Source organism: Paraburkholderia sp. BCC1876, from assembly GCF_902833695.1.
GTDB lineage: Bacteria > Pseudomonadota > Gammaproteobacteria > Burkholderiales > Burkholderiaceae > Paraburkholderia.
Window position 1 is genome coordinate 1 of sequence record NZ_CADFGI010000007.1, and the last position, 438,414, is coordinate 438,414.

Genomic DNA, 438,414 nt, shown 5'->3' on the forward strand with positions numbered 1-438,414 from the left:
CGCCTGACCCGATGCCGGGTACAGCCGTCACGCTCTTATCCAAGACCACCCAGAAAAGCCAAGCCCCACTTCCATCTCGCGTACAAACTCGCTTGATGCAGTGGGGCTTAAGTTGAGAGCATTGCTGTGCGGGGCGGCACTAACTTCTCTTTGCCGCGGCAAAGAGAAGTCAGCAAGAGAAAGCCGCTCACACCGCTAATTCTTAAGTGGGGCCCTCGCGCAGTTCCGGTAGTGGTGCATCTGGAATCTGGGTTCTCGCACACTCCGCGTTCGTGACACAGCAGTCATTCTTCCGGCGGCGCGGCGCGCGCCGCAGCGGTCGTTCACCCACGGCAGCGGCTAAGCTGGCTCCTCGCGCTGCGCGCTCGCCGGGCTCGCGCCGGCCCCTGAACGACGAAGATCAGCTCGATATCAACGAGTCGCACCGCCATGCCCACGACGTATTTCAACTCAGCATCAAGTAGCCAACGCAGTATGGACAGCGCAAATCTGCTCCGCATCACTAATTACTTGTGTTTCTGACACGCTCGTTGGGAAATTTCAGAAGAGGGGCATTCGCGTGCTATTTAGCCTGCCCGGGTGATCACTTGCCGCGCTGCTGGTTTTAGACTCGTTTTGTCGTGCACGTCACGACAAACGGGTGTCGCAGCCTGTGAAGCGCGAGCCACCGCACGCAGCAGTGCGGTCGCTTCTGAACGTCCTTTTTCTATGGGCGGGCCTTGGCGGGGGAGCCTCACGGCTCGCCGGTTCTTGGTATCGCGCACCGGTCTGCGAAACCCGGCAATGTGCCCGCTCACCCTGTATTTTCGAACGCGTGTCGGGCGATCCGAGTCAGCATCTGGAGATCGCATATGAGTAAATCCCCCAAGAATTCTCGACGCGCCCCGCGCCCTTCTGTCGATGCCATTCAGTACGAGAAACTTGCACTATCCACATTCGGACTCATTGAACGGTACACAGCGCAGTTGGACAAACTACTGACGCTTGCGACGTCGATTTACCAGAACCCCGCGATAACGCTTGATGAAAGAACGCGGCAGCGAACGCTACTGGGGCTGTGGGTCGAAACCGGCGAAGACTACCGGCTGGAGGCCGAGGCCGATCGGGAGTTGTACGGCATCATCGCGCTGGGTGCGAAGGGCGTTCCTCAAATGCAACTCACAGCGCGTCACGCGGCAGAGCTTTTGACAGAGAAACAGGAAGCGTCGAAGAGCAACGAGACTGACTGCGCAAGCGGTTCGATGCCGACCAGGCGAGCTCGCTCCAAATCATCCTCACGACGGACGGCCGTGACGCACTGACACGAACTCACGGCCACTTTGCCGCGATAGAACAGACGCGACCATGACCTGCACTCGAAAGCAAGACCGGGCATCCAGCATTGGATGCCCGAGTCGCCGAATGTGCTTTTACTATTTTCGGATCAACGCAGCACGGCCTCAACAACGCTAATTCGTTGCCCTGCGCAACAGGCGAATTTGAAAACGCAGGCATGTTCCGCACGCACGACAAATTGCAATTCCCGCTCAGCACGACAAGAAATCACGCGTGGTGTGCGGCACCTCGCGGAGGCGAGACGAAGCCGACGGCCCTCGCGGCGCGAGCTCCCAACCCCCGACTTCAACGCCGACCATTCCGGCGAGCGCGCAGCGCGAGGACCCCGCTTAGCAGGGGAGTGCGTGAACGACCGCCGCGGCGCGCGAAGCGCCGCCGGAAGAATGACTGCTGTGCCACAGACGCGAAATGCGCGAGAACCCAGATTCCAGATGCCCCACTACCGTGGCTGCGCGAGGAACCCGCTTAGCAGCGGCCGTGTGTGAACGACCGCTGCGGCGCGCGCAGCGTCGCCGGAAGAATGACTGCTGTGTCACGAACGCGGAGTGTGCGAGAGCACAAATTCCAGATGAGCCACTACCGGAACTGCGCGAGGGCCCCGCTTAAGAATTAGCGGTGTGAGCGGCTTTCTCTTGCTGACTTCTCTTTGCCGCGGCAAAGAGAAGTTAGTGCCGCCCCGCACAGGGGCAACGCTAATAGACCACCATGACCACAAGGAAAGGCCAACACCCAAGGACCACAACCCTCAAGCCAGCCCATCCGAAAGCGATAAAATCAAACCCCCATCGCCGAAGGCAAAACCGAGCCCCTGATGATCATCCGCCCCCACCTCCACTGGTTCCGAATGCTGCTGGCCTGGCGAGGCTCGGTCCTCCCGCGACTACTCCCCCGCCTATTCCTGATCTTCTGCATTTCAATCATCGCAGTAGCAGCGCACGACCACCTGCTCCCGGTGACATTGAACCTGAACACCACCGCCCCCTTCTCGCTGATAGGCATAGCCCTCGCGGTATTTCTAGGCTTCCGCAACAACGCCAGCTACGACCGCTGGTGGGAGGCGCGCAAGCTGTGGGGCCAACTGCTGAACGAGTCACGCTCGCTAACCCGCGAAGTCCTTACCCTGCCAACCCGGCAACTCCCAAAAGAAGACACGCAGGAATTTTTCGCCGCCCTAAGCGCCCTCCCGCACGCACTGCGCCACCAACTCCGCAGGAGCGACCCAACCGAAGACCTCGCCGCACGCCTGCCACAAGCCCTCTTCGACCGCGTCATAGTGTCGCGCTACAAACCCGCAACCCTGATGCTTTACCTCGGCGAATGGGTTCACCGCCAGGCGCGCGCAGGCGCCATCGACCCGATGGCCGTGATCGCCTTCGATCGAAATCTGAATGGACTCTCTGATGTAATCGGCGGATGCGAGCGCATCGCCTCGACGCCACTGCCGTTCGCCTACTCGGTGATGATTCACCGCACGGTCTATTTCTTCTGCGCGTCGCTGCCGTTCGGTCTGGTCGACAGCATCGGCATCTTCACGCCGGTGTTCGCGGTGTTCGTCGCGTACACCTTCATGGCGCACGAAGCCATCGCATCGCAAATCGAAGAACCCTTCGGCACCGACGACAACGACCTCGCACTCAACGCGATGTCCGCGACGATCGAAGACGCCACACGCGATCTGCTAGGCGAAGCGTCTCTGCCGATGCCCAAGCCACAACCCGAAGACTACGCGCTAGATTGATCGATTCGCACGAGGCACTGAACACTGAGCGCGGTCCACGTCGGCGAATACGGTGTCCAGCGCGAGATTCGCATTGGGCGCGTTGCACGCCGCGTGACGCGCCCGGCCTACGCTCAACAAAACGCTCAGCTATTCCCCACCGTCTCCGACAACCGCTTAAGCGTCGCCACCCGCGCCCCGATGATATCGATCCGCCCACGCTCGTCGAGCAACGGCGTCGTGGCATCCAGATACGCATTCCACGCGCGTTGCGCGCGCACCAGCGTCGGCCGTGAACGCGCGGGCATCTTGGCCTGCAAACGACGGTAATAGCGGTTCAGATCGAATGTAGCGTGTTCGCATTGCGCGTCCGATCGGCACGCCCGCAACCGCGCCGGCGGAACGCTGCCGGCGTTAGCCACCGCGCTGCGTAGCGCCTGCGCGCGATCACGCACCGGCTGCAACTGCATATCCGCTTCGGCCAGTATGTACATCGAGCCTTGCGTCGTCGCGAATACGGCGGCGAGCAATTGTTTCTCGGCGTCGCGTGAAGCGAGCCAGCTTGCCTGGCTCTTTTCCCACTGCTTGCGACGCGCGGCCGGCAACTTCGGCTGAAGCTGCTGCCACGCGTTGTCGAGCGCGGTCTTCCAGCCGATCCGCGCATTGTCCATGCACTGCACCTGCCCGGTCGTCGACGACATGTCGCTGCGCGCCAGACACGCGCGCATCGACGCATCGATCGGATCGGCGGCGGCGACTTCGGCATGTGCCAACAAAGGCGCAGCGCCCAACAACGCGGCGAACAAAGTGGCCGCGGCCAGCGCCGAGGTCAACGTCGACGTCAACGCCGAAGTCAACGCAATCGGCAACGGCAGCGACAACGACAGGGCCGCAACCGCACGCCGCCATCCGCCGCGCGGCGACCCAATCGCGTCGCCGCCGCCGACCACCTCGACCACCTTCTTCCGCATCCTCAACCGCGCACGCAATCGACGAAGTACTCGATGCGCCCGTTGATCGTTTCGCCCACCAACCCGTGGATATCCGTATGGAACCCCGGGAAGCGCTCGTTGAACTCGCGCGCGAACCGCAGATAGTTCACGATGGTCTTGTTGAAGCGCTCGCCCGGAATCAGCAGCGGAATGCCCGGCGGATACGGCGTCAACAGAATCGACGTGACGCGACCTTCGAGTTCGTCGATCGGTACCCGGTCGATCTCGCGGTGCGCGAGCTTGGCGAACGCGTCGGACGGCTTCATCGCCGGTTCCATACTCGACAGGTACATCTCGGTTGTCAGACGCGCAATGTCGTTGGCACGGTAGACGCCGTGGATCTGCTGGCACAGATCGCGCAGACCGACGCGCTCGTACATCGGGTGATGCGCGACGAACTCGGGCAGCACGCGCCACAGCGGCTGGTTGTTATCGTAGTCGTCCTTGAACTGTTGCAGTTCGGTGACCATCGAGTTCCAGCGGCCCTTGGTAATGCCGATCGTGAACATGATGAAGAACGAATACAGCCCGGTCTTCTCGACGATGATGCCGTGCTCGGCCAGGTACTTCGTGACGATCGCGGCCGGAATGCCGGTCTCGCCGAAGCCGCCGTCCATGTCCAGACCCGGCGTGACGATGGTCGCCTTGATCGGGTCGAGCATGTTGAAGCCTTCGGCCAACGGGCCGAAACCGTGCCACGCTTCGTTCGGTCGCAGCACCCAGTCTTCGCGCGAGCCGATGCCTTCTTCGGCGAACTGTTCCGGGCCCCACACCTTGAAGAACCAGTCGTCGCCGTATTCAGTGTCGACCTTGATCATCGCGCGGCGGAAATCGAGCGCTTCGGCGATCGATTCTTCCACCAGCGCGGGACCGCCCGGCGCTTCCATCATGGCCGCGGCCACGTCGCACGAGGCGATGATCGCGTACTGCGGGCTGGTCGACGTGTGCATCAAGTACGCTTCATTGAAGCGATGCTTGTCGAAGCGGCTGTTCTTCGAGTCCTGCACGACGATCTGCGACGCTTGCGAAATGCCGGCCAGCAGTTTGTGCGTGGAGTGCGTGGCGAACACCAGCGCGCCGATCCGCGGACGACCCGCGCCGATCGCGTGCATGTCCTGATAGAACTCGTGGAATTCCGCATGCGGCAGCCAGGCTTCGTCGAAGTGCAGCGTGTCGAGCCAGTCGCCGAGCATTTCCTTGATCATCTCGACGTTGTAGATCACGCCGTCGTAAGTGCTCTGCGTGATGGTCAGAATGCGCGGCTTGAGACCCGGATTCTTCGCCAGCGCTTCACGGGCGAACGGGTTCGCTTCGATCTTCCGGCGGATGTTTTCCGGCTCGAACTCGCTGCGCGGAATCGGACCGATGATGCCGAAGTTATTGCGCGTCGGCGTCAGGAACACGGGAATCGAGCCGGTCATCGTGATCGCGTGCAGGATCGACTTGTGGCAGTTGCGGTCCACCAGCACGATGTCACCCGGCGCGACCGTGCCGTGCCAGACGATCTTGTTCGACGTGGACGTGCCGTTGGTCACGAAAAACACGTGGTCGGCGCTGAAAATGCGCGCGGCGTTGCGCTCGGAGGCCGCCACCGGACCGGTGTGGTCGAGCAGCTGACCGAGCTCGTCGACGGCGTTACACACGTCGGCACGCAGCATGTTTTCGCCGAAAAACTGGTGGAACATCTGGCCGAGCGGGCTCTTGAGAAACGCCACGCCGCCCGAGTGCCCCGGGCAGTGCCACGAATACGAACCTTCATCCGCGTACTGCACCAGTTCCTTGAAGAACGGCGGCGCGAGCGAGTCCAGATACACCTTGGTTTCGCGGATGATATGGCGCGCGACGAACTCCGGCGTGTCCTCGAACATGTGGATGAAGCCGTGCAGTTCGCGCAGGATATCGTTCGGCAAGTGCCGCGACGTACGCGTTTCGCCGTACAGGAAGATTGGAATGTCCGCGTTGCGGCGGCGCACTTCGGTCACGAACGCGCGCAGCGCGACGATCGCGGCGGCCAGTTCGGGCGTCTCGCCTTCCACCACCACGTTATCGACGTACGGCAGCAGTTCGTCGTCGTCGATCGACAGGATGAAGCACGACGCGCGGCTCGATTGCTGCGCGAACGAAGTCAGATCGCCGTAGCTCGTCAACCCGAGGACTTCCGCGCCTTCTTTTTCGATGGCTTCGGCCAAAGCCCGGATGCCGGAACCCGAGATATTCTCGGAGCGAAAATCTTCGTCGATGATGACGACGGGAAAACGAAACTTCATGGGCGATTCTCCAAAAAGAACGACCGCTGCATTCTGTAAATAGCAGCGGTCACCCGGTGTAGCTGGTGAGTCAATACGCTGCCGGCGTCAGGTCCTGGGCAACGTGACGCCGTGCTGACCTTGATATTTGCCGCCGCGATCCGCGTACGACGTTTCACAAATCTCGTCGCTTTCAAAAAACAGCACCTGGGCGACGCCTTCGTTCGCGTAGATTTTCGCAGGCAAAGGTGTCGTATTCGAGAATTCCAGCGTGACGTGCCCTTCCCATTCCGGCTCGAACGGCGTCACGTTGACGATGATCCCGCAACGCGCATACGTGGACTTACCCAGACACACGGTCAGGACGCTGCGCGGAATGCGGAAATACTCGACCGTGCGGGCCAGCGCGAACGAATTCGGCGGGATGATGCAGACGTCGCCCTTGAAGTCGACAAACGACTTCTCGTCGAAGTTCTTCGGATCGACGATGGTCGAGTTGATATTGGTGAAGATCTTGAATTCGTCGGCGCAGCGAATGTCGTAGCCGTAGCTCGACGTGCCGTAGCTGACGATCTTCCGGCCGTCTTCGGAGACGCGCACCTGATCGGGCGCGAACGGCTCGATCATATTGGTCGACGCGGCCATGCGGCGGATCCACTTGTCGGATTTGATGGTCATAGGTGAACGCTGCTCGACGTGAATGACAGAGGTGTGACGGATAACAACCCGGTTGGGACCGGGATCCGCCGACGAAAGGCGCTTATTTTACGCGATCGTGAGAATGCTGCCGCGGGTAGGGGCTGAGATCGACCCGACGCGCGCCTCTAGACGGCTGGCCGGCCAGCCGGGCTGTTCGGCCGCGCCCTATGGAGCGCCCTCGGGCGGCGCCGCCAATTACTGACGAATCAACCCGCAAGCGAGCGCGGGGCCCGCGCCATGCGGCGGATACGCGTACGAATCGCTCGGGTCGCGATGCAGCACGACCGCGCGTTGCAACACCGAGCGGATGCCGTCCAGCGACACATCTGGCGCGACGATGAAACCGGTGGCCACGCCGTTCGAATCCGCATGAATATTGCCGAGGTCGCCTTCCACCCGCGCGCCCGCTTTCAGACGCTCGGCGGCCGGCGAGAACACTTCACCCGCGCTGGAGCCGTCGGCGGCATTGCAGTCGCCGCGCTCGTGAACCTGCAACGCGTGGTCGCTATTGGGCGGCATGCCCGCAAGGTTGTAGGTCACTTGCACGCCGTCCGACCGCTCGATGAACGTGACGAGGCCGCGCGCCTGGTTGCCCACGGTGGGCAGCAACTGCGCGTCGGCGCGCTTTTCCTGTGGTCTCAGGAACGTGCTGCAGCCGCACAGCAGCACGCTGCCGGCAGCCAGGACGATGAACGCATGTACCGCGTGCCCGTCGATTCGTTTTCCCATGCGATCCTCTTGCCGGCCAGGCGGCCGCCCCTGCGGCCGCTGAGCCGAACTTGTGAAGCCGACATGATACCGCGAGACCCGGCGCAAATAGCCCCCTTACGCCCTGCATAAGCCCTTTGGCCAGGGGCCGCTCAGGTGTTCTGCACGACGATGCTGGGAAACTTCGACGTCATGTCGCGCGCGCGCTCGGCGATATGGACCGCGACCTTGCGCGCGATCGACCGGTAGATCTCCGCGATACGCCCGTCCGGGTCCGCCACGACAGTCGGCTTACCCGAGTCGGCCTGCTCGCGGATCGCGATGTCGAGCGGCAAGCTGCCGAGCACCTCGACGCCATATTCCTTGCCCATCCGCTCGCCGCCACCGGCGCCGAAGATATGCTCTTCGTGCCCGCAATTCGAGCAGATATGCATACCCATGTTCTCGACGATACCGAGAATCGGAATGCCGACCTTCTCGAACATCTTAAGGCCCTTCTTCGCGTCGAGCAGCGCGATGTCCTGCGGCGTCGTGACGATCACCGCGCCGGTCACCGGCACGCGTTGTGACAGCGTCAGCTGAATGTCGCCGGTGCCCGGCGGCATGTCGACGATCAGGTAGTCGAGGTCGTGCCAGTTGGTCTGCCGCAGCAACTGTTCAAGCGCCGACGTGGCCATCGGGCCGCGCCACACCATCGGGTTGTCCTGCTCGATCAGAAAACCGATCGAATTGGCTTGCAGGCCGTGGCCGGTCATGGGATTCATCGACTTCTCGTCGGGCGACTCGGGCCGGCCTTCGATGCCCAGCATCATGGGCAGCGAGGGGCCGTAGATGTCCGCGTCGAGGATGCCGACCGAGGCGCCTTCGCTCGCCAGCGCCAGCGCGAGGTTCACGGCGGTCGTGCTCTTGCCGACGCCGCCCTTGCCCGACGCCACCGCGACGATGTTTTTAACGTTCGGCAAGAGTTTCACGCCGCGCTGTACGGTGTGCGCGGCGACGTCCTGGCTCACCTCGACGCGCGCGTTCGCCACACCCGGCACGGCTTGCAGCGCCGCGCCGAACTGCGCGCGGATCGCCTCGAACTGGCGCCTGGCCGGATAGCCGAGTACCACCTGGAGGCTAACCGTGTCATCCTGCACGGCGACGTTTTTGATGTTCTTGGCCGCCGCGTAAGGCCGGCCGGTGTTGGGGTCAGTGACGGCTGCGAGGGCAGCGTCGACCATAGCCCGATCGATACTCATTGACACTCCGTGGGGAACACCTGCGGCGCGGCGGAATCGAAGTCTCGGCCACGCGCCGGAATTTGAAAGAAATTGTTAGACGGCATTGCGAAAACCAGACGTGCCGGGCACGCTTCGGGCAGGCGAAACGCCATGGGGCCGCATCGCCGTGTACGTCTGCCATTATTGTAGTGGCTCGCGCCGGGCCGTGCCTGAAGACCCTGCTTCACTGTCGGACCGGGGCGGTGAAAGAGCCGGAATTTCCCGTCTTTCGATCCGTCTGCTTTACTGAATTACTGGAACGGTCAGCTCCTAGATTGGCCGCCACTCGCTGCTTTACCCGCTTCACTCAAGAGGAATCGAAAATGAATGCAAAAATCATGACTCGCCTGGCCGTTTTCGCCGTTGCCGGCTCGCTGCTGGCAGGCTGCGCCACCCAACAGGGCACTAACACCGCAGTCGGCACGGGCGTAGGCGCCGGCACCGGCGCGGCGATCGGCGCGATCTTCGGCGGCGGCAAGGGCGCTGCGATCGGCGCGGGCGTCGGCGCGGCGGTGGGCGGTGTCACCGGTTACAACTGGCAAGCCATTCACAACAAGCTGTCGGGCGCCACCAAGGGCACCGGCACGCAGATCACCGAACAGCCGGATGGCTCGCTTAAGCTGAACATCCCGAGCTCGGTCACGTTCGACACCAACAGCTACGCGATCAAGTCGTCGTTCGCGCCGGTGCTGGACCAGCTGACGCAGACGCTGCAGCAGAACCCGGAAGTGATCGCGCAAGTGGTCGGCTATACGGACAGCACGGGTCAGCCGGCTTATAACCAGACGCTGTCGGTCAATCGCGCGCAAAGCGTGACGGGTTACCTGGGTCAGCGCGGCGTGGCGCCGCAGCGCCTGTCGGCACAAGGCATGGGCCAGAACCAGCCGATCGCCGACAACAACACCGAAGCCGGCCGTGCGGCGAACCGTCGCGTGGAAATCTATCTGCGCGCCACGGCTCAGCACACGACGCAATAAGCCTCTGACTTGAGAGGAAGGTGGGAGCCGGCCGACGAGATCTGGGCGCCGGCTCGTGACAAACCGTAAAAAGCGGAAGAATCAAAATCTCGCGCCGACCGAAAAAATTTCGAACTCTGCCGAAAATCCGCTGTCTGTCTTTACGGTACGCGGTTGGCAATCGCCGCCGCGTCACCATTCTCCTCTTGTCGTTGTTGCTCCGGGGTTAATAACCCCGGTTTTTTTTGGGCGCTCGGTTTACGCACCTTCGCACTCAGCAACGATCCGACGCCGCCTCACGCGGGCCGTCCGGGCACCCGGCCCGCTCCGCGCCGAACGCCTGCCCTGCTAGAATCAACCTTTCGTCCCACCGCAGGCTCCCACCATCCCTATGTCAGCACCCGCAACCGATCTCTCCGCAGGCGCGCCGTCAGGCCGTCGCCAGGTTCTCGTCACGTCGGCCCTTCCGTATGCGAATGGGCAAATCCATATCGGCCATCTGGTTGAATATATCCAGACGGACATCTGGGTCCGGACGTTGCGAATGCACGGGCACGAGGTCTATTACGTGGGCGCCGACGACACGCACGGCACGCCGGTCATGCTGCGCGCGGAAAAGGAAGGTCTCACGCCGAAGCAGCTGATCGACCGCGTCTGGCAGGAACACAAACGCGACTTCGACAGCTTCGGGATTTCGTTCGACAATTACTACTCGACCGATACCGAAGAGAACCGCGTTCTCAGCGAAAACGTCTACCTGGCGCTCAAGGAAGCGGGCCTGATCGAAGCGCGCGACATCGAACAGGCATACGACCCGGTCAAGGAAATGTTCCTGCCGGATCGCTTCATCAAGGGCGAGTGCCCGAAGTGCGGCGCGAAAGATCAATACGGCGACAGCTGCGAAGTCTGCGGTTCCACGTACCAGCCGACCGAGCTGATCAACCCGTTCTCGGTCGTCTCGGGCGCCACGCCGATCCGCAAGACCTCGACGCACTACTTCTTCCGTCTGTCCGATCCGCGCTGCGAGAATTTCCTGCGCGCATGGGTGGGCGGTCTGGCGCAGCCGGAAGCGACCAACAAGATGCGCGAATGGCTCGGCGACGCCGGCGAAGCCAAGCTCGCCGACTGGGACATCTCGCGCGACGCGCCGTATTTCGGCTTCGAAATTCCGGGCGCGCCGGGCAAGTATTTCTACGTGTGGCTGGACGCGCCGGTCGGCTACTACGCGAGCTTCAAGAACCTCGCGGAAAAGCGCGGCCTCGATTTCGACGCGTGGGTCAACAAGGGGTCGAAGGCCGAGCAGTATCACTTCATCGGCAAAGACATTCTGTATTTCCACACGCTGTTCTGGCCGGCCATGCTCGAATTCTCGGGTCATCGCACGCCGACCAACGTGTTCGCGCACGGCTTCCTGACCGTGGACGGCGCGAAGATGTCGAAGTCGCGCGGCACCTTCATCACCGCACAAAGCGTGATCGACACGGGCCTGAATCCGGAATGGCTGCGCTATTACTTCGCGGCCAAGCTGAACAGTACGATGGAAGACCTCGACCTGAACCTCGACGACTTCCAGGCGCGCGTGAACAGCGATCTGGTCGGCAAGTACGTGAACATCGCGAGCCGCGCCGCCGGTTTCCTGAGCAAGCGTTTCGACGGCCGCGTGCAGGACAGCGCGATGCAGCACCCGCTGCTGGCCACGCTGCGCGCCGCCGTGCCGCAGATCGCCGCGAACTACGAAGCCCGTGAGTACAACCGCGCGCTGCGTCAAACCATGGACCTGGCGGACGCGGTCAACGCGTACGTCGACACCGCGAAGCCGTGGGATCAGGCGAAAGACCCGGCGAACGGTGTCGCGTTGCACGAAACGTGTAGCGTGAGCGTCGAGGCGTTCCGTCTGTTGTCGCTGGCGCTGAAGCCGGTGTTGCCGAAGCTGGCCGAAGCAGTCGAAGCGTTCCTCGGCATCGAGCCACTGGTGTGGGCCGACGCGAACGTGCCGCTCAGCTCGGCGCGCCCGATCAACGCATACAAGCATCTGATGACGCGTGTCGATCCGAAGCAGATCGAGGCACTGCTGGCCGCCAATCGCGATTCGCTGCAAGCCACGCCGGAAGCAGCGGCGCCGGCCGACGCGAAGGCCAAGGCGAAGGCAGCGAAAGCCGCCGCGGCAGACCAGGACGACGCGTCGGGCATCATCTCGATCGACGACTTCGCGAAGATCGATCTGCGCATCGCGAAGATCGTCGACTGCAAGGCGGTGGAAGGATCGGACAAGCTGCTGCAACTCACGCTCGACATCGGCGAAGAGAAGACCCGCAACGTGTTCTCCGGCATCAAGTCGGCGTATCAGCCCGAGCAACTGGTCGGCAAGCTGACGGTGATGGTCGCGAACCTCGCGCCGCGCAAGATGAAGTTCGGCCTGTCGGAAGGCATGGTGCTGGCTGCATCGGCAACGGATGAAAAGGCTGAACCGGGTCTCTACATTCTCGAACCGCACAGCGGCGCGAAGCCGGGCATGCGCGTGAAGTAAAACGCACGGCGCTGCTTCGCGGCAGCGCTTGCTGATCGCTACAACGCGGCGCACTGCAGTGCACCGCAACGCACTTCAGCGCATTTCAGGCACGAACAAAAACGGCACGCTTTTAAAAAGCGTGCCGTTTTTTTCTGCGGAATGGCAATGCTCAACCCTGCGTCAGCGCATCACCACTGAATCCGGTCGAAGCGTCGCGTATAAAGTAGCGTCGCGCCATAGAACGTGCCGCCATACGCTGCCACGGACCAATACCGCGTCAGGTTGACGGTCGCCTTGATCGCATTGCTCGCCGACTGCAGACCCTGCTCATAGCCCAGCACGAGCCATTCGCTGATCGCCTTCGACACCATCACCACCTGCGGATCGGTCAGCCCGACCTCGCTCTGCCCGATCGAAAACTCGTCGAGCCCGAAGGTCTGCGCGATCCGCTTGCCGCTTGCGCTGCCGAGCAACGCAAGCGCCGTGGTCATGGTGCTTTGCTGACCGAGGTTATTGCCCTGGTCGGTGCCGTGCCCGAACAGCAGCCACGAGAGCTTTTCGTTGTCCGCCACGTTCGGCTCGGACACCAGCTTCGCCACCGGGAACTGCACGGTGCCCGTCACCTGCACGCCAGCCTCGACCTGCTGATTGCGGCGCATGGCGAGAATGTTGATGCCGGGATTGGCCACCGGACCGTTGAACGTGAAGAAGCCGTTCTCGATGTTGAGCTTGCGGCCGAACGCGGTGTAGGTCGACCCTTGCGTGACCCGCACGTTGCCGACCGCGCGCAGCGGCAGGTTGGGCGCGCTCAACGCGGTGATCGTGCCGGTCAGGCCGAGATCGGCACCTTGTCCGCGGAAACGGAAGTTGTTGCCGAGGCTGATGTCGATATCGGCGCGCGGCGCGAATGGGCCGACCGGCTTGTTGGTGCCCGCGATCGGCGGCGACCGCTCGCCGGCCACGGTGCCGTCCGGGCGCACGATCACCACATCGTCGCCGAGCTTCGGCGCGGCCTGCTCCGGCAAGTCGAACAACGCGTGATCGACGGCGAACTTGCCGTTGATCGCGAGGCCACCTTGCGCGCCCGCGTTCGCGACGCTCGCGCTGCCCGACAGCGACAGATTGCGGTCCGGCGCCGCGAACAGTTCGAGCTTGTCGGCGACGATACTCGCCGTCAGGTCCGGTTCCGCGCCATCCAGACGCACGCGGCCGGTGGCGCGCAGCGTGCCGCTCGCGCCGTGAAACTCGACCTGCTGGAAGTCCACCAGATTCTGCGACAGCGCGATGCGCACCACGCCGTCCTTCAACTGCACGCCCTGATCGACCATCGTCGCGGAAAGGCCGTCGCCGAGCAGCGAGCCGGTCAGGTTCGGCTTGGCGACGGTGCCGCCGAGCGCGAGCTTGAGCGCCAGGTGACCGTCCAGCAGATAGCTCGGGCCGAATAGCCCGCCGGTCGTTTTCAGCGACGGCACGTTTGCATTCACGTTACCGCTCAGCGCACCCTCTTCGTTGACGGTCAGAAAGCCGTCGCGCGCCACCAGCGTGGTGTGCGCGTCGGCGTCGATCACGCCGATCCGGCTCGCCTGCGCGTGCACGGTGGCGTTGAGCCGGTTGCCGCCGCTGAATTCGGCGCGCGCGGTGATGTCCGTAATGCCGAGCGACGCGAGTCCGCGGCCAATTTCGACGGTAACGTCGCCGCCGCGCCGCTTCAACTGGATATGGCCGCTCGCCGTGCTGCCGAGCGCGAAGTCCCAGTCACCGTCGAAGATCAGATCGGTTTTGACGGCCGCCGGCTCGCCGGTGATCTCACGCCGCAGGTCCTGCAAACGGGCGAGCGAAATGTCGGTCAAGGTGCCGGCCGACTGAATCTTGCCGTGGTCGAAGGCGAAGGTTTTCAGGCTCAAGACCGCGCCTTCGAGCGTCAGGCGCGTGGCGCCGAGCGTGAGGCGCTGCGGACCGGCGCTCACGGCCAGTGGCGACTCGAGATTCAACGCGGGCGTGCCGCGATTCTGGAAACGGGTGACGGTGCCGTCCCAATGCGTTCCATCGCGCGCATCGGTCAGCTTGCCGTTGGCGGCGAGCGTCAGATCGAGCGGTCGATCCTGCAATTTGCCGGTGGCCGCAGCTTCCAGCGTGTGATTCGCGCGCGTGCCGGACAAGCGCGCGGTGAGCGTGGTCAGGTCGACGCCGCCCGCGCTCAGATCGCGCGCGTCGGTCGTGAAGACGAGCGCGCCGTTCGCGCCGTCGCGCAACTCCGCGTGACCTTCCGCGTGACCGATGCGGTTGCTGCTGAACACCACGCTGTCGGCCTTGTAGTTCAGCATGACACTCGGATGCGCGAACGAGCCGGTCACGTCGCCGTCGGCCGCGATCAGGCCCGCGAGGCCGAAACCGAGGCGTTCGAGTTGCGGCGCGTCGACGCGGAATCGCAAGCGGTCGCCCGGCGCGCCGAAGCTGCCTTGCAGATCCACCTGGTTGCCCGCCACCGACAGGTTCGCGCGGCTCGGCAGAATCCGCGAGCCGGCCAACTGGACGGTGCCGCCGCCGGTTAGCGGCAGGTTGTCGTAGACGCTCGAGCCGAGCTTGAATTCGGCCTTGGTCGTGAAGACCGGGCCGAGCATGCCGGCCGCGGTAAGCGTGCCGTTCACGCGCGCTTCGATCTTGCTCTTGCGGGGTGCCGGTGCGACGTGTTTGGACGGCGCGGTCTTGCGCTGGGCGAGTTCGGTTTTCACCGCCGCTTTGGCGGTGTTTTTCACGGCGGCAGCGGCCTGGTCGGCGGGCGCGGCGCTCTTCGCGCCGGCCGTGCTGCCCACTTCGGCTGCGGCTTCGGCTTGTACTTGTGCTTTGCTGGCTTGCGTGAGCTTCTTGCCTTTCGCACTAACGGCTGTGGGTGCAGAAGCCGACGCCGCGCCGCTCACCGGCTTGCGCGACGGCATCTGCGATGTCAGCGTCAACGGATCGAAATCGGTGAGCTGCGCTTTCAGGTTGTAGGTGGAATTCGCGTCGTGCTTGAGCGCGCCGGACAGGTCGATACGGCCTTTGCCCGACGAGATGCGCACATCGTTGAAGCTGGTTCGCGCGGGGTCGAACGTGATCTTGCCTTGAGCTCGCAGCGCCGCTTTCGGATCGGCGAGATCGAGCGTGACGCTCTGTATGTCGTCGTTCAAACGAATGCCGATAGGCCCGGAAAGTTGCGTAGGCCGCACGGTGGCTTCGAGCGCGTTCAGGTCGAGCCCGGCCACCTGCAGATCGAACTGCCCGCGTTTGCCGGTCAGCGTCCCGCCGCCGCTGAGCGTGGCGCTTTTGACGAGCCGCACGGCCAGGTTCGAGATGCGCTGCGACTCGGCGTCGAGACGCACGTCCGCGTTGGCGTCGATGATCGGCAGCAGGTTCTGGTCGATCGCGCCGGGCTTGGCGTTGACGATCGAGACATGGCCGGCAACGGCGAAGGTCGTGGCTGCGGATTTGGCGGTGTCGTTGCTGGCGCCTTTGGCGTTACTGGCGCTGACAAGTGGCGCTACCGCTGTGCTGGACGCGCCGGTCATCGCTGCACTAGCGGGTGTTGCCACGCTAGCCGCGCTCGCCCCCAACACAACCGTCCCCGCCCCGTCCTGCGACACCGGCTGCAACTCCGCCCGCACGGCCAGATCCGCCAGCGGCGCACCCGGCGCAAACGCCTGCGGATTCACATGATCGAAAGTCAGCGTGGCGCGCTTCAACGGCACGGTGCCGAACGGCGTGGCCTCGACGCGCGCGTGACCGGCGAGCTTCATGCCGCTGGCATCGAGTTCAGCGATCAGATTCTCCAGCGAGCCGCTCAGATGGCCGCCCACCTGCACCGCCTCGTTATTCACCTTGCCCGAATAGCCGATGTCTCCGGTCAGCGGAAACGGCCGCACACCGTCCAGTTTCGCCGACGCCGTCACCGCGCCGAACGGCGTATCGAGCCGCTCGATCGCGGCCTCGTGATGACGCCCGTCGCTGCGCCCATGAAACATGAAGCGCGAGAACTCGGTGGTCGAGCCGCCCTCGCGCAGCAGCAGTTTGTCGAGCTGAACGTCGCGGACCTCAAGTTGCATCGGCAAACGCAAATCTTGCGGCAGCTTCAGCGGCTCGCTGCTGCTCGACGACGAAGCGCCGATGCGCGCGTCGACAGTACCGACATGCAGATAGTCGATCGTCAGACGCCACGGCTCGCGCGTCAGCCCCCAGCGGGCCGCCACACGATCGATCTGGATATCGGTGCCGCTGCCGTCGAGGCTGCGCCAACGCACCTCGCGCAACTGCAAGCCGTTCGCGAGCGTGCCGCTTTCGAGCGTGCCGCTCAGCTTGCCGCCCAGCAGTTTGACCGCCGCCTGCCACGCATAGGCGGTGCCGCGCTCGGTGGTCAGCGCGCCATACACCAGGCCGACCGCCAGCGCGACCAGCAGCACCAGCACGCCTATCGTCCATGCGAGTGTTTTCAGCAACAGACGGCCGGGCCGGCGCTTCGGCGGCGGCGCATCGGGCGACGGCGGGTCCGGCGGATACGCGCCGGGCGGCTGTGCGGGTGGTTGGGCGGAAACGTCCGTTGTCATGCGGGAATCATGTCGAAGCAGATGTCCATCAGAAGGCGATGCCCAGCGTCAGATACGGTCGCACGTCTTTATTGCGGATGCCATACGCGACGTCGACATTGACCGGGCCGACCGGGCTGCGCCAACGCGCGCCCACCCCGACGCCGGGATAAAAGACTTTTTCGCCCCAGGTATCCGTGGCGGTGCCGACATCGAAGAACGCGGCAGCGCCCCAGTCGTGCGAAAACCAGTGTTGATACTCGGCCGCGGCCGTGACGAGATATTTGGTGGGCAGCACCGAACCGTCGACCTCGTTACCGATGCTCTGATAACCATAGCCGCGCACCGAATTCGAACCACCCGCGCGGAATAGCAGCGAAGCCGGTATGCCGCTCGAACTGCCGCTGGTAAACACGCCGCCGAGTTCGGCGCGCAGCACCACGAGGTCTTGCTTGCCGATCGGCAGGTACTGCTGGCCGCGCGCATAACCGCGCACGAAGGTCTGATCGGTCAGCACGCCCTTTATCGCGAAACCCGCCTCGGCGTGAATCAGGTTGCCTTTGCGCGGGAACAGCGGGTCGTCGGTATCGCGCCGGGTCCACGACCACGACGGCACCAGCGCGCGGCTCGTGGTCGGCGCAATTGCGTTCTGATCGAGCCGGTCCTGGTAGTAGAGGATCGAGTAGTTGTAGTCGATGAACTGCGACGTGCGCGCCCGCTGCACACCGCCGCGGATACTGTAGATGCGTGTGTCGGAAACGTCGGTCGTGGTGTAGGACGCCAGCACGCTATTGGTCCACGCGCGCGGGCCCGGCGGCATGGCCAACTGGATTTGCCCGTATTGCTGGATCTGGTCGGCGCGGCCTTCGACGGTGAACGGCCATGCCTTGCCGAAGGTATCCAGATACGAATACGCGCCCTGGATCAGCGGGCCGTTGTCGGTCGAATAACCGAGACCGCCGCGGAAGCTGTTGTACGGATACTCGGACACTTTCACGTGCACCGGCGTGTCGGCCGGTTTGGCCGGGTCGCTGTCCACGTCGATCGCCACACTCGCGTAGTACGGCGTGTTCTGCAGTTGCCGCTGCAATTCGGCGACGCGCTGCACGTCGTAAATATCGCCGACCGCGATCGGATTGACGTTGTCGACGATCTGTTCCGGATAGCGCCGCGTGCCGGAGACGTCGAGTTTGCCCATCGTGAAGGTCGGCCCGCTGTCATACGTGACCGACAGTTTGGCCTCGTGCGTGCGCGGATCGACGCGCGCCTCGGAATGGTAGATTTTCGCGCCCAGGTAACGCCGCGCCTGCAGCGCCTTCAGCGACGCGTTCTTCGCGTCTTCCCAGTCGCCCTGCGAGAACGCGTCGCCTTCGTGCAGCGAAAACGCGAACCGCGCGGCGTTTTCCTGCGCAGGATCTTCGGTCAGCACCGGCCCGCGAAACGACAGCGACACCGATGAAATGTGGGTTTGCGGCCCCGGGTCGACACTGACCGTGACGCGCTTCGCGTTGTCCACGGTGCGCACGTCGGTACGCACGACCGGCGTGAAATAGCCCTGCGTGGCCGCCAGATCGCGCACCTGCTGGGGCGTGGCGGTGATCAGAAACTCGAACTGGTCGTCGCTGATGTCGGGCCGTTTGGCGAAGCGCGCGATATCCAGATGCGCCTCGAGTAGCTTGCGCAGCGAGCGCGGCGAGGCGTCGATGTCGACCTTGTAGCTGGCGGCGGGGCGCGCGGCGTGCGCGGCGCCGGCCGACAGCGCCAGCATGACGATGCCGAACGCCAGCCACGCGCGCAACCAGCGCAACACGGGCGCGGTGGAATAGCCACGCCCGGTGCCGGCCCTGCCGCGCCGCTGACACGGCTTTTCGATCGCACTTACCGCCAAACAGGACCTCCGGCCGGGTTGATGAATGTGTCGCTCAGGCGCGCCGCGGCGGCCGAAGCACGCTATTTGACCACATCGGCGCAAGGCCGCCGATCTCTAAAAGGGCGCGAAGCGCGCGACGACGGATTGCCGGCGGCCGCCGCGCAACGCGCGTTCAGCCGCGCCAAGGAGCCGTACGCCGGACGCCCGCCTTTGACGCACCGCACACAAGCCAGGTTCCGGATTGTTTGCAGCGGCGCGCGCCGGCCGCGCACGCCACCGCCTCTTCCACCACCCTGCCCACGTTTTTCGACCGCGCGCGGCGCATCGGGTAAAATTATGGAATAACGGCGCGGCCACCCGGCACCCTTCCGCTGCACCAGCGGATTCCGGGCGAGCAGCCGCCCTCACCCACCACGGACGTCGAGCCATGTATCAATCGGACATCACCCAGTTCCTGAACCAGCTCAAGCAACAGAAGCCCAGCCTGGAAGCCGAGCAACGCCGCGGCCGCGCGCTGCTGTGGGACAAACAGCCGATCGATCTGGAAGAACGCGCCGAGCAGACAGCCTCGCGCGTGGAGCAGACGCCTTACTCGTACTATCAAAACTTCTAAACGGGTGAGCGTGAGTCACGCCGACGAGGCTCACAGCGCCACGCCGGCATCCGCCGACGCCGCGCTAGCCGCGCCCGCCACTGATTCGACGCCCGACACCGTCGACGGCATCGCTTTCGCGCGCCTGTACGGCGAGCCGCTCTTCAAGCTGCCCACCGATCTGTACATTCCGCCCGACGCCCTCGAGGTCTTCCTCGAAACGTTCGAAGGACCGCTGGATCTGTTGCTGTACCTGATCCGCAAGCAGAACTTCAACGTGCTCGACATTCCCATGGCGGATGTCACGGTGCAGTACCTCGGCTACGTCGACCAGTTGCGCCAGACCAATCTCGAACTCGCGTCCGAATATCTGCTGATGGCCGCGATGCTGATCGAGATCAAGTCGCGCATGCTGCTGCCGGTGAAGAAGGCCGACAGCGGCGAAGAAGCCGAAGATCCGCGCGCGGAACTGGTGCGCCGCCTGCTCGAATACGAGCAGATGAAGCTGGCCGCGCAGCGTATCGACCAGCTGCCGCAACTCGGGCGCGACTTCCTGCGCGCCGAGGTCTACATCGAGCAAAGCATCACGCCGCGTTTTCCGGACGTGGACAGCGAAGACCTGCGCGCCGCGTGGGCCGACGTGATCAAGCGTGCCAAGCTGGTCCAGCATCACAAGATTTCGCGTGAAGAGCTGTCGGTGCGCGAGCATATGAGTTCGATCCTGCGGCAGTTGCAGAACGCGCGCTTCGTCGAATTCGCCGACCTGTTCGACACGACCAAGGGCGTGCCGGTCGTGGTGGTGAATTTCATCGCCATGCTGGAGCTGTGCCGCGAGTCGCTGGTCGAGATCACCCAGGCCGAACCGTTCGCGCCGATCTACGTGCGGCTCGCGTATTCGCCGGCCTGACCTCAGCGTACGCACCGACACGCCTCGTTTCGGTGCGTACGGCGCGCAAATCCACTACAATCCCGCGCTCCGAACCTGTCATTACCAGTGAGGCGGCGGACCGCGCGATTCCTTGAGGTTTCGCATCGACCGAGTCTCGCGCCGCGCGAGGAATTCCCTGTCCGATCATGAAAGTCATCAGCTCGATCCATGAATTGCGCGACCAGTTGCGCGGCCAGAATCGCACGGCCTTCGTGCCGACCATGGGCAATCTGCACGAAGGGCATCTGTCGCTGATGCGTCTCGCGCGCCAGCACGGCGATCCGGTGGTGGCGAGCATCTTCGTCAACCGGCTGCAATTCGGTCCGAACGAAGATTTCGACAAATACCCGCGCACGATGGAAGCGGACATCGAAAAGCTGCAGAAGGAAAACGTCTACGTGCTGTTCGCGCCGACCGAGCGCGATCTGTATCCGGAGCCGCAGGAGTATCGCGTGCATCCGCCGCACGATCTGGGCGACATCCTCGAAGGCGAATTCCGGCCCGGCTTCTTCCAGGGCGTGTGTACGGTCGTGATGAAGCTGATGTCGTGCGTGCAGCCGCGCGTCGCGGTGTTCGGCAAGAAGGATTACCAGCAGTTGATGATCGTGCGCCGCATGTGCAACCAGTTCGCGCTGCCGACCGACATCATCGCCGCCGAAACCATTCGCGACGCCGACGGCCTCGCGCTCAGCTCGCGCAACCGCTACCTGCAGACCGCCGAGCGCGCCGAAGCGCCGGTGCTGGCCGCGGAGCTGAACCGCGTTCGCGAAGCCGTGCTGTCCGGCGACCGCAACTTCGCGAAGATCGAGCAGGCCGCGATGGCCACGTTGGCCGCACGCGGCTGGCAGCCCGACTACATCGCGGTGCGCAAGCGCTCGGATCTGCTGCCGCCGGGTCCGCAAGACACGGAGGCGGAACTGGTCGTGCTGGCCGCCGCCAAACTCGGCGCCACGCGCCTCATCGACAACCTCGAAATCTGACCCGGCCTCGGCCGGCGCAGACAAGCATCAGAAGCCACAAGGGATTGATTGGTCATGCAACGCAACATGCTGAAGTCGAAGATCCACCGTGTCGCGGTCACGCACTGCGAGCTGCACTACGAAGGCTCCTGCGCGATCGACGAAGACTTGCTGGAAGCAGCGAACATCGTCGAAAACGAACGGATCGACATCTGGAATATCAACAACGGCGAGCGTTTCTCGACCTACGCGATCAAGGGCGAGCGCGGCAGCGGCATGATTTCGCTGAACGGTTCGGCCGCGCGGCGCGCGCAACTGGGCGATCTGGTGATCATCGCCGCGTTCGCGGTGGTCGAAGAGGCCGAGTTGAAGGCGGGCTGGAAGCCGGATCTGGTGTTCGTCGACGACAACAACAAGATCAAGGGCAGCCGCGATCACGTGCCAACGCAGAACTGGACCTGAAGATCGGCGCGGCTAGCGTGAAACTTCAACGCGTTCGCCGCGCGCTTTGCGGATAATTTCAGCACTGCCCGTTTCCGCCGGGAGCCCGCCTCAGCCCTTCTTCGCCGTCCCGTCGACCCATTCGATGATCGACTGCCACTGCTCCAGATCCTTCTCCACGCGGCTTTTCGCGACGTCCCACAGGGTCAGGCCGTGCGCCGCGAGCTGCACGTAGTTCTGCGTGTCGCGCAAAAAGCCCAGCACCGGCAGATTCAATCCTTCGACAAACCGATGCAGTTGTTCCGCCGAACGCGTGCGCGCATCGACACGCATGCCGACCACGCCGATTTCGATCGTGCCCTTGCGGACCGCTTTTTCCTTCGCCAGACGCTCGAGAAAGTCCTGCGTGGCGAGAATGTCGAAGATGGACGGCTGCAGCGGCACGATCACCTTGTCGGCCAGATCCAGCGCGATGTTCATCCGGTTGCCGTGCAATCCGGCAGGGGTGTCGATGACCGCGTGCTCCAGCCCCTTGGGCGGCTTGACCGGCGTGTCCTGGCTGACTTCCCAGGTTTCGATGGCCGGCAGCGTGTCGGGGCGCAACGACAGCCACGCGTGCGCGGACTGCTGCTTGTCGAGGTCCGCCAACGCAACCCATTCGCCCGACGCCGCGAAATAGCCGGCCAAATTGGTGGACAGCGTGCTTTTGCCCACGCCGCCCTTCGGATTCGCCACCACAATCACCGTCATGAATTCTCCCGGAAAGAAGACTGGTCGCCGCCAGCCGGTTTGCCGCGTATGTCGTTCTGACTTCGCTCTGATCTCGCGCCGGCCCGCTGCCGCACCGGCTGAAGCTGCCGGTTTCGGGCACGCATGCCGATCCAGCCGTTGATAATATCGAGAAATGCACCGGGGCCGAAGCCCCAAGGCGGCCAAATGACCGCCCGGCACCGTCGATTTCTCCACTTGGGACCCACCAATCCATGAGCAAACTCCGCCCGGAATACACCGTCGAACGCCTGCACGAACGCCAGCGGGGCAAGCTGCCCGGCTTGCTGGGCGTGCAGGTCCTGTCGCTGGAACAAGGCGTCCTGACCGCGGAATTGACCGTGCGGGAAGAATTGCTCGCGCCGAACGGTTTTTTGCATGCCGCCACCGTAATCGGGCTCGCCGACACCGCGTGCGGCTACGCGTGCCTCGCGCATCTGCCGGAAACGGCGCGCAATTTCACGACTGTCGAACTGAAAAGCAATTTTCTCGGCACGGCGACCGAAGGCACGATCCGCGCGGTCGCCAAGGGCGTGCATCTCGGGCGCAGCACGCAGGTGTGGGATGCGACCGTGACTGATCCGAATGGCAAGACGATCGCGCTGTTTCGTTGCACGCAGATCGTGTTGTATTGAGGGGGTGGGTGTGCTGCGGTGAGCGCCAATAAAGCCGCAGCCTCATGCCATAAAAAAAGCACGCGACCTCACGGCGCGTGCTTTTTTGTTGTCCGGCGTTGTTGCCGGCGAGACTGCGCAGCCCTTACGCCACCGCAGCCCGCACCGTCTTCACGCTGCCCAGCGCCAGCGCACCGCCGCCCAGCAGCGACTGCACCGCCAGCGTCACCGCCCAGAACGCCGGATATTCCCAGCCGCCGTTCGGCGAAGCGAAACCCCAGCCGTTATGCCAATGCGCCGACATCGCGCCGAGCATGAACGGCAGCAGCACCAGCGCGACCCAGCGGACCTGCACGCCGAGCAGCAACGCGATACCGCCGAGCAATTCGACGAACGCCGTCACATAGCCGAGCCAGCCCGGCAAACCCAGCGAAACGAAAAATTGCGCCGTGCCCGGCAGTGTGAAAACGAAGATTTTTTGCAGGCTGTGCGCGAGATACAGCACGCCCAAGGCCACGCGCAGCAGTAAAGCAGCCAGATCGGCGGAGCGATTCGAGTTCATGACGAGTCCTTGAAGAGAGAGACGGCCAGAACCAGCCGTCGATGTCAGGACTCTATTCGAACCATACGGAGTGAAAAACCACATCGCAGGCTTAGATTATTTCCCAATAGGATTTAATCGGCATTGCCGTGTTGATCCAGATCAGGCCATCGCGCCAAAAAGCTTCGCCAGATCGAGATGGTCGGCCAGCGTGTCGGCGAGTCGCTCCAGCGACGCCTCACGCAACGCCGGATAGTCGATCGCCTCGGCGTCGCTCAACCCCGCCCACGCCAGCAACGCGGCGCACGCGGACGGCGTGTCGAATAGACCATGCACATAGGTGGCGAGAATCTGGCCGTCGGCGGACAGCGCGCCATCGGGACGCGCGGCAGCCGCATCGCCCAACTGGAGCGCGGGCGAGTCTAGCGCCGGTCCGTGCGTCTCGCCCATATGAATTTCGTAACCCGACACCTCGGGCAAACCGGGCAACGCGAGGCGTCCGGTGACATTCTTCAGCGTCTTGTCGCGCGTAAGCACCGTCGAGTAATCGAGCCAACCGAGTCCCGCCGACGTCCCCGGCGCGCCTTCCACGCCATGCGGATCGGCCACTTCGCGCCCGAGCATCTGCATGCCGCCGCAAATGCCGATCACCCGTCCGCCGTAACGCAGATGCCGCTGCAGCACCGCGTCCCACCCTTGCGTGCGCAGAAACGCCAGATCGCCAGGCACGTTCTTCGAGCCTGGCAGAATGATCAGATCGGCCGGCGGCATCGGCATGCCGCTTCGCACGTAATGAAAATCGACCTGCGGATGCGCACGCAGCGCATCGAAATCCGTGTGGTTGCTGATGTGCGGCAGCACCGGCACGACCACGCGCAGCATCCGTTGCGCGTCGCCGCGATGGGCCGCGCGCAGTTCCGGCGGCAGCATGTCTTCCGCGTCGAGCGTCAGGCCGTGCAGATACGGCACGACCCCGAGCACCGGCTTGCCGGTCTTCGCTTCGAGCCAGTCGAGACCGGGTTGCAGCAGACTGATGTCGCCACGAAACCGGTTGATGACGAAGCCCCGCACCCGCGCCTGCTCGCTCGCCGACAGACACGCGAGCGTGCCGGTCAGATGCGCGAACACGCCGCCGCGATCGATATCGGCCACCAGCACGACCGGGCAATCCACGGCTTCCGCGAAACCCATGTTGGCGATGTCGCGATCGCGCAGATTGATCTCGGCGGGGCTGCCCGCGCCTTCGACGAAAATCGCGTCGTAGCCGGCCTGCAAACGCGCATACGATTCCAGCACCGCTTCGAACGCGATGGGTTTGTAGTCGTGATACGCGCGGGCATCGAGATTCATGCGCGCCTTGCCGTGGATGATCACCTGCGCGCCGCGATCGCTCGTCGGTTTGAGCAGCACGGGATTCAGATCGGTGTGCGCGGCGATCCCCGCGGCCACCGCCTGCAACGCCTGGGCACGGCCGATCTCGCCGCCGTCGACCGTGACCGCGCTGTTGAGCGCCATGTTCTGCGGCTTGAACGGCGCGACCCGCACACCCGCGCGCCGCGCGAGCCGGCATAGACCGGCCACCAGCGTGCTCTTGCCGGCGTCGGACGTGGTGCCCTGAATCATCAGCGTGCCGTGTGGGACGGGCATGGCGTCCCGGGGAATCGAAGTAATCGAAGTGGTGGTCACGAGGTGGGGTGGGTCGGCCGTGAAGAGAAACGCGGCATTATCCCACCCCGCCGCCGCCATCCGCGCGCCGGTACAATCACGCGATGACTCCCCGCGACCTCACCTTCGTCCTTGGCGGCGCCCGTTCCGGCAAGAGCTTGCACGCCGAGCAACTGGCCGATCGCAGTGCCCTTCCCGTCACCTACATCGCCACCGCGCGCGTCAGCGACGACGCCGAATTCGCCGCGCGTATCGCGCATCATCGCGAGCGGCGTCCGGCGCATTGGCGGCTGGTCGAAGCGGGCGTGGATCTCGCCGCTGCGCTCACGCAAGCGGACGCGCCCGAGCATTGCGTGCTGATCGATTGCCTGACGCTGTGGCTGGCCAACCTGCTGTGTCCGTCCGAAGGTAAAGCGCTGTCGCTCGATCGCTATCACGCGCAAGTCGCCGCGCTCGAAACGGCGCTCGTCGCCGCGCACGGCAAAGTCATCGTGGTCAGCAACGAAATCGGCCTGGGCGTCGTGCCGCTCGGCGCGGCCACGCGTCTTTACGTCGACGAACTCGGCCGGCTCAATCAGCGCATCGCCGCGTTGAGCACGCAAGCCACGATGATGGTCGCGGGCCTGCCGCTCGCGTTGAAAACGGCGGGCCACGCGTGATGCTGTCGCTTCCTCTGATCGTCACGCTGGCGACCGCGGGCGTCGCGGTTGACCGTTGGCTCGGCGAGCCGCGCACCGCGCATCCGCTGGTCGGCTTCGGCAACTGGGCGAAGCGCCTCGAAGCGCGCTACAACACCGGCCGCCGTTTGCGGCTCAAGGGCTTGCTCGCGTGGGCGCTGGCCGTGCTGCCGCCGGTGCTGATCGCGTGGTGGCTGGTCTCGGTGCTGCCGTTTTTCGCGGCCTGCGCGGTGCATGTCGTGCTGTTGTGGTTCGCACTCGGCGCGCGCAGTCTGCACGATCACATCGCGCCGATCGCTCAAGCGCTCGCGCAACGCGATCTCGCGCAGGCGCGGCTGCTGACCGCGCGGATCGTCTCACGCGAAACCGCGCACGCCGACGAAGGCGCGTTGTCGCGCGCCGCCGTGGAATCGGCGCTCGAAAACGGCAATGACGCGATCTTCGGCGCGCTGTTCTGGTTCGCGATCGCGGGCGGTCCGGGCGCGCTCGGCTTCCGTCTCGCCAACACGCTGGATGCCATGTGGGGCTATCGCACGCCGCGCTATTTGCGCTACGGCTGGGCGGCTGCACGCATCGACGACGTACTCAACTGGATTCCCGCGCGTCTGACCGCCACGAGTTACGCGTTGCTCGGCGATACGCGCACGGCGTGGCGCTGCTGGCGCGAGCAGGCGCCGCGCTGGGACAGTCCGAATGCCGGGCCGGTGATGGCGGCGGGTGCGGGCAGTTTGAACGTGCTGATCGGCGGGCCGGCGGTGTATCACGGCACGCTGGAGCAGCGGCCCACGCTCGGCTTCGGACATCCCGCGAAGGCCGCGCATGTGACGGCCGCGTTGATGCTGGTGGAACGCACGGTGATTCTCTGGCTGGCGATGTTGATCGTGCTGGCGCTGTTGAGCGTGCCGTTTCATGCGTGAGGGTGTGAACGATCCGGTGACCGGAAGCGTTAGCGCGGCAAGTGCCCCCGCCGTTCACGGCGGCAATCTGCACGAAGCCGCCACACGTTATGGCATGCCGTACGCGCAGTGGCTCGATCTGTCGACGGGCATCAATCCGCACGGCTATCCGGTGCCGCCGGTTCCCGCCGATGCATGGCGGCGCCTGCCCGACGACGGCGACGACTTTGCCGCCTGCGCCGCGCGCTACTACGGCGCGCCGGATGCCGCCCACGTGCTGCCCGTCGCCGGCAGTCAGGCCGCAATTCGCGCGCTACCCGCGCTACTGCCACGCGCCCAGGTCGGCATCGCGCCGCTCACTTACAGCGAGTACGCGCCCGCGTTCGAACGCGCCGGTCATGACGTCGTGCCGCTCAACGTGTCCTGCGAATCCTTGCCCGACACGCTCACGCATGCGGTTATCGTGAACCCGAACAATCCGACGGCTGAGCACGTAAGCGCCGCGAGGCTGTTGCAGTGGCATGCGCAACTCAGCGCACGCGGCGGCACGCTGCTAGTCGACGAAGCATTCGCCGATACGATGCCGTCGGCGTCGCTCGCGGCCCATACGCATCGCGACGGCCTGCTCGTGTTGCGCTCGCCGGGAAAGTTCTTCGGCCTGGCCGGCGTACGCGCGGGTTTCGTACTCGGTGCGCCGGCGTTGCTCGGTGCCTTGCGACAGACGCTCGGTGCGTGGACGGTCAGTGGTCCCGCTCGTCACGCGGTCAAAGCCGCGTTCGCGGACGAAGCCTGGCAACAGCAAATGCGTTCGCAACTCAACCTGGAGAGCGAGCGTCTGACCAACCTGTTGCACGCGCAAGGACTTGCCACGCGCAGCACGCCGCTTTTCGCCTGGACCGACGACGCACGCGCGCCCGCTTTACACGACGCATTGGCACGACGCGGCGTGTGGACCCGACTCTTCACGTCCTCGCGCAGCGTGCGTTTCGGCTTGCCTGGTAGCGAGACGGAATGGGCGCGCTTCGAGCAAAGCCTGATCGAAGCAATGCGAGAAATCGACGCCGCATGAATACGCCGATCCAACCCGTCCTTTTCAACACGCAGCGCCGATGACCCCACTCACCCGCTTCCTGCTAGCCCTCTCGCTGTGCGCGGCGACCTTGCCCGCACACGCCGCCGTCACCGTCACCGACGATACCGGCGCAACCGTCACCCTGCCCGCTCCCGCACAACGCGTGATCAGCCTCGCGCCGCACGTCACCGAGTTGCTCTATGCCGCGGGCGGCGGCGCAAAAATGGTCGGCGCGGTGTCGTACAGCGACTACCCGCCGGAGGCAAAACAACTGCCGCGCGTCGGCGATAACAAGGCGCTCGACCTCGAACGCATCGTCGCGTTGAAGCCGGACCTGATCGTCGTGTGGCGGCATGGCAATGCGCAACGTCAACTCGATCGTCTGCGCGAATTGCACGTGCCGTTGTTCTTCAGCGAGCCGCATCGTCTCGACGACATCGCCGTATCGTTGACCAAACTCGGGCAATTGCTCGGCACGTCATCGACCGCGGATGCGGCGGCGGCCGCGTATCGCCGCGACATCGCAACGTTGCGCACGCAGTACACGAGCCGGCCGCCCGTCAGTGTTTTTTATCAAGTGTGGGATCAACCGTTGATGACGCTCAACGGCGACCATATGATCAGCGATGTCATCGCGCTGTGCGGCGGCCGCAATGTGTTTGCGAAACTCGAGCCGCTAGTGCCAACGGTTTCCACCGAGGCCGTGCTCGCCGCGAATCCGGAAGCGATCGTCACGGCCGCGCCAGGCGCGACCAAACCGGATATCCCGTTGCCGCAACTCGCCACATGGCGCGCGTGGCCGAGTCTGACCGCGGTGGCGAACAACAATCTGTTTGCGATTGACGGCGATCTGATCAACCGCCCGGCGCCGCGTATCGCGCAGGGCGCGAAGCAACTCTGCGAAGACCTGGAAGCCGCGCGCTCACACAGAAAGCCTGGCGCGCAATAAAGCAGCGGCGCCCGGCACTCGCTCATTCACATGACGAGCGCCAGGCGCGAGCACGGGGCTCGCACTGCAAGCGTTCCTCGACCCGCCGCCCTCACGCATTCCACCTCACCAACGACCACTGCTGCGTTTCGTCATCGCGTCTCAGCCAGACGATCCCGGTCATATCCAGAGACCATTGCAGACAGCGCTCCAGTTGCACGTCCAGCACCAGCGACGCGATCACCCGCATCACCCCCGCATGCGTGACCACATACGCGGGCGACAATTCGCGGGTCTGCGCGAACGCATCGAGCCAGGCTCGCACGCGCGTGACGAATTGCGCGACGCTCTCGCCGCCATGCGCACGCGCGTGTTCGAAGTTAGCCGCCCAGGCGTCGAGCAACTCGCGATCGATCGCGTCCCAACGTTGCGTCTCCCAATCGCCGAAATCCATTTCCTTCAGACGATCGTCGTGACTGATCACGCACCCGAACGCGTTCGCCAGTTCAGTCGCGAGCGCCGAACAGCGCGTGAGCGGACTCGACATCAGCACGCGCGGCGCGGGCACCTGCAAGGTGGCGAGTTTCAACGCGAGCGCGTCGGACGATACTTCGGCGTCTTCGGCCAGCGCTACATCGCTATGGCCATAACAAACGCCCGCCTCGAGCGCAACGGCAGGATGGCGAATCAGGACGATATCCATGCAAGCCCCACCAGATAGATGCTCAATTCAAAGATCTGCTGCGCGAAGCCGAGACAGTCGCCGGTATAACCGCCGATGCGTCTGACGAAATATCGCCCCATGACGAAGCGAAGCGCCAGCAGTAACACGAGCGCCGAGGCAGCGAAGCGCCAGGCGGAGGCATCGGGCCACATGAGCCCATTCGGCCACCACAGCCACGGCAAGCCAAACAGCACGGCACACAACAACGCCGGGCCGCTCAAGCGCTGTGCGACCGGTTTGGCCTTGCCTTCGGCGCGCACGTAGTCGAGCGTCGCCAGATAGCTGATCGCGCACGTGCGGCTCGCCGCGTGCGCGGCAATCATCAGACTTGCGGCGCGCAGCGGCGGCAACGCGGCGAGCGTTTGCCACTTCAATGCCAGGGCGATCACGAGAGCGATGGCGCCAAAGGCGCCGATGCGCGAGTCATGCATGATGCGCAGCACGTCGTCGCGTGTATAGGCGCCACCGAACGCATCGACGCAATCGGCGAGACCGTCTTCGTGAAACGCGCCGGTGACGAGCAGCGACGCGGCCATCGACAGCAACACGGCAACGCCGGCCGGAAACACGTGCAGCGCGGCGAGATAGACCAGCGCGCTCAAGCCGCCGACCAATGCGCCGACCAGCGGAAAATAGCGCGCCGCCGCATTCAGATAATGCGGCTCGAAGCCGACCCAGCGCGGCACGGGCACGCGCGTGAAATAGCCGAGCGCCGTGAAGAAATAGCGCAGTTCAGCGAGCGGATTCATGAAAGGCTCCGGGGCACGCGCCGCGCCGTTTCCGTATGACGGATCACGCGTCGCGGTTCGCGACGCCGGCCGATTCGAAGCTGGCCATGTCGTTGATGAACGCCGTCGCCGCGCGCAGCAGCGGCACCGCGAGCGCCGCGCCGGTGCCTTCGCCGAGACGCAGGTCGAGCGACAGCAGCGGCAGGCCGCCGAAATGATCGAGCATGCGCCGATGCCCCGCCTCGTTCGACGCATGCGCGAACACGCAGTATTCGCGCACGTTCGGCGCGAGCGCGTCGGCGATCAGCAACGCCGACGTCGCGATGAAGCCGTCCACCAGAATCGTCATGCGCGCTTCGGCGGCGGCGAGATACGCGCCGGCCATCATCGCGATTTCGAAGCCGCCGAAGGTGGCGAGCACCGTCAGCGGATCGCCGGACACATCGTGATGCGCGAGCGCCGAGGCCAGTACGTTGCGCTTTTTAGCGAGCCCGGCATTGTCGAGACCGGTGCCGCGTCCGACGCATTCGTCGATCGGCACGCCGCACAGGCGGCTCATCAGGCACGCGGCGGACGAGGTATTCGCGATCCCCATTTCGCCGAAACCGATCACGTTGGTGCCGAGCGCCGCGTGATGCCGCACGCGCGCCGCGCCCGCCTGCATCGCGGCGAGCGCCTGCTGCGGCGTCATCGCCGGTTCGCGCGCGAAGTTGCGCGTGCCGGCGGCGACCGGAATGTCGACGAGTCCTTCCGTCGACGGCAACGGCGTCGCAATGCCCGCGTTGACCACTTCGAGTTCGATACCCGCGACGCGGCTCAACGCATTGATCGCCGCGCCGCCCGCGAGAAAATTCGCGACCATCTGCGCGGTCACCGCTTGCGGATACGGGCTCACGCCTTCGTCGGCAATGCCGTGATCGCCGGCGAACACGATCATCGCCGGACGCTGCACCGTGGGATGCGTGGTGCGCTGGATCAGCCCCATCTGCCGCGCGAGCGTTTCGAGCCGGCCAAGGCTGCCGGGCGGCTTGGTCTTGGTATCGATGATGTGTTGCAGTTCGGCCCGCAGCGATTGATCGAGCGGCGCGACTTCGGGCAAACCGGCCAGGCGGGACAAAGAAGTCATAGATCTATCTGAAAGAGAATGTGTGTTTGGGTAGAACGCTCAGCTTGCCGGTCCATCATGAACCGCAAGCGATTCGTGACGCGCGCGCGGCGCCGGAATCAGCGCCTCGTGTTCGCCGTCGCGAATCAGAATCAGCGGATAGCCGAATGCGCGGCTCGTCAACGTGGGCGTCAGCACGTCGTGCGCGGGGCCGGCGTACGCGCCGCCCTCGCCGTCGAGCAATAACGCGTGCGTGGCGAAACGGCGCGCCAGGTTCAGGTCATGGCACGAAAACAGCACGGTACGGCGCGGCTCGCGGGTCCACGCGGCCAGCGCTTCGAGACAATCGATCTGATGATGCAGGTCGAGATGCGATAAGGGTTCGTCGAGCAGCAGCAACGGCGCGTCCTGACACAACACCGCCGCTAGCGCCACGCGTTGACGCTCGCCGCCCGACAGCGACAGCACGTCGCGTGCGGCAAATGCGGTGAGGCCCAACAGGTCCAGCGCCGCGTGCGCCGCGTCGCGATCCGCTGCACCTTCCCAGCCCCAGCCGTTCAGATGCGGGAAGCGGTTCAACATCACAATGTCGAGGACGCTCGCGCTGAATGCGTCGGCGGCGCTTTGCGGCATCAGCGCCCGGCGCTGGGCAAGCGGTAACGGCGGCCAGTCGGCGACCCGCATGCCGTCGAGCTCGACGTGCCCCGCCGACGGTTGCAGCAAGCCCGCGAGCGCGGACAGCAGCGTCGTCTTGCCCGCGCCGTTCGGCCCGGCGACACACCAGATTTCGCCTGCGTAGAACGTGTGCGTGAAGGCGTCGAGCAAGGTGCGCGAGCCGGCGCGCAAGGTCAGACGTTGCGCGCTGAGCGAAGCTTGAACGAGGTCGTGGGATGGGGTCATCGGCGTTTGCGCAGCAGCATCCACAGAAACACCGGCACGCCGACGATCGACGTAATCACGCCGACCGGCAATTGCGCCGGCGCGATCACCGTGCGCGCGATCAGGTCCGCGCCCATCACCGCGACACCGCCGCCGAGCGCCGCGGCCGGCAGCAACATGCGTTGATCGTTGCCGAACGCGAGCCGCAACATGTGCGGCACGACGAGCCCGACGAAGCCGACGGTGCCCGCGGTGGTCACGGCCGCGGCCGCCGCGAGCGACGCCGCCAGATACACGCGCAAGCGCAGCGGCATGACGGCGACGCCCAACGCTTGCGCGGCGGCGTCGCCGCGCAGCAAGACATTGAGACGCGGCGCAACCGGCACGATCGCGACCAGCACAATCACGAGCGCGACGAGTGCAACCCATGGCATCGTGCCGCCGTTGAGATCGCCGGTCAGCCAGAACAGCATGCCGCGCAAACGGTTGTCGGGCGCGAGATTCAGCAGCAAAGTGATCAGCGCCGCCCAACCGGATGCGACCACCGCGCCGGTCAGCAGCAAACGCGGCGACGTGTCCTGCGGTTCGCCACGCCACAACTCGCGGCGCGCGAGTCCGAGCACCAGCAGGATCGACACGAAGGCGCCGGCGAACGCGCTGGCGTCGACCATCCACCATGCGCAGCCCGCAATCATCGCGACGAGGGCGAAGGTCGCCGCGCCGCCGGACACACCCAGCACGTACGGCTCAGCCAACGGATTGCGCAACAGCACCTGCAGCAACGCGCCGGCCAACGCGAGCAGCGCGCCGCACGCAAAGCCGGCGAGCGCACGCGGCAGACGCAAGTTGCGGACGATCTCGCCGGCCAGATCCGCCGACGAACCGAGCGAGCTTCCCTCGGACGCGTGCGAAGGTAGCAGCGCCGCGAGCACACGCATCGGCGCGAGCGACACGCTGCCGAGCGCGAGCGACGCCATCAGCACTGCCAGCGCGATCAGCGCAAGCACGAGCCAGATCGCGGCGGCGCGCTTCGCGTTCATCACGCGCAGTGTGGCGGGCATCGACCCCGACTGGCGGTTCATTCGCGCGATCCCGACGCGCTCGGTTCGTCACCGCGGATACCGACCGGCAGTGACGGACGCGATGCGGCGCGGCGCTGGATACGAATAAGCCTTTTCATGGTCCCTGTTCAACGGATTCTAATTAGCGTGGCCGCGTACCACGTCGTCGTGACGTTATAACGCGCGGACAGACTCATGACGACGTGACGTCGTGAAGTCACGACGCCGAAGGCGAGATAGTAACTGTTCGACCTTGCGGAATCGGAATAGCGGGTGCGCCGCTTCTGCGCCGCCTTCCCACGCGCGACGCGCAGTGGCACACTCGCAGGTTGAACTTTGAACGCACGATCCGGACTGGTGAATCCGCGCGCGATCTGTTCTGTTAAGTGCAGGTTATTGTCCGATGCATGAGTACTTTTTCATCATAAGGTCGATAAAAGCCGGCACAAAGCGATGTTGTTACGTCTCGAAACGAGACAATTGTCGGAACCTGCGACATTCCGCGCTAAAATGCGATGTCTTTAGAGGACGCAGCAGATGCTCACCGAACTCGAATCACTTTCACAAAATATCGGCAAGCTGATCACGATCAGCCAACGCCACAATGAAGCGCGTCTCGCGCTCGAAGAGCAGCTCGCCCAATCACGTGCCGAGGTGGAAGCCACGCGCACGGAACTTGCGCTGTTGCGCGAGGAACGCGACACGCTGCAAGCGGAACGCGACGCCCTGTCCGCGAAAATCGACGACGCCCAGGTGCGCCTGAATGCGATTCTCGAGAAGCTGCCGCGGGCGCGCGCGCACAACGAGCCGGATAGCCAGCTCGATCTGCTCGAACCCGCGCAGCACGAAGTCGAAGCGCAGGGCGACGTGACCCGACACGGAGAAAATGCATGACCACCAAGCAGATCGAAGTATCGATTCTCGGCGTGCCGTATCGCCTCGCCTGCTCACCGGAAACGGAAGGCGCGCTGCTTGAGGCCGTCGCACGCGTCGACGCCGAAATGTCGAAGATCCGCAATAACAGCAACGTACGCGGCACGGATCGCATTGCTGTCATGGCTTGCCTGTCGCTGGCATCGGAACTGCTTAAGCTGCAATCGAGCGTGCGACACGGAGAAGCATTTCCCGCAGAGGAAATCCGGCGTACAATGCATCAAATGAACGAACAACTGGGTACTGTGATTCAGCAGTACAGCATGCAGTAAGCACCAGCGGTATCGAGCAGTATCAAGGTTCCAAGCAGTCGTTCCTGAGATCGGCTGCGAATTCAAACGGAGTGATCGAGCTAGAGTCGTGAAACGTTTGAGTTGCATCGTTTAAGCTTTACTGGTTTAGCTTCCCTGCCTGGTTCGCCAAGGTCATATATTCCTTGAACCAATGCCATGTGCACGGTTGCGGAAATTTGTAGCACGGGTGTGCGCGTCACTCTGTCTGATGTACCCGAAGTGTTGCTAACTGCGACCAATTCTGAACCCCCGGTTCAGGATGCCGGCCTAGCGGCTAAGGCGGGGACCTTATTTAGAACGGCATCGGACTTCGGTTCGATGCCGTTTTTCTTTGGGTCACGGCTTTTCTCTGTGTTGTCAAACCCTTAACGTTCAATTCGATTCATGCGCTACTGGCTAATGAAGTCCGAACCGGACGAAGCAAGCATCGACCATCTCGCCCAAGCGGCGCATCACACGTTGCCGTGGACCGGCGTGCGCAACTATCAGGCGCGCAACTTCATGCGCGACATGATGCAGGTCGGCGACGGTGTGCTGTTCTATCACTCGAGCTGTCCCGAGCCGGGTATCGCAGGGCTCGCGGAAGTCTCGTCGACCGCTTATCCGGACCCCACGCAGTTCGATAAGAAGAGCCCCTACTTCGACCCGAAGTCGTCGCAGGAAACGCCACGCTGGTTGCTCGTCGACGTGGTGTTCAAGAAGAAGATCCCGCTGATTCCACTCGCCGCGTTGCGCGAGCACGAGGAATTGAAGTACATGCGCGTGCTCGCCCGAGGCAACCGTCTGTCGATCACGCCGGTGAGCGAAGCCGAGTGGCGCTTCATCATCAAACGGCTTGCGCAATGATGCGTAATGCGCACGCAGTTGCAAGCAAACGTGAAGGCATTGTCAAATTGGGGAACCAAGCTTAGGTTACAAGCGCCTAACGGTCGCGCAAACGTTGTGCCACCGCACAGCGCTTGCTCTTATCGTGCATAACCTGTTCAAGCAAGGAGTCCAACAATGACGAAAAACACCGCACGGGCACTCGCTCTCGCTCTCGTATGCGCTACGCCGGTTGCGCTCGCACTCACGCCGACTCTGGCTCGCGCGCAGAACGCCGCGCCGTATCAGCCCGCCGGCGTGCTGTCGCTCAATGCGCAGGCCAGCTCGGAAGTCCCGCAAGACGTGGTCGATATCACGCTGTTCTTCGAGCAGGAAGCGAGCGATCCGTCGGCGCTGACCGCCACGTTGAATCAGCGCGCTGATTCGGCGCTGCAAAAAGCCAAGGGCGTGAGCGGCGTGACGGCCCGCACGGGTTCGTTCTCGATCTATCCGTCCACCGATCGCGACGGCCGCATTTCCGCATGGCGCGGCCGCACGGAGATCGTGCTCGAGTCGCACGACTTCGCTGCGGCATCGAAGCTCGCGGGTCAAATGGCATCGATCATGCAGGTCGGCAACGTGCAGTTCTCGTTGTCGCCGGAAGCACAGCGCGCCGCCGAGCAGAAGCTCACCGGCGAAGCGATCAAGTCGTTCCGCCAGCAAGCGGCTTCGTCCGCGCAGGCATTCGGCTATAGCGGCTATGCGATTCGCGAAGTTAACGTCGGTCAGAACGGTGGCGTGATGCCGCGTCCCATGATGATGATGAGCGCCCGTGCCATGAGTTCGGACGCGAAGATGTCGGCGCCGGTGCCAATCGAAGGCGGTACGTCGACGGTAACGGTCAACGTGTCGGGTTCGGTGCAGATGAAGTAATGCGTGCGGGTTCGGGCGCTGATTTGTGCGTGCCCGAGCCGCTAGCGGATGCAAAAAAAGCCACGGCATGCCGTGGCTTTTTTCGTTGAGCGCTCATCGACAGATCGTTTGATAACGCTCGATACCGCTGGCTACGATAACCCGTAGCCGCAATCAATCAGTTCGCGCTAACCGCCTGCGCCGGTTCACGACGCGCACGGCGATATGCCCACACCAGCAGGCCGATACCGACGAGGATCATCGGCAGCGACAGCCATTGGCCCATGGAGAGACCCATCGCCAGCAAACCGAGGAAGTCGTCCGGCTCACGCGCGAATTCCACTGTGAAGCGCGCGAGGCCGTAGCCGATCAGGAACACCGCGGAAATCGCGCCCAACGGCTTCGGTTTGCGCGAGAAGAAGATCAGCACGAAGAACAGCGCGATACCTTCCAGCGCGATCTCATACAGCTCCGACGGATGACGCGGCAGCATGTGATATTGCGCGAACACTTCGTTCAGATGCCACTGTGCGGCCAGTTGCGGATGCGCGATGAGCCATGCGGCGTCGTCAGGCGCGGCGCCGGGAAACATCATCGCCCACGGCGAAGACGGATCGGTCACGCGGCCCCACAACTCGCCGTTGATGAAGTTGCCGAGACGCCCTGCCGCGAGCCCGGTCGGCACCATCGGCGCGACGAAATCGGTAACTTGCAGCCACGAGCGTTTGCGTTGATACGCGAACAGCACCATGGCCAGCGTCACGCCGAGGAAGCCGCCGTGGAACGACATGCCGCCCTCCCACACCTTGAAGATGTCGAGCGGATGCGCGAAATAGAAGCTCGCTTTATAGAACAGCACGTAGCCGAGGCGGCCGCCGAGGATCGTACCCAGCACGCCGTAAAACAGCATGTCGTCGATATCTTTCGCGGTCCAGCCTTGCGCCGCGACGTACGGCAAACGCAGCCGCAGCCGGCCGACGACGATCGCCGCGATAAAGGCGACGAGGTACATCAGTCCATACCAGCGCACTGCGAGCGGCCCCAGATGAATGGCAACGGGGTCGAAATTCGGGTGAATGAGCATCGTGTTGTTATGGGCAGTTCAGGTTCAGAAGCGGGTTTTCTAATCGATTCTTTGGGACGAGTGACGGCTGGCGCACGCCGCTTGCGCAGACCGCAGCGCAAGCATTGGACGGCGCCGCGCGCAATGCGTTCGCAGCCGCGCCGTTAAACATGCTGCGCGCCGGCGTGCTGCGCCTCGACGGTAGCGGCATGCGCCCGCGCGATGTCGATGAAGCCCGCCAGCACCGGACTCACCTCCGCCGTGCGCCAGACCAGCCCCGTTTCGATCGCCGGCACCGACTCGACCAGCGGACGATACACCACGCCGGTGCGGCGCAGATTACGTAACGATTGCGGCACCAGTGCGACACCCATGCCGGCCGACACGAGGCTCACGATCGTCTGCATCTGGATCGCCTCCTGGCCGATGTGGGGCGTCAGGCCCGCCACGCCGTAGCAATCCATAATGATGTCATAAAAGCCAGGCGCCAAACGTCTTGGGAAGATCACGAGCGGCGCATCGGCGACGTCGCGCAGGCTGATCGGTGTCTCGAGCCATTCGGCTTCGGGGCTCACGTCGGGGTCCACGTCATGGCAGGCATTGTGCCCGGCGGCCTCGGCCACCCGCGCCGCCGTCTCCGTCGACATCGCGACGATCAGCGGCTCGCGCGCGATCGGCAGCCACGACAACTGCGTGCCGTGGCGCGACGGCAGCGGCGCGATCACGAGGCCCGCGTCGATGCGTCCGGCCACCAGTTCGTCTATTTGAACGTCGCTGGTGGCCTCGGTCAGTTCGAGCCGTACGCGCGGATGGCGCGCGCCGAAATCGCGCAACAGCAGCGGCAGAAGCCCGTAGTCCGCGGTCGAAACGAACGCCAGCGACAACACCCCCGCCTCGCCGCGCGCCAGACTCTGCGCGAGCGGCCGCAGCCCTTCGGCGCCGGCCAGCAGGCGCTGCACTTCGGGCAACAGATCCGCGCCCACCGGCGTGAGCTCGACCGAGCGCTTGGTGCGCGCGAACAGTTCGACGCCGAGCGTCTCCTCCAGCGCGCGGATGGCTTGCGACAACGGCGGCTGTGTCATCGAAAGACGCACGGCCGCGCGCCCGAAGTGCTTTTCTTCGGCGACGGTCACGAAATAGCGCAACTGGCGCAGGTCGGGGATGGCGGGCAGCATGATTAATATATTTTACGACCTAATCTGCCCTCAATAATATATTGGACACGTAGTTTGCAAAACCGCATCCTTGCATTGCGCGTCGGAACTACACTGGATTGACGCACGACACCCGCCGCACCCAGGCCGCAGTACAGCCGCAGTACAGCAAGACAGACACGCAGCACAGACCAGAACAAAACAGACTGGAGTTCCCCATGGCATACAACCGTCGTTCGAAGAACATCACGCAAGGCGTGGCGCGTTCACCGAATCGCTCCATGTACTACGCCCTCGGCTACAAGAAGGAAGACTTCGACAAGCCGATGATCGGCATCGCCAACGGCCACTCGACCATCACGCCGTGCAACTCCGGCCTGCAGCGTCTGGCCGACGCGGCCGTCGCCGCGGTCAAGGGCGCCAACGCGAATCCGCAGATCTTCGGCACGCCGACCATCTCGGACGGCATGTCGATGGGCACCGAGGGCATGAAGTATTCGCTCGTCTCGCGCGAAGTGATCGCCGACTGCATCGAGACCTGCGTGCAAGGGCAATGGATGGACGGCGTAGTCGTGATCGGCGGCTGCGACAAGAACATGCCGGGCGGCATGATCGGCCTTGCCCGCACCAACGTGCCGGGCATCTACGTGTATGGCGGCACGATCCGTCCGGGCAACTGGAAGGGCGTGGACCTGACCATCGTGTCGTCGTTCGAAGCGGTCGGCGAATTCACGGCGGGCCGCATGTCGGAAGAAGATTTCGAAGGGGTCGAGAAGAACGCGTGCCCGTCGTCGGGATCGTGCGGCGGGATGTACACCGCCAACACGATGAGCTCGTCGTTCGAGGCGCTCGGCATGTCGCTGCTGTATTCGTCGACGATGGCCAATCCCGACGACGAAAAGGTCGACTCCGCCGCCGAATCGGCACGCGTGCTGGTCGAAGCCGTCAAGAATGACCTGAAGCCGCGCGACATCATCACGAAGAAGTCGATCGAGAACGCCGTCGCGCTGATCATGGCGACCGGCGGCTCGACCAATGCCGTGCTGCACTACCTGGCGATCGCGCACGCGGCCGAGGTGGAATGGAGCATTGAAGACTTCGAGCGTATGCGCAAGAAAGTGCCGGTGATCTGCAACCTGAAGCCGTCCGGCCAATACGTCGCGACGGATCTGCATAAGGCCGGCGGCATTCCGCAAGTCATGAAGATCCTGCTCGACGCGGGGATGTTGCACGGCGATTGCATCACCATCACCGGCAAGACGCTGGCGGAAGAGCTCAAGGACGTGCCGGGCAAACCGCGCGCCGATCAGCAGGTGATTTTCCCGATCGAGAAAGCGCTGTACAAGGAAGGCCACCTCGCGATCCTGAAGGGCAATCTCGCCGAAGACGGCGCGGTCGCCAAGATCACCGGCTTGAAGAACCCGGTCATCACCGGCCCGGCCCGCGTGTTCGAGGACGAACAAAGCGCGCTCGAAGCGATTCTGGCCGACAAGATTGTCGCCGGCGACGTGGTGGTGCTGCGTTACCTCGGTCCGAAGGGCGGACCCGGCATGCCGGAGATGCTGGCGCCGACCTCGGCGATTATCGGCAAGGGGCTCGGCGAAACCGTCGGCCTGATCACCGACGGCCGCTTCTCGGGCGGCACGTGGGGCATGGTGGTCGGCCACGTCGCGCCGGAAGCGTTCGTGGGCGGCACGATCGCGTTCGTGCAGGAAGGCGATTCGATCACGATCGACGCACACAAGCTGCTGCTGCAATTGAATATCGACGACGCCGAGTTGCAGCGCCGCCGCGCCGCCTGGCAGCAGCCGAAGCCGCGCTATACGCGTGGTGTGCTGGCGAAGTATTCGGCGTTGGCGTTGCCGGCGAACAAAGGGGCGATTACCGGCTGATGCTGCGGGTCCGGCGGACATCGGCCACGCCTCCTTGCGGGTGTCCTGTTCGCCGGATCGTTTCTGTCTTTGCGCGGGCTCGTCACATATAGAAGTGCTGCGCACGACCCTCGAGCTCGGCGTACCTCGCCTGTTGCGCGATGATGCGATTCCAGATCGGCTCGGGAAGCTTGAAGGTCGACTTCAGCGGCGGCGCCTGCAGCGAGTCGTAGAGCACGTGGCTGCCAGCCGCCGGATCGGCCCTCGTGCGCCAAACCGGCGTACCGCCGATCGTGCGTATCTCCAACTGGCCGTGCGCCGCGGGAATGGCCATCAACCCATCGCGAAACAGCCACGCCGCGTTGTGCGACTTGAGCCATGCACTGATGCGTGCGATCTCATCCTGCCGCAGCGAGGGCTGGGACTCAACGAGAGCCTGGCCGCGGTGCGGATTGTCCGCCGACGGCACCTCGGTCACGAAGTGCGTGGCACCACGAGGTAACGCCGAATCCGGATCCAGGTAAAGCCGGTATTGCTGCTCCGACGTGGCGACAGGATTGCCAACGAATGCGGCCATCGGCAGTGGAGGAAAAACCGCCTGCCGTTTGGCATTCTCCAGCCGCCAGGATTGCCGCGCGGCGAGTTGGCCGTCTCGCGACTGCGGCGGCGAAACATAAGGCGTGACAGCGAAGACGCCCTCGGTCAGCCACTTGCGGTCTTCGACATGCAGCAGACCGTCAATCCCGCGAACATAAACAAACACGCCGTTCAGGTCGGTCGGATCGTTCGGGGTGCTGCCAATGTACGCATTGCCGTCCTTGTCGATTCGCAGCACCTGCCCATAGTCGTGCGCGGAATGGATGCGGCCATCGTCCCCAAATGAAAATTCATACTGGGAAAGGCCCGTATCGGACAAATCGACCGCCGGATACCCGTTGCCGTGGTGAAAGCTCAGCTTCGTGCCGCCCTTGCCGTCGTTGTTATTGAAGTACGGTTTGATATGGACTGGCTCGCGATAGTCCTCGCCTTTCTCCAACTGGCTCGCCGCGTAATGGATTTTGTCGAAAGCACGTCGGTAGAAAGCGGCCGACGTCAGCGCTGGATCCTCGTTTGGCAGATAGCGCACCTTGCCGCCGATGTTCACCCCCGATACGAACGGCTTGTGATCGCTATCCGCCCACGCGGGGTCGTCCGGAGAAAAGTGCGCGATCTGCGGTTGCGCGCCAGACGTGCGAGTGTGGTCGAAGATGTCGTAACGATAGTCGGGGTTGGCCACGAAGGGGCCCACCACCCCAGCCACGACCTTGCTCCAGCCACACACCTGGGCATCGTCGATCCGGCCCATCGCGGCAACTTCGCGGTCGCACGGGATGCGATCGGCCTTGCCCAGGCTGCCATGGACGTCGACCATGTTGGGGCTCGGCTTGATGTAATAGATATAGCCGCTTTGTTGCCCGCCGCCTGAGAGCCGCTTCTTCGCGGTCTCGCTGTCACGGAACGTGCCGAGATAGCCGCCGCCGTCAGTGACACCCGGGCTCAATGCAAGCGCGCAGTTATGCAGCGCCAGGTTGACGTTGTTCATCCGCGTGTTCTCCGCACTGAAGCCGTGCGCCTTGCGCATCGCTTCGGGCGGCACGTCCGAGGGACGATAGAGCACATAAGGCTGCGGGTCGGAAGCCGTGCTGACGTCACGCTTGAGTTCGTCATGCGGTGGCCGCGGCAACTGCGTGAAATCCGGCCTCGGCAGATTCACCGGCGGGAGAGATAAAGCATGAGCGCCCTGGAGTTCGGGCGCATCGTCCACGGCGGCGAGCGTAGCGTTGCCAAGGGACGAAGCAGCCGCGCTCGCACCGTCATTCGGCCGATACGTATTCTCGGCGTCATAGGGCAACGTGCGCACGCGAGCGATAAAACCGTACTGCTGATAGCCATAATCGAGCAACCGAGCCATGACAACCGCCATCTGATCGAAATTTTCGTACTCGAAGGCGCCGAATTGCGGGTCGTAAATCTGGTATCGGTCATTCCGGAAGTTATCGGAAGGATCCAGCCGTTGCACCATGATCATATGGCCGGGGCGCTCCACGCTGCCGCCGTCTGGCCTTTGTTCGGAAGCGGGCGCGGCGCGGAACTGAATGCGTATCGGCATCATCGTGGTTTGATAACTGCCGCGGCCGTCGGCCGAACTGTGACGCTGCCCGAATTCAGACTCCAGCGTTCTGCGCAACTCCGCACTGGTTCGAATCGAGTCGAAATTGGGTCGCGCGATAAGACCCGGAACGTTGCCGATAGGATCGCGCACGGTATCTCGCTGCACCTGATAGATCGACGTCAACGCCGCCTGTCTCAGTTGCGGATCGCCAAGGGAATCACGCATGACGGAAGTCATCTCGAACAGATTCGGCGCTTTTCCTGTCGCCACCAGGTAGAGCGTGCCTAGCACGAGGCCGGCGCACACATTGTTCAATGCGCTGGGCTGTCCGGCGGCTTGCGACAGGACCGAGGAAGAGAGGCCGTTGTGCCTCGTCGCGGGGCCGTTATAGATATCGAAGGTGTGTTCCGTCGCCGGAAGGGTCGCCTCTGGAGGTAGCGGCCAAGGCGGCGGCGTCCTGCGAGTGCGCTGCAACGTGTCCGAACTCTGCGCTGGCAACAGCGCGCCGGCGCCAGCTCCAGCAAGCTCGCCGGGCGCCCGTTCTTTGGCGGGCACACTCCCGTGCTCCGGTTGAGCCCGCTCATTGGCGCTCGTGGCAGCTACAAGGCGTCTGGCTGTCGGGACGCCCGGCTCTTTGGCCGCAGCCTTAGCGGCCGGCGCCGGCAGAGTTGCGTCACCCGGTCTTCCGACTCCGAACGGGGATGACGCTCCGGCGTTTGGCTCATGGGGCGGTGCACTGAGTTCGCTGGCCGATTCGCCATTGCGGCGTGCGGTTGGAGATAGCGGACCGGACCGGTCCGTCTCTTTGGGCAAAAGCCTGAGCGGATGATTGCCAACGCCGAGTGTCGTCATCATTGCACCTTGTGGAACCAAACCTGGGGCCTCCGCGCGCGAGCAATGACGGCAGAGGGCAATGACAATGAAACCCGCTTTGCCCACGATGCCGGTAGTACCCGGCGATACATTGAGAGCCGCGCCACGGCTAACGAGCAACGCCGACGAGAGCCGGCCCGTGGACTGTCCCAAAGACCCGACGAATCGCTCTGGATCCGCGAACGGTGCCGGACGTCATCGCGCCGCTACGTCTGGATTCATGCCCGCAAGGCGCAACAGAATGTCGAAAGGACGTAGTTCAAAAACCGTGCGTCCCTTTCCTTTTATAATGCCCGCACCACGAGTCGGGCATCTGCACCGACGGAGACCAGAATGAAATCCATGTCGCATGCAGCGCTTGCAAGCGCCGGCCTGCTGGGCGTTATCTTGAGCGTCGGTAGTCCGGTCGCGCATGCCGAGGCCGCCGCCGGTCTGGCGCTGGCCCAGCAGGAGAACTGTATGAGCTGCCACGCGGTCGCGCGTCCGTTCATGGGACCGGCGCTACATGATGTCGCAGCGAAATACGCGGGTCGCGACGACGCCGCAACCTATCTGAAGAACAAGATTCTGGATGGCAGCGCAGGCGTGTGGGGAATCGTGCCCATGCCCGCGAACACGCAACTCACGCCCGATCAGGCGGCCACGTTGGCAGGCTGGGTGTTGTCGCTGAAATGATGACGCGTACGCATTGGTGAGCGTGCATCGATGAACGTGCATTGCTGAACGTGCACGGTTGAAGGCGCTGAAACGCATGATCGCGTTTCAAGCCGCCTTCCCTTCCCTTCGAATCACGCGTGGCCTGAGCGCCGCGCGATCTCTTCTTCCACCGCTTCCCGCACCCACGCGGTCATTTCGGTTTCCAGCGTCAGCGCGACTTCACGCGTGATCTGGCTGACCAGCCAGCCCGTGTGCTCCTGCAATGCATCGCGGCAACGCGCCTCGATGACCTCGCGTCCCTCGCCCGTCAGAAAACCCGCAAAGCGTCCACGCAGACGCTCGGCGATGAGATTCGCATCGAGGCCCGGCTGCGGCGCCGCAGTGGTTTCGTGAGCGATATCGGGCGGCACGCTCGTACCGGCTTCGAACGGAGCAAGAGGCTCGGCGCGATTGAAGACGCCGGCATCGCGCTCGGGCACATCGTCATGCGCGTGATGCGAGCGCGAACGCTTCTTCGGATGATGATCCGCCGCATGCGCCGGCGCATGTAAGGGTTCCGGCGCGGCCGCACGGCCTAGCTCGAGCACCTCGTCCAGCGTCGGCAAGGGCGGTGGCTCGGCCGCGGGTTCCTGCACGGCAGCGAGTTCATGCGCATGCAGGGTGTCCGGCTCGAGCACCGGCTCAGTGCGAAAGCCAGGCTCACGCGGCGCACCGTCGTCAGTGATGGCGTGTTCCGCCGGCACAGCCGCGTCGTTCGACGGGTGACGCGCCTGCACAGGATTACCCGGCACGAGAATCTCGCTTAACACCGGAATCGAATTGTCGTGGGGATCGGACACGTGCGCTCTCCCTGTTTGAGTCGAAGCCAAGGCAGGCCGCATCCACGCCGGATCCTTCAGACAGGAAACCACGCGACGCGGACGGAAAAAGGCCTAGCTGCCTTGCTTGTAGTTGTTCAAAGCATAGCCGCGATCGCGATAGAAACGATAGCGTTCGCGGCCCGCAGCGAGTTCGTCGTGTGCGTTACCGACCACTTCCAGCAATCTTTCGAAGCGGGCGAACTGGGCCGGCACCGCAGCGCCCAGATTGAGCAGCACCTGGTGATGCGGCACGTCGTCGAGATTCGACGCCAGCACGATAGGCGTTTGCGCGGCGAGCGGCGTGCCCGCCATGCAGTGCGGCACGAAGTCGAGCGGCGAGAAGGTCCACAGCTGTTCGTCGAAAGCCCGCAAACGCTCGGGCTCGGCCAGCACGATGGTCGGCTGGCCCGCCTGATACGCCTTGCGGATCAGGCGGCACGCATACAGCAGCGAATCGCCGACGTTCGAGTGAAAATCGATCCTCGTCATCGGCGGCTCCGCCTTGCGTCGACAGCCAGGCTTACGCGCCGTTGCACGACCCGGACCCGGCTTGACGCCGGGTCCGCGACCGCGCTGGCCACCTTACTGCATTGCGTCATTGTGCAGCGCGGTCGATCAGGAACTGCGAGAGCAACGGCACCGGACGACCGGTCGCGCCCTTCGCCGCGCCGCTCTTCCACGCCGTACCCGCGATGTCCAGATGCGCCCACGGATACGCTTCGGTGAAGCGCGACAGGAAGCACGCCGCCGTCACGCTGCCGCCAGGACGGCCGCCGATGTTCGCCAGATCGGCGAAGTTCGACTTGAGCTGGTCCTGATACTCGTCGTCGAGCGGCATGCGCCAGGCCGGGTCCGAAGCCTCACGCGATGCGTCGAGCAACTCGCCCGCCAGCGCGTCGTCTTTCGAGAACAGGCCGCTGTTGTGGTGACCCAGCGCGATGACGCAGGCGCCCGTCAGCGTAGCGACGTCGATCACGGCTGCCGGCTTGAAGCGCTCGGCGTAGGTGAGTGCGTCGCACAGGATCAGCCGGCCTTCGGCGTCCGTGTTCAGCACTTCGATCGTCAAACCCTTCATGCTGGTGACGATGTCGCCCGGCTTGGTGGCCGTAGCCGACGGCATGTTCTCAACCGCCGCGATGATCGCCACGACGTTGATTTTCAAGCCCATTTCGGCGACGGCGCGGATCGTGCCCAGCACCGAACCGGCGCCGCACATGTCGTACTTCATCTCGTCCATGCCTTCGCCCGGCTTCAGCGAGATGCCGCCGGTGTCGAACGTGACGCCCTTGCCGACCAGCACCACCGGCGCGGCCTTCGCGGCGCCGCCGTGGTACTGCAGCACGATGAACTGCGCCGGTTCGACCGAGCCGGCCGTGACCGACAGGAACGAGCCCATCTTCAGCGCTTCGCATTGTTTCTCGCCGAGCACTTCGACCTTCAGCTTCCAGTCTTTGGCGAGTTTCTTCGCGGTGTTGGCGAGGTAGGTCGGCGTGCAGACGTTGCTCGGCAGGTTGCCGAGGTCGCGCGTCAGGTCCATGCCGTTGGCCAGCGCCGCGCCTTGCTTGGCGGCCAGCTTGGCGGCCTTGTCGTCGCCGGTGTTGACGCTGAACACGATGCGCTTCAGCGCGCGCGGCGTGGTGTCCGGCTTGCTCTTCATCTGCGTGAACTTGTACGTCAGCTCGCGCAGCGCGAGGATCGCGGCGCGCACGCCCCAATCGGCCGAGCGTTCGAGGATAGGCAGTTGAGCGAGCGTAAACGTGACCTGGACGATCTTCGTGCCCAGCAACGCACGCCAGGCGGCGCGCGCAGCGTCGCCGTAGGCTTTCTGATTGAAAGCGTCCTGCTTGCCGAGACCGACCAGCAGCACACGCGAAGCGCCGATACCCGACACTTCGTGCAGGAACAGCGTGGAGCCGACTTTGCCTTCCATATCGCCGGCTTTGATGACACGGGTCAACAGCCCTTTGGTGGCCGCATCGATCTCGAGCGCCGCGCCCGAAAGCGTCTGCGACTCGAACACACCGATCACGATGCAATCGGATTTACCGGTCAGGAAACCGTTTGACGAGCCTTTGGTCCAATCACAGGCTTTTATGCTAAAGTCCATCGCGCTTGTCCTCGGATAAAATCTGGGCTTAGGATGAAAGCCGCAATTATCCGCTATTTTTCCTGCGGCGGCTGCACCGGAGGTGTGACGGGGAGTAACCCTCACGCCGCTGAGAGCGCCCCCTCTCATCATCAATAATGATCTTCGAACGCTCCCTCCAGCGCGAACTCGCGTATACGGCTGGTGCCGTGTTCATGGTTCTCCTCACGCTCGTGCTGACGACGATGATGATCCGCATCGTCGGCTTCGCGGCCTCGGGCGAGATCGATCCACGCGACGTGCTGGTCCTGATCGGACTGACCGTGATCGGCTACCTGGCGATCATGCTCGTCGCGACCCTGTTCGTGTCGATCCTGTTCGTCCTGACACGCTGGTACAAAGACTCCGAGATGGTCGTGTGGCTGTCCTCGGGCGTCAGCCTGACCCAGTTCATCAAGCCGATCGGTATTTTTGCCACGCCGATCATCATCCTCATCATGTTCTTCGTGTTCGTCGGCTGGCCGTGGTCGAACCAGCAGAGCAAGCTGATCCGCGCGCGCTTCCAGCAGCGCGACGAGGTCTCGCTGCTGGCGCCGGGTCAATTCCGCGAGTCGGCCACCAGCCACCGGGTGTTCTTCATCGAGAAGATGTCGCCCGATCAGGGGCACGTGGAGAACGTGTTCGTGACCAGCACCGAGAACGGCAAGGTCAACGTGGTGGTGTCGAAGAACGGACACACCGAGACGCATAAGAACGGCGACCGCTTCGTCGTGCTCGAAAACGGCCGGCGCTACGACGGCGAGCCGGGGCACCCCGACTTCCGCATCATGGAGTTCGAGCGCTATGGCGTGAAAATCCAGAGCCAGCCGGTCGTCAATACGGCGACCAGCACCGGCATGTCGACGCTCGCGCTGCTGCGCAATCCGACCAAAGAGAATCTCGCCGAATTCGCGTGGCGCGCCGGGCTGCCTTTGATCGCGCTCAATCTGATGCTGCTGGCGATTCCTCTCGCGCACCAGAATCCGCGACGCAGTCGCACCATCAATCTGGTGATGGCGGTGCTGATCTATCTGACGTATTCGAATCTGTTGAACGTGGTGCAGTCGTGGATCGAGCAAGGCAAGATGTCGTTCGGCGTCGGGCTGGTGGGACTCCATGTGATCGTCGCGGTGATCGTCGCGTTTATCTTCTGGCTGCGCGTGCGCAACCGCCCGCTGTTCACGCGGGCCATGTTCAACCGTTCGCAGGGGACCTGACCGATGCGCATTTATGAAAGGTATTTCGCGCGTCAGATCTACCTCACGTTCATCTTCATTCTGTTTGCGTTTTCGGGTCTGTTCTTCTTCTTCGACCTGATCAACGAACTGAATTCGGTTGGGCACGGTAACTACAAGTTTCAATATGCGGTGCTGCGGGTCGCGCTGCAGACGCCGTCGCGCTTCTACGAAATCATTCCGGTTGCCGCGTTGATCAGCGCGATTTATGTGTTCGCGCAGATGGCGGCGAATTCCGAGTACACGATTTTTCGGGTGTCGGGGCTGGCGACCAATCAGGCGTTGCGGTCATTGCTGAAGATCGGGATTCCGCTGGTGTTCCTGACGTATCTGATCGGCGAAGTGGTTGGGCCTTATACGGATCAGTTGTCGGAGCGGGTGCGGCTGGAGGCACTGGGGTCGTCGGTGTCGAGTAACTTCCAGTCGGGTGTGTGGGTGAAGGACACGCTCACCGCGCGGGCCGATGGCGAGCAGGTGACGCGCTTCGTGAACGTCGGCGAGTTGAAGCCGGATGCGACGATCAGCAATGTGCGGATCTATGAGTTCGATTCGAAGTTCCGTTTGTCGAACGTGCGGATCGCTAAAAGCGGCAAGTATCAGCCGCCTGGGCATTGGCAATTGACCGATGTGACCGATACGCAGTTGATCGATGTGCCGCCGCCTCCCGGGACGCCTGCGGATGCGTTGAATCCGGTTTATCGCGCGACTCAGGTTAGCTTGCCGGAGTATTCGCTGCGCTCGGAATTGACGCCGCAGATTCTGTCAGTGCTGCTGGTGTCGCCGGATCGGATGTCGATGTTCAATCTGTTCCGGTATATCCAGCATCTGACCGAGAATCATCAGGATACGCAGCGGTATGAGATCGCGCTCTGGCGTAAGGTCTTGTATCCGTTTGCGGTGTTCGTGATGCTGGTTTTGTCGTTGCCGTTTGCTTATCTGCATACGCGGGCTGGAGTGGTGGGGGTCAAGGTGTTCGGTGGGATCATGCTAGGGATGAGTTTTCAACTCTTCAACACGCTGTTCTCGCATATCGGCACTTTGAATACCTGGCCTGCGCCTTTGACCGCGGCTACGCCTGGGTTGGTTTATCTCGTGCTTGGGCTGGTTGGGTTAAAGTGGGTTGATCGGCATTAGGGGTATCGTTCCATGGCTACGCATGGGCTGGTTTTGTTTGGGCACGGTGCAAGGGATGCGCGCTGGCGGGAGCCGTTTGAGAGGCTCGCTGAGAAGCTGCGCGGGGCTCGTACGGCTGATGCCTCGGCCGGGCCGGTTGTATTGGCTTTTCTTGAGTTGATGGAGCCGGATTTGCCTGCCGCTGTGGGTGAGCTTGCCTCCGGTGGCTGTGACCTTGTGACCGTTGTGCCGGTTTTTTTTGGGCAAGGGGGGCATGTGCGGAAAGATCTGCCTCTCGTCATCGAGCGCTGTCGCGGGCTTTATCCCTCTGTTCAGATTAAGTGCGCGGGTGCTGTTGGGGAAGATGAGGGTGTTCTTGATGCTGTCGCGCTTTATTGCCTTCGGCAGGTTTAGGGTTTCGGTTCTGCACTCTCTTCAGGCGCGCTCCTTCTGCGCCCGGTCGCTTGTTCTGTCGTCGTACTGCTCGCCCCACTCTTTCTGCTCTCGCTGCGCTTTCGGTTGTTCTCTTCGGGCGTTGGCCTTTCCTTGTGATCACGGTGGTCTATTAGCGTCGCCCCTGTGCAGGGCGGCACTTACTTTTCTTTGCCTGCCGCAAAGCAAAGTAAGCAAAAGAAAGCGGCTCACACCGCTAGCTCATAAGCGGGTCTCTCGCACAGTTCGGGTAGTGGCTCATCTGGAATCTGTGCTCTCGCACACTCCACGTTGGTGACATAGCAGTCATTCTTCCGGCGGCGCTGCGCGCGCCGTCGCGGTTGTTCACACATTGCCCCTGCTAAGCGAATCCCCCGCGCAGCCACGGTAGTGGTGCATCTGGAATCTGTGCTCTCGCGCACTCCACGTTGGTGACATAGCAGTCATTCTTCCGGCGGCGCTGCGCGCGCCGGGGCGGTTGTTCACATACTGCAAACTCTGAAGCCGGTGCCTGCCGCCGCGTTAGCGGAGCAACTGATAACCGCGCTCTCGCTGGCTCGACGTCGCCGATAGGGCAATCAATCCGCCCTCTCTCGGACGTTCCGCAATCATCGCCAGACTTGCCCAATTAAGACAATTCAACGTTCGGGTTTGCACCTCATTCGGCACGCAGTTCTCGCACGCCGACGTTCATTCGAAATGCTTAGAAGTTTGCGACACATGCCGATCCCCGTGAACTAATGCCTAGGAAATTTCAGAACGTGGCGCCGCGCGACGCATTTAGCCCGGGCAGGCAATCACTCCCGGAGCGATACGTTTTAGACTTGTTTTCGTCGTCGAAACATCGACGGGCAGGCTTGGCGGCCTACAAGTGGAGTGGAACCTGTGCGTCGGCGAAAGCAGACGTGCATTAGCTTCTGCGCGTCTCTTTTCAAGGGGCGGGCCGTGGCAAGGAGACCTTCGGGTCTGCCGGTTATGGTTCCACGCCGGGCTGCCAACCTTGTTACTGTGCCCGCTCACCACTTTTTCAAGCGCGTGTCGGGCGATCCAAGTCAGCAATTGGAGATCGCACATGAGCAAATCCCCCAAGAATTCTCGAAGCGCTTCGCGCCCGCCTGTTGACGCGATCCAGTATGAAAAACTCGCACTATCGGCTTTTGAACTCGTTGACCGGCAGATCGCAAACCCGGGAAAACTGGTCACGCTTGCGACCTCGATATACAGAAGTCTGGCTATTACGCGTGACGAAATAGCACGCCAGCGATCGCTACTGGGCGTGTTGATCGATAGCGCCGAGAACTACCAGCAGGAAGTCGAGACTGACCGCGAGTTGTATCAGATCATCGCGCTGGATGCGCACGGAATTCCTGAGCGCCGCATCACAGCCCGCCACGCCGCGAAGCTTCTGGCAAAGGCCACGCAGAAGGCCGCGAGGAACGGCGCGAGCACTTGCGCAGCCCGGTTGACGGCGAACCGGCGAGTGCCCTTCAAAGGTAATTTTCGGCGCCTGGTGATTACGCATTAACTGGCGCTCGGCGATCCATTACCCGCGAGCCACTGGGATGGATCGACGTGCAAATCCACATGCACACGCACGCATACCGCTGCAGAGAGACAACGTGTTTCTAGTCACACCGTCCCGGCACGCGCATAGCGCGAACCGGGACAACTGCCCGCCGTTTTATCGACCATGAATGTGTAAGAGACGAGCTTGTGGGAACGACCGCTGCGGCGCGCGCAGCGCCGCCGGAAGAATGACGGCTGTGTCACTGAAGCGGAATGTGCGAGAGCACAGATTCCAGATGAGCCACTACCGTGACTGCGCGGGGGACCCGCTTATGAGCTGGCGGTGTGAGCCGCTTTCTTTTGCTTACTTTGCTTTGCGGCAGGCAAAGAAAAGTGAGTGCCGCCCCGCACAGGGGCAACGCTAGTAGACCACTAAGACAGCAAGGAAAGGCCAACACCCGAAGAGAACAAACCAAAAGCGCCGCACTGGCAAAAGCCGATCAAGCCGCCGCCAGAATCCCATCCGCGGAGCGACCAACCCCATCCACCTGCCGCTCAGCAAAAGCCTCCCCAATCATCAACAAGCTAGGCTGCGCAGCATCAACCCACCTCACCGCCTCACCACAGGCGAGACCCTCAAGCGTGAGCGTCAGAATCCGTTCCCGAGGCGTACTACAAGCCTCAACGATCGCCACAGGCGTAGAAGCAGGCCGCCCAGCCTCGATCAACTGCTGAGCAATCTCAACCCCACTATCCCGGCCCATATAAAACACAACCGAATCCGCATTAACCTGCTCACGAATCTCATCAGACCCAGCAGCCCGACTAAAAGTCGCCAAAGCCACACTCCGAGAAACCCCTCGCAGCGTCAAAGACCGCTTCAAAGAAGCCGCACTAGCCAGCGCAGCAGTGATGCCAGGCACAACCTCATACTCGATCCCAGCCGCCTCAAGCGCCCGCATTTCCTCATCGGCGCGCCCGAACAGCATAGGATCGCCGCCCTTGAGCCGGACAACAACCTGATGTTCAAGCGCAGCATCCACAATCTGCTTATTGATGAACTGCTGCGCGGTAGAAAGCTGCCCACACCGCTTCCCAACAGCAATCCGCCGCGCGTGCGAAGGTGCATAGTCGAGCATAGCCGGCTCGACCAAAGCATCATGCAGCACCACATCAGCCGAACCCAAAAGCCGCGCACCGCGCACGGTAATGAGATCCGCGGCACCCGGCCCTGCGCCGATCAAATAAACCTTACCCATTTGCATCAACCTGTCCGTAAGGGCGCCAAAGGCACGCAGCAACCAACCAGCAAAGCCGGCAGCGCGTCACAACCTTAAGCCGAAAACGCCCGAATCATCCCAGCCGCGACGGTATGGTGCGTCGCCTCGTCGATCAGCACGAACGCCCCCGTCCCCTGATGCGAATCATACACATCGCACACCAGCGGCTTCTGCAAGGTCAGCGCAACACGGCCGATATCGTTCATCGCCAGTTCCTTGCGATCGGTCGCCTGCGACAGCGTATGCACGTCGAGCACTTCCTTGATCGCACCGATGCGCGCGAACACCGTATTGGTGGTCTGCTTCAACAGATACTTGCGTTGCGTCGACAGCGGCGTGTCGTCGAACCAGCAGAGATCGGCTTCGAGCTTCTTCGCCGGCTCCGGCGCTTCTTCACGCAGCACGAACGTATCGCCACGCGACACGTCGACGTCTTCCGCGAGACGGATCGTCACCGTCTGACCGGCAAACGCACGATCCACCAGCGCCGTGCCGCCCACCACCGGCGCGATAATCTCGGCCACCGTGGCTTCGCGATTCGCCGGCAGCACGACGACCGTGTCGCCCACCTTCACTTCGCCCGCTTCGACACGGCCCATGTAGCCGCGGAAATCGTCGGCCTGGCTGCCGTCCTGACGCGCGACCCATTGCACCGGGAAACGCAGCGCCTGACCCGTCGGAATCTCCACCGGCAACGCTTCGAGCAAGTCCAGCAGCGGCTCGCCCGCATACCACGGCATGCTTTCGCTCGCGGTCACGATGTTGTCGCCCTTCAACGCCGACACCGGCACGAAGCGCACATCGCTTAGACCCAACTGACGCGCGAGTTCGACATACGCATCGCGAATCTCGTTGAAGCGTTGCTCGCTGTAGTCGACCAGATCCATCTTGTTGATCGCGACGATCGCATGCTGCAAACCGAGCAGCTTGACGATCGCGCTGTGACGCTTGGTCTGCGGCAGCAATTGCGCGACGCCATCGACAAACGTGACGCGCGTCGCATCGACCAGAATGATCGCCGCATGCGCGGTCGACGCACCCGTCACCATGTTGCGCGTGTACTGCTCGTGACCCGGCGTATCGGCAATGATGAACTTACGCTTCGCGGTCGCGAAGTAACGATACGCGACGTCGATCGTAATGCCCTGCTCGCGTTCGGCTTCGAGGCCGTCGGTCAGCAGCGACAGATCGATTTCGTCGCCGACGGTACGCTTATTCTTCGCGCGCGACAGCGCCGAGAGCTGGTCGCTCAACACGGCCTTGCTGTCGTACAGCAGGCGGCCGATCAACGTGCTCTTGCCATCGTCGACACTGCCCGCGGTGATGAAACGCAGCACGCCGAGGTCTTCTGGTTGGTGAATACCGCTCATGATTGTCTTACCCTCGTGTGCTTAAAAGTAACCTTGCTTCTTACGCTGTTCCATCGCGGCTTCGGACACCTGGTCGTCCATCCGCGTCGCGCCGCGTTCCGTGATTTCGGTCACGGCCGTTTCGGCGATGATCTTCTCGAGATCATCCGCATCGCTTTCCACCGGGCACGTGCAGCTAATATCGCCAACGGTCCGGAAACGCACCAGCGCGGTCTCGCTGGTCTCGCCTTCACGCATCGGCGTGAGCGGCGTAACCGGCACGAGCAGACCATTGCGGCGCACGATCTCGCGATGATGCGCGTAGTAAATCGACGGCAACTCAAGCTGTTCGCGAGCGATGTACTGCCACACGTCGAGTTCGGTCCAGTTCGAAATCGGAAACACGCGCAGATGTTCGCCGTTATGCAGACGCGCGTTATACAGGCTCCACAGTTCCGGGCGTTGCGCCTTCGGATCCCACTGACCGAATTCGTCGCGGAACGAGAAGATGCGTTCTTTCGCACGGGCCTTTTCTTCGTCACGGCGCGCGCCGCCGATCAGCGCGGTATAGCCGTGTTCGGCGATAGTCTCGAGCAGCGTCACCGCTTGCGCGGCGTTGCGCGAATCCAGTTCGCGGCGCAGACGTACGGTGCCGCGTTTGATCGAATCTTCGACGTGACCCACCACCAGCTCCGCGCCGATCTCTTTCGCGCGGCGATCGCGGAAGTCGATCACTTCGTCGTAGTTGTGGCCGGTATCGATATGCACAAGCGGGAACGGCAGCACGGTCTTGCGATTCGCGCCGATGCCGAAGGCCTTCAGCGCCAGATGCAGCACGACGACCGAATCCTTGCCGCCCGAAAACAGCAGCGCGGGCTTGCTGCATTCGGCGACCAGTTCGCGCAGGATATGAATCGACTCGGCTTCGAGCCAATCGAGGTGATCCATCCGGTTTGCCGTATTAGCGAGTGGTGCGTTCACAGTGGAGTCGAGCGTGGTGCTCATGTTCGGTCCTTCGTTGATTCGCCCGGCAAGCGGTGGCTTGCCGACGCGGAAGTATTCAAATCAGTATGTGCGGCGTTCAAACCGAAAGCCAAGGTCCATTCAAGACCTAAACTTTCAGGCCCGATGCACTCTCGCTGCTATTGAACGGAATCGGGGTAATCGTCGTGATATGCAACCCACATTCCTTCGTATCGCGCGATTCCCACCACCAGCGTCCTGCCCGGCTATCTTCACCGGGACGGATCGCGCGCGTACACGGCTCGCAGCCAATGCTCGGATAGCCGCGCGCATGCAGCGGATTGACCGGCACGTCGAACGCCTTCAGATAATCCCACACTTCGGTTTCGGTCCAATCGGTAAGCGGATTGAACTTGGCGATGTCGCGCGCGGCGTCGTGCTCTTCCGCGTGCAGTTCGGCACGTGTCACCGACTGCTCGCGGCGTTGCCCCGTCACCCACGCGCTGACATCCGACAGCGCGCGATTCAGCGGCTCGACCTTGCGGACTTCGCAGCAGCGCTTGCGCAAATCGACGCTTTCATAGAACGCGTTCAGACCGTGCGAGCTGACATATTCGTCAACCGACGCCGCCAGCGGATGAAACTGTTCGATGTCGTAGCCATAGCGATCCTTCACGCGATCGAGCATGCCGAGCGTTTCCGCATGCAAACGGCCCGTGTTCAGCGAGAAGATGCCGATCTTCACGCCGCGCGACAGGATCGCGTGGGTGAGCAGCATGTCTTCCGCCGCGAGGCTGCTCGCGAGCTTCACGTTCGCGTGACGCGCGGCGATCGAATCGAGCAGCGCATCGAGGCGCTCGACCTTCGCAGCGAGTTCCGGCGTGAGCGAGGTGGCGATCGTCATGCCGAAGCCTTTTCCGATGCAGCAGCGGCAGCCGCTTCACGACGGCGGAACCACGGCAGCGGGTTATCCACCGCGCCCTGATACTGCACGCTGAATTCGTCGAACGCCTTCAGCGCGTCGTCGAAATCCTTGTCTTCGCGCAGCGCGTAAGCATCGAAACCGCAGCGAAACATAAACGTAATCTGATCGCGCAGCACGTCGCCGATCGCACGCAGTTCGCCCTTGTAGCCATAACGCTCGCGCAGCAGGCGGCCAATGCTGTAACCACGACCGTCGCGGAACACCGGGAAGTCCACGCCGATCAGCGCGATCTTGTCGAAGTCGGCAACAAGATCCGCCGGTTCGCTATCCGGCGCGAGCCACACGCCGATTTCGGCGGCGCCGCGCGAAGCGGCAAGCGCATCGCCTTCAGCCTGCCACAACGCGAGCGGCACCAGCACCTTGCCCGCGGGCAAGTCGTTCACGGCCGGCAGCGAGCCGTCTTCGGCGGGACGCACCAGCGTCCAGTCATCGTTGACGATCGCGCGATTCTTGATGATAGAAGCCATCTGTTCAGTATCCTTGTCGCGGTTACGCGTGAGCCGGTTGACGCGAGGCGTACACACGTTCCTTGAACGGAGCCATGCCGATGCGGTTATACGTTTCGATGAAGCGCTCGCCTTCGTGGCGATTTTCGACAAACGTATCGATCACTTTGCTCATCACGTCCGGCATTTCTTCCGCCGAGAACGACGGGCCGATCACGCGGCCGAGGTTCGCGCCGTTCGCACCCGATCCCTGCTCGCCGCCGAGCGTCACCTGATACCACTCCGAGCCGTCCTTATCGACGCCCAGAATGCCGATGTTGCCGACGTGGTGGTGACCGCACGCATTGATACAACCCGAGATATTCAGCGACACGTCGCCGAGGTCGTACACGTAGTCGAGATCGTTGAAGCGCTCCTGAATCGCCAGCGCGATCGGAATCGACTTCGCATTCGCGAGCGAGCAGAAATCGCCGCCCGGGCACGCGATGATATCGGTCAGCAACCCGATATTCGGCGTCGCGAAACCCTGCGCCTTGGCCTTTTCCCACAGCGCGAACAGATCGCGCTTCTTGACGTTCGCGAGAATCAGATTCTGTTCGTGCGACACGCGAATCTCGCCGAGCGAATACTCGTCGGCCCAATCGGCGACGGCTTCCATCTGCGCATCCGTCGCATCGCCCGGGGCGATGGTGGTCGGTTTCAGCGACAGCGTCACCGACGAATAGCCCGACACCTTATGCGGACGCACATTACGCTCGACCCAACGGGCGAACGCACGGTTTTCCAGCAGATGCTTTTCGAACGAAGCGTCGGTATCGGCCAGTTTTTCGTACACCGGCGGCTGGAAGTACTGCGACACGCGATCCACTTCGGCTTGCGTGAGCGTCGCCGGACCGTCCTTCAGGTGCTGCCATTCTTCTTCGACCTGCGCCGAGAATTTCTCCGGGCTCAACGCCTTCACGAGAATCTTGATCCGCGCCTTGTAGATGTTGTCGCGGCGGCCATAGCGGTTGTACACGCGCAGCACGGCTTCGCAGTACGACAGCAGGTGTTGCCACGGCAAATCTTTGCGGATGATCGCGCCGATGATCGGCGTGCGGCCCATGCCGCCGCCGGCCAGAATGTCGGCCACCAGTTCGCCCTGCTCGTTCTTCTTCAGATACACGCCCATGTCGTGAATCTGCACGGCAGCGCGGTCTTCTTTCGAACCCGACACGGCGATCTTGAACTTGCGCGGCAGCCACGCGAATTCCGGATGGAACGTCGACCATTGGCGCAGGATTTCCGCCCACGGCCGCGGGTCGACCATTTCGTCCGGCGCGACGCCGGCGAACTGGTCCGCGGTGATGTTGCGGATGCAATTGCCCGAGGTCTGGATGCCGTGCATCTGCACCGCGGCGAGCTTGCGCAGGATTTCCGGCGTTTCTTCGAGCTGGATCCAGTTGTACTGGATGTTCGAGCGCGTCGAGAAATGGCCGTAACCGCGGTCGTGTTCGCGTGCGATCTGCGCGAGCACGCGCATCTGGTCGCTGCGCAGGTTGCCGTAAGGAATCGCGATGCGGTGCATGTACGCGTGGCGCTGCATGTACAGGCCATTCTGCAGACGCAGCGGACGAAACTCCTCTTCGCTCAATTCGCCCGACAAGCGGCGGCGAACCTGATCGGCGTACTGCGCGACGCGTTCATCGACGATGGTCTGGTCGTACTGATCGTATTGGTACATTCGGGGACCCCAATTTTTTGCGTGACACACACAGCGGTCCGGCGGCCGGCGATCCGGTTCCGCTGCGCCTTGAATACCTGGTGTTAGTCAGCTGCTGCAAACGAGCGTTTAGACCCATCTCTCATTTGCTTATGACAAATACAGATATCCATATTGAAAAAGATGGACAGATCGTAATAAACTCGCCTTATATTTCAAACGACTAAAAAATTACTTTGATATGCGGAGAGGTTATATATGAACCTGCACCAATTCCGCTTCGTCCGCGAGGCCGTGCGGCAGAATTTCAACCTGACGGAAGCGGCCAAGGCGCTGTTCACCAGCCAGCCGGGCGTTTCCAAGGCGATCATCGAGCTGGAAGACGAACTGGGCGTCGAGATCTTCACGCGGCACGGCAAGCGGGTGCGCTCGCTGACCGAGCCGGGGCGCATCATTTTGCAGTCAGTCGAGAAGATCCTGCAGGAAGTGGAGAGTCTCAAGCGGGTCGGTAAAGATTACGCGGCGCAGGATCAGGGCAATCTGGTCATTGCAGCGACCCACACGCAGGCGCGCTATTCGCTGCCGGCGGCGATCGCCGAGTTCAAAAAGCGTTTCCCGAAGGTTCACCTTTCGATTCTGCAAGGCAGCCCGACCCAGGTTGCCGAAATGGTGATCCACGATCAGGCCGACCTGGCGATCGCCACCGAAGCCATCGCCAACTATAAGGAGCTGGTGTCGCTGCCCTGCTTCCAGTGGCATCACGTCGCGGTGATGCAGCCGGATCATCCCCTACTCGACCGCAAACTTTTGTCGCTGGATGATCTGACCCAGTATCCGCTGATCACCTACGACAACGCGTTCGCCGGCCGCACCAAGATCAACGAGGCGTTCCGCCTGCGCGGGCTGCACCCGGACATCGTGCTGGAGGCGATCGACGCCGACGTGATCAAGACCTATGTGGAACTGGGTCTGGGCGTCGGCATCATGGCGGATATCGCGTTCAACGCCGAACGCGACCGTCATTTGCGCGCCATGCCGGTCGGCCACCTGTTCGGCAGCAACGTGACGCGGGTCGCGCTGAAAAACGGCGCGTATCTGCGCAGCTATGTGTACACGCTCGTCGAGCTGTTGTCGCCGAGCATGAATCGCAAGCTGATCGAACAGGCGCTGAAGGGCGAACACGAAACCTACGAACTTTGACCGCAGTATTTGACAGCAGCACGCTTCCCGCTACGGAGACCTCTCGATGACGTCGTATCAGTCGCATAAAAACAGCATTCGCGGCCTGGCCGCCCTCGGCGCGCTGCTGCTCGCCACCGCCGCGCACGCCGACATCAAGGTCGGCATCGATCTGTCGAGCACCGGCCCGGCCGCCGTGATCGGCATCACGAGCAAGAACGCGATGCTGATGTGGCCGGCCACGATCGCCGGCCAGAAAGCCGACTACATCTTCCTCGACGACGGCTCCGATCCGGGCGCCGCGGTGCGCAATATCCACAAGCTGATCAATGAGGACCACGTCGACGTCATCGTCGGCCCGAACATCACGCCGGCGGCAATGGCGGCGCTTGATCCGGTCGCCGAAAGCCAAACGCCGATGATCACGCTGATCGGCTCGGCCAGCGTCGTCGAGCCGCAGGAAGGCAAGAAGGTGTGGGCCTACAAGATGGCGCAGACCGATAGCGCGATGGCCGACGTGATGACACGCTACATGTCGAACCACAACGTGAAGACGGTGGGCTTCATCGGTTTCGCGGATGGTTACGGCGAAAGCTGGCTCAACGAGTTCAGCAAGTTCGCGGCCTTGCGTCACATCCAACTGGTCGCCACCGAGCGCTATAACCGCACCGATGCCAGCGTTACCGGCCAGATTCTGAAGCTGATGGCCGCCAAACCGGACGCGATCCTGATCGCCGGCGCGGGCACGCCGACCGTGTTGCCGGAGCGCACGCTGATCGAACGCGGCTTTAAAGGCCCGATCTATCAGACACACGGCATCGCCACGCCGGAGTTCATCAAGCTCGGCGGCAAGGATGTAGAAGGCACGCTGTTCCCGACCCAGCCGGTCGTGGTGGCGCGCACGCTGCCGGCCGATCATCCGGCGAAGAAAGCGGCGCTCGCGTTCACCAACGAATATGAAGCGAAGTACGGCGCGGGCAGCGTGACGCAGTTCGCGGGCGACGCGGCCGGTGTTTATCCGCGCCTGCAGGATGCCGTGGCGCGTGCGTTGAAGACGGCGCAGCCGGGCACCCCGGCGTTTCGCGCCGCGTTGCGCGACGAGCTGGAGCACGCGCATGAGCTGGTCGTGCCGAACGGCGTGGTCAATACGAGCCCGAAGGATCATGTGGGTTTGGATCAGCGCGCGAGCGTGATGGGCATCATTAAAAACGGCAAGTTTGTCTACCTGAGTCAGTGAGTGACTGGGTGAATGACTTCGTGAGCGGCTGAGCCGCGGAACCCGCCGTTATGCGCGGCGAGTTCCGCACCGCTCAACGCCGCGCACGGCGCGGCGGCCGCCTTCCGGCCGCTGCGCCTGCCCGCTATTCGCGCACCCCGTTCGGGAGGCGCATCGCACCCACGCTGCGTGTACCATGCTGACGGCCAGCTTGCGATGAACGCGGGCTCAGGCTAATTCGCCGATTCCGTGCGAGCGCGCGGCGCCTCGTGACCATGAGGCCGCTAGCGCGCCCGCCAGTGCCGTGAAGTCCGTCAGACCGCGCATGCTAAAAACCAGAAAACGTATCGTCATCGCCGCCGTTGTCGTCATCGTGATCCTCGCTATCGCGATCGCCCAGGCTATCAGGAAGCGCAGCGCACCCGCTGCCGCCACGGAAACCGTCTCTTCGATCGTCGAATTCGCACCCGACGATCTCACCACGGTCAGCCGTCGCACCCTCTCGGAAACCTTGCCGCTGACCGGCTCGCTGCGCGCGATCACGCAGGCCGCGGTCAAATCGAAAGTGGCCGGCTCGGCGCTCGACGTCGCGGTGCGCGAGGGCGACACGGTCAAGACCGGTCAGATTCTCGCCAGGATCGACGCCCGCGATTACGTGGCCCGCGCCGAACAAAGCCGCGGCCAGATGGCGGCCATGGCCGGTCAACTCGATATCGCCAAACAGACACTCGACAACAACCGCGTGCTGGTCGAAAAAGGCTTCATTTCGAAGAACGCGTTCGACACCGCGCAAAGCCAGTACGAAATCGCCCGCGCGAATCTGGATGCAGCGCGAGCGGCGCTGGCGTCGTCGAATCTGTCGCTCGACGATACGCTCGTGCGTTCGCCGCTCGATGGACAAATCGCCACGCGCTCGGTCGAGCCCGGCGAAAAAGTCGCCGTCGACACCAAGCTGTTCGACGTGGTCGATCTGCGCACGCTCGAACTGGAAGCGCCGGTGCCGGTCGGCGAGATCGGCCGCGTGCGGATCGGCCAGCCGGTGAGTATCGCGTTCGACGGTATCGATACGCCGGTGCAAGGCGCGATCACGCGGATCAACCCCGCCGCGCAGCCAGGGTCGCGGTCGATCATGGTGTACGTGCAGGTCGCCAATCCGGCCGGCACGTTGCGGGTGGGCATGTTCGGCACGGGCACGATCGCGGTGGGCAGTCGGCAGAACGTGCTGGTGGTGCCCGCCACTGCGGTGCGTACCGACGGCGCGCGCCACAGCGTGTATGCGCTGGTCGGCGGCAAGCTGGTCGAGCAGCCGGTGCAAACCGGCGCGACCGGCGACGCCGACGGCGACTCGTGGACCGAAATCACCAGCGGACCGTTGAACGTCGGCGAGCGGATCGTGAAGAACAATCTCGGCTCGTTGCGGATCGGCAGTACGGTGCATGTGGTGCAGCCTGCTTCATCGGCCTCTGCGGCCTCGGCTTCATCGGCGCAGGCCGCATCGCCGGCCGCCGGCCAGCACTGACCGGAGCCCGCGCCTATGTGGTTCACCCGCATCAGCATCGGCAACCCGGTGCTCGCCACGATGATGATGATGGCGCTGCTCGTCATCGGTCTGTTCTCTTATCAGCGGCTGAAGGTCGATCAGTTTCCCGACATCACGTTTCCGATCGTGGTCGTGCAGACCGCGTATCCGGGCGCGTCACCGGAATCGGTCGAGTCCGACGTCACGCGCAAGATCGAGGAAGCAGTCAACACGATCAGCGGCATCGACGAAATCACGTCGCGCTCCTACGACGCGCAGTCGGTCGTGATCGTGCAATTCGATCTGGCGGTTGACGCGGTGCAGGCCGCGCAAGACGTGCGCGACAAGATCGCGCTGATCCGCCCCGATCTGCGCGACGGCGTGAAGGACCCGCGCGTGTTGCGCTACGACCCGGCGGATACGCCGATCGTCACGGTCGCGGTATCGAACGCGCCGGGCGCCACGCTGTCCACGCGCGACCTCACCACCGTCGCCGATCAGATCGTGCGCAAGCGGCTCGAAACCGTACGCGGCGTCGGCTCGGTCTCGCTGGTGGGCGGCGTGAAGCGCCAGGTGCAGATCGACGTGAAGCCGGAAAAACTGCAGGCGCTGTCGATCGGCGTCGATCAGGTGATCCGCGCGGTGCAGAACGAAAATCAGGAGATTCCGGCCGGCCCGCTCACATCGAGCCATATCGAACAGACCGTGCAGATCAAAGGCCGCTTCGATAAACCGGACGACTTCAAGCGCATCATCATCGCGCGACGCGGCGCGCAGTCCGCGATTCCGACCGCGAGTTCGGCGACGCAGCCGGTCACGCTCGACCAGGTCGCCGACGTGGTGGACGGCCAGCAGGAACCGGACAGCACCGCGCTATTGAACGGCCAGCGCGCGTTGTTCGTGTCGATCATCAAGGCCCAGGGCGAAAACACGGTCGACGTCGCGCATGGCGTGCGTGACGAAGTCGCGCGTCTGCAGCCTCTGCTGCCGCCCGGCGTCAAGCTCGATGTCACCGACGATTCGTCGATCGAGATCGAAGACAGCGTCAACGAAGTGAAACGCACCCTGCTCGAAGGTGCATTGCTCACCGTGCTGATCGTGTTCCTGTTCCTCGGCTCGTGGCGCAGCACGGTAATCACCGGCCTCACGCTGCCGATCGCGCTGATCGGCACATTCGCGGTGATGTACGCGTGCGGCTTCACGATCAACGTGATCACGCTGATGGCGCTGTCGCTGTGCGTCGGCCTGCTGATCGACGACGCGATCGTTGTGCGCGAGAACATCGTGCGGCACGTGCAGCTCGGCGCGGACCATCGAACCGCCGCACTCGACGGCACCAAGGAAATCGCGCTGGCGGTGCTGGCCACCACCTTCTCGATCGTCGCGGTGTTTCTGCCGGTGGGTTTCATGGGCGGCATCATCGGCCGCTTCTTCCATCAGTTCGGCATTACGGTCGCGGCCGCCGTGCTGATCTCGATGTTCGTATCGTTCACACTCGATCCGATGCTGTCGTCGATCTGGCCGGACCCCGATCTGCACGACGCGGACACGGGACGCAAGGGCTACCGTTACGGTCGCTTGATCCAGCGTTCGCTGCATCTGTTCGACAAGCAGATCGACCGGCTCACGGCGTTTTATCAGCGGCTGCTTGGGTGGTCCCTGAAGCATCGCGCGATCACGCTGGTCATCGCGGCGGTGACGTTTTTCGGCAGCCTGTTTCTGGTGCCGTTCGTCGGCACCGAGTTCGTGCCGAACGCGGACTTCTCCGAAACGCAGATCGGTTTGAATACACCGGTGGGTACATCGCTCGAAGCGACGTCGGAGAAAGTCAAACAGGTGCAGGCGATTCTCGCGACCTATCCCGAAGTGCGCTTCACCTATGCAACGGTCAACTCGGGCAATACGCAAGGCAAGAACACCGCGCTCATTACCGTGCGCCTGAAAGACCGGCGTGACCGCACGCGCGGCATGGTCGAGCTGAACGATGCGTTTCGCGCGCGGCTGGCGTCGGTGGCGGGCGTGTCGGTGACGGAAATCGGCATGTCGGACGGCGCGGGCAGCACCAAGGCCATTCAGTTGAGCTTGCAGGGCGACAACATCGACGAACTACGTCGCTTGTCCGACGTGGCTCAGGCGCGCATGGCGAAGATTCCCGGACTCGTCGATCTGGATTCGAGCCTGAAGGCGGACAAGCCGATCGTCGCGATCAACGTGAAGCGCGAACTGGCGTCCGACCTCGGCGTAGGCGTCGCGGATATCGGCACGGCGCTGCGACCCTTGCTCTCCGGCGACGCGATCAGCACCTGGCGGGCGCCCGACGACCAGGATTACGACGTCAGCGTGCGGCTGCCGCGCGAGCAGCGCCAGGACGTGGACGATCTCGCGCGGCTGATGATCGCCACCAATCGCACCGACGCGAACGGCGCGCCGGTGCTGGTGCCGCTGCGGCAGGTCGCGGATATCGTCAAGACGACCGGTCCCGACGTGCTGAACCGGCGCGATCTGCAGCGCGAGGTGGAGTTGTCGGCGAACGTGAACGGCCGCTCGCCCGGCGAAGTCGCCGCCGACGTCGCGAAGACGCTCGACGCGATGCATCTGCCGGCCGGCTATCACTACCGCTTCGAAGGCTCGACCAAGAGCATGAACGAGTCGTTCATTTACGCGGTGGAAGCGTTGGCGCTGGCGGTGATTTTCATCTACATGATTCTGGCGTCGCAGTTCGCGAGCTTCGCGCAACCGCTCGCGATCATGGCGTCGCTGCCGCTGACGCTGATCGGCGTGCTGGTCGCGTTGTTGCTGTTCGGCAGCACGTTGAACATGTTCTCGATCATCGGCTTCGTGATGCTGATGGGGCTCGTGACGAAGAACGCGATTCTGCTGGTGGACTTCGCGAATCAGGCGCGGCGCGGCACGCTGCTGGATGCGTCCGGCAAGGGGCGCAAGATGGAGCGGCGCGAGGCCTTGCTCGAAGCCGCGCGGGTGCGGCTGCGTCCGATTCTGATGACCACGCTGGCGATGATCTTCGGCATGCTGCCGTTGGCCGCGGCGCTGGGCGAAGGTGGCGAACAGCGTGGGCCGTTGGGACAGACGGTGATTGGCGGGGTGATTACGTCGTCGATTCTGACGTTGGTGGTGGTGCCGGTGGTTTATACGGTGCTCGAGGATTGGGGGAGTTGGCTGCGAAAAAAGATATGGAAAAAAGGCTAGACAAGCCTAAAGTCGATGAAGGTAAGATTTGCTGGAAGATGAGATTTGCGTTTGCGAGCCGCCACGATTAGATCGTTCAAAGCATTTCGTACAACTTGCGTCTCAGCATCGTCGGCAATCGCAGAGAGGACCCTTACCATGAGAATCGACAGTATCAGGCTGACCAACTACCGGTGCCATAGTGGGCTGGAAGTGGATTTCTCGCCGTCGTTCAACGTATTGGTGGGTGGCAACGGAAGCGGCAAGACGTCGTTGCTGAATGGTATTTGCGAAGTCTTTGCGGTATCCGCCGCAGAGTTTGCTCCCGTGCAACTTCAGATGCTCAGCGACGACGCCGTCAGACGCGCGCGCGTTGAAGTTCAAGGGCAGCTTGGATTCGAACCGCAGTTCCCCGTGTCCGTCAATGCGAGCGGCATTTTCAATGGCGCACGCGTGACCTGGGGCGTCGAGCGCAACGCGTTGGCGGATCGTCCCCATGTCATGCCGTACCCAGCAGCGGCCATCAATCAAAAGAACAATACGGAGAGCGGCCAGACTTTGCCGCTCCTCGCCTATTACCGTGCCAGTCGGCGTTGGGACCAGGGCGACCAGAATGAGCTGACGGCGGCCACCCAACGAACAAGCCGCATGGACGCGTACAAAAATTACGGGGACGCGTCGACGAACGCTGGGGCGTTGCTGGTGTGGGCCATGTCCAAATCGCTGGAGCGGTTCCAGGTTTCATCCGAAACCGGACAAGCCTTTGACGACATCCACAACGACGAACTCGCCCTCGTCAACCACGCACTCGCCAATGCCATCGACGAAATCAAAGGCATCAAATACGACATGCGCGAGAAGGGCCTGCTCGTCGAATGGAAGCACGATTCGCCGTCCGGGCAGCCCGCCACGCTTTTCGCCAATCTGAGCGACGGGCAACGTGCCGTCGTCGGCCTGGTCGCCGACATTGCGCGCCGAATCTGCATCCTGAACCCTCACCTCGCGCTGGAGGTGCTGAAGCAAACGCCAGGCATCGTACTGGTCGACGAACTCGACACGCACTTGCATCCCACGTGGCAGCGGGCGCTTACGTTGGGTTTGCAATCCGCGTTTCCGGCTATCCAGTTCATTGTGGCCAGTCATTCTCCGCAAGTCCTGAGTGAGATGAAGCCGGAGCAAATCATCGTGCTGATTGATGGCATCGGTGCCAATCCGCAGGTTAGCTACGGACTGGATTCGAGCGCGGTGCTCGAAGAAATCATGGGTGCCTCCGCTCGCCCACTGGAAGTAGCGGACGAACTATCGCTGCTGTTCGCGGCGTTGGCTCGAGACGAACTGGACGTCGCGCGCGAACGCCTTGCCGCGCTGCGCGTCAAGGCGCCCGGTATCGTCGAGTTGAACCGTGCGGAAGCACTGCTGAAGAGAAAGGAGATCCTTGGCCGATGAGATACGTTGCAAAAAACAAAGAGCCGGATTAGTTGAAGGCCTGGAAGAAGCTGGCAAACGACGATTGGAAACCGAGCTATCCGGATCTCAAGAATCCGGAGAAGAAAGATCTGCACGATGCGCTGATTGCCGTACAAGGCGACACCTGCTGCTATTGCGGCCGCAGAATTAGCCGGGCCGATAGTCACATCGAGCACTTCGCGCCGCAAGCGGATGCCCCTGAACAGGCACTTGAGTATGAAAATCTGCTCGCGTCCTGTATCCGCGAGCGCTCGCGCAAGTTGCCGCTGCACTGCGGCCACGCGAAAGACGAAGAGTTCGACGGAAGCTTGTGTATATCGCCGCTCGATCCTGCCTGCGAAGAGCGCTTCAAATATGCTTTAGACGGCGCAATCATGGCCACCGATTCCGCGGATAAAAAAGCGGACTACATGATCGGTCTCCTGAAGCTCGGCATTGCGTCCTTGCGCGACCGCCGGCAGGCTGCGCTCGAAGGCATGTTCGACGACGCGTTCCTCAAATCCGCAACCCATGCCGAGTTGGAGGCGATCCGTGCGATCCATCATGCGCGAAACAGCGCCGGTCAATTCGAGGACTTCGCCCACGTGATCGCGCGATTTGCGGAGCAGTTGTCCACGACCTGATCTGCGGGTTTGTTGCTACAGTAGCGGTCTTTCCCCCACCAGCAGTCCTCCACCATGCGTACCACCCGAGCCATCCACGCTGTCGAGCGGCTGAAAACGCGCAGCGGCAATCCGCAGTTCGCCGCGATCAGCCTGTCTGGCGGCTTGTTCTACCTCGTCGACAAATCGAGCGGATCGGACAAGAAAGTCTCCGACCCGCTCACGCTCGACGACTTCGTCAAATTCGTCGACGCGTACGGCCCGCCGAAACCGCGTAAAGCGAGCAAGCTGGATATCGCGTTTGAAGAGCAGATCAAGAAAAGCAAGGGCAGTTGAGCCGAGGGGGCTCGCTTTCACCCTGCTTCAGGCTCTTTACAGCTCTTTACAGCTCTTTCAAGCGCCCCCAATCTCCCGCCACTGGCCATCCGCTGCGCTGCTCGCCAGCATCGCATCGATAAACCGCAGCCCCGCCACACCGTCTTCCACCGTCGTCAGCAACAGGCTTTCCGCCGGCAGCGCGCGACCCGCGTCCAACGCTTCGATCTGCAACGCCGCGTCTTTATACAACTGCGCGAACGCTTCCAGATAGCCTTCAGGATGTCCCGCCGGCACACGCGTCGCATGCGCCGCGATCGCGCTTTTCACCCGCCCTCGCGTCAAACGTTCAGCCGAACCACCCAGCGGCGTGAACCACAAGTCGTTCGGCTGTTCCTGATCGAAAGCAAGATTCGCCTTCGTTCCATACACCCGCAAACGCAACGCGTTCTCCGCGCCGCTCGCCACCTGACTCGCCCATAGCATGCCGCGCGCGCCGTTCGCATAGCGCAGCATGGCCTGCACATGATCGTCGATGCGACGTCCCGGCACGAAGGTATGCACCTCCGCCGCGAGCGACGACGGCGTCATCCCCGTGACGAAAGCGGCCAGGTGATACGCGTGCGTGCCGATATCGCCGAGACAGCCTGCCGGGCCCGCCAACGCAGGGTCCGTGCGCCAGCCGGCTTGTTTATTCGTGCCGCTCGTTTCGATCGGTTCCGCCAGCCAGTCTTGCGCGTATTCGACTTGCACCACACGCAATTCGCCGAGTCCACCCGAATCGATCAGTTCGCGCGCGTAACGCACCATCGGATAACCGGAATACGTATGCGTCAACGCAAAGAGCTTGTTCTTCTCGCGTGCGAGTTTCGCGAGCGCCTCGCCTTCCGCGAGCGAAATCGCTAGCGGCTTGTCGCACACCACATGGATACCCGCTTCGAGAAACGCCGTCGCAACCGGCGCATGCAGATGATTCGGCGTGACGATCGCCACCGCGTCGATGCCGTCGTCGCGGGCGGCTTCGGCGCACGCCATCTCGCGCCAGTCGGCGTAACTACGCGCGATGCCCGCCTCGGCGGCGCTGGCCTGCGCACGCTGCGGATCGGACGACAACGCGCCCGCCACCAGTTCGAAGCGATCGTCGAGCCGCGCCGCGATCCGATGCACCGCGCCGATAAACGCGCCCTGCCCGCCGCCGACCATGCCCAACCTGAGCCTTCTTTGCGCCATTGATTTGATCCCTGTCAGATACCCAGCACGCGCTTCAACTGCGCCGCATCCACGCCACTCTCCGCGAAATCGTCAAACGCATGCTCCGCCACACGAATGATGTGCCGCCGGATAAACTCCGCACCTTCACGCGCGCCATCATGCGGATGCTTCAATGCGCATTCCCATTCCAACACCGCCCAGCCGGAAAAATCGTACTGCGCCATCTTCGAGAAGATCGCGCCGAAATCGATCTGCCCATCGCCGAGCGACCTGAAGCGCCCCGCGCGTTCGACCCAGCCGCTATACCCGCCGTATACGCCCTGTTTACCGTTCGGTCGAAACTCCGCGTCCTTCACATGGAACGCTTTGATCCGCTCGTGATAAATGTCGATAAACGCCAGATAGTCGAGCTGCTGCAAAACGAAATGGCTCGGGTCGTAAAGAATATTGGCCCGCGCGTGCTGTTTCACCGCATCGAGAAAACGCTCGAAGCTCACACCGTCGTGCAGATCTTCGCCCGGATGGAGTTCGTAGCAGACGTCGACACCGGCGGCGTCGAACGCATCGAGAATCGGCGTCCAGCGGCGCGCGAGTTCATCGAACGCGGCTTCGACCAGACCCGCCGGACGCTGCGGCCACGGATACAGATAAGGCCACGCCAGCGCACCGGAAAACGACACATGCGTGCTCAAGCCCAAACGCTGTGAAGCCTTCGCGGCCAGTTTCAACTGCTCGATCGCCCATTGCGTGCGAGCCGCCGGATTGCCTCGCACTTGTGGCGCGGCAAATCCGTCGAACAACGCGTCATAAGCCGGATGCACCGCCACCAGTTGTCCTTGCAGATGCGTCGACAGTTCGGTGATCGTCACGCCCGCGTTTTCCGCGGTCTCGCGCAATGCATCGCAATAGGTCTGACTCGCCGCCGCCTGTTCGAGGTCGATCAGACGCGGGTCGCACGGCACCTGAATACCTTTGAAGCCGAGACCCGCCGCCCATTCCGCGAGATGCGCGAGATTGTCGAACGGCACCTCGTCGCCCATGAACTGGGCGAGAAAGATCGCCGGCCCTTTGATGGTTTTCATCGTACGATTCCTTGAACGGGAGTGCGCTAGCCGTGCCTTCGCCGCAACGGAAAGCAAAGCAAAGCAGGCCAACGCGCTCCAGATGCTCACACCAACATCACACAGCCATCACGCCAACCTCAGCCCGGATTCAAAACGGCGAGTCCGGAAAATAGAACTGCTGCGCGTTTTCCTTCGTGATCAGCACCGACGGAATAATCGTCGTGGCCGGCAGCTTCTCGCCTTTCAGGCGCGCCTCGGCGGTGAGCTTGATCGCGTCGTAGATGAATTTCGGCGAGTACGACACGTCGGCCTTGATCATCGGCGCACCGTCCATCACGTTCTTCACCATGCCCTTCGAACCCGCGCCGCCGAACACGATCTTGATGTCGGTCCGCTTGGCCTGCTCGATCGCCTTCAGCACACCGACCGCCATGTCGTCGTCGGCGGCCCAGACGGCGTCGATGTGCTTGAAGCGCGTCAGGTAATCCTGCATCACCTTGAACGCGTCGTCGCGGTTCCAGTTTGCGTACTTCGCGTCGAGAATCTTCATCTCCGGATAGTTCTTGATCACGTTCGTGAACGCGGTCCAGCGCTCGTTGTCGAGCGTCGTCGGAATGCCGCGCAGCGCGACGATGTTGCCTTTACCGTCGAGCGTTTTCGCCAGATACTCGGCGGGAATCTTGCCGAACGCGGTGTTGTCGCCGGCCACATACGCATCTTGTGCGCTGGTGTCGGTCAGGCCGCGATCCACCACCGTCACGTACACGCCTTTCTTCTTCACCTGCGCGACCGGCTGCGTGAGCGACGCCGATTCGAACGGAAAGATCACCAGCGCGTTGATCTTGTTCACCGTCACCAGATCCTGCAACTGGTTCGCCTGCTCCGGCGAACCAGCGGCGGTCTTCACGATAATCTTGAGATCGGGATGCGCTTTCTCCAGATCGGTCTTGGCCTTGTTCGCCCACCAGACGATGCCGCCCGTGAAGCCGTGATCGGCCGTCGGAATCGCGACGCCCAGTATGACTTTGTCGTCGGCGCGCGCCATGCCCGCCGTGCCCAGTATCCCCAACGCCAGCACGCCGGCGCCGACCGCTCGAATGACCTGTTTCATGGTTGTGTCTCCAATGTCGATGAGGCGTTCGTGCGCCCCGATTCTCGAACCTGCCGTCGTGCCCAAGTAAAACGCTAAAGCTATCTCCGTCCGCGCTGCACGAACGCGACGAAGATAATCACCACGCCCTGCACCGCCGCGTTCAGATACACGCTGATGATGCTGGTGAGATTCAGAATATTGGCAATCACCGACAGCAGGATCGCGCCGATCACCGTCCCGACCACACGTCCTTCGCCGCCCTTGAGCGCAGTGCCGCCCACCACAACCGATGCGATCGCTTCGAGCTCCCACAACAAGCCGGTGGTCGGCGTGGCCGACCCGAGTCGCGGCACATAGAGCACGGTCGCCACGCCCACGCAGATACCGAGCAGCACATACGTGACGATCTTCACGGTATCGACGCGAATCGCCGCATAGCGCGCGACCTGTTCGTTGGAGCCGATCGCCTGCACATGACGGCCGAACGCGGTGCGATTGAGAATCAGCGCGCCGCCGGCAGCCACCACGAGGAAAACCCAGATCGGCACCGGCACGCCGAACAGGCTCGCGTAATAAACCGGGCCATACAGATCGGACAACGAGTTATCCAGCGTCAACGCGCCGCCATCGGCGAGCCACGTCAGCACCGCGCGAAAAATCCCCAACGTGCCCAACGTGACGATGAACGGTTCGATCCGTCCTTTGGTAATCAGCAAGCCATGCGCGCAGCCGAACAGGCCGCCGAGCACCAGCGCGAACACGATCCCGAGCGTGAGAATCAGCAAAGGCGCGAGCGTATGTCCGCCGATGCCCGCCGCGAGCGCGTTCATCAGCCAGATCATGCTGCCGGCGATCAGCGCGGCCATCGACCCGACCGACAGATCGATACCGCCCGAAATGATCACGAAGGTCATGCCGACCGCGATGATGCCGATGAACGACGTGCGCGTGAGCACGTTCATCAGATTGTCGAGCGTGGCGAAATCGCGGTTGAGCAGCGTGCCGACAATGCACAGCAGAATCAGCCCGACGAGCGGCCCGAGCGCATACAGTCGATGCGCGAAGCGCAGCGCGCGGCCGGATTGCACGGCTTCAGTGGGTGCCGGTCGCATGGGCGATCAATTCCTCTTCGGTCAGATGGTCGAGCGTCAGCGTGGCCTCCAGGCGTCCCGCGCGCAATACGGCGACGCGATGGCACAAGCCGATCAGCTCGATCAGTTCGGATGAAATGACGATCACCGCGCGCCCCTGCGCGGCGAGACGATGAATCAGAAAATAGATGTCGCGTTTCGCGCCGACATCGACGCCGCGGGTCGGTTCGTCGAGCACGATCACCTGCGGGTCGGGTTGCAGGAACTTGGCGAGCGCGAGCTTCTGCTGATTGCCGCCCGACAGCATGCGCGCGCGGCTCGACAGGTCGCCGGTGCGGATGCCGAATTCGCTCACCGCTTTCGTCAACGCCGCGCGGCCCGCTTTCATATCGAGCAGCGGATGCGCGTAGCGTTCGAGCGTCATCAGCGTGACGTTGTCCTGCAGGCTCAGGTTCACGTGCAGGCCTTTGCCTTTGCGGTCTTCGCTCAGATACGTGAGGCCGTGGCGCATCGCGTCGCGCGGGCTTTTCAGATCGGCGGGACGGCCGGCAATTTCGATGCGGCCCGCCGTGCGCTTGCGCAAGCCGATGATCGCTTCGAACGCTTCGGTGCGGCCCGCGCCGACCAGTCCGGCGAAGCCGAGCACTTCGCCGGCGCGCACGTCGAAGCTGAGGTCGTCGACCCAGTCGGGCACGCTGAGCCCGGTTACTTTCAAGGCGAGCGGTGCGCCGGCGGACACCGTGAGCTTGTCGGGGAACATGTCGGAGACGTCGCGGCCCACCATCAGATTCGCCATCTGCTGACGCGCGAGTCCCGCTGTTTCGCCGCGCGCGACGAAGCGGCCGTCGCGCATCACAATCACTTCGTCGGTAATGCGCTCCACCTCGTCGAGCTTGTGCGAGATATAGACGATGGTCACGCCGTCGGCCTTGAGCTTCGCCATCAGCGTGAACAGCCGCTCGGTTTCGGACGGCGTGAGCGTGGCGGTCGGCTCGTCCATGATGAGCAAACGCGCGCGGCGCGACAGCGCCTTCGCGATCTCCACCATCTGCTTTTCCGCGACGATCAATTCGCGCACCTTCGTGTCCGGCGCTTTCGCGAGGCCAACCTGCGCAAGGTAACGCGCGGCGTCGCTACGCATCGCGGCATCGTCGACGAACCAGCCACGCCGCTTCTCGTGGCCGAGATACATGTTCTGCGCGATCGTCAGATGTTCGGCGAGATTGAACTCCTGGTGAATCAGCACGATGCCCTGCGCTTGCGCATCGCGCGAACCGATGAACTGCTGTGCGTGGCCATCGACCAGCAAGGTGCCCGACGTCGCGGTCTCATAACCCGCGAGGATTTTCATCAGCGTGGATTTGCCCGCGCCGTTCTCGCCGAGCAGGCCGTAGATACGTCCCGGCGCAAGGTCGAAACTCACGCCGTGCAGCACGCGCACCGGGCCGAAGTCTTTGCGGATGTCGTCGAAGCGGATCGCGAGGCTCATGGTCATGTGCTCCCGCGAACCACGAGCCGGTGCGGCAGCAGCACGCCGGGCACGTTCGCCAACGGATTGGCGAGCCGCTGCAGCAACAGACGCGCGGCGGTTTCGCCCAACTCGCGCATGGGCTGGGCGATCGTGGTGAGCGGCGGATCGATCTGCGCGGCCAGCGAAATATCGTCGAAGCCGACCACGGCAACATCGTCCGGCACCCGCTTGCCGACGCTGCGCAAACCGTGGATCACGCCGATCGCGAGCGTATCCGACACCGCGAAAATCGCGCTGGGCGCGTGCGGCGGCAACATCAGCGTGGCCGCGGCGGAAGCGCCCGCTTCGTAGTCGAGACTGTTCAGGTTCATGCACCAGCGCTCGTCGGGCGTGATGCCCGCTTCGGTCAACGCGTCGAGATAGCCTTGCTGACGCTGCCGCGCGTACAGATAGTCGACGTCGGAATTGATCAGGCCGATGCGCTGGTGGCCGCGCGACAGCAGATGCCGCACGGCGTCGCCCGCGGCGCGGTAATTGTCGATGCCCACGTACGGCACGCCCATCGCCGGATCGAACTCGCAGCACGCGACCCACGGCAGCGCGCTGGACGCCTCGCCGAGCGCCTGCTGGATGGTCGCCGGATCGAGGCAGATCGCGCCGTCCGCGCGACGACGCCGCAGCAGATCGAAGTAACTGCGCTCGCGGCCCGGATCGGCGCCGGTGTCGCACAACAGCATGAAGTAGCCGTGCTGGCGCGCCACGCTGTCGATGCCGCGCACGATCTCCGCGTAAAACGGATTGCCGACGTCGGGCACCATGGTCAGCAGCAGGCGGCTTTCGGCGGTGCGCAGATTGCGCGCGAGTTCGTTGACGCGGTAGCCGCTCGCGTCGATGGCGGCGAGGACTTTGTCGCGGGTCGCGGGCCGCACGTTCTCGTGACCGTTCAGCACGCGCGACACCGTGGCCACCGACACCCCCGCCTGCTCCGCGACGCCGGCTATGGACAGGCCGTCGGCCGTGCCACGCAAGGGCTGGGCGTTGGGCTCGGAACGCGCGCCGGATAACCCGGCACGGGCCACTTTGGACGACGGTTTGGACAAGTGAACTCGCCTGCAAAATGTAATCGATTACATTTTTGAGCGATGAAGGCCGGAATCGCAAGCTCGGATCGCTAGGGATTAACACGGGGTCGCGCGTTGTCGGTGCGGTTCCGGCGCGGTGACGATCAGGTGACCAGGAGGCGCTCGCTGCGCTTGCGCGCGCCTGTCGCGCGGGCCCGGCGCCCTGCCCGCGGCGGCACGGTTTGACGCCGCCATTTGGTACAATCCCGCAGTTACCCTGCCGTGGCCCGCATCGTGAGCGATGCCTTCAGGCCGCCGGTCAGCGGGCAAACCGCCAAACTCGCCCACCCATACTGCCGAATCCACCATGAACATCGAGCAAGCGCGTTTCAACATGATCGAACAGCAGATCCGCCCCTGGGAAGTGCTCGACCAGGACGTGCTGAATCTGCTCTCGATCGTCAAGCGTGAACATTTCGTCCCGACCGTGTACCGCGATCTGGCCTTCGTCGACTTCGAAGTGCCGCTGCCGGCCGGCCAGCACATGCTGGCGCCGCGCGTCGAAGCGCGCGTGCTGCAGGAACTGGCAGTGAAGAAACACGAAAGCGTGCTCGAAATCGGCGCCGGCTCGGGGTACATGGCGGCGCTGCTCGCGCATCGCGCGCAACACGTGCTGACGGTGGATATCGAACCGGAACTGGCTGAACTGGCCAAGGCCAACCTGATCGCCAACGGCGTGCTGAACGCCGAAGTCGCCACCGGCGACGCGTCGCGCGGCTGGGCCGGCGCCGCGCCGTACGACGTGATCTGCGTGTCGGGCGGCCTGCCGGTGCTGCCGCAGGAAATCCTCGAACACCTGAAGATCGGCGGCCGTCTCGCGGCGTTCGTCGGCACCGCGCCGGTCATGAAGGCGCAGGTCATCACGCGTATCGACGAGAAGCAATACCGTATTGCCGACGTCTTCGAAACGTATGTCGAGCCGCTGACCAACGCTGTGCAGCCGCCGCGTTTCAAGTTCTGATTCGTCTCGCCTCGCCTGGCCGCTCGTCGGCCGGCAGGCTCGAATCACGCGCACTGATACGGACGGCCGGCATGGCCGCCGTCCTCTGAACCGGAAGTCCCGCTGATGCAAAATCTGACCGCTCCCGCGCTCGCCGAATGGCTCGCCGACACATCGCGCCCCGCGCCCGTGCTGCTCGACGTGCGCGAACCGTGGGAAATCCAGACGGCCTCGCTGGCCGGCGCCGTATCGATCCCGATGCGTGAGATTCCCGCCCGCAGCGAAGAACTCGACGACGACGCGCAAATCGTCTGCGTCTGCCATCACGGCGCGCGCAGTGCCCAGGTCGCGATGTTCCTCGAATCGCGCGGCCATAAGAACGTGTTCAATCTGCAAGGCGGAATCGACGCGTGGTCGCGTCAGGTCGATCCGTCGGTTCCGACCTACTGAGCCCACTGCCGCGATGATGCGCCTCCGGGTGCCGGTCTTCGCGGCCGCTCTGGCACTGGCCGGCACGCTGCACACGCTGACGGCACACGCCGTCGGCCTTTCCCAACTCTACGACGAAGCGCTCTCCAGCGACGCGCAACTGCAAAGCGCGCGCTCTGCCCTCGCTGCCAACAGCGAAGAGTTGCCGCTCGCACGCGCCAAACTGTTGCCGCAGGTCTCGGCGTCGCTGTCCGCGAACCGTCAGAGCACCGACTTCGGCGGCGGCTTCCCGTCTTCGTACGGCAATAGCAACGGCTACACGATCTCGCTCACGCAACCGCTGATTCATGTGGACAGCTGGTACGGCTACGCCCAGGGCAAGCTCGCGGTGGAGTCGGCGCAGGCCTCGTTCGCGCAGGCTCGCCAGGATCTGATCGTGCGGCTCGGCCAGGCGTATTTCGACGCGCTGTCCGCGCAGGATAGCCTCGCGATCGCGCGTTCGCAGAAGGCGTCGATCGCGCAGCAGCTCGAATCGGCCAAGCGCTCGTTCGAAGTCGGCAACACCACGATCACCGATACCAACGAAGCGCAGGCCAAATACGATCAGGCCGTCTCGCAGGAAATTGCCGCGCAGAACGATCTCGCGGTGAAGCTGGCGGCGTTGCAGCAGATCGTCGGGCATCCGGTCGAGAAGGTCGACGGACTGGTTGCCGGCGCGCCGCTGCCGCCGCCCGTGCCCGCCGACATCAACCAGTGGACCGATACCGCCAGCGACGCCAACTACCAGGTCGTCATCAAGCAGATCGCGCTATCCACCGCGCAACGTGAAACTTCCAAAGCCAAGGCCGGCCATCTGCCGACCGTCGATCTGGTCGCGAGCCGCTCGCGCAGCAGCCTCGGCGCGGCCGGCGCGGGCAACTTCGGTGGGAATTTCGGCGGCGGCTTCGGTAGCGGCGCCGAGACGCCCACGGCCGGCACGCCGGCGCTGGCGGCGGAATTGGGCAATCTGGGTTCGTCGTACACGAACAGCACGATCGGCGTGCAGGTCACGATTCCGCTCTTTGCCGGCGGCGCGACGCAAAGCCGCGTGCGTCAAACGCTCGCACTCGAAGACCAGGCCGCCGCCGATCTCGATACCGCGCGGCGCAATGCCGCGCTGTCCGCGCGCCAGGCGTTTCTCGGCGTGGTGAGCGGACTCGCGCAAGTGAGCGCGTTGCAGACCGCCGAGCGTTCGGCGAACACGTCGCTCGAATCGAATCTGCTGGGTTATCAGGTGGGCGTGCGAATCAATATCGACGTGCTCAACGCGCAGGATCAGTTGTTCTCCGCGCGGCGCGATCTGGCGAAGGCGCGTTACGACACGCTGATCAATGGTCTCAAGCTGAAGGCTTCGACAGCGGATCTCACCGATCAGGACGTGCTGCAATTGAGCGCGCTGCTGTCGCCGGTCGATGACGGCGCGTTGACCGCTTTGCCCAAGGTGCCGACGGTGCCGCATCCGGGCGTCGCGGCGAAGGGCGCGGCCGGCAAGTTGGGACGGCGGGCGATGCCGACTGCGGCGGGGTCGCAGTAGGAGTTGGTAAGCGTGCCATTGCACCGATTCGTACATTCATTTCGGAATTTTCGTACGGTTTCCTGACCATTGCGCAGGCACCATGCTTCGACCTTTTTTGGGAGAGCATGGTAATGAAATTTGTGAAGGCCGCACTCGCGGCCTCGGCCTTCTGGCCTTTGGCGTCTTACGCCGTGCTGGGCGGTGCGCCCGGTGCCAACACCGGCGCGACAGCCCGGTCGATGCTGCAAGCCGCAGCGCCTCGCAACGCGTCTGCAGCGGCCGCGTCTTACACGATGCGCGAATCCGAATACGCCGACGGCGTGACGATCCACGAATACGTGCTGCCCACCAACGTGGTGTTCGCGGTGAGCTGGCAAGGTCCGGTGCGGCCGGACATGCGGGCGCTGCTCGGCAGTTACTTTCCCAACTTTGCGAATGGCGACGCTAGCCAGACCCGTGGCGCGGGTCCGATGGTCCAACACAGCGGCGATTTTCATCTCGAATCGGCTGGCCGCGCGGGCCACTTCTTCGGCAAGGCGTATTTGCCCCGCCTCGTTCCCGCCAACGTCCGAGTGGATCAACTGCCATGAAACAGTGCACTGATTCGATCGACACCCTCGACATGAAGACGCTCAACAAGGCGTTGTGTGGCGCACTGCTGACCGCAAGCGTGGCGCTGAGCGGTTGCGGCGGCGGTAACGGCGGCGCCGACGGCAACGATAGCGCGGCTAAAATTAATGGCGCGGTGGTGCCGGTGACACCGGCGTCGGGTTCGACGGCTACGGTGTTGCCTACGCCTACGCCTACGCCAACACCCGCTCCGACTCCTGCACCAACTCCAACTCCAACTCCAACTCCAACTCCAACTCCAACTCCAACTCCGACGCCAACGCCAACGCCGGCGCCAACACCGATCCCAACGCCGACGCCGACGCCGACTCCTGCACCAACACCAACACCAACACCAACGCCCACCCCCGACACAAACACCGTCCCCATCACCGTCGAACGATGGACAGGCAACTACGCCAACATGCCCTACGTCACGGTTACGATCTGCATTCCCGGCGTTCAGGGCGGTGATCGATGCGCCACCATCGATCACATCCAGGTCGACACCGGCTCGGTCGGCTTACGCGTTCTCGGCAGTGCGCTGGGCCCGTCCCTCGCCGCCCGTCTGCCGACCCAGACCGGCGCCACCGACGACCCGACCGGCAACGCATCCATCGCCGAATGCGCCGTCTTCGGCTCCGGCTTCACGTGGGGCTCCATCCGCCGCGCCGACGTGACGATCGGCGGCAAGGCCGCGGGCAACCTGCCGCTGCAAGTAATCGCCGACGGCAAGTACGCCACCCCATCGGACTGCCAGTCGCGTGGCGGCACCGACCTGGGCAGCGTCGCCCAACTCGGCGCCAACGGCGTGCTCGGCATCGGCCCGGCGCAGCGCGACTACCCGGCCGCCGCGCAATACGTCCTGCCGTCCGGCTACTACTACTGCACGTCCGCGACCTCCTGCACCAACACCCGCGTACCGCTCGACACCCAGGTCATGAATCCGGTCTCCAACTTCACCTCGGACAACAACGGCACGATTATCCGTTTGCCGGCGTTGCCCTCCGGCGGCCAGGCGAGCGTGACCGGTACGCTGGTGTTCGGCATCGGCACCCAGCCGAACAACGCGCTGCCGTCGAACCCGAACGTCCTCGCGCTCGATCAGTACGGCTACTTCCCGACCACCTACAAGGGCACCCGCTACGCCAGCGCGATCGACAGCGGTTCCAACGCGAACATCTTCATCGACACGACGGTGCCCTACTCGGGCGCGTGGTACATGCCGGCCACGACGCTCAGCCTGTCCGCGATCCTGAGCGGCGTCGACAAGGCCGCGTCGCCTGTCACCATGCCGTTCTCGCTGGCCAACGGCTGGAGCCTGCTGGCCAACCGCTATGCGGCCTATGACAGCCTCGGCGCGCCATCGGGCGGGATGTTTATCTGGGGCCTGCCGTTCTTCTTCGGCCGCAACGTGTACACCGCCATCAACAACGTGACGGTCGGCAAGCAAACCGCGCCGTTCATCGCGTTCTGATCCGACGCGGCACGCCCCGCCGAGCCATGCAAAAAGGCCAGCGCCGCAAAGCGCTGGCCTTTTTTAATCGACGGGCGACCGACTGTTGCATGCACAACGGCGCAGCGGCCATGCACCGCCGACGCCCGCTGGCGGATACGCACGCTTCGTCGCGGCGCGACACGCACCCGAACGAGGCGCGGGTGGCGATCGTGCACCAGTATTGCGCCGCACCCCACGTTCATTACGCATAACTGACTGCCGTCGCAGCCGCGCTGCAGCGCGCAAACCGCGAAGCACAAGTCGAAATTACAGCATGGCATGTGGCTTGCAGTACACAAGCGGCAAGCCATGCGGGATAAGCCCTGCTGGCTGAAATCGACGCCCATAAACAGTCACCATCAAATGGCAAGGGGATACACATGAAACGTCGCAGTCTGTTGAAGTTCGGCTCCATGTCGGGCGCGCTCGCGTTGGCAGGTCAGGTTCCGTTCGCGCAAGCGCAGTCCGACAGTGGTCCGATCAAGGTGGGTATTCTGCATTCGCTGTCCGGCACCATGGCGATCTCGGAGACGTCCCTGAAAGACACCGCGTTGATGACCATTTCGGAAATCAACAAGAGCGGTGGCGTGATGGGGCGTCAGATCCAGCCGGTGGTGGTCGATCCGGCGTCGAACTGGCCGTTGTTCGCCGAAAAAGCACGTCAGCTGATTACCCAGGAAAAGTGCGCCGCGGTGTTCGGCTGCTGGACCTCGGTGTCGCGCAAGTCGGTGCTGCCGGTGTTCGAGGAACTGAACGGCCTGCTGTACTACCCGGTCCAGTACGAAGGCGAGGAAATGTCGCGCAACGTGTTCTACACGGGCGCCGCGCCGAATCAACAGGCGATTCCCGCGACCGAATATCTGATGAGCGCGGAAGGCGGCGGCGCCAAGCGCTACTTCCTGTTGGGCACCGACTATGTGTACCCCCGCACCACCAACAAGATTCTGCGCGCGTTCCTCAAATCCAAAGGCGTGCAGGAGGCCGACATCCAGGAGGTCTATACGCCGTTCGGCCATAGCGACTATCAGACCATCGTCGCGAACATCAAGACCTTCTCGCAAGGCGGCAAGACCGCGGTGATCTCGACGGTGAACGGTGATTCGAACGTGCCGTTCTACAAGGAACTCGGCAACCAGGGGCTGAAGGCGACGGATGTGCCGGTGGTCGCGTTCTCGGTCGGCGAGGAAGAACTGCGCGGTATCGATACGAAGCCGCTGGTCGGCAATCTCGCGGCGTGGAACTACTTCATGTCGCTGCGCAATCCGGAGAACACCAAGTTCAAGGCGATGTTCGCCAAGTGGGTGAAGGACAACAACCTGCCGGGCGGCGACAAGCGCGTGACGAACGACCCGATGGAAGCCACCTTCGTGGGCATTCACATGTGGAAGCAGGCAGTCGAGAAAGCCAGGAGCGCCGATGTCGACAAGGTGCGCGTGGCAATGATCGGCCAGACCTTCAACGCACCGTCGGGCTTCGTGCTGACCATGGATGGCAATCACCATCTGCACAAGCCGGTGATGATCGGCGAAGTGCGCGCGGACGGTCAGTTCAACGTCGTCTGGCGCACCAAGACCGCGATTCGCGCGCAGCCGTGGAGTCCGTTTATCGCCGGCAATTCCAGCAAGCCGGATATGGTCAGCTCGATTCCGGCGTTCCTCAAGCGCTCGCGCGTGGCGTAACGCAACGGCTCGCTACGAGAGGACGTATCGGGTCCCTCGTGGCGAGCTCGAATCGGGCTCATGGCAAACGCATCGATGCGTCTGTGAGTTCGGATTGTTTGCCGGGTCCAGCGCTGGCGCCTACGTTTGCGCGAGCGCCTGGTCCGGCGACTTCGACCCTCCGCGGGCGCGGCAACCCGACGGCGCGGCAGCGGCTGTTGCACACCCTGCCGCCCAGCCTCGCCGGTTTTTCTCCAAAGGCCACCATGGCGTTTTCACTCCTTAGATCCGCCCGGCGCTGCATCGGCAGCGTGGCGCTCGTGCTGCTCGCCGGCACGCCGCTCGCCGCGTTCGCGCTGACGCAGGCCGACGTCGCGCCGCTCGCCGGCGACGACTTCGATGCCAAATCCGCGGCTGTCGACAAGCTGATCGCCAATCACGACAAAGAATCGATGGCGGTGCTCAAGGCACTGTCCGACGACAGCGCGCTCGCCACCGACGCAGGCGCCATACTGCTGCAGGATGGCGACACCACGCGCGACGCGGTCACCGGCAAAACCGTCACCGCCGGCAGCGACGCGCAACCGGTCACGCTGAACAATCTGCTGCGCTCGAAAGTGGCCGGCGCGTTGTCCGGCCTGCAACTCGATTCGCCGGACAAGGCAACGCGCGACGCCGCCGTCACGGCGCTGCTGCAGAACCCCGATCCGTCGATCAAACCGCTCGTCGACGCAGCCCGCGCGAAGGAAACCGATCCGGTGCTGAAGAAGCGCCTCGACACGCTGTGGGCGATGACCGCGTTGCACGACACCGACCCGGCCAAGCGTCTCGACGCCGTGCAACTGGTCGCCGCGCGGCATGACCTCGACATGAACGAACTGCTGCGCCCGCTCGTCGCGAAGAAACCGGACGGCACCTTCGCCGAGCCCGACGATCGCGTGCGCGCCGCCGCACAAAGCGGCATCGACGAACTCGACGCGATCCAGCGCCGCAGCCAGATCGCCGGCACGCTGTTCGCGGGCCTGTCGCTCGGCAGCGTGCTGCTACTCGCCGCGCTCGGTCTCGCCATCACGTATGGTCTGATCGGCGTCATCAACATGGCGCACGGCGAATTCCTGATGATCGGTGCGTATGCCACCTACGTCGTGCAGAACCTCTTTCAACGCTTCGCGCCGGACGCGTTCGACTGGTATCCGCTGCTCGCGGTGCCGGCTTCGTTCGCGGCGGCGGGGCTGGTCGGCATCGTGCTCGAACGGCTGGTGTTGAAGCATCTCTACGGCCGTCCGCTGGAAACGCTGCTGACCACCTTCGGCGTCAGCCTGATCCTGATTCAGGCGACCCGCATGCTGTTCGGCGCGCAGAACGTGCAGGTGATCAACCCGTCGTGGATGAGCGGCGGCGTCACTGTACTGCCGAATCTGATCCTGCCGTATAACCGGCTGGCGATTCTCGCGTTCTCGATGATCGTGGTCGGGATTGCATGGACGGTGTTGACGAAGACGCGCCTCGGCCTGTTCGTGCGCGCCGTCACGCAGAACCGGCGTATGGCCGCCTGCGTCGGCGTGAAGACCGCGCGGGTCGATTCGTATGCGTTCGCGTTCGGCGCGGGCATCGCCGGGTTGGGCGGTTGCGCGCTGTCGCAGATCGGCAATGTCGGACCGGACCTCGGCCAGAGCTACATCATCGATTCGTTCATGGCCGTGGTGCTCGGTGGCGTCGGTCAACTGGCCGGCACGGTGATCGGCGGCTTCGGGCTCGGTCTCGTCAGCAAGGCGATCGAACCGTTCTGGGGCGCGGTGCTCGCGAAGATCGCGGTGCTCGTGCTGATCGTGCTGTTCATCCAGAAGCGTCCGCAGGGCATGTTTGCCCTCAAGGGCCGTAGCGCGGAGGCATGATGACGACTGCTACTTCATCCGCTCATGTCGGCGCGAGCGGCACCGCCGCAGCGGCCGAACGCGAGGCGCAGTCCGGCTTCGCACTCGGCCTGCCGCCGCGGCCCGCGCTGTTGTCGCGCCGCGCGTGGCTCGCGCTGATCGCGCTGATTATCGTGTTCGGACTCGGCGTGCCGTTCGCCACGCTGGTCGTGCCGGAAACCAGCGCGTTCCACCTGTCCGCCTACGCGATGACGATCACCGGCAAGTTCATGTGCTACGCGATCGCGGCGCTGGCGCTGGATCTCGTGTGGGGCTACTGCGGCATTCTGAGCCTCGGTCACGCGCTGTTCTTCGCGCTGGGCGGCTACGCGATCGGTATGTATCTGATGCGCGCCATCGGTCATGAGGGCAAATACGGCAGCGATCTGCCGGACTTCATGGTGTTTCTCGACTGGCATCAGTTGCCGTGGTACTGGCAGGGCACCCAGCATCTCGGCTACGCGTTGCTGCTGGTGGTGCTGGTGCCGGCGGTCGTCGCGTGGGTGTTCGGCTTCTTCACGTTCCGCTCGCGCGTGAAAGGCGTGTATCTGTCGATCATCACGCAGGCCATGACCTTCGCCGCGATGCTGCTGTTCTATCGCAACGAAACCGGCTTCGGCGGCAATAACGGCTTCACCGATTTCAAACGGATCGGTGGCTTTCCGATCACGCATCCGGGCACGCGCACCGCCCTGCTGCTGATCACGTTCGCGGTGCTGGTGCTCGCGTTCATCGGCGCCCGGGCGATCGTCACGTCGAAACTCGGCCGCGTGGTGACCGCTGTGCGCGACGGCGAAACGCGTCTGATGTTCCTCGGCTACAGCCCGCTCGCCTACAAGCTGTTCGTGTGGACCGTGTCCGCCGTGTTGTGCGGCATTGCCGGCGCGTTGTATGTGCCGCAGGTCGGCATCATCAATCCGGGCGAGATGTCGCCCGGCAACTCGATCGAAATGGCGATCTGGGTCGCGGTGGGCGGACGCGGCACGCTGATCGGGCCGATCATCGGCGCGTTCGCGGTGAACGGCGCGAAGAGCTTCTTTACCGCGAATTTCCCTGAATACTGGTTGTTCTTTCTTGGCCTGATCTTCGTGCTGGTCCCGCTGCTGCTGCCGAACGGCATCATGGGCCTGATCGAACTCGTGACGCGCAAGAGGAACCGCTCATGAACGAAAACCCGATGGTGCCTGATCTGGCTTTACCCGAAGAACCCGCTGAAACTTCGTTGAGCGGCGTCGCCAGCATGGGGCGCGCTGTCACGCCGGGCGAGATCGACGTGTCGCACGGCACGATTCTTTACCTTGAAGACGTGACCGTGAGTTTCGATGGCTTTCGTGCGTTGAACGCGCTGACACTGACGATCGATGCCGGCGAATTGCGCTGCATCATCGGTCCGAACGGCGCCGGCAAAACGACCATGATGGATGTGATCACGGGCAAGACCGAGCCGGATTCCGGCAAGGTGTTTCTCGGCCAGTCGATCGACCTGACGCGAATGAACGAGCCTTCCATTGCGCGCGCGGGCATCGGTCGCAAGTTCCAGAAGCCGACGGTGTTCGAGCAGCATCCCGTGTGGGAAAACCTCGAACTGGCGATGAAAGCCGATAAGGGCTGGTGGGCGTCGTTACGCGCGCGGCTGGATCGCGAAGCGCAGGCGCGGATCGAAGAGACGCTGTCGTTGATCGGACTCGAAAGCGAAGCGCGGCGTCTGGCCGGTGAGCTCTCGCATGGACAGAAACAGCGGCTCGAGATCGGCATGTTGCTGATGCAACAACCGGCGCTGCTGCTGCTCGACGAACCCGCCGCCGGCATGACCGACGACGAAACCATGCAGCTCGCCGAATTGCTCAATCATCTGCGCGGCACCTGTTCGATGATGGTCGTCGAGCACGATATGGAGTTCGTCGCGGCATTGTCGGGCGAGACCGGCAAGGTGACGGTGATGGCCGAAGGACACGTGCTCGCGCACGGCACGCTCGATCAGGTCAAGCGGGACGAGACGGTGATCGAGTCTTACCTGGGTCGGTGAAGCGGGTCGGTGAAGCGGGTCGGTGCAGCGATCGATGAAGCGGTCTATGACTCAAAGGGTCGAACGGATATGCTCGAAGTAGAAAACCTGAACCAGTATTACGGCGGCAGTCACATTCTGCGAGATGTGAAGCTCACTGTGCCCGATGGCAAGCTCACGGTTCTGTTGGGCCGCAACGGCGTGGGGAAAACCACGTTGTTGCGCTGCCTGATGGGTGTCGTGCAGACGAAGAGCGGCTCGATCGCGTGGCGTGGTGCGCCGATTACCAAATTGCCGACTTACTCCCGTGTGGAAAAAGGCCTGGCGTATGTGCCGCAGGGGCGCGATATTTTTCCGCGTCTGACCGTCGAAGAAAATCTGCTGGTCGGCGCCGCGAGCAAGAAAGCGCCGAAGAAGATTCCGGATCGCATTTACGAACTGTTTCCTGTTCTGAAGGACATGCGCACGCGCCGTGGCGGCGATCTGTCAGGCGGTCAACAGCAACAACTCGCGATTGGCCGCGCGCTGATGAGCGATCCGCAACTGCTCATTCTCGACGAACCCACCGAAGGGATTCAGCCGTCGATCATTCAGGACATCGGGCGCACGCTGCGTCAACTGGTCGAGGAAATGGGCATGACCGTACTGCTGGTCGAGCAATACTACGACTTCGCTAAAGATATCGCCGACCGGTATTGGGTGATGAGCCGTGGTGAGATCGTCGCGGGTGGCGAAGGGGCGAATATGGATGTGGATGGGGTGCGGGCGTTGATTGCCGTTTGACCAGTGCGGCGCGGTTCGGCGGCTCCAGCCGTGCGTGCTATTCTCGCCGCATTCTGTGGCGGCGCGCTCCGGCGCGTTTCGTCCTAACACGTCGATCGCTCGTTCATTCGCATGTCGCTTCACGAAAATCACATCACGCTCGCCGCCGCTGCACAAGCCGGTGCGCACTCGCAATGGCGCGCGCGGCTCGAACTCGGGTTCGTCGAACACGATGGGCGGACTACGCTCAAGCATCGTCTGCATGAAGGGCCGTTGCGGATTCAACGGCCGCTCTATCCCGAAGGTCAGGCGATCTGTCATGCGGTGATCGTGCATCCGCCAGGCGGGGTCGCGGGTGGGGATCGACTGGATATCGATGTGGATGTTGGCGCGGGTGCGCATGCTGTCGTGACCACGCCTGGGGCGACCAAGTGGTACAAGTCGAATGGGCGGGAGGCTCGGCAGCAAATTGCTGTGCGGGTGGGTGCGAACGCGAAGCTCGATTGGTTGCCGCAGAACAATATCGTTTTTGATTCCGCTAATGCGGGGCTTGAGTTTTCGTTGACGTTGGCTGAAGGTGCTACTGCTTTAGGTTGGGATGCCACCCAACTTGGCCGGCAGGCGGCTGGTGAGCGGTGGTCCGAAGGAAGCTTGCGGGCTGTGTCGCGGATCGTGGGCCCTGACGGTAAGTTGCTTTGGCTTGAGCGCGCCAATCTTTCGGCAAGCGATCCGCTAAGGGATGCGGCGCAAGGGTTGGCCGGGTTTCCGGCTTATGGCACGCTGTGGGCCGTTGGGGCGGCTTGCGATGATGCTCTCGCTGAGGCGCTGACGGCGCAGCTGCCGTTTGATGATTCTCTGCGGGGAGCCGCTTCTTGTGTCACTCAGGGTGTGATCGTCGTGCGCGCTGTCTCGCGGTCCATGGAGACGCTGCAGCGTGCTCTTACTCAGTGCTGGTTGCAGTTGCGGCCGGTTGTGCATGGGGTTCGGGCTGTGCCTTTGCGGATTTGGAGTACGTAGGTTGTATTTGTCTGTGTGCCTGCGGGTTTGGCCTTTCCTTGTTGTCATGGTGGTCTATTAGCGTCGCCCCTGTGCGGGGCGGCACTCACTTTTCTTTGCCTGCCGCAAAGCAAAGTAAGCAAAAGAAAGCGGCTCACACCGCTAGCTCTTAAGCGGGGCCCGGGGTCTGCGACAGGTAGTGGCTCATCTGGAATCCGTGTTCTCGCACATTCCACGTCAGTGACACAGCAGTCATTCTTCCGGCGGCGCTGCGCGCGCCGTCGCGGTTGTTCATCCTCGTGGGTGCTTTCACCTTCGTAAGATCTGGTGCACCACTCTGGCGCGGTGCGTCGCTCCGTCTTAGTGCATTAGCCTCTTCCTTCCCTCGCTCGGCTTTGCTGCACGGGCTTGGCATATACCTTGCGTCGGTTTCGTTACGATGCTGCCGCGTCCTGACGGCAGCCGACCCGCTCGACACCACGCTCACCCAACATGAAACATTCCGCTCCCCGCCCCGCGCGTCGCGCCTGGCTCGCCGCTCTTCTGCTGTCGCCGGTTCTCGTCGTTGCCGCGACCGCTGCTCAGGCCGATACGCTCGATAACATCGCCAAGGCCGGGGTGCTCAAAGTCGCCGTGCCGGAAGACTATCCGCCGTTTGGCTCCGTCGGCGCGGATATGAAGCCGCAAGGCTATGACATCGATACCGCCGCACTCCTCGCAAAATCGATGAACGTGAAGCTCGAACTCGTGCCAGTCAATAGCGCGAACCGGATCCCGTATCTGCAAACCGGTAAAGTCGATCTGGTCATCTCGTCGCTCGGTAAAACGCCCGACCGCGAGAAGGTCATCGATTTCTCCTCCACCTACGCTCCGTACTACCAGGGCGTGTTCGGTCCCGCCGATATCAAGGTCTCCGGCCCCGCCGATCTCACCGGTAAAACCGTCGGCGCCACACGCGGCGCACTCGAGGAAATCGCCCTCACGCAAATGGCGCCAAACGCCACCATCAAACGTTTCGAAGACAACAACGCGACCATCGCGGCGTTTCTCTCGGGGCAGGTTCAACTGATCGCTGCCGGCAATATCGTCGCTGCCGCGATTCTCGCGAAAAACCCGCCGCGGCGGCCGGAGCCGAAGTTCGTGATCAAGAACTCGCCTTGCTTCGTCGGTATGAACAAGAATGAGCCGCGTCTGCAGCAAAAAGTGAATGCGGCTATCGCGCAAGCAAAACAGGACGGCACGCTCAACACGATGTCGAAGAAGTGGTTCGGCGCACCACTGCCCGCCGACCTGTAAGCGCATCGTTAGCCGAACTTGATACTGTGACCGGCTTATCCGGCATTGCACTCGTCATGGCTTCATCCCGTGCGCCGCACGCGATCGTCGCCATGGCACGCAGCGCCTAACATCGTCGTAGCCGGTCCCGCCACGGGGCCGCCGCCGCGGCCGTCGCAACCCTACGCACACATTCGATGAAGCTGACACCTCGCGAGAAGGACAAGCTGCTGATCTTCACCGCCGCGCTGCTCGCCGAAAGGCGCCGCGCCCGCGGCCTCAAACTCAATTACCCGGAAGCGATCGCGTTCATCACCGCCGCGCTGATGGAAGCGGCCCGCGACGGCAAAACCGTCGCCGAGGTCATGCACTACGGCACCACGCTGCTCACCCGTGACGACGTCATGGAAGGCGTGCCGGAAATGATCCCCGACATCCAGGTCGAAGCCACCTTCCCCGACGGCACCAAGCTCGTCACCGTGCATCACCCGATCCCCTAATCACGAAGGCAGCCCCATGATCCCCGGCGAACTCATCATCGACGACGGCGAACACGAGCTCAACGCGGGCCGCGCCACCGTGACGGTCCTCGTGTCGAACACCGGCGACCGGCCCGTGCAGATCGGCTCGCATTACCACTTCTACGAAGTCAACGAAGCACTCGCCTTCGACCGCGAAGCGGCGCGCGGCTTCCGGCTGAATATCGCGGCGGGCACCGCCGTGCGCTTCGAGCCCGGCCAGGAACGCACCGTCGAGCTGGTCGAACTGGCGGGCGACCGTGTCGTCTACGGCTTCAACGGCAAGGTGATGGGCAAGCTGTGATGCGCCACGCGCGCTCGCTCGCCTGAACCGCCCTGCTCATTTCCGGACCCACACCATGACCTTACGCATTGGCCGCCGCGCTTACGCGGAAATGTTCGGCCCCACCACCGGCGACCGCGTGCGCCTCGCCGATACCGAGCTGCTGATCGAAGTCGAACGCGACTTCACCACCTACGGCGAAGAAGTGAAATTCGGCGGCGGCAAAGTGATTCGCGACGGCATGGGCCAGTCGCAGCGCGTGCATGCCGACGTGGTCGATACCGTCGTGACGAACGCGCTGATTCTCGATCACTGGGGCATCGTCAAGGCCGACATCGGTATCAAGAACGGCCGCATCGCGGCGATCGGCAAGGCGGGCAATCCCGACATCCAGCCGAACGTGACGATCGCGATCGGCGCGTCCACGGAAGTGATCGCCGGCGAAGGGCTGATCGTGACGGCGGGCGGCATCGACACGCACATTCACTTCATCAGCCCGCAACAGATCGAAGAAGCGCTCGCGAGCGGCGTGACGACCATGCTCGGCGGCGGCACAGGTCCGGCCACCGGCACCAACGCGACCACCTGCACGCCCGGTCCGTGGCATCTCGAACGCATGCTGCAGGCGGCCGACGGTTATCCGATGAACCTCGGCTTTCTCGGCAAGGGCAACGTGAGCCAACCGCAACCGGCGCTGGAACAGATCGCCGCGGGCGCGATCGGCCTGAAGCTGCACGAGGACTGGGGCACGACGCCGGCCGCGATCGACAACTGTCTTTCCGTTGCCGACGACACCGACACCCAGGTCGCGATCCACACGGACACGCTGAACGAAGCGGGTTTCGTGGAAGCGACCGTGGCGGCGTTCAAGGGCCGCACGATTCACACGTATCACACGGAAGGCGCGGGCGGCGGCCACGCGCCGGACATCATCAAGGTGTGCGGCGAAGCGAACGTGCTGCCCTCGTCGACCAATCCGACGCGCCCGTACACCGTCAATACGCTCGAAGAGCATCTCGACATGCTGATGGTGTGCCACCACCTGGACCCGTCGATCGCGGAAGACATCGCTTTCGCCGAGTCGCGGATTCGCCGCGAAACCATCGCCGCCGAAGACATCCTGCACGACCTCGGCGCGTTGTCGATGCTGTCGTCGGATTCGCAGGCCATGGGCCGCGTCGGCGAAGTGATCATTCGCACCTGGCAGACCGCGCACAAGATGAAAGTGCAACGCGGCGCGCTGCCCGAAGACAACGCGCGCCACGATAATTTCCGCGCGAAGCGTTACATCGCCAAGTACACGATCAATCCGGCCATCACGCACGGCATCTCGCATGAAGTCGGATCGATCGAACCGGGCAAGTGGGCCGACCTGGTGTTCTGGGAACCGGCGTTCTTCGGCGTCAAGCCGTCGCTGATCCTCAAAGGCGGCATGATCGCGATGGCGCAGATGGGCGACCCGAACGCGTCGATTCCGACGCCGCAACCGGTCCACTATCGCGAGATGTTCGCGACGCGCGGCGGTGCGTTGGGACGCACGTCGCTGACCTTCGTCTCGCAACTCGCCGCCGAGGCAAACGTGGGCGAACGTTATGGACTGAACAAACGTATCGTCGCGGTGAAGAACTGCCGCAACATCTCGAAGGCGGACATGATTCACAACGCGTGGCGCCCGGTGATCAGCGTCGATCCGGAGACCTACCAGGTGATCGCCGACGGTCAGTTGCTGACCTGCGAACCGGCCACCGTGCTGCCGATGGCGCAGCGCTACTTCCTGTTCTAAATCATGCGCACACTCGACAAACTGATCGCGCCGCATCTGAAGCTGGCACCTGTGCTGGTGAAGCGCGCGCCGACGCTGACGCTGGCTTTCGACGAACGCCGCAAGAGCCGGCTCGCGGCCACGCTGGATAGCGGTGAAGAGATTGCGTTGCTGTTGCCGCGCGGCACGGTGCTGCGCGACGGCGACGTGCTGGTCGCCGACGACGGCGGTCTGGTGCGTGTGGTGGCCGCGCCGGAAGCGGTGCTGGTCGTGCGCGCGAAAGACGCGTTGACGCTGACGCGTGCCGCTTATCACCTCGGCAATCGTCACACGCCGGTGGAAGTCGGCGCGGATTATCTGAAGCTCGAATACGATCCGGTGCTGGCCGACATGCTCAAGCGCATCGGCGCGACGGTCGATCAGGTGTCGATGCCGTTTCAGCCGGAATCCGGCGCGTATGGCGGCGGGCACAAGCATGGGCATGACGAGACGTTCGCCGAGGACTATGCGCTCGCGCAGCAGGTGTTTGGCGAGCATCATGGGCATGAGCATTCACATGAGCACGGTCACTCGCACGCGCATGGGGATGCTCACTCGCACGATCACGATCATGATCACAGCCACGCACATGATCACGGCCACAGCGCCGCGGATCACAGCGCGCAACACGATCAAGCCGACGCCGATCACGTCCACGACGAATCGTGCGGCCACGGCCATCACCACCACCATGCGCATCGCTGAACTCACGGCGCTGCTGCATCTCGCGTCGCCGGCGCTGCCGATCGGCGCGTTCAGCTACTCGCAAGGCCTCGAAGCGGCGATCGAAGCGCAGTTGATCACCGACGCCGATTCCGCCCGCGCCTGGATCGCGAGCGGCCTCTCCGACGTGCTCGCGCACGGCGAATTGCCGTTCATCGCGCATCAGATGGAACGCTGGCGCACGCATGACGCCGCCGGTCTCGCCGAAGCCAACAGCGAGTTCCTCGCCAGCCGCGAGTCCGCGGAACTGCGCCGCGAAACCGAACAGATGGGCTGGTCGCTGCGGCAGTTGTGCGTGTCGCTGGAATGGGGCGATGCCGCCCGACGCACGACACTCGCCGCGCTCACGCCGCTCGCGCAACCCACGGCCTTTGCCTTCGCCGCCTACGCGCACGACGCCGCCGTCGACGCCGCCCTCGCCGCCTACGCGTTCAGTTGGGTGGAGAACCAGGCGGCCGCCGCGTTGAAGGCCGTGCCGTTGGGACAGCTCGCGGGGCAACGCATCATCGTCGCGTTGCGCGAGCCGATCGACGCCGCCGTCACGCGCGCGCTGGCCACGCCGCCGGAACACATCAACACGTTCGCGCCGCAGCTCGGCATTCTGTCGGCGCGCCACGAGTCGCAGTATTCGCGGCTCTTTCGCTCATAAAACGATCCATCATGAACGCACCTCATCATCCCGCCCTGCGCACCAAGAAACTGCCGCCGCTGCGTGTGGGCGTCGGCGGCCCGGTCGGCTCGGGCAAGACCACGTTGCTCGAAATGCTCTGCAAGGCGATGCGCGAACAGTACGACCTCGTCGCGATCACCAACGACATTTACACGAAAGAAGATCAGCGTCTGCTGACGGTGGCGGGTGCGTTGCCGGCCGAGCGGATCATGGGCGTCGAAACCGGCGGCTGCCCGCATACGGCGATTCGCGAAGACGCGTCGATCAACCTCGAAGCAGTGGACCGCATGCTGACGCGTTTTCCCGACGCGGATATCGTGTTCATCGAATCGGGCGGCGACAATCTCGCGGCGACTTTCAGCCCGGAATTGTCGGACCTGACGATCTATGTGATCGACGTGGCCGGCGGCGAGAAGATTCCGCGCAAAGGCGGCCCCGGCATTACGAAGTCGGATCTGCTGGTGATCAACAAGACAGACCTCGCGCCGATGGTCGGCGCTAACCTGGAGGTGATGGCGTCCGACGCGAAGAAAATGCGCGGCGAACGGCCGTTTGTGATGTGCAATCTGAAGGCGCTGGATGGCCTTCCGGATGTGATCGCGTTTATTGAAAAGAAGGGGTTGTTGAAGGTGTGAGGCCGGCGCGCGGAGGGCGCTCCACCCGCCCCCACGCCTACTCCGGCAACAACGCCATCAACACATCCACCGTACGCGCCGTCGCGCCGCGATGGCGCGCGGCAAACGCCGACGCCGCGCCGCCCATCGCCAGCCTCCGGGCCTTGTCGCCGAACAGTTCGCGCAGGGCCTTCGCCAGCTCGGCGGGGTCCTGCACCTGCACTGCCGCGCCGGCCGCGACCGCATCGGCCGTGGCCTGCGTGAAGTTGAACACGTGCGGGCCAATCAGCACCGGCACACCGACCGCGCAGGCTTCGATCAGATTCTGGCCACCAAGCGGCAGCAAGCTGCCACCGATAAACGCGAGATCCGAAGCCGCGTAGTAAGCGCCCAGCTCGCCCATTGAATCGCCCAGCAGCACGTTCACACCAACGGGCAAAGCCGCCAACCCACCGCTCGCGGCCACAGCCGCCGACGCCACCTTCGCACCCGGCGCCCAGTTCGAACGCCGTTCGAGCCGCATCCCCAACCGTTCGACCAGCGCGGCCACTTCGTTGAAGCGCTGCGGATGACGCGGCACCAGGATCAGCAACGCATCGTCCACACCCAGCGCCGCGAACGCCTGCAACACCAGCTCCTCTTCGCCTTCACGCGTACTCGCCGCGACCCACACCGGCCGCGTGCCGATCGCCGCACGCCATGCATGGCCGCGCGCCGCCAACTCAGGCGGCGTGCTCATGTCGAACTTCAGATTGCCGAGCACCGCGACATTGCGCGCGCCCAGCGCGCTCAGCCGCTCCGCATCCGACGGACTCTGCGCCAGCACGCGCGCAAAGCCACCGAACACGTCTTTGGTCGCGCCGCCGAATTTGGCCGCGCGCTTGAACGAGCGCGCCGACATCCGCGCATTGGTCAGCACCAGCGGCACCTCCGCGCGACGGCATTCGTCGATCAGCGTCGGCCACACTTCGGTTTCCATCACTAGTCCGAGCGACGGCCGCCACGTCCGCAAAAACCGCCGCACCGCATGCGGCATGTCGTACGGCAGATAGCTGCGCAACACGCGGTCGCCGAAGATCTGCTCGCCGGTCGCGCGGCCGCTCGGCGTCATGTGCGTCAGCAGAATGCGCGCGTCGGGACGTGCCTTGATCAGCGCGTCGATCAGCGGTTGCGCGGCGCGCGTCTCGCCCACCGACACCGCGTGCACCCAGATCAACGGCGCGTTGTCTTCGGGCAGCCGACCGCGCGCGTAACCGAAGCGTTCGCCGATATGCTCGCGATAACCGCGTTCCTTGCGCGAACGGATCAACAGACGCAGCACGGCGAGCGGCGCGACGATCCACCAGAGCGCGTTATAGATCACCCTCAGCATCGGGGCTCCGCGCGCCTGAACGTACGACCCGGCCGGCGTGCGCCATCCACCTCATGGACTGCGGCGCTCAAACCAGCGCCCTGCCCTTCAGGCGCTCGAGAATGCCGAGCGGCGCGCATTCGGGTTGCGCCATCGCCTTGACCGGCAGGAAGAAGGTCTGCTCCAGCATGAACTGGCCGGACATCACCGCGTGCGACGTCTGGTCCGAGAAACACACCCACACGCTGCCCGGCGGAAACGGCATGGTCTCCTGCGGGCTCGACTTCTGATAGTCGAGGTCGGCCTTCATGCCGTCGTGCAGATTCAGCATCAAGTGGTCGTACTCGCTGCGCGGCGATTTGGTCACGTGCAGCAGATTCAGCAGCCACGCGGCGCCCGGCATTTGCGGTTTGATGCGCGGCAGGAAGCGCTGGGCCATGTCCTCGAACGGTTCGCCGACGCGCCACACGCGCGGCGAACCGTTCGGATTGACGTTGGTGAACACGCGCAGAATCCGCTCGCCGTAATTCGGCCGCGACGGAAACGCGTCGACATGCAGACGGCTATCGTCCTTGCGCCACGAAGTTTCGCGCGTCTCCACCTGATGCAGCCGCAGGCTGGTCGGCGCCACGCGCAACTTGCCGTTGTATTCGGGGAAGAGACCATCCACCAGCGTGCGCGCATTGGCCTGATAACGCGCGATCAACGCACGCACCGCCGACTGCGTGACGGCGTCGCCGGCCACACCGTGCAACGCGCCGCCGTTGGGTTCGAGACTGATGTTCTTGCGATTCGGATCGGCGAGCGCGGGATCAAGCAACGCCTGTTCGCCGCCTTCGATCGCGAAACGCAGGTTCGGGAAATACAGCACTTTGCCGCGTTCGACGCCGGCGAGCAGCGTCTCGCGCGGCACGGACAGGTTGCGTCCGTGCCAGTCGGCGTTCGCTACTTCGATGATCTGGGTTTCGTTCATGGTCGCCCTTGAAAACGGATGGAGCTTAAGGCGAAGCGCACTGCACGGGCTACAGCAGGCCGAATCCGGCCAGCGCCGACTTCACCTGTTGCAGCGTAGGCGGCTGCCCGGCCGTGCCGAGATTGACGACGTTCGGCGACCAGTAGCCGCCGGTGCGCCACGCGGTGGCGAAATTGTACAACTCGACCGTTGGGCGCTTCAGCGCCGCCGCGATGTGGACTAGACCTGTGTCAACCCCCACCGTCGCGGCCGCGCCTTCGATCAGGCCAACCACCGCGGGCAACGACAGCTTCGGCGGCACGATGGCCGCCGCGCCGAATTCCTTCGCCAGCCGCTCGCTGGTGGCGCGCTCTTCTTCGCTGCCCCACGGCAGCACGAGCGACGCGCCACGCCGCACCAGCGACTGCCCGAGGTCGATCCACGCGGTATCCGGCCATTGCTTGTCGGCGCGCGAGGTGGCATGCACGAACACCACGTACGGCACCGGCAGGTTCAGATCGGCCTGCGACAACGCCAGCGCGGCGCGCTGGGTGTCGATACCGAAGTCGATCTCGTCGGTAGGTTGCGGCGCCGGGTCGTTCAACGCCGCGGCCACCAGTTGCCGCGTACGTTCGACCACATGGGTGCGCGGCTCGATCGGCACGCGCTTGTCGTAGAAGAACCGCACCGGCCATTCGAAACCCGCGCCGTCGGTGCGGTTCGCGAGGCCGACCAGCGGTCCGCGCGCCATGCTCGCGACCCACGCGGTCTTGATCAGCCCCTGGCAGTCGATCACCAGATCGTAGTTCTCGGCGGCAAGCGCGCGGCGAAACGCGCCGATCTCGCGCCAGTTTTTTGCCGACAGCAAACGCTTGCGCCAACGCCGCAGCGACACGGGAATCGAGCGCCGCACGCCGCTCACGAGCTGCACGAGGCCGACGAAGCTCTCTTCGACGAGCCAGTCGATCTGCGCCTCGGGATGGCGGCGCCGGATATCGGCGATCACCGGCATGTTGTGAACGACGTCGCCCAACGACGACACCCTCACGATCAGTATCTTTTGCACGCTCAAGAGTGGGAAAACCGGCTATCCGGCCCGAAGATGCGTTGAAAGAGCCCCAAAGGGCGGAGAAAACACGGGTGTCCCGGTTGTCTCACGAGGACGGCAATTCTAGCGCGTCGCGTATCAATTCCATGAAAAAACGCGGCGCGGTAAGTCAAACCCGCGCCGCGTTCGACGACGGCGGCGATTCGGGTCGAAACGCGACCCGCACCGCCCCGCCGCTGCAACGTTTAGAACGGCAGCTTCGCGTCCGCCTTTTCCGCGAGAATCACGCGGCGGAAGTCTTCCTGGATGCGCTTAAGCGCCGCGTCGTTGTCGGCTTCGAAACGCATCACCACGACCGGCGTGGTGTTCGACGAACGCGCCAGACCAAAGCCGTCCGGATACTCGACGCGCAGACCGTCGATCGTCACGACGTCGTCCGCGCCGGTGAACTTCGCGTTCTGCTGCATACGCGCGATCAGTTCGAAGTTTTCGCCTTCTTCGAGCTTGAGTTGCAGTTCCGGCGTGGAATGCGAGTTCGGCAACGAATTCAGCAGCGCGCTCGGGTCCGCCACGCGCGTGAGAATTTCGAGCAGGCGCGCGCCCGTGTACAGGCCGTCGTCGAAACCGTACCAGCGGTCTTTGAAGAACACGTGGCCGCTCATTTCACCCGCCAGCGGCGCGCCGGTTTCACGCAGCTTCGCCTTGACGAGCGAGTGGCCGGTCTTCCACATCAGCGGCTCGCCGCCTTTTTCCTTGACCCACTTCGCCAGGTTGCGCGTGCACTTCACGTCGTAAATGATCTGCGCGCCCTTGTTGCGCGACAGCACTTCTTCCGCGAACAGCATCAACTGACGGTCCGGGTAGATGATCTGGCCGTCTTTGGTGACCACGCCGAGGCGGTCGCCGTCGCCGTCGAACGCGAAGCCGATTTCGGCGTCCGTTTCCTTCAGCGCGCGGATCACGTCCTGCAGATTTTCCGGGTGCGCCGGGTCCGGGTGATGGTTCGGGAAGTTGCCGTCGATCTCGGTAAACAGTTCGACCAGTTCGCAGCCGAGCTTCTTGAAGAGCTTCGGCGCAAGACCGCCGGCCACGCCGTTACCGGTGTCGACCACGATCTTCATGGGACGCGTGAGCTTGATGTCGCTGGCAATGCGCTCGAGATAGACATCGGCGATGTCGTATTCGGTGTAGGTGCCGCTGCCCTGCGAGAAGTTGTCGTCGACGATGCGCTGATGCAGCGCCAGGATCTGTTCGCCGTAAATGGCCGCGCCGCGCAAGACCATCTTGAAGCCGTTGTAGTCCGGCGGATTGTGGCTGCCCGTCACGACGATGCACGAATCGACGCGGCGCTCGCCGCCTGCCAGTTGCAACGGCACGCTGGCCGCGAAGTAACCGACCGGCGTGGGCACCATGCCGACGTTGACCACGTCGACGCCCGCTTCACGCAAACCGTCCGACAACGCCTGGATCAGCTCGGGACCCGACAGGCGGCCGTCGCGTGCGACCACCACGGCGTCGCCGCCTTGCGCCCGCACTTCGCTGCCGAATGCGCGGCCGATGGAACGCGCGGCGTCGGCGTCGAGCGTCTTGCCGATTACACCGCGAATGTCATACGCCTTGAAAATAGATTTGGAGATCATGTTGGCTCACTTGCGTGCAATGGAAAATTTTGACTGGCGCACCGACTAACGATCGGTAAAACATAGCGATGAAACATTGCGATGCGCCCTTGCCGGAAGCGATCCGGTTCCAACTTATAATCGCGTTTTTCGGTCCTGCCTTATTACGCCATTCTAATGCTTAGACGCTCTCCATTTGTAAAGTTGCCGCGACGGCCAGCCCGGTGGGGAGATCGGCAGATAACCGGCGCGCGCGTCGCGCCCGCGTTTTCCATCATGCAAGTCACACCGTACGAGCGAGCGAACCGCCACGCGGCCATCGCATGCTGACGCTCAAACGCTTCGCCAATCCGGACGTCACGCGCGCCTTCACGAATATCGTCTGGCTAGGCCTCGAACGGCTCACGCAGATCGGCGTGGCCATCGCGATCAGCGGCATGCTGGCGCGTTACTTCGGGCCGGACACGTTCGGCAAGTGGCAATACGCGAACACGCTGCTGCTGGTGCTGTCACCGATCACCTGGGTGTGCGGCGCGGAAATCCTGGTGCCCACCATCGTCGCGCGGCCGCCCGCACAACTGGGCACCGTGCTCGGCAGCGCCTTCGCGCTGCGCTTTTCCGTGTCGGCGGTGGCGCTGCTGCTTACCTGGCTCGGCATTGCGTTGCACGTCTTCGACCCGCTGGTCGGCGCCATGCTCGCGGGCCTCGCCGTGACCATGCTGTTTCGCGAGCCGTTCGTCGGCGTGATCAACGCGTGGCTGCAAAGCATGACCTACAGCAAGCCGCAGTTGCTCACCAGCATGAGCACCGCCGTGCTCAAGGCCGGGCTCGTCTATCTGCTGGTGCGCGCCGCGGCCACGCCCGCGCGCTTCGGCTGGCTGTGGGCGCTCGAATCGGCGGCGATCGGCGCGGTGCTGCTGATCTATTTCATCCGGCGGCATGGCGGCACGCTCGGCTGGCGCATCGACCGTTCGCTGTTCCGGCATTTCGCCAGCGCAGGGACCGTGTTCTGGGTCGGCCTGATCTGTATGTACCTGTTCCTGAAACTGGACCGGCTCATGCTCGAACGCGCCATTTCGTTCGCCGATCTCGGACGCTACTCCGCCGCCCAGCAACTGAACGAAAACTGGATCACGCTCGCGCTGATGCTCGCGCAGACCATCGCGCCCGCCTTCGTCTACCGGGTGCAGGACGCCGCGCAACTGCGCCGCAACATGTGGCGGCTCACCGCCATGACCGCCGCGCTGATGGTGAGCGGCGCGCTCGTGCTGGATCTGCTGGCGGGGTTGATCATTCGCCGCGTGTTCGGGCCGGACTTCGAAGGCGCCATCGAGATTTTCCGCTGGGCGGTGTGGCTGTCGGTGCCCGCCGGCATCGAAGCGATCGGCAATCTGATCGTGCTCAAGTATCAGGCGCGCTTCGTCCTGCTCGCCAAGTGGTTGCTGGCGCTGGCCGTCGCATTCGCGGTGAATCTGCTGGCGATTCCGCGGCTGGGCGCCTACGGTGCGCTGGTCGGCCTCGCGGCCGGCTATCTGGCCGCCGCGTCGGTTAATCTTTATTACATCCGTTTCAAATTGCGCCCATGACGAACTCATCCGCCGCCGCGCAGATTCCCCTCGACGACGTCGCGGTGCTGATGCCCGCGTACAACGGTCAGGCCGACGTCGATCTGACGCTCGCCTCGTTCAGCGAAACCGCGCCGATCCACGTGCTGATCGTCGACGACGGCAGCACGCCGCCTATCGTCGCGCCCGTCATCGCCAACATGAAGATCGAGGTGCTGCGCATGCCGCAGAACGGCGGCATCGAACGTGCGCTGCAAACCGGCATCGACACGCTCGCGCAGCGCGGCTTTCGCTACGCGGCCCGCATCGACGCGGGCGACCGCAGCGTGCCGCAGCGGCTCGCGAAACAACGCGTGTTCATGGAACTGCATCCGCGTGTGGCCGGCCTCGGCATGTGGACGCAAGTCGTCACGCGGGCCGGCAAACCGCTCTTCATGCTGACGCCGCCGCCTGAGCCCAAAGCGATCCGGCGCATGCGCTTCTTCCGCTCATGTCTCGCGCATCCGTCGATGATGCTGCGTATCGACGCCGTGCGCGAAGTCGGCAACTACCGCGCCGAATACCGCTCCGCCGAAGACCTCGATCTGTTCGTGCGCCTGATGCAGCGCTACGACTGCGCGAACCTGCCGGAGCTCGGGCTCTACTACGAGCTGAACGAAGGCGGCATCAGCGCGACCAAACGGCGCCGCCAGGTAAGCTCGACGCTGCGATTGCAATGGCGCTACTTCAACCCGGTCAATCCGTACGACTGGCTTGGCCTCGTCAAGAATCTGCTGCATCTGGTAACACCGTACCGCGCGCTGCAACGGATCAAACGCCTGCTGCTCGCGCCGCGCGCGAGCCATTGATTCACCTCTCCCCATTCACCGCCGAGCCCGTTCCGCATGAAGCCAGCCTTGAAGTCGACGCCCGCGTTGCGCATTACACTCGTCTGTAATACCGCCTGGGCAATCTATACCTATCGGCAAGGGCTGATCCGTATGCTGGTGGGACGCGGCGTCGACGTGACAGTGCTCGCGCCGCGCGACCGCACCTTCGAACTGCTCACCGCGATGGGCTGCCGCTGTATCGAACTGCCGATGGCGTCGAAGGGCACCAGTCCGCGCGACGATCTGCGCACGCTGTGGTCGCTCTACCGGCAATACCGCACGATCCGCCCGCATGTGGTGTTCCATTACACGATCAAGCCGAACATCTACGGTTCGATTGCGGCGAAGCTGGCGGGCGTGCAATCGGTTGCGGTCACAACCGGACTCGGTTACGTCTTCATTCAGGCAAGCCGCGCCGCTCAGGTCGCCAAAAAACTGTATCGTTTCGCGTTCCGTTTCCCGCGCGAAATCTGGTTTCTGAATCGCGACGACCACGCCACCTTTGTCGAGCAGAATTTGCTGGTGCATCCTGAACGCGCGCGGCTGTTGCATGGCGAGGGCGTCGATCTCGAACAGTTCGCGTTCGCGCCGTTGCCCGAGCGCGCGGACTTCCGTTTCGTGCTGATCGGGCGGCTGCTGTGGGACAAAGGCGTCGGCGAATATGTCGACGCCGCGCGGCGTTTGCGTGAACGTTATCCGCAAGCGCGGTTCCAATTGCTCGGTCCGGTCGGCGTCGACAATCCAAGCGCGATTACGCGCGAAGAAGTGGCGGCATGGGAGCGGGAAGGCATCATCGAGTATCTTGGTGAGGCGCACGACGTGCGGCCTTTTATCGCCGATGCGGATTGCATTGTTTTGCCGTCGTATCGCGAAGGCGTGCCGCGCACGCTGATGGAAGCATCGGCGATGGGCCGGCCGATCGTCACGACCGACGTGCCGGGCTGCCGCGAGGTCGTGAAAGACGGCGTCAACGGCCTGCTCTGCGAAGTGCGCAATGCAGACAGCCTGGCAGCGAGCCTGGCAACGATGCTCGACATGGGCAACACCGAACGCCGGGCCATGGCGGAACGCGGCCGACAGAAAGTCGCGGAAGAATTCGACGAACGCGTGGTCGTCGAAACGTATAAAGACCTGGTGCAGATAATGACGGGCGTTTTACTTTAACGGAGCAACAGCATGACCACGAAGGGCACGATTCTGGTAACCGGCGGTGCAGGCTTTATCGGCTCGCACACCTGCGTCGAACTGCTGAACGGCGGTTTCGACGTCGTGGTAATCGACAATCTCGTGAACAGCAACCGCGAGTCGCTGCGGCGCGTGGAGAAGATCACCGGCCGCGCCGTGACCTTCTACGAAGCCGACGCCTGCGACACAGCAGCGCTCAACCGCATTTTCGACGCGCATTCGATCAGCGGCGCGATCCACTTCGCCGCATTGAAAGCGGTGGGCGAATCGGTCGCCAAGCCGATCGAGTACTACGGCAACAACGTCGGCAGTTTGCTTAGCCTGCTTGGCGTGATGCGCGATCGCAACGTGAAGCAGTTCGTGTTCAGCTCGTCGGCCACGGTGTATGGCGTGCCGAAGAGCTCGCCGATCGACGAGTCGTTCCCGCTGTCGGCCACCAACCCGTATGGCCAGTCCAAGCTGATCGCCGAGCAGATTCTGCGCGATCTGGAAATCGCGGACCCGTCATGGCGAATCGCCACGCTGCGCTACTTCAATCCGGTCGGCGCGCATGAGAGCGGCTTGATCGGTGAAGATCCGGCCGGCGTGCCCAACAATCTGATGCCGTATGTCGCGCAGGTGGCGGTCGGCAAACTGGAGAAGCTGCGCGTGTTCGGCGGCGACTACGACACGCCCGACGGCACCGGCGTGCGCGATTACATCCACGTGGTGGATCTGGCCCGCGGGCATCTGGCCGCGCTCGACGCGCTGGTTCAGCGCGACGCGAGCTTCGTGGTGAACCTCGGCACGGGCCAGGGCTACAGCGTGCTGGATGTCGTGCGTTCGTTCGAAAAGGCGTCCGGCAAACCGGTGCCCTACGAGATCGCGGCGCGCCGTCCGGGCGACGTCGCTTCGTGTTTCGCCGATCCGGCCGCCGCTGAGCGGATCATCGGCTGGCGTGCGCAGTTCGGCATCGAGCGGATGTGCGCGGATCACTGGCGCTGGCAGTCGACCAATCCGCAAGGTTTTGCGTGAGTCTGTTCGAGGTTTGAGTCGGTTTGAAAAACGGCGACGGCGCGATCTTCAGCTTGCTGATCGCGCCGTCGCCGTTTGCGGGATCGCTCCCGAGCTTGCGATGGCCGCCTGAGCGGCGACCTGAGTGGCCAACTACGCGACCATCCCCTCAAGCCGGAACACCGAGACCGCGTCACGCAACGCCACCGCGTGCTCCTCCAGCGATTTCGCCGCGGCCGCCGCTTCCTCGACCAGCGCCGCATTGTGCTGCGTGACCTCGTCGATCTGCGACACCGCCTTGTTGACCTGTTCGATGCCGTCGCTCTGTTCGAGCGCCGACGCTTCGATCTCGCTCATCACGCCGGTCACGCGCTGCACCGCGCTCATTGCTTCGTGGATCGTCTTCTGCGCGTCGGACACGAGCGACGCGCCCTGCTCCACCTTGGCCGCCGATTCGCCGATCAACTCCTTGATCTCCTTCGCCGCCGCGCCGGAGCGCTGCGCGAGGCTGCGCACTTCCGAGGCCACCACCGCGAAGCCGCGCCCCTGCTCGCCGGCCCGCGCCGCTTCCACCGCCGCATTCAACGCCAGGATGTTGGTCTGAAACGCGATCCCTTCAATCATGCCGATGATCTCGGCCACCTTGCGCGACGACGCGCTGATCCCATCCATTGTTTCGGTCACGCGCGACACCACCGTGCCGCCCCGCGTGACCGTGTCCAGCGCGCCATGCGCGAGCCGGTTCGCCTGCTTCGCGTTGTCGGCGTTCTGCTTCACCGTGGCCGACAGTTGCTCCATGCTGGCCGCGGTCTGCTGAAGCGCCGCCGCCTGCTGCTCGGTACGTGCCGACAGATCCGCGTTGCCCGCCGCGATTTCGTTGGCGCCCTGCGTAATGGCTGTAGTGCTGCCGCGCACCTTGCCCACCGTTTCCACCAGACCGTCACGCATCTTCGTCAGCGCGCCCAGCAACTGGCCCATCTCGTTGCGCGATTTGACCTTGATGGCCACGCTCAGATCGCCAGCGGCGATCCGCTCGAAGTGTTTGACGGTCGCATTGACCGGCTTGATGAGCGCCGCCGACAACGCGACCCGCGCCACCACGCTGATCACGATCGCGATCACGCCGATCACGCCGAACAGCAGCGTGGCGAGCTGAAAACGCTGCGCGGCGGTGGCCGCCTGCTGATGCTGACTCTCGGTCTGCGCATGCTCGAGCGCGTCGATCGCCTTCGAATAGACGGCGTAGAAACCGTTCGCGGTTTCGCCCTGAATGTTGCGGAAGGTATTGAAGTCGAAGTCGTTGAGCGCCTTGAACTCCGGCTCGATCGCCTTTTCGACCAGCGCGCTGCGCGCCTGCTCGACGCTCTGCGCGAGGCGCTGTTCTTCGGCGCTGGCGAACGGACCGGCCATGTAATTGCGGAAGTCGTTGTTCGATTCGACCAGCACCTTGTGCGCGGCCGGCAGCAGGTCGTCGGTCTGCTTGCCGACGCTGAACAGCGTCTGATACGAACCCACCGCCAGTTGCACCTGCAACAGCTTCTCGGAACTGGCCTTCAGATGCGATAACGCGACGGCGCTACGCTGGGTGTCGTCGAGACTGCCGTTGGCGAGCTTGAGCGCGCCATAGCCGACGGCGATCACCGTCAGCAGGAAGGCGACGAACACGCTGATCAACAGCGTCAGGCCGCCACGAATTGTGATGTTGTTTAGCATTGGATCTCCGGAGCGTCTTGTCGAGCGGCGGCGAAGCAGGCCGGCCTGCGTTGTGCCGTGTTATGCCGTGTTTTTCGTGCTGGATTCGTGCTTGACTTACACTTCGCCGCATCCAGGTTAACGACCGCGCCGAGGCCTCGTTAAATAGGTGGAATCCATGACTGGCAAGGCTTTGCCGGCCGTTTTCGCGTCACTATCTGGGATTTGACGCTGCTTGCGCGCCCAGCGCGCTTTTCCGGAGCCGTCGCGTTTCGTTTGTATAATTCGGCGTCTTCGCTCAGGCCCACTTTCATGCTTAGTTTTGCGCTCGGCTTTCTCGTTTCACTGCTGATCACGCTGTTGATCGTGCGCTATGCGCATCTGCATGAAAAATTCTCCACCGACACCGATCTGGCCGGCGTGCAGAAATTCCACGTGCATCCGGTGCCGCGCATCGGCGGCGTGGGGATTCTGCTCGGTCTGATCGCGTCCGCGGTGCAGTTGCATCACGCGTATCCGGCCGTGTCGGGCGGCATTCTCGGGCTGATCGCGTGCGGCATGCCCGCGTTCGGCTCGGGCATGATCGAGGATCTGACCAAGCGCGTATCGCCGCTGGCGCGCCTCGTCTGCACGATGGCCGCCGCCGCGCTCGCCTACTTTCTGCTGGATATCGCCGTCACGCGTATCAGCGTGCCGCCGCTCGACTTCCTGCTGTCGTACGCGGTGATCTCCTGCGCGGTCACGGTGCTCGCGGTCGCGGCGCTCGCCAACGCGATCAATATCATCGACGGCTTCAACGGGCTGGCCTCGATGGTCGCGTTCATGATGTTCGCGTCGCTCGCCTATGTGGCGTTCCAGGTGTCCGATCCGGTTGTGCTATCCGCGTCGTTCATGATGATGGGCGCGGTGCTCGGCTTCTTCATCTGGAATTTCCCGGCGGGGCTGATCTTTCTCGGCGATGGCGGCGCGTACTTTATCGGCTTCATGCTGGCCGAACTCTCGATCATGCTGGTGATGCGCAATCGCGACGTCTCCGCGTGGTATCCGGTGCTGCTGTTCATGTACCCGATCTTCGAGACCTGCTTCTCGATCTACCGCAAGAAATTCATTCGCGGAATGTCGCCTGGCATTCCCGACGGCGTGCATCTGCACATGCTGGTTTATAAGCGCTTGATGCGCTGGGCGGTGGGTGCGCGCACTGCGCGCGAATTGACGCGGCGCAACTCGCTGACTTCGCCGTATCTGTGGCTGCTGTGTCTGATCGCCGTCGTGCCCGCCACGCTGTTCTGGCGGCATACGCTGCATCTGTTCTGCTTTGTGGTGGTGTTCGCGGCGACTTACGTTTGGCTTTACGTGAGTATCGTGCGGTTCAAGTCGCCACGGTGGATGGTGGTGAGGAAAGCCAAGCGCTAATCGGTAAGCATAAAGTCAGCACTTTGTTTGCATGGCGCGACGACCGCGAATATCATCGGACCAATTTAATAAATAGAAAGGGTCCGTTATGAAGTCGAAAGTCCATTTCTTCGCGCTCGGCTTGCTCGCGGCAAGCCTGCCGGCGTTGGCCAATACGGCAGCGGACAACGTCGTCTGGAGCGCACGGCCGGTCGCCGCGGTGAGCGCGCAGCCCGAGTGCACGGCCTACACGGGCCGGCAGATTACGAATCCCAACGACTCGACGGATCCGCTGACCAGGACCTTGAAAGTGGTCGGCACGATAGCGGCCGCAGGAGCCGTGAGCGCCGCGACGAAAGCGGGTGGTCAGCCGGGGCCGAATCCCTGCAGCGGGCTCTGAGGTGGTCCTAAGGAACGGTGTAGCCAGATAGGAAGAAGGTACAATCATGGGCCAGTAGATACGGCCCAACACGGCGCACTTCGACGTCGTGACGGCCGTCTAAAGTTAAAAAGATATGTCGACGCCCGTTACGCCTTCTTCCCTGAGCGTCAGCCCCCGAAGCCTGTTGCCAGCGTTTTTTCTGCTTACGTATCCCGCGCTCACCCTGCTCATGCATGGCGGCGGGAGCGCCATATCGATTGCAGCCTCGGTTATCTCGCTTGCGCTGCTGCTGAGCCCTAAACGCTGGACCGGCCTCGCGCCGCTCCACTGGGACCCTGTGGATGCACGCCTGTGCGTCGCGATGGCCTGCCCGCTCGCGGCGGTGCTGATCAGTGAGATTGCGCACGCGAAGGTGGTGCCCAATACGCTCGATTCGCCGGCGCGCTTCCTCGCCGCGATGCCGCTCTTTCTGGTCTTGCGACAATTGCTGCCGCGTACGCTCGCGTGGAGCGATCTGTCGTTCGCGTTAGGCGCGCTGATATCGCTCGCGATTCTGCTCATCGCGCCGCAAAACACGAACATCGGCCGGGTTAGCAGCAGTTTTCTGAATCCGATTCACTATGGCGATATCGCATTGGTACTCGGCGCGTTGTCGATTCTTTCGCTGAACTGGTGGCGTAAGGACGGCCTCGCGGTGCGGGTTCTCAAGATTGCCGGGCTGATTGCCGGACTCACTGCGTCGGTGCTGACCGGCTCGCGCGGCGGTTGGGTCGCCTTGCCGGTGGTGGCCGTGCTGATTGTGTATGTGCGTGGCCGCGGCAAGTCGCGTCGCTGGAAAGTACTGTTGCCGCTCGCGATCGTCGCGATCCTGGCTGGCGTGTTTGTTTTTTCGTCTTCCGCGCGAGACCGGGTCATCGACCTGTCAACGGATCTGACCAGCTACGAGCATGGACAGCGCGACACGTCGCTCGGCATCCGTCTGCAGTTGTATGAGACGGCGCTCAAGATCGTCGAGAGCCATCCGCTTCTCGGATTGGGCGCGCATGGCTTTCGCGACAGCATGCAGTCGTTTGCCAACGCAGGCATGCTCACTCCGTTAGCCGCGCAAAACGGCAAGGGCGAGACGCATAACCAGTTCTTCGCTTATCTGACGGATTACGGCATTCTCGGCGGCCTTGCGCTGCTGTCGATCTACATCGTGCCGGGCGTACTCTTCTGGAAGCGGCTTAGTGCGCCGGCAGGCCCCGCTAATCGCGCCGCGCTGATGGGGCTGACGTTCGTGGTGTCGTTCTGGATTTTCGGTCTGACGGTCGAAACGTTCGACCTGAAAATGACCGTCGCCTTCTATGCGACGATGATCGCAATGCTCGCAGCGCTGGCTACCTATGCCGACAAGGCCGGCAACGCCGCAAGCGTTCCGCCTCGATAACGCTGGTCTTCGCAGACGGATAGCCGGACACGCGCCCGGCCTGCTGCGCAATTCCTTTTCCGACCTGAACTCCCGCCGAACAGAAATCAGCCGCGACGCATGTGACCGCGGCAGATTCCTTTTGCGGGATCACACACCGCCGCTTTGCGGGCGCGGCGTCGGGCCCGAAACGACGGACGGACGCACCGTCGGTAAGCTCTGCAGCACCGGCGCCATGGTGGTTTGATACTCAGGCACCCAGCGGCGCAAATCGCGGCGCACTTCCTCGTCGGATAGGACGCGGCGCTGCATCAGCCACGGCAGCAGCTCGTCGAGCAGATGGTCCGGTACTTCGCGCGCGCGTGCGATGCGCAGCTTCGGATGCGGCGTACGCGTGGTGGTCTCGTCGTCCGCAAGCAGTTCCTCGTAAAGCTTTTCGCCCGGCCGCAAACCGGTGAACACGATGCGAATCTGCTCTTCGGTGAAACCGTGCAGACGAATCAGATCGCGGGCGAGATCAGTGATTCGCACAGGCTCGCCCATGTCCAGAATGAATATCTCGCCGCCACGCCCCATGCTGGATGCCTGCAGCACGAGTTGCGACGCTTCCGGAATCGTCATGAAAAAGCGTGTGATTTCCGGGTGCGTCACCGTGATGGGACCGCCTTTGCCGATCTGCTCTTCGAACTTCGGAATCACGCTGCCCGCGCTGCCCAACACGTTGCCGAAACGAACGGTCTCGAACTGCGTGTTCTCGCTCGTTTGCTGCAACGCCTGACAGGCCATTTCCGCGAGCCGCTTACTCGCGCCCATCACGTTGGTGGGATTGACGGCTTTGTCGGTGGAGACCAGCACGAAATGCTTTACGTTGTGGCGTATCGCCGCGCGGGCCACCCGATAGGTGCCGAGCACGTTGTTGCGCACCGCCTGCCATGCGTTCAGCTCTTCCATGAGCGGCACATGCTTGTAGGCAGCAGCATGGAATACGATGTGCGGCGTGTAGCGCGACACGACCTGGTCGAGCAGCAGCGAATCCTTCGCATCACCAACGATAGGAATCACGGACAAATCCGGAAAGCGGTCGCGCAGTTCTTCAGTGAGCCGGTACATCGCGAACTCGGACAGATCGTAGGCGACCAGTTGCGCGGGCGCGAAACGCAATATCTGCCGGCAGAGCTCCGAGCCGATCGAACCGCCCGCGCCGGTCACCATCACCACGCGGCCATGCAGCAGTGCCTCGACGTGCGGTGTGTCGATCGTCACGGCGGCGCGGCCGAGCAGATCTTCGAGATCGATCTGCCGAACGCGCGACAGGAACGCCTGACCTTGCGTGAGCGTGGTGAGCGCGGGCAGCACCATGGCGCGCACGCCGGCATTCAGACACAGCGCCGCCACGCGCCGCTGGTTTTCGACGGAGGCCGAAGGGATCGCGATGATCGCGTGCGCCGCGTCGAATTTTTCCGCCCAACGCGACAGATCGCTGATCGCACCGAGCACCTTATAGCCGTAGATTTCGCGGCCTTGCTTGGCCGTATCGTCGTCGAGCAGACCGACCAGCCGCCACTCACTGGAGCGCGACAATTCGCGCGCCAGACTCGCGCCCGCGCTGCCCGCGCCAAGCACGATAACCGGCTTGCCCTGAGCGACGAGGCCGCCATAAAGATAGAACTCTTTGGCGGCGCGATAGAGCGCACGCGGACCGCCCATCGCGAGGAACAGAAGCAACGGCGATGCGATCAGCACCGAGCGCGGAACGATCGGCACCGGCTGCACCACCACCGACACGACCATCACGGTGAGCGCGCCCCACCCCACTGCCTTCGAGATGCGTATCAGGTCCGGCAGGCTGGCGAACACCCAGATCCCGCGATACAGGCCGAATAGCCTGAACATCAGGCCATAAACAGGAATCACCCACACCAGTGCTCTCAGCGCACCACCCCAGAACTCGGTCGGGACGGGACCGTTGAATCGAATCATGTACGCGCCGAGCCATGCTCCCATGACTGCGCATAAATCGAAGATGAAGGCAATGAACGATATCCATGAGGATTTATGTCGAAACATCGGGGCCACACCTCCTATTGCTGTTGCTCAGAAACAATGCCGATGAAGGCCGCCAGATGTGCAGTGAACTTGCGCATGGAAGACAGCGCACGCATGAGGCACATCTATAAAACCGGACGGTCCAGCCTCCGCAAGGCATTGATTATGCCGTGGCGTTCTACGGGAAGCCAATGTTATGGCCGCCGCCAAAGTGCGCAGCAGCAATTTTCACACCGCTCACGGCCGATCGCTTTTCCGCTCCGGAGCGAATTACATAGTACGCTTGTTGCCCATGCGCAAAAGCTGAATCTCGCCTGCCGGCAATGGGCCCGCGCGCCGCCGCACTGCGCGCGCCACTGTATATGCCACCCTCTGATACGGAGCGCAACCGTGCCTCGCAATCCGCGAATTCGCATCACCCATGTCGAGCACCTGTCCAACAACTGGAACAGGCTCGACAAGTTCAGTCTCGACTACGTTCGCACCAACGGCGAGACCCAGGCGCTGACGCGCGAGATCTACCACGTCGACGACGGGGCCACCGTGCTGCTCTACGATGCCACGCGTCGCACGGTGATCCTCGTGCGGCAGTTCCGCTTGCCCGCCTATCTGCGCGGCGGCTCGGGCGATCTGCTGGAAACGCCTGCCGGCTTTCTCGACGGCGCCGATCCCGAGGCCCGCATGAAGCAGGAAGTGGAAGAAGAGACCGGTTACCGGATCGGGTCGATGAAAAAAGTCTTCAACGCGTTGATGGTGCCCGGCTGTGTCACGCACGCAGTGCACTTTTTCGTCGCGCCGTATGCACCGGATGACAAGATCGCGAGCGGCGGCGGCGTAGTCGAGGAAGGAGAAGACATCGAAGTGGTCGAACTGACCGTCGACGACGCTTTGAAGAGGGTAGCGCGTGGCGAAATTACCGACGGCAAGACCATCATTCTCCTGCAGTACGCAGCACTGCAATTGTTTGGAAAGGATGCCGACATATCGGCGTAGCTGTGCGAATCGATGTGATTCGCCGCGAGCAATTTCTGCAGGGCAGCCATGGCATGCCGTCCGGTCGAATGGTGTTGCAGGAACGCCCGGTTGACGGCATATTGGGCAGACATTTCGTGACCTTCGACGAGGCGCGTACGGCACGAGCGTGCGTTCAGCGCTGCGCGAAGTTTGCACCGCGGATCTCAGCAAAACGCGGCGCGGTGCGTGCCGGTCAAGCAACGCGGAATGTTACCAGGCAAGATGAATTGTTACCAAAGAAAAGGGCCGGTACGCAATCGCAGTTAATAACCGCGATACAATTATTTGCACTATGCCATTAACAACGGCTCCTAACGATTCCACAATATGCATCAAACACCTGCCGTAGCGCGCCGCGCGTCCTCCGACCTGGTACGCCAGGTTTCCAGATCGTTCAAGCTGATCATTGTGCTCGGCATACTCGGCGCCTTGGCTGGCGCTGTGCTCTCGCACTTCATGCAACCCAAGTGGATTGCAAGAATGACGATCCAGATCGGGCAAATTTCGTCGCCGCAGGGTGGCGGCGTGGTCAGCCGTCCGATCGAAAATCAATTGACCGCCGCCGATCGCTACAACCTGCCCGCGCTGCGCCTGCATGTGCTCGGCGATCTCGGTTTGCCCGTGCCCGACAGCGGCTCCCGGCAATCCAAAGTGATTTTCGACACGCTCGTGGCCACACCCGCACGAAGCCCTGATCTGATCATGCTGCAAGTCTCGGCGTATTCGCGAAACGATGCCACCGCAGCATTGCTGGCGTCTTTCAAGACGTTCTCGGCGCCTCATCAAAAGATGTTCGATCCCGCGATCGATGACCTGAAAAGCCAGCTTGCCACCTCGACCGCCAAGCTTGCCCAGGCCGAGCAGGAATACAGGCAGACTTATCAGTCGCTTCAGTCGACCACGGCGCAGGGCAATGCGAGCGCCAGTGACCCGCGCAATGTGCTGGTGACCAATATGGCCACTACGCTCAATCAGCAGGTCCTCGATTTAAGGCAACAGACCATTGCGCTCCAGCAGGCCGTCAGCCCGCTGCTAACCTACCCGACGCGCATTGTCGAGGCGCCCTATACGCCGCTTCGCTCAAGCACACCGAGCATGCTGCTTCTGATCGCTATCGGTATCGTGCTTGGATTACTGGTTGGCGTCGCGTGGGCAGTGAGCCCGAAATTGCGTTGAGTCAGTCGGGATTGCGTTGAAGTATCCGGCCCCATCGGGCCGGTTTTTTTTGCCCGCTTGTTTTTTGTTGGCGTACCGTCGTGCGGCAATTAAACCGGCGCGTCGGCCGCTTGTGACACGTAACCTTGCACCTGTTGCTGAAGAATCTCGCTGATACACGACCGGTCATTCTGTTCCGCCGCGACACGCATCCGGGTCAGCACAACGGCGAGTTCGGACCAGCCCACGAAGTCCTCGCGCGCCTTCATGATGCGCTCATGTGCGGTGGGCTCGGGGTTGTCGCCGATCAGCAGTTCCTCGTAAAGCTTCTCGCCCGGGCGCAAGCCGGTGACATTAATTTCGATGTCGCCGCCCGGGTTGCGTTCGTCCCGAATCGACAGACCGGACAACTGGATCATGCGCTTAGCCAGATCCATGATCTTGACCGACTCGCCCATGTCGAGCACAAAGACCTCGCCGCCGTGCGCCATCGCGCCGGCCTGCAACACCAGTTGAGCCGCCTCGGGAATCGTCATGAAATAGCGGGTGACGTCCTGATGCGTGACTGTCAGCGGCCCGCCTTCCAGCAGTTGCCGGCGGAATAGCGGCACGACGCTGCCGCTACTGCCGAGCACGTTACCGAAGCGGACCATCGCGAACAGCGTGCGGTTTTCCACCAGTTCGCCAGGTTCACCGTCGAGTAACTCGAACGACACGCTTCGGCTCGCAGACAGCGCCTGCAATACCAGCTCGGCCATGCGCTTGGTCGCACCCATGATGTTGGTCGGACGCACCGCCTTGTCTGTCGAGACAAGCACAAAATACTCGACGCCGCATTCCATCGCGGCGCGTGCCATGTTCAATGTGCCGAACACGTTATTCAGGATACCTTCCGACGGATTGCACTCGACGAGCGGCACATGTTTGTAGGCGGCGGCATGATAAACCGTGGCCGGCCGATGCTCACGGCAGATCTCGCGCAGGCGTCTCAGGTTGGACACGCTCGCCAGCAAGGGGACGATCTCGACCTGCAACGCGTGTTCGGCGCACAGCCGCAGCAGTTCGCTGTGGATCGTGTAGAGCCCGAACTCGTTATGTTCGACCAGCACCAGACGGCGCGGATTCTCCTGAATGATCTGGCGGCAAAGCTCACCGCCGATGCTCCCGCCCGCGCCCGTCACCAGCACCGTCTTGCCCAACAGGTTACGCGCCAGCAGCGCGGCGTCCGGTGGCACCGGCGCGCGGCCGAGCAGATCCTCGACGTCCAGTTCCTGGAAGTCGCCGACCGTCACGCGGCCCGACGCGAGGTCGGCCATGCCTGGCAGCGTACGCACGTGAACGGGCACCTCGCGCAACTTGTCGATGATCGCATTACGGCGCGCCCGGCCCAGCGACGGCACGGCCAGCAGAATGTCGGTCACGCCCATGCGCTCGACCGCCTCGGGCACATCGCTCAAGCCCATGATGTCGACCCCGTTGATGCTGCGGCCAACCTTTGCGGCATCTTCGTCGATAAACCCGAGCAGCACGAACTGCCGCGCGATACCCAGCGCGGACGCCGTTTGCACGCCGGCCGCGCCAGCGCCGTAAATCAGCAGGCGGCCTTCTTCATGGCGGCCCCTGAAAGGCGAACCTGCCAGCCAGAAGCGCGCCATCGCTCTGCTTGCGCCAACCAGCAGCAGGAACAGCATCGGCTGGATGATCCCCAGCGTGCGCGGCACACCGTCGAGCTTCAGCACCACCAGCACACAGAAGAACAGCACGCCGTAGAGTCCCACGGCTTTGGCCGTACTCGCCAGCGCGGCCATCCCCGTATAGCGGAAGATCGCGCGATACAGACCCAGTCGCACGAACAGCGGAAAAGCTAGCAGCGGCGCGAGCAGGTACACGTAGCCCTGCTGCAGTTGCGGCAAGCCGACCTGATTGATGCGCAGGTAGAACGAGATCCACACCGAGACAAGCGCAAGCACCAGGTCCAACACCACGACGACCGTGACCTTGAACGAGCGCGGCAACGCTAGCAACGGCGTGCGGGCGGTTTTGATAAATGACATTATTAAACTGCTCAACTCGCTTGAAGGGCCGTGCCCGGGGCCAGCACGGCACCGTCTTGCACCTTGACGCCATAACCCAGGGCCGAGCCGGCTTGCATCCACGCCGCCCGCCCCAGAATCGATCCGCCGGCCATGGCGGCATGCACGCCCAGGTGACCGAAGTCCTCGACCTTGCAGTGGTGATCGACCGCAGCGCCGCAATTGACGATAACGCCACGGCCCAACTGCGCCTCCGTGCCGATGATCGCGCCGGCCATTATTGCGCTGCCGGGTCCGATCACGGCCCGAAGCGACACTACCGCCGCGGGGTGGGCAATTACCGGCAGCTCGAACCCCAGCTCAGCCAGCCGGTCCAGCAATTTTTCACGCAGGCTGTTGTTGCCTATCGCGACGATCGCGGCATCCGCATGCGCGCGGTAGTTCTCCAGCGTGGCCGTCTTGCCGAACACCGGCCAATCCCAGACGCGCGCCAGATCCGGCGCCGCGTCGTCGGCAAATCCCGCCAGCCGGAAGACGCCGCCGAGTAGCACGGCCTCCGCCAGGGAGCGGCCGTGGCCGCCCGCGCCGACAATCAATAGATTCTTCATTTCCGCGATCCTCAGTGCGTAATTCCGTCTCGTCGAATCACCTTCGCGAAGGTCATCCACAAGATGCGGATATCGAACCACAAGGAACGACGCTCCATGTATTCCTTATCCAGCCGCACCTTCTGCGGAATCGGCAACTCATCGCGTCCGTTCACCTGCGCCCAGCCGGTCAATCCCGGCGCGAGCGTGTGAATGCCTTCGCGAGTGCGCAGTTCGATCAGGTCCGCCTGATTGAAGAGCGCGGGCCGCGGGCCCACCAGACTCATATCGCCTTTCAGAATGCTCCAGATCTGCGGCAATTCATCCAGGCTACTTTTGCGCAGGAAGCTGCCGATCGGCGTCAGATACGCATTCGCGTCCGCCAGCAGATGCGTGGCGACCGCGGGCGTGCCCACTCGCATGCTTCTGAATTTTGGCATCCTGAAGATGTCGTTATTCCGCCCAACGCGGTCCGACCAGTACAGGACCGGCCCCGCCGACGTCAGCCGCACCGCCAATGCCACGATCGCAATCGGAATCAGCAGCAACACGCTGGCGCAAATCGCCACCACCAGATCAAATAGACGCTTCACTTCGATAGTCCCCCGCGGCTTGCCTCAATCCCTCGTCGACCGACAAGGGAGGATGCCAGGCCAGCAATTCTTTTGTTTTCGAAATATCCACCTGCAGCGATCCGCACAGTCGCTGTGCGATGGCCGGCTTGCCCACCGCCGACGCGCCCAACCGAAGCAACGCCGCCGGCAATGGAATCAGCCTGGCCGGCCGCCCCATGGCACGCCCCATTCGCCGCAGCAACTCGGTCGTCGACAGATCTTCGCCGTCGGACACGAGGAACGTTTGATTCGCCGCTGCCGGATGGCTGATACACGCGACAATCAACGCGACGAGGTTATCCAGCGCGACCAGGCTACGCGCATTGTGAATCGCGCCTAGCGGCAACGGGATGCCGCGCTTCAGCCAGCGCATCATGGCCTGAAAATTGGCCTTCACCCCCGGGCCGTACACCAATGGCGGCCGAATGATCGCGACCTCCATGCCGGTGCGACGCGCGATCTCGCGCAAGCCCTGCTCCGCTTCCATCTTGGAGATGCCGTATGCGTCGAGTGGCGCGGGTGTGTCGCCCGCCGAGAACGGTCGTCCAGGCACCGTTGCCTCGCCGTTCACCTTGATCGAACTGATGAAAACGAAGCGGATCACGCCAGCGGCTGCTGCCTGTTCAGCAAGGTTTAACGTGCCGGCGACGTTAATCCGTCGAAATTCAGCGAGCGGGTCCGCAGCGGCATCGTCCATGACGTGAACCCGCGCGGCGGCGTGAACGACAGCGGAAACGCCCGCCAGCGCATCGCGCCAGTTCAGTTCGGCCGACAGATCGGCGATCTGGACGCTTTGTGCGCCTTCGGGCACGACAGCATCCGGACGACGGACGCACGCGCGCACCGCAACGCCTTTGCGGGCCAGTTCGGCCACCACGGCCCGGCCGACGAATCCGGTTGCGCCAGTGACGAGAATCATTTTGCCCTCCCCGATTCGACTGGCCGGCTTGTACCGTAAGACATCGTCTTGAGCCAGCTTTCCAGCCGGCCGATCAGCGTATCCCGATCGAATTCGCGCAGGCTCAGCGCCTTGGCGTTATGTCCCATCAACGCACGCTCTTCTTCGGTCATGCGCGAGAGCGCCAACACGCAGTCGGCCAATGCCGCCTGGTCGCCCGCCGCGCAGGTTATGCCCGCGCCGCCCTGACTGACCACCTCGGCGCCTTCGCCATTGAGCATGGCCATAATCGGAACGCCGGCGACCAGATACGATTGCAGCTTGCCCGGTATCGTCATCGCGAAGATCGGCTCGTCTTTCAGACTCACCAGAAGCGCCTGCGCGTGCCTGAAAAACGCCGGCATTCGCTCGACCGGATGCCGGCCCAGCATCAACACGTTGTGCTGCAGCCCGCGGCGCTCGATCTCTTCGGTCACCCAGCTCGCCATCCGCCCGTCGCCGACGATCAGCCAGCGAATATGCCGATACTCCTTCAAGCGCTCCGCCGCACCCAGAATGGCGGGAAAGTCCTGCGCGTCGCCAATGTTCCCGGCGAACATCACATTGAAACTGTCCGGCGCATGCGGCACCTCTTCGGCCGGCGCGACGGCCACCGAATCGAACAGCGATTCGGCCCAGCTCGGAAAATACTCGACGCGGCTATCCGCGCCCGCATACTTGCGGATCTGCGGAATGAAGCTGTTTGACTGGGCAAGAATCAGGTCACAACGTTTGTAGATGAAGCTGACCAGTTTCCCCACCGCGCGCAGTATCGCGGGCGAGCGGACCACGCCGATGGCCTGCAGCGTTTCGGGCCACAGATCCAGCACCCAGAACGCCATCGGCGCGCGCTTCACCGTGCGCAGCGCGGCTGCCGGCAAGCCGACGGTAATCGGTGAAGGCTCGTAGGCAAACACCGCATCGAAGTGCCGGCCGCGCAGCTTCCAGATGCCGAGCAACGACGCACTCGCGGCGAACGAGAAATAATTCAGCATCAGACGCAGCCCGCCGTTCCCTCTGGGCAGCATCGGCACTCGAATCACCTCCGCGCCCTCGTAGCGCGAGAAGGCTTCCGGGTTGTCCTTGAATTGTGGAAACACCGCCCCTTCGGGATAGTTCGGGAGCCCCGTCAGCACCGTCACGTCATGACCCCGCCGCACCAACTCGGCGACCAGATCATTGATTCGGAAATTCTCGGGCCAGAAGTACTGGGTCACCACAAGCAGCCGCATGCCTTGTCCTCTCAATACTTCTTCCACACCACGCGGTTCACATAATCCGTGTAGCTATGGATGATGCGCAGCACTTTGTCCGACACGTTCGGCATGCTGTAATCGGCGACCTGGCGCAGCAGGCGCTCGCCGCCTCGCGCTTGCGTCGCGAGAATATCGAGGCCCTGCAGCACACGCTCGACTTCCAGGCCGACCATCATCACCGCCGCCTCTTCCATGCCTTCCGGGCGCTCGTGCGCCTCGCGCAGATTCAGCGCGGGGAAGTTCATGATCGACGACTCTTCGTTGATCGTGCCGCTGTCGGACAAGACGGCGCGCGCGGAGAGTTGCAGCTTGTTGTAGTCGGTGAAGCCGAGCGGCTTGAGCAAGCGCACATTGGCGTGGAATTGCGCACCCATTGCATCGACCCGCTTTTGCGTACGCGGATGCGTGGAAACGATTACCGGCAGGCCGTAGCCTTCCGCGACGGCGTTCAGCACCTGCACCAGCTTGCCGAAGTTGGCGTCCGAGTCGATGTTTTCCTCGCGATGCGCGCTGACCACGAAGAACTGTCCGTCGTCGAGCGCAAGGCGCGTCAGCACGTCGGAACTGTCGATGCGCGGCTTGTAGTAATCCAGCACCTCGGCCATCGGGCTGCCGGTCTTGATCACCATGTCGGGCGGCAAACCTTCGCGCAACAGGTACTCACGCGCGATCGAGCTGTACGTCAGGTTGATGTCCGCGGTGTGGTCGACAATGCGCCGATTGATTTCCTCGGGCACGCGCATGTCGAAGCAGCGGTTGCCGGCCTCCATGTGGAAGATCGGAATCTTGCGACGCTTGGCCGGAATCACCGACAGGCAGCTATTCGTGTCGCCGAGCACCAGCAGCGCCTCGGGTTTCTCCGTGGCCAGCACTTCGTCCATCGCGATGATGATCTTGCCGATGGTTTCCGCCGCGCCGCCACCCGCCGCGTTGAGGAAATGATCCGGCTTGCGAATGCCCAGATCGTCGAAGAAGATCTGGTTCAGTTCGTAGTCGTAGTTCTGGCCCGTGTGCACCAGAACATGATCGCAATGCTCGTCGAGGCGCGCCAGCACCCGCGAAAGGCGAATAATCTCGGGCCGGGTACCGACCACGGTCATGACTTTGAGTTTTTTCATCGACGTCGGAAAGAAAGACTGCAATGGCAAGGCGCTTAGAGCGGACAAGCGAACGTGTCGGGACGCGCCCGATCGAAAACTTCGTTCGCCCACAGCATGACGATCATCTCGTCCTGCCCGATGTTGGTGATGTCGTGCGTCCAGCCGGGCACCGTTTCAACGATCTCGGGCTTCTCGCCAGCGGTCACCAGCTCGTGAGTCTCGCCGGTCTGCATATGGCGGAACTTGAAGCGCGCCTGGCCTTTGATGACCAGAAACTTTTCGGTCTTCGTATGGTGATAGTGGCCGCCCCGCGTAATGCCCGCGTGCGCCGTGAAGAATGAAAACTGACCGGAATCGGCGGTCTTCAGCATCTCGACGAACACGCCGCGCGGATCGCCGTAGTGCGGCACCGTGTAAGTGAACGCCTCCACCGGCAGGTAGCTCACATAGGTCGCATAGAGCGCCCGCGTAAGACCGGTGCCGACCCGGTCGATCATCAGCGTGTCGCGGCTCGCGCGGAACCCCTCGATCTGGCGCGCCAGCTCGCCGACCGTTGTCGCGTACTGCGGCGTCACGACTGAAAAACCGCTCGCGTCCACCACCGGATCCGCGCCGTCCATCAGTTGCACGAAACGCTCGATCACGTCGTCCACGTACACCAGCGTGACCTGCGCGTTGACGTCGTTGACCTGGATCGGCAGCCCGCGCGCGATGTTGTGGCAGAACGTGGCCACCGCCGAGTTGTAGTTCGGCAGGCACCACTTGCCGAACACATTCGGCAAACGGAAGAGATGCGCGGCAATCCCATGGCTGCCCGCAACCGCCTGCAACGCCGCCTCGGCGCCGCGTTTGCTTTGCCCGTACGGATTGTCGCGGTCGGCCTGCGTCGACGACGTGTAGACAACCGGCACCTTGCGGTCCGACCGGTCGGCCTCGCCGGCCAGCGCGCGGCTCAACGCTTCGGTCAGATCGCGGTTGCCCGTGACGAACTCCTGCGGGTCTTGCGGACGATTCACACCCGCCAGGTGAAAGACGAAGTCCACCTCCTGCAACAGCGCGGGCAGACGCGCAACGTCGTCTTCACGCGTGAAGCACGTCACGTGGACGTCCTTGCGCTCCGCAAGATGCAGGCGCAGGTTCTTGCCGACGAATCCGTTGGCTCCGGTGATCAGCACCCTCATGACTTACTCCTCCGCGACCGCGTGCTCGCCGCGCGCGATGCGCTGCATGAAGTCCAGCTTCAGTAACAGCGCCTTCATGCCTTCGACGTCGAGACGATGCGTGTTGTGCGAGTTGTAGTCCTCGCCATGCGAATGCTGCGTGATGCGTTGCTCGCCTTCTTCGACGAACTTCGCGTAGTTCAGGTCGCGGCCGTCCGGCGGCACACGGAAGTAATCGCCCATGTCTTCGGCGCAGGCCATTTCCTCGCGGCTGAGCAGCGCCTCGTACAGCTTCTCGCCGTGACGCGTACCGATCACGTGGACCGGGTGCTCCGGCTTGCCCATCAATGCCAGAATCGCCGTGGTCAGGACTTCGACGGTGGCGGCCGGCGCCTTCTGCACGAAGATGTCGCCATTGTTGCCATGCTCAAAGCCGTACAGCACGAGGTCGACCGCGTCGGCCAGCGTCATCATGAAGCGCGTCATGCTCGGGTCGGTGACGGTGATCGGCTTGCCCGCCAGCACCTGCGCGACGAACAGCGGGATCACGGAACCGCGCGACGCCATCACGTTGCCGTAGCGCGTACCGCAGATCATCGTGTCGGTGCCTTCGAGGTTACGGCTGGCGGCGACCATCACCTTTTCCATCATCGCCTTGCTAATCCCCATCGCGTTGATGGGGTACACGGCCTTGTCGGTGCTCAGGCAGACGATACGCTTCACGCCCTGCTCGATGCCGGCTTCCAGAACGTTCTCCGTGCCCAGCACGTTGGTTCGGACGGCCTCCATCGGGTAAAACTCGCACGACGGCACCTGCTTCAACGCCGCGGCGTGGAACACGTAATCCACGCCCCGCATGGCGGACGCCACGCTGCGCTTGTCGCGCACGTCGCCGATATAAAACTTCAGCTTGGAATTCGCGTAACGCTTGCGCATGTCGTCCTGCTTTTTCTCGTCCCGGCTGAAAACGCGGATTTCCGCGATGTCCGAGTCTAGAAAGCGACGAAGAATGGCATTGCCGAACGACCCGGTTCCACCGGTCACGAGCAGGGTCTTCCCGCTAAAGAAATTCATCGAAGTCATTATCAGGTGGTCCTATGCCAGTTTAAGTTTCAGGGAAATAAGCCTCAACGCGAGCGCCCACAGAAAACGGGCCCTGGACCTGAGCACCACGTGCAACGCGCGCCGTTTTTCCACGGTGACATTTTTGCCGTGAATTCGGTGCAGCAGCGTGGGCGTACGCAGATTGAGAACCGAACTGATCGAACTTGCAACCAATGCAAACCAAATGTCATGAGACTCGATGCCCTTCGGAATCGGCAGGCACGATTGCAGCAATTCACGCCTCAGCAAAAAGGTACAGCCAAAATAGGGCGCGCGACCCATAAAAATCGAGCTGATCTGCGCCAGCCGGGTGGCCTTCGTCGCGCCTAGCAGCCGGTATTCGCCCATTTTTTGCCCTTGCGCGTCGATCAGGTCGAAGTTGCTGGCCACGAGGCTCACCGACGGGTCTTCGTTCAGTTTCGCCAGCATGCTCTGAACACGCCCCGGCAACCAGACATCATCCTGGTCGGACAGAAAGATGTAGTCACCCCTGGCGAGCGTCATGGCCTTTTCGAAATTCCGCACATGCCCAAGGTTGATTTCATTCCGGTGGATGCGGATCCGCGGATCGTTATAAGCAGCCAGTATCGAAATCGTTTCGTCACTCGACCGATCGTCGCAGATTACGATTTCATCAGCATCACCAATTTGACTGACAATAGAGTCCAATTGCTCGACAATATAATTGGCACCATTATATGTGGCGATACACACGCTAATCATATTTCCACCCATTTACATCAATTTCATAGCGACTCACAAGTCGTCCGCAAGCAGAAATTATTTACCCCTAATTAGAGGTCCGCGTTTTATTTCTCTCGATTGCCTCGACGAACCTTAACTCTCCGTCGTCGCGGGCGGCGTCCATCATTACCTTGTCCACCCAATAACTCTGATAGGGCACGTAAGAAATAAACGCCGGATCCATCAGAAATTTGAGCAACGCCGCCATTGAAATCATGGCTCCAGCCAGCACGAACAGCGCATTGCGCCGGTCCATAAAATACTTCGACAAGGTACAGGCCTGAATCACGACAGCAAATATCTGAACGCGATTCCAGAAAACCGGCAGCATCCACGCGACCACCTGGAAGAACAGCAGGTAGAACACACTCCATTTCACGAGGCGCGCTTTGTCGTCATCGTCCGAATCACGCATGATCCAGACGAAGAACGCCAGATTCAGCAGAATGTAGCCAATACTGCCGGCGCTCACCTGCTTGACCGTCGCTTCGTCCAGATAAAAAACGATCTTCTCCGAGAACGGCAATGAATCCATCATCCCTGAACTTGCCGCGGCCAGAATCACGTGCACGAACAGGAAGCCAATAACCAGCGTCAGGATCGCCAGGCGAAGCGTGAGCCGCCGGTTGAGCAGGAAGATGACCGGCAGAAAGGCCAGCGAGAAAAAGTGAAATCCCGCCGCCACGAAAATTAGCAAATAGCCAAGCCATTTGCGATGCTGCGCGATAAACATCAACGCTAGCAAAACAAAGGACATGGCGAGCGAATAGCGCGTGGTGGCCATCTGCGTCGCAAGATACACCCACGAATAATAGATCGCGGCCAACCCGCAGAAACTTGCGCCCCACGCTTTGGCGAACCGGTACAACACCAGCCCGTTGACAGCCGCCACAACCAGCAGGAACGTCTGAAAATCGGCCACTCTGCTGAACAACCAGACGGTCAAGACGTAAAGCGGCTCGAACGCCGGGAATTGAGGGCTGTCGCCGCCGCTGAACCCGTATAGCTGAAGCGCAAGATAGTGATCCCGATAGGTCAACCAGTCATTGCCCGTTTCGAATCGCTGACCCGCGAACACGATAAAGATCGCGAGCGCCAGGTACTCGAACGGAACGACCAGTTCCCCTTTGATCGTGGAGACAAAAAACAGGCCCCAGAGAATGAAAAAGACGGCCAGATAGAGTGTCATGCTGGACGATCCTTCGGCATCTCACTGACCCCGCGCAATCCCGCCACGCCGCGCAATCGTGTGAAAGTCAAATAAACCGCGACGACGAGAAAGATCGCCATCGAGATATTGACCACGACTACAGCCGACAACGCCGAGGCATTACCTAGCACCGCAAGGAATCCAATGGCCAATAGCGCCAGCAGCAAAACATTCGACAAAAGAATAATTCTGCCGGCGCCGACGTAAATCAGTACGCAGTTCGCGACATTCTGCAAATACAGTAACCAGTAAAACAGCCAGAAAAGGTAGACCAACCCGGCGTAAGCCACATATCGCTTGCCGAGCGCGATACCCACCAGGATTTTCGCCACTTCGAAATCGTGAACCACGAAAATCCATAGCATGGCCGCCGCGATCGCTCCAAAACCAAGCGAACGGGTAAAGAAATGGAACACACCCGTTTCGCCGGCGCGCGCGCATTTGGCGAAATAGAGATTGTTGAAGGAAACAAACACCAGCGTTGCCGCCATCACGATCGTCAGCAGGTTCGAATAGGCAGCCAGATCGCCAGTGTCCGCCCGACCGAGAAAATAGCGCGGCACGTTGACGCTCAAACTGGCAAGACAGGCGCCGCCGCCCATCAGAAAATCCGTTCGGGTGGCGATCGCGTTGCGAATTCCAGCCGTCCATGAAAAACCGCATGACCAGATGGTGATCGCGATGTTAGCGAAGGCCAGCAGCATCACCGCCTGCATCAATTCGAGCTTGAGCAGATAAACGGCGAGCAGGCTCAACAGGAAAACCAGAAGGCGGCCGCCGCTACTGGCGAACAGCCCGCGATAATCCATCGTTCTGATTTTCTCGGAGAAATACGGCTCATACAGCAGATCGCCGAGCCGGTAGAGTCCGACCACGAGGATCAGATATTCCTTGTAGACGACCGACACCACCACCGCAATCAGCAGATAGAGCGGTGCCAGTTTCACGCGCAGCGCAGTGGCCTCGCCCCACGCCCTTCTGCCGGCCAGGATCGCTACGCCGTGCTGCATGGAAAACAGCAGGTAAAGCGGCGCCGCGTAGGCAAGCGCCGTCCCCAACCTCGCAGAGTCCTGAAACGTTCCCAGATGGGAATACATCAGGACCAGCAATACCGTTGGCACATTAATAAATACGTTCGAAGCCAGTACCGAGAGATATCGCATTATTTCCCCAACCAACCCTGCCAGCCCACCAATCGACGCAACGTGTTCAATCCAGTATGGGTGGCAACAACAGGGCCTGATTGCGCCGCAAGCGCGAACAAGGCCTATTTATCCCAGCACATCCGCCAGTGCCGGAGCAATGGCGTCTTTCTGGGAAAGGTTCGGCTGCACGCTGACCGGCCATTCGATACCAATGCTGGGATCGTCCCAGCGGATCGAGCGCTCGTGTTCCGGTGAATAGTAGTTGTCCGTCTTGTAGAGAAATTCAGCCTCATCCGACAGCACCAGGAAGCCGTGCGCGAACCCGCGCGGAATCCACATCTGCCGCTTGTTTTCGGCGGACAGATGCGCACCGACCCATTGGCGGAATGTCGGCGAATCGGGACGAATGTCCACGGCCACGTCGAACACCTCGCCTTTGACGGCGCGCACGAGCTTGCCCTGTTCCATCGGGTCGATCTGAAAATGCAGCCCGCGCAGCACACCCTTCGCGCTCAGCGAATGGTTGTCCTGAACAAACTCGACGCTCCGTCCGACGGCCGCATTGAATCGCTGCTGATGAAAGCTTTCGTAAAAAAATCCGCGCGCGTCGCCGAACACTTTCGGTTCGACGATCAGCACGTCGGGAATGGTTGTAGGGATGATATTCATGCCGTCCTCTCGTCTTTCAGCAGGCGCAACAGGTACTGCCCATAGCCGCTCTTGGCCAGCGGCTGCGCGAGTTTGTCGACTTGCGCGCTATCGATGAAACCCTGCCGCCACGCGATCTCTTCCGGACAAGCGATCTTGAGTCCTTGCCGGTGCTCGAGGGTCGCAATGAACTGCCCCGCTTCGAGCAGGCTGTCATGCGTGCCCGTGTCGAGCCATGCATAGCCGCGCTCCATGATCTGCACGCTGAGCTGGCCGCGCTCGAGATAAGCCTGATTCACCGCCGTGATCTCCAGTTCGCCGCGCGCGCTGGGCGTCACCGCCTTGGCGATATCGACCACCTGGTTGTCATAGAAATAAAGCCCGGTCACCGCGAAACCGCTCTTCGGCACCGCCGGTTTTTCTTCGATGCTGACGGCTTTGCCGCTCGCGTCGAAGGCGACCACGCCGTAGCGCTCCGGATCCTGCACGTGATAAGCAAAGACCGTGGCGCCGTCAGGCTGCGCATCGGCTTCGCCCAGCAGGCCTTGCAAGTCGTGACCGTAAAAGATGTTGTCGCCCAGCACCAACGCGCTCGGCGAATTACCCACGAACTGCTCGCCGATGATGAAGGCCTGCGCCAGTCCATCCGGCGAAGGCTGTACCGCGTACTGGAGGTTGATACCCCAGGCGCTGCCGTCACCGAGCATCTCCGCAAAACGCGGCGTGTCCTGCGGCGTGGAGATCACCAGGATGTCGCGAATCCCCGCCAGCAGGAGCGTGGACAGCGGATAGTAGATCATCGGCTTGTCGTACACGGGCAGCAGTTGCTTCGACACCGATCGGGTGATCGGATAAAGCCGCGTGCCGGAACCGCCGGCGAGGATTATGCCTTTGCGCATGGTGCGAATGATCAGGAGAGGATCTGGTCGAGCAGGAAATCAACGCCCTGCTGCCAGTCCGGAAGGTGGATGTCGAAATTCGCTCGCAGCTTACCGGTATCCAGACGCGAATTAGCCGGACGCGGTGCGGGCAGCGGGTAAGCGCTGGACGGGATCGCCTCGATGTGCGCCGGGTCCACTTTCAGCTCGACGCCGCGCGCCGCGGCGTTACGCAGTACTTCGGTCGCGTAGCCGTGCCAACTGGTTTCGCCGCCTGCGGCCAGATGGTAGACGCCCGCCGCAAAGGCTTCGCGCCGGCCATGCAGCCAATGGCGCGCCACGATCTGCGCGGTGACGTCGGCGATCAGCGCGGCCGTGGTCGGCGCGCCGAACTGATCGGCGATGACGCGCAGGCTGTGGCGCTCGCGGCCCAGCTTCAGCATGGTCCTGGCGAAGTTGCCGCCATGCGCGCCGGCCACCCAGCAGGTGCGCAGGACCAGCGCCGTCGCACCCGACTCAGCGACGGCCTGCTCGCCGGCCAGCTTGCTTTTGCCGTACACAGATTGCGGATTCACTGCATCGGTTTCGACATACGGGCCGTCTTTGCTCCCGTCGAACACGTAATCGGTCGAGTAATGCACCAGCAGGCTACCGAGCGCCTTGGCCTGCGCAGCGAGTACGCCGGGCGCAATGCCGTTGATCGCCCAGGCGGTATCGGCGTCGGTCTCCGCCTTGTCGACCGCCGTGTAGGCGGCGGCATTGACGATCACGTCGGGACGCCATTGCTCGACTACGCGGCGCAATTCGTCGGGACGCGACAAATCGCAAGCCGTACGGTCGAGCGCGATCACGCGGCCCAGCGGCGCGAGACTGCGGCGCAACTCGAAGCCGACCTGGCCATTGCTACCCGTCACGAGCAAGGTGGGAATGCGCGTTGCCTCAGGCTGCATAATGCTTCGCCAGCCAGTTCCGGTATTCACCGGTCATCACGTCCTGCACCCAGGGCTGGTTGTCCAGATACCATTGCACGGTTTTGCGCAGACCCGTTTCGAACGTTTCGGCCGGTTTCCAGCCGAGTTCGCGCTCGAGCTTGCGAGCGTCGATCGCATAGCGCCGGTCATGGCCGGGGCGATCCTTGACGAACGTGATCTGCTCCCGATACGAGCCGGCCTGCTTCGGGCTCAGTTCGTCGAGCAGGTCACACAGCGTATGCACCACGTCGAGATTGGTCTTTTCGTTCCAGCCGCCCACATTGTAGGTTTCGCCCGGCTTACCGCGTGCCAGCACTTCGCGAATCGCCGCGCAATGATCGCCGACGTATAGCCAATCGCGCACATTCAAGCCGTCGCCGTAGACAGGCAAAGCTTTGCCTCCCAACGCGCTAGCGATCACCATGGGGATCAGCTTTTCGGGAAAGTGGTACGGACCGTAGTTGTTCGAACAATTCGTGGTCAGCGTGGGCAGACCATACGTGTGATGGTAAGCGCGCACCAGATGATCCGCGCCGGCCTTGGTTGCCGAATACGGGCTGTTCGGCGCGTACGGCGTGGTTTCCGAGAATTGCGGGTCGGTCGGCGACAGCGAGCCGAACACTTCGTCGGTGGACACGTGCAGGAAGCGGAATGCAGCCTTGTCCGCATCGTTCAGCGTGTTCCAGTAAGAGCGGGCGGCTTCGAGCAACGTGAACGTGCCGACCACGTTGGTCTGCACGAAATCGGCCGGGCCGTGGATCGAGCGGTCCACATGGCTCTCGGCGGCGAAATGCAGCACCGCGCGCGGCTTGTGTTCGGCAAACAGCGCGTCCAGCGTGGCACGATCGCAGATATCGGCGCGCACGAAGACATGCAGGGGATTATCCTGTTGCGATTTGAGCGTGCTCAGATTGCCGGCGTAGGTCAGCTTGTCGACGTTCAGCACTGCTTCGCCTGAGCCATCGAGCCAGTCGAGCACGAAATTGGCGCCGATAAAACCGGCGCCGCCCGTTACCAGGATCATGAATTTCCCTTCTAGATGTTGATGGCGGACCGGGTTCGCCTCACCGGTTCTGCACACCCTGCGTGGTGGTTTCGTTCTCGTCGACGTGGCGGCGGCCGCTGCTCATAAAGGGCAGACACTCATTCGCCGACTTTATGACGCCCCCAGATTATAAAGCTGTCCCGGGCAAAAACCAGAACCCTAACAACTTGAAACAGCTTGACAAATCGGTCGCATAGCAGCCGGCTCTCGCCGCCATGCCCGGCGAATGAGGAAACCCTGACTCGGTGTACGCAAGGGCGTTGTATCGCCAGCTGGAGCGCCCTTTCAGGCAGACAGGAAAAGCTGATGACCCAAATTGGGCGACCGCCCTGTCATGCCGACAGGCGACATGGCGCCACGAAAAGCATGGGATGAAATACCGAAAACGAAAGGCTGACGGTAGCGAGCAGAAAGCTGAAAGGGAATCGGAACGTATCCGTGGGAATTCAGCGGGCGGAAGACGCTGGATTCGACCGGCCAGCGTCGAGCGCACTCAATGCGCCACACCGCGACCGTGGGCCGCTCAGGCCGCCAGCATCCAGCGCAGCGTCTCCATGAACGGAATCGACTCGACCGCCGGCGCCAGCGAACGCAGCTTCGCGGGAGACCCGGCCAGCATCTTGACGTCGGTTTGCCGCACAAAGGCGGGATTGATCTGAATCTCGAGCTCGTGACCGGTCAGTTCGCTCGCCGCGCCCAGGATCTCGCGCAACGTGTACGGCGTACCCGTGCAGACGTTGACCGTCTCGGACGACACGTCGGACGCGAGCAGCGCTTCATAAGCCCTCGCCACATAGCGCACGTCGGAGAAATCACGTGCGACGTCGATATTGCCCAGCTCGATCCGCGGTTCGCGGCGCGCGAAATGGCCGACGATCTTCGGCACGAGGAAGTTCGACGTCTGCCCGCGCCCCGTGTAGTTGAACGGCCGCGCGATCAGGATCGGCAGGCGGTCGAACCAGGTGCGCACCATGGTTTCCATCGCCGCCTTGCTGGCCGCATAGTGATTGACCGGCGTGACCGGGAAACTTTCGTCGATCGCGTCGCTGGTCACATTGCCGTAGACGTTCGCACTGCTCGCAATCAACAGCTTGCGCGGCGTGTGGCCGACCGCCGCGCAGGCCTCCAGCAGATTCAGCGTGCCGATCACGTTGACGCGGTAAAAGTCGAGCGGATCGTTATGCCCGACGAAGCTGATCGCCGCCAGATGGACGATATAGTCGGGCCGCGCGACCTCGATCACGCGCCGGCATGCGTCCGGCGAGGTGATGTCCAGGTGCAGGCGCGTGGGCGTTTCCTGCCCGTCGCGCGCACCGACCGTTTCGATGACGGTGTGGCCGCGAGCCAGCAGCTTCTCGACCAGATAGCGACCGGTAAAGCCGCTCGCACCGGTCACGAGCGTGCGGATGGGTGTCTGCGGCTGAGACGGCGGCATGCTTGCTGTGTTCACGAGGGACGTCCTGTTGTATTGCAATATCACGGGCAGCTTGCGGCGCGCGCGGGCGGCGGCCAGCGCGCCTTGCGCCACCGGCCTCGCCGGCCGTGCGGTGCGATATTCGTGCATCAAACCGACTATTATGTCACGCTAGTATGTTGCACTGCCCAACGCGGCACGACTCGTGCGTCACCGCGTGGTTCGAACCGTACTCACTTCCTCGATGACACCCGCCACCACGCCTTCCTCCACCTCCCAGCCCCCTCTCGCACCGCTCGCGTTCGGCGACCTGCAAGGCTGCCGCAAGCCGTTCCAGCAACTGTTGGCCAAGGCCGCGCCGCCGGCCGGCACGCCGCTGTGGTTCGCCGGCGACCTGATCAACCGCGGCGCCGAATCGCTCGCCACGCTGCGCGACATCATCGCGCTCGGCGAACATGCGGTGCCGGTGCTGGGCAATCACGATCTGCATCTGCTGTCGGTATCGGCGGGGATCCGCAAGCTGAAGAAGGGCGACACGATCGCCGAGATTCTCGCCGCGCCGGACGCCGACGACCTGCTCGAATGGGTCCGCCACCGCCCGCTCGCGCACTTCGAGCACGGCATGCTGATGGTGCATGCGGGCGTCCTGCCGCAATGGGACGCGAACCTGACCATGGAACTCGCCGACGAGTTGCAGCGGGCGCTGCGCGCGCCGAACTGGAAGGAAACGCTGGCCGGGTTATACGGCAACGAGCCGAATCGCTGGACCCCGAATCTGAAGGGCATCGAGCGGCTGCGCCTGACGTGCAGCACATTGACGCGCATCCGTTTCTGCAACGCCGAAGGCGTAATGGATTTCAGCAGCAGCGGCGCCCTGAGCGCCGCGCCGCCGGGTTGCATGCCGTGGTTCGACGTGCCGTCGCGCAAGACCGCCAATGTGACCGTGGTGTTCGGCCATTGGGCCGCGCTCGGTTTAACCGTGCGCGACAACCTGGTTGGACTCGACTCGGGTTGCGTCTGGGGTGAAAAACTGTCGGCCGTGCGGCTGACGCAAAACCCCGCGGAACGCACCTTGACCCAGGTCGATTGCGAGAGTTGCCGCGTACCGGGCGGCGGTAACTAGGAGAGTTCTTCCGCCGCCACCGCGCCGACAGTCGCCGTGCCGCCCTGCATGGCCCGCAACGCCGACGCGATCACCCCTTCCGCCTGCGCGGCCAGCGTGCGTCGGTCCGCGCCCGGCGGAATCGCCGCGCCGACATAGACATGCGCGGTCAACGGGCCGCCGCTCAACAGCAGATTCAGCGAATCGGCCAGCGAGAGGTCATCGATATAAGCCGGCGAGGTGGATTGCCGGCCCTGCGCGTCCTCGTACATGATGCACAGCGGCTGCACCGGCGCCGCCGCCGACACGGCCGCCTGAAACATATTCGCGTGGAACGGCAGCAGCGCGAGTCCGCTCGACGTCGTGCCTTCCGGAAACACGCACATCAGTTCGCCCGTGCTCAGACGCTCGGCCAACTCATGCATGATCCGCTTCGCATCGCTGCGCTTCTCACGCTGAATGAACACGGTGCCGAGTTGCTGCGCGAGCCAGCCGACCACCGGCCATTGCCGGATCTCCGCCTTCGAAACAAACGGCGTCGGCCGCCACGCATTGATCACGTAGATGTCGATCCACGAGATGTGATTAGCGACCACCAGCGCGCCGCGTTCGAGCCGCGCTGCGTCGTTATGCACGACGAGCTTCATGCCGCACAAACGCAGCATTTTCAGCGACCACTGGCGATTCAGCGCCTCGCGCGTAGCAGCGTCGGCTTTGGGGAAACGTGTCGCCACGGTCCACATGCCGTGCAGCAGATGCGCGACGAGACGGGCCTTGCGTAACGCGAGCTTCATGGTCGGAGCTTTCCGTAACTGGGCGATGCCGCGGATATTAGCGCTGTTCGAACGCGACGTGACCGGCCACGACCGTCGCGCGCACACGCGCCGGCAGTTCGTAGCCGAGGAACGGCGTGTTGTGCCCCTGGCTCTTCAACGCGCGCGGTTCGACGCGCCAGTGCGCGTGACGATCGAACACGCACAGGTCGGCCACGCCGCCCACGACGAGGCGGCCAGCTTCCTGCAAGTCCAGCACGTCGGCGGGCGCTGTCGTGATGCGGTTCAGCGCCTTGGCAAGCGGCACGCCCGCTTCGTCGGCCCATTTCACCGTCAGCGACAGGAACAGCTCCAGGCCGGTTGCGCCCGGCGTGGCTTCGGCGAACGGCAGCAGCTTTTCGTCGTCGTCGACCGGCGTGTGATCGGAGCAGATCGCGTCGATGGTGCCGTCGACCAGACCCGCGCGGATCGCTTCGCGATCGCGTTGCTGACGCAGCGGCGGATCGAGGCGGAACTGCGCGTCGAAATAGCCGATGTCGAGATCGATCAGATGCACGTGATTGACGGTGACGTCGCACGAAACCGGCAGGCCTTCGGCCTTGGCCGCGCGCATCAGTTCGATGCCCGCCGCCGACGACACATGCGACAGATGCACCCGCGCGCCGGTCACGCGCACGAGTTCGAAGATCGTATGCAGCGCGATGGTTTCAGCCGACACCGGCACGCCCGACAAGCCCATTCGCGAAGCCAGCGCGCCGCTGGCGGCCACGCCGCCCTTGCCGAGGTATGCATCCACCGGACGCAGCCACACGGTGTAGCCGTAGGTCCTCGCGTATTGCAGCGCGCGCATCAGCACCTGCGTGTCGACCACCGGCACATCGGCCTGCGAAAAACCGATGCAGCCCGCTTCGGTCAACTCGACCATCTCGGTGATGACCTGGCCTTTGAGGCCGACCGTCAACGCGCCGAGCGGATACACATGCGCCTGGTTCAGATTGCGCGCGCGGAACTTGAGCATCTCGACGAGGCCCGGTTCGTCGAGCGTCGGATCGGTGTCCGGCGGACACACGAGGCTCGTCACGCCGCCCGCGAGCGCGGCGGCCATTTCGGATTCGAGCGTCGCCTTGTGTTCGTAGCCCGGCTCGCGCAAACGCGCGGACAGGTCGACCAGACCCGGCGCGATGTGCAAGCCCTTCGCGTCGATCGTTTTCGCTGCGTGGAAATCGGCCGGTGCGTGACCGATCGTGACGATCTTGCCCGCTGCGATAAAAATGTCCTGCTGCTGTTCGGTGCCCGCTACCGGATCGATCAGCGTGCCGCCTTGAATATGAATCTTCATGCGCTGCCTTTATTAATCGTGATTACCCGCGACGATTCCCATCACCGCCATCCGCACCGCGATACCGAACGTCACCTGGTTCAGAATCACCGACTGCGGACCGTCGGCCACCTGCGAATCGATTTCCACGCCACGGTTCATCGGCCCCGGGTGCATCACGATCGCGTCCGGCGCGGCGAGCGCGAGGCGCTCCGGCGTCAGGCCCCAGCTCTTGAAGTACTCCTGCGCCGACGGCAGCAACGCGCCGCTCATCCGCTCGTTCTGCAGACGCAGCATGATGATCACGTCGACGTCTTTCAGGCCTTCGTCGAGGTTGTGGAACACTTGCACGCCCATCTGTTCGAGACCGCCCGGCAGCAGCGTGCGTGGACCGATCGCGCGCACTTCCGGCACGCCGAGCGTGGTCAGCGCGTGAATGTCCGAGCGCGCGACCCGTGAATGCAGAATGTCGCCGACAATCGCCACGCGCAGCTTCGTGAAGTCTTTCTTGTAGTGGCGGATGGTGTACATGTCGAGCAGACCCTGGGTCGGGTGTGCGTGACGGCCGTCGCCGGCATTGATCACGTGCACGTGCGGCGCGCAATGCTGGGCAATCAGGTACGGCGCGCCGCTCGATGCGTGACGCACCACGAACATGTCCGCATGCATCGCCGACAGGTTGTTGATCGTGTCGAGCAGCGACTCGCCCTTGCTGGTCGACGACGCGTTGATGTTCAGATTCAACACGTCCGCCGAAAGCCGCGTGGCGGCGATTTCGAAGGTGGTGCGCGTGCGGGTCGAGTTCTCGAAGAACAGGTTGAACACCGACTTGCCGCGCAACAGCGGCACCTTCTTCACCTCACGATCGGTGACGCTGACGAATTGGTCGGCGGTATCGAGAATGTGATTGACGATCGCCTTCGGCAAACCCTCGATCGACAACAGATGTTTGAGCTCGCCGTTTTTCGTGAGCTGCGGGTTGCCCTTCAGGAAGCCATAGCGAAAGCGCTCGGTGGCGCTGTCGGCGGAATCCTTGGAGACCTGGGTGGCGGTGTTCATGGTGTACCTGCTTCAAATACGGGCTTCAACGTGAGCGATGTCGATGCGGACTGCGTGTGACGATGCCGGGCCGAGTTGCTGCGCGTACGCTGCGACCGCAGCGGCCACGGCTGCTGCGGCGGCCGGACTGGAAAATCTGTGTTGCGTGGGCCTGAACTAGATCGATGCGCCGCGCCCATTGCAATGCGTGCGATGCGCGTTGGCGCGATATCGCAGCGCCCCGTTCAATCGACGCGTGCTTCGGTGTGGAACGTGAAACGCGGGCTGCCTGCTTCAGCGTTCGCGCCGCCGCTGGCTTCGCGGGTCAGCACGAGCGTTGCATCCGCCGGCACCTCCACCACGCCGCCGATGAAACGCGCCGCGACCGGCAACTCGCGTCCGCCGCGATCGGCGAGCACCGCCAGTTCAACCGATGCCGGACGGCCGTAGTCGTACAGCTCGTTCAGCGCCGCGCGAATCGTGCGGCCGGTGTACAGCACGTCGTCGACCAGCACGATACGACGGCCATCGACGGAAAACGGCAGCGAGGTCGGGCTAGCCTGCGAATGCAGGCCTTTCTTCGCGTAGTCGTCGCGATGCAGCGCCACATTCACCACGCCGAAGCTCGGCAGGTTCAGATCGTGCGCGAGCCTTGCGGCGAGCCACGCGCCGCCGCTATGAATGCCGGCCAGCACCGCGCCTTCGGCACCGTCCTGATCTGCGCCAAGCTGGTCGCCGTACACCGCGCGAATCTGGTCGAGCAACGCGCGATAAAGCGCTTCGGCGTCAATGGAACTCATGATCGTCGGACAGTCCGTCTAGATATTGCTGGAGGATGATGCTGGCGGCTTCGGCGTCGAGCATGTCGGCGCGGCCGTTGCCGGCGCGGATTTCCGCCTTCGCCTCGACCGACGAATAGCGTTCGTCGATCCACGTGACGGGCAGATTGAAGCGGCCGTTCAGTTGATTGCCGAAGCGCTTCGCGAGTTGGGTCATTTCGTGTGGCGTGCCGTCCGGATGCATCGGCAAGCCGACCACCAGCGCGTCCGGTTTCCATTCGGCGATCAGCTTGCCGACCGCTTCGAAGCGATACTCGCGACTGCGGTTCTGCACGATCACGAGCGGCCGCGCGCTACGCGTCAGCGAATTGCCGACCGCCACGCCAATGCGTTTTTCACCATAGTCGAACGCAAGCAGCGTCGCCTCACGTCCGGCCGCCAGGCTCATGCGTGACCCGCTTCGCCCGACAGCATCGACAGATTGATGCCGAGCAGCGCGAGCGCCGCTTCGAGACGCTCTTCGGCGGGCACGTCGAAAACGATTTTCGGGTCGGCCTCGACCGTCAGCCAGCCGTTCTTCGAGATCTCTTCTTCGAGCTGACCCGCGGCCCAGCCGGCGTGGCCAAGCGTGAGCAGGAAACGTTCCGGACCCGTGCCGCTCGCGACCGCTTCGAGCACATCTTTCGACGTGGTCATTTCAAGGCCGCCGGGCACCGACATGGACGACGTGTACGGATCGCCCTGTTTCGGATCGTGCAGCACGAAGCCGCGCTCGGTCTGCACCGGGCCGCCGAAATACACGGGCACATGGAGGAGAGGTTCGATCTCGAGTTTGAGATCGATGCGACTGAAGAGCGCTTGCAGGTCGATATCGGTCGGCCGGTTGATGACGAGGCCGAGCGCGCCGCGCTCACTGTGATCGCAAAGGTAGACCACCGTTCCTGAAAACGTCGGATCGGCCATGTTGGGCATGGCGATCAGGAACTGGTTGGTCAGATTGATGCGATCGGTACTCTTGGACATAGTTCGGATTTTAGCAAAGACGATGCAGGATGGCGGGCTTTGAGCGTGGAACCGCGATGTGTGCCATAAAGCGTGCCGCGAGCCATCGACGGCGATTCAGGTTGCACTCTATCACGCACGCCCGCGTGTGCCATGGCGTAGGGTTCGCGGCATTTCGCACGAGCGTGTTTATGTGCCGGCGGGCCGCGTTTTTGCTATGGGCAAATCTTATTCGCCGCCCTGCTCGATCGCGCGCGTCAACGCGGCGAGACCAGCCAGCGCGGCGCCGCCACCGGCCGGTGCAACACCCGCGGCCACCTTGTGCAGCGTCGCACGCAACGCTTCGGCGCTTTGCTCCAACGTGCTCGCCGCCGGCGCACCGACGATCACGTGCGCGCGCACCGCGGGCGTCGCGACTGCAGCATGCGCGCGACGCCGCCACGCGAGCCCCAGCGCATCGGCCAGCAGCGCCACATGACCGAGGCCCAGCGCGCACGCCGCGGCGCCGAGCCGGTAAGCGGCGTCGCCGGCTTGCAGCGCTTCGCTCGGATCGGCTTTCTCGGGCTGGTCGGCCGCGCGGGCATGCTCGGTCAGCGCGGAGATCGACGCATCCGCCGTCTGCAGGAAATCTTCGTACGCGTGCGAGTTGACCGCCAGCACGCCCAGCTCGCGCGTCAGCATGCCGCGCGCCGCGTTGAGCGATTGCGCCTGCACGGCGCCCGCCTCCCACAGCATTTCGGATGCCTGGGTGCCGGCGACGTGCCAGTCGACGGTCAAGCCGTAGTCGTGCAGCACTTCGACCTGATCGGCGTCTTCGGCGGCGGCGCCGAACAAGGCGTAGTCGCGCCAAAGTAATGCCAGCGTGGCCCGCACCAGCGACCGCGGCGCGCGCTGGATACCGCGTGCATGATCGGCCAGTGCGAGATTGCAACGGGCGTAGAAACGCCGCGCATCAACGTCGCCGGTCGCCCGGCCGCCGACCCGCAACGCTTTCGCGCAAGCCTTGGCGAGCCGCCAGAAATCGTAGGGGTCAGGGCCGGCGAGTTCGGTGAGCACGGCGTCCAGTTCGTCGAGCGCCGCGTTGGTGAGCGCCCGCGCGGCCGCACTGCCCGTGTCGGGCTGCGCGCGCAGCACCGGCAGCAGCGCGCGTTCATAACGCGCCCGCAAATGGGCCAACTGATCGGCGGACTGCGCGTGCATCGACACCGGCGGCACCGGACGCGCGGTCAGCGCAAGATCTTCGAAGACAACGGTGGAACCCGGCGTGTGCTCGGACAAATGCGCACAGACCGCGCGATAGTGATTGAAGAGTGCCGGCGAGCAGGACAGCTCGCGCAGATTGTGGCGCTCGAGCGCCGCGCGAAAATCACGCAAGGCCGCGCCGAACACCGCACGCGCAGTGTCGGCGCCGGACGGATCGTCTTCCGAGAGCGGCGACAGCCGCACCAAGGCGTCGGCGAAACGCTGCGCGCTCAGCCAGCCGGCCGCGCGCAATGCGTGCGACGCGCGCAGCAGCGCCGAGGTGCTCTCGGTATGTTGTTCGAATGCCAGCAGCGCTTCGGCCAGCGCAAGCTCAGCGGGACGGACCGCGCCACCGCGTGGATTCGGCAAGGCGTCGAAGGAAACGGGTGCGGCGGGTCGTGAAGTCATGAGCGGGCGACAGGAAGCTGACGGGCCGCCGCTTCGCGCCGCACGCTGACTGCTCGGCTAGCGCGCGAACCGGTGACAGGACAATGACAGATTACCGCTGCGGCAGGACACCCACGGCGCGCTCGATGACAATGCGCGCCGCCGGATCGCAACCTCAGATCTGGACCATCTCGAAGTCTTCCTTGCGCGCGCCACATTCCGGGCAAGTCCAGTTAATGGGAACGTCCGCCCAGCGGGTGCCCGGCGCAATGCCTTCGTCCGGCAAGCCGGCTTCTTCGTCGTAAATCCAGCCGCAAATCAGGCACATCCAGCTTTGATATTCCATTCTTGTGTCGCGCAGTAGAGTCCGTGGAAACGGGAGCCATGATGGTACCGTGTTGCCGCCCCAATGCCTAGCAATCAGAAACGCGCAAGCGTAGCGCGCGGCAGCCTTTGCTTATGCCGTTTGCGTCGGCTCAAGAACGCTGTAGCGGCGGCTTGCCGCACGGGTGCTGGCGCTCACACGCGACCACGCGCGCAGGCGTGCGAAAAAACGCCCTCGCGACGGTTTAGGCCGCATAATTGAGCCGATAGCGCACGGTCCGCGCCCAAATTTAGCTCCTTTTTGCAAATTTTCATGCCCAGCGACACACCTCCGATCGTCCTCACCTTCGGCCTCTCCGATCCCACCGGCGGCTCCGGCCTGCAGGCCGACCTGATGACCCTTGCCAGCATGGGCTGTCATGGCGTCTCCGTGCTCACGGGCTACACCGTGCGCGACTCGGCCAGTTGCGACGAAGTCACCGGACTCGACCCTGAAGTCGTCGCGACTCAAGCGCGGATGCTGCTGGAAGACATGCCGATTGCGGCGTTCAAGGTCGGCGCCTGCACGCGCGCGGAAGTGGTGAGCGCGATTGCCGAAGTCGTCGCCGATTACGACGACATTCCGCTGATTCTCGCCCCCGACTTCACGCTCGACGACGAGCACGTGCTCGCCGCCGACGAACTGCGCGAAGCGATCGCCGACCTGCTCGCGCCGCAAACCACGCTGCTGGTTGCGGACGCAACCACGCTGCTCGCGCTGGCCCAGCCCGACGGCGACGCCGAATCGCCAACGTTGGACGCGGCGATCTCGCATCTGCTGTCGCAAGGCTGCGAATACATTCTGTCGACGGAAACCGGCACGCACCGGCACGTGAATACGCTGTTCAGCGAAGACGGCCAGTTGCGCCAGGACACGTGGGACCGAGGCAGCCATCGGATCATGGGGTTGACGGACACGCTGGGCGCGGCGATCGCCGCGTTGCTGGCCAACGGGCAAGACCCCGCCGAGGCGGTGCGCGAGGCGCAGGAGTATCTATATCAGGCGGTGCGCAATGCGTTCCGGCCGGGCATGGGCGCGTATCTGCCGGATCGTTTCTTCTGGGCCCGCAGCAGCGACGATGAAACGCCGCCGACTGCCGGCAAAGGTGCAACGCCGGGCGAAGCACGGCATTAAACGCTGGCGCCGGCGCTGACGTTTATCGCTGTCGAGATGCGTTAGCCACGGTAGCGCGCTGCGCGCTGTGTCATCACTAGAAGAAGCCCGCATTCGTGCGGGCTTTTCTTTTTCCGCGCTTATCGCATTGACATTCAACACCCTCGCCCCAAAAGCAAAAACCCGCATTTCTGCGGGTTTTTGCTTTTGGGAAGCACGCCTCGCAGCGCGCCTCCCCATGTGTTCCAACCGAGCCTCTGACGAGGCCCAATCGAAATTACATGTCCATGCCCATACCGCCCATGCCGCCGGGCATACCGCCGCCCATCGGAGCATCTTCCTTCGGCAGTTCGCAAACAGCTGCGTCGGTCGTCAGCAGGAGACCTGCCACCGATGCTGCGTTTTGCAGAGCCGTGCGCGTGACCTTCGTCGGGTCCACGACACCGGCGTCAACCAGGTCGACGTACTCGCCGGTTGCTGCGTTGTAGCCGTAGTTGCCCGTGCCAGCTGCAACAGCTGCCACCACGACGCTGGCTTCTTCGCCACCGTTCGTGACGATCTGACGCAGCGGTTCTTCCATTGCGCGCAGAACGATCTTGATACCTGCGTCCTGATCGGCGTTCAAGCCCTTCAGGCCGGCGATAGCCGTGCGAGCGCGGATCAGCGCCACACCGCCACCAGCAACGATGCCTTCTTCCACAGCTGCGCGCGTTGCGTGCAGTGCGTCTTCGACACGTGCCTTCTTTTCCTTCATTTCGACTTCGGTCGCAGCGCCGACCTTGATCACTGCAACACCGCCTGCCAGCTTGGCAACGCGCTCTTGCAGCTTTTCACGGTCGTAGTCCGACGTAGCTTCTTCGATTTGCGTGCGAACCTGCTTCACACGTGCTTCGATGTTTGCACCTTCGCCAGCGCCGTCGATGATCGTGGTGTTTTCCTTACCCACTTCGATGCGCTTCGCTTGACCCAGTTCAGCCAGCGTTGCCTTTTCGAGCGTCAAACCGGTTTCTTCAGCGATAACTTGACCGCCGGTCAGGATCGCGATGTCTTCCAGCATGGCCTTACGACGATCGCCGAAGCCCGGAGCCTTCACAGCAACCGTCTTCAGGATGCCGCGGATGTTGTTGACCACCAGCGTTGCCAGTGCTTCGCCTTCGACGTCTTCTGCGATGATCAGCAGCGGACGGCCAGCCTTGGCGACTTGTTCCAGTACCGGCAGCAGGTCACGAATGTTCGAGACCTTCTTGTCGTGCAGCAGCACGAACGGGTTTTCCAGAACGGCGACCTGCTTGTCCGGGTTGTTGATGAAGTACGGCGACAGATAGCCGCGGTCGAATTGCATACCTTCGACAACGTCCAGCTCGTCTTGCAGCGACTTGCCGTCTTCAACCGTGATCACGCCTTCCTTGCCGACCTTGTCCATGGCTTCAGCGATACGATCGCCGATCGACGAGTCGCTGTTAGCCGAAATCGAACCGACTTGCGCGATTTCCTTGTTGGTCGTGCACGGCTTGCTGATCTTGCGCAGTTCTTCGATTGCAGCCGTGACAGCCTTGTCGATACCGCGCTTCAGGTCCATCGGGTTCATGCCCGATGCAACGTACTTCATGCCTTCGCGGACGATCGACTGAGCCAGAACCGTTGCGGTCGTGGTGCCGTCACCTGCGTTGTCGCTGGTCTTGGAAGCGACTTCCTTGACCATTTGCGCGCCCATGTTCTGGAGCTTGTCTTTCAGTTCGATCTCTTTCGCGACCGAGACACCATCTTTCGTGACCGTCGGGCCGCCGAAGCTGCGTTCCAGGACCACATTGCGGCCCTTCGGACCCAGCGTGACCTTCACAGCGTTCGCGAGGATGTTCACGCCTTCAACCATCTTGGCACGGGCGGAATCACCGAATACGACGTCTTTAGCTGCCATCTTCTAACTCCTTGAATTCTTTGGGATATGACTTATGACCGGGAAAAGTAGCGACCAGCGCTTACTTCTGCACCACGGCCATGATGTCTTCTTCGCGCATCACGAGCAGTTCGTTGCCGTCGACCTTGACGGTCTGGCCTGCGTACTTGCCGAACAGGACGCGGTCGCCAACCTTCACGTCGAGCGCGATTTGTGCGCCCTTGTCGTCACGCTTGCCCGGGCCGACTGCCAGAATTTCGCCTTGATCCGGCTTTTCTGCTGCGGCTTCGGGGATCACGATGCCCGACGCAGTCTTGGTTTCTTGATCCAGACGTTTGACGATCACGCGATCATGCAAAGGACGAAGGTTCATACATACTCCTCTCTTGATTGAGACTGAAGAACGCTGAGAAAACCCGGCTGGCGGAGCCAACCGGCGATGTTGTTAGCACTCTCGTGCAGCGAGTGCTAATTATATGGACGGGTGGTGACAAATTCAAGAAGGGATGGGATGTCGAGCTTCACTTAAGTTTGAACCTTGCTCACTCAAGTTCGGACCCGTGACGGGTGTCCGGGCCGTGATGGCAAAAATTCACCATGACAAACAGTGACTTACCCTCTGAACGGCTGCGCCGTGGAGCCGCGCACGCCGGTAGGACCCGGGGGCATGCCCGGCAATAAAGCCCCTGTAAATCGGGAGATCGGCGTTCGACTAAGGGTAAACCTCGAAATAGATCACGCTTCCTGCCCACGCTCGGGGCGAAGAAATCTTCGGCGCCACGTCCGCGCCGCCTCAGCCACCTTCGATCCAGCGCGTGCCCGACGCCTTGAGATGGCTGCGAATCGCCGACTGCGCGGCTAACGGATCACGGTCTTCCAGCGCGCGATAAATCGCCTCGTGCTCCACCAGCGCCGCCGCCCAGGTCTGGCTCGTCTCCGCGTGACCGCTAAGGCGCGCTGAAATCGGGCTATGCCTCTCGTCGAACAGTTCGGCCACCATCCGAACCAGCACCGAGTTGCCACTCATCTCGGCAATGCACACATGGAACGCGCGATCATGGTCGAGCGGCGAGCGCCCCTCGTCGACGTTCGCGCGCATCGCGTCCAGGGTCTCGCGCAAACGGGCCAGACTGTCAGGCGTAATCAGCGCCGTGGCCAACACAATGACCGCCCCCTCCAGCACCGCGCGGGCTTGCATGAGCTCAGACGGGCTCTCGCCCAATCCTGCGATTGCGCTGACGGGGCGATCCGCTGCGCGGCAAACGTAGACGCCCGAGCCTTGGCGAATTTCAACCGAGCCGAAAATCTCGAGCGCGATCAATGCCTCTCGCAACGACGGCCGCGACACCCCCAGTTGCTGCGCAAGATCGCGCTCGGGGGGCAAACGCGAGCCCGGCGCGAATCCGCCTGACTGAATCAGCGAGCGGATCTGATCCGCGATGTGCTGGTACAAGCGCTTGGTCTCGACCTGCCTGAGCTGCGTGTTCGTCAATTTCCTCTCCAAACGCGTTGGCCGCGCAAGGCACATATGCCGTTAATTGGTCGGGCCAATTTAATTTCTAAACTTTGAAGAAATTATAAACTAAGCCGTCGCCTCGCAGGCATCTAGCTCTATACAGGCATAAATTACGTCCATTTTTTAAATATTTCGACCAACCAAACCCATCCAAAGATCTCCAAATCTGATCGACACCGAATAAGTGGCTTGACCAATTTGCGATCCCTACCTATGATCGATTGCATGCTGACCGGCTGCGTTTGCGGTCGGTCTCAGCGCAGATCCGCCAGGAACCTAAAGTCGTCCCCGCCCCGCGGAGTGACGAACAGGAGACAGACTTGCTGGAATTTCCAAGCCAGCCCGTTCAGCGCCGCACCCTGTCGGCGCGGGCGGACTCGGGTCATGCCAATCGTTTCGAGCCCGGACCGGGCGAGCACCGCGCGTCCACCGCCGCGACACCGTCCACCCCAGCGAGTGGATCGCTCGCGAACCTGACACCCGGCGCCGCGAACGCTCCCGACAAGGCCGAATTGCTCCGGCTGACTCACGTCACCAAGCGGTTCCCCGGCGTGCTCGCGCTCGACGCCGTCAGTTTCGATCTGCGGCGTGGCGAGGTCCACGCGGTCTGCGGCGAGAACGGCGCGGGCAAGTCGACGCTGATGAAAATCATCAGCGGCCAGTACCCGCCCGACGAGGGCATCCTCCTCTACAAAGGCAGCGAGCGGCACTTCACGTCGTCGCTGGAGGCACAGGCCGCAGGCATCGCCATCATTCACCAGGAGCTGAACCTGGTGCCGCACCTCTCGGTGGCCGAGAACATCTTTCTGGCACGCGAGCCGCGCCGCGGGATCTTCGTCGATCGCGTGCGTCTGCGCGCCGACGCTCAACGTTGCCTCGACCGGCTTGGCGTCGATATCGCGCCGGGGAGGCTGGTACGCACGCTATCCGTCGCGCAACGGCAGATGGTGGAAATCGCCAAGGCGCTCTCGCTCGACGCCGAAGTGCTGATCATGGACGAGCCGACTTCGTCGCTCACGGAATCGGAAACAAGCCAGCTCTTCCGAATCATTCACGAACTGAAGCGCGTTGGCGTGGGCATCATCTATATCTCGCACCGGCTCGATGAAATGACCGGCATCGTGGATCGGGTCACCGTGATGCGCGACGGACGCTACGTCTCGACCGACGTGTTTCAGGACACCACGATCCATCAGATCGTCGCGCGCATGGTCGGCCGTTCGCTCGAAGACAAGTTTCCGCCGCGCACGTCGACGCCGGCCGACAACGTACTGCTCAGCGTCGACCGACTGACGCGCACGAACGTGTTCGGCCCCGTCAGTTTCGCTCTGCGGCGCGGCGAGATTCTTGGCTTCGCGGGTTTGATGGGCGCCGGCCGAACCGAAGTCGCCCGCGCGATCTTCGGCGCCGATCCGCTCGATGGCGGCACGGTATATCTCGGCGACGAGCCCCTCGCGATCCGCTCGCCGGTCGACGCGATCCGTCACGGCATTGCGTATCTGTCCGAGGACCGCAAGGCCAATGGTCTGTCGATCAATATGCCGGTCGCCAGCAACATCACGCTCGCGCACATGGACGCGGTATCGAACCGCTTCGGCTTTATCCGCTTCGCGGAAGAAGCCGCGGTGGCGCAGCGCTATATCGACCAACTGGGCATCCGCACCCCGGGCGTCAGACAGATCGCCCGCAACCTCTCAGGCGGCAACCAGCAGAAGGTCGTCATCAGCAAGTGGCTGTTCCGCGAGTCGCGCGTGCTGTTCTTCGACGAACCCACGCGCGGTATCGACGTCGGCGCCAAATACGCGATCTACGAATTACTCGACGGGCTCGCCGCACAGGGTATCGGTGTGGTGATGATCAGCTCGGAATTACCCGAAATACTTGGCATGACCGATCGGGTCGCCGTCTTCCACGAGGGCGAGCTCGTGACCATTCTCAACACCCGTCAGACGAGTCAGGAAGAAATCATGCACTACGCCTCGGGTCGCATGGTCGACCCGCACACGTCGGGTTCATCGGGAGACGCGCAATGAGCACGGTCACGCGCCCTTCGCCGTCCCTCGCCAATGAACGGCGCAAAGATCTGATCCAGAAGTTCGCCGCGTTCGGCAGCCTGATCGTCATGATCGTGGTCTTTTCCTCTACCAGCGAAGCATTCCATACGGTCGACAACGCCATGACCGTCGCGCTGCAGGTGACCTCGATCGCCTATCTCGGCGTTGCCGCGACCTGCGTGATCATCACCGGCGGGATCGATCTTTCGGTCGGCTCGGTACTCGCGCTTTCCGGCGTGGTCGCGGCCCTCGCGGTCAAGGCGGGCCTGCCTGTCACGCTCAGCATGCTGGTCGGCATCGTTGTCGGTGCGCTGTGCGGCGTGGTCAACGGCTTGTGTGTGACGCGCATGCGCCTGCCGCCATTCATCGCCACGCTCGGCATGATGCTGGTGGCGCGCGGCCTCGCCCTGCAAATCACGGGCGCGCGCCCCGTGTCGGGACTCGGTGAAGCATTCGGCGTGCTCGGCAACGGCTCACTTTTCCGGATCGAAACGATCGGTGCGGACGGGTTCCCGGATGTGACGTTTCCCGGCATCCCCTATCCGGTTCTGCTGATGGTCGTGATCGCCGTCGCGGTGTCGATCATGCTGAGCCGCACGACGCTCGGCCGTCATATCTATGCCGTCGGTTCGAACGCGGAGGCCGCGCGGCTGTCCGGCGTCAACGTCGCGCGCGTGACCCTGTTCACGTATGTGCTGTCCGGTGCGCTCGCGGGCGTCACGGGCTGCGTGCTGATGTCGCGTCTGCTGACCGCACAGCCGAACGAAGGCGTGATGTACGAGCTCGATGCAATCGCGAGCGCCGTGATCGGCGGCACCTCGCTGATGGGGGGTGTCGGCACGATCTCCGGCACGGCCATCGGCGCCTTCGTGATCGGCATTCTGCGCAACGGTCTGAACATGAATGGGGTGTCCAGCTTCATTCAGCAAATCATCATCGGCCTGGTCATTCTGGGCACTGTCTGGATCGACCAGCTTCGCAATCGCCGGTGACCTCCATCGGCGCGCCGGCCGACAGGTTCCGCCGCGCCGAGACGTCCATGTACGACAACAACTCTCCCCAGGAGTAGAGACATGCGCACATTTCAACTGAGCCTGCTGGCCGCCACGCTGGCGCTGGCAACCGGACTCGCCCACGCCGCCGGCGGCGAAATCGCGGTCATCGTCAAGACCTCGAGTTCCAACTACTGGCAAAACGTCCAGAAAGGCGCCGCCGCGGCGATAGGCGACGCAAAAGGCTACACGATGACATTCCAGGGTCCCGCGACCGAGACGGCGATTGCCGACGAAGTCAACATGGTCGAGAACGCCGTGAATCGCAAGGTCGCCGGCATCGTGCTGGCACCGTCCGATCCCGATGCCCTGGTGCCTGCCGTCAAGAAAGCCTGGGAGGCGCATATTCCGGTCGTGATCATTGACTCGGCATTGGCCGACTCCGGCAAGCAGTATTACCAGTCGTTCCTGTCGACCGATAACAAGAAAGCCGGCGAGCTATGCGCGAAGGCATTGATCGACCGGATCGGCCAGACCGGCAAGATTGCGATCATGTCGTACGTTGCGGGTGCGGGCTCGGAGATCGGCCGGGTCGGCGGCTTCCGCGACTATCTGAAGGCGCATTCCCAACTTCAGGTGGTTGGACCGTTCTATTCGAACTCGCAGATGGCGACCGCGCTGAACCAGACCACCGACACGCTCACCGCCAATCCGGATCTCAAAGGCATTTTCGGCGCGAATGAACCGACCGCGGTCGGCATGGGCCGCGCGCTCGAGCAGTCGGGCAAGGCCGGCAAAGTGATCGCGATCGGCTTCGACGGCAATCAGGACCTGCAAGGCTTCGTCAAGGACGGCACGCTCGCCGCCACCGCCGTACAGGGCTCGTATCAGATGGGCGATCTCGGCGTGAAAACGGTGATCAGCCTGATCGAGAAAAAGCCTGTGCCGAAGGACCGCGACACGGGCGTTGTGATCGTGACGAAAGACAACATCGACCAGCCGGTTGCAAAGAACGTGCTGTATTGACGTGCCTGAACGGCCAGACAAGGATTGCTATGCTTACGGTGATATGCGAGACGCCCGGCACACTACGCGCCGAACAACGAACGAAGCCCGAGCCGCTCGACAACGAGGTGCTGGTGCGCGTAAAACGCGTCGGCGTGTGCGGAACCGACCTGCATATTTTTACCGGCAATCAGCCGTATCTGGCTTATCCGCGCGTGATGGGCCACGAGTTGTCCGGTCTCGTCGAACAGGCGCCGGTGGGTAGCGGACTGGTGGCTGGCGATCCGGTCTACGTGATGCCCTACCTGTCGTGCGGGCAATGCATTGCATGCCGACGCGGCAAAACCAATTGCTGCATGAACATTCAGGTGCTCGGCGTGCATCGCGACGGCGCGTTCACCGAATACCTGAGCGTACCCGCGCAGTTCGTTCACAAGGCCGAAGGCATCACGCTCGATCAGGCGGCCATGGTCGAATTCCTGGCGATCGGCGCGCACGCGGTCCGGCGCGCCGACGTGAAAGAAGGCGAGCGCGTGCTCGTGGTGGGGGCGGGCCCGATCGGCATGGCGGTGCTCACGTTTTCGACGCTTCGCGGCGCAACGGTGACGGCACTCGACACGCGCGCCGATCGCCTCGACTTCTGCGTGCAGCAACTCGGCGCCGCCGCCGCGGTGCAGATCGGGCAGGACGACAAGCCGCAACTTTCCGCGCTCACGGACGGTGATTTCTTCGACGTCGTGTTCGATGCAACAGGCAACCCCAAGGCGATGGAACGCGGCTTCGAATTCATCGCGCACGGGGGGCGATATGTGCTGGTGTCGATCGTAGCCGACACCATCACCTTCTCCGATCCCGAGTTTCACAAACGCGAGGCCACCCTGCTCGGCAGCCGCAACGCCACCGCCGAGGATTTCGACACGGTGGTCAAGGCCATGCGAGCCGGTTTGATTCCAGACCGCGCGCTCAATACCCACCGGCTCGCGCTCGCCGATGTGCCCGCCAGGTTCGCTACGCTGCTCGACCCGGCGGGCGGCGTCGTGAAAGCCATCGTGGAATGCTAGGCATGGGTGATGTCGATGCAGGCTCCGGCATGCTGTCCAGGCCTTTGACCCAGCCGATCCTGCAATTCGGCACGAGCCGATTCCTGCAGGCGCATGTCGACCTGTTTATCTCGCAGGCGCTCGAGTCGGGCGATGCGCTCGGCGGCATCGTGGTCGTACAAACCACCGAGAACGCGGAGAGCACAGCGCGGGTCGCCGCGCTTGCAAGCGGGCGGCCTTACCCCGTCCGAATCCGCGGATTACTTCGCGGCGAGGTGGTCGACGAAACGCTCGCCGGCCGTGCGATCCTTCAGGCCGTCCATGCGCGAACCGACTGGGCGCGAATCCGCGAGGCCGTCCGCGGTCCCGTGCAGATCATCGTGTCGAACACGGGAGACCGCGGCTACCAACTCGATAAGCGCGACGATGCGTACGACCTAACCGCCGCAACGCACGCGCCGCACAGTTTTCCGGCCAAACTGGCGGCCCTGTTGTACGCGCGTTGGCAAAGCCAGCCCAACGCACCGCTCTCGCTTTTTCCCTGCGAACTGCTCGAAAAAAATGGCGAAATGCTGAGGGCGATCGTGGTGGGACTTGCATCGCAACGACACGTGCCTCGCGAATTCATTCGCTATCTGAGCGGGCATTGCGTGTGGGCCAATTCGCTAGTCGACCGGATTGTGTCCGAGTCGATCAGTCCCGTGGGCGCCGTTGCCGAGCCTTACGCGCTGTGGGCCATCGAGAGGCAACCACGCTTGCAGGTGCCCTGCGCCCATGCGTCGATCGTGCTGACCGACGACCTGAAGCATGTCGAGCAACTCAAACTATTTTTGCTGAACCTCGGACACACGTTCCTCGCCGAACGCTGGCTGCTCGATGCCCGGCCGCAAGACGAGACGGTCTACCACGCCATGCAGGATCCCGCGCTACGCAACGAACTCGAGGCGGTCTGGATGGACGAGGTGATACCGGTGTTCGAGGCGCAGGGAAAGCGGGAGGATGCGCTCGCGTATCTGGACGAGGTGCGCGAGCGCTTCATGAATCCGTTTCTCCATCACAGGATTGCCGATATCGCGCAGAACCATGTCCAGAAAAAACAACGGCGAATCGTGCCCCTGCTGGAACTGGCTACATCGCTCGCGGCTGGCACGGGGACCTGGATTCCGCAGGCGCGGTTAAGCTTGGCGGCGAAAACGGGCTCAGCACAGGGCTAGTCGAGACGGTTTTGCCGATGCCGTTGACGAGCAGCATGAACATGACTTCCGGATCCTGCTGCGGTACTACCGTTGCGTCGATCGGTTTCAACGCAGCCCCGTCGACCTGAAGCCTCAAAGAAACGGCTCGAGCGCGTTCGCCGCCACGAAGATGGCTAGCGTCTGATTGATGTGGGAGCGGATCTCTCCACGCAAGGCTTCCAGATCCTGTCCTAGCATGGCCCGCATCATGAGCGGCGCCACGATGGCATCCAGCATCTGAGTTGCCAGAATCCGCGCATTGCGCTTGACCGCCGCCCGGGTTCGCGCGTCGCGGGGCTGCCCCGAATGCTCCGTAATCACCGCCGTGACCGCTTCGATCGAGCGCAAGCGGCCTCGTTCGTGCGCCAACTGAGCGAGCAATGGGAATCTCGGCGCATCCGCCACGACCATTCTGATCAGTCCAATCACCTCGTCACTCAACAGACGCGTCACCAGCGCCCGGGTGGCATAGGTCAGCCGTTCCAGCAACGAATCGAATTGCGGTGACTCCTGGATGATCCGCATGCTGCGTTCCACGCTTCGTCTCACCACGTCGGCGAAAAGCGCTTCCTTCCCCGCGTAGCGGCTGTAAACCGTGGCCTTGCTGGCGGACGCCTTCTCGGCAATCCGCTCCAACGATGCCCCGGCAAAACCATACTCGAGAAACATCGATGTCGCGGCATCGAGAATCCGCTCTTCGACCTCGCCCGCCATCGACGCGGACGGGCGCCCTTTTCGTAGAGATGGGCGCGTGCTGGATGGGCACGCTACCTGGCCGCTATCGCTATCGTTGGAACTGCGTTTCATCGTGCTGCCTGTGGGGAAAATTATTTTCAGATTATCACAATATTTTAAATAGAACGGTACGGTACCGTTCTATTGTAGTATCCGGCTTATCCGCCCAATTTCTGGAGAAACCGATGGCCGGCAGTGAGAGTGGCAAAGAAACGCCGTCCCGGGTGCAAGATCCCGAACGCGCGGAGGCTAACCAGGCGCCAACCAGCCCAGGGCGCAAGCGCCTGAACCTGCTGATCGGCGCAACGGTACTGACCGTGGTCGTCGTTGCAGGCCTGTCGTACTGGCTGCACAGCAGGCATTATGAAAGCACGGACGACGCATTTATCGACAGCAACCAGAGCCAGATTGCGTCCCAGATCAGCGGGCGCGTAATCGAATTGCTGGTCGCCGATAACCAGCACGTCGACAAGGGTCAGCCCATCCTGCGAATCGACCCGCGAGACTATCAGGTCAAACTCGAACAGTCGGAAGCCCAGGAAGCGAACGCCGTCGCGCAGGTCGCGCAGGCACGCGCCGATCTCACCGTACAGATCGCCAATCTCGCGCAGCAGGAAGCGCAGGTGCGCGTGTCCGAGGCCGACCTCGTGCAGGCAAAGCAGGACCTGGCGCGCTACCTCGGCTCGGATCCCGCAGCCATCACGCGCCAGCAACTCGACCAGAGCCAGGCGAGCGCCAAGAGTTCGCAAGCCAAGCTCGACAGTGCCAGGCAGGCCGTCACTGCGGCTCAGGCGCAAATCGTTTCGCAACAGACCAAAATCGATGCGGCACAAGCGTCCGTGCGCCAGATCCACGCCGATGTCGACAACGCCAGATTGCAGTTGAGCTATACGGAAGTGGTTGCCCCACAGGCGGGCAAGATCACGAAAAGAACCGCGAATCTGGGCAACTATGTAACGCCCGGCCAGGCGCTGGTCGCGGTGGTCCCTAACGAAATGTGGGTGACGGCCAATTTCAAGGAAACGCAGCTTATCCATATGAAGGTTGGGCAGCCGGTCGACGTCACCGTCGACGCCTACCCGGATACGGTGCTGCACGCGCACGTCGAGAGCCTGCAGCGCGGCACCGGCTCGGTGTTCAGCAGCCTGCCCGCTGAAAATGCCACGGGCAATTACGTCAAAGTGGTTCAGCGCCTGCCCGTGAAAATCGTCTTCGACGGCGACGACTGGCGCAAGCTACCGCTAGCGCCGGGGTTGTCGGTCGACCCACGCGTCACGGTGCAATGACCATGGCCGCCACGCACGCGTCGCTTCCCAGGTCGGCGGCCGGATCGTACAACCCGTGGCTGATTGCCGTGATCGTCTCCATTGCCACGTTCATGGAAGTGCTCGACACGACCATTGCGAACGTCGCGCTCAGACACATCGCGGGTGGCCTCGGCGCGAGCCAGGACCAGAGCACCTACATCACGACCAGTTATCTGGTGAGCAATGCGATCATTTTGCCGATCAGCGGATGGTTGGCGAATGTGGTGGGACGCAAGCGCTTCTACATGATCTGCGTGTTCATTTTCACGGTCAGCTCGGTGGCGTGCGGGTTTGCGACATCCTTGCCCATGATGATCGCCTTCCGGGTCTTTCAGGGGCTCGGCGGCGGCGGACTGGCGCCAGTTGAACAGAGTATTTTCGCCGACACGTTCACGGAAGAAAAACGCCCAATGGCTTTCGCGCTATATGGCCTCACCGTCGTCACCGCGCCGGCCATCGGCCCGATGCTCGGCGGCTGGATCACCGAAAACTATTCGTGGCATTGGGTGTTCCTGATCAACTTTCCGGTCGGCATCGTATCCCTCGTGCTCGCCGGCATGTTTGTCAGCGACAGCAAGCTGGTGAAGGAGGAACGACGCGCTCTGCTCGCGAAGGGACTGCGCATCGATTATTTTGGCTTCGTGCTGGTCGTCGTGGGCTTCGGGTGTCTACAGATCATGCTCGACAAGTTCGAGCGCGAGGACGGCTTTTCTTCACCGTTTATCTGCTGGTTCGCGGCCATCGCGGCCGTGTCGCTGCTCACGCTGATTGTCTGGGAGTTCAAGGTCAGCCAGCCGATTGTGAATCTGCGGCTGTTCAAATCGCGCGCCTTTGCGATTAGCTGCGGCGTCATGTTCGCGTTTGGTTTCATCATCAACAGCACGACGCAGCTCCTGCCGCAGTTCACGCAGGCCCTGCTCGGCTATGACGCAACGAACGCGGGGCTGACGCTCGGGTTGGGTGGTCTGGTCACGCTGTTTTTCATGCCCATCGCCGGCGTGGTCACGGGGCGCGTGTTTCAGCCGAAATGGCTTGTCATGATGTCGCTCGTGGGTACCGGCGTCGCGCTCTTCAATGCGGCGGGGCTGAACCTGAACATCAGCTTCTGGGACGTTTCACTGTCGCGGCTGTACCAGGTCATCTGGCTGCCGTTCCTGTTCATCCCGCTGTCCGCCGTGCAATTCGTCGGCATACCGCCCAAAGAAAACAATAACGCTTCGGCGTTGATCAACATGATGCGCAATCTCGGCGGAAGTTTCGGCGTCTCGCTGGTGACCACCCAGCTTGCCTGGCGTGAACAGTTTCACCATGCGCGGCTCGCCGAACATATCACGCCCTATAACGGCTTTACCACGTCGCTCAGTTCGATTGCCTCGACCGTCGAGCAGCAAGCGTCCGTCATGAGTTACCTCGACGTCTTCATCATGCTGGGCTGCTTTGCGCTGGTGCTCGCCCCGGTTTGTATTCTGTTACCCAAGCTGCCAAAGGGAGCTCAGATCAATGCGCACTGATTATCGATGGCTGCCGCTCGCCTGCCTGGTTGGCGTCGGCATGTCACTGGTCATGTCCGGCTGCACGATGGGGCCGGACTTCAGGCACCCCACTATCGCAGCACCGGATCAGTGGACCGGGCCTGCCGCAGCGAACCCGGCGGCTTCCGTCGCCGTTGCCGAACCGATCGACCCCGCGTGGTGGAATAGCTTTGGCGATCCGCTGCTCACGGAGTTGGTCACGCAGGCGATCCAGAATAATCTGGATATCAAGGTCGCCGCTGCACGGCTGGCCGAGTCCCGGGCGCAACTCGGCCAATCCAGGGCGGCCGAATTCCCGACACTCGACGGCAATGCCTCCTATACCCGTGAGTTCCAGAGCCCGGATGGCGTCATCGGTCTGCTGGGCGGCACGGGAAGTTCGACGCCGGGCACCGGCACGAATGGCCTCGGCGGCCGGCAAGGAGGCGTACCGACGCAGGGCGCGACATCGAGCGGCCTGCCGCCATTCAATCTGTATCAGTATGGATTCGATGCCTCCTGGGAACTCGATCTGTGGGGTCGCGTGCGACGCACCGCCGAGAATGCGAGCGCCACCGCCGAGGCGCAAGCGGAGGCGCGACGTGACGCGGTGGTGTCGACCACGGCGGAAGTCGCGCGCGACTATCTCGACCTGCGTGGCATCCAGGAGAAGCTCCGTATCACCAGAGAGAATCTGGCTTACGCGCAGCGTACCGTCCAGTTGACGGCCGATCGCGCGCACCACGGCTTGGCGACCGATCTCGATGTGGCCAATGCGCAGAGTCAAGCGGCGTCGACAGCGGCAGATATCCCGCAGGACGAGCAGCAGCAGGCCCAGCTCATCAATGCGATCGGGCTGCTGCTGGGCGAGTATCCGCAGGCGCTCGCCGCACGGCTGACTGCGCCGTCGGCCGCACCGGTGGTGCCGCCGCGCGTGCCGGTGGGACTGCCGTCCGAACTGGCGCACCGTCGACCGGACATACGCGAGGCGGAAGCCACGTTGCATGCAGCGACAGCCAACATTGGCGCCGCCAAGGCAGATTTTTTCCCGAAGATCACCTTGTCCGGCAGCGTGGCGATTCAGGCGACCCAGTTCACCAACTTGGGAAGCTGGGGCGCGCGCAGTTATAGCGCTGGACCTAGTCTGTCGATACCGCTCTTCGAAGGCGGCCAGTTGCGGGCGACGCTTGCCTTGAGAGAGGCGCAGCAGCAGGAGGCTGCCATCAATTATCGCAAGACGGTTTTGTCGGCTTTCAAGGACGTGGACGATGCGCTGACCGGCTATGCCGCGGAGCAACGGCGTCGGGATCGCCTTGATGAAAGCGTGCAGGCGTCACGACGAGCGCTTGAGTTAGCCAATAAGCGCTATGTCAGAGGGATCTCCAATTACCTCGATGTACTGACAGCACAAAAGACCCTGCTCACCAACGAGGAACAACTGGCTGACAGCACGGCGACGGTGACGACCAATCTGGTGGCTTTATACAAAGCCCTGGGGGGCGGCTGGGATATCGCGGAAGCAAAAGTGAGTGACGCAGGGCAATGAGAAATTTAAAGGAAAACCGATGAGATACCTGCTGCTTCTACCGGGCGTGACTTTTCTGTTGTCGGCTTGCATTCCGCCGCCCCCGCCACTGGAATGAACGCCAGCAAAACGCCGACGATACGGAAAAGTATCGCCTACCAACAAGGCCACTAGCCCCGCTTCAGCGCCAGCTCGCAAGGAACCTGGAACATCTCCCCGGCAATCGACCCGGCCCGTGCGACCGCATCGGCCGGTACGAATACATAAAACCGCCAGAGATCCGCATAACGATCCTGCAACGCGCCGATCTCCGCGAACGCGCCGCTGCCGGCGTCGTTCAACAACTCGAGCCCGCGGCTGGTTTCCACCGGCACGGCCGCTTCCTTCATCGCGGAGAGCGCGGGGCAGTACAAGACCACATCCGCGAACGGCAGGCCTAGCTTCTCCGCCAGTTCCTTTTCTACCGCCGCGCGTTGAGCACGCGACACATGGTAACGGCTCACCCACTCCTTGCGCAGTTCCAGCGGCACGCTGCGCCCAGAGACCACATAGCCGCGTTTGAGCAGATCGCGATTCAGCGTGCGACGGGCGAGCGCCGCAGCATCCGCCACACCGCAACGCGCGAGACGATCCAGCAGCGTCCAGTCGTTGAGTTCGAGCAAATCGCTTTCGGCCAGCACGCCGTGATCGAGCGCAATCTCCACCGACTTCGAAATCATCGCGCCGGCAACCACCTTGGTGTGGTGATAGTAAACGCGCTCGGTGAGGTAATACCGCAACCGCAGCACGCCGATGATCTCGGAGCGCGCGTCCGGCCGGTCCATGCCATGTCGGGCGAGCCGGATCACCAACCGGTCGGCGTGCTCGGCGAAGCAGCGGAAAATCCGGTCGTCGTAATTCTGCGAAAGACCGGCGAAGAAACTGTCGCGCCGCAGATAGTCGAGCAGATCGGCGTCGATGCTGCCCGACACGATGTCCTGCGCCCAGCGCGGCACGCTTTCCGGCGACGACAAACCCAGCAGCCCGCCCACCACATCGCGAATACCCAGACGACTTAATGCAGCGCCCAACTCTCCGGCGAACATATCCGCGAGACGCGACCCCTTGTCGTGCCGCGCGAACAGGCGGCGCTCGTCTTCCAGCGTGTGGCCGAACGGCACGTGCGTGACGTCGTGAAGCAAGGCCGCCACGCCGATCGCGTCTTCCAGTTCAACGGAAATTGACAGCCCCGAGCGGCGCAAGCTCGCGACGATTTGATGCGCCACCGCGCAAACGCCGATCGAGTGATCGAAGCGCGTATGCAGCGCGCCAGGATAGACGAGATGCGCGGTACCGAGTTGTTTGATTCCGCGCAGTCGCTGCATCGCCGGCAGATCGACGACGGCGGTCTCGAGGCTACTCAGTTCGATATCGCCATGGATAGGGTCGCGCAGCAGCATAGGCATCCGGTTAGCTAGACGACGAAGCCGAATCGACATCCGGCAAAGCGGAAGTCGACGCCGAACTCAACACCATGCATTCGCCAACGCAAGGCGCGTGGCACGAATGGCGCACGCCTTTGCCATGTCCCTTCAGCAAGGCGAACGGCTTGCGATCCAGAGCCTGCATCATCGTGTTTCCTCGTGTTCGTTCAAGGCCGTTTCCGGCTTGCGCGCCAGATCGACAAAAGCCTTCAGATAGTCGACATCGATATCGGTTTCCCGCGCGCCGAGAAAAATCTGCTTGGCGATACCCTTGCGCCCCAAGCGCACCGGCACGAGGTTCATCGTGCCCGCATATTCTTCCACCAGCCAGCGCGGCAGCGCCGCGACGCCGCGGCCGCTCGCCACCATCTGCAGCATGATATCGGTGGTTTCGATCGCCTTGTGACGACGCGGCGTGATGCCCGCCGGCATCAGAAACTGATTGTAGATATCCAGCCGGTCGGTCTCCACCGGATAGGTGATCAACACCTCCCGCGTCAACTGCTCCGGCTTCACATACTCAACCGCGGCCAGCGGATGTTCGCGATTCACCACCAGCACCTGCTCGTAATCGAACACCGGTTCGAAGCGCAAGCCCGGCTTGTAAAGCGGGTCGGGCGTGACCAGCAGATCGATCTCATAGCCGAACAACGCACCGATCCCGCCGAACTGAAATTTCTGTTTGACGTCGACATCGACGTCGGGCCAGCGCGCCAGATAAGGCGATACGACCTTGAGCAGCCACTGATAGCACGGATGACATTCCATGCCGATGCGCAGCGCCCCGCGCTCGCCCTGCGCGTACTGGCGCAGGCGTTCTTCGGCGAGATCCAGTTGCGGCAGCAAACGGTTCGCCACCGCCAGCAGATATTCGCCGGCCTGCGTCAACCGCAAGCTGCGCCCCTCTCGCAACCAGATATCAGTACCCAGTTGCTGCTCCAGCTTTTTCATGGAGTGGCTGAGCGCGGATTGCGTCACGCACAGTATGTCCGCCGCGGCGGTCAGCGAGCCGTGCTTGTCCACCGCCTGGACGATCGTCAGATGAATTCTCTCAAGCATGATTATCCATGAACAAAACTAATGGTTCGTTGAATTATCACCATTTTACTTCATGGAAAGCGCTCTATAGCATTCACGCATCCCGAATCACATCCGCAACTGACCGAATCAAGGCGACACGATGGCAACCACACACAACCTGGGCTTCCCCCGCATCGGCGCGAAGCGCGAACTGAAATTCGCGCTGGAATCCTACTGGAAAGGCGAGTCCTCGCTCGACGATCTGAAGTCGCTGGGCGCGCAATTGCGTCAGCGTCACTGGGCGCACCAGGCCGACCTCGGCCTTGCCGCTGCCGGTGATTTCGCGTTCTACGATCAGGTGCTGGACATGAGCTTCACGCTGGGCAATCTGCCGGAGCGCGTGCAAGGGTTCCACGGCGATACGCTCGACAACGCTTTCCGCGTCGCCCGCGGTCGTTCGGCCAAAGGCGCCGAAGACCACAGCGCGTGCTGCGGCGGCGTCGCGGCCGGCGAGATGACCAAGTGGTTCGACACCAACTACCACTTCATCGTCCCCGAATTCAGCGCAAGCACGGCATTCAAGCTCGATCCGTCGCGTCTGCTGGACCAACTCGCGGAAGCTCGCGCGCAAGGCGTCCAGGTCAAGCCGGTGATCGTCGGCCCGGTGACGTATCTGGCGCTCGGCAAGGCCAAGGACGATTCCGACAAGCTGGCGCTGTTGCCGCGCCTGCTGCCGGTCTACGCCGAACTGCTGGCCACGCTGGCCGCGCAAGGCGTCGAATGGGTGCAGATCGACGAACCGATCCTGGTCACCGAACTGTCCGCCGAATGGCAACAGGCCGTCGACACCGCCTACCAGGCGCTCGCCAACAGCAAGGTCAAGCTGTTGCTCGCCACCTACTTCGGCCAGTTGCTCGGCAACCTGCCGCTCGTCTGCAAGCTGCCGGTGCAAGGTCTGCATCTGGATGCGATCAATGCGCGCGCCGAAGTCGACGCCGTGATCGCTCAATTGCCGCAAGACCGCGTGCTGTCGCTGGGCGTGATCAACGGCCGCAACATCTGGAAGACCGATCTTTCGAGCGTGCTCGACTGGCTCGAACCGGTCGCGAAGCAACTGGGCGAACGCCTGTGGATCGCACCGTCGTGCTCGCTGCTGCATGTGCCGGTGGATCTGGAAAGCGAACAGAAGCTGGATGCCGAAGTCCGCTCGTGGCTCGCCTTCGCGCTGCAGAAACTGGATGAACTGAAGGTGCTGGCCATCGCGCTGAATCAAGGCCGCGACGCGGTCAAGACCGAGCTGGCCGCCAATCGCGCCGCCATTGCCGCACGCCGTGCTTCGCCGCGCGTCAACAACCCGGCGGTCAAGGCAGCGCTCGCGAAAATCAACCCGGCGCTCGGCCAACGCAAGAACGCGTACCCGGCGCGTGCCGACAAGCAGGCTGCGCTACTGAAGCTGCCGGCGTATCCGACCACGACGATCGGCTCGTTCCCGCAGACCGGCGAAATCCGCCAGGCGCGCAGCCAGTTCAAGAGCGGCGCGCTCGATGAAGCCGGCTACAAGACCGCGATGCGCGCCGAGATCGAACGCAGCGTGCGCGAGCAGGAAGCGTTGGGTCTCGACGTACTCGTACACGGCGAAGCGGAACGTAACGACATGGTCGAATACTTCGGCGAACAGCTCGACGGCTACGCGTTCAGCCAATTCGGCTGGGTGCAGTCTTACGGCTCGCGTTGCGTGAAGCCGCCTATCCTGTTCGGCGACATCAGCCGTCCGAAGGCGATGACGGTCGAGTGGATCAAGTACGCGCAGTCGCTCACCAGCAAGCCGATGAAGGGCATGCTGACCGGCCCGGTCACGATCCTGAACTGGTCGTTCGTGCGTGACGATCAGCCGCGTTCGGTGTCGTGCTACCAGTTGGCGCTGGCGATCCGCGAAGAAGTGATCGACCTCGAAAAGGCCGGCGTGCGCGTGATCCAGATCGACGAGGCCGCTTTGCGCGAAGGCCTGCCGCTGCGTCAGGCGCAATGGCAGGAATACCTGGATTGGGCGGTGGAATCGTTCCGCATCACGGCGAACGGCGTGGACGACGAAACGCAAATCCACACCCATATGTGCTATTCGGAGTTCAACGACATCATCGCGTCGATCGCCGACATGGACGCCGACGTGATCACGATCGAGACCTCGCGCTCGGACATGGAGCTGCTCGACGCGTTCGACCACTTCAACTATCCGAACGAAATCGGCCCGGGCGTGTACGACATTCACTCGCCGAACATTCCGACTCAGGAGCACATCGTGCAACTGATGAAGAAGGCCGCTGAGCGCATTCCGGCGCAGCGCCTGTGGGTGAATCCGGACTGCGGTCTGAAGACGCGTCAGTGGGAAGAGGTGCTTCCCGCGCTGACCAACATGGTCGCGGCTGCGAAAAAGCTGCGCGCCGCTTCGTAAGACACACAATCTTTCTGCTCCCCAGGTTGCGCGCCGGCTCTATCCAGCCGGCGCGCAACGCCGTGCATCGCTCGTACTGCCCGCCTCACGCACCCACCTTACGCGCCCACCTTCAACAACACCGCATCGTTGCGGTACAGATCCGGAAACATCGTCTTCAACGCCGTCACTTTCGGCATATCGTTGATCGCGATATACGGGTAATCCGGATGCAGTGCGAGGAAATTCTGGTGATAGTTCTCCGCCGGATAGAAACCCTTGAAGTCCTCCACCCGCGTCACGACCGGGCCTGAAAACACATGCGCTTTATCGAGCTGCGCGATATAAGCCTGCGCGACACTGCGTTGCTGCGCATCGGCGGGGAAAATCGCCGAGCGATATTGCGTGCCGTGATCGGGGCCCTGGTAATTCAGCTCGGTCGGATTGTGCGCGACCGAAAAGAAAATCTGCAGCAGACGGCCGTAGCTGATCTGCGTCGGGTCGTAGGTGATCTGCACGGACTCCGCGTGCCCGGTGTCGCCCTCGCTGACGGTTTCGTATTGCGCCGTGCCGGCCGCGCCGCCGGTATAACCCGAGGCCACCTGCTTCACGCCGCGAACGTGTTCGAACACGCCCTGCACGCCCCAGAAGCAACCGCCCGCGAACACCGCGGTTTCGCTATGCGCGGCGCCGGCTTTTTCGTCCTGTACGGGCGCCGGAATTTTGGTCACCGGTTCGGCGGAATGCGCGACGTGCTGCACGGCGAACACGCTCGCCACCAGCGCGGCGCAGATCGCCAGTCCGCCGAAAGGCGAGCGCTTACGCAACGAGGATGAGGATGAGGACGACGACCGCAACTGACTGCTCGATTTCGTATGCATGATGTCCAGCCTTCAAAGAATGAATGATCGATTAACGCCGTGCGGCCCGTTTAGCCGAACGTGAATGCAAACGCCTGCACGCCCGGATCCAGAAACTCGATCGTGAACGTGTGATCCGCGACATCGCCGCTCTGTCGCACGAGTTGATAAAGACGCTGTTCGGTCACGGTGCCGCTGCCGTCGGCAGCAACATCGCTGCCGTGCGCCGCGCCCGGCGCCGCGCCATCCACGCTCACGCGAAAGCGCACCGGCTTGCCGTCCGCATCGGGGCCGAGCACGAGGTGCAGATCGCGTGCATGGAAGCGATAGACGATCCGTCCCGACGGGGCCGCGAGCGTTGCGTGTTCCGCGCCGACCTTCCACGAGCCGGCCAGCCCCCATTCGTTGACATCCGGCGACGACGGCGCGGCGTACGTATGCACTTTGTCTTCAGCAGCCCCGCCCGGCGATGCGAAATTCTCCGCGCGCTCATAGCCGATATACGTTTCCGGCGACTGCATGTCGGCGTTGTCCGCCGCGGCCTGCACGCCTTGCGCGCTATTGCCCGGAATACCGAGCGCGACCTTCGATACGCTCACGTGACCCGCCTCGGTCAGCAGTTGCTGGATCACCTTTTCCGACTCCGCATAGTCGCCTTCGCCGAAGTGGTGATAGCGGATCTGCCCTTTCGCATCGACGAAATAGTGCGCCGGCCAGTACTGGTTGTTCAGCGAACGCCAGATCGCGTAGTTGTTGTCGATCGCGACCGGATAGTCGACGCCGAGGTCATGCACCGCTTTCTTCACGTTGTCGACATTGCGTTCGAACGCGAACTCCGGTGCATGCACGCCGATCACGACGAGCCCCTGATCCTTGTATTTCTGCGCCCACGCTTTGACGTACGGCAGCGAACGCAGACAGTTGATGCACGAGTAAGTCCAGAAGTCGATCAGCACGACCTTGCCGCGCAGATCCTGCGCCGTCAGCGGCGGCGAGTTCAGCCATTGGACCGCGCCGTTCAGCGGCGGCAGCACGCCTTCCACGGGCAGCGCGGTCGCGACGGACGGCGTGACCACGGCGCGCATCATGCCGCCGTTGGCGTCGGCTGCGTTTGCCGTCGTCGTGGGCGCGTTGCCTTGCGCGTCGGCGTCGGCGTTGGCGGCGTCGGCTGCATTGCTCGCGTTGTCGGCCGCTACCGGCTGACCCGGCTTCGCGCCCGGCGAGAACTTGTCCACCAGCTTCTGTTCAAGCCCGCTGGTCGCCACCGTCGACACACGCGCCAGCACCCCGGTATCGAGGCCGAACGCGATCGCCACCACACCACCCAGCATTGCCACGCCGATCCCACGGCGAATCCATTCGCCGGCGCCCAGCGAGCGCTTCATCGCCGTGAACACCCGGCCGCCGATCAGCAAGGCCACCGCCAGCGACGTCGCCGCGCCGGCCGCATACGCCACCAGCAGCAGCGTGGTGCCAACGCTCGCGCCGCGCAAGGCCGCGCCGGTCAGCACCAGACCGAGAATCGGACCCGCGCACGGCGCCCACAGCAAGCCGGTCGCAATGCCCAGCAGGAACGACGAACCCGCCCGCACCTGCTGGCCGTCGGCCTGCGCGAAGTTCGACAGGCGATTGCCCGCGCTGACCAGCGGGCGCATCAGATGATCGGCGAAGCGCGGGAACAGCAGCGTCAGGCCGAACACGCCGAGCAGCACGATCGCGACCCAGCGGCCATACTGGTTGGCCTGCGTGACCCAGCCGCCGCCCACCGCGGCGAGCGTCGCGACCAGCGCGAAAGTCAGCGCCATGCCGGCGAGCAAAGGCAGGCCGCTGCGCACGAACGGCTGATCGGCGCGCGCGAACACGAACGGCAGCACCGGCAGAATGCACGGGCTGAGGATCGTCAGGGCGCCGCCGAGATAAGCGAGAACGATGAGTAACATGTCGGTTCCGGGCGTGGTTCGTGGATCGTTCAGGTCAGGCGCTCAGGCTGAAGCGATCCGGATTGGAGGAATATGACGGCATCGTAGTGCGCGACCGGTGTCGAAGTCCTCACAGAAAGTTAAATTAAATGTGATAACTCGCTGCCCGGAAATTTTGCACAATGGCGCAACCGGCCCGCTTTGCGGCAGCCCTTGCCGTCCGACCCGCCAAGCCACACCCCATCAGCGTTTGACAAGCCTCCACGAGCCCATGGACCATCCGAAACGCATCCTGATCGTCGAAGACGACGTCGACATCGCCAACGTGCTGAGTCTGCATCTGCGCGACGAACGTTACGAAGTCGTGCATAGCGCGGACGGCAACGAAGGCCTACGGCTGCTCGAACAGGGCGGCTGGGACGCGCTGATCCTCGATCTGATGCTGCCGGGCGTCGACGGTCTGGAGATTTGCCGGCGTGCCCGCGCGATGACGCGTTACACGCCGATCATCATCACCAGCGCCCGTTCGAGCGAGGTGCACCGGATTCTCGGCCTGGAACTGGGCGCCGACGACTACCTCGCCAAACCGTTCTCGGTGCTCGAACTGGTGGCACGCGTGAAGGCCTTGCTGCGGCGTGTTGAAGCAATGGCGAAAGATTCGCGCATCGACGCCGGCAGCTTGCAGATTGCCGGCCTGACGATCGATCCGCTGACGCGCGAAGCCCGCGTCGACGGCAAGCCGATCGAATTGACGCCGCGCGAGTTCGACCTGCTGTATTACTTCGCGCAGCATCCCGGCAAGGTGTTCTCGCGAATGGACCTGCTGAATGCTGTCTGGGGCTATCAGCACGAGGGTTACGAACACACCGTGAATACCCACATCAACCGGCTGCGCGCAAAGATCGAGGCCGATCCGGCGCAGCCCGAACGCATCATGACGGTGTGGGGCCGCGGCTACAAACTCGCGGCGCCGGGCGAACCGCCCGCGCCCGCACCTTCACGAACGGACACGCCGTGAATCTGACGCTTACCCAACGGCTCGCCATCGTCTTCTCCGCGCTGCTGCTCGCGTGCTGCGGGGCGTCGGCGTGGCTGCAGATCCGCTCGAGCGATCTGCATGAAAAGGAGGTCGTGCAGAGCCTGTCGAAGAGTCTCGCCGACCATATCGCGCACCGCGCCACGCTGATGGACGCAAACGGTTTGCGGCCCGACGCCGTGCGGCAATTGTTCGGTCAGTTGATGGCGGTGAACCCGAGCGTCGAGGTGTATCTGCTCGACAACGCCGGCAACATCAAAGGCGACGATGCGCCCGTGGGCCACGTCAAGCGTGAACGGGTGGATCTCACGCCGATCCGGCAATTCATCGCGGGCGAGGCGCTGCCGATTCTCGGCGACGATCCGCGCAGCGTCGACGGTAGAAAGGTGTTCAGCGCCGCGCCGCTGCAATTGAGCGGGCAGCAACCGTCCGGCTATATCTACGTGGTGCTGCTCGGCGAAGAACACGACGCGCTGGCCGCGCGGGTGGCCGCCAGCTCCGTGTTGCGCAATACGTTGTGGTCGATGGCGCTGGTCGCGCTGCTGGGTCTGCTGGCAGGTCTGACGGCGTTCGGTCTGATCACGCGGCCGCTGCGCCGCCTCACCGAAGCGATGCGCCGCTTCGACGCGGACGGCGAGCCGGATACGCAGCCGCACGTGCCGCGTTCGTCACCGGCGGGACGGCGCGACGAAATCGCCGTGCTCGAAGCGACTTTCGCGCAGATGGCCGACCGCATCGGCGAACAGTGGCGCGCGCTGACGCGTCAGGATCAGCAGCGGCGCGAATTGATCGCGAATATTTCGCACGACCTGCGCACGCCATTGACCTCGCTGCACGGCTATCTGGAGACGCTGTCGCTGAAGGCCGACACGCTCGGCGAAACGGAACGCAAACGCTACCTGGCGATCGCGCTCGCGCAAAGCGTGAAGGTCGGGCGGCTCGCGCAATCGTTATTCGAACTGGCGCGGCTCGAACACGGCAACGTGCAACTCACGCTCGAACAGTTCTCGCTGGTCGATCTGGTGCAGGACGTGTTCCAGAAATTCGAGTTGTCGGCCGAAGCGCGTCAGATCCAGTTGCGCGCGGACATTCCCGCGCGCCTGCCGGCAATCTGCGCCGATCTGGGGATGATCGAGCGGGTGTTGACGAACCTGCTCGACAACGCGATTCGCCACACGCCGGCGCACGGTAGCGTCGATATCGTGCTCGCGCATAAGGACGGCAAGGTAGCGGTCACGCTTAGCGATACCGGCCCCGGCATTCCCGTCGAACAGCGCGACGCGCTGTTCGAACGGCCCTTCAATGCCGGTGGCGCACATCAAGGCGGTGGACTCGGTTTGTTGATCGTCAGGCGCATGCTGGAACTGCATCACAGCCGTATCCGTTTGCTCGATCAGCCGACAACGGGCACGACGTTCTATTTCGAACTGCCCACGGCGGCCAGCGTACCGACGACGCTCGCAGTCTGACAAGACGTTCCGCACGAAGCTCCGTGCGGGCTATACACGCCTCAGACCAGCAAATCCTCATAGAACGCGCCGAACGGTCGCGTCGGATGAGCCAGTTGAATTTCGAGTATCCATAGCCCGGCGTCGGGGCACTCCGCGAAGTCGCCGAGATTGCCGGCTTTGTAAATCGCATGCGGAAAGTCGCAGACGCGGTGCCCTTTGATATCCAGGTTCAGTCGCCAGCCGAGCGCTTCGGCGCGCTGCGCCGCGAAGTCGTACAGTGCCGCGCCACTCGCGCGAGTCGAACGCCAGTGATGCTCGACTTCGTCGAACAGCGTTTTCGCCGCGTCGGCGCACGCCTTCATTTCCGCGTCGTTGCCGACCACGAAGGTCGCGCCCGCGTCGCCTTCATGGCCGTCCCACACCACACCCAGATCGACGAAGAAAATATCGTCTTCGGCGAGGCGCGGGTCGCCGTCCGAGCGTTCCTTGAACATCTTCAACGTGTTCGCGCCGAAACGCACCAGCACGGGATGCCAGATCCGGTCCATGCCCAGTTCGCTCAACACGGTCTTGCACTCGGCCGTCGCTTCTGATTCAAGCATGCCTGGCCGCACCCGCTGCGCGAGCTGGTCCACGACTTCCCACGTTTTGCGCTGCGCGTATTTCATCGACTCGAGTACGTATTTGCTGCCGACGGCCTGCTTTGCTGCTGTGTCCATCCGCGCTCTCCGGTTATATCCTTACGAATATAGCGAGAGGCCCGCGCGATGTCCACGTTCGTCTTCATCACGGTAAGATTGCTGTCCCGCTCAATGACCGACGTCGCACGACGCCCACGCCCGCCATGACCTTTTCCGAAAAGCTCTTTTCCTACGGCACGCTGCAACTCGAAGCGGTGCAGTTAGCCACCTTCGGCCGCAAGCTCGACGGACAGGCGGACGACATGCCCGGCTTCTCGATGACGCTACTGAAGATCGAAGACGCGAGTGTGGTCGCGACCAGCGGCAAAACGCATCACCCCGTGGTGAGCTACAGCGGCAATCCCGCGGACAAGGTGAGCGGCACCGTCTTTTCGATCACGCCCGAAGAACTCGCGCACGCGGATGCCTACGAAGTTTCGGACTATCGCCGCGACCAGGTGACGCTGGTGTCGGGTGTGTCGGCGTGGGTTTATGTCGCGAACCATTCACCCGTACCGCCTGCGGTGAAGTGAGCGCGCATTCGGGCAGCGCGCTCCGCCGCTGCCTGCAGGCGTCCACTTTTACGCGGGCAATTCTCGCGTCGAGCAATGCACGCCACCACCGCCTGATGCAATGCCGAGAATATCCACCTGCACGATGGCGCGCGAACCGGCGTACGGACGGATAGTCGCGACCGCGGCCGCATCCGCCGCGACGTCGTTGAATTTCGGCACGATGATCGCGCCGTTGCATTTGTAGAAGTTGATATAGCCGGCGGCGAAGTTGGTCATCTGTTTGTCGCTCAGCGTCACGCCGTTCGACGTGCCGTAGTTGGTCGGCGCATTCAGCGGGATCAACGTGAGCGGCCGCCCTTTCGCGTCCGTTTGGCCCGCCAGGTTCCGATAGTTCGCGGCCATCAGCGCCTGCTCAGCCGTTGCATTGGCGGGATCGGCCGCGTATGCGACCACGCCCGGCGCGAGAAATTTCGCGTAGAAATCGACGTGGCCGTTCGTGATGTCGGTTTCATTCGCCGGCGTTGCGGCGCCGCCTTGCGCGCCCACGCCCGCGCCGCCCGGATAGGTCGCCGTGCCCGGAATCCAGATGATCTTCTGCACGCCCAGCGTGCGTTGCAATTCGGCCAGCACAGTGGCTTTCGCGGTCGGCAACAGGGTCGCGCTGGCAATCACGCCATTCGGAATCGCGAAGAGCTGCGGGTTGCGATTGACGTGCAGCACCGCGGATTCCGTGAGAATCGCCGTGGCCTCGCCGTCAAATTCGATCGCGCCGCCTTCGAGTGTCAACGTGCTTTGAAGCAATTTGGCGTTGTTCGTCTGCGCCATCCACGCGGCTAGTGTGTGATCGTTCGCGAACGGCTGGAAGAATTTGCCCGCCTTCGACTTGTTGCTGCTTGCCGCGACCGAGGGCGGCACCGTCATTCCCGGATTGAGATTCACGCTGTCCGTATTCGCGTTGCCCCAGCCGTTGAAGTTGAAGCTCACCGCGCACAAGGCATTGGCGTTGGTCGTGTCCTTGACGAAAACGCAGCCCGTGTCGCGCGTCCAGAGATCGTTGAAGCCATTGGCGAGCACGACCAGGTTGACGCCGCCCACGCCTGCGCCGCGCGCCACGTAGTTAGCGTGGAGCGTCGGATTCGCGCCGCTCGGCGTCGCCAGCAAGGTCTGCGCGACGCTCAGGTCGACCGGCAGCACCAGCAGGTTGACCGCTTCATACGTGCCGATGGCTTTCGCCACGTCCATCAGATCGGCGCGAACCCGGTCGATGCCCGCATCCGTGCTCTGCGCCGTGAGCGGCGCCCAGATGCCGTCGGCACCCGAGGCGAACGCCATATACGTCGCCGTATGGGGTGAGTCCTCGCCCGGCATCAGATACGGTATTTGACTGGCTGTCGGCGGGTTCCGCGAAGAGGTCGACGAAGGCGTCGATCCCGACGAAGACGGAGCCGATGCATCGCCGCCACTGCCACTGCCGCCACCGCAAGCCGCCAGCGTACCCACCAGCGAGAAGCCCAACAACGACGCGGAACCTTGAATAAAACGGCGACGCGTCAACGGCGTCCGCTGAACCGTTGCGTTCAACGCCTGATTGCGTTTGCTTTTTGCCATGACTCTTTACCTGTTACTACTCGCGACTTTCCATCAACGACGCGGCGCTGTTTCGCTCGCGCGAAACGACCGCCGACAGTCCGCCCTGCCAGGACATGAGTCCGCGGCATACGGTCAATCGCGAGGAAAGCCAGATCAATGAACGGCCGAAGAATTCGACCACGAAGACGATCGCGAACGCGCCGCGCTTGCGCGGCGGCTCGCGAATCCAATCAGCCGGGTTGCTGCTGCGTGGTGCAGTGAATGCCCCCGCCGCCGGCCGCCACGCCGTCGATATCGAGTTGAATCACGTCCCGTCCGGGAAACAGATCGACGAGAATATCGCGCATATTGCGGTCTGCTTTACCGTCGCCGAACTGCGGTGCGATCACCGCGTGATTGCACACGTAGAAGTTGATGTACCCGGCCGCGAACTGATCGTTCTCATACTTGCGACGCACGGTGGACGGTCCCGGCAGCACCACCACTTTCAAGGCGCGGCCCTTCGCGTCGGTGGACTTGCGCAGGATCTCCAGATTGCGTTTCGTCACCGCATGGTCGTACGAGGACGGATCCGGATCGAGCCCGGCCACCACGACACCAGGGCTCGTAAAGCGCGCGTAGAAGTCGGTGTGGCCGTCGGTAATATCCTTGCCGGCGATACCCGGCAGCCAGATGATTTTCTTCACCCCAAGCAGACGCGACAACTCCGCCTCGCACTGCGCCTTGCTGACGCCCGGATTGCGGTTGGCGTTGAGCACGCAGCTCTCGGTGATGATGGCCGTGCCCTCGCCGTCCACTTCGATACCGCCGCCCTCCAGCACCAGGCGCGTCTCGACAAACTTCGCGCCGGTGCGGTGCGCGACGAACGCCGCGACTTCCGCGTCCTGCTCGTGTTCCTGCTTATTGCCCCAACCGTTGAAGTTGAAGCCCACCGCGCCGAGCTGCCCCGTTGCGCTTTTGACGAACACGGGACCGGTATCGCGCATCCACAAATCGTCGATGCCTTGCGGCACGAGTTCGACCGACGCGCCGCACAGGCGCGCGGCGATCTCGTGGTCTTCCTCGCGCACCAGCATTTTTACCGGCTCGTGCGCCGCGATGGCTTTGGCGATGCCCGCCAGGTTCTCTCTCACCACGGGCAGCAGTTTGCCGCCCCAGATGTCCTCGCTGGGACCGAACGCCATCCAGGTCGCGGCGTGCGGGCCGCCTTCGTCAGGCATATGCCAGGCGTCGCTCTGCGCGAACGCGAGCTGGCTGAAGCCGCTACCCAGCGCGCCGGTGATCAACGCGCCGCTCGAGGCCAACAGCCCCCGTTTCAGAAAATGACGTCTTGTCGTCATGTGATACACCTCATGCAAATCGGTAAAACTTGATGCGCCGCCCGAACGTCAGGGCTTGCTGGCTTTCAGGCCAAGCCAGATTCTGCCTTCCAGGCGCGCGGTGGCAGGGGATTCGACCACCGGCGTAAACAACGTCTGCTTCTTCTGCTCACTCGGATAGATGCTCGGATTATTAACCAGTGTAGGGTCCATCAATTTCAGCGCGCCGAGGTTCGCATTCGCGTAGCGCGTCGCATTGGAAATTTTCGCCACGACGTCGGGCCGCAAGATGTAGTTGATAAACGCCTGCGCGTTCTCCGGATGCTTCGCGGTCTTCGGCATCACCATGCCGTCGAACCACATCAAACTGCCCACGCTCGGAATGTCGTAGACGATGTCGCGCTTGCGGTCCAACTCGCGCGCCTTCTGCGCGGCCAGGTTGATCGCGCCGGAGTAACCCACCATCACGCACAGCTCGCCGTCGATCAACTCGTTGGCATTCGCCGAATCGACGAACAGACGAATTGACGGTCGCACTTTCAGCAGCATGGTCTGCGCGACGGCATAGTCCTGCGCGGTCGGGTTCACCGGATCGCGGCCCACATAGCGCAGCGCCAGCGGCAGCACCGTGCTCGCGGAATCCTGCAGGCCGATGCCGCAATGCGCGGCGATTCGCGACGCGATCGCCGGATTGAACACCAGGTCCATGCTGTCGGCCGGCATGTCCTTACCGAGAATCGCGCTGACCTTGGCGCGGTCGTAGCCCACGCCTACCGTCCCCCACATATACGGCACGCCGTACTGATTGCCGGGGTCCGACTGCGCCATCAGTTTCAACAACGCGGGGTCCAGATACTTCAGGTTCGGCAGCTTGCTTTTGTCGAGCTTGCGAAACGCGCCGGCCTGAATCTGCTTCGCCATGAAGTCGTTAGTCGGCCAGACCAGGTCGTAGCCGCTGTCGCCGGTCAGTAACTTGGACTGCAAGGTTTCGTCGCTGTCATACGCGTCATAACGAACCTTGATGCCGGTTTCCTTCTGGAATTCGGACAAGGTGTCGGGGGCGAAATAATCGCTCCAGTTGTACAGGTTCAGTACTTTCTCTTCCCCGGCGTGTGCTTGGGTCGCCAGCAAACAGAGAGAAAGTCCGAGACCGGCGAAGGCCGGAAGCCAATGCTGTTTCATCAACGGTTCCTTAGCGATAGCAGGACGATGCGCCGTCGCTCGTCAGCAGCGTGCGATACATCTCCGGGCGACGATCGCGGAAGAAGCCCCACGACTGTCTGTCCGCGCGAATCGCGTCGAGATCGAACGTGTGCAGAAGAATCGTTTCGTCCGTGCGATTGGCTTCGGCCAGTTTCGCGCCCGTGTGATCCGCGATAAAACTCGAGCCGTAAAACACGCCGGCCAGTCCCTGCTGTTGCGGATTGCCGTTGCCGAAACCGACCTCGCGGCCAATCCGGTTGGCCGCCACCACCGGCACCATGTTGGCCGCCGCATGGCCTTGCATGGTGCGCTGCCAGTGAGCCGCCGAATCGAAATCGCCGCTGAACGGCTCGGAACCGATGATGGTCGGAAAGCACAGCACTTCCGCACCCATCAGCGCGAGACTGCGCGCCGTTTCCGGATACCACTGGTCCCAGCAGATCCCAATGCCGATCTTGCCGAAGCGCGTGTCCCACACCTTGAAGCCGGTGTCGCCCGGCGTGAAATAGAACTTCTCGGTATAGCCTGGGCCGTCCGGAATGTGCGTCTTGCGATACACGCCGAGCACCGAGCCGTCGGCATCGGCGACGGCGACCGAGTTGTAGGCGGCATTGCCAGCCCGCTCGAAGAAACCGATCGGCAGCACGATGCCCAACTCGCCCGCGAGTCTCGCGAAGCGCGCAATGCGCGGATTGCCTTCGAACGGCTCGGCCAGTTCCAGATGCTTCACGTTCTGATCCAGACAGAAGTACGGCATCATGAAAAGCTCGGGGCACAGCACCAGATTCGCGCCCTGCGCGGCGGCCGCGCGGATCAAACGTTCCGCGGTGGCCATGTTGTCTTCAAAGGTCCAACTGCCCGATGCCATCTGCACCGACGCTACGGTGATGTTTCGCGACGCCATATGAGTTCCTTCAATCGGTTTCGGTCTGGATCAAACAACGGTAACGGCAGGTTGCTGCTGCGTCGAGCAATGAATGCTGCCGCCGCCGATCGACAAGGTGGGAATCGGCAGCAACTCCACGCGCCGCTCGGGAAACGCCTGCGCGAAGACTTCGCGCGCGGCTTGATCCTGCTCCACGCCGAACGCGGTCGAGATCACCGCGCCGTTGACCAGAATGTAGTTCGCGTAGCAATCGCAGTAGCGTTCGGAGCCATAGCGTTCGCTGACAATCGGCGACGGCAGATCGATCAGTTCGAAGCGGCGGCCGGCGGCGTCGGTGGCGAGTTCCAGCGCGCGGCGATTCTCGCGCATCACCTGGAAGTAATCGCCCTGCACTGGGCTCGCCGATTGGCACAGCATCTTGCCCGGCGCGATGAACGACGCAATGCCGTCCACGTGCCCATTGGTTTCCACTTCGTCCGGATTGCCCGGTAGCCAGATGATTTTCTGCACGCCCAGCATGCGCTTGAGTTCGGCCTCGATTTCAGCGCGACTCATGTGCGGATTGCGGTTCGGATGCAGCAGACAGCTTTCCGTGGTGACTAGCGTGCCCTGCCCGTCCACGTAAAAAGCGCCGCCTTCCAGCACCATGTGCGAGTTAAAAATCTGCGCACCGGCCGCACGCGCGATGTCTTGCGCCACCTGCTGGCAACCGTCGTACGGCTGGTATTTCTCGCCCCAGCAATTGAAGCGGAACGCGGCGGCACCTAGTTGGCCGCGCTCGCCGGCCAGAAAGATCGGCCCGCAATCGCGCAGCCAGTTGTCTTCCGCGGCGACGGCGAGCACTTCGACCGTGCTGCCGAGCAACTCGCGCGCGGCATTCGCCTCGCTGTGAAGGGCGGTCACCACGCAACGCTGATAGCGGGCAATCGTCTGCGCGACTAGCGCGAACTCCCGGCAAACCTTCAGGTAGTGAGTGCCCCATAAGTCTTCGCGGCCGTCCAGAATCGGCCAGCCCAACCAGGTGGTGTGCATCGTTTCCCATTCAGCGGGCATCCGGTAGCCGTCTCGGCGAGCGTCAAAGCGACTCATCCTGCTATCTCCGTCGTTGTGTGGTGAGCCATTGTGATACGGGTTACACTTGATGAAAAATGATCTTTCTTGCCCATATCAATCAACTTTTCTCATATCTCCATGCAACGTGTTCCGTCCCTGAAGTTGCTGATGGGCTTTGAAGCCGCCGCGCGGCTGGGCAATTTCTCGCGCGCGGCCGACGAACTGCATCTGTCGCAATCGGCGATCAGCCATCAGATCCAGCAACTGGAAGAACAGTTGGGGCAGCCGCTGTTTCGCCGGATCGGCCGTGGTGTGGAATTGACGGTGGCGGGCGAGGTGCTGCAGCGAAGCGTGCAACGTTCAATGGAAACGCTGCGCAGCGGGCTCGGCCGCATCGCCACGTATCTGGACCCTGGGCTGGTCGTGCTGGTATGTCCCGCGCCGGTGCTGCACGGCTGGCTGCAGCCGCGCCTCGATCAGTTGCAGCAGGTGCTGCCCGATCTGTGCCCGCTGCTCTCCACGGACGAAAGCGCGCGTTACGTCGATGAGATCGACGTCGATCTGACGATCGGCGCGCGGCCCATGCAGCAGGCCGGCCTGCTCGAAGTGCCTTTCCTGCAGGACGAATGGGTGACCGTGTGCGCCACGGAACTGGCGGCGAAACTGGCACGCGTGCCGCGTGCCAAGCATCATCTGCAGACGGGCCTGATTTGCCTCGAAGAAAACCTCACCAGCGAGAGCACTGGGCCGATTTTTCGCGGGCAGTTGTCGGCGTTTCGCATGAACGCGATCTACGACGATCAGCGTCTGGTGCTGGATGCCGTATTGCGTGGGCGCGGCATTGCCTGCCTGTCGAGGCTGGTCGCGCAAGGCAGCATCGACCAGGGCGCGCTGACCGTGCTCGCCGATTACCCGCGTTTGCCGGGCATGACATGGTGGCTGTCGCGCGTGGCCGGGCCGTCGCGCTCCGCTTTCGTCGAGCAGATGTACGACTGGCTGCTCGCACAGGGCAAGCAGGCCGATCCCGGCCGCGGGCTCGAGGTCTAACGCGTCTCGGCACCGCGGCCGGCCTTGTCACGTCACGCGGGCAGTTCCCTCGTCGTGCAGTGAATCCCGCCGCCGCCCGACGCAATCCCCAGAATGTCCACCTGAACGATGTCGCGCCAGCGGGCGTAGGGCTGGATCGCTGCCAGTGCAGCGGCGTCCGCGTTGGCGTCGTTGAATTTCGGCATGATGATCGCGCCGTTGCAGGTGTAGAAATTGACGTAGCCGGCCGCGAAGTTCGTCAACTGACTGTCGTTCAAGGTCACGCCGTTGGAAGTGCCATAGTTCGCGGGCGTAGTCAGTTCGATCAGTTGCAACGTTCTTCCACTCGCATCCGTTTGATTGTTCAGATGCTGCCAGTTGGCTTCGGTCAGCGCCCGCTCGCCCATGGAATTCGACGCGTCGTAGCAATAGGCAACCACGCCGGGCGCGAGAAACTTCGCGTAGAAGTCGACGTGCCCGTTCGTGATATCGGTTTCCTTGGCCGGCGTCGCGGCGCCGCCTTTTCCACCGGCTCCGCAACCGCGCGGAAAGATCGCCAGCCCGGGAATCCAGATGATTTTCTGCACACCCAGCGTGCGTTGCAGTTCGGCCAACACGGTGTCTTTGGCGGTTGGCAGAAGGGTCGCGTGGGCAATCACGCCATTCGGAATCGAGAACAGTTGGGGGTTGCGATTGACGTGCAGCACCGCAGATTCCGTGAGGATCGCCGTGGCGTCGCCATCGAATTCGATCGCGCCGCCTTCGAGCGTCAACGTGCTTTGAACCAGCGTCGCGTTGTTCGCATTCGCCATCCAGCCCGCCAGCGAGTGATCCTTCGCGAACGGCTGGAAGAATTTGCCCGCCTTCGACTTGTTGCTGCTCGCCGCGACCGAAGCCGGCACCGTCATGCCCGCGTTGAGGTTCAAGCCGTCCGTGTTCGCGTTGCCCCAGCCGCTGAAGTTGAAGCTCACCGCGCACAACGCGTTGCCGTTCGCCGTGTCCTTCACGAAGAGACAACCGGTGTCGCGCGTCCACAGATCGTCGAAGCCATTGGCGAGCGCGATCAGATTGACGCCGCCCACGCCCGTGCCGCGTGCCCCGTAGTTGGCGTGGATGTCGGGATTCGCGCCGCTCGCCGTCGCCAGCAAACTTTGCGCGACACTCAGGTCGACCGGCAGCACCAGCATGTTGACCGGCTCATACGTGCCGATCGCTTTCGCCACGTCCATCAGATCGGCCCGCACCCGGTCGATACCGGCGTCCGTGCTTTGCGACGTGACGGGCGTCCAGATGCCTTCCGAACCCGAGGCGAACGCCATATAGGTCGCCGTGTGCGACGCGTTTTCGGCGGGCAGCAGATACGCCGACTGGTTCGGCAACTCGTTGGCCGATAAGCGCGCGGACGAACGAGCCGCGGCAGGACTAGACGGCGAATCCGCGCCGCCGCACGCCGCCAGCGTGCCCATCAACGACACGCCGAGCAGCGTGGCTGATCCTTTGATAAAGCCGCGGCGGGTCAATGGCGAGTGAACGGGCGCCACGCACGACGGTTGGGTGCTTTTGTCTTTCATCGCATCTCCATGAGTTATGAGCTATGAGCCAACTGATTCGGTCTTTCACCGCGTCATGCCCACGAAACACGGCATGACGCTGCGTCATACCGCGCTAGAACGAGTAGATAAACTGCGTGGCGAGCAGGTCGTTGGAACTGCTGTACGAACCGTCGTTGCGCAGGAACACCTTGTTGTTGGCCCAGTCGTGCCGATACTCGACTTTCACCGTGATCTGCGTGGTCGGGAAGAACAGCAGATCGAGCGCGACGTCCTGGCGATTCGAGCCCTTGCACTGCAGGCCCAAACCGCCATTCGCCTGCGCGTTGGCCATACAGTCCGCACTAACGCCGAAGCCGTTGTACGGATCGCGCCCTTGCCCATTCAGCGCGACCCCGCCGCCACCGCCGCCGTTCTTGCTGTCGGCGAGGAAGTCGTAGCGCAGCGTCGCGCCCATCCGCCCGAGGCCCGGCACACTGAACTTGCGATGCGCGAGTAGCGACACGCCGTACCACTGCGCCTGACCGCCGTTGAAGGCGGCGTTCTGTTGCTGGCCATAGTCGAGTTCGACGTTGTATTGCACGTCGGCAAGCAGATACGTCAAGTCGGCTTCGGAGAAAAAGAACGTGCCGAAACCACTGGGCGCCTGACCGCTCACGCCATAACTAACCGCGCCGGTCGTTGGATTGATCGCGCTCGGCAAGGTCTGCCGGCCGATGTTGAACGACGCGCCGATATCGAGCGCGCTCGACCACGTATAGTCCGCGCGCGCCGTGAAGGTCGGCACCTTGTTGCTGGTCGTGATCGGGTCGCCGAGCGCATTGGTGCCGGTCTGCGTGATGGCGCCGTTGGTCCGGTACTGTTCGTTGCCGAGCAGGAACTTCCACGCCCAGTTGCCCTTCGCGTAGTTCGCGCCGAGGCCGATATAGCTGCCCGGATCGGAGAAGTCGTACAGCAGGTTGTGGGTCAGCGTGAGCATCTGGTTCGACTGCTGCACTTCATAGCCGCCGAAGCTCGACATCAGGCCGGCGACGAACGTCGTCGTGCCCGAGAGCGGCACGCTGATCACTGCCGTATTCAGAATGTCGTTGCCGATCTGGCCATGCTCGTTTTGCAGCAACGTGATGCCGTTGCCGCGATTCGGCATCAGCGTGATTTCCGCCGACGGCGCCATCGGTCCGACGCCGAAGGTCTTCTTGATATCGAGGTACACGTCGCCGAACGTACTGTTGAAGTAGCCGCCGGTGCTTTCGTGGTTCGCGAACAGGAACGACGAACTGCCTTGCGCGCGGTTGTACACGTACGTCGGATCGATATAACCCGTGATGGAGAGACCGGCAATCGGACCAGTGTTCGCGGCATCTTCGAGCGAATTCACTTTCAGTTGCTGAACGGCGAGTTGCTGCTTCATCGACGTAACGTCGTCGTTGGTGAGCGTCGCCTGCGCCTGACCGTACGCGGACGATGAGACGTCGACCGGTGCGGCCGCCGGCGTGGGCATCACGGCAGTGGCCACCGGCGTGGCCGGTGGTTGCGTCTGCAACCGCTTCACCTCTTTTTGCAGCGCGTCGAGGCGTGCCTGCAATGCCCGGATCTGGTCCGCCGTGGTGTCCGCCAGCGCGATGCCGGGCAGACAGCCCGCCACCAGCAGACCAATCAGTTTCTTTCTCACGCAAAGTCTCCTCGTTTGTTGTAGTGCGATGAATTGGTTGAGACGTTGGCCGTCGCGAGCGCTGCCTTTCACGGAACGCAGGCGCGAGCGCTCTCCTGCGAGGCGGCTCACAAAGCGGCTCACAATCGGTACTGCTGCGATCAGGGAAAGGTCGCGCTCCGGCTCTCTCGCGCGCGTTAGCAGCGCGAGAGATGGGTTAGCGCGACGAGGGTTTCATGCGGCGCGATGCTCAGCGGCCCGCCTTCAACTGCGCCCAAAGACGGTTTTCCAGGCGGACGATATCGATCGGCAACGGCTTCATCAGCGTCATCTTGCTCAGCACCTCGTCGCCCGGATAAACGCTCAGGTCCTGCGATACAACCGGGCTGACGAACGGTCGCGCGGCGCGGTTTGCGGTCGGATAGAACACCTCGTTGGTGATTGCGGCGTTGACCTTCGGGTCTTCGATATAGTTGATCCACTTCATAGCCGCTTCGGGATGCGGCGCGTCCTTCGGGATCACCATCACGTCGAACCACAGCAAGCCGCCTTCCTTGACGTTCGAGAAGCGGATCTCGTACGAGCGTTTCGCCTCGGCCGCGCGCCGCCGCGCAATGCCCACGTCGCCCGACCAACCGATCGCCACGCAAACATCGTTATTGGCGAGGTCGTTGATATAGCCCGACGAGTTGAACTGTGTGATGTACGGCCGTACTTTCTTCAGCAGATCGAAGGCCGCCTGATAGTCGCCGGGGTTCGAACTGTTCGGATCCTTGTGGAGATACTGCAGCGCGGTCGCGAACGCGTCGGCGGCCTGATCGAGGAACGAAACGCCGCAGCTCTTCAATTTCGACACGTTCGCCGGATCGAATACCAGCGCCCAACTGTCCACCGGCGCATTGTCGCCGAGCGCCTTCTTCACTTCCTGCACGTTGTAGCCGATACCGTCGGTGCCGTACGCCCAGGGCACGCCGTATTGCGCACCCGGATCGGCATCCGCGATCATTTTCATCAGCACCGGATCGAGATTCTTCAGGTTCGGCATTTGCGCCTTGTCGAGCTTCTGCAGCATGCCCGCCTGAATCTGCCTCGCCATATAGTTCGACGACGGCACGACCACGTCGAAACCCGAACTTCCTGCCAGAAGCTTCGCTTGCAGCGTGTCGTCGCTGTCGTAGTTGTCGTAGCGCACGTGAATGCCGGACTGCTTTTCGAAGTTCGGGATCGTGTCCTTCGCGATGTAATCCGACCAGTTGTAGACGTTGAGTTCGGTGTCGGCCGCGCGTGCGGATGCCGGGCAAAACAGCAGCAGCCCGGTAATCGCGACGAGAGCGGCACTCGCGGCCTGATGACGGAAATGACGAACACGCATGGTTATTTTCCTTGAAGTAAGCGTGAGGATTGAGGGTGTGTGAGGCGATCGGACACAGCCGGACACGGCGGGCGTGAATCATCCGCGCCCGCAAACTGGCTGACTACTTGTTTTCCATTACTAACTAAATGATTTATCTGAATCGCCAGGCGAATCGACATGGCGACTGTTGCTCAAGCAACCTCACCGCGACCAGGGCCGGTTGCTGCCTGTCGATGGGTGAGCCATTGTGGGTCGAACAAAAGCTGATGAGAATTGATGTTTTTTGTTTGATTCGATCAATTCCGCTCATGTCTTTCAGGGCGAAAGGTAGGGGCGCGCGCAAAAATGCCTATGCGGTACTCGGCGTGACGCATCGGTTCTGATCGCGGTGCAGCGCGTTCCGGCGTGCTTCGCCGCACTCTATAGGCTGTTACAAAATGCGTCTTTGTCAAACCCTATAGGTTTGCTAACCTTTCAGAAACAATTCGTAACGTGGTTATTACCCCATCAAATCCGACGCCCTGTCTGCCGGCGTCGAAGTGACTGAGAGGGTTAAACATGGCCGTTGTCGACCAGGTATTTCGCGTTGCCGCTCACCAGATCGATTCCCTTCAATCGGGCTTGCCGCTGGCTTAGCCAGTCTCTTTCCGATGTACTCGAATTAACTGAAGCACGCACCCCGACCCGAGGTGATGGTGAGACTGTCGATTCGCAACAGCGCGGCCGTTCTGCTAGGTTTTTCCATTGCATCGAGTGCGCTCGCTCAAAGCGAGGCCGACGACGCCAACAAGAGTAATAACCCGCTCAATCTCGCGGCGTCGTTCAACATTCAAGATTATTACGTGCCCAGCGTGCACGGCGCGAATGCGCACACCAACGACTTTCTGCTACGTCCCACAGTGCCGCTGGGCCCCAACGGCATTGTTCCCGTCCCGCAGATTTTTCGCCTGACCGCACCGGTCAGTACGCGTCCCGATCCGACCGGCGGCTACAACACGGGCCTCGGCGATATCAATCTGTTCGACATATTTCTGCTGAGTCAGAGCGGAACGCAGATCGGCGTGGGGCCGCTCGTGACGTTGCCCACTGCGACCGACCCCAGCCTCGGCACCGGCAAGTGGCAAGCCGGCCTCGCGGCCGTCGTGGTGAACGCGAGCAAGGCCAGGCTGATCGGCGCGCTGATTCAATGGCAGCACTCGTTCGCGGGCCAGAGCAGCCGGCCCACCGTACAGTCCCTCACCGCCGAGCCCTTCGGCATTTTCAACTTGCCAGGCGGCTGGTATATCCGCTCCACCGGCATCTGGACGTTCGATCTGCAGCACGGCAGCTATTACATCCCCGTGGGCCTCGGTGCGGGCAAAGCATGGAAAAGCGGCACGACGATCTACAACGCATTTATCGAGCCGCAATATTCGGTGGCGCACTCAGGAGCGGGCGTGCCACGCTGGCAGATATTCGCCGGCCTCAATCTGACCTTCGGCAAGTAGATACGACAACTCGCGAGGCGCGAAAAAATGACGTTTCGTCCTTTACTGGTAGTGAGCGTGTTCGCAGCACTCGCCGCGTCCTGGGCGTCGCCGGGCTACACACAGACGAACGGCGCCGCGCCGCCCGCCGCGTTCACGGCGTCTGCCGCCGACGCGCGTGGCATCGCCAAAGACGCGTTCCTCTACGCGTATCCGATGCTCTACAACTACAAGACGCTGTACGAGCAGGCCGTGGATCCCGCCGCGAAATCCTACGTCGGCGGCTTTGGCCGGTTTCGCAATTATTCGCAGCCTTATGGCCCGGAGAACAAGGACATCGTCACGCCGAACAACGACACGCCGTATTCCTGGGCGTGGCTCGATCTGCGGCGCGAGCCCTGGGTGCTGACGGTGCCGGCGATCCCCGACAAGCGCTATTACGTGTTCCAGTGGATCGATCTGTTCACCTATAACTTCGCGTACGTCGGCTCGCGCACCACCGGCGACGGCGCGGGCCACTACCTGTTCGCGGGACCGAACTGGCATGGCGAAACGCCCAAAGGTATCGACAAGGTATTTCGCTCCGAGACGGATTTCATCGTCACGCTGGGTCGCACCGCGCTGCTCGGACCCGCGGACGTGAAGAATCTGCAGGCGATCCAGAAGGGCTACAAGCTGACGCCGCTCTCCGCGTTCGAGCACAGCGCGCCGCCTCCGCCAGCGCCGAAGCTGTCGTTTCCGAAGTGGGACGAGGCGAAGGCGACCTCGATCGACTTCATCGCCTACCTGAATTTTCTGCTGCAATTCACGCAACCGACCAACCCCGCCGAAGCCGATTTGATGCAGCGGTTCGCGACCATCGGCATCGCGCCTGGCAAACCGTTCGATGCGTCCGCCCTGCAACCGGATCAACGCGCCGCGCTCGAAGCCGGTGTCGCCGACGGCAAAGCCGCGCTCGCGAACGCGGAAAAACAGACTACGAGTTCGTTCGATCTGTTCGGCACGCGGCAGGATCTCGGCAGCAACTACACGACGCGCGCCGTGGCGGCCGCGATGGGCATCTACGGCAATACGAAAGAAGAAGCGGTGTATGTCGGCACCCGTCTGAATGCCGACCATCAGCAATTGCTCGGCTCGCAGCCTTATGTGATTCATTTCGACAAGCAGGATTTGCCGCCGGCCACATTCTTCTGGTCGATGACCATGTACGACTTGCCCGCGCGCCACCTGGTCGCGAATCCGATTCACCGGTATTCGATCGGCGACCGGACTCGCGGCCTCAAATACGGCGACGACGGTTCGCTCGATATCTATCTTCAACATACGTCGCCCGGGCCGGCCAGGGAGTCGAACTGGTTGCCCGCACCGGAGGGCGCGTATGACGTGATCGCGCGAATCTATGGTCCGGAGGCGGCGGTGTTCAACGGCAAATGGACATTCCCGGTCCCGCGGAAACAATAGCGGCGCCTGAACCAGAGAGGGGCTCGAATGAAAGCGCACAGCGTCCGGTATTGGCAAGGCCACACCACCCGTCTCGCCCTCGCGATGTGCGCGCTGGGCGCGGCGCAGGCATCGATGGCGACGGAAGGCGGCATAGGCCGTCCGATCACGGGGATGCAGGTCACGCCGTATGCCGGCGTGGTGCCGCCCACCGCCGACTGGATCGTGTCCATCACGTCGATCTATTACGAAGGTTCGCTCGGCGCGAGCAAAAGCATTCCGATTGCCGGCACCGTCACGGCCGGGATCAACTATGACATCTCGTACAACCTGATCAACGCGATCCGGACCTGGGGCATTACCGCGGGCGGCTGGAATTTCGCGTCGTCGTTCGGCGTGCCGGTTCAGTACACCGACGTGTCGTCGTTTCACGGACGCTTGCCGAACGACACCGCGACGCAGTTCAGCGATATCTTCTTCACGCCAGTGGTCGCGGGCTACCACCTGAGCAAGACCGATCACATCGCGCTCAGCGTGCAGATGTACGCGCCGACCGGCGCCTATAACCCGAACCGGCTCGCCAATGCCGGGCAGAACACCTGGACCTTCATTCCGACGCTGGCCTACACGAAGCTGATTCCCGCGCAGAACATCGAGTTGTCGGTGAACTACGGCATCGAGTTCTATACCGCGAATAGCGACACGCATTATCACAACGCGCCGCTCAGCGTCCTCGACCTGATGGCCGTGAAACGCTTTACAGGTGGCTGGGGTCTCGGCGTGATCGGCGGCTACATTCAGCAATTGGGCAACGACACGGGCGGTCTCGCCGAATTCACCGGCGGCTCGCGAGGTCATTCGGTGGGTATCGGCCCGATGGTGTCGTGGTCCGGCAAGGTCAGCAAAACACCGGTGTCCGCGTCGCTGCGCTGGGTCAATGAATTCGAAGTGGAGAACCGGCCCAAGGGCAACGCGGTGCAGTTATCGATCAGCGCGACCTTCCAGTAACGGACACGCATGGCCTAGGGAGTGTCCCTGGGATTTCGCGCCGTTTGCAACACGCGTTCGCCAATCTGTCTTGATTAGACTGCAGGATGGCGTATTCGCGCGCTATACGGCGCATGGTGTCGATAGCCCGAGGTGCTACGCTCAGGAAAGCAGCCTTCGCGGCAGTGAGCCGCCGTTCAGCGGCAGAATCAGCAGCCATCAGAACATACCGCGAAGCGCGATTGCCTGTGAAGGGCGAAACATCGCTGCGGGAGCGACTGCGATGAAAATCAAAACTTATATTCTATTGACGCTGGTAGTGTTTAGCAGTGCTGCTTTCGGATGGCAGCCGCTGGTCTATCCCATTCGCAGTCAGAGCCCTTATCAGCGCAGCATCGACACCGCGACCTGCTATGCGGCGGCGAACCGGCAAACCAAAGTCAACATAGCGCACGAATCGCAGATTCCGCCGCGCCACCCTGCTGTTACCAAGACCTCATCGACCGGTGTGCCTTCGCGGCCGCCGTTGCCGCCCAGCAGCTTCTCGGCCACGCCGCCCGGCATCGGCATGCCGGCCGACGCGAGCGCGCCCGGCGCCAGCGCACCGGTTGCCACCGCCGCAGCGGGCGCGTCAGGGGCCAAGGCAAGCAACGCAACTAATCCAGCTAGTTCAGCCAACGCGACGGCGGCCACGCCCGCTTCGAATGCGACGGCGATGGCCGCCAATTCCGCATCGGCGACGAGTGCGGACAATGGCGCCTCGGAAACCGCCGCGGCAAGCGCAACGGAGGTCGCTGCGGCCTCGGGCGTGAAGCTGCCGCCGCTGCCGGCGCCCGAGCCGCCGATGACACAGTATTGGGCCGCGTATGGTGCATGCATGCAGGCGCGGGGTTACGTGGTAACACAGTAACCCGGCTTGCACGCCTCGCTGCGGAGCCTTGTTTTCCTTGATTGTGGCGTCAGTATTTGACGCCCTTTTGCGAAACGGCAATGCTTAGCGACATTACTTCCGATCAGCAGGATTATCCCCGATGCGGCCACTGCGGTGAGCCGCTAAGCGGCCGTTTTACGCGCTGTCCTTCGTGTCATGCGCATCCGGTCGAGACGCTCGACGCGCATCCGGCGCCGCCTCCGTCTTTGAAGATTCCGTTGGAGCCCCCCCCCTCGACGATCGACGCGCGACTGCCCGCGCGCAGAATCTGGCGGCCTTCGTCGCGCGCGCTGGTCAATCCCTACGACGTGGTAGAGGAACCCGTGGTCGACGCGCCACCGCATCAGCGATTACGGCAGTCGCTGGTGATCAGCGGTTCGGTGCTGGTGGTGGCGTCCGCGGTGTACCTGGGTTTCATCCACAGCAACGACTCGGGCGTCGGACCGCCCATCGAAGTCTCGGGCAAGGTGAAGACGCAGAATGTCGTGCCGCCGATTGCGGTAGTTCAGCATCCCGCAGCGCCTTCGACGAATCGATCGGCAGCCGCGGCAGCGCAGCGGTCCACGACGATGGCGGCCCAGCATGCGCCCGTTGTCACCGCTCAGCGCCCGTCGTCAACCGCAAGCACAACCGCGACTGCGACCACAACCGCGACGACACAGCGCCCTACCGTCGTCGCTTCTCAACATGGTCCGCAGGTCGCCGCGCAGCACGCCGCAAACGCCACCGCCACCGAGACCACGCAGCGCCCTGCGATCGTCGCTTCCCAACGTAGCCCGGCTGTCACCAGTCAGCGGCCTACGACCGAGACGACGCAGCGCCCTGCGGTCGTCACCGCCCAACGCACCCTCGCCGCCAACACCCAACGCTCCGCGGCAGCCAACGAACAGCGACCGGCACTCGCCGCCACTCAACGCACGCCGGCCACGGCCACGACCACCCCACGCCTCACGGTCATCGCCTCGCAGCGCGCCGCACCCGCACGCTTGCCGCCACTCCCGCCCGCGAATCCACCATTGCCCGCACCGCGCCGCGTCGCGGCCGCCGCGCCGGACACCCTGCGCACAGCAAGCAACGCCGGCAACTCCGGCAGCAACTCGCCGGATAAATCGCGCACGGACGTCTCGCGGCATATCAAAGCCGCACGCTTCGATCTCCAGCAAAACAATCTGTCGGCGACCCGCGCGCGACTCGCCGCAGCAATCGCCGTGCAGCCGGATAACCGTGACGCCCTCAACATGCGCTCCACGCTCAACACGCGCGAACAGCAACGCGACGCCCTGCTGAGCCTCGCGCGAAGTTGCGGCACGATCGCGCGCTGGACCTGCGTGCGCCATAGCGCGGGCAGTGCGCTGCAAATCGACTCGAGCAGCAAGGAAGCGCAGCGTCTCGTGATGCTCGCCGCGCGCGAAGCCGAGCCGGCGTTCACCCTGCCTGCGCCGTCCATACCCGATCCTGTGCCGGATCCACAGTTGGACAATCACCATTGATTGAGCCCGGCATCGCAAGACCCTCGCCGCGAAGCCACGCCATATAGACCAACGCGCCAGCGCGCCACGCCCTACCGCGTCGGCACCGCGAGCTTCACCTGATTGGCGATTGCGCGGTAGCGAGCCGCCGTATCCCTGAGCGTCAGACCGGTGAGCGAGCGTTGCGCCCGCGCCTGTCCCAACGCGGCGACCACGGCCTCGACATAGCACCGCATATCTTCGGTATCGACCAGTTGCACGTTCGGAAAGCCGTTCGCGAACGCGAAGGCCGGAATCCGGTTCGCCACGATCGGCACGCCGGAGGCCAACGCTTCGAGGAACGCCACGCTATGCGCCTCGGACTGCGACGGCATCACGAACACGTTCGACTCCGACAGCACACGCGCCACGTCGGTACGCGGCCCGGCGACCACCACACGTTCGCCGATGCCGAGCTGGTCGGCCAGCGCGATCACCTCGGCCTGATACTCGGGGTCTTCGATCACGCCGTAAAGCACGAGACGCGCGTCGTCCACCTGCTTGAGCACTTCGCTGAACGCGCGCACCGTGAGGAGCTGATTTTTCAGCGCGGTGTAGCGGCCAATCTGCACGACTTGCGGCGCGCAATCGCTGCGCGCCACGCTATCTGTGAACGAAAAACGCGCCAGGTCCACGCCGTTGGGCACCACCGTCATCGACGGATGCGGGCCGATGGCCTTCACGTAATCGGTCACGCCTTGCTGCGACACGCCGATCACCACCCGCGCGCGACCCTTCAGGAGATGTTCGACGCGCCGGAACAGCGGCCGCTCGAAGTCGTTGCCCGCCGAATGCATGACGTACACGACCGGCACACGCAGCGGCAACGCGCGCGCGTAAAACGACGGAATGGTTGCGTGCGCGAAGATCACATCGGGACGGAAGCGCTGCACCGCGCGGAACAACTGCCACAGCTTGACGGGCAAACCATGCCGATGCCGCGGGAACCAGCACTGCACGTCGTGGCTCTGCAGTTCCTCGCGCAACGAAGCGAAATCGGCATGCGCGGGCAGCAGCGACGCCACGCACACCGCCATCCCTTCGGCGGACTGGTCAAGCGCGAGGTCCTTCGCCAGGACTTCCGCGCCCGATAATCGTGGCGCAAGCACCAGATGGAAAACTCGCATCACGACGTCCTTGCAGTCAGCGTCCTGAATAGCATCCACGCCGCAGCGCAGCCGAGGCCGAGCGTCATCGACCAGGCAATGCCCGTCACGCCCCACCAATGCACCGCGGGCGGCGCACTCACCAGCAGCACGACGACCTGAATCGCCGACGCATGCACGGTCGCCTTCGCATCGCCCACCGCGCGCAGATACGCAACGAGCACGGCGATCAGCGCACCGATCGCCATGTTGATCACGAGGATCCGGAACAGCGGCACCGCGGGCAGCCAGGCCGCGCCGAGAATCAGCGAGAACAACGGCTCGGCGATCATCCTGAGCACCACGACGAACGCGGTCAGTCCCACCGCGATCGCCAGCAGATAGATCTTGATGACGCGCGACGCCGACTGCGGATTGCGCCTGTGGTGCGCCGCGAACGTGGGAAACAGGTATTGCGACATGGCGATCGCCGCATCGGCGAGCAGCATCTGCGCGAGCCGCGACGACATCTGATAGCTGCCCAGTTGCGCGGGCCCGAGCAGTTTGCCGACCACCACCTTATCGAACTGATTGAGCAACAGATTGATCACGCTGCTCGCCCAGATCCAGCGGCTGAACCCGACATAGTGACCGATGCCCGACCACACCGCGCGAATCGGCGGACGCGGTTTCATGGTGGCCCAGGTCAGCGTGCTCTTCAAGCTTTCGCCCGCCACGAGCCCGATCAGCACCGAAGCCGCACCCGCGCCGAAATACGCGAGCGCGAGCCCAACCGAGCAATCGACGAACGACGCCGCCACTTCGACGCCGGCAATGTGCTGAAAGCGCCGCTCGCGCTGCACCACGTAGTAGGTCGGTGAAGCCAGCCCGCGCAACAACGGCAACAACGCGGCCAGTTGTATCAGCACGAGCGAACCGTTCAGATGGAATTGACTGCTCAGCAGCGGCGCAAGCGCGACCAGCAGTAAAGAAATGAGGACGCCGCGCGCGGTCAGCGTCGTCCAGACCGCGCCGAGTTGCGGACGCGTGGGCGCATGCTCGCCCTGAATGACGGCCTGCGCGAGCCCGGTGTCGGACAGCGCTTCGGCAATCGCCACCGCGAGCAAGGCCACGCTCACGCTGCCGATCGCCGCCGGCCCGAGCATGCGGCCGATCGCGAGGAATTTGATCGCCACGAGGCCACGCACGGCGAACTGTTGCAGCAACACCCACGTTGCCGCACTCGCGCCGAAACTGCCCGCTATCGACACTGCCGGAAGCCTGATCGCCCGCAAGCTGTCTCTCCGTCAAAACCTGGTGCGGCCAGATGGGCGCCAGGCAGCGATAAAAGTATCGCTGCGAACGCCGCCGGCGCACAATTCATTGGGTTGCACCAGCAAGCTGGCGGGGTTTTCCTCGAACTCCAGTCTCGACCTTACCGCGAGAGAATCGGCGACAACCGCCATCAGCTAGGCGTGGTCAGCCTAAGCCAACAGACCCTGGTACGTTGGCACACAAAGCGGGTCAAATTAGCCATTACCCTTACGCGGGCGATGCTAACGTTGCTCCGCTAGCGCCTCGCAACAGCCGGCGCTCAGGTACTTTTTTCTCCTACCACGCACAGGTTACCGACGCGATGGAACAAGACTACGTCCTGATAGTGGAACCCAATCTGACCGGCCATCGCTGGCGCTATGTCGAGTGGACCATGCAGGCCTGCGCGGAAGCCGGTTACCCATGCATTCTGGTGACCGAATGCGCGAACGAAGATCACCGGCTCGCGCGTCAGATCACCGCCGCCAACCGCCCGGACCAGCAGATCGCGTTCGTCGATCCCGAAGAGCCGCAGCGCGGCCGTTTGCCGGATCCGAATCCGTACTGGCGCTTTCACCGCTACTTCAAGCGCGTGCATTCGATCCTCAGCCGCATGCAGAACATCCGCCTCGTGGTGGTGCCCTACGTCGATTACTTTTTCTATTCGTTGCCGTTTCTCGGCTCGCCGTTCGGCAAGACGCCATGGATCGGCATCACGATGCGGGCGACGTTCCATCACCACAAGGTCGGCATCAAGGCGCCCGATCGGCCGGTCGTCAACGCGATCAAGGCGCAGTTGTTCAAGCGCGCGATTCGCACCGGCGGACTGCGTACGCTGCTGACTATCGACCCCACGTTGCCCGACTGGGCCGCGCATCATTCGTCGAAGAGCAGCGCGAAAGTCGCCTATGTCGCCGATCCGTTTCCCGACGAGCACGCGGAAAATCCGGTGCTCGCGCGTGCGCGTCTCGGCCTCGATCCCGACCAGCGCTATCTGCTCGTGTACGGCGCGATCACCGAACGCAAAGGCATCTACGAACTGGTGCACGCGCTGACGCGGCTGGAACACGCACCGACGCTGATCGTCGCCGGCGAGCAGGACGACGTGACCCGCCACTTCATGCGCAATCACGTGCGCAGTCTGACGCCCGCGCCGCTGGTGCTCGACGAGTTCATTTCTAACGACATCGAACGTGATCTGTTCTCCGCCTGCGACGCGGTGTGGCTCGGCTACAAGGGACACTACGGCATGAGCGGCGTGCTGGTGCAGGCGTACCGGTTCGGCAAGCCGGTAATCGCGACGGAAGACGGATTGATCGGCTGGTTCAGCCGGCGCTGCGAGTTGGGGCCGATTCTGAGCGACCTGAGTTCCGCGTCGATTGGCCGTGCGATTACGGAAACCATGACGTCGTGGCCGCATCCGCGCGAAGCCGAGCCGGCCGCTCGCGAAAACCTGCTATCGCGGCACACGCTCGGGCAATTCAAGCAGACCTTGCTGCAGCAGATGGCTTGAGTTTCAGCGTGGTTTTAGGGCGCGTTGCTTTTTTTCCGCGCCGCCCAACTCCGCAACACCTCCTCCGCAAAAAACGAGGCGTCCATCATTACGATGGACGCCTCGTCACATCCAGCCCGTCAATCTGACCAGCTACAGCCGACCGCCACTACCGGCAATCGGCCACAACGCAAACCCCACGCTCAAGATAACTGCCCACCCGCGGGCACTTCCTCGCGCACCGAACTGCTGCGCTTTTCCGGGAACAGCGCGTTGCGCATCAGCAGGAACGGGTATTCGATCGCGCGCGTGGTCACGTAGCCGATAAAGATGGCAATCGCGAATTGCGCCGTCAGCGCGAGCACCCAGATCAGGCTCGGCGGAAATCCCATTGCCGTGGTCTTGCGAATCAGGATGTCGCCCGGCGCGAGCGCCAGCGAATGCCACAAGTAAATCCCGTACGAATAGAGGCCGATCCACGCCACGCCGCGGTAAATCCACGACTCGCGCAGCGAGCCGGAATACTCGAGCACCAGTACGATCAGCGCGGCGAAACCGAGCGCCTGAATCGTATAACCGATGCTTTCGTCGAGCGCGAGATTTTTGGTCGCGAGCACCAGCCACGCACACAGGATAACGACGCCGAGAATCAGCAGCCCTTTGCGCCTGGCGAGCTGATGATAGACAGCGGGCTTCATCCAGTAGATCGCCGAGAGAATCACGCCGACGAGCAAACTGTCGATCCGGTACTGCGTGTAGGCGAACGCGCCATCCAGATCGCCACCCGCCACCGCGAAGCAGCGCGCGGTCAGCACCACCGCGCAGATTCCGGTCAGCACGCCGACAATCGTCCATGCACCGAGCTTCCAGCGCGCAAACAGCAATAGCAGCGCGGGCAGCACGAGATAAAAGTGTTCTTCGACCGCGAGACTCCAGGTCTGGGTAATCGAGGTGCCCAGATAGTTCTGCAGGTGGGTCAGGTTCTGAACGAGGAAGGTATTCCACGGGTGCCGTCCGGCTAGCACATGGAAAGCAATCAGCACGTAGTAAGCGGGCCAGATGCGGAAAATCCGCCGCACGATAAAGCGTCGCGCATCGACGTGGCCGGTTTCAGCGTATTGGCGAAGCAACAGGCCGCCCACCAGAAAACCGCTCAGCGTGAAGAACAGATTGACGCCCTCGCGGCCGAAATTTTTCAGCGGATATTCGATGACCTGAATCAGGTAATTACCGGTTTGGACCGCGTGAAAGTGAAATCCCATCACCGCGATGATCGCGATGCCGCGGACGAAATCGAGTTCGATCGCCCGTCCCCGTGTCGTGGGCCGCGCCCCGCCGAAAAATTTCATGTTTTTCCCCTGTCATCTGGTGCAAGCGATCCCGCACTAGGGCATGGCCCTTTTTGCATCTTCCGTGGCTGCGTCCGTGTGTGCGCGCCAACTTCAAGACATTGGCCGACAACCTGTGCCGATGTGCACGGCTCTTGCCGTAACGAACTTGCATGGAACCCAGGTAAGCGCCAAAGCGCCAACGGGGGTCTATAGATAGGCACTTGCCGCCGTCGCCAGAACCCAGGCAATCGACGACGAATGCGGTCCAGGTAACTAACGTATTGGGAGATTCCCGCACAATGGCCCGATACGTGACCGTCCGCTGCAGACGGACGGCGAAACGACGGCGACGGGGGAGGGATCAGCAATGCGCCATCAGTATGCAACGCCCTGGATATGGATTTTTCTGCTTCCGCTTGCCTGGGACTACAAGGCCACTGACGCCAATGTAGGCCACCTCGCACAGTTCGTGTTCGTGGTCCCGGCGTTCGCCGCCGGCCTCGCGCTGTTGCTGGTCGCGCCGCGCTTTCGCGAGCGTTCGCGGCTGCGCTCGGTCGTCACCGCCAGCATGCTGCTATGCGTGTTCGGCAGCGTGGTGGCCCAGTTCGTGCAGGATAACGACGTCGGCAACTATCTGCGCACGCTGCTGCCCTTCGTGCTGTTCCTGCTCGGCTACCTCGTGGCATGCCGGCCGTGGAGCGAATCGCGCCTCTCCCAGTTCGAACGTGCGCTGTTCGTCGCCAATCTGATTAGCGCCGTGTTCACCTTCGTCTACGGCCTGGCGACCAGCGGCGATCTCGAGGAAGTGCGCTACCGCATCATCTCCGTGACGTTGCTCGGTTTGCAAGCCGTGCTGCTGCACGAGTTCGTCGTGGCGCGGCGCTTCTCGCTGTTCAACGTGAGCGTGTTCGCCGGCACCGTCGTCGTCGAATTGCTGAGCGTGACGCGCAGCCTGCTGCTCGGCACGGTGCTGCTGTTCCTGCTCGCCGTGGCGCTGAGCGCGCCGACACTTCAGCACATCTGGCGCGCGTTCGGCCGCAGCATCGTGGTCGGCGTCGTGCTGGCCGCGATAGCCGGCGTCGCGGTCGTCAGTTTCCCGACCGTCGCCGAACACTGGACGCAGCGCATTTTCGCGTCCGCGGAAACGGAATCGGGCAAGGATCCGACCACCATCACGCGTCTCGCGGAAATGCGCGACCAGTACGATCAGGTGACAGAATCGCCGTCCACCGTGCTGTTCGGCGAAGGCTACGGCCACTATTACCGCTACTCGCCGGCCTATCTGCCGGATCTCGCCGGACAGATCTCCGACGAAGATTTTTACGCGATCCACGAATGGGCCGCCGGCCACAATTTCTGGGTCTACCAGTTCTTCGCGGGCGGACTGCTGTTCGGCATCGGCATGCCGTTGGCGACGCTGGCGGCGCTGGCAATCTGCTTCTTCTCGTATCGCTACTGGCGCGCGGTGGTGCCCGACGCGCCGATGCTGCCGGTGCTCGGGCGCGCCATCATGCTGTTCGCCGCGTTGCCGGCCACGTCGATCGGCGGCAATCCGCTCGGACCACGTTTTTCGGGCCTCGTATTCGGCATCGCGCTCGGCCTGATGATCGCCACGCACTCGCGCTTGCAGCGTGCGTTGCCGGCGCGCGTGAGACGCCCGCGCAGACCGCCGAATTGGCGGCCGGGCGTGATGCCCGATCTACCGGGTCGCATCCAGCCCGGCATGGGGCGTGCCGACCTGCCCGCCGCGCTCGGCGCGTCGCGCGGCTCGAACGACTCACGCGATGGACGTGACGTACGCGATACCCGCGATACCCGAGCTTCTACTTCATTCGGCGCGCTCGTGCCCCACACTTCGCCGACGCCAGGCGCCAACCGACCGACTATCGCCCGATGAAAATCCTCCATCTGCTTGCCAGTGTCGATCCCTGCGCGGGCGGTCCCGTCGAAGGCGTGCGCCGTAGCGGTATCGCGATGCAGGACGCCGGTCACGACATCGAAGTCGCCACCTGCGATGCGCCCGGCGACGCCTACCTCGCCGCGTTTCCGTTCGCGGTGCACACCTTCGGTCCGACGCAAAGCCGCTATGGCCACAACCCGCGTCTCGCACCGTGGCTCGCCGCCAACGCGAAACGCTTCGACGCGGTGATCGTGCACGGTCTGTGGCAATACCACGGCTTCGCGGCATGGAAAGCGCTGCGCAACAGCGAGGTGCCTTATTACGTCTACGTGCACGGCATGCTCGACCCGTGGTTCAAAGAGACTTATCCGCTCAAGCACATGAAGAAGTGGCTCTACTGGCCGTGGGCCGAGTACCGCGTGCTGCGCGACGCACACACCGTCATCTTCACGACGGAAGAAGAACGCACGCGCGCGCGTCAATCGTTCTGGCTGTATCGCGCGAATGAGCGGATCGTGCCGTTCGGCACGACCGTGCCGCCGCTCGACGCCGCACCGCTGCGCGAAGCTTTCCTGCAAGCGGTGCCCGGTCTGCGCGGCAAACGCATCGTGCTGTTTCTCGGCCGTGTGCATGCGAAAAAAGGCTGCGATCTGCTGATCGACGCGTTCGCACGCGTGGCGGGCCGCGACCCGGCGCTGCATCTGGTGATCGCCGGTCCCGACGAAAGCGGTTGGGGCGTGACGCTGCGCGCACAGGCCCAGGCGGCCGGCATCGCGCATCGGCTGAGTTTGCCCGGCATGTTGCAGGGCGATCTCAAGTGGGGTGCGTTCCATGCGAGCGACGTGTTCGCGCTGCCCTCGCATCAGGAAAACTTCGGCGTGGCGGTGGCCGAAGCGCTGGGTTGCGGACTGCCCGCGCTGATCTCCGACAAGGTCAACGTGTGGCGCGAAATCGAAGCGGACGGCGCAGGCCTGGTGGCGCCCGACACCGTCGACGGCACCGAGAAGAATCTGCTGCGCTGGCTCGACCTCGACGACGCCGCGCGCGAACAGATGCGTGCGCAAGCGACTCGCACGTTCAATGCGCGCTTCCGGATCGAGACGATGGTGAGCGCGTTGACGGCGCTGCTGGAAACGAAGGGCGCGCCCGTCGATGAGCGGGACGACCCGACGCCGCTCGCCACGCTGTGCGAAGCGACCCAGCAAAGCCGCTAGGCCCGCGTTAAAAAACACGGCCCAAAAAAGTAAGGCGCGCTCACTGCGCGCCTTACTTTTTCCAACGCTCACCCGACCCGATTCAACCGCACGAAGGCGTCACTGCTCCTTCATCAACGACGTCAGCGTCGACGCCGCGATGGGTAGCACCTCGACCTGCGGCGTCGCCTGAATCGACATCATCGCGCTGTTGGCCGCTTCCGCCCGCGTGTTGCCGACGATATCCGGCACATCGAGCTGACGCACCAGATGACCCGCGAGCCGCAACGACAACGCGGCGATCGTGATGGTCGGGAAGTTCGCGCCGACCGTCGGAAACACCGAACTGCCGCCCACATACAGATTGCTGATGCCATGCACCTTGCAATCGCGATCCACCACACCTTCGCGCGGCGAGTCGTGCATGCGTGTGGTGCCCATGTGGTGCCACGTGCCCTCCAGCTTCGTCGGCCATGCGCGGCCTTCGAGCGGCGCGTCGAGTTGCACGTCGGCGACGCCGGCCAGTTGCAGCTCCTGCGCGAGCAGCGCGAAGGTTTTGTCGAACGTGCGTTGCACCTGGTCGCCCAGACGCCACTCGACCCGCACGCGCGGCATGCCGAAGCGGTCGCGTTTATCGGCCGACAGCGTGACGCGGCTATCCGGATCGGGCACGGCTTCGACGATCGCCTGCAGCGTCACGTCGGTGATCAGCGCAGGCCATTGCAGCAGGCGCGTCAACCCGTAACCCACGGTATCCAGCGGATGCGCGATCATCGTCTCGATGTCCCGCTTCAAACTGCGCCCGGGCTGATCCTTCTGCAACAACGCTTCCTTGCAATGGATCAGCGCTTCGGAACCCGCGCTGCCCTCGCCGTACCATTTCGAATAGAGCCACACGCGGGAATTCAGCAGCTTCTCGCGCGCCATCCATTCCTGCTTCGGCGCGAACTGCGACGAGATCTTCGTGCCGTGCGCCGACACCGCGGCGTTCTGGTAGTGGTACTTGATGTCGTACAGCTTGTTGCGCGCGTTGCCCGGACGAAAGCGGACCTTGCCCGACATCATGCGCGGATGATCCATGAAGTAGCGGCCCACCAGATCGTGCGCATTGCCGAGGCCGGCCGCCTGCACGTCGTTCGACGCGAGCAGCAGGCGCGCATTTTCGATCCCGCCGGTCGCCAGCACGAAAATCTTCGCCTGCATCGTGAGGCGGCGGCCACTGATCGTGCCGACTTTCACGCCGGTAATCGTGGTGCCGTCGGCGTTGGCGTCGATATTCAACACGTTCGCATGCAGGTACACGCGCACCCGCGACGATTGCGACAGCTCGTCGCGATACACCTTGCCGAAACGCACCGGCGGGCTGAACTGCGCGACCGTGTCGCGCATGTCGCCGGTCGAGAGCGGCAGGCGGCGCACGTCGGGACGGCCGATCTCGCGTTCCCAGTAAGCGGGGTCGAAATTCTGCGGGCCGAGCTTCAGCAGTTCATGCGTGCGCGCGTAGTACGGCGCGAGTTCGTCGAGACCGAACGGCCAGCCGCTGTGCGCAATCCAGTCGCGCTTCTCGAAGTCCCACGGATCGAGCGGACGGCACCAGCCACCCCAACAGTTGCTGCTGCCGCCAAAATAACGGCTGCGCGAGCCATCCGCGAACGAGTACGGTAAGCCGGCATTTTCGCCGCGATAGAGGTCGCGCGTTTCGTCGTCGGGACCGAAGCCGCCGCTCTCGAGCATGCAGGCGTCCACGCCCGCCCTCGACAGTTCGAGCGCCAGCGTAATGCCGGCCACGCCCCCACCGATAATGCAGACCGTCGTGTCAATGACCGTGTTCTGAGCAACCGTACGAGTGTCGATAAACATCCCCTGCTCCCGTCTTCTTCATGCATTTCCGGCGTGCGTCCCTGGCGCTTGCCGACCCGCCCGGATCGGCCAAGCAGACTCACGCGCGCGTCGCGACCCGGCGCCGTCGGCGTCGCCGCGGGCGTCGACCGGACGGCATCGGCGTTCCCATGGCGGCGCCCGGCATGTTCCGGACAGCACGACTTCGGCCTCCTCAGCGTAAAAACGCTGCGGTTCTATGTCTGTGGTTCAGGTCACTGAAGTAAACCGTTTCCGAATGAAACGGCACGGATTGCCGCCATACACGCCCTCGGCTTCGAGCGAACGATGCACGACCGACAACGGCGTCACCACCGCCGAACGGCCGATCGTCACACCCATCTGCACGACGCACTTCGAGGTGATCCACACCCCGTCTTCAATAACGATCGGCGCGACCTGTAAATCCATCGTGCCGCTCATATCGTGCGACCCAGCGGTCAGGAACGTGCCTTGAGAAATGCAGACGTTCGAGCCGATGCGGATCGGCGCCTGGTTGTAGATCCACACGTCCACGCCGAACCAGCACTTGTCGCCCACTTCGAGATTCCAAGGCGCCTTTACGCGGATCGGATGCACGAACCGGCAACCGTTGCCGATCTTCGCGCCGAACAGGCGTAGCAGCGCGACGCGCACCGCCGACAGCGGTAGCAGTTTGTTGTTGATCACGCAAGCTTCGAGCACGAACCAGATCAGTTCGATCAGCGGGCCGCGCGCCGCGCGATAGTTGCCTTTTCCAGCGAGACTCAGGTCGATGACACGACCTGTTTCGTGCGCCTCTTCGGCTTGCGGAGCACATCCGATCTGCGGATCGTCGGCAACGTTACCCATCAGCTTTCTCCGAACCACGAACGGTGGTAAACAGATTGCAGGCCACACTGCAGTTTCCTTACATTATGTTGCGGCGCCTTGCGCGACTTTGTGGCGTGGCCGTGTGGGCAAGCGTTTTGGCGGCTACGCGCGGCATGGATGGCGCACGATAGCTGTACCGTGACCGCATCACCCGGGGGACCACAATGAACAACTCGCTTCGGCAACCCGCCACCTGGCTGTTTCTCGCACTCAGCGCAAGCGTCGTACCGGCACTCGCATTCGCGCAGAACAATCCCGCGCCGGCCGCACCGGCCGCTAACGCCGGCACGAGGTACGGCACCCTCCCGCAAGCACCCGTCGATCGTCGCGCCAAACAGCGCACCAGCGAACAAACCCTGCTCGGCGCACCGCGTCCGTACGGCACCGCCGACATGCAGCAAGGCGATACGGACGACGCGCAACGCACCGCCCTGCTCAACGAACAACGCATGACCGTGCTGGGTGGCGGGCAAGGCGCGCAACCCGCGCTCGGCAGGGGCAACGGCAAGGCGCCTGCGCCCGGCGCGGCGCAACTGCGGGTGGCCGACCAGGCAGGACCGCAACTCAAGGCCGCCGACGGGCTGACGCCCGAAGGCGCCGTGAAGAACACGTACGCCGATCCGTACGCAACGGGCAAGCACGCCGTCTATCGTTCCCCGTGGTAAGTGCGCATTCATGACGTGGGCCGCTTGCCGGATCAATCCGGCGCGGCTTCCTCCGCCGTGGCCGGTTTGCGCCGGCGCCGGGCCGCCGCGGTCGAATGCCGAGCACCGAAAAACGGCGCTTCGGCTTTGACCCGTTCGCGTGGTGCGTCTTCACGTCCACCCAGGCGCTCCTCGAACGTGCGGATCGTCGCCTCCGGCGAGAGCGCACGCTCCGCATAACTGCGCGCGGCCTTGCCGAGTGCCGCACGACGTTCGGCATCGCCCGCGAGCATGGTGAGCGCCGCCACCAGCGCCTTGGCTTTGTCCGGCGGCACCACCACACCGCGCGGCGCGACCGCTTCGTAGAGCGCCGTGCCGCGACGCGCCATGGCCACGGTCGCACGGCCGCTCGCGAACATGCCGGTGAGCTTGGACGGCATCACCAGATCCGCCGCGTCGCCGCGTTGCGGCAGCACGTGAATGTCGGCGAGATTGAGTAATTCGTTCAGACGCTCGGTGGGCTGCAACGGCATGAAAATGCAGTTGCTCAAGCCCGCGCAACGTTCGAGCAGACTTTCGCGCGCCGCGCCGCTGCCGCAAAAAACGAACGTGAGATCGGTCCGCTCGGCCAGCATCACGGCCGCGTCGGCGAGCGTTTCGATCCCCTGCTTCGCGCCCATGTTGCCGGAGTACAGCACCACCTTCTGCCCGGCGGGAATCCCCAGTTCACGGCGATAGTCGCTGGCGCGCGAGAGCGGAAAAATCGCCGACACGTCGACCCAGTTCGGCAGGCAAACAATGCGCGAAGGCGCCACACCCTTGGCCGCCGCGCGCGCGCTCATCTGCCGCGTGATCGACGACACTGCATCGAACCGCCGCAACAGCGTGCTTTCGATCCAGCGCGCAAAACGCGCGCCGCGCGGGCTTTTCAGCAGGCCCAGTTCGAATGCCGCGTCGACCTCGTAGTCCTGAATGTGCAGCCATGCGCGCGCGCCAGTGACGCGTGCGAGCGTCAGCGCGGCGGGCGCACACATCAAGGTGGGAGCGATCAGCATGACCGCGTCGGGACGCCATACGGCCTGCCAGGCAATCAAGGGAAGCGAGCTGAGCGCGAAGCTCGCGAGGTGCACCATGCGCTTCAGGCCGCTCGGCCGCGACGGCACCCACAGCGGTGCGCGCCACAGCGATACGCCGTCGCGCATTTCGCGCTGATAGCGCCACGCCGCGTAGCCCGCCGTCACGCGCCACTCCGGGTAATAAGGCGGTGCGCACACCACACGCACCTCGTGCCCCCTGCGGGCTAGCAGCACGGCCATTTCCGCCGTGTACTTGCCTGTCCCCGTCAGTTCCGGCGCGTAGTTGATGCCGTAGATCAGGATCTTCATTATGGCTGCCAGAACAGGTTAGGGCTTCACAGGCGCGACGCCGCAACAGCGCGCGTCAATCGCTCAACATCAGGGCACAGCCTCGGGCAATATTCGCGGCGGCCGACGGCGGATCGAAACGGCGGATCACGTCCATGCAACGATGTGCGGTGCCGCCGGCGTCGGCGAAGGCTTCCATGGCCTTGAGCATCGTGCGCTGCAAGCCGGCCACGTCGCCCGCTGTAAACGCATAACCGCTCACGCCGTCGATCACCAGTTCCGGCACGCAACCGCAACTCTCGCTGACCACCGCCGGGCAACCGTGCGCGAGCGCCTCGTTGACCACCAGCCCCCACGGTTCGCTATAGCTCGGCAGCACCATGCAGGTCGCGCCGTAGTACTCGCGCGTGAGCGGCTCGTCCTGCAAACTGCCGGCGAACGTCACCGCGTCTTCGAGCGCGAGCTCGGCCACCTTCGCATGCAGCACCTCGGCCATCGGTCCGGTGCCGACAATGCGCAGCTTCGCCGCGGGAATACGCCGCCGCAAACCGGCGAACGCTTCGATCAGCGTGCCGATGCCCTTTTCTTCCGAGAGCCGGCCTACATACAGAAACACCGGCGGATTACCGGCACGCGCGGCGACCCGCTCGACCAGCGCACGCTCCGGCGAAAACGAGCCGGGTAGCGCGGCCGCCTGGCACGGCACGAAGATCTTGTCGCGCTTCGCCCCGAGCGACAGCAGATACTCGCGGCTGCGTTCGCCGAAACCGAAATAGCCGTCGCACAGCGAGAAAAACACCCGCTTCGGGATCGACGTGAGCAGCTTCTTGGGCCGGTCGCGCGCGGTGGAATCGCAAAAAACCGCGCGCCGTTTGCCGGTCACGATGCACGCCGCCAGCATCGCCCAGTATTCCGGGCGGTGATAACCGGGCAGCACGATCAGATCCGACTTGGCGCGCAGCACTTCCCACGTGAGCCGGGCGATCAGCTTCATTCTCGGCACGTCTTCGTAGCAGCCGTCGAAGAGTTTCTGCATCGGATAACGATGGAACGAGTAGTCCACGTCGGAGAAGCCGATCCGGTCATGCTCGGTATCGGCGATCTGCACCATCGAATAGCGGATCGCGCCCGACGCCGAGATGTTATGCAGGGCGGAGAACACCACACCCTTATGGCGCGACCATACGACGTTGTGGAAGATCGTGACTGACGCGGTCATGTGTATGCCACTCCAAAAAAGTCGTCCATGCATGCGTGGCGCGGTCCGCGCACGCACTGCGTTTGAGGCATTGCCAACAGCCGCTGTCGCGCGGCTATGCCTGCAACGCGGCGGCGCTCGAGCCGGCGTGCAGTTCGACGAATTCCCTATACGTGGCCGCGATACCCTCTTCAAGCCCGATCGTTGCGCGCCAGCCCATCTGCGCGAGCCGCGAGACGTCGAGCAGCTTGCGCGGCGTACCGTCGGGTTTCGACGCGTCGAACACCAGTTCGCCTTCGAAGCCCACCACCTTGCAGATGCATTCGGCCAGCTCGCGAATCGACAGATCCTCGCCGACGCCGACGTTGAACAGCCCTTCCGTCACGTTGTGTTCCAGCATGAACAAGGTCGCGGCGGCCAGATCGTCGACATGCAGAAACTCGCGGCGCGGCGTGCCCGAGCCCCACACCGTCAAGCTCGCCGCGCCGCTCAGGCGCGCTTCGTGCGCCTTGCGCAGCAGCGCCGGCAACACGTGGCTGCTGGCCAGGTCGTAGTTGTCGTTCGGGCCGTACAGATTGGTCGGCATCAACGCGACGTACTGCGTGTTGTACTGGCGGTTGTAGGCGTCGCACAGCTTGACGCCGGCAATCTTGGCGATCGCGTACGCGTCGTTGGTCGGCTCCAGCGGCGAGGTCAGCAGATACTCCTCGCGGATCGGCTGCGGACATTGCTTCGGGTAAATGCACGACGAGCCGAAGAACACCAGCCTCTCCACCTGCGCGCGATACGCCGCGTGAATCACGTTGGCTTCGATCACCAGGTTTTGATAGATGAACTCGGCCGGCCGCGTCGCGTTGGCGAGAATGCCGCCCACGCGCGCGGCGGCCAGCAGCACCACGTCGATCCGTTCGGTTTCGAAAAAGCGCTGCACGGCGGCCTGATCCGTGAGATCGAGCTCCGCGTGCGAACGGGTGATCACGTTCGGATACCCCGCGGCGGTGAGTTTCCTCATCAGCGCGGAGCCGACCATGCCGCGATGGCCCGCGACGAAAATGCGTGCTTGTTGGTTCATGGCCGTTACTCGTGATGTTCCAGCGCCGTGAATCCGGCCAGCGTGACCAGCGCGTCACGTCTCGCGATCTGATAGTCCGAGCGCACCATCTCCTTGACGAGCGACTCGAACGAGGTGGTCGGCTTCCAGCCGAGCTTCGCATGCGCCTTCGACGGATCGCCGAGCAGCGTCTCGACTTCGGCGGGCCGGAAGTAGCGCGGATCGACGCGCACGATCACGTCGCCGGGCGACATCTTGATCTCGCGCCCTTCGACCTTCTCGACAATGCCGACTTCATCCACGCCGCTGCCTTCGAAACGCACGGTCACACCCAGCTCCGCCGCCGCGTGCTGCACGAACTGCCGCACGCTGTACTGCACGCCGGTGGCGATGACGTAGTCCTCCGGCATCTCCTGTTGCAGCATGCGCCACTGCATCTCCACGTAGTCACGCGCATGGCCCCAGTCGCGCAGCGCGGACAGATTGCCGAGATAAAGCGTCTTCTGCATGCCGACCGCGATCCGCGCCACTGCGCGCGTGATCTTGCGCGTCACGAAGGTCTCGCCCCGCACCGGCGATTCGTGATTGAACAGAATCCCGTTGCACGCATAGAGCCCATAGGCTTCGCGGTAATTGATGGTGGTCCAGTACGCGAACAGCTTGGCGACCGCATAAGGGCTGCGCGGATAGAACGGCGTGGTCTCCGACTGCGGCACCTGCTGCACGAGGCCGTACAGTTCCGAGGTCGAAGCCTGATAGAAACGTGTCTTCTTTTCCAGCCCGAGAATCCGGATCGCTTCAAGAATCCGCAGCGCGCCGAGGCCGTCCGCGTTGGCGGTGTATTCCGGTTCCTCGAACGACACCGCGACGTGGCTTTGCGCCGCGAGGTTATAAATCTCGTCGGGCTCCACGCGTTGAATCACGCGCAGCAGGCTGGTGGAGTCGGTCAGATCCGCGTGGTGCAGAAAAAGCCGTTGGTCCGGATCGTGGGGATCGCGGTAAAGGTGATCGATACGGTCTGTATTGAACAGAGACGACCGGCGTTTGATGCCATGCACGTCGTAATTCTTGGCGAGCAGCAGCTCCGCCAGATACGACCCGTCCTGTCCGGTGATGCCGGTGATCAGCGCGACCTTGCGTTCCATGGAGCGACTCCTCGTGTGAGCTTTTAGATTTAAGTCCCGGCGCCCGCCGCCTGGTTGAAGGGTCCGCGGCGGGCTCCGTTGTCAACCTGCAATGCTGTCGTACCCGTAATACCCGCCCTGATAGCCCGAACCGAGGAACGCGCCTTCCTGCGGCACATCGGTCAGCAGCACCCCTCTGAGCCCGACCCCGCCGTTGCGCAGCCGCTTGGCCGTTTCGGCGATCTCGTTGAGCGGATGGCGGCCATGGCGCACCACCAGCAGCGTGGTGCCCGCGTGCTTGCCGATCAGCGTTGAGTCGGTCACCGCCAGCACCGGCGGCGTGTCGACGATCACGAGGTCGTAGTGCGATTTCAGTTCTTCGAGCATCGTTTCGAAACGCTTGCTCATCAGCAGTTCGGACGGATGCGACGGCAGCGTGCCCTTGGCGAGCACGTCGAGGCCCGGCAGCACGTCGCGCTGCACCATCGACATCAGATCGCCGCCGCTCAGCACGTCGGACAAACCAGGCTGATGGCCGATGCCGAAGTGCGAGTGCACGTCGCCGCGCCGCATATCGCCGTCGATAATCAGCACGCGCTTGTTCGCCGACGCCACCAGCGCCGCGAGATTCACGGACAGGAACGACTTGCCGGTATCGGGCCGCGAGCCGGTGATCATCACGACGTTGTTCTCGGCGTGATCGAGCGAGAGCTGCAACGAGGTGCGCAGATTGCGCACGCCTTCCACCGCGATATCTTCCGGCGCCTGTTGCGCGAGCACGTGCAGACCACGGCGGCGCAGCATGACGTTTTCCTGCAGACGCAACTGGGTCTGGCTGCGCGGCACGACCGCGAACACCGGTACGCCGAGCACCGCCTCGAGTTCGTCCGGGCGTTCCACGCCGCCGTACATCGCGCGCTTGAAGAAGGTCAGCAGAATGCCGAGCAGCAGGCCGCCGCCGAGCGCGATCAGAATCGCGATCACGCGCTTCGGCCGCACCGGTTCGTCAGGCGCTTCAGCGAAGTCCACCACGCGCACGCTACCGACCTGGCCGGCCTTGGCCACGCGCAATTGCTGCGCGCTGTTCAGCAGGTTGGTGTACAGCTCGGTGTCGACATGCACATCGCGCAACAGACGCAATGCGGTCTGCTCCGTGTCCGGCATCACCGCCACGCTGCGATTCATGTTGGCGGCTGCGCCTTGCAACGCGGCGATCTGTGCGTCGAGCGCGGCCACCGCCGGGTGATTCGCGGTGAAGCGTTGCGACATCTCAGCGCGTTGCTGTTGCAGATCCATCAACTTGGTCTTGTTGTCGACGATCTGCTGCAGCAGCAGACGGCTTTCTTCACCAAGGTCGACCGTGCCGTGCGTGTTGCGGAACTTGTTGTAGCGTTGCTCGGCGTCGTCGAGTTCCTTGCGCAAGCCCGGCAATTGCTGATCGAGGAAAGCCAGCATGTGCTCGGCTTCGGTCGAACGGCTCTCCACGTCCTGCTTGACGAATTCGCGCGCCATGCTGTTGACGATCGCGGCGGTCAGGCCGCTGTCGCCGCCTTCGAGACTCGCGCGGATGATGCCGGACTGCAGCGTGGTTTCCTGCACCACTAGCGCTTTCTGCAGGCGGTCCACCGTGCTCAGCGTCGACGCGCGCGTCAGTTCGTAACGCGAGCCGGGCGCGCCGACCAGCTTGTCGACGTGCAGCGCGATCGGGCCGTCGGCGGTATCGGTTTGCACCGTCTCGCCCACCTTGCCCGACAGGATCGCAATGCCGTTCTTGTCGCGCAGCACATATGAATTGTCGCTGCCGGCAATCAGCGTGAAGGTCGTGTCATACATCTCTTTCGAGGTGTCGAACTGCGACACCGTGATGCTCTCGTCACCCCATGCATAACCCGACAGGTTGATGAACTGCGGCAGCTTGAATCCCCACTGCCCGTTCACCAGCCCCGCGATCATGCCGCCGATCAGCGGCATGTAGCGCGGCGCGGCCGAAATGTCGAGGTGCAGCGTCTTGACGGTTTCTTCCGTGACGAGCCGCGACTTCAGCAACTCGATCTCGGCGGCGGTCGACGGTTTGGTGTCGAACATGCCGGTGAGCGGCGGCAACGAATCCTTGCCGTTCGCGTTGTTGTTCGCCGTCTTGTCCTCGACATGGAACAGCACATCCGCGCGATACGTCGGCGGCGCGAGGAAGGCGTACGCGCACCCCAGCGCGAGCGCGATCAGCGTCACCATCACGATCGTGCGCCAGCCGCGCACGATCGTTCGCAGATAGTCCGACAAGTGCAGCTCGTCCGGTCCGGACACGTCGGTGTAGCGATTTTCGAAGTTGATTGCCATTTTCTTCACCCAACAAAGCCCGGCGGTTCAAGGTCAATTTGTACGTTTTTTATTTCGCAAGGACAGCGCCCGTCACGGCCGCGTTGATCGCCGGCAGCAGCAGGTTCAGCACACGGTTGAAGCGGACCAGTCCGCCCTGGCCGACATACACGACGTCTTTCGGTTGCAGCTCGAACTGATTGGCGAGCAGCATCGACACCGGCGACGTGGCGTCGAGGTGATAGACCTGCGGCGAATCGCTCATCGAGTTACGGATCACGAACAACTGGCGAGCCGCCGCCGTGTTCGAATCGAAACTGCCGCTGTCGGAAATGGCTTGCGACAGTGTCAGCGAGCCGTTGCGCATGGGCAGAATGGTCGCGGGCTTGTTGACCTCGCCCATCACGTACACGCCGCTGTCTTCACGCGAGGCCACGCGCAGCATGTCGCCCGCTTGCAGATAGATGTCCGACGGATTGCGGCCGCGTTTGATCAGATCGTCCACATTGATCTGATAGGTGACGCCGTTGCGGATCAGATCAACGCGGCTGCGGTCCGCATTCGGGCTGAAGCCGCCACCCTGGCTGATCGCCATGGTCAGCGACATCGGAATGTCGTTGAGCGATTGCGCGCCAGGAGTGCGCACTTCGCCGTCCACGTAGACCTGCGCGTTACGGAACGAGGCGACCCGTACCGTCACTTCCGGCTTCTGATACACGTTGCTCAGACGGCGATGCAGTTCCTTCTGGATCGCCGCGACGTCCTTGCCGGCCACATGCACGGTCCCGGCGTACGGAAACTGCACGTCGCCGCTTTCGTCGATCAGAAAGCCGGGCGCGGCGTCCGTGGTCTTGGCGTTCTGCGCGGGTTGCCCGAGCGCGGCGGCCAGTTCCGGGTGATCCCACACGACGATCTGCAGCACGTCGCCCGGGCCGACCTTGTACGCGGTCGGCTTGCCGAACAGCGCCACGGTCTGAGGCGGCAGCGTCGTGGACGTCTGCATCGTGTTCATCTTGCGCAGCAGCGCGAGATTGATATCGGTGATCGGGATCTGCTGTTGCGCCGAGGGATCGGTGCTGTAATCCCCACCCGTGTCCTGAATGGCGGCCGGCGTGATCATCCGTTGGCCCGGAACGCTTCCGCATCCGGACAGCAGTGTTGCAGTAGCGAAAACCAGGAGACTTCCCGTGCGTATACCAAGCGAGCTCATGATGTTTCCTCCTTGCGCCACGGCGTTGGTCCTCAGAGGAGGTCGCGCCAAGCGTGCTTGTTAACTACTTCTTAGTAAGCGTTTCGATGCACCAGTCCGGCAACGATCGTCGCGCCGATGATCCGCATGTCGAGTGCGAACGACCAATGCCCCAGGTAATACAGGTCATGTTCGACGCGACGCTCCATCTTTTCGATGCGGTCCGTTTCGCCACGAAAACCATTGATCTGCGCCCAACCCGTAATGCCCGGTTTGATGCGGTAGCGATTGATGTAGCCGGCAACCACTTTCTGATAGAGGTCGTCGTGCTCGAGCGCATGGGGACGCGGTCCAACGACCGACATGTCGCCACGCAACACGTTAAAAAATTGCGGCAGTTCGTCGAGGCTCGTGCGGCGCAGGAAAGCGCCCACTCGCGTGACGCGTGCGTCATGGCGCGTGGCCTGGCTGATCGTGCCTTTGGCCTCGGTGTGCAGACGCATCGAGCGAAACTTGTAGATCGTGAAGACGCGGCCGTCGGCGCCCTTGCGCTTCTGCTTGAACAGCACCGGTCCGCGCGACGAGCATTTCACCGCGAGCGCGATCGCCAGCAGAATCGGCGCGAGACCGAGCAGCGCGCTGGCCGCGAACAGGCGGTCGAAGATTTCCTTCTTCAGCATGGAACTGGCCGAGAGCGGCGACGCCACCAGATTGATCGCCGGCACGCCGAGCAGATCGATCACGCCGCTGCCTTCGAACAGCGCGAGGCTGCGCACGTCCGGCATGAAGCGGATATTCACCAGGTCGTCGCGGAACTCGCCGATCAGCGAGCAGATCAGCGGCTCTTCGGTAAGCGAGAGCATCAGCCACAACTCGTGGACGTCGTTGGTGCGGATGTACTCGGCGAGCGCGTCGACCTTGTCGAACACCGGTACGCGCGCGGCGGTCACGGGCGCCACGTCCGGGCGCGTGTTGTACACGGCGGTCGCGCGAAAACCGGTGGTCGGCGCGGAGTCGATACGGCGCAGAATCGCGTCGCACTGCGAGCCGCTACCCACAATCGCGACCTGATGCAGATTCATGCCGGCGCCGCGCGCACGCGCCAGCGCGGCATGGGCGATCAGCCGGTAGGCGATCATCAGGCCGCCGGTCACCGCGGTCCAGTACGAGAACCACAAACGCGACACGAAGTCCGCGCGATGCAGCGAATACATCAGCACCAGTGCCGAGGCTTGCACCATCAGCCAGGCGAGCGAAACCTGACCGGCCAGTTGAAGCTTGGAGCGGCCGCGCCACGATTCATAGACCCCGAAAGCCGGGAAGATGGCCAGTGCGAACGCGGCGCAAAACATCACGAGCGCCCAATAGAACCCGGTTTGAGCGAGGTAATCGAAGCGGATCTGCGACGCGACCGCCGCCCCCGCCAACACCAACGCGACATCGAAAACTCGCGCGAGCAAATCCTGAAACTTGCGCATTTTGCTTACCTCGTTCCTGACGTTCTTGTTCGCGAATGAGTCCTGGCCTTATTGCTGACGAACGCTGCCGGATCGGGCGCTGGCCCGCCCGATTCCCCTGCGATGAGAAGACGCGGAACGACCCGCGTTTTCTCACGGGCAGCGGCCGTAGTTGTCGTTGAACCTCACAATGTCGTCCTCACCGAGATAGGTGCCGGACTGGACTTCAATGATTTCGAGCGGCACCTTGCCCGGGTTTTCGAGCCGGTGGCGGGTGCCGAGTGGAATGAAGGTCGATTCGTTTTCGCTCAGCAGGAACGTCTCTTCGCCACGCGTGACGAGCGCCGTGCCGCGCACCACGACCCAGTGTTCGGCGCGGTGGTGATGCAGTTGCAGCGACAGTTGCGCGCCCGGTGAGACGACGATGCGCTTGACCTGGAAGCGCTCGCCGTGATCGATCGAATCGTAGAAACCCCACGGGCGACGGACCTTGCGATGCGCGTCGGCTTCGGGCGCGTGCTGCGCCTTGATGCGCGACACCAGCCCCTTGACGTCCTGCACGTGCGAGCGGTCGACTACCAGCACGGCATCGGCGGTTTCGACCACCACGACGTTGGTGGTGCCGACGCAGGCGACCAGCCGGCCTTCGGAGTGCGCATAGCTCGACACCGCACCTTCGAACGTCACGCGACCGCGCCCGGCGTTGCCGTTGGCGTCTTTGTCCATCGCGGCCCAGACGGCGTCCCACGAACCGAGGTCGGACCAGCCCGCGTCGAGTTTGACGACGACGCCGGAGGGATTCGACGGTGCGGTTGTGCTGGCACTTGCGGTCGGGTTCGCGGCGATGTCGCTCACGTTCGAGCCGTCCGCCGATTCCGTTGCGGGCGCATCGGTCTCGGTCAGCCGTTCCATCACCGCGTAGTCGATCGAATCGGCCGGTGCGCTCAGAAACGCTTCCAGCAACGGACGGAAATACGCGCCGTCCGTCTTGCCGCCGGTGAAGGCGCGCTCGCACGCCGAATGCATGTCCGGCTGCAAACGCTTCAGCGTGTCGAGCCACACACTAGCCCGCACGATGAAGATGCCGCTGTTCCACCAGTAGGTTCCCGCCGCCACGTATTGCGCCGCGATTTCTTCCGCGGGCTTCTCGACGAAACCGTCGATCGCGTGGCTGCCGTCGCCCAATGCAGCGCCGATACGGATATAACCAAAGCCGGTATCGGGCCGCGTCGGCGGCACCCCCAGCGTGGCGATCGCGCCTTGCTCCGCGTAGCGCGCCGCGCTTTCCAGCGCGCCCTGCAACGCGGCGATATCCGCAATCGAATGATCCGCCGGCATCACGATCAGAATCGCGTCGTCGCCGTCCGCGCACGCAAGCGAGGCCGCCAAGGTCAACGCGGGCGCCGTATCGCGGCGCGCCGGTTCGACCACCAGCCGTGCTTCGACGCCGTTGGCGTGCAGTTGCTCGGCGATCACGAAGCGGTGTTCCTCACCGCACACGATGATCGGCGCAGCGTCGACCTTCCAGCCGGACGGAAAGCCGTTCATGCGACGCGCGGTGGCTTGCAGCAGCGAATCGGAACCGACCACGTCGATCAACTGCTTCGGATAGTTCTCGCGCGACACGGGCCACAGCCGCGTGCCCGAACCACCGGCGAGAATCACCGGGACGATGCGCGCACAGCGCGCTCCGGCCGCTTCGGTAACTGCACCGTTCGGCCCGGCCGACGCAGCGCTCACAACTCCCTGGGTCAACATAGTTCCAATCCTTATCGTTCTCTAAAATCGACGGAAATACTTTCCGCAGGCCACGCGACGCGCGGCCTTGTGGCTGGCCTTGTCTGCGCTATTCGCCGACCATGCGGCGGCTTTGAATCCGGAACTCGGTGGGAGAAATTCTCATCCGCTTGCGGAACACTTTCGCGAGGCGGTCACCGTTGCCCATGCCGGTGCGCCGCGCAATCTTGTCGACCGGCAATTCCGATTCGGTCAGCAGACTGCAGGTCACCGCAAGGCGTTCGTGCAACAGAAAACTCGAGGGCGTGATGCCCATTTCCATCTTGAAGCGACGTAGAAAGTTGCGTTCGCTCATCGCGGCGAATTGCGCGGCGTCGGCGATCGAAATGGACTGCTGGCAGTTTTCCTGCAGCCAGCGAGCCGCCGCGCGGACCTTGTCGCCGGGGCTCAGGCCGCCGTCTTCGCCGAGCAGCGGCGCGAGGTTCGAGCAGGAATCGGCGAGCAGGCGTTCGGCCACCGTGCGCGCCGCACCGCCGCCCAGATCGCGTTTGATCATGGCGAGCGCGCTGCGCATCGATTCGAGGCGGTCGCCGGCGTCGGCGTTGGGGTTTGCGTTGGTGCTGGCGTTCGTGCCGGATTCTGTTGGACGCGTGGTGGCCGATTGCTGGCCGAATTCGCCGCTCTCTTTGCCGTCGGGCAGGTAAGCGGCGTCGAGTAACGCGCGCCCTTCGGCGATCGGCCGGATCATGCCGGTGTTGCGGCGCACCCGGCGCAACCAGGCGATCAGGCGTTCGTCGCCGGCGGCAGCGAAGGCGCCTTTGCCACCCGCCACGTACAACGCATCGAAGCCGCCGTAATGCCTCGCGTCGAGCCCGTCGGTCCAGACCCGCAGCGCGGACGACGAAGTCACCATGCCGCCGTCGGCCGACAGGAACGACACGTCGTACAGCCAGCCGCCAGAGCCGGACGAAGCCAGTTCGTTCGCCACCTGAAACACCTCGGCAACGACGCCCGCGCCTTGCAGCGAACAGTCGTTGAACATCAGTATCGCGATGCGACGCATTCCCTTGTTCGGAGCGTGCACCCAGCGCAGCATTGCAGACTCGAGACTCGCGCAGGTCATAGTCATCCTCGTCATAAAACGGATCTACTTTTCACCTTGAACGGCCACACAGAGAGGCCGGCTCTGTGCAGTGCATCATAGTCACCGTAAATCAAGCATTTAGCCGCCATGACCGATAGAGCAGACATGTTGGCGTGCGAATGGGGTGACCAGCCAGTGATTTTCGGAACAATTCTTCCCGGTCCGAATTTTCAGCGAATTAATTGCCGATTCGACATATGAAAGAATTGGCGTTCTGCGAATGTTAATGCAAATAAAAACGCCATTTCGTTCGCCAGCACACATACGGCAACCACTCGAAATACCGAAGCTACAATTTATTTTCAACCGACATTTGACCGTTTTTAAGCCGTTTTTTCTTGTGATAAATGATAAGCGAGTACAATTTGCTTTGCTGCTTCAGCATTCACCTGCCTGACGCCAATTCGACTTTCTTCTGACGATACAAACAGGGAGCCGCATTAACGAAAAGCATCGCCTAATATAAGCACTTCACAGCGCTGCAAAATTATTTAATTGGTTGTTATTGGATCGGCTGAATATAAAAGCAACGATTAATGTTTCAAACGTGAAACACGGTAAAAAGACTGCTTTAACGAACCCGGCAATAGACGGGCCAATGGCGGAATGTGTCGGCTGCAAGACGGTAGATTTCCGCCAGGGGATTGCGGAAATACACTATGTTGTTTGCGCAACACCTCGACGCGCGAAGCCGGTCGAGGCGGGTTCGACCTGGTGCGCTAGCAGTCCGCCGACGAATTCGCGCACGAAGAACCAGACGGGGAACACATGTCGAACGGATGCGAAGATCGCGCGCGGCGAACGCTCGCCAGCGCCTGGGGCACTCATGGACGGGCCTTGCGTGCGGCTACCTCGATGGCGGCTGTCATGCTGTCTATGTTCTGCGCAGTGCAGTGCAGCGCGTCCGGCGCAGCGCCGGACGCCAACATCGCGAAGGCCGGGGAGAAAGCCGAGTTCAGCGCCGACGGCAGGAAGTGGGCCACGTGCGCGGCGGAAAACGGCGTCTGCCGATTCGGCGGCACGCGCGACGTGCTGTACGGCACGCCCGAACAGCACGTCGTGAAATCTTTTTCAGGCAGTGCCGACTGCAATAACGGCGTGTTCGGCGATCCGGCGCCCGGTGCCGACAAGCGCTGCGCGGTCGCGCTCACGGAGCGTCGCGCGGACGCGGCGGGCAGCAATGCGTCTGCTCCAGTCAGCGACCGAAGCACGACGCTGGCCAGCTCACCCGCCGTCGCGGCAACCGAACTGAAAGCGCCGCCCGGCCAGGGCCTGCGCTGTTCCGCGCCGACCTCGCAAGTCAGCACGACAGCCGACGGCGCATTGCTCGAAGCCGACACACCGAGCGACGGCACGCGCCTGTTCGCTGTCACGCGGCCGTTCGCGCTGGTGTTCGTCACGCGCCCGACGCAAGCCGACACGCTTGTCTGGCAGATGCGCGATAGCTGGAACGCCGTGCGCGCCAGCGGACGCTTCGCCGTGCCAGCGGGCGCGACGCTCTCTACACTGAGTTGCGCGTCCACGGTAGCCGGCTACTTCGCGGTCTCCGCGTCGCTGGAACGCGCGCATGGACAACTCGAATCGCGCGGCACGCGTCCCGCCGGTATCGCAACGTTCGGCGTGCTGCCCGACACCGCGTCCGCGCTGCCCGCAGTGCGCTTTCCCGCTGAAGATCTGCATCGCTTCGGCGGCCAGGGCACCGCCTATCTCGCGCCGGGACAGCATTGCTGCGACGGCGACGGCTACCGTCCGGTCTATACCGCGCTCGGCTTGTCGTGGGTCAACGACAACCGCAACTGGTACGTCGAAGAGCCGAAGCAAAGCGGCACGTTCAATGTCGCGACGAAACAGCTCACGCCGTTCTTTCAGCGCGGCGACATCATGCGGCTGATCCAGCTCGACGGCATTCCGGCGTGGGCGAGTCCGACCGGCAAAGAAACGCACAGCTACGCGCCGACGTCGCTCGCGCAAATGAAGGAATACATGACGCGCGTCGGCGCTGAATCGAACCGCGTACGCACGACCTATTTCCCGCAGCAGCGCGACAACTACTATCAGGTGACGTGGGAGCCGGACGCCGACGGCGGATTGCCGTGGCGCGACAGCGACGCAAATTTCATCGCCATGTATAAGGCGGTATGGGAAGGCATCCACCAGACCGATCCGCATGCGGTCGTGATGGGGCTCACGTATTCGTCGGTGCAGGGCAACGTCAAGTGGATGCGCCGTCTCGGACCGCAAGGCATTGGCCGCTATATGGACGGCATGTCGATTCACGGCTATTACGACATCGGCACGTCGCCGTCGCATCCGCCCGAACGCGTCGCCGACACCGGCAATCGGGGCACCGTGTCCGGCGCGCTGCCCGCCGCGATGCGCGCGCTGCGCCACGAGATGCGTTTGTATCTGAAGCCCGGCGCGCCGCTGTTCGTGACCGAGACCGGCATCAGCTACGACATCGGCGAGTCGTACGGCAAGAACACGCCCAGCGCGAACGTTTTGTACGCGCAGGCCGCGGTGGTGGCGCGCACGCATCTGATCCTGCTCGGCGAAGGCGCGGACATGAGCTATATCTTCTACCTCGCGGATATGCCGGACGCCGCGCCCGGCTACGGGATCTTCTTCGAACTCGATCATCCCTCCGGCGCCTACGGCCCGGCGCGGATCAGCCCGAAACCCGCCGCGCTCGCGGTGGCCGCGATGACGCGAATCATTGATGGCACCAGCACGCTCGGACCGCTCAAGGCCTTGCCCGAGGGCGTTTATGCGTATGCATTCCAGCGGCTCGGCGGCGGCAGGATCGTGACGGCCCTCTGGACCCACGACAACGACGCCTGGAACGCCAGGTCCGGGTTCGACGCGAACCGCAGCGTGGACTACCGGTTGCGGGTCGACGCGCCCGGCACCGCGGGCAACGTGAGCGCGTTCGACATGATGGGCAATGTGACCAGCTTGCCGTACCGCGACGGCGTGGTGAGTCTGAAACTGTCGCCCGCGCCGCTCTATGTGGTGTCCGGCAACGCGAGCGTATTCAAGGACGCGGTGACCACGCCGGAGGGCTACGTGGCGCGTTAGAGGCGCGATCCGATGGTAGTTCGTCGTGATATGACAGGGCCGATGATGATTGGCGCACACAGCATTCGCGCGGCCACGGGTTAGCATGAATCTCGATACGCAGAAGCGGACGCCTCGCTATGAACGGCCTTGCATGGACCTTGCTGGTGCTGGCTGCGATGGTCGGCGCGTTTCTGTTCGCGACGATCGGCGCGGTGTTGCTCGCGCTGTTCCTGGCGAGCGTGACGAGCCGGCTGACTAAAAACGATGAACATCGCGACTATTAGTGCTGGTGTGGTTGTGGCGACACGTTGACGACGCCTGGCGCCTGAGCCGTACTTAAGCGATGCCCAAACACCGCCCGTTTTGCCGGAGATCACATGCTGACCGAGATGGACTTTCTGGACATCGTCCGCCTGACGCCGCTGATCGCGATCGATCTGATCGTCAGCGACCACCAGGGCCGCGTGCTGATCGGTCATCGGCGCAACCGGCCGGCGCGCGGTACGTGGTTCGTGCCCGGCGGACGCATCCATAAAGACGAAACGCTCGACACCGCGTTCGCACGAATCGCCGACGCCGAACTGGGCATTGCCAGATTGAAGCGGTCGGGCGCGCGCTTCGAGGGCGTGTTCGAGCATCACTACAGCGACAACTTCGCCGACGAGCCCGACGTCTCGACTCACTACATCGTGCTGGCGTATGCGCTGACGCTCGCCAGCAGCGCGCCGATCGGGCGACCCGACCAGCACAGCGGTTATCTCTGGCTCACGCCAGCGGAATTGCTCACGCGCGCCGACGTCCACGAGAACACCAAGGCTTACTTCCGTTAGCCGATTCGCTGATTCGCTGATTTGCTGATTCGCCGTGCAAGCTTTCATCGAGCTGCGCGGTTCGACACCCGCGCTCGCCCACCCGCTCGCGAACTCCTCCCTACTGTGAGTTCGCCAACGCGCCACGCCATTCCGCTGAAGTATGATTGAGCCCTCCTTCAGGGCATCGAATCATTATGCGATCAACGGCAGCCAGGCTAGTTCGCGTTTCATCCTTTGCTTTGCTTGTGATTGTGTGGCTCACCGCGCTGCCGGGCGTCGCACGCGCGGCCGGTTGTAACGCCGGCACGCTGGTCACCGTAGTGGCCCATCTCGACGACGATCTGCTGTTCGTCGACCCCGCCATCGCCGAGCATCTCGACGCCGGCTGGTGCGTCACCACCGTGCATCTGATCGGCGGCGCCAACGGCGGCAACTTCGCTTATGTGCAAACGCGCGAACGTGCGTCGCGGCTTGCCTATGCACGCATGGCCGGCGTGCCGAACGACTGGATCGAGTCGAACGTGACGATCGCCGGCAAGCTGGTGCACCAGATGGTGCTGAAGGCGAAGCCTCAACTGCGCCTGCTCGAATTGCGTCTGCCCGGCGGTGGCGTGCGCGGCGGCCGCGTACCACTCGGCCTGTTGTGGGAGCAGCACGCCACGCTCTCCACCTACCCCATGAACGACAACGGCACCGTGCGCGTGCAATACGATCGCGACGGCTTGTCGGCCACACTGCAGGCGATCCTCGCGCAGGCGACGCTCATCTACACGCTCAATCCGGACACCGTGCCGTTCATCGAGCATCCCGATCATATTTACGCCGCGCGCATTACGCGGCACGTCGCGCAGACGCTCGGCAAAAGCGTGCCGATCGTCTATCACGTGACCTATCCCACCGGCGGCTGGCCCGCTAATCTCCCGAGCGCCGAAGTGCAGCGCAAGCGCGATATCGTCGCCAGCTATTTTTCGATCGACGGCAGCGAGTCGTCGCATGTGTTCGGCGAGTTTCAATGGGACGGCAACTGGATCGCGCGCCGCTATGCATTCGCCGATCGCAGCGATCGTCGCGTGGCGGATTTCCAGTCGCATCCGATCCAGCTTTTCAACGCGGCCGCAAGCGAATGCCTGACCTCGGTGGGATCCGGCCGCGCGCCGATACTTGCCGCCTGTAACGGCTCAACCGATCAGCAATGGCGCTGGGACCCGCTCAGTGCGTATCCCGGCAATTCACGCAATGCCGCGCTCGTCAGCGTGGCGACGTCGCAATGCATTGCGGAACGCGACGGCTATCTGACCAGCGAGACTTGCGATCAGTGGGACATCGCGCAACGCTGGACGCCGTGGGACTTCGGCCTCGTCTATACGCCCATGCGTCATTGTCTCGGCGAGACCGGCGGCAAGCTCACCATGCGCGGTTGTGCGGCGCTGACCACGCGCTTTCGCTGGGCGGCCACCCAGCACACGCAGGCGAACGATCTGCGGCTGGCGGGCGCAATGACGGGCGACGTGAGCGGCACCGGCGAGCAATCCGCTGTGTATGTGCAGCGCCAGCACGACGGCCCCGGCTTCAACGTCTACGCTGCGTCGCTCGCGAAAAGCGCACCGCCTGCGCTGTGGTACGCGAGCGCCGTGCCGTTCGATCCGCAAGCCACCGCGCCGAGTTGCGCGGGCAACGCGTTGTGCTTCGACAGCGTGCGCTTTCTGCTCGCCGATTTCGACGGCGACGGCCGCGCGGATCTGATGGTGATCACCGTACGTCAGGGCGGCACCGCGTTCTGGTTGCTGCGCAGTAACGGCAATCGCTTCGAAGCGCCGCGCCTGTGGCTACAAACCGGGCCCGAGTTCAAGCCGGAACTGACGCAGCAATATGTGGCCGCGGATTTCACCGGAACCGGTCGCGCCAGTGTGCTGATCGCGCAGAAGCGGGCCGATAGCGGACTCGATCTTTGGGTCGCCGCATCGCAACGCGCCACCGGGTCCGCACCGACGCTTTTCGCTCAGGCGAAAAACCTCGCGCAGAACGCCGATCTGCTAACGCTCAAGACATCGGGTTCACGTGCGTCGCTGGTGGCAATGGAAGAACGCGACGGCCGGCTTGCCGTCACGCCGATTGCCAACGACGGCACGCGCATGAACCTCGGCGAGCGCAAACCATTGCCCGCGAGTTTCATCCCCGGCTTCGTGAAGGTCGCGACCGGCGCAGTGCAGGGACCGGACAGCAACACGTTGATTCTGCTGACACCGCATCTCGACGGCTCGAACGACGACGCGTTGATCGACGTCGCCACCCTCGACATGGCGCAACCTGCAAGCGCACCGATCCACGCGGCAGCGTTGCACGGCATGTCGTGGTCGGATGTGTTTCCGGTGTTCGTGCGCGACCGGCATCATGCGGCGCTCGTGCTGTATCGGCGAGCTGACGCGACGCTGGGGAATTTCTATTTCACCGGCGGCGCACCGGCGCTGACGCTCTATCCGGCGGGACAAAATCTCGCGCTCGGCGCCGCGCAGGAATTGGGCGAATTGCCGGGACTGTTTTCGGAGACGCTGCGAATCGACCGCCTCGCGCAATAGCGCGGGCGGAACGATTCGACAGGATTCGGACGGGGACTAAAACAGAGTACAGGCAGAGTTCAGGCGGAGACTTGCAACGGCTGCACGAATTTGCGCGCGATCATCATATAGCGATCCGCCGTGTCGTGCAGCGTGTAGCCCGACAGTTGCCGATCGGCGCGCGGCATGTCGAGCGCATGCAGCAAGGCGCTGCCGTACGCATCGGGATCGGCGGTATCGACCAGACTCACGCTGCCGAATGCCGTCGCGAACCCGAACGAAGCAATCCGGTTCGCGACGACAGGAATACCCGAGGCCAGCGCTTCCAGAAAGCCAATACTCTGCGCCTCGAAGCGCGACGGCATCGCAAAGACGCGCGACGAACGCAGAATCGCGGCCACATCGGAGCGCGGCCCACACACCTGCACCTTGTCCTGCAAGCCGAGTTGCTCGACGAGCGACACCACCGCCGCGTGATAGCCGACATCTTCGACCACACCGCACAACAGCAGACGCGCAGCCGGTTCGGTTTGCAGCACGCGTTCGAAAGCGCGCACCGTATGCAGTTGGCTCTTGCAATCCATATAGCGGCCGAGCTGGACGATCTGTTTGGCCGGCACGTGCAAGGCGGGCGCCGGCGCGTCGCCGTATTCGGCGAACTGCGAGGCGTCCACGCCGTTGGGAATCACCACCATCGACGGATGCCGGCCGATCTCGCGCAGGTAGTCGTCGATATTTTGTTGCGACACGCCGATGATCGCCTGCGCGCGACGTGACAGCAGACGCTCGGCGCGCTTCAACGCGCCGTTCTCGAAGTCGTTGACGCCCGAATGCATCACCCACGCGATCGGCGTATGAACCGGCAGCAGGCGCACGTACATCGCGGCGAGCGTGGCATGCGCGACGATAAAGTCCGGCCGGAAACGACGCACCACGCGATACAGGTGCAGCAGCTTGCCGACCCGCCCATAGCGAACCTCGGGAAACATGCAGGTGACACCCGCCGCCTGCAGTTCGGCGCGGATATCCGCGAAGTCGGTCTGCTGCGGCAGCAGCGACGTCATACAGACTTCATGCCCGCCGCGCTGATGATGAATGGCGAGCCCTTTGACGAGTACTTCTGCCCCGGACAACCGCGGTGCGTGAACCAGTTGAAGAATTCTCACGATTGATCTCTCTGGATAACCGCCTATTTTGCGCAACGGATGAAGAAGCCGATCCCGCCAGGTTCGGGCCCCAAATGGCGCCTGCTTCCCACCATCTTTTATCTGGCGCGTTGCCGGTACGGAACGCGTCATGGTCTCGGTAAAACAGCGACAGATTCACTACACAATCCGAGTCGCGAAGAAACCTTACACCGAAGGTACAGCCCTTCTCCGCCATCTCCAAGGCTTTGCCCGCTATGCAATGAGCGCTAACGCCCATTTCTCTGCGGATTGGGCCCGCTCACTTGGTTAGGTATCCGTTCCATAGTTTTTCGACCCCATTTCAAAATGGCGGAAAAGCACTAGTTTCTCCTTACATAAGTTTTGATTGGATCAATGCAATTAGTACCGCGTATTTGTTCATACGTAACGACTCGTTACTTCTTTTAAACAGACGAGTCGGTATGGTGACGGTCGATTCTTCCCAATCGCTGCTTTATGTTACTTACAGAACAGTAAAAGCTTCATTGATCAGTGCAGCGAGTTCGCAAGCTGCGATCACTTGCGCTGTTCTGCGAAACGTCGGTTGTTTTCGTCGTACCTTCCCCCGGTCGCTCGATTCCGCCAGGCCAAACGTGACTCACGTCACGGTGGATTCGTACGACTTGAAATTCGCTGAAGAGAAACGTGTTTGGGGCCGACAACCCGGGAAGGCATCACCCTGGCGCAACCGGACAGTTGCGCACACCCGATGGCCAGTGCCGACCTTTCGTTGATCGGCCGGTCTGCAAATGAACCCCGTTGTTCGCCCGGACTCCCCACGCGCCTTGCGCGATGAGCTGGGCGAATCATCAGCAACGCAAGGCTGACAGATCGATGAAATCGCAACTACTCGTACTCTCGACCCTATCGCTCGCACTCGCAGCCTGCGGCGGCGGTGGCGGTGGTAACGGCGCCACCAGCACGGCGGCGACCCAGGCCAACGGCGGCACCACCGCCAACGGCACGAACGGCACAGGCGGCTCGACCGGCAGCGGCAGCACCACGCTGAACGCCGCGGGCACCTCGAACGCGGCCATGAGCTGCGCGGCGCCGGCCAACTCGTCGGGTTCGGGCAGCGCCACGCTTTCCGCCGACACGCCCAGCGCCGACGGCACCCGCATCTTCCCGTCGGGCAGCACGTTCCAGCTCGCGTTCAGCACCAACGTGCCGGGCGCGGACACGCTGAACTGGGCCGTCACCGACACGCTCGGCAAAGTCGCCGCCAGCGGCAGCGCACCGGTGCCGAACGGCTCTACCACGATCACGCTGAATTGCTCGTCGACGCTCGCCGGCTATTTCGCCGCGACCGGCACGCTGGCGAAGAACGGCGGCCAGTTGCCGCAAGCCGGCACACGGCCGGTGGGTATCGCGACCTTCGGCGTGCTGGCGAATCTGTCCGGCGTCGTGCCGGCGATCACCTATGCGCGTCAGGAGCAGCATCGCTTCGGCATGCAGGGCGCGAACGACAACGGCCCGCTGCTTGCCGACCTCGGCATCTCGTCGACGATCGACGACCGCCAGATGTCGACCATGGAGCCGAACGGCGCCAACACGTTCAACCCGGCAACCAGCACCCTCGATCCGTTCTACAAGTCCGGCAACGTGATGCGCCTGATCCGCCTCGACGGGATTCCCGCGTGGGCGAGCAGCACCGGCGCGTTCCAGGACGACGTCAGCGCGCCGACGAGCCTGTCGTACTACCAGAACTACATGAGCCGCGTGGGCACCGAATCGAACACGATTCGCTCGACCTACTTCCCGAACCAGTCGGCCAACTACTACCAGGTGACGTGGGAGCCGAACGAGTTCTGGACCGACACCGACGCCAATTTCGTCGCGCTGTACCAGTCCGTCTATCAAGGCCTGCACTCGACCGATCCGCACGCGGTGGTGATGGGCCCGACCGATGCGTTCCCGAGCCTGACCACGACGCGCCTGAAGCGCCTCGCGCCGCTCGGCTTCGGTCAGTACATCGACGCGGTCGCCACGCACGGTTACTACGACGCCGGCACCTCGCCGTCGCATCCGCCGGAGCGTTACGACAGCGATGCGTCCACCGCCTCGGGTTCGCTGCGCGGCCAGATGCAGGCGCTGCGCGCCGAAATGGCCACCGACTACCGTCCGGGCATGAAGCTGTTCTCGACCGAGGCCGGCATCAGCTACGACCTCGGCAGCGCGTACGGCCCGAACTATCCGACCGCCAACGTACTGTATGCACAAGCGGCTGTCGCGGCGCGCATGCACATCATCACGCTGGGTGAAGGTGCGAACCAGACCTACGTGTTCTACGGCGCGGATTATCCGGGCGAAGTCGGCTACGGCACGTTCTTCGATCTGAGCGACGCGCAAGGCGCGTTCGGCGCGACCAACATCAGCCCGAAGCCGGTCGCCATGGCACTCAGCGCAATGACGCACACGCTCGACGGCACCACGACGCTCGGTCCGGTGAACGGCGCGCCGAACGGCGTCTATGCGTACGCGTTCCAGCAACTGAACAACGGCGCGGTGATCACGGCTTTGTGGACGCACAGCAATAACGCGTGGAGCGCGAGCAGCGGTTTCAGCTCGACCTATAGCGTGCCGTACACCCTCACCGTCGATGCGCCGGGCACGAGCGGTACGGTGAAGCTGATCGACATGATGGGCAATGCGTCGACCGTGAACTACAGCAACGGTGCGTTGACGCTGAACCTGACCGAATCGCCGGTGTATGTGGTGTCGAACAATGCGTCGATTGCTCAGGCGAACTCGACGGTGCCGGTGGGTTACGTCGGTATGTAAGTGGTACTCGCGAGTTGCTATTCGCTACTCGCACGGATAAAAAAACGTCAGTCGGCTCACGGGCCGGCTGACGTTTTTTTTGGGCGGCTCATTTTCAGCGACTCGAACACGAGCCCGCCTTCGCCCGCGCTCAGCTTTCTCCCAACTGCCCTTCCAAACCGCTCAGTTCCTGTTCGCGCTCTTTCGACAGCTTGCCGATCGGCGGCCCCGCGAAACTCTTGCGCACGCCCGCGCCGTACCAGATCGTCAGCAGCACCGCGAGCAAACCGACGATCACGTACACCACTTTCTGATTCGGCGGCTGCATGCCGACATAGGCGAGCACCAGCGCACCGAACACCGCCGCCACCGCGAACGGCTTCGACAGCATGCCCAACTGGAACGGCCCCTTCTCGGTCCACGTGCGGCCTTCGGCAAGAACGCCGGCAGCAATCGGCATCGCGTACGAGATGAACAGGAACACCGCGCTGCCCGCGCTCAACACCGTGAATGCATCGCCGTAGAGCGTCACCACGATCGCCAGCACCGCCGACGTCCAGATCGCCGCGCCCGGCGTGCGATGCGTCGCGTTCACTTTACGCAGCCACTTCGAGGCCGGCAAACCGCCGTCGCGGGCAAACGCGAACATCATCCGCGAGGTTGACGTCACCGCTGCGAGACCGCACACGTAGTTGATGAAGAACATCAGCAGTTCGATCACGATACGCAGCGGCCCTGGAATCGGCGCGAGAATCGCTTCGAAGAAGCCCGTGCCCTGCTTCACTGCCGCGCCGATATCCGGCATCACCAGCACGAATGCGCAGACCATCACATAGCCAAAGGTCGTCGACCAGAACACCGAACCGACGATACCGCGCGGCACGTTGCGCGCCGCTTCATGCGTCTCCTCCGAGGTATGCGCGGAAGCGTCGAAGCCGGTGATCGTATAGGCGGTCAGCAGCAGGCCCGACAGAAACGCCACGACCATGGTCTGCTTCGGCCACGCGCCGCCGTCCACACCGGTGAAGTTGGTGAACGTATAGAGCCGCGACAGATCGATCTTCACCGGCGAATACACCAGCAGCGACCCCACCAGCAGAATCGTCACCACGAAGATCAGATAGCCCGACAGGTCGGTGATCTTGCTGGTGATGCGAATGCCGCGATGATTGAGGAACGCTTGCGACGCGGTGATCACAGTGAGAAACAGCGTCTGCTGCCACCAGCCCAATGAATCGGGACTCACGCCGAACATCGGCGCGATCAGTGTGCGGAAGAACGGATCGTAGGTGCCGTAGTTGATCGCCGCGACCACGAACACGAGGCCGAGCAGATTGAGCCACGCGGTCAGCCAGCCCCACGTCTTGCCGCCCAGAATCGAACTCCAGTGATAGAGCCCGCCCGCGGTCGGATACGACGACGCGATCTGCGCCATTGCCGCGGCCACCACCAGCGCGAACAGCGAGCCGAGCGGCCAGCCGAGTCCGATCGAAGCGCCGCCCGCCGCCGACAAGCCCATCTGGAACGACGTGATGCCGCCCGACAGAATGCAGATCAGCGAGAACGACACCGCGAAGTTCGAGAACGCGCCCATGCGGCGGGACAGTTCCTGCGCGTAGCCCATCTTGTGCAACAGCTTGACGTCGTTGTCGGCGGAATCCGTCGACGGCACGGCCGGGTTGATGTCCATGACGCGATCCTTTGAACAGGGTGAAAACGAAGCGTCGGCGCGGCCGGGCCGCGCGACGCGCTAGCAGCTCACGCGGCCGTGAAGCAGTTATCGACGTACAGGTGTGCGCCGTTGACGAAACTGGCGTCGTCGCTGGCGAGGAACAGTGCGGCGCGCGCCACTTCGTCCGGCGCGCAGAGACGGCCTTGTTGCGCGGACAACGCCGCTTCGCTCGCATCGAAACCGTATTTCGCGAGCGCGCTGATTTCGCGGCGGCCGTGCGGCGTGTCGATGAAGCCGGGACACACCGCGTTGCAGCGAATGCCGCGATCGCGATACTCGACCGCGATGGAACGCGCGAACATCGCGCATGCGCCTTTGGTGGTGCAATACAGCACTTCGAGCGGCGTCGCCGCCACCGACGAGATCGACGCCGTGCAGACAATCGAGCCGCCGCCTGCGGCGAGCATGTGCGGCAGCACGGCGCGCGTCATCATGAACATGCTCTTCACGTTGACGTTCATGAGCCAGTCGTAGTCGTCGTCGGTCGTGTCGATGAACGGTTTCACGACGATGCTGCCGGCGTGATTGAACAGCACGTCGATGCGTCCGAAGCGCGCGACGATGTTCGCGACCGCGGCGTCCACGGCGTCGCGCTTCGAGACGTCGGCGGCGAATAGCTCGGCGGTGCCGCCTGCGGCGCGAATGCGCGTGACCACTTCTTCGCCCGCGTCCGTGTTGATATCGACGACCGCGACCTGTGCGCCTTCGCGTGCGAACAGCAGCGATGCCGCGCCGCCCGCGCCCGTTGCGCCGCCTGAGACGATGGCGATCTTGCCGTCCAGCCTGCCTGCCGATTGGGTCATGCGTGACTCCTTCCTGGTGCATTGCGTTGTGCACAAAGTAGGCGCGGCAAAAAACGACGACTATCCAAAATTGGCAAAAAGTAAAAATCCCGTAAAAATTCGCGTTGCTGACGAATGCATTACGACCGGGTTGAAACGCTTGCCGGGTTGGTGGCGAAGGTCCGTCGGGTCACGCCGGACGCCTTGACGGTGCGGTTTTTTTTTCGCATACACTGGGCGGCACGAGGCTTTCGGGGAGTGCCCACGAATCGGGAGAAGCATATGCAGCCGGTCAATCGGACCAACAGTGCAGTCGAGATTCGCCGTTGCCGCAACATCGACGAACAGGCGATGTTGCTCGATGCATGGAACCAGAGCTATTGCCAGATTTCGCGCGGCACGTTCGACGGGTCGGTGAGTTCATTTTTTGCCGGCGGCGTGCGGGTGCTGGTGGAGCGGTTGAATCGCACGGTGTATCAGCGTGGGCAGGTGGCCGGGTCGCGGGTCGCCGTGGGGATTCCGTTTCAGTTGGAAGGGCATGCGTTGCTATGCGGGCAGACGAGTCATCGCGATGGTTTGCATGTTTTTTCCGGCGATGGCGGGTTTGAGTTTTTGTCGCCTGATAAGCATGTGGTGGTCAATCTTGAGATTGAGCCGCAGGCGGTTGAGGACGCTTTGGTGCGGGCGCAGCTTGAGGAGATTGCCGTGCGGTTGGGGGCCCGGCCCGGGGTACTGAATGTCGATCCTGCCAGGTTGCAGGGGTTTCGTGAGGTGCTGAAGCAGTTGCTTGATGCGGTTGCTGCTACGCCTACTCTGCTTGATGATGCTGGCGTGGCTGCTGCGTTTGAGAAGTCGGTGATTTTCGGGCTTGCTGAGGTTTTGCCGCCGATGCGGGTTGGTGATGCGCATGCGCATTTGCAGGGTGAGGCGCGGACTGCGCGGAATTGGCAGCTAGTGCGGCAGGTTCGCGGGCTGGTCGAAGAGTCGCCGGATTGTCCGCTTTCTGTTGCTGAACTCTGTGCCCGGTTTCGGGCTAGTCGCAGGACGCTGCAGTATGCGTTTGAAGATACGGTTGGGGTTAATCCTTCGGCTTATATTCGGGCTGTTCGGTTGGATCATGTTCGGCGTGGGCTTCGGGGGGCTCAGTCTGTTACCGAAGTCGCTACAAGGTGGGGGTTTTGGCATTTTGGGAACTTCTCGAATGAGTATCGTGGGCAGTTTGGGGAGTTGCCTTCGGAGACCTGGAGGAGGGATCGGGGGGTGTGACGGTTGCCGGTGGTTTTGCCTGCGCGGCGCTTTGGGTGTTCTCTGAGGGTGTTGGCCTTTCCTTGTGATCAAGGTGGTCTATTAGCGTCGCCCCTATGCGGGGCAGCACTCACTTTCTTTGCCGCCGCAAAGAAAGTAAGCAAAGAAAGCGGGCTCACACCGCCAGCTCATAAGCGGCTCCCTCGCGCAGCCACGGTAGTGGCTCATCTGGAATCTGGGTTCTCGCACACTCCGCGCTTGTGACAAGGCAGTCATTCTTCCGGCGGCGCTTCGCGCGCCGTCGCGGTTGTTCACGCACGGCCCCTGCTAAGCGGGGTCCTCGCGCAGCGGCGGTAGTGGTGCATCTGGAATCTGTGTTCTCGCGCACTCCGCGTTTGCGACAAGGCAGTCATTCTTCCGGCGGCGCTTCGCGCGCCGTCGCGGTTGTTCACACGCTGCCCCTGCTAAGCGGGGCCCCCGCGCAGCTGCGGTAGTGGCTCATCCGGAATCCGTGTTCACGCGCGTTAATGTTGAAGGCGAAAATCCATATTCAGCAAATCGGGCACCCAAAACGGCGTGCCCGTCTGTGTTTTCGAGTGCGGTTCATGATCGCGTTTTTTCCGTCGCGGCGAAATTGCCGCGAGTCACTTTCAGTGCGTAACTACCGGACGCCGCGATGATGTTTTCGAGCGAACTCGCTTGGTCGGCATCGAACCAGTTGCAGAAGTACTCCTTCTAGCTTCTGATGCCTCTTGCGCGGTTTTTGTCAGGAGCTCCGTTGCGTGGCGCGCCGTAAGTTGCATTTGAGGAACACCCTTCGAATCAAGCGCGATGATGCCGTACAACTCACGGTCCACCTCGACCTCTTGACGGTATTCCTCGGCGGTTTCGACCCAGAGTCCGAGTAACGTCCGCTGGCGTGTTCTTTCGTCGAGCGTGATGGCCGGATTCTGGTAAATCGAAATCGCCAAAGTCGACAGCGTGTTCAGTTGCGCTATTTGCCGTTCAATAAGCCGGAAAGCAGATAACGCGAGTTTCTCGTACTGAATAGCGTCAACACACGGCCGAGAAGCGGCTCGAGAACTCTTGGGGGATTTACTCATGTGCGATCTCCATTGCTGACATGGATCGCGCTTAGCAGGCTTCGACACCTGTTTGTCGTGGTGCTCACGAAAAAACGAGTCTAAAGCCTACTGCTCGTCGAGTGATCACCCGCGCAGGCTAAATAGAGCGCAGTGGCCTCATTTCCGAAATTTCTCAACAGACTTGTCAGAGTTAAAGGTTTCAGCGATGCCGATTGAATCTGCGCTACTTGTGCGCGATTGCGATTGCGATTGCGATTGCGATTGCGATTGCTTGAGAGTTTGCGACAGCGTGCTTGCCGCTGTCTGAAAACTGACGTCGTTTCGACGCCGGCCGTTCCGGCGAGCGCGCAGCGCGAGGCGGGAGGAATGACTGCTGTGTCACGGCGCGGAATGCGCGCGAACCCAGATTCCAGATGTACCACTACCGTGGCTGCGCGAGGAACCCGCTTAGCAGGGGCAGCGTGTGAACAACCGCGACGACGCGCGAAGCGCCGCCGGAAGAATGACTGCCTTGTCACGAGCGCGGAGTGTGCGAGAACCCAGATTCCAGATGAGCCACTACCGTGGGCTGCGCGGGGGAGCCGCTTATGAGCTGGCGGTGTGAGCCCGCTTTCTTTGCTTACTTTCTTTGCGGCGGCAAAGAAAGTGAGTGCTGCCCCGCATAGGGGCGACGCTAATAGACCACCTTGATCACAAGGAAAGGCCAACACCGCAAGACAACAACCAAAAAGCACGCCGCAGGCAAATAAACCCCACCAATCCCCCAAAACAAGCGCACACTACCTCCCAGCTCCAGGAAGGAGCATAAACCGCCAAACTGGGGAGTCCATCATGGCAAAAGGTCAAATGCGCAGCAACCGTGAAACAAAGAAGCCTAAGCAGGACAAGAAGCCGCAGCCGGCGACATCGCCATCGGGCGGCACGCCGATCCGGGTAGCGCCTAGCGCATCGACGCCTGCGAAGAAGAATTAACGATTAAGGTGAGCGCCCGCCACACCACTGGCGGGCACGCCTGACCAGCAACAAGCATCAAGCGACAACCATCAAACCCAGCTACCTGGAAATATCCTCCAACGCAACATCCCGCGTCTTGGGCCCCAGCAACCCGATCGCCACCATCACCACCGCCATCGCGCCGGAGATAAAAACAAACACCCCATTAACGCCAAACCGGCTCAAACATCCAGCAATAACGAACGCAGAAAACATCGCCGAAATCCGGCTCCACGAATAAACGAACCCAACAGCCCGCGCCCGAATACTCGTAGGAAAAAGCTCCGCCTGATAAGCGTGATAACTATAAGAAATGATATTGCCCGCCAGCACAAGACACACGCCCAAACTCACCAGCAACACCGTCTCCCGTGCCTGACTAAAGGCCAACCCGCACACCACATTCACCGCCGCCATAAAAATAATCACTGTCTTGCGTTCGAAGCGGTCGGCAATCAACAAGCCCAACAACGGCCCAAGCGGCGCAGCAATCGCGATAATGCTCGCGTACATCAAGCTGGTCGTCACCGTAATCCCCTGCTTGATCAGCAACGTCGGAATCCAGTTCGCAAAGCCGTAATAGCCCATCGTCTGAAACACGTGGAAGATGATCAGCATCAGTGTGCGCTTGCGATACGGCGGCACCAGCAGATCACGAAACGCCGCCCGCGCACGCACCGGCTCCGGCATCGCCGGCTCTGGCAACGGCCGGCCATATTCGCGCTCCACACGCGCTTCGAGACGCGTCATCACCGCATCCGCTTCATCGATCCGGCCTTTCTGCGCGAGCCAGCGCGGGCTCTCCGGCAGACGTCGGCGGATCCACCACACCACGATCGCGCCGACCACACCGGTCAGCACGACGAGGCGCCAGCCATCGATTCCGAAATAACGATGCGGCACCAGCAGATACGACAGAAACGCGACGATCGGCACCGCGCAAAAACCCACCGCCTGCGAACACGCCGACGCCCGTCCACGGACATGCTTCGGCACCAGCTCGGAGATATACGTGCCGATCGTCACGATCTCCACGCCAATGCCGATCCCTGCAATGAAGCGCCAAAGATTGAGCCCGCCCGCCGTATCCTGGAACGCCATGACGATGTTGGCCGCCGTGTACCACAGCAGCGACCATGTGAAGATCGCGCGCCGGCCAAAGCGGTCGGCGAGAAATCCGCACGCCGCCGTACCGATGAACAGACCCGCGAACAACGAGGCGATAAAACTCGCCACGCCGCTAGTGCCGAACAGCCCACGCGTGGTCGCGGTGAGAATGCCGCTGCGCACGAGTCCCGGCGCGATATAGCCGGAGAACATCAGGTCGTACAGTTCGAAGAAGAGCCCGAGGCTCAGCAGCATCACCAGCTTCCAGATCGAGAGCGTCGCCGGTAGACGGTCGAGCCGCGCGGAAATACGCGCGCCGTCCAGCGCAATGCCATCGGCGCGGCCGCCGCTCGACACATCCGTGCCCGAAGGCACACCGCCCAACGCGCCGGCATCGCCGACCGCTGTCGCATATACCGCATGATTCGACGACTTCATCGCCTGTCTCCTTGGTTGCGGTCGGCCAGAGTTAACGCTTTCGCTCTTGCTCCGATCCCATGCAACGTGTTGCTAAGTTCCGGTCTTAGCGCCGGGTGAAATTGATTGACCACATTCAACGCATCTCGCGATGCATCCGCCTCAAGCCGCCTCAGGCCGCTTCGCGCGGCGCCTGCGTCAAACCACCACCCAGCGCCGCGATTTGCGCATCGTCATAACCCAAACTGCGTAGCACATCGACGGTATGCTCGCCGATCTTCGCGATCGGCTGACGCGGCTGCAAGCGCGCGCCATCGAGCGAAATGGGCAGCAGCGGCATGCCCGTTTCGCTGCCATCGTCGAGCGTCAAACGCGCGAGGCCGCCGCTCTCGTTCAGATGCGGATCGTCGAACAGCTCTTCCGGTTTCGTGATCGACGCGAACGGAATATGGTCGCGTTCGAACTGCGGCACGAGCGTCGCGCCATCGCATTCGCGCAAGGTCTCGCCGAGCGTCTTCAGCAGCCAATCACGGGCCAGCACGCGATCGTTGTTAGTCGTGAGGCGCAGGTCGGCCAGCAGATCCGCGCGACCGAGAATCGCGCACAGCGCGCGCCATTGACCGTCGCCGGTCGCGGCGATAAACATCTGCTCGTCATGAGCCAACGTGAACACGTCGTACACAGCCCATGCGCTGATACGTTCGGGCATCGGCGCAGCCGGCACACCGGTCGCGGCGTACTGCTGCATGTGCTGCGCGGACAGCAGCACACAGTTCTCGAACAGCGCGCTCTGCACTTCCTTGCCGCGTCCGCTCACATGTCGTTCGTGCAGCGCGGCGAGCACGCCGATTGCGCCGAACATGCCGCCCATGATGTCGTTGACCGAACTGCCCGCACGCAGCGGACGTCCCACCGGACCCGTCATATACGCGAGGCCGGCCATCATCTGCACGACTTCATCGAGCGCGAGGCGGTGCTCGTAAGGGCCGTTCAGAAAGCCCTTGTGCGACACGTAAATCAGCTTCGGATTGCGCTCGCGCAGCGACGCATAGTCGAGACCGAGACTCGCCATGCGACCGGGCTTGAAGTTCTCGACGAACACATCGGCGGTATCGACGAGCTTGTGCAGCGCGGCCAATCCCGCTTCGCTATCGAGGTCGAGCGCGACACTCTTCTTGTTGCGATTGAAGGTACGAAAGAACCCCGCGCCGGTGCCGAGCAAACGACGCGTACCGTCGCCGCGCGGCGGTTCGACCTTGATCACTTCGGCGCCGAGGTCGCCGAGAATCATCCCGCAGGTCGGACCCATCACCATATGCGACAACTCGATCACGCGAATGCCGGCGAGCGGCAAGGCGCCCGCTTGCTGCGGCGCGGCCTGAGCCGAAGAAGAAGCAGAAGACGAATGCGTAGTCATTGCAGCACCTGTGATTCGGTAGAGTCAAAAGAGGAACCCGAGGAAGGACCAGCAGCGGTGAACTGCTTCGGCAAACCGGCACGTGCCAGATAGCCGTACAGCGGTTCACCGGGCAACGCGTCGGCGAGCACGGCGCGCGACGCGAGCAATCGCGTGAGGTCGATGCCGGTGTCGTAGCCCATGCTGTCGAGCATGAACACGAGGTCTTCGGTGTTGACGTTGCCGGTCGCGCCCGGCGCATGCGGACAGCCGCCGAGACCCGCTAGCGACGCGTCGAATTCGCGAATGCCGTGCTGCAACGCGATCAGCGTGTTGGCGAGACCGAGGCCGCGCGTGTCGTGGAAATGCAGCGAGCGCAGTGTGTCGCCCACCGCGTCGCGGACCAGTTCGATGATCTCGCCGACCTGGCGCGGCGTCGCTTCGCCCGTGGTGTCGCCGAGCGCGATCACATCGGCGCCGGCCTGCGCGGAGGCTCGCGCGATCGCGGCAATGTCGGCGTACGGCACCGCGCCTTGCAGCGTGCAGCCGAACACCGTCGACAATCCGGCGATCAGTTCGACGCGGCGTCCGCGTGTTCCGGCACGAACGTGACCGTCGGCAGTTGCCGCGACGCCTGCGCCTAAGTCTGCTCCTGCTCCTGCATCGCTCGCCGCGCTATCGATCAACTCGCGCATTGCCGCGAACGCGTCGATCATCTCCGCGGGCGTCTTGCGCACATTCGCGAGACTATGCGCGGCGCTCACCGAGATCGGTGCGACGATCCGGTGCACGCCGGCTTCGAGCGCCCGTTGCGCGCCCTTCAGATTCGGCACCAGCGCGGTCACGATCAGATCGTCGTAGGTGAGCGCGTGGGCGATGACAGCATCGGCATCGGCCATTTGCGGCAGCAGCTTCGCGGGCACGAACGACGCGACTTCCATGTGTCGCACACCGGCGGCATACGCGGCGTCGATCCAGCGACGTTTGAATTCCGTGGGCATGGTGCGGGCGATGCTTTGCAGACCGTCGCGCATGCCGACTTCGGTCACGACGACGCGCTCCTTGATATCACTCATGATGTCGAATCCCGATCTTGAAGGTCGCGTTGAATGCGGGGAATGAAGCAACTGAGTGACAGCGTGCGCGCGCCCGGTCGCGCGTAAAAGTCTGCGTTGACGACGCACTCCATCGCCGCTCGCGATGGCCGCGCAGGCATGCGGGACGGGCGTAAGCCGTCGCAAAGGGGAAACCCTTAAGGGCTTTTCAGGGGGAATGGGAAGGAGAAGGGAGAGTGGCGCGGGCGCGGAAACAACACCCCACGCCGCGCTTTAAAGCCCCTGCAACAAATGCTCAAGCAAATGCGAAGCCGCCAGCGTCAACGCCTGACGATCACGCATGCAAATCACAAACCGCCGCTCAGCCCACGCCTCGCGCAACGGCACGGCGACGATGCCGTATTCATCCGCAGCATGACGGGGCAGCGCTTCGCGCGGCAAGATCGCCACCGCGAGACCAGCCTGAATGAAACGATAAGCCGCATCGAACGTCGACACGTACGTTCGATAATTCAACTCGTGGCCCTTCTCCACTGCGATACGCTGCATCAGCGCATTCACCGACGCATTCGACGCGAGCCCGAGATGATCGAACTCCAGCGTCTGCTCGAAGCCGACAGCGGCCTCCCCCGCGAGCGGATGCGCGCGCGGCACGATCAGCGCGAGATGATCGGCGCGGTAGGGCAAAACATCGAGATTGCCCATCGCCACGACGTCGCGACAGATGCCGAGATCGGCGACGCCTTCCTCCAGACCGCGCACGATCTCCGTGCTTACGCGCTCCTCGACATCGACGCGAATTTGCGGATTGCTCTTCAGAAACGACGACAGCGCCTCGGGCAAAAACTCCACCATCGACGACACGTTCGCCAGCACCCGCACATGCCCGCGCGCACCAGCGGCGTATTCGCTGAGTTCGGCCTGCAAGCGCTCATGGCCACGCATGATGAGCTTTGCGTGCCGCAACAGCGCTTCGCCGGCCGCGGTCGCGCGCACGCCGCGCTGGCTGCGCGACAGCAAGGCGACGTCGACCAGCGCCTCCAGATCGGCGAGCCGCTTGCTGACCGCCGACGGCGCGATGAACTCGCGTTCGGCCGCGCGCGCAATCGTGCCTTCCTCGCAGACGGCGATGAACAGGCGCAAGGTCACCTGATCGATTTGCCACATGAGCGGGCCCGCTCCCAGAAGGTGAAGTGAGAAAATTATGCCCGAGGAAAGCGCGGTTAAAGTTGGCCCCAGGGTATCCACGGCCGTCGAACGCCGTGTGTTGCAGCGAGTTGTACCTGATAACCCTGCTCGCCTGAAACGAAGAGCAATCAGCGAACAACCTTGCCCGGTTTTTTAAGTCTCGCTATGCTGGGATGCTTTTCATTTTCAGTGCGCCGCCATGCAGCGCTGAAACGAAACACGACGTCCCGTAACAAACCACAATAATCAACCAGGGGTCTTAATGTCCACCACCAGCCTCTTCCTCACCTCCGCCGGCGTCGGTCTCGCGATTGCCGCGCCGGTCGGCCCGATGGGCATGCTGTGCATCCGCCGCACGCTAACCGGCGGCCCGCGCGCGGGCCTTGCGATCGGCTTCGGCATTGCAAGCGGCGACGCCATCTACGGTTTGATCGCGGCACTTGGGCTCGTCGGTATCTCGCAGTTCATGCTGGCGTATGACCGTCCGTTGCATTTGCTCGCCGGTCTGTTTCTGCTTTATCTGGGTGTGCGCACGCTGCTGCAAAAAGCCCCCGCCGACGACACCAACGGCGCAGGCAACGGCAAGCTCGCGCAAGTCGGCCGTGCCGGCGCGCTGCGTGCCTATGCGAGTTCGTTTCTGCTCACGCTGACCAATCCGCAGACGGTGATCATGTTCGCCGCGCTGTTCACCACGCTCGCGCCGCGTGGCGCGTTTTCGTCGGGCGTTGCGCTGACCACGGTCGGCGGTGTGTTTTGCGGCTCGATCGCGTGGTGGTGTTTCCTCGTGACGGTGGTGTCGCTCGCGCGCCACGCGATCGGCAGCAAGCTGCGCGTCGCGATTGACCGGATGGTGGGGATCACGTTGGCGGTATTCGGCATCGTCGAAATTCGCCGCGCGCTTTGAGCGTAAGCGGCGATAACACGCCAGCGTGGCAGCACGCGGGGGCGGCTTCGAGCCGCTGTCCCTGCGCGCGTTAGGGCGTTCCGTACGCGGACGCGGCAGTTTTGCGACAATAGCGCCTTTCGCCGCACGCCGGCGCGTCGGTAGCGGCGCCATCGCCGGACTGCAGACGCGCGGCTCAAGCCGCCGCGCGTGCCGACCTCGTCACCTAACCTGTTCACCCCATCCGACCGTCAGCGGTCCGCTCAATGTCTCTTCCCCACATCGATCTGCTGTACTCCGTCTCCGGCCTGTTCGTCGGCTTTCTGGTCGGCTTGACGGGCGTCGGCGGCGGTTCGCTGATGACGCCGATCCTGGTCCTGCTGTTCAACGTGCATCCGGCTACCGCGGTCGGTACCGACCTGCTGTACGCGGCCGCCACCAAGGCGACCGGCACGCTCGTGCACGGCCTGAAGGGCTCGGTCGACTGGCAGATCACGCTGCGGCTCGCCGCCGGCAGCGTGCCGGCGGCCACGCTCACGCTGATCCTGCTGCATCGCTATGGGATGGACACGCCGGGCGCCAGCCGCATGATTCAGATCGTGCTGGGCGTCGCGTTGCTGGTGACCGCAGTGGCGCTGGTATTCCGCCCGCAACTCGCGGCGCTCGGCGCGCGCCGTCAACGCCCGCCGCGCCAGAGTCGAACGCTCGTGCTGACGATGCTGACCGGCGCGGTGCTCGGCGTGCTGGTGTCGTTGACGTCGGTGGGCGCGGGCGCGATCGGCGTGACGGTGTTGCTGCTGCTGTATCCGTTGCTGCCGACCACGCGGATCGTCGGTTCCGATATCGCGCATGCGGTGCCGCTCACGCTGCTGGCGGGCGCCGGTCATTGGCTGCTGGGTTCGATCGACTGGTCGATGCTGCTGTCGCTGCTGGTGGGATCGTTGCCGGGTATCGCGATCGGCAGCTTTCTGTCGTCGCGCGCGCCGGACAAGCTGCTGCGCAATCTGCTCGCCGCCACGCTGACGCTGGTCGGGGTGCGGCTCGTGCTGGCCTGAGGCGCAAGCCCTCAGCCGATCTTCACTTGAAGAACCTGCACGTCAGATCGGATTCGAATTGCCGGATCCACTGACCGCGCCGGTCGTGATAAGACTGCGCCCAGCCGCCACGGCGCACCGTGACCAGACGCTCCTGCGCGGCATCGCCCGGATTCACGCACGCGCTGATGTCGAAATGCGCCGGCGCGAAGCCGTGCCGCGCGCAAACCAGTTCGAAAGCCGCCCGATCGCCGATCGGCAGATCCGTGTAGCGCAATAGCGTGGTTTCCATGGCATCGACTCCGGTTTCGCATGCATCACAGTACGCTCCGGCCTACGGCAATTGTGTGTCGCAGCACACAGATCGGAACGCGGCGCCGGCCGCGTCTCAGCCCGCAACCGCCGTGGCCCATCATGACCGCACCACAAATCCGCGCGACGGAAAATAAAGCGAAAAAAAATCCGCCGGGGCGATACCCCGCACGCGAGACGTTCCGTCTACGAACCGTGTTTCTGCTGGGTCGCCGCGACGCGTCGCATAACGGTCTCGCGCATTACAAACGCAACGCCGATCAACAGCCCGAGGACACCGCCGATAGCGGCCAGCAGAGCCGCACCCGGAGTGTTCGAGCGAGTCGGCGTATAGGGCGCCTCGACGATACGCGTCGGATAGGTCAGCAAGGGGCTGGTTGCCTGCTGCAGGTCGCTCGCCTGCTCTCTCAAGCCCAGGATCTGCTGATTGATCAACGTCGCCACATTGGTCACCAGGACGTTGCGCGGGTCGCTGGCGTTGGCGTTGCGCTGTGCCGTCGACGACTGGAGCGTTGCGGCAATGTGTGCGTAGTCCTGTTCAGCCTGAGCAAGCTTGGCGGACGTGCTGGCCAGTTGGCTTTTCAGGCCATTGACGGCGGGATCGAACATCGCCTGATGCGGGGCCGCAAATATCTTGAAGGAGGCCGCCAGTGCCGCTGTCGCCGCGTCCCGGGAATAGGCCGAGACTTGCACCATGATCAGATCGGGATTTCTGGCAGGCATTGCCGTCAGCGTGTCGAATACGACCTTGGCGTCCCGGGAGCCGCTGTCGGGTGCCGGCAGGCCAAGCTCATTTAGCACGCGCAAGTGCATGGCGGGCAGGTTGTAGCGGTCGACGGCGGTCAGCTGATTCTCGATTGGACGGATTTTCACGCCGCCCTCTCCCGAGGAATCACCCTGCGGCAAGGAGATTTGCCCGACCTGAATGGTCATTCTCGCCACCCATTTGGGCTGAACGAAGAAAGAAACTACGCCGCCGGCCAGGGCTCCCAATACGCCGATCAGAATGATCTGCCTGATTGATCCGGTTGCCTGGGTAACCAGGCCATAAGAAGCGCGGCGAGTTGCCGCAGTAGGGTGGTGCATACTGTAGGTAGGTGTCTTTTTTGTGGCGAAACTCAAAGAATTATATCTTGATTCGCGTACGTATTACTTGCAACTCGCTTTGCTTGCGGCAATTCCTGCCGCCATGGAATCCGCGATCCGTAGGGACAGAAGATCAGGGTGTCTACTAATCGACACCCGCATCGCGCAATACTCGCTTCGGGCATCGAAACCGGAAAACAGGCCGAATATCGGCCGCTGTTAAAAGGAATGCGTGGGTTGAAGGGAAATTACAGATTTTTTGAAAGCAGATGAAAGATTGATAAGCCCCAGAAACCGAAAAAGCGTTATTTCGCGCTCGCGAACATAATCTTCGGCGATGCACCGGCCGACTCCCCGCCAAATACCAATTCCGTCCGGCAATTGCGTTTCGACTCACCCAAAGAAAGCAGCCCATGGTTCCAAAGAACGCATGGGCTGAGACAAAAGAAAAGGATCCGCCAGGCAGCGCAACCCACGGTCTGGGTGGATAACCATCCATTAGCGCCGGCGATTGCCGGCGCTTTCTGCGCGGCCGGCCGCCTGCTTACTGCTGCACGACGGTCAGCTTGTTCGACACCGACGTCACGCCCGCGACGCCCTTGGCGGCGTCGCCGGCTGCGTCGATCTGGCCTTGGTCAGGCACCGAGCCCGTCAGGGTCACCGCGCCGCCACGGGCACGCACGGCGATGTTCGATACGTCGATGCCTTGCGACTTGGCCAGCACGCCACGCACCTTGCGGCCGAGTTGGCCGTTGGCCTTCTTGGTCGCCTTGGCGCTTGCAGCCGGCGCTGCGGTCGTGCTCGGTGCATCGCTTGCCTGAGCGTACACATTGCACGCCACTACCATTGCCACCACCGAGCCCAGCGTTTTCAGAAAACCGACCGATTTCATATTTCTCTTCTCCTTAGCTACACATTGGACCGCCTATCAAAGCGGCTTCGTTACGACTACCCGCGGCCGCGCCGCGCGCGCGACAAGGCGCGGCTGGGCGAGACCGACTAAGGCTGCAACACGGTGTGCGAGAGGCGAGAGAGGCCGGGTAACGCATGCGCATGCAAGCAAACGCCACGGTACGAAACCGGCAAGCCGCGAAGTCCGCCGACGCGCCCGGTTCTTGTCAGTCATGCCGGGTCGCGCCGCGCAAACATCGGTTCGCGGCAGCGATGCACAATTTAATCTAGCCGGGCCAGAAGCGCAAAGGGTTTAGTCATCGGCGCGATGTTTGACGGTTTGGGTTTAACGCCCTTTCACCAGGGTATTCACGCTGTATTCATCGCGCATTCACGACCCATTCGCGGCGCACTCACGCCGCGTTCACGCCGCGTTCACGATTTGTTACGGGTTTGTCGGCGCGGGCGGCCGCCGCGCGTTTCGCCGTCGCCTCAATCTCAGGTACCATCGGCGCGACACACGCTGCCACGCGGCCCGCCTGAGATCCGCGCGACTCACCACCGTGCCGGCCCGGCCAGGCGCCGCATGCCGGTTCACGCGCCGCCCAGCCGCGCCCCGTTCACCTTCGACCGTCGCCGTCACGTCATCCGATGAAGCCTGCCACCGGGCGCAAACGCCCTCCCCGTCTCGTCGCCCGTTTCGTCGCGATCTCCTGGCGCGATCTCGCGGTCTCGTTCGGCCCGATCCTGCTGATCGCCGTGGCGGCGGTCTGGGTCGCCGTGCGGCTGATCCAGCCCGCGCCGCCCAGCACGCTGACCATCAGCGCCGGCCCCGAGGGCAGCACCTTCTGGAACGCGGCGCAGAAGTACAAAACCATTCTCGCGCGCAACCGCATCACCCTGAACGTGCTGGCCTCCGAAGGCTCGCTGCAGAATCTCAAGCGGCTCTCGGACCCGAAGTCGAACGTCGACGTCGGCTTCGTGCAGGACGGCGTCGCGCCCGGCCCGGCCAGCGAAGGCCTGATGTCGCTCGGCAGCGTCGCCTATGTGCCGCTGGCGATCTTCTATCACGGCCCGACCGTCACGCGGCTCTCCGAATTCAAGGGCCTGCGCCTCGCGGTCGGCGCCGAGGGCAGCGGCACGCGCGAACTGGCGCTCGCGCTGCTCAAGGCCAACGGCATCGTGCCGGGCGGCGCGACCAAACTGCTGCCGCTGTCGGGCGACGACGCCGCCGACGCGCTCGTCTCCGGCAAGGTCGACGCGGCGTTCCTCGCCGGCGACTCGGCGCAACCAGCGGTGATGGGCAAGCTCTACCGCACGCCGAACGTGCAGTTCTACGACTTCACGCAGGCCGATGCGTACACCCGCCGCTTCCCCTATCTGACGCAACTCGAAATGCCGATGGGCGCGTTCGATCTCGGCAAGAACCTGCCGTCCGCGCCGATTCACATGGTGGCGCCCACCGCCGAACTGGTGGCGCGCGACTCGCTGCATCCCGCGCTCTCCGATCTGCTGATCGAAGCCGCGCGCGAGGTGCACGGCAAGGCGAACATCCTGCAGCGCGCCGGCGAATTCCCCGCGCCGCTCGCGCATGATTTCCCGATCAGTGACGACGCCGCGCGCTACTACAAGTCGGGCAAGAGCTTCCTGTACCGGGTGCTGCCGTTCTGGCTCGCGAGCCTCGCCGACCGGCTGCTGGTGGTCGTGGTGCCGCTGATCGTGCTGCTGATACCAGCGTTGCGGCTGGTGCCGTCGCTGTACGCGTGGCGGGTGAAGTCGCGAATCTACCGTTGGTATGGTGCGTTGATCGCGATCGAACGCAGCGCGCTCAGCGAGCATTCGGCAACGGAGCGCGCGTCGCTGATCGAACGTCTCGACGCGATCGAGGAATCGGTCAACGGTCTGAAAATGCCGCTGGCCTACGCGGATCAGTTCTATGTGCTGCGCGAGCATATCGGCTTCGTGCGTCAGCGGCTCACGCAGGCTCGCGACACCCAGCGCGACGACACGACCTACGAATCGGACGACACGCTCGACACTCAGACCAACGCCGCCGACGAAACCGCCGCCGCGGGCAAAACCGCCGCCAACGAAGCCGCCGAGATCGGCGAGACGCCGGGCAGCGCCGGCCGCAAACCATATTGATCGAGGATGCACGCGGCCGCCGCACCGCGTAAGATCATTACAATTCCGACGGTCCAGCAGAGGCGCCGTGCGGACCAGGCAATCCGGGAGACACTTATGACCGTTGGCATCGACGCCAGGCAACCGCTTTGGTTTTACGACTTTGTCTCGCCGTTCACGTACCTGTTGCTCGAGCAACACGACAAATGGCCGGGCTTCGACTTCGCGTTCACGCCAGTCGTATTGAACGATCTGTATAGCCATTGGGGACAGCGGCCGGCCTACAGCGTGCCCGCCAAACGCACCTTCCTGTACCGGCACGCGCTGTTTCGCGCGGAGCAACTCGGCATTCCGTACAAGATGCCGCCGGCGCATCCGTTCGATTCGATGAAGCCGTTGCTGCTCGCCACCGCGGCGAAGGGCGACGTCCAGTTCGTGCGCGAGATTTTCCGCTTCATCTGGCGCGAAGGCCGCGATCCGTCGAGTGAAACCGCGTTTGCCGAACTGTGCGAACGCGTCGGCATGCCCGACGGTCCCGAGCTGATCAAAAGCCCCGACGTGAGCGCGCAATTGCAGCGCAACACCGCGGACGCGATCGGTCTCGGCGTCTACGGCGTGCCGACCTTCCGGCTCAACGATCAACTGTTCTGGGGCGAAGACGCCTTGCCGATGGTGCTGTATTGCGCGCGCACGCCGAACTGGCTCGAGTCGAAAGAAGTGAAGCGGATCAGTGCGCTCGCTTCGGGTGTCGTGGACATACCGACGAACTCGGCGAACCCGACGTAAGGCAAGCGCAAGCTTCACGCGATCCGGATCGACGCGCGTGACGGCGTGAGCGTCGGCAGAGGTCTTAAAGCATTCGAAAACTGCCACGATAGCGCCGAAAAGGCCGTGCTGATGCCGGCCATACCGCGCCCGCTATGCTGCTGCTCCGCAAACGGCCTAAGGTTATAACCTTTGCGCCCAGAGCGCGGGCAGGTCCGCGGGCGGGCTCCGTCCGACGCTTCATTGCGGCCCGAACCGCCTGCCTCGCTTAGCCTTGAACATGGACGACACCGCCGCCTCCCTCGATATCTGGCTCGTGCGCGTATTGCGCACGCTGCTGGTCGAGCGCAGCGTCACGCAGACCGCGCTGCGTCTGAATCAAACTCAACCTGCCATTAGCACCGCGCTGCGCAAATTGCGCGAGACGCTCAACGACCCGATCCTCGTGCGCGGCAAGTCGGGCATGGTGCCCACCGAATATGGCGAGTCGCTGCTGGCTTCCGCACAACGCGTGCTGCGCGAAGTGGATTTTGTCGCGACACCCCATGGCGACTTCGATCCCAGCCGCTCGCGCCGCACCTTTCGCGTCGCCGCGCCGGATTATCTGAACGACTTCTTCATGCCGACCGTGATCGCGCAATTCCGCGAAGCGGCGCCGCATGCACGGCTCGAAATCGAATCGTTGAGTCCGATGCTCGATCACTCCGCCGCGCTCGATGCCGGCGAACTCGATCTGGTGATCGGCAACTGGCCGAAGCCGGACCCGCGTTTCGAACGCAGCGATCTGTTTTCCGACACGGTGGTGTGCCTGATGCGCGCCGACCATCCGCTCACGCGCATACCGATGACGCGCGAAGCGTATCTCGCCGCGCCGCATCTCGCGCCAACGCCGTATAGCGGCGCGCGCGGCGGTGCGATCGACATCGGCTTCGCGCGGGCGCGCGCCGACCGGCGCATTGTCGCCACGCTGCCGTACTTTGGGCTAGTGCCGCAAACGCTGCTGCAATCGGATCTGATCTTCACGACCACGCGCCGCTTCGCGATGCATTACGCGAGCATCCTGCCGCTCGCGGTGGTCGACGTGCCGATTCCGTTTCCGCGCATCAAGTGCTATCAGCTGTGGCATCCGCAGCCGGATCGCCCGAGCGATATCGGCTGGCTGCGCACGCTGATGTCGCAAGTGTCGGATGGATTGGTCGCGCAGAAAATGCGCCGCGCCAAGCGGCCGCAGAAAAAAGAAACGTCAGCCGCGTAGGGCTGACGTTATTGTCGTTGAAGCGGGCGCCTTGCGCTCCGCTACGTCCTGGTCGTTCACGCGGTCACACGTTCACACGCTGGCGCAAAGCTTCTGCATCGTGGCTTGCGCCGCAGCCTGCCGCGAACGGATCTGCAGCAACTCCGCACACACCGCCACGGCGATCGCCGGGGGCGCCTTGTCGACGATACCCGCCACGCCGATCGGACAGGTCATCTCGACCAGCCGATCCAGATCCACGCCGCGATCGATCAACCTGCGCTCGAACTTCACGCGCTTGGTCTTCGAGCCGATCATGCCGAAGTACGTGAAATCGCGCCGCCGCATGATGCGCGCGGCCAGCGAAAAATCGAGCGAGTGGTTATGCGTCATCACCAGAAAATACGCGCCGGGCGGTGCCGTGTCGACGATCGCATCCGGCGTGTCGGTCGCTTCGACCTGCACGTTGGCGGGCGTTTCGTCGGGGAACAGCTCGTCGCGTTCGTCAACCCACTGGACTACGCACGGCAAGCTGCCGAGCAACTCGACGAGCGCATGCCCGACGTGTCCCGCGCCGAACAGCACGATGTGCATCGGCGCCGGACGCGGCGCCTCAACCGTGCTGCGCCGGCCGATCTGAACGGAAGAAGAAGCGTTCATGGCGATCATTCCAGTGAGTGAGTGATTCACGCGTCGGTCAGGCCGCGACGTTTATTGACGGGCGGCAGCAGTCGCCGCCCGCACCGCGCCGACCGCCTTGAGGATTTCCTCGCTGGTGGCCGGGGCGTTCAGCGGCGGGTTGACCTTGTGGTCGCCCACTGCCGACACCGCGTCGCGCACCGCGAAGAACACCGAGAACGGCAGCAGCAGCGGCGGCTCGCCGGTCGCCTTCGAACGGTGAATGCTGTCCTCCGCATTGCGGTTCTTGAACAGGCGCACGCGGAAATCCGGCGGCGTGTCGTTGACGGTCGGAATCTTGTAGGTGGACGGCGCATGCGTCATCAGTTTGCCGCCTGCGTTCCACCACAGTTCTTCGGTCGTGAGCCAGCCCATGCCCTGAATGAACGCGCCTTCCACCTGGCCGACGTCGAGCGCCGGATTCAGCGACGCGCCCACGTCATGCAACGCATCCGCACGCAGCACGCGCATTTCGCCGGTCAGCGTGTCGATCACCACTTCCGACACGGCCGCGCCGTACGAGTAGTAGTAGAACGGCCGGCCTTGCAGCTTCGACTGATCCCAGTAGAGCTTCGGCGTCGCGTAGAAGCCATCCGACCAGAGCTGAACACGCGCGACGTAGGCCTTCGCGATCACTTCCTCGAACGGCACGATCATCTCGCCGACCACCACGCGATCGTGCAGGAAGCGCACTTCCGACGCGCTCACCTGGCCCGCGCCGAAACGTTCGGCGGCGAACGCCGACAGACGTTCGCGCAACTGGCGCGCGGCATCCTGCGCCGCCTTGCCGTTCAGGTCCGAACCGGTCGATGCGGCGGTCGCCGACGTATTGGCGATCTTGCTGGTATCGGTCGCCGTCACGCGAATGCGGTTGAAGCCGATCCCCAGTTCATGCGCGACGACCTGCGCGACCTTGGTATTCAAGCCCTGGCCCATTTCGGTGCCGCCGTGGTTCACCAGCACCGATCCGTCGGTGTAGATGTGCACCAGCGCGCCGGCCTGGTTGAAGTGGGTCACGTTGAACGCAATGCCGAATTTGACCGGCGTCAGCGCCATGCCCTTCTTCAGCACTGCGTTGTTGGCGTTGAATTCGTTGATCGACGCGCGACGTGCGCGATATTCGCTGGTCGCTTCGAGTTCGTCGATCAGCTCGTGAATCACGTTGTCTTCAACCACCTGCCCGTACGGCGTCTGATTACGCTCGGTCTTGCCGTACAGATTGCGGCGGCGCACGTCGAGCGAATCTTCGCCGACCGAACGCGCGACGTTGTCCATGATGTATTCGATCGCGAACGCGCCTTGCGGACCGCCGAAGCCACGAAACGCCGTGTTGGACTGCGTGTTGGTCTTGCCGCAGAAACCGTCGATCGTCACGTCCGAGAGCCAGTACGCGTTGTCGAAGTGGCACAGCGCACGCGTCATCACCGGACCGGACAGGTCGGCGGAGAAACCGCAACGCGAGGTCATGTCGACCGTCACGCCGTCGATCACGCCTTGCTCGTCGTAACCGACTTCATACGTGTAGTGGAAATCGTGGCGCTTGCCGGTGACCATCATGTCGTCGTCGCGGTCCGGACGCAGCTTCACCGGGCACAGCAGCTTCCATGCGGCGAGCGCCGCGCAGCACGCGAACAGACCCGATTGCGATTCCTTGCCGCCGAAGCCGCCGCCCATCCGGCGGCATTCGATCAGCACGTTGTGCGACGCCACGCCCAACGCATGCGCGACCATGTGCTGCATTTCGGTCGGGTGCTGCGTCGAACAGTAGACGTGCATGCCGTCGTCGTCCTTCGGCACCGCGTACGAAATCTGGCCTTCCAGATAGAACTGTTCCTGGCCGCCGAGCAGCATTTCGCCGGCTTCGCGACGCGCGGCGCGGGCAATCTTCGTATCGGCTTCGCCGCGCGCGAGTTTCATCGGTGGCAGCACGTGCTGGTTCGCGGCGCGCGCCTGCTGCGCGGTCAGAATCGCCGGCAGTTCTTCGTAGACGACTTCGGCGCGGCGTGCGGCGAGCCGCGCGATGTCATGCGACGTCGCGACCACGATGAACATCGGCTGGCCGACGTATTGCACGAGACCATCGGCGAGAATCGGATCGTCGCCGTGAATGATCGGGCCGACGTCGTTCACGCCGGGGAAATCTTCCGCGGTGAAGATCGCGACCACGCCCGGCGTGGCGCGCACTTTATCGAGCGACATCGAGACGATCTTCGCGTGCGCTTTCGGCGACAGGCCGAGCGCGGCGTGCAGCGTGCCGGCGAGCGTCGGAATGTCGTCGGTGTAGGTCGCGCGGCCGCTTACGTGCAGATGCGCGGACTCATGCGGCCGCGAAATATGGACCTGGGTGAAGTCGTCGAGCTCCTTCAGGTCTTTCAGGAACGGTTCGGCTTGCTGATTCATTGTGTGTTCTCCGTGTGCTTCTCTTGCTTCCTGTACTTACCGCGCACTGATCGCGTAACTACCGCGTACTTGCCGCGTCTCAGACATTCGCGCCGGCTGGGGCGCATGCCGCGGCCACCGCGCGGACGTCGAGCGCGCTCTTCGGCAGCGGATTGTTCGGACGCGTTTCGAGCCAGAAACGGTACAGCGTGTTTTTCGCGGCTTCGAGCCGGTAATTGCTGGTGGCCCGCATGTCGGACAGCGGCGCGTAGTCGTTGCCGAGCGCGATCATCGCGGCCTGCGCGGTGGCTTCGTGCCATTCGGCGTCGCGCAGCACAGCTTCGGCGTGCGTGGCGCGCTTCGAGGTGGCGGCCATGCCGCCGAACGCGATGCGCGGCTCGCGGATCACGTCGCCGTCGGCGATGAACGAGAACGCGGCGCACACGGCCGAGATGTCCGAGTCGAAACGCTTCGACAGTTTGTACGTGCGGAACTGGAAGTTCTTGCGCACGCCGGTGCGCGTCGGCACCTTCAGCCCAACCACGAACTCGTGTTCGGCCATGTCCTTCTTCTGATACGCGAGGTACAGATCTTCCAGCGGCATTTCACGTTCAATCTCACCGCCGCGCACGATCACATGCGCGCCGAGCGCGATCAGGCCGGGCATCGAATCGCCGATCGGCGAACCGTTGGCGATATTGCCGCCGAGCGTGCCGGCGTTACGAATCGGCAACGACGCGAAGCGCTGCTGCATTTCGAACAGTTCCGGATACTGCTTGATGATTTCCGTGTAGGCCTTTTCGACGCTCACGCCCGCGCCGATCTCGATCCAGTCGTCGTTCGTTTCGAGCTTCTGGAATTCGGCGATCTGCCCGATATAAACGATGTTGCCCAACTCGCGCATCATCTTGGTGACCCACAGGCCGATGTCCGTGCTGCCGGCGAGAATCCGCGTGGCCGGTTCGGCTTCCTTGATCTTCGCGAGCGCCGCGACCGTGCGCGGCGCGTCGAACTGCTGGCCGGCGTGCTGGTAGTGGAACGTCTCCGTGCGCTCGAGCTTGGCGAGCGTGGCGGCAAGCGCTTCGACGTTGACCGGCGCTTTCGGCGGCGGCGCTTCGAACATGCGCACGGCCGCGTCGACGATCGGGCGATAGCCCGTGCAGCGGCACAGGTTGCCGGTCAGCGCATTGCTGATCGTGTCGCGCGACGGCACCGTCTTGTTCGCGCAGCTATGCTCGTGGCCGTGCTTTTCGTACAGCGACCACATCGACATGACGAAACCCGGCGTGCAGAAACCGCACTGCGAGCCGTGGCATTCCACCATCGCTTCCTGCACCGGATGCAGCGAGCCGTCCGGCTGGCGCAAGTCTTCGACGGTGAAGAGCGCCTTGCCGTCGAGCGTCGGCACGAACTGGATGCAGGCATTGACCGTCTTGAAGTCGACGCCGCCCGCCGCGTTGCGCTCGCCGAGCACGACCGTGCACGCGCCGCAGTCGCCTTCTGCACACCCTTCCTTGGTGCCGGTGCAATGCACGTCTTCGCGCAGATACTGCAGGACGGTGCGGGTGACGGGCGCGTCCTTGATCTCGCGGATCGCGTTGCGGTGGTAGAAGCGAATCGGCTCAGTCATGTCTCTTTACTCTCGAATGTTCTGTGTCCGTGGGGACGTGCTGCGTGATGGTTCGAAAACTATCATTCCCAATAAAACCAACCCATAGCTCGGATCGCATGCGGGACATATCCGCGAGGCGATAACGAGATAGGTTTGAGGGTCGCTCGACTTATGTTGACATGGCAATTTAGCTTTGTTTTATTATCTTTCAAGCCAATACAGACATATCGAGACGAGTCGAACCGACCGGAACGAGGGCCAAAACCGGCGCTCATGGAGCCAAACCGGACCACTATATGCATCCGGCACCGTTTTTTAATGGGTCAATTTATTAAGCAACTCCTGCAAGAGAATCGGTTCCATGGGAAAATCACGGCTTCCCGCCGTTTTCAAGTCTCGTTTTCCCCATGTCCACCGATTCAGCGACGCCTCGCAGCGAATTTGCGACGACCTTACAGATCATTCCGGTCGTTTTTTTCACGTTTCTTTGCTATCTGACGATCGGTATTCCGCTCGCGGTGCTGCCCGGCTACGTCCACGACGACCTCGGCTACAGCGCCGTGCTGGCCGGCGCGGCAATCAGCGTGCAATACCTGGCGACACTGGCGTCGCGGCCGCTGGCCGGCCGTTCGGCGGATACGCTGGGGCCGAAGCGCACGGTGTCGATCGGACTGCTGGGGTGCGGCGCGAGCGGGATTCTGTTGCTGCTGGCCGTGCTGTGCGGCCGCTGGCCCGTGCTGAGCCTCGGTCTGCTGGTATGCAGCCGTCTGGTGCTCGGGTTCGGCGAAAGCCTGTGCGGGACGGGCGCGATTCTGTGGGGCATCGGCCGGGTCGGCACCAGCAATAACGCCCGGGTGATCTCGTGGAACGGCATCGCCACTTACGGCGCGTTGGCCGTCGGCGCGCCGCTCGGCGTCGCGATCGCGCACACGGTCGGGTTCGCGGCGCTGGGCATTCTGGTGATCTTCCTCGCGGCGCTCGGCTTCTATCTGGCCCGGCCGATCGCGCCGGTGCCGATCGTCCACGGCGAGCGGATGTCGTATGGCAGCGTGCTCACGCGCGTGCTGCCGCACGGTATCGGCCTCGCGCTCGGCTCCGCCGGGTTTGGCTCGATCGCCACCTTCATCACGTTGTTTTATGCCGCGAAGCATTGGCCGAATGCGGCCTTGTCGCTGACGGTGTTCGGCACGCTGTTCATCGGCGCGCGCCTGTTGTTCGCCAACACGATCAAGAGCTACGGCGGATTCCGCGTCGCGATCGTGTCGTTCTCGTTCGAATGCGCCGGGCTGTTGATGCTGTGGCTCGCGCCCGAGCCGCATATCGCGCTCGCCGGCGCGGCGTTGACCGGTTTCGGCTTCGCGCTGGTGTTCCCCGCGCTCGGCGTCGAAGCGGTCGGCCTCGTGCCGCCGGCCAGTCGTGGCGCGGCGTTGTCGGCTTATTCGGTGTTTCTCGATCTTTCGCTCGGCATCACCGGGCCGCTGGCCGGCTACATTGCCGGCGAGTTCGGCTACGCCTCCGTGTTTCTGTTCGCGGCCGTGGCGTCGGCCGCTGCCGTGGTGCTGTCGACGGTGTTGTACCTGCGCAATGCGCGGGCACCGATTGCGCCCGCAACGACCTGATCGTTCGATACAGCTCGTTATCGGCTATTCAGCGCGGCGTGCCGCGCTGAATACGCCAGGCCTGGCGCAGCAGCGCCAGGCTACCGCGCCAACACGCGCGCCCCACCCGACAACGATTTTTCCAGCGCCGCCACGCCCGCCGGCAGATCCACTGCCGCGCCGAGATCCACCATCGTGCGACCCAACGCGTGCAGTGTTCTGAACAGATTGTGTTCGCGACATTGCTCGCCCATCTGCCCGATCCGCACGATCGGCAAACCGAACGAGCCGGAAATCTCGACCTGATGCTGCCGCGAGATATGGCCGCAGATATCGCCGGGACTCAAGCCTTGCGGCACCTCGATACCAACCACCGAATTCAGCCGGCACGTCGGCGGCGCATACAGATTCAGCCCTAACGCCGCGATCCCTTCCTGCAAGGCCAGCGAACATTTCAGATGCCGTGCGAAACGCTTCTCCAGCGTCTCCGCGCACACGAGCCGCAACGCCTCGTGCAAAGCCAGCACGCCCGACACCGGCGCGGTGTAGTGATAGCCCGCGTTATGCCAGAAATTTTCCGCGAGCGACGCATCCAGGCACCAATGCGCGTTCGGCGCCGTGCGTCCTTTGACGCGCGCCCAGGCCGCGTCGGAAAACGCGATCAGCGAGACGCCCGGAATCGACGACAAGCCCTTCTGCCCACCGGTAATCACCGCGTCGATACCCCACGCGTCCATCTCCAGCGGCATCGTGCTCAGCGTACAAACCGCGTCGACGATCACCAGCGCACCCGCGGCTTTCGCCAGCGCGGCGATGTCCTTCAGGTGGTAATTCCACACCGTGTTCGACGTCTCGCCCTGCACCACCGTCACGATCTCGGGACGCTCGCGGCGAATCGCCTCGGCCACCTGGTCGAGACTCGCAACCGCGCCATCGTCGACGTCGAGCATACTCACGCGCGCGCCGACACGGCGACCCATCTCCGCCATCCGTTCGCTGAAGAAACCGTTCCTGATGCTCAACACGCGCGTGCCTTCCCACGCGAGGTTGGAGATCGCCATTTCCATCGCGGCCGATCCCGGTCCCGCTACACCCAGCACCCATTTCGAATTCGTCTGGAACACGTAGCGCGCCATGGTCTTCACCTGGCCGATCACCTTCACCATCGTGCCGCCCAGGTGATTGATGACGATCGTGTTGGCCTTGGCGACGGCGGCGGGAATCGGCACGGGGCCGGCACCCATCATCAGCAGCGGTTCTTCGGGGAGGATGGCGTCGAGCGATTCGACAACCGGACAAGGCACAGCGGAAGCGACGGGTGTGATGGATGAAGTCGGCATGATCGGTACGTGAATGTCAAAACGCTAAGGAACAATCGGCCTCGCCAACAGGGATGCTGGCGAGGCCGTTCATTCGATCATTCACTGATCCGCGCGATTGCGCAAGCCATTTGGCCCTGCTTTCACGCATTAAATGCGAGTATCACGCGACCGGCTGCTAGTGCAGCAACAGCGCCGGCCCGCGTGTTATTTCACCTTCGTTTTATCGAGCTTTTTGCCGGTCGCCGCGTTGAATCGCTCGATGTACTCTTCGATCAGTTTGCGCAACGCGCGGCCGATCTGCCGATAATCCGACTCGTTCAGATTGGCGAGCGACACACGCCCCGACGGATGCTGTGTCCCGAACCCGCGACCCGGCAGCAGCACGACCCGCGCTTCACGCGCGAGACGGAACAGCAGCTCGGAAGGCTCGGTGTTCTTCAGCAGCCAATCAACGAACTCACGCCCGAACATCTTCTCGCCGAGGAACTCGATGTCGAGAATCGTGTAGTAGTCGACCTGGTTCGGATCGTCGTCCTCGAACGAGATGCCCACTTCTTCGTAGAGCGCCTGCTTGCGCTTGCGGATCAGACGCTTCAACGCGTTCTTGTACGCGTCCGGCGTATCCATCAGCGAGAACAGCGAGAACAGCACCATCTGCACCTGCTGCGGCGTCGACAGACCCGCCGTGTGATTCAGCGCGACGGTGCGACTGTCGGCGACCAGACGGTCGATAAACTTGAGCTTGTCCGGTTCGGTCGTGATCGACTCGTAACGCTCGTGCAACTGCTTCTTCGCGTCCTTCGGCAACTCGGCGATCAGACGGTCGAGCACGTTGTCGCGATGCGTCGCGATCGTGCCGAGACGCCAGCCGGTCGCGCCGAAATACTTCGAGTACGAATAGACCAGAATCGTGTTCTTCGGTGCGAGCGCGAACAGCGACACGAAGTCGTCGGCGAAGGTGCCGTACACGTCGTCGGTCAGCAGAATCAGATCGGGCCGTTCCTTGACGATGTCGGCAATGTACTGAAGGCTCTCGTCGTTGATCTTCACCGAAGGCGGATTGCTCGGGTTCACGAGGAAGAACGCCTTCACCTTCGGATCGCGCAGCTTGTCGAGTTCCTTCTTCGAATACTGCCAGCCGCTTTCCACGTCCGCTTCGAGATTGACGACGTTCAGCTTGTAGTCGTTCAGGCGCGGAATCTCGATGTACGGCGTGAAGATCGGCATGCCGAGCGCGATCGTGTCGCCTTCCTTGATCAGGTGATTCTCGCGCATCGTGTTGAAGATGTACGTCATCGCCGCCGTGCCGCCTTCCACCGCGAACACGTCGAACTCGCCCACGAACGGATGGTTGCCGATCATCTCGCGGCGCAGATACTGACCGACGATCAGCTCGGACATCTTGAGCATGCGGTCCGGCACCGGATAGTTCGACGCGAGAATGCCCTCGCACATTTCATACAGGAAGTCGCCGGCGGAATAGCCGAGCTGATCGCGCACATACGACACCGCGCCGCGCAAAAAGTCGATGCCTGCCACGCCCTTGTTCTCGCGGCAAAACAGATCGAAGCGTTCTTCCAGACCGTCGCGCCGCGGGAAGCCGCCGATGCCTTCCGGCATGTACGCGAACGAGAGCTCCGATTCGCGCATCGCAAACAGGCCGAGTTGCCAGAAGCCATGACGCGGAATCGTCGCGAGAAAGTTCGGGTTGCCACGACCGGCGTTGAGCATGGCTGCGTTCGCAGCGCGCTCCACGGCGCCGCCGCCGGCCGCCTTGATCAGTTCGTCCTTCAGTTCGAACGGGCTGAGCGCGGACAGACCCGGTTGCGCCATATCCGCGTGTTTCTTGTCGCCCTTCTCTTTTGCCATGATGCGTTCTCCAATGAGCAGGTGAAAGACGCCGGCGTCGCGAGAATCGCCCGCTTACCGCCAGCGTGAAAGAGATCGATGAGAGATCGATAAAGCGCTGCGCGCGCCTAAACCAGCCCGACCACGAGCGGACCCAGCAGCGTCAGCGCGACGTTGGCGATCGCATACGTGATCGCGAACGGCACCGTCGGCACCGCGCTTTCCGCCTTGTCGAGCACACCGCCGAAGGCCGGATTCGCGCTGCGCGAGCCCGACAGCGCACCGGCCAGAAGCGCCGCGTTGTTGTACTTCAGCACGTAGCGGCCGAACAGCATGGTCAGCAGCAGCGGGAACAACGTGACGAACACGCCGAGCAGGAAGATCGTCATGCCGCTCTGCTTGACCGTCACCACGGCTTGCAGGCCGGAGTTCAGACCTACCACCGCGACGAACGCCGCGAGACCGAAGTCCTTGAGCAACTGCGAAGCCGCCGACGGCATCACGCCGTACATGGGATGCTTGCCGCGCATCCAGCCGAACAGCAGGCCGGCCAGCAGGCAGCCGCCGCCCGAGCCGAGCGTGAGCGGAATGCCGCCCACGTTGACGACGATCAGCCCGATCAGCAAGCCGAGCACGAGGCCCACGCCCATGTAGATGAAGTCGGTCTTGTTGGTGTTCGGCAATTCGTAGCCGGCGGCGTCGACGGCACGCTTGGTGTCTTTCGGCGAGCCGTAGAACGTGATGACGTCGCCATGTTCCAGTTTGGTTTCCGGCAGGATCGGCAGCGGCTGACCGGCGCGCGAAATGTGCTGGATGTAGACGCCGTGGCGCAGGTCGCGGTCCACCACTTCGCGCGCGGCGGCGATCGTCGTGTGGTTCATGCCTTTGCGCGTGAACACGCCGTCGCGGGTCTGCATCACCACGCCGATATCGTCGACGTTGGCGATCTCGTTGCCGTTCGCGCCGAATGCAACAACGGCTTCGCGACGACCCACCACGAGCACTTCGTCGTTGAGCTGCAAGGTCAGGTCGGGCGTTGGATCGACGGCCTTGCCGTCGCGTTTGATCTTCTCGACCGTCAACATGTCCTGGTGCAAGGTCTCGACCGCCTTGACGGTCTTGCCGGCGCTGACGTCGATCCGGTACGCGCGTCCTACCAGTTCAGGCAACGCACGAATCTGCCCCGCCGCGAGCGACGTCGACACCCCCGCCGACAACTCGCGCTCCGCGTCGATCGACGCCTCGCGCAAGCCCTGCCCCATGAACTTGGGCAGTATGTTCACGCAGACGATGATCGCCCCCAGCGAGCCGAACACGTAGGTCACCGCGTACGCGATCGCCACGTCCGACTGCAGCGATTTCACCTGATCGGCCGGCAAGCCGAGCCGCGCGATCGCATCGCCCGCCGTGCCGATAATCGCCGACTGCGTCAGCGCGCCGCCCGCGAGCCCGGCCGCGAGGCCCTTGTTCAGATGGAACAGCTTCGCGCACACCACCACGGTGATCAGCGCGGAAACGGCGAGGAACACCGCCATCGCAATTTCACGCAGCGTCTTGCGGTTCAGCGAATTGAAGAAGCCCGGCCCGGAGTCGTAGCCCACCGCGTAGATGAACACGGCGAACATGACCGACTTCACGCCGTTGTCGATCGTCACGCCGAACTGGCTGATCACGACCGCCGCCAGCAGCGAACCACCCACTCCGCCCAACTGGAACTTGCCGAAGTTGATCTGCCCGATGAAGTAACCGGCTGCTAGCGATAAAAACAGCGCAATTTCGGGGGATTTCTGAAAAATGTGATGTAGCCAGTCCATCATGCCCTCGCTGGATAGTTTGAGATATTGAGTACTGGTTGCCGTCTGCCGGGGTGCTGCGGGCGGGAATGCCGCCTGTCGATGCGCGAAGCGGATCGTGTCGTGCCGCTCATGTCGTGTTACCTAACCGAGCTTGCCGGCGAGACCGACCACCACCGGCCCCATCAACGGCAACAGAATGTTCGAGAGTGCATAGGTGATCGTGTAGCCGATCACCGGCGTCGAGTTGCCGGTCACGCCGACCAGCGCGCTGATCGCGGGCGTGCTGCATTGCTGGCCGGCAATCGCGCCGAGCAGCATGGGGGCTTCGAGCTTGAGAAACGCACGGCCGATCCACAGCGACAGCAGCCCCGGCACCAGCACCATCAGAATGCCGGCCACCGGCAACGCGAGGCCGTATTCGCGCACCAGCTTGATGGCGTCCGGTCCCGCCGACAAACCAACCGCCGCGATGAAGGTGGCGAGGCCGAAGTCCTTGAGAATCTGCGCGGCCGCCGACGGCAGCGAGCCGATCAACGGATAGCGCGAGCGGATCCAGCCGAACAGCAAGCCGGACAGCAGGCAACCGCCGCCCGTGCCGAGCGCGATCGAGACGCCGCCGATCCGGCCGCCGAGGTGGCCGATCGCCATCCCCACCAGCACGCCCAGCGCGAGATAGACGAAGTCGGTTTTCTGCGTGGCGGCCAGCACGTAGCCCAGGCGCCGCGCGCCGCGTTCGACGTCGGCCTTGGCGCCGACCAGCGTCAACACGTCGCCGCGATTCAACTCCGTGCCGGGCAACGCGGGCACCGTGGTTTCGAGCCGCGTAACTGCCGCGATGTAGACGCCGCGCGCCTGTTCCGGATCGGCCCGTTCCCGCACCTGCGCCACCGTCAGACCTTCCGCTTCGCGGCGTGTCAGCACCACGTCGATTTTTTCGGCGACGATCTGGTCAAAACCGCCGCTGTCGATTTCTTCGCCCAGACTCGCCGACGCCGTCACAATCGCTTCACGACGCCCGCCGATCAGGATCAGGTCATCGGCCAGCAAGACCAGTTTCGGTTCCACCGGCACGACCTCACCACCGCGCCGTAGTTGCTCGATAGTCAGGTTGTAGCCGTACTGCTGCTCGAACGCCACGACCGTCGTGCCGGCCGCCGCGCCGACGCGGAATGCGCGACCCACCAGCGCCGGCGCCGCCGCCCGCTGTCCTTCGCCGAACGCGCCGTCGCCGCCGAGCTTGCGCCACACGCGCTCGGCTTCCTCGCGCAAATTGACGCGCAGCAGCAGTGGCGCGAACTGGCTCGTGAACAGCACGATGGTAATCAGGCCGAACAGGTAGCTCACGCTGTACGCGGTCACGATATTGGCCTGCAAACGCAGCGTTTCCGCGTCGCCGAAACCGAGCTTGGCGATCGCCTCCGACGCCGTGCCGATCACCGCCGATTCGGTCGCCGCGCCGGCCAGCAGCCCGGCCGCCGTGCCCGCGTCGAGCCGCATCACGACCACCGCGATCAGGATCAGTATCAGCACCGAGACGATCTCGACCACCGACAACAAGCCATAGCGCCAGCCGCGTCCAATGTTGGCAAAGAACTGCGGCCCGCCGGTAAAGCCCAGCGCAAAGATGAACAGCGCAAACGCGATGTTCTTCAGATCGGGCGCCAGTCGCGCGCCCGTCTGTCCCAACAGCAAAGCAACGATCAACGTACCGCAGACGCCGCCGAGCTGTATCGGCCCAACACGAAATGAGCCAATGAAATATCCAATTGCCAGGCTTGCGAACAGCGCGATCTCCGGTTGAGACCTCAGCAAATCACTGATCATGTAGGCTCGCCGATTTACAGGTTTATTAGTAGGAGACTGAAAAACAATGGCTCAAAAAAAGTGCAAATAATTCGCTCAAACCGGGTACGGCTCAGCAATTACTCAACCGGCATAGCTGGCTGAATGACACTATTTATGGCAATGGGATGACGCGACATGCGTCCGGGAAGATTGCGGCGCTGCGGCGATGTTATGGAAAAGCGTTTGTGATAGCTCGACGGTCACACTGTCCTCGCGAAATCGCTCGATGCCTTAAAAAAGACACCGAATTCTGATGGCCGATTTTTTCTACTTTACTGCATGAATGAACATGCTTTTTTCAGACTGCTTTTTTAATAAATATTGTAATTCGTCACACCTGTCAATATTATTTTCAATCTTGACCGGACTGCCTTCGCAAAAGATGATCTTTAGCAAAGACTGAATGGCAATACGTACCGTGCGCGGTGGCCGGCAACCGGGCCTTTATACTGGCTCATCCCCCTCGCGCGCGGCGAGACCGCCACGCCTGAATCCACCTTGCGGCCGGCATGCATTCCTTGGAGCCCGACATGCGCATGATCCTGTTCAGCAGCCGTCAGTACGACAGCGACACGTTCATCGAAGCCAACGGCAGGCATTGCTACGAACTGCACTTCCAGGAATCGCACCTCGACAGCGAAACCGCGATCCTTGCTCAGGGCTACGAGGTGGTGTGCCCGTTCGTCAACGACAAAGTCGACGCGGCCGTGCTCGAACGGCTTCATGCCGGCGGCACGCGCCTGATCGCGCTGCGCTCGGCCGGCTTCAATCATGTCGACCTGGCTGCGGCCGAACGCCTCGGCATCACGGTCGCGCGCGTGCCGGCGTATTCGCCGCACGCGGTGGCCGAACATGCGGTCGGCCTGATTCTGGCGTTGAACCGGCGTCTGCCGCGCGCCGTCGCGCGGACTCGCGAGGGTGACTTTTCGCTGCACGGGCTGCTCGGTTTCGATCTGCACGGCAAGACCGTAGGCGTGATCGGCACGGGGATGATCGGCCGCGTGTTCGGACGGATCATGGCGGGCTTCGGCATGCAGGTGCTTGCGCACGATCCCGGCACGCCCGCCGAAGACCTGCTCGCGCTCGGTGCGCGCTATGTTCCGCTCGATACCTTGCTGGCGGAATCGGACGTGGTCAGCCTGCACTGTCCGTTGGTGCCGGACACCTACCATCTGATCGACGGCCACGCGCTCGCCAGGATGAAACGCGGCGCGATGCTGATCAACACCGGCCGCGGCGGCCTGGTCGAAAGCAATGCGCTGATCGGCGCGTTGAAGGACGGCCAGCTCGGCCACCTCGGTCTCGACGTGTATGAGGAAGAAGGCGGCCTGTTCTTCGAGGATCACTCGAATCTGCCGCTGCAGGACGACGTGCTCGCGCGTCTGCTGATGTTCCCGAACGTGATCGTCACCGCGCACCAGGCGTTCTTCACGCGTGAAGCGATGAGCGAGATCGCCCAGACGACGCTCGACAACGTCGCGGCCTGGGAGAGCGGCACGCCACGCAACGTGGTGCGGGCGACGGGCTAAGGATGAGCGGCGGGCGGGGGAACGACCTGGGGCGGGCCGCCTAGCGTCGTTGCGCGAATCGCGGTGCGGGCGTCGTCCGGCGCGCCACAGAGTTCGCGCAGCATGACCGCCTCGCGCTCATGCACTTCCACCGGAAACCAGCGCGCGCCGGCATCGGCCAGATAGCGCGCGCGATGCTGCCCGTTGCGAAACGACACCACGCCTTCGCGCTCCAATCCGACCAGGCCGAGCAACCCCGGCGCGCGACGCGTCGTGATCGTCACATAGGGCATCTGCGGAATCCGCGGGTTGTCCGGATCGAGAAACTCGCGAATGCCGCGCACCTTGCCGGCATGCCATTCGGCAACCGGCTTCAGCACGTAGTCGGTGTTGTCGCGATCCGCGCAGGCGAGCAGCTTGCGCACGTCGATCAGCACCACTTGATGCCGCGTGCCGTCGGTGACGAACACGCGTTTCAGGCGCACATGGTCGAACCACGAATGCTCGAGGAGCGGCACGATCCACACGGTTTCGGCGCAAGCCGGCGAGGCGGCTGACGAGGGATTGGACGAGGGCAAAGGCAGGCTCGATAAGCTAGCGAAAATCCGCCAGCGCGTTAAAAGAGCGCTAACGCTACGAGTCGACTGTGTAAGAAGCATGACAGACCACGGCATTAATCACACTGCATGCTCATGCTGCCAGGACACCTCGGCATGAACACACTTTAAAAGTACCCGCACAGACGGGCAGACGCTGACCTCTATCGATGTAACGACTATAGCTAGGCAAAATTTCAATAGCTATGGACGCGTCGAAGTTAACCAGGATATCGGCGTCGCGGCACTCGTCCTTGAGTGGACCGCGCGCCGTATGCAGCAAAAAACAACAGCCGCCTGACGGCGCAGCAAGGGTGTTTTGACTTAGGTAGAATCCCCTACTGTTTGCCTCTTGTACGGCGCACGCGTTCTCGCCCCGAAAATGCGCGCCGGCCGCGCGACGCTTCCCGTCGCGCCGATTCACGCTCCGCCACCATGCCTTTACCCCTGCTCGCCCTTGCCGTTGCCGCATTTGGAATCGGTACCACTGAATTCGTGATCATGGGCTTGCTGCCCGACGTGGCACGCGACCTGTCCGTCTCGATTCCGGCCGCCGGCATGCTGGTGTCGGCGTATGCGCTCGGCGTCACGATCGGTGCGCCGATCGTCGCGATCGCGGTGGCCAACATGCCGCGCAAGAAAGCGTTGATGAGTCTGATCGGCGTGTTCATCGTCGGCAACATGCTGTGCGCGATCGCGCCGGGTTATGCCGTGCTGATGGCCGCGCGTATCGTCACGGCGTTCTGCCATGGCGCGTTCTTCGGTATCGGCTCGGTGGTGGCCGCGGGTCTGGTCGCGCCGAATCGCCGCGCGCAAGCCATCGCGCTGATGTTCACCGGCCTCACGCTCGCCAACGTGCTCGGCGTGCCGCTCGGCACCGCGCTCGGCCAGGCCGTGGGCTGGCGCGCAACCTTCTGGGCGGTGACCGGTATCGGCATCGTCGCGGCGGCTGCGCTCGCCGTCTGCCTGCCGGCCAAGATCGAGATGCAGAAGGCCAGCCTCATCCACGAATTCAGCGTGCTGAAGAATCCGCAGGTGCTGATGGTGCTCGGCATCAGCGTGCTCGCGTCGGCCAGCCTGTTTTCGACCTTCACCTACATCACCCCGATCCTCGAAGACGTGACCGGCTTCACGCCGCATGCGGTCACGCTCGTGCTGCTGCTGTTCGGCCTCGGCCTGACCGTGGGCAGCACGCTCGGCGGCAAGCTAGCCGACTGGCGGCTGTTGCCGTCGCTGGTGGCGTTCCTGCTGGCGATCGTCGTGATCCTCACGATCTTCGCGGGCACGATGCACGCGCAGATTCCGGCGATGATCACGATCTTCGTCTGGGGCATTCTGGCCTTCGCGATCGTGCCGCCGTTGCAAATGCTGATCGTCGACCGCGCAAGCCATGCGCCGAATCTGGCCTCGACCTTGAATCAAGGCGCGTTCAACCTCGGCAATGCCACGGGCGCGTGGCTCGGCGGCATGGCGATCGGCGCGGGCGCGCCGCTCACCACGCTACCGTGGGTCGGCGTGGCGACCTCGATCGGTGCGCTCGTGCTGACGCTGTGGTCGGTGTCGATCGACCGTCGCACCCAGCGGATGATGGCCGCGGGATAGTCGCCGCGTTGCGTGCTAATGACCCGCGGCCGTAGTAGCATCTCGGCCGATGAAAGTCATCTTCACTCGCGATTTCCTCGCGCTCATTCTTAGCGTTGCCGTAGTCGGGCTCGGCAGCGGCGCGACTCTTCCGCTCACCGCGCTCGCGCTGACGCAAGCCGGCTATGGCACCGACGTGGTCGGCCTGCTGACCGCCGCGCAAGCGGGCGGCGGCCTCTTCATCGTGCCGTTCGCCGGTTGGATCGCGGCGCGCTTCGGCGGCCGGCAGGTGATCGTCGGCGCAGTGCTGGTGGTGGCGATCGCCACCGCGCTGATGCAACTCACCGCGAACCTGTGGCTCTGGGCACTGTTGCGCGTGCTCTGCGGCGCCGCGCTAATGCTGCTCTTCACGATCGGCGAAGCCTGGGTCAACCAGCTCGCCGACGACGCCACCCGCGGCCGCGTCGTCGCGATCTACGCCACCAATTTCACGCTGTTCCAGATGTCGGGGCCGGTGCTGGTGAGTCAGATCGCCGACCTCATGCATTCGCGCTTCCTGATCTGCGGCGCGCTCTTTTTGCTGGCGCTGCCGATGCTCGCCACCATCCGCACCACACCGCACGCCGCCGACGACGAACACGCCGCGCACGGCAGTTGGCGTCACGTTTTGCCGCAGATGCCGGCGCTCGTGGTCGGCACGGGTTTTTTCGCGCTGTTCGACACGATCGCGCTGTCGCTGCTGCCGCTCTTCGCGATGTCGCACGGCATGACGAGCGAAGTCGCCGTGTTGTCGGCGTCGGCTTTGCTGCTCGGCGACACGACGATGCAGTTTCCGATCGGCTGGCTCGCGGACCGGCTGGGCCGCGAACGGGTGCATATCGGTTGCGGTGTGATCGTCGTGCTGCTGTTGCCGCTGCTGCCGTGGGCGATCACCTCGCCGTGGCTATGCTGGCCGTTGCTGTATGTGCTCGGCGCGGCGGCGGGTGCAATCTACACGTTGTCGCTGGTGGCTTGCGGAGAACGCTTTCGCGGCGTCGCGCTGGTGTCGGCGAGTTCGCTGGTGGGCGCGTCGTGGAGCGCGGCCAGTTTCGGTGGTCCGCTCGTGGCCGGTGCATTGATGAAGGGCGTCGGCAACGACGCGATGGTCGGCGTGCTGCTCGTGGCGGCACTCGCGTTTCTGGCGGCTGTCTGGTGGGAACGGCGACGCGCGCCGATGCGGGCAGTGGGGTAACGCGCGCCGCGCGGCGGGTGACGTCATGATGCGCTTGCGCACGTTAGAAATAAAAAAGCCGGCGTAATCCGCCGGCTTTGCACCTTGTGCCGTGGCGTTACTCGTGACGTTACGACTGCGCCGGCAAAATCTCCCCGGCGCACACGCCGAACCCCACCCGATAACCGTCACCCTGGCACCAGCCTGCCAACGTCAGTTCATCGCCGTCTTCGATAAAACTGCGCGTGCCTCCCTGCTGCAACTCCACCGGCTTCTTGCCGTTCCACGTCAGTTCCAGCAGGCTGCCGAACGAATCCTCGCTCGGTCCGCTGATCGTGCCCGAACCCATCAGATCGCCCACTCGCGTATTGCAGCCCGACACGGTGTGATGCGCGAGTTGCTGCGCCATCGTCCAGTACATGTGCCTGAAATTGGTCCGCGTGATCGTGCTCGCCTGCGTGGCCTGTTGCGGACGCAACGTCACTTCCAGATGAATATCGAAAGCGTGCGCGCCGTCGTGACGCAGATAAGCGAGCGGCTGCGGCTCCTGCACCGGTTGCGCGACGCGAAACGGTTCGAGCGCGTCGAGCGTGACGATCCACGGCGAGATCGTGGTCGCGAAGGTCTTCGCGTTGAACGGGCCGAGCGGCACGTATTCCCATTGCTGAATGTCGCGTGCGCTCCAGTCGTTCAGCAACACCATGCCGAAGATATTCGCTTCGGCATCCGCGCAGGCCACCGGCTCGCCCAGCGCATTGCCCGCGCCGATCACGAAACCCGTTTCCAGTTCGATATCCAGTTTGCGGCACGCACCGAACACCGGACGCTCCTGATCCGGCAACTTCAGTTGACCGTTCGGCCGACGTACCGGCGTCCCGCTCACCACCACCGACGACGCACGTCCGTTGTAGCCGATCGGCATTTCCGACCAGTTCGGCAGCAACGCATTCTTCGGATCGCGGAACATCGAGCCGACATTCGTCGCATGTTCTTTCGACGAATAGAAATCGGTGTAGCCCGGAATCTGCACCGGCAGATGCAATTGCGCGTCGGCCTGACGCACGAGCGCCTTCGCGCGCAGTGCGCTGTCGTCGCGCAAGGTGGCGGTGTCACGCCCCAGCAGATCGCTTAGCTGGACGCGGACGCTGCGCCACGCGTCGCGGCCCAGCGCGATGAAATCGTTCAACGTCTCGCGTGCAAACACGTCGGCTTTCGACGACACCTTAAGCAAACCCGCCGCCTGCAATGCGGCCAGATCGACGATCTGGTCGCCGATCGCCACGCCCACGCGCCGCGCCGCGTTCAGCCCATCACGCTTGTCGCTAAACACGCCGAACGGCAGATTCTGAATCGAAAAATCGCTGGTCGAATCGTTGGCCGATTCGACCCAGCTCTTGCGCGACGGATCGAGCGTCGCCTGAAGATCGCTCAATGCGTTCATCGTTGCTCCGGGTTGAAGTGTTTCTTGAGGCCTTGCCAGCACTCGTAGTAATGCGCCTGCAATTGCGAGGTGTCGAGCGCGAAACGGGTCGGCTTGAGCAGCGTGCGCGTTTCGAACATGAAGGCCAGCGTGTCGCCCACTTTGTGCGGCTTCGACGTATCGCTATGCGAGGCTTTTTCGAACGTGTCCGCGTCCGGGCCGTGACCCGTCATGCAGTTGTGCAGACTCCCGCCGCCGGGCACGAAGCCTTCGGCCTTGGCGTCGTACACGCCATGCACGAGGCCCATGAATTCGCTCGCCACATTGCGATGGAACCAGGGCGGCCGGAACGTATCTTCCGCGGCGAGCCAGCGCGGCGGGAAGATCACGAAGTCGATCGTATCGACGCCCGGCGTGTCGCTTTGCGATTGCAGCACCAGGAAAATCGACGGGTCCGGATGGTCGAAACTGATCGAGCCGATCGTGTTGAAGCGGCGCAAATCGTACTTGTACGGCGCGTAATTGCCGTGCCATGCCACCACGTCGAGCGGCGAATGGCCGATGTCCGCGCGCCACAGATTGCCGTTCATCTTGGCAACGAGTTCGAAGTCGCCTTCGCGGTCTTCGTAGGCCGCGTGCGGCGTGAGGAAATCGCGCGGATTCGCGAGACCGTTCGAGCCGATCGGGCCGAGATCCGGCAAGCGCAGCAGCGCGCCGAAGTTCTCGCAGATATAGCCGCGTGCGGTGCCGTCCGGCAGGCTCACCGCGAAGCGCACACCGCGCGGAATCACCGCGATTTCGAACGGCTCGACGTCGAGCCGGCCCATTTCGGTCGCGATGTGGAGACGCCCTTCCTGCGGCACGATCAGCAGTTCGCCGTCGGCGCTGTAAAAGAAACGGTCCTGCATCGAGCGGTTCGCGGCGTACAGATGAATCGCGCAACCGTTCATCGATTCTGCGGCGCCATTGCCCGCCATCGTCACCCAACCGTCGATGAAATCGGTCGGCTCCGTCGGCATCGGCAACGCGTCCCAACGCAGTTGATTGGGCGGCGTCGGCGGGACTTCGGCGAAGTTGGCGACGAGCCGTTCCGAAGGCAGCAACGTGAACGGCATATGCACAGCCGCCGGCCGGATCCGGTACGTCCACGTGCGGCGGTTGTGGCCGCGCGGCGCGGTGAACGCGGTGCCCGACAGTTGCTCGGCGTACAAACCGTAGGCTGCGCGCTGCGGCGAATTGCGGCCTTCGGGCAACGCGCCCGGCAGCGCCTCGGTGGCGAATTCATTGCCGAAGCCCGACTGATAACCCGGCTCGATCTCGAGCCGCGAGCGCGCGGTATTCGGCTGACGTGTTGCGGTGTCCATGCAAGGTTCTCCGTTGATACTCGTTCGTTTCATCTCACGCGGTCTGCGGCTCGGACGGGCGGCCGCGTTGCCGGGTCGCCGCGGCGAGCGCGATCACCAGCAGCGCGGAACACAGCACCGGCACAGCCGCCGCGTGGAACAGCGACGCGTTCGACCAGTTCATCGCGATCAGTTGGCCGCCGACCAGCGGCCCGATCACCGAGCCGATCCGGCCGATGCCGAGACTCCAGCCGATGCCCGTCGAGCGCAGGGTAGTCGGATAGAAATGACCCGCCAGCGCGTTGACCGCCGGTTGTCCGCCGACCACGCAGAAGCCGCCCGCGAACACCACGATCAGCAGCCACGGCAGCGCATGCGCGACCGTGCCGATGGTGCCGACCGCGAGCGCCGCGCCAGCAAAACACACAAACAGCACACGCACGAAGCCGAACCGTTCGATAAACCAGCCGAGCAGCAAGGTGCCGACCACGCCGCCCGTCTGCAGCACCGTGCCGACGATCACCGCGGTGGACGGCGAATACCCGGCGTCGCGCATCACGGTGGGCAGCCAGTTCGACAGGAAGTACAAGTCGATCAGGTTCATGAAACTGATCGCCCACAGAATCAGCGTGACCGGCGTGCGGCCCGCGCGGAACAGTTCTGCGACCGGCGCGCCGCCGGTGCCCTTCTCACGCACGACGACGCGGGTGTTGGCATCGATCGTCAGCGTCGGATCGAATTTCGCGAGCCAGCGCAGCGCGCGTTCGCTGTGTCCCTTGATAACGAGGAATTGCAGCGATTCCGGCAACGCGGCGAGCATCGCGAACGCGAGCAGCAGCGGCACCGTGCCGCCGACCCAGAACACCGCGCGCCAGCCGTAGGCCGGAATCAGCGCGGCGCTGACGAAGCCGCCGAGCGCCGCGCCCAGCGTGAAGCCGCACGACACCAGCATCATGCGCTTTACGCGATGCGCGGGCGACGCGAACTCGCCGACCAGCGCCATTGCGTTCGGCATGATGCAGCCGAGCCCGAGGCCGGTGATGAAGCGCAGCGCGATCAACGCGGGAATCGTCGAGACGAACGGTGTGGCCAGCATCGACACGGCGAAGAAAAACGTCGCGCCGATGAGCACCGGCCGACGGCCGATCCGGTCCGCCAGCACCGACAAACCCAGCGCGCCGAGCAGCATGCCGAACAGGCTGGCGCTGAACACCGGGCCGAGCGCGGCCTTCGACACGTGCCATTCGCCGATCACGCTAGGCGCGACATAGCCCATGGCCTGCGCGTCGAAGCCGTCGATCACGAGACACAGCCCGCACAACGCGAGCAGCATCCATTGAAAGGCCGGGTGATGCGTTTCGCCGAGCACGCGCTCGACTTCGATCACGTTGGCGGCGGCTGGAGCCGGGTTGGAACTCATTCGGGTGTCCCCTCATCCTGATGGATTGTCTGGTGGCCGCATGGATGGCAACGGCGACGATGATCTGTGCAGACGCGATCGTCGTCACTGCCCACACGGCAATTTACGTATAGTAAAACGAATTACGGATGGTGAAATTAACGTATACCCTGAAGCCCAGCCCGAATACGGCCGCCAGCCCCGGCGCACAAGCGTTCGGCGGATAACGTTATGAGCATTTTGTTCATGTGGGCGCGGGCCGGGCTGCTACCATCATTGGATGCGGCAACCGCGTCGCGTTGCCCGGCGCCGAGCGCGCCTCTTTTGCCATCCATTCGCCTACATGATTCCGCCGACCATCCCCAACCTCATCGCCCGCGCCGCCGAACACCCGTTTCTCGGCGAATACCTGGCGATGGGACACGGCGAGCACAGCGACATCGCGCTCGCCCGGTTCGACGGGCACGAGCTGGCGAGCAGTTACGAGCCGATCTTCGACATCAGCGTGCATTCGCTGGCGCAGTCGCTCACGTCCGGCGCCGAGGGTGTGGACCGGTTCGGCGACGAACTCGGCTTTCAGGCCGTCACGCAGCGGCTCGACGCGCCGCCGCTCGAGGTGTTCGACCCGTTCGACCGGATCGCCGACGACCAGCAGCTCGTGGCGCTCGACCGTATGTCGCGGGCGCTGCATGCAATCAATTTCTTTGGCGCGCAGCGGCACGGGTTGCTGTTTCTGCGCGTGCACGAGCGTCTGCTGAAGAGCGTGAAGTACGACCACGGCCGGCATTTTTCGACGGTGCTGGTGTCGTTCGGGCTGAACCCGTCGCGGGTGGTGATCGAGTTGCCGGCGGCGGCCGTCGCGCACAAGACGTTTCTCGGTTATCTGACCACGAGCTATCAGCGCCACGGCTTCAAGGTGGCGGGCAATCTGTCGAACGCGGGGCAGATTCTGTCGGTGTCGGAAACCGCGCGGCTCGACTTCATCAAGATGGATGCCGGCATCGCGTTGCGCGATGCGACGGTGAAACCGCTAGTGGGTTACGCGAGCCGCCTGCGGATTCCGCTGATCTTCAACCGCGTGGTGGATGAAGCGCAGTTCGTCGCGCTCCAGCAGTACGACGTGCGCTTCGTGCAAGGGCCGTTGTTCAACGCGCATTATCACGATCGGGCGGTTTGAGCGGGGCGGCTAGTGTTTCAACGCGCTTTAGCCCGTATCGCCCAGACGCCGCGCGAGCGCTTTCAAGCGCGGCCCGACGTTCTCACGAAACACCGCCTCGCCCATCGACGACGCCGGCCCGCTGCAACTGAGCACCAGCCAGCGCCCTTCGCGCGGCTCGCGAAACGGCACCGCGACCGCGTTCACGTCGTCGTGCCACGCGCGGAATGAATAGCAGCAGCGTTCCGCGGCGAACGCGGCAATTTCCGTTTCGGCGTCGGCGACTAAAGCCGGTCCTTCCTTTCCCGCCGCCTTCTTTAGTTCGGTCAGCAGCGCGGCGCGCACGTCGGCCGGTAGCACGGCCAGATACGCGCGGCCCATCGAGCTCGTGAGCATCGACAGTTTCGAGCCGGACGCCAGCCCGAGCGTCAGCGCGGTTTCGCTGCGGATCGTCTCCAGATAAATCATGTCGAGCCCGTCACGACAACCGAGCGACACCGCCGCGCCGACTTCGCGAGCGAAAGTGCGCATATGCGGACGCGCGAGTTCCAGCGTGTCGGTGCCCGAAAGCAGCGCGAAACCGAGCGACAACACACCGGCATCGAGCGCATATTTACCCAGCGTTTCGTCGAGCCGCAGATAGCCGAGCACCGTCAGCGTATAGGCGAGACGGTTGACCGTCGCCTTCGGCAGACCCGTGCGTTCGACGAAATCGCGATTGCCGAGCATGGTTTCGCCCGGTTTGAAGGCGCGCAGCAAATCCAGCCCGCGTGCGAGGGCGACGACGAATTTACGCTCGTCGAGCGGATCGGACAGAGTAGATGTGGGCGGCATGGGGTGATACACTCGGTCGTGGTTTGCAAAACATTGTTTCGCATAGCGGAACTTAAGTCAAGCCCGAGGATGTAGCTCAGACACGTTTCAGTCCAGAAGGAATCAGGAGATAAATCATGGCCGAGGCCGCGCAGTTTCACTGGGAAGACCCGTTGCTGCTGGATCAGCAGCTCACCGAAGACGAACGCATGGTGCGCGACGCCGCCGCGGCCTACGCGCAGGACAAGCTGCAACCGCGCGTGCTCGAGGCCTTCCGTCATGAGAAGACCGACATCGAGATTTTTCGCGAAATGGGCGAACTCGGCCTGCTCGGTCCGACGATTCCTGAGCAATACGGTGGCCCCGGGCTGAACTACGTGGCGTACGGCTTGATTGCGCGCGAGGTGGAGCGCGTCGATTCCGGCTATCGGTCGATGATGTCGGTGCAGTCGTCGCTCGTCATCGTACCGATTTATGAATTCGGCTCGGAAGCGCAAAAGCAGAAGTACCTGCCGAAGCTCGTTACCGGCGAATGGATCGGCTGCTTCGGCTTGACCGAGCCGAATCACGGCTCCGATCCGGGCAGCATGATCACACGCGCGAAGAAGGTGGACGGCGGCTACTCGCTGTCGGGCGCGAAAATGTGGATCACCAATTCGCCGATCGCCGACGTGTTCGTCGTGTGGGCGAAGCTGGAGGAGAACGGCAAGGATTCGATCCGCGGCTTCGTTCTCGAGAAGGGCTGGAAGGGGCTGTCGACACCGACTATTCACAGCAAGGTCGGTTTGCGGGCGTCGATCACCGGCGAAATCGTGATGGACGAAGTGTTCGTGCCGGAAGAGAACCGTTTCCCGGAAGTCAGCGGCTTGCGCGGTCCGTTCACGTGCCTGAACTCGGCGCGCTACGGCATTGCGTGGGGTGCGCTCGGCGCGGCGGAAGCCTGCTGGCACACCGCGCGTCAGTACGTGCTGGACCGCAAGCAGTTCGGCCGGCCGCTCGCCGCGAATCAGCTGATCCAGAAGAAGCTCGCCGACATGCAGACCGAAATCACGCTCGGTTTGCAAGGCGTGCTACGCCTCGGTCGCATGAAGGACGAAGGCACTGCGGCGGTCGAGATCACGTCGATCATGAAGCGCAATTCGTGCGGCAAGGCGCTGGATATCGCGCGGCTCGCGCGTGACATGCTCGGCGGCAACGGTATTTCGGACGAGTTCGGGATTGCGCGGCATCTGGTGAATCTGGAGGTCGTGAATACCTACGAAGGGACGCACGATATTCACGCGCTGATTCTGGGCCGTGCGCAGACGGGAATTCAGGCGTTTTTCTGATGGGTTGGTGAGGCGCTGACGGGATAAAAGCAAAAGGCCGATTCTCTTGCGAGAACCGGCCTTTTGCCTTGTGGCGCCTCAGCCGCTTACTTGTTCGGCTGCGGCGTCATGCGCAGATACGGGCGCAGCGCCTTGTAGCCCTTCGGGAATTTCTGTTTGATGATTTCTTCGTCCTTCAACGACGGGACGATCACCACGTCGTCGCCCTGCTTCCAGTTGCCCGGCGTCGCCACCGAATGGTTGTCGGTGAGCTGCAGCGAGTCGATCACCCGCAGCACTTCGTCGAAGTTCCTGCCCGTGCTGGCCGGATAGGTGATGATGAGACGCACCTTCCGCTTCGGATCGATCACGAACAGCGAACGGACCGTCAGGGTCTCGTTGGCGTTCGGGTGAATCATGTCGTACAGCTCAGCAACCTTGCGATCGCCGTCCGCGAGAATCGGAAAGCCGACGTTGGCCGCCTGCGTTTCGTTGATGTCCTTGATCCATTCCTTGTGCGACTCTGCCGTGTCGACCGACAGTGCGATCGTCTTCACGTTGCGCTTCTCGAACTCGCCCGCCAGCTTGGCGGTCAGACCGAGCTCGGTCGTGCAGACCGGCGTGAAGTCCGCCGGATGCGAGAACAGCACACCCCAGCTATCGCCCAGCCAATCATGAAACTTGATACGACCCACACTCGATTCCTGCTCGAAATCCGGTGCGATATCGCCAAGACGTAGACTCATGATGCATCTCCTTTAGATGTTCGGACAGTCCGCGCGAGCCTCTGCCCGCGACCCCGCAAAGTTAAAGCATACCGGACAGGCGGTGCACCGCTAACGAACATCGCGTCACTACTTTATGCGTTTTTGTAATTTTCGCCGTTTTAGTGGAAACTTTGCGGGACAGATCAACTCCATCTTAAGCAAACTTTCCTGCATGATGCTGTGGGTGGTAGCGTTCTCAAAACTCCTCAACCAGGAACGGTTCGTGCGTTCCTTCGAACAATCGGGCACTGCGCTCGCCAGCGGCCGTTTCTTTGGTTACGATTCACGCGTGGCGTGAGCCGAAGGGGAGCTGTCAATGTCGGAAGTCAACAAGGAGAGATTGATGTCGGATATCAAAACCGTCCTCGCGGACGCGGAAGATCTGCTGAAACAGGCCGCGAGCGCCACGGGCGAGCGCGCTTCGGAACTGCGTGAAACGGCGCTGACGCGCCTGAAGCAGGCTAAGGAAAAAGCGGCTGACGTGCAGGTCGTGGTGGTCGAAAAAGGCAAGAAGGCTGCCCGCGCCACCGACGACTATGTGCATGAGCATCCGTGGGCATCCATCGGCATCGCCGCAGGCGCCGGCGTGCTGCTGGGTTTGCTGATCAACCGCAAGTAAGCAGGCACCACCTGATGCGCCGGGCGGCGAGCATCTCGGCTCCCGTCTCGGCCCATCAGCGAATCGAGTTGACCGGCGCCCGTCTGGCCGGTCCGCTTCTCCTGGCGCGCACAAGCGCCGGTTAGGCCTTTACGCGCAACGCCCACAGCTATGACGATCGAAACACAATCGCAGCGCGGAGAACACAGCCCGTTGCGCCGCATTATCGGATCCGTGTTTGCCATTTTGCAGACGCGGCTGGAACTGGTCGGCATTGAACTCGCCGAAGAAAAAGACCGTCTGCTTGCCGTGCTGTTTCTCGGCCTTGCCGCGATGATGCTCGCCACCATGGCGCTGATCGCATTGACGGCGCTGATCGCAATCGCTTTCTGGGACACTTACCGGTGGCAGGCGCTTGCCAGCATCACCGCGGTTTATGCGATTGCGGGACTGGCCTGTGCGCTGAAAGCGCGCAGTGGTCTGCGCAGTGCACCGATGGTATTCGAAGCGACTATCGCTGAGTTCGAAAAGGATCGCGACGTGTTTCGCAAACCGTGAAGCGGAGTGCGCTGCGCACTTTGCCTGCGGCAGCGTTGCACCGTTGTTGAGATGCTGTTGAGAAATGTGCGCGGTTTTGGGGTTTTTTAGGGTTTTAGTGCCCCGGTTTTAGTGCCCCGTCAGCAAGTTTTTTGCAGCACCCTTGCTGCACTATTTGCACTACCGCTCGCCGCTTTTTTGCAGCCATTTTTTGCAGTCGATTCGTAGCTGATTTGCGATTGTCTGTGATTGTCTGATTGCTCCACCTCCACTGCCGCCGACACGCCATGAGCCAGATCCATTCCGATACCGCCTTCCGTAACAAACGCCACCAGGCGAAAGATCTGAGCGCGCCGCACCTGCGAGCACTGCGCAAGGAATTGCTGATGGTGCGCGCGGATGTCGAGCGTATGGAGCTCGCTCAGGCAACCATCGAACTGCGCCAGGCGGTCACTCATTTCAGTTGGCTCAAGTTCCTTGTGCCGGGCTTTAGCAATATGCGCCCGGGCCGCGGCTCGAAGTCGAATTTCCTCAACGCGGGGAATATCGGCGCATTGCTGAAGGAGTATCCGCTGATCAGTTCCATCGCTTCGATGGTGCTCGCCAAGCCGTTGCGCGCGACGCTTGCCGCTGGCGCCAAACCGGCGCTCAAGTGGGGCGGCCTTGCGCTTGCCGGGTGGGAAGCGTATCGAATCTGGCAGCAGATGAAGCGTGATTCGGCTGGGTCTTCGCGGGAGAAGGTTGACTCGACGGATGGGGGGTATTGAAGGGTTGGGCGGAGTGGGTTGTAGCCCGCTCTAACCGGTTTTCCAGCATTCACCGATTGACGGCATTAAAACGCCGCTCCCATTACTACCGCTTCTATTACTTCTCTGTCCCGTCGCATCCAGCGTAAAGATGCCGCAGGCGTCGTCGCGCATGGGTCCGGACTCGGTCGGCGCGGCCTCTATCGAATAGCCGCCATTGGTGTCGTCCGCAGGCAGCACACGCAGGCTGTAGATCGGCGCACCGAATTGCGGCGCCTGATCCAGACCAGGAGGCAAAGCCGTCAGGTTGTCGCTCGCCGCACGCTCGACGAATTGCGCCGCCCGATAAAGCGCCGATGCCGCGTCGATTCGATGCGCGCGCTCGACGTGACTCCGATACGAAGGCACGGCGAATACGGCGAGCGTGGCAACTATCGCGAGCGTGATCATCAGTTCGAGCAACGTAAATGCGGATGTATGCCGGCCTGTCATGAGCCTCCCGTCAAAATGGCTTTGCGGCGACGCGGCGCCAATGGCGCTCGACTTTTTCGCCCTCGACGACCAGTTCCATCTGCAGCCAGACCTGCGACTCTTTAGTCCGCCCGAAGCCGCGCGAAGTCAGCAGGAATGCTCGTGCATCGGCGCGCGTGGCAAGACGCCATGCTTCGATCAAACATTGCGGCGGTCGCAGCGATCCGGGCCATTGCGCAACGGGTGCGACCGCGCCAGCCTCGAATGCGGATTCGAGCTTCCATTGCACCGGCTCACCCGAAGCAGCCGGTGGCATCGCGGCGGCACCGTCACCTGCCGCCGTGACGACAGCGCGGGAGCACAACGTCAGCACTGAATCGGCCGCATGGAACGCCTGCAGATAATCGCGGACGTTGCTAGCGGCGCGCGCCGACGCAAGCGAGCTTTCGAACCACGCTGCGGACGTGGCCAACATCATTGCGGCAATCAGCAACACGATGGGGAGCACAGTGCCGTGGTGATGAACGCGCGACACGCCACGCAGGCCCGCCTTCTTTCGATGCGCGGTCACAGAGAAACCCCCGCCGCTGAGTTACGTATCGCCACCCGCCGCCAGAACGCCTGCCGCGCGCGCGAGTCGGCGCTCATGGCGCTAATGCCGTCGCAATCGACATAACTCCCGCGCTGCGCTCGCGGCGCGCCTCGAACGAGCACGCAGAGGTCGACCGCAACGATCTTCGCCCATTGATCAACCGTGACCGCTGACGCTTCGATCGCGTCCAATCGGTCAGCTAGCCAGTACTTGATCCGCAAGCGCTCGACACCTTCGACCAACGGTTGCGCGGATCCCGCCTTGCCATTGCCCTCGCAATAGAGCTCCGGCTCCCCGGTCGAACCACTGACTCGCGCGAAATACCGGTTCACGACCGGGACACCGCGGTCACCGAGCGCCGCGTTGGTGGCGGTCACGGCTTGTCCGAGGCAGTCGGTGGATTGCCCGGCCGCCGATGGCCACGTCGAGATGTTGTCTCCAACATACCGAACCACGACACCGTCCGAGCGGCTGGACAGCGTCTCGCAGACGGGGCTGTCGTCAGAGGCCGTCGGCCGGCCGCCCGAGCATCCGAATATCGGCGGAGGATTGGCGTAACGTACGACGTCCGCGGGCACGAAGCCGGCCATTTGCAGTTGCTGCCCGATCAAGGTCAGCGCGGTCAACCCGGCTTCGCGAATCCGCGCCGAGTCGCTGGCCTGTTCGAACGCCGCCCTCTGCGCTGTATAGAGCGAAACCGCGCCCGCAGTCACGAGCAAGCCCAATGCGATGGCGATCACGAATTCCACCAGCGTATGGCCCCGAGCAGAAACCAAACGCGCCATCATTCCGCGAACGCCAATGCGACGCATGAGAGGCCGGCGGGAACATCCACTCCGCCACAAGACTCGGGTTTGTCGATGATATTGTCGGCAGGCGGCATGTTGAGCGGGGCCACCCACGTCACACGCGCAGCGGACAACCCGCCGCTTGCTTCCACCGACGCCTGGCCATGCGGCAACAGCACCGCCGCTCGCGCGTTCCATTGCCTGATCGCGGCATCGCTCGCGGTAGGTGCGTACATGGCCTCCGCGACCGAATCGGCAATCCACGCCGCGTGCTCGCGCTGTGCCGTCGCGTGCGCTTCGCGAGCGGTCCACAGTTGACCGGCGATCAACCCGAGCGCCGTCACCGCCATCAACGAAATCGCCAGCATGACTTCGATTAGCGAGCTGCCGTCGCATGCCAATGCGCGATGGCGCGGCCAGGGCCTCAGTGAAAGCCGCCTCACGACACGGCTCCGCAAGCACCCTGAACAATCCGCACGCGTCCCCCGGCGGCGATATGGATACAGCGTCGCCACGCGTTCCCCTGAGTTGCTCCTGAAGATACGCGCGGGGCGATTTCGAAACTGCGAAACGTGCCGATCAATTGCGCCGCCGGCGGCGTGAACGTGAGATTTGTCTGCGTCCCGCTGATGCTTACCGCACTTAACGAAGGATGCGCGCGCAAAAGCGTAAGCGTGCCGCCGCGCTCTGCCATGACGGCCCAGCCACAGGACCAGTCAGCAACGCCGTTGGCGCAAGCTTGCCCCGCGACAAGACACCGGCGTGCGGCGTCGACCCGGCAGACGGTAATACGTGTCCCGCGACGCAGCGCTTCGCTGCGCGCGTAGGCAAAGGTCGAGGCAAGCGCTTTCGCGCGGGCGTCGATCTGATCCCGCACGTGCCAGGCGACGAACGACGGCGTCGTCAGCACGGCGACGACAGCAAGTAGGGCAACCACGGCCAGCGTTTCGACGAGCGTAAAGCCGCCGGATGGCGGTCGACAGACGGCGTCCTGTTTCATCTGCATCCCTGATCGTTGCAAAGAATGCAGCCAATCTAGCGGTTCGCAAACGGCTCAACAATCGGCCGAATGGCCAGGTGGCACTCAGACGCTATCGCGCGCAAAAATGCACGCGTCGAACCATAACGGAGCGGGAGCAACCAATGCGCGAATCAACGCGGAGAAAAACGGATACTCGAACGCAACACGCGGCGCGGCCGCGATCAGCGCTTGCGGGGAGGCTTGGGAGGAGAAGAGGCGCGGCGAAATTCTTCGATTACGTCTTCGAACTCAGAGACGTCTTCAAAGCGCCGGTAAACGGAGGCAAAACGAACGTAGGCAATCGTATCGAGCTCGCGCAACTCGTTCATGACGAGTTCGCCGAGGCGCTCACTACGCACCTCACGCTCGCCGCTACCGAGCAACTGATACTCGATGCGGGCGACGGCCGCGTCGATCGCGTCCGCTGCGACCGGGCGCTTGCGCAGCGCCAGTTGCATGCTCGCGACGATCTTGCGGCGATCGAATTCCGTGCGGCTACCGTCCTTCTTGACGACCGACGGCAACGCCAGCTCGACCCGCTCATACGTCGTGAAACGTTTGTCGCAGGCCGGGCAGCGGCGGCGCCGGCGAATCGTTGCGCCGTCTTCGGATACGCGCGAGTCGACAACCTGCGTATCGGCGTGACGGCAGAAGGGGCAGTGCATAACGGCTTAACGGTAGACCGGGAAACGCTGGGTCAGCTCGGCAACCTGGCCGCGCACACGTTCGATCGTGGCGGTGTCTTCCGGGTTGTCCAGCACGTCGGCGATCAGGTTACCCACCTGCTCCGCTTCCTTGACACCGAAGCCGCGCGTGGTCATGGCCGGCGAGCCGAGACGCACACCGCTCGTCACGAACGGCTTTTCCGGGTCGTTCGGGATCGCGTTCTTGTTGACGGTGATGTGAGCGGCGCCCAGCGCGGCTTCCGCAGCCTTGCCCGTGATCTTCTTGGCGCGCAGATCGACCAGCATGACGTGGCTTTCGGTACGGCCCGACACGATACGCAGACCGCGCTTGACCAGCGTTTCAGCCAGCACGCGCGCGTTTTCGACCACTTGCTGCTGGTACACCTTGAATTCCGGCGACAGCGCTTCCTTGAACGCAACAGCCTTACCGGCGATCACGTGCATCAGCGGACCACCCTGAATGCCCGGGAAAATGGCCGAGTTGATCTGCTTCTCGAACTCGGCCTTCATCAGGATCACACCGCCACGCGGGCCGCGCAGGCTCTTGTGCGTGGTGGTCGTGACGAAATCGGAGAACGGCACCGGGTTCGGGTACACGCCTGCAGCAACCAGACCGGCGTAGTGCGCCATGTCGACCATGAAGTACGCGCCGACCGACTTGGCGATCTTCGACAGACGTTCGAAATCGATACGCAGCGCGAATGCCGAAGCACCCGCCACGATCAGCTTCGGCTTGTGTTCCTGAGCGAGCTTCTCAGCGGCTTCGTAGTCGATGTCTTCCGCTTCGTTCAGGCCATAGCTGACGACGTTGAACCACTTGCCCGACATGTTGACCGGCGAACCGTGCGTCAGGTGACCACCGTGCGCGAGGCTCATGCCCATGATCGTGTCGCCCGGCTTCAGCATGGCGAAGAACACGCCCTGGTTGGCCTGCGAGCCCGAGTTCGGCTGGACGTTGGCCGCTTCGGCGCCGAACAGTTCCTTGACACGGTCGATCGCCAGTTGCTCGGCGATGTCGACGAATTCGCAGCCGCCGTAGTAGCGCTTGCCCGGATACCCTTCGGCGTATTTGTTGGTGAGCTGCGAGCCTTGCGCGGCCATCACAGCCGGGCTCGTATAGTTTTCCGACGCGATCAGTTCGATGTGCTCTTCCTGACGGCGGTTTTCCTGCTCGATGACTTTCCAGAGTTCAGGATCGACGTTGGCGATGGTGCTTTGGGCTCTATCAAACATACGGATTCCGTTGAGTGTGTTCAGGTTGACCGGATCGTGCGCCGAATCTTGCGTAGAGGGTACGCAGCGCTGCTGGCGGCTGGGCCAGCCCTGACGTGGCGGATAGAGAGACGCCGCACACGCGAGGCAGGACAGCCACCGTCAGCGCAGATCAATGCGCGCGGATCACGGCTGCCCAGGCGAACGGCAAAACGGCACCCTGCGCTTCACGGTGGGTTGTTCCACCTTGAACCCGATTGCTTGAATCGGTTCTATCGCCAGTCACGCAGGGATGAGCGCGTTAGTTTATTGGAAGAGGATCGAATAGGCAACCGGCTACCGGTCGACGCCGGGCGTGCTCGAGAGGCCAGCCCAAGGGCCTCCGGGTGCGGTGTGCAAAGGTCTGAAGAAAACGCGCTGCAAGCCCGCTGCGCGTCCCTGCCACAGCCGCTCATGCGGCTGGTTCAGCCTTGCCGCAGCGCCGCATTGGAAGTAGGCTTGGGACCTTTCTCCTTTACCGACCAGGAAACTGCAATGATCGTGTTCGTCACCGGAGCGTCCGCGGGATTCGGCGCCGCTATCGCTCGCGCCTTCGTCAAGGGCGGCCATCGTGTCGTCGCCACCGCGCGCCGGAAGGACCGCCTTCAGGCGCTCGCCGACGAACTCGGCGACGCGCTTCTGCCCTACGAACTCGACGTACGCGACCGCGCGGCCGTCGAGGCGGTGCCCGCCGGACTGCCGGCGGATTTCGCCGAAATCGACGTGCTCGTCAATAACGCCGGCCTCGCGCTCGGCACCGAGCCGGCGCAAAAAGCGAGTCTGGACGCGTGGAACACCATGATCGAAACCAACTGCACGGGCCTCGTACAGGTTACGCACGCCTTGCTGCCCGGCATGGTGGAGCGCAATCGCGGTCACGTATTTAACCTGGGCTCGGCGGCCGGTAGCTGGCCGTACGCAGGTGGCAACGTTTACGGCGCCACCAAGGCCTTTGTGCGCCAGTTCAGCCTGAACCTGCGCGCCGATCTGGCCGGCACCGCGCTGCGCGTCACCGACATCGAGCCGGGCCTGTGCGGCGGCACCGAATTCTCGAACGTGCGTTTTCGCGGCGACGACGACAAAGCCGCGAAAATGTACGAAAACGTGCAACCGCTGACGCCCGAAGATATCGCCGACTCGATCTACTGGATCGCCACCCGGCCGGCCCACGTCAACATCAACACGATCGAACTCATGCCGGTGGCCCAATCGTTCTCCGCTTTGAGCGTTTATCGCGGCTGAGCCCCGCCGGGCAAGGCGCACACTTTGAAACAGACCTCAAGGTATGCGTTCCGGTAAAATGCGCCGCATGAATGAGTCGACCAGCCAGTCCGGCGCCGAAATTGGCTGCACGTGGTCCATCCGCGTGTACTACGAAGATACCGACGCCGGCGGCATCGTGTTTTACGCGAACTACCTGAAGTTTTTTGAGCGGGCGCGCACCGAATGGCTGCGCGCGTGCGGCGTCGACCAGCGCCGGCTCGCGGATGAAACAGGCGCGATGTTTATCGTAAGCAGCACTGCGGTCGACTATCGGGCGCCGGCACGGCTCGACGATATCGTCAACGTCGTAAGCCGGATCGAACGGCTAGGCAGGGCTTCGGTCGACTTCGTGCAGGAGGCGTGGCGTGACGGCACGCTGCTTGCTACCGGTTCCATCCGGGTCGGCTGCGTCGATCGTATTGCGCTGCGGCCGGCCGCGATTCCTTCACCGGTTCTGGCCGCTTTGCGGCGCGGGCCGGGCGCGAGCAGCGGCGGCGTGTCAACGGACAACGACTGAATCCCGTTGTTACGGGGCCAGTGAACTCATATCGATCTAGCAACACAAAGCATGGTTCGGCTTGCAATCTCGCCGATGCTTCCGTTTTGCTCACGGCAAGCTTCGACTGACCTTGCAGCCGGACGCCCCCTTCCGGGACGTTAAAACGAACCTTTATGAACACTACACAAGATCTGTCGATCGTTTCACTCGTACTCAATGCGAGCCTGCTAGCGCAGGCCGTGATGGCGCTGCTGCTGTTGCTGTCGCTGTTGTCGTGGACTTTCATTTTCCGCAAGTGGTTTGCGATCCGCCGGGCGCGCGCGCAAACTGAACGCTTCGAACGCGATTTCTGGTCGGGCGGCGACCTGCAGGCGCTGTATCAAAGCGCGGCCAACAACCGCCATACGATCGGCGCGCTGGAACGCATTTTCGAGTCCGGCATGCGCGAATTCCTGAAGGGCAAGGAAAAACGCCTGAATGACTCGGGCGCGATTCTCGACGGCGCACGGCGCGCCATGCGCGCTGCGTTCCAGCGTGAAATGGACGTGCTCGAAGCCAACCTCGCGTTTCTCGCGTCGGTCGGTTCGGTCAGCCCGTATATCGGTCTGTTCGGCACGGTGTGGGGGATCATGAACGCGTTCCGCGGCCTCGCCAATGTGCAGCAGGCCACGCTGGCGAACGTCGCGCCGGGTATCGCCGAAGCGCTGACCGCCACCGCGATCGGCCTGTTCGCCGCGATTCCGGCCGTGGTGGCCTATAACCGCTACGCGCACGACATCGATCGTCTGGCGATCCGCTTCGAGACCTTCATCGAAGAGTTCTCGAACATTCTGCAGCGCCAGGCACAGTAAGGAGTCCACGATGGCAGGCTCTCGTTCCTCCAGCATGCGCGGCAGCCGTCAGCGCCGCGCCATGGCCGACATCAACGTCGTGCCGTATATCGACGTGATGCTCGTGCTGCTCGTGATCTTCATGGTGACTGCGCCGCTGGTCGCCCCGTCGATCGTCAATCTGCCCACCGTAGGCGGCGCCGCGCCGCAACAGCAAACGCCTCCCGTGATCGTGAACATCCGTGCGGACGGCAACATGAGCGTCAAGTACAAGGACGATTCCGGCGCGCAGCAGCAGGAAGACATGTCGAAGGCTGATCTGAAAGGCTTCATCGCCGATCGTGCGCAAGCGCATCCCGATCAGCCCGTCGTGATCGCCGCCGACAAGACCGTGAAGTACGAAGTCGTCATGAACGTGATGTCCGAACTGAAAGGCGAAGGCGTCAAACGTGTTGGATTGCTCGTCAAATCGCAATGATCCGCAAGAATCCCGACTACCCGCTCCAGCCACCGCGTGAACGCGGCACCTGGCGAGCCTTTGTGTTCGCGCTGGTGATGCACGCGTTGCTCGGGTTCTTCCTGTATCACGGCATTCAGTGGCAAAACAGTACGCCGGAAGGTGCGGAAGCCGAGTTGTGGACCGAAGTGCCGGATACGGCCATTCCGCGTCCCGTTCCGCCCCCGCCGCCCGTGCCGGTCGCCCCTGCCCCGCCGTTGCCGGACGAACAGGCCGACATCGCGCTGCAGGAAAAGAAACGCCAGCAGCAGGAAGCTGCTCGTCAGGCGCAACTGGCTGAGCAGTTGCGCCAGCAAAAGTTGCAGGCCCAGCAGGAAGCCGAGGCGAAACGGCAGCAGCAACTGGCCGCCGACCAGGCTGCGCAGCTTGCCGCGCAAAAGGCTGCGGCAGCGAAACAGAAGCAGCAGCAACAGCAACAGCAGCAGGCCGACAAGCTCAAGCAACAGCAACTGGCCGATCAGCAAAAGCAGCAGCAGAAAGAACAACAGCAACAGGAACAGCAGAAGCAGGCCGACGCTGAAGCGGCGCAGAAGAAGGCCGATGCGCAGAAAGCGGCCAAGGCCAAGGCTCAGGCCGACGCTGCGGCGCAAGCGAAGAAGGTGGACTCGGAACGTCGCGCGCGTCTCGCACAGATGATGCAAGGTTCGGCCGGCGGAACGGGCTCGACCGATGGGCTCGGCAAGAGCGGCACGGGTACGGGTTCGGGCGGCACGGCAACATCGCCGGGTTACGCGGACAAGGTCCGTCGTCTGGTTCTCCGGAATATCTCATGGTCCGGCGAAACGGAAGGTCTGGAAACCGTGATCACCGTGCGCTGTTCGCCGACGGGCACATTGCTTGATGCCAGCGTGTTGCACAGCAGCGGCAACTCGGCGTGGGACGACGCGGCATTGCGAGCGGTTCAGCGTTCGAACCCGATGCCTCAGGACATCGACGGCAAGACGCCAACCAGTTTCAAAATTACGTTGCGGCCGGCAGGTTGATTTCAGCAGCATGACAGTCAGTTGACAGCAGACCTGGCGCCCCGCCCAGCGTGGCGCCATTCGGGAACGAATTAGTGCTTTCCGGGTCTGTCTGCTGTCGTGAAGTCTTAGTAAAACCGTTTTTGGGGAAACCATACAGCATGAGTTTGATGACCAAGCTAGGCCTGCGGACACTTGTAGCGTCGTGCCTGATCGCCGTCGGCGGTGCCGCCAACGCACAACTCAACGTCCTCGTGACAGGCGTCGGGTCAACCCAGTTTCCGATCGCAACGGCGAATTTCGCCAATGAAGCGAACTCGCCGCAACAGGTCAGCACGATCGTGCGCCAGGATCTGCAACGCAGCGGCAAGTTCACGAACATCGACGCGGGCGCCACGCCCGTCGCCGAAACCGATTCCGTCGACCTCGGAAGCTGGAAGGCCAAGGGCGCCAACGCATTCGTGTCGGGCAGCGTGAACCGCCTGCCGAACGGCCAGTACGAAGTGCGTTTCAAACTGTACGACACGGTCAAGGGCGAAAGCCTCGGCGGCCTCGTGCTCGTGAGCCCGGAAAGCGGCTTGCGCATGAGCGCGCATAAAGTTGCCGACTACATTTACGCCAAACTGATGGGCGGCCGCGGTGTGTTCGCTACGCGTCTGTCGTACGTGATCAAGACCGGCGGCCGTTACCAGTTGCAGATTTCCGATTCGGATGGCCAGGACGCGCACATCGCGCTGTCGAGCCCCGAGCCGATCATCTCGCCGGCCTGGTCGCCTGACGGCACCAAGGTTGCTTACGTATCGTTCGAAAAGAAGAAGCCGATCGTCTACATTCACGATCTGCCTACGGGCCGCCGTGTGGTCGTCTCGGATCAGAAGGGCAACAACAGTGCGCCGGCCTGGTCGCCGGACGGCCGCACGCTGGCCGTCGCGCTCTCGCGCACCGGCAATACGCAGATTTTCGCCGTCAATGCAGACGGCAGCGGCCTGCGCCGCCTCACGCAAGGCAGCTCGATCGACACCGAACCGTGCTTCTCTCCTGACGGCCAGTCGATCTATTTCACGAGCGACCGTGGCGGCCAACCGCAAATCTACAAGATGCCGGCAGCGGGCGAAAACGCCGGCGCCGCGCAACGCGTCACGTTCACGGGCAGCTATAACACCAGCCCGCGCATCAGCCCGGACGGCAAACAGCTCGCTTATATCTCGCGCGTCGGCGGCGGGTTCAAGCTTTATATCCAGGACCTGCAAGGCAACACTGCCACAGGCCTGACGGACACGACACATGACGAATCGCCGAGCTTCGCGGCGAACGGTCAGTACATTCTTTACGCCACACAGGTGAACGGCCGTGGCGTGTTGGCCGCAGTATCGACCGACGGTCGCACTCGGCAGGTCCTGTCCGTTCAGGGTGGCAGCGTACGCGAGCCATCCTGGGGCCCGTTTATGCAATAACGTTGATGCAATAACACAAGGAGAGTAACCAAATGATGTCCAAACTTCGTTTCGCCTTTGCCGTATTGATGGTCGGTGCACTGGCCGCGTGTCACTCGGGCGTCAAGCTCGACGAAAACGCTAACAAGGGTGGTGCAGTCTCGACGCAGCCGAACCCGACCGATGTCGCACAGGTCAACGTCGATCCGCTGAACGATCCGAACAGCCCGCTGGCCAAACGCAGCATTTACTTCGACTTCGACAGCTACTCGGTCAAAGACGACTACCAATCGCTGCTGCAACAACACGCGCAATACCTGAAGAGCCATCCGCAACGTCACGTCCTGATCCAGGGCAACACCGACGAACGCGGCACGAGCGAGTACAACCTGGCACTCGGCCAGAAGCGTGCTGAAGCTGTGCGCCGTTCGCTGTCGTTGATGGGCGTGACGGACTCGCAAATGGAAGCCGTGAGCCTGGGCAAGGAAAAGCCGCAAGCTACGGGTCATGACGAATCGTCGTGGGCACAAAACCGCCGCGCCGACCTCGTGTACCAACAGTAAGTAACGGGTGATGAGCCGAATGACGCATCGTTTCTCCTGGCTGCGGTTTGCCGCAGCGGCCTGTGTCGCAGGCACCGCCTTCGTGACGGTGCCCGCGCATGCGGGCATCTTCGACGACGATCAGGCCCGTCAGGCCATTCTCGATCTGCGTTCGAAGACCGATAGCCTGTCGAGCCAGTTGTCGGCCGCACAGCGTACGATCCTCGATCAGTCCAACCGTCTCGACCAGCTCAACCAGCAGGTCGCTACGCTGCGTGGACAGAACGAGGACATGGGCAACCAGCTCACCACGCTGCAAAAACAGCAGAAGGACTACTACACCGATCTGGACACGCGGCTGAAGAAATTCGAGCCGCAGCAACAGACGGTGGACGGCGTCCAGGGTGAGGTTCAGCCGGGTGAAACCGATTCGTTCAACGCGGCTTCGCAGCAGTTCCGTAGTGGCGATTTCAAGAATGCGGCGGCGTCGTTCCGCACTTTCATCTCCAAGTATCCGAACAGTCCTTACCAGCCGACCGCGCAGTACTGGCTCGGCAACGCGCTGTATGCATTGCGCGACTACAAGGGTTCGACGGCGACCTGGCAGGGTGTGGTGAAGAACTACCCGCAGCATCCGCGTGCGCCGGATTCACTGATGGCGATTGCGAACAATCAGCTCGAGCAAGGTCAGAAGGCTGCGGCCAAGAAGACGCTGGAGCAGATCGTGGCGCAATACAGCGGCTCGGACGTCGCTCAGTCGGCTCAGAGCAAGCTGTCGCAGATCAAGTAGTTCTGATGGTTGTGTTGCAGGTAGTAATCGCAGGCAGTAACGCGCAGTGTCCGACGTCATAGTCACGCGCGCCTCTCGCTGGAAAGCCCGGGTAGCGATACCCGGGCTTTTCACTATCTGAGTGAAGTAGCGGTAGCCGAATGGGTCACTACGGGTTGACAGCCCGCCAAGGCTATCGCTATAATCTCGCTTCTCTTTTGGGTCGTTAGCTCAGCTGGTAGAGCAGCGGACTTTTAATCCGTTGGTCACAGGTTCGAATCCCGTACGGCCTACCAAAAGATTCAAGGGCTTGCCGTCAAGGCAAGCCCTTTTTCTTTGCCCCTCGCGGGCAAAAATATGCCTTTGCCGGAATTCTGCCGGAACGCAATTATGCGAACCAAGACGATAAACAACGTTTTGGGATTGCAGAATGGCATTCATCGCACAGCGCGGGGCCTTTTGGCGGGCCGAGGTTCGCCGCAAGGGTCACAAACCCGTCTACCGTACTTTTGACACCCGCCAACAGGCGCAGCAGTGGGCTCGACGAATCGAGTCCGAGATAGATTGCGGCGCGTATGTGGATCGGACCGCTGCCGAACGGACAACGCTGCGCGAAGCGTTGCTCCGCTACCAGCGCGAGATCGTTCCCACAAAGCGCTACCAACGCCAAGAGAACCATCGCATCTCGCGCTGGCTTCACGATGATCTCGCTCACCGCACGCTCGCCAACCTTCGAGGCGTAGATTTCGCCCGGTATCGGGATACACGACGCGACGCCGGTAGAGCCGAAAACACGATCCGGCTAGAACTCCAATTGGTCAGCCACCTGTTCGAGATAGCTCGAAAGGAGTGGGGATTCGAAGGTCTTCCAAACCCGCTCAAGAACATTCGAAAGCCGTCCGGCAGTCGTGCACGTGACAGGCGCCTACGGCCTGGCGAATTCGAAACGCTGCATACCCTCCTCTCATCAAGCCATAACCCTTGGGTCGCGCCAGCATATGAATTGGCGATCGAAACCAGTTTGCGGCAAGGGACTTTGTTCGCCCTCAAATGGGAATGGGTGGATGTTAAAGCCCGCCTCATCACCTTTCCGCCGGAAGCTCGCGGAACAGAAAACAAGGGCGTCCCACATGTCCTTCCCCTTTCCCTTCGGGCAGTCGCGGTGCTTCGGAACCTCTCGGCCATCGCCGAGGGCAATACTCGCTTTCTCGACAAGCGTCTCCACTTCGGACCCGTCGACGTCAACCCGAGCCAATTACGAGGTCGAGTTTTCGGTACGACCGCTAACGCCGTGCTGTGCGTTTGGAAAAGATGCCTCGTGAAAGCAGCCGAGTTGAAGCCAGAAATAAAGGAGCTTCGCTGGCACGACCTTCGCCATGAAGCGGCGTCACGTCTGTTCGAGAAAGGCTTGCACCCGATGGAAGTCGCTTCGATAACCGGCCACCGGAGCATGCAAATGCTCAAACGATATACCCACCTGAAACCTGAAAGCTTGCTGGAAAAGCTCGGATAGCGACGCTGCATGTCGTAAAGCGGCGCGCCGACCGGCTGGCACCGGCCGACACGCCTGACCCTGCCCAACCTGATTGGAGGTTTGCATGGCTAACGCCATTTTGCACCACCCACTCTCCACCTTGCCGGTGGACTCAGCCTTACTGCTCGTTTTCCAGTGCGAAGACCCGTTCCTGATGCCGCTGAACCGGATCGAGGAGTTGATTCGCGAAGCGAAGCCGGGAAGCGAGTTACGCGGTTACCTTTGGGGACTGTATGACCAACGCCGCGCTGCGGTGTATTCGGGAGCGTGATCGTGCGAGCGCCTGTTGCCTCCGTCTTGTTTGCAGTGCTGTCTGCATCTGCCGTCGCGCAGTCCGCTAACGATCCACTTGGCGTTGAAACCAACGCCGACGCGAACACCCTCGCCGCTTGGGAGCGCTACTACGACACAACCGTCACTGAGTGTATCTGCGTAAACGGTGTCTCCACATTCCACCAGACCACGGTCCGGCAGTACCTCGCCGAAGGAAAGGCCCTCGACCGGAAGGTACGGCTCCTTCAACTGTTCGTTCCGGGCCCGCTCGCGGTACGTCTCGCATCGACTTGCCAATAAGGATGCCACTGTGAAGATCACCAAGATCAGATTGAGTGCCGCGCTCGCCGGCGCTGCGCTGCTCCCCGTCAGCAGCAGTGCCTTCGCCATATGTGACGGGTGCGTCGTCGCCGCAATCACGGAGGCGCAAGTGACAATTCAAACAGCGATCGCCTCTCTCGGTTCATCGCTGTCCACGCTCCTGAACGAGATCGATACCGACATTGCCAGCGTCGGCTCGAAGATGTCCGACAGCGTCGTTCAGGCGTCCAACACGCAGCGCGAAATGGCGCTCGAAGTGCAGCGGCAACAGGAAATGGATCAGGTTGCTCGCGAAACAGAGTTGCCCATTGATCCCTGCGCAACGTCCTCCAGCAACTATGCGCTGCAGGCTGTTCGCGATGCGGCGTCAAAGTCGTCCCTCCTGCGCCCTGGTGGCTCGCATGTCGGCTCTCCGGTGCTGGACAATGCACTTAACTCGCCGGCCCCCTCGATTGAGGCATCGCGTCGAGCCTCGGCGAGTATCCACAACGACAACTATTGCAGCGCCCTCGAACTGAAACTGGGCTACGCCGGCTGCAAGGCGTCCACGATGCCCGACGGCGATGCGGACGTGGATTCTGTCTTTATCGGCGCAGGCATGCCGGGGAAAGGCGTCGATCTGACGTTCACGCCGCAGCAGACCGAAGCCGCTCGCGCCTACGCGCGTATGTCGATCGATCCGCAGCCGCCCGAAAACATCACGAGGGCAGAGGCCAGCACTGAAACGGGAAAGATGTACATCGCGATGCAGAAGGCGCACCAAGCCAACATGTCGTCCGCGATGAAGCCAATGAATGACCTGATTGCGTCACGGATGCCCTTTGCCAGCAGCGCCCAACTGATCCAGGACCTCAAGCAGTCAGACGCCGCGGCGCAGTATTTCAACGCGACCGCATCGAGCGTCGCGAAGAGCACGGGCACGATGAGCCTCGCCGAACTGGAAGACTTCGAAGCGGGCCGCCGCTGGCGCAACCCGTACTGGCAAATCGAATTCGGGGCCGTGGCCGACCCGACGAAGCTCCTGCGTGAACTGCTCTTTTCAACGGCGTTCCTGGCCGAACAGACCCATGAACATGTTGAATTGCAGCGGCAAACGAATGTCCTGCTCGGCCAACTGCTCTCGGCCAACCAGCGCGGAACCGATCGCACCGCGATCGAGGCGCAACTTCAGCGCGTGCGCGCGACCAACGCGAGGTGATGCCATGTCGAGAAACATCAACCACGTATTGCGGGTATTAGCCGGTTTGCCGCACGTCGTGCGCCGTCGCCGTGCACGCGGGGGATTGAGTCACGAACAGTTCAAAGACGCATGCCTGATCGTCCAGTTTCTTTTTCTGGTGCATTGCTTCCTGTTCGCGGCGATCTGGTGGGAGCAAAGTCACGATGACCCACTCAACTGGCTCGGCGTTGGCGTGGCCGTCGCATGGGTTGTTTTTTTCTGGTGGTTTCTCCTGAAACACGCTTACACGAATCTCGAAAACGCGGTCGAGAAGGAGATTTCACGATGAGTATCGAATCGAAGAAACCCGGCATCGGCCGTCGCATTGCTCGTGCGAGCCTGTACATGATCCCGTTCTACCCGGTCTACCGTGCCTTCAAGTCCGTCAAGGACACGGCGGGTAGCGGTGTGAAAACGTTGCACGATCTGACCCAAGAACTGGATCGGCAAAAGCCGACAACCCGCCATGTCAGAAGCTATCGCGAAGCGCTAGCGCGACGGCCGTCCGACGCACTGCCGCTGAAGCGGATCGCGCAAGACTGCCTCAACAAGAAACGCATGTGCCTCGCCTTCGTCACGTTATGTGGCTTGTATGTCATTTGGGGGGTGTTCGGCGGGGACATTTTCGCCGTGGTGAACGGCATCCTCGGCATCGGTCTGCCGATGCTGTTTGCGGTCAAGTACGAGTGGCAGCTATGGCAACTGGAGACCGGCCCGCAACAGCCCGACGCGCCGCTCGGCAGTCTCCGCGATTTCTTTCGCTCGCGAGATGCTGTGTTGCGCCTGTTCAATCCACGCTTCTAGCAAGGTGTGTCGATGAAGAATCTCGATAAGCTCAAGCGGGCAATGGTAGCGACATCGCTCTTGCTGGCAACAGCAACGTCGTTTGCGCAGCAACAATCTGTGTCCATCGGCGATATCCAGAACGCGGCGAACCGAAGCGGCGACAAGTCGATGTCGATCCTCGAGACAATGTTTGGTCCGGTAGTACACAACCCGCTGGCCGCCGGCAGTGGGGCGAGTGGCATGATCGCGCAGATGTTTCTCGTGCTGAATTCGTGCGTGCTCGCGGTGGGGGTGATATGGGCCATGTATCAGGGCACAACGGCACTCATCGCAACGGGACAGGACGGCGAATTCATGGGTCAGAAGAAGTCGTCTCCGTGGTTCGTCATTCGAATGGGAGCCGGCTTTACAGGGCTACTGCCTGCCTTCGGCGGCTTCAGCGGCGTACAGATGGTGATGTTGTGGGGAACCATGATCGGCGTCGGCATCGCAAATCTCACTATGGCCGCCGCCGTTAGCTTTCTGAACACGGGCGGCTCGATGATCGCTACGCCGGCTGCACCACCGGCAACGACTCTGGCGAAAGCACTGTTCGAAGCGAACCTGTGTGCGCAATCCGCAAACACTGCGATCGCGAACATGCCGAACGATACCGGCGTGTCGGTCGATCCCGCCGAAAGGTTCAGCCCGATTCAGACCGGCACAAAGGTCGTGATGATGAATCAGCTTGGCCTTTCGTGTGGCGGAGCGGAAATTGACCTCACAGCCCCACCGTCGATACCGTCATACGATGGCATGGCAGTCTATTCGGTCGATCCGAACGCGGCGTACTCGCGGATGCTCACCGCGCACCAAAATGCGCTGACCGTGATGCAGTCCACCTTGTTCGCCGCAGCACAAACCTACGTCTCCGCCATCAACGGGCAGACTCAGCCCACCGACCCTGGGAGCACCATCAACCAGGCGGCACTGCAATACCAGGCCACGATAACGCAGGCAATCTCGAACTCATCGAGCGCCATCAACGGACTGGCAAGCGTCATCCAGTCGAACCTGCAACGCGATGGCTGGCTCATGATGGGTTCGTGGTATCAGACTTTCGCGCAGGCAAACTCGCAACTCAGCAGCCTCGCGGGCGCGACGGCCGCCGCCGTTCCTGGCACGGGCGGGGACAACATGCCATACCCGACGCTATACCGTAAGGTCAGCGCCGTCTATAGCCAGCAGCTTCAACAGGATGCATCGGTCACCACGACACAAGGCGCACTCGATAACCTCGCGACGGGTATCACCGGTACCGACCCGAAGAGCATCATCGGGAAGATCTTCAACGCGCAAGGTCTGGTGAAGTGGGCGGTTAACCTTAACTCGGGGCAAGGGCCGGCCGGATCGACCAATCCGCTGATCGGCATGAAGAACCTCGGCGACTATATCCTCGATGCAGGCTGGACGGCACTCGGTGGATATGCTGGTGTACAGGCCGCCTTGGGTGCGAAAGACAGTTTGATTGGCAAGGCCGCAGAGGTCGTGACAGGCGGAATCTCAGGGTTGGTCGGCGGTATGGGCAGCGGCTTGATGAAGGCGCTTGGCCCGTTCATCGTGATGCTTGTTATCACGTTGTTTTTCTTCGGCGCAACGCTGTCGATCTACATTCCGATGCTGCCGTTCATGGTGTGGTTTGGGGGCCTTGTCGGCTGGTTTGCTGTAGTCTGCGAAAGCCTTGTCGCGTCGCCGTTATGGGCCTTCGCTCACCTCGACGGCGAGGGCGAAGGCATGGGCCAGCGCACCACGCACGGCTACATCTTCCTGCTCAACGTCATGTTTCGGCCTGTGTTCATGATTTTCGGCTTCGTTTTTGGTGGAGCCGGTGTTGTCGTGCTCGGCACGCTACTCAACACGATGTTCGGGGTCGCGCTGGCGAACGCGCAGTTCGACTCGACAACCGGGCTGGTTAGCATCATCGGTTTCATCGTGCTGTACGTGAGCATGTGCCTGTCGCTCGTCAACGGCGCTTTCTCGCTTATCCATGTGATACCCGATCAGGTATTTGCATGGATCGGCGGCCAGATGACAGGTGCTGTCGGCCGAGACATGCCAGATAAGGCGGACAAGAACTTCGGCGCGGGCCTCAATCAAGGGGCCAACGTTGCCCGCAGTCAAGCGCCTACGATGCTGGGGGGCAGTGGCGCTCCGACCGACCCCAAAGACGCTGGTCGCATCTCCCGCGAACGCGTGTAGCGGAAGCCCGTCTGCGCGACGGGCTTCTTTTGAATACATGCTACGCGGCGCGGATCGACGCTATGAAGGCGTCAAAATCCTTGTCGTACACTCGTTGACGATTCTGTTGCACCATCAGGTAATTCGCTGGATCGACCTTTGCCAGTTCGTGCAGAGCCGCGTCCTTCAGCGCCTTGTTACCCGCGAGGTTCGCTTCCGCAGCCAACAGTTGTTGCTCGAGCTTTTTCGCATAAGCCTTCCAGTCTGCTGCGGTCTGCTCGGCGGCGAATGCCCTGCCAAGCGCTGCCCCGTTATCGCTCATTCTTTTGCTCCCTCGGATACACCTGATTCTATTTTTTCAACATATCGGGAACCGCTTCACCCTCGCAAGGGCCTTTTCCGCGATCCTCGTCATCCTTACCACCAACAATTCGACCAGCTCGCCGGTCAACGTAGGCTGGTTGGATACCCTTCGCTTCCAGTTTGTGCACGGCGTCCGCGACGGCTGCTTTGGCTCGCTTCAAAAATTCAGGGCTGGTCATGTAGCGGCCTAGTTTGTCGGCTGGCATGACGGCTTCTCCTTCTTGTCCTGTTCCGACCGGTCGTACGTCGGTGTAAATCCCCGCCTTTCCAGTTCGCACACGGCATCCTCGACAACCTCGGCCGCACGATCGAAAAATTCCTTGCTGATGATGTACCTGCCCAGTCTCGAATCAGGCATGTTGCTCTCCTGGCTGCATTCCGTACCTCCAAGGATACGCCGACGCACCGGAACCTCGAAAGCATGAAATCATGGCCGGGCCGACACAGGCGCGACCAAATAACCTCAAGCGCGGCGCAGGATGGGACGGAATTTTGCCTCATTGGAGCCCTTCGGACGATGCGCCATCTCCGAGCCTAGGCCGACTATCGCCAGCGGTACCATGAGGCTATCTCGGCGGCGGAAGCCACCCAACCGGTACCGCCGCACTATTCCGTCACACTGGCAGCACTTTTGCGCCTCCGATGGCCGCTTATGACCTCACGGGCGAACTACTATGCCTTTCGCGACCGATCGACCGCATGAACGCGTGCGCGTCAGACCCATCAGGGGGTGATGGCACACACGGCCGCTGCCGGCCAGCTACACTGACTGCTGTACCCCGACCATGCAGGCTTTCCTATGAGCACCAAGGCGACTCTCGCATATCATCAATCCGAGGCTGGTGAACCGTCCTGGCACTTCTACGAAGAAGTGTTCGAGGCAGGCGTTGTCTATCTGGAACTGCGAGGCGTCAGCGTGGAACTGCACACGCGCGAACAAGGCGGCGCTGACGTGGTGGTGCGTCTTCCCATCGAGACAGCGAAGCAGCTCGGATTGCATACCAACGTGCCGCCCGATCGGTGGGAACGCGCGTGCGATACCGACAAGTGATAGGGGCGCCCATGATCGAACGCAAATTGATCGGCTTGGCGACTGCCATAGGGGCGGCTGTGTGGCTCGCGCGCGCCGTATTTTCCCGATCCGAACGCCGCAAGCTCGACGCCGCCATGCAGGCGCTCGACAACACGGATTCTTCTCGTAATGACATGCCCTGCGTCTAAGGCAGGTCCGGCGGCGGTCGATGCGAAGCTGACCCGCAAGCTCAATAGAATGAAAGTCGAACTCATCAGGGGGTACGTTGGCACGGCGTTCGCGCTGGCGTGTGTGAAGTACACGCACTGGTGACAAGACGGCTATACAAGGGAGATGCCGTGCATGCTCGAATATCAGGATAGGACTGTGCAGGAGGTTGCCGCCTGCACGTGCGATCGCTGCCAGCGGCACATGACGCCCGACGATCCCGATTGGCACGAAAAACTGTCGATCGCGTACCGGCGTGGCTTCGAATCGATTTTTGGCGACGGCTGTGAGATCGGCATCGATCTGTGCCAGGAGTGTGTTAAAGAGACGTTGGGGGCTTGGCTGCGAATTACGCCGCCTGGCGCCGACATCTCAGACAGCCGCCACGATGAAAGATGAGCGGAGCGCCCTGCCCTGCTGCGCCAAGTGCCCGTAATCGAACGCGACGGCTGCCCGAGTTATATGCGACTGCGCGATGTTCCGACGCCGTGGAAGGACGCGTTTCGTGCAACACGTCGCGATTCGGTCTGCCCTGTCATTGATGACGAGGGCGATTGTGCATGGGCTTGGGATCATGCGCACCGGGCACTTAGTCGCTTCCCCGCTAGGTGGATGACGGGCTCCGGTGTGATTTTCAAGTCGAACCTGACGCGGAGTGCCATACCCAGCGTCACAGCATCATCTGTCTCAATGAGGAACAATGAAGGAATGGCTAACAATCGCCCCGGCGTGGGCTCCGAGCGCGAACCTTGAAACGCCAGTCGAGCCGTCCGGCATAGTTGCCTCGATTGGAGGGTCCAGCCGGAACGTCGCACCCTGAATTTGCAACTGGTCCCACAGAACCTCGTGTCGATCGTTGACCTGCTTGACTTCCTTGCCGATGAGTTTGCTTCCAGCCGGGATGACCACGTTTTCGAAATAATCGTAAACGTTCGTGCTCACCATACCGATGACTACTCCTCCAGGGGCCGGATCTGCAGTGTTTAACGCCACTTGGATGATCGTCCCGGACGCCACTTCGTACGGCTGAGGCTTCGTTGCCTTCAGAATCACGGGCTCTTCTTGCTGCAGCACCTTTGGTACTTGCGCTTGCGCGTAGCCGAACAATAGGAGCATTGCAGTGCATGCCAAGAGCCGTTTCTGAACCATTGTTCTTTCCTCGATAAATGAGCTTGATGTTAACGTATGACGAATCCATCGGCATGATAGCAGCGACACAGCGGGCGCCCAAGCACCCTCCTCCGTCCGGAAACGTCATTGAACACGCGCGACCCAATAACCTCCGGCATGCTCGGAATAATTTTTGGAATATTTTGTTGTTCGTTTTGTAGTTGGCCGCTATCATGGCAGCCATGTCATCCGAGTGAGTGTTGCTATGCCTTTCATCGCCGAAGAAGAAGTGCGCAAGGTAGTACTCCCTTATTTCGCTGATTTCCAGCACATCTATACTTCGGCGTGGAATGACTGGCTCGCCAGTCCAGTCGCGTCGCGGATGCAGCACAAACGCGTGCGTGCAAACCTGATGTGGAATCAATTGATCTCACACGCCAAGGTGAAATTCGACCGGCACCCTGCCGCGCGCGTCGAAACATTGCGCAATTGGGACGGGGTGCTGATCGACGAGCGAATTTTTATCCGCATGAAGAAGGCAGAAGGGTCGCTTCTGTCTCGCAACTATCCGACGCAGGCCGCTCTGGCGTTCCACGATCAGATTCAGGATCTTTTCGGCGGGATTGCCAGATTGGAACTGCTGTATGTGCTCTCGAAAGACGAAACCGAGATCGAGCAAATCGTACTGGTGCAGCGACACAAGAAGCAGATCCTTTGGAAAATCGACGTGCATGGCGAGTCGGGCACCGACACGCAAACGGTAATGCCGTTTGCCCCGTCCCCGACAATGGACGGAGTGGCAGTTGCCGAACGCGTTATCAAGCCGAAAACAGATGGATCACAGAAAGATGGAACTCAAGACAGGACAGCCGCTGGCGGAGACATTCCGACCTGAGCTTGTTTCACTGCGCAGGCGGATGCTCGGGCTCGGACAAATCCAACTCGCTGAGCGAGCCGGAATTGCGCAAGGAACACTCTCAAAGCTTGAACAGGGACTTCGGCCGGCTACGGACGATGTAATAGAGAAATTGGGCGCCGCGCTGGATTGCCCGGTTTCTTTCTTTTGCCGTACGGAGCGTGTATACGGCGCGCCGCTGAGCGCGCACCCAATGTTTAGGAAGCGGGCGGCGACAGGACAAAAGGTGATCGACAAATTGATCGCCGAGGTCAATGTCCGCATTGGCCATGTCAGAACTTTACTGGAAAGCGCTGATATAGCACCGGAATTGCCGTTCCCGCACTATGACCTTGATGATTTCAACGGGGACGCGGCACAGATAGCACGCAATGTTCGTCGCGCCTGGTACATGCCGACCGGCCCCGTTAGTAACTTGGTCGAGTATGCAGAAAGAGCAGGATGCATTGTCGCCTTCTGTGAAATGGCAGACGCTGGCGTGGACGGCATTAGCTACCGCGTCGCCGGGCTTCCCCCGTTGATTTTTTTAAACAAAAATCGACCGGCCGATAGGCAGCGCTTCTCACTCGCGCATGAACTCGGACACCTTGTGATGCACGACTATCCGACCCCGAGTATGGAAGAGGAAGCAGATCAGTTCGCGTCCGAGTTGCTCATGCCAGCCGACGACATTGGGCCGTACCTTGGCAATCTGACGTTGGAAAAAACGGCCTATATGAAACCGTTCTGGAGGGTGTCGATGGCCGCCTTGATCGTCCGCGCGACCTCGCTGCATCGGATCGACAGCAATAAATCACAATGGCTTTGGCGACAGATGTCGAGCCGGGGTTATCGAACTCAGGAACCGCCGGCCTTGGATTTCCCAGCGGAGCAGCCTTCCGTTATGAAGGGCCTGATTGACAACCTCACGAACACTCTCAGCTATTCGCAAGACGACCTTGCGGCCGCACTCCACTTGCATTTCGATGAATTGGCTCGACTATATGACCTGCAGCCGCAAAGCGGGCTAAGGTTGGTAATTAAAAACAATAGAACCCATACCCCGGCTGCGGGCATTCTGCCATCACAAAAATGATCGAAATGCGCAAAGATATGAATAAAAATAAACCAGTGATCTTGGTTTCATGCGTAGCAAAAAAGCGGAGCCTTTCGATAGAAGCGAAGGATCTCTATTTGTCTGACCTGTTCGATAAATCACGGCAATTTGCAGAAATTTACGGGGAAAAATGGTTTATCCTGTCTGCGAAACATGGTCTTCTTGATCCAAACGAAATCATCGCGCCCTACGACGTTACGTTAAAAAATATGTCTCGTGCCCAGCGTCGGACTTGGGCGATTGGGGTCGTAGAATCGTTGGATAAACATATCCACAAAGATCAACCGATCATAATTCTGGCTGGCGAATATTATCGCGACGATATTGAACCAATGCTCAGCCAAAAAAAATTCGATGTCAGCGCACCGCTAGTTGGACTTCCTATCGGCAAGCAACTTCAGGCACTCGGACGATTGGTCCAGAACGCAGAGATGGTGGCAGATCAAGATCGTTTCTTTAAGTTAATCGATAAGCTTTCGAACGCTAACAGTGGATATCTGCGTTTTTCGGATTTTGAAAGTAAATCCGTATCTTCCCGTGGGCTATATTTTTTTCTAGATCCAACTGAATTAAGACGCTTCCCAACCATGAAGAACTCAAGGGTTGTCCGGATTGGTACGCATGCTGTTAGTGAGGGTTCAAAATCAACACTTTGGCAAAGACTTAAGGCACATCGCGGAACTGACGACAGAGGCGGCAGCCATCGCTCATCCATATTTCGATTACACGTTGGGCATGCGATCCTTTCGTCACGCAAATTTTCTCAAGACAGTTGGGGAATTGGGGAAACCGCATCAAAAGAAACGCGGGAGACAGAAAAATGGCTTGAACACGAGGTTTCAGATTATATTCGCGAGCTTCACGTTCTTACGCTACCTATACTAGACCTACCTGGCCCAGACAGCGATCGCTCATATATTGAGAGAAATTCGATAGCATTATTGAGCGGCCAAGGTACTACCAGCACCCCCGGCAATGAATGGTTAGGAAATGCTAGTAAAATGCGGTCGATCAGGGAAAGTGGATTATGGAACGTAAATTACGTCAATGACCGCTATGACGATCGTTTTTTGGATGTACTTGATGAACTAGTGGAAAGAGCGATAACTGGAAATGTTTCGCCAAATAGCATTTCCCCCGAGAACTGGCGAGCCACTATGCAACACGGATTAATCGGCCAAAAAACCCTTTTCGACTCGTAAATATGAATGCGAAAAATGAACTGAGGAATACAGTCTCCCAGCGAGTTCTCGAACGCTATCCTCGTGAAATAGTTCACATGCGCGAGCAATTTAAGCGCGAACAGTTCGGTTTAGTTTTTGGTGCCGGGATTGGACGGGACCTCGGCTTCCCGATCTGGAAGGAATTGTTAAAGCGCATAGCACACCATGTGGACGTGACTGGCCAAGAAATTTTCAAGAAAAACGAAAACAATAGCACGCTGTTAGCACAACAGCTATTTCAACGCTATAAGAGAACAAAGCAGCTGGATGTCAACAATGCGGCGGATACAAGCCGTATGCTCGAAATGAAGATCAGAGCCGGGTGGCGCAAAATTGTGCGTGACTGCCTCTATCAAGACGTTCCTTCTTCCATCGAAGAGATACTCAAAAAAGACAGATATTTGCTTTCCTTTGCTCCGATTATGAGCAAAATGCCGCTTACCGTTACCTATAATTTTGATGATGTCCTCGAGCGACTTCTAAAAAGCGTGCAGCCACCAGAAGCAGTTTCCAAGGGCTCCCGTACCTTTTGGAGCGGAAACGTACAACTGCATCCGAAAAACGGGGGTGTGATTTACCATCCGAATGGCTACCTACCATCGCAAGTAAGTGAACGCCCCAGCGACCATTTGGTTTTTGCAGAAGACTCGTTTGCAGATCAATTGATTGACAGTATGGCTGGCCATTACGCGTCCTTGGCGACACATTTTTCACAAACGACATGTTTATTAACTGGATTGTCATTAGATGATCCGACACTAAAACATCTGTTGCGAGCCACGGCGAATTCTTTCCCCGGTCACTTTCATTACTACATCAATTTCGTTAGCGATCCGACCGAACAGGTAGCGGAGTGCGATCAAGCCCAGGCGGCAGCCAATTTTGAAGTATTTAATTTAATCACACTAAACCTCACGGCAGAGGAAATAAGTGCACTGGCGCAATTGATCTCAGCGAGCGACGACGATTTTTCCGGATTTGCCGAGGAGCATATAAAGCACCAGTCATTTAGATTCTTTGTTGTTGGCTCCGTTGGCGCAGGGAAAAGCACAACCGTCTCGCACTTCCGAAGCATGCTAACTCAGGACGAGTGGACAGAAGAGCGCGCTCCGGGAATGGAGAAAGCTGCTGACTTGCTGACCCCGGAGGAGACTGCCGCGATTGACGAATGGGTTGCTTCACAAGTTGCAAAAAAAAATCTAAAACTTTTGCAAACAAGTGGGCATGGAATACATGTAATTGATCGCGCACCATTGGATGCATTCGCTTTCACTCCGCCAGATGGATGGTCAGAGAAAGCTAAACGGTTAGTCGCTGCAGTATCTCCCGGTACTTTTAAGAAAAGGGAGCTTGCTGCGGGTCATGTTATTTTCTTAAGAGGCGACCCAGAGGTAATGGCCCAGCGTGCCGTTTCGTTAAGTAAAATCCAGTCTGCTGAAAAATTAAATCAACAACAATCTGAGTTACTTCATATTTATGATCGCCTGTCTCCAAAGGAAGGCTTCACTATAATTGATACTGTAGGCAAGACCGTTACCGAAGTCGTAAGGGAAGTTGCAGATATTATTTTTCGCAAGCCTTATGAAGAGGCAAACCTACAACGGCGGCTTGAAGAAATTGAAAAAAAGGGGTATGAGTCATGAATGTGCAGAAACCAAATCTATATTTGGCAGGGCCACTCTTCAGTGACGCCGAGAGATCATTTAACTCCTATTTGAAACAAACGCTAAATTTATATTTTAGCGTTTACCTACCCCAAGAGGACGGGGCATTGATGCCAGATCTTCTGAAAGTGGGCCATAGTTTTGACCACGCAAAGAAAATAGTATTTAAGAACGATCTTAATGCGGTAAGGCAATGCGACGTCCTTTTCATTGTCCTTGACGGACGATCAATCGACGAAGGCGCAGCCTTTGAGCTTGGGGTTGCTTATTCGCTAGGGAAACCATGTATCGGCTTCCAAACCGATTTCAGACGGCTATCCAGCTTCGGAAACAATCCAATGATTGACGGAGCCCTCGACACCACGTTTACCGCATTGCATGAGGTTACCAGCTGGGCCAAGGAATATAACTTTCTACAACGCCAGCCTCAACGCGGGCATAGCTCCTAGCCCTTCGCCTACGTGCGACCGAGGTGACAAGGCCGCACTTGCTGACAGATGCGTCGTCAAAGACGCATCAACGACGCATTGAATATCGAGAGAAGCAAGCCTCTTCTCAAACAATGCACGTTCGACGCATTGACGACGCATCGGTGGTCCCGTGCTCCGCAACGTCCGTGATCAAGCCGGCTTCTGGCCACGTCGTTTGGCGCTGGCGATCTTGAACCGCGCGAGCCGATCAACCTTTGGCGAATGCTTAACGGGCCGCGACGCTTCAACGGCCAACGCGTTGATTCGACCGCCCTTTCCCCCATGTACCGCACGGCCGTATTTCCCGATCGAATAGTCGCTCAGGTGTCCCATGATTTTGGCTGCCTCTTCCAGCGATAGGTCAGGATCACTCTTGAGGTCCGATGCCAGTTGATGCCGGAAACAATACGGGCTGACTCGTGTCCTCATTTTTGGGAACACTCTCCTCCCAAGTTCGACCACACTGTTGTAGAGGTAGTCAGCATCGTGCGCAATCACACATCGGGCAACGCCAGTTGTCGTCGCGGCATTCATTGCGCATAACCGCAGGATGCCCAGCGCTGAAATCGTGGCCTCATCGTTCGCCCCCGTTCTGAATGCGTAGCGGCGACGCGGCTGCCCTCGCTCACGCTGCCCAGCATCAACACATTTTGCCCCCGCGATTTCAAGCACGAGAAGGTTGTCACGCCAAGCAACGGACACTCCGTTTTGAATCTCGCTCGGACGACATCCCGTCAGCCACAATAAAGCCATCGCCGGCAGCAACTGTGGCCGCGATTGTCGCCAGTCGAGTTGAGATGCCCGTTCCCACATGTCGTCACGCCAAGTAGGTGGCAGCGATTTGAGTGCCGACTTTTTAGTTTTCCCCATTCGCTTCGACTCCGTATTGAACTAGATTGCGAGGTGGCTTGGTGACTCGTGGGGCGCGATTTCTGGACAGTTGGAAATCTGCTGAAAACCACCCCGAGTCACTTCGCGCCTCGACCCCTGAGGGGTGTGGGCTTGGCAATTTCCGGGCACAACTCGCCATGCCTTTGCATGTCTGAGTTGCACCCGAAAACCGCCAAGCCCCCTCTTGTCCGACATGACTTTCGGACAAGAGTCCGACTTGATTTCGGCACAGAGGAAATCGCCCTTCCGCTGGAAACGAACATGGAATTGAAGACTGCCTTGATCTGGTTTCGACCGTGTGAGGTTGCGGCCCGAGAACCGCTGATGTACCGGGGTGATCGTTGATTCCGCGCCCGCCCGTGGACGGCTGCGCTGCCCACCCCGCTGGGGCGTGGACAGCGCCGGCTCGCTGGCCGGCGTCCCGCACCCGACCACCGGCTTCCCGCGAGCATTGCCTGCGGCCTGACGCGCCGCGATGCGGCTTGCCCCAGAGAGAATGTCAATCGACCAATGCCCCCTTCTCTGCAAGCTAAAGTCGTCGATCACCAACGCTCCATTGCGCGCGCCGTCGCGCCCGGATCGAGTCGCACGGGGACCCGCGTCATGGACGCGGGGAGAGCGGCGGCCCGCCGAAGGCGGGCGATCCGGCTGGGCGATCATGAACGGGCGGTGTTTCGGCAGCGGTTGATCGCGCGCCGCAGGCGCGCATTTGTTCTTTTTCATAACGAGACGGGCGAACCCAATGAAGAGTTTTGTGGACGTTTTCCACACCGCGGCGACGGTTTACAGTTAAAGAAGGGTTAGTAAACGGTTAGCATCATTGGAGATCGGCCGCCCAGCCCCTATCCACAAGGGGTTAAGAAAAACGCTGGTCGGGCAAAGGTCATGTTCCCGCCGCTCAAAGGTCACACTCCGGTCGGCTAAAAGTCATACCCAGTCGGCCAAAGGTCATACCCGGGTCGGGCAAAGGTCATACTGCGAAATCATCCGCTGATCAGATCCCTGTTGAAGCGTTCCACCTTCACGAGACCGTTCGGCTCGAGAGACCAGTCTTTCAAAAATTTGACCCGTTTGAGTTCGTCCAACGCGATTTTGACAAGTTCACGCAGATGCTTATGTTTGGTAGTTGTCAGCCCAGCCCCCGCCTTGATCGTCTCAAGCTTGATCGGAAACGGGATCTCATGGCTGGCGAAGTAACCATGTAACCAGGTCGCGAGTCCGTCGGGCAGATCGAGTCGCTGTTCCCACTCAACCCGCGTGAATTGGCCTTTTGCTCCGTAGAGCTCTACTAATTGCGACGCCAACTTCACCTGGTATCGCTTGAGCGCTGTGCCAGTGCGCGGATCGCGCCACTCGAATACCGGAACCATAGACACGGCCTTGCCGTCATCGCTACCGTCCAGGCGCTTAGCTATCACCTGCAGCGACGTCGCCTGCATCCGAGTTAGACAATCGCGCAGACGCGTATAGCTTTGGCTTTTGACCGGCCATCCAATCGCCAAGAGAAACGAACGCGCGGTGAACTGCACAGTGTCACCAAGCGGCTGCAACTTCGCAATCTGGATCAACTGAAGCCAAACAGTCTCATCGTCTTGCCTGAGTTCTTCGCCGGTATAGGTCACTCGACCCTCACCGATCACGTATATCTCGTACTGTCTCAGGTACTCGCGTTTCAGGCTTCGGTTGCGAGCGTTGAATAGTGCCGACCGAAATATCTCGTTCGGCAGCGCCCGGCACGTCGCGGGCCAGAACGGAAGCATTGACTGTCGGGCCGCATCGGCAAAGGCTGTTACCGCGTCAATCTTCGACGCCTTCTCACGCTCCCGCGCAATTTGCGCATTCGATTTATGCACGACGTCGGGAAATCGGGAAAGAATTATGTCGCCCTCACATCGCATCGAGCCAACGGCTGACCGATGACGCCTCGTCGAGTGCGAGCGATCGTTGGTGTCGGACGCGCTCGTGACGGTAGACGGTTGTTCCTCGCCACATTCGCCAAGGTCATCAAGCAAGATCAAATCGCGCATCGGTAGATGAATCAAGTGGTGCTTTCAACGCTCTTCCGAGGGCGACCTATCCGACGAACGTTGTCAGCGCGGACGATATCGGTCGGCAGAGCGGGAACGCGACCGCTGTTAATCGGGTCGTCCGATGCTTCGGATCTACCTGCGTCACCGCCAAGCAACCAGTTGCGAACAGTACCGACCCGCCACCTATTCAGCTTCCGATCGGGGAATGCAGTAGCTGGCAACTGCCCACGGCACTTCATCACCGTGATGTTCCGCTCCGATGTGCAGATGAGGAGCGCAAGCTCGCGAGAGTCGATTAACGCGGCTGCGTCCATCTTCGCGAACAGAATACGAAAGTCCATGCGAGCACCTGTAGTCACGGGAAATTTGCTGTATCTTTCTCCCGTGAACACGGCCCGTCTAAGGCGAATTTTTGCCAACTTAGCGCGAACATGAAAACAGACCTAACCCAACAGCGACGCATTGCAGCGCAGGCATTGGCTGAAGAGGCCGTCGAGTTCGGACATGTCCGAGGCATCTCCAGAGTCGTCATCGAGGAAAAGCTCGGACTCCACGGCAACCCGCTCGGACAACTCTTGAGTGAGTACTTGCGAGGAGAGACGGCGCCTAGCCTGGCAGGTCTTCAGCGTGTTGAGAACAGGCTCGCGGCATGGGTCGGACGCGACGCACGCGCGATCCAAGTCGCAGAGTTTGATCCGTCCTTCGATCGCTTTTACGAGCACACGTGGGATGACGAAAGTCACTGCGAGGTGGAGCGGTATTCTGACAAGGCCCCGCCGCTCAGATTGATCAAGCTGGCTGACGCGGCCCCGGGCGTAACGTCAAGGGAACTGCGACGGAAAATGTCGGAACCGGATTGGCCGTTCGTCCAGGTGACGGCTGATGGCACACCATTGCGGCCGCGATGCGACCCACCAGCGGGGCAGTCACGTGGCAAACATGCTGCCGGAAAATTGCCGGAATGGCAGTGTGATGCCCAGCAAGATTCAGCAGCGGCCAGCAATCAAAGTCCTTGCAATGACGAGTGGCTGGACGTAATCTTAAGCAAGTTGGTTCGCAACGGTTCCGGCTTTTAATCCGTTGGTCACAGGTTCGAATCCCGTACGGCCTACCAAAAGATTCAAGGGCTTGCACGCGTCAGCGTGCAAGCCCTTTTCTTTTTAGCGCGCCGTTTCGCCGCCCTCCGCATTCATTCCCCCGAATAGTTCGCCACCTCACAGACGGCGCGAGTCCCCCGCTCGCATGATCATTTCACGACGCCAGTAGAGCGCTCGAAAAAAGACCACCAGACAGGGCTGCCGGGCACAAGACCCGCGGCCCAACCGCCCAGGGGGGCGCCCATGAAAACTCCAAAAGTAATCTGGGTAGTAGTTTTGACAGGTTTAACGATCTCAATCGGAACGGCGCACGCTCAGGAAGTCTTCCTCGAGGGCGGTACGCTCGGCGTGGGTATCGGCGCGGCGCTGAATGTGACGTCGTGGTTCGGCATGCATGCGGACTTCAACGCGATCAACTTCTCACACAACTTCACAGTGGGCGGCAATCGCTACGACGACGGTGTGCGTCTTCGCCAGGGCGGCATCTATGGGGATCTGTTTCCGTGGACGAGCAGTGGCTTTCGCATCACCGCCGGTCTTCGCTTCACGGACGACGAGGTCAGCGGCAATTCCGTTCCCACCAACGGGACCTACACCTTCAAAGGCAAGACCTCGCAAGCCTTTCCGGGCGAATACGCGACGGCCACCGTGAAGTACCCGACAGTCATGCCGTACCTGGGCGTGGGCTATGGTTTGCGTCCGGCAGCCAAGGGGTTCGGCCTGGTCGTCGACGTAGGCGTCGCTTATGGCTTACCGCGGTCTTCGTACACGCTGTCGCCGGCACTCGCCCAGGCCGCGGGGCCGACGATGAGCCAGGAAATTGCCGCAACCGGCTTACAGCAACTCCGGGATAAGGCCTCGTCCTACCGGTGGTATCCGACGCTGCAGATCGGTGTCTCGTACCACTTTTGATTAAACACCGGAACCGGAACCCGGCACTTTCCCACACGCAACGTCAACGCCACTGACAGAACAAAACCAAGCCTGAATCTGATTATTTATTGAGACGTAAAGACGTGCAATGATCGCCGCCGGTCCAGCAAAACACGCTGAGAAACCCGATAGCAAAAGCTTCGGCAATGCCGCAAACCCTGCGCCTTCATTCCGTCGACATGTCCAATTTTCTGTTCGGTATCCTCTCGAACTTTGCGCTGCTGGCAATCGTACTGATTGCTTGCCGCGCGTATAACCGCCTCACGCCAGGCGCTGCGCTCAATGGTGCCCGCGTCTTTGTCGCGTTGGAGTTAGCCGCGTTGCTGCTCGACACCGTATTGACCTTTCTGGTGTTCGCCGATGCACCGAACCGGTACGCCCCGTTCTGCACGCCCACGGCGTTTTTCAAGCGCGTCGGCGCATATGGGCTTGCCGTGCTTGCCGCATTCGCGTGGCACTACGTAGCGTGCCGCACACGCCCCAGGAGAACTCGCGCGGGCAAGACACTCGTGATACGCACCTCGCCGTATTCGGAATCGCATCTGCCGATGTAATTCAGCGCAGCACCGGCGCCATCGCGTCGACGCACCGCTAAGGTGTCACCTGCCGCCTGCCGCGTCCTCACACGCAACCGCCAGAATCTCCGTTGTTCTCCGCCAACCACCAGGCATAGACGTCGCAGACACACCTGGAACGGTCCTTGCGGATGCGCGCGCCGTCACCTATAACTTCCGAAGACCGCGTGTTACCGTTCGCGCCCGTCGCCGGGCACTTGCCGCTGTATTGCGCCACAGCCGTTCAATCAGTAGAAGGCAACCTACCCAACGAGGAACATCTTGGATCTCGAAACCGTACGCGTGTTCATCATGACCCGAGGCATCGACCTCGGCACCAAGGTCCTCGGCGCGATCGTCCTGTGGATCGTCGGACGCTGGCTCATCGGCCTGATCACCGGCCTGCTGCGCAAAGTGCTGGCGCGCAACGGCAAGGTCGACCCCACGCTCGCGCATTACCTCGCCTCGATTCTCGGCGCACTGCTGAACCTGCTGCTGATCCTCGCGATCCTGCAGGTGTTCGGCGTGCAGACCACGTCGTTCGCTGCCCTGCTCGCCGGCCTCGGCCTCGCGATCGGCACTGCGTGGGGCGGCTTGCTCGCGCACTTCGCGGCGGGCGTGTTCATGCAGGTGCTACGGCCATTCAAGGTCGGCGATTTCGTTACCGCAGGCGGCGTGACCGGCACGGTGTCGGAATTGGGCCTGTTCGGCACGACCATCGTGACGCCGGACAACGTGACGACCATCGTCGGCAACAACACGATCTTTTCCGCCACGATCTCGAACTACAGTGTGCTGCCGGTACGGCGCGTCGAGTTGACGGCGAAGATCGCCAACGGCGTCGATCCGACCGACGCGATGAATCGCCTGAAGGCCGCCATCACGCAGATTCCGAACGTTGTCGAGAGCCCCGCGCCGGACATCGAAGTACTGAGCTTTACGCCGGAAGGCCCATTGTTGTGCGTGCGGCCCTATACAAACAATGCCAATTACTGGCAGGTCTATTTCGACACCAATCGCGCGATCATCCAGACGTTCAAGGAGGCCGGCTATCCGACGCCGGAAACGCCGCTCGCGCCGCGCGCGGTGACCTGATCGATCGGGCGCATAAGGACGACAGCGCCGACCATCAGGCCGAAGCGTTCTACGCGCTGCCCGGCAACCTGGGCAACGCATCCGCTGGATTCAAAAGCACAAACAAAAACGGCGTCGCGAATCGATTCGCGACGCCGTTTCTTCATGCGCTGATACAAGCGCGCGACGGATCTCAGCGGCTACCCGCCTTGGCCCCGTTCCTACGAAACATCTTCCACAGCGCACCGAGCACGACCGGCACCACAGCCGCGCCGATACCCACCAGCACGATCACATTCAGATACTGGCGGACGAAACCGATGTTGCCGAAGAAGTAGCCGAGCAACACGAGCAACAGCACCCAGAACAACGCACCGGCCACGTTGAAGAACTGAAACCGGCTGACCGTCATTTCCGATGCGCCCGCAACGAACGGCGCGAAAGTTCGCACGACCGGAATGAAACGCGCCAGCACGATCGTCTTGCCGCCGTGCTTCTCGTAGAAGTTATGGGTTTTCTGCAGCGCGCTGCGATCGAGAAAACGCTCGAGCAGAGGTATGTGCGAATTGAACACGCGCGGTCCGATGGCCCGCCCGATCAGATAGTTGAGCGTATTGCCGCCCACCGCCGCGACCAGCAGCAGCACGATCAGCAGACCGAGATTCATCTCGCCGGTCGCGCAGAACGCACCGCCGATAAACAGCAACGAATCGCCCGGCAGAAACGGCAGAACGACCAGGCCCGTTTCACAGAACACGATCAGGAACAACACGGCGTAGACCCACGCGCCGTACATGTGAATGAACTGTCCAAGGAATTTGTCGATGTGCAAGACCAGATCGACGAAATGTAGCAGCGTATCCAAGAAGCGTCCTTTACTAAACGTATCAAGCGAATATGAGCGCGGCGTGAGGCCGTGCGACCGTGCGGGCAACCCCGCAGGCGATGATGCCCGGCACGAGCCTACCGCCGGAAATTGACCGCGTCATGATACCGAAAGTGCCCGGCGTCGATTAAAAAACTCCGGGACTTCAGCGCGCCTGGGGCTCGCCGCGTCGAATCGCTATAATTTCGCCATGTCCGAAATCTCCGAAACGCCTGACGGCGCCGCCGCTGCGGCCACCACGGCTGGCATTGCCGCCGCCGCGCCCGCCCCGCGCCCGTTGCGCGCGATCCTGCCCCTTCCCGATCAGCTGATCAGCCAGATCGCCGCCGGCGAAGTGGTCGAACGGCCGGCCTCGGTGGTCAAGGAGTTGCTGGAAAATGCCCTTGACGCGGGTGCGCAAACGCTGCGCATTCTACTCGACGAAGGCGGCGTCAAACGCATCTCGATCACCGACGACGGCTGCGGCATTCCCGAGAACGAACTCGCGCTTGCGCTGATGCGCCACGCGACCAGCAAGATCCGCTCGCTCGCCGAACTCGAAGCGGTCGGCACGCTCGGGTTCCGCGGCGAGGCGCTGGCTTCGATCGCATCGGTCGCGCAAATGTCGATCACGAGCCGCACCGCCGACGCGCCGCATGCCGTGCGCGTCGACGCGCAAACCGGCGTGCTGAGCCCCGCCGCCGGCACCCAGGGCACCACGATCGAAGTCCGCGAGCTGTACTTCAACACGCCCGCGCGCCGCAAATTCCTGAAAAGCGAGCAGACCGAACTCGGCCACTGCCTGGAGCAGATTCGCCGTGCGGCATTGGCGCGGCCGGACGTCGCGATTTCGGTGCTGCATAACGGCAAGGCCGTCGAGCACTGGAATGCCACCGAACCGCCTGCGCGGGTCGCGAAGATTCTCGGCGAGACGTTTGCGACCGCTCATCTGCCGCTCGACGAATCCGCCGGACCGCTGGCCGTCTACGGTTGCGCGGGGCTGCCGACCGCGAGCCGCGGGCGCGCGGATCAGCAGTATTTCTTCGTGAATGGCCGCTTCGTGCGCGACAAGCTACTCACGCACGCCGTGCGCGCCGCTTATGAAGACGTGCTGCATGGCGACCGCTATCCGTCGTACGTGCTGTTTCTCGATTTGCCGCCTGAAGCGGTCGACGTGAACGTGCATCCGTCCAAGATCGAAGTGCGGTTTCGCGATTCGCGCTCGATCCACCAGTTCGTGTTTCATGCCGTGCAACGTTCGCTGGCGCGGCACGCGGGGGCGTCGCCGGAAACCACGGCGGGTGGGCACGCGGCGCACCTGGAGCCGGCTGTGGGCGGCCCGGCTTCGTTCGGCGCGACGCCGCTCGGCGGTGCGGGGTTTGGGAATGGCGGCAGTTTTGCTGGTGGCGGTTTCGGCGCAGGTGCGAGCGCCGGCGTTGGCGGTTTTGCCAGCGGCGGCAACGGCAGCAGCGGCTTCGGTCCCCTCCAGTCCGGCAACACATGGATGCGCCAGGCGCGCATGACGCAAGGCACATTGCCGGTCGCACAACCGCTCGCGTTCTACGACGCCCTGTTCGGCCGCAAAGACCCCAACGCCGGCACGACCGAAGGCGCCACGCTCTTCGAAGCGCGCGACTCAGCCACTGACGCACCGTCGCCGTACAACACGTCGGCGTACACATCGCCCGGTTTCAACGCGGCCGACGAACAACCGCTCGGCTTCGCGCTCGGCCAGATTCACGGCATCTACGTGCTGGCGCAGAACGCGCACGGGCTGGTGATCGTCGACATGCACGCCGCCCACGAACGCATTCTGTACGAGCAGTTCAAGAACGCGCTGGCCGACCGCTCGATCTCCGTGCAACCGCTGCTGATTCCGCAGAGCATGCAGGCCGATCCGATCGAAATCGGCACCGTCGAAGAAGAGCGCGACACGCTCGACGCCCTCGGCTTCGACCTCGCCGTGCTATCGCCGACCACGCTGGCGATCCGCGCCGTTCCCGCGCTGCTGAAAGACGCCGACCTGCCGGCGCTAGCGCGTGCGGTGCTGTCCGATCTGCACGCGTTCGGCGGCTCACGCGTATTGACCGAGCGTCAGCACGAACTGCTCGGCACGCTGGCGTGCCATCACGCGGTGCGCGCGAACCGGCGTCTCACGCTCGACGAAATGAACGCGCTACTGCGTCAGATGGAGGCGACCGAGCGCGCCGATCAGTGCAATCACGGGCGTCCTACGTGGTATCAGTTGACGCTGTCCGATCTCGATCGGCTGTTCATGCGCGGGCAATGATCGTGCGCTTGATGACGTCGCTTCAACGCGGGCGGGCGCGCCCATGAGTTCGAACACCGCAACGCCGATCCCTTGTCTGCTGGGCCCGACCGCGTCCGGCAAAACTGCCGCCGCGCTTGCACTGGCCGCGCGACGGCCGGTGGAAATCATCAGTGTCGATTCGGCGCTGGTGTATCGCGAGATGGATATCGGCACCGCCAAACCGACCGACGACGAGCTCGCGCTGGCGCCGCATCATCTGATCGATATCGTCGATCCCACCGACGCCTATTCGGCCGCGCAATTTCGCGCCGACACGTTGCGGCTGACCGGCGAGATTCACGCGCGCGGGCGGCTGCCGCTGCTGGTCGGCGGCACCATGCTGTACTACAAGGCGCTCACGCAAGGCCTGAACGACCTGCCCGCCGCCGACGCCGACGTGCGCGCCACGCTCGACGCCGATGCCGCTCGCGAAGGCTGGCCGGCCATGCACGCGCGGCTTGCGGCCATCGACGCGGTCACTGCCGCGCGCCTCGCGCCGAACGACTCGCAGCGGATTCAACGCGCGCTGGAGGTGTTCATGCTGACGGGCCAGCCGATGTCGGTGCTGCTAGCCGCCCCCGCCCGGGTGGACGACGCCGCCGCGCAATGGCGCTTCATGCCGATCGCGCTCGAACCATCGGACCGCAGTTGGCTGCATGCGCGCATCGAGACGCGCTTCGACGCGATGCTGAAGAGCGGTTTCATCGACGAAGTGGTGAAGCTGCGCGAACGCGGCGATCTATCGCCCGAGATGCCGTCCATGCGCTGCGTGGGTTACCGGCAAGCCTGGGAATATCTCGACGGCGTGGTTGATTACCCGACAATGCGCGACAAGGGAGTCTTTGCGACCCGGCAATTGTGCAAGCGGCAGCTCACGTGGCTACGCGGCATGACAGAGCGGGTGGTGGTGGATTGCTGCGATCCGCACGCGACGGCACGGGTGCTTGAAGCGATTGAAGTGTTGCTTTGAAACGTGGGAATTTTAAGTTTGAAGCCTTGAGGTTTCAAACTTCAAACCCGCGCGGCGCGTGCTAATCACACGCCACGCAGGCTACCTGCCTTTAAACCACAACCGTCTGCGCTTCACCGGCCGCGCTTTCGCGGATCACGCCGATCTTCCAGACCTGCTCGCCCGCTGCCGACAGCAAACCGATCGCCGCATCGGCATCAGCCGCCGACAACACGACCGCCATGCCGATCCCGCAGTTGAACACGCGATGCATTTCCGCATCCGCCACGCCGCCGTGCTTTTGCAGCCACGAGAACAGCGGCGGCAACGGCCAGCCGCGGTGATCCAGCTCAGCCGTCAGGCCTTCACGCAGCACGCGCGGAATATTCTCGACCAGCCCGCCGCCGGTGATGTGCGCCATGCCCTTCACCGTGATCTGCTGCATCAACGCCAGCAGCGGCTTCACATAGATATGCGTGGGCGCCATCAGCGCGTCAGCCAACGAGCGGCCGTCGAAGTCCGCGTTCAGGTCCGGCTGCGCGCGCTCGATGATCTTGCGCACCAGCGAAAAACCGTTCGAATGAATCCCGCTCGATGCCAGACCCAGCACCACGTCACCCGGAGCGATCGTGCTGCCGTCGATAATCTTGCTCTTTTCGACCGCGCCGACCGCGAAACCGGCCAGATCGTACTCGCCGTCCGGATACATGCCCGGCATTTCCGCCGTCTCACCGCCGATCAACGCGCAGCCCGACAGTTCGCAACCTTGCGCGATGCCCTTCACGACCGTGGTCGCCGTATTGACGTCCAGCTTGCCGCACGCGAAATAGTCGAGGAAGAACAGCGGCTCGGCGCCTTGCACGAGAATGTCGTTCACGCTCATCGCCACCAGATCCTGGCCGACGGTGTCGTGTTTGTTCAGTTGAAACGCGAGACGCAGCTTGGTACCGACGCCGTCGGTGCCGGACACGAGCACCGGCTCCTTGTATTTCTTCGGCACTTCGAACAGCGCGCCGAACCCGCCGATGCCACCCAGCACGCCGTCGCGCATCGTCTTCTTGGCAAAGGGCTTGATCGCGTCGACCAGGGCGTCACCCGCGTCCATGTCTACGCCGGCGTCGCGATACGACAAACCTTGGGCCGAATCAGTTGAATTCGGGGCGGATTTCGGTTGATTCATGGGGAAGAGCTCGAAGGTCGGTAAAATGCGATTTTACCCGATGCCGGCCGGCTGGCTGGAATTTGATTAATCCGGTCCGACGACACCTGGGAAGCAAACTTTTGCAACAGAACTCCTCGATTCTGACGCCCGTTCAGCGCCGCGCCTTCGTCTGGCTCGCCATCGCGCTGGGCGTCGGCATTCTGCTGTGGCTGCTGAGTCCGGTCCTCACGCCATTTCTGCTCGGCGCGATTCTCGCGTACATTCTGCAACCGGGCGTGGCGTGGATGGTGCGCCGGCGCGTGCCGCGCGGCCTCGCCGCCTTGCTGATGATGCTGGTCTTCTCGCTGCTGATGACCCTGCTCGTGCTGCTGGTGCTCGCCGTGATCCAGAAGGAAGGGCCCCAATTGCGCCAGCAGGTGCCCGTGCTGTTCGCGCATGTGAGCGCATGGCTCCAACCCAAGCTGGCGCTGCTGGGGCTCGCCGATTCGCTCGATTTCGCCAGCATCCGCGATCTCGTGATGGGCCAGCTCGAAGGCAGCGCGCAAACCGTCGCACTGTACGCGTGGACCTCGATCCGCACCAGCGGCAATCTGATGATGACGGTGGTCGGCAATCTGGTGATGGTGCCGCTCGTGCTGTTCTATCTGCTGTACGACTGGAACCGCATGCTGGTGCGCCTGCAGAACGTGGTGCCGCGCCGCTGGCTCGACAAGACGCTGCAACTCGCGCGCGACATGGACCAGATGCTGTCGCAGTACCTGCGCGGCCAGTTGCTCGTGATGGGGGTGCTGGCCGTGTACTACGCGATCGCGCTGACCATCGCCGGGTTCGAGATTGCACTACCGGTCGGCATTTTCACCGGGATCGCAGTGTTCATCCCGTATATCGGATTTGCGACGGGTCTGGCGCTGGCGCTGCTTGCGGCGCTGCTACAGTTCGGCACCTGGTACGGTTTCGGCGCGGTTGCGCTGATTTACGGCTTCGGCCAGATCGTCGAGAGTTTTTATCTCACGCCGCGTCTGGTCGGCGAACGGATCGGCCTGCACCCGCTCGCGGTCATTTTCGCGTTGCTCGCGTTCGGCCAGCTGTTCGGCTTTTTCGGCGTGTTGCTCGCGTTGCCGGTGAGCGCGATCCTGTCGGTAGCCGTGCGCGAGTTGCGGCAAAGCTATCTGGCGAGCACGCTGTACAACAACTAACGGCTGATTGACCTTTTTTGGCCCGGACGTCCGGGCCATCCGCGGTTTAGCGTTTTTTCGGCCGCGTTTTCCGGCTTCGTTTTTCGGCCTTATTTCCGGCCTCATTTTCGGCATTGACCTACTGTGCTTCGTCAACTGACGCTCGATCTCGGCACCCCGCCGCCATCGACATTCGACAATTTTTTCGCCGGCGCCAACGCCGAGCTGGTCACGCGTCTGCGTGAGCTCGACAACGCGCTCGCCGCCGGGCCGGTCGCCGATCGCACCTTCTACGTGTGGGGCGAGTCCGGCAGTGGCCGCACGCATCTGTTGCAGGCGCTCGTGCACGAAGCGCCGCCGGGCCACGCGCGCTTTGCCGGCCCGCAAAGCAGTCTCGCGGCGTTCAGCTTCGACCCGCGCGTCGCGCTATACGCGATCGACGATTGCGACGCGCTGTCCGCCGCCCAGCAGATCGCCGTCTTCAACCTGTTCAACGAAGTGCGCGCGCATCCCACCAGCGCGCTGGTCGCCGCGGGCAACGCGCCGCCGATCGGCATGACGGTGCGCGAAGATTTGCGCACCCGCCTCGGCTGGGGCCTCGTGTTCCATCTCGCGCCGCTGCCGGACGAAGGCAAGGCCGCGGTGCTGAAACACGCGGCGCGCGAGCGCGGCATCATGCTCGCCGACGACGTGCCGGCTTACCTGCTCACGCACTTCCGGCGCGACATGCCGAGCCTGATGGCGCTGCTCGACGCGCTCGACCGCTTCTCGCTCGAACAGAAGCGCGCGGTCACGCTGCCGCTGTTGCGCACCATGCTCGCTTCACCGGACGCGGAAGAACGGCGCGGCACGCCGGCCACCGGCCCGGAGACCGGTTCCCACGCCGCGTCATCCGCTTCAAGTAAAATAGGCCCCCATGGCTAATCTCGCACTCTTCGATCTCGACCACACGCTCATTCCCACCGACAGCGACCACGAATGGGGCCGCTTCATGGTGAAACAAGGCATGGTCGACGCCGAAAACTTCGCCCGTGAAAACGACCGCTTTTTCGCCGACTACAAAGCCGGCAGGCTCGACATTCACGCCTATTTGATCGCCATGCTCACGCCGCTCGCGAAATACACGCGCGCGCAGCTCGCCGAACTTCACGCGCAATACATGCATGAAGTGATCACGCCGGCCATTTTCCCGGTCGCGCTGGAACTGGTGAGGCAGCACCGTGAAGCCGGCGACCTGTGTTGCGTGGTCACGGCCACCAACGAATTCATCACCCGCCCGATCGCCCAGGCGTTCGGTGTCGACGCGTTGATCGCCTGCGAAGCGGAAACCGTCGACGGCCAGCCGCATTCGCCGTACACCGGCCGCCCCACCGGCACGCCGAGCTACAAGGAAGGCAAGATTGTCCGCACCGAAGCGTGGCTCGCCTCGCTCGGCAAGACCTGGCGCGATTTCGGGCACAGCTATTTCTATAGCGACTCGCACAACGACATCCCGCTGCTCGAGAAGGTCACCGATCCCATCGCGACCAACCCGGACGACACATTGCGCGCCCATGCGCAGGCCAAAGGCTGGCGCATCCTCGAACTCTTTCAAGCCACGTGATCAAAAAACTTATCCGCAAGCTATTCGGCCAGGACTCGGCGCCCGCTGACAACACTGCGCCCGCCGACACCGAAGCAGACGAATCCGGCAGCGCACCGGCACGCAACCGAGCCGACGCCGCCACCAGGGCGCGCCGCAAATCCGCGCGCGCCGGGTCGGCCGCCAAGGCGGTACGCGATCCCGACGTGCCGGTCATCATTCCGCACGACGTACATGGCATCGACCAGTCTCTGATCTCGAGAAACGCGATTCGCGTGACCGAAGGCCTGCAACAGGCCGGGCACCGTGCGTTTATCGTCGGCGGTGCGGTGCGCGATCTGCTGCTCGGCATCAAGCCGAAAGACTTCGACGTCGCAACCGACGCCACGCCCGAGCAGGTGCAGAAGCTGTTCCGCCGCGCGCGCATTATCGGCCGCCGGTTTCAGATCGTGCATGTGCAGTTCGGTCAGGAAATCATCGAAACCTCCACGTTCCGCGCGCTGGTCGATCCGCCCGCGGCCGACGCCCCGCCCGAGCGACGCCTCAAGCGCGACGAGCTCGACCGCCGCACCCACGCGGTGGACGCCAGCGGCCGCGTGCTGCGCGACAACGTGTGGGGCGAGCAGCATGAAGACGCCACGCGCCGCGACTTCACGATCAACGCGATGTACTACGATCCGGCCACGCAAACCGTGCTGGACTACCACAACGGCATGGCCGATATGCGCGCGCGGCTGCTGCGCATGATCGGCGACCCGGCCACGCGTTATCGCGAAGATCCGGTGCGCATGCTGCGCGTCGTGCGTTTCGCCGCGAAGCTCGACTTCGAGATCGAAACCAGCACCCGCGCGCCGATCGCCGAGATGGCCGATCTGATCAACAACGTGCCCGCTGCGCGTCTGTTCGACGAGATGCTCAAGCTGATGCTGTCGGGCCACGCGCTCGCCTGCCTGAAGCGTCTGCGCCAGGAAGGCCTGCATCATGGCCTGCTGCCGTTGCTGGACGTGGTGCTGGAACAGCCCATCGGCGAAAAATTCATCACGCTGGCGTTGAACAACACGGACGCTCGCGTGCGCGCCGGCAAACCGGTGTCGCCGGGCTTCCTGTTCGCCACGTTGCTGTGGCACGACGTGCAGCAGCGCTGGCAAAAATTTGAGGCAAACGGCGAGTATCCGGTCCCCGCATTGCATCGCGCGATGGACGACGTGCTCGACATGCAAACCGAGAAACTCGCGATCCACAAGCGCTTCTCGGCGGATATGCGCGAGATCTGGGGCCTGCAGTTGCGCCTCGAAAAACGCTCGGGCCGAAGCGCGCTGAAGCTGCTGGAACACCAAAGATTTAGAGCGGGGTATGATTTCCTCCTGCTGCGCTGCCAATCCGGCGAACTCGACGAGTCGGTCGGTGCGTGGTGGACGGAGTTCATTGAAGGAGACATTGCCGCGCGTGAAACGTTGCTCACGCAAGGCGGGAAGGACCGGAGCCCTCGAAAACGACGGCGGCGCAGCAGTGGCGCCAGAAGCCGCGCGCCGGGCGACGGAATGGAGGGCGGCACGCCAGCCGAACGCACAGATAACGGCGCGGACCACGATGGCCCGCACGAAGACTGACAGAGCGTTCGCTGAAGCCGTCGAACGATAGTTGCAGGAAGTTATGCCATGACGGTTGCTTATCTCGGCCTCGGCGCGAATCTCGGGGACGCGCGCCAGACCCTGAAAGACGCGGTGGTGTGCCTCGCACAACAGCACACCATCTCCGTGCTCGACAAGTCGAGCCTGTATCGCACTGCCCCGATCGACGCGGGCGGTGACGACTATTTCAACTGCGTCGTGAAGGTCGACACGACGCTCCCCGTGCGCCATCTGCTGGCGCTGTGCCACAAGATCGAGCACCAGTTCGGCCGCGAGCGGCCGTTTCGCAATGCACCGCGCACGCTCGATCTCGACATTCTGCTGTTCGGCGATCAATCGATCGACGAAGCCGATCTGATCGTGCCGCATCCGCGACTGATTGAGCGCGCTTTCGTGCTGGTGCCGCTGGTCGAAATCGATCCGACGTTGATCATTCCGCAACACGGCCGCGCCGACGCACTGCTGCCCGGTGTGAGCGATCAACGCATCGAAAAGGTGAAGGGCCCGTGTCAGTGCCCTATGCTCAATGCATTGACCGCCGCTGAGAGTGAGCCCGGCAAAGGCCGCTGCGAATGAACTCACCGCCACTCACCGTCACCGCGCCGCAACTGCGGCCGCCGTTCGGCTATCTCGCGATCGAAGGGCCGATCGGCGTCGGCAAAACGTCGTTGGCGCGGCGTCTCGCGCAACGCTGGTCGATGCAGGAATTGTTCGAGCGTCCGCAGGACAATCCTTTCCTTGAACGCTTTTACCGCGACACCGCACGTTACGCGTTGCCCGCGCAATTGCACTTCGCCTTGCAACGCGCGCAACAGGCGCAGGAAGTCGCCGCGGCGCAAGTGTCTGGCACCCCGCTGATCGCCGATTTCATGACGCAGAAGAACGATATCTTCGCGCGTCTGACGCTGCAGGAAGACGAGTGGCAGCTGTATCGCGCGCTCGCCGCCAAGCTCGAGGTCAACGCGCCAGCGCCGGATTTCGTGGTGTATTTGCAGGCCAGTCCCGAAGTGCTGTTCGCGCGCATCCAGAAACGCGCGGTGCCGATGGAACTGCAAATTTCCGACGCCTATCTGCACGCGTTGTGCGACGCGTACAACGAGTTTTTCTATCATTACGACCGCGCCCCCGTGCTGACGGTCAACGCCGAACATCTGAATCCGCTCGACTCCGACGCGGACCTTGCGCTACTCGCCGAACGCATCGAAACCATGCGCGGTCGCAAGGAATTCTTTGTCAAAGGCACGTCGCTTTAAGCGACGCTGCCACCTCTTTTCCAACGGATTGACCCATGACCTATTTGCAGGAAGCGAGCCGCAACGCTATCACCGTGCCGAAACTGCAGGCAATGCGCGACGCCGGTGAAAAAATCGCGATGCTCACCTGCTACGACGCGAGCTTCTCCGCGCTGCTGGACCGCGCGGGCGTCGACGTGCTGTTGATCGGCGACTCGCTCGGCAACGTGTTGCAAGGACAAACCACGACGCTGCCGGTCACGCTCACCGACATCGCGTATCACACGGCGTGCGTGGCGCGCGTGCGCCCGTCGGCGCTGGTGGTGGCCGACTTGCCGTTCGGCACGTACGGCACGCCGGAAGAGGCGTTCAGGAACTCGGTGGAATTGATGCGCGCCGGCGCGCAGATGGTGAAGCTCGAAGGTGGCGAATGGCTCGCCGACACGGTGCGCTTTCTGGTTGAACGGTCGATTCCCGTGTGCGCGCACGTTGGGCTGACGCCGCAATCCGTGCATGCGTTCGGTGGCTTCAAGGTGCAGGGCAAGACCGAGGCCGGCGCGAGTCAGTTGCAGCGCGATTCACTCGCCGTCGAAGCGGCCGGCGCGCAATTGATCGTGATCGAAGCCGTGCCGTCGGTGCTAGGCACTGAAGTCACGAAGCAGGTGCGGATTCCGACGATCGGTATCGGCGCCGGTGTGGACTGCTCGGGTCAGGTGCTGGTGCTGCACGACATGCTGGGGATCTTCCCCGGCAAGCGGCCACGCTTCGTGAAAGACTTTATGCAAGGGCAGCCGAACATTCAGGCCGCGGTGGAAGCGTACGTGCGCGCGGTGAAGGATGGGACGTTTCCTGGAGCCGAGCACACGTTTTGATGCGAGCTAGTGCTCTCTCCAGCTCTAGCTCGCCGACGTAGGTCCGCTGCGTTGGCGAGCGCGAGCAACTCCGTTCACGCGCTGACTACCTAACGGATGATCCGCGCCGGCACCGCGCCGCGCAATGCGTTGCAGATCAGCAGCGCTTCGGCGTTCATCAAGTCTGCTTGCGTCAGCACCTTCTCAGCCGCTTGCAGGTCCGCGACTTCTTCGAGCAGAACGCTGCGCATCACGCCGGGCAGCACGCCCGACGCGAGCGGCGGCGTCCACCACCGCCCCGCCAGTTTCACAAAGACATTCGACCGGCCACCTTCGGTCAACTCGCCTCGCTCGTTGAAGAACAGCGTGTCGAACGCACCCTTCGCCTCGGCTTCGCGCCAGCCGCGATCGTATTCGGCGCGGCGGGTGGTTTTGTGATGCAGCAGCGGATCGCGCGCTTCGGTCGCGGCGAAATGGTGGTCGGGCGCGAGCAGTACGCCGACCGTCTGGTTCGCTAGCGGCGTCAGCACAGCGGCTGCGATGTGCGTCGCACCGTTCTTACTGAGCGCGAGCCGCATACGATGCGGCGTGTGCGCCGGCAGCGATTCACACGTCGCCGTGATCTGGGCGCGAATATTATTTTCGTCGCCGAGATTGAAACCCAGCGTTGCCGCGCTGCGCGACAGCCGTTCGAGATGGCGCGACAGATGCCGCACGCCCTCCTCGCGCGTCGCGTACATCGTTTCGAACAGATCGAAACCCGGTTCGGCGCCGGTTAGAAAACTGGCCTTCAATTGACACTCCGCGAATTCGTCGGCGGCGACGCTGTCGAGGACGATGCCCGCGCCGACGCCCATCGTGCCCTGCAGCTCGCCGGTTTGCGCGGCATGGCTCAGCGTCAACGTGCGAATGGCGACGGACAGGCAGAAGTCACCGCACACGGTTGGATTCGCCGCCGGCGCGGCTACCGTGGGCGCGTCGAGCCAGCCAATCGCGCCGGTATAAAGCTCGCGCGGCGTGCTTTCCAGTTCGTCGATCAACTGCATCGTGCGATGCTTCGGCGCGCCGGTAATCGATCCGCACGGAAACAACGCGCGCACAACACCGGCGAACGACGTTTCGGGCCGCAAGCTGGCCTGCACCGTCGACGTCATCTGCCAGACCGACGCATACGGCTCGACCGAAAACAACGCAGGCACCTTGACCGAGCCCGTTTGCGCGACTCGCGACAAATCGTTGCGCAACAGATCCACGATCATCACATTCTCGGCACGGTTCTTCGGATCGCTGCGGAGAAACTCGGCGGCGCACTGGTCAGCCCGCGGATCGTCCGAGCGCGGCGCGGTGCCTTTCATCGGCCGCGCACGCAACATCGCACCGTCTTTTTCGATGAAAAGCTCCGGCGAACACGACAGCACCCATTGGCTTCCCGGCAGCGCGATCAATGCACCGAACGGGACCGGTTGCCGGGCCCTCAACCGTCGATAGAGCGCAGTGGGCGAACCGAACACGTCGAAGCCAAGCCGGTACGTGTAGTTGACCTGGTAGGAATCGCCCGCGCGTAGCGCGTCGTGAATCGCGGCGATTGCCGCGTCGAACTGCGCACGCTCGACACTCGCGCGCCCATTCGCCGTGCCCGCCACCGACGGCTCAATCGTGCCGCCATCGCGCTCCGTCAACCACGCGTCGACTTCTTCGCGCGAGCGCTTCTCACAGCGCTCGAACAATAAAAAACGCAGCGAGGCATCGCCACGCTGCGTTTTCGGATGCGGACGTGAATCTCCATCGAGAAGATTCCGCCCAAACTCATAATCGGCGAGCACGACGGCATGCAAACCACGCAAGGTATCCGCCACCACAGATTCACATACGGCCTCGAGTTGCGCGGCGTCCACGCACACCCGTTCCCGCACAAAACCCGTGTACAGACGACTCGAACGGCGCGCCGCCGTCGCGTCGCAATCGTCGAGCAACGCGAAGACCGCGTCGCGCTCATCTGCCGTCATGCTTACCACCAACTTCAAACTGCCATTAATCGAAGAAGCTCTTCACCCGGTCGAACCAGCTCTTGCTTTGCGGGCTATGTCGCGAGCCGCCTTCCACCAACGCCTTCTCGAACTGCTGAAGCAATTCGCGCTGCGAGTCGGTGAGCTTGACCGGCGTTTCGACTTGCACGTGCACGTACAGATCGCCGGCAATGCTCGAACGCAGCCCCTTGATGCCCTTGCCGCGCAGACGGAACGTCTTGCCCGACTGCGTGCCTTCCGGAACAGTGAAGCTGGCGCGACCCGCGAGGGTCGGCACTTCGATTTCGCCGCCGAGCGCCGCGGTGGTGAACGGAATCGGCATCTGGCAATGCAGATCGTCGCCGTCGCGCTCGAACACCGAGTGCTGCTTGATATGGATTTCGACGTACAGATCGCCCGACGGACCGCCGTTGATACCCGGCTCGCCGTTACCGGCCGAACGGATACGCATGCCGTCGTCGATGCCGGCGGGGATCTTCACTTCCAGCGTCTTGGTCTCTTTCACCTTGCCCGCGCCGTGGCAATGGCCGCACGGATCAGGGATATAGGTGCCGGTGCCGTGGCACTTCGGGCAGGTTTGCTGGATGCTGAAAAAGCCTTGTGACATCCGCACCGAACCCGAACCGCTACAGGTCGGGCAGGTTTCCGGCTTGGTGCCGGGCTTGGCGCCCGAACCGTGACAGATTTCGCACGACACCCAGCTCGGCACGCGAATCTGCGTGTCGTAGCCGTGTGCGGCCTGTTCCAGCGTGATTTCCATGCTGTAGCGCAGATCGGCGCCGCGATAGACCTGCGGGCCGGGTCGGCCGCCAGCGCCGCGTGCGGCGCCACCGGCCGCCTGGCCGAAGATGTCGCCGAAAATATCGCCGAATGCATCGGCAAAACCGCCGAAGCCTTGTGCGCCGGCTCCGCCCATGTTCGGATCCACGCCCGCGTGGCCGTACTGGTCGTACGCGGCACGCTTTTGCGAGTCCGACAGCATTTCATAGGCTTCCTTCACCTCTTTGAAATGCTCTTCCGCATCCTTGTTGCCCGGATTCCGGTCGGGGTGGTGCTTCATCGCAAGCTTGCGATAAGCCTTCTTGATTTCGTCGTCGCTCGCGTTCTTTGCGACGCCCAGAACCTCGTAGTAATCCCGTTTCGCCATATCGGTTCAACGCCACTCGCGCAATGCGACGCGGTGGCTCCTCTTGAATGCTGGAGTCTTGCGACTCGTCCGGCCGCTGTTTTTTGCCGCTCGAAACCGGCTCGAAACAACGCCCTCCATAAAACAAACGTGCCCGGAGAGCCCCAAAAGGCTCGCCAGGCGAGATAACCGCTCTTGCACGTTGCTGCGGCCCGAATGGGTGCAGGGGATTGTGCAGCCGGGCCGCACACGGTGCCGTGTGCGGCTTTACGGTCGAAATGCGACCTGGCTTTAGTCTTTCTTGACTTCCTTGAAATCGGCGTCGACCACGTCGTCCTGCTGCTGGCTCGCGCCACCTGCCGATGCACCCGCGCCCGCCGCGCCTGCTGCCGCTGCTTCGGCACCTTGCGCTGCCTGCATGTCGGCGTACATCTTCTCGCCCATCTTCTGCGAGGCGGTTGCCACGACTTCGATCTTGGCTTCGATCGCGGCCTTGTCGCTCGAACCGCTCTTCAGCGTTTCTTCGAGGTCCTTCAGCGCGGCTTCGATCGTGTCCTTCTCACCCGCGTCCAGCTTGTCGCCGTACTCGGTGAGCGCCTTCTTCGTGCTGTGGACCAGCGCGTCGCCCTGGTTGCGGGCATCGGCCAGCTCACGCAGCTTGTGATCTTCTTCGGCGTTGGCTTCCGCGTCCTTCACCATCTTTTCGATTTCGGCTTCGGACAAACCCGAGTTTGCCTTGATCGTGATGCGGTTTTCCTTGCCGGTCGCCTTGTCTTTCGCGCCGACGTGCAGAATGCCGTTCGCGTCAATGTCGAAGCTCACTTCGATCTGCGGCGTGCCGCGCGGTGCCGGCGGAATGCCTTCGAGGTTGAACTCGCCCAGCAGCTTGTTGCCGGCTGCCATTTCGCGTTCGCCCTGGAACACCTTGATCGTCACGGCGCCCTGATTGTCGTCAGCCGTCGAGTAGACCTGTGCGTGCTTGGTCGGGATCGTGGTGTTCTTGTTGATCATCTTCGTCATCACGCCGCCGAGCGTTTCGATGCCGAGCGACAGCGGGGTCACGTCGAGCAGCAGAACGTCCTTGCGGTCACCCGACAGAACCTGACCTTGAATCGCGGCGCCAACGGCCACGGCTTCGTCCGGGTTCACGTCACGGCGCGGTTCCTTGCCAAAGAATTCCTTAACCTTGTCCTGCACCTTCGGCATACGCGTCATACCACCGACGAGGATCACGTCGTCGATCTCGCCGACCTTCACGCCTGCATCCTTGATCGCCGTGCGGCACGGTTCGATGGTGCGTTCGATCAGTTCTTCAACCAGCGCTTCCAGCTTGGCGCGCGTGATTTTCAGGTTCAAGTGCTTCGGACCCGACGCGTCGGCCGTGATGTACGGCAGGTTGATTTCGGTCTGCTGGCTCGACGACAGTTCGATCTTCGCCTTTTCAGCCGATTCCTTCAGGCGTTGCAGCGCGAGCACGTCTTTCGACAGATCGACACCCTGTTCCTTCTTGAACTCGCCGATGATGTAATCGATGATGCGCTGGTCGAAGTCTTCGCCGCCCAGGAACGTATCGCCGTTCGTGGACAGCACTTCGAACTGCATTTCACCGTCGACATCTGCGATTTCGATGATCGACACGTCGAACGTACCGCCGCCCAGGTCATACACCGCGATCTTGCGGTCGCCCTTTTCGGCCTTGTCCAGACCGAATGCCAGCGCGGCTGCGGTCGGTTCGTTGATGATGCGCTTGACTTCCAGACCGGCGATGCGGCCTGCGTCTTTGGTTGCCTGACGCTGGCTGTCGTTGAAGTACGCGGGAACCGTGATCACCGCTTCGGTGACCGGCTCGCCGAGGTAGTCTTCAGCGGTCTTCTTCATCTTGCGCAGCGTTTCCGCGGAAATTTGCGGCGGTGCCAGCTTCTGGTCACGCACTTCGATCCATGCGTCGCCGTTGTCGGCCTTCATGATCTTGTACGGCATCAGCGCGATATCTTTCTGCACTTCTTTTTCTTCGAAGCGGCGGCCGATCAGGCGCTTGACCGCGTACAGCGTGTTTCTCGGGTTCGTGACCGACTGACGCTTCGCAGGCGCGCCGACGAGAATCTCGCCGTCTTCCATGTAAGCGATGATCGACGGCGTGGTGCGCGCACCTTCCGAGTTTTCGATCACCTTAACCGTATTGCCTTCCATGATCGCCACGCACGAGTTGGTCGTGCCGAGGTCGATGCCGATGATTTTGCCCATTTTTACTATTCTCCTGACTTTGATCGCTGCGGAAAGCGCCTTGTTTGCCATCTGGCGGTAAGGCGATCCGCTCTCAATTCCTACCTGCACTCAACATAAGTGCGTCCGCATCGTTTTCAAGACCTCTTTTACGATGCGGTCTTTAATTTTTTTCAATCGGTCGAACTTTTTCCGCTTGTTTTACTGCTTTTTGCGACGCCGAGCAGTGAAGCAGGAAGCGCCCGCCCGGATCGCGGTGTTCGTAGACGTTGCTGCGAAACCATCTGGGACCGGGGGCGCGGATCGCGTCCGACTGCGGCCGGCCCCGCGTCGAACGAGTCGGCGCTGCGCTCCCGCATGTCGAAGACGACGAACGCGTAGCCGACGGGACGGTTGGCCATGGCGGTGCCAGCCCAGCTTGGCGGCGGAAAACCGACCTGAAAACGGCAGAAAGCAGCAGCGGCGTTTACTTCGGCGCCGCGACGGTCACGAGCGCCGGACGCAGCACGCGGTCGGCGATCACGAAACCTTTTTGCAGCACTGCCACGACGGTGTTCGGCTCCTGATCGGCCGGCACCATCGAAATCGCCTGGTGGCGATGCGGGTCGAACTTCTCGCCGACCGGATTCAGGGCGACCACACGGCCCTTCTCCAGCGCGCCGTTCAACTGACGCAGCGTCAGTTCGACGCCTTCACGCACCTTTTGCAGATCGTCGGACGAGTGGGCAACGGCCGCTTCGAGGCTGTCCACCACCGGCAGCAAATGCTCGGCGAAGCTCTCGATCGCGAACTTATGCGCCTTGGTCACGTCTTCCTGCGCGCGACGACGCACGTTTTCGGTCTCGGCTTTCGCCCGCAGGAAGCTCTCCTGCAGGTCGGCGATCCTGGCGTGCGCTTCAGCCAGCGCGGCCTGCTCGAGGCTTGCCGGCGTCTCGGTCGTAGCGCCTGCGGCCGCTTCCTGCTGGGCTGCTGCGGCCTCGGCGGCCTGGCGCTCGGCTTCGTCCGCGGGCGTGGGATTCTGGCTCGTCGGGTTCTCTTGCGTATTTTCCATGTCGCTGAAAGTCGTAAAAAAGTAAAAACCAACGGTGGCGGCAGCGCGCAAAAGCAGGCGCAATTTGTGCGTTGCAAAATAGCGACAGACTAGCTGACGCACCACCGCATAACGAAACGGCAGATGGGGCCGGAAAGACCCGTTTCAAGCGGGTCTCGCGGAACTTTTCGCACCACGGACGGGCGGCGGAAATGCCTGGTTACAACCATTATTGCGACGCAATCAGATTGAGATTGAGTGCGACCAACAAGTGGCCTATGCTCCACTAAAGCGTCGGAAAAGACACGTTAACCCTAATCTGACGTAAGCCTTACCGACATTTTGCAATTTCCCACCTGATCCGCCTGTTTCCGTCCTGAATTCTTCCCAAGGGGAGTACCGTGAAACTGACCTTCGCAATCTCGGTGGTCGCATTGGTACTGATTTTGGGCACCACGACCATCTGCATGTCCGGGGCTGTCAACGATCACACTACCGAATACGGCGGTGTGCACGCGACCATGGAACAACTGTTCAACCCCCACCTGAAAGTTTGTCGATAGTGCGCCTGTCGCGTTTGGTCGGCCGGCCGTGCAATGCGGCCGCCGGCTCGCGATACGTTTTGCGCCGTTCCTGCTCGACCTGCCGCTTCACCCTGCTTTCCTCTGTTTCCGCATAAAGCGTCTGCGCGACGCTTGCCGGGCCACGCACGTCGCATAGGCCCAGCACTTTTACCTGCCAGACGATCCGCTCGATTTCGATCTCGACCAGATCGCCGACGCGCACGTCTTTCGCCGGTTTCACATTGGCGCCGCCAATGCGCACATGGCCTTTCTCGACGGCATCGGCGGCGAGCGAGCGCGTCTTGAAGAAGCGCGCCGCCCAAAGCCATTTGTCGATGCGTAGCTTCGCGCCCGTTTCGGTCGAAATCTGGTAGTTCATCGCCTGTTCAAGCCCCTGTCGAATGCGGCACTGGCAGCGCCTGGACCGGCCAGCCTTGCAGATTCTGCGCGACGATTTCGCCGAGCGCGGCAATCCACGCCGGCGACGCGTTCACACAGGCAATCCGATGAAACTCCTTGCCGCCGGCGTGCAGGAATTCGTCGCGCACTTCCATGCCGATTTCTTCAATCGTTTCAAGGCAGTCGGCGGTAAAGCCCGGGCAAAAAACATCGGCGCGGCGCACGCCCGCCGCGCCCAGTTCCTTCAACGTAGGCGCCGTGTACGGCTGCAACCATTCGGCTTTGCCGAAGCGCGACTGGAACGTGATGCGGCACTCCACCGACGTCAGTTCCAACGCCTGCATGAGCAGCGCGCCGGTCTGCTGGCATTGCTCATGGTAGGGGTCGCCGAGATCCATGGTGCGCTTGGGCACGCCGTGAAAACTCAACACCAGCTTGTCGCCGGCCGCGAAGTCGGGCCGGCCGTGCTGATGCCAGTACTGATGCACCTGGGCGGCCAGCGCTGAAATGTACGCGGGATGGTCCGCGTACTGACGCACCGTGCGGATTTCCGGCTGATTGCGCATGCGCTTGAGCGCTGAAAAGGCGTCGTCGAAAGCGGTGGCCGTGGTCGACGACGAGTATTGCGGATACATGGGCACCAGCAGCACACGCTCGGCGCCCGCCAGCTTCAACTGATTAAGCATGGCCGGAATGCCCGGCGTGCCGTAACGCATCGCGTAGTCGACCAGCACCGTGTAGTCATTCAGTTGCAGCAGATGGCGCAAGCCTTCCACCTGCTTCTCGGTATAGACGCGTAGCGGCGAGCCCTCCGGCATCCAGACCGCGGCGTACTTTTTCGCCGACGCCGGACTGCGAAACGGCAAGATCAGCAAGCGCAAAATGATCTGCCACAACAGAGACGGAATTTCGACCACGCGAGGATCGGACAGAAACTGCGCGAGATAGCGGCGGACCGCACGCGGCGTCGGCGCGTCGGGCGTGCCGAGATTGATCAGCAGTACGGCGACACGGTGTGACGTGGCGTTCTGTGAGGGCCGCTCGAGGTCGAAGCGCATAGGCAGCAGAGGTAACCGCTTGAGGCGGAGAGTCGATTCAGGTGGGTTTCATTATAGCGGCGCGGTCTGGCGACCGGTCCGCCGTACACCCCTGGCCATTCGGCCAATTGGCAAGCCGCGCGCCGTCGCGCATGATGACCGGACGTGAAATGAGCGCGTGAGTTGCCGCCGCTGGGCAGCCCGCTATTGCTGGCTGAGGGTCAGGGAAAGCAGGCGCGCGGTGATATCCACGATCGGAATCACGCGGTTGTACGCCATGCGGGTCGGGCCGATCACGCCGAGCGTGCCGACGATCTTGCCGTTCACTTCGTACGGCGCGGTGACCACGCTCATTTCCTCGATCGGCACGAGATTCGATTCGCCACCAATGAAAATCTGCACGCCCGCCGCGTGGCTCGACACGTCGAGTAACTGAAGGAGACTGGTCTTTTGATCGAACACATCGAACAGCTTGCGCAGGCGCGCCATGTCGGACGAAAGGTCGGCGACCTCCAACAGATTGCGTTCGCCGGAAATCAGCACGTTCTCGCCAGTGTCGGACTCTTCGGTGCTGGCCGTGACGGCGGCGTGCATCAGCGTCGTCATGTCGCCGCGCAGTTCGTCGATTTCCTCGCGCAGGCGGCGGCGCACGTCGTCGAACGAGAGGCCGGCGAAATGCGCGTTGATGTAATTCGACGCTTCCACCAGTTGCGACGGCGAAAAGTCGCGCTGCGTCGCCATGATGCGGTTTTGCACGTCGCCTTCCGGCGTCACGATGATCAGCAGAATGCGTTTGTCGGACAAACGCATGAACTCGATCTGCTTGAACACGTGGCTGCGCCGCGGCGTGAGCACCACGCCGGCGAACTGCGACAGATTGGACAGCACGCTGGCCGCCGCGGCGACGATCTTCTGCGGCTCACCCGCCTGCAGCGTAGTCTTGACGGCGCGCATCACGGCTTCTTCGTCCGCGGCGGACTCGACGGTCAGCATCGTATCCACGAAGAGGCGATAGCCGCGTGGCGTAGGAATACGGCCGGCGGAGGTATGCGGACTGATCACGAGCCCCAGGTCCTCGAGATCGGACATCACGTTGCGGATCGTCGCCGGGCTCAGTTCGAGGCCGGAGTAACGTGACAACGTGCGCGAGCCGACCGGCTGACCTTCGGCGATGTAGCGCTCGATCAGCGTTTTGAGGAGGGTTTGTGCGCGAGGATCTAGCATGACGGAAAATTTTAGCTTAATGACACGACTACCGCGAGCGCTAACGGCGCTCACCGTTGACGAATGCGCCACGGCTCGCCCGGGCGCCACTTTGTCTTCGATCCGCTGCGTGAGCCGGCACGTGGCCCGACGTTCGGACCGCCGCCTCGACAACGGCGCGCCGTGGCACTCTAACCGGCACGCATGTCATCAACGCTTCACCATTCTAACGATAATCGCGAGGTACGCCGTCAGCCCACCCGCGCCGCCCCGCTACCGGGTCTGTCAGCGGTTCTTTTCAGGCCCCACCTATGGTGTAATGCCGGCATGCAAGTGACCAGCCAGTTCAAGACCGTCGCGCTCGTCGGGCGCAACAATACGCCGGGCATCGTCGAGCCCTTGACCGCGCTCGCCTCGTGCATCGCAAAGCGCGGCTTCGAGGTCGTGTTCGAAGCCGACACTGCCGCCGAGATCGGCGTCACCGACTATCCGGCGCTACGTCCCGCCGAGATCGGCGCGCGCGCCGACGTGGCCGTCGTCCTGGGCGGCGACGGCACCATGCTCGGCATCGGCCGCCAGCTCGCGCCGTACCGCACGCCGCTGATCGGCATCAATCACGGCCGGCTCGGCTTCATTACCGACATTCCGATCTCCGACATGCGCGAGATCGTGCCGCAAATGCTCGCGGGCAATTTCGAACGTGAAGAGCGCGTGCTGCTTGAGGCGCGCATCATGCGCAACGGCAACCCGATCTATCACGCGCTGGCCTTCAACGACGTGGTGGTCAATCGCAGCGGCTTTTCGGGCATGGCGGAACTGCATGTCTCGGTCGACGGGCGCTTCATGTACAACCAGCGCTCGGACGGCCTGATCGTCGCCACGCCGACCGGCTCGACCGCTTACGCGCTCTCCTCTCAAGGGCCGATCCTGCATCCGCAATTGGGCGGCATCGTGCTGGTGCCGATCGCGCCGCACGCGCTGTCCAACCGGCCGATCGTGCTGCCGGACGACTCGAAGGTGAGCATCCAGATCGTGTCCGGCCGCGAGGTCAACGTGAACTTCGACATGCAGTCGTTCACGTCGCTGGAATTGAGCGACACGATCGAAGTGCGCCGCTCGCGCCATACGGTGCCTATGCTGCATCCCGTCGGCTACAGCTACTTCGCGACGCTGCGCAAGAAGCTGCACTGGAACGAATACCCGTCGCACGAAGAAGACACCAAGCCCTGAGCCGCGAGCAGCCCCTGGAACGCAACGCCGCCGCTGCCAAACTCTGAATTTCAAGCTCACCAGACCACCTCCATGCTGCGCCACCTCTCGATACGCGACTTCGTCATCGTCGCCGCGCTCGATCTCGAATTCGACAGCGGCTTTACTGTTTTCTCCGGCGAAACCGGCGCCGGCAAGTCGATCCTGATCGACGCGCTGGCGCTCGCGCTCGGCGCCCGCGCCGATGCGAACGTCGTGCGCACCGGCGAGAGCCGCGCCGACATCACCGCGGAGTTCGAGATTCACGCGCAGGTCGAACAGTGGCTCGAGCAGCAGGCGTTCGGCGCGGCCGCCGACGACGGCCAGCACGGCGGCACCGTGATGCTGCGGCGCGTGGTGGACCGCAACGGCCGCACGCGAGCGTTCATCAACGGTACTGCGGCCACGCTCACGCAGTTACGCGAGCTCGGCGAGATGCTGGTGGACATTCACGGCCAGCACGCACACCAGTTGCTGATGCGCCCGGACGCGCAGCGCGAACTGTTCGACACGCACGCCGGCCTGACCGACACCGCGGCAACCGTCACGCGCGCCTGGCGCACGTGGCGCGAGAAGGTGCAAGCCGTCGAGCATGCGCAAACGCGCGACCGCGAATTGCAGTTGGAGCGCGAGCGTCTCGCGTGGCAGCTCACCGAACTGGACAAGCTCGCGCCGCAGCCAGGCGAATGGGAAGAGGTCAACAGCGAGCACCGCCGGCTGTCGCACTCGGCAAATCTGATCGACGGTGTGCAAGGTGCGCTCGGCGCGCTGTCCGAATCGGACGAGGCGATGATCACGCATCTGGCGTCGATCGTCTCCAAGGTACGCGACCTGGCCGAGATCGATCCGGCGTTGAACGACGTGCTCGCCGCGCTCGAACCCGCCGAGATCCAGTTGCAGGAAGCCGCGTATTCGCTGAGCCATTACGCGCAAAAGCTCGAACTCGATCCGGACCGGCTGGCGCAGGTCGAAAAGCGCCTCGACGCGTTGCATTCGGCGGCCCGCAAATTCCGCCTGAAACCGGAAACGTTGCCTGAAGAACACGAGGCACGGCGCGCGCAACTGGCCGCGCTCGACGCCGCCGCGGATCTCGACAGCCTGCACGCCGCCGAAGCCAAGGCCAAAGAAACCTTCCTCGCCGAAGCGAAAAAACTGTCGAAAGCACGCACCAAAGCCGGCAAGGCCTTGGGCGCGGCGGTCACCACCGGCATGCAGGAACTGTCGATGAAAGGCGGCACCTTCGAAGTCGGCCTGGTGCCATTGCCGGAAGGCGGCGCCAATGGACTCGAACAGGTTGAATTCCGTGTGGCCGGTCATGCGGGCGTACCGTTGCGGCCACTCGCCAAAGTCGCCTCAGGCGGCGAACTGGCGCGGATCAGCCTGGCGTTGGCCGTGATCGCCAGCGCGGCCAGCCCGACACCCACGCTGATTTTCGACGAAGTGGATACGGGCATTGGCGGTGGCGTCGCCGAAGTGGTCGGACGCTTGCTGCATCAGCTCGGGCAAGCGCGCCAGGTGCTCTGCGTGACCCACCTGCCGCAAGTCGCGGCACGCGGCGACCATCATTTCCAGGTCGCGAAAGCGGGCAACGGCAAGGGCGGCACGGTGAGCAGCGTCACATCCCTCGACAAGGCGAGCCGTGTAGAGGAAGTCGCGCGCATGCTCGGCGGTCTGGAGATCACGCCGACCACCCGCAAGCACGCGAAGGAAATGCTGGCGGCTTAATACCGAACGCCGGGCGCGGGGCGCGGTCAAGGCCGCCGGCCGCCTCACCCAAACACCCGCTCCCACAACCCCAGCACCGCCTCCCGCTCCGTCTCCACCAGCGCCGGCACGACGCGCGCCTTCTCCATCCCGTCCAGCCGCAGCTTGTGCTGCAATTTGCGATAAGTGCGATAGGCCGCGCCGACCGTCTCCGCTTCCGCCTCGCTCATCAAACCGAAGCGCGACACTTCTCGCAGCAACGCGATGTTGCCGGTATTGCGGATCAGTTCGGGATCGCTCGCCGCGTGCAGCAGCACCCAGTACTGCACGGTGAACTCGATATCGACCATACCGCCGCGATCGTGCTTCAGGTCGAACAGCGCCGTATGGTTCGGGTGCCCCGCCTCGACGCGCTCGCGCATCTCGACGATCTCCTTGGCAAGCGGCGCGGCTTCGCGCGGCGTGGTCAGCACCTGTTCGCGGATCGCCTCGAATTTCGCGCCGATCTCGGCATCGCCCGCGCAGTAACGCGCGCGGGTCAGCGCCTGGTGTTCCCAGACCCATGCGGTATTGGCCGCGTCGCCCTCGCGTAGCTGGTAGCGGCGGAACGCGTCGAGATCCGTGACGAGCAGGCCCGATTCGCCATTCGGCCGCAAGCGCAAGTCGACGTCGAACAGCGTGCCCGCACCGGTCGCGGTCGTCAGCCAGGTAATCAGACGGCGTGTGTAGGTGGAGTAAATCTCGGCGGCGGCATCGTCGGCGTCGTCGTAGAGGAAGATCACGTCGAGGTCCGACGCGTAGCCCAGTTCCTTGCCGCCCAGCTTGCCGTACGCGATCACCGCGAAGCGCGGCACCTCGCGGTGACGCTTCGGCAGTTGCTTCCATACTGCTTCGAGCGTGACGTCGAGCACCGCGTCGGCGAGTTCGGACAACCGGTCGCTCACATGCTCGACGCTCAGCTTGCCGGCCAGATCGATCAGCAGGATGCGGAACACCTCGGCCTGGTGCGCGTGGCGCAGCAGGTCCATCTGTTGCTCGACGCCGTCCGAGGCGGCGAGCCGCAAGCGCAGCGTGCGCTTGAACTCGGGCCAGTCGAACGGGCTGTTGATCGCTTCGTCGTCGAGTAGTTCGTCGAGCAGTTGCGGATGGCGAATCAGATAGCCGGCCGCCCAGCGCGACCCGCCCAGCACCGACAGCACCCGATGCAGCGCCTGCGGATATTCGGTCAGCAGCGCCAGATACGCGCCGCGCCGGCTCACCGCTTCGAGCAGGTCGAAGAAGCGCGCCACCGTATCGCCGCGCCGCTCGGGCGGCTCGAGCGTGCGCGCGGCTTCCAGCGCCCGCTGCGCCACGATGTCGAAACGTTGCCGGCTACGCTCGGCCAACCCCGCGTAACGCGACGACTGCCACACGCCGCGCAGCCGCGCGAGCAACTCGCCCGGCTCGGCCACGCCCAGTTCGATCAGCCGCGCCTGCAACGCGTCGTCGGCGCTGTCGTCGGCGAGCGCGCTGCTCCAGACCCACGCGGCGGCGCCGTCTTCGGGCGCGCCGCAGCCGTCGCGGCCGCTCACCTTGTCGGCGAAAATCTGGTCGAACTGCTGTTCGACGAATTCGCGATGCGCGTCGAGCCTGACCATCAACGCCGCGTAGTCGTCGCAACCCATCGCGCGGGCGAGCGCCATGCGCTCTTCGGGATCGACCGGCATCGCATGGGTTTGCGCGTCGTTGCGATACTGCAGACGGTGTTCGAGTTCGCGCAGAAAACGATAAGCCTGCGAAAGCTTCACGCAGACGGTTGTGTCGATCAGTCCGTGCGTCGCCGCGTGCCGCAATACGGCCAGCGTCGGCCTCACGCGGAAACCGGCATCCTGGCCGCCGCGGATCAACTGGAAGACCTGCGCGCTGAATTCGATTTCGCGGATGCCGCCACGTCCGAGCTTGATGTCGTCGGCCTTATCCGGCCGCATCGACGCACGGCGCTGCGCCTCCTGACGAATCTGCAGATGCAGCGCACGGATCGCGCTGATCACGCCGAAGTCGAGATAGCGGCGATAGACGAACGGCGTCACGATCGCGTTGAGCTGCTTCTGCAATCGCTGCGCGGCGTCGCTCGCACCTTCGGACACGAGCCGGCCCTTGATCCACGCGTAGCGCTCCCACTCGCGGCCCTGCACGTAGAAATACTCTTCGAGCATGCCGAGGCTACACACCAGCGGCCCGGAATCGCCGTTCGGCCGCAGTCGCATATCGACCCGGAACACGTAGCCGTCGGCGCTGACTTCGGCGAGCGCGCCGATCAGCCGCTTACCGAGGCGCGTAAAAAAGTCCTGCGTCGCGATCGGCGAACGTTGGCCGCCCGCGGTCTCGCCGTCCTCCTCATAAATAAAGATCAGGTCGATATCCGACGACACGTTCAGCTCGCGCCCACCGAGCTTACCCATACCGACCACGCCGAGCGCAAGCCGCTCGCCTTCCGGTCCGCGCGGCTCGCCATAGAGCGTTTCGAGATCCGCGGACAACACGGCCAAAGCACGCTGGATCGTCGTTTCGGCCAGGTCGGTCATCGCCCCGGTGACTTCGGCAACGTCCGCCTCGCCGGCCAGATCGCGCTCCATCACGGCGCAAAACACCTCGGTTCGCAACTGACGCAAGGCCCGTTTGAGTGCATCCTCGCTCAACGGCGCGCCATTTACCCAGTTGGCGCCGACGCCGGCCGCTTCCGCGCACAACGCGTCGAAACGCGCGTCGATGCGCTCGCGCGTAAGCGGCGCGGCGGCCAGCGCCGCCACTTGCGCCACGATTTGCGGACGGGCCGTGGCAGCCCGCGCCGCGTAATGTGAATAGGTGGAACTCAGGAGAGTTGCGTCAGTCATCAAGGGTCTGGCTCGCTCGTTGCTTGATCAGCTTGTTCATTTCGCTGTGACACATGGGTCCGGCCGCCCCGCGCAAGTCGCGAGGCGGCATGCAGACAGGGTTTGCAGGAGGTCCGCCTACGCTTTCCCGTGTGTTACATTTCGTCGTTAATTCGCAAAACTACCATACGCCCACCCGCCGCAGCATGTCCGAGCGAAACGAATCCGCCGACCCGCACGAAACCGGGCAGGTCCGGCCAGTGAGCGGAAGCGACCACATCGTGCTGCGTCGGACCTTTCACGTGGTCCTCGCGGTTGCGCTCGTCCTCTACTTCATCGCGGCCGGCCTGTTTCTCGGCTTGCGTTACGTGCTGCTGCCGCGCGTCGACGCATTCCGTCCGCGTATCGAAGCCACCGTGTCGGACAAACTGCATACGCAGTTCACCATCGGCAAGCTGGCGCCCCATTGGAGCGGCTTTCAACCGGGTCTCGACGTCACCGATCTGGTGATTCGCGATCAGGAAGGCAAACCCGCGCTGACCATTCCGCACGCCACCGCCACGCTGTCGTGGAAGTCGCTGTGGCAATTCCATCCGGCGTTGTCCAGTTTGATCGTCGATCAGCCCGACGTGCTGGTATCGCGCAGCAGCGACGGCGTGATGTCGGTGGCGGGCGTGCCGATCCCCACGCGGCACAGCGGCAACGACACGCTCTCCACCTGGCTGCTGCGCCAGCAGGCGATCGTGGTGCGCGGCGGCGTGCTGCGCTGGCGCGACGCCACGCACACCGCGCCGGAGCTCGCGCTGCGCGACATCCGCATTGCGATTCTCAACGACGGCTACGAACACCGCATGGCGCTGCAGGCGCCCGCCGACGGCCAGGTGCTGCACGGTCCGCTCGATTTCCGCACGCATTTCCGGCACACGCCGCTCTCCGCGATCGGCAAGCCGATCAACTGGACCGGCCAGGTGTACATGTCGACCGGGCCGGTGGATCTGCCGGCGCTGGCGCGCTACATCAATCTGCCGATCGAGATGTTCGCCGGACGTATCGACAACGCCATCTGGGCCGACTTCGCCGACGGCCGCATGACCCAGGCGCGCGGTCAGCTCTCCGGCACGGACGTCGCCATGCGCGTGCGTCCCACCCAGCCGAAGCTGCTGGTGCCGGTCGCCCATTTCTCGTGGCAGGTTGAAGTCGACCCGGGCGACTACAAGCTGCAACTGAATCACCTGCACGCCGAACTCGGCCAGCCGCCGCTCGACGACGGCACGCCGCTCACCCGCACGCTCGCGCTCACCACGTTGAACGGCCGCTTCCGGCAGGCTTCGCAGCAGCACGGACAACTCGTCAGCGTGAGCGGCGACCGCGTCGATCTGGGCATCCTCGCGGAATTCAGCCGCGCGCTGCCGCTGCCGCGCCGTCTGCTGAACAACCTCGTGCGCTTCAATCCGCGCGGAATGGTAGCGAACTACGTGATCGAAGTGGAGCGCGGCAAACCCGAGTCGGGTGAAGCGGGCAGCGACCATCAGTCGAGCGGCGCCGAGCCGATCGAGCGTTATCGTTTCAAGGGCGACTTGCAAGGCATCAGTGTGGCTGCGCAGGAACCGCCGCCGGGGCTTACGCCGCTGAATCACCCGCGCGCCGGCATTCCCGGTATCGAAAATCTGTGGGGCAGCGTCGACGCCGACGAAAACCATGGCACCGCGCTGCTCGACACGTCCAATGTGGCGATCACGCTGCCCGGCGTGTTCGACGACCCGCGTCTGAAGCTCGACCGTCTGCATGGCCGCGCCGACTGGACCATTACACCGAAGGCGCCCGGCGAAAATCATCCGGGCTTTGCCGTCAAGCTGGCCGACTTCGCCGTCTCGAACGCCGATACGGCGGCCACCGCGACCGCCAGTTACAGCAACCCGGGCCACGGGCGCGGCTCGCTCGATCTGAAGGCCAACTTCGAACGCGCGCAGGTGACGCGCATCGTCCGTTACCTGCCGACCAGCATCAGCGAGAAGCTGCGCATCTATCTCGGTCACGGTCTGCAGGCGGGCATGTCGCGCGGCGCGACGATCGAAATTCATGGCGATCTGACCAAGTTCCCGTACTCGCGCGACCCGAGCGCGGGCATCTTTCAGATCGTCGCGCCGTTCAAGGGCGGCAAGTTCGACCCGTCGCCGTTCCCGCCGCGCAAAATGCGTAACGGCACGCCGAACGTGTGGCCGGCGCTGGACGGCATCGACGGTGTGTTCGCGCTGAAGCAGAACGTGTTGCGCTTCGACATCGACCGCGCGCATTACCAGCGGGTGGCGCTGACGCGCGTCAGCGGCAAGATCGACGATCTCGGCACCAAGGCATCGAGCCTCGTGATCGACGGCGACGCGCGCGGGCCGCTCGCCGACATGCTCGACTACGTGAACCAGAGCTCGCTCGGCATCATGGCCAGGCACCAGACCGACAAGCTGCATGCGGAAGGACCCGCGTCGCTCGCGCTCAAGCTGACGGTGCCGCGCACGCCGATGCCGCACATCGCCGTGGAAGGCGCGGTCGGTTTCCAGAACAACCGTCTGAGCGTGGACAACGTGCCGCCCCTGTCGCAACTGAAGGGCAAGGTGCGCTTCACCGAACACACGGCGCAGGTCGACCGGCTGTCCGGCCAGTTCCTCGGCGGCGATGTGCATGCGAACGGCGGCCTGAAGCAGAACGGCACGTATGCGCTCGACCTGAACGGACATATCGCCGTCGATGCCGCGCGCGGCCTCAATCTGCACGGTCCCGCCGCGCAGGTGCTGACACGCATGAGCGGCAGCGCGCCCTACGCGCTGAATCTGCGCGGCGCCAAAGGGCATCTGCCGGAAGTGACGGCGAACTCCGATCTGAGCGGGCTCGCGCTCGACTTTCCGGCGCCGTTCGGCAAACCGGTCGGCACGCCGATGCCGCTGCATTTCGCGGTCAATCCGTCCGCCGCGCCGGGCGAAGCCGGTCTGGAACGCGCCGATCTCACCTTCGGACCGGTCGCCGCCACCTATCTGCTGAAATACGAACCCAAGTCGCCGCCGAGCGTGGTGCGCGGCGCGATCGGCGTCAACAAGCCGGCCGATCTGCCGGCCGACGGTGTGATCGCCGCCGTCGACCTCGATACCTTCGACGCCGACGCATGGCGCACGCTCATCACGCAATTGCGCAGCAAGGAAGCGCCCGCCGCCGCACCCGCCGTTGCGGCTGCCACACCCACGCCCGCGCCCGCGCCGCCGAACCCGACCGTCACGCAATTCCTGCCGAGCCGCTTCGCGCTGCACATCGGCACGCTGACGCTGCTCAAGCGTCACTGGGACAGCGTGATCGTCGGCGCCTCGCATGCCGACGGTAAATGGCAGGCGAACATCGCGTCGAACCAGGTGTCCGGCCACGTATCGTGGCTGCCGGGCGCCAACAAGGAATCGCCGGGCACGCTGCAGGCGCGCTTTGCCCGCGTGGTGATTCCGTCAGCCGCCGACAAGGACCTGCTCGGCCAGGCGATGTCGGCCCCGGCGCAGAACATGCCGTCGATCGATCTGGTGGTGAACGAGCTGATCGTGCGTGACCGCAACATTGGCCGCCTCGAAGTCGACGCTCACAATTTCACCGAAGACGGCGTGCCGGTCTGGCAACTCGACAAGCTCGACATCACTAACCCCGCGGCCACGCTGACCGCCACCGCGAACTGGCGCACCTCGACCGGCCTCGGCAATGCCGCCGACGAAACGACGCCGCGCCGCACCGTGTTCGATTTCAAGCTCGACATTAAAGATGCCGGCGCGCTGCTCGAACGCTTCGGCCAGCCGCGTACGCTCAAAGCCGGCGCCGGCTCGCTGTCGGGCAAGGTGGTGTGGCGCGGCGGACCGACCGTGATCGACTATCCGACGCTCAACGGCAACCTCGCCGTCGACCTGCGCCACGGCCAGATTCTCAAGGTCGATCCAGGCGTCGCCAAGCTGCTCGGCGTGCTCAGTCTGCAAAGCCTCGCGCGCGTCGCTACGCTGAACTTCCGCGACGTGATCGGTGAAGGGCTGCCGTTCGAACATGTGACCGGCACCGCGCAGATCCACGACGGAATCGGCCGCACCGAGAACTTCGAAATGGTCACCGCACCGGCCCGCGCCGAGATGAAAGGCACGCTCGATCTCGCGCAGGAAACCCAGGATCTGCACGTGCAGATCGTGCCGACGGTCAGCGCCGGCGCCGCGGTGGTCGCCGCGGCGGTGATCAATCCGCTGCTCGGCGTGGGCGCGCTGGTGGCCGATCTGGCGTTCAGCAAATCCGTCTCCCACGCGTTCGCACGCGAATATGCGATCACCGGTTCGTGGTCGAAACCGCACGTTGAGCGGGTCAAGGGCGATCGCGGTAAGATGGACGCTCCGGCTTCGACCGTGGAAGCGCACTGAGCTCTATTCGACCCTTTGCCCGGTCGGACACGCGCGGTGCCACACCGGCGGCCCAGCCAGCCTTGAACGACGTAGGCGGCGCCAGCGGATCGCGCCGCCGCCCTGCCGGGAGTTTTTCGAAACGCTCATGAGCGAAACACACGTCTCTTCAACCGTATCCAGCGGCTCACTGGACAGCGTCTTTCGCGTCGCCGCGTTGCAGATGGTCAGCACGCCGGAGCCCGAACGCAATCTCGCCGAAGCGCAACGCCTGATCGCCGAAGCCGCCGCCGACGGCGCGCAACTGGTTCTGCTGCCCGAATACTTCTGCTTCATGGGCTTCAAGGACACCGACAAGCTGGCGGTGCGCGAGCCCTACCAGGACGGCCCGATCCAGCGTTTTCTCGCCGACGCCGCGCGCCGTCACAAGATCTGGGTGATCGGTGGCACGCTGCCGCTCACGGCGCCAGAGGCGTCGCGCGTGCTGAACACCACGCTGGTGTTCGACCCGCACGGCAACGAGGCCGCCCGCTACGACAAGATCCACCTGTTCAACTTCGAAAAGGGTGAGGAATCGTTCGACGAAGCGCGCACCATTCGCCCCGGCGACGAAGTCCGCACGTTCGAAGCGCCGTTCGGCCGCGTCGGCCTGTCGGTCTGCTACGATCTGCGCTTTCCGGAGCTGTACCGGCGCATGGGCGACTGCGCGCTGATCGTGGTGCCGTCGGCGTTCACTTACACCACCGGCCGCGCCCATTGGGAAATGCTGCTGCGAGCCCGCGCGGTCGAAAACCAGTGTTACGTGCTGGCCGCCGCGCAAGGCGGGAAACACGAAAACGGCCGCCGGACCTGGGGCCACAGCATGCTGATCGACCCGTGGGGTGAAATCGTCGCGGTGCGCGACGAGGGCGCCGGCGTGGTCGCCGGCAATCTCGAGCGTGCGCGCATCGACGAGGTGCGGCAGAGCCTGCCCGCCTGGCGTCATCGTGTGCTTAGTTGATTACCGGGCTGAATCCCGCGCGGCATTGAAAGTGCGGCGCCTGCCACTCATATAGTGAGCGTGGCGCTAACCGAATCCTTCGTATCGAGCAGAACATACTTCGCATGAACATCATCGAACCCGGTATCCGTAATCTCGCCACCGCCAAGGACATCCTCCTGACGCCCTACGGTCTCGACGAATCCCTGCTCACCCGCACGCTCGCCGAAATCTTCACGCATCGTATCGATTACGCGGATCTGTACTTCCAGTACACGCGCAGCGAGGCGTGGAGTCTCGAAGAAGGCATCGTGAAGTCGGGCAGTTTCAGCATCGACCAGGGCGTCGGCGTGCGCGCCATATCGGGCGACCGCACGGCGTTCGCTTATTCGGACGACCTGTCGCCCGAAGCGATTCGCCAGGCCGCCATTGCCACGCGCGCCATCGCCAAAGTGGGCGGCGGCAAGCAGAAGATCAAGGCGGCTTCGTCGCTGGTCGGTATTGCCGGGCGCGATCTGTATCTGCCGTCCGATCCGCTCCATTCGCTCGACGCCACCGCCAAGGTCAAACTGCTCGAGCGCGTCGAACAGATGGCGCGCGGCCGCGATCCGCGCATCCAGCAGGTCATGGCCGGCCTCGCCGGTGAATACGACGTGGTGCTGGTGGCGCGCAGCGACGGCGGCTTCGCGGCCGACATCCGGCCGCTGGTGCGCGTGTCGGTCACGGTGATCGCCGAGCAGAACGGCCGCCGCGAAATCGGCAGCGGCGGCGGCGGTGGCCGCTTCGACTATGGCTATTTCACCGATGAAGTGCTGTCGGGTTACGTCGACGACGCGGTTCATGCCGCGCTGGTGAATCTGGACGCGCGTCCGGCGCCGGCCGGCGCGATGACCGTCGTGCTCGGACCGGGCTGGCCCGGCGTGCTGCTGCACGAAGCGATCGGTCACGGACTCGAAGGCGACTTCAACCGCAAGGGTTCGTCGGCATTCGCGGGGCGCATCGGCGAACAGGTCGCCGCCAAGGGCGTCACCGTGGTCGACGACGGCACGTTGCCGAATCGCCGCGGCTCGCTGAATATCGACGACGAAGGCAATCCGACCCAGTGCACCACGCTGATCGAAGACGGCATCCTGAAGGGCTACATTCAGGACACGCTGAACGCGCGTCTGATGAAGATGCCGGTCACGGGCAACGCGCGCCGTGAGTCGTACGCCGCGCTGCCAATGCCGCGCATGACCAACACTTACATGCTGAACGGCGACAAGGACCCCAAGGAAATCATCGAGTCGGTCAAGAACGGCTTGTATGCGGTGAACTTCGGCGGCGGTCAGGTGGACATCACCAATGGCAAGTTCGTGTTCTCGGCTTCCGAGGCGTACATGATCGAAAACGGCAAGGTCACGTACCCGGTGAAGGGCGCGACGCTGATCGGCAGCGGCCCGGAATCGCTCAAGTTCGTCAGCATGATCGGCAACGACATGAAGCTCGATTCGGGCGTGGGCGTATGCGGCAAGGAAGGCCAGAGCGTGCCGGTGGGCGTCGGCCAGCCGACACTGCGAATCGACCGGATGACAGTGGGCGGCACGGCCTGATTTTTGAAGAAAATGCATACTTCGTGAGCGTTTAGCATTAAGTATGCGGATTTCCCGCATTTTTGCACCCCACGGCTTGCACCGCACGGTCTGCCCGGGTTATAAAGTCACTCACCCTTTTGATCAGCGACCCCATTTCGCCATGTCCGCCAAGTTTTACTTTTACTTTTTTTGGCATCTCAGACCGCTGGCGGATCGAGAGGGGTGTTAGTGCACGCAAGACACCAAGAATTCCCGAAAAACCGCCAGCCAGTCTGGCGGTTTTTTTTCGTCTCACGCCTTTGAAACCGAACACGCTACGAACCGATTCAGGAGAAACACCATGCCCCCGCACAACACCGACGATGTCCGTATCCGCGAATTGAAAGAACTCACGCCGCCCGCTCACCTGATCCGCGAATTCGCCTGCGACGAAACGGTGTCCGACGTGATCTACCACTCGCGTAACGCGATGCATCGCATTCTGCATGGCATGGAAGACCGCCTGATCGTCATCATCGGGCCGTGCTCGATTCACGACACTAAAGCGGCAATGGAATACGCCGGCCGCCTCGTCGAGCAACGCAAGCGGTTCGCCGGCGAACTCGAAATCGTGATGCGCGTGTACTTCGAAAAGCCTCGCACCACGGTGGGCTGGAAGGGTCTCATCAATGACCCGCACATGGACAACAGCTTCAAGATCAACGACGGCCTGCGCACCGCGCGCGAACTGCTGTTGCGCATCAACGAACTCGGCTTGCCGGCCGGCACCGAATACCTCGACATGATCAGCCCGCAGTACATCGCGGATCTGATCTCGTGGGGCGCGATCGGCGCGCGCACGACCGAATCGCAGGTGCACCGCGAGTTGGCCTCGGGGCTGTCGTGCCCGGTCGGGTTCAAGAACGGCACGGACGGCAACGTCAAGATCGCCGTCGACGCCATCAAGGCCGCCTCGCAGCCGCACCATTTCCTGTCGGTGACCAAGGGCGGCCACTCGGCGATCGTGTCGACCGCCGGCAATGAAGATTGCCACATCATCCTGCGCGGCGGCAAAACGCCGAACTACGACGCGGACAGCGTCAACGCCGCGTGCGCGGACATCGGCAAGGCGGGTCTGGCCGCGCGTCTGATGATCGACGCGAGCCACGCGAACAGTTCGAAGAAGCACGAGAACCAGATTCCGGTGTGCGCCGATATCGGCCGCCAGATTGCTTCGGGTGACGAACGGATTGTCGGCGTGATGGTGGAATCGCATCTCGTGGCGGGACGCCAGGATCTGCAGGAAGGCTGTGCGCTCACTTACGGCCAGAGCATCACCGACGCCTGCATCGGTTGGGACGAAAGTATCGGCGTGCTGGAAGGTCTCGCCGACGCGGTCAAGCAACGGCGCGTGGCACGCGGCAGCGGCAACTGAAACGCGCTGCGATTGCGGTAAGGCTTCATCGAAAAAACCCGGCTCATCGCGCCGGGTTTTTTTATTGGCCGAACGGACGAATGGTGCTCAGCGAGCCACCTCTGTACCGTAACGATTCAGCGCCGGGTCGAAGAGGACTTGACCAGGCGGAAGGTTACGTATAATATTTTGTACATGAAAGGTGGTTATGGCTTGTGAAAAAGAACTCCGCTGGATGGGCTCCAGCTATCGCGATTTACTCACCTTTCCCGAAGAAGCGCGCCGGCAAGCCGGGTTTCAGCTTGGCAAAATTCAGGCAGGCCTCGACCCCGACGACTGGAAGTCGTTTGATTCGATCGGACCCGGCACGCGTGAAATTCGCATCAAAGAGGCTAACGGTATTTTTCGCGTCATGTACGTGACCAAGTTTGTGAATGCGCTATACGTGCTTCACTGTTTGCAGAAGAAAACGCAAACGCTCACGCCGCATGACAGAAAGATTGCCGAAACGCGTTATCGTGCCATTATTAATGATAGGAAAACTTAACAAATGACGATCGACACCAAAATTCGTCACGTGTCCAAGCCTGGCGCTAATCTGTTCCTCGAACTCGGCTTTTCCGTCGACGAGGCGAAGCGCCTGCATGCCGCGTCGCAAAAGCAGATCAACGACACGCGGCTGCTCAAGGAGCAGCTCATGACAGAACTGTCCAGCTGGATCGAACAGCATCATTTGAAACAGGCGGAGGCGGCCGAGGTCCTGATGGTGTCGCGCCCGCGCGTGTCCGACGTGGTCAACAAGAAGACCACCAAGTTCACCATTGATACGCTGGTGGAAATGATGAGCCGGATCGGCAAGCCGGTCAGGTTGGCGGTTGGGTAACGCGGTTGGCTATTTAGCCCCGCGCTCGTGCTGCCACAGCACATCGGCACCGCCGTCCGCACGGTTGAGCACCCGCGCGAGCACGAACAGCAGATCGGACAAACGGTTCACATACTGGCGCGGCGCAGCGTTGATTTCCTCGTGCTCACCCAGCGCCACGATCGCCCGTTCAGCACGGCGGCACACGGTCCGGCACACGTGAGCGAGCGCCGCCGCGCGCGAACCGCCGGGCAGAATGAACTCCTTTAGCGGCGGCAAGCTGGCGTTGTAATCGGCGAGCCAATCGTCGAGTTGGGCGAGGTGCCGGTCGGTAATCATCGTGTGACCGGGAATGCAGAGTTCGCCGCCCAGATCGAACAGATCATGCTGAATCGCGATCAGCGCCGCGCGCACGTTGTCGGGCAGCGTTTCACACAGCAGCACGCCGAGATTCGAGTTGAGTTCGTCCACGTCGCCGATCGCGGCGATACGTGCGCTGTCCTTGCCCACGCGGCGGCCGTCGCCGAGGCCGGTGGTGCCGTCGTCGCCGGTACGGGTGGCGATCTTGCTCAAGCGGTTGCCCATGCTGTCTCCCATGCAATTCAGTGGCGATGCGTGCACGCCCTGCGGCCCGGCCAGGTCCAGAAACCCTCACCGGCCACCGCGTTTATCCATATTGCGCGCATCGTGAAGTCGCCGCCATTATAGGAGCGCGAGCCGCTCCGAACGCCGGCCCATGGGCGATCGGCGTAAAATGAAGTAGATGCTGTAAAAGCGCTCTGCCCACACTTTGCGCCCGCTTTGCCCCATAGATCAGGAGACATGCGTGAACCATCCCGTGCCGCCGGCCCCGCTGCGCCGGCCGTTTCCCGCCGAATTGCTGAGCGCGCTCAAGGCCGCTTTCGGCGAGCGCGTGTCGGTAGCCGAAGCCGTGCGCGCTCATCATGGCCGCGACGAGTCGCCGTTCGATCCCCAACTGCCCGACGCGGTCGTCTTCGCCCGCACGACCGAAGACGTGCAAACCGTCGTCACGCTGTGCGGCCCGTACAACGTGCCGATCATTCCGTACGGCAACGGTTCGTCGCTCGAAGGACATTTGCTGGCGGTGCAAGGCGGCGTGTCGATCGACCTGTCGGAAATGAACCGGGTCCTGTCGATCAACGCCGAAGACCTCACCGTCACCGTCGAACCGGGCATCTCGCGCAAGCAGCTGAACGAGGCACTGCGCGACACCGGTCTGTTCTTCCCGATCGACCCGGGTGCAGACGCGAGCATTGGCGGCATGTCGGCTACGCGTGCGTCGGGCACCAACGCCGTGCGCTACGGCACGATGCGCGAGAACGTGCTCGGCCTGACCGTGGTGCTGGCCGACGGCCGCGTGATCAAGACCGGCACGCGAGCCCGCAAATCGTCCGCGGGCTACGACCTCACGCGCCTGTTCGTCGGCTCGGAAGGCACGCTCGGCGTGATCACCGAAATCACCGTGCGCCTGTATCCGCAACCTGAAGCGGTATCGGCTGCGGTCTGCACGTTTCCGTCCATGGGCGACGCGGTGCGCACCGTCATCGAAACGATCCAGATGGGCGTGCCGATCGCGCGCGTCGAGTTCGTCGACGCGCTCGCCATCCGCTCGATCAACCGTCATTCGAATCTGACGCTGCGTGAAGCACCCACGCTGTTCTTCGAGTTTCACGGCACGGAAGCCGGCGTGAAAGAACAGGCGGAGCTGGTGCAGGAAATCGCCGCGCAGAATTCGGGCGAAGGCTTCGAATGGGCCACCCGGCCGGAAGACCGCAGCCGTCTGTGGAACGCCCGTCACAACGCCTACTTCGCGATGCTGCAACTGAAGCCCGGTTGCCGCGCCGTGACCACCGACGTCTGCGTGCCGATCTCGCGCCTCGCCGAATGCGTGGAGGAAACGGAGCGGGATCTGAACGCGTCGCCGTTGCCCTGCCCGATCGTCGGCCATGTGGGAGACGGCAATTTCCATGTGGTGATCCTGATCGATCCGGACAAGCCGGAAGAGCTTGCCGAAGCGGAGCGCCTCAACCTTCGGATCGTCCAACGCGCGCTGCGCATGGACGGCACCTGTACGGGCGAACACGGCGTCGGCCTGCACAAGATGGGCTTTCTGCTCGAAGAACACGGCGACGTCGCCGTCGACACGATGCGTTCCATCAAGCACGCACTCGATCCACGCAATCTGATGAACCCCGGCAAGATTTTTAGTTGGGCGGCTTGACGGGTTAGCGGGCTTTACCGCTGCGAGACGCACGAGGAGACAAGTCACATGAACGCACCCGCTGAACTGACGGCAGAAGTACTCGCCCAGCGCCAGCGCGAAGTTGTGCAGGCGCTGATGGCCGTATTGCCGACGCACTGTCTGCTGTATCGGGAAGAAGACACCGTCGCTTACGAATGCGACGGCCTGGCCGCGTACCGGCGTCTGCCGCTCGCGGTTGCGTTGCCGGAAACGGAATCGCAGGTGCAGCGCATCGTGCAGATCTGCCACCGTCTCGACGTGCCGATCGTGCCGCGCGGCGCGGGCACCGGCTTGTCCGGCGGCGCGATGCCGATCCGGCACGGCGTGGTGGTGTCGCTCGCGCGCTTCAGGAAGATCGTCGAAGTCGATTCGTACGCGCGAACCGCCACCGTGCAGCCGGGCGTGCGCAATCTGTCGATTTCCGAAGCCGCCGCGCCGTACGGCTTGTACTACGCACCCGACCCGTCGTCGCAGATTGCCTGCACGATCGGCGGCAACGTGTCGGAGAATTCCGGCGGCGTCCACTGCCTCAAATACGGCCTCACCGTGCACAACGTGCTGCGCGTGCGCGCGGTCACCATGGAAGGTGAGATCGTCGAATTCGGCTCGCTCGCGCCGGACGCGCCCGGTCTCGATCTGCTGGCGGTGCTGATCGGCAGCGAGGGCATGTTCGCGATCGTCACGGAAGTCACCGTCAAGCTGATCCCGAAACCGCAAATGGCGCAGGTCATCATGGCCAGTTTCGACGACGTCGTGAAAGGCGGCAACGCGGTTGCCGGCATCATTGCCGCGGGCATCATCCCGGCAGGTCTGGAGATGATGGACAAGCCGGCTACCCGCGCGGTCGAGGAATTCGTCAAGGCGGGCTACGACCTCGACGCGGCGGCGATCCTGCTGTGCGAATCGGACGGCACGGTCGAAGAAGTCGCTGACGAAATCGTCCGCATGACCGCGGTGCTGCGTGAACAGGGCGCCACCCGCATCCAGATTTCGCGCTCGGAAAGCGAGCGGCTGCGCTTCTGGTCCGGCCGCAAGAACGCGTTTCCCGCTGCCGGCCGCATTTCACCCGACTACTACTGCATGGACGGCACGGTGCCGCGCCGCAGTATCGGGCCGCTGCTGGCGCGCATCGAAGAGATGGAGAAGAAGTACGGGTTGCGCTGCATCAACGTGTTCCATGCGGGCGACGGCAATATGCATCCACTGATCCTGTTCAACGGCAACGATCAGGATGAGTGGCACCGGGCCGAGGCGTTTGGTTGCGACATCCTCGAAGCCTGCGTCGAACTGGGTGGCACCGTGACCGGCGAGCATGGCGTCGGCATCGAGAAGATCAATTCGATGTGCGTGCAGTTCTCGCCCGAGGAGCGCGACACGTTCCACGCGGTCAAACGAGCCTTCGACGCACCCGGCCTGCTCAACCCCGACAAGGGCATTCCGACCCGGGCGCGCTGCGCGGAATACGGCAAGATGCACGTGCGGGGCGGTTTGCTGCCCCACCCGGACCTGCCGCGTTTCTAACGCCTGCGTAACACATGGCATAAGACAGGACACAAGGCAGGCAGACGGCACGCCGCAACGCGCCGCCAATAACCCGCCCCCGACAAGCGCCGCCCGCAGCCTGCTGCGGCGGCGCTTTCAACCCCACTACCCTGATTACCCGATGCGGGTCCGCTCCTGGTTGCCAGCGAGCCCCCGCCCGGTACAATCGATCGAAACACAACGAAGCAGGACACCATGGAAGAGGACGACATCGTCGCCGTATGGTCGGAACGCGTGCGTTCCGCCAGCGCCGAGGGACGCGCGTTGCGCATCCGTGGCGGCGGCACCAAAGACTGGTACGGCCAGACGCTGGAAGGTGACATCCTCGATACGCGCGCTTATCGCGGCATCATTGCTTACGATCCGGCGGAGCTGGTCATCACCGCGCGCGCGGGCACGCCCTTGCTGGAGATCGAAGCCGCGCTCGCCGAACATCACCAGATGCTCGCCTTCGAGCCACCGCATTTCGGGCCGCAGGCCACCTTCGGCGGCTGCATCGCGGCCGGCATCGCCGGGCCGCGCCGTCCCGCGGCAGGCGCCGCACGCGACTTCGTGCTCGGCGCTGTCGTCATGAACGGCCAGGGGCAGAAATTGCACTTCGGCGGCCAGGTCGTGAAGAACGTGGCCGGTTACGACGTCTCGCGTCTGATGGCGGGCTCGCTCGGCACGCTCGGCCTGATCCTCGAACTGTCGATCAAGGTCTTGCCGCTGCCGCAAGCCGAAACCACCCTCAAGTTCGACATGAACGGCACCGACGCGGTCCGCAAGCTCAACGAATGGGGCGGCCGGCCGTTGCCGATCACCGCGAGCGCATGGCGTCACGGCACGCTTGCCGTGCGGCTCGCCGGCGCGGAATCCGCGGTCAAGGCGGCGCGCTCGGCACTCGGCGGTGAGGTCGTCGACGCGGTCGAAGCGGAACGCTTCTGGGCCGGTCTGCGCGAGCAAACCGACTCGTTTTTTGCGGCAATTCCGCCGAAAGCCGCGTTGTGGCGTCTGGCGTTACCGTCGATCACCGAGCCGCTGCAATTGCCCGGCGCGCAATTGATGGAATGGGGCGGCGGCCAGCGCTGGTGGATCACCGACACCGACGCGCAAACCGTGCGCATCAGCGCCAGACAGGCCGGCGGCCACGCCACGATTTTCCGCACCGGCCTCGGTTACGACCGCGGCGCCGGTGTCTTCACGCCGCTGCCCACTCCGCTGATGAAAATCCATCGTGGCCTGAAAACCGCCTTCGACCCGGCCCGCATCTTCAATCGCGGCCGTCTCTACCCCGACTTCTGAGCGACGCGATGCAAACCAACCTCGCGGACTTCATTCGCAATACGCCCGATGGCGACGAAGCCGACGCTATCCTGCGCAATTGCGTGCACTGCGGTTTCTGCACGGCCACCTGTCCCACTTATCAGATTCTCGGCGACGAACTCGACGGCCCGCGCGGGCGCATCTATCTGATCAAGCAGATGGTGGAAGGCGCGCCGGTCACGCGCAGCACCCAGGTTCACCTGGACCGCTGCCTGACCTGCCGCAATTGCGAAACGACCTGCCCGTCCGGCGTGCAATACGGCCGGCTGGTGGAAATCGGCCGCAAGATCGCCGAGGAAAAAGTCACGCGCCCGGCCGGCCAGCGGCTGGTGCGCCGCTTGCTCGCGAGCTTCGTGCCGAACAGCGCGTTGTTCACGCCGACCATGCGGATCGGCCAGCACTTCCGCGCGCTGTTGCCGAAGAAACTGCGCGACAAGGTGCCCGCGCGGCAGCGTCCGCTCGAATGGCCGACGGCGAAACACGAGCGCAAGATGCTGATGCTGGCGGGCTGCGTGCAACCGTCGATGATGCCGAACGTGAACATCGCGACCGCCCGCGTGCTGGACGCGCTCGGCGTGGAAACGCTGATCGCGCCGGACGCCGGCTGCTGCGGCGCGATCCGCCTGCATCTGGGCTATAACGACGAAGCGCTCGACGATCTGCGCGCCAACATCGACGCATGGTGGCCGTACGTCGAACAGGGTGTGGAAGCGATCGTGATGAACGCGTCCGGTTGCGGCGCGACGGTCAAGGAATACGCGCACCTGCTGCGCGACGATCCGGCGTATGCGGAGAAGGCCGCGCGGATCGTGGCGTTGACGCGCGACATCGCGGAAATTCTGCCGGAGTTCGAGGAAGCGCTGGTCGCCGTCACGCGCCGCCGCGCGGTCCATACGGTGGCGTTTCATCCGCCTTGCACGTTGCAGCACGGTCAGCAGGTGCGCGGCCGGGTCGAACATGTGCTGGCGGCGCTCGGCGTGGAAGTGCGGCTGCCCGCCGACAGTCATCTCTGCTGCGGTTCCGCCGGCACTTACTCGCTGACGCAACCCAAGCTCTCGTACGCGCTGCGCGATCAGAAGCTCGAACGGCTGCAGGCGCAGGAGCCGCAGGTGATCGTGTCGGCGAACGTCGGCTGCATTGCGCATCTGCAAAGCGGCACGCAGACGCCGGTCGCGCACTGGATCGAATTGGTCGAGCACATGCTGTCCGTATAATCGGAGCATCGCCTTTACCGGTTTCCGCCTACGTGCCATGCCCGATCTGATTCACAACCTCGAAGCGGTGCAGCAGCGCATCGCTGCCGCCGCGCAGGTGGCCGAACGCGACCCGCGTTCGATCACGCTGCTCGCGGTCTCCAAGACCTTTCCCGCCGAAGACGTACGCGCCGCGCACGCCGCCGGCCAGCGCGCGTTCGGTGAAAACTACGTGCAGGAATCGCTGACCAAGATCGACACGCTCGCCGATCTGCGCGCGTCGCTCGAATGGCATTTCATCGGCCCGTTGCAGTCCAACAAAACGCGGCCGGTCGCCGAGCAATTCGACTGGGTGCATTCGGTCGACCGGCTGAAAATCGCGCAGCGGCTGTCGGAGCAGCGGCCCGACAATCTGCCGCCGCTGAACGTGTGCCTGCAGGTGAATATCAGCGGCGAAGCGTCGAAAAGCGGTGTGAGCGTGGCCGAGGCGGTGGAAGTCGCGCAGGCGATCGCCGCGCTGCCGAAGCTGAATTTGCGCGGCCTGATGGCGATTCCGGAACCGGCCGGCAGCATCGACGATCAACGTGTGCCGCATCGCCAGTTGCGCGAGTTGTTCGAGCGTCTGCGCGACGACGGACTCGAACTCGATACGTTGTCGATGGGCATGTCGAGCGACCTCGAAGCCGCCGTGCTCGAAGGCGCAACCATGGTGCGCGTCGGCACCGCGATTTTCGGCGCACGAGATTACTCCAACTGACTCGTGTGAGCCCTTTGTCGATTCATTGGGCGCTGCACGGCACTACTCTCTAAACATCATGAAAATTGCTTTTATCGGCGGTGGCAATATGGCCGCCGCGTTGATCGGCGGTCTTATCAAGCGTGGCGTCGCGCCGGCCGACCTCTACGCGATCGATCCCAACGAAGCGACCCGCGAGCGCAATGAGCAGCAATTCGGCATCAAGACCGGTGCCGCCGCCGACACCGCGCTCGCCGCCTACGACGCCGTCGTGCTGGCCGTGAAGCCGCAGATTCTGAAGAGCGTCGCCGAAGGGCTGGCGCCGCATCTGAGCGCGTCGCAACTGGTGGTCAGCATCGTCGCCGGGATTCGCATGGAAGACATGTCGCGCTGGCTCGACGGTCACTCGCGAGTCGTGCGCGTGATGCCGAATACGCCGGCGTTGATCGGCATGGGCGTGACCGGGCTGGTCGCAACCGGCAGCGTCGACGAAGCGGGTCGTGCGCTCGCATCGCAGGTGCTGGGTGCGGTCGGCGAAACGGTCTGGTTCGACGACGAAGCGAAGATCGACGCCGTCACCGCGATCTCGGGCAGCGGGCCGGCCTATGTGTTCTATTTCATCGAGGCGCTGCAGGAAGCCGCGCGCCAGCTCGGCATGGACGAAGCGCAAGGCCGCGCGCTGGCTGTCGCCACCTTCACCGGCGCGGCGCAACTGGCGGCGAATTCCGATGAAGCGCCGGGCGTGTTGCGCGAACGGGTGACGTCGAAAGGCGGCACGACGGCAGCGGCGCTGGCGTCGTTCGACGCGAGCGGGATCAAGGATGCGATTGTGCGCGGCGTGCTCGCCGCCGACGCGCGCGCCAGGGAAATGGGCGACGAGTTCGGCAAGCTGTAAGCGCGGCGAGTCGTCGTGAAAGAGGTAAAGAGGTAAAGAGGCAGCGCCCTGGTCCAGACCGGGGCGCTGTCAGCGACACTAAAACCGTGAGGCGCGACGCGCCGGTTTGAGCCGCTGCGGCGCAGGCGCCGCCAGACCAGAAACGCACAGACGCGCAGGTGCAACGCCCGCGTCGAACATCTACAACGAAGCCACTGCGTAGTGCGCGGCAATGCCCACGAACAACACGCCGCCCAGCCAGTTGTTGTGCCTGAAGGCCGCGAAGCACGCCATCCGTTCACGATTGCGGATCAGCCTGTAGTGATAGATCGCGCAGCCCACGGCTGCCGCCCATCCCAGCCAGTACAACCAGCCGAAACCCAGTTGCACGCCGATGCCGACGTAAATTCCCAGCGTCACCGCGTAGCACAGCATGATCGCGGCCACGTCGAAGCGGCCGAACGTCAGCGCCGAAGTCCGAATGCCGATCTTGATGTCGTCGTCACGATCGACCATGGCATATTCGGTGTCATACGCGACCGACCAGAACACGTTGGCGAGCAGCATCACCCACGCGAGCATCGGCACGTGGCCCTGCACGGCGGCGAACGCCATCGGAATGCCGAAGCCGAACGCGATGCCGAGATACGCCTGCGGAATCGCGAGAAAACGCTTGGTGAACGGATACGAACCGGCGACGAACAACGCCGCCACGGAAAGCTCCTTGGTCAGCGAGTTGAGCGGCAAAATCAGCAGGAACGCGATCAGCGACAACCCGGCCGCCACGGCCACCGCTTCCCACGCCTTGATCTTGCCCGACGTGACCGGACGATTCTCGGTGCGCTTCACATGACGATCGAAATCGCGGTCCGCATAGTCGTTGATCGCGCAACCGGCCGAGCGCATCAGCACGGTGCCGACGCAGAAGATCACCAGCAGAGGCCACGTCGGATGGCCGTCCGAAGCGATCCACAACGCGTTGAGCGTCGGCCACAGCAGCAGCACCGTGCCGATCGGCTTGTCCATCCGGACGAGGCGCAGAAACAGGGGGAGTCGGGCGAACATGGGTCGATTCGGTGAAGGGCAAGAACGGTGCCGCTATTTTACGGGATGCGGAACGCGGGCCGCTGCCAGTTGGGCCAGGCCGCTGTATGAAGCGAAAACCGGCGCCGCAAAAAACAAAGCCTCCCACAGGGAGGCTTTGTTTTTACTCAAGCTCAGCGGCAACGCGTGAGCTCAATGAAGCGTCGGCCGTAATCAAGCCAGCATCGAACGCAGCATCCACGCGGTCTTTTCGTGCGTTTGCATGCGTTGCGTCAGCAGGTCGGCGGTCGGCTCGTCGTTCGCGGCTTCCGTCGACGGGAAAATCGCGCGCGCGGTGCGCACCACGGCCTCCTGGCCTTCCACCAACTGGCGGATCATTTCTTCCGCGGCCGGCACGCCGTCCGCTTCCGGAATCGACGACAGCTTTGCGAATTCCTTGTAGCTGCCCGGCGCATGCACACCCAGCGCGCGGATCCGTTCAGCGATCGAGTCGACCGCCAGGGCGAGCTCGTTGTACTGCGTTTCGAACATCAGGTGCAGCGTGTTGAACATCGGACCCGTCACGTTCCAGTGGAAGTTGTGAGTCTTCAGATAGAGCGTGTAGGTGTCGGCGAGCAAACGCGACAGACCTTCGGCGATCTTCTTGCGATCCTTGTCGGTGATTCCGATATTGACGTGCTGTACGGCTTCTTTCTTGGCCATGATGACTCCTTTGAAGAGTGATACGAACCGGTCGGCATAGTGACGATCTGCCGATGGCAATCCCGGCAAACCCGGCACTTCGAACGCCCGACAGTTTAGCGTAGAAAACTGCTGCGTTCGTGTGACGCGTGGTCGCCTGCCGCACCCACGGCCACGCCGCGATCAGCCACCGAGCGCGTGTTGCAGTGCTTGCGCGACGATCACCGCGAGTCCGCTCGAGACGATCGCGAATCCCATCGCCCGCCGCAGCATCACGGCCTGTTGCAGGGCCTGTTGCTGCTGCGCGCCGCGCGCGGCGGCCGAGCCGCCGATAGTGGCCAACATCATCTGAATCATGATCGTGCTCCGTCGATTCGTATCGTTACCGGCGAGACGCTCATGCGCCTCGCCGTTGCTGCATCACTTCAACTGACTTGCCCAGTTACTTCTTACGGCTTTCGGCGAGGTCGGCCAGCGCGGCGATCACGCCTTCCGCGTAAGCCGGATCGGCCTGGCGGAAATGCTCGATCTGACGCGCGACGATCTCCTGCGGCACGCCGTCGATATGACGCGCGATGTTGCCGAACAGACGCTGACGCTGCGCCGCGTCGAACAGCGCGAACAGCATGCCCGGCTGCGTGTAGTAGTCGCCGTCCTGGCGATGATCGTAGCGATCCACCGCACCGGCCGCGAGCGGCGGTTCCGCCGCGTTCACGTCCTGCGCGAAGTCGCCGAAACGGTTCGGCTCGTAATTCACGTTGCCGCCGAGGTTGCCGTCCGTACGCATCGCGCCGTCGCGATGGAACGAATGCGGGCTCGGCACGCGCGACGCGTTCACCGGAATCTGATGGTGATTGATCCCGAGGCGATAGCGCTGCGTGTCACCGTACGAGAACAACCGGCCCTGCAACAGACGGTCCGGCGAGAAGCCGATGCCCGGCACCACGTTAGCCGGCGTAAACGCCGCCTGCTCCACGTCCGCGAAATAGTTGGCCGCGTTACGGTTCAACTCGATCGTGCCGACGTCGATCAGCGGATAGTCCTTCTGCGACCACACCTTCGTGACGTCGAACGGATTGAAGCGATACGTGGCGGCGTCCGCTTCCGGCATCACCTGAATCGCGAAACGCCACGTCGGGAAGTTGCCCGCGTCGATGTTGCCGATCAGATCGCGTTGCGCGCTTTCACGGTCTTGCGCAACCACTTGCGCCGCTTCGGCATCGGTGAAATTTTCAACGCCTTGCTGCGACTTGAAGTGGAACTTCACCCAGAAACGCTCGTTGTTCGCGTTGATGAACGAGTACGTGTGCGAACCGAAACCGTGCATGGTGCGGAAGTTTTGCGGAATACCACGGTCGCTCATCAAAATCGTCACCTGATGCAACGACTCCGGGTGACGCGACCAGAAATCCCACGCGGCGACGTTGCTGCGCATGTTGGTGTACGGATCGCGCTTCTGCGTATGGATGAAGTCCGGAAACTTCAGCGGATCGCGGATAAAGAACACCGGCGTGTTGTTGCCGACCACGTCCCAGTTGCCTTCTTCCGTGTAGAACTTGATCGAGAAACCGCGCACGTCGCGTTCCGCGTCGGCCGCGCCGCGCTCGCCGGCCACCGTCGAAAAGCGCATAAAGAGCGGCGTGTCCTTGCCGACTTCGGCGAACACCTTGGCCTTCGTAAAGCGGGAAATGTCGTGCGTGACTTTCAGCGTGCCGAATGCGCCCGAACCTTTGGCATGAACGCGGCGCTCGGGGATTACTTCGCGATCGAAGTGAGCGAGCTTTTCAAGCAGCCACACGTCTTGCAGCACGACCGGACCGCGCGCGCCGGCGGTCATCGAATTCTGGTTGTCGGCAATCGGGGCGCCGGCGGCGTTGGTGAGCTTACGTTCGGTCATGCGTGACTCCTGATGAGCTTTTATCGAAACTGAATTTGGGGGAGAGGCGCGGCACACGAAGGCCGGAAAACCGATACGTCAGGCGGACAGCGCGCGATCGACCAGCAGGGACAACGCGACGGTTCGAATGCTTTGCATCGACGCGGCAAAGCTGCTGACGGCGGCGTCAGCCGATTGAGCGATGAGGGTCGGGTCTTGCTGCGGGTTCGATGACGACATGCTTTCCTCCGGTGTCTTATGGGATCGGGCGATCCATGGAGGAAACTATAACAATGCTATCGAATTAACGTGTTTGATTAATTTTATCTATTCGATAGGGAGGGCGGCGATCACCGCCCTCTGACGCCTCGTGTCCGTTCAGTTCACGGCGACGGGCAATTCCAGTTTCTTGACGCCCGGCAGGTCGCAGGCGTTGATCGCGTCGCAAATGGCGTCGATAGCGGGCATGCGCGTGAAGCTCTTGCGCCAGGCGAGCACGACGCGGCGATCCGGCACGGGTTCGTCGAACGCGACGTAGCTGAGCAGGCCCGCGTCGATACCGCCTGCATGCGGCTTGACCTCGTGCACCGACATACGCGGCAGCACGGTAATGCCGACGCCGCTCGCCACCATGTGACGAATGGTCTCCAGCGAGGAGCCCTCGAAAGTCTTCTGGATACCGTCCGCGTTCTGCGAGAAACGCATCAACTCCGGGCAGACGCCCAGCACGTGATCGCGGAAGCAGTGGCCGCTGCCGAGCAGCAGCATGGTTTCCTGCTTCAGATCGTCGGCGTTGATTTTCGCGCGGTTTTCCCACGCATGGCCGGACGGCAGCGCGACGACAAACGGTTCGTCGTACAGCGGGCGCAGCATCAGGCCGGTTTCAGGGAACGGCAGCGCCATGATCGCGACGTCGATTTCGCCTTGCTTGAGCAGTTCGATCAGCTTGAGCGTGTAATTTTCCTGCAGCATCAGCGGCATCTGCGGGACGCGCTTGATCATCTGCTTGACCAGCGTAGGCAGCAGATACGGCCCGATCGTATAGATCACGCCGAGCCGCAACGGCCCGACCAGCGGGTCTTTGCCCTGCTTGGCGATTTCCTTGATGGCGAGGGTTTGCTCGAGAACGCGCTGAGCTTGCGTGACGATCTGTTCGCCGATCGGCGTGACGCTGACTTCGCTGGTGCCGCGCTCGAAGATCTGGACGTTGAGTTCGTCCTCGAGCTTCTTGATCGCCACCGACAAAGTCGGCTGGCTAACGAAACATGCCTCGGCGGCCCGGCCGAAGTGCCGCTCGCGGGCCACCGCGACGATATATTTCAATTCGGTGAGCGTCATTGGGGGACCAATCAGTGCAGTGAGTTCGATAGGTTCTAGTTATACACCCTATGGGGTCGGTTCGCCAACCTCTTTGGGGTGCCGGGCTGGGCGTCGCGCCTGATTGAAGGCAAACTCGCGTGATTCACCGCAGATATTTTTTCACCCGACCCGCAGGAGACACCCGATGATGAGGCGAATCGTTGCCCTCGCTATTCTTTCCGCCGTACACCTTCACGCGATGGCCGCATCCGAACCGGCCGTCGAGGCCAAAAACGGCATGGTCGTTTCGTCGCAGAATCTCGCCTCCGAAATCGGTATCGCGATGCTGAAAAAAGGCGGCAACGCGGTCGATGCCGCCGTCGCCGTGGGTTATGCGCAGGCCGTGACCAATCCGTGTTGCGGCAATATCGGCGGTGGCGGCTTCATGACGCTGCATCTCGCGGACGGTCAGGATCGCTTCATCAACTTTCGCGAAACCGCGCCGGCCGCGGCCAGCGCGAACATGTATCTGGACGCCGACGGCAAAGTGCGGCCCGGCGAGAGCCTGTACGGCTATCGCGCGGTCGGCGTGCCCGGCACGGTTGCGGGTCTCGATCTCGCGCAACGCAAATACGGCAAGCTGACGCGTCAGCAGGTCATGGCGCCGGCCATCAAGCTGGCGCGCGACGGCTTCATTCTGACCCGCGCGGACACCGACATTCTGGACACCACGGTCCAGCGCTTTCGCACCGATCCGGACGCCGCGCGCATCTTCCTGCGTCGCGACGGCACACCGCTTCAGCCGGGCGACCGTCTGGTGCAGCGCGATCTCGCGAAGACGCTGGAAAACATCGCCCGTCGCGGCCCCGACGCGTTTTATCGCGGACGCATTCCGCAGATCGTCGAAGCTGCGTCGAGCAAGAGCGGCGGCCTGATCACCGCCGCGGATTTCGCCGCCTACAAGGCCGACGATACCGAACCGCTGAAGTGCAGCTATCGCGGCTACGATTTCATTTCCGCGCCGCCGCCGAGCTCGGGCGGCGTCACGCTCTGCGAGACGCTGAACATTCTCGAAGGTTATGACATGCGCGGTCTCGGCTTCCACTCGGCCGCCTCCGTGCACTACATGACCGAGGCCATGCGGCACGCGTACCTCGATCGCAACACGCTGCTCGGCGATCCGGCGTTCATCAAGAACCCGATCGACAAGTTGCTGAGCAAGGACTACGCGGCGAGCATCCGCACCTTGATTACCGCCGACACCGCGACGCCGTCGAAAGACGTGCAACCGGGTTATGGCGTGCACGAGAAGCCGGAAACCACGCACTACTCGATCATCGACAAGGCCGGCAACGCGGTATCGACCACTTATACGGTCAACGGCCGCTTCGGCGCGGTCGTGATCGCGCCGGGCACGGGCTTCTTCCTGAACGACGAGATGGACGATTTCACCGTCAAGGTGGGCGTGCAGAATCTGTTCGGGCTGGTGCAGGGTTCGCGCAACTCGATCGCGCCGGGCAAGCGTCCGTTGTCGTCGATGGCGCCCACGGTCGTGACGAAAGACGGCAAGGTCTTCATGGTGCTGGGTTCGCCGGGCGGCTCGCGGATCATCACGATCACGCTGCAAACCGCGCTCAACGTGATTGACTACGGCATGGCGCCGCAAGACGCGGTCGACGCGCCGCGGATTCATCATCAGTGGCTGCCGGACGAGGTGGACTACGAGACGCAGGGGTTGTCGCCGGATACGCTGAAGATCCTGCAGCAGATGGGCTACAAGATGGTCGAGCAGACGCCGTGGGGCGCCGCGGAGTTGATCATGGTGGGTTTGCCGGGAACCGAAGCGGCGAGCCGGGTGAGCTCGGGCAACGACTCGTCGGTGTCGGGCCAGGTTCGGCAGGGCTTCGTGTATGGGTCGAACGATCCGCGACGTCCGGCGGGCTCGGCGGTCGGATATTGATGCTTTGAAACGCTAAAAAACCCGGAAGAAGCGCATGCTTTTTCCGGGTTTTTCTTTTTTGTTCTAGCGATCCGGAGACCTGCCGGCGTCACGCTTTCAGGTACTGCTCCCGCGCGCCGAGCCAGCGGGCCAGGTGTTGTATCACGACGTCCGGGTACTTTTCGAGCAACGCCGCCGCCGCTTCGCGAGCGGGCTCGATGAGCCACCGATCGTTCTCGATGTCCGCGAATCGCAGCATTGCCGCGCCCGATTGCCGCGCGCCTAAAAACTCGCCCGGCCCGCGAATCTCAAGATCGCGTCGAGCGATTTCGAAGCCGTCGGTCGTCTCGCGCATGGTTTGCAGGCGTGCGCGTGCTGTCATCGACAAGGGTCCGGTGTACAGCAGCACGCAAACCGACGCCGCACTGCCGCGCCCGACTCGTCCGCGTAACTGGTGCAATTGCGCGAGACCAAACCGCTCCGCGTGTTCGATCACCATCAACGACGCATTCGGCACGTCGACGCCCACTTCGATCACCGTCGTCGCAACCAGCAACTGCACTTCGTTGCGCGTGAACTCGTCCATCACCGCCGCTTTCTCGGCCGGCGCCAATCGTCCGTGCACGAGGCCGACCTTCAGTTCGGGCAACGCGGCGATCAGTGTTTCGTAGGTTTCCACGGCGGTCTGCAATTGCAGCGTCTCGCTTTCCTCGATCAGCGGACACACCCAATACACTTGACGCCCGGTCAACGCCGCCTCGCGCACCCGGCCGATCACCTCCTCGCGACGTGCGTCGGACACCAGCTTGGTCAGGATCGGCGTGCGGCCAGGCGGCAATTCGTCGATGGTCGACACGTCGAGGTCGGCGTAGTACGTCATGGCGAGCGTGCGCGGAATCGGCGTCGCGGACATCATCAGTTGATGCGGCTGGAAATCGCGCGCGCCGTCGGCGGCTTTCTGCGCCTTGGCGCGCAACGCCAGCCGCTGCGCCACGCCGAAGCGATGCTGTTCGTCGACGATCACGAGGCCGAGGCGCGCGAATTCGACCGCGTCCTGAATGATCGCGTGCGTGCCGATCACGAGTTGCGCGGTGCCAAGCGCGGCGGCTTCGATCGCGGCGCGTTTATCTTTGGTTTTCAAACTGCCCGCGAGCCACGCGACGCTCACGCCCAGCGGCTCCAGCCAGCCGCGCAATTTGCGCGCGTGCTGCTCGGCCAGGATTTCGGTCGGCGCCATCAGCGCGGCCTGGTAGCCGGCGTCGATCGCCTGCGCGGCCGCCAGCGCGGCGACGATCGTCTTGCCGCTGCCGACGTCGCCCTGCAACAGCCGCTGCATTGGGTGCGGCTGCGTCAGATCCAGCGCGATCTCGCCGCCCACGCGTTCCTGCGCGGCCGTCAGCGCGAACGGCAGCGCCTTCAGCAAACGCGCGACCAGCGCGGACTCGTCGCCGAGCTTGCGCCGCGGCATGGCCGGCGCGGCACGCGTGCGGCGCTCGTCGTGCGCGCGCTTGAGCGACATCTGCTGCGCGAGCAGTTCTTCGAACTTGATGCGCACCCACGCCGGATGCGTGCCGTCGATCAGCGCGGTCTCGTCCGACTGCACGCCCGGATGATGCAGCGTGCGCACCGCGTCCATCAGCGTCGGCACGCCGAGCGGCTGCATGTACGTCTGTGCGATCGGCTCGGGCAGCAATTCCGGCAGCGAGGTGCGCGACAACGCGTTGTCGATCGATTTGCGCAGATAGGCTTGCGTCACGCCCGCGGTGCTCGGGTAGACGGGCGTCAGCGCTTGCGGCAGCGGCGTGTCTTCGTCGACCACGCGCACCGCCGGATGCACCATCTCCATGCCGAAGAAACCGCCGCGCACATCGCCACGCACTCGCAAGCGCGCGCCGATCGCCATCTGCTTGACCTGCGAGCCGTAGAAATTCAGGAAGCGCAGCACGAGTTCGTCGCCGTGATCGTCGTGCAGTTTCACCAGCAACTGGCGACGCGGACGATAGGCGATCTCGTTGTCGAACACCACGCCTTCGGTTTGCGAGATGCCGCCGGGTAACAGGTGGCCGATCGGCGTCAGTTGGGTCTCGTCCTCGTAGCGCATCGGCAGATGCAGTACGAGGTCGATGTCGCGCGTGAGGCCGAGTTTGGCGAGCTTGTCGGCGGTTTTTTCGGCGGGCTTGGGCGTGGCGTTGCCGGCCGGCTTGGCGGCGGACTTACCTGCGGATTGAGTTGCGGGCTTCGCGGCGGATTTGCCGGCCGGCCGGTCGCCGAAGATGGAATCCGGTTTGTCGGCGAGCGGCTCGAACTCGTCGTCTGGCTTATCAGCGGCCTGGGCGCCGAGCGTGTCGCCTTCATGCGTGGCTTTTTCGCTATCCAGCGCGACGCCCGCGCCGCCCTCGCCCGTCTCCGCTACCGCCTTGCCGCGCGATACGCGGCGCCTGGGTTCGGCGCTCGCTTCGTCGGTGGTTTGGGGCAATCGGCGGTCGGACAAAGGCATGGGCTGCTTCGCAAGTACAATATCGGCTGTCAAAGGGTAGCGCCGCCATACAGCGCGCGGGCTCGCGGGCCGCTCTGGCGTCCCGCAATCATAGCCGCCCGGCTCCGGCTTCGGCTCAATTCAGTCTCAATTCGCTTCCAGTCGTTCGCATGTTTACGCTTTCCGATTTCGATTTCGATCTGCCGCCCGAGTTGATCGCGCAAGTCGCGCTGCCCGAACGCAGCGCCAGCCGTCTGCTCGAAGTGGACAACACGGCCCACGCCGACGCCGCGCGTCTCGTCGATCGCCGCTTCGCCGAATTGCCTGAGTGCATCGCGCCGGGCGACCTGCTGGTCTTCAACGATACCAAAGTGCTGAAGGCGCGGTTCCTCGGCCAGAAGGCCAGTGGCGGCAAGGTCGAAGTGCTGGTGGAACGCCTCACCGGCGAACGCACGGCGCTCGCGCAGATTCGCGCGAGCAAGAGCCCGCAGCCGGGCACCACGATCCGTCTCGCCGACGCGTTCGACGTGACCCTCGGCGAACGCGTCGAGCCGTTCTACACGCTGCACTTCCCGGACGACTGCCTGACGCTGATCGAGCAGTTCGGCCGCCTGCCGCTGCCGCCGTACATCGAGCACGACCCCGATTCGACCGACGAATCCCGCTATCAAACCGTGTTCGCGCAGAACCCCGGCGCGGTCGCCGCGCCCACCGCCGGCCTGCATTTCGACGACGCGCTGCTCGCGCGCCTCGACGAGCGCGGCGTGGAACGCGCGACGCTGACGCTGCACGTCGGCGCCGGCACGTTCCAGCCGGTGCGGGTCGAGAACCTGGCCGAACACAAGATGCACAGCGAGTGGTATCACCTGCCGCAATCGCTCGCCGACAAGATCGCGGCAACGCGCGCGCGCGGCAACCGCGTGATCGCGGTGGGCACGACCTCGATGCGCGCGCTCGAAGCGGCCGCCCGCGACGCCGATGTCGCCGGCCGGCCGCTCGGCGCGGCCAGCACGGAAACCGACATTTTCATCACGCCGGGTTATCAGTTCCGCGTGGTCGACCGGCTGGTGACCAATTTCCATTTGCCGAAGTCGACGTTGCTGATGCTGGTCTCGGCGTTCGCAGGTGTAGAGACGATTCGCGCGGCGTATCGTCACGCGATCGAGCAGCGTTACCGCTTCTTCAGTTACGGCGACGCGATGCTGCTGACGCGTCGCGACCCGACGGCCGAGACGACGGGCTAACGCTCTCTTCCGGTCGCTTTAAAGGTTTTCGCCGTTCCCCACGCCGCCGCGATCCTTCCGGCGGCATTCATCTATTTGCGCCGGACTGTTCTCCGGTAGCAACAGGAGTTTATTCATGACCGATGGTCATCAGTCGCACGACGCGACCTTCGAGCGCCCGGAAAACGGCCTCAAATTCGAACTGCTCGGCACCGACGGCCAGGCCCGTCGCGGCCGCGTCACGCTGAATCACGGCGTGGTCGAAACGCCGATCTTCATGCCGGTCGGCACTTACGGCACGGTGAAAGCGGTCCAGCCGCGCGAGCTTGAGGAAATGCACGCGCAGATCATTCTCGGCAACACGTTTCACCTGTGGCTGCGCCCGGGCCTCGAAACGATCGAAGCGCACGGCGGCCTGCACCGCTTCATGGGCTGGAACAAGCCGATTCTGACCGATTCCGGTGGTTTTCAGGTGTTTTCGCTCGGCGATCTGCGCAAAATCACCGAAGATGGCGTCACGTTCGCGTCGCCGATCAATGGCGACAAGCTCTTCCTGTCGCCAGAAGTGTCGATGCAGATCCAGAAGGTGCTGAACTCGGACATCGTCATGCAGTTCGACGAATGCACACCGTACGCCACCAATAACGTGCCCACCTCACACCAGGAAGCCGCCGACTCGATGCGCATGTCGATGCGCTGGGCCCAGCGCTCGATCGACGAATTCAACAAGCTCGGCAATCCGAACGCGCTGTTCGGCATCGTTCAGGGCGGCATGTTCGAAGATTTGCGCGACGAATCGCTTGCCGGTCTCGCGGAGAAGGATTTCCACGGTCTCGCGATCGGCGGCCTGTCGGTCGGCGAACCGAAAGAAGACATGATGCGCGTGCTGAACCACATCGGCCCGAAGCTGCCGGCCGACAAGCCGCACTATCTGATGGGCGTCGGCACGCCGGAAGATCTGGTGGCGGGCGTCGCCGCCGGCGTCGACATGTTCGACTGCGTGATGCCGACCCGCAACGCGCGCAACGGCTGGCTGTTCACCCGTTTCGGCGACGTCAAGATCCGCAACGCGGCGCACAGGAACTCGCTGCGCCCGCTCGACGAGCAATGCGGCTGCTACACCTGCCGCAATTTCACGCGCGGCTACCTGCACCATCTGCATCGTGTAGGGGAAATCCTCGGTGCGCAGCTGAACACGATCCACAACCTGCACTACTACCTCGAATTGATGCAGGAAATCCGCGACGCGATCGACGCGAAAATGTTCGAGCCCTTCCGCAAACGCTTCCACGAGAACCGTGCACGCGGCATCGAGCAGGTTCCCTGAGGTTGAGCCAGCCACGGATTCTCCGGAAGAATCCGTCGGCGCGCCACGGAAAACCTTACAATCTACTTTCGTCGACGCTCGAAAAAGGCTTTAAACGGTTGATCGCAAAGCCGATTCGCCGCGCCGACCCACGTCAGGCGGATGGTAGAATAACCGGCTGATTTTTTTGATCGTTTTGATTTATAACGGAGAGACCAACGTGTCGTTCATTTCCAATGCCTTCGCCCAAGGCACAGCAACAGGTGGCATTGAATCGAACCTGATGAGCTTCCTGCCGCTGATCCTGATGTTCGGCGTGCTGTACTTCATCATGATTCGCCCGCAAATGAAGCGCCAGAAAGAACACCGCAACATGCTCTCGGCCATGGCCAAGGGCGACGAAGTGGTGACGAACGGCGGCATCGTCGGCAAGGTGACCAAGGTGGGTGAAGCTTACGTCGGCGTCGAAATCTCGGAAGGCACGGAAATCACCGTGCAAAAGGCGTCGGTAACGACGATTCTCCCGAAGGGCACGATCAAGTCGCTGTAAGGCCTGCTCTCTCGCGTCCGGCGCGGCCTCGCCGGCGATCCATGCCAACCGCTGAATCGCCCGCGCTCATCGCCGGACGCATCGCTTCCAAGCCAACCTTCCCGTTGGACCACTCATGAATCGTTACCCCCTCTGGAAATACGCCGTGATGCTGGTGGCTCTGGTCATCGGCCTCGTGTACACGCTGCCCAACCTGTTCGGCGAAGCGCCGGCGGTGCAGGTGTCGAGCGGCAAGGCAACGGTCAAGCTCGACTCGACCACGCTGTCGGCTGTCGAAGCCGCGCTCGCCGCGAATCAGATCAAGCCTGACGACGTCACGTTCGACAACTCGTCGACCAACGCGAACATTCGCGTGCGTCTGCCGGACACCGACACGCAACTGCGCGTGAAGGACCTGCTGCAAAAATCGCTGAACGCCGACCCGACCGACCCGCAATTCGTCGTCGCGCTGAATCTGCAAAGCGCGTCGCCGCACTGGCTGACCGCGCTGCACGCGCTGCCGATGTACCTCGGTCTCGATCTGCGCGGCGGGGTGCACTTCCTGCTGCAAGTCGACATGGCCGGCGCGCTGAACAAGAAGCTCGACTCCGACGCTTCCGACGCACGCACGCTGCTGCGCGACAACAACATCCGCGACGGCGGTGTGAACCGCGTGAACCAGACGGTGGTGATCAACTTCGCCGACCAGGCCACGGCGGACGCTGCGCTCAAGCAACTGGGCCGCGGTATCGGCGAACTCCAGTGGGCCACGCAAACCGGCACCGACGGTAGCGTGCAACTGGTCGGCACGTTTACGCCGGCCGTGCAGAAAACGGTGCAGGACGCCGCGCTCAAGCAGAACATCACCACGCTGCATAACCGCGTGAACGAACTCGGCGTGGCCGAGCCGGTGATCCAGCAACAAGGCTCCGATCGCATCGTGGTCGAACTGCCGGGCGTGCAGGACACGGCGAAGGCGAAGGACATCATCGGCCGTACGGCGACACTCGAAGCGCGTCTGGCCGATCCGGTCAACACGCACCCGCAACCGGGCGATCCGGTGCCGCCGGGCGACGAGTTGTTCACGCAAGGCAACCAGACGCCGGTGCTGCTGCGCAAGCAGATCATCTTCACCGGCGACCGGATTATCGACGCGTCGGCGGGCTTCGACGAGCATCAGCGTCCGTCCGTCAACATCCGTCTGGATTCGGCGGGTGGCCGTGCGGTGCGTAGCGTGTCGCGCGACAACATCGGCAAGCCGATGGCCATGGTGCTGTTCGAAAAGGGCAAGGGCGAAGTGCTCACGGTGGCGACCATCCAGTCGGAACTGGGCGACCGCTTCCAGATCACCGGCCAGGCCACGCCGCAAGGCGCCGCCGACCTCGCGCTGCTGCTGCGCGCCGGTTCGCTGGCCGCGCCGATGGACATCATCGAAGAACGCACCATCGGCCCGAGCCTCGGCGCGGACAACATCAAGAAGGGCTTCCACTCGGTCGTGTGGGGCTTCGCGGCAATCGCCGTCTTCATGATCGCGTACTACATGCTGTTCGGCGTGATCTCGGTGATCGGCCTGTCGGTCAACCTGCTGCTGCTGATCGCGGTGCTGTCCATGCTGCAGGCCACGCTCACCTTGCCGGGTATCGCCGCTATCGCGCTCGCGCTCGGTATGGCGATCGACTCGAACGTGCTGATCAACGAGCGCGTGCGTGAAGAACTGCGCCACGGCGCGCCGCCGCAACTGGCCATCCAGAACGGCTACGCGCATGCCTGGGCGACGATTCTCGACTCGAACGTCACCACGCTGATCGCGGGCCTCGCGCTGCTCGCCTTCGGCTCCGGCCCGGTGCGCGGCTTCGCGATGGTTCACTGTATCGGCATCTTGACGTCAATGTTCTCGGCCGTGTTCTTCTCGCGCGGTCTCGTGAACCTCTGGTACGGCGGCAAGAAGAAGCTGAAGTCGCTGGCCATCGGTCAGGTGTGGCGTCCGGAGTCGGCGCCCGCAGGCGCGGCCGCTTACCTCGGTAGCGAAGACGCCGACACCGACACCGCGCAAGCCGTCGCCGCAGTCACCGCCAAGCCGAAGGGCAAAGCGGCCGCGGCGCAGGCACGCGCGGCCGGCAAGCCGACGGTGCGCCGCCGTAATGCGGACGCTTCGAACGCGACGCAGAACACGCCGCAGAAACCGGGTTCATCCCGCTGAGTCCCGGAGAACTAGACCATGGAATTTTTCCGTTTTCGCAAAGACGTTCCGTTTATGCAGCGTGCGTTGATTTTCAACGCGATCTCGCTGCTGACGTTCGTTGCCGCTGTATTTTTCCTGCTGCATCGCGGGCTGCATCTGTCGGTGGAGTTCACCGGCGGTACGGTCGTCGAAGTGCAGTATCCGGGTGCCGCGCCGCTGGAACCGGTGCGCGCCAGCCTGGCCAAGCTCGGTTATGCCGACGCTCAGGTGCAGAACTTCGGCACCTCGCGCGACGTGCTGATCCGTCTGCCGCTCAAGCAGGGCTTCACGTCCGCGCAACAGAGCGATCAGGTAATGGGCGCACTGAAAACCGACACGCCTGAAGTGCAGTTGCAGCGTGTCGAGTTCGTCGGTCCGCAGGTCGGCAAGGAACTCGCCACCGACGGTCTGCTCGCGCTCGCGTGCGTGGTGGTCGGCATCGTGATCTACCTGTCGTTCCGCTTCGAATGGAAATACGCCATTGCCGGCGTGATCGCGAACTTGCACGACGTGATCATCATTCTCGGCTTCTTCGCGTTCTTCCAGTGGGAGTTCTCGCTGTCGGTGCTGGCCGCCGTGCTCGCCGTGCTCGGCTACTCGGTGAACGAATCGGTGGTTATTTTCGACCGGATTCGCGAGACCTTCCGCCGCGAACGCAAGATGACGGTGATCGAAGTGATCAACCACGCGATCACGAGCACGATGTCGCGAACCGTCATCACGCACGGCTGTACGCAGATGATGGTGCTGTCGATGTTCCTGTTCGGCGGTCCGACGCTGCACTACTTCGCCCTCGCGCTGACGGTCGGTATTCTGTTCGGTATCTACTCGTCGGTGTTCGTCGCCGCGGCGCTCGCCATGTGGTTCGGCGTGAAGCGCGAAGACCTGCTGAAGGACAAGAAAGACCGCGCCGATCCGAACGACCCGAACGCAGGCGCGCAAGTCTGATCGGGTTGTTGTTGTAAAGCTGAAGTACCAAGCAGAAGGCCGGTTCTCGCGAACCGGCCTTTTTCGTTTACCGCGCTGAAGGTGCTGAAGGTGCTGAAGGTGCTGAAGGTGCTGAAGACGCTGATGCTGCTGATCGCGAAACTATCGCTCTAGCGGAAACCCAGCTTGCGACGCGCCGCCATCAACGCCACCAGACTGATCGCCGCGGCAAAAATCATGTAGAAGCTGGGCGCCGTCTTCGACCCCGTGACGTTGATCAACCACGCGATGATGAACGGCCCAAAGCCGCCGAAGATCGTCACCGCGACGTTATAAGCGAGCGACATACCGGTCGTGCGCGTCTGCACCGGAAACATCTCCGACAGCAAACCCGGCAGCGCGGCAAAGTAACCCGTCATCAGAAAGCCGAACACGACCTGCATCGCGATCAACGTGCCGAACGTCGGATGCGCGACCAGATACACGAACGCGGGGTTGATCAGGATAAGCAGCAGCAACGCCGAGGTCAGCATGATCGTGGTGCGCCCATGCCGGTCCGACAGATGCCCGACCATCGGCGAGAACACCATCTGAATGAGACCGGTCAGCGCAATCGCCGAGAATGCAACCGACGGCGAAAGACCCAACTGCTTCACACCGAACGTCGGCATGAACAGCACCAGATACGTCGATACCGTGCCGAGCACCACCACGCCGATCGCAATCAGCAGCCGCAGCTTCTGATTCGCGAAAGTGTCGCGCAGCGGTGTCGTAGTAGTTTCCGCCGCGAGAAACTCCGGCGTTTCGTCGAGCTTGGTGCGGATGTACCAGGCCACCGGCCCGATCAGCAAACCGAAGAAGAACGGCACGCGCCATCCCCACGACGCCATCTGGTCCGGCGACAGCTTGCCGGTCAACAGCACGCCGAAGCCCGCGGCCAGCAACGTGGTGAGCCCTTGGCTCGCCACCTGCCAGCTCGCGAAAAACCCGCGCCGCCCCGGCACGTGTTCCGCGAGAAACGCCGTCGCGCTGCCGAACTCGCCGCCGGCCGAGAAACCCTGCATCAGACGCGCCAGCACGAGGATCACCGGCGCGGCCACGCCAATGCTCTGGTAGGTCGGCAGAATCGCGATGATCAGCGTGCCGCCCATCATCAACAGGATCGACAGCGTCAGCGCCGCCTTGCGCCCCGCGCGGTCGGCGTAGGCGCCGATCACGATTGCGCCGAGCGGCCGCATGAAGAACGACACGCCGAACGTGCCGAGCGTGAGCAGCAGCGAAACCGTGTCGTTACCAGCCGGAAAAAACAGCTTCGCGATAATCACCGCGAAGAAACCGTACACCACCAGGTCGAACCATTCCAATGCGTTGCCAATCGAGGCCGCGACTACCGCGCGCCACGAATTCTGCCGGCTCCCCGAGAGGCTTGCTGCTGTCGTTGCGTTCATGCAGATCTCCAGTTCGCGCGAAATATTATTAATGTAGGCCTGATTTCCGATCTTGCCCGAACTTGCCCGACTGGATGCGCGCACAACCAATTCGGTGCCAGCGCTCTATGTACCCGAAAAAATAAACCGAAGCGAGCGGCAATTTCCCGATGCCCGTCGCATAAGGCTTGCAGCGTTCGTCGCGGGCAATAAAAAACCGCTGCGTCGCCGAAGCGAACGAAGCGGTTTTTTTGCTGCGCCGCAGCGGCGTGCTGTGACGCCAGTGCGAACTGCTTGCGGGTTGCTGGCGAGTGACTCGCCGGTTACTGCTTGATGCCTTCGGACTGGATATGCAGCTTCGTATCCATATTGAAGCCGTACTTCGTGCCGAAATCCATGCCGTAATCGGCGCGGTTGAAATGCGCGCTCGCTTCCACGCCGCACACTTCGCGCTTGAGCACCGGATGCTGCATGCACTTGAACGAATCGATCGTCAGATTCAGCGGCTTGGTGACGCCGTGCATCGTCAGGCTACCAATCACCTGAACCGGCTTGTCGCCGTCGAACTTGATGTCCGTGCCTTTATAGGTCACCGCCGGATACTTCGCGACGTCGAAGAACGCATCCGTTTTCAGATGCTCGTCGAGCTTCGTGTTACCGGTTTCGACCGAGGCGGGATCGACCGTCACGTCCACCGTGCCGGTTTTCGCCGCGCGGTCGAGCGTGACCGTGCCCGAGCTCTTGGTGAACTTGCCGCGCCACACCGACAGACCGCCGAAGTGATCGGCCTCGAAGCTCGGATACGTGTGCGTCGGGTCGAGCTGATAGGTATCGGCCGCGAAAGCGCCGACCGAAAAAGCAGAAGCCAGCGCGCCGACGGCGATCAACAGAGATGTTTTCAATTCATGCTCCTAGGTTCTTGTTAGACCGTGAACTTCACGAAGCGAAGCTCACTTGCGTGCCGCAACGATATGAAACTTGATGACCACGTCATCGGCGACGACCGACGTATCCTTCCACTCGCCCGTGCCGATGTCGAACTGCGAGCGCTTGATCGGCAGCAAGCCGTCGAAGACCTGCTGGCCGCCCTGCTGCGTCACCGTCACCGGCACGACGACCGTCTGCGATTTGCCCTTGATGGTCAGCTTGCCGGTCACCTTGAACTGGTTGCCGCCGGCCGGCGCAATCGCGCTGGAGACGAACGTGGCGCTCGGATAGGTCTTCGCATCGAACCAGTCCTTGCCGCGGACCTGGTCGTTGTAGCTCTCGTCGCCGAGATCGTAGCTGCCCACGTCGATAGTGAACTGCGCGCTGCCCTCGGCCGGTTTGGCCGGATCGAACTTGACCTGCGCGGTGAATTTACCGAACTTGCCTTCCACCGGCACGTTCATCTGCTTCGAGGTGGCCGTCACCGTGCTCTTCGCGACGTCGACCTGAGCGAGCGCGCTGCCGGCCGCGGTCAGCGAAGCCGCGGCGAAGGCGGCGAGCATGTAGCGATAAAACGAGACCTTCATGTTTATCCTTATTTGAGGAAAGGGAGCATGCGCGACAACAGACCGTCGCGGTCCAGCCATTGATGCTTGAGCGCAGCCACGACGTGCAGCGCGACCAGCACGAGCAAGGTGTAATTCAGCGTGATATGGACGGTCTTCAGCAGTTCCTTCAGATGCGGATCCGGCGCGATCAGACGCGGCAGCGGAATCAGCCCGAGGTAGACCACCGGCACATTGGCGGCCGAGCTGTACAGATAGCCGGAGGCGGGAATCGCGATCATCAGCACATACAGCAGCAGATGCACGAGATGCGCTGCGCCGCGCTGCCAGGCCGGCATGCGGCGCGGCATCGGCGGGGCGGCGTGCGTGGCGCGCCACAGGATGCGCAGCACCGCGAGCGCGAACACCGTCACGCCGATCCACTTGTGCCACGAGAAGTAACGCAGCTTGGTGGGCGTGAAGCCGGGAATGTCGGTCATCACCCAGCCGAGCGCGAAGCCGCACACGATCAGCAGCGCGATCAGCCAGTGAAAGGCGATGGCGGTCCGCGTGTACGACTCCCGGCCAGCGAATGAAGGATTGAGTGCCATGACAGGTCGACGCAAGCTAAGAGAGGTAAACGGCGCAACCCGCCCGATCGTTCCCGGCGTCGCTGCGAATGGCATCGGCGCGCACCGCCCGAACGAACCGGCTGCGGCGTACGTCAAGGCCGCATGCTACCCCAAGCGCAAAAAGCTGGCTGCGGGTTATGAAGTGCCGATGAACAGGCGAAGGCGCCGGGCTTCCGGTGCAGATGCACCCCGTATTGAACAATAAGGGACGGAGAGTGTCAGAAGGATGCGAATTCAATATGAAACCGCATGAATAAACCGCTGCCGGCACCGCTGCAAAGCCCGCCCGGCGGCCTCCCACGCAACGGCCGATGCGACGCGGGAGCGCGTTTGGTACTATTGCTGCACCCATTTTGTCAGCCTCGCCATAAAAAACCGGCATAGTCTCGCTCCCCTTCACCGTTAGCCCTCTGCCGTATGGAACAAGACAATCTGATCGCGTGCCATGAATGCGATACGCTGTTCCGCAAGCCACGGCTTGTGGGGCGCACATCCGCGCGCTGTCCGCGCTGCGGCGCGACGCTCTATCGCGGCGTCTCGCGCAAGCTCGACAAAATCAGCGCGATGACGCTGGCCGCGCTGATCACCTTCCTGATCGCGCAGGGCTTCCCGATCGTCGAACTGGAAACCAACGGCATTACCTCGCAGACCACGCTGTTCGGCGCGCTGATGGCACTGTGGGGCGAGGACATGCAGATCGTCGCGGTCATGGTGTTCTGCTCGACCATTCTGTTTCCGCTCACCGAGTTGCTTGCGCTGCTCTATGTGCTGATCCCGTTGCGCGCCGGCTATGTGCCCGCCGGCTTCAACCGGGTGTTGCGCGCGATCCAGTTCGTGCGTCCGTGGGGCATGATCGAAGTGTTCATGCTCGGTGTGCTGATCACGATCGTGAAGATGGTGAGCCTCGCGCGCGTGATTCCCGAAGCCGCGCTGTTCGCGTTCGGCGTGCTGACGCTGATGTTCGCGGTGGTCGTCACGTTCGATCCGCGCATTCTATGGGACCTCGCCGACGAACTCGGCGATCGCAGCCAGCGTCCGCTGCCGCGCACTTCCGCCGATAGCGCCGCGGCCCAGCTTAATGCGCAGGCCGGCCCGCCCGCGCCGCCCGAGATACGGGACGCGGATCACCCGGCGGACCAACCCGCGGATCACCCCACGGCACGCGCCGGATTGCCGCCAGGCGTGCCGCCTGAGCCGCGTCAAGGATGAGCCCGCGATGAAATACGTCTCCGCGAAACGCGCGGGTCTGGTGAGCTGCCATGCATGCGGCCGGGTCGAGCCGCGCATCCGTTCCGTCACGCCGCAGCATTGCGGACGCTGCGGCGCGCGCCTGCATTCGCGCAACCCGGACAGCCTGATGCGCACATGGGCGCTGTTGATCGCCGCCGCGCTGCTGTATATTCCCGCGAACCTGCTGCCGGTCATGCACACCGCTTCGCTGCTCGGTTCCGAAGACGACACCATCATGAGCGGCGTCGTGTACTTCTGGACGTCGGGCGACTGGCCGCTCGCGGTGATCGTGTTTATCGCCAGCATCATGGTGCCGATGCTCAAGCTGAGCGTGCTCGTGCTGCTCACCGTCACCGCGCAGCGCCGTTCGCGCTGGCGGCCGGAGCAACGCACCGTGCTCTACCGGATGGTCGAGCGGATCGGCCGTTGGTCGATGCTCGACGTGTTCGTCGTCACGCTGACCGTGGCGCTGGTGCGCTTCAAATCGCTTGCCGTCATTACGGCCGGACCGGGCGCAATCGCTTTCGGTTCGGTGGTGATTCTGACCATGCTGGCATCGATGCAATTCGATCCACGGCTCATCTGGGACAACGTGGAAAGCCGTACTAAAAAACCTCAGGACCCCGATCATGACTAGCCCGCAAGGACCGACGCCCGCTTCCGATGATGCGCCGCGCAACGATTCGAACGGACCGAAGCTGCCGCCCCAACTCCCGGACCCCGACATCGAGCCGCGCAGCCGCTGGCTGCCTTCACTCGTCTGGGTGATTCCGCTGATCGCCGCGCTGATCGGCATCGCGCTCGTGATCAAGTCGGTGACCGAGAAAGGTCCGACCATCACGATCAGCTTCATCAGCGCCGAAGGCCTCGAGCCCGGCAAGACCAAGGTCAAGTACAAGGACGTCGACGTCGGCTCGGTGAAGACCATCACGCTGTCGAAGGATTTGTCGCACGTGCTGGTGCAGGTGCAGTTGACCAAGGAAGGCGAAGACTTCGCCGCCAAGGATTCGCGCTTCTGGGTGGTGCGGCCGCGAATCGGCGCGAGCGGGGTGTCGGGGCTGACCACGCTGCTTTCCGGCGCGTATATCGGCGCGGATGCGGGCCATTCGCCGGATGCCGAGAAGAGCTTCGTCGGTCTTGAAACGCCGCCGCCGATCACCGGCGACCAGAAGGGTCACCAGTTCATCCTGCACGGCGACTCGCTCGGCTCGATCGACATCGGCTCGCCGATTTTCTATCGACGCGTGCAGGTCGGCCAGGTGGTCGGCTTCTCGCTGGATAAGGACGGCACCGGCGTGACGATGCAGGTGTTCGTGTCCGCGCCGTTCGACCAGTACGTCGGCACCAACTCGCGCTGGTGGCATGCGAGCGGCGTCGATCTGCGGCTCGATTCCAGCGGCTTCAAGCTGAATACGCAGTCGCTGGCGACGGTGATCGTCGGCGGTTTGTCGTTCCAGTCGCCGCCGGGCCAAGGCGTGGGCGCGCAGGCGCCGAACAACATGACGTTCCGCCTCGGTTCCGACGAAGCGGACGCGATGCGTGAACCGGACGGCGTGCCGTTGCGGGTGGTGATGAACTTCAACCAGTCGCTGCGTGGGCTGTCGGTCGGCGCGCCGGTCGATTTCCGCGGCATCGTGCTGGGGCAGGTGACCAACATCAACATCGACTACGATCCGAAGACGCGTAGCTTCACGATGCCGGTGACGATGAATCTGTACCCGGATCGCCTTGGCAAACGCTTCCGCGAAACCGCGCCGACGCCGGGCACGCTCGCCGGCCAGACGCTGCTGCAACAGTTGGTCAAGCATGGTTTGCGCGGCCAGTTGCGCACCGGCAATCTGATTACGAGCCAGTTGTATGTGGCGCTGGATATCTTCCCGAAGGCGGCGCCGGCAACCGTCGACGTGGCAAGCGATCCACTCGAACTGCCGACGATTCCGAACACGCTCGACGAGTTGCAACTGCAGGTGGCCGATATCGCGAAGAAGCTCGATAAGGTGCCGTTCGATCAGATCGGCAACAACCTGAACAGCGCGCTGAAGAACGCCGATCAGTTGTTCACGCGACTCGATACGGAAGTCGTGCCGCAAGCGCGCGATACGTTGGCGGCGGCTAAGCAGACGTTTGGGACGGCTGAGGCGACGTTGCAGCAGGATTCGCCGTTGCAGTCGGATGTGCATCAGGCGTTGCAGGAATTGACGCGGACGTTGCAGTCGCTGAATGCGCTGTCGGATTATCTGGAGCGTCATCCCGAGTCGCTGTTGCGCGGTAAAACAGGAGATAAACCATGATGTTTGACCGGCTCCCCCGCTCGACGCGCGGGCTTGTGCGCGGTGCGGTTTTTGTCGGCGCTTTGGCCGGTGTGATGGTGGTGGCGGCGTGTTCGTCGCCGTCTAGCCGGTTTTATACGCTGGGGGTGGATGGGTCGGCGGGGGACGTTGCGGCGGTTAGCGCGCGGACTTCTTCGGCTACGCCGGCCTGGTTGATCGAGGTCGCGCCGGTCGATGTGCCGCCGCAGGTCGCCAAGAATCAGATGGTCGTGCAGACCGGGCCGACTCAGGTGAAGGTGCTTGAGGATGAGCGGTGGGCTTCACTGCCGGGGGATGAGATTCGGCGGGCTTTGTCGACTAGCCTTACGCAGCAGCTCAATACGATTGATGTGTATGGGACGGCCAGGTCGGATTCGGCTGCGGTTTATCGGGTTAGCTTGAATGTGCAGAGGTTCGAGTCCTGGCCTGGATCGCATGCGTTGATCGACGCCGTCTGGAGTGTGCGGGCCGTGCGGAGCAATGCGGTGATGACCTGTCGGAGTGTTGTTAGTGAGCCCGTTGGCGGGGGCTATGACTCGCTGGTTGATGGGCATCGGAAATCCTTGATGCAGGTTTCTTTGCAGGTGGCTGCTGCTGTGCGGAGTATGGTTGCGGCTTCTGGGGCTGGGGCTGCTGCTTCGCAGAGTCGTGGGGCTGGGACTGGGGCTGGGGCTGGGGCTGGTAAGAACGCTGTCGGCGCTGTTGTTGTGCCGGGTTGTCCTTCTGAGCCGGGGACTGTTGCTGCTGGAGGGTGATGGTTGGGCCTTTTTGCCTGCGCGGCGCTTTCGGTTGCTCGCTTGCGGGGTTGGCCTTTCCTTGCTTTCTTAGTGGTCTATTAGCGTTGCCCCTGTGCGGGGCGGCACTCACTTTTCTTTGCCTGCCGCAAAGCAAAGTAAGCAAAAGAAAGCGGCTCACACCGTTAGCTCATAAGCGGGTCCCTCGCGCAGTCACGGTAGTGGTGCATCTGGAATCTGTGTTCTCGCGCATTCCACGTTAGTGACACAGCAGTCATTCTTCCGGCGGCGCTTCGCGCGCCGTCGCGGTCGTTCGCGCACTGACCCTGCTAAGCGGATCCCTCGCGCAGTCGCGATAGTGGCGCATCTGGAATCTGTGTTCTCGCGCACTCCGCGTTCGTGACACAGCAGTCATTCTTCCGACGGCGCTGCGCGCGCCGTCGCGGTCATTCAAGTACTACTTGATCGCGGTGCGTTTTTTCGTTCGACACATGCGTTGGTACGCTTGGGCTCCGGGCTCGGATCTGCGCTTTGCCGACTCACAATTTCCGATCTTCCTCAAGCTTGCGACGCTCCCACTCCCGCAGAGACGCAATCAAGATCACCGCACGCCGCGGACTCAGCCGCGTTTCTCGCGGTGTCTCACCCTTCGCGCGCAAACGATAGTAAATGTCTTTGCTGATCCTATAGCGCTCACAAAACTCCGCAATCGTCAGAGGCGCATCTTCAAACATTCTCGGCCGCTCAGCTAACACCGGTTTTTCACTCATCTTCTGCTTTCCTGAAAAGCGTTTCACTACTCCGTCAGATCTCTCGTCACCACGTACAGGCGCTGTCCAAACTAGCCACTCAATACGCCTCATATCCAGCGGAAAAGAACCGCGCGATAGCAATAGACGGCATCAAGACAAACAATCGGGCAGCTCAGTTTGTGCCGCCAGAAGGCGCGGCCAGCACGTAGAATTTCAGAAGCCCTCGACTGTTCGACATCTGAAAGACGGGAGTCGACGAGAAAGACGCGGGCAGTCGCGTCTCTCGCCTCTGCTTCTCTTGCAGCGCCCACGCTCAGCGGCATTCCCGTCAGTGCGTCAGCGTCGTGCGACGTGAAACCTTGAAGCAAACGCGGTTGTTCGGCGTCGCCCTGGTTGCACGAGTGCTTTCGTCATTGCTGGATGCCTCACCTGCGGACCTGGCCAGCAGCTTCCTCGCGTGACGCGCCGTGAGGCAGGTTTGAGGTGTTCCCTTCGCATCAAGCGCGATGACGCTGTACAACTCCTGGTCAGCCTCGATCTCTCGCCGGTATTCCTCTCCCGTGTCGATCAATAATCCCAGCAATGTTCGCTGACGATATCTTTCGTCGACCGTTACGGCCGGACTCTTGTATATCGAGGTCGCCAGCGTTATCAGGTTGTTCAACTGGGTGATCTGCCGATCAACCAATCTGCTGGCAGACAGCGCAAGTTTTTCATACTGCATGGCGTCAACAGGCGCGCGCGAAACGGTTCGAGAATTCTTGACGGATCTACTCATGTGCGATCTCCAATTGCTGACCTGGATCGCCCGACACTCGCGTGAAAATCTGGGTGAGCGGGCACATTGACGGGTTTAGCAGACCGGTGCGTTCCACCAAGAACCGGCGAGCCCTGAGGCTCCCCCGACAAGGCCCGCCCATGGAAAGACGTGCAGTGCCAGCCGCAGACCTGCGCATGTGCAAGCGTGCGGGGGGAAACGCTAACAGGCTGCTAAACCCGTTTGTCGTGACGCGCACGACAAAGCAAGTCTAAGACGTACCACCTGACGAGTGATCACCTGCGCGGGCTAAAAAGTGCACGCCGCCCTCATTTCCGAAATTTCCGAATGCGCTTGTCAGAGTTCCAAGCAATCAGTGATGCTGATCGGATTTGCGTCACTCACGACGAGCACATGATGCGGACCGAACGGCACCGCTCACGCATCGATGCGCGTAATTGAAGGCTTGTCACGGTGCGCACGGCGGCGAGAAGAACGAGGTGACGATTCGCGCAGGCCGTTCCGGCGAGCGCGCAGCGCGAGGCGGGGGAATGACTGCTGAGTCACGAACGTGGAGTGTGCAAGAGCACGGATTCCAGATGCGGCACTACCGTCGCTGCGCGAGGGACCCGCTTAGCAGGGGCCGTGCGTGAACGACCGCGACGGCGCGCGCAGCGTCGCCGGAAGAATGACTGCTGAGCCACGAGCGTGGAATGCGCGAGAACACAGATTCCAGATGCACCACTACCGCCGCTGCGCGAGGAATCCGATTAGCAGGGGCAGTGCATGAACAACCGCCACGGCGCGCGCAGCGCCGCCGGAAGAATGACTGCTGTGTCACTTACGTGGAGTGTGCGAGAGCACAGCTTCCAGATGAGCCACTACCGCAACTGTGCGAGGGCCCCGCTTAGCAGGGGCCGTGCGTGAACGACCGCGACGGCGCGCGCAGCGTCGCCGGAAGAATGACTGCTGTGTCACGAGCGCGGAATGTGCGAGAACACAGATTCCAGATGCACCACTACCGTGACTGCGCGGGGGACCCGCTTATGAGCTAACGGTGTGAGCCGCTTTCTTTTGCTTACTTTGCTTTGCGGCAGGCAAAGAAAAGTGAGTGCCGCCCCGCACAGGGGCAACGCTAATAGACCACTAAGAAAGCAAGGAAAGGCCAACGCAGCAAGCGAACCATCGAGGAGCCTAGTGCCCCCAACCGCAAAATTCTGCAAAACGCTAACCATAGCCGGCCGAACATGCAATATCCTCCCACCTACCAGCAAACAGAAGACAGCAAACAGCAAACAGCAAACAGCCGCGGCAGCGCACCGCCCCGCAGGCCCCACCGAGTAGGACAGCAAAAAAAACATGCTCACCACGCTAACCCGCTTACTAAAAAAATGGCGAGCCTCCCGCGACGGCGGCCACCAGCTAGACGCACTCCTTGCGATAGCGAACAAATCCGCCCCGTACGCGGACCGCAGCGAATGGTTGATCGAACTCGCCCACTGGATCCGCCGCGGCCGCGAAGTGCAGCAGAGCAACAACGAAGCGACAACAGAACAAGCAACAGAACAAGCAGCAACGCCAGCAACACCCCGCTCCAACCCAGCCCACACAAGAATCCGCTACTTACTGCACGTCCTGGACCGCAACCCCACCTGGAAGGCAAATGTCGCGGGCATCCTGCGAGCGCTATTACGCGAAAGCGACGGCCTCTCCTTACTCTGCGACGCCGGCATGCCCGTGCACTCAGGCTTCTTCGGCGCCCTCTTCGAGCGCCTCGAAGCCTCGCTGATCCCACCGGCGCCAAACCGCCGCGACCTGACCGCGATCGTCACGCTGATGTTCAGTTCAGAACACGATGCCGACTGGATCGCCACGCTCCCCACCGACCTATTGGTCCGCATCCGAGCGCTGTTCGACTACGAACCCGACGAAACCGAAACACAGAACACCACCCCGTTCTCCCTCGACCTGCTAGCCGCCCTGCACAACCTGACCTGCCAGATCAGCTCAACCGGCCTATCGCAAATCGTCCGCAGCCGCATCGGCGAAGTTGACACCCGCGAAACCAGCGACGTCCGCATCGCGATGGAAAAGCAACCGTTCTACCGCCTCACCCGCGCGATGCTCGCCGTCGAAGCCGCGCATCAATCTGTCGCCGCAGGCGAACCGCAAGACAAGCTTCTGCACGAAGTCAACTACCTGCGCCTGCTGCTCGACGAATGCCGCAGCGCCACCGACAAAGTCTTCGCCCATCTCTACCGAAACGGCGTCAGCGTCGACATCGTGTTCCAGGTCGAGCGGATGCGCATGCGCATCGTGCGCGCCGAGCATCTGCTCAACGCATGGATGGCGCAAGACGACCCGCACGCCGGCGCACGCCTCACCGCCGAACTCGTCAACGCGAATCACGCGAGCCAAAGCGTCGCGCATCTGGTGCGCAGCAATTTCTCGCTGCTCGCGCGCAAAGTCGTCGAATACAGCGCCGACACCGGCGAACACTACATCGCCCGCGATCGCGCCGAGTATCTGAAGATGCTGCGCATGGCCGCCGGCGGCGGACTCGTCACCGTCGTCACGGTCTGCGTGAAATTCGCCATCACCGGCGTGCATCTGCAAGCCATGCTCGAAGGCCTGCTGGCCGGTATCAACTACGCCGCCAGCTTCCTGCTGATGCACTTCCTGCACTTCTCGCTCGCCACCAAACAACCGGCCATGACCGCGCCGACCCTCGCCCGCGAACTCGACGGCACCGGCACGCCGGCCGGCGTCGACAGCTTCGTGAGTTCGGTGATGGCGCTGATGCGCACGCAGGCCGCCGCCGTCCTCGGCAACGTGCTGCTCGTGTTCCCAGTCTGCTTCGGCGTGCAGTTGCTCTGGCACACGCTCTTCAACGCCAACATCATCTCGCCGGAGAAGGCCCACGCCACGCTGCATTCCTTCTCGCTGATCGGACCCACGCCCTTCTACGCCGCGTTGACCGGCGTGCTGCTGTGGTCGTCCAGCCTGATCGCCGGTTGGGCGGACAACTGGTTCGTCCTGCATCGCGTCGGCGATGCGCTCGCCTACAACCGGCGTCTGCGCCTGACGCTCGGCGCAGCGGGCGCGGCGCGTCTCGCGCAGGCTTGCCGCTCGAATGTGGCAGGCGTTGTCGGCAATATCACGCTGGGTCTGATGCTCGGGCTCGTCCCGGCGATCCTCACCGCGTTCGCCTTCACCTTCGAAGTGCGTCACGTGACGCTCAGCGCCGGCTCGATCGGTGTCGCGCTCGGCGTGCTCGGCAAGGACGCGTTGAAGCTGCCGGAACTCTGGTGGGCCGTGGCGGGGGTCGGCAGCATGGCCATCCTCAACGTGGCCGTGAGCTTCGCGCTCGCGTTCTACATGGCCGTCCGGTCGCGCGATCTGCGGCGCAACGCGGTGCGCTCGCTGCGTGGCGCGATCTGGCAGCGGGTGTTTCAGCGTCCGCAGGAACTGTTCTGGCCCACGAAAACCGCGCCCGACAGTAAGTAAATCCGCGGCCGGCGGTGGCTCAGTGGGCCGTTTCAGGTCGAGCCGCCATGCCATCGCACGAGGCGGCTCAGCCGACCGCGTACGGGCGGCGGCGGTTCGGCAGGCCGTCTCAGCCCGGCCCGCCACGCAATCGCGCGGGCCGCCCACCCCGACCGCGTACAATAGCGCCTTATCTAACGCCTTCCGGCAACCTCAATGTCCTTCGATTTCTTCCTCCCTTGCCCACGCGGCCTTGAAGCTTCGCTCGCGGCCGAACTCGCCGAGATCGCCGCCAGGCACATCAACGGCGCGCAGTTCGTGGCCGGCGCTCAAGTGCCGGGCGGCGTGCATTTCCGCGGAGGCTGGGCTGCCGGCATGGCCGCCAACCTGCATTCGCGACTCGCGAGCCGCGTGCTGCTGAAGATCGCGCATCGTCCGTATCGCAGCGAGCAGGATATTTACGCACTGGCGCTCGAGCAGCGTTGGGAACAATGGTTCTCAGCCAAAGAAACGCTGCGCGTGGACGTCACCGCGATCAAATCGCCGCTGCGCAGCCTGGAATTCACCACGCTGCGCGTCAAGGACGCGATCTGCGACCGTCTGCGCGAAGTCAGCGGCGACCGGCCGAGCATCGACACCGCCACGCCCGACGTACGCGTGTTCGCGTTCCTCACGGCCACCGAGTGCACGCTCTACCTCGACACCTCCGGCGACCCGCTCTTCAAACGCGGCTGGCGCCTCGACAAGGGCGCGGCACCGCTGCGTGAGAACCTGGCGGCGGGCATCCTGCGTCTGACCGGCTGGAACGCCGGTACGCCGCTGTATGACCCGATGTGCGGCAGCGGCACGTTCCTCGCGGAAGCCGCGCAAGTCGCGCTGAACATCGCGCCGGGCGCGGAGCGCCGCTTCGGCTTCGAGAGACTCAAGCAGTTCGAAGCCAAGACCTGGCAGCCGCTGAAGGCCGCCGCGCTCGACGCAAAGCACGCCGGGCGCAGCTCGCGCGCCGATCTGCAGATCTTCGGCAGCGATATTTCCGGCGACATGCTCGACAAGGCGCGCGCCAACTTCGAGCGCGCCGGCTTGCCGAACATCCCGCTCAAACAGGTCGACGCGCGCGGCATGACGTCGCCGTCGTCGGACGCGGGCATTCTGGTCGCCAATCCGCCGTACGGCGAGCGGATCGAAGTGCGTGGTCGCAATGCGCGCGGCGAGATCCGCGAAGGCCGCGCCAATCGTGAGCCCCGCGAAGACGACAGTTTCCATCGCGCTCAGGAAGAAGCGCCGGATAGCGAGTTCTTCCAGTTGCTCGGCGACGCGCTGAAGCAGCGCTTCACCGGCTGGCATGCGTTCATCCTGACGTCGGATCGCAAGTTGCCGGGTCAGTTGCGTTTGCGCGAATCGACCAAAACGCCGCTCTTCAATGGCGCGCTCGAATGCCGGTTGTTCCGCTTCGACCTGATCGCGGGCAGCGTGCGGCAACGGCCGCAGCAGAGCGATACACCGGCGGAGTGAGGCAACGGTTTCAACCGCTCGCTGTAAAACGAATGGGATGTTAAAAACCGCGGACTCGGCTCCGCGGTTTTTTTTCGTCGACATTTTGTGGGTGCTGTCACCAAACCCTACTGCCACACCCTACTGACACCACGCTGTCAGTAGCACCCCCGCACACTCCTTCTCACGCCATCCGGCGCTTTGCACGGCTTACCCGCCATCCACAGGAGAGTGACATGTCCAACGCATCCAAGGTTGTTGCCTGGTTCGAAATCCCGTCCGTCGATTTCGATCGCGCTGTCCGCTTTTACGAAACCACGTTCGACGTCAAACTGAACGTGCAGGAAGTCGGCGGCCGTCCGATCGCCATCTTCGGCTACGAAGAGCCGGCCACGGGCGGCGCGATCGTCCACAATCCGGCGATGAAACCGACCGACGACGGCGTGCTCCTCTATCTGAACGCACAACCGAACGTCGACACGGTGCTAGCGCGCGTCGAGCAGGCCGGCGGCAGGACCGACGGTCCGGTGATCAAGCTGCCGCAGGATATCGGCTACATCGCGTTCTTCACCGATACGGAAGGCAACCGCCTCGGTCTGCATTCGCGGACCAACGCTTAAAGCGCAACGCAACGCCTCCGCCCGCAGACGTGCGCGCGGGAGCCGCCAAAACGCTGACCGGGGCACGGCATGCGGCGCTATCATCGCGGGACCGTTCCCGTCCTCTTCTACCAAACACCCACGATGACGCGCCGCGCCGACCGCCTGTTCCAGATCGCCGAACTGCTGCGCGGACGGCGTCTGACCACCGCGCAACAACTCGCCGACTGGCTCAATATTTCGCTACGCACGGTCTATCGCGACGTGCGCGATCTGCAACTGTCGGGTGTGCCGATTGAAGGCGAAGCGGGCATCGGCTACCGTCTGAGCCGCGCGGCGAGTCTGCCGCCGCTCACCTTCACCGCGGACGAACTCGCCGCGCTCGCCGCCGGCGCGCGCATGCTCGAATCGTGGGGCGGCTCAGGCTTCGCGAGCGGCGCGCGTGGCGCGCTGGCGAAGATCGCTTCTGCCATGCCGGCCGATAAACGCGCGGCACTCGAGCGGCTCGCAGTGTTCGCGCCGTCGTTCCATATCAAAGGGGATTTCTCGACGCAGCTCGACGCGCTGCATCGCGCGATCGACACGCGGCATGTGGTGGGGTTTGCTTATACCGATGCGAGTGGCGCGGCGAGCGAGCGGCGCGTGTGGCCGCTTGCGCTCGCGTATTGGGGCGCGCGCTGGACGCTGGGCGCATGGTGCGAGTTGCGCAGCGACTTTCGCAATTTCAGCCTGGAGAAGATGCAGAACCTTCAGATGCTCGAACAGTATCCGGATCAGGAAGGGAAGAGGTTGGCGGATTTGATGCGGCATGTGAATGCGAAGCCGCGGTAGAAAGGGACTAAAGGCGAATTCGCAGCCCCTCGCCTGGCAGGCCGCGAATCCACCACGCCGGTTTATTCCACCGCCTTCACCATATCCTCGATCACCTTCTTCGCATCCCCGAACACCATCATCGTCTTGTCCATGTAGAACAAATCGTTGTCGAGCCCGGCGTACCCCGCCGCCATCGACCGTTTGTTCACGATGACCGTGCGCGCCTTATACGCCTCGATAATCGGCATCCCCGCAATCACCGACTTCGGATCGGTCTTCGCGGCCGGGTTCACCACGTCGTTCGCGCCGAGCACCAGCACCACATCGACCTGACCGAACTCGCCGTTGATGTCGTCCATTTCGAACACCATGTCGTACGGCACTTCGGCTTCCGCGAGCAGCACATTCATGTGCCCCGGCATCCGTCCGGCCACCGGGTGAATCGCGTACTTCACATCGATACCCTTCTCGACCAGCTTGTCGGTCAACTCCTTCAACGCATGCTGCGCGCGCGCCACTGCGAGGCCATAACCCGGCACGATCACGACCGTCTCCGCATTGCCGAGCATGAACGACGCATCATCGGCCGAACCGGATTTCACTGGACGCTGTTCCGCCGACCCACCCGCCGCCGCCGCGCCCGCTTCGTTACCGAAGCCGCCGAGAATCACATTGAAGAACGAGCGGTTCATCGCGCGGCACATGATGTACGACAGAATCGCGCCCGACGACCCCACCAGCGAGCCCGCGATAATCAGCATCGGATTGTTCAGCGAGAAGCCGATGCCCGCCGCCGCCCAACCCGAATACGAGTTCAGCATCGACACGACCACCGGCATATCCGCGCCGCCGATCGGGATGATGATCAGCACGCCGAGCACGAACGCGATGAGCGTCATGATGATGAACGGCAACCACGACTGCGTGAGGAAGAAGATGACGCCGAAGCCGAGCATCGCGAGTGCGAGCATCAGGTTGATCAGATGCTGGCCGCCATACACAACCGGCGCGCCCTGAAACAACCGGAACTTGTATTTCCCCGAAAGCTTGCCGAACGCGATCACCGAACCGGAGAACGTAATCGCGCCGACGAACGTGCCGATAAACAACTCGACGCGATTGCCATACGGCAGGAAACCCGGCGTCATGTTGTCCGGATCGACGAGACCGAACGCCGACGGCTCCGACACCACCGCATACGCAATGCACACGGCGGCGAGACCGATCAGCGAGTGCATGGCCGCGACCAGTTCCGGCATCTTGGTCATCTCGACGCGCGCGGCGACGAACGCGCCGATCGCGCCGCCGATCACCAACGCGACCAGCAGCAGACCGAGCCCCAACCCGAGATTCGAGCCAAGCGCATTCGCCTGCTTGACGATCAGCGCGAGAGTCGTGACGATCGCGATCGCCATCCCGACCATGCCGAAGGTATTACCAATGCGCGCCGTCTTCGGATTCGACAGCCCCTTGAGCGCCTGAATGAAACAAACGGACGCAACCAGATAAAGCAGCGTGACGACGTTCAGACTCATTACGCGTTCTCCTTGGCCGTCTTGGCTGCAACGAGCTTCTTCGGCTCTTTCTTGCGGAACATCTCCAGCATTCGCCTCGTGACGAGAAAGCCGCCGAACACGTTGACCGCCGCGAGCCCGACGGCGAGCGTGCCGAAGAACTTGCCCGTATCGCCGACCGTCAAGCCAGCGGCGAGCATCGCGCCGACGATCACGATCGCCGAGATCGCATTGGTCACGGCCATCAGCGGCGTGTGCAGCGCGGGCGTGACGTTCCAGACGACGTGGTAGCCGACGTAGATCGCCAGCACGAAGATGATCAGGTTGATGACGGTGTGGTTGATGACTTCCATCGGTGTTCTCCTATGTCGACCGGAGTTAGCGCTTTAGCGCTTACTTCGGTCCCATGCAACTCGTTGCTAGGTCTTGCGCGTAACTTCGCCGTCGCGGGCCAGCAGCGTGGCCGCGACGATGTCGTCCGCGAGATCGATATTCAACGTGCCTTCCTTCGTGACGATCAGCTTCAGGAAGTCGAGCAGGTTGCGCGCGTAAAGAGACGACGCATCGGCAGGCACCATCGACGCCAGATTCGTATAGCCGACGATCTGCACGCCATGTTTGACGACCACCTGATCCGCGACGGTCAGCGGGCAGTTGCCGCCACGCTGGCCTTCGTACTCGGCGCCGCGTCCGGCGGCAAGGTCGACCAGCACGGAGCCGGGTTTCATCGCCTGCACGGTGTCGACCGAGATCAGCGTCGGCGCGGCGCGGCCCGGAATCAGCGCGGTGGAGATCACCACGTCGGCCTGCTTCGCGCGCTCATGAACTAAAGCTGACTGCCGCGCGAGCCACGACGGTGGCATCGGCCGCGCATAGCCGCCGACGCCTTGCGCGGCTTCGCGCTCTTCGTCGGTTTCATAAGGCACGTCGAGAAACTTGGCGCCGAGCGATTCGATCTGCTCCTTCACGGCCGGCCGCACGTCCGACGCTTCGATCACCGCACCCAGGCGCTTGGCGGTCGCGATCGCCTGCAAACCGGCGACGCCCGCGCCGAGAATCAGCACGCGCGCCGCTTTCACGGTGCCGGCGGCCGTCATCAGCATCGGCATGAAGCGCGGATAAAGCGTCGCCGCCAGCAACACCGCCTTATACCCGGCGATGTTCGCCTGCGACGACAGCACGTCGAGGCTCTGCGCGCGCGTGGTGCGCGGCGCGGCTTCCAGAGCGAACGCGGTCACGCCGGCCGCAGCCAGTTTGGCCGAGTTTTCGGCGTTAAACGGATCGAGCATGCCGACCAGCGTCGCGCCGCGCTTGAGCAGCGGCAGTTCGGCGTCGGTGGGAGACTGGACTTTGAGAACGAGGTCGGCGGCGAATGCCGTAGCGGCGTCGACGATTTCAGCGCCGGCGGCCGTAAAGGCTTCGTCAGGAAAGCTTGCGCCGGTACCGGCGCCGCTCTGGATCGTGACCCGGTGGCCCTGGGTCACATACTTCTTGACCGTTTCGGGCGTCGCGGCGACGCGGGTTTCGTGCGCGCGCGTCTCGGCTGGCACTCCGATGTGCATCTTTGTTCCTCCTCGACTTCCTGTTTGACTGACGACAGTTCGGCCGACGAGGCACGCCGGCTTGCAAGTGCAACGGCTAACGCCCCACTTTAACCGAAACCGAAGCCGCGTCGAAATCGGGGACAATGCGGGGGCCTGTACGGATGCGGGCCGCATCGTGCCGCGACGCGCGGGCAGGGCCGCCGTCTTGCCGGCGCGACCCATTGCCACGACTGGACGCCGGTCGGCGACCCAGCCACTCCCCACCCGCTTCCCGGCAGCCCAGGCCCATAAACGGTAAAATGCGCACCCATGAATCCGGAATCCTGGCTGCCGCACGTCACCGTTGCGGCCATTGTCGAGCGTGACGGGCGGTTCCTGCTGGTCGAGGAACATACCGTCGACGGCCTGCGCCTGAACCAGCCCGCCGGCCATCTGGAGGCGGGAGAAACGCTGCTGGACGCGGTGATCCGCGAAACGCTCGAAGAAACCGCCCACCCGTTCGCGCCCGAGGCGCTGGTTGGCATGTACATGACGCATTTCGAGCGGCCCGGTAGCGAAGGCGTGACCTATCTGCGCTTCACCTACTGCGGCACGAGCGGCGAACCGGACCCGGCGCGCGCGCTCGACCCCGACATTGTCCGCACGCTGTGGATGAGCGCCGACGAATTGCGCGCGTGTCCCGAGCGGCATCGCACGCCGCTGGTCATGCAGTGCGTCGACGATTACCTCGCGGGCCGGCGTTTTCCGCTCGATTTCGTGTACACGCATTCGGTCGGGCAAAAACGGTAGCCGTCACGAGCGGCCGACCCACCATCCCATGAAGTCCCGCAGCACCCAGTGAGCATCTTATGAGCAAGCAGAAAGTCGTAGTAGGCATGTCGGGCGGCGTCGATTCGTCGGTTACCGCGTGGCTGCTGAAAGAACAGGGCTACGACGTGGTCGGCCTGTTCATGAAAAACTGGGAAGACGACGACGACAGCGAATACTGCTCGACGCGTCAGGACTGGATCGACGTGGTGTCGGTGGCGGATCTGATCGGCATCGACGTCGAAGCGGTCAACTTCGCCGCCGAATACAAAGACCGCGTGTTCGCCGAATTTCTGCGCGAATACTCGGCCGGCCGCACGCCGAATCCGGACGTGCTGTGCAATGCCGAAATCAAATTCAAGGCCTTCCTCGATCACGCCATGTCGCTTGGCGCGGAAACCATCGCGACCGGCCACTATGCCCGCGTGCGCGAGAACGACGGCCGCTTCGAACTGCTGAAAGCGTTCGACCATACGAAAGACCAGTCGTACTTTCTGCATCGGCTGAATCAGGCGCAATTGTCGAAGACGCTGTTTCCTTTGGGCGAGATTCCGAAGACCAAGGTCCGCGAAATCGCCGAACAGATCGCGCTGCCGAATGCGAAGAAGAAAGACTCGACCGGCATCTGCTTCATCGGCGAACGGCCGTTCCGCGACTTCCTGAACCGCTATCTGCCCACCCAACCCGGTCCGATGAAAACGACGGACGGCAAAGTGGTCGGCGAACACATCGGCCTCGCGTTCTACACGTTCGGGCAACGCAAGGGCATTGGTCTCGGCGGCAGCAAGGAAGGCAGCGGCGAACCCTGGTTCGTGGCCGGCAAGGACATTCCGTCGAACACGCTGTACGTCGCGCAAGGGCACGATCACTCGTGGCTGCTGAGCCATACGCTCAGCGCGGGCAATACGAGCTGGGTCGCGGGCGAGCCGCCGGCGGACGGCTTCGCGTGCGGCGCGAAGACCCGTTACCGGCAAGCGGACGCGGCCTGCACGTTCGGCAACGCAAATGTCGGGACCGGCCTGTTCGAGCTGAATTTCGCGGACGCGCAGTGGGCTGTCACACCGGGGCAATCCGCAGTGCTTTACGATGGCGACGTTTGCCTCGGCGGCGGCATCATCGAACATGCGGTGACCGGGCAGCCGGTGGCACGTCAGCCGCAGAAAGCGGCGCTGCTGAGTGCCCGCTGAGCGATGCGCTCAAACAGCCGCAGCTAGCTTCACCATAACAAGCAGTCGTTCGTTCCCTTTCGCGGCGGTTCCGCCTGCGCCGACAGCGTCGGCGATCCCGCCGTGACGATCCCCACTGCACTGGAGTCCCCATGTTTTCTCGACGTTATCTGGCCATGTGGTGCGCAGTCGTGCTGCTCGCCGTCTGCGCGGCGCTCGGCGCGGCGCAACACATTTCGTGGTTCTGGCTGGTCGTGCCGCTGGCGCTCGTCGCGCTCGGCCTGTTCGACCTGACGCAGCAGCGTCACGCGATTCTGCGCAACTATCCGCTGTGGGGGCATTTCCGCTTCCTGTTCGAATTCATCCGCCCGGAAATCCGTCAGTATTTCGTCGAAGACGATACCGACGAAAAACCGTTCTCGCGGGCCCAGCGCAGCATCGTCTATCAGCGCGCGAAGAACGACGTGGATAGCCGCCCGTACGGCACCGAACTCGACGTCAAAGCGGTCGCGCACGAATGGATCAGCCACTCGCTCGCGCCCACCACGCTCGAGAATCACGACTTCCGCGTCGTGGTCGGACCGGACCGCGCGAAACCGTATTCGATGTCGATCTTCAACGTCTCGGCGATGAGCTTCGGCTCGCTGTCGGCGAACGCGATCATGGCGCTGAACCTCGGTGCGAAGAAAGGCAACTTCGCGCACGACACCGGCGAAGGCTCCATGTCGAAGTATCACCGCGAGCACGGCGGCGACATCATCTGGGAAATCGCGTCGGGCTACTTCGGCTGCCGTAACGACGACGGCACGTTCAGCGCGGAGAAATTCGCGAAGCAGGCCGCCGAGCCGCAAGTGAAGATGATCGAGGTGAAGCTCTCGCAAGGTGCGAAACCGGGGCACGGCGGCGTGCTGCCGGCCGCCAAGATCACACCGGAAATTGCCGAGACGCGTGGTGTTCCGATGGGCCGCGACTGCATCTCGCCGGCCACGCACTCGGAGTTTTCGACGCCGCGCGGGCTGCTCGAATTCGTGGACCGTTTGCGCACGCTGTCGGGCGGCAAGCCGACCGGATTCAAGCTGTGCATTGGACACCCGTGGGAATTTTTCGGCATTGCGAAGGCAATGCTGGAAACAGGCATTTTGCCGGACTTCATCGTTGTGGACGGCGCGGAAGGCGGCACCGGCGCGGCGCCGCTGGAGTTCACCGATCACGTCGGCGTGCCGCTGCAGGAAGGCTTGCTGCTGGTCCATAACACGCTGGTCGGGATCGGCTTGCGGCAGCGCATTCGCCTCGGCGCGAGCGGCAAGATGATCACTGCGTTCGACATTACGCGCACGCTGGCGATCGGCGCGGACTGGGTGAATGCGGCGCGCGGCTTCATGTTCGCGGTGGGCTGCATTCAGGCGCAAACCTGCCACACGGGCCGCTGCCCGACCGGCGTCGCGACGCAGGACCCGGTGCGTCAACGCGCGCTGGTCGTGCCGGACAAGGCCGATCGCGTGTTCAACTTCCATCACAACACGCTGCACGCGCTGAAGGAAATCATTCAGGCCGCGGGGTTGAAGCATCCGGCGGAACTGCGCGCGCATCACATCGTGCGGCGTGTGTCGTCGCATGAGGTGCGGCTGATGTCGGATCTGCTGAAGTATCTGGAACCGAACGATCTGGTCAACGGCAATTACCGTTACTCGCTGTTCGAGAAATACTGGCCGGTGGCGCAGAGCGATTCGTTCTCGCCGAAGGTGGAGTTGGCGGCGACGTGAGCACGATGCGGAGCCGATTGCCCCAAGGCATGCGCATGACAACCGGCTGACCGACCACCCGCGTCGTAACGATAAAGGACCGCCCGAAGCGGTCCTTTATCATTTGAAGAGTGCCGCCAGTCCCGTCCGACCCCGCAAAACGGACACCCCCCTCCCTTTCCGTTAAAATCTACGGTTTAGCACTTCGCTCCACGGCCACCTCGCGCGCTCCGGCGTTTGCGGCGCGGCCTCATGCCCGAAAGGCACTTCATGCTCACGTTTCAGCAAATCATCCTGACAATGCAGTCCTACTGGGACAAGCAGGGTTGCGCGTTGCTCCAGCCGATCGACATGGAAGTCGGCGCGGGCACGTCCCACGTTCATACGTTCCTGCGCGCGATCGGCCCCGAACCGTGGCGAGCCGCCTACGTGCAACCGTCGCGCCGTCCGAAAGACGGCCGTTACGGCCAGAACCCAAACCGTCTGCAGCATTACTACCAGTACCAGGTGGTGCTCAAGCCGGCGCCGGAAAACATCCTCGACCTGTACCTCGGCTCGCTCGAAGCGCTCGGCTTCGACCTGAAGCAGAACGACGTGCGCTTCGTCGAAGACGACTGGGAAAATCCCACGCTCGGCGCGTGGGGCCTCGGCTGGGAAGTGTGGCTGAACGGCATGGAAGTGACCCAGTTCACCTACTTCCAGCAAGTGGGCGGTCTGGATTGCAAGCCGGTGCTCGGCGAAATCACTTACGGTCTCGAACGTCTCGCCATGTATCTGCAGAAGGTCGAGAACATCTACGACCTGGTCTGGACCGAGTGGGAAGAACAAGGCCCGAACGGCCCGGAAATTCGTCGCCTCACGTACGGCGACGTGTATCACCAGAACGAAGTTGAACAGTCCGCCTACAACTTCGAGCACGCGAACGTCGAGCTGCTGTTCTCGATCTTCAACAGCTACGAAGCGGAAGCCAAGCGCATGATGGAAGCGCAGATCGCGCTGCCCGCTTATGAGCTGGTGCTGAAGGCCGGCCACACGTTCAACCTGCTCGACGCGCGTGGCGCGATTTCGGTCACGGAACGCGCGGCCTACATCGGCCGTATCCGTACGCTGTCGAAGCTGGTCGCACAGGCTTACTACGATTCGCGCGGAAAGCTCGGCTTCCCGATGCTCGGCAATCCGGTGCACGGCGTGCCCGGCCTCACGACCGACGAGCAGGACGCCGCGATGCCCGCGTGGGCGCCGCCGCTGAAAGTCGAACGCAAGATCGATCCGGACTGACGAGAACACCCAGACATGACTCAACCCCACCAAGCTACCCTGCTCGTCGAACTGCTGACCGAAGAACTGCCGCCGAAAGCGCTCGCGCGTCTCGGCGACGCGTTCGCCGAAGGCATTGCGCAGCGCCTCGCGGCGCGCGACCTGATCGAAGGCGAACTGTCGTTCGAACGTTATGCGACGCCGCGCCGCCTCGCCGTCACGATCAAGAACGTGCGCGCCGTCGCGCCGGAAAAACAGGTGCGCGAAAAAGTGCTGCCGGTGTCCGTCGCCTTGGACAAAGACGGTCAGCCCACCGCGCCGCTCGCGAAGAAACTCGCGGCGCTCGGCTTCCCCGATTTCTCGGTGAGCGATCTCGAACGCGCACAGGACGGCAAGGCCGAAGCATTTTTCCTGCGCTATGCCGCGCCGGGCGCAACGCTCGCCGACGGCCTGCAAGCCGCGCTGGACGAAGCGCTAGCCGTGTCGAAGTTGCCGATTCCGAAGGTCATGACGTATCAGCGTCCGGACGGCACGAACATTCAGTTCGTGCGGCCCGCACAGCGTCTCACGGTCCTGCACGGCGATCAGGTTGTGCCGGTCAGCGCGCTCGGCATCGACGCCGACGACACCACGCTCGGCCATCGCTTCCTGTCCGAAGGTTTCGTACAGATCCAGCACGCCGATTCGTACGCTGACACGCTGTTGCACAAAGCCCATGTGGTCGCGAACTTCGCCGACCGCAAGGCGACCATCCGCACGCATCTGCTCGCGCAAGCCGACGGCGACCAGGTGGTGATGCCGGATTCGCTGCTGGACGAAGTGACGTCGCTGGTCGAATGGCCAGTGGTGTACGCCTGCAAGTTCGAGGACGAATTCCTGCAAGTGCCGCAGGAATGCCTGATCCTCACCATGCAGACCAACCAGAAATATTTCGCGCTGACCGATGCGAACGGCAAGCTGCGTTCGCGCTTCCTGATCGTGTCGAACATCGAAACGGCTACGCCGGGCGATATCATCGAAGGCAACGAGCGCGTGGTGCGTCCGCGTCTGGCCGACGCGAAGTTCTTCTTCGAGCAGGACAAGAAGAAACCGCTCGCGGATCGCGTGCCGCTGCTCGCGAACGTCGTGTATCACAACAAGCTGGGCTCGGCGCTGCAACGCGTCGAACGTGTGGAAGGCCTGGCCGGTGCGATTGCCGCGCTGACCGGCGCCGACATCGCGCTCGCACAGCGTGCCGCGCGTCTGGCCAAGGCTGACCTGATCACCGACATGGTCGGCGAATTCCCCGAGCTGCAAGGCACGATGGGCACGTACTACGCGCGTCACGACGGCGAGCCGGAAGAAGTCGCGCTCGCATGCTCGGAACACTATCAGCCGCGTTTCTCCGGCGACGCGTTGCCCGCCACCGCGACCGGCACCGTCGTCGCGCTGGCCGACAAGCTCGAAACGCTGGTCGGCATCTGGGGTATCGGCCTGCAACCCACCGGCGAGAAAGACCCGTTCGCGCTGCGCCGTCACGCGCTCGGCGTGCTGCGCATTCTGGTCGAGAAGCAACTGCCGGTCGACTTCGTCGAATTGCTACGCGCCGCTTATGCGCAATTCGCCGCGGTGCCGAACGTCGCCGATTCGACGCAAGCCATTTACGAGTTCGGCATGGACCGCCTGCGCGGTCTGCTGCGTGAACGCGGCTACGCGCCGGGCGAAATCGACGCGGTGCTGGCGCTGAATCCCACGCGCCTCGACGACATCGTCGCGCGTCTGGACGCGGTGCGCGAGTTCGCGTTGCTGCCGGAAGCGGCTTCGCTCGCGGCGGCTAACAAGCGTATTTCGAACATCCTGAAGAAGTCGGATGGCGTGGCCACTACCGGCGGCGTGCAGGTCACACTGCTCGTCGAGGCGGCGGAAAAGGCCCTGCATGCGCAGCTCGAGCAGGTCGCGCCGCGCGTGCAATCGCAACTCGCCGCACGCGACTACACGGGCGCGCTGACCGCGCTTGCCGCGTTGCGCGAACCAGTGGACACGTTCTTCAACGACGTGATGGTCAACGCCGAAGATCCGGCGTTGCGCGCCAACCGTCTGGCCTTGCTCGGCGCACTGCATCAGCAGATGAATTGCGTCGCCGACATTTCCCGACTCGCTGCCTGAGCCCCGCGCCATGCCGACCAAAAAAGTGGTGATCCTGGACCGCGACGGCGTGATCAACGTCGACTCCGACGCGTTCATCAAGTCGCCGGACGAATGGGTGCCGCTGCCCGGTTCGCTCGAAGCGATCGCGCGGCTGAACCAGGCCGGTTATCGCGTGGCGATCGCCACCAACCAGTCAGGCATTGGCCGCGGTCTGTTCGATATGAACGCGCTCAACGCGATGCATCTCAAGATGCATCGCCTGGCGGCGGCGGTCGGCGGGCGCATCGACGCGGTGTTCTTCTGCCCGCACACGGCGGAAGATCATTGCGAGTGCCGCAAGCCGAAGCCCGGCATGCTGAAGATGATCGCCGAGCGCTTCGAGGTCGATCCGCCGCACACGCCCGTGGTGGGCGATGCGATGCGCGATCTGCAAGCGGGCGCGGCGCTCGGTCATCCAACCCATCTGGTGCTGACCGGCAAGGGCCGCAAAACGCTCGCAGCCGGCGGCCTGCCCGAAGGCACGCGCGTGCATGACGACCTGCGCGCCTTCGCACTCGACTTCCTCGCCGACGCTCAAGAGTGACGCGCGCCATGCGCGTCCCCAACCCTCACCGACCACGCCGATGCGCTTCATTCGTTCTCTGCTGCTGCTGATCTACCTCGTTCTGTACACGGTGCCGTACGCGTGCGCGTGCTTCATCGCGTTTCCGTTCATGCGCGCCGACAAGCGCTACTGGATGGCCGCGGGCTGGTGCAAGTCGACCCTGCACGTGGCGCGCTGGCTCAACGGCATTCGCTACAACATAGAAGGCTTCGAGAACCTGCCCAACGGTCCCGCCGTGCTGTTGTCCAAGCATCAATCGGCGTGGGAAACGGTGGCGTTTCCGGCGCTGATGCCGCGGCCGCTGTGCTACGTGTTCAAGCGCGAACTGCTGTACGTGCCGTTCTTCGGCTGGGCGCTCGGTTTGCTGAAGATGGTTCATATCGATCGCAAGGAAGGCAAGTACGCGTTCGAGTCCGTCATCAAGCAAGGCAAGGCACGCATGGCCGAAGGCGCGTGGGTCATCATGTTTCCGGAAGGCACACGCACGCGCAGCGGCACGCAAGGCAAATACAAAACCGGTGGCGCGCGCTTCGCGGTCGCGACCGGCGCACCGGTCGTACCGATCGCGCATAACGCCGGACGACTGTGGCCGCGCAACTCGTTTCTTAAATATGCGGGTATAGTCACAGTGTCGATCGGCAAGCCGATCGACACGACGGGGCTCACGCCCGAAGAAGTGAACGCGCGCGTCGAACAGTGGATCGAAACTGAAATGCGTCGCATCGATCCTACCGCGTACAGCGCGACGGAAAGCCGTTCCGCCGCCGCACCAATCTGACGCGCCCACGCCCTCGAAGGCGTATTAGCGCGAAGCCGAAACCGATGCAGAAGTCTCCTACGTCGCAGCCCGCTGCGGCGCTCGATAACCGGCAACTCGATCTCCCGCTCTTCGCCGAGCCGGGGTCGACGTCGTCGTCCCCTTCACCTTCCGCGCCTTCTTCCGGTTCTGCCGGGAGTGCGTCGGGCACGCCGCAAACCGCCGGACTGCTCGCGCCAGATGGCAGCAAATTGCGCAGCCTCGTCGTCGGTTCACGCACGCTGCATTACGCGCTCAAGCGTTCGGCACGCCGCTCGATCGGCTTTGCGATCGACAGCACGGGTCTGACGATCACCGCACCGCGTTGGGTCACGCTCGCCGATATCGAAACCGCGATCACCGAAAAGCAGCGCTGGATTTTCGCGAAGCTGATCGAATGGCAAACGCGTGTCGAACAGCGTGCGTTGCCGAAGGTCGATTGGAAAGACGGAGCCGAAGTGCCGTATCTCGGCCGGCCGGTGCGCGTGATACTCGGCTCGCCGCAAGGCACGCTTCAGTTCAGCGCGAGCGATTCGGCGTTGCAAGTGCCGCTGCCGTTGCAGGCCGATCCGCAACAGATCAAGGACCGCGTGCAAGGCTGGCTGCAAGGCGAAGCGAAGCGCCTGTTCGGTGAGCGTCTCGCGATTTATTCGGAGAAGCTGGGCGTCAGCTATCGCACGTATGCGCTGTCTTCAGCGGCGACGCGCTGGGGCAGTTGTTCGAGCGACGGCAAGATTCGCCTGAACTGGCGGCTGATTCACTTTCCGCTGTCCATCATCGACTATGTCGTCGCGCACGAGCTCGCGCATTTGCGTGAGATGAATCACAGCCCGCGCTTCTGGCAAACGGTGGAATCGATTTTTCCGGAATTCCGCGAGGCACGGCAGACGCTGAAGTCGCATCCGCCGGAATTGTTGCCTACGTTGTAGCGAGACTTTTTTAGACGGCTTGCGAGCTTGAGACGAAAACGGCGCTTCATCATGAAGCGCCGTTTTTTCTTTTGAGCCGCCAGGACGAACGCTGGCTCACTCCGTGCAGAAGGTTTCCTGCAGATGACGCCACATCACCTTGCCGTGCGCGTCGAGTTCCATCACCGCCGTGGAGCGCCGCACGTTCGCGTTGCCCGCACCGTCGCGCTGATACTCGCGGTATTTCACCACCGCGCCCGACGCATAGTCGGCGACGATCTCCATGTCGCGGATCGTGATTTGCGAGCCCGGACGCGCGCCGCGCAGCTTCGCGAATACTTCTTGCGTGCCGGCGTAATCGAGCGCATTGCCGGACGTCATGACCAGCGTGAATTGCGGCGTGAAGCGCGCCATGATTCGCTGCAGCGCGCCTTCGTCCGCCGAGCCGTCGAACAGCGCCGCGATTTCGACGTGGATCTCGTCGAGTTCTTTGAAGTAGGGATTGCTGTTATTCATTGTGGAATCTCGTCCTGCCGTCGACGTTATTTCTTCTTCTGAATGAACTCGATCTTGTAGCCGTCCGGATCCGTGACGAACGCGATCACCGTAGTGCCGTGTTTCATCGGGCCGGCTTCGCGCACGACCGTGCCGCCTTGCGCCTTGATTTTGTCGCACGCGGCGTAGGCGTCGTCGACTTCGACGGCGAGGTGCCCGAAGCCGCTGCCGAGGTCGTACGACGGCGTGTCCCAGTTGTGCGTGAGTTCGAGGACCGTGCCGTCGCGTTCGTCCGTGTAGCCGACGAACGCCAGCGTGAATTTGCCGTCCGGATAATCGTCGCGGCGCAGCAGTTTCATGCCGAGCATCTCGGTGTAGAAGGCGATCGAACGATCCAGGTCGCCGACCCGAAGCATGGTGTGAAGCAGGCGCATGGTGCACTCCCTGTTGGGTGATAAAACGAGACCGTCAATGTACCCGGAATCACGCTGCGCTGCAGCGCGCGGATCAGGCGCGGCGGGCTCATTGGCATACTCACTGGCGTGCTCAACGAGGTCCTCGCACAGGTTGACTATTTTCATCTGACAATCCATTCTTCCTGAACCGTCCGGACGCAAAAATCGAGGGGACGGCTCAGGAACGGGCGGACCAGCAGGAAAGAATCAGGCCTGTTCGACAGGAGGATCGTCCTATGTGTCGTCCGGGCTACCGGCTCGCGCCGGCTCGTCTGCTCGAAGCGCTGTCGTCCACCATCGGGCTCGCCATTCTGCTGCCTTGCGACCCCGCGTTCGCGGCTTGCGACAACGTCAATCCGGTCGGCGGACAAACCGTCACCTGCACCGGCAGCATGCCGAATCCGTCTACTACGAGTGTCACTGCCGCAGCGGGCAGCACCAACGTCACGGTCAACGTGCAGACCGGCGCGGAACTCGATATCAATGGCAACAATGTCATTCTCGTGCGCGACGGCAGCACCGTGACCAATCTCGGCACGTTGAACGGCAGCGGCGATACCTTTGATGCAATGTCCGCGCATGGCGCGAGCGGCGGCTCAGGTCAGAACGTGCTGGTCAACCGCGGCAGCATCACGACGAGCGGCGTCGAGTCGGAGGGCATGTACAACGATGCCGCCGCGGTCACGATGTTGAACGACACCACCGGCGTGATCCGCACGAGCGGCGATGAATCGGCAGCGATGCACGATTTCCAGAGTCCCGGCGGCGGCACCTTGGCCAACAACGGCACGCTCGCTACCACCGGCGCCAGTTCACCCGGCATGGCCGCGTTGACGAACAACGACACGCTCGTCAATAACGGCACGATCACGACCACCGGCGCGGGATCGTATGGCATACGGACGAACGGCAATGCGGTCGGCGGTCCCGGCAACAACGTGATCGTCAACCACGGCACGATCGACGTTTCCGGCGCGGACGCTCATGGCATCGTGTCGTCGGATACGGCGCCGGGCGTCGTCACGAATACCGGCTCGATCACCGCACATGGCGTGGGGGGCGCCGGCGCGATCTTCTCCGGCAACGTCACGCTGAACAACGCGGCCGGCGCGAGCATCGTCAGCCAGCAAGCCAACGCGATCGTCGCCAATGGCGGCGGCACGTTCAACAACGCCGGCACGATCTCCGGCGCGATCAACGCGATCGCTTTCGCGAATGCCGGTGCGACGATCAACAACAGCGGTTCGATCGTCGCGGCGACGAGTCAGGCGATCAGTTCCATCGGCACGTTCAATATCGTCATCAACAACACCGGCACCATCGCGGGCGGCAACGGCCGCGCGATCTGGACCGACAGCGGCAACGACACGTTCAACTGGAGCGGCGGCACCGTCACGGGCTTCGTGCGCTTCAGCGCAGGCGACGACACCGCCACGCTCACCAACCTCACTGACGCGAATCTGAGCGGCGTGCCGAGCTTCGACGGCGGCCCCGGCAACGATCTGCTGACGTTCGATCGCACGTCCGCGAGCGGCGTGAGCCGCTTTATCGATTGGGAAACGGTCGATGTGATCAACGGCAGCCAGTTGACGCTGGACAGTCAGGGACTCACGCTCGGCGATAGCGGCACGCTGACCGGCACGCTCAACGTCGACGCGACCAGCACCTTGTTCGCGGGCGGGCTGGCGAGCGCGGTGACGATTGCGCCGGCGGTCGCCGGACAACTCGTCACGGTGACCAATACGGGCACGTTCGATCTGACCAACGGCGGCGCGAATACGCAGGCCGTGCTGGTGATCGATGGCAACTACACCGGGCTCAATGGACGGCTGCTGCTGCAAAGCGTGCTCGGCGGCGACGGTTCACCGAGCGGCAAGCTGGTGATCGCGCAGGGGGTGGCGTCGGGGAGTACGACGCTGGGCGTGACTAACGTGGGCGGCAACGGCGGCGCCACGCTCACTGATGGGATTCTCGTGGTGCAGGCCACCAATGGGGCGACGACGACCGCTAGCGCGTTCACGTTGCCGCGACCGTTGATGGCCGGCGCTTATACGTACTACCTGTTCAAAGGCGGAGTGAGTGCGGGGACAGGGGATAACTGGTATTTGCGTTCGAGTCTGGCGGCGGCGCCGACTCCAACGCCAACGCCAACGCCAACTCCAACACCCACACCCACGCCCGAGTCCGCCGCCGGCCCAATCGCAGCGCCTGGCACACCAGCCCTACCCGCCCCACCGCCCGCAGGCGCCGCCCCCACACCGCTCTATCGAATGGAAGTCCCCGTCTACGCAGCAGTCCCCGTGCTCACGCGCGAACTTGGCATCGCGCAGATCGGCACCTTCCACGACCGCCAGGGCGAACAGTCAATGCTCGACGAAAGCGGCCCGCTGCCCGCCGCATGGGCACGCGTCTGGGGCGAGCACACATCGCAAACCAGCAGCGGCGGCGCAAGCCCGGATTTCAGCGGCACGATCAGCGGCGTGCAGGTCGGCCACGATCTCTACGCCGATCGCAGCGCGAGCGGTCATCGCAACCACTACGGTTTTTTCCTGGGCTTCGCTCGTGCGCAAGGCGATGTGAACGGCTTCGCGCTCGGCTTTCCCGATCTGTCGGCCGGGCATCTGGCGATCAACGCGTACAGCGTCGGCGCGTACTGGACGCACATCGGTCCGGGCGGCTGGTACACCGATGCAGTCGCCATGGGCAGCGCGCTGACGCTCGATCCGATGTCGAATCAGGGCCTCGGCGCGAGCACCCATGGTCACGCGATCACGACGTCGCTCGAAGCCGGTCTGCCGATTCCGTTGCGTGCGAATCTGAGCCTCGAACCGCAGATGCAATTGATCTGGCAGCATGCATCGATCGACGATCTCAACGACGGCGTTTCGAGCGTCTCGTTTCACTCGGCCAATGGCTTCGTGGGACGACTCGGCTTGCGTCTGCAAGGCGCGTTCGAAGGCGCTGGCGTGCAATGGCAACCGTATTTGCGGGCGAATTTGTGGCGCTATTTCAATGGCACCGACAGCGTGACTTACGCGGGCAGCACGGTGATTCCGTCGAATGTCGCGGCGACGGCGGCTCAATTCGGCATGGGGGTCGTCGCGCATCTGAGCGCGCGCAGCAGCGTGTTCGCGACCGCGAGTTACACGACCAATGTGAATGGCGAGCACCGCAGCAGCGTCGAGGGCAATCTAGGGGTGCGCTGGAGTTGGTGACTCCGGGCGGCCCGTTCCGAATCAGCGCAATCCGAACCGCCCATTTCAAAACTGATGCCGGATCCCCGCCATCAACCCGATCTGCGTGCCCTTCTGCGCGAGCCCGATACTGTTCACCCCTTGCAGTTGCGCGCCGATCAGATCGCCGCGATAGATCGCGTAATCGCCTTCCAGATAGACGTCCGTGCGCTTCGACAGGTTGTAGTCCGCGACCAGTTGATATTGCCAGGCCGATCCGTCCTGCGCATGCGTCTTGCCGTCCTGCAGCGTGCGCCAGACGTTGGCGGCGAAGTGCCACACGTTGCCGACCTGCTGCGTGATGCCGCCCATAATCATGCGACGCCGCGAAAAGTCCGTGTATTTGAGCGCCGTCAGTTCGGGCGCGGTGAACGGCCCGTTGGCGAAATTGGAAAACCCCGCATCGTTCTGATTGACGATATAGCCCGCCGAAAAGCGCGTCAGATTCCACGTGTACGAACCGCCGAAGGTCCAATCTTTCGCGGCCGCGCCGTTGACCGAATCCTTCGACTCTTCGTACGCCGCGCCGACGCTGAACGGACCGCCTGCCGGCCCATACGCGGCGGCCGCGCCGATCTGACTGCCGTTCGAATTGCCCGCGTTACCGCCGAATGCGTAGCCTGCCGCGAACGTGAAACCGTTGTATCTCGCCTGATACTGCACCTGATTGCTGGTCCAGATGCCGCCGGTCATCGTCACTTCGGGCTGGAAGCTGAAATCGTAGGGGATCCAGGAATTGCTGCCGTAACCGCCGACGGTAATCCCCTCGATCATCACGTTGTATTGCCGCCCGATGATCACCTGCCCGTACGACGCCGAGCGCACGCCGATCTGCGCTTCGTTGAAAAACGGCAAGGTGGGATCGCTTTGACCGGTGTTGATATAGATGCGGTTTTCGAGCTTGAAAAACGTCGACCAGCCGCCGCCGAGATCTTCAACGCCCTTCAAACCCCAGCGACTCTGCGTCATGCCGCCGTTGCCCAATCCGAGCGATGAATCCCCGGCCGTGTTCGCATGCGTCAGATAGCGCACGCTTTCGTCGACCACGCCGTACAGCGTCACGCCAGATTGCGCCTGCGCGATCTGACAGCCGAATGACGCGATGGCCGCGGGCACCAGGGCCGCCGTCCACCTGCTTACGTTTTTCATACCGTCTCCTCGTACAGATTCCGCTTTGCGCGGATGAGACTCTTCTGCTTTGGCCGGCGCGAATCGACTGGTGCGCGACGGGTGCGCGGCGATTCAGTCGATGCGGCCCGTACGAAAATCCTGACGAAACGCTTGTGGTCGAACCTTAGCGCGAAACGGCAACGGCAAGAAATTAGTCTGACGTGAGCGCGGCGGAGTGTTGTTAAGACAGCAAAATGCTTGCGGGATGTAAGAAGCACGCGTAGGCGGTGGGGTCATGGGCAGGCGGAAGCAGTGGGTTTGCTATCGTATGATCTGAATTCAGCCCGGCTTCGCGCTGAATTCGCCGCCCGGCGCTCGCGGCTTATCCGTTCGGCTAGCCATTCGGCCGACTATCGCGATGCCCGCCGAGATCCGATACTGACCGGCCTTCTCCCCGTCTTGTCCTCACCAGTCCGAAATCGCCCATGAGCACTACCGCCTTGCCCGCGCGCCGCGCCCCCGACAGCTTCGCGATCCTGCTCATGATCGGCTTGTGCGCGATCTGGGGACTCCAGCAGGTTGCCATTAAAAGCACGAATTCAGCGGTGCCGCCGGTCTTCCAGGCGGGTTTGCGTTCGCTGGTCGCGTCATTGCTGGTGTGGGGCTGGGCGCGCTCGCGCGGCACGCCGCTGTTTCGCGACGACGGCACGCTGAGCGCGGGCCTGCTCGCCGGCGTGCTGTTCGCCGCCGAATTCGTGTGTATTTTCCTGGGTCTGACGCTGACCAGCGCGTCGCGCATGGCGGTGTTTCTGTACACCGCGCCGTGCTTCACCGCGCTCGGCCTGCACTGGTTCGTGGAAGGCGAGCGGATGCGGCGGATTCAGTGGTTCGGTATTTTCGTGGCGTTCGCCGGCATGGCGCTGGCGTTCGCGGACGGCTTCCTGCACAGCCACGCCGCACAAGCCTCAACGCTGAAGGGTATGGCCGGCGACGCGCTCGGCGTGCTGGCCGGTATTGCCTGGGCCGCGACCACGGTGGTGGTGCGCGCCACGCGTCTCGCTCAATCGAGCGCCAGCAAGACGCTGTTCTATCAATTGGCGGTGTCCGCGGTGGTGTTGCTCGCGCTGGCGGTCGGGCTCGGGCAGGCGCACGTCGAAACCGTCACGCCGCTCGCGCTGATGAGCCTCGCCTATCAGGCCGTGGTCGTCGCGTTCGTCAGCTATCTGGTGTGGTTCTGGCTGTTGACGCGCTATATCGCGTCGCGCCTGTCGGTGTTTTCGTTTCTCACGCCGCTGTTCGGCGTGAGCTTCGGCGTGCTGCTGCTCGGTGAGTCGTTCAGCCTGCGCTTCCTGATGGCCGCGGCGCTGGTGCTGGTGGGTATCGCGCTGGTCAATGCGCCAGCGCGACGGGTGACGTAACGAGGTAGACCTGAGCTCGCTAGCGTGCCGCGACGGTTCAGGAGGCGTCGCCGTCGCTCGCCGCTGCACGCTGCGACGGCCTGGCCGCCGCGACGATCTGCGCCACGCGCACGTATTCGGCAACCGACACGTCTTCGGCGCGACGTTGCAGGTCGAAGCCGAGCGCCTCGAAGTCCACTGAATCGCGAAACGCGGCCAGCGTATTGCGCAACATCTTGCGGCGCTGCGAGAACGCCGCCGTCACCACTTCGCCGAGCACGCGCTGGTCGACCGGCGTCAGCTCCTTCTGCTCGTACGGAATCATCCGCACGATCGCCGAATCCACCTTGGGTGGCGGATTGAACGACTCGGGCGGCACGTCGAGCTGCTTGTCGATCACGTAGCGATACTGCAGCATCACCGAGAGACGGCTGAATGCTTTCGTGCCCGGCTCGGCCACCATCCGCTCGACCACCTCGTTCTGCAGCATGAAGTGCTGATCGATCACGCAAGGCGCGAACGAGGTCAGATGAAACAGTAGCGGGCTCGAAATGTTGTACGGCAGATTGCCGACAATCCGCAGCGACGCTTTTTCACCCGGCGCGGCCAGCGAACCGAAGTCGAACGCGAGCGCGTCGCCCGCGTGCAGTTCGAGCAGATCGCCGAATTTCATCTTCAGACGGCCGATCAGATCGCGGTCCAGTTCGACGGCGTGCAACGGCGCTTCCGGCGTGGCCAGACGCTCGATCAGCGGCTCGGTGAGCGCGCCGAGGCCCGGCCCGATTTCGACCATGCGCTCGCCGCGTCGCGGCTGGATGACGTCGACGATCGAATCGATCACGCCCATGTCGACCAGAAAGTTCTGACCGAAACGCTTGCGCGCGATATGACCTTGGTGCCGGCCCTGTTGCTGTCTGCTGGTGGACATCGAAGAAACGCTAAAGAAAGAGAACTGCTTGAAGAAAAGGAACTGGCGCGAATCGCGCCAGCCTCAGGCAACACCGCAGGCGCGCGGCGAGTCGTGCAACCATTGCGCGGCCAGCCGCGCAATGACGCCGAATCAGCCCGCGCGGCGGTGCTGCGCCATCGACACCGCCGTGTCGATCGCGGCGATCAGGCTGCCCGCGTCGGCGCGGCCGGTGCCGGCCAGATCCAGCGCGGTGCCGTGATCGACCGAGGTGCGGATAATCGGCAAGCCGAGCGTGATATTGATGCCTTCGCCGAATGTAGCGTATTTCAGCACCGGCAGGCCCTGATCGTGGAACATGGCCAGCACGCAGTCGGCCTGCTCCAGATAACGCGGCTGAAACAGCGTGTCGGCCGGATACGGACCGGGCGCGTCGATGCCCTGCTCGTTCGCGAGTTTCAGCGCCGGCGTGATGACCTCGATTTCCTCGCGACCCAGGTAGCCGTTTTCGCCCGCATGCGGGTTCAGCCCCGTCACGAGAATACGCGGCGCCGGCAAGCCGAAGTGATGCCGCAGATCGTGATCGATAATGCGCAGCGTCTCGACAATACCGTCGACGGACAAGGCTGCAGACACGTCCTTGAGCGGCAGATGCGTGGTCGCGAGCGCGACGCGCAGCGGACGCTTGCCGGAGCCGGCCAGCATCATCACCACGCGCGGCGTGTGAGTGCGCTCGGCCAGATATTCGGTGTGGCCGGTGAACGGCACACCGGCGTCGTTGATGGTGCTTTTTTGCAGCGGCGCCGTGACGATCGCGTCGAAGGCGCCGGCTACCGCGCCGTCGATCGCGCTGTCGAGCAGGTCGAGCACGTAGCGGCCGTTGGCCGCGTCCAGCTTGCCTGCCTGCACCGGCACGCCGAGCGGCTGGTGCTGCATACGCACGCGTTTGCCGTCAGCCAGCAACGCGTTCCAGTCGACGCCCACGGCGTGCGCGCGTTCGGCGAGCAACGCCGCGTCGCCCAGCACGGTGAACTGTGCGCCGGGCCAGTGGGTCGCCGCGCCGGCGAGAGCCTGCGCGGTCAGTTCAGGGCCGACGCCGGCCGGTTCGCCGGTCGTGATCGCGATCTGCAACGGCAAGCCGGCGGACTGGGCGGCGTTTGTCATGACGATTACTGCACGCTCGCCAGCGTGGGCTTCACTTCCACATACGCGGTGTCGCGCAGTTCACGCAGCCAGTCGGCGTAAGCCTGTTCGGCCTTGCGCTGACCGATGGCCTGGCGCGCCAGATCCATCTGTTGCGCGACCGAGCCTTCGGCGTCGCGGCGGCCCAGCACCTGGATCAGGTGATAGCCGTACTCGCTGCGCACCGGGTCGCTGATCTGACCGTCCTGCAGGTTGTTCATTGCGCGCTCGAATTCCGGCACCGTCTCGCCCGGGCTGATCCAGCCGAGGTCGCCGCCTTGCGACGACGAACCGTCTTGCGAGTAGGTGTGCGCGAACTTCGCGAAGTCGCCGCCCGCGGCGATCTGGTTCTTGATTTCGAGCAGCTTCTGGCGCGCTTGCGGCTCCGACATACCGTCACCGACGCGCAGCAGAATGTGGCGCACATGCGTCTGCACCAGCTTCGGCGCATCCGAGCTCGAGCCCTGACCGGCGCGGCGATCGACCAGGCGCACGACTTCGAAACCGTCGCTGGTGCGGATCACGTCCGGATTGATTTCGCCCGGGCGCAGCGTGGAAGCGGCCTTCGCGAACTCAGGCGGCAGCTTCGAAGGCTGCTGGTAACCGGTATCGCCGCCTTTGGACGCGTCCGGCGCTTGCGAATTGGCCTTCGCGAGCTTTTCGAAGTTGGCGCCGCCCTTGGCTTCGGCGAGCAACGCCTGGGCCTTTTTCTGCGCCGCTTCGATGTCGGTTTCCGACGCGTTCAGCGGCGCCTTCAGGAAAATGTGCTGCATATGCAGATCGCTCTGCAGGCCGGCGTTCGGGCCACGCTGACTGGCGATGTAGTTCGCGACTTCCGCGTCCGACACCACGACCTTGCTGTCCACTTCTTTCTCGCGCAGACGCGAGAGCGTCAGTTCGGTGCGCGCGTCGTTCGTGAACGTGGTCCAGGGCACGCCTTGCGCCTCGATCCGCGCGCGGTACATCTCGAGCGACATGTTGTTCGACTGCGCGAGGCGTTCGAGCGTTTTCTGCACGGCGGCGTCGTCGATGTTGATGCCGTCTTCTTTCGCCTTCTGCAACTGGATGCGTTCCAGCACCATCTGGTTGAGCACCTGCTGGCGCAACTGGTCCAGCGGCGGGACCGGCGCGTTCTGCTGGTTCAGCCGACGCGTGATCAGGCCCATGCGGTCGTCCAGCTCGCGCCGCGTGATGACACCGTTGTTGACCACTGCGGCAATGGTATCGACCGTCTGGCCGCTACCGCTGCTGGCCAGCGCCTGCGCCTGAACCGGCGCAACCGACAGGAAAGACGCCGCGGCGGCGAGACCGGCCGCAAGCGTTGCCAAGCGAAGCTTTTTCATGATTGCCACAGATACTCCAATGATGTCGGGCGCGCCTGGCCCGTCTTTTCGCATTCTATAAAACGATCGCGACCGAACCGCGTCATTCGTAATTGGTGAAACGCGCTTCCGGCGGCGGCGGCGGCGGCAACGGCGTATAGCCCTGCACGCCGTTGCGGAACGCGGCCATCAACCCATTGTCGACGCTCGACAAGCCCTTGAACGTCAACTGCGCGAGGAACCGCGTGCTCGTCTGATTCTGATTCGAGGTGTTCACACCGTTCGCGTAGCGCTGGATCCCGGCGCCGAGCGTCCAGCAGTCGGCATCGTATTGCAGGCCTACCAGACCGTCGACGATCCGTTTTCCGCCCAGGTCGTAATTGAACCTCGCCACCCCGTACACGTGGTGCGTGAGCGGCCATTGCCCCGAAACCAGCACCTGATTGATCGGCGTGTTATCCAACGTGGTGTTCGCGCGGGTGTAACGGTACGCGACGTTGATCACCTTGCCGCTGGCCGGGCTGAACCCGAAGCCAACACTCGTCTTCACCAGCTGGTTGTTGTCGGCATTATATTGGAACGCCGTTTCCGAAGCGAAACCGGCGCCGAGCTTGAGCGACGCACCCACGATCAGGTCCGAATGGGTGGCCTGCGTGCTGGTCTGGGTCGGCAACAGCGTGACGCGCTGGTCCTGGAAGTAATACTGCTGCGCGATCACGAAACGCGCGCGTTCGTCGCCCGTGGCCGGGTTGATGAAGCGCGTGGTGATGGCCGCGGTCAGACGGTTCGCGTCGGCGATCCGGTCGTTACCGACGAAGGTGTTCGGCGAGAAAATTTCCGCCAGCCCGAAATCGGATTCGGCGGTATCGAACAGCGGCGCGAACGCCTGGTTGCGATACGGCGTGTACACGTAGTACAGCCGCGGCTCCAGCGTCTGGATGTAATCCTCACCGAAGATCCGCACCGAGCGGTCGAAAATCAGGCCCGTGTCGAACGTGAAGGTCGGGATCGATTCGGTGAAATTCTTCGGCGTGCCGGCCGGCGTGGTGCTGCTGATGTTGTTCAGGTCGTACGACGCGAGGTGCAACTGCACCTTCGGCGTGACGAAGTACCCCGGCCCGACCACCGAATACGACAGGTACGGGTTGAACATCACCCGCTGACCCTGCGTCGTGTCCGCAGTGGTGATGCGGAAATTCGAGTAATCGGCTTCCGCGCCGTAATCGAACCCGCCGATGTTGTACTTCGCGTACTTTACGTTCAACTGCGGCTCGCGGCCATACGGCGCGATCGACGGCGTCAGCGTCTGCCAGTGCTGCTCGCGCGCGAGCACCGACCACGGACCGTTGTTGTACGTCAGCCCGGCTTCCTGTTGATACAGGAGCTGGGTGCCGTTCATGAACTGACTGACCGACGACGACAGGTCTTCCGGATACGTGTTGTCCGAAACCTTGTTGTAGTAGATGTAGCCGCCGAACCCGTTGCCGAAGTTCTGGTTGTGCTGGATGTACAGCGCGTAGCGGTTGGTCTTGGTCAGCCGGTCGTCCGGCAGGAACTCGCCGGTGATCGAACCGGAATACGTGGGCGACAGATAGCGGAACGACGACTGCAACTGCACGCCGCGCTTGGAGATCAGACGCGGTGTAATGGTCAGATCGCGGTTCGGTGCGATGTTGAAGTAATACGGCACCGACAGTTCGAAGCCGTTCGACGAACTCAGCGAGAACGTGGGCGGCAGAACCCCGCTGCGCCGCTCGCCCGAGAGCGGGAACGACAGCCACGGCGACGCGAACACCGGCACGCCCTGGAAGAACAGCACGCCGTCATGCGCGACGCCTTCGTCCGCGCCGGTGTCGAAATCGAACTCGCTGCCTTTGATGTACCAGGCCGGATCGTCCGCGCACTGGCAGGCGGTGTAGGTGCCCTTCGTGAAGACCGAGCGCTCATTGTCGAGCAGATCGACACGCTGCGCGCTGCCCGAGCCGCCGGTCACATTGAAGTGGTACTTCGGCGCGGTCATGAAACCTTCGCTCGAATCCAGCCGCATGTGCGCTTCAGGCCCGACGAAGGTATTGCCGTTGTTGTTGACGTGGACCTGGCCGTACGCGTCGGCCATGTCCGTGTCCTGATCGTAATGCAGGGCGTCGGCCTTGATCACCATCGTGTTGTGGCGTATCTCGGCCGCGCCCTTGGCCGCCATGTCCTGGTCGGTGGTGCCGGTGGTCGTGTCACCGAGCACGAAGGTGGCCGACTTCTGCCCCTGCAGCAGCGGATGTTCTTCCAGTTGCGGGGCGAGCTGCATGCCCCAGGGCGCGTCGATCGGTTGCGGCTGCGCGGCTTCCCCCACCAGCTGGGCGTGCGCAAGCGCGGGCATCAGGCCCGGAACGGCGATCAACGCCGCGACGAGCCGCCTTTTGCGCGGCACTACGGCACAAGAGGGAGTCGTTTGGGAAAGCTGTCTAGGCGGCATGTATCGTTTGGCGAATCGGCCCATCCGCCAGCTTTTACAGTCACGATCCACCGCCTGCACACCCCGACCGTGACAGTGGGCTGCACATCAATTAACAATCTTTCGAACGGTGAGGCGGGCGGTGAAGCGGAACGCGCGAAAGCTGGCGTGAGTCGCGTCAAAAAAGTCGTGGGGTATTATATGGCAAGACGTTGCCCCTCAGAATTTGCCGCCGGTTTTCATGACGCTGCCCTCCTCCCAAGATACCCAAGATCCCCGTCTCGACCTGCTCAAAGCCTGGCTGAACCGCCACGCAGCGGGCTATTCGCTCGAGTTCGATACCCTCGCACCGGCGTCGTCCGACGCCAGTTTTCGACGCTATTTCCGGCTCGCCGGTAAGGCGGCGGAAGATGAAAGCACCGGCACGCTGATCGCCGTCGACGCGCCGCCCCCCGAAAAGTGCCGCGAATTTGTGCAGGTCGCCCAGTTGCTCGAGGCCGCCAACGTCAACGTGCCGCGCGTGCTGGAGGTCGACTTCGACGCCGGCTTCATGCTCGTGACCGATCTGGGCACCGATTCGTACCTCGGCGCGCTGACCGACGCGCAGCAGGCGGACGACGCGCGCCGTCCGCGCACGCTGATGCGCGACGCGCTCGACGCCTTGATCCGCTGGCAACTGACCTCGCGCGAAGACGTGCTGCCGCCGTTCGACGAAGCGTTCCTGCGCCGCGAGATGGAATTGATGCCGGAGTGGTTCATCGGCCGGCATCTGGGTCGCGAGGTCGACGAAAAGACGCGCGGTCTGCTCGACCGCACCTTCGCGCTGCTGATCGCGAGCGCCCGTGCGCAGCCGCAGGTGTTCATGCTGCGCGATTTCATGCCGCGCAATCTGATGGTCGCCACTGCCGCCGCAGTCACGACTGGGTCGAACGGCGCTGCAAACCCCACGGCAAACCCCGGCGTACTCGACTTCCAGGACGCCGTGTACGGTCCGATCACGTACGACGTCGCGTCGTTGCTGCGCGACGCGTTCCTCGGCTGGGACGAAGAGTTCGAACTGGATTGCTTCGTGTACTACTGGGAGCGGGCAAAAAAAGCCGGCCTGCCGGTCGATCCCGACTTCGGTGAGTTTTACCGCCAGCTCGAATGGATGGGCCTGCAACGCCACATCAAGGTGCTCGGGCTGTTCTGCCGGATCAACTACCGCGACAACAAAGCGCATTACATGAAAGATCTGCCGCGTTTCATCGGCTATGCGCGCAAGGTGGCGGAACGTTATGCGCCGCTGCGTCCGTTCGCGAAGCTGCTCGACGAGCTCGAAGGCCGCGCGGATGACGTCGGCTACACCTTCTGAGCGATGACGACATCCGTGAAGAAAGCGATGATTTTCGCCGCGGGCCGCGGCGAGCGCATGCGTCCGCTGACCGACACCTGTCCGAAACCGTTGCTCGAAGTGGGCGGCAAACCGCTGATCGTGTGGCAGATCGAGCGGCTCGCGCAGGCCGGCTTTCGCACCATCGTGATCAACCACGCGTGGCTCGGCGAGCAGTTCGAGACCGTGTTGGGCAATGGCTCGCGCTGGCAGGTCGAATTGCGCTACTCGGCCGAGCATGAAGCGCTCGAAACGGCCGGCGCGATCGCGCAGGCGCTGCCGTTACTGGAAGACGGCGACAAAGACGGTGACCGCGGCGAGGTGTTCGTCGGCGTCGCCGGCGACGTGTACGCCGATTTCGACTACGCCGCGCTGAATGCCCAGGCCGACAGGCTCAGCACGTTGCCCGAGCCGGGCATGCATCTGGTGATGGTGCCGAATCCGGCCTTTCATCCGGACGGTGATTTCGGTCTGGTCGACGGGGTGGTGTCGCTCGACGCGCAGCCGCGCCTGACGTTCGGCAGCATCGCCCTCTACGACACGCGGATGTTCCGCGATCTGCCGCGCGGCACGCGGCGCGCGCTGTCGCCGTACTACCACGACACGATCTCGCGCGGACTCGCGAGCGGCGAGTTGTATGAAGGCTTGTGGGAGAACGTCGGCACGGCGGCTCAGCTTGGCGCGCTGGACCTGCGGTTGAAAAGCGAGCGCTAGGCTCGCCTCCGCGCCGCTCAGCTCTCGCCCGCTCCCACCGCGTCGACCGCTTCCGGCGCTTGCGCCACGCGCTGCTGCTGCAACGCCCACATCTGCGCGAACAAGCCGTTCGCGCGCAGTAATTCCGCGTGCGTGCCGCGCTCTACGATCCGTCCTTTGTCCATCACGATGATCTGCTGCGCGTGCACCACCGTCGACAGCCGATGCGCGATGATCAGCGTCGTGCGCTCGCGGGCAATCTGATCGAGCTCGTGCTGAATCGCGCGTTCGGAGCGCGAATCGAGCGCGGAGGTCGCTTCGTCGAACAGCAGGATCGGCGGATTCTTCAGAATGGTCCGCGCAATCGCCACGCGCTGCTTTTCGCCACCCGAGAGCTTCAAGCCACGCTCGCCGACCGGCGTTTCATAGCCCTTCGGCAGTCCTTCGATGAAGTCGTGAATATGCGCCGCGCGCGCCGCCGCGATCACTTCTTCGCGCGTAGCAGAAGGCCGACCATACGCGATGTTGTAGTAGATCGAATCGTTGAACAGCACCGTATCCTGCGGCACGATCCCGATCGACGCCCGCAGTGAATCCTGCGTGACATCGCGAATATCCTGACCGTCGATAGTGATCGCGCCGCCCGCCGCGCGGTCCAGATCGTAGAAGCGGAACATCAGCCGCGCGAGCGTCGATTTACCCGAGCCGCTATGCCCCACCACCGCGGTCGTGGTACCCGCCGGAATCGTGAAACTCACGTCGTGCAGAATCTGCCGCGCCGGTTCATACGCAAAGTTCACGCGCTCGAAGCGCACCTGCGCGCCGCTCACCTGCAGCGCGGGCGCGCCTTCAACATCGGGCACTTCCTGCGCGGCGCCGAGCAGCGTGAACATGCGGTCCATGTCGGTAAGGCTCTGCTTCAATTCCCGATACACCACGCCGAGAAAATTCAGCGGAATATAAAGCTGCAACATGAACGTGTTGATCAGCACCAGATCGCCGAGCGTGAGCTTTCCCGCCATCACGCCTTGCGTGGCGCGCCACAGAATGAACACGAGCCCCGTGCCGATGATCGCCTGCTGGCCGAAATTCAGCGCCGACAGCGAACGCTGCGATTTGATCGCGGCCGTGCGATAGCGCTTGAGGTTTTCGTCGTAACGGCTCGCTTCCCACTCTTCGTTGCCGAAGTACTTCACGGTCTCGTAGTTGAGCAGCGAATCGATCGCGCGCGAGTTCGCCTTCGAATCGAGGTCATTCATCGTGCGGCGAAAATGCGTGCGCCACTCGGTGACCTTCACCGTGAAAACGATGTACGTGGCCAGCGCGATAAACGTGACCACCGCGTAATACCACTCGTATTTGACGACGAAAAAGCCGAGCACGAGGCCAACCTCGACGAGCGTCGGCAGAATGCTGTACAGCGAATACGAGATCAGTTGCGTGATGCCGCGCGTGCCGCGTTCGATATCGCGCGACATGCCGCCGGTCTGCCGGTCGAGATGGAAGCGCAGCGACAGCGCGTGCAGATGGCGGAACACTTTCAACGCCAGTTGCCGCACCGCGCTCTCGGTCACCTTCGCGAACAGAATCTCGCGCAGCTCGGTAAATAGCGACGTGGACAGCCGCACCACCGCATACGCGACCACCAGCAAACCGACGCCGCCCAGCAGCACGATAGCCGGCGAATCATGCGCGCGGCCGAGCGCGGTGAGATGCTGCACCGACGCGAGGCTGTCGACGATCCGCTTCATCACGATCGGCACGCCGAGGTTGGCGACTTTCGCGCCGATCAGGCAGCTCAGCGCGAAAGCGACACGCCATTTGTAGGTGGCGAGATAAGGCAGCAGCGACAGAATGGTCTGCCAGTCGTTGCGCGGCAGGGTGGAGATCGGCGAGGGTTCGGACGAGGGCGTGCGGCGCATGGAGGTCGGCTTGGGGAGAGGATGGAACGGCCGGAGTTCGCAGCGGCGCGCCGACCGCAGCAGGCCGATCGATCGGCACACTGCTTTTTGTCGCGCGACCCGGCTGGGCGCTTTCCCGTACAATTCCTGATCTTTATATTGTCGCAGAAGCCGGCTGGCGCCGCTTTCCATGGGCAGTCCGGCCGCCGGTCATCCGTTGGCCACGCAGCTGGGCCGTGCTTCCACGAAGCGCCGGATCGATTGCCCCCTGAACACCGTCGCCGCCGGTCCACTCGACCTGGCCCATCCGTTTCTCAAGAGTGTCCCAATGACCGATCTCCTTCAACTCCCGCAAAAGTCCTGCGCGCTGCGCGTCGTGCCGCAACCGTCGGACGCGAACGTTCACGGCGACGTGTTCGGCGGCTGGATCATGGCGCAAGTGGACATTGCCGGCTCGATTCCGGCGAGCCGCCGCGCCAACGGCAGAGTGGCGACCATCGCGGTCAATTCGTTCGTGTTCAAGCAGCCGGTCTTCGTCGGCGATCTGTTGAGCTTTTACGCGGATATCGTCAAGACGGGCAACACGTCGGTGACGGTGTCGGTCGAGGTTTACGCGCAGCGCATGAGCTTGACCGAAGAAGTCGTGAAGGTGACCGAGGCGCTCCTGACCTACGTCGCGACTGACAGCGACCGCCGTCCGCGGGCGTTGCCGGTGAGGGAATAAACACGCGCTGCTGCGCGCGCTGCTAAACAGCGGACCTGAACGAAAACGAGGCGCCTGGGCGCCCCGTTTGCATTCCGCTTTACCGCGTTACTGCTTTACTGAAAAACCACCGCGCCCCGAGGCCGCTTACTGGCTCGCCGCCGCTGCGGCAGCCGCCTTCTTCTGCGCGTTCTGAAGGTCGGTCGGATAGTTCGGATCGTTGCGCGACGGGTTATAGCCGTTGGCTTCCAGATTCTTCAACTCGGCGTTTTTCTTGGCACGCGCCTGCTTGCGCGCGGCCTTGCGCTGGGCCTTCGTGGTGGTCGCTTTCGACGCGGCCACGGGCTTGGCCGCATCCGAATCGTCGCCCGCCGCGCCACCGCTGCCGCCACTTTGCGCGAACGCCGGTGCGGCGCACGCCACACTCAGTACCACCGATGCCAGCAACACACTCAGTTTCTTTGCAGGTGAAGACGTCATTGTTCTCTCTCCAGTCGAATTGGCAATCTGTACGACGGCGCAACGCCCATGACTTTGTACGAGCAGCGACAACGAGTGGGCGCAACGCCACGTGAATCGATGCTTCGCGGTTCCCAACGCAGCTTAAGTTGGGAACTCCGAATATAGCCGACCGAAACCCGTCCGCAAAACGGTTTCCACGCAACAGCACGGGGCTGACGCACGCGAATCGAGGTTCAGGCGGAACCGTTGCCGCGCAGATAAACGTCGACCTGTCCTTCGATCCATTGCGCGAAATGGGCCTGCCGGGCATTGAGCATTTCGCGTTGCTGCCACACGAGCCAGTAGGGATAACGATAGGGCACGCGGATGCCGGTGATCTGCACGAGCTCGCCGCGTGCCAGCGCATGGCCGACCAGGCTGCGCCGTTCGAGCGCGATGCCCTGCCCCATCAGCACGGCGCCGATCACGATGTTCGAATCGTTCGCCGACAACACCACCGCTTCGTCCGCGGGCTCCGCGACCTGGGCCGCGCGGCACCAGTCGGTCCAAGGCGTGTCGGGGCTGGAGATCAGCGGACAGGCCATCACGTCTTCGGCCGTGACCGGAAAGCGCCCGTTCGGCGCGAGCGCGAAATGCGGCGCCGCGACCGCGACGATCTCGTCGTCGAACAGCTTCTGCTGCGCGACGTCGGGCCAATGCCCCTGGCCCATTCGAATGCCGACATCGCACGCGCCCTGGCGCAAATCCTCGACTTGCAGACTCGTCAGCAAACGAACCCGATAGTACGGATGCGCCGCGCGGAAACTCGCGAGACGCGGCACGAGCCAATGCTGCGCGAACGACGGCAAGGTCGCGATCACCAGTTCGCTTTCCTGCGGACGCGCCTGCGCGCGACGCGTGGCGTGCGTGATGTCGCGCAGCGCGGTGCGGATTTCGAGCGCGTAGAGACGCCCCACTTCGGTCAGCCGCAGCCCGCGCGCCTCGCGAATAAACAACGCGAGGCCCATGCTGTCCTCGAGCACCTTGATCTGCTGGCTCACCGCCGAGTGCGTGACATGCAATTCGCGCGCGGCCTGGGTGACGCCGCCCAAACGGGCGACCGCTTCGAAGCAGCGCAGCGCGGTTAAGGGCGGGATTGGTTTCATGTAAGAAATTCTGACGTAAACCGTCGATTAATGTCGCTTTTTTTGGCGAGCGGAGATGCTTAATCTATCGACTGGATGCGCCTTGATCTGCGCGGGCATTGAAACTAGCCCAGCGCGGCCGCCTCGGACGCCCATGAAAGAACTTCTAACGGGAATGAGATGAAACTGATCGGTATGCTCGACTCGCCTTACGTGCGCCGGGTCGCCATCTGCCTCAAATTGCTGAAGATCGAGTTCGAACACGAATCGATTTCGGTGTTCAGCACCTACGACCAGTTCGCGAAGATCAACCCGGTCGTCAAAGCGCCGACGCTGATCGCCGATAACGGCCAGGTGGTGATGGACTCGACGGCGATTCTTCAGTACGCAGCGACGCTCGCCGGAGCGGAACAGCGGTTGTTCCCGTCGCGGCCGGACGACGCGTTGCGCGCCGCCCACCTCACCGGCCTTGCGCTGGCCGCCAGCGAAAAGACCGTGCAGATCGTCTACGAGCGCAATCTGCGGCCAGTGGAGAAACAGCACGAGCCGTGGATCGAGCGCGTGCGCTCGCAGTTGCTCGCTGCTTACGCCGCGCTCGAAAAGGATCTCGCCACCACGCCGCCGCCCACCGAATCCGATCGCTTCGACGCGGCGGATATCACCGTGGCGGTTGCGTGGCGCTTCACGCAGATGATGCTGCCGGAGATCGTCAGCGAAGATGCGTATCCGCATCTAAAGGCGTTTTCCGCGTTGGCGGAGCTCTCGCCGGTGTTCGTGAGCACGCCGCCGGTGTAAGACTCAACTCACGCCCAGCTCACCGTGACGGTCGACGCACGCCTTCACGGTTCACTGCACGCGCCGAGACACGAAGCCGTTGCTGTGCCACCCGTTGTGCCACCCGCTGCGCCACCTGTTGTGCCGCCCGCTGGTACGCGACGCCTGCGCCGAGCCGCGACACCGATCCATAACAACGTCCCGATCAGCAACGCGGCGGCGACCCATGGCAGCGCGATCGGGCCGTAGCGATCGATCGCCATGCCGCCCAACGCGCCGCCGCCGGCGATCGCCAGATTCCAGACGGTGACGATCATCGATTGCGCGACATCGGCGCCGTTGCCCGCGGCCCGCGCGGAGGCGGTTTGAAATAGCGTCGCGGCGCCGCCGAACGCTAATCCCCAGACGGCCACCCCGGTATAAACCGCGCTCCGCGTCTCACTCGCGACGCCCAGCAGCACGACGGCGGCCGCGAACAGCACGACGCTGATCAGGGTGAGCCGCCGCAGATGCGCGTCCACCAGCACGCCGACTATCGCGATGCTCGCCAACGCGGCCGCGCCGAACACGAACAGCACGACGTCTACACGCTGCTGCAAGCCGGCGAAGGCAAGGAACGGCGAAATGTACGTATAGAGCAGGTTGTGCGCGAGCACATAAGCGAACATCACGGCGAGCACCGACTTCAGCCCCGGCGAGGCCAGCACGCCACGCAACGTCGTGCGGCGCGCCGCCGGCTGACCGGCGAAATCAGGCACTTGCCAGCGCACCCAGACGAGCAGGCCGAGCGTCGCCACCGTCATCGCGCCGAACGTATAACGCCAGCCGATCGAGGCGCCCAGCAGCGTACCGAGCGGGATACCGAGCGACAACGCGAGCGGCGCGCCAGTCATCGCCAGCGCGATCGCCCGACCTTGCAGATGCGCCGGCGCCATACGCGCCGCATGCCCCGCCAGCAGCGCCCACACGAGCCCCGCCGACACGCCGGCAAAGAAGCGCGCAATCAGCGTGAGCGTGTAGTGCGTCGAGAGCGTCGTCACCGTGTTGACCACGATGAATCCCGCGATGGCCGTCAGCAGCAACGGACGACGACGCCAGCCCCGCGTTGCGATGGCGAGCGGAATCGCCGACAGCAGCGAGCCGGCCGCGTACACGGTGACCAACTGGCCGATCAGCGCGGCCGATACCCCGAGATCCGCGCTCATTTCACGTAACAGGCCGGCGGGTAACGCCTCGGTCAGGATGGTGATGAAGCCGGCGGTGGCGAGCGCGAGCAAACCGGAAAGCGGCAAACGTCCGGCCGCTCGGGCTGGCCGCGGTGCGCCACCGGACCGCGTCGAGTCGAATTCGCTCATGCCCGGCTCGCCGTCTGAAGAGGCGCCGCACCGACGCCGTAGACCGCGTCGCGCAACGCGCTGACGAATGCACCCGACATCCCTTCGTACAACGTGTTGGTGAGCGCGACGACACTCAACCCACGCGCCCGGTCGACGAACCAGGAATGGCCGTACGCGCCGCCCCAACGCCAGGTACCGGGCGACTCCGGCGAATTCGCGGCGAGCGGATCGCGTAGTACTGAAAAGCCGAGACCGAAGCCATACCCCGGCGCATCGGGTGGTCCCATCGACCCGGTCTGATTACGGCCCATCTCGTCGACGAGCGCGCGCGGCAACAAGGGCGCTCCGCCACCGCGCAATGTGTCGAGCAGGCGCAGCACGTCGTCCGCGCAGCCCACCATACCCGCGCCGCCTGACAGAAACGCCGTCCGATCGAGCGCGCGCGCCGGTTCGAAGTCGATACCCACCGCGCCTTCGAACGGTGTGACGCGATCCTGGTCGCGCATCCGTCGCGGCTCTGGCGTGTCGTTCACGTACGGCGTCGCGAGTCGCGCCTCGTCGAGCGCGTGAAACGCCGTGTCGTGCATCGCGAGCGGCGCCGTCACCAACTCGCGCACCGCCCGCTCCAACGGCCAACCGGTCACACGCTCGATCACCGCGCCTAGCACGTCGATGGCCAACGAATACGTCCACGACTGACCCGGCGCGAACAGCAACGGCACGCCGGCGATCCGGCGCAGATTCTCGGCGAGCGTGACGCCCGAGCAATCCATCCCGTCCGACACACCCGCGAGCGCGTACGGGCCGTGCGAATCGGCCTCGAGAAAGCGGTAGCCGAGACCGGCGGTATGCGTCAGCAACTGCCGCACGGTGATGGTCGCCGCCGCGCCGTCCGGTCCGCGCGGCGTGAATTCGGGCAGATGACGCGCGACGATATCGTCGAGTCCGAGACGCTGCTGGGCGACCAGCACCATCGCCGCGGTCGAGACGATCGGCTTCGACACGGAGGCGAGCCGGAACAGCGTGTCGTCGCGCATCGGCTGAGCACGCTCACGATCGGCCAGACCCGCTGCACGGCGATAGACCGTCTCGCCATGCAGCGCGACCAGCACGACACCGCCCACCAATCGCCGCGACGCCAGCGCGGCGTCCAGCACCGCGTCGACTCGCGACGACAGCGCGGCGGAATAACTGGATCGGCTCACTGCCTCGATTGCATGCTGCATGACGGCTCCGTTGAATGGGGACGCAACCATCATACGAAGCCGGTCAGCGGAGAAAAACTGGGATACAGTTCCTCACTCTGCGGACAGGAATGTCCGGAATGGGAGGCAATGGTGGAAAGTCTCGGCGGGTTCGTGGTATTCGTGCAGGTCGCGGAAACACGCAGTTTCGTCACCGCCGGGCGGCTGCTCGGCGTATCGGCGTCGGCGGTGGGCAAACGCATCGGCCGTCTCGAAGAACAGCTTGGCGTGCGGCTTTTTCATCGCAGCACGCGCAGCATCACGCTCACGACCGACGGCATCCAGTTCCTCGAACGCTGCCGGCGTATCCTCGCCGAAATCGACGCCGCCCAACTGGAACTGTCGCAAAGCGCCGGCGCACCACGTGGCCGTTTGCGCGTGAGTCTGCCGCTGGTCGGCTCGCTGGTGCTGCCGGTGCTCGCCGATTTCATGGCGGCGTACCCGGAGATCGAACTCGATCTGGACTTCACCGACCGCGTGGTCGACGTGATCGACGAAGGCTTCGACGTCGTCGTTCGTACCGGCACACTGGCCGATTCGCGGCTGGCCGCTCGCCAGATCGGTTCGTTCGGTGTGGCGCTGGTCGGTGCGCCGGCTTATTTCGCCGCGCACGGCAAGCCGCTTCGACCGGCCGACCTCGCCAACCATATCTGTCTGCACTACCGTTATCCGAACAGCGGCAAGCTCGAAATCTGGCCGCTGCGCCGCGAGCCGGGCGAGCGCGAAGTGACGCTACCGATTTCGATGGTGTGCAACAACATCGAGACGCGCACGTGTTTCGCGATGCGCGGTCTGGGCATTGCCTGCGTGCCGGATTTTTCGGTGCGGCAAGCGCTGCGCGACGGCCTGCTCTGCAAGGTGCTCGACGACTACGTCGGCCGGGCGATCGACCTGAACATCGTGTGGCCGGACGGACCGAGCGTGCCGCCGCGGCTGCGCGCGTTTATCGACTTCATGGCCGAGCGCATGCCGGCGAATGTCGCGCCCGACGATCCGCAACCCCGCGCGCGTACCACTTAGCGCAACGGCGCCTCAAACCGTCGCCAGTTCCCGCTGCGCCCCGCCCTGCAGCAATTTGGCGATCGCTTCCGTTCCCATCGGCTTCGCGAAGTAGAACCCCTGCATTTCGTCGCACTCGCGCTCGCGCAGGAAGTCGAGTTGCGCCGACGTTTCCACGCCCTCGGCGATCACCTGCAACTTCAGCGAATGGGCGAGCGCGATGATCGCCGACGTGATCGTCTCGTCATCGGCCGACACGCCGATGTCGGAGACGAACGAGCGGTCGATCTTCAAGCGGTCCACCGGAAAACGCTTCAGATAGCTGAGACTCGAATAGCCGGTGCCGAAGTCGTCGATGGCAAGCCCAATGCCGAGCGCGTGCAGTTCATTCAACATCAACACCGCTTCTTCGGCGTTGCGCATGATCGTGCTCTCGGTCAGTTCGAGTTCGAGGTATTGCGGCTCCAGACCGGTTTCGGCCAGCACCTGCATCACCAGCTTCGCGATATCGCGCTGCTGGAACACCCGCGCCGACAGATTCACCGACACCCGCGTCGGTGGCAAGCCTTCGTCCTGCCAGGCCTTGTTCTGGCGGCACGCCTCGCGCAATACCCACTCGGACAGCGGCCCGATCAGCCCACTCTCTTCCGCAAGCGGAATGAACGACGACGGCGGCACCAGCCCCACCTCCGGATCGCGCCAGCGCACCAGTGCCTCGGTGCCGACGATCTGCCCGCTGCTAATGTCCACCTGCGGCTGGTAGTGCAGCAGAAATTCGTTGTCGCGCAGCGCGCGCCGCAGACGCCGCTCCAGATTCAGACGCGCACCGGCGCTCGCGTTCATCTCCGGCTGATAGAACTGGAAGGTGTTGCGGCCCATGTCCTTTGCGCGATACATCGCGAGATCGGCCTTCTTCATCAGTGTTTCAGCGTCTTCACCGTCTTGCGGGAACAGGCTCGCGCCCATGCTGCAACCCACGTAAAGCTCGGTGCCGTCGAGCCACACCGGCTCGGAAATCGACAAGCGCACGCGTTCCATCCACGCAATCAGCGATTGTTCGTCGACGGTGTCGGTCATCACGATCACGAACTCGTCGCCGCCGTGGCGCGCCACCGTGTCGCTGGTGCGCGTGCAGCGCGCGAGCCGCTCGGCGACCACGCTCAACAGCCGGTCGCCGACGCTGTGGCCGAGACTGTCGTTGACGTTCTTGAAGCCGTCCAGATCGATGAACACGACCGCCACGCCCTTTTGCTGCCGCTGCGCGACGATTAGCGCATGCTGCAGGCGGTCGCGCAGTAGATTACGGTTCGGCAGGCGCGTCAGGCTGTCGTAGTTGGCCTGGTATTCGAGCTGTTCCTGGTAGCGCATCAGATCGGTCACGTCGTTGATCACGCCGATGTGATGCGTGATCACGCCGTCCGTATTCGGCACTGGGGCGATGAAGAGTTGATTCCAGAACAGCGCGCCGTCCTTGCGATAGTTGCGCACCACCGCACTGACTTCGCGATTTGCGCCGAGCGCCTGACGGATCAGCGCCACGCCTTCCTGATCGCGGTCGTCGCGCTGGAGCACGCGGCAATCGTGGCCGATCACTTCGGCGGGATCGTAGCCGGTGATACGCATGAACGCCGGGTTCACGTATTCGATCAGATTGCCCGTCGGCGACGGCGCGGTGATCAGAATCGCGTTGACGCTCGCGTCGAGCGCACGGCTTTGCAGGCGCAGCGCAAGATCGGCGCGCTTGCGTTCGGTGATGTCGGTGTACGAACCGAGCACGCCGATCACGCGGCCGTCGCCGTCGGTGAACGGCAGCTTGCTCGTGACCGTGGTGCGATGCACGCCGTCGATCACCAGATCGACTTCGAAACTCATCTTCGGCACGCCCGTGCTCACCACTTCCTTATCGTGATCGTTGAGCAGGTCGGCGAACGCGCGCCACGGCAGGTCGGTGTCGCTCTTACCGACTACCTGCTCGGGATAGGCGAGCCCGGCGTCGCGCGCGAACGCCATATTGCAGCCGAGATAGCGCGACTCCAGGTCCTTCCAGAAAATGCGCTGCGGAATGTTGTCGATCACCGCTTCGAGCATCTGGTTCGAACGCTGCGCTTCGGCTTCGGCGTTGATCTGGTCGGTGACGTCGTCGGCCAGCACGAAAAACGCGGCGCGGCCCATGAAGTTCAGCGCGTGATACGAGATGTCGGCGCTGATCGTCGACCCATCCTTGCGCCGGTGATGCCAGATGCCGGCCATCGTGCGGCCGCGCGGCGCCATTTCGCTGCGCTGCAGATGCGATTCGAGCCGCGCAATTTCCGCGTTCGGCCGGATCGCGCGAATCGTCATGCCGAGAAATTCGCTCTCGGCGTAGCCGTATTGCTGGATCGCGGCCGCATTGACGGCGAGAAACCGCATGGTTTCGCGATCGAAGATGTACATCGGCACCGGATGATCGTCGAACAGACCGCGAAAACGCTCGTCGTTGCGGCCGAGCGCACGCACGGTGCGCAGTTTTTCGCGGGCGCTGCTTTCGCGGGCGCCAAAGGTGAAGATCAGCAGCGCGCTGCCGGCCAGCATGGTGACGATCAGCAGGAATATGGCGCGCTGGGTTTCGCTGGCCGATGCCGAGAGCGACGTCTGCAGCGCGTGGCTTTCCTCGCTGCGCAATGCCGCGAGACCGGCTTCCACGCGATCGAGCCCGAGTCCGAGATGCGTATAGGTCGACGCGGCCCACGCACGCGACGCGTTCGGCTCGGCGCTGGCGCTCTTCAACAGCGCATCGTCGATGTCGTGTTGCAGCGCGTGGCTGTCGGCGCTCAGTCTCGCCAGCTTGTCGAGCATGGCCGGTTCGCCGGCCAGTTCGCTGTGCAGGTCGCGCTCAAGGGCGGCGAGCGTCGCCCGCGTCGTGCTGGCCGCGCTGACCGGCGCCGATTCCCCCGTCGCCTCGAAGCGGCCGAGCGTGGCAAGACCACCGTCGAGCGCCGTCTGGTAGGCGTCGAGGTTCTCGCGCACGCTGGTCGAACGCAGCATGCGCGCGTCGGCATCGCGCTGACCGCAAATCTGCGAATAAGCGACGAACGCGTTCGCGCCGACCGCGGCAGCGACGACTGCCAGATTGATCAGCAGCCGCTTCGATAAAAAAGAATTCATGGATTCCGAACGTCAGATCGTTCCGAGGGCGGGAGCGCGCGGTCGCTTTCGGTGCGTCAGGCCGCATCGATGCGAGTTTTTTTACACGCCAACCCATGGATAACGGCAGGGTTCGGAGCGGGTTGAGGGTGTGGGTGAAAAAATAGGCAACTTCGGGCACGCGGTGGGATCCGGGCGCGGCCGGTTAGGCGGTTTCGGCCAGACGTGTTCTGGCGCGGCGTTTTCGGTCAGGTGCACTGGTCAGGCGCCCTCAACTTCGCGCCGCCAGCTAGGCGCCCCCTCCAAATTCCTTCATGGCCGGCACGAAGTCGTGGTTGGCCTCCGGTTTGCGCGACAGCTTGGCGAGCACGTAACGCTTGAACGGATCGAGCTCGGCCCAACGCGCCACGCTCGGCGCGGTCAGACCGGCTAATCCCGCCTGGTGCGTGACGCCTTCCGGCACGCTGTCGGTGCGGCGCCAGAGCGGCGTTTCCTCGGGCGTGAACCACTCCGGCTCGACATTGGCGTGAGTGCGCAGCATTTCGAACAGCGCATGGTCGAAATTCGGTTCGATTTCCGTGTCGTCGTCGACCGGAAAACGCGCCAGCAGCTTGCGGTCTTCGAGCGGCAGCATTTGCCACTGCGCCAGCGTGATACGCAAGCCGAAACGGTCGAGGTTGAAGCGAACCGACATCGGGATGAACGTGAAATTCTCCGAAGACTCGACCTCGAAGTTGAACAGAAGCGGTGCTTCGTTGAGTCCCATGACAGTGTCCTCGTGGATAGCGGGCAACATGCAAGCCCGGCTTGGGGTATTTTAGAACCTTATTCGCGCGGTGACGGCACGAGAGCGGCACGCGGCAAGGTAGAGGAGCAAGTGAGCTTGAACGAACTGGAAACAGCCGGACAACCGGGCGCGGTGGAGCGTCAGGTGCATCGGCATCGCGGCGCGGCGGTGGAAACCGTCACCGATCATGTCGGTCAGGAATGGCCGGTCGCGCTCGTCTTCAACGGTATTTCGCACGCGGTGATGATGTGTACGCCGCGCGATCTGGAAGCGTTCGCGGTCGGTTTCGCGATTTCGGAAGGCATCGTGGCGCGCGGCAGCGACATTCACGACATCGAAGTCGAACTGCACGACGACGGCGAATTGCCGCATGCCGAAGTGCAATTGCAGGTGGTGCAGCAGGCGTTCGTCGCGCTGAAGGAAAAGCGCCGCGCGCTCGCCGGGCGCACCGGCTGCGGCGTCTGCGGAATCGAAAGCATCGATCTGCTGGATCTGAACCCGGAACGGGTGCCCGACACCGGCTTTCTGCAACGGCTCGCCCCGGACGCGATCGCCCGCGCCGCCCACGACCTGCCCGCACACCAGGCGCTGACGCGGCTGACCGGCGGCCTGCACGCCGCCGCATGGTGCGATGCGGCAGGCGCGATCCGTTACGCGTTCGAGGACGTCGGCCGTCATAACGCGCTCGACAAGCTGATCGGCCAGCTCGTGCTGGATCGCGTCGATACGAAAGAGGGTTTTGTGTTCCTGTCGAGCCGCGCCAGCTACGAGCTGGTGCGCAAGGCGGCGCGCGTCGATGTGCCGATGGTCGCGACGATCTCGGCGCCGTCGTCGCTAGCCATTGCGATTGCACGCAAGGCCGGCGTGCGGCTGGTTAGCTTCTGCCGCGAGACGAGCTACGTCGATTACGACACGTTGCAGCCGGCGCCGGGTTGAGCGCCGGGTTGAGCGCCGACATGCATCGGCATCCCACACCACGGGATTGACTTCAAATCTGGCCTCTTTTCGGCGAATTACACGCGCTCCGATCGGCTCACACTAGCATCGTGCCAATCGAGAGAGCCGCCAGAAAATGTCATCCCGTCACGCCAAAAATCGTCCGTTCGGTCTTGATCTGCCCGAGCTGCTCACGTCCGAACAGATGCTTCCGTCGGGTATCGATGCCGACATGATGGACGGCCTGCACCGCTCCTCCGGGAAAGTATTGCAGCTCGCCACGCTGACGCATCAGGCCGTGGCGCGCGGCGATGCGGCGGCGGCGGAAGCGGCGCGGGCATCGCTCGAACGGCAGCTCGCCATCTCTACCAGCCTGATCGACCAGCTTCTGCTCGACGGCACGGACCAACCTACGACACATTGAGCAGCCGGAAGGCCAGGCGGAATGTATCGCCGTATCGCGGCAATGTCGCAACTCCGAGAACTGAAATGAGTGCTTTGACCGTAATTCTCTGCATCTGGGCGATGGTCGCCTTTTGCGCGATTCTTTTCATTCGCGGCGCAACGGCGCGCGTGAAACGGCCGGCGGCGCCGCATAAGCGTCCGGCACGTTTTTCGATCGCGGAATAACGCGCGCGGGTTAGGCGATGGCGCTTTTATGCGCGTCGCCGTCCCCGCGTTGCAACAACGCTTACGGAAACGCCCGGAAATCCGGCTTGCGCTTCTCGAAGAACGCCTTGAACGCTTCGCGCGCTTCCGGCGCGAGCAGCATCTTGCCGAAATGCACGGCTTCTTCCGACATCTGCGTCTGCAATTCCTGCTGGCTCGCGCGCTTCATCAAGCTCTTCGTCACGCGCAGTGACGAAGCCGGCAACGCCGCCAGCTTCGCAGCCTGCGCAGCAGCGAACGCATCCACTTCACTCGCCGGCAACACGCGATTCACAAAGCCCATGCGTTGCGCTTCGGTCACGTCGAACGCTTCGCCGAGCAGCAGCTTTTCCGCCGCCGCCTGATAACCGCCCACGCGCTGCAGCAGCAAGCTCGACGCCGCTTCCGGGCACAGCCCGAGTTGCGCGAACGGCAGCGAAAAGCTGGCCGAATCGGCGGCATAAACCAGATCGCAATGCAGCAGCAGCGTCGTCCCAATGCCCACGGCCGGACCCGCCACCGACGCCACCACCGGCTTCTCCGCCGAGCTGATCGCGCGCAGGAACTGGAACACCGGCGCGTCTTCGCCCATCGGCGGCGTCTTCATGAAGTCTTCGAGATCGTTGCCGGCGCTGAAAATATTCGCGCTGCCGCGAATCAGAATCGCGCGCACCGAGGTGTCGCCTTGCGCGTCGACCAGCGCGTCGGCCATGGTCTGATACATCGCGGCCGTGATCGCGTTTTTCTTGTCGGGCCGGTTGAAGGCAATCGTCAGCACGCCGTCGGCACGCTCGACCAGAATATCCATTGTCATCTCCTTGTTCTCCTCGTGATCCTGCTGAGAATGTGGAAACGGTTCGCAAGCCAGCCGGCCTGCGAACCGTTCCGCGGTCCTTAAGGGGTGCCCATGGGGACCTGTACAAACACCGGGGTCGCCGGCGTTATCCGGTTTACAGACGCTCGATGATGCCCGCAGCGCCCATGCCGGTGCCGACGCACATCGTCACCATGCCGTACTTGTAGTTGCGGCGGCGCAGACCATGCACCACCGTCGACGCACGAATCGCGCCCGTCGCGCCCAGCGGGTGGCCGAGAGCGATCGCGCCGCCGAGCGGGTTGATCTTCGACGGATCCAGGCCGAGGTCCTGAATCACCGCCAGCGATTGCGCGGCGAACGCTTCGTTCAGCTCGATCCAGTCGATGTCGTCGATCTTCAGGCCGGCCGCCTTCAGCGCGGCCGGAATCGCTTCCTTCGGACCGATGCCCATGATTTCCGGCGGCACGCCGCGCACGGCGAAGCTGACGAAGCGCGCGAGCGGCGTCAGATTGAATTCCTTCAGCATCTTTTCCGACACGACGATCAACGCGCCCGCGCCGTCCGACGTCTGCGAGCTGTTGCCTGCCGTGACCGAACCCTTGTTCGCGAACACCGTGCGCAGCTTGGCGAGGCCTTCCAGCGTCGTCTCCGCGCGCGGACCTTCGTCGAGCGACACTTCGCGCGTCTTCACCTTCACTTCACCGGTGGCGAGATCGGGGAAACGCTCGGTAATCGTGTACGCGGCGATTTCGTCGTTGAACTCGCCGGACTGCTGCGCGGCGATCGCGCGGCGGTGCGATTCGACCGAGAACGCGTCTTGCGCTTCGCGGCTGATCTTCCAGCGTTCGGCGACTTTCTCGGCCGTCAGGCCCATGCCGTACGCAATGCCGAAGTCTTCGCTACGATCGAAGATGTGCGGCGACATGGACGGCTTGTTGCCCATCATCGGCACCATGCTCATCGATTCGCAGCCGCCGGCGATCATCGCGTCGGATTCACCCACGCGGATGCGGTCCGCCGCCATGGCCAGCGCGGTCAGGCCCGACGCGCAGAAACGGTTCACCGTGACGCCGCCGACCGAGTTCGGCAGGCCGGCCAGCAGTGCGCCCATTCGCGCGACGTTCAGGCCTTGTTCCGCTTCCGGAATCGCGCAGCCGATGATTGCGTCTTCAATCACTTTGGTATCGAGGCCGGGCACTTGCGCCACGGCCGACCGGATCGCGTGAACCAGCAGTTCGTCCGGGCGCGTGTTCTTGAACATCCCGCGCGGCGCCTTGCCGATCGGCGTGCGGCTCGCGGCGACGATGTATGCGTCTTGCAATTGCTTTGACATTTTTAGCTCCATTGTCGGTGGAAGTCGGCGCTTTGGCGTCTGCTCCCACCCCATACACGTGTTTGCCGCTTAGTTACGAACCGGCTTGCCGGTTTGCAGCATGCCCATGATCCGTTCCTGCGTCTTCTGCGTACCGAGCAGGTCGACAAACGCGCGACGCTCGAGTTGCAGCAGCCATTCTTCGTCGACGAGGCTGCCGGCTTCGACATCGCCGCCGCACACCGCTTCAGCGATGCGGCTCGCGATCAGGTAGTCGTGCTCGCTGATGAAGCGGCCGTCGCGCATATTGACGAGCGAAGCCTTGATGGTCGCGATCGCCGAGCGGCCAGCCACCGGCACCTGCGTAACCCGCAGCGGCGGACGGTAACCCGCCACGGACAGCGCGCGCGCTTCCTTCTTCGCGATATCGAGCAGTTCGAACACGTTGAAGACGATCGTGTCGGACGGCTTCAGGTAACCCATGGCGCGGGCGTCGAGCGCGGACGCCGAGACCTTCGCCATCGCCGCGTTTTCGAACGACTTCTGCACGAACTTCAGCAGGTCGTTGGTCGCGCCGGCTTGCGTCGCCGCTTCCGCCGCGCGCAGCGCCGCTTCCTTCAGGCCGCCGCCGGCCGGCACGAGACCGACACCGACTTCCACCAGACCGAAATAACTTTCGATATGCGCAACCCGCTTCGCGCTGTGCAGCGCCAGCTCGCAACCGCCACCGAGCGCGATGCCCGACACGGCCGAGATGACCGGCACGCTCGCGTACTTCACGCGCAGCATGCCCTGCTGGAATTTCTTGACGAACGGCTCGATACCCTTCGCGCCGCCCATCATGAACGCGGGCATCGCTTCTTCGAGGTTGGCGCCGGCGGAGAACGGGCCACCCGGCGTGCCGAGCTTCAGCGACGTGGGCTGCCACACCACCAGCCCCTTGTAGTCCTTTTCGGCGAGTTCGATAGCCTGCGTCAAACCGTCGATCACCGACGGTCCGATCGTGTTCATCTTGCTCTTGAACGACACGATCAACACGTCGTTCTCGCCAGCGCGATCGTCGACCCAGGCGCGCACGGCGTCCGTTTCGAACAGCGTCTTGCCGTAGGTCTTCGGATCGGCCGAGGTTTCGCCGACCAGCGGTGCACGGAACACCTGCTTGTCGTACACGCCCAGCGAGGAACGCGGTACGAACGTCTGCGAAGCCGGCGACCACGAACCTTCGTTCGTATGCACGCCGCCCTTGTCAGCAACCGGGCCTTCGAGCACCCACGACGGCAGCGGCACGTTCGACAGCGCCTTGCCTGCCGCGATATCTTCCTGCACCCATTCGGCGACCTGCTTCCAGCCGGCCGTCTGCCAGCCTTCGAACGGACCTTCGTTCCAGCCGAATCCCCAACGGATCGCCAGATCGACGTCGCGCGCGTTGTCGGCGATCGATTCCAGATGCACGCCGATGTAGTGATACACGTCGCGGAAAATCGCCCACAGGAACTGCGCCTGCGGATGCTCCGACTCACGCAGCAGCTTCAGACGCTCAGCCGCCGGGCGCTTCAGAATACGGCTGACCAGTTCGTCCGCCTTCGCGCCGCCGTCCACGTACTCGCCCGTCTTCGGGTCGAGCACCTTGATCGCCTTGCCTTCTTTCTTGTAGAAACCGGCGCCGGTCTTCTGACCGAGCGCGCCCTTCTTCACCAGTTCGGCCAGCACAGCCGGCGTTTCGTAGACCGGGAAGAACGGGTCGTCCTTCAGCGTGTCCTGCATCGTCTTGATGACGTGCGCCATCGTGTCCAGACCGACCACGTCGGCGGTGCGGAACGTCGCGGACTTCGCACGGCCCAGACGCGCGCCGGTCAGATCGTCCACTTCGTCGAAACGCAGGCCGAATTTCGCGGCTTCGGTCACGACCGCGAGGATCGAGAAAATACCGACGCGGTTGGCGATGAAGTTCGGCGTGTCCTTCGCGCGCACGACGCCCTTGCCGACCACGCTCGTCAGGAACGATTCGAGCTGATCGAGAATTTCCGGACGCGTCGTCGCGGTCGGGATCAGTTCGACCAGGTGCATGTAGCGCGGCGGATTGAAGAAGTGCACGCCGCAGAAGCGCGCCTTCAGTTCATCCGGGAAACCTTCCGACAACGACGTGATCGACAGACCCGACGTGTTGGTCGCGAAAATCGCGTTCGGTGCGAGGTGCGGCGCGACCTTCTTGTACAGGTCGTGCTTCCAGTCCATCCGTTCGGCGATCGCTTCGATCACGAGGTCGCATTCGGCGAGCTTCTCGATATCGTCGTCGTAATTGGCCGGCTGGATGTATTGCGCGTCGTCCTTCACGCCGAACGGCGCCGGCGACAGCTTCTTCAGATTCTCGATCGCCTTCAGCGCGATCGCGTTCTTCGGGCCTTCCTTAGCGGGCAGGTCGAACAGCAGCACGGGCACCTTGGCGTTGATCAGGTGCGCGGCGATCTGCGCGCCCATCACGCCGGCGCCGAGCACGGCTACCTTGCGAATGATCAGATTGCTCACGTCGTTCCTCCGGGGAGTTATGCGGATGTCGCGAAGCTTCGATGGACGCTTCGCGATGGGATGTGTGGCTGACACAGGCGCCGCTCGCGTTACGCGCGGCGCCTGTCGTGAGGTGGCTTTAGAACAGCGCTTCGTCGACGTCCATCATCGACTTCGAACCGGCGCGCGCCTGACGGATCGTCATGGCCGTTTCCGGCAGCAGCTTCGCGAAGTAGAAACGCGCGGTGGCGAGCTTGGCCTTGTAGAACGGATCGCCCGACGCTTCCTTATCGAGTGCGACACGTGCCATGCGGGCCCAGAAGTACGAGAACACCAGGTGGCCGACGGTACGCAGATACGGCACGGCGGCGGCGCCGACTTCGTCCGGGTTCTGCATGGCCTTCATGCCGATTTCCATCGTCAGCTTCTGCACCTTGTCGCCGATATCGGCGAGCGGGTTGATGAACTCCTGCATTTCCGGCTTGATGCCTTCGGCTTCGACGAACTCCGACACCAGCTTGCCGAACTTCTTCATCTTCGCGCCCATGTCGCCGAGAATCTTGCGGCCGAGCAGGTCGAGCGCCTGAATCGCGTTGGTGCCTTCGTAGATCATGTTGATACGCGCGTCGCGCACGTACTGCTCCATGCCCCACTCGGCGATGAAGCCGTGGCCGCCGTAAATCTGCATGGCGTGGTTGGTGCTCTCGAACGCGTTGTCCGACAGGAACGCCTTCAGGATCGGCGTGAGCAGCGCGACGAGGTCGGCCGCGTCTTTACGCGCGGCTTCGTCGGCGTGCGACAGTTCCTTGTCGATATGCAGCGCGGACCAGTACGAGAACGCACGCGCGGCTTCGGCGTAGGCCTTCTGCGTGAGCAGCATGCGGCGCACGTCCGGATGCACGATGATCGGATCGGCAGCTTTTTCCGGCGCTTTCGGGCCGGTCAGCGAACGCATCTGCAGACGCTCTTTCGCGTACGTCAGCGAGTTCTGATAGCCGATTTCGGTCAGGCCGAGACTCTGCATGCCGACGCCGAGGCGCGCGGCGTTCATCATCACGAACATGGCGTTCAAGCCCTTGTTCGGCTCGCCGACCAGCCAGCCCTGCGCGTTGTCGAGATTGATCACGCAGGTGGCGTTGCCGTGAATGCCCATCTTGTGTTCGATGGAACCGCACTTCACGCCGTTGCGCGCGCCCGGCTCACCGGCTTCGTTCGGCAGGAACTTCGGCACGATAAACAGCGAAATACCCTTGGTGCCGTTCGGTGCGCCCGGCAGACGCGCCAGCACCAGATGAACGATGTTCTCCGCGAGATCGTGTTCGCCGCTGGAGATGAAAATCTTGGTGCCGCTGATCGCGTACGAGCCGTCGCTGTTCGGTTCGGCCTTGGTGCGCAGAATGCCGAGGTCGGTGCCGCAATGCGGTTCGGTCAGACACATCGTGCCGGTCCAGACGCCCGCGACCAGCTTCGGCAGATAAGTCTTTTGCAGTTCAGGCGTGCCGTGCGCGTGCAGACATTCGTACGCGCCATGCGACAGACCCGGATACATGGTCCATGCCTGGTTCGCCGAGTTCAGCATCTCGTACAACGCGTTGTTGACGAACGCCGGCAGACCCTGGCCGCCGTATTCCGGATCGCAGCCCAGTGCGGGCCAGCCGGCTTCCACGTACTGCTGGTACGCTTCCTTGAAACCCTTCGGCGTGGTCACCACGCCGTCGCCGACGTACGTGCAGCCTTCCTGGTCGCCGCTGTGATTGAGCGGGAACAGCACCTGGGAGCAGAACTTGCCGGCCTCTTCGAGCACCGCGTTGATGGTGTCGACATCGAGATCCGCGTGCTTCGGCATCTGCTTGATTTCGGCTTCGACGTTAAGCAGTTCGTGCAACACGAATTGCATGTCGCGCAGCGGCGCGGCGTACTGTCCCATGACTCTCTCCAAAGTTTGACAAGAAGCCAGGCTGTTAGCGGAGTCCGTGGATCGGAACTTTCTGCGCCGCGAATCTTTTGAGGTTCGGCGGCTCTGCTAACGGCTTTCGCTTTGATACGAAACAATCAATTTTTCCAGCGCGGCCCACGTGAGACGCACGGCGTCCGGCAAGTGCAGGAAGCGTGCGTCGTGATGCAGACCGAGCGTGAAGCTATACAGTTCGAACAGCATCAGTTGCGGATCGGTGTCGGCACGCAGATGCCCTTCTTCCATCGACTGCGAAATTGCGCGCGTGAGTGCCGCACGCCAGATCGTCACGCTCGACACCAGTTGCTCACGCACCGGGTTATCCGCGCGGTCGTCGTACTCGACGGCGCCGCTGATGTAGATGCACCCGGTCGTGACTTCCTGAATGCGCTTCTCGATCCAGCGGGAAATCATCGCGCGCAAGCGCGGCAAGCCACGAGGCTCGCGCAAGCTCGGGAAGAACACCTCGTCTTCGAAACGACGGTGATATTCGCGCACGACTTCGACCTGCAAATCCTCGCGTGACCCGAAATGCGCAAACACACCGCTTTTGCTCATCTGCATGCGCTCGGCCAGCAGCCCGATCGTCAGACCTTCCAGTCCGTCGCGGCTTGCCAGATCGAGTGCTGCTTCGAGAATCGCGGCTCGCGTTTGTTCGCCTTTTCGCATAGCTTTTTACCGTTCTAATGTGACCGAAATAAAATCGAACGGCCGTACTATTATTGTGGGCGGCCGCCCGCTAAACAAGGACTTTATTAGAAACCGGTTTCTAACCAGGTTCCAATTCTGCGGCATCCGTCAATCAGAGGAATCAGATTTTTTAGAGGCCTTTGCCAGGCCTTTGTCTTGAGACCGAGGTTGCTAGCGAAGGTGCTCACGTTCTCCGATTGCCGCAGCCGGCCGACATGATGCAGCAAGTCGGCCGGAATCGAGAAGGATTCGAGTCAGTGCGGGTTTTGGAGGGGTGCGGCGGCGTGCGGGAAGCGCTGCTGGAGGGCACTGGCGACCCGCGTCAAAACGTCGTCCCAGTCGCCTCGACGCGGTTGGGTGAAGAGGCGCAGGCCGGCGTACCAGGGACTGTCGTCGCGGCCCTGGAGCCAGCGCCAGCAACCCGCGAAACGGTTGAGAAGCCAGACGGGTTTGTCCATGGCCGCGGCGAGATGGGCGACTGAAGTGTCGACTGAAATCACGAGGTCGAGGTTGGCGATCAAGGCGGCGGTGTCGGCGAACTCCGCGAGGTCGGCGGTCCAGTCGGTTAGCGGGTTGGGGTTCAGGCCTGCGCCGACGGCCGAGGTGGACGTGGCGCGTTTGGACGGGTCGTCTGTCTTTTGCAGACTGATCCAGTGGATGTGCGGTAGCGCCAGCAGCGGCGCGATCTGCGCAAAGGTGAGGCTGCGCAGACGGTCTACGGCGAGGCCTGAATGACCGCCCGCCCACACAATGCCCACGCGCGGTAGATGCCGGGTTGGCAGCGCCTCCAGTCGCGCGCGCCAGATGGCGGCCTGTTTGGAATCGGCGCGCAGGTACGGCAACTCGGCCGGGATCGTGCTCACTTGCGTATGAAACGCCATCGGCAGCGACATCAGCGGACAGTAGCAATCCCAGTCGTTTAGCTCCGCCGGCACGGCGTCGAGCAGCGTTAGGCCCGGCCAGCGGGAGCATAAAGACTGCTCGTACAGACGGCGCAATGCCGGCGGGCAGACATAGCCGACGAGGGAAAACCGCTCAAGCAACAGCGGCAAATAACGGACGAACTGCAAGCTGTCGCCGAAGCCCTGTTCGTCCAGGACGAGCAGGCTTTCATGAGCGATCAGTTTGATCGGCTTGTCGATGCGAGGGCGCAGGTCCTCGCCGCTCCATCGCGGCAGCGGCACTTGCACAGGCTCGCGTGCCGGGGTTCCGTCGGCATGCCTGAAGCTGATCCAGCGGTCTTCGAAATACGGCCACGCCTCTTCGTAACGGCCGGTGGCCAGCAAAGCCATCGCCAGGTTGTTTCGCGCGATGAGATTCGCAGGCGTCAATTCGAGCGCGCGGCGGTAGTGTCGCTCGGCTTCGTCCAAAGCACCGAGGTCGCCGCAAATACGCCCGAGATTGTTATGCGCGGCCGAGTTGTCCGGGTCGAGTTCGAGCGTGCGGCGATAACTGACGGCGGCTTCGTCGAGACAGTCGTGATGCTGCAGCGTCAACGCGAGGTTGTAGTGCAAGGCCGCGAAGTTCGGCCCGATCGCAAGCCCGTGGCGCAGACTGTCGAACGCCCCGGCGATGTCGCCTAGCCTGAGCTGGATCGCGTAGAGCGTGTTGTAGAAGACCGGTTCGGGGTGAATCTGGATCGCGCGTTCGAGCCAGGCGCGGGCGGCTTCTGTGTGACCCGATGCAAGCGCAAGCAGGCCTCGCAGATGCAGCGCGCCGACGTGTGCGGCGTTGTGTTCGAGGATGCGATTGGCGAGCGCCTGGACTTCGTCGAAACGGCCGGCTTGATAGGCCGTCACGGCGTGGTCGTGAAGGCGTGAAAGATCGTCGGATGGGGTAGAGGATGCAGCTGGCGAAGTGGGCAATGGCGTCTCCGTGACGCGGCCGGTCCGCTTGCCGTGAGTGCGCAGTCGAACCGGCTGCTGGGCGTGAAGAAGGTCGATCGATCGGCGACGCGTGTCATGCATCCGGCCGGTCGATTTTTATCGAGCGCAGATTATGTTTGCCGCTTCACGGAGAGTCTTTAGGATCGGTCTGAAACGCACGGGGTTATACGTGAGGGCATGCATCCATGCGTGCGTCGCGGAGACGCACGCTCGGGCTCAAGTTCGGGTTCAGTCGTACCCACCCACCGTCAACACCTTCATCACTGCCCGATACGTCGTATAAGCAAGCCAGTTGAGTACCCGCTCGCCGGCCGGCCGCGCGTCGTAATGCGCCTCGTCGATACGCCGCGAGTCCTTGAACGCGACGAGAATCGCTTCGCGCAACGCGTCGATCGCGGGATCGTTCACCAGCACCACGTTGGCTTCGTTGTTGAGCATCAGGCTCAACGCGTCGAGGTTCGACGAACCGACCGTCGCCCAGTTCGAGTCCACCACCGCGACCTTGCCGTGCAGCAGCGTCTTCTCGTACTCGGCGATCTGCACGCCGGCCTTCAGCAACGCGCGATACAGAAAGGGCACCGCGTAATCGAGCGCCTTGAACTCCTTGCGCCCGATAATCAGCTTCACGTCGACCCCGCGCCGCGCCGCCAACACCAGCGCGCGACGCAGCTTGCGGCCGGGCATGAAGTACGGGTTGGCCAGCAGCACTTCGCTGCGCGCCTGACCGATCGCGGTCAGATAAGCCTTCTCGATAGCGCGACGGTTGATCAGGTTGTCGCGCGCGACAAACGCCACGCACGGTTGGCCGCCTGCCCACAAAGCTTCGTTGCGCCGCCGGCGGCGACGCCGCAAACTGCCGAGCGACGCGCTCGTCTTCGGCCCGAGATCCGGCTCCAGCGACTCGATCGGCCGGTGTCCGAGCCGGATCCGCCGCCATTGCACCTCGAATGCCTGACGCACATCGGCGACCACCGGTCCGTGCAATTCGACGGCGAAATCCCAGCGCCGGTAAGGCAGCCGCTCGCCGTCGTTCTCGTAGTCGTCGACGATATTGATGCCGCCGCAATAGGCGAACTGATCGTCGATCACGGCCAGTTTGCGATGCGTGCGCGAAAAGCCGAAGCGACCGAACAGATGCGGGTTGTAGATGCGATGGTCGATGCCGGCCAACGGCCACTCGGTGAACATCGGCAGGCGCGCGGTGCCGATGCCATCGGTAATCACGCGCACCTTCACACCGCGCGAAGCCGCGCGCAGCAATGCCTCGCTGATCGCCTTGCCGGCGTCGTCATGACAGAAGATGTAGGTTTCGAGCACGACGTCGTGTTGCGCGGCATCGATGCGCGCGACCAACGCGCTGAAGAATTCATCGCCGGAACGCAGCAGCTTGACGTCGTTGCCGCTGGTGAAGCGATAGCGCTGCCAGTAACGGCGGCCGAGCAGCGATTGCCGCAGTCGGGCAAAACGGCGCGCGCCGCCGACGCTCACTGGTCACGCTCGCCGTCGTCAGCCGCGGCACCTGTCGCGTGACGCCCGGCGAGCCGCTTCGGCAATTGCAGAATCGCATCCGCATTCGACGACGAAAAGCAGCGCGACGCCGCTTCTTCATAAGGCAGCCACAGAAACGCGGTGTGCTCGCGCGGCGCCAGCCTCACGTTGAGTTGCTCGGGCACCTGCACGCTGAACCAGTGCTCGGTGTTGTGGATCACGCCTTCGGCATAGCGATGCCGGAACTCCGGGTAAATCTCGTATTCGATCGAATATTGCCAGTCGAACAACGCGCTTTGCGGCACGAGCCGGCCGCCGATCACGATGCCGGTCTCTTCGGCGACTTCGCGCACGGCGGTGTCGACGAATGCTTCGTCGAGTTGATCTTTGGAACCGGTCACCGATTGCCAGAAGCCGGCATGGTCGGCGCGCTCGATCAGCAGCACCTCGAGCGCGGGCGTATGGATGACGACGAGTACGGATTGCGGAATCTTCGGCGGTTTCGGCATGGTGTGGAAACTGGGCGCAGCGTCTGCGCGATACATGTCGGATGACGGTCGAAAGCTGTTGCTGCGACTGTAACGCAAAAAACGAAAAAGGCGCTGGGAGTTGCCTCTGCGCCTTTTTCGTTTCGTTTGATCGCGGCTGTCATAGACCTGCCGCTTCGCGCGCCGCGCGATGCCGTTTCCGGACAGCACGGGCGACGCTTGAACCTGCTGACTTACACCTTCGGTTCCGGCGTACGCACACGAATGTGCAACTCGCGCAACTGGCGCTCGTCCACTTCGCTCGGCGCCTGCGTGAGCAGACACTGCGCGCGTTGCGTCTTCGGGAACGCGATCACGTCGCGGATCGAATCGGCGCCGGCCATCATCGTGACGATGCGGTCCAGACCAAAGGCGATACCGCCGTGCGGCGGCGCGCCGTATTGCAGCGCGTCGAGCAGGAAGCCGAACTTGGCTTGCGCTTCTTCCGCGTTGATCTTCAGCGCGCGGAACACCTTGCTCTGCACTTCTTCACGGTGGATACGCACCGAACCGCCGCCGATTTCCCAGCCGTTCAGCACCATGTCGTAGGCCTTCGCGAGGCAGCGCGCCGGATCCGTTTCCAGATACTCGAGGTGCTCGTCCTTCGGGCTCGTGAACGGGTGATGCGCGGCGACGTAGCGGTTGTCTTCCTCGTCGTACTCGAACATCGGGAAGTCGATCACCCACAGCGGCTTCCAGCCGGACTCGACCAGACCGTTGGCCTTGCCGAATTCCGAATGGCCGATCTTCAGACGCAGCGCGCCCAGGCTGTCGTTCACCACCTTCGCGCGATCCGCCGCGAAGAAAATGATGTCGCCGTCTTGTGCGCCGGTGCGCTCGATGATCGCCTTGACCGCTTCGTCGTGCAGGTTCTTGACGATCGGGCTTTGCAGACCGTCACGGCCCTTCGCGACTTCGTTGACCTTGATCCAGGCCAGACCCTTCGCGCCGTAGATGCGTACGAATTCCGTGTAGCTGTCGATATCGCCACGCGAGAGCTCGCCGCCCTTCGGCACGCGAATCGCCGCAACGCGGCCGTCTTTTGTGTTGGCCGGCGTGCTGAACACCTTGAAGTCGACGTCTTTCATGGCGTCGGTCAGGTCCGTGAATTCGAGCTTCACGCGCAGGTCGGGCTTGTCCGAACCGAAACGGCGCATGGCTTCCGAATACAGCATGACCGGGAACTTCTCGTCCAGCGGGACGCCGATCGTTTCCTGGAAGATGTGACGGATCATCGCTTCGAACAGGTCGCGGATTTCCTGTTCCGACAGGAACGAGGTTTCACAGTCGATCTGCGTGAATTCCGGCTGACGGTCGGCGCGCAGGTCTTCGTCGCGGAAGCACTTGACGATCTGGTAATAGCGATCGAAGTTCGCCACCATCAGCAGTTGCTTGAACAACTGCGGCGATTGCGGCAGCGCGAAGAACTGACCCGGGTTCGTACGCGACGGCACGAGGTAGTCGCGCGCGCCTTCCGGCGTGCTCTTGGTGAGCATCGGCGTTTCGATGTCGATGAAACCCTGGCCGTCGAGGTACTTACGCGCTTCGATCGCGACGCGGTAGCGCAGACGCAGGTTGTGCTGCATCTGCGGACGGCGCAGATCGAGCACGCGATGCGTGAGGCGCGTGGTTTCCGACAGGTTGTCGTCGTCGAGCTGGAACGGCGGCGTAATCGACGCGTTCAGCACGATCAGCTCGTGGCACAGCACTTCGATCTTGCCGCTCTTCAGCGTGGCGTTCGTGGTGCCTTCCGGACGGTTACGCACCACGCCCTTGATTTGCACGCAGAACTCATTGCGCACGCCTTCGGCGGTCTTGAACATCTCCGCGCGGTCCGGGTCGCAGACGACCTGAACCAGGCCTTCGCGATCGCGCAGGTCGATGAAGATGACGCCGCCATGGTCGCGGCGGCGGCTTACCCAGCCGCACAGCGAGACGGATTGGCCCAGCAGTTCTTCGGTCACCAGACCGCAGTATTCAGATCTCATCGACATGATGTTTGTCTTTCGTTATGCATTGGTTGAGCGGCGCGCGGCGATGAACGCCACGCACCGGCATTACAGCGGAGGCTCGACTGTCGTGCGGCGCACCGGCGCCGGCGGCGCGGACGGCGCCACGACGCCCATCGAGACGATGTACTTGAGCGCCGCGTCGACCGTCATGTCGAGCTCGATCACTTCGCTCTTGGGCACCATCAGGAAGAAGCCGGACGTAGGGTTCGGCGTAGTCGGCACATACACGCTGACGTGATCTTCTTTCAGGTGGTTGACCACGTCGCCGCCCGGAATTCCGGTCAGAAACGCAATCGTATAGGAGCCGCGGCGCGGATACTCGATCAGCAGCGCCTTGCGAAACGCATTGCCGCTGCTCGACAGCAAGGTATCCGACACCTGTTTGACGCTGGTGTAGATCGGGCCGACCACCGGAATGTGTGCGACCACGACTTCCCACCACTTCACGAGCTTCTGCCCGATGAAGTTCTGCGTCAACAGCCCGACGACAAAGATAAAAGCGAGCGTGAGCACCGCGCCGAGCCCCGGCAGACGGAAGCCGAGCGCGCGCTCCGGCTGCCATGAACTCGGCAGCAGCAACAGCGTCTGGTCCATCGTGCCGATGATCAGGCCGAGCACCCACAGTGTGATAGCCAGAGGCACCAGCACCAGCAGGCCAGTCAGAAACACCGATTTGAGCGTCGTTTTTTTCGTCGTCATGTGTACCGCCAGAAAGCCGCGCGGGCCAGGACCGACGCGCGGCGTGTGCGCCGCCCGTCAGGGCGGCAGTCCGACTAGGCGCTGCCGGAACCGCTCGAACTCGGCGCCGCTGCCGGTGCGGCAGCAGGCGCGGCCGGCGTTGCGGCTGCATTCGACGACCCGGCGGCGGCTGCGCCAGCGGCTGGGGCCGTGTCGGATTTCGCGGCGCCGTTTTCGGCAGCTGCGCCATTCTCGGCGCTGCCGCCATTGGCTGCGCCATTCGCGTCGGGCTTGGCCGGCGCCTTCGCGCCGCTATTGCCATTGCGGAAATCGGTGACGTACCAGCCGGAGCCCTTCAACTGAAAGCCCGCTGCAGTCACCTGCTTGCGAAACGTGTCTTTCCCGCATTCGGGACACTGCGTCAACTGGGGATCGCTCATCTTCTGAAGCACGTCCTTCCCGAAGCCGCATGACTCGCAACGATACGCGTAGATCGGCATGATCTTTTCCCTACTGAAATCTAGTAAACGCTTGCAAAGCCTTGAATTATAGCCGCAAACGATGTCTCTCCCCCGGTTTTCGGGGACGAGCGCCCGACGCAGCCGCCGGACGCGTAAATGGGGGCGGCGAGGGTCGAATCAAGGGCGGCCGATGTTCCGCGCCGAACGCGGACGCGCGGACTTAGCCGCGACGACGCCAGGTTAGCCAGCGCTCACGTCCAGCGAACACCGGAATCGAATCGTTCACGGCTTCGTCTTCGATCAGCTCGAAGTACGGCGTGAGCAGCGCGTCGAGCTCGGCGCGTTCGATGCCGAACGGCGGCCCTTTCGGCGTCGCGCCGATGAAATAGAAACCGGCAAGCTGCGCGCCGCTGGGCACGAGTTCGGCCATGCGTCGCGCGTAGTCGGCGCGGAGCGCAATCGGCAACGCGCAGAGAAAAGCCCGCTCATAAATCCACTCGGGCGCGAACGGCGGCTCGTAGGTGAAAAAGTCCGCCTGCTCCACCAACTGCGCGTGCTGCGCGCCCAATTGCGCGTGCGCCGCCGCAACCGCGGCCGGCGAGAAATCGATCGCTCGAACCGGGTTGCCGCGCTCGGCCAGCCAGAGCGCCTCGTACGCGCTGCCGCAACCTGGAATCAGCACCGCCGCGCCTGGGTGGCGAGCGGCGAAAGCCTGAAACGCCGACGGCACGCCCGCCTGATCCCAAGGCATGAAGCCGCGCTCGAAGCGCTCGTCCCAGAACCCCGGCGAGTTGGGGTCGCGGGTCGCGAAGTCGGGTACGGCAGGTTGGGTCGGATCGCTCATCGAATACCTCGTGGATCAGGTCTGAATCAACCGCCATGCGCGAGCGCCAGAAACGCCCGCGCCAGCACCGCGCCGACGCCGACCGCCACGCCGAACAACAGCAGGCCTTGCAGCAAACGGTTGGTGCGCTTCTGTTCGAGCAGGATCTGGCGAATCATGTCGTCGTTCGCGCCGTGCTTGTTGTCGTGCCGCTCGGCCAGCACGTGATGAATCAGGCGCGGCAACTGCGGCAGCGTCTTGCTCCACTGCGGCGCCTCGATCTTCAACCGTTCGTACCAGCCGCGCAGACCGATCTGCTCGTTCATCCAGCGTTCGAGGTACGGCTTCGCGGTCTTCCACAAGTCCAGTTCAGGATCGAGCGAGCGGCCGAGGCCTTCCACGTTGAGCATGGTCTTTTGCAGCAGCACCAGTTGCGGCTGAATCTCGACGTTGAAACGGCGCGACGTGGAAAACAAACGCATCAGCACCTGACCGAGCGAAATATCTTTCAGCGCGCGGTCGAAATACGGCTCGCAGACCGCGCGGATCGCGCTTTCGAGTTCTTCGACGCGCGTGGTGGGCGGCACCCAACCCGACTCCAGATGCAGCGTGGCGACGCGATGGTAGTCGCGCTTGAAGAACGCGAGGAAGTTCTGCGCCAGATAGTTCTTATCGAAGTCCGACAGCGCGCCGATGATGCCGAAGTCGAGCGCGATATAGCGCCCGAAGTGCGCCGGATCGAGACTCACCTGAATGTTGCCCGGATGCATGTCGGCGTGAAAAAAACCGTCGCGGAACACCTGGGTGAAGAAAATCTCGACGCCTTCGCGCGCCAGCTTCGGAATATCCACGCCCGCCGCGCGCAGCGTTTCGACCTGGCTGATGGGCACGCCGACCATGCGCTCCATGACCAGCACCGTGGGCGTGCAGAACTCCCAATACATTTCCGGCACCAGCAGCAGATCGAGCCCGGCGAAGTTGCGCCGCAACTGGCTGCCGTTGGCCGCCTCGCGCATCAGATCGAGTTCGTCGTGCAGGTATTTGTCGAATTCGGCGACCACCTCCCGCGGCTTCAGACGCTTGCCGTCGGCCCACAGGCGTTCCGCCCACACGGCGATATCGCGCAGCAGCGCGAGATCGGAGTCGATCACCGGCAGCATGTTCGGCCGCAGCACCTTCACCGCGACGGCCTTGCCCGCGTGCTGCCCGGCCTTCACCTTCGCAAAGTGCACCTGCGCGATCGACGCGCTCGCCACCGGCACCCGCTCGAAATCGTCGAACAACACGTCGACCGGTGCACCGAGCGCACTCTCGACCAAACCGATCGCGGCCGCCGAATCGAATGGCGGCACCTGATCCTGCAGCTTCGCCAATTCATTGGCGATATCGACCGGCAACAGGTCGCGGCGTGTCGACAGCACCTGGCCGAACTTCACGAAGATCGGCCCGAGGCTTTCCAGCGCAAGCCGCAAACGGACGCCCGGCGGCGCGTCGAACTTGCGGCCGATCATGGCGATACGCAGCAGCAACCGCACGCGCCGGTCGTTGATGCGGCCGAGCATCATCTCATCGAGACCGAAGCGGATAACCGTGAAAAAAATCTTGAGAAAACGCAGAAAACGCATAGTTGTGCCCGTTGACTAGCGCGTGCCGCGCGACATGGCGGCGCCGCCCGGCGCATCGGCGCCGCGGGCTTCGACCTTCTGTTCAAGACGCTCGACGCGTTTTTCGACCCGCGCCAACGCGTCGCGCGCGCGCGCCAGTTCGACGTTGAAGTCGTCGAGCGCGGCGCGGCGCACCAGTTGCGGATTCTCGTCGAGCAGATATTCGGCGGCGGTGTCGAGCAGGTTGCGCCCGGTGCGCTGCACGTGTTCGCCGACCGTACGCACGACCGATGCCACCCGCCAGGCCGGCCCGTCGCCGATGAATTTCGCCAGATCCTCTTCCGGTTCCCAGCGCAGATGCTCGGCGAGTTTGGCGATCACCGTGGCGAACTCCGCGTCGCCCTCGATCTTCACGTGCTTCATCACGGCAGCCTGGCCGCCCTGCACGAAGGCCGGCAACGCGTCGGACGGCACCGAGATCGTCACGTCGAACTGTTGCGCCTCGGTTTCGCCGACCGCGCCAAGATAGCCGTCGGGCTGCACCAGCAGCGTCAACACGACCGGCGGGCACGCCAGCCTGGCGGTCTTGCCCGCGTAAGGGGCGAGGCGCTCACGAGCCCACGATTCGCGGGCGAGCAGATGATTGACAGCAGCAGCGAAGGGCTTGGCGGCGAGGGTCATTGAAAGTGGCAAGAAAAAACCCGCGCGGGCGATGTGCCCGCGCGGGTTCCTATTGTAACGTCCGTTCGCTTCGCGGCCTGCTATGCCGAACGGCCAACGCTTTGTGCAAAGTCAGGGCAAACCGCGTTGCCCCGACGCTGTCGCGCTGCGGTGTCAGTGCTGCGCGACCTGCTGGATACCGGCCAGCAGCCAGCCTTCGCCTGCACGGTTCGCCTTCGACAGATTCCACACTTCGACGAACGGCTCGGCGGCCGCACCCGGCGCTTCGCGGATCAGGCCGGAGAAACGCACGCTCGCGAAGTACTCGTTCGCGCGCTCTTCGACGCCCAGCATCTCGGCGTTCAACTGGACGATGTCCGTCTGGTTCGACTCCGAACCGCGCGAGGACAGATCCACCTTCACTTCGGCGAACATTTCCGGCGTGGTGAATTCGCGGATGTCTTCCGTATTGCCGACGTCCCATGCGGCTTGGAGTCGCACGAAGTACACCTTGGCGTTACGCAGGAACGCGTCCGAATCGAAACCGGCCGGTACAGCCGGTGCCGGGTTGATGGTCGGCGTGTTCAGCGGGTTGCCTTGCGGCTCGAGATACGAACCGGTGGGCGGCGCGCTGTAGCGCGGTTCCTGCGGCGCGTAACCGGTGTTGCCCGCGTTCAGCGACGGCGAAGCGCCGGCGTACGCCGGTTGCCCCGTGTCGCGCTTGCGGTTCATGAAGCGGCGGACCAGCCAGATACCGATCATGGCCAACACGGCAATCACAATCATGTTGGCCATGGCGCCGGCAAACGCGCCGCCCAGACCAAAGTGCGACAGCAACGCGGCGATGCCCAGACCGGCGGCCAGACCGGCGATCGGCCCGAGCCAGCGCGAGCGATTAGGCGCGGCCGCGGCGGCCGGCGAAGGCGCCGGAGCCGGCTGCGCACGCTGCTGCATGGCCTGATTGCTTTGGGAAGGCGACGAGGGAGCGGATTGCTGCTGAACCGTGTTCGACTGACGGCCAATACTACGGCCACCGCCCATGCGGCGAGCTTCCGCATCGAGCGAAGCGAGGGAGCCGGCCATGATCAGACCGACCATCGCGATCAGTCCGATTCTTCTCACCAGCGACCGCTTAACCTTACGGAGAGATAACACACCTGAATCGGACATTTTGGTACTTTCCTTTAAAAATCGATGGGTTAGGAACCCTAGTATTTGGTCCCCACATGTAAAGCTACCACGCCAGCTGACAAATTGTAATATTTGACGCCGTCCAGGCCCGCTTGTTCCATCATTGTTTTTAAAGTTTCCTGGTCCGGATGCATCCGGATCGATTCCGCCAGGTATTGATAGCTCTCGGCGTCCTTCGCAAAGCGTTCGCCCAACCACGGCAACACCTTAAAAGAATAGACGTCGTAGACTTTTTTGAGCGGATCCCACACCTTCGAGAACTCCAGCACCAGCAGGCGCCCCGACGGCTTCAGCACGCGCCGCATTTCGGCCAGCGCGATATCCTTGTGCGTCATGTTGCGCAAGCCGAACGCCACCGTGACCACGTCGAAGTAGTTGTCCGGAAAGGGAATTTTCTCGGCGTCGCAAAGCAGCGCCGGGGTGATCACCCCTTTGTCCAGCAACCGGTCGCGGCCCACGCGGAGCATCGATTCGTTGATGTCGGTATGCCAGACCTCGCCGGTTTCGCCCGCCCGCTTCGCGAAGGCTTTCGACAGATCGCCCGTGCCGCCCGCGATGTCGAGCACCTTGTAACCCGGCCGCACGTTGGCCTGAGCGACCGTGAACAGCTTCCACGCCCGGTGCATCCCGCCCGACATCAGGTCGTTCATCAAGTCGTAGTTGGCGGCAACCGAATGGAACACGCCCGCCACCTTCTGCGCTTTGTCCTGTTCGTCGACCGATTGAAAGCCGAAGTGGGTTTTGCTCATCGCGCTTGTCCTTTCGCGTATTCTGAAATGTTGCGCCGCATCAGCGCGGCGATCAGGGCGAATCGTATCAGTGACAGTGCCCGTGCGCAGCGCCGGATGGAATCATCGGCGTATCCCGGTCGACGCCGGCTGCCTCCAGTTTGGCGAGATAGGCGGCCCAGAGTTCATCCTGATGCACCGCCATGTCGTACAACTGGTCCCACGAATAGATGCCGGTGCCGTGCCCGTCGGAGAAAGTCGGCTGCAGCGCATAATTGCCGACGCCTTCGATCATGGTGATCGTCACGTCCCGCTTGCCGGTCTGCAGGGTTTGCTGCCCGGGCCCGTGGCCCTGCACTTCCGCCGACGGCGAATACACGCGCAACAACTCGAACGGCAGCCGGTACGCTTCGCCGTTTGCGTACTGCAATTCGAGCACACGCGATTTGGAATGCACGACCACGCCGGTCGGCACAGGTGTATCGGGGGTCAGTCCGCTCATGATCGAGCCTCATAAGAAAACGCCGCGCCGTCCCAGCTTTGCGCCCCTGAAGAGGCCTTGGCGCGACGCAGCAAGTTGAGCTCAGCGCTCAACCCAATGCCTGTTCGATTTCCTGACGCACCGCTTCGCGCAGCAACGTAGCCTGCGCGCGGCGCGACGACAGCATCGCTTCGGACACCGTGCGCTGACGCGGCGCCCAGATGGGCAGCGGGAAATGCGCGTCGTTCGAAAAACGCGGAATCACGTGCCAGTGCACGTGCGGCACCTGATTGCCGAGGCTCGCGAGATTCACCTTGACCGGCTGCATGACGCGCCGCGTCGCACGTTCAACCGCATACACGGCCTTCATCACGCGATCGCGGTCGCCGTCGGCGAGGTCCGAAAATTCGGCCACATGGTTGTTCCAGATCACCCGGCAAAAGCCCGGGTAATCATGTTCGTCGGCGAGGACGACACGCAGGGTGTCGTCCTGCCACAGCACATCGCCACCGTCTTCGCGGCAAAAAACGCAGTCCATCGTCGTCCTCAGGCAAGAATCGTCAGTCGTGCCATTAAACCAGCACGCGCTCGATTCCGCCATTGTTCGCCCGTTGCACGTAGTCGGACATCCAGTCTTCGCCGAGCACGTGGCGTGCCATTTCGACGACGATGTAGTCCGCCTCGGTGCCCGCGTCGGCGTTATAGCGCGACAGCCCTTGCAGGCAGGACGGGCAGCTGGTGAGGATCTTCACCTCGGTGGCGCCGTTCGGCTGCGGGCCGTCACCGGCCTTGAGCACGGAGCCGTCCGGCGCACCCGCCGAGCCGGCCGACGCATTGGCCGGATTGATCCCGTTCGCGCCGGCTTCGGCCACCAGCGGAATACCGCGCAGCTTGGCCGCACCCTTGCGCATCTCCTCTTCCTTGCGGAAGCGGACCTGCGTGGAAATGTCGGGACGCGTCACCGCGAGCGTGCCGGATTCGCCGCAGCAGCGATCGTTTTTCTCGATCTTGTAGCCGTCCTTCTCCGAACCCATTAACTGATTGACCAGCTTGACCGGGTCGATCGTCTTGATCGGCGAGTGGCACGGGTCGTGATACATGTAGCGCACGCCGTTCACGCCTTCGAGCTTGATGCCCTTCTCCAGCAGGAACTCGTGAATGTCGATGATCCGGCAGCCCGGGAAGATCTTGTCGAATTCATAGCCGGCGAGCTGGTCGTAACACGTGCCGCACGACACCACCACCGTCTTGATGTCGAGGTAGTTCAAGGTGTTGGCCACACGGTGGAACAGCACGCGGTTATCCGTGACGATCTGCTCGGCCTTGTCGAACTGACCCGAGCCGCGCTGCGGGTAACCGCAGCACAGATAGCCCGGCGGCAGCACGGTTTGCACGCCCGCTTCCCACAACATGGCTTGCGTGGCGAGACCCACCTGCGAGAACAGCCGCTCGGAACCGCAGCCCGGGAAGTAGAACACCGCTTCCGTGTCGGCCGTGGTCGTCTTCGGATTGCGGATGATCGGGACAATCTTGTTGTCCTCGATATCGAGCAAGGCGCGCGCGGTTTTCTTCGGCAGATTGCCCGGCATCTTCTTGTTCATGAAGTGGATCACCTGCTGCGTGACCGGCGGCTTGCCGACGGTTGCCGGCGGGTGCGCCGTCTGCTTCTTCGTGAACTTCTTCAGCACTTCGTTGCCGAGGCGCTGCGCCTTGTAGCCGACGCCCATCATCGCGGTGCGCGCGAGGTTGATGGTCTGCGGATTGGTTGCGTTGAGGAAGAACATGCCGGCCGCGTTGCCCGGATTGAACTTCTTCTTGCCCATCTTGCGCAGCAGGTTGCGCATGTTCATGGTCACGTCGCCGAAGTCGATTTTCACCGGACACGGCGTCACGCATTTGTGACAGACGGTGCAGTGATCGGCGACGTCGTTGAACTCGTCCCAATGCTTGATCGACACGCCACGGCGAGTCTGCTCTTCGTACAGGAACGCCTCGACCAGCAACGAGGTAGCGAGAATCTTGTTGCGCGGGCTGTACAACAGGTTCGCGCGCGGCACGTGGGTCGCGCACACCGGCTTGCACTTGCCGCAACGCAAACAGTCTTTGATCGACTCGGAAATCGCGCCGATATCGGACTGTTGCATGATCAGCGATTCGTAGCCCATCAGGCCGAAGCTCGGCGTATAGGCGTTGCGCAGGTCGGCGCCTTCGAGCAGCTTGCCAGCGTTGAAGCGGCCATGCGGATCGACGCGCTGTTTATACGCGCGGAATTCGCCGATTTCTTCATCGGTCAGGAATTCGAGCTTGGTAATGCCGATGCCGTGCTCGCCGGAAATCACGCCGTCGAGCGAACGCGCCAGCTTCATGATGCGTGCAACCGCCTTGTGGGCGTCCTGCAGCATCTCGTAGTTGTCGGAGTTGACCGGCAGGTTGGTGTGGACGTTGCCGTCGCCTGCGTGCATGTGCAGCGCGACGAACACACGGCCACGCAGCACCTTCTTGTGGATCGCCTGGGCTTCTTCGAGGATCGGCTTGAATTCGCCGCCATTGAAGATCTGCCGCAATTCGGCGCGGATTTCCTGCTTCCACGACACACGGATCGTACGGTCCTGCGTGATGTGGAACACGGTGGCGTCCGGCTGCGCGTCAGCGCGGTCGGCGAACTTCTCCGCCAGCGCTTCGTAGCCGAGACCGACCAGATAATGCTGCGCCTCGCGCACCGACAGGTCGAGCTTGTCGCGCAGAAATTCCCAACGGGTACGCACGCGCTTCATCAGATCGAGCGCTTGCTGCACACGGTCTTCGAGCAGTTCCGCGCTCGGAATTTCATTCGCGTCGTCGCTCTTGCCGAGCGGCAGCTTGCCGGCCTTGAAGAACGCTTCGAGCGCGTCGACCAGTTGCAGCTTGTTCTTGATCGACAGCTCGATGTTGATCCGCTCGATGCCGTCCGTGTACTCGCCCATCCGGTTCAGCGGAATCACCACGTCTTCGTTGATCTTGAACGCGTTGGTGTGCTTGGCGATCGCGGCGGTGCGGCTGCGGTCGAGCCAGAAACGCTTGCGCGCCTCGGCGGCGACCGCGACGAAGCCTTCGCCGCTTTTGCCGTTGGCCATGCGCACCACTTCCGACGTGGCTTGCGCGACCGCATCCGGATCGTCGCCGACGATGTCGCCGATCAGCACCATCTTCGGAAACGCGTTGCGCTTGCTCTTGGTCGCGTAGCCGACCGCGCGCAGATAGCGTTCGTCGAGGTGTTCGAGACCCGCGAGAATCGCGCCGCCCTGCTTCGACGTTTCGAACAGGTAATCCTTGATTTCGACGATGCTCGGAATCGCTTCGCGCGCCTGGCCGAAGAATTCGAGGCAAACGGTGCGCGTATGCGCGGGCATCTTGTGCAGCACCCAGCGCGCGGACGTGATCAGCCCGTCGCAGCCTTCTTTCTGCACGCCCGGCAAACCGGCGAGGAATTTATCCGTGACGTCCTTGCCGAGACCTTCCTTACGGAACACGCGACCCTTGATGTCGAGCGCCTCGGTGCGCAGCAGCTTCTCGCCCGGCGCGTAGTTGCCGTCGAACCAGTCGAGCCGGAAACGCGCGACTTCGATGTCGTGAATCTTGCCCATGTTGTGGTCAAGACGCGTGACTTCGAGCCAGTTGCCTTCCGGGTCGACCATACGCCACCAGGCCAGATTGTCGAGCGCCGTGCCCCACAACACCGCCTTCTTGCCGCCCGCGTTCATCGCCACGTTGCCGCCGACGCACGAGGCGTCCAGCGAAGTCGGGTCGACGGCGAACACGAAGCCGGCCTGCTCGGCCGCCTCGGTCACACGACGCGTGACCACGCCCGCGCCGGAGAAAATCGTCGCGACTTTACGGTCGACGCCCGGCAATTCGGTCATCTCGACCGCGCCGAGCTGTTCGAGCTTTTCGGTGTTGATCACGGCCGAGAACGGCGTGAGCGGCACCGCGCCGCCGGTGTAACCCGTGCCGCCTCCGCGCGGAATCACGGTCAGACCGAGTTCGAAACACGCCTTGATCATGCCGGCGATTTCGGCTTCGGTATCCGGCGTCAACACGACGAACGGGTATTCGACGCGCCAGTCGGTCGCGTCGGTCACATGCGAGACGCGGGACAAACCGTCGAACTTGATGTTGTCTTTTTCCGTGACCTTGCCGAGCACCTTGGTCGCGCGACGACGCAGGTCGTAGGTCTTCTGGAATTCGCTCTTGAAATCGTCGACCGCGCGGCGCGCGGCCTGCACCAGCGTATCGACGCGCGCGGCGCGGTCCACGCCGGCTTCGTCGCCGTGCGCGGTCAGATCCGCGCGACGGCGCTTGTCGATCTCGGTGAGGCGGTGATGCAACGCTTCGATCAACTGCGCGCGACGCTTCGGATTGTCGAGCATGTCGTCTTGCAGATACGGATTGCGGCGCACGACCCAGATATCGCCGAGCACTTCGTACAGCATCCGTGCCGAGCGGCCGGTGCGGCGTTCAGCGCGCAATTCGGCGAGCACCGCCCAGGCGTCGTCGCCTAACAGGCGAATAACGATTTCACGGTCGGAAAACGACGTGTAGTTATAAGGAATTTCGCGCAGACGCGCTTCAGGATCGGCGGCCACCGCAGTGGCGGCCCCGTGCGGATCGAAAACTTGAGGTGCGTTCATGTTCGGACGACTCGGTAGGTCAGCCCGGCGCGCTCGTCGAAGAGGCGTCGGCTGACGGTGCGCGTGGGGCGCAATGCTGGAAATCTTCTAGGGGAGCGAAGCACAACCGACGGCCTGACCCACATCGATCGCTTCGCGGCGCTCGGTTCTAGCTACACGATCGTGCGTGGCGGACGAGACGCTCCGCCGCGGGGCAAGACTCACGCGGGACGGGCATCAAGTGGGCGATCCGAGGCTGCCAGTGCATCTTCCGATCCTTATTCCAAAATGGAATTCTACCCCATGATCCCGCCACGCGTTGACGGCTGAAATCGGTTTGGTGGCGGGGCTTCACGCGTTTTCGTCATGAATCGGACGTTCGTGCGGAGGCCGCAAATTTGCCGACCGAACGGTCGGATGGGCCGTGGGGACAGGCTTGCGGCGCATTCGCGGAAGGCCAGAGCCTGCGCGGTTGGCGCTATCATTGACCCTTTCCCGTCCCGCAAAGCGCACCGCGCCACCCGCATGGCTTCCCACGACTATCTGAAGAAAACCCTGACCGCGCGCGTTTATGACGTGGCCCGCGAGACCGAACTCGAACACGCACCGAATCTGTCGGCGCGTCTGCGCAATCCGGTCTATCTGAAGCGCGAGGACAACCAACCGGTGTTCTCGTTCAAGGTGCGCGGCGCGTACAACAAGATGGCGCACATTCCAGCGGAAGCGCTGCAGCGTGGGGTGATTACCGCGTCGGCGGGCAATCATGCGCAGGGTGTGGCGCTGTCGGCGGCACGCATGGGCGTGAAGGCGATCATCGTGGTGCCGGTGACCACGCCGCAACTGAAGGTCGACGCAGTGCGCTCGCATGGCGGCCCGACCGTCGAGATCGTGCAGTTCGGCGAGTCGTACAGCGACGCCTATGGCCACGCGGTGAAGTTGCAGGA

The 438,414-nt window shown here is 62.9% G+C and carries 376 protein-coding genes, 1 tRNA gene, 1 other RNA gene, 1 pseudogene and 1 riboswitch; of the genes and pseudogenes, 185 read left to right on the plus strand and 194 right to left on the minus strand.

Going from position 1 to position 438,414, the window contains the following annotated elements:
- The first annotated feature begins 851 nt into the window (after positions 1 to 851).
- Together HWY05_RS23900 and HWY05_RS23905 are read left to right on the plus strand one after the other, a co-directional pair.
- On the plus strand, positions 852 to 1,301 hold the full coding sequence (locus HWY05_RS23900) for a hypothetical protein (protein ID WP_176059854.1): 450 nt from the start codon (positions 852 to 854) through the stop codon (positions 1,299 to 1,301).
- Positions 1,302 to 2,146: 845 nt separating this feature from the next.
- Positions 2,147 to 3,073: a bestrophin family ion channel gene (locus HWY05_RS23905; protein ID WP_176059855.1), complete on the plus strand. Its 927-nt coding sequence runs from the start codon at positions 2,147 to 2,149 to the stop codon at positions 3,071 to 3,073.
- Positions 3,074 to 3,198: 125 nt separating this feature from the next.
- Here the strand turns inward: HWY05_RS23905 and HWY05_RS23910 are convergent, their stop codons facing one another.
- The 5 genes from HWY05_RS23910 to apbC all read right to left on the minus strand — a co-directional run bounded on the left by HWY05_RS23910 (position 3,199) and on the right by apbC (position 8,938).
- Positions 3,199 to 4,023, minus strand: coding sequence for a lysozyme inhibitor LprI family protein (locus tag HWY05_RS23910; protein ID WP_176059856.1), 825 nt, complete (start codon positions 4,021 to 4,023; stop codon positions 3,199 to 3,201).
- Positions 4,024 to 4,025: 2 nt separating this feature from the next.
- Positions 4,026 to 6,311, minus strand: a complete 2,286-nt coding sequence (locus HWY05_RS23915; RefSeq protein WP_035552457.1) for an arginine/lysine/ornithine decarboxylase — start codon at positions 6,309 to 6,311, stop codon at positions 4,026 to 4,028.
- 87 nt (positions 6,312 to 6,398) lie between these two features.
- Positions 6,399 to 6,968 (minus strand): dCTP deaminase, encoded by a 570-nt coding sequence (dcd, locus tag HWY05_RS23920; RefSeq protein ID WP_035552459.1) that lies wholly within the window; start codon positions 6,966 to 6,968, stop codon positions 6,399 to 6,401.
- Between the two features lie 216 nt (positions 6,969 to 7,184).
- Positions 7,185 to 7,718, minus strand: a complete 534-nt coding sequence (locus HWY05_RS23925) for a superoxide dismutase family protein (protein ID WP_035552461.1) — start codon at positions 7,716 to 7,718, stop codon at positions 7,185 to 7,187.
- Positions 7,719 to 7,849: 131 nt separating this feature from the next.
- Positions 7,850 to 8,938 (minus strand): iron-sulfur cluster carrier protein ApbC, encoded by a 1,089-nt coding sequence (apbC, locus tag HWY05_RS23930; RefSeq protein ID WP_035552464.1) that lies wholly within the window; start codon positions 8,936 to 8,938, stop codon positions 7,850 to 7,852.
- A gap of 344 nt (positions 8,939 to 9,282) precedes the next feature.
- Here apbC and HWY05_RS23935 point away from each other — a divergent pair, with 344 nt between their 5' ends.
- Both HWY05_RS23935 and metG read left to right on the plus strand, forming a co-directional pair.
- Entirely contained in the window at positions 9,283 to 9,936 is a 654-nt protein-coding gene (locus tag HWY05_RS23935; protein ID WP_035552468.1) for an OmpA family protein, read from the plus strand.
- Between the two features lie 370 nt (positions 9,937 to 10,306).
- Positions 10,307 to 12,442, plus strand: coding sequence for a methionine--tRNA ligase (metG, locus tag HWY05_RS23940; RefSeq protein WP_035552471.1), 2,136 nt, complete (start codon positions 10,307 to 10,309; stop codon positions 12,440 to 12,442).
- Between the two features lie 170 nt (positions 12,443 to 12,612).
- On the opposite strand, the gene HWY05_RS23945 is transcribed toward metG, so the two are convergent.
- Positions 12,613 to 17,001 (minus strand): translocation/assembly module TamB domain-containing protein, encoded by a 4,389-nt coding sequence (locus HWY05_RS23945; RefSeq protein ID WP_176059857.1) that lies wholly within the window; start codon positions 16,999 to 17,001, stop codon positions 12,613 to 12,615.
- 28 nt (positions 17,002 to 17,029) lie between these two features.
- The gene (locus HWY05_RS23950) at positions 17,030 to 18,868 is read right to left on the minus strand and encodes an autotransporter assembly complex family protein (RefSeq protein ID WP_176059858.1); all 1,839 of its coding nucleotides are present in this window, start codon (positions 18,866 to 18,868) and stop codon (positions 17,030 to 17,032) included.
- 409 nt (positions 18,869 to 19,277) lie between these two features.
- On the opposite strand from HWY05_RS23950, the gene HWY05_RS23955 reads away from it, so the two are divergent.
- From HWY05_RS23955 to panD, 4 genes are all read left to right on the plus strand, one after another.
- Positions 19,278 to 19,463 (plus strand): DUF3460 family protein, encoded by a 186-nt coding sequence (locus tag HWY05_RS23955; RefSeq protein WP_035552477.1) that lies wholly within the window; start codon positions 19,278 to 19,280, stop codon positions 19,461 to 19,463.
- Positions 19,464 to 19,473: 10 nt separating this feature from the next.
- Positions 19,474 to 20,349, plus strand: a complete 876-nt coding sequence (locus HWY05_RS23960; protein ID WP_035562181.1) for a ScpA family protein — start codon at positions 19,474 to 19,476, stop codon at positions 20,347 to 20,349.
- A gap of 167 nt (positions 20,350 to 20,516) precedes the next feature.
- Positions 20,517 to 21,350 carry a pantoate--beta-alanine ligase gene (gene panC, locus HWY05_RS23965; RefSeq protein ID WP_176059859.1) on the plus strand — a complete coding sequence of 278 codons (834 nt, stop codon included), beginning with the start codon at positions 20,517 to 20,519 and terminating at the stop codon, positions 21,348 to 21,350.
- 54 nt (positions 21,351 to 21,404) lie between these two features.
- On the plus strand, positions 21,405 to 21,791 hold the full coding sequence (gene panD, locus HWY05_RS23970; RefSeq protein WP_120346351.1) for an aspartate 1-decarboxylase: 387 nt from the start codon (positions 21,405 to 21,407) through the stop codon (positions 21,789 to 21,791).
- Positions 21,792 to 21,881: 90 nt separating this feature from the next.
- Here the strand turns inward: panD and HWY05_RS23975 are convergent, their stop codons facing one another.
- Positions 21,882 to 22,520 (minus strand): ParA family protein, encoded by a 639-nt coding sequence (locus tag HWY05_RS23975; protein ID WP_035552481.1) that lies wholly within the window; start codon positions 22,518 to 22,520, stop codon positions 21,882 to 21,884.
- A gap of 233 nt (positions 22,521 to 22,753) precedes the next feature.
- Between HWY05_RS23975 and HWY05_RS23980 the strand changes: the two genes are divergently transcribed.
- On the plus strand, positions 22,754 to 23,173 hold the full coding sequence (locus HWY05_RS23980; RefSeq protein ID WP_035552483.1) for a PaaI family thioesterase: 420 nt from the start codon (positions 22,754 to 22,756) through the stop codon (positions 23,171 to 23,173).
- Positions 23,174 to 23,297: 124 nt separating this feature from the next.
- Here the strand turns inward: HWY05_RS23980 and HWY05_RS23985 are convergent, their stop codons facing one another.
- Both HWY05_RS23985 and HWY05_RS23990 read right to left on the minus strand, forming a co-directional pair.
- Positions 23,298 to 23,714, minus strand: a complete 417-nt coding sequence (locus tag HWY05_RS23985) for a DoxX family protein (protein WP_035552485.1) — start codon at positions 23,712 to 23,714, stop codon at positions 23,298 to 23,300.
- Between the two features lie 141 nt (positions 23,715 to 23,855).
- Complete coding sequence (locus HWY05_RS23990) at positions 23,856 to 25,340, minus strand: cobyric acid synthase (RefSeq protein ID WP_035562184.1); 1,485 nt, start codon at positions 25,338 to 25,340, stop codon at positions 23,856 to 23,858.
- A 122-nt stretch (positions 25,341 to 25,462) separates the two neighbouring features.
- Here HWY05_RS23990 and cobU point away from each other — a divergent pair, with 122 nt between their 5' ends.
- Genes cobU through HWY05_RS24010 form a run of 4 tightly spaced genes read left to right on the plus strand, consistent with a single transcriptional unit; the run spans position 25,463 to position 28,952 of the window.
- Positions 25,463 to 26,017, plus strand: a complete 555-nt coding sequence (gene cobU, locus HWY05_RS23995) for a bifunctional adenosylcobinamide kinase/adenosylcobinamide-phosphate guanylyltransferase (RefSeq protein WP_176059860.1) — start codon at positions 25,463 to 25,465, stop codon at positions 26,015 to 26,017.
- Positions 26,017 to 26,952 (plus strand): adenosylcobinamide-phosphate synthase CbiB, encoded by a 936-nt coding sequence (cbiB, locus tag HWY05_RS24000; protein WP_176059861.1) that lies wholly within the window; start codon positions 26,017 to 26,019, stop codon positions 26,950 to 26,952. The genes cobU and cbiB overlap by 1 nt, the downstream gene beginning before the upstream one ends.
- Positions 26,945 to 28,000 carry a threonine-phosphate decarboxylase CobD gene (gene cobD / locus HWY05_RS24005; RefSeq protein ID WP_176059862.1) on the plus strand — a complete coding sequence of 352 codons (1,056 nt, stop codon included), beginning with the start codon at positions 26,945 to 26,947 and terminating at the stop codon, positions 27,998 to 28,000. The genes cbiB and cobD overlap by 8 nt, the downstream gene beginning before the upstream one ends.
- 40 nt (positions 28,001 to 28,040) lie before the next feature.
- The gene (locus HWY05_RS24010; RefSeq protein WP_176059863.1) at positions 28,041 to 28,952 is read left to right on the plus strand and encodes a cobalamin-binding protein; all 912 of its coding nucleotides are present in this window, start codon (positions 28,041 to 28,043) and stop codon (positions 28,950 to 28,952) included.
- 91 nt (positions 28,953 to 29,043) lie between these two features.
- On the opposite strand, the gene cobC is transcribed toward HWY05_RS24010, so the two are convergent.
- The 5 genes from cobC to HWY05_RS24030 are packed head-to-tail and all read right to left on the minus strand — an operon-like array spanning position 29,044 to position 33,449.
- The gene (gene cobC, locus HWY05_RS24015) at positions 29,044 to 29,634 is read right to left on the minus strand and encodes an alpha-ribazole phosphatase (RefSeq protein ID WP_035552493.1); all 591 of its coding nucleotides are present in this window, start codon (positions 29,632 to 29,634) and stop codon (positions 29,044 to 29,046) included.
- Complete coding sequence (locus HWY05_RS24020) at positions 29,619 to 30,404, minus strand: adenosylcobinamide-GDP ribazoletransferase (RefSeq protein WP_035552496.1); 786 nt, start codon at positions 30,402 to 30,404, stop codon at positions 29,619 to 29,621. The genes cobC and HWY05_RS24020 overlap by 16 nt, the downstream gene beginning before the upstream one ends.
- A gap of 43 nt (positions 30,405 to 30,447) precedes the next feature.
- On the minus strand, positions 30,448 to 31,509 hold the full coding sequence (gene cobT, locus HWY05_RS38395; RefSeq protein ID WP_035552500.1) for a nicotinate-nucleotide--dimethylbenzimidazole phosphoribosyltransferase: 1,062 nt from the start codon (positions 31,507 to 31,509) through the stop codon (positions 30,448 to 30,450).
- A gap of 39 nt (positions 31,510 to 31,548) precedes the next feature.
- Complete coding sequence (locus HWY05_RS38400; protein ID WP_035552503.1) at positions 31,549 to 32,388, minus strand: ABC transporter ATP-binding protein; 840 nt, start codon at positions 32,386 to 32,388, stop codon at positions 31,549 to 31,551.
- Positions 32,385 to 33,449: an iron ABC transporter permease gene (locus HWY05_RS24030; RefSeq protein WP_176059864.1), complete on the minus strand. Its 1,065-nt coding sequence runs from the start codon at positions 33,447 to 33,449 to the stop codon at positions 32,385 to 32,387. Before HWY05_RS24030 ends, HWY05_RS38400 begins: the two co-directional genes overlap by 4 nt.
- A gap of 516 nt (positions 33,450 to 33,965) precedes the next feature.
- Between HWY05_RS24030 and HWY05_RS24035 the strand changes: the two genes are divergently transcribed.
- The 5 genes from HWY05_RS24035 (at position 33,966) to HWY05_RS24055 (ending at position 36,391) form a co-directional block, all read left to right on the plus strand.
- Positions 33,966 to 34,322: an ATPase gene (locus tag HWY05_RS24035; RefSeq protein ID WP_035552507.1), complete on the plus strand. Its 357-nt coding sequence runs from the start codon at positions 33,966 to 33,968 to the stop codon at positions 34,320 to 34,322.
- Entirely contained in the window at positions 34,319 to 34,633 is a 315-nt protein-coding gene (locus HWY05_RS24040) for a cell division protein ZapA (RefSeq protein ID WP_035552510.1), read from the plus strand. Before HWY05_RS24035 ends, HWY05_RS24040 begins: the two co-directional genes overlap by 4 nt.
- A gap of 129 nt (positions 34,634 to 34,762) precedes the next feature.
- Positions 34,763 to 34,944: non-coding RNA, 6S RNA (gene ssrS, locus HWY05_RS24045), on the plus strand.
- 94 nt (positions 34,945 to 35,038) lie between these two features.
- Entirely contained in the window at positions 35,039 to 35,500 is a 462-nt protein-coding gene (locus HWY05_RS24050) for an EVE domain-containing protein (RefSeq protein WP_176059865.1), read from the plus strand.
- 156 nt (positions 35,501 to 35,656) lie between these two features.
- Positions 35,657 to 36,391 carry an SIMPL domain-containing protein gene (locus tag HWY05_RS24055; RefSeq protein ID WP_035552514.1) on the plus strand — a complete coding sequence of 245 codons (735 nt, stop codon included), beginning with the start codon at positions 35,657 to 35,659 and terminating at the stop codon, positions 36,389 to 36,391.
- A gap of 157 nt (positions 36,392 to 36,548) precedes the next feature.
- Here the strand turns inward: HWY05_RS24055 and lgt are convergent, their stop codons facing one another.
- Both lgt and HWY05_RS24065 read right to left on the minus strand, forming a co-directional pair.
- Positions 36,549 to 37,454, minus strand: a complete 906-nt coding sequence (gene lgt / locus HWY05_RS24060) for a prolipoprotein diacylglyceryl transferase (protein ID WP_176059866.1) — start codon at positions 37,452 to 37,454, stop codon at positions 36,549 to 36,551.
- Positions 37,455 to 37,597: 143 nt separating this feature from the next.
- The gene (locus HWY05_RS24065; RefSeq protein ID WP_035552519.1) at positions 37,598 to 38,608 is read right to left on the minus strand and encodes a LysR family transcriptional regulator; all 1,011 of its coding nucleotides are present in this window, start codon (positions 38,606 to 38,608) and stop codon (positions 37,598 to 37,600) included.
- Between the two features lie 197 nt (positions 38,609 to 38,805).
- Here HWY05_RS24065 and ilvD point away from each other — a divergent pair, with 197 nt between their 5' ends.
- Complete coding sequence (gene ilvD, locus HWY05_RS24070) at positions 38,806 to 40,479, plus strand: dihydroxy-acid dehydratase (RefSeq protein ID WP_176059867.1); 1,674 nt, start codon at positions 38,806 to 38,808, stop codon at positions 40,477 to 40,479.
- An 82-nt stretch (positions 40,480 to 40,561) separates the two neighbouring features.
- Here ilvD and HWY05_RS24075 read toward each other — a convergent pair whose 3' ends face one another.
- Complete coding sequence (locus HWY05_RS24075; RefSeq protein ID WP_176059868.1) at positions 40,562 to 43,165, minus strand: enterotoxin A family protein; 2,604 nt, start codon at positions 43,163 to 43,165, stop codon at positions 40,562 to 40,564.
- Positions 43,166 to 43,816: 651 nt separating this feature from the next.
- Between HWY05_RS24075 and HWY05_RS24080 the strand changes: the two genes are divergently transcribed.
- Positions 43,817 to 44,158, plus strand: a complete 342-nt coding sequence (locus HWY05_RS24080; protein WP_176059869.1) for a c-type cytochrome — start codon at positions 43,817 to 43,819, stop codon at positions 44,156 to 44,158.
- A gap of 113 nt (positions 44,159 to 44,271) precedes the next feature.
- Here the strand turns inward: HWY05_RS24080 and HWY05_RS24085 are convergent, their stop codons facing one another.
- The 3 genes from HWY05_RS24085 to HWY05_RS24095 form a co-directional block, all read right to left on the minus strand.
- The gene (locus HWY05_RS24085; RefSeq protein WP_035552525.1) at positions 44,272 to 44,979 is read right to left on the minus strand and encodes a DUF2486 family protein; all 708 of its coding nucleotides are present in this window, start codon (positions 44,977 to 44,979) and stop codon (positions 44,272 to 44,274) included.
- A 93-nt stretch (positions 44,980 to 45,072) separates the two neighbouring features.
- Positions 45,073 to 45,489, minus strand: a complete 417-nt coding sequence (locus HWY05_RS24090) for a DNA polymerase III subunit chi (RefSeq protein ID WP_035552527.1) — start codon at positions 45,487 to 45,489, stop codon at positions 45,073 to 45,075.
- A 106-nt stretch (positions 45,490 to 45,595) separates the two neighbouring features.
- Positions 45,596 to 47,107, minus strand: a complete 1,512-nt coding sequence (locus tag HWY05_RS24095; protein WP_176059870.1) for a leucyl aminopeptidase — start codon at positions 47,105 to 47,107, stop codon at positions 45,596 to 45,598.
- Positions 47,108 to 47,244: 137 nt separating this feature from the next.
- On the opposite strand from HWY05_RS24095, the gene lptF reads away from it, so the two are divergent.
- The 4 genes from lptF to HWY05_RS24115 all read left to right on the plus strand — a co-directional run bounded on the left by lptF (position 47,245) and on the right by HWY05_RS24115 (position 51,430).
- Entirely contained in the window at positions 47,245 to 48,342 is a 1,098-nt protein-coding gene (lptF, locus tag HWY05_RS24100) for an LPS export ABC transporter permease LptF (RefSeq protein WP_035552534.1), read from the plus strand.
- A gap of 3 nt (positions 48,343 to 48,345) precedes the next feature.
- On the plus strand, positions 48,346 to 49,494 hold the full coding sequence (lptG, locus tag HWY05_RS24105) for an LPS export ABC transporter permease LptG (RefSeq protein ID WP_035552536.1): 1,149 nt from the start codon (positions 48,346 to 48,348) through the stop codon (positions 49,492 to 49,494).
- Between the two features lie 12 nt (positions 49,495 to 49,506).
- Positions 49,507 to 49,887 carry a CbiX/SirB N-terminal domain-containing protein gene (locus tag HWY05_RS24110; RefSeq protein ID WP_035552539.1) on the plus strand — a complete coding sequence of 127 codons (381 nt, stop codon included), beginning with the start codon at positions 49,507 to 49,509 and terminating at the stop codon, positions 49,885 to 49,887.
- 1,090 nt (positions 49,888 to 50,977) lie between these two features.
- Positions 50,978 to 51,430 (plus strand): hypothetical protein, encoded by a 453-nt coding sequence (locus HWY05_RS24115; protein WP_176059871.1) that lies wholly within the window; start codon positions 50,978 to 50,980, stop codon positions 51,428 to 51,430.
- A 481-nt stretch (positions 51,431 to 51,911) separates the two neighbouring features.
- Here the strand turns inward: HWY05_RS24115 and cobA are convergent, their stop codons facing one another.
- The 6 genes from cobA to HWY05_RS24145 form a co-directional block, all read right to left on the minus strand.
- Positions 51,912 to 52,670, minus strand: a complete 759-nt coding sequence (gene cobA / locus HWY05_RS24120; protein ID WP_035562193.1) for a uroporphyrinogen-III C-methyltransferase — start codon at positions 52,668 to 52,670, stop codon at positions 51,912 to 51,914.
- A 74-nt stretch (positions 52,671 to 52,744) separates the two neighbouring features.
- Positions 52,745 to 54,061, minus strand: coding sequence for a GTP-binding protein (locus tag HWY05_RS24125; RefSeq protein WP_035552541.1), 1,317 nt, complete (start codon positions 54,059 to 54,061; stop codon positions 52,745 to 52,747).
- A gap of 21 nt (positions 54,062 to 54,082) precedes the next feature.
- Positions 54,083 to 55,045 carry a sulfate adenylyltransferase subunit CysD gene (cysD, locus tag HWY05_RS24130; protein WP_176059872.1) on the minus strand — a complete coding sequence of 321 codons (963 nt, stop codon included), beginning with the start codon at positions 55,043 to 55,045 and terminating at the stop codon, positions 54,083 to 54,085.
- A gap of 106 nt (positions 55,046 to 55,151) precedes the next feature.
- Positions 55,152 to 55,907: a phosphoadenylyl-sulfate reductase gene (locus tag HWY05_RS24135; RefSeq protein WP_176059873.1), complete on the minus strand. Its 756-nt coding sequence runs from the start codon at positions 55,905 to 55,907 to the stop codon at positions 55,152 to 55,154.
- Positions 55,904 to 56,455, minus strand: coding sequence for a DUF934 domain-containing protein (locus tag HWY05_RS24140; RefSeq protein ID WP_176059874.1), 552 nt, complete (start codon positions 56,453 to 56,455; stop codon positions 55,904 to 55,906). The genes HWY05_RS24135 and HWY05_RS24140 overlap by 4 nt, the downstream gene beginning before the upstream one ends.
- A 22-nt stretch (positions 56,456 to 56,477) precedes the next feature.
- Positions 56,478 to 58,157 (minus strand): nitrite/sulfite reductase, encoded by a 1,680-nt coding sequence (locus tag HWY05_RS24145; protein WP_035552552.1) that lies wholly within the window; start codon positions 58,155 to 58,157, stop codon positions 56,478 to 56,480.
- A 237-nt stretch (positions 58,158 to 58,394) separates the two neighbouring features.
- Between HWY05_RS24145 and HWY05_RS24150 the strand changes: the two genes are divergently transcribed.
- The 7 genes from HWY05_RS24150 (at position 58,395) to HWY05_RS24180 (ending at position 67,641) form a co-directional block, all read left to right on the plus strand.
- Positions 58,395 to 59,336, plus strand: a complete 942-nt coding sequence (locus HWY05_RS24150) for a CysB family HTH-type transcriptional regulator (RefSeq protein ID WP_035552554.1) — start codon at positions 58,395 to 58,397, stop codon at positions 59,334 to 59,336.
- Between the two features lie 46 nt (positions 59,337 to 59,382).
- On the plus strand, positions 59,383 to 60,552 hold the full coding sequence (locus tag HWY05_RS24155) for an ABC transporter substrate-binding protein (protein ID WP_035552556.1): 1,170 nt from the start codon (positions 59,383 to 59,385) through the stop codon (positions 60,550 to 60,552).
- A gap of 304 nt (positions 60,553 to 60,856) precedes the next feature.
- Complete coding sequence (locus HWY05_RS24160) at positions 60,857 to 62,050, plus strand: efflux RND transporter periplasmic adaptor subunit (RefSeq protein ID WP_176059875.1); 1,194 nt, start codon at positions 60,857 to 60,859, stop codon at positions 62,048 to 62,050.
- Between the two features lie 15 nt (positions 62,051 to 62,065).
- On the plus strand, positions 62,066 to 65,257 hold the full coding sequence (locus tag HWY05_RS24165; RefSeq protein WP_176059876.1) for an efflux RND transporter permease subunit: 3,192 nt from the start codon (positions 62,066 to 62,068) through the stop codon (positions 65,255 to 65,257).
- A gap of 138 nt (positions 65,258 to 65,395) precedes the next feature.
- The gene (locus HWY05_RS24170; protein ID WP_035552565.1) at positions 65,396 to 66,682 is read left to right on the plus strand and encodes an AAA family ATPase; all 1,287 of its coding nucleotides are present in this window, start codon (positions 65,396 to 65,398) and stop codon (positions 66,680 to 66,682) included.
- Positions 66,683 to 66,714: 32 nt separating this feature from the next.
- On the plus strand, positions 66,715 to 67,326 hold the full coding sequence (locus HWY05_RS24175; RefSeq protein ID WP_208459107.1) for a retron system putative HNH endonuclease: 612 nt from the start codon (positions 66,715 to 66,717) through the stop codon (positions 67,324 to 67,326).
- 54 nt (positions 67,327 to 67,380) lie between these two features.
- Positions 67,381 to 67,641 (plus strand): hypothetical protein, encoded by a 261-nt coding sequence (locus HWY05_RS24180; RefSeq protein ID WP_035552568.1) that lies wholly within the window; start codon positions 67,381 to 67,383, stop codon positions 67,639 to 67,641.
- A gap of 57 nt (positions 67,642 to 67,698) precedes the next feature.
- Here the strand turns inward: HWY05_RS24180 and HWY05_RS24185 are convergent, their stop codons facing one another.
- The 6 genes from HWY05_RS24185 to HWY05_RS24210 form a co-directional block, all read right to left on the minus strand.
- Positions 67,699 to 68,850 (minus strand): Gfo/Idh/MocA family oxidoreductase, encoded by a 1,152-nt coding sequence (locus HWY05_RS24185; protein ID WP_176059877.1) that lies wholly within the window; start codon positions 68,848 to 68,850, stop codon positions 67,699 to 67,701.
- A 14-nt stretch (positions 68,851 to 68,864) separates the two neighbouring features.
- A complete protein-coding gene (locus HWY05_RS24190; protein WP_035552574.1) occupies positions 68,865 to 69,914 on the minus strand; it encodes a sugar phosphate isomerase/epimerase in 1,050 nt (349 codons plus the stop codon).
- 130 nt (positions 69,915 to 70,044) lie between these two features.
- Positions 70,045 to 71,007, minus strand: a complete 963-nt coding sequence (locus HWY05_RS24195) for a substrate-binding domain-containing protein (protein ID WP_035552576.1) — start codon at positions 71,005 to 71,007, stop codon at positions 70,045 to 70,047.
- An 80-nt stretch (positions 71,008 to 71,087) separates the two neighbouring features.
- Positions 71,088 to 72,101 carry an ABC transporter permease gene (locus tag HWY05_RS24200; protein WP_035552578.1) on the minus strand — a complete coding sequence of 338 codons (1,014 nt, stop codon included), beginning with the start codon at positions 72,099 to 72,101 and terminating at the stop codon, positions 71,088 to 71,090.
- Complete coding sequence (locus HWY05_RS24205; protein WP_035552581.1) at positions 72,082 to 73,569, minus strand: sugar ABC transporter ATP-binding protein; 1,488 nt, start codon at positions 73,567 to 73,569, stop codon at positions 72,082 to 72,084. The genes HWY05_RS24200 and HWY05_RS24205 overlap by 20 nt, the downstream gene beginning before the upstream one ends.
- A 2-nt stretch (positions 73,570 to 73,571) precedes the next feature.
- A complete protein-coding gene (locus HWY05_RS24210) occupies positions 73,572 to 74,651 on the minus strand; it encodes a LacI family DNA-binding transcriptional regulator (protein ID WP_035552584.1) in 1,080 nt (359 codons plus the stop codon).
- 328 nt (positions 74,652 to 74,979) lie between these two features.
- On the opposite strand from HWY05_RS24210, the gene HWY05_RS24215 reads away from it, so the two are divergent.
- The 4 genes from HWY05_RS24215 to HWY05_RS24230 all read left to right on the plus strand — a co-directional run bounded on the left by HWY05_RS24215 (position 74,980) and on the right by HWY05_RS24230 (position 78,186).
- Positions 74,980 to 75,633, plus strand: coding sequence for a protein-L-isoaspartate O-methyltransferase (locus tag HWY05_RS24215; RefSeq protein WP_176059878.1), 654 nt, complete (start codon positions 74,980 to 74,982; stop codon positions 75,631 to 75,633).
- A gap of 105 nt (positions 75,634 to 75,738) precedes the next feature.
- Entirely contained in the window at positions 75,739 to 76,062 is a 324-nt protein-coding gene (locus HWY05_RS24220; protein WP_035552590.1) for a rhodanese-like domain-containing protein, read from the plus strand.
- A 13-nt stretch (positions 76,063 to 76,075) separates the two neighbouring features.
- Positions 76,076 to 77,614, plus strand: coding sequence for a TolC family outer membrane protein (locus HWY05_RS24225; RefSeq protein ID WP_176059879.1), 1,539 nt, complete (start codon positions 76,076 to 76,078; stop codon positions 77,612 to 77,614).
- Between the two features lie 113 nt (positions 77,615 to 77,727).
- Positions 77,728 to 78,186 (plus strand): DUF2844 domain-containing protein, encoded by a 459-nt coding sequence (locus HWY05_RS24230; protein WP_176059880.1) that lies wholly within the window; start codon positions 77,728 to 77,730, stop codon positions 78,184 to 78,186.
- A 213-nt stretch (positions 78,187 to 78,399) separates the two neighbouring features.
- Here the strand turns inward: HWY05_RS24230 and HWY05_RS38405 are convergent, their stop codons facing one another.
- Positions 78,400 to 78,558 carry a hypothetical protein gene (locus HWY05_RS38405; RefSeq protein WP_244146683.1) on the minus strand — a complete coding sequence of 53 codons (159 nt, stop codon included), beginning with the start codon at positions 78,556 to 78,558 and terminating at the stop codon, positions 78,400 to 78,402.
- Between HWY05_RS38405 and HWY05_RS24235 the strand changes: the two genes are divergently transcribed.
- From HWY05_RS24235 to ureG, 14 genes are all read left to right on the plus strand, one after another.
- Positions 78,510 to 79,682, plus strand: a complete 1,173-nt coding sequence (locus tag HWY05_RS24235) for a DUF3443 domain-containing protein (RefSeq protein ID WP_279614183.1) — start codon at positions 78,510 to 78,512, stop codon at positions 79,680 to 79,682. The genes HWY05_RS38405 and HWY05_RS24235 overlap by 49 nt on opposite strands.
- Positions 79,683 to 80,083: 401 nt before the next feature.
- Entirely contained in the window at positions 80,084 to 81,382 is a 1,299-nt protein-coding gene (urtA, locus tag HWY05_RS24240) for an urea ABC transporter substrate-binding protein (RefSeq protein WP_035552600.1), read from the plus strand.
- A gap of 245 nt (positions 81,383 to 81,627) precedes the next feature.
- The gene (gene urtB, locus HWY05_RS24245; RefSeq protein WP_176059882.1) at positions 81,628 to 83,256 is read left to right on the plus strand and encodes an urea ABC transporter permease subunit UrtB; all 1,629 of its coding nucleotides are present in this window, start codon (positions 81,628 to 81,630) and stop codon (positions 83,254 to 83,256) included.
- On the plus strand, positions 83,256 to 84,440 hold the full coding sequence (gene urtC, locus HWY05_RS24250) for an urea ABC transporter permease subunit UrtC (RefSeq protein ID WP_176060037.1): 1,185 nt from the start codon (positions 83,256 to 83,258) through the stop codon (positions 84,438 to 84,440). Before urtB ends, urtC begins: the two co-directional genes overlap by 1 nt.
- Positions 84,437 to 85,300: an urea ABC transporter ATP-binding protein UrtD gene (urtD, locus tag HWY05_RS24255; protein WP_035552609.1), complete on the plus strand. Its 864-nt coding sequence runs from the start codon at positions 84,437 to 84,439 to the stop codon at positions 85,298 to 85,300. The genes urtC and urtD overlap by 4 nt, the downstream gene beginning before the upstream one ends.
- Positions 85,301 to 85,369: 69 nt before the next feature.
- Positions 85,370 to 86,062, plus strand: a complete 693-nt coding sequence (urtE, locus tag HWY05_RS24260) for an urea ABC transporter ATP-binding subunit UrtE (RefSeq protein WP_176059883.1) — start codon at positions 85,370 to 85,372, stop codon at positions 86,060 to 86,062.
- A 111-nt stretch (positions 86,063 to 86,173) separates the two neighbouring features.
- Entirely contained in the window at positions 86,174 to 87,058 is an 885-nt protein-coding gene (locus HWY05_RS24265) for an urease accessory protein UreD (RefSeq protein WP_035552614.1), read from the plus strand.
- 471 nt (positions 87,059 to 87,529) lie between these two features.
- On the plus strand, positions 87,530 to 88,333 hold the full coding sequence (locus HWY05_RS24270; RefSeq protein WP_035552618.1) for a transporter substrate-binding domain-containing protein: 804 nt from the start codon (positions 87,530 to 87,532) through the stop codon (positions 88,331 to 88,333).
- Between the two features lie 176 nt (positions 88,334 to 88,509).
- Entirely contained in the window at positions 88,510 to 88,812 is a 303-nt protein-coding gene (ureA, locus tag HWY05_RS24275) for an urease subunit gamma (RefSeq protein ID WP_011487082.1), read from the plus strand.
- A 16-nt stretch (positions 88,813 to 88,828) separates the two neighbouring features.
- Positions 88,829 to 89,134 (plus strand): urease subunit beta, encoded by a 306-nt coding sequence (locus tag HWY05_RS24280; protein WP_035552621.1) that lies wholly within the window; start codon positions 88,829 to 88,831, stop codon positions 89,132 to 89,134.
- 55 nt (positions 89,135 to 89,189) lie between these two features.
- A complete protein-coding gene (ureC, locus tag HWY05_RS24285) occupies positions 89,190 to 90,896 on the plus strand; it encodes an urease subunit alpha (RefSeq protein ID WP_176059884.1) in 1,707 nt (568 codons plus the stop codon).
- Between the two features lie 3 nt (positions 90,897 to 90,899).
- Positions 90,900 to 91,619, plus strand: a complete 720-nt coding sequence (ureE, locus tag HWY05_RS24290; protein ID WP_035552626.1) for an urease accessory protein UreE — start codon at positions 90,900 to 90,902, stop codon at positions 91,617 to 91,619.
- Positions 91,606 to 92,286 carry an urease accessory UreF family protein gene (locus HWY05_RS24295; RefSeq protein WP_176060038.1) on the plus strand — a complete coding sequence of 227 codons (681 nt, stop codon included), beginning with the start codon at positions 91,606 to 91,608 and terminating at the stop codon, positions 92,284 to 92,286. Before ureE ends, HWY05_RS24295 begins: the two co-directional genes overlap by 14 nt.
- Positions 92,287 to 92,297: 11 nt before the next feature.
- Complete coding sequence (ureG, locus tag HWY05_RS24300; protein ID WP_176059885.1) at positions 92,298 to 92,942, plus strand: urease accessory protein UreG; 645 nt, start codon at positions 92,298 to 92,300, stop codon at positions 92,940 to 92,942.
- A gap of 37 nt (positions 92,943 to 92,979) precedes the next feature.
- On the opposite strand, the gene waaA is transcribed toward ureG, so the two are convergent.
- From waaA to HWY05_RS24320, 4 genes are all read right to left on the minus strand, one after another.
- Entirely contained in the window at positions 92,980 to 94,293 is a 1,314-nt protein-coding gene (waaA, locus tag HWY05_RS24305) for a lipid IV(A) 3-deoxy-D-manno-octulosonic acid transferase (protein ID WP_176059886.1), read from the minus strand.
- 67 nt (positions 94,294 to 94,360) lie between these two features.
- Positions 94,361 to 95,245 carry a Kdo hydroxylase family protein gene (locus HWY05_RS24310; RefSeq protein WP_035552635.1) on the minus strand — a complete coding sequence of 295 codons (885 nt, stop codon included), beginning with the start codon at positions 95,243 to 95,245 and terminating at the stop codon, positions 94,361 to 94,363.
- 49 nt (positions 95,246 to 95,294) lie between these two features.
- Positions 95,295 to 96,296, minus strand: coding sequence for a lipopolysaccharide heptosyltransferase I (gene waaC / locus HWY05_RS24315; protein ID WP_176059887.1), 1,002 nt, complete (start codon positions 96,294 to 96,296; stop codon positions 95,295 to 95,297).
- 221 nt (positions 96,297 to 96,517) lie between these two features.
- Entirely contained in the window at positions 96,518 to 97,912 is a 1,395-nt protein-coding gene (locus tag HWY05_RS24320) for a phosphomannomutase/phosphoglucomutase (RefSeq protein ID WP_035552640.1), read from the minus strand.
- 302 nt (positions 97,913 to 98,214) lie between these two features.
- Between HWY05_RS24320 and HWY05_RS24325 the strand changes: the two genes are divergently transcribed.
- The 4 genes from HWY05_RS24325 to galE are packed head-to-tail and all read left to right on the plus strand — an operon-like array spanning position 98,215 to position 102,524.
- Positions 98,215 to 99,477 carry an oligosaccharide flippase family protein gene (locus HWY05_RS24325; RefSeq protein ID WP_035552646.1) on the plus strand — a complete coding sequence of 421 codons (1,263 nt, stop codon included), beginning with the start codon at positions 98,215 to 98,217 and terminating at the stop codon, positions 99,475 to 99,477.
- Complete coding sequence (locus HWY05_RS24330; RefSeq protein WP_176059888.1) at positions 99,474 to 100,304, plus strand: glycosyltransferase; 831 nt, start codon at positions 99,474 to 99,476, stop codon at positions 100,302 to 100,304. Before HWY05_RS24325 ends, HWY05_RS24330 begins: the two co-directional genes overlap by 4 nt.
- Before the next feature lie 36 nt (positions 100,305 to 100,340).
- Complete coding sequence (locus tag HWY05_RS24335) at positions 100,341 to 101,489, plus strand: glycosyltransferase family 4 protein (protein WP_176059889.1); 1,149 nt, start codon at positions 100,341 to 100,343, stop codon at positions 101,487 to 101,489.
- Between the two features lie 12 nt (positions 101,490 to 101,501).
- Positions 101,502 to 102,524, plus strand: a complete 1,023-nt coding sequence (galE, locus tag HWY05_RS24340) for a UDP-glucose 4-epimerase GalE (protein ID WP_176059890.1) — start codon at positions 101,502 to 101,504, stop codon at positions 102,522 to 102,524.
- A gap of 132 nt (positions 102,525 to 102,656) precedes the next feature.
- On the opposite strand, the gene HWY05_RS24345 is transcribed toward galE, so the two are convergent.
- On the minus strand, positions 102,657 to 104,216 hold the full coding sequence (locus HWY05_RS24345; RefSeq protein ID WP_176059891.1) for a methyl-accepting chemotaxis protein: 1,560 nt from the start codon (positions 104,214 to 104,216) through the stop codon (positions 102,657 to 102,659).
- 291 nt (positions 104,217 to 104,507) lie between these two features.
- Between HWY05_RS24345 and HWY05_RS24350 the strand changes: the two genes are divergently transcribed.
- The 3 genes from HWY05_RS24350 (at position 104,508) to HWY05_RS24360 (ending at position 107,398) form a co-directional block, all read left to right on the plus strand.
- Positions 104,508 to 105,608 carry a glycosyltransferase gene (locus HWY05_RS24350; protein ID WP_176059892.1) on the plus strand — a complete coding sequence of 367 codons (1,101 nt, stop codon included), beginning with the start codon at positions 104,508 to 104,510 and terminating at the stop codon, positions 105,606 to 105,608.
- Between the two features lie 88 nt (positions 105,609 to 105,696).
- Positions 105,697 to 105,987, plus strand: a complete 291-nt coding sequence (locus HWY05_RS24355) for a hypothetical protein (protein WP_035552657.1) — start codon at positions 105,697 to 105,699, stop codon at positions 105,985 to 105,987.
- 166 nt (positions 105,988 to 106,153) lie between these two features.
- On the plus strand, positions 106,154 to 107,398 hold the full coding sequence (locus tag HWY05_RS24360) for an O-antigen ligase (RefSeq protein WP_231584962.1): 1,245 nt from the start codon (positions 106,154 to 106,156) through the stop codon (positions 107,396 to 107,398).
- Between the two features lie 129 nt (positions 107,399 to 107,527).
- Here HWY05_RS24360 and HWY05_RS24365 read toward each other — a convergent pair whose 3' ends face one another.
- Positions 107,528 to 109,444, minus strand: coding sequence for a nucleoside-diphosphate sugar epimerase/dehydratase (locus HWY05_RS24365; RefSeq protein WP_176059893.1), 1,917 nt, complete (start codon positions 109,442 to 109,444; stop codon positions 107,528 to 107,530).
- 75 nt (positions 109,445 to 109,519) lie between these two features.
- On the opposite strand from HWY05_RS24365, the gene HWY05_RS24370 reads away from it, so the two are divergent.
- Both HWY05_RS24370 and HWY05_RS24375 read left to right on the plus strand, forming a co-directional pair.
- Positions 109,520 to 110,416 (plus strand): NUDIX domain-containing protein, encoded by an 897-nt coding sequence (locus HWY05_RS24370; RefSeq protein ID WP_347880810.1) that lies wholly within the window; start codon positions 109,520 to 109,522, stop codon positions 110,414 to 110,416.
- Positions 110,417 to 110,764: 348 nt separating this feature from the next.
- Positions 110,765 to 111,613, plus strand: a complete 849-nt coding sequence (locus HWY05_RS24375; RefSeq protein ID WP_176059894.1) for a Wzz/FepE/Etk N-terminal domain-containing protein — start codon at positions 110,765 to 110,767, stop codon at positions 111,611 to 111,613.
- 89 nt (positions 111,614 to 111,702) lie between these two features.
- Here the strand turns inward: HWY05_RS24375 and HWY05_RS24380 are convergent, their stop codons facing one another.
- The 16 genes from HWY05_RS24380 to HWY05_RS24455 form a co-directional block, all read right to left on the minus strand.
- A complete protein-coding gene (locus HWY05_RS24380; protein WP_035552662.1) occupies positions 111,703 to 113,646 on the minus strand; it encodes a nucleoside-diphosphate sugar epimerase/dehydratase in 1,944 nt (647 codons plus the stop codon).
- Between the two features lie 11 nt (positions 113,647 to 113,657).
- Complete coding sequence (locus tag HWY05_RS24385; RefSeq protein ID WP_035552663.1) at positions 113,658 to 114,233, minus strand: NeuD/PglB/VioB family sugar acetyltransferase; 576 nt, start codon at positions 114,231 to 114,233, stop codon at positions 113,658 to 113,660.
- Between the two features lie 11 nt (positions 114,234 to 114,244).
- A complete protein-coding gene (locus HWY05_RS24390; RefSeq protein WP_035552664.1) occupies positions 114,245 to 114,805 on the minus strand; it encodes a sugar transferase in 561 nt (186 codons plus the stop codon).
- Positions 114,789 to 115,745, minus strand: a complete 957-nt coding sequence (locus HWY05_RS24395) for an SDR family oxidoreductase (protein ID WP_035552665.1) — start codon at positions 115,743 to 115,745, stop codon at positions 114,789 to 114,791. The genes HWY05_RS24390 and HWY05_RS24395 overlap by 17 nt, the downstream gene beginning before the upstream one ends.
- On the minus strand, positions 115,742 to 116,995 hold the full coding sequence (locus HWY05_RS24400; RefSeq protein ID WP_176059895.1) for a glycosyltransferase family 4 protein: 1,254 nt from the start codon (positions 116,993 to 116,995) through the stop codon (positions 115,742 to 115,744). The genes HWY05_RS24395 and HWY05_RS24400 overlap by 4 nt, the downstream gene beginning before the upstream one ends.
- A gap of 11 nt (positions 116,996 to 117,006) precedes the next feature.
- Complete coding sequence (gene wecB, locus HWY05_RS24405) at positions 117,007 to 118,137, minus strand: UDP-N-acetylglucosamine 2-epimerase (non-hydrolyzing) (protein WP_176059896.1); 1,131 nt, start codon at positions 118,135 to 118,137, stop codon at positions 117,007 to 117,009.
- Positions 118,138 to 118,172: 35 nt separating this feature from the next.
- Positions 118,173 to 119,300: a capsular polysaccharide biosynthesis protein CapF gene (locus tag HWY05_RS24410; protein ID WP_176059897.1), complete on the minus strand. Its 1,128-nt coding sequence runs from the start codon at positions 119,298 to 119,300 to the stop codon at positions 118,173 to 118,175.
- A 3-nt stretch (positions 119,301 to 119,303) separates the two neighbouring features.
- Positions 119,304 to 120,353: a polysaccharide biosynthesis protein gene (locus HWY05_RS24415; protein ID WP_035562203.1), complete on the minus strand. Its 1,050-nt coding sequence runs from the start codon at positions 120,351 to 120,353 to the stop codon at positions 119,304 to 119,306.
- 21 nt (positions 120,354 to 120,374) lie between these two features.
- Positions 120,375 to 121,097 (minus strand): glycosyltransferase family 2 protein, encoded by a 723-nt coding sequence (locus HWY05_RS24420; RefSeq protein WP_208459108.1) that lies wholly within the window; start codon positions 121,095 to 121,097, stop codon positions 120,375 to 120,377.
- 76 nt (positions 121,098 to 121,173) lie between these two features.
- Positions 121,174 to 122,316 (minus strand): EpsG family protein, encoded by a 1,143-nt coding sequence (locus HWY05_RS24425; RefSeq protein WP_035552679.1) that lies wholly within the window; start codon positions 122,314 to 122,316, stop codon positions 121,174 to 121,176.
- Complete coding sequence (locus tag HWY05_RS24430; RefSeq protein WP_156126637.1) at positions 122,313 to 123,500, minus strand: hypothetical protein; 1,188 nt, start codon at positions 123,498 to 123,500, stop codon at positions 122,313 to 122,315. The genes HWY05_RS24425 and HWY05_RS24430 overlap by 4 nt, the downstream gene beginning before the upstream one ends.
- A 108-nt stretch (positions 123,501 to 123,608) precedes the next feature.
- Positions 123,609 to 124,151 carry a dTDP-4-dehydrorhamnose 3,5-epimerase gene (gene rfbC / locus HWY05_RS24435; protein ID WP_176059899.1) on the minus strand — a complete coding sequence of 181 codons (543 nt, stop codon included), beginning with the start codon at positions 124,149 to 124,151 and terminating at the stop codon, positions 123,609 to 123,611.
- Positions 124,148 to 125,029 carry a glucose-1-phosphate thymidylyltransferase RfbA gene (gene rfbA / locus HWY05_RS24440; protein ID WP_035552686.1) on the minus strand — a complete coding sequence of 294 codons (882 nt, stop codon included), beginning with the start codon at positions 125,027 to 125,029 and terminating at the stop codon, positions 124,148 to 124,150. The genes rfbC and rfbA overlap by 4 nt, the downstream gene beginning before the upstream one ends.
- Positions 125,030 to 125,040: 11 nt before the next feature.
- On the minus strand, positions 125,041 to 125,958 hold the full coding sequence (gene rfbD, locus HWY05_RS24445; protein WP_035552690.1) for a dTDP-4-dehydrorhamnose reductase: 918 nt from the start codon (positions 125,956 to 125,958) through the stop codon (positions 125,041 to 125,043).
- Entirely contained in the window at positions 125,948 to 127,003 is a 1,056-nt protein-coding gene (gene rfbB, locus HWY05_RS24450) for a dTDP-glucose 4,6-dehydratase (RefSeq protein WP_035552691.1), read from the minus strand. The genes rfbD and rfbB overlap by 11 nt, the downstream gene beginning before the upstream one ends.
- Before the next feature lie 544 nt (positions 127,004 to 127,547).
- Positions 127,548 to 128,459, minus strand: coding sequence for a GDP-mannose 4,6-dehydratase (locus HWY05_RS24455; RefSeq protein WP_176060040.1), 912 nt, complete (start codon positions 128,457 to 128,459; stop codon positions 127,548 to 127,550).
- 223 nt (positions 128,460 to 128,682) lie between these two features.
- Here HWY05_RS24455 and HWY05_RS24460 point away from each other — a divergent pair, with 223 nt between their 5' ends.
- On the plus strand, positions 128,683 to 129,561 hold the full coding sequence (locus HWY05_RS24460) for a symmetrical bis(5'-nucleosyl)-tetraphosphatase (RefSeq protein ID WP_035552692.1): 879 nt from the start codon (positions 128,683 to 128,685) through the stop codon (positions 129,559 to 129,561).
- On the opposite strand, the gene HWY05_RS24465 is transcribed toward HWY05_RS24460, so the two are convergent.
- From HWY05_RS24465 to HWY05_RS24500, 8 genes are all read right to left on the minus strand, one after another.
- Positions 129,558 to 130,334 (minus strand): lysophospholipid acyltransferase family protein, encoded by a 777-nt coding sequence (locus HWY05_RS24465; RefSeq protein ID WP_081935947.1) that lies wholly within the window; start codon positions 130,332 to 130,334, stop codon positions 129,558 to 129,560. The genes HWY05_RS24460 and HWY05_RS24465 overlap by 4 nt on opposite strands.
- 37 nt (positions 130,335 to 130,371) lie before the next feature.
- Positions 130,372 to 131,652 carry a dihydroorotase gene (locus HWY05_RS24470; RefSeq protein ID WP_176059900.1) on the minus strand — a complete coding sequence of 427 codons (1,281 nt, stop codon included), beginning with the start codon at positions 131,650 to 131,652 and terminating at the stop codon, positions 130,372 to 130,374.
- Between the two features lie 12 nt (positions 131,653 to 131,664).
- Positions 131,665 to 132,690, minus strand: coding sequence for an aspartate carbamoyltransferase catalytic subunit (locus tag HWY05_RS24475; protein WP_176059901.1), 1,026 nt, complete (start codon positions 132,688 to 132,690; stop codon positions 131,665 to 131,667).
- A 224-nt stretch (positions 132,691 to 132,914) separates the two neighbouring features.
- Complete coding sequence (pyrR, locus tag HWY05_RS24480; protein WP_035552699.1) at positions 132,915 to 133,469, minus strand: bifunctional pyr operon transcriptional regulator/uracil phosphoribosyltransferase PyrR; 555 nt, start codon at positions 133,467 to 133,469, stop codon at positions 132,915 to 132,917.
- Positions 133,456 to 133,896 carry a Holliday junction resolvase RuvX gene (ruvX, locus tag HWY05_RS24485; RefSeq protein ID WP_035552701.1) on the minus strand — a complete coding sequence of 147 codons (441 nt, stop codon included), beginning with the start codon at positions 133,894 to 133,896 and terminating at the stop codon, positions 133,456 to 133,458. The genes pyrR and ruvX overlap by 14 nt, the downstream gene beginning before the upstream one ends.
- On the minus strand, positions 133,893 to 134,471 hold the full coding sequence (locus HWY05_RS24490) for a YqgE/AlgH family protein (protein ID WP_176059902.1): 579 nt from the start codon (positions 134,469 to 134,471) through the stop codon (positions 133,893 to 133,895). Before HWY05_RS24490 ends, ruvX begins: the two co-directional genes overlap by 4 nt.
- Positions 134,472 to 134,678: 207 nt before the next feature.
- Complete coding sequence (locus tag HWY05_RS24495) at positions 134,679 to 136,100, minus strand: hypothetical protein (protein WP_176059903.1); 1,422 nt, start codon at positions 136,098 to 136,100, stop codon at positions 134,679 to 134,681.
- Positions 136,101 to 136,254: 154 nt separating this feature from the next.
- Positions 136,255 to 136,425 carry a rubredoxin gene (locus HWY05_RS24500; protein WP_013338354.1) on the minus strand — a complete coding sequence of 57 codons (171 nt, stop codon included), beginning with the start codon at positions 136,423 to 136,425 and terminating at the stop codon, positions 136,255 to 136,257.
- 291 nt (positions 136,426 to 136,716) lie between these two features.
- Here HWY05_RS24500 and HWY05_RS24505 point away from each other — a divergent pair, with 291 nt between their 5' ends.
- Positions 136,717 to 137,577 carry a hydroxymethylpyrimidine/phosphomethylpyrimidine kinase gene (locus tag HWY05_RS24505; protein WP_035552709.1) on the plus strand — a complete coding sequence of 287 codons (861 nt, stop codon included), beginning with the start codon at positions 136,717 to 136,719 and terminating at the stop codon, positions 137,575 to 137,577.
- Positions 137,578 to 137,833: 256 nt separating this feature from the next.
- Here HWY05_RS24505 and groL read toward each other — a convergent pair whose 3' ends face one another.
- From groL to HWY05_RS24520, 3 genes are all read right to left on the minus strand, one after another.
- Positions 137,834 to 139,474 (minus strand): chaperonin GroEL, encoded by a 1,641-nt coding sequence (gene groL, locus HWY05_RS24510; protein ID WP_035552711.1) that lies wholly within the window; start codon positions 139,472 to 139,474, stop codon positions 137,834 to 137,836.
- 61 nt (positions 139,475 to 139,535) lie between these two features.
- On the minus strand, positions 139,536 to 139,826 hold the full coding sequence (gene groES, locus HWY05_RS24515) for a co-chaperone GroES (protein WP_007178996.1): 291 nt from the start codon (positions 139,824 to 139,826) through the stop codon (positions 139,536 to 139,538).
- A gap of 420 nt (positions 139,827 to 140,246) precedes the next feature.
- Positions 140,247 to 140,945 (minus strand): FadR/GntR family transcriptional regulator, encoded by a 699-nt coding sequence (locus tag HWY05_RS24520; protein WP_244146685.1) that lies wholly within the window; start codon positions 140,943 to 140,945, stop codon positions 140,247 to 140,249.
- Positions 140,946 to 141,442: 497 nt separating this feature from the next.
- On the opposite strand from HWY05_RS24520, the gene HWY05_RS24525 reads away from it, so the two are divergent.
- The 5 genes from HWY05_RS24525 to HWY05_RS24545 all read left to right on the plus strand — a co-directional run bounded on the left by HWY05_RS24525 (position 141,443) and on the right by HWY05_RS24545 (position 147,274).
- Positions 141,443 to 143,002 carry a sugar ABC transporter ATP-binding protein gene (locus HWY05_RS24525; RefSeq protein WP_176060041.1) on the plus strand — a complete coding sequence of 520 codons (1,560 nt, stop codon included), beginning with the start codon at positions 141,443 to 141,445 and terminating at the stop codon, positions 143,000 to 143,002.
- Positions 142,999 to 144,015, plus strand: coding sequence for an ABC transporter permease (locus tag HWY05_RS24530; RefSeq protein ID WP_035552714.1), 1,017 nt, complete (start codon positions 142,999 to 143,001; stop codon positions 144,013 to 144,015). Before HWY05_RS24525 ends, HWY05_RS24530 begins: the two co-directional genes overlap by 4 nt.
- A gap of 81 nt (positions 144,016 to 144,096) precedes the next feature.
- Complete coding sequence (locus HWY05_RS24535; RefSeq protein ID WP_035552716.1) at positions 144,097 to 145,041, plus strand: ABC transporter substrate-binding protein; 945 nt, start codon at positions 144,097 to 144,099, stop codon at positions 145,039 to 145,041.
- 29 nt (positions 145,042 to 145,070) lie between these two features.
- Positions 145,071 to 146,081 carry a zinc-binding alcohol dehydrogenase family protein gene (locus tag HWY05_RS24540; RefSeq protein WP_176059905.1) on the plus strand — a complete coding sequence of 337 codons (1,011 nt, stop codon included), beginning with the start codon at positions 145,071 to 145,073 and terminating at the stop codon, positions 146,079 to 146,081.
- 44 nt (positions 146,082 to 146,125) lie between these two features.
- A complete protein-coding gene (locus HWY05_RS24545; RefSeq protein WP_176060042.1) occupies positions 146,126 to 147,274 on the plus strand; it encodes a mannitol dehydrogenase family protein in 1,149 nt (382 codons plus the stop codon).
- A 114-nt stretch (positions 147,275 to 147,388) separates the two neighbouring features.
- Here the strand turns inward: HWY05_RS24545 and HWY05_RS24550 are convergent, their stop codons facing one another.
- Positions 147,389 to 148,009: a TetR/AcrR family transcriptional regulator gene (locus tag HWY05_RS24550; RefSeq protein ID WP_051980587.1), complete on the minus strand. Its 621-nt coding sequence runs from the start codon at positions 148,007 to 148,009 to the stop codon at positions 147,389 to 147,391.
- Between the two features lie 44 nt (positions 148,010 to 148,053).
- On the opposite strand from HWY05_RS24550, the gene HWY05_RS24555 reads away from it, so the two are divergent.
- The 3 genes from HWY05_RS24555 to HWY05_RS24565 are packed head-to-tail and all read left to right on the plus strand — an operon-like array spanning position 148,054 to position 152,394.
- Positions 148,054 to 149,316, plus strand: a complete 1,263-nt coding sequence (locus tag HWY05_RS24555; protein WP_176059906.1) for an HlyD family secretion protein — start codon at positions 148,054 to 148,056, stop codon at positions 149,314 to 149,316.
- A gap of 2 nt (positions 149,317 to 149,318) precedes the next feature.
- Positions 149,319 to 150,848, plus strand: a complete 1,530-nt coding sequence (locus HWY05_RS24560) for a DHA2 family efflux MFS transporter permease subunit (protein WP_208459109.1) — start codon at positions 149,319 to 149,321, stop codon at positions 150,846 to 150,848.
- Positions 150,838 to 152,394, plus strand: a complete 1,557-nt coding sequence (locus HWY05_RS24565; RefSeq protein WP_244146686.1) for an efflux transporter outer membrane subunit — start codon at positions 150,838 to 150,840, stop codon at positions 152,392 to 152,394. The genes HWY05_RS24560 and HWY05_RS24565 overlap by 11 nt, the downstream gene beginning before the upstream one ends.
- A 149-nt stretch (positions 152,395 to 152,543) precedes the next feature.
- On the opposite strand, the gene HWY05_RS24570 is transcribed toward HWY05_RS24565, so the two are convergent.
- From HWY05_RS24570 to HWY05_RS24580, 3 genes are read right to left on the minus strand one after another with little or no spacing between them, the layout of a single operon-like run.
- Positions 152,544 to 153,812: an HD domain-containing protein gene (locus HWY05_RS24570; protein ID WP_035552726.1), complete on the minus strand. Its 1,269-nt coding sequence runs from the start codon at positions 153,810 to 153,812 to the stop codon at positions 152,544 to 152,546.
- 10 nt (positions 153,813 to 153,822) lie between these two features.
- The gene (locus HWY05_RS24575) at positions 153,823 to 153,984 is read right to left on the minus strand and encodes a hypothetical protein (protein ID WP_176059908.1); all 162 of its coding nucleotides are present in this window, start codon (positions 153,982 to 153,984) and stop codon (positions 153,823 to 153,825) included.
- Positions 153,981 to 154,895 (minus strand): LysR family transcriptional regulator, encoded by a 915-nt coding sequence (locus HWY05_RS24580; protein ID WP_035552729.1) that lies wholly within the window; start codon positions 154,893 to 154,895, stop codon positions 153,981 to 153,983. Before HWY05_RS24580 ends, HWY05_RS24575 begins: the two co-directional genes overlap by 4 nt.
- Before the next feature lie 121 nt (positions 154,896 to 155,016).
- On the opposite strand from HWY05_RS24580, the gene metE reads away from it, so the two are divergent.
- Positions 155,017 to 157,308 carry a 5-methyltetrahydropteroyltriglutamate--homocysteine S-methyltransferase gene (gene metE, locus HWY05_RS24585; RefSeq protein ID WP_176059909.1) on the plus strand — a complete coding sequence of 764 codons (2,292 nt, stop codon included), beginning with the start codon at positions 155,017 to 155,019 and terminating at the stop codon, positions 157,306 to 157,308.
- Positions 157,309 to 157,406: 98 nt separating this feature from the next.
- Here the strand turns inward: metE and msrA are convergent, their stop codons facing one another.
- A complete protein-coding gene (gene msrA, locus HWY05_RS24590) occupies positions 157,407 to 158,144 on the minus strand; it encodes a peptide-methionine (S)-S-oxide reductase MsrA (protein WP_244146692.1) in 738 nt (245 codons plus the stop codon).
- A 74-nt stretch (positions 158,145 to 158,218) separates the two neighbouring features.
- Positions 158,219 to 160,087: a cytochrome c biogenesis protein DipZ gene (locus HWY05_RS24595; RefSeq protein ID WP_176059911.1), complete on the minus strand. Its 1,869-nt coding sequence runs from the start codon at positions 160,085 to 160,087 to the stop codon at positions 158,219 to 158,221.
- A gap of 250 nt (positions 160,088 to 160,337) precedes the next feature.
- Between HWY05_RS24595 and HWY05_RS24600 the strand changes: the two genes are divergently transcribed.
- Positions 160,338 to 161,084, plus strand: a complete 747-nt coding sequence (locus HWY05_RS24600) for a response regulator transcription factor (protein WP_134960801.1) — start codon at positions 160,338 to 160,340, stop codon at positions 161,082 to 161,084.
- Positions 161,081 to 162,571, plus strand: coding sequence for a HAMP domain-containing sensor histidine kinase (locus HWY05_RS24605; protein WP_176059912.1), 1,491 nt, complete (start codon positions 161,081 to 161,083; stop codon positions 162,569 to 162,571). Before HWY05_RS24600 ends, HWY05_RS24605 begins: the two co-directional genes overlap by 4 nt.
- Before the next feature lie 41 nt (positions 162,572 to 162,612).
- Here HWY05_RS24605 and HWY05_RS24610 read toward each other — a convergent pair whose 3' ends face one another.
- Positions 162,613 to 163,272: a M24 family metallopeptidase gene (locus HWY05_RS24610; RefSeq protein ID WP_176059913.1), complete on the minus strand. Its 660-nt coding sequence runs from the start codon at positions 163,270 to 163,272 to the stop codon at positions 162,613 to 162,615.
- Between the two features lie 125 nt (positions 163,273 to 163,397).
- Between HWY05_RS24610 and HWY05_RS24615 the strand changes: the two genes are divergently transcribed.
- Positions 163,398 to 163,766: a gamma-glutamylcyclotransferase family protein gene (locus HWY05_RS24615; RefSeq protein ID WP_176059914.1), complete on the plus strand. Its 369-nt coding sequence runs from the start codon at positions 163,398 to 163,400 to the stop codon at positions 163,764 to 163,766.
- Positions 163,767 to 163,814: 48 nt separating this feature from the next.
- Here HWY05_RS24615 and HWY05_RS24620 read toward each other — a convergent pair whose 3' ends face one another.
- From HWY05_RS24620 to HWY05_RS24640, 5 genes are all read right to left on the minus strand, one after another.
- Positions 163,815 to 165,356 (minus strand): agmatine deiminase family protein, encoded by a 1,542-nt coding sequence (locus HWY05_RS24620; protein ID WP_176059915.1) that lies wholly within the window; start codon positions 165,354 to 165,356, stop codon positions 163,815 to 163,817.
- Positions 165,357 to 165,568: 212 nt separating this feature from the next.
- Positions 165,569 to 166,678 carry an agmatine deiminase family protein gene (locus HWY05_RS24625; RefSeq protein WP_176059916.1) on the minus strand — a complete coding sequence of 370 codons (1,110 nt, stop codon included), beginning with the start codon at positions 166,676 to 166,678 and terminating at the stop codon, positions 165,569 to 165,571.
- A 48-nt stretch (positions 166,679 to 166,726) separates the two neighbouring features.
- Positions 166,727 to 167,839: a polyamine ABC transporter substrate-binding protein gene (locus HWY05_RS24630; protein WP_176059917.1), complete on the minus strand. Its 1,113-nt coding sequence runs from the start codon at positions 167,837 to 167,839 to the stop codon at positions 166,727 to 166,729.
- 10 nt (positions 167,840 to 167,849) lie between these two features.
- Positions 167,850 to 168,764, minus strand: coding sequence for an N-carbamoylputrescine amidase (gene aguB, locus HWY05_RS24635; protein WP_035552751.1), 915 nt, complete (start codon positions 168,762 to 168,764; stop codon positions 167,850 to 167,852).
- Between the two features lie 30 nt (positions 168,765 to 168,794).
- Positions 168,795 to 169,835, minus strand: coding sequence for an agmatine deiminase family protein (locus HWY05_RS24640; RefSeq protein WP_176059918.1), 1,041 nt, complete (start codon positions 169,833 to 169,835; stop codon positions 168,795 to 168,797).
- 102 nt (positions 169,836 to 169,937) lie between these two features.
- On the opposite strand from HWY05_RS24640, the gene HWY05_RS24645 reads away from it, so the two are divergent.
- Positions 169,938 to 170,846: a LysR family transcriptional regulator gene (locus HWY05_RS24645; RefSeq protein ID WP_176059919.1), complete on the plus strand. Its 909-nt coding sequence runs from the start codon at positions 169,938 to 169,940 to the stop codon at positions 170,844 to 170,846.
- Between the two features lie 32 nt (positions 170,847 to 170,878).
- Here the strand turns inward: HWY05_RS24645 and HWY05_RS24650 are convergent, their stop codons facing one another.
- The 3 genes from HWY05_RS24650 to HWY05_RS24660 form a co-directional block, all read right to left on the minus strand.
- Positions 170,879 to 172,396 (minus strand): agmatine deiminase family protein, encoded by a 1,518-nt coding sequence (locus HWY05_RS24650; RefSeq protein WP_176059920.1) that lies wholly within the window; start codon positions 172,394 to 172,396, stop codon positions 170,879 to 170,881.
- A 94-nt stretch (positions 172,397 to 172,490) separates the two neighbouring features.
- Positions 172,491 to 174,047: a DUF3138 family protein gene (locus HWY05_RS24655; RefSeq protein ID WP_176059921.1), complete on the minus strand. Its 1,557-nt coding sequence runs from the start codon at positions 174,045 to 174,047 to the stop codon at positions 172,491 to 172,493.
- A 229-nt stretch (positions 174,048 to 174,276) separates the two neighbouring features.
- A complete protein-coding gene (locus tag HWY05_RS24660) occupies positions 174,277 to 175,398 on the minus strand; it encodes a polyamine ABC transporter substrate-binding protein (protein ID WP_176059922.1) in 1,122 nt (373 codons plus the stop codon).
- Positions 175,399 to 176,072: 674 nt separating this feature from the next.
- Here HWY05_RS24660 and HWY05_RS24665 point away from each other — a divergent pair.
- The 5 genes from HWY05_RS24665 to HWY05_RS24685 all read left to right on the plus strand — a co-directional run bounded on the left by HWY05_RS24665 (position 176,073) and on the right by HWY05_RS24685 (position 181,694).
- Positions 176,073 to 176,867: a hypothetical protein gene (locus tag HWY05_RS24665; RefSeq protein ID WP_176059923.1), complete on the plus strand. Its 795-nt coding sequence runs from the start codon at positions 176,073 to 176,075 to the stop codon at positions 176,865 to 176,867.
- A 27-nt stretch (positions 176,868 to 176,894) separates the two neighbouring features.
- On the plus strand, positions 176,895 to 178,307 hold the full coding sequence (locus tag HWY05_RS24670) for a DUF1254 domain-containing protein (protein WP_176059924.1): 1,413 nt from the start codon (positions 176,895 to 176,897) through the stop codon (positions 178,305 to 178,307).
- A gap of 27 nt (positions 178,308 to 178,334) precedes the next feature.
- Positions 178,335 to 179,294, plus strand: coding sequence for a transporter (locus HWY05_RS24675; RefSeq protein WP_051980593.1), 960 nt, complete (start codon positions 178,335 to 178,337; stop codon positions 179,292 to 179,294).
- Positions 179,295 to 179,556: 262 nt separating this feature from the next.
- Positions 179,557 to 180,183, plus strand: coding sequence for a hypothetical protein (locus HWY05_RS24680; protein WP_176059925.1), 627 nt, complete (start codon positions 179,557 to 179,559; stop codon positions 180,181 to 180,183).
- Between the two features lie 80 nt (positions 180,184 to 180,263).
- Positions 180,264 to 181,694, plus strand: a complete 1,431-nt coding sequence (locus HWY05_RS24685; RefSeq protein WP_176059926.1) for a hypothetical protein — start codon at positions 180,264 to 180,266, stop codon at positions 181,692 to 181,694.
- A 71-nt stretch (positions 181,695 to 181,765) separates the two neighbouring features.
- On the opposite strand, the gene HWY05_RS24690 is transcribed toward HWY05_RS24685, so the two are convergent.
- Both HWY05_RS24690 and HWY05_RS24695 read right to left on the minus strand, forming a co-directional pair.
- Complete coding sequence (locus HWY05_RS24690) at positions 181,766 to 182,839, minus strand: glycosyltransferase (RefSeq protein WP_035552772.1); 1,074 nt, start codon at positions 182,837 to 182,839, stop codon at positions 181,766 to 181,768.
- Positions 182,839 to 184,092: an oligosaccharide flippase family protein gene (locus HWY05_RS24695; protein ID WP_035552775.1), complete on the minus strand. Its 1,254-nt coding sequence runs from the start codon at positions 184,090 to 184,092 to the stop codon at positions 182,839 to 182,841. The genes HWY05_RS24690 and HWY05_RS24695 overlap by 1 nt, the downstream gene beginning before the upstream one ends.
- A gap of 341 nt (positions 184,093 to 184,433) precedes the next feature.
- Here HWY05_RS24695 and HWY05_RS24700 point away from each other — a divergent pair, with 341 nt between their 5' ends.
- Complete coding sequence (locus HWY05_RS24700) at positions 184,434 to 185,624, plus strand: glycosyltransferase (protein WP_176059927.1); 1,191 nt, start codon at positions 184,434 to 184,436, stop codon at positions 185,622 to 185,624.
- Between the two features lie 182 nt (positions 185,625 to 185,806).
- On the opposite strand, the gene HWY05_RS24705 is transcribed toward HWY05_RS24700, so the two are convergent.
- Positions 185,807 to 186,952, minus strand: coding sequence for an acyltransferase (locus HWY05_RS24705; RefSeq protein WP_035552779.1), 1,146 nt, complete (start codon positions 186,950 to 186,952; stop codon positions 185,807 to 185,809).
- A 349-nt stretch (positions 186,953 to 187,301) separates the two neighbouring features.
- Between HWY05_RS24705 and HWY05_RS24710 the strand changes: the two genes are divergently transcribed.
- Both HWY05_RS24710 and HWY05_RS24715 read left to right on the plus strand, forming a co-directional pair.
- Positions 187,302 to 188,831 carry a hypothetical protein gene (locus tag HWY05_RS24710; RefSeq protein WP_176059928.1) on the plus strand — a complete coding sequence of 510 codons (1,530 nt, stop codon included), beginning with the start codon at positions 187,302 to 187,304 and terminating at the stop codon, positions 188,829 to 188,831.
- The gene (locus HWY05_RS24715) at positions 188,828 to 190,048 is read left to right on the plus strand and encodes a glycosyltransferase (protein WP_176059929.1); all 1,221 of its coding nucleotides are present in this window, start codon (positions 188,828 to 188,830) and stop codon (positions 190,046 to 190,048) included. Before HWY05_RS24710 ends, HWY05_RS24715 begins: the two co-directional genes overlap by 4 nt.
- A gap of 99 nt (positions 190,049 to 190,147) precedes the next feature.
- Here the strand turns inward: HWY05_RS24715 and HWY05_RS24720 are convergent, their stop codons facing one another.
- Together HWY05_RS24720 and HWY05_RS24725 are read right to left on the minus strand one after the other, a co-directional pair.
- Positions 190,148 to 191,887, minus strand: coding sequence for a GMC family oxidoreductase (locus HWY05_RS24720; protein ID WP_035552784.1), 1,740 nt, complete (start codon positions 191,885 to 191,887; stop codon positions 190,148 to 190,150).
- Between the two features lie 228 nt (positions 191,888 to 192,115).
- On the minus strand, positions 192,116 to 192,736 hold the full coding sequence (locus HWY05_RS24725; protein WP_035552786.1) for a DapH/DapD/GlmU-related protein: 621 nt from the start codon (positions 192,734 to 192,736) through the stop codon (positions 192,116 to 192,118).
- A gap of 185 nt (positions 192,737 to 192,921) precedes the next feature.
- Here HWY05_RS24725 and HWY05_RS24730 point away from each other — a divergent pair, with 185 nt between their 5' ends.
- Positions 192,922 to 193,422: a hypothetical protein gene (locus tag HWY05_RS24730; RefSeq protein WP_176059930.1), complete on the plus strand. Its 501-nt coding sequence runs from the start codon at positions 192,922 to 192,924 to the stop codon at positions 193,420 to 193,422.
- A 32-nt stretch (positions 193,423 to 193,454) separates the two neighbouring features.
- On the opposite strand, the gene HWY05_RS24735 is transcribed toward HWY05_RS24730, so the two are convergent.
- The 9 genes from HWY05_RS24735 to HWY05_RS24775 form a co-directional block, all read right to left on the minus strand.
- The gene (locus HWY05_RS24735) at positions 193,455 to 194,786 is read right to left on the minus strand and encodes a glycosyltransferase WbuB (protein WP_035552790.1); all 1,332 of its coding nucleotides are present in this window, start codon (positions 194,784 to 194,786) and stop codon (positions 193,455 to 193,457) included.
- Positions 194,787 to 194,841: 55 nt separating this feature from the next.
- A complete protein-coding gene (locus tag HWY05_RS24740; protein ID WP_035552792.1) occupies positions 194,842 to 195,984 on the minus strand; it encodes a glycosyltransferase family 4 protein in 1,143 nt (380 codons plus the stop codon).
- A 94-nt stretch (positions 195,985 to 196,078) separates the two neighbouring features.
- On the minus strand, positions 196,079 to 197,035 hold the full coding sequence (locus HWY05_RS24745) for a GDP-L-fucose synthase (RefSeq protein WP_035552793.1): 957 nt from the start codon (positions 197,033 to 197,035) through the stop codon (positions 196,079 to 196,081).
- 5 nt (positions 197,036 to 197,040) lie between these two features.
- Positions 197,041 to 198,159, minus strand: coding sequence for a GDP-mannose 4,6-dehydratase (gene gmd, locus HWY05_RS24750; protein ID WP_035552795.1), 1,119 nt, complete (start codon positions 198,157 to 198,159; stop codon positions 197,041 to 197,043).
- An 81-nt stretch (positions 198,160 to 198,240) separates the two neighbouring features.
- Positions 198,241 to 200,475 (minus strand): polysaccharide biosynthesis tyrosine autokinase, encoded by a 2,235-nt coding sequence (locus tag HWY05_RS24755; RefSeq protein WP_035552796.1) that lies wholly within the window; start codon positions 200,473 to 200,475, stop codon positions 198,241 to 198,243.
- A gap of 49 nt (positions 200,476 to 200,524) precedes the next feature.
- A complete protein-coding gene (locus HWY05_RS24760; protein WP_035552799.1) occupies positions 200,525 to 201,664 on the minus strand; it encodes a polysaccharide biosynthesis/export family protein in 1,140 nt (379 codons plus the stop codon).
- A 71-nt stretch (positions 201,665 to 201,735) separates the two neighbouring features.
- Complete coding sequence (locus tag HWY05_RS24765) at positions 201,736 to 203,121, minus strand: undecaprenyl-phosphate glucose phosphotransferase (protein ID WP_035552800.1); 1,386 nt, start codon at positions 203,119 to 203,121, stop codon at positions 201,736 to 201,738.
- A 132-nt stretch (positions 203,122 to 203,253) separates the two neighbouring features.
- Positions 203,254 to 204,858, minus strand: coding sequence for a sugar phosphate nucleotidyltransferase (locus HWY05_RS24770; RefSeq protein ID WP_176059931.1), 1,605 nt, complete (start codon positions 204,856 to 204,858; stop codon positions 203,254 to 203,256).
- An 88-nt stretch (positions 204,859 to 204,946) separates the two neighbouring features.
- Positions 204,947 to 205,960, minus strand: a complete 1,014-nt coding sequence (locus HWY05_RS24775; RefSeq protein WP_035552805.1) for a helix-turn-helix domain-containing protein — start codon at positions 205,958 to 205,960, stop codon at positions 204,947 to 204,949.
- An 888-nt stretch (positions 205,961 to 206,848) separates the two neighbouring features.
- Here HWY05_RS24775 and HWY05_RS24780 point away from each other — a divergent pair.
- The 4 genes from HWY05_RS24780 to HWY05_RS24795 all read left to right on the plus strand — a co-directional run bounded on the left by HWY05_RS24780 (position 206,849) and on the right by HWY05_RS24795 (position 212,426).
- Positions 206,849 to 209,056, plus strand: a complete 2,208-nt coding sequence (locus HWY05_RS24780; RefSeq protein ID WP_244146687.1) for a hypothetical protein — start codon at positions 206,849 to 206,851, stop codon at positions 209,054 to 209,056.
- Between the two features lie 119 nt (positions 209,057 to 209,175).
- A complete protein-coding gene (locus HWY05_RS24785) occupies positions 209,176 to 209,322 on the plus strand; it encodes a hypothetical protein (protein ID WP_176059933.1) in 147 nt (48 codons plus the stop codon).
- Positions 209,323 to 209,415: 93 nt separating this feature from the next.
- Positions 209,416 to 209,868: a GDP-mannose mannosyl hydrolase gene (locus tag HWY05_RS24790; RefSeq protein WP_035552811.1), complete on the plus strand. Its 453-nt coding sequence runs from the start codon at positions 209,416 to 209,418 to the stop codon at positions 209,866 to 209,868.
- A 176-nt stretch (positions 209,869 to 210,044) separates the two neighbouring features.
- Positions 210,045 to 212,426: a PIG-L family deacetylase gene (locus HWY05_RS24795; protein WP_176059934.1), complete on the plus strand. Its 2,382-nt coding sequence runs from the start codon at positions 210,045 to 210,047 to the stop codon at positions 212,424 to 212,426.
- A gap of 59 nt (positions 212,427 to 212,485) precedes the next feature.
- On the opposite strand, the gene HWY05_RS24800 is transcribed toward HWY05_RS24795, so the two are convergent.
- The gene (locus tag HWY05_RS24800; protein ID WP_176059935.1) at positions 212,486 to 213,571 is read right to left on the minus strand and encodes a glycosyltransferase family 4 protein; all 1,086 of its coding nucleotides are present in this window, start codon (positions 213,569 to 213,571) and stop codon (positions 212,486 to 212,488) included.
- Between the two features lie 855 nt (positions 213,572 to 214,426).
- Here HWY05_RS24800 and HWY05_RS24805 point away from each other — a divergent pair.
- Entirely contained in the window at positions 214,427 to 216,373 is a 1,947-nt protein-coding gene (locus tag HWY05_RS24805) for a hypothetical protein (RefSeq protein WP_176059936.1), read from the plus strand.
- 130 nt (positions 216,374 to 216,503) lie between these two features.
- On the opposite strand, the gene HWY05_RS24810 is transcribed toward HWY05_RS24805, so the two are convergent.
- Together HWY05_RS24810 and HWY05_RS24815 are read right to left on the minus strand one after the other, a co-directional pair.
- Positions 216,504 to 218,042, minus strand: coding sequence for an amino acid permease (locus HWY05_RS24810; protein ID WP_176059937.1), 1,539 nt, complete (start codon positions 218,040 to 218,042; stop codon positions 216,504 to 216,506).
- 68 nt (positions 218,043 to 218,110) lie between these two features.
- On the minus strand, positions 218,111 to 218,887 hold the full coding sequence (locus tag HWY05_RS24815) for an SDR family oxidoreductase (RefSeq protein WP_176059938.1): 777 nt from the start codon (positions 218,885 to 218,887) through the stop codon (positions 218,111 to 218,113).
- 261 nt (positions 218,888 to 219,148) lie between these two features.
- Between HWY05_RS24815 and HWY05_RS24820 the strand changes: the two genes are divergently transcribed.
- Positions 219,149 to 220,132, plus strand: coding sequence for a helix-turn-helix domain-containing protein (locus tag HWY05_RS24820; protein ID WP_176059939.1), 984 nt, complete (start codon positions 219,149 to 219,151; stop codon positions 220,130 to 220,132).
- Between the two features lie 629 nt (positions 220,133 to 220,761).
- Here the strand turns inward: HWY05_RS24820 and HWY05_RS24825 are convergent.
- Positions 220,762 to 221,214: a hypothetical protein gene (locus tag HWY05_RS24825; protein WP_176059940.1), complete on the minus strand. Its 453-nt coding sequence runs from the start codon at positions 221,212 to 221,214 to the stop codon at positions 220,762 to 220,764.
- An 813-nt stretch (positions 221,215 to 222,027) separates the two neighbouring features.
- On the opposite strand from HWY05_RS24825, the gene HWY05_RS24830 reads away from it, so the two are divergent.
- A complete protein-coding gene (locus tag HWY05_RS24830) occupies positions 222,028 to 222,168 on the plus strand; it encodes a hypothetical protein (protein WP_176059941.1) in 141 nt (46 codons plus the stop codon).
- A gap of 81 nt (positions 222,169 to 222,249) precedes the next feature.
- Here the strand turns inward: HWY05_RS24830 and HWY05_RS24835 are convergent, their stop codons facing one another.
- The 4 genes from HWY05_RS24835 to HWY05_RS24850 all read right to left on the minus strand — a co-directional run bounded on the left by HWY05_RS24835 (position 222,250) and on the right by HWY05_RS24850 (position 227,331).
- Positions 222,250 to 223,734, minus strand: coding sequence for an MFS transporter (locus HWY05_RS24835; RefSeq protein WP_176059942.1), 1,485 nt, complete (start codon positions 223,732 to 223,734; stop codon positions 222,250 to 222,252).
- Between the two features lie 151 nt (positions 223,735 to 223,885).
- Positions 223,886 to 225,130, minus strand: coding sequence for a CaiB/BaiF CoA-transferase family protein (locus tag HWY05_RS24840; RefSeq protein WP_176059943.1), 1,245 nt, complete (start codon positions 225,128 to 225,130; stop codon positions 223,886 to 223,888).
- Positions 225,127 to 226,185: a hydroxymethylglutaryl-CoA lyase gene (locus tag HWY05_RS24845; RefSeq protein ID WP_176059944.1), complete on the minus strand. Its 1,059-nt coding sequence runs from the start codon at positions 226,183 to 226,185 to the stop codon at positions 225,127 to 225,129. Before HWY05_RS24845 ends, HWY05_RS24840 begins: the two co-directional genes overlap by 4 nt.
- A gap of 252 nt (positions 226,186 to 226,437) precedes the next feature.
- Complete coding sequence (locus HWY05_RS24850; RefSeq protein ID WP_176059945.1) at positions 226,438 to 227,331, minus strand: LysR substrate-binding domain-containing protein; 894 nt, start codon at positions 227,329 to 227,331, stop codon at positions 226,438 to 226,440.
- Between the two features lie 283 nt (positions 227,332 to 227,614).
- On the opposite strand from HWY05_RS24850, the gene HWY05_RS24855 reads away from it, so the two are divergent.
- Together HWY05_RS24855 and HWY05_RS24860 are read left to right on the plus strand one after the other, a co-directional pair.
- Positions 227,615 to 228,256 carry a LysE family transporter gene (locus HWY05_RS24855; protein WP_035552828.1) on the plus strand — a complete coding sequence of 214 codons (642 nt, stop codon included), beginning with the start codon at positions 227,615 to 227,617 and terminating at the stop codon, positions 228,254 to 228,256.
- A 245-nt stretch (positions 228,257 to 228,501) separates the two neighbouring features.
- Positions 228,502 to 229,290, plus strand: coding sequence for a sulfite exporter TauE/SafE family protein (locus tag HWY05_RS24860; protein WP_176059946.1), 789 nt, complete (start codon positions 228,502 to 228,504; stop codon positions 229,288 to 229,290).
- A gap of 22 nt (positions 229,291 to 229,312) precedes the next feature.
- Here HWY05_RS24860 and HWY05_RS24865 read toward each other — a convergent pair whose 3' ends face one another.
- From HWY05_RS24865 to HWY05_RS24875, 3 genes are all read right to left on the minus strand, one after another.
- Complete coding sequence (locus tag HWY05_RS24865; RefSeq protein WP_035552835.1) at positions 229,313 to 229,561, minus strand: hypothetical protein; 249 nt, start codon at positions 229,559 to 229,561, stop codon at positions 229,313 to 229,315.
- 206 nt (positions 229,562 to 229,767) lie between these two features.
- Positions 229,768 to 230,703 (minus strand): hypothetical protein, encoded by a 936-nt coding sequence (locus HWY05_RS24870; RefSeq protein ID WP_176059947.1) that lies wholly within the window; start codon positions 230,701 to 230,703, stop codon positions 229,768 to 229,770.
- 508 nt (positions 230,704 to 231,211) lie between these two features.
- Positions 231,212 to 231,559, minus strand: a complete 348-nt coding sequence (locus tag HWY05_RS24875; RefSeq protein ID WP_035552842.1) for a BON domain-containing protein — start codon at positions 231,557 to 231,559, stop codon at positions 231,212 to 231,214.
- 650 nt (positions 231,560 to 232,209) lie between these two features.
- Between HWY05_RS24875 and HWY05_RS24880 the strand changes: the two genes are divergently transcribed.
- The 3 genes from HWY05_RS24880 (at position 232,210) to HWY05_RS24890 (ending at position 235,702) form a co-directional block, all read left to right on the plus strand.
- Positions 232,210 to 233,703: a TAXI family TRAP transporter solute-binding subunit gene (locus HWY05_RS24880; protein ID WP_176059948.1), complete on the plus strand. Its 1,494-nt coding sequence runs from the start codon at positions 232,210 to 232,212 to the stop codon at positions 233,701 to 233,703.
- A gap of 96 nt (positions 233,704 to 233,799) precedes the next feature.
- On the plus strand, positions 233,800 to 234,468 hold the full coding sequence (locus HWY05_RS24885) for a 2-hydroxychromene-2-carboxylate isomerase (protein WP_035552848.1): 669 nt from the start codon (positions 233,800 to 233,802) through the stop codon (positions 234,466 to 234,468).
- Between the two features lie 259 nt (positions 234,469 to 234,727).
- Positions 234,728 to 235,702, plus strand: coding sequence for a LysR substrate-binding domain-containing protein (locus HWY05_RS24890; RefSeq protein ID WP_035552850.1), 975 nt, complete (start codon positions 234,728 to 234,730; stop codon positions 235,700 to 235,702).
- A gap of 72 nt (positions 235,703 to 235,774) precedes the next feature.
- On the opposite strand, the gene xdhC is transcribed toward HWY05_RS24890, so the two are convergent.
- The 3 genes from xdhC to xdhA all read right to left on the minus strand — a co-directional run bounded on the left by xdhC (position 235,775) and on the right by xdhA (position 240,368).
- Positions 235,775 to 236,341 carry a xanthine dehydrogenase accessory protein XdhC gene (gene xdhC / locus HWY05_RS24895; RefSeq protein ID WP_156126641.1) on the minus strand — a complete coding sequence of 189 codons (567 nt, stop codon included), beginning with the start codon at positions 236,339 to 236,341 and terminating at the stop codon, positions 235,775 to 235,777.
- A gap of 51 nt (positions 236,342 to 236,392) precedes the next feature.
- On the minus strand, positions 236,393 to 238,759 hold the full coding sequence (xdhB, locus tag HWY05_RS24900; RefSeq protein WP_035552855.1) for a xanthine dehydrogenase molybdopterin binding subunit: 2,367 nt from the start codon (positions 238,757 to 238,759) through the stop codon (positions 236,393 to 236,395).
- Between the two features lie 79 nt (positions 238,760 to 238,838).
- Positions 238,839 to 240,368 carry a xanthine dehydrogenase small subunit gene (gene xdhA, locus HWY05_RS24905; RefSeq protein ID WP_035552857.1) on the minus strand — a complete coding sequence of 510 codons (1,530 nt, stop codon included), beginning with the start codon at positions 240,366 to 240,368 and terminating at the stop codon, positions 238,839 to 238,841.
- Between the two features lie 389 nt (positions 240,369 to 240,757).
- Between xdhA and HWY05_RS24910 the strand changes: the two genes are divergently transcribed.
- Positions 240,758 to 241,969 carry an MFS transporter gene (locus HWY05_RS24910; RefSeq protein ID WP_176059949.1) on the plus strand — a complete coding sequence of 404 codons (1,212 nt, stop codon included), beginning with the start codon at positions 240,758 to 240,760 and terminating at the stop codon, positions 241,967 to 241,969.
- An 80-nt stretch (positions 241,970 to 242,049) separates the two neighbouring features.
- Here HWY05_RS24910 and HWY05_RS24915 read toward each other — a convergent pair whose 3' ends face one another.
- The 4 genes from HWY05_RS24915 to aspT (HWY05_RS24930) all read right to left on the minus strand — a co-directional run bounded on the left by HWY05_RS24915 (position 242,050) and on the right by aspT (HWY05_RS24930) (position 248,738).
- On the minus strand, positions 242,050 to 243,288 hold the full coding sequence (locus tag HWY05_RS24915; RefSeq protein ID WP_176059950.1) for an alanine--glyoxylate aminotransferase family protein: 1,239 nt from the start codon (positions 243,286 to 243,288) through the stop codon (positions 242,050 to 242,052).
- A gap of 186 nt (positions 243,289 to 243,474) precedes the next feature.
- Positions 243,475 to 245,139 carry a bifunctional aspartate transaminase/aspartate 4-decarboxylase gene (locus HWY05_RS24920; protein WP_176059951.1) on the minus strand — a complete coding sequence of 555 codons (1,665 nt, stop codon included), beginning with the start codon at positions 245,137 to 245,139 and terminating at the stop codon, positions 243,475 to 243,477.
- Between the two features lie 107 nt (positions 245,140 to 245,246).
- Positions 245,247 to 246,932, minus strand: coding sequence for an aspartate-alanine antiporter (gene aspT, locus HWY05_RS24925; RefSeq protein ID WP_035552866.1), 1,686 nt, complete (start codon positions 246,930 to 246,932; stop codon positions 245,247 to 245,249).
- 123 nt (positions 246,933 to 247,055) lie between these two features.
- A complete protein-coding gene (aspT, locus tag HWY05_RS24930) occupies positions 247,056 to 248,738 on the minus strand; it encodes an aspartate-alanine antiporter (protein ID WP_035552869.1) in 1,683 nt (560 codons plus the stop codon).
- A gap of 551 nt (positions 248,739 to 249,289) precedes the next feature.
- Here aspT (HWY05_RS24930) and HWY05_RS24935 point away from each other — a divergent pair.
- Positions 249,290 to 250,288 carry a 2-hydroxyacid dehydrogenase gene (locus HWY05_RS24935; RefSeq protein WP_176059952.1) on the plus strand — a complete coding sequence of 333 codons (999 nt, stop codon included), beginning with the start codon at positions 249,290 to 249,292 and terminating at the stop codon, positions 250,286 to 250,288.
- Here HWY05_RS24935 and HWY05_RS24940 read toward each other — a convergent pair.
- A complete protein-coding gene (locus HWY05_RS24940) occupies positions 250,285 to 250,926 on the minus strand; it encodes a hypothetical protein (RefSeq protein ID WP_051980595.1) in 642 nt (213 codons plus the stop codon). The genes HWY05_RS24935 and HWY05_RS24940 overlap by 4 nt on opposite strands.
- A 372-nt stretch (positions 250,927 to 251,298) precedes the next feature.
- Here HWY05_RS24940 and HWY05_RS24945 point away from each other — a divergent pair, with 372 nt between their 5' ends.
- Entirely contained in the window at positions 251,299 to 252,465 is a 1,167-nt protein-coding gene (locus tag HWY05_RS24945) for an MFS transporter (protein ID WP_035552872.1), read from the plus strand.
- Between the two features lie 49 nt (positions 252,466 to 252,514).
- Positions 252,515 to 253,675 (plus strand): MFS transporter, encoded by a 1,161-nt coding sequence (locus tag HWY05_RS24950; RefSeq protein ID WP_035552875.1) that lies wholly within the window; start codon positions 252,515 to 252,517, stop codon positions 253,673 to 253,675.
- Positions 253,676 to 253,784: 109 nt separating this feature from the next.
- Here the strand turns inward: HWY05_RS24950 and fahA are convergent, their stop codons facing one another.
- The 3 genes from fahA to HWY05_RS24965 are packed head-to-tail and all read right to left on the minus strand — an operon-like array spanning position 253,785 to position 257,837.
- The gene (fahA, locus tag HWY05_RS24955; RefSeq protein ID WP_176059953.1) at positions 253,785 to 255,095 is read right to left on the minus strand and encodes a fumarylacetoacetase; all 1,311 of its coding nucleotides are present in this window, start codon (positions 255,093 to 255,095) and stop codon (positions 253,785 to 253,787) included.
- Positions 255,092 to 256,438 (minus strand): homogentisate 1,2-dioxygenase, encoded by a 1,347-nt coding sequence (gene hmgA, locus HWY05_RS24960; RefSeq protein ID WP_176059954.1) that lies wholly within the window; start codon positions 256,436 to 256,438, stop codon positions 255,092 to 255,094. The genes fahA and hmgA overlap by 4 nt, the downstream gene beginning before the upstream one ends.
- 34 nt (positions 256,439 to 256,472) lie before the next feature.
- The gene (locus HWY05_RS24965) at positions 256,473 to 257,837 is read right to left on the minus strand and encodes an MFS transporter (RefSeq protein ID WP_176059955.1); all 1,365 of its coding nucleotides are present in this window, start codon (positions 257,835 to 257,837) and stop codon (positions 256,473 to 256,475) included.
- Between the two features lie 322 nt (positions 257,838 to 258,159).
- Between HWY05_RS24965 and HWY05_RS24970 the strand changes: the two genes are divergently transcribed.
- Positions 258,160 to 258,993: an EAL domain-containing protein gene (locus HWY05_RS24970; protein WP_176059956.1), complete on the plus strand. Its 834-nt coding sequence runs from the start codon at positions 258,160 to 258,162 to the stop codon at positions 258,991 to 258,993.
- 27 nt (positions 258,994 to 259,020) lie between these two features.
- Here HWY05_RS24970 and HWY05_RS24975 read toward each other — a convergent pair whose 3' ends face one another.
- Positions 259,021 to 259,806 (minus strand): IclR family transcriptional regulator, encoded by a 786-nt coding sequence (locus HWY05_RS24975; protein ID WP_035552886.1) that lies wholly within the window; start codon positions 259,804 to 259,806, stop codon positions 259,021 to 259,023.
- 116 nt (positions 259,807 to 259,922) lie between these two features.
- Between HWY05_RS24975 and HWY05_RS24980 the strand changes: the two genes are divergently transcribed.
- The gene (locus tag HWY05_RS24980) at positions 259,923 to 261,113 is read left to right on the plus strand and encodes an acyl-CoA dehydrogenase (protein WP_035552889.1); all 1,191 of its coding nucleotides are present in this window, start codon (positions 259,923 to 259,925) and stop codon (positions 261,111 to 261,113) included.
- Between the two features lie 86 nt (positions 261,114 to 261,199).
- Here HWY05_RS24980 and HWY05_RS24985 read toward each other — a convergent pair whose 3' ends face one another.
- Positions 261,200 to 261,838, minus strand: a complete 639-nt coding sequence (locus HWY05_RS24985) for a peroxiredoxin (RefSeq protein ID WP_035552890.1) — start codon at positions 261,836 to 261,838, stop codon at positions 261,200 to 261,202.
- Between the two features lie 337 nt (positions 261,839 to 262,175).
- On the opposite strand from HWY05_RS24985, the gene HWY05_RS24990 reads away from it, so the two are divergent.
- Both HWY05_RS24990 and HWY05_RS24995 read left to right on the plus strand, forming a co-directional pair.
- Complete coding sequence (locus HWY05_RS24990; RefSeq protein ID WP_028198798.1) at positions 262,176 to 262,478, plus strand: DUF883 family protein; 303 nt, start codon at positions 262,176 to 262,178, stop codon at positions 262,476 to 262,478.
- A 150-nt stretch (positions 262,479 to 262,628) separates the two neighbouring features.
- Complete coding sequence (locus HWY05_RS24995; RefSeq protein ID WP_035552894.1) at positions 262,629 to 263,015, plus strand: phage holin family protein; 387 nt, start codon at positions 262,629 to 262,631, stop codon at positions 263,013 to 263,015.
- A gap of 119 nt (positions 263,016 to 263,134) precedes the next feature.
- Here HWY05_RS24995 and HWY05_RS25000 read toward each other — a convergent pair whose 3' ends face one another.
- The gene (locus HWY05_RS25000) at positions 263,135 to 263,296 is read right to left on the minus strand and encodes a hypothetical protein (RefSeq protein ID WP_176059957.1); all 162 of its coding nucleotides are present in this window, start codon (positions 263,294 to 263,296) and stop codon (positions 263,135 to 263,137) included.
- On the opposite strand from HWY05_RS25000, the gene HWY05_RS25005 reads away from it, so the two are divergent.
- Complete coding sequence (locus HWY05_RS25005) at positions 263,282 to 263,761, plus strand: DUF3318 domain-containing protein (protein ID WP_035552896.1); 480 nt, start codon at positions 263,282 to 263,284, stop codon at positions 263,759 to 263,761. The two genes, HWY05_RS25000 and HWY05_RS25005, sit on opposite strands and share 15 nt — an antisense overlap.
- A 30-nt stretch (positions 263,762 to 263,791) precedes the next feature.
- Here the strand turns inward: HWY05_RS25005 and HWY05_RS25010 are convergent, their stop codons facing one another.
- From HWY05_RS25010 to glyA, 7 genes are all read right to left on the minus strand, one after another.
- On the minus strand, positions 263,792 to 264,232 hold the full coding sequence (locus tag HWY05_RS25010) for a type IV pilin protein (protein ID WP_035552899.1): 441 nt from the start codon (positions 264,230 to 264,232) through the stop codon (positions 263,792 to 263,794).
- Positions 264,233 to 264,242: 10 nt separating this feature from the next.
- Complete coding sequence (locus HWY05_RS25015) at positions 264,243 to 264,689, minus strand: pilus assembly protein (RefSeq protein ID WP_244146693.1); 447 nt, start codon at positions 264,687 to 264,689, stop codon at positions 264,243 to 264,245.
- 89 nt (positions 264,690 to 264,778) lie between these two features.
- The gene (locus HWY05_RS25020) at positions 264,779 to 265,591 is read right to left on the minus strand and encodes a PilW family protein (RefSeq protein WP_176060044.1); all 813 of its coding nucleotides are present in this window, start codon (positions 265,589 to 265,591) and stop codon (positions 264,779 to 264,781) included.
- Complete coding sequence (locus tag HWY05_RS25025; protein WP_244146688.1) at positions 265,588 to 265,959, minus strand: hypothetical protein; 372 nt, start codon at positions 265,957 to 265,959, stop codon at positions 265,588 to 265,590. Before HWY05_RS25025 ends, HWY05_RS25020 begins: the two co-directional genes overlap by 4 nt.
- A 71-nt stretch (positions 265,960 to 266,030) precedes the next feature.
- The gene (locus HWY05_RS25030) at positions 266,031 to 266,591 is read right to left on the minus strand and encodes a GspH/FimT family pseudopilin (protein ID WP_176059959.1); all 561 of its coding nucleotides are present in this window, start codon (positions 266,589 to 266,591) and stop codon (positions 266,031 to 266,033) included.
- A gap of 203 nt (positions 266,592 to 266,794) precedes the next feature.
- Complete coding sequence (gene nrdR, locus HWY05_RS25035; protein ID WP_035552907.1) at positions 266,795 to 267,277, minus strand: transcriptional regulator NrdR; 483 nt, start codon at positions 267,275 to 267,277, stop codon at positions 266,795 to 266,797.
- Positions 267,278 to 267,283: 6 nt separating this feature from the next.
- Complete coding sequence (gene glyA / locus HWY05_RS25040; RefSeq protein ID WP_035552909.1) at positions 267,284 to 268,531, minus strand: serine hydroxymethyltransferase; 1,248 nt, start codon at positions 268,529 to 268,531, stop codon at positions 267,284 to 267,286.
- Positions 268,532 to 268,697: 166 nt separating this feature from the next.
- Positions 268,698 to 268,806: riboswitch (ZMP/ZTP riboswitch) on the minus strand.
- Positions 268,807 to 269,044: 238 nt separating this feature from the next.
- Between glyA and ydfG the strand changes: the two genes are divergently transcribed.
- The 15 genes from ydfG (at position 269,045) to HWY05_RS25115 (ending at position 281,735) form a co-directional block, all read left to right on the plus strand.
- On the plus strand, positions 269,045 to 269,791 hold the full coding sequence (gene ydfG, locus HWY05_RS25045) for a bifunctional NADP-dependent 3-hydroxy acid dehydrogenase/3-hydroxypropionate dehydrogenase YdfG (RefSeq protein WP_035552911.1): 747 nt from the start codon (positions 269,045 to 269,047) through the stop codon (positions 269,789 to 269,791).
- Between the two features lie 58 nt (positions 269,792 to 269,849).
- The gene (gene ybgC, locus HWY05_RS25050; RefSeq protein WP_176060045.1) at positions 269,850 to 270,329 is read left to right on the plus strand and encodes a tol-pal system-associated acyl-CoA thioesterase; all 480 of its coding nucleotides are present in this window, start codon (positions 269,850 to 269,852) and stop codon (positions 270,327 to 270,329) included.
- A 155-nt stretch (positions 270,330 to 270,484) separates the two neighbouring features.
- A complete protein-coding gene (gene tolQ / locus HWY05_RS25055) occupies positions 270,485 to 271,162 on the plus strand; it encodes a protein TolQ (protein WP_012431821.1) in 678 nt (225 codons plus the stop codon).
- A gap of 10 nt (positions 271,163 to 271,172) precedes the next feature.
- The gene (tolR, locus tag HWY05_RS25060; protein ID WP_035552913.1) at positions 271,173 to 271,619 is read left to right on the plus strand and encodes a protein TolR; all 447 of its coding nucleotides are present in this window, start codon (positions 271,173 to 271,175) and stop codon (positions 271,617 to 271,619) included.
- Positions 271,616 to 272,641, plus strand: coding sequence for a cell envelope integrity protein TolA (gene tolA, locus HWY05_RS25065; protein ID WP_176059960.1), 1,026 nt, complete (start codon positions 271,616 to 271,618; stop codon positions 272,639 to 272,641). Before tolR ends, tolA begins: the two co-directional genes overlap by 4 nt.
- A 140-nt stretch (positions 272,642 to 272,781) precedes the next feature.
- Positions 272,782 to 274,074, plus strand: coding sequence for a Tol-Pal system beta propeller repeat protein TolB (gene tolB / locus HWY05_RS25070; RefSeq protein WP_035552918.1), 1,293 nt, complete (start codon positions 272,782 to 272,784; stop codon positions 274,072 to 274,074).
- Positions 274,075 to 274,106: 32 nt separating this feature from the next.
- Positions 274,107 to 274,616: a peptidoglycan-associated lipoprotein Pal gene (gene pal / locus HWY05_RS25075; RefSeq protein ID WP_035552920.1), complete on the plus strand. Its 510-nt coding sequence runs from the start codon at positions 274,107 to 274,109 to the stop codon at positions 274,614 to 274,616.
- Between the two features lie 19 nt (positions 274,617 to 274,635).
- The gene (gene ybgF / locus HWY05_RS25080) at positions 274,636 to 275,385 is read left to right on the plus strand and encodes a tol-pal system protein YbgF (protein ID WP_176060046.1); all 750 of its coding nucleotides are present in this window, start codon (positions 274,636 to 274,638) and stop codon (positions 275,383 to 275,385) included.
- 199 nt (positions 275,386 to 275,584) lie between these two features.
- Positions 275,585 to 275,660 (plus strand) — tRNA-Lys (locus tag HWY05_RS25085).
- Between the two features lie 134 nt (positions 275,661 to 275,794).
- Entirely contained in the window at positions 275,795 to 276,877 is a 1,083-nt protein-coding gene (locus tag HWY05_RS25090; RefSeq protein WP_176059961.1) for a site-specific integrase, read from the plus strand.
- Positions 276,878 to 276,962: 85 nt separating this feature from the next.
- Entirely contained in the window at positions 276,963 to 277,169 is a 207-nt protein-coding gene (locus tag HWY05_RS25095; RefSeq protein ID WP_176059962.1) for a hypothetical protein, read from the plus strand.
- Between the two features lie 312 nt (positions 277,170 to 277,481).
- Positions 277,482 to 278,690, plus strand: a complete 1,209-nt coding sequence (gene traW / locus HWY05_RS25100; RefSeq protein ID WP_176059963.1) for a conjugal transfer protein TraW — start codon at positions 277,482 to 277,484, stop codon at positions 278,688 to 278,690.
- Positions 278,691 to 278,694: 4 nt separating this feature from the next.
- A complete protein-coding gene (locus HWY05_RS25105; protein ID WP_176059964.1) occupies positions 278,695 to 279,000 on the plus strand; it encodes a hypothetical protein in 306 nt (101 codons plus the stop codon).
- Positions 279,001 to 279,056: 56 nt separating this feature from the next.
- Positions 279,057 to 279,515, plus strand: coding sequence for a hypothetical protein (locus tag HWY05_RS25110; RefSeq protein WP_244146690.1), 459 nt, complete (start codon positions 279,057 to 279,059; stop codon positions 279,513 to 279,515).
- Between the two features lie 12 nt (positions 279,516 to 279,527).
- Positions 279,528 to 281,735, plus strand: coding sequence for a DotA/TraY family protein (locus HWY05_RS25115; RefSeq protein WP_176059966.1), 2,208 nt, complete (start codon positions 279,528 to 279,530; stop codon positions 281,733 to 281,735).
- 40 nt (positions 281,736 to 281,775) lie between these two features.
- Here the strand turns inward: HWY05_RS25115 and HWY05_RS25120 are convergent, their stop codons facing one another.
- Positions 281,776 to 282,036: a hypothetical protein gene (locus tag HWY05_RS25120; RefSeq protein ID WP_176059967.1), complete on the minus strand. Its 261-nt coding sequence runs from the start codon at positions 282,034 to 282,036 to the stop codon at positions 281,776 to 281,778.
- A 28-nt stretch (positions 282,037 to 282,064) separates the two neighbouring features.
- Positions 282,065 to 282,283, minus strand: coding sequence for a hypothetical protein (locus HWY05_RS25125; RefSeq protein ID WP_176059968.1), 219 nt, complete (start codon positions 282,281 to 282,283; stop codon positions 282,065 to 282,067).
- A 593-nt stretch (positions 282,284 to 282,876) separates the two neighbouring features.
- On the opposite strand from HWY05_RS25125, the gene HWY05_RS25130 reads away from it, so the two are divergent.
- From HWY05_RS25130 to HWY05_RS25140, 3 genes are all read left to right on the plus strand, one after another.
- Positions 282,877 to 283,128 (plus strand): hypothetical protein, encoded by a 252-nt coding sequence (locus tag HWY05_RS25130; RefSeq protein ID WP_176059969.1) that lies wholly within the window; start codon positions 282,877 to 282,879, stop codon positions 283,126 to 283,128.
- A gap of 11 nt (positions 283,129 to 283,139) precedes the next feature.
- Positions 283,140 to 283,298: a hypothetical protein gene (locus HWY05_RS25135; protein WP_176059970.1), complete on the plus strand. Its 159-nt coding sequence runs from the start codon at positions 283,140 to 283,142 to the stop codon at positions 283,296 to 283,298.
- Between the two features lie 154 nt (positions 283,299 to 283,452).
- Positions 283,453 to 283,716: a hypothetical protein gene (locus tag HWY05_RS25140; protein ID WP_176059971.1), complete on the plus strand. Its 264-nt coding sequence runs from the start codon at positions 283,453 to 283,455 to the stop codon at positions 283,714 to 283,716.
- 288 nt (positions 283,717 to 284,004) lie between these two features.
- Here HWY05_RS25140 and HWY05_RS25145 read toward each other — a convergent pair whose 3' ends face one another.
- On the minus strand, positions 284,005 to 284,466 hold the full coding sequence (locus HWY05_RS25145) for a TrbI/VirB10 family protein (RefSeq protein ID WP_176059972.1): 462 nt from the start codon (positions 284,464 to 284,466) through the stop codon (positions 284,005 to 284,007).
- A gap of 154 nt (positions 284,467 to 284,620) precedes the next feature.
- Here HWY05_RS25145 and HWY05_RS25150 point away from each other — a divergent pair, with 154 nt between their 5' ends.
- The 5 genes from HWY05_RS25150 to HWY05_RS25170 are packed head-to-tail and all read left to right on the plus strand — an operon-like array spanning position 284,621 to position 289,775.
- Positions 284,621 to 285,322, plus strand: coding sequence for a hypothetical protein (locus tag HWY05_RS25150; protein ID WP_176059973.1), 702 nt, complete (start codon positions 284,621 to 284,623; stop codon positions 285,320 to 285,322).
- Positions 285,276 to 286,418: an XRE family transcriptional regulator gene (locus HWY05_RS25155; RefSeq protein ID WP_176059974.1), complete on the plus strand. Its 1,143-nt coding sequence runs from the start codon at positions 285,276 to 285,278 to the stop codon at positions 286,416 to 286,418. The genes HWY05_RS25150 and HWY05_RS25155 overlap by 47 nt, the downstream gene beginning before the upstream one ends.
- Positions 286,419 to 286,435: 17 nt before the next feature.
- Entirely contained in the window at positions 286,436 to 287,641 is a 1,206-nt protein-coding gene (locus tag HWY05_RS25160; RefSeq protein ID WP_176059975.1) for a DUF6884 domain-containing protein, read from the plus strand.
- A gap of 2 nt (positions 287,642 to 287,643) precedes the next feature.
- Positions 287,644 to 289,305 (plus strand): SIR2 family protein, encoded by a 1,662-nt coding sequence (locus tag HWY05_RS25165; protein ID WP_176059976.1) that lies wholly within the window; start codon positions 287,644 to 287,646, stop codon positions 289,303 to 289,305.
- The gene (locus tag HWY05_RS25170; protein WP_176059977.1) at positions 289,302 to 289,775 is read left to right on the plus strand and encodes a nucleoside 2-deoxyribosyltransferase; all 474 of its coding nucleotides are present in this window, start codon (positions 289,302 to 289,304) and stop codon (positions 289,773 to 289,775) included. Before HWY05_RS25165 ends, HWY05_RS25170 begins: the two co-directional genes overlap by 4 nt.
- 171 nt (positions 289,776 to 289,946) lie before the next feature.
- Here the strand turns inward: HWY05_RS25170 and HWY05_RS25175 are convergent, their stop codons facing one another.
- Positions 289,947 to 290,666, minus strand: a complete 720-nt coding sequence (locus HWY05_RS25175; RefSeq protein WP_176059978.1) for a site-specific integrase — start codon at positions 290,664 to 290,666, stop codon at positions 289,947 to 289,949.
- A 1,004-nt stretch (positions 290,667 to 291,670) separates the two neighbouring features.
- The gene (gene trfA, locus HWY05_RS25180) at positions 291,671 to 292,714 is read right to left on the minus strand and encodes a plasmid replication initiator TrfA (protein ID WP_176059979.1); all 1,044 of its coding nucleotides are present in this window, start codon (positions 292,712 to 292,714) and stop codon (positions 291,671 to 291,673) included.
- A gap of 434 nt (positions 292,715 to 293,148) precedes the next feature.
- On the opposite strand from trfA, the gene HWY05_RS25185 reads away from it, so the two are divergent.
- The 4 genes from HWY05_RS25185 to HWY05_RS25200 all read left to right on the plus strand — a co-directional run bounded on the left by HWY05_RS25185 (position 293,149) and on the right by HWY05_RS25200 (position 296,396).
- Positions 293,149 to 293,793, plus strand: a complete 645-nt coding sequence (locus tag HWY05_RS25185) for a hypothetical protein (protein WP_176059980.1) — start codon at positions 293,149 to 293,151, stop codon at positions 293,791 to 293,793.
- A gap of 264 nt (positions 293,794 to 294,057) precedes the next feature.
- Entirely contained in the window at positions 294,058 to 294,726 is a 669-nt protein-coding gene (locus tag HWY05_RS25190) for a hypothetical protein (RefSeq protein WP_176059981.1), read from the plus strand.
- Positions 294,727 to 294,893: 167 nt separating this feature from the next.
- A complete protein-coding gene (locus HWY05_RS25195; RefSeq protein WP_347880811.1) occupies positions 294,894 to 295,301 on the plus strand; it encodes a hypothetical protein in 408 nt (135 codons plus the stop codon).
- Positions 295,302 to 295,583: 282 nt separating this feature from the next.
- Positions 295,584 to 296,396, plus strand: coding sequence for a mechanosensitive ion channel family protein (locus HWY05_RS25200; protein WP_035553228.1), 813 nt, complete (start codon positions 295,584 to 295,586; stop codon positions 296,394 to 296,396).
- A 172-nt stretch (positions 296,397 to 296,568) separates the two neighbouring features.
- Here the strand turns inward: HWY05_RS25200 and HWY05_RS25205 are convergent, their stop codons facing one another.
- Positions 296,569 to 297,240: a VTT domain-containing protein gene (locus HWY05_RS25205; protein WP_176059982.1), complete on the minus strand. Its 672-nt coding sequence runs from the start codon at positions 297,238 to 297,240 to the stop codon at positions 296,569 to 296,571.
- A 211-nt stretch (positions 297,241 to 297,451) separates the two neighbouring features.
- Between HWY05_RS25205 and mutL the strand changes: the two genes are divergently transcribed.
- Together mutL and miaA are read left to right on the plus strand one after the other, a co-directional pair.
- Entirely contained in the window at positions 297,452 to 299,530 is a 2,079-nt protein-coding gene (gene mutL, locus HWY05_RS25210; protein ID WP_176059983.1) for a DNA mismatch repair endonuclease MutL, read from the plus strand.
- A gap of 43 nt (positions 299,531 to 299,573) precedes the next feature.
- Complete coding sequence (gene miaA, locus HWY05_RS25215; RefSeq protein WP_176059984.1) at positions 299,574 to 300,521, plus strand: tRNA (adenosine(37)-N6)-dimethylallyltransferase MiaA; 948 nt, start codon at positions 299,574 to 299,576, stop codon at positions 300,519 to 300,521.
- Positions 300,522 to 300,612: 91 nt separating this feature from the next.
- On the opposite strand, the gene purM is transcribed toward miaA, so the two are convergent.
- Positions 300,613 to 301,680: a phosphoribosylformylglycinamidine cyclo-ligase gene (gene purM / locus HWY05_RS25220; protein WP_176059985.1), complete on the minus strand. Its 1,068-nt coding sequence runs from the start codon at positions 301,678 to 301,680 to the stop codon at positions 300,613 to 300,615.
- A gap of 101 nt (positions 301,681 to 301,781) precedes the next feature.
- Here purM and HWY05_RS25225 point away from each other — a divergent pair, with 101 nt between their 5' ends.
- From HWY05_RS25225 to panB, 7 genes are all read left to right on the plus strand, one after another.
- Positions 301,782 to 302,858, plus strand: coding sequence for an AI-2E family transporter (locus HWY05_RS25225; protein ID WP_035553241.1), 1,077 nt, complete (start codon positions 301,782 to 301,784; stop codon positions 302,856 to 302,858).
- Between the two features lie 123 nt (positions 302,859 to 302,981).
- Positions 302,982 to 303,761, plus strand: coding sequence for a DnaA regulatory inactivator Hda (hda, locus tag HWY05_RS25230; RefSeq protein WP_035553244.1), 780 nt, complete (start codon positions 302,982 to 302,984; stop codon positions 303,759 to 303,761).
- Positions 303,754 to 304,440: an HAD family hydrolase gene (locus HWY05_RS25235; protein WP_035553246.1), complete on the plus strand. Its 687-nt coding sequence runs from the start codon at positions 303,754 to 303,756 to the stop codon at positions 304,438 to 304,440. Before hda ends, HWY05_RS25235 begins: the two co-directional genes overlap by 8 nt.
- On the plus strand, positions 304,437 to 306,029 hold the full coding sequence (pcnB, locus tag HWY05_RS25240; protein WP_176059986.1) for a polynucleotide adenylyltransferase PcnB: 1,593 nt from the start codon (positions 304,437 to 304,439) through the stop codon (positions 306,027 to 306,029). The genes HWY05_RS25235 and pcnB overlap by 4 nt, the downstream gene beginning before the upstream one ends.
- A gap of 48 nt (positions 306,030 to 306,077) precedes the next feature.
- Positions 306,078 to 306,626: a 2-amino-4-hydroxy-6-hydroxymethyldihydropteridine diphosphokinase gene (gene folK / locus HWY05_RS25245; RefSeq protein WP_035553251.1), complete on the plus strand. Its 549-nt coding sequence runs from the start codon at positions 306,078 to 306,080 to the stop codon at positions 306,624 to 306,626.
- Positions 306,623 to 307,303, plus strand: a complete 681-nt coding sequence (locus HWY05_RS25250) for a deoxynucleoside kinase (RefSeq protein WP_035553253.1) — start codon at positions 306,623 to 306,625, stop codon at positions 307,301 to 307,303. The genes folK and HWY05_RS25250 overlap by 4 nt, the downstream gene beginning before the upstream one ends.
- Positions 307,304 to 307,338: 35 nt before the next feature.
- Complete coding sequence (gene panB / locus HWY05_RS25255) at positions 307,339 to 308,154, plus strand: 3-methyl-2-oxobutanoate hydroxymethyltransferase (RefSeq protein WP_035553256.1); 816 nt, start codon at positions 307,339 to 307,341, stop codon at positions 308,152 to 308,154.
- An 89-nt stretch (positions 308,155 to 308,243) separates the two neighbouring features.
- Here the strand turns inward: panB and pabB are convergent, their stop codons facing one another.
- From pabB to hrcA, 8 genes and pseudogenes are all read right to left on the minus strand, one after another.
- On the minus strand, positions 308,244 to 310,139 hold the full coding sequence (gene pabB / locus HWY05_RS25260; protein ID WP_176059987.1) for an aminodeoxychorismate synthase component I: 1,896 nt from the start codon (positions 310,137 to 310,139) through the stop codon (positions 308,244 to 308,246).
- 25 nt (positions 310,140 to 310,164) lie between these two features.
- On the minus strand, positions 310,165 to 311,307 hold the full coding sequence (dnaJ, locus tag HWY05_RS25265; protein WP_035553261.1) for a molecular chaperone DnaJ: 1,143 nt from the start codon (positions 311,305 to 311,307) through the stop codon (positions 310,165 to 310,167).
- Positions 311,308 to 311,577: 270 nt separating this feature from the next.
- The gene (gene dnaK / locus HWY05_RS25270) at positions 311,578 to 313,530 is read right to left on the minus strand and encodes a molecular chaperone DnaK (RefSeq protein ID WP_035553264.1); all 1,953 of its coding nucleotides are present in this window, start codon (positions 313,528 to 313,530) and stop codon (positions 311,578 to 311,580) included.
- 205 nt (positions 313,531 to 313,735) lie between these two features.
- Positions 313,736 to 313,910 (minus strand): annotated as a pseudogene (locus HWY05_RS38410) (thioredoxin); the annotation flags it as partial.
- Between the two features lie 65 nt (positions 313,911 to 313,975).
- Positions 313,976 to 314,560 carry a nucleotide exchange factor GrpE gene (gene grpE / locus HWY05_RS25275; protein ID WP_176059988.1) on the minus strand — a complete coding sequence of 195 codons (585 nt, stop codon included), beginning with the start codon at positions 314,558 to 314,560 and terminating at the stop codon, positions 313,976 to 313,978.
- A 513-nt stretch (positions 314,561 to 315,073) separates the two neighbouring features.
- Entirely contained in the window at positions 315,074 to 315,481 is a 408-nt protein-coding gene (locus HWY05_RS25280) for an RNA-binding S4 domain-containing protein (RefSeq protein ID WP_176059989.1), read from the minus strand.
- Between the two features lie 7 nt (positions 315,482 to 315,488).
- Positions 315,489 to 316,559: a ferrochelatase gene (gene hemH, locus HWY05_RS25285; protein ID WP_176059990.1), complete on the minus strand. Its 1,071-nt coding sequence runs from the start codon at positions 316,557 to 316,559 to the stop codon at positions 315,489 to 315,491.
- Between the two features lie 183 nt (positions 316,560 to 316,742).
- Complete coding sequence (hrcA, locus tag HWY05_RS25290) at positions 316,743 to 317,762, minus strand: heat-inducible transcriptional repressor HrcA (protein ID WP_035553271.1); 1,020 nt, start codon at positions 317,760 to 317,762, stop codon at positions 316,743 to 316,745.
- 306 nt (positions 317,763 to 318,068) lie between these two features.
- Here hrcA and HWY05_RS25295 point away from each other — a divergent pair, with 306 nt between their 5' ends.
- Complete coding sequence (locus HWY05_RS25295; protein WP_035553273.1) at positions 318,069 to 318,971, plus strand: NAD kinase; 903 nt, start codon at positions 318,069 to 318,071, stop codon at positions 318,969 to 318,971.
- 72 nt (positions 318,972 to 319,043) lie between these two features.
- Positions 319,044 to 320,714: a DNA repair protein RecN gene (gene recN / locus HWY05_RS25300; RefSeq protein ID WP_176059991.1), complete on the plus strand. Its 1,671-nt coding sequence runs from the start codon at positions 319,044 to 319,046 to the stop codon at positions 320,712 to 320,714.
- 44 nt (positions 320,715 to 320,758) lie between these two features.
- Here the strand turns inward: recN and glnE are convergent, their stop codons facing one another.
- Positions 320,759 to 323,566, minus strand: a complete 2,808-nt coding sequence (glnE, locus tag HWY05_RS25305) for a bifunctional [glutamate--ammonia ligase]-adenylyl-L-tyrosine phosphorylase/[glutamate--ammonia-ligase] adenylyltransferase (RefSeq protein WP_176059992.1) — start codon at positions 323,564 to 323,566, stop codon at positions 320,759 to 320,761.
- A 185-nt stretch (positions 323,567 to 323,751) separates the two neighbouring features.
- On the opposite strand from glnE, the gene HWY05_RS25310 reads away from it, so the two are divergent.
- The 6 genes from HWY05_RS25310 to HWY05_RS25335 all read left to right on the plus strand — a co-directional run bounded on the left by HWY05_RS25310 (position 323,752) and on the right by HWY05_RS25335 (position 332,774).
- A complete protein-coding gene (locus HWY05_RS25310; protein ID WP_176059993.1) occupies positions 323,752 to 327,966 on the plus strand; it encodes a YhdP family protein in 4,215 nt (1,404 codons plus the stop codon).
- Positions 327,967 to 328,093: 127 nt separating this feature from the next.
- The gene (locus HWY05_RS25315) at positions 328,094 to 328,945 is read left to right on the plus strand and encodes a carbon-nitrogen hydrolase family protein (protein WP_035553282.1); all 852 of its coding nucleotides are present in this window, start codon (positions 328,094 to 328,096) and stop codon (positions 328,943 to 328,945) included.
- Positions 328,946 to 329,049: 104 nt separating this feature from the next.
- The gene (gene tldD / locus HWY05_RS25320; RefSeq protein WP_035553285.1) at positions 329,050 to 330,516 is read left to right on the plus strand and encodes a metalloprotease TldD; all 1,467 of its coding nucleotides are present in this window, start codon (positions 329,050 to 329,052) and stop codon (positions 330,514 to 330,516) included.
- 322 nt (positions 330,517 to 330,838) lie between these two features.
- On the plus strand, positions 330,839 to 331,912 hold the full coding sequence (gene aroG / locus HWY05_RS25325; protein WP_035553288.1) for a 3-deoxy-7-phosphoheptulonate synthase AroG: 1,074 nt from the start codon (positions 330,839 to 330,841) through the stop codon (positions 331,910 to 331,912).
- A gap of 187 nt (positions 331,913 to 332,099) precedes the next feature.
- The gene (locus tag HWY05_RS25330) at positions 332,100 to 332,438 is read left to right on the plus strand and encodes a type II toxin-antitoxin system RelE/ParE family toxin (protein ID WP_176059994.1); all 339 of its coding nucleotides are present in this window, start codon (positions 332,100 to 332,102) and stop codon (positions 332,436 to 332,438) included.
- A 3-nt stretch (positions 332,439 to 332,441) separates the two neighbouring features.
- Positions 332,442 to 332,774, plus strand: a complete 333-nt coding sequence (locus HWY05_RS25335; RefSeq protein ID WP_176059995.1) for an XRE family transcriptional regulator — start codon at positions 332,442 to 332,444, stop codon at positions 332,772 to 332,774.
- A gap of 9 nt (positions 332,775 to 332,783) precedes the next feature.
- Here the strand turns inward: HWY05_RS25335 and HWY05_RS25340 are convergent, their stop codons facing one another.
- On the minus strand, positions 332,784 to 333,338 hold the full coding sequence (locus HWY05_RS25340) for a cob(I)yrinic acid a,c-diamide adenosyltransferase (RefSeq protein WP_035553296.1): 555 nt from the start codon (positions 333,336 to 333,338) through the stop codon (positions 332,784 to 332,786).
- 241 nt (positions 333,339 to 333,579) lie between these two features.
- Between HWY05_RS25340 and HWY05_RS25345 the strand changes: the two genes are divergently transcribed.
- The 6 genes from HWY05_RS25345 (at position 333,580) to proC (ending at position 340,687) form a co-directional block, all read left to right on the plus strand.
- The gene (locus tag HWY05_RS25345; protein ID WP_035553298.1) at positions 333,580 to 334,995 is read left to right on the plus strand and encodes an FAD-linked oxidase C-terminal domain-containing protein; all 1,416 of its coding nucleotides are present in this window, start codon (positions 333,580 to 333,582) and stop codon (positions 334,993 to 334,995) included.
- Between the two features lie 48 nt (positions 334,996 to 335,043).
- Positions 335,044 to 336,537 carry an FAD-linked oxidase C-terminal domain-containing protein gene (locus tag HWY05_RS25350; RefSeq protein WP_176059996.1) on the plus strand — a complete coding sequence of 498 codons (1,494 nt, stop codon included), beginning with the start codon at positions 335,044 to 335,046 and terminating at the stop codon, positions 336,535 to 336,537.
- 216 nt (positions 336,538 to 336,753) lie between these two features.
- Positions 336,754 to 337,842 carry a glycolate oxidase subunit GlcE gene (glcE, locus tag HWY05_RS25355; RefSeq protein WP_176059997.1) on the plus strand — a complete coding sequence of 363 codons (1,089 nt, stop codon included), beginning with the start codon at positions 336,754 to 336,756 and terminating at the stop codon, positions 337,840 to 337,842.
- Positions 337,843 to 337,850: 8 nt separating this feature from the next.
- A complete protein-coding gene (glcF, locus tag HWY05_RS25360) occupies positions 337,851 to 339,077 on the plus strand; it encodes a glycolate oxidase subunit GlcF (RefSeq protein WP_035553306.1) in 1,227 nt (408 codons plus the stop codon).
- A 37-nt stretch (positions 339,078 to 339,114) separates the two neighbouring features.
- Complete coding sequence (locus HWY05_RS25365; protein WP_134960896.1) at positions 339,115 to 339,813, plus strand: YggS family pyridoxal phosphate-dependent enzyme; 699 nt, start codon at positions 339,115 to 339,117, stop codon at positions 339,811 to 339,813.
- A 58-nt stretch (positions 339,814 to 339,871) separates the two neighbouring features.
- A complete protein-coding gene (gene proC / locus HWY05_RS25370; protein WP_176059998.1) occupies positions 339,872 to 340,687 on the plus strand; it encodes a pyrroline-5-carboxylate reductase in 816 nt (271 codons plus the stop codon).
- A 180-nt stretch (positions 340,688 to 340,867) separates the two neighbouring features.
- Here the strand turns inward: proC and ubiA are convergent, their stop codons facing one another.
- The 6 genes from ubiA to HWY05_RS25400 form a co-directional block, all read right to left on the minus strand.
- Positions 340,868 to 341,731, minus strand: a complete 864-nt coding sequence (gene ubiA, locus HWY05_RS25375) for a 4-hydroxybenzoate octaprenyltransferase (protein WP_176059999.1) — start codon at positions 341,729 to 341,731, stop codon at positions 340,868 to 340,870.
- 192 nt (positions 341,732 to 341,923) lie between these two features.
- Positions 341,924 to 342,412, minus strand: a complete 489-nt coding sequence (locus HWY05_RS25380; protein WP_035553319.1) for a Dps family protein — start codon at positions 342,410 to 342,412, stop codon at positions 341,924 to 341,926.
- A gap of 162 nt (positions 342,413 to 342,574) precedes the next feature.
- Entirely contained in the window at positions 342,575 to 342,748 is a 174-nt protein-coding gene (locus HWY05_RS25385; protein WP_176060000.1) for a hypothetical protein, read from the minus strand.
- 85 nt (positions 342,749 to 342,833) lie between these two features.
- Positions 342,834 to 344,288 (minus strand): catalase, encoded by a 1,455-nt coding sequence (locus HWY05_RS25390; protein WP_176060001.1) that lies wholly within the window; start codon positions 344,286 to 344,288, stop codon positions 342,834 to 342,836.
- A 78-nt stretch (positions 344,289 to 344,366) separates the two neighbouring features.
- A complete protein-coding gene (locus tag HWY05_RS25395) occupies positions 344,367 to 344,507 on the minus strand; it encodes a hypothetical protein (protein ID WP_176060002.1) in 141 nt (46 codons plus the stop codon).
- A gap of 138 nt (positions 344,508 to 344,645) precedes the next feature.
- Positions 344,646 to 345,605, minus strand: a complete 960-nt coding sequence (locus HWY05_RS25400) for a LysR substrate-binding domain-containing protein (RefSeq protein ID WP_035553324.1) — start codon at positions 345,603 to 345,605, stop codon at positions 344,646 to 344,648.
- Between the two features lie 169 nt (positions 345,606 to 345,774).
- On the opposite strand from HWY05_RS25400, the gene ggt reads away from it, so the two are divergent.
- The gene (ggt, locus tag HWY05_RS25405) at positions 345,775 to 347,526 is read left to right on the plus strand and encodes a gamma-glutamyltransferase (protein ID WP_081936350.1); all 1,752 of its coding nucleotides are present in this window, start codon (positions 345,775 to 345,777) and stop codon (positions 347,524 to 347,526) included.
- Between the two features lie 88 nt (positions 347,527 to 347,614).
- Here the strand turns inward: ggt and recG are convergent, their stop codons facing one another.
- Positions 347,615 to 350,002, minus strand: coding sequence for an ATP-dependent DNA helicase RecG (recG, locus tag HWY05_RS25410; protein ID WP_176060003.1), 2,388 nt, complete (start codon positions 350,000 to 350,002; stop codon positions 347,615 to 347,617).
- Between the two features lie 149 nt (positions 350,003 to 350,151).
- Between recG and queA the strand changes: the two genes are divergently transcribed.
- The 5 genes from queA (at position 350,152) to secF (ending at position 356,208) form a co-directional block, all read left to right on the plus strand.
- On the plus strand, positions 350,152 to 351,225 hold the full coding sequence (gene queA, locus HWY05_RS25415) for a tRNA preQ1(34) S-adenosylmethionine ribosyltransferase-isomerase QueA (protein WP_176060004.1): 1,074 nt from the start codon (positions 350,152 to 350,154) through the stop codon (positions 351,223 to 351,225).
- 115 nt (positions 351,226 to 351,340) lie between these two features.
- Positions 351,341 to 352,531, plus strand: coding sequence for a tRNA guanosine(34) transglycosylase Tgt (gene tgt, locus HWY05_RS25420; RefSeq protein WP_035553335.1), 1,191 nt, complete (start codon positions 351,341 to 351,343; stop codon positions 352,529 to 352,531).
- 199 nt (positions 352,532 to 352,730) lie between these two features.
- Positions 352,731 to 353,060 carry a preprotein translocase subunit YajC gene (yajC, locus tag HWY05_RS25425; protein WP_035562406.1) on the plus strand — a complete coding sequence of 110 codons (330 nt, stop codon included), beginning with the start codon at positions 352,731 to 352,733 and terminating at the stop codon, positions 353,058 to 353,060.
- Between the two features lie 115 nt (positions 353,061 to 353,175).
- Complete coding sequence (secD, locus tag HWY05_RS25430; RefSeq protein WP_035553337.1) at positions 353,176 to 355,239, plus strand: protein translocase subunit SecD; 2,064 nt, start codon at positions 353,176 to 353,178, stop codon at positions 355,237 to 355,239.
- An 18-nt stretch (positions 355,240 to 355,257) separates the two neighbouring features.
- Positions 355,258 to 356,208: a protein translocase subunit SecF gene (gene secF, locus HWY05_RS25435; protein WP_035553339.1), complete on the plus strand. Its 951-nt coding sequence runs from the start codon at positions 355,258 to 355,260 to the stop codon at positions 356,206 to 356,208.
- A 149-nt stretch (positions 356,209 to 356,357) separates the two neighbouring features.
- Here the strand turns inward: secF and HWY05_RS25440 are convergent, their stop codons facing one another.
- From HWY05_RS25440 to HWY05_RS25455, 4 genes are all read right to left on the minus strand, one after another.
- Complete coding sequence (locus tag HWY05_RS25440; RefSeq protein ID WP_176060005.1) at positions 356,358 to 357,635, minus strand: MFS transporter; 1,278 nt, start codon at positions 357,633 to 357,635, stop codon at positions 356,358 to 356,360.
- Positions 357,636 to 357,937: 302 nt separating this feature from the next.
- Positions 357,938 to 358,504 (minus strand): YceI family protein, encoded by a 567-nt coding sequence (locus tag HWY05_RS25445; protein ID WP_176060047.1) that lies wholly within the window; start codon positions 358,502 to 358,504, stop codon positions 357,938 to 357,940.
- Between the two features lie 60 nt (positions 358,505 to 358,564).
- On the minus strand, positions 358,565 to 359,128 hold the full coding sequence (locus tag HWY05_RS25450) for a YceI family protein (RefSeq protein ID WP_176060006.1): 564 nt from the start codon (positions 359,126 to 359,128) through the stop codon (positions 358,565 to 358,567).
- A gap of 8 nt (positions 359,129 to 359,136) precedes the next feature.
- Entirely contained in the window at positions 359,137 to 359,697 is a 561-nt protein-coding gene (locus tag HWY05_RS25455; RefSeq protein ID WP_035553347.1) for a cytochrome b, read from the minus strand.
- A gap of 438 nt (positions 359,698 to 360,135) precedes the next feature.
- Here HWY05_RS25455 and HWY05_RS25460 point away from each other — a divergent pair, with 438 nt between their 5' ends.
- The 4 genes from HWY05_RS25460 to HWY05_RS25475 are packed head-to-tail and all read left to right on the plus strand — an operon-like array spanning position 360,136 to position 364,012.
- The gene (locus HWY05_RS25460; RefSeq protein WP_176060007.1) at positions 360,136 to 360,927 is read left to right on the plus strand and encodes a paraquat-inducible protein A; all 792 of its coding nucleotides are present in this window, start codon (positions 360,136 to 360,138) and stop codon (positions 360,925 to 360,927) included.
- A gap of 7 nt (positions 360,928 to 360,934) precedes the next feature.
- The gene (locus HWY05_RS25465) at positions 360,935 to 361,585 is read left to right on the plus strand and encodes a paraquat-inducible protein A (RefSeq protein WP_176060008.1); all 651 of its coding nucleotides are present in this window, start codon (positions 360,935 to 360,937) and stop codon (positions 361,583 to 361,585) included.
- Positions 361,578 to 363,239 (plus strand): MlaD family protein, encoded by a 1,662-nt coding sequence (locus HWY05_RS25470; protein ID WP_035553355.1) that lies wholly within the window; start codon positions 361,578 to 361,580, stop codon positions 363,237 to 363,239. Before HWY05_RS25465 ends, HWY05_RS25470 begins: the two co-directional genes overlap by 8 nt.
- Positions 363,236 to 364,012, plus strand: a complete 777-nt coding sequence (locus tag HWY05_RS25475) for a PqiC family protein (RefSeq protein ID WP_176060009.1) — start codon at positions 363,236 to 363,238, stop codon at positions 364,010 to 364,012. Before HWY05_RS25470 ends, HWY05_RS25475 begins: the two co-directional genes overlap by 4 nt.
- 518 nt (positions 364,013 to 364,530) lie before the next feature.
- On the opposite strand, the gene HWY05_RS25480 is transcribed toward HWY05_RS25475, so the two are convergent.
- Both HWY05_RS25480 and HWY05_RS25485 read right to left on the minus strand, forming a co-directional pair.
- Entirely contained in the window at positions 364,531 to 364,761 is a 231-nt protein-coding gene (locus HWY05_RS25480) for a hypothetical protein (protein WP_035553360.1), read from the minus strand.
- A gap of 310 nt (positions 364,762 to 365,071) precedes the next feature.
- Complete coding sequence (locus HWY05_RS25485) at positions 365,072 to 365,521, minus strand: hypothetical protein (RefSeq protein WP_035553362.1); 450 nt, start codon at positions 365,519 to 365,521, stop codon at positions 365,072 to 365,074.
- A 1,338-nt stretch (positions 365,522 to 366,859) separates the two neighbouring features.
- Between HWY05_RS25485 and HWY05_RS25490 the strand changes: the two genes are divergently transcribed.
- The 4 genes from HWY05_RS25490 to HWY05_RS25505 all read left to right on the plus strand — a co-directional run bounded on the left by HWY05_RS25490 (position 366,860) and on the right by HWY05_RS25505 (position 371,907).
- On the plus strand, positions 366,860 to 369,007 hold the full coding sequence (locus HWY05_RS25490) for a site-specific recombinase (protein WP_176060010.1): 2,148 nt from the start codon (positions 366,860 to 366,862) through the stop codon (positions 369,005 to 369,007).
- A 195-nt stretch (positions 369,008 to 369,202) separates the two neighbouring features.
- Positions 369,203 to 370,498, plus strand: a complete 1,296-nt coding sequence (locus HWY05_RS25495; protein ID WP_035553368.1) for a class I SAM-dependent RNA methyltransferase — start codon at positions 369,203 to 369,205, stop codon at positions 370,496 to 370,498.
- Positions 370,499 to 370,713: 215 nt separating this feature from the next.
- Positions 370,714 to 371,097 (plus strand): VOC family protein, encoded by a 384-nt coding sequence (locus HWY05_RS25500; RefSeq protein WP_176060011.1) that lies wholly within the window; start codon positions 370,714 to 370,716, stop codon positions 371,095 to 371,097.
- A 69-nt stretch (positions 371,098 to 371,166) separates the two neighbouring features.
- Positions 371,167 to 371,907, plus strand: a complete 741-nt coding sequence (locus HWY05_RS25505; protein WP_176060012.1) for a YafY family protein — start codon at positions 371,167 to 371,169, stop codon at positions 371,905 to 371,907.
- A 62-nt stretch (positions 371,908 to 371,969) separates the two neighbouring features.
- On the opposite strand, the gene HWY05_RS25510 is transcribed toward HWY05_RS25505, so the two are convergent.
- The 3 genes from HWY05_RS25510 to HWY05_RS25520 form a co-directional block, all read right to left on the minus strand.
- Positions 371,970 to 373,424, minus strand: coding sequence for an NAD(P)(+) transhydrogenase (Re/Si-specific) subunit beta (locus tag HWY05_RS25510; RefSeq protein ID WP_035553376.1), 1,455 nt, complete (start codon positions 373,422 to 373,424; stop codon positions 371,970 to 371,972).
- Positions 373,424 to 373,756, minus strand: coding sequence for an NAD(P) transhydrogenase subunit alpha (locus HWY05_RS25515; RefSeq protein ID WP_035553378.1), 333 nt, complete (start codon positions 373,754 to 373,756; stop codon positions 373,424 to 373,426). The genes HWY05_RS25510 and HWY05_RS25515 overlap by 1 nt, the downstream gene beginning before the upstream one ends.
- A 66-nt stretch (positions 373,757 to 373,822) precedes the next feature.
- Complete coding sequence (locus tag HWY05_RS25520; RefSeq protein ID WP_035553381.1) at positions 373,823 to 374,965, minus strand: Re/Si-specific NAD(P)(+) transhydrogenase subunit alpha; 1,143 nt, start codon at positions 374,963 to 374,965, stop codon at positions 373,823 to 373,825.
- 291 nt (positions 374,966 to 375,256) lie between these two features.
- Between HWY05_RS25520 and HWY05_RS25525 the strand changes: the two genes are divergently transcribed.
- The 8 genes from HWY05_RS25525 (at position 375,257) to HWY05_RS25560 (ending at position 384,375) form a co-directional block, all read left to right on the plus strand.
- Positions 375,257 to 375,736, plus strand: a complete 480-nt coding sequence (locus tag HWY05_RS25525; protein WP_176060013.1) for an NUDIX hydrolase — start codon at positions 375,257 to 375,259, stop codon at positions 375,734 to 375,736.
- Positions 375,737 to 375,795: 59 nt separating this feature from the next.
- The gene (mnmA, locus tag HWY05_RS25530; RefSeq protein WP_035553387.1) at positions 375,796 to 376,941 is read left to right on the plus strand and encodes a tRNA 2-thiouridine(34) synthase MnmA; all 1,146 of its coding nucleotides are present in this window, start codon (positions 375,796 to 375,798) and stop codon (positions 376,939 to 376,941) included.
- Positions 376,942 to 377,072: 131 nt separating this feature from the next.
- Positions 377,073 to 378,683 carry an FMN-binding glutamate synthase family protein gene (locus HWY05_RS25535; protein ID WP_176060014.1) on the plus strand — a complete coding sequence of 537 codons (1,611 nt, stop codon included), beginning with the start codon at positions 377,073 to 377,075 and terminating at the stop codon, positions 378,681 to 378,683.
- A 249-nt stretch (positions 378,684 to 378,932) separates the two neighbouring features.
- Entirely contained in the window at positions 378,933 to 379,940 is a 1,008-nt protein-coding gene (gene glyQ / locus HWY05_RS25540) for a glycine--tRNA ligase subunit alpha (protein WP_176060048.1), read from the plus strand.
- A 15-nt stretch (positions 379,941 to 379,955) separates the two neighbouring features.
- The gene (gene glyS, locus HWY05_RS25545; RefSeq protein ID WP_176060015.1) at positions 379,956 to 382,064 is read left to right on the plus strand and encodes a glycine--tRNA ligase subunit beta; all 2,109 of its coding nucleotides are present in this window, start codon (positions 379,956 to 379,958) and stop codon (positions 382,062 to 382,064) included.
- Between the two features lie 10 nt (positions 382,065 to 382,074).
- Entirely contained in the window at positions 382,075 to 382,629 is a 555-nt protein-coding gene (gmhB, locus tag HWY05_RS25550; protein WP_035553391.1) for a D-glycero-beta-D-manno-heptose 1,7-bisphosphate 7-phosphatase, read from the plus strand.
- Positions 382,630 to 382,669: 40 nt separating this feature from the next.
- Positions 382,670 to 383,428, plus strand: a complete 759-nt coding sequence (locus tag HWY05_RS25555; protein ID WP_035553394.1) for a lysophospholipid acyltransferase family protein — start codon at positions 382,670 to 382,672, stop codon at positions 383,426 to 383,428.
- Positions 383,429 to 383,472: 44 nt separating this feature from the next.
- Positions 383,473 to 384,375 carry a SprT family zinc-dependent metalloprotease gene (locus HWY05_RS25560; protein WP_176060016.1) on the plus strand — a complete coding sequence of 301 codons (903 nt, stop codon included), beginning with the start codon at positions 383,473 to 383,475 and terminating at the stop codon, positions 384,373 to 384,375.
- 96 nt (positions 384,376 to 384,471) lie between these two features.
- On the opposite strand, the gene HWY05_RS25565 is transcribed toward HWY05_RS25560, so the two are convergent.
- Entirely contained in the window at positions 384,472 to 384,870 is a 399-nt protein-coding gene (locus HWY05_RS25565) for a hypothetical protein (RefSeq protein ID WP_035553398.1), read from the minus strand.
- 26 nt (positions 384,871 to 384,896) lie between these two features.
- A complete protein-coding gene (gene gloA, locus HWY05_RS25570; protein ID WP_035553401.1) occupies positions 384,897 to 385,283 on the minus strand; it encodes a lactoylglutathione lyase in 387 nt (128 codons plus the stop codon).
- 257 nt (positions 385,284 to 385,540) lie between these two features.
- On the opposite strand from gloA, the gene HWY05_RS25575 reads away from it, so the two are divergent.
- Positions 385,541 to 388,519, plus strand: coding sequence for an autotransporter outer membrane beta-barrel domain-containing protein (locus HWY05_RS25575; protein WP_176060017.1), 2,979 nt, complete (start codon positions 385,541 to 385,543; stop codon positions 388,517 to 388,519).
- Positions 388,520 to 388,564: 45 nt separating this feature from the next.
- Here the strand turns inward: HWY05_RS25575 and HWY05_RS25580 are convergent, their stop codons facing one another.
- On the minus strand, positions 388,565 to 389,686 hold the full coding sequence (locus tag HWY05_RS25580) for a porin (protein ID WP_176060018.1): 1,122 nt from the start codon (positions 389,684 to 389,686) through the stop codon (positions 388,565 to 388,567).
- A 446-nt stretch (positions 389,687 to 390,132) separates the two neighbouring features.
- On the opposite strand from HWY05_RS25580, the gene HWY05_RS25585 reads away from it, so the two are divergent.
- Positions 390,133 to 391,065: a DMT family transporter gene (locus HWY05_RS25585; protein WP_176060019.1), complete on the plus strand. Its 933-nt coding sequence runs from the start codon at positions 390,133 to 390,135 to the stop codon at positions 391,063 to 391,065.
- Positions 391,066 to 391,102: 37 nt separating this feature from the next.
- Here the strand turns inward: HWY05_RS25585 and rsmA are convergent, their stop codons facing one another.
- The 4 genes from rsmA to HWY05_RS25605 all read right to left on the minus strand — a co-directional run bounded on the left by rsmA (position 391,103) and on the right by HWY05_RS25605 (position 396,925).
- A complete protein-coding gene (gene rsmA / locus HWY05_RS25590) occupies positions 391,103 to 391,972 on the minus strand; it encodes a 16S rRNA (adenine(1518)-N(6)/adenine(1519)-N(6))-dimethyltransferase RsmA (protein WP_176060020.1) in 870 nt (289 codons plus the stop codon).
- Positions 391,973 to 392,104: 132 nt separating this feature from the next.
- On the minus strand, positions 392,105 to 393,115 hold the full coding sequence (gene pdxA / locus HWY05_RS25595) for a 4-hydroxythreonine-4-phosphate dehydrogenase PdxA (protein WP_035553409.1): 1,011 nt from the start codon (positions 393,113 to 393,115) through the stop codon (positions 392,105 to 392,107).
- A 5-nt stretch (positions 393,116 to 393,120) separates the two neighbouring features.
- A complete protein-coding gene (locus tag HWY05_RS25600) occupies positions 393,121 to 394,530 on the minus strand; it encodes a peptidylprolyl isomerase (protein ID WP_035553411.1) in 1,410 nt (469 codons plus the stop codon).
- A 28-nt stretch (positions 394,531 to 394,558) separates the two neighbouring features.
- Positions 394,559 to 396,925, minus strand: a complete 2,367-nt coding sequence (locus tag HWY05_RS25605; RefSeq protein WP_035553414.1) for an LPS-assembly protein LptD — start codon at positions 396,923 to 396,925, stop codon at positions 394,559 to 394,561.
- Between the two features lie 220 nt (positions 396,926 to 397,145).
- Between HWY05_RS25605 and HWY05_RS25610 the strand changes: the two genes are divergently transcribed.
- Entirely contained in the window at positions 397,146 to 398,258 is a 1,113-nt protein-coding gene (locus HWY05_RS25610) for a phosphotransferase (protein WP_176060021.1), read from the plus strand.
- Positions 398,259 to 398,261: 3 nt separating this feature from the next.
- The gene (gene murU / locus HWY05_RS25615) at positions 398,262 to 398,990 is read left to right on the plus strand and encodes an N-acetylmuramate alpha-1-phosphate uridylyltransferase MurU (RefSeq protein ID WP_176060022.1); all 729 of its coding nucleotides are present in this window, start codon (positions 398,262 to 398,264) and stop codon (positions 398,988 to 398,990) included.
- 17 nt (positions 398,991 to 399,007) lie between these two features.
- Here the strand turns inward: murU and HWY05_RS25620 are convergent, their stop codons facing one another.
- Positions 399,008 to 400,891, minus strand: coding sequence for an ABC transporter ATP-binding protein/permease (locus HWY05_RS25620; protein WP_176060023.1), 1,884 nt, complete (start codon positions 400,889 to 400,891; stop codon positions 399,008 to 399,010).
- A gap of 307 nt (positions 400,892 to 401,198) precedes the next feature.
- Between HWY05_RS25620 and HWY05_RS25625 the strand changes: the two genes are divergently transcribed.
- Entirely contained in the window at positions 401,199 to 401,594 is a 396-nt protein-coding gene (locus HWY05_RS25625) for an acyl-CoA thioesterase (protein ID WP_035553423.1), read from the plus strand.
- Between the two features lie 126 nt (positions 401,595 to 401,720).
- Here HWY05_RS25625 and HWY05_RS25630 read toward each other — a convergent pair whose 3' ends face one another.
- Both HWY05_RS25630 and HWY05_RS25635 read right to left on the minus strand, forming a co-directional pair.
- A complete protein-coding gene (locus HWY05_RS25630; RefSeq protein ID WP_035553425.1) occupies positions 401,721 to 402,053 on the minus strand; it encodes a DUF4148 domain-containing protein in 333 nt (110 codons plus the stop codon).
- A gap of 215 nt (positions 402,054 to 402,268) precedes the next feature.
- Positions 402,269 to 403,180 (minus strand): LysR substrate-binding domain-containing protein, encoded by a 912-nt coding sequence (locus tag HWY05_RS25635; protein ID WP_035553428.1) that lies wholly within the window; start codon positions 403,178 to 403,180, stop codon positions 402,269 to 402,271.
- A 159-nt stretch (positions 403,181 to 403,339) separates the two neighbouring features.
- On the opposite strand from HWY05_RS25635, the gene HWY05_RS25640 reads away from it, so the two are divergent.
- Positions 403,340 to 403,954, plus strand: coding sequence for a glutathione S-transferase (locus HWY05_RS25640; RefSeq protein ID WP_176060024.1), 615 nt, complete (start codon positions 403,340 to 403,342; stop codon positions 403,952 to 403,954).
- A gap of 44 nt (positions 403,955 to 403,998) precedes the next feature.
- Here the strand turns inward: HWY05_RS25640 and HWY05_RS25645 are convergent, their stop codons facing one another.
- A complete protein-coding gene (locus HWY05_RS25645) occupies positions 403,999 to 405,288 on the minus strand; it encodes an MFS transporter (RefSeq protein ID WP_063771787.1) in 1,290 nt (429 codons plus the stop codon).
- Complete coding sequence (locus HWY05_RS25650) at positions 405,285 to 406,496, minus strand: serine hydrolase domain-containing protein (RefSeq protein WP_176060025.1); 1,212 nt, start codon at positions 406,494 to 406,496, stop codon at positions 405,285 to 405,287. The genes HWY05_RS25645 and HWY05_RS25650 overlap by 4 nt, the downstream gene beginning before the upstream one ends.
- Positions 406,497 to 406,607: 111 nt before the next feature.
- Here HWY05_RS25650 and HWY05_RS25655 point away from each other — a divergent pair, with 111 nt between their 5' ends.
- Positions 406,608 to 407,534: a LysR family transcriptional regulator gene (locus tag HWY05_RS25655; protein ID WP_176060049.1), complete on the plus strand. Its 927-nt coding sequence runs from the start codon at positions 406,608 to 406,610 to the stop codon at positions 407,532 to 407,534.
- Between the two features lie 12 nt (positions 407,535 to 407,546).
- Here the strand turns inward: HWY05_RS25655 and HWY05_RS25660 are convergent, their stop codons facing one another.
- Together HWY05_RS25660 and HWY05_RS25665 are read right to left on the minus strand one after the other, a co-directional pair.
- The gene (locus tag HWY05_RS25660; RefSeq protein WP_176060026.1) at positions 407,547 to 410,657 is read right to left on the minus strand and encodes an EAL domain-containing protein; all 3,111 of its coding nucleotides are present in this window, start codon (positions 410,655 to 410,657) and stop codon (positions 407,547 to 407,549) included.
- Positions 410,658 to 410,925: 268 nt separating this feature from the next.
- Positions 410,926 to 411,402, minus strand: coding sequence for a nitrate reductase associated protein (locus HWY05_RS25665; protein ID WP_176060027.1), 477 nt, complete (start codon positions 411,400 to 411,402; stop codon positions 410,926 to 410,928).
- Positions 411,403 to 411,519: 117 nt separating this feature from the next.
- Here HWY05_RS25665 and fdhD point away from each other — a divergent pair, with 117 nt between their 5' ends.
- Together fdhD and HWY05_RS25675 are read left to right on the plus strand one after the other, a co-directional pair.
- Positions 411,520 to 412,359 (plus strand): formate dehydrogenase accessory sulfurtransferase FdhD, encoded by an 840-nt coding sequence (fdhD, locus tag HWY05_RS25670; protein ID WP_035562436.1) that lies wholly within the window; start codon positions 411,520 to 411,522, stop codon positions 412,357 to 412,359.
- 136 nt (positions 412,360 to 412,495) lie between these two features.
- A complete protein-coding gene (locus HWY05_RS25675) occupies positions 412,496 to 412,783 on the plus strand; it encodes a hypothetical protein (protein WP_035553439.1) in 288 nt (95 codons plus the stop codon).
- 267 nt (positions 412,784 to 413,050) lie between these two features.
- Here the strand turns inward: HWY05_RS25675 and HWY05_RS25680 are convergent, their stop codons facing one another.
- The 19 genes from HWY05_RS25680 to HWY05_RS25770 all read right to left on the minus strand — a co-directional run bounded on the left by HWY05_RS25680 (position 413,051) and on the right by HWY05_RS25770 (position 437,491).
- The gene (locus HWY05_RS25680; RefSeq protein WP_176060028.1) at positions 413,051 to 413,821 is read right to left on the minus strand and encodes an enoyl-CoA hydratase; all 771 of its coding nucleotides are present in this window, start codon (positions 413,819 to 413,821) and stop codon (positions 413,051 to 413,053) included.
- Between the two features lie 136 nt (positions 413,822 to 413,957).
- Positions 413,958 to 415,157 (minus strand): acetyl-CoA C-acyltransferase, encoded by a 1,200-nt coding sequence (locus HWY05_RS25685; RefSeq protein WP_035553443.1) that lies wholly within the window; start codon positions 415,155 to 415,157, stop codon positions 413,958 to 413,960.
- A gap of 69 nt (positions 415,158 to 415,226) precedes the next feature.
- A complete protein-coding gene (locus HWY05_RS25690) occupies positions 415,227 to 417,662 on the minus strand; it encodes a 3-hydroxyacyl-CoA dehydrogenase/enoyl-CoA hydratase family protein (protein ID WP_176060029.1) in 2,436 nt (811 codons plus the stop codon).
- A 118-nt stretch (positions 417,663 to 417,780) separates the two neighbouring features.
- Positions 417,781 to 419,568: an acyl-CoA dehydrogenase C-terminal domain-containing protein gene (locus tag HWY05_RS25695; protein ID WP_176060030.1), complete on the minus strand. Its 1,788-nt coding sequence runs from the start codon at positions 419,566 to 419,568 to the stop codon at positions 417,781 to 417,783.
- Between the two features lie 96 nt (positions 419,569 to 419,664).
- Positions 419,665 to 420,264, minus strand: coding sequence for a TetR/AcrR family transcriptional regulator (locus tag HWY05_RS25700; RefSeq protein ID WP_035553448.1), 600 nt, complete (start codon positions 420,262 to 420,264; stop codon positions 419,665 to 419,667).
- 275 nt (positions 420,265 to 420,539) lie between these two features.
- Positions 420,540 to 422,084, minus strand: a complete 1,545-nt coding sequence (locus HWY05_RS25705) for a tetratricopeptide repeat protein (RefSeq protein ID WP_244146691.1) — start codon at positions 422,082 to 422,084, stop codon at positions 420,540 to 420,542.
- A 315-nt stretch (positions 422,085 to 422,399) separates the two neighbouring features.
- The gene (gene clsB / locus HWY05_RS25710; RefSeq protein WP_176060032.1) at positions 422,400 to 423,659 is read right to left on the minus strand and encodes a cardiolipin synthase ClsB; all 1,260 of its coding nucleotides are present in this window, start codon (positions 423,657 to 423,659) and stop codon (positions 422,400 to 422,402) included.
- Complete coding sequence (gene nudB, locus HWY05_RS25715) at positions 423,656 to 424,168, minus strand: dihydroneopterin triphosphate diphosphatase (RefSeq protein WP_035553451.1); 513 nt, start codon at positions 424,166 to 424,168, stop codon at positions 423,656 to 423,658. The genes clsB and nudB overlap by 4 nt, the downstream gene beginning before the upstream one ends.
- Positions 424,169 to 424,380: 212 nt before the next feature.
- Positions 424,381 to 426,180, minus strand: coding sequence for an aspartate--tRNA ligase (gene aspS, locus HWY05_RS25720; RefSeq protein ID WP_176060033.1), 1,800 nt, complete (start codon positions 426,178 to 426,180; stop codon positions 424,381 to 424,383).
- A gap of 63 nt (positions 426,181 to 426,243) precedes the next feature.
- Positions 426,244 to 426,897 (minus strand): DUF502 domain-containing protein, encoded by a 654-nt coding sequence (locus tag HWY05_RS25725; protein WP_035553453.1) that lies wholly within the window; start codon positions 426,895 to 426,897, stop codon positions 426,244 to 426,246.
- A gap of 74 nt (positions 426,898 to 426,971) precedes the next feature.
- Positions 426,972 to 427,376: an FmdB family zinc ribbon protein gene (locus tag HWY05_RS25730; protein ID WP_035553456.1), complete on the minus strand. Its 405-nt coding sequence runs from the start codon at positions 427,374 to 427,376 to the stop codon at positions 426,972 to 426,974.
- 181 nt (positions 427,377 to 427,557) lie between these two features.
- A complete protein-coding gene (locus tag HWY05_RS25735; RefSeq protein ID WP_176060034.1) occupies positions 427,558 to 428,181 on the minus strand; it encodes a methyltransferase domain-containing protein in 624 nt (207 codons plus the stop codon).
- A 26-nt stretch (positions 428,182 to 428,207) separates the two neighbouring features.
- A complete protein-coding gene (gene ubiB, locus HWY05_RS25740; protein ID WP_176060035.1) occupies positions 428,208 to 429,785 on the minus strand; it encodes a ubiquinone biosynthesis regulatory protein kinase UbiB in 1,578 nt (525 codons plus the stop codon).
- 15 nt (positions 429,786 to 429,800) lie between these two features.
- The gene (locus HWY05_RS25745) at positions 429,801 to 430,445 is read right to left on the minus strand and encodes an SCP2 sterol-binding domain-containing protein (protein WP_035553461.1); all 645 of its coding nucleotides are present in this window, start codon (positions 430,443 to 430,445) and stop codon (positions 429,801 to 429,803) included.
- A 153-nt stretch (positions 430,446 to 430,598) separates the two neighbouring features.
- Positions 430,599 to 431,594: a TIM44-like domain-containing protein gene (locus HWY05_RS25750; protein WP_035553463.1), complete on the minus strand. Its 996-nt coding sequence runs from the start codon at positions 431,592 to 431,594 to the stop codon at positions 430,599 to 430,601.
- Between the two features lie 38 nt (positions 431,595 to 431,632).
- The gene (gene ubiE, locus HWY05_RS25755) at positions 431,633 to 432,364 is read right to left on the minus strand and encodes a bifunctional demethylmenaquinone methyltransferase/2-methoxy-6-polyprenyl-1,4-benzoquinol methylase UbiE (RefSeq protein ID WP_035553465.1); all 732 of its coding nucleotides are present in this window, start codon (positions 432,362 to 432,364) and stop codon (positions 431,633 to 431,635) included.
- A gap of 67 nt (positions 432,365 to 432,431) precedes the next feature.
- Entirely contained in the window at positions 432,432 to 432,845 is a 414-nt protein-coding gene (locus HWY05_RS25760; protein ID WP_035553466.1) for a DUF971 domain-containing protein, read from the minus strand.
- Between the two features lie 88 nt (positions 432,846 to 432,933).
- Positions 432,934 to 433,362 carry an HIT family protein gene (locus tag HWY05_RS25765; protein ID WP_035553468.1) on the minus strand — a complete coding sequence of 143 codons (429 nt, stop codon included), beginning with the start codon at positions 433,360 to 433,362 and terminating at the stop codon, positions 432,934 to 432,936.
- A gap of 34 nt (positions 433,363 to 433,396) precedes the next feature.
- Complete coding sequence (locus HWY05_RS25770; RefSeq protein ID WP_035553470.1) at positions 433,397 to 437,491, minus strand: FAD/FMN-binding oxidoreductase; 4,095 nt, start codon at positions 437,489 to 437,491, stop codon at positions 433,397 to 433,399.
- A 504-nt stretch (positions 437,492 to 437,995) separates the two neighbouring features.
- Between HWY05_RS25770 and HWY05_RS25775 the strand changes: the two genes are divergently transcribed.
- On the plus strand, positions 437,996 to 438,414 hold a 419-nt coding region (locus HWY05_RS25775), incomplete at its 3' end, for a pyridoxal-phosphate dependent enzyme (protein ID WP_176060036.1).

What these genes read in the sequence shown, in the direction of transcription:
- HWY05_RS23900 (WP_176059854.1), top strand. Translation starts at nt 852, where the DNA reads ATGAGTAAATCCCCCAAGAATTCTCGACGCGCCCCGCGCCCTTCTGTC.
- HWY05_RS23905 (WP_176059855.1), top strand. Translation starts at nt 2,147, where the DNA reads ATGATCATCCGCCCCCACCTCCACTGGTTCCGAATGCTGCTGGCCTGG.
- HWY05_RS23910 (WP_176059856.1), bottom strand. Translation starts at nt 4,023, where the DNA reads ATGCGGAAGAAGGTGGTCGAGGTGGTCGGCGGCGGCGACGCGATTGGG.
- HWY05_RS23915 (WP_035552457.1), bottom strand. Translation starts at nt 6,311, where the DNA reads ATGAAGTTTCGTTTTCCCGTCGTCATCATCGACGAAGATTTTCGCTCC.
- dcd (WP_035552459.1), bottom strand. Translation starts at nt 6,968, where the DNA reads ATGACCATCAAATCCGACAAGTGGATCCGCCGCATGGCCGCGTCGACC.
- HWY05_RS23925 (WP_035552461.1), bottom strand. Translation starts at nt 7,718, where the DNA reads ATGGGAAAACGAATCGACGGGCACGCGGTACATGCGTTCATCGTCCTG.
- apbC (WP_035552464.1), bottom strand. Translation starts at nt 8,938, where the DNA reads ATGAGTATCGATCGGGCTATGGTCGACGCTGCCCTCGCAGCCGTCACT.
- HWY05_RS23935 (WP_035552468.1), top strand. Translation starts at nt 9,283, where the DNA reads ATGAATGCAAAAATCATGACTCGCCTGGCCGTTTTCGCCGTTGCCGGC.
- metG (WP_035552471.1), top strand. Translation starts at nt 10,307, where the DNA reads ATGTCAGCACCCGCAACCGATCTCTCCGCAGGCGCGCCGTCAGGCCGT.
- HWY05_RS23945 (WP_176059857.1), bottom strand. Translation starts at nt 17,001, where the DNA reads ATGACAACGGACGTTTCCGCCCAACCACCCGCACAGCCGCCCGGCGCG.
- HWY05_RS23955 (WP_035552477.1), top strand. Translation starts at nt 19,278, where the DNA reads ATGTATCAATCGGACATCACCCAGTTCCTGAACCAGCTCAAGCAACAG.
- panC (WP_176059859.1), top strand. Translation starts at nt 20,517, where the DNA reads ATGAAAGTCATCAGCTCGATCCATGAATTGCGCGACCAGTTGCGCGGC.
- panD (WP_120346351.1), top strand. Translation starts at nt 21,405, where the DNA reads ATGCAACGCAACATGCTGAAGTCGAAGATCCACCGTGTCGCGGTCACG.
- HWY05_RS23975 (WP_035552481.1), bottom strand. Translation starts at nt 22,520, where the DNA reads ATGACGGTGATTGTGGTGGCGAATCCGAAGGGCGGCGTGGGCAAAAGC.
- HWY05_RS23980 (WP_035552483.1), top strand. Translation starts at nt 22,754, where the DNA reads ATGAGCAAACTCCGCCCGGAATACACCGTCGAACGCCTGCACGAACGC.
- HWY05_RS23985 (WP_035552485.1), bottom strand. Translation starts at nt 23,714, where the DNA reads ATGAACTCGAATCGCTCCGCCGATCTGGCTGCTTTACTGCTGCGCGTG.
- HWY05_RS23990 (WP_035562184.1), bottom strand. Translation starts at nt 25,340, where the DNA reads ATGCCCGTCCCACACGGCACGCTGATGATTCAGGGCACCACGTCCGAC.
- cobU (WP_176059860.1), top strand. Translation starts at nt 25,463, where the DNA reads ATGACTCCCCGCGACCTCACCTTCGTCCTTGGCGGCGCCCGTTCCGGC.
- cbiB (WP_176059861.1), top strand. Translation starts at nt 26,017, where the DNA reads ATGCTGTCGCTTCCTCTGATCGTCACGCTGGCGACCGCGGGCGTCGCG.
- cobD (WP_176059862.1), top strand. Translation starts at nt 26,945, where the DNA reads ATGCGTGAGGGTGTGAACGATCCGGTGACCGGAAGCGTTAGCGCGGCA.
- HWY05_RS24010 (WP_176059863.1), top strand. Translation starts at nt 28,041, where the DNA reads ATGACCCCACTCACCCGCTTCCTGCTAGCCCTCTCGCTGTGCGCGGCG.
- cobC (WP_035552493.1), bottom strand. Translation starts at nt 29,634, where the DNA reads ATGGATATCGTCCTGATTCGCCATCCTGCCGTTGCGCTCGAGGCGGGC.
- HWY05_RS24020 (WP_035552496.1), bottom strand. Translation starts at nt 30,404, where the DNA reads ATGAATCCGCTCGCTGAACTGCGCTATTTCTTCACGGCGCTCGGCTAT.
- cobT (WP_035552500.1), bottom strand. Translation starts at nt 31,509, where the DNA reads ATGACTTCTTTGTCCCGCCTGGCCGGTTTGCCCGAAGTCGCGCCGCTC.
- HWY05_RS38400 (WP_035552503.1), bottom strand. Translation starts at nt 32,388, where the DNA reads ATGACCCCATCCCACGACCTCGTTCAAGCTTCGCTCAGCGCGCAACGT.
- HWY05_RS24030 (WP_176059864.1), bottom strand. Translation starts at nt 33,449, where the DNA reads ATGAACCGCCAGTCGGGGTCGATGCCCGCCACACTGCGCGTGATGAAC.
- HWY05_RS24035 (WP_035552507.1), top strand. Translation starts at nt 33,966, where the DNA reads ATGCTCACCGAACTCGAATCACTTTCACAAAATATCGGCAAGCTGATC.
- HWY05_RS24040 (WP_035552510.1), top strand. Translation starts at nt 34,319, where the DNA reads ATGACCACCAAGCAGATCGAAGTATCGATTCTCGGCGTGCCGTATCGC.
- HWY05_RS24050 (WP_176059865.1), top strand. Translation starts at nt 35,039, where the DNA reads ATGCGCTACTGGCTAATGAAGTCCGAACCGGACGAAGCAAGCATCGAC.
- HWY05_RS24055 (WP_035552514.1), top strand. Translation starts at nt 35,657, where the DNA reads ATGACGAAAAACACCGCACGGGCACTCGCTCTCGCTCTCGTATGCGCT.
- lgt (WP_176059866.1), bottom strand. Translation starts at nt 37,454, where the DNA reads ATGCTCATTCACCCGAATTTCGACCCCGTTGCCATTCATCTGGGGCCG.
- HWY05_RS24065 (WP_035552519.1), bottom strand. Translation starts at nt 38,608, where the DNA reads ATGCTGCCCGCCATCCCCGACCTGCGCCAGTTGCGCTATTTCGTGACC.
- ilvD (WP_176059867.1), top strand. Translation starts at nt 38,806, where the DNA reads ATGGCATACAACCGTCGTTCGAAGAACATCACGCAAGGCGTGGCGCGT.
- HWY05_RS24080 (WP_176059869.1), top strand. Translation starts at nt 43,817, where the DNA reads ATGAAATCCATGTCGCATGCAGCGCTTGCAAGCGCCGGCCTGCTGGGC.
- HWY05_RS24090 (WP_035552527.1), bottom strand. Translation starts at nt 45,489, where the DNA reads ATGACGAGGATCGATTTTCACTCGAACGTCGGCGATTCGCTGCTGTAT.
- HWY05_RS24095 (WP_176059870.1), bottom strand. Translation starts at nt 47,107, where the DNA reads ATGGACTTTAGCATAAAAGCCTGTGATTGGACCAAAGGCTCGTCAAAC.
- lptF (WP_035552534.1), top strand. Translation starts at nt 47,245, where the DNA reads ATGATCTTCGAACGCTCCCTCCAGCGCGAACTCGCGTATACGGCTGGT.
- lptG (WP_035552536.1), top strand. Translation starts at nt 48,346, where the DNA reads ATGCGCATTTATGAAAGGTATTTCGCGCGTCAGATCTACCTCACGTTC.
- HWY05_RS24110 (WP_035552539.1), top strand. Translation starts at nt 49,507, where the DNA reads ATGGCTACGCATGGGCTGGTTTTGTTTGGGCACGGTGCAAGGGATGCG.
- HWY05_RS24115 (WP_176059871.1), top strand. Translation starts at nt 50,978, where the DNA reads ATGAGCAAATCCCCCAAGAATTCTCGAAGCGCTTCGCGCCCGCCTGTT.
- cobA (WP_035562193.1), bottom strand. Translation starts at nt 52,670, where the DNA reads ATGGGTAAGGTTTATTTGATCGGCGCAGGGCCGGGTGCCGCGGATCTC.
- HWY05_RS24125 (WP_035552541.1), bottom strand. Translation starts at nt 54,061, where the DNA reads ATGAGCGGTATTCACCAACCAGAAGACCTCGGCGTGCTGCGTTTCATC.
- cysD (WP_176059872.1), bottom strand. Translation starts at nt 55,045, where the DNA reads ATGAGCACCACGCTCGACTCCACTGTGAACGCACCACTCGCTAATACG.
- HWY05_RS24135 (WP_176059873.1), bottom strand. Translation starts at nt 55,907, where the DNA reads ATGACGATCGCCACCTCGCTCACGCCGGAACTCGCTGCGAAGGTCGAG.
- HWY05_RS24140 (WP_176059874.1), bottom strand. Translation starts at nt 56,455, where the DNA reads ATGGCTTCTATCATCAAGAATCGCGCGATCGTCAACGATGACTGGACG.
- HWY05_RS24145 (WP_035552552.1), bottom strand. Translation starts at nt 58,157, where the DNA reads ATGTACCAATACGATCAGTACGACCAGACCATCGTCGATGAACGCGTC.
- HWY05_RS24150 (WP_035552554.1), top strand. Translation starts at nt 58,395, where the DNA reads ATGAACCTGCACCAATTCCGCTTCGTCCGCGAGGCCGTGCGGCAGAAT.
- HWY05_RS24155 (WP_035552556.1), top strand. Translation starts at nt 59,383, where the DNA reads ATGACGTCGTATCAGTCGCATAAAAACAGCATTCGCGGCCTGGCCGCC.
- HWY05_RS24160 (WP_176059875.1), top strand. Translation starts at nt 60,857, where the DNA reads ATGCTAAAAACCAGAAAACGTATCGTCATCGCCGCCGTTGTCGTCATC.
- HWY05_RS24165 (WP_176059876.1), top strand. Translation starts at nt 62,066, where the DNA reads ATGTGGTTCACCCGCATCAGCATCGGCAACCCGGTGCTCGCCACGATG.
- HWY05_RS24170 (WP_035552565.1), top strand. Translation starts at nt 65,396, where the DNA reads ATGAGAATCGACAGTATCAGGCTGACCAACTACCGGTGCCATAGTGGG.
- HWY05_RS24180 (WP_035552568.1), top strand. Translation starts at nt 67,381, where the DNA reads ATGCGTACCACCCGAGCCATCCACGCTGTCGAGCGGCTGAAAACGCGC.
- HWY05_RS24185 (WP_176059877.1), bottom strand. Translation starts at nt 68,850, where the DNA reads ATGGCGCAAAGAAGGCTCAGGTTGGGCATGGTCGGCGGCGGGCAGGGC.
- HWY05_RS24190 (WP_035552574.1), bottom strand. Translation starts at nt 69,914, where the DNA reads ATGAAAACCATCAAAGGGCCGGCGATCTTTCTCGCCCAGTTCATGGGC.
- HWY05_RS24195 (WP_035552576.1), bottom strand. Translation starts at nt 71,007, where the DNA reads ATGAAACAGGTCATTCGAGCGGTCGGCGCCGGCGTGCTGGCGTTGGGG.
- HWY05_RS24200 (WP_035552578.1), bottom strand. Translation starts at nt 72,101, where the DNA reads ATGCGACCGGCACCCACTGAAGCCGTGCAATCCGGCCGCGCGCTGCGC.
- HWY05_RS24205 (WP_035552581.1), bottom strand. Translation starts at nt 73,569, where the DNA reads ATGAGCCTCGCGATCCGCTTCGACGACATCCGCAAAGACTTCGGCCCG.
- HWY05_RS24215 (WP_176059878.1), top strand. Translation starts at nt 74,980, where the DNA reads ATGAACATCGAGCAAGCGCGTTTCAACATGATCGAACAGCAGATCCGC.
- HWY05_RS24220 (WP_035552590.1), top strand. Translation starts at nt 75,739, where the DNA reads ATGCAAAATCTGACCGCTCCCGCGCTCGCCGAATGGCTCGCCGACACA.
- HWY05_RS24225 (WP_176059879.1), top strand. Translation starts at nt 76,076, where the DNA reads ATGATGCGCCTCCGGGTGCCGGTCTTCGCGGCCGCTCTGGCACTGGCC.
- HWY05_RS24230 (WP_176059880.1), top strand. Translation starts at nt 77,728, where the DNA reads ATGAAATTTGTGAAGGCCGCACTCGCGGCCTCGGCCTTCTGGCCTTTG.
- urtA (WP_035552600.1), top strand. Translation starts at nt 80,084, where the DNA reads ATGAAACGTCGCAGTCTGTTGAAGTTCGGCTCCATGTCGGGCGCGCTC.
- urtB (WP_176059882.1), top strand. Translation starts at nt 81,628, where the DNA reads ATGGCGTTTTCACTCCTTAGATCCGCCCGGCGCTGCATCGGCAGCGTG.
- urtC (WP_176060037.1), top strand. Translation starts at nt 83,256, where the DNA reads ATGACGACTGCTACTTCATCCGCTCATGTCGGCGCGAGCGGCACCGCC.
- urtD (WP_035552609.1), top strand. Translation starts at nt 84,437, where the DNA reads ATGAACGAAAACCCGATGGTGCCTGATCTGGCTTTACCCGAAGAACCC.
- urtE (WP_176059883.1), top strand. Translation starts at nt 85,370, where the DNA reads ATGCTCGAAGTAGAAAACCTGAACCAGTATTACGGCGGCAGTCACATT.
- HWY05_RS24265 (WP_035552614.1), top strand. Translation starts at nt 86,174, where the DNA reads ATGTCGCTTCACGAAAATCACATCACGCTCGCCGCCGCTGCACAAGCC.
- HWY05_RS24270 (WP_035552618.1), top strand. Translation starts at nt 87,530, where the DNA reads ATGAAACATTCCGCTCCCCGCCCCGCGCGTCGCGCCTGGCTCGCCGCT.
- ureA (WP_011487082.1), top strand. Translation starts at nt 88,510, where the DNA reads ATGAAGCTGACACCTCGCGAGAAGGACAAGCTGCTGATCTTCACCGCC.
- HWY05_RS24280 (WP_035552621.1), top strand. Translation starts at nt 88,829, where the DNA reads ATGATCCCCGGCGAACTCATCATCGACGACGGCGAACACGAGCTCAAC.
- ureC (WP_176059884.1), top strand. Translation starts at nt 89,190, where the DNA reads ATGACCTTACGCATTGGCCGCCGCGCTTACGCGGAAATGTTCGGCCCC.
- ureE (WP_035552626.1), top strand. Translation starts at nt 90,900, where the DNA reads ATGCGCACACTCGACAAACTGATCGCGCCGCATCTGAAGCTGGCACCT.
- HWY05_RS24295 (WP_176060038.1), top strand. Translation starts at nt 91,606, where the DNA reads ATGCGCATCGCTGAACTCACGGCGCTGCTGCATCTCGCGTCGCCGGCG.
- ureG (WP_176059885.1), top strand. Translation starts at nt 92,298, where the DNA reads ATGAACGCACCTCATCATCCCGCCCTGCGCACCAAGAAACTGCCGCCG.
- waaA (WP_176059886.1), bottom strand. Translation starts at nt 94,293, where the DNA reads ATGCTGAGGGTGATCTATAACGCGCTCTGGTGGATCGTCGCGCCGCTC.
- HWY05_RS24310 (WP_035552635.1), bottom strand. Translation starts at nt 95,245, where the DNA reads ATGAACGAAACCCAGATCATCGAAGTAGCGAACGCCGACTGGCACGGA.
- HWY05_RS24320 (WP_035552640.1), bottom strand. Translation starts at nt 97,912, where the DNA reads ATGATCTCCAAATCTATTTTCAAGGCGTATGACATTCGCGGTGTAATC.
- HWY05_RS24325 (WP_035552646.1), top strand. Translation starts at nt 98,215, where the DNA reads ATGCTGACGCTCAAACGCTTCGCCAATCCGGACGTCACGCGCGCCTTC.
- HWY05_RS24330 (WP_176059888.1), top strand. Translation starts at nt 99,474, where the DNA reads ATGACGAACTCATCCGCCGCCGCGCAGATTCCCCTCGACGACGTCGCG.
- HWY05_RS24335 (WP_176059889.1), top strand. Translation starts at nt 100,341, where the DNA reads ATGAAGCCAGCCTTGAAGTCGACGCCCGCGTTGCGCATTACACTCGTC.
- galE (WP_176059890.1), top strand. Translation starts at nt 101,502, where the DNA reads ATGACCACGAAGGGCACGATTCTGGTAACCGGCGGTGCAGGCTTTATC.
- HWY05_RS24345 (WP_176059891.1), bottom strand. Translation starts at nt 104,216, where the DNA reads ATGCTAAACAACATCACAATTCGTGGCGGCCTGACGCTGTTGATCAGC.
- HWY05_RS24350 (WP_176059892.1), top strand. Translation starts at nt 104,508, where the DNA reads ATGCTTAGTTTTGCGCTCGGCTTTCTCGTTTCACTGCTGATCACGCTG.
- HWY05_RS24355 (WP_035552657.1), top strand. Translation starts at nt 105,697, where the DNA reads ATGAAGTCGAAAGTCCATTTCTTCGCGCTCGGCTTGCTCGCGGCAAGC.
- HWY05_RS24365 (WP_176059893.1), bottom strand. Translation starts at nt 109,444, where the DNA reads ATGTTTCGACATAAATCCTCATGGATATCGTTCATTGCCTTCATCTTC.
- HWY05_RS24370 (WP_347880810.1), top strand. Translation starts at nt 109,520, where the DNA reads ATGGAAGACAGCGCACGCATGAGGCACATCTATAAAACCGGACGGTCC.
- HWY05_RS24375 (WP_176059894.1), top strand. Translation starts at nt 110,765, where the DNA reads ATGCATCAAACACCTGCCGTAGCGCGCCGCGCGTCCTCCGACCTGGTA.
- HWY05_RS24380 (WP_035552662.1), bottom strand. Translation starts at nt 113,646, where the DNA reads ATGTCATTTATCAAAACCGCCCGCACGCCGTTGCTAGCGTTGCCGCGC.
- HWY05_RS24385 (WP_035552663.1), bottom strand. Translation starts at nt 114,233, where the DNA reads ATGAAGAATCTATTGATTGTCGGCGCGGGCGGCCACGGCCGCTCCCTG.
- HWY05_RS24395 (WP_035552665.1), bottom strand. Translation starts at nt 115,745, where the DNA reads ATGATTCTCGTCACTGGCGCAACCGGATTCGTCGGCCGGGCCGTGGTG.
- HWY05_RS24400 (WP_176059895.1), bottom strand. Translation starts at nt 116,995, where the DNA reads ATGCGGCTGCTTGTGGTGACCCAGTACTTCTGGCCCGAGAATTTCCGA.
- wecB (WP_176059896.1), bottom strand. Translation starts at nt 118,137, where the DNA reads ATGAAAAAACTCAAAGTCATGACCGTGGTCGGTACCCGGCCCGAGATT.
- HWY05_RS24410 (WP_176059897.1), bottom strand. Translation starts at nt 119,300, where the DNA reads ATGAGGGTGCTGATCACCGGAGCCAACGGATTCGTCGGCAAGAACCTG.
- HWY05_RS24415 (WP_035562203.1), bottom strand. Translation starts at nt 120,353, where the DNA reads ATGAATTTCTTTAGCGGGAAGACCCTGCTCGTGACCGGTGGAACCGGG.
- HWY05_RS24425 (WP_035552679.1), bottom strand. Translation starts at nt 122,316, where the DNA reads ATGACACTCTATCTGGCCGTCTTTTTCATTCTCTGGGGCCTGTTTTTT.
- HWY05_RS24430 (WP_156126637.1), bottom strand. Translation starts at nt 123,500, where the DNA reads ATGCGATATCTCTCGGTACTGGCTTCGAACGTATTTATTAATGTGCCA.
- rfbC (WP_176059899.1), bottom strand. Translation starts at nt 124,151, where the DNA reads ATGAATATCATCCCTACAACCATTCCCGACGTGCTGATCGTCGAACCG.
- rfbA (WP_035552686.1), bottom strand. Translation starts at nt 125,029, where the DNA reads ATGCGCAAAGGCATAATCCTCGCCGGCGGTTCCGGCACGCGGCTTTAT.
- rfbD (WP_035552690.1), bottom strand. Translation starts at nt 125,958, where the DNA reads ATGCAGCCTGAGGCAACGCGCATTCCCACCTTGCTCGTGACGGGTAGC.
- rfbB (WP_035552691.1), bottom strand. Translation starts at nt 127,003, where the DNA reads ATGATCCTGGTAACGGGCGGCGCCGGTTTTATCGGCGCCAATTTCGTG.
- HWY05_RS24455 (WP_176060040.1), bottom strand. Translation starts at nt 128,459, where the DNA reads ATGCCGCCGTCTCAGCCGCAGACACCCATCCGCACGCTCGTGACCGGT.
- HWY05_RS24460 (WP_035552692.1), top strand. Translation starts at nt 128,683, where the DNA reads ATGACACCCGCCACCACGCCTTCCTCCACCTCCCAGCCCCCTCTCGCA.
- HWY05_RS24465 (WP_081935947.1), bottom strand. Translation starts at nt 130,334, where the DNA reads ATGAAGCTCGCGTTACGCAAGGCCCGTCTCGTCGCGCATCTGCTGCAC.
- HWY05_RS24470 (WP_176059900.1), bottom strand. Translation starts at nt 131,652, where the DNA reads ATGAAGATTCATATTCAAGGCGGCACGCTGATCGATCCGGTAGCGGGC.
- HWY05_RS24475 (WP_176059901.1), bottom strand. Translation starts at nt 132,690, where the DNA reads ATGAACACCGCCACCCAGGTCTCCAAGGATTCCGCCGACAGCGCCACC.
- pyrR (WP_035552699.1), bottom strand. Translation starts at nt 133,469, where the DNA reads ATGAGTTCCATTGACGCCGAAGCGCTTTATCGCGCGTTGCTCGACCAG.
- ruvX (WP_035552701.1), bottom strand. Translation starts at nt 133,896, where the DNA reads ATGAGCCTGGCGGCCGGACGTGAGGCGACGCTGCTTGCGTTCGACTAT.
- HWY05_RS24490 (WP_176059902.1), bottom strand. Translation starts at nt 134,471, where the DNA reads ATGTCCAAGAGTACCGATCGCATCAATCTGACCAACCAGTTCCTGATC.
- HWY05_RS24495 (WP_176059903.1), bottom strand. Translation starts at nt 136,100, where the DNA reads ATGACTTCACGACCCGCCGCACCCGTTTCCTTCGACGCCTTGCCGAAT.
- HWY05_RS24500 (WP_013338354.1), bottom strand. Translation starts at nt 136,425, where the DNA reads ATGGAATATCAAAGCTGGATGTGCCTGATTTGCGGCTGGATTTACGAC.
- HWY05_RS24505 (WP_035552709.1), top strand. Translation starts at nt 136,717, where the DNA reads ATGCCCAGCGACACACCTCCGATCGTCCTCACCTTCGGCCTCTCCGAT.
- groL (WP_035552711.1), bottom strand. Translation starts at nt 139,474, where the DNA reads ATGGCAGCTAAAGACGTCGTATTCGGTGATTCCGCCCGTGCCAAGATG.
- groES (WP_007178996.1), bottom strand. Translation starts at nt 139,826, where the DNA reads ATGAACCTTCGTCCTTTGCATGATCGCGTGATCGTCAAACGTCTGGAT.
- HWY05_RS24530 (WP_035552714.1), top strand. Translation starts at nt 142,999, where the DNA reads ATGAGCACGGTCACGCGCCCTTCGCCGTCCCTCGCCAATGAACGGCGC.
- HWY05_RS24535 (WP_035552716.1), top strand. Translation starts at nt 144,097, where the DNA reads ATGCGCACATTTCAACTGAGCCTGCTGGCCGCCACGCTGGCGCTGGCA.
- HWY05_RS24540 (WP_176059905.1), top strand. Translation starts at nt 145,071, where the DNA reads ATGCTTACGGTGATATGCGAGACGCCCGGCACACTACGCGCCGAACAA.
- HWY05_RS24550 (WP_051980587.1), bottom strand. Translation starts at nt 148,009, where the DNA reads ATGGCGGGCGAGGTCGAAGAGCGGATTCTCGATGCCGCGACATCGATG.
- HWY05_RS24555 (WP_176059906.1), top strand. Translation starts at nt 148,054, where the DNA reads ATGGGCACGCTACCTGGCCGCTATCGCTATCGTTGGAACTGCGTTTCA.
- HWY05_RS24560 (WP_208459109.1), top strand. Translation starts at nt 149,319, where the DNA reads ATGGCCGCCACGCACGCGTCGCTTCCCAGGTCGGCGGCCGGATCGTAC.
- HWY05_RS24565 (WP_244146686.1), top strand. Translation starts at nt 150,838, where the DNA reads ATGCGCACTGATTATCGATGGCTGCCGCTCGCCTGCCTGGTTGGCGTC.
- HWY05_RS24570 (WP_035552726.1), bottom strand. Translation starts at nt 153,812, where the DNA reads ATGCTGCTGCGCGACCCTATCCATGGCGATATCGAACTGAGTAGCCTC.
- HWY05_RS24575 (WP_176059908.1), bottom strand. Translation starts at nt 153,984, where the DNA reads ATGATGCAGGCTCTGGATCGCAAGCCGTTCGCCTTGCTGAAGGGACAT.
- HWY05_RS24580 (WP_035552729.1), bottom strand. Translation starts at nt 154,895, where the DNA reads ATGCTTGAGAGAATTCATCTGACGATCGTCCAGGCGGTGGACAAGCAC.
- metE (WP_176059909.1), top strand. Translation starts at nt 155,017, where the DNA reads ATGGCAACCACACACAACCTGGGCTTCCCCCGCATCGGCGCGAAGCGC.
- HWY05_RS24595 (WP_176059911.1), bottom strand. Translation starts at nt 160,087, where the DNA reads ATGTTACTCATCGTTCTCGCTTATCTCGGCGGCGCCCTGACGATCCTC.
- HWY05_RS24600 (WP_134960801.1), top strand. Translation starts at nt 160,338, where the DNA reads ATGGACCATCCGAAACGCATCCTGATCGTCGAAGACGACGTCGACATC.
- HWY05_RS24610 (WP_176059913.1), bottom strand. Translation starts at nt 163,272, where the DNA reads ATGGACACAGCAGCAAAGCAGGCCGTCGGCAGCAAATACGTACTCGAG.
- HWY05_RS24615 (WP_176059914.1), top strand. Translation starts at nt 163,398, where the DNA reads ATGACCTTTTCCGAAAAGCTCTTTTCCTACGGCACGCTGCAACTCGAA.
- HWY05_RS24620 (WP_176059915.1), bottom strand. Translation starts at nt 165,356, where the DNA reads ATGGCAAAAAGCAAACGCAATCAGGCGTTGAACGCAACGGTTCAGCGG.
- HWY05_RS24625 (WP_176059916.1), bottom strand. Translation starts at nt 166,678, where the DNA reads ATGACGACAAGACGTCATTTTCTGAAACGGGGGCTGTTGGCCTCGAGC.
- HWY05_RS24630 (WP_176059917.1), bottom strand. Translation starts at nt 167,839, where the DNA reads ATGAAACAGCATTGGCTTCCGGCCTTCGCCGGTCTCGGACTTTCTCTC.
- aguB (WP_035552751.1), bottom strand. Translation starts at nt 168,764, where the DNA reads ATGGCGTCGCGAAACATCACCGTAGCGTCGGTGCAGATGGCATCGGGC.
- HWY05_RS24640 (WP_176059918.1), bottom strand. Translation starts at nt 169,835, where the DNA reads ATGAGTCGCTTTGACGCTCGCCGAGACGGCTACCGGATGCCCGCTGAA.
- HWY05_RS24645 (WP_176059919.1), top strand. Translation starts at nt 169,938, where the DNA reads ATGCAACGTGTTCCGTCCCTGAAGTTGCTGATGGGCTTTGAAGCCGCC.
- HWY05_RS24650 (WP_176059920.1), bottom strand. Translation starts at nt 172,396, where the DNA reads ATGAAAGACAAAAGCACCCAACCGTCGTGCGTGGCGCCCGTTCACTCG.
- HWY05_RS24660 (WP_176059922.1), bottom strand. Translation starts at nt 175,398, where the DNA reads ATGCGTGTTCGTCATTTCCGTCATCAGGCCGCGAGTGCCGCTCTCGTC.
- HWY05_RS24665 (WP_176059923.1), top strand. Translation starts at nt 176,073, where the DNA reads ATGGTGAGACTGTCGATTCGCAACAGCGCGGCCGTTCTGCTAGGTTTT.
- HWY05_RS24670 (WP_176059924.1), top strand. Translation starts at nt 176,895, where the DNA reads ATGACGTTTCGTCCTTTACTGGTAGTGAGCGTGTTCGCAGCACTCGCC.
- HWY05_RS24675 (WP_051980593.1), top strand. Translation starts at nt 178,335, where the DNA reads ATGAAAGCGCACAGCGTCCGGTATTGGCAAGGCCACACCACCCGTCTC.
- HWY05_RS24680 (WP_176059925.1), top strand. Translation starts at nt 179,557, where the DNA reads ATGAAAATCAAAACTTATATTCTATTGACGCTGGTAGTGTTTAGCAGT.
- HWY05_RS24685 (WP_176059926.1), top strand. Translation starts at nt 180,264, where the DNA reads ATGCTTAGCGACATTACTTCCGATCAGCAGGATTATCCCCGATGCGGC.
- HWY05_RS24690 (WP_035552772.1), bottom strand. Translation starts at nt 182,839, where the DNA reads ATGCGAGTTTTCCATCTGGTGCTTGCGCCACGATTATCGGGCGCGGAA.
- HWY05_RS24700 (WP_176059927.1), top strand. Translation starts at nt 184,434, where the DNA reads ATGGAACAAGACTACGTCCTGATAGTGGAACCCAATCTGACCGGCCAT.
- HWY05_RS24705 (WP_035552779.1), bottom strand. Translation starts at nt 186,952, where the DNA reads ATGAAATTTTTCGGCGGGGCGCGGCCCACGACACGGGGACGGGCGATC.
- HWY05_RS24710 (WP_176059928.1), top strand. Translation starts at nt 187,302, where the DNA reads ATGCGCCATCAGTATGCAACGCCCTGGATATGGATTTTTCTGCTTCCG.
- HWY05_RS24715 (WP_176059929.1), top strand. Translation starts at nt 188,828, where the DNA reads ATGAAAATCCTCCATCTGCTTGCCAGTGTCGATCCCTGCGCGGGCGGT.
- HWY05_RS24720 (WP_035552784.1), bottom strand. Translation starts at nt 191,887, where the DNA reads ATGTTTATCGACACTCGTACGGTTGCTCAGAACACGGTCATTGACACG.
- HWY05_RS24725 (WP_035552786.1), bottom strand. Translation starts at nt 192,736, where the DNA reads ATGGGTAACGTTGCCGACGATCCGCAGATCGGATGTGCTCCGCAAGCC.
- HWY05_RS24730 (WP_176059930.1), top strand. Translation starts at nt 192,922, where the DNA reads ATGAACAACTCGCTTCGGCAACCCGCCACCTGGCTGTTTCTCGCACTC.
- HWY05_RS24735 (WP_035552790.1), bottom strand. Translation starts at nt 194,786, where the DNA reads ATGAAGATCCTGATCTACGGCATCAACTACGCGCCGGAACTGACGGGG.
- HWY05_RS24740 (WP_035552792.1), bottom strand. Translation starts at nt 195,984, where the DNA reads ATGACCGCGTCAGTCACGATCTTCCACAACGTCGTATGGTCGCGCCAT.
- HWY05_RS24745 (WP_035552793.1), bottom strand. Translation starts at nt 197,035, where the DNA reads ATGAACCAACAAGCACGCATTTTCGTCGCGGGCCATCGCGGCATGGTC.
- gmd (WP_035552795.1), bottom strand. Translation starts at nt 198,159, where the DNA reads ATGGAACGCAAGGTCGCGCTGATCACCGGCATCACCGGACAGGACGGG.
- HWY05_RS24755 (WP_035552796.1), bottom strand. Translation starts at nt 200,475, where the DNA reads ATGGCAATCAACTTCGAAAATCGCTACACCGACGTGTCCGGACCGGAC.
- HWY05_RS24760 (WP_035552799.1), bottom strand. Translation starts at nt 201,664, where the DNA reads ATGAGCTCGCTTGGTATACGCACGGGAAGTCTCCTGGTTTTCGCTACT.
- HWY05_RS24765 (WP_035552800.1), bottom strand. Translation starts at nt 203,121, where the DNA reads ATGCGCAAGTTTCAGGATTTGCTCGCGCGAGTTTTCGATGTCGCGTTG.
- HWY05_RS24770 (WP_176059931.1), bottom strand. Translation starts at nt 204,858, where the DNA reads ATGTTGACCCAGGGAGTTGTGAGCGCTGCGTCGGCCGGGCCGAACGGT.
- HWY05_RS24775 (WP_035552805.1), bottom strand. Translation starts at nt 205,960, where the DNA reads ATGACCTGCGCGAGTCTCGAGTCTGCAATGCTGCGCTGGGTGCACGCT.
- HWY05_RS24780 (WP_244146687.1), top strand. Translation starts at nt 206,849, where the DNA reads ATGCTGTCTATGTTCTGCGCAGTGCAGTGCAGCGCGTCCGGCGCAGCG.
- HWY05_RS24785 (WP_176059933.1), top strand. Translation starts at nt 209,176, where the DNA reads ATGAACGGCCTTGCATGGACCTTGCTGGTGCTGGCTGCGATGGTCGGC.
- HWY05_RS24790 (WP_035552811.1), top strand. Translation starts at nt 209,416, where the DNA reads ATGCTGACCGAGATGGACTTTCTGGACATCGTCCGCCTGACGCCGCTG.
- HWY05_RS24795 (WP_176059934.1), top strand. Translation starts at nt 210,045, where the DNA reads ATGCGATCAACGGCAGCCAGGCTAGTTCGCGTTTCATCCTTTGCTTTG.
- HWY05_RS24805 (WP_176059936.1), top strand. Translation starts at nt 214,427, where the DNA reads ATGAAATCGCAACTACTCGTACTCTCGACCCTATCGCTCGCACTCGCA.
- HWY05_RS24810 (WP_176059937.1), bottom strand. Translation starts at nt 218,042, where the DNA reads ATGGACATCAACCCGGCCGTGCCGTCGACGGATTCCGCCGACAACGAC.
- HWY05_RS24815 (WP_176059938.1), bottom strand. Translation starts at nt 218,887, where the DNA reads ATGACCCAATCGGCAGGCAGGCTGGACGGCAAGATCGCCATCGTCTCA.
- HWY05_RS24820 (WP_176059939.1), top strand. Translation starts at nt 219,149, where the DNA reads ATGCAGCCGGTCAATCGGACCAACAGTGCAGTCGAGATTCGCCGTTGC.
- HWY05_RS24825 (WP_176059940.1), bottom strand. Translation starts at nt 221,214, where the DNA reads ATGAGTAAATCCCCCAAGAGTTCTCGAGCCGCTTCTCGGCCGTGTGTT.
- HWY05_RS24830 (WP_176059941.1), top strand. Translation starts at nt 222,028, where the DNA reads ATGGCAAAAGGTCAAATGCGCAGCAACCGTGAAACAAAGAAGCCTAAG.
- HWY05_RS24835 (WP_176059942.1), bottom strand. Translation starts at nt 223,734, where the DNA reads ATGAAGTCGTCGAATCATGCGGTATATGCGACAGCGGTCGGCGATGCC.
- HWY05_RS24840 (WP_176059943.1), bottom strand. Translation starts at nt 225,130, where the DNA reads ATGACTACGCATTCGTCTTCTGCTTCTTCTTCGGCTCAGGCCGCGCCG.
- HWY05_RS24845 (WP_176059944.1), bottom strand. Translation starts at nt 226,185, where the DNA reads ATGAGTGATATCAAGGAGCGCGTCGTCGTGACCGAAGTCGGCATGCGC.
- HWY05_RS24850 (WP_176059945.1), bottom strand. Translation starts at nt 227,331, where the DNA reads ATGTGGCAAATCGATCAGGTGACCTTGCGCCTGTTCATCGCCGTCTGC.
- HWY05_RS24855 (WP_035552828.1), top strand. Translation starts at nt 227,615, where the DNA reads ATGTCCACCACCAGCCTCTTCCTCACCTCCGCCGGCGTCGGTCTCGCG.
- HWY05_RS24860 (WP_176059946.1), top strand. Translation starts at nt 228,502, where the DNA reads ATGTCTCTTCCCCACATCGATCTGCTGTACTCCGTCTCCGGCCTGTTC.
- HWY05_RS24865 (WP_035552835.1), bottom strand. Translation starts at nt 229,561, where the DNA reads ATGGAAACCACGCTATTGCGCTACACGGATCTGCCGATCGGCGATCGG.
- HWY05_RS24875 (WP_035552842.1), bottom strand. Translation starts at nt 231,559, where the DNA reads ATGAAATCGGTCGGTTTTCTGAAAACGCTGGGCTCGGTGGTGGCAATG.
- HWY05_RS24880 (WP_176059948.1), top strand. Translation starts at nt 232,210, where the DNA reads ATGAAGCCTGCCACCGGGCGCAAACGCCCTCCCCGTCTCGTCGCCCGT.
- HWY05_RS24885 (WP_035552848.1), top strand. Translation starts at nt 233,800, where the DNA reads ATGACCGTTGGCATCGACGCCAGGCAACCGCTTTGGTTTTACGACTTT.
- HWY05_RS24890 (WP_035552850.1), top strand. Translation starts at nt 234,728, where the DNA reads ATGGACGACACCGCCGCCTCCCTCGATATCTGGCTCGTGCGCGTATTG.
- xdhC (WP_156126641.1), bottom strand. Translation starts at nt 236,341, where the DNA reads ATGAACGCTTCTTCTTCCGTTCAGATCGGCCGGCGCAGCACGGTTGAG.
- xdhB (WP_035552855.1), bottom strand. Translation starts at nt 238,759, where the DNA reads ATGAATCAGCAAGCCGAACCGTTCCTGAAAGACCTGAAGGAGCTCGAC.
- xdhA (WP_035552857.1), bottom strand. Translation starts at nt 240,368, where the DNA reads ATGACTGAGCCGATTCGCTTCTACCACCGCAACGCGATCCGCGAGATC.
- HWY05_RS24910 (WP_176059949.1), top strand. Translation starts at nt 240,758, where the DNA reads ATGTCCACCGATTCAGCGACGCCTCGCAGCGAATTTGCGACGACCTTA.
- HWY05_RS24915 (WP_176059950.1), bottom strand. Translation starts at nt 243,288, where the DNA reads ATGCCGACTTCATCCATCACACCCGTCGCTTCCGCTGTGCCTTGTCCG.
- HWY05_RS24920 (WP_176059951.1), bottom strand. Translation starts at nt 245,139, where the DNA reads ATGGCAAAAGAGAAGGGCGACAAGAAACACGCGGATATGGCGCAACCG.
- aspT (WP_035552866.1), bottom strand. Translation starts at nt 246,932, where the DNA reads ATGGACTGGCTACATCACATTTTTCAGAAATCCCCCGAAATTGCGCTG.
- aspT (WP_035552869.1), bottom strand. Translation starts at nt 248,738, where the DNA reads ATGATCAGTGATTTGCTGAGGTCTCAACCGGAGATCGCGCTGTTCGCA.
- HWY05_RS24935 (WP_176059952.1), top strand. Translation starts at nt 249,290, where the DNA reads ATGCGCATGATCCTGTTCAGCAGCCGTCAGTACGACAGCGACACGTTC.
- HWY05_RS24940 (WP_051980595.1), bottom strand. Translation starts at nt 250,926, where the DNA reads ATGCTTCTTACACAGTCGACTCGTAGCGTTAGCGCTCTTTTAACGCGC.
- HWY05_RS24945 (WP_035552872.1), top strand. Translation starts at nt 251,299, where the DNA reads ATGCCTTTACCCCTGCTCGCCCTTGCCGTTGCCGCATTTGGAATCGGT.
- HWY05_RS24950 (WP_035552875.1), top strand. Translation starts at nt 252,515, where the DNA reads ATGAAAGTCATCTTCACTCGCGATTTCCTCGCGCTCATTCTTAGCGTT.
- fahA (WP_176059953.1), bottom strand. Translation starts at nt 255,095, where the DNA reads ATGAACGCATTGAGCGATCTTCAGGCGACGCTCGATCCGTCGCGCAAG.
- hmgA (WP_176059954.1), bottom strand. Translation starts at nt 256,438, where the DNA reads ATGGACACCGCAACACGTCAGCCGAATACCGCGCGCTCGCGGCTCGAG.
- HWY05_RS24965 (WP_176059955.1), bottom strand. Translation starts at nt 257,837, where the DNA reads ATGAGTTCCAACCCGGCTCCAGCCGCCGCCAACGTGATCGAAGTCGAG.
- HWY05_RS24970 (WP_176059956.1), top strand. Translation starts at nt 258,160, where the DNA reads ATGATTCCGCCGACCATCCCCAACCTCATCGCCCGCGCCGCCGAACAC.
- HWY05_RS24975 (WP_035552886.1), bottom strand. Translation starts at nt 259,806, where the DNA reads ATGCCGCCCACATCTACTCTGTCCGATCCGCTCGACGAGCGTAAATTC.
- HWY05_RS24980 (WP_035552889.1), top strand. Translation starts at nt 259,923, where the DNA reads ATGGCCGAGGCCGCGCAGTTTCACTGGGAAGACCCGTTGCTGCTGGAT.
- HWY05_RS24985 (WP_035552890.1), bottom strand. Translation starts at nt 261,838, where the DNA reads ATGAGTCTACGTCTTGGCGATATCGCACCGGATTTCGAGCAGGAATCG.
- HWY05_RS24990 (WP_028198798.1), top strand. Translation starts at nt 262,176, where the DNA reads ATGTCGGAAGTCAACAAGGAGAGATTGATGTCGGATATCAAAACCGTC.
- HWY05_RS24995 (WP_035552894.1), top strand. Translation starts at nt 262,629, where the DNA reads ATGACGATCGAAACACAATCGCAGCGCGGAGAACACAGCCCGTTGCGC.
- HWY05_RS25005 (WP_035552896.1), top strand. Translation starts at nt 263,282, where the DNA reads ATGAGCCAGATCCATTCCGATACCGCCTTCCGTAACAAACGCCACCAG.
- HWY05_RS25000 (WP_176059957.1), bottom strand. Translation starts at nt 263,296, where the DNA reads ATGGATCTGGCTCATGGCGTGTCGGCGGCAGTGGAGGTGGAGCAATCA.
- HWY05_RS25010 (WP_035552899.1), bottom strand. Translation starts at nt 264,232, where the DNA reads ATGACAGGCCGGCATACATCCGCATTTACGTTGCTCGAACTGATGATC.
- HWY05_RS25015 (WP_244146693.1), bottom strand. Translation starts at nt 264,689, where the DNA reads ATGATGTTGGCCACGTCCGCAGCGTGGTTCGAAAGCTCGCTTGCGTCG.
- HWY05_RS25020 (WP_176060044.1), bottom strand. Translation starts at nt 265,591, where the DNA reads ATGATGGCGCGTTTGGTTTCTGCTCGGGGCCATACGCTGGTGGAATTC.
- HWY05_RS25025 (WP_244146688.1), bottom strand. Translation starts at nt 265,959, where the DNA reads ATGCTGGCGATTTCGTTGATGGCGGTGACGGCGCTCGGGTTGATCGCC.
- HWY05_RS25030 (WP_176059959.1), bottom strand. Translation starts at nt 266,591, where the DNA reads ATGAAACAGGACGCCGTCTGTCGACCGCCATCCGGCGGCTTTACGCTC.
- nrdR (WP_035552907.1), bottom strand. Translation starts at nt 267,277, where the DNA reads ATGCACTGCCCCTTCTGCCGTCACGCCGATACGCAGGTTGTCGACTCG.
- glyA (WP_035552909.1), bottom strand. Translation starts at nt 268,531, where the DNA reads ATGTTTGATAGAGCCCAAAGCACCATCGCCAACGTCGATCCTGAACTC.
- ydfG (WP_035552911.1), top strand. Translation starts at nt 269,045, where the DNA reads ATGATCGTGTTCGTCACCGGAGCGTCCGCGGGATTCGGCGCCGCTATC.
- ybgC (WP_176060045.1), top strand. Translation starts at nt 269,850, where the DNA reads ATGCGCCGCATGAATGAGTCGACCAGCCAGTCCGGCGCCGAAATTGGC.
- tolQ (WP_012431821.1), top strand. Translation starts at nt 270,485, where the DNA reads ATGAACACTACACAAGATCTGTCGATCGTTTCACTCGTACTCAATGCG.
- tolR (WP_035552913.1), top strand. Translation starts at nt 271,173, where the DNA reads ATGGCAGGCTCTCGTTCCTCCAGCATGCGCGGCAGCCGTCAGCGCCGC.
- tolA (WP_176059960.1), top strand. Translation starts at nt 271,616, where the DNA reads ATGATCCGCAAGAATCCCGACTACCCGCTCCAGCCACCGCGTGAACGC.
- tolB (WP_035552918.1), top strand. Translation starts at nt 272,782, where the DNA reads ATGAGTTTGATGACCAAGCTAGGCCTGCGGACACTTGTAGCGTCGTGC.
- pal (WP_035552920.1), top strand. Translation starts at nt 274,107, where the DNA reads ATGATGTCCAAACTTCGTTTCGCCTTTGCCGTATTGATGGTCGGTGCA.
- ybgF (WP_176060046.1), top strand. Translation starts at nt 274,636, where the DNA reads ATGACGCATCGTTTCTCCTGGCTGCGGTTTGCCGCAGCGGCCTGTGTC.
- HWY05_RS25090 (WP_176059961.1), top strand. Translation starts at nt 275,795, where the DNA reads ATGGCATTCATCGCACAGCGCGGGGCCTTTTGGCGGGCCGAGGTTCGC.
- HWY05_RS25095 (WP_176059962.1), top strand. Translation starts at nt 276,963, where the DNA reads ATGGCTAACGCCATTTTGCACCACCCACTCTCCACCTTGCCGGTGGAC.
- HWY05_RS25105 (WP_176059964.1), top strand. Translation starts at nt 278,695, where the DNA reads ATGTCGAGAAACATCAACCACGTATTGCGGGTATTAGCCGGTTTGCCG.
- HWY05_RS25110 (WP_244146690.1), top strand. Translation starts at nt 279,057, where the DNA reads ATGATCCCGTTCTACCCGGTCTACCGTGCCTTCAAGTCCGTCAAGGAC.
- HWY05_RS25115 (WP_176059966.1), top strand. Translation starts at nt 279,528, where the DNA reads ATGAAGAATCTCGATAAGCTCAAGCGGGCAATGGTAGCGACATCGCTC.
- HWY05_RS25120 (WP_176059967.1), bottom strand. Translation starts at nt 282,036, where the DNA reads ATGAGCGATAACGGGGCAGCGCTTGGCAGGGCATTCGCCGCCGAGCAG.
- HWY05_RS25125 (WP_176059968.1), bottom strand. Translation starts at nt 282,283, where the DNA reads ATGCCAGCCGACAAACTAGGCCGCTACATGACCAGCCCTGAATTTTTG.
- HWY05_RS25130 (WP_176059969.1), top strand. Translation starts at nt 282,877, where the DNA reads ATGAGCACCAAGGCGACTCTCGCATATCATCAATCCGAGGCTGGTGAA.
- HWY05_RS25135 (WP_176059970.1), top strand. Translation starts at nt 283,140, where the DNA reads ATGATCGAACGCAAATTGATCGGCTTGGCGACTGCCATAGGGGCGGCT.
- HWY05_RS25140 (WP_176059971.1), top strand. Translation starts at nt 283,453, where the DNA reads ATGCTCGAATATCAGGATAGGACTGTGCAGGAGGTTGCCGCCTGCACG.
- HWY05_RS25145 (WP_176059972.1), bottom strand. Translation starts at nt 284,466, where the DNA reads ATGGTTCAGAAACGGCTCTTGGCATGCACTGCAATGCTCCTATTGTTC.
- HWY05_RS25155 (WP_176059974.1), top strand. Translation starts at nt 285,276, where the DNA reads ATGGAACTCAAGACAGGACAGCCGCTGGCGGAGACATTCCGACCTGAG.
- HWY05_RS25160 (WP_176059975.1), top strand. Translation starts at nt 286,436, where the DNA reads ATGAATAAAAATAAACCAGTGATCTTGGTTTCATGCGTAGCAAAAAAG.
- HWY05_RS25165 (WP_176059976.1), top strand. Translation starts at nt 287,644, where the DNA reads ATGAATGCGAAAAATGAACTGAGGAATACAGTCTCCCAGCGAGTTCTC.
- HWY05_RS25170 (WP_176059977.1), top strand. Translation starts at nt 289,302, where the DNA reads ATGAATGTGCAGAAACCAAATCTATATTTGGCAGGGCCACTCTTCAGT.
- HWY05_RS25175 (WP_176059978.1), bottom strand. Translation starts at nt 290,666, where the DNA reads ATGGGGAAAACTAAAAAGTCGGCACTCAAATCGCTGCCACCTACTTGG.
- trfA (WP_176059979.1), bottom strand. Translation starts at nt 292,714, where the DNA reads ATGCGCGATTTGATCTTGCTTGATGACCTTGGCGAATGTGGCGAGGAA.
- HWY05_RS25185 (WP_176059980.1), top strand. Translation starts at nt 293,149, where the DNA reads ATGAAAACAGACCTAACCCAACAGCGACGCATTGCAGCGCAGGCATTG.
- HWY05_RS25190 (WP_176059981.1), top strand. Translation starts at nt 294,058, where the DNA reads ATGAAAACTCCAAAAGTAATCTGGGTAGTAGTTTTGACAGGTTTAACG.
- HWY05_RS25195 (WP_347880811.1), top strand. Translation starts at nt 294,894, where the DNA reads ATGCCGCAAACCCTGCGCCTTCATTCCGTCGACATGTCCAATTTTCTG.
- mutL (WP_176059983.1), top strand. Translation starts at nt 297,452, where the DNA reads ATGTCCGAAATCTCCGAAACGCCTGACGGCGCCGCCGCTGCGGCCACC.
- miaA (WP_176059984.1), top strand. Translation starts at nt 299,574, where the DNA reads ATGAGTTCGAACACCGCAACGCCGATCCCTTGTCTGCTGGGCCCGACC.
- purM (WP_176059985.1), bottom strand. Translation starts at nt 301,680, where the DNA reads ATGAATCAACCGAAATCCGCCCCGAATTCAACTGATTCGGCCCAAGGT.
- HWY05_RS25235 (WP_035553246.1), top strand. Translation starts at nt 303,754, where the DNA reads ATGGCTAATCTCGCACTCTTCGATCTCGACCACACGCTCATTCCCACC.
- folK (WP_035553251.1), top strand. Translation starts at nt 306,078, where the DNA reads ATGACGGTTGCTTATCTCGGCCTCGGCGCGAATCTCGGGGACGCGCGC.
- HWY05_RS25250 (WP_035553253.1), top strand. Translation starts at nt 306,623, where the DNA reads ATGAACTCACCGCCACTCACCGTCACCGCGCCGCAACTGCGGCCGCCG.
- panB (WP_035553256.1), top strand. Translation starts at nt 307,339, where the DNA reads ATGACCTATTTGCAGGAAGCGAGCCGCAACGCTATCACCGTGCCGAAA.
- pabB (WP_176059987.1), bottom strand. Translation starts at nt 310,139, where the DNA reads ATGACGGCAGATGAGCGCGACGCGGTCTTCGCGTTGCTCGACGATTGC.
- dnaJ (WP_035553261.1), bottom strand. Translation starts at nt 311,307, where the DNA reads ATGGCGAAACGGGATTACTACGAGGTTCTGGGCGTCGCAAAGAACGCG.
- dnaK (WP_035553264.1), bottom strand. Translation starts at nt 313,530, where the DNA reads ATGGGCAAAATCATCGGCATCGACCTCGGCACGACCAACTCGTGCGTG.
- grpE (WP_176059988.1), bottom strand. Translation starts at nt 314,560, where the DNA reads ATGGAAAATACGCAAGAGAACCCGACGAGCCAGAATCCCACGCCCGCG.
- HWY05_RS25280 (WP_176059989.1), bottom strand. Translation starts at nt 315,481, where the DNA reads ATGAACTACCAGATTTCGACCGAAACGGGCGCGAAGCTACGCATCGAC.
- hemH (WP_176059990.1), bottom strand. Translation starts at nt 316,559, where the DNA reads ATGCGCTTCGACCTCGAGCGGCCCTCACAGAACGCCACGTCACACCGT.
- hrcA (WP_035553271.1), bottom strand. Translation starts at nt 317,762, where the DNA reads ATGCTAGATCCTCGCGCACAAACCCTCCTCAAAACGCTGATCGAGCGC.
- HWY05_RS25295 (WP_035553273.1), top strand. Translation starts at nt 318,069, where the DNA reads ATGCAAGTGACCAGCCAGTTCAAGACCGTCGCGCTCGTCGGGCGCAAC.
- recN (WP_176059991.1), top strand. Translation starts at nt 319,044, where the DNA reads ATGCTGCGCCACCTCTCGATACGCGACTTCGTCATCGTCGCCGCGCTC.
- glnE (WP_176059992.1), bottom strand. Translation starts at nt 323,566, where the DNA reads ATGACTGACGCAACTCTCCTGAGTTCCACCTATTCACATTACGCGGCG.
- HWY05_RS25310 (WP_176059993.1), top strand. Translation starts at nt 323,752, where the DNA reads ATGTCCGAGCGAAACGAATCCGCCGACCCGCACGAAACCGGGCAGGTC.
- HWY05_RS25315 (WP_035553282.1), top strand. Translation starts at nt 328,094, where the DNA reads ATGAGCGAAACACACGTCTCTTCAACCGTATCCAGCGGCTCACTGGAC.
- tldD (WP_035553285.1), top strand. Translation starts at nt 329,050, where the DNA reads ATGAACATCATCGAACCCGGTATCCGTAATCTCGCCACCGCCAAGGAC.
- aroG (WP_035553288.1), top strand. Translation starts at nt 330,839, where the DNA reads ATGCCCCCGCACAACACCGACGATGTCCGTATCCGCGAATTGAAAGAA.
- HWY05_RS25330 (WP_176059994.1), top strand. Translation starts at nt 332,100, where the DNA reads ATGGCTTGTGAAAAAGAACTCCGCTGGATGGGCTCCAGCTATCGCGAT.
- HWY05_RS25335 (WP_176059995.1), top strand. Translation starts at nt 332,442, where the DNA reads ATGACGATCGACACCAAAATTCGTCACGTGTCCAAGCCTGGCGCTAAT.
- HWY05_RS25340 (WP_035553296.1), bottom strand. Translation starts at nt 333,338, where the DNA reads ATGGGCAACCGCTTGAGCAAGATCGCCACCCGTACCGGCGACGACGGC.
- HWY05_RS25350 (WP_176059996.1), top strand. Translation starts at nt 335,044, where the DNA reads ATGAACGCACCCGCTGAACTGACGGCAGAAGTACTCGCCCAGCGCCAG.
- glcE (WP_176059997.1), top strand. Translation starts at nt 336,754, where the DNA reads ATGGAAGAGGACGACATCGTCGCCGTATGGTCGGAACGCGTGCGTTCC.
- glcF (WP_035553306.1), top strand. Translation starts at nt 337,851, where the DNA reads ATGCAAACCAACCTCGCGGACTTCATTCGCAATACGCCCGATGGCGAC.
- HWY05_RS25365 (WP_134960896.1), top strand. Translation starts at nt 339,115, where the DNA reads ATGCCCGATCTGATTCACAACCTCGAAGCGGTGCAGCAGCGCATCGCT.
- proC (WP_176059998.1), top strand. Translation starts at nt 339,872, where the DNA reads ATGAAAATTGCTTTTATCGGCGGTGGCAATATGGCCGCCGCGTTGATC.
- ubiA (WP_176059999.1), bottom strand. Translation starts at nt 341,731, where the DNA reads ATGTTCGCCCGACTCCCCCTGTTTCTGCGCCTCGTCCGGATGGACAAG.
- HWY05_RS25380 (WP_035553319.1), bottom strand. Translation starts at nt 342,412, where the DNA reads ATGGCCAAGAAAGAAGCCGTACAGCACGTCAATATCGGAATCACCGAC.
- HWY05_RS25385 (WP_176060000.1), bottom strand. Translation starts at nt 342,748, where the DNA reads ATGATTCAGATGATGTTGGCCACTATCGGCGGCTCGGCCGCCGCGCGC.
- HWY05_RS25390 (WP_176060001.1), bottom strand. Translation starts at nt 344,288, where the DNA reads ATGACCGAACGTAAGCTCACCAACGCCGCCGGCGCCCCGATTGCCGAC.
- HWY05_RS25395 (WP_176060002.1), bottom strand. Translation starts at nt 344,507, where the DNA reads ATGTCGTCATCGAACCCGCAGCAAGACCCGACCCTCATCGCTCAATCG.
- HWY05_RS25400 (WP_035553324.1), bottom strand. Translation starts at nt 345,605, where the DNA reads ATGACGCTCACCGAATTGAAATATATCGTCGCGGTGGCCCGCGAGCGG.
- ggt (WP_081936350.1), top strand. Translation starts at nt 345,775, where the DNA reads ATGAGGCGAATCGTTGCCCTCGCTATTCTTTCCGCCGTACACCTTCAC.
- recG (WP_176060003.1), bottom strand. Translation starts at nt 350,002, where the DNA reads ATGCCTTTGTCCGACCGCCGATTGCCCCAAACCACCGACGAAGCGAGC.
- queA (WP_176060004.1), top strand. Translation starts at nt 350,152, where the DNA reads ATGTTTACGCTTTCCGATTTCGATTTCGATCTGCCGCCCGAGTTGATC.
- tgt (WP_035553335.1), top strand. Translation starts at nt 351,341, where the DNA reads ATGACCGATGGTCATCAGTCGCACGACGCGACCTTCGAGCGCCCGGAA.
- secD (WP_035553337.1), top strand. Translation starts at nt 353,176, where the DNA reads ATGAATCGTTACCCCCTCTGGAAATACGCCGTGATGCTGGTGGCTCTG.
- secF (WP_035553339.1), top strand. Translation starts at nt 355,258, where the DNA reads ATGGAATTTTTCCGTTTTCGCAAAGACGTTCCGTTTATGCAGCGTGCG.
- HWY05_RS25440 (WP_176060005.1), bottom strand. Translation starts at nt 357,635, where the DNA reads ATGAACGCAACGACAGCAGCAAGCCTCTCGGGGAGCCGGCAGAATTCG.
- HWY05_RS25450 (WP_176060006.1), bottom strand. Translation starts at nt 359,128, where the DNA reads ATGAAGGTCTCGTTTTATCGCTACATGCTCGCCGCCTTCGCCGCGGCT.
- HWY05_RS25455 (WP_035553347.1), bottom strand. Translation starts at nt 359,697, where the DNA reads ATGGCACTCAATCCTTCATTCGCTGGCCGGGAGTCGTACACGCGGACC.
- HWY05_RS25460 (WP_176060007.1), top strand. Translation starts at nt 360,136, where the DNA reads ATGGAACAAGACAATCTGATCGCGTGCCATGAATGCGATACGCTGTTC.
- HWY05_RS25465 (WP_176060008.1), top strand. Translation starts at nt 360,935, where the DNA reads ATGAAATACGTCTCCGCGAAACGCGCGGGTCTGGTGAGCTGCCATGCA.
- HWY05_RS25470 (WP_035553355.1), top strand. Translation starts at nt 361,578, where the DNA reads ATGACTAGCCCGCAAGGACCGACGCCCGCTTCCGATGATGCGCCGCGC.
- HWY05_RS25475 (WP_176060009.1), top strand. Translation starts at nt 363,236, where the DNA reads ATGATGTTTGACCGGCTCCCCCGCTCGACGCGCGGGCTTGTGCGCGGT.
- HWY05_RS25480 (WP_035553360.1), bottom strand. Translation starts at nt 364,761, where the DNA reads ATGAGTGAAAAACCGGTGTTAGCTGAGCGGCCGAGAATGTTTGAAGAT.
- HWY05_RS25485 (WP_035553362.1), bottom strand. Translation starts at nt 365,521, where the DNA reads ATGAGTAGATCCGTCAAGAATTCTCGAACCGTTTCGCGCGCGCCTGTT.
- HWY05_RS25490 (WP_176060010.1), top strand. Translation starts at nt 366,860, where the DNA reads ATGCTCACCACGCTAACCCGCTTACTAAAAAAATGGCGAGCCTCCCGC.
- HWY05_RS25495 (WP_035553368.1), top strand. Translation starts at nt 369,203, where the DNA reads ATGTCCTTCGATTTCTTCCTCCCTTGCCCACGCGGCCTTGAAGCTTCG.
- HWY05_RS25500 (WP_176060011.1), top strand. Translation starts at nt 370,714, where the DNA reads ATGTCCAACGCATCCAAGGTTGTTGCCTGGTTCGAAATCCCGTCCGTC.
- HWY05_RS25505 (WP_176060012.1), top strand. Translation starts at nt 371,167, where the DNA reads ATGCGGCGCTATCATCGCGGGACCGTTCCCGTCCTCTTCTACCAAACA.
- HWY05_RS25510 (WP_035553376.1), bottom strand. Translation starts at nt 373,424, where the DNA reads ATGAGTCTGAACGTCGTCACGCTGCTTTATCTGGTTGCGTCCGTTTGT.
- HWY05_RS25515 (WP_035553378.1), bottom strand. Translation starts at nt 373,756, where the DNA reads ATGGAAGTCATCAACCACACCGTCATCAACCTGATCATCTTCGTGCTG.
- HWY05_RS25520 (WP_035553381.1), bottom strand. Translation starts at nt 374,965, where the DNA reads ATGCACATCGGAGTGCCAGCCGAGACGCGCGCGCACGAAACCCGCGTC.
- HWY05_RS25525 (WP_176060013.1), top strand. Translation starts at nt 375,257, where the DNA reads ATGAATCCGGAATCCTGGCTGCCGCACGTCACCGTTGCGGCCATTGTC.
- mnmA (WP_035553387.1), top strand. Translation starts at nt 375,796, where the DNA reads ATGAGCAAGCAGAAAGTCGTAGTAGGCATGTCGGGCGGCGTCGATTCG.
- HWY05_RS25535 (WP_176060014.1), top strand. Translation starts at nt 377,073, where the DNA reads ATGTTTTCTCGACGTTATCTGGCCATGTGGTGCGCAGTCGTGCTGCTC.
- glyQ (WP_176060048.1), top strand. Translation starts at nt 378,933, where the DNA reads ATGCTCACGTTTCAGCAAATCATCCTGACAATGCAGTCCTACTGGGAC.
- glyS (WP_176060015.1), top strand. Translation starts at nt 379,956, where the DNA reads ATGACTCAACCCCACCAAGCTACCCTGCTCGTCGAACTGCTGACCGAA.
- gmhB (WP_035553391.1), top strand. Translation starts at nt 382,075, where the DNA reads ATGCCGACCAAAAAAGTGGTGATCCTGGACCGCGACGGCGTGATCAAC.
- HWY05_RS25555 (WP_035553394.1), top strand. Translation starts at nt 382,670, where the DNA reads ATGCGCTTCATTCGTTCTCTGCTGCTGCTGATCTACCTCGTTCTGTAC.
- HWY05_RS25560 (WP_176060016.1), top strand. Translation starts at nt 383,473, where the DNA reads ATGCAGAAGTCTCCTACGTCGCAGCCCGCTGCGGCGCTCGATAACCGG.
- HWY05_RS25565 (WP_035553398.1), bottom strand. Translation starts at nt 384,870, where the DNA reads ATGAATAACAGCAATCCCTACTTCAAAGAACTCGACGAGATCCACGTC.
- gloA (WP_035553401.1), bottom strand. Translation starts at nt 385,283, where the DNA reads ATGCGCCTGCTTCACACCATGCTTCGGGTCGGCGACCTGGATCGTTCG.
- HWY05_RS25575 (WP_176060017.1), top strand. Translation starts at nt 385,541, where the DNA reads ATGTGTCGTCCGGGCTACCGGCTCGCGCCGGCTCGTCTGCTCGAAGCG.
- HWY05_RS25580 (WP_176060018.1), bottom strand. Translation starts at nt 389,686, where the DNA reads ATGAAAAACGTAAGCAGGTGGACGGCGGCCCTGGTGCCCGCGGCCATC.
- HWY05_RS25585 (WP_176060019.1), top strand. Translation starts at nt 390,133, where the DNA reads ATGAGCACTACCGCCTTGCCCGCGCGCCGCGCCCCCGACAGCTTCGCG.
- rsmA (WP_176060020.1), bottom strand. Translation starts at nt 391,972, where the DNA reads ATGTCCACCAGCAGACAGCAACAGGGCCGGCACCAAGGTCATATCGCG.
- pdxA (WP_035553409.1), bottom strand. Translation starts at nt 393,115, where the DNA reads ATGACAAACGCCGCCCAGTCCGCCGGCTTGCCGTTGCAGATCGCGATC.
- HWY05_RS25600 (WP_035553411.1), bottom strand. Translation starts at nt 394,530, where the DNA reads ATGCGAAAAGACGGGCCAGGCGCGCCCGACATCATTGGAGTATCTGTG.
- HWY05_RS25605 (WP_035553414.1), bottom strand. Translation starts at nt 396,925, where the DNA reads ATGCCGCCTAGACAGCTTTCCCAAACGACTCCCTCTTGTGCCGTAGTG.
- HWY05_RS25610 (WP_176060021.1), top strand. Translation starts at nt 397,146, where the DNA reads ATGACGCTGCCCTCCTCCCAAGATACCCAAGATCCCCGTCTCGACCTG.
- murU (WP_176060022.1), top strand. Translation starts at nt 398,262, where the DNA reads ATGACGACATCCGTGAAGAAAGCGATGATTTTCGCCGCGGGCCGCGGC.
- HWY05_RS25620 (WP_176060023.1), bottom strand. Translation starts at nt 400,891, where the DNA reads ATGCGCCGCACGCCCTCGTCCGAACCCTCGCCGATCTCCACCCTGCCG.
- HWY05_RS25625 (WP_035553423.1), top strand. Translation starts at nt 401,199, where the DNA reads ATGACCGATCTCCTTCAACTCCCGCAAAAGTCCTGCGCGCTGCGCGTC.
- HWY05_RS25630 (WP_035553425.1), bottom strand. Translation starts at nt 402,053, where the DNA reads ATGACGTCTTCACCTGCAAAGAAACTGAGTGTGTTGCTGGCATCGGTG.
- HWY05_RS25635 (WP_035553428.1), bottom strand. Translation starts at nt 403,180, where the DNA reads ATGAAACCAATCCCGCCCTTAACCGCGCTGCGCTGCTTCGAAGCGGTC.
- HWY05_RS25640 (WP_176060024.1), top strand. Translation starts at nt 403,340, where the DNA reads ATGAAACTGATCGGTATGCTCGACTCGCCTTACGTGCGCCGGGTCGCC.
- HWY05_RS25645 (WP_063771787.1), bottom strand. Translation starts at nt 405,288, where the DNA reads ATGAGCGAATTCGACTCGACGCGGTCCGGTGGCGCACCGCGGCCAGCC.
- HWY05_RS25650 (WP_176060025.1), bottom strand. Translation starts at nt 406,496, where the DNA reads ATGCAGCATGCAATCGAGGCAGTGAGCCGATCCAGTTATTCCGCCGCG.
- HWY05_RS25660 (WP_176060026.1), bottom strand. Translation starts at nt 410,657, where the DNA reads ATGAATTCTTTTTTATCGAAGCGGCTGCTGATCAATCTGGCAGTCGTC.
- HWY05_RS25665 (WP_176060027.1), bottom strand. Translation starts at nt 411,402, where the DNA reads ATGGGACTCAACGAAGCACCGCTTCTGTTCAACTTCGAGGTCGAGTCT.
- HWY05_RS25675 (WP_035553439.1), top strand. Translation starts at nt 412,496, where the DNA reads ATGTCATCCCGTCACGCCAAAAATCGTCCGTTCGGTCTTGATCTGCCC.
- HWY05_RS25680 (WP_176060028.1), bottom strand. Translation starts at nt 413,821, where the DNA reads ATGACAATGGATATTCTGGTCGAGCGTGCCGACGGCGTGCTGACGATT.
- HWY05_RS25685 (WP_035553443.1), bottom strand. Translation starts at nt 415,157, where the DNA reads ATGTCAAAGCAATTGCAAGACGCATACATCGTCGCCGCGAGCCGCACG.
- HWY05_RS25695 (WP_176060030.1), bottom strand. Translation starts at nt 419,568, where the DNA reads ATGGGACAGTACGCCGCGCCGCTGCGCGACATGCAATTCGTGTTGCAC.
- HWY05_RS25700 (WP_035553448.1), bottom strand. Translation starts at nt 420,264, where the DNA reads ATGCGAAAAGGCGAACAAACGCGAGCCGCGATTCTCGAAGCAGCACTC.
- nudB (WP_035553451.1), bottom strand. Translation starts at nt 424,168, where the DNA reads ATGCCGAAACCGCCGAAGATTCCGCAATCCGTACTCGTCGTCATCCAT.
- aspS (WP_176060033.1), bottom strand. Translation starts at nt 426,180, where the DNA reads ATGTCGATGAGATCTGAATACTGCGGTCTGGTGACCGAAGAACTGCTG.
- HWY05_RS25725 (WP_035553453.1), bottom strand. Translation starts at nt 426,897, where the DNA reads ATGACGACGAAAAAAACGACGCTCAAATCGGTGTTTCTGACTGGCCTG.
- HWY05_RS25730 (WP_035553456.1), bottom strand. Translation starts at nt 427,376, where the DNA reads ATGCCGATCTACGCGTATCGTTGCGAGTCATGCGGCTTCGGGAAGGAC.
- HWY05_RS25735 (WP_176060034.1), bottom strand. Translation starts at nt 428,181, where the DNA reads ATGAGCGATCCGACCCAACCTGCCGTACCCGACTTCGCGACCCGCGAC.
- ubiB (WP_176060035.1), bottom strand. Translation starts at nt 429,785, where the DNA reads ATGCGTTTTCTGCGTTTTCTCAAGATTTTTTTCACGGTTATCCGCTTC.
- HWY05_RS25745 (WP_035553461.1), bottom strand. Translation starts at nt 430,445, where the DNA reads ATGACCCTCGCCGCCAAGCCCTTCGCTGCTGCTGTCAATCATCTGCTC.
- HWY05_RS25750 (WP_035553463.1), bottom strand. Translation starts at nt 431,594, where the DNA reads ATGTCCGATTCAGGTGTGTTATCTCTCCGTAAGGTTAAGCGGTCGCTG.
- ubiE (WP_035553465.1), bottom strand. Translation starts at nt 432,364, where the DNA reads ATGAGCAAAACCCACTTCGGCTTTCAATCGGTCGACGAACAGGACAAA.
- HWY05_RS25760 (WP_035553466.1), bottom strand. Translation starts at nt 432,845, where the DNA reads ATGAGCGGACTGACCCCCGATACACCTGTGCCGACCGGCGTGGTCGTG.
- HWY05_RS25765 (WP_035553468.1), bottom strand. Translation starts at nt 433,362, where the DNA reads ATGGACTGCGTTTTTTGCCGCGAAGACGGTGGCGATGTGCTGTGGCAG.
- HWY05_RS25770 (WP_035553470.1), bottom strand. Translation starts at nt 437,491, where the DNA reads ATGAACGCACCTCAAGTTTTCGATCCGCACGGGGCCGCCACTGCGGTG.